The 461,373-nt window shown below is 40.9% G+C and carries 426 protein-coding genes, 3 tRNA genes and 1 riboswitch (2 of these 430 only partly in view); of the genes, 243 read left to right on the forward strand and 186 right to left on the reverse strand.

Features of this window, described 5'->3' with window-relative positions; genetic code table 11:
* Positions 1–452: the 5' portion of a 2,3-bisphosphoglycerate-independent phosphoglycerate mutase gene (gpmI, locus tag PDL71_RS04165; RefSeq protein ID WP_407525754.1), read on the reverse strand. The gene continues 1,063 nt to the left of window position 1, outside the view; 452 of the gene's 1,515 nt are visible here — the first part of the coding sequence; its start codon is at positions 450–452; its stop codon lies off the left edge, out of view.
* Between the two features lie 128 nt (positions 453–580).
* Between gpmI and PDL71_RS04170 the strand changes: the two genes are divergently transcribed.
* From PDL71_RS04170 to PDL71_RS04185, 4 genes are all read left to right on the forward strand, one after another.
* Positions 581–970, forward strand: coding sequence for a DUF4783 domain-containing protein (locus PDL71_RS04170; protein ID WP_407525757.1), 390 nt, complete (start codon positions 581–583; stop codon positions 968–970).
* 116 nt (positions 971–1,086) lie between these two features.
* Positions 1,087–1,944, forward strand: a complete 858-nt coding sequence (gene nadC, locus PDL71_RS04175; RefSeq protein ID WP_407525760.1) for a carboxylating nicotinate-nucleotide diphosphorylase — start codon at positions 1,087–1,089, stop codon at positions 1,942–1,944.
* 29 nt (positions 1,945–1,973) lie between these two features.
* The gene (locus PDL71_RS04180) at positions 1,974–2,315 is read left to right on the forward strand and encodes a translation initiation factor (protein WP_407525763.1); all 342 of its coding nucleotides are present in this window, start codon (positions 1,974–1,976) and stop codon (positions 2,313–2,315) included.
* Between the two features lie 42 nt (positions 2,316–2,357).
* Positions 2,358–2,606: a hypothetical protein gene (locus PDL71_RS04185; RefSeq protein WP_407525766.1), complete on the forward strand. Its 249-nt coding sequence runs from the start codon at positions 2,358–2,360 to the stop codon at positions 2,604–2,606.
* 2 nt (positions 2,607–2,608) lie between these two features.
* Here the strand turns inward: PDL71_RS04185 and PDL71_RS04190 are convergent, their stop codons facing one another.
* Positions 2,609–3,040: a (4Fe-4S)-binding protein gene (locus tag PDL71_RS04190; RefSeq protein WP_407525769.1), complete on the reverse strand. Its 432-nt coding sequence runs from the start codon at positions 3,038–3,040 to the stop codon at positions 2,609–2,611.
* Positions 3,041–3,109: 69 nt separating this feature from the next.
* Here PDL71_RS04190 and apaG point away from each other — a divergent pair, with 69 nt between their 5' ends.
* Positions 3,110–3,496, forward strand: coding sequence for a Co2+/Mg2+ efflux protein ApaG (gene apaG, locus PDL71_RS04195; protein WP_407525772.1), 387 nt, complete (start codon positions 3,110–3,112; stop codon positions 3,494–3,496).
* Between the two features lie 4 nt (positions 3,497–3,500).
* Here the strand turns inward: apaG and PDL71_RS04200 are convergent, their stop codons facing one another.
* The gene (locus tag PDL71_RS04200) at positions 3,501–4,544 is read right to left on the reverse strand and encodes a hypothetical protein (RefSeq protein ID WP_407525774.1); all 1,044 of its coding nucleotides are present in this window, start codon (positions 4,542–4,544) and stop codon (positions 3,501–3,503) included.
* A gap of 118 nt (positions 4,545–4,662) precedes the next feature.
* On the opposite strand from PDL71_RS04200, the gene PDL71_RS04205 reads away from it, so the two are divergent.
* The 3 genes from PDL71_RS04205 (at position 4,663) to PDL71_RS04215 (ending at position 8,522) form a co-directional block, all read left to right on the forward strand.
* A complete protein-coding gene (locus PDL71_RS04205) occupies positions 4,663–6,345 on the forward strand; it encodes an NAD+ synthase (protein ID WP_407525777.1) in 1,683 nt (560 codons plus the stop codon).
* Between the two features lie 97 nt (positions 6,346–6,442).
* Entirely contained in the window at positions 6,443–7,714 is a 1,272-nt protein-coding gene (serS, locus tag PDL71_RS04210; protein WP_407525779.1) for a serine--tRNA ligase, read from the forward strand.
* A 118-nt stretch (positions 7,715–7,832) separates the two neighbouring features.
* On the forward strand, positions 7,833–8,522 hold the full coding sequence (locus PDL71_RS04215; protein ID WP_407525782.1) for an outer membrane protein: 690 nt from the start codon (positions 7,833–7,835) through the stop codon (positions 8,520–8,522).
* A 60-nt stretch (positions 8,523–8,582) separates the two neighbouring features.
* Here PDL71_RS04215 and PDL71_RS04220 read toward each other — a convergent pair whose 3' ends face one another.
* Positions 8,583–9,572 (reverse strand): zinc metalloprotease, encoded by a 990-nt coding sequence (locus tag PDL71_RS04220; RefSeq protein WP_407525785.1) that lies wholly within the window; start codon positions 9,570–9,572, stop codon positions 8,583–8,585.
* Between the two features lie 111 nt (positions 9,573–9,683).
* On the reverse strand, positions 9,684–10,751 hold the full coding sequence (locus PDL71_RS04225) for an alkane 1-monooxygenase (protein ID WP_407525788.1): 1,068 nt from the start codon (positions 10,749–10,751) through the stop codon (positions 9,684–9,686).
* 128 nt (positions 10,752–10,879) lie between these two features.
* Here PDL71_RS04225 and PDL71_RS04230 point away from each other — a divergent pair, with 128 nt between their 5' ends.
* The 3 genes from PDL71_RS04230 (at position 10,880) to PDL71_RS04240 (ending at position 14,782) form a co-directional block, all read left to right on the forward strand.
* A complete protein-coding gene (locus PDL71_RS04230) occupies positions 10,880–12,328 on the forward strand; it encodes a DUF1800 family protein (protein WP_407525790.1) in 1,449 nt (482 codons plus the stop codon).
* A 73-nt stretch (positions 12,329–12,401) separates the two neighbouring features.
* Positions 12,402–13,601 (forward strand): DUF1501 domain-containing protein, encoded by a 1,200-nt coding sequence (locus tag PDL71_RS04235; protein WP_407525793.1) that lies wholly within the window; start codon positions 12,402–12,404, stop codon positions 13,599–13,601.
* A 131-nt stretch (positions 13,602–13,732) separates the two neighbouring features.
* A complete protein-coding gene (locus PDL71_RS04240) occupies positions 13,733–14,782 on the forward strand; it encodes a glycosyltransferase family 4 protein (protein WP_407525796.1) in 1,050 nt (349 codons plus the stop codon).
* A 105-nt stretch (positions 14,783–14,887) separates the two neighbouring features.
* Here PDL71_RS04240 and PDL71_RS04245 read toward each other — a convergent pair whose 3' ends face one another.
* Together PDL71_RS04245 and PDL71_RS04250 are read right to left on the reverse strand one after the other, a co-directional pair.
* Positions 14,888–16,942 (reverse strand): OPT family oligopeptide transporter, encoded by a 2,055-nt coding sequence (locus PDL71_RS04245; RefSeq protein WP_407525799.1) that lies wholly within the window; start codon positions 16,940–16,942, stop codon positions 14,888–14,890.
* Between the two features lie 53 nt (positions 16,943–16,995).
* Complete coding sequence (locus PDL71_RS04250; RefSeq protein ID WP_407525801.1) at positions 16,996–18,552, reverse strand: peptide MFS transporter; 1,557 nt, start codon at positions 18,550–18,552, stop codon at positions 16,996–16,998.
* Positions 18,553–18,720: 168 nt separating this feature from the next.
* On the opposite strand from PDL71_RS04250, the gene purD reads away from it, so the two are divergent.
* The 8 genes from purD (at position 18,721) to PDL71_RS04290 (ending at position 27,532) form a co-directional block, all read left to right on the forward strand.
* Positions 18,721–20,016 (forward strand): phosphoribosylamine--glycine ligase, encoded by a 1,296-nt coding sequence (gene purD / locus PDL71_RS04255; RefSeq protein ID WP_407525803.1) that lies wholly within the window; start codon positions 18,721–18,723, stop codon positions 20,014–20,016.
* A 259-nt stretch (positions 20,017–20,275) separates the two neighbouring features.
* A complete protein-coding gene (locus PDL71_RS04260; RefSeq protein WP_407525806.1) occupies positions 20,276–21,304 on the forward strand; it encodes a rod shape-determining protein in 1,029 nt (342 codons plus the stop codon).
* Between the two features lie 97 nt (positions 21,305–21,401).
* Positions 21,402–22,253: a rod shape-determining protein MreC gene (mreC, locus tag PDL71_RS04265; protein WP_407525809.1), complete on the forward strand. Its 852-nt coding sequence runs from the start codon at positions 21,402–21,404 to the stop codon at positions 22,251–22,253.
* Positions 22,250–22,780 (forward strand): rod shape-determining protein MreD, encoded by a 531-nt coding sequence (mreD, locus tag PDL71_RS04270; RefSeq protein WP_407525812.1) that lies wholly within the window; start codon positions 22,250–22,252, stop codon positions 22,778–22,780. The genes mreC and mreD overlap by 4 nt, the downstream gene beginning before the upstream one ends.
* 29 nt (positions 22,781–22,809) lie before the next feature.
* On the forward strand, positions 22,810–24,936 hold the full coding sequence (mrdA, locus tag PDL71_RS04275; RefSeq protein ID WP_407525815.1) for a penicillin-binding protein 2: 2,127 nt from the start codon (positions 22,810–22,812) through the stop codon (positions 24,934–24,936).
* Positions 24,933–26,276 (forward strand): rod shape-determining protein RodA, encoded by a 1,344-nt coding sequence (gene rodA / locus PDL71_RS04280; protein WP_407525818.1) that lies wholly within the window; start codon positions 24,933–24,935, stop codon positions 26,274–26,276. The genes mrdA and rodA overlap by 4 nt, the downstream gene beginning before the upstream one ends.
* Positions 26,277–26,374: 98 nt before the next feature.
* Positions 26,375–26,668 carry a hypothetical protein gene (locus tag PDL71_RS04285; RefSeq protein WP_407525821.1) on the forward strand — a complete coding sequence of 98 codons (294 nt, stop codon included), beginning with the start codon at positions 26,375–26,377 and terminating at the stop codon, positions 26,666–26,668.
* Between the two features lie 111 nt (positions 26,669–26,779).
* On the forward strand, positions 26,780–27,532 hold the full coding sequence (locus tag PDL71_RS04290; protein ID WP_407525823.1) for an MBL fold metallo-hydrolase: 753 nt from the start codon (positions 26,780–26,782) through the stop codon (positions 27,530–27,532).
* Here PDL71_RS04290 and rnc read toward each other — a convergent pair.
* The 3 genes from rnc to PDL71_RS04305 form a co-directional block, all read right to left on the reverse strand.
* Positions 27,529–28,242 carry a ribonuclease III gene (rnc, locus tag PDL71_RS04295; RefSeq protein ID WP_407525825.1) on the reverse strand — a complete coding sequence of 238 codons (714 nt, stop codon included), beginning with the start codon at positions 28,240–28,242 and terminating at the stop codon, positions 27,529–27,531. The genes PDL71_RS04290 and rnc overlap by 4 nt on opposite strands.
* A gap of 134 nt (positions 28,243–28,376) precedes the next feature.
* Positions 28,377–29,630, reverse strand: coding sequence for a beta-ketoacyl-ACP synthase II (gene fabF / locus PDL71_RS04300; protein ID WP_407525828.1), 1,254 nt, complete (start codon positions 29,628–29,630; stop codon positions 28,377–28,379).
* A 57-nt stretch (positions 29,631–29,687) separates the two neighbouring features.
* Positions 29,688–29,924: an acyl carrier protein gene (locus PDL71_RS04305; protein ID WP_407525831.1), complete on the reverse strand. Its 237-nt coding sequence runs from the start codon at positions 29,922–29,924 to the stop codon at positions 29,688–29,690.
* Between the two features lie 181 nt (positions 29,925–30,105).
* Between PDL71_RS04305 and PDL71_RS04310 the strand changes: the two genes are divergently transcribed.
* The 15 genes from PDL71_RS04310 (at position 30,106) to PDL71_RS04380 (ending at position 45,882) form a co-directional block, all read left to right on the forward strand.
* Positions 30,106–30,537, forward strand: coding sequence for a GNAT family N-acetyltransferase (locus PDL71_RS04310; RefSeq protein WP_407525833.1), 432 nt, complete (start codon positions 30,106–30,108; stop codon positions 30,535–30,537).
* Positions 30,538–30,927: 390 nt separating this feature from the next.
* A complete protein-coding gene (locus PDL71_RS04315; RefSeq protein WP_407525836.1) occupies positions 30,928–32,280 on the forward strand; it encodes an alkaline phosphatase D family protein in 1,353 nt (450 codons plus the stop codon).
* 2 nt (positions 32,281–32,282) lie between these two features.
* Entirely contained in the window at positions 32,283–32,693 is a 411-nt protein-coding gene (locus PDL71_RS04320) for a VOC family protein (protein WP_407525838.1), read from the forward strand.
* Between the two features lie 9 nt (positions 32,694–32,702).
* Positions 32,703–33,197 (forward strand): YcxB family protein, encoded by a 495-nt coding sequence (locus tag PDL71_RS04325; protein ID WP_407525841.1) that lies wholly within the window; start codon positions 32,703–32,705, stop codon positions 33,195–33,197.
* 112 nt (positions 33,198–33,309) lie between these two features.
* Positions 33,310–36,495, forward strand: a complete 3,186-nt coding sequence (locus PDL71_RS04330) for a T9SS type A sorting domain-containing protein (RefSeq protein WP_407525844.1) — start codon at positions 33,310–33,312, stop codon at positions 36,493–36,495.
* 345 nt (positions 36,496–36,840) lie between these two features.
* Complete coding sequence (locus PDL71_RS04335; RefSeq protein WP_407525847.1) at positions 36,841–38,244, forward strand: T9SS type A sorting domain-containing protein; 1,404 nt, start codon at positions 36,841–36,843, stop codon at positions 38,242–38,244.
* Between the two features lie 122 nt (positions 38,245–38,366).
* On the forward strand, positions 38,367–40,625 hold the full coding sequence (locus PDL71_RS04340; RefSeq protein ID WP_407525850.1) for a TonB-dependent receptor: 2,259 nt from the start codon (positions 38,367–38,369) through the stop codon (positions 40,623–40,625).
* 31 nt (positions 40,626–40,656) lie between these two features.
* Entirely contained in the window at positions 40,657–40,965 is a 309-nt protein-coding gene (locus PDL71_RS04345; protein ID WP_407525852.1) for a 2TM domain-containing protein, read from the forward strand.
* A gap of 28 nt (positions 40,966–40,993) precedes the next feature.
* Positions 40,994–41,638: a hypothetical protein gene (locus PDL71_RS04350; protein ID WP_407525855.1), complete on the forward strand. Its 645-nt coding sequence runs from the start codon at positions 40,994–40,996 to the stop codon at positions 41,636–41,638.
* A 62-nt stretch (positions 41,639–41,700) separates the two neighbouring features.
* Positions 41,701–42,288, forward strand: coding sequence for a hypothetical protein (locus tag PDL71_RS04355; RefSeq protein WP_407525858.1), 588 nt, complete (start codon positions 41,701–41,703; stop codon positions 42,286–42,288).
* Positions 42,289–42,290: 2 nt separating this feature from the next.
* The gene (locus tag PDL71_RS04360; protein WP_407525861.1) at positions 42,291–42,941 is read left to right on the forward strand and encodes a hypothetical protein; all 651 of its coding nucleotides are present in this window, start codon (positions 42,291–42,293) and stop codon (positions 42,939–42,941) included.
* Complete coding sequence (locus tag PDL71_RS04365; protein ID WP_407525863.1) at positions 42,934–43,218, forward strand: winged helix-turn-helix domain-containing protein; 285 nt, start codon at positions 42,934–42,936, stop codon at positions 43,216–43,218. Before PDL71_RS04360 ends, PDL71_RS04365 begins: the two co-directional genes overlap by 8 nt.
* Before the next feature lie 55 nt (positions 43,219–43,273).
* Positions 43,274–44,209, forward strand: a complete 936-nt coding sequence (locus PDL71_RS04370) for an ABC transporter ATP-binding protein (protein WP_407525866.1) — start codon at positions 43,274–43,276, stop codon at positions 44,207–44,209.
* A complete protein-coding gene (locus tag PDL71_RS04375) occupies positions 44,187–45,062 on the forward strand; it encodes an ABC transporter permease (RefSeq protein WP_407525869.1) in 876 nt (291 codons plus the stop codon). The genes PDL71_RS04370 and PDL71_RS04375 overlap by 23 nt, the downstream gene beginning before the upstream one ends.
* Positions 45,063–45,132: 70 nt before the next feature.
* The gene (locus tag PDL71_RS04380; protein WP_407525872.1) at positions 45,133–45,882 is read left to right on the forward strand and encodes a LolA family protein; all 750 of its coding nucleotides are present in this window, start codon (positions 45,133–45,135) and stop codon (positions 45,880–45,882) included.
* Positions 45,883–45,895: 13 nt separating this feature from the next.
* Here the strand turns inward: PDL71_RS04380 and PDL71_RS04385 are convergent, their stop codons facing one another.
* Positions 45,896–46,348: a hypothetical protein gene (locus PDL71_RS04385; protein ID WP_407525875.1), complete on the reverse strand. Its 453-nt coding sequence runs from the start codon at positions 46,346–46,348 to the stop codon at positions 45,896–45,898.
* Positions 46,349–46,425: 77 nt separating this feature from the next.
* The gene (gene pdxA / locus PDL71_RS04390; protein WP_407525878.1) at positions 46,426–47,514 is read right to left on the reverse strand and encodes a 4-hydroxythreonine-4-phosphate dehydrogenase PdxA; all 1,089 of its coding nucleotides are present in this window, start codon (positions 47,512–47,514) and stop codon (positions 46,426–46,428) included.
* Between the two features lie 289 nt (positions 47,515–47,803).
* Here pdxA and PDL71_RS04395 point away from each other — a divergent pair, with 289 nt between their 5' ends.
* The 5 genes from PDL71_RS04395 (at position 47,804) to PDL71_RS04415 (ending at position 52,468) form a co-directional block, all read left to right on the forward strand.
* Positions 47,804–48,196, forward strand: coding sequence for a hypothetical protein (locus PDL71_RS04395; protein WP_407525881.1), 393 nt, complete (start codon positions 47,804–47,806; stop codon positions 48,194–48,196).
* Positions 48,197–48,256: 60 nt separating this feature from the next.
* Positions 48,257–50,185 carry a T9SS type A sorting domain-containing protein gene (locus PDL71_RS04400; RefSeq protein ID WP_407525883.1) on the forward strand — a complete coding sequence of 643 codons (1,929 nt, stop codon included), beginning with the start codon at positions 48,257–48,259 and terminating at the stop codon, positions 50,183–50,185.
* A gap of 151 nt (positions 50,186–50,336) precedes the next feature.
* Entirely contained in the window at positions 50,337–50,732 is a 396-nt protein-coding gene (locus tag PDL71_RS04405) for a hypothetical protein (protein WP_407525885.1), read from the forward strand.
* 55 nt (positions 50,733–50,787) lie between these two features.
* Complete coding sequence (rsmA, locus tag PDL71_RS04410; protein WP_407525888.1) at positions 50,788–51,543, forward strand: 16S rRNA (adenine(1518)-N(6)/adenine(1519)-N(6))-dimethyltransferase RsmA; 756 nt, start codon at positions 50,788–50,790, stop codon at positions 51,541–51,543.
* 4 nt (positions 51,544–51,547) lie between these two features.
* Positions 51,548–52,468 carry an NAD(P)-dependent oxidoreductase gene (locus PDL71_RS04415; RefSeq protein ID WP_407525891.1) on the forward strand — a complete coding sequence of 307 codons (921 nt, stop codon included), beginning with the start codon at positions 51,548–51,550 and terminating at the stop codon, positions 52,466–52,468.
* Positions 52,469–52,705: 237 nt separating this feature from the next.
* On the opposite strand, the gene PDL71_RS04420 is transcribed toward PDL71_RS04415, so the two are convergent.
* Positions 52,706–53,242 (reverse strand): DUF2911 domain-containing protein, encoded by a 537-nt coding sequence (locus PDL71_RS04420; protein WP_407525894.1) that lies wholly within the window; start codon positions 53,240–53,242, stop codon positions 52,706–52,708.
* A 66-nt stretch (positions 53,243–53,308) separates the two neighbouring features.
* Here PDL71_RS04420 and PDL71_RS04425 point away from each other — a divergent pair, with 66 nt between their 5' ends.
* Positions 53,309–54,850 (forward strand): YifB family Mg chelatase-like AAA ATPase, encoded by a 1,542-nt coding sequence (locus PDL71_RS04425; protein WP_407525897.1) that lies wholly within the window; start codon positions 53,309–53,311, stop codon positions 54,848–54,850.
* A 5-nt stretch (positions 54,851–54,855) separates the two neighbouring features.
* Here the strand turns inward: PDL71_RS04425 and PDL71_RS04430 are convergent, their stop codons facing one another.
* Positions 54,856–55,614: a sugar transferase gene (locus PDL71_RS04430; protein ID WP_407525899.1), complete on the reverse strand. Its 759-nt coding sequence runs from the start codon at positions 55,612–55,614 to the stop codon at positions 54,856–54,858.
* A gap of 205 nt (positions 55,615–55,819) precedes the next feature.
* On the opposite strand from PDL71_RS04430, the gene PDL71_RS04435 reads away from it, so the two are divergent.
* The 12 genes from PDL71_RS04435 to PDL71_RS04490 all read left to right on the forward strand — a co-directional run bounded on the left by PDL71_RS04435 (position 55,820) and on the right by PDL71_RS04490 (position 68,828).
* Entirely contained in the window at positions 55,820–57,148 is a 1,329-nt protein-coding gene (locus PDL71_RS04435) for a hypothetical protein (RefSeq protein WP_407525902.1), read from the forward strand.
* 64 nt (positions 57,149–57,212) lie between these two features.
* Entirely contained in the window at positions 57,213–57,944 is a 732-nt protein-coding gene (locus tag PDL71_RS04440) for a class I SAM-dependent methyltransferase (RefSeq protein WP_407525904.1), read from the forward strand.
* Positions 57,941–59,104 carry a hypothetical protein gene (locus tag PDL71_RS04445; RefSeq protein WP_407525907.1) on the forward strand — a complete coding sequence of 388 codons (1,164 nt, stop codon included), beginning with the start codon at positions 57,941–57,943 and terminating at the stop codon, positions 59,102–59,104. Before PDL71_RS04440 ends, PDL71_RS04445 begins: the two co-directional genes overlap by 4 nt.
* A gap of 7 nt (positions 59,105–59,111) precedes the next feature.
* Positions 59,112–60,290 (forward strand): glycosyltransferase family 4 protein, encoded by a 1,179-nt coding sequence (locus PDL71_RS04450; RefSeq protein ID WP_407525910.1) that lies wholly within the window; start codon positions 59,112–59,114, stop codon positions 60,288–60,290.
* Positions 60,269–61,066, forward strand: a complete 798-nt coding sequence (locus tag PDL71_RS04455; RefSeq protein ID WP_407525913.1) for a WecB/TagA/CpsF family glycosyltransferase — start codon at positions 60,269–60,271, stop codon at positions 61,064–61,066. The genes PDL71_RS04450 and PDL71_RS04455 overlap by 22 nt, the downstream gene beginning before the upstream one ends.
* On the forward strand, positions 61,032–62,279 hold the full coding sequence (locus tag PDL71_RS04460; RefSeq protein ID WP_407525916.1) for an O-antigen ligase family protein: 1,248 nt from the start codon (positions 61,032–61,034) through the stop codon (positions 62,277–62,279). The genes PDL71_RS04455 and PDL71_RS04460 overlap by 35 nt, the downstream gene beginning before the upstream one ends.
* Before the next feature lie 4 nt (positions 62,280–62,283).
* On the forward strand, positions 62,284–63,165 hold the full coding sequence (locus PDL71_RS04465) for a hypothetical protein (RefSeq protein ID WP_407525918.1): 882 nt from the start codon (positions 62,284–62,286) through the stop codon (positions 63,163–63,165).
* 174 nt (positions 63,166–63,339) lie between these two features.
* Complete coding sequence (locus PDL71_RS04470) at positions 63,340–64,125, forward strand: glycosyltransferase family 25 protein (RefSeq protein WP_407525921.1); 786 nt, start codon at positions 63,340–63,342, stop codon at positions 64,123–64,125.
* 148 nt (positions 64,126–64,273) lie between these two features.
* Positions 64,274–66,103, forward strand: a complete 1,830-nt coding sequence (locus PDL71_RS04475; RefSeq protein ID WP_407525924.1) for an ABC transporter ATP-binding protein — start codon at positions 64,274–64,276, stop codon at positions 66,101–66,103.
* A gap of 70 nt (positions 66,104–66,173) precedes the next feature.
* Positions 66,174–66,602, forward strand: coding sequence for a DUF983 domain-containing protein (locus PDL71_RS04480; RefSeq protein WP_407525926.1), 429 nt, complete (start codon positions 66,174–66,176; stop codon positions 66,600–66,602).
* Between the two features lie 58 nt (positions 66,603–66,660).
* Positions 66,661–67,071, forward strand: a complete 411-nt coding sequence (locus PDL71_RS04485) for a hypothetical protein (protein ID WP_407525929.1) — start codon at positions 66,661–66,663, stop codon at positions 67,069–67,071.
* 5 nt (positions 67,072–67,076) lie between these two features.
* Positions 67,077–68,828, forward strand: coding sequence for an LIC_10190 family membrane protein (locus tag PDL71_RS04490; RefSeq protein WP_407525931.1), 1,752 nt, complete (start codon positions 67,077–67,079; stop codon positions 68,826–68,828).
* 6 nt (positions 68,829–68,834) lie between these two features.
* Here the strand turns inward: PDL71_RS04490 and PDL71_RS04495 are convergent, their stop codons facing one another.
* From PDL71_RS04495 to PDL71_RS04535, 9 genes are all read right to left on the reverse strand, one after another.
* A complete protein-coding gene (locus tag PDL71_RS04495) occupies positions 68,835–69,563 on the reverse strand; it encodes a class I SAM-dependent methyltransferase (protein WP_407525934.1) in 729 nt (242 codons plus the stop codon).
* A 2-nt stretch (positions 69,564–69,565) separates the two neighbouring features.
* On the reverse strand, positions 69,566–70,306 hold the full coding sequence (locus tag PDL71_RS04500; RefSeq protein ID WP_407525937.1) for a glycosyltransferase family 2 protein: 741 nt from the start codon (positions 70,304–70,306) through the stop codon (positions 69,566–69,568).
* 124 nt (positions 70,307–70,430) lie between these two features.
* Entirely contained in the window at positions 70,431–70,874 is a 444-nt protein-coding gene (locus tag PDL71_RS04505) for a DUF2721 domain-containing protein (RefSeq protein ID WP_407525940.1), read from the reverse strand.
* A gap of 82 nt (positions 70,875–70,956) precedes the next feature.
* Entirely contained in the window at positions 70,957–71,499 is a 543-nt protein-coding gene (locus tag PDL71_RS04510; protein ID WP_407525943.1) for a hypothetical protein, read from the reverse strand.
* Positions 71,500–71,517: 18 nt separating this feature from the next.
* Positions 71,518–73,869 carry a TonB-dependent receptor gene (locus tag PDL71_RS04515; protein ID WP_407525946.1) on the reverse strand — a complete coding sequence of 784 codons (2,352 nt, stop codon included), beginning with the start codon at positions 73,867–73,869 and terminating at the stop codon, positions 71,518–71,520.
* A gap of 67 nt (positions 73,870–73,936) precedes the next feature.
* Entirely contained in the window at positions 73,937–75,514 is a 1,578-nt protein-coding gene (locus tag PDL71_RS04520; protein WP_407525949.1) for a DUF1501 domain-containing protein, read from the reverse strand.
* 37 nt (positions 75,515–75,551) lie between these two features.
* Positions 75,552–77,228 (reverse strand): DUF1800 family protein, encoded by a 1,677-nt coding sequence (locus tag PDL71_RS04525; protein WP_407525952.1) that lies wholly within the window; start codon positions 77,226–77,228, stop codon positions 75,552–75,554.
* 150 nt (positions 77,229–77,378) lie between these two features.
* On the reverse strand, positions 77,379–78,557 hold the full coding sequence (locus PDL71_RS04530) for an acetyl-CoA C-acyltransferase (RefSeq protein ID WP_407525954.1): 1,179 nt from the start codon (positions 78,555–78,557) through the stop codon (positions 77,379–77,381).
* Between the two features lie 159 nt (positions 78,558–78,716).
* Entirely contained in the window at positions 78,717–78,839 is a 123-nt protein-coding gene (locus tag PDL71_RS04535; protein ID WP_407528451.1) for a hypothetical protein, read from the reverse strand.
* Here PDL71_RS04535 and PDL71_RS04540 point away from each other — a divergent pair.
* Complete coding sequence (locus tag PDL71_RS04540) at positions 78,798–79,823, forward strand: quinone-dependent dihydroorotate dehydrogenase (RefSeq protein WP_407528381.1); 1,026 nt, start codon at positions 78,798–78,800, stop codon at positions 79,821–79,823. The genes PDL71_RS04535 and PDL71_RS04540 overlap by 42 nt on opposite strands.
* Positions 79,824–79,962: 139 nt before the next feature.
* Positions 79,963–80,775 (forward strand): TerC family protein, encoded by an 813-nt coding sequence (locus tag PDL71_RS04545; protein ID WP_407525956.1) that lies wholly within the window; start codon positions 79,963–79,965, stop codon positions 80,773–80,775.
* Between the two features lie 7 nt (positions 80,776–80,782).
* On the opposite strand, the gene PDL71_RS04550 is transcribed toward PDL71_RS04545, so the two are convergent.
* Both PDL71_RS04550 and PDL71_RS04555 read right to left on the reverse strand, forming a co-directional pair.
* Positions 80,783–81,412, reverse strand: coding sequence for a response regulator (locus tag PDL71_RS04550; RefSeq protein ID WP_407525959.1), 630 nt, complete (start codon positions 81,410–81,412; stop codon positions 80,783–80,785).
* Positions 81,413–81,443: 31 nt separating this feature from the next.
* Positions 81,444–83,147 (reverse strand): histidine kinase, encoded by a 1,704-nt coding sequence (locus PDL71_RS04555; RefSeq protein WP_407525962.1) that lies wholly within the window; start codon positions 83,145–83,147, stop codon positions 81,444–81,446.
* A gap of 145 nt (positions 83,148–83,292) precedes the next feature.
* Here PDL71_RS04555 and PDL71_RS04560 point away from each other — a divergent pair, with 145 nt between their 5' ends.
* Together PDL71_RS04560 and PDL71_RS04565 are read left to right on the forward strand one after the other, a co-directional pair.
* Positions 83,293–85,887, forward strand: a complete 2,595-nt coding sequence (locus PDL71_RS04560; protein WP_407525965.1) for a beta strand repeat-containing protein — start codon at positions 83,293–83,295, stop codon at positions 85,885–85,887.
* Positions 85,888–85,922: 35 nt separating this feature from the next.
* Positions 85,923–87,437 carry a T9SS type A sorting domain-containing protein gene (locus PDL71_RS04565; RefSeq protein ID WP_407525967.1) on the forward strand — a complete coding sequence of 505 codons (1,515 nt, stop codon included), beginning with the start codon at positions 85,923–85,925 and terminating at the stop codon, positions 87,435–87,437.
* A 17-nt stretch (positions 87,438–87,454) separates the two neighbouring features.
* On the opposite strand, the gene ruvB is transcribed toward PDL71_RS04565, so the two are convergent.
* Positions 87,455–88,486, reverse strand: a complete 1,032-nt coding sequence (ruvB, locus tag PDL71_RS04570; RefSeq protein ID WP_407525970.1) for a Holliday junction branch migration DNA helicase RuvB — start codon at positions 88,484–88,486, stop codon at positions 87,455–87,457.
* Positions 88,487–88,609: 123 nt separating this feature from the next.
* On the opposite strand from ruvB, the gene PDL71_RS04575 reads away from it, so the two are divergent.
* The 3 genes from PDL71_RS04575 to PDL71_RS04585 are packed head-to-tail and all read left to right on the forward strand — an operon-like array spanning position 88,610 to position 90,673.
* Complete coding sequence (locus PDL71_RS04575; RefSeq protein ID WP_407525973.1) at positions 88,610–89,005, forward strand: MarR family winged helix-turn-helix transcriptional regulator; 396 nt, start codon at positions 88,610–88,612, stop codon at positions 89,003–89,005.
* 60 nt (positions 89,006–89,065) lie between these two features.
* The gene (locus PDL71_RS04580; protein WP_407525976.1) at positions 89,066–89,956 is read left to right on the forward strand and encodes an NAD(P)H-binding protein; all 891 of its coding nucleotides are present in this window, start codon (positions 89,066–89,068) and stop codon (positions 89,954–89,956) included.
* A 54-nt stretch (positions 89,957–90,010) separates the two neighbouring features.
* Positions 90,011–90,673 carry an NADPH-dependent F420 reductase gene (locus tag PDL71_RS04585; protein ID WP_407525979.1) on the forward strand — a complete coding sequence of 221 codons (663 nt, stop codon included), beginning with the start codon at positions 90,011–90,013 and terminating at the stop codon, positions 90,671–90,673.
* Between the two features lie 3 nt (positions 90,674–90,676).
* Here the strand turns inward: PDL71_RS04585 and PDL71_RS04590 are convergent, their stop codons facing one another.
* Together PDL71_RS04590 and PDL71_RS04595 are read right to left on the reverse strand one after the other, a co-directional pair.
* Entirely contained in the window at positions 90,677–91,408 is a 732-nt protein-coding gene (locus tag PDL71_RS04590; RefSeq protein ID WP_407525981.1) for a peptidoglycan DD-metalloendopeptidase family protein, read from the reverse strand.
* 11 nt (positions 91,409–91,419) lie between these two features.
* Positions 91,420–92,526 (reverse strand): YhcG family protein, encoded by a 1,107-nt coding sequence (locus tag PDL71_RS04595; protein ID WP_407525984.1) that lies wholly within the window; start codon positions 92,524–92,526, stop codon positions 91,420–91,422.
* A 200-nt stretch (positions 92,527–92,726) separates the two neighbouring features.
* Between PDL71_RS04595 and PDL71_RS04600 the strand changes: the two genes are divergently transcribed.
* From PDL71_RS04600 to PDL71_RS04620, 5 genes are all read left to right on the forward strand, one after another.
* The gene (locus tag PDL71_RS04600; protein ID WP_407525987.1) at positions 92,727–95,954 is read left to right on the forward strand and encodes a S41 family peptidase; all 3,228 of its coding nucleotides are present in this window, start codon (positions 92,727–92,729) and stop codon (positions 95,952–95,954) included.
* Between the two features lie 382 nt (positions 95,955–96,336).
* Positions 96,337–98,376, forward strand: a complete 2,040-nt coding sequence (locus PDL71_RS04605) for a ribonuclease H-like domain-containing protein (protein ID WP_407525990.1) — start codon at positions 96,337–96,339, stop codon at positions 98,374–98,376.
* A gap of 5 nt (positions 98,377–98,381) precedes the next feature.
* On the forward strand, positions 98,382–99,431 hold the full coding sequence (locus tag PDL71_RS04610) for an adenylosuccinate synthetase (protein WP_407525993.1): 1,050 nt from the start codon (positions 98,382–98,384) through the stop codon (positions 99,429–99,431).
* 5 nt (positions 99,432–99,436) lie between these two features.
* Entirely contained in the window at positions 99,437–100,345 is a 909-nt protein-coding gene (locus tag PDL71_RS04615) for a dCTP deaminase domain-containing protein (RefSeq protein ID WP_407525995.1), read from the forward strand.
* Positions 100,346–100,588: 243 nt separating this feature from the next.
* Entirely contained in the window at positions 100,589–101,182 is a 594-nt protein-coding gene (locus tag PDL71_RS04620) for a deoxynucleoside kinase (RefSeq protein WP_407525998.1), read from the forward strand.
* Between the two features lie 209 nt (positions 101,183–101,391).
* Here PDL71_RS04620 and PDL71_RS04625 read toward each other — a convergent pair whose 3' ends face one another.
* Positions 101,392–101,892: a DUF3859 domain-containing protein gene (locus PDL71_RS04625; RefSeq protein ID WP_407526001.1), complete on the reverse strand. Its 501-nt coding sequence runs from the start codon at positions 101,890–101,892 to the stop codon at positions 101,392–101,394.
* A gap of 664 nt (positions 101,893–102,556) precedes the next feature.
* Here PDL71_RS04625 and PDL71_RS04630 point away from each other — a divergent pair.
* Positions 102,557–103,657, forward strand: a complete 1,101-nt coding sequence (locus PDL71_RS04630) for a Gfo/Idh/MocA family protein (RefSeq protein WP_407526004.1) — start codon at positions 102,557–102,559, stop codon at positions 103,655–103,657.
* A 121-nt stretch (positions 103,658–103,778) separates the two neighbouring features.
* Here PDL71_RS04630 and PDL71_RS04635 read toward each other — a convergent pair whose 3' ends face one another.
* The 8 genes from PDL71_RS04635 to PDL71_RS04670 form a co-directional block, all read right to left on the reverse strand.
* Complete coding sequence (locus tag PDL71_RS04635; protein WP_407526007.1) at positions 103,779–104,093, reverse strand: hypothetical protein; 315 nt, start codon at positions 104,091–104,093, stop codon at positions 103,779–103,781.
* Positions 104,094–104,172: 79 nt separating this feature from the next.
* Positions 104,173–104,724 (reverse strand): hypothetical protein, encoded by a 552-nt coding sequence (locus PDL71_RS04640; RefSeq protein WP_407526009.1) that lies wholly within the window; start codon positions 104,722–104,724, stop codon positions 104,173–104,175.
* Positions 104,725–104,764: 40 nt separating this feature from the next.
* Positions 104,765–105,646, reverse strand: coding sequence for a hypothetical protein (locus tag PDL71_RS04645; RefSeq protein WP_407526011.1), 882 nt, complete (start codon positions 105,644–105,646; stop codon positions 104,765–104,767).
* A gap of 278 nt (positions 105,647–105,924) precedes the next feature.
* On the reverse strand, positions 105,925–106,593 hold the full coding sequence (locus PDL71_RS04650; RefSeq protein ID WP_407526014.1) for a response regulator: 669 nt from the start codon (positions 106,591–106,593) through the stop codon (positions 105,925–105,927).
* Entirely contained in the window at positions 106,586–107,401 is an 816-nt protein-coding gene (locus PDL71_RS04655) for a sensor histidine kinase (RefSeq protein WP_407526016.1), read from the reverse strand. Before PDL71_RS04655 ends, PDL71_RS04650 begins: the two co-directional genes overlap by 8 nt.
* Positions 107,402–107,435: 34 nt before the next feature.
* Positions 107,436–108,092, reverse strand: a complete 657-nt coding sequence (locus PDL71_RS04660) for a hypothetical protein (protein WP_407526018.1) — start codon at positions 108,090–108,092, stop codon at positions 107,436–107,438.
* Positions 108,093–108,131: 39 nt separating this feature from the next.
* Positions 108,132–108,500, reverse strand: coding sequence for a hypothetical protein (locus tag PDL71_RS04665; protein ID WP_407526021.1), 369 nt, complete (start codon positions 108,498–108,500; stop codon positions 108,132–108,134).
* Positions 108,501–108,711: 211 nt separating this feature from the next.
* Entirely contained in the window at positions 108,712–109,182 is a 471-nt protein-coding gene (locus PDL71_RS04670; RefSeq protein WP_407526023.1) for a hypothetical protein, read from the reverse strand.
* A 114-nt stretch (positions 109,183–109,296) separates the two neighbouring features.
* On the opposite strand from PDL71_RS04670, the gene PDL71_RS04675 reads away from it, so the two are divergent.
* Complete coding sequence (locus tag PDL71_RS04675; protein WP_407526026.1) at positions 109,297–110,817, forward strand: Kelch repeat-containing protein; 1,521 nt, start codon at positions 109,297–109,299, stop codon at positions 110,815–110,817.
* A gap of 105 nt (positions 110,818–110,922) precedes the next feature.
* On the opposite strand, the gene PDL71_RS04680 is transcribed toward PDL71_RS04675, so the two are convergent.
* Complete coding sequence (locus PDL71_RS04680) at positions 110,923–112,563, reverse strand: hypothetical protein (protein ID WP_407526029.1); 1,641 nt, start codon at positions 112,561–112,563, stop codon at positions 110,923–110,925.
* A 139-nt stretch (positions 112,564–112,702) separates the two neighbouring features.
* Here PDL71_RS04680 and PDL71_RS04685 point away from each other — a divergent pair, with 139 nt between their 5' ends.
* Positions 112,703–114,421: an amidohydrolase family protein gene (locus tag PDL71_RS04685; RefSeq protein ID WP_407526032.1), complete on the forward strand. Its 1,719-nt coding sequence runs from the start codon at positions 112,703–112,705 to the stop codon at positions 114,419–114,421.
* Positions 114,422–114,477: 56 nt separating this feature from the next.
* Here PDL71_RS04685 and PDL71_RS04690 read toward each other — a convergent pair whose 3' ends face one another.
* Positions 114,478–114,924 (reverse strand): cold shock domain-containing protein, encoded by a 447-nt coding sequence (locus tag PDL71_RS04690; protein WP_407526034.1) that lies wholly within the window; start codon positions 114,922–114,924, stop codon positions 114,478–114,480.
* A 330-nt stretch (positions 114,925–115,254) separates the two neighbouring features.
* Here PDL71_RS04690 and PDL71_RS04695 point away from each other — a divergent pair, with 330 nt between their 5' ends.
* Positions 115,255–116,499 carry a DEAD/DEAH box helicase gene (locus tag PDL71_RS04695; RefSeq protein ID WP_407526037.1) on the forward strand — a complete coding sequence of 415 codons (1,245 nt, stop codon included), beginning with the start codon at positions 115,255–115,257 and terminating at the stop codon, positions 116,497–116,499.
* On the opposite strand, the gene PDL71_RS04700 is transcribed toward PDL71_RS04695, so the two are convergent.
* The 4 genes from PDL71_RS04700 to PDL71_RS04715 all read right to left on the reverse strand — a co-directional run bounded on the left by PDL71_RS04700 (position 116,496) and on the right by PDL71_RS04715 (position 118,587).
* The gene (locus PDL71_RS04700; protein WP_407526039.1) at positions 116,496–117,569 is read right to left on the reverse strand and encodes a 3-oxoacyl-ACP synthase III family protein; all 1,074 of its coding nucleotides are present in this window, start codon (positions 117,567–117,569) and stop codon (positions 116,496–116,498) included. The two genes, PDL71_RS04695 and PDL71_RS04700, sit on opposite strands and share 4 nt — an antisense overlap.
* A 72-nt stretch (positions 117,570–117,641) precedes the next feature.
* Complete coding sequence (locus PDL71_RS04705; protein WP_407526042.1) at positions 117,642–118,016, reverse strand: hypothetical protein; 375 nt, start codon at positions 118,014–118,016, stop codon at positions 117,642–117,644.
* Between the two features lie 18 nt (positions 118,017–118,034).
* Positions 118,035–118,289: a short-chain dehydrogenase gene (locus tag PDL71_RS04710; protein ID WP_407526045.1), complete on the reverse strand. Its 255-nt coding sequence runs from the start codon at positions 118,287–118,289 to the stop codon at positions 118,035–118,037.
* 31 nt (positions 118,290–118,320) lie between these two features.
* Positions 118,321–118,587 carry an RNA recognition motif domain-containing protein gene (locus PDL71_RS04715; protein ID WP_407526048.1) on the reverse strand — a complete coding sequence of 89 codons (267 nt, stop codon included), beginning with the start codon at positions 118,585–118,587 and terminating at the stop codon, positions 118,321–118,323.
* A gap of 254 nt (positions 118,588–118,841) precedes the next feature.
* Between PDL71_RS04715 and PDL71_RS04720 the strand changes: the two genes are divergently transcribed.
* The 4 genes from PDL71_RS04720 (at position 118,842) to PDL71_RS04735 (ending at position 123,897) form a co-directional block, all read left to right on the forward strand.
* On the forward strand, positions 118,842–119,894 hold the full coding sequence (locus PDL71_RS04720; RefSeq protein WP_407526051.1) for an LLM class flavin-dependent oxidoreductase: 1,053 nt from the start codon (positions 118,842–118,844) through the stop codon (positions 119,892–119,894).
* Between the two features lie 104 nt (positions 119,895–119,998).
* A complete protein-coding gene (locus PDL71_RS04725) occupies positions 119,999–121,183 on the forward strand; it encodes an acyltransferase family protein (RefSeq protein ID WP_407526053.1) in 1,185 nt (394 codons plus the stop codon).
* Between the two features lie 244 nt (positions 121,184–121,427).
* Entirely contained in the window at positions 121,428–122,729 is a 1,302-nt protein-coding gene (locus tag PDL71_RS04730) for a hypothetical protein (protein ID WP_407526056.1), read from the forward strand.
* 145 nt (positions 122,730–122,874) lie between these two features.
* A complete protein-coding gene (locus PDL71_RS04735; RefSeq protein WP_407526059.1) occupies positions 122,875–123,897 on the forward strand; it encodes a PAS domain S-box protein in 1,023 nt (340 codons plus the stop codon).
* A 12-nt stretch (positions 123,898–123,909) separates the two neighbouring features.
* On the opposite strand, the gene PDL71_RS04740 is transcribed toward PDL71_RS04735, so the two are convergent.
* Positions 123,910–124,377, reverse strand: a complete 468-nt coding sequence (locus PDL71_RS04740) for a LuxR C-terminal-related transcriptional regulator (RefSeq protein ID WP_407526062.1) — start codon at positions 124,375–124,377, stop codon at positions 123,910–123,912.
* Between the two features lie 533 nt (positions 124,378–124,910).
* On the reverse strand, positions 124,911–125,390 hold the full coding sequence (locus tag PDL71_RS04745; RefSeq protein WP_407526064.1) for a hypothetical protein: 480 nt from the start codon (positions 125,388–125,390) through the stop codon (positions 124,911–124,913).
* 109 nt (positions 125,391–125,499) lie between these two features.
* Between PDL71_RS04745 and PDL71_RS04750 the strand changes: the two genes are divergently transcribed.
* Positions 125,500–126,573 (forward strand): hypothetical protein, encoded by a 1,074-nt coding sequence (locus PDL71_RS04750; RefSeq protein WP_407526066.1) that lies wholly within the window; start codon positions 125,500–125,502, stop codon positions 126,571–126,573.
* Positions 126,574–126,612: 39 nt separating this feature from the next.
* Here PDL71_RS04750 and PDL71_RS04755 read toward each other — a convergent pair whose 3' ends face one another.
* Together PDL71_RS04755 and leuS are read right to left on the reverse strand one after the other, a co-directional pair.
* Entirely contained in the window at positions 126,613–127,044 is a 432-nt protein-coding gene (locus tag PDL71_RS04755) for a hypothetical protein (RefSeq protein WP_407526069.1), read from the reverse strand.
* A gap of 84 nt (positions 127,045–127,128) precedes the next feature.
* On the reverse strand, positions 127,129–129,996 hold the full coding sequence (gene leuS / locus PDL71_RS04760; RefSeq protein ID WP_407526072.1) for a leucine--tRNA ligase: 2,868 nt from the start codon (positions 129,994–129,996) through the stop codon (positions 127,129–127,131).
* A 414-nt stretch (positions 129,997–130,410) separates the two neighbouring features.
* On the opposite strand from leuS, the gene PDL71_RS04765 reads away from it, so the two are divergent.
* From PDL71_RS04765 to PDL71_RS04785, 5 genes are all read left to right on the forward strand, one after another.
* On the forward strand, positions 130,411–131,289 hold the full coding sequence (locus PDL71_RS04765) for a cell division protein FtsX (protein ID WP_407526075.1): 879 nt from the start codon (positions 130,411–130,413) through the stop codon (positions 131,287–131,289).
* A 101-nt stretch (positions 131,290–131,390) separates the two neighbouring features.
* Positions 131,391–131,627, forward strand: coding sequence for a DUF3098 domain-containing protein (locus PDL71_RS04770; RefSeq protein ID WP_407526078.1), 237 nt, complete (start codon positions 131,391–131,393; stop codon positions 131,625–131,627).
* A 136-nt stretch (positions 131,628–131,763) separates the two neighbouring features.
* Positions 131,764–132,585: an undecaprenyl-diphosphate phosphatase gene (locus PDL71_RS04775; RefSeq protein WP_407526080.1), complete on the forward strand. Its 822-nt coding sequence runs from the start codon at positions 131,764–131,766 to the stop codon at positions 132,583–132,585.
* 106 nt (positions 132,586–132,691) lie between these two features.
* Entirely contained in the window at positions 132,692–133,990 is a 1,299-nt protein-coding gene (locus tag PDL71_RS04780) for an MFS transporter (protein ID WP_407526083.1), read from the forward strand.
* The gene (locus tag PDL71_RS04785) at positions 133,987–134,895 is read left to right on the forward strand and encodes an MBL fold metallo-hydrolase (protein ID WP_407526086.1); all 909 of its coding nucleotides are present in this window, start codon (positions 133,987–133,989) and stop codon (positions 134,893–134,895) included. Before PDL71_RS04780 ends, PDL71_RS04785 begins: the two co-directional genes overlap by 4 nt.
* A 1-nt stretch (position 134,896) precedes the next feature.
* On the opposite strand, the gene PDL71_RS04790 is transcribed toward PDL71_RS04785, so the two are convergent.
* A complete protein-coding gene (locus tag PDL71_RS04790; protein WP_407526089.1) occupies positions 134,897–135,697 on the reverse strand; it encodes a DUF3108 domain-containing protein in 801 nt (266 codons plus the stop codon).
* Positions 135,694–136,548, reverse strand: a complete 855-nt coding sequence (locus PDL71_RS04795) for a hypothetical protein (protein WP_407526092.1) — start codon at positions 136,546–136,548, stop codon at positions 135,694–135,696. The genes PDL71_RS04790 and PDL71_RS04795 overlap by 4 nt, the downstream gene beginning before the upstream one ends.
* A gap of 167 nt (positions 136,549–136,715) precedes the next feature.
* On the opposite strand from PDL71_RS04795, the gene ruvC reads away from it, so the two are divergent.
* A complete protein-coding gene (ruvC, locus tag PDL71_RS04800; RefSeq protein ID WP_407526095.1) occupies positions 136,716–137,282 on the forward strand; it encodes a crossover junction endodeoxyribonuclease RuvC in 567 nt (188 codons plus the stop codon).
* Between the two features lie 104 nt (positions 137,283–137,386).
* On the opposite strand, the gene PDL71_RS04805 is transcribed toward ruvC, so the two are convergent.
* The 7 genes from PDL71_RS04805 to PDL71_RS04835 form a co-directional block, all read right to left on the reverse strand.
* On the reverse strand, positions 137,387–137,764 hold the full coding sequence (locus PDL71_RS04805) for a hypothetical protein (protein WP_407526097.1): 378 nt from the start codon (positions 137,762–137,764) through the stop codon (positions 137,387–137,389).
* Entirely contained in the window at positions 137,764–138,138 is a 375-nt protein-coding gene (locus tag PDL71_RS04810; protein ID WP_407526100.1) for a hypothetical protein, read from the reverse strand. The genes PDL71_RS04805 and PDL71_RS04810 overlap by 1 nt, the downstream gene beginning before the upstream one ends.
* 5 nt (positions 138,139–138,143) lie before the next feature.
* A complete protein-coding gene (locus tag PDL71_RS04815) occupies positions 138,144–138,575 on the reverse strand; it encodes an HIT family protein (protein WP_407526103.1) in 432 nt (143 codons plus the stop codon).
* A gap of 112 nt (positions 138,576–138,687) precedes the next feature.
* Positions 138,688–139,158: a transcription elongation factor GreA gene (gene greA, locus PDL71_RS04820; RefSeq protein WP_407526106.1), complete on the reverse strand. Its 471-nt coding sequence runs from the start codon at positions 139,156–139,158 to the stop codon at positions 138,688–138,690.
* Between the two features lie 232 nt (positions 139,159–139,390).
* Entirely contained in the window at positions 139,391–139,948 is a 558-nt protein-coding gene (locus PDL71_RS04825; protein ID WP_407526109.1) for a hypothetical protein, read from the reverse strand.
* A gap of 85 nt (positions 139,949–140,033) precedes the next feature.
* Positions 140,034–141,347: a MutS-related protein gene (locus PDL71_RS04830; protein WP_407526111.1), complete on the reverse strand. Its 1,314-nt coding sequence runs from the start codon at positions 141,345–141,347 to the stop codon at positions 140,034–140,036.
* A 6-nt stretch (positions 141,348–141,353) separates the two neighbouring features.
* Positions 141,354–142,694 (reverse strand): dihydroorotase, encoded by a 1,341-nt coding sequence (locus tag PDL71_RS04835; protein ID WP_407526113.1) that lies wholly within the window; start codon positions 142,692–142,694, stop codon positions 141,354–141,356.
* Positions 142,695–142,723: 29 nt separating this feature from the next.
* On the opposite strand from PDL71_RS04835, the gene PDL71_RS04840 reads away from it, so the two are divergent.
* The gene (locus PDL71_RS04840) at positions 142,724–144,439 is read left to right on the forward strand and encodes a capsule assembly Wzi family protein (protein ID WP_407526116.1); all 1,716 of its coding nucleotides are present in this window, start codon (positions 142,724–142,726) and stop codon (positions 144,437–144,439) included.
* A gap of 5 nt (positions 144,440–144,444) precedes the next feature.
* Here PDL71_RS04840 and PDL71_RS04845 read toward each other — a convergent pair whose 3' ends face one another.
* Genes PDL71_RS04845 through ubiE form a run of 3 tightly spaced genes read right to left on the reverse strand, consistent with a single transcriptional unit; the run spans position 144,445 to position 146,350 of the window.
* Positions 144,445–144,909: a hypothetical protein gene (locus tag PDL71_RS04845; RefSeq protein WP_407526118.1), complete on the reverse strand. Its 465-nt coding sequence runs from the start codon at positions 144,907–144,909 to the stop codon at positions 144,445–144,447.
* A 5-nt stretch (positions 144,910–144,914) separates the two neighbouring features.
* Positions 144,915–145,634: an outer membrane beta-barrel protein gene (locus PDL71_RS04850; RefSeq protein ID WP_407526121.1), complete on the reverse strand. Its 720-nt coding sequence runs from the start codon at positions 145,632–145,634 to the stop codon at positions 144,915–144,917.
* Entirely contained in the window at positions 145,607–146,350 is a 744-nt protein-coding gene (gene ubiE, locus PDL71_RS04855; protein ID WP_407526123.1) for a bifunctional demethylmenaquinone methyltransferase/2-methoxy-6-polyprenyl-1,4-benzoquinol methylase UbiE, read from the reverse strand. Before ubiE ends, PDL71_RS04850 begins: the two co-directional genes overlap by 28 nt.
* 114 nt (positions 146,351–146,464) lie before the next feature.
* On the opposite strand from ubiE, the gene yihA reads away from it, so the two are divergent.
* Positions 146,465–147,100 carry a ribosome biogenesis GTP-binding protein YihA/YsxC gene (gene yihA / locus PDL71_RS04860; RefSeq protein ID WP_407526126.1) on the forward strand — a complete coding sequence of 212 codons (636 nt, stop codon included), beginning with the start codon at positions 146,465–146,467 and terminating at the stop codon, positions 147,098–147,100.
* Positions 147,101–147,156: 56 nt separating this feature from the next.
* Here the strand turns inward: yihA and PDL71_RS04865 are convergent, their stop codons facing one another.
* A complete protein-coding gene (locus PDL71_RS04865) occupies positions 147,157–147,858 on the reverse strand; it encodes a response regulator transcription factor (RefSeq protein ID WP_407526129.1) in 702 nt (233 codons plus the stop codon).
* Between the two features lie 237 nt (positions 147,859–148,095).
* Between PDL71_RS04865 and PDL71_RS04870 the strand changes: the two genes are divergently transcribed.
* Positions 148,096–148,467 (forward strand): co-chaperone GroES, encoded by a 372-nt coding sequence (locus tag PDL71_RS04870; protein ID WP_407526132.1) that lies wholly within the window; start codon positions 148,096–148,098, stop codon positions 148,465–148,467.
* 39 nt (positions 148,468–148,506) lie between these two features.
* Here PDL71_RS04870 and PDL71_RS04875 read toward each other — a convergent pair whose 3' ends face one another.
* Entirely contained in the window at positions 148,507–148,911 is a 405-nt protein-coding gene (locus PDL71_RS04875) for a hypothetical protein (RefSeq protein WP_407526135.1), read from the reverse strand.
* Positions 148,912–149,186: 275 nt separating this feature from the next.
* Between PDL71_RS04875 and PDL71_RS04880 the strand changes: the two genes are divergently transcribed.
* From PDL71_RS04880 to PDL71_RS04890, 3 genes are all read left to right on the forward strand, one after another.
* A complete protein-coding gene (locus tag PDL71_RS04880; RefSeq protein WP_407526137.1) occupies positions 149,187–150,770 on the forward strand; it encodes a helicase HerA-like domain-containing protein in 1,584 nt (527 codons plus the stop codon).
* Between the two features lie 229 nt (positions 150,771–150,999).
* Positions 151,000–153,993, forward strand: coding sequence for a SusC/RagA family TonB-linked outer membrane protein (locus PDL71_RS04885; RefSeq protein WP_407526140.1), 2,994 nt, complete (start codon positions 151,000–151,002; stop codon positions 153,991–153,993).
* A 19-nt stretch (positions 153,994–154,012) separates the two neighbouring features.
* The gene (locus PDL71_RS04890) at positions 154,013–155,389 is read left to right on the forward strand and encodes a RagB/SusD family nutrient uptake outer membrane protein (protein ID WP_407526143.1); all 1,377 of its coding nucleotides are present in this window, start codon (positions 154,013–154,015) and stop codon (positions 155,387–155,389) included.
* A gap of 49 nt (positions 155,390–155,438) precedes the next feature.
* Here PDL71_RS04890 and PDL71_RS04895 read toward each other — a convergent pair whose 3' ends face one another.
* Together PDL71_RS04895 and PDL71_RS04900 are read right to left on the reverse strand one after the other, a co-directional pair.
* Positions 155,439–157,343 (reverse strand): ATP-dependent DNA helicase RecQ, encoded by a 1,905-nt coding sequence (locus PDL71_RS04895; RefSeq protein WP_407526146.1) that lies wholly within the window; start codon positions 157,341–157,343, stop codon positions 155,439–155,441.
* A 14-nt stretch (positions 157,344–157,357) separates the two neighbouring features.
* On the reverse strand, positions 157,358–159,547 hold the full coding sequence (locus PDL71_RS04900; protein ID WP_407526149.1) for a heavy metal translocating P-type ATPase: 2,190 nt from the start codon (positions 159,545–159,547) through the stop codon (positions 157,358–157,360).
* A 66-nt stretch (positions 159,548–159,613) separates the two neighbouring features.
* On the opposite strand from PDL71_RS04900, the gene tsaE reads away from it, so the two are divergent.
* Positions 159,614–160,033 (forward strand): tRNA (adenosine(37)-N6)-threonylcarbamoyltransferase complex ATPase subunit type 1 TsaE, encoded by a 420-nt coding sequence (gene tsaE, locus PDL71_RS04905; protein WP_407526151.1) that lies wholly within the window; start codon positions 159,614–159,616, stop codon positions 160,031–160,033.
* Positions 160,034–160,081: 48 nt separating this feature from the next.
* Positions 160,082–161,299 carry an alanine dehydrogenase gene (locus tag PDL71_RS04910; RefSeq protein WP_407526154.1) on the forward strand — a complete coding sequence of 406 codons (1,218 nt, stop codon included), beginning with the start codon at positions 160,082–160,084 and terminating at the stop codon, positions 161,297–161,299.
* A 4-nt stretch (positions 161,300–161,303) separates the two neighbouring features.
* Here the strand turns inward: PDL71_RS04910 and PDL71_RS04915 are convergent, their stop codons facing one another.
* From PDL71_RS04915 to PDL71_RS04935, 5 genes are all read right to left on the reverse strand, one after another.
* Positions 161,304–161,915, reverse strand: coding sequence for an ATP-binding cassette domain-containing protein (locus PDL71_RS04915; RefSeq protein ID WP_407526157.1), 612 nt, complete (start codon positions 161,913–161,915; stop codon positions 161,304–161,306).
* Positions 161,896–162,702 carry an acyl-ACP--UDP-N-acetylglucosamine O-acyltransferase gene (lpxA, locus tag PDL71_RS04920; RefSeq protein WP_407526160.1) on the reverse strand — a complete coding sequence of 269 codons (807 nt, stop codon included), beginning with the start codon at positions 162,700–162,702 and terminating at the stop codon, positions 161,896–161,898. The genes PDL71_RS04915 and lpxA overlap by 20 nt, the downstream gene beginning before the upstream one ends.
* Entirely contained in the window at positions 162,699–164,117 is a 1,419-nt protein-coding gene (locus tag PDL71_RS04925; RefSeq protein WP_407526163.1) for a bifunctional UDP-3-O-[3-hydroxymyristoyl] N-acetylglucosamine deacetylase/3-hydroxyacyl-ACP dehydratase, read from the reverse strand. The genes lpxA and PDL71_RS04925 overlap by 4 nt, the downstream gene beginning before the upstream one ends.
* Positions 164,118–164,174: 57 nt before the next feature.
* Positions 164,175–165,227, reverse strand: a complete 1,053-nt coding sequence (gene lpxD / locus PDL71_RS04930; protein WP_407526166.1) for a UDP-3-O-(3-hydroxymyristoyl)glucosamine N-acyltransferase — start codon at positions 165,225–165,227, stop codon at positions 164,175–164,177.
* A 65-nt stretch (positions 165,228–165,292) separates the two neighbouring features.
* Entirely contained in the window at positions 165,293–166,522 is a 1,230-nt protein-coding gene (locus PDL71_RS04935) for an HD domain-containing protein (protein WP_407526169.1), read from the reverse strand.
* Positions 166,523–166,662: 140 nt separating this feature from the next.
* Here PDL71_RS04935 and PDL71_RS04940 point away from each other — a divergent pair, with 140 nt between their 5' ends.
* The 6 genes from PDL71_RS04940 (at position 166,663) to PDL71_RS04965 (ending at position 174,524) form a co-directional block, all read left to right on the forward strand.
* Entirely contained in the window at positions 166,663–168,219 is a 1,557-nt protein-coding gene (locus tag PDL71_RS04940; protein ID WP_407526172.1) for a response regulator, read from the forward strand.
* 122 nt (positions 168,220–168,341) lie between these two features.
* Complete coding sequence (locus PDL71_RS04945) at positions 168,342–168,623, forward strand: hypothetical protein (RefSeq protein WP_407526175.1); 282 nt, start codon at positions 168,342–168,344, stop codon at positions 168,621–168,623.
* An 81-nt stretch (positions 168,624–168,704) separates the two neighbouring features.
* A complete protein-coding gene (locus tag PDL71_RS04950) occupies positions 168,705–169,481 on the forward strand; it encodes an MBL fold metallo-hydrolase (protein ID WP_407526178.1) in 777 nt (258 codons plus the stop codon).
* 65 nt (positions 169,482–169,546) lie between these two features.
* Positions 169,547–170,539, forward strand: coding sequence for a ComEA family DNA-binding protein (locus tag PDL71_RS04955; RefSeq protein ID WP_407526180.1), 993 nt, complete (start codon positions 169,547–169,549; stop codon positions 170,537–170,539).
* 138 nt (positions 170,540–170,677) lie between these two features.
* On the forward strand, positions 170,678–171,817 hold the full coding sequence (locus tag PDL71_RS04960) for an acyl-CoA dehydrogenase family protein (protein WP_407526183.1): 1,140 nt from the start codon (positions 170,678–170,680) through the stop codon (positions 171,815–171,817).
* Positions 171,818–172,187: 370 nt separating this feature from the next.
* On the forward strand, positions 172,188–174,524 hold the full coding sequence (locus tag PDL71_RS04965; protein ID WP_407526186.1) for a hypothetical protein: 2,337 nt from the start codon (positions 172,188–172,190) through the stop codon (positions 174,522–174,524).
* 67 nt (positions 174,525–174,591) lie between these two features.
* Here PDL71_RS04965 and PDL71_RS04970 read toward each other — a convergent pair whose 3' ends face one another.
* The 8 genes from PDL71_RS04970 to PDL71_RS05005 form a co-directional block, all read right to left on the reverse strand.
* Positions 174,592–174,768 (reverse strand): hypothetical protein, encoded by a 177-nt coding sequence (locus PDL71_RS04970; protein ID WP_407526189.1) that lies wholly within the window; start codon positions 174,766–174,768, stop codon positions 174,592–174,594.
* A 9-nt stretch (positions 174,769–174,777) separates the two neighbouring features.
* Complete coding sequence (locus PDL71_RS04975) at positions 174,778–175,593, reverse strand: DUF695 domain-containing protein (protein ID WP_407526192.1); 816 nt, start codon at positions 175,591–175,593, stop codon at positions 174,778–174,780.
* Between the two features lie 113 nt (positions 175,594–175,706).
* Entirely contained in the window at positions 175,707–176,939 is a 1,233-nt protein-coding gene (gene clpX, locus PDL71_RS04980) for an ATP-dependent Clp protease ATP-binding subunit ClpX (RefSeq protein WP_407526195.1), read from the reverse strand.
* A gap of 129 nt (positions 176,940–177,068) precedes the next feature.
* Entirely contained in the window at positions 177,069–177,695 is a 627-nt protein-coding gene (locus PDL71_RS04985) for a ClpP family protease (RefSeq protein WP_407526197.1), read from the reverse strand.
* Between the two features lie 26 nt (positions 177,696–177,721).
* The gene (locus tag PDL71_RS04990) at positions 177,722–178,417 is read right to left on the reverse strand and encodes a ClpP family protease (RefSeq protein WP_407526200.1); all 696 of its coding nucleotides are present in this window, start codon (positions 178,415–178,417) and stop codon (positions 177,722–177,724) included.
* A 249-nt stretch (positions 178,418–178,666) separates the two neighbouring features.
* Entirely contained in the window at positions 178,667–180,043 is a 1,377-nt protein-coding gene (gene tig / locus PDL71_RS04995) for a trigger factor (protein ID WP_407526203.1), read from the reverse strand.
* A gap of 128 nt (positions 180,044–180,171) precedes the next feature.
* A tRNA-Leu gene (locus PDL71_RS05000) sits at positions 180,172–180,253 on the reverse strand.
* A 73-nt stretch (positions 180,254–180,326) separates the two neighbouring features.
* The gene (locus PDL71_RS05005) at positions 180,327–180,569 is read right to left on the reverse strand and encodes a helix-turn-helix domain-containing protein (protein WP_407526205.1); all 243 of its coding nucleotides are present in this window, start codon (positions 180,567–180,569) and stop codon (positions 180,327–180,329) included.
* 183 nt (positions 180,570–180,752) lie between these two features.
* Between PDL71_RS05005 and PDL71_RS05010 the strand changes: the two genes are divergently transcribed.
* The 8 genes from PDL71_RS05010 (at position 180,753) to PDL71_RS05045 (ending at position 190,589) form a co-directional block, all read left to right on the forward strand.
* Positions 180,753–181,055, forward strand: coding sequence for a hypothetical protein (locus PDL71_RS05010; RefSeq protein ID WP_407526208.1), 303 nt, complete (start codon positions 180,753–180,755; stop codon positions 181,053–181,055).
* Between the two features lie 77 nt (positions 181,056–181,132).
* Entirely contained in the window at positions 181,133–181,459 is a 327-nt protein-coding gene (locus PDL71_RS05015) for a hypothetical protein (protein WP_407526211.1), read from the forward strand.
* A 37-nt stretch (positions 181,460–181,496) separates the two neighbouring features.
* Entirely contained in the window at positions 181,497–182,267 is a 771-nt protein-coding gene (locus tag PDL71_RS05020) for a GLPGLI family protein (RefSeq protein ID WP_407526213.1), read from the forward strand.
* A gap of 44 nt (positions 182,268–182,311) precedes the next feature.
* Positions 182,312–184,996 carry a TonB-dependent receptor gene (locus tag PDL71_RS05025; protein WP_407526216.1) on the forward strand — a complete coding sequence of 895 codons (2,685 nt, stop codon included), beginning with the start codon at positions 182,312–182,314 and terminating at the stop codon, positions 184,994–184,996.
* Positions 184,997–185,128: 132 nt separating this feature from the next.
* Complete coding sequence (locus PDL71_RS05030; RefSeq protein WP_407526219.1) at positions 185,129–187,291, forward strand: RelA/SpoT family protein; 2,163 nt, start codon at positions 185,129–185,131, stop codon at positions 187,289–187,291.
* A 217-nt stretch (positions 187,292–187,508) separates the two neighbouring features.
* The gene (locus tag PDL71_RS05035) at positions 187,509–188,774 is read left to right on the forward strand and encodes an adenylosuccinate synthase (protein WP_407526222.1); all 1,266 of its coding nucleotides are present in this window, start codon (positions 187,509–187,511) and stop codon (positions 188,772–188,774) included.
* 85 nt (positions 188,775–188,859) lie between these two features.
* Positions 188,860–189,285: a hypothetical protein gene (locus tag PDL71_RS05040; protein ID WP_407526225.1), complete on the forward strand. Its 426-nt coding sequence runs from the start codon at positions 188,860–188,862 to the stop codon at positions 189,283–189,285.
* An 8-nt stretch (positions 189,286–189,293) separates the two neighbouring features.
* Entirely contained in the window at positions 189,294–190,589 is a 1,296-nt protein-coding gene (locus tag PDL71_RS05045) for an anthranilate synthase component I family protein (RefSeq protein WP_407526227.1), read from the forward strand.
* Between the two features lies 1 nt (position 190,590).
* On the opposite strand, the gene PDL71_RS05050 is transcribed toward PDL71_RS05045, so the two are convergent.
* The 8 genes from PDL71_RS05050 to PDL71_RS05085 form a co-directional block, all read right to left on the reverse strand.
* Positions 190,591–191,184, reverse strand: a complete 594-nt coding sequence (locus PDL71_RS05050) for a pyridoxamine 5'-phosphate oxidase family protein (RefSeq protein ID WP_407526229.1) — start codon at positions 191,182–191,184, stop codon at positions 190,591–190,593.
* The gene (locus PDL71_RS05055; RefSeq protein ID WP_407526232.1) at positions 191,184–192,251 is read right to left on the reverse strand and encodes a lytic transglycosylase domain-containing protein; all 1,068 of its coding nucleotides are present in this window, start codon (positions 192,249–192,251) and stop codon (positions 191,184–191,186) included. The genes PDL71_RS05050 and PDL71_RS05055 overlap by 1 nt, the downstream gene beginning before the upstream one ends.
* Before the next feature lie 6 nt (positions 192,252–192,257).
* Positions 192,258–193,700 carry an Asp-tRNA(Asn)/Glu-tRNA(Gln) amidotransferase subunit GatA gene (gene gatA, locus PDL71_RS05060; protein WP_407526235.1) on the reverse strand — a complete coding sequence of 481 codons (1,443 nt, stop codon included), beginning with the start codon at positions 193,698–193,700 and terminating at the stop codon, positions 192,258–192,260.
* A 42-nt stretch (positions 193,701–193,742) separates the two neighbouring features.
* Positions 193,743–193,958 carry a twin-arginine translocase TatA/TatE family subunit gene (locus PDL71_RS05065; RefSeq protein ID WP_407526238.1) on the reverse strand — a complete coding sequence of 72 codons (216 nt, stop codon included), beginning with the start codon at positions 193,956–193,958 and terminating at the stop codon, positions 193,743–193,745.
* 103 nt (positions 193,959–194,061) lie between these two features.
* The gene (locus PDL71_RS05070) at positions 194,062–194,187 is read right to left on the reverse strand and encodes a hypothetical protein (RefSeq protein ID WP_407526241.1); all 126 of its coding nucleotides are present in this window, start codon (positions 194,185–194,187) and stop codon (positions 194,062–194,064) included.
* A 167-nt stretch (positions 194,188–194,354) separates the two neighbouring features.
* Entirely contained in the window at positions 194,355–194,708 is a 354-nt protein-coding gene (rplS, locus tag PDL71_RS05075; RefSeq protein WP_407526244.1) for a 50S ribosomal protein L19, read from the reverse strand.
* A 69-nt stretch (positions 194,709–194,777) separates the two neighbouring features.
* Positions 194,778–196,343, reverse strand: coding sequence for a ribonuclease Y (rny, locus tag PDL71_RS05080; RefSeq protein ID WP_407526247.1), 1,566 nt, complete (start codon positions 196,341–196,343; stop codon positions 194,778–194,780).
* A 245-nt stretch (positions 196,344–196,588) separates the two neighbouring features.
* Positions 196,589–196,891, reverse strand: a complete 303-nt coding sequence (locus PDL71_RS05085) for a cell division protein ZapA (RefSeq protein ID WP_407526249.1) — start codon at positions 196,889–196,891, stop codon at positions 196,589–196,591.
* Between the two features lie 131 nt (positions 196,892–197,022).
* On the opposite strand from PDL71_RS05085, the gene PDL71_RS05090 reads away from it, so the two are divergent.
* Positions 197,023–197,274 (forward strand): hypothetical protein, encoded by a 252-nt coding sequence (locus tag PDL71_RS05090; RefSeq protein WP_407526251.1) that lies wholly within the window; start codon positions 197,023–197,025, stop codon positions 197,272–197,274.
* 2 nt (positions 197,275–197,276) lie between these two features.
* Here the strand turns inward: PDL71_RS05090 and PDL71_RS05095 are convergent, their stop codons facing one another.
* Together PDL71_RS05095 and pheT are read right to left on the reverse strand one after the other, a co-directional pair.
* A complete protein-coding gene (locus PDL71_RS05095; protein WP_407526254.1) occupies positions 197,277–197,639 on the reverse strand; it encodes a hypothetical protein in 363 nt (120 codons plus the stop codon).
* Between the two features lie 51 nt (positions 197,640–197,690).
* Positions 197,691–200,114: a phenylalanine--tRNA ligase subunit beta gene (gene pheT / locus PDL71_RS05100; RefSeq protein ID WP_407526256.1), complete on the reverse strand. Its 2,424-nt coding sequence runs from the start codon at positions 200,112–200,114 to the stop codon at positions 197,691–197,693.
* Positions 200,115–200,476: 362 nt separating this feature from the next.
* Here pheT and dnaB point away from each other — a divergent pair, with 362 nt between their 5' ends.
* Positions 200,477–202,057, forward strand: a complete 1,581-nt coding sequence (gene dnaB / locus PDL71_RS05105; RefSeq protein ID WP_407526259.1) for a replicative DNA helicase — start codon at positions 200,477–200,479, stop codon at positions 202,055–202,057.
* 151 nt (positions 202,058–202,208) lie between these two features.
* Here dnaB and PDL71_RS05110 read toward each other — a convergent pair whose 3' ends face one another.
* On the reverse strand, positions 202,209–203,075 hold the full coding sequence (locus PDL71_RS05110) for a hypothetical protein (RefSeq protein ID WP_407526262.1): 867 nt from the start codon (positions 203,073–203,075) through the stop codon (positions 202,209–202,211).
* 303 nt (positions 203,076–203,378) lie between these two features.
* On the opposite strand from PDL71_RS05110, the gene PDL71_RS05115 reads away from it, so the two are divergent.
* Together PDL71_RS05115 and PDL71_RS05120 are read left to right on the forward strand one after the other, a co-directional pair.
* Complete coding sequence (locus PDL71_RS05115) at positions 203,379–204,692, forward strand: alpha/beta fold hydrolase (protein ID WP_407526265.1); 1,314 nt, start codon at positions 203,379–203,381, stop codon at positions 204,690–204,692.
* 33 nt (positions 204,693–204,725) lie between these two features.
* The gene (locus tag PDL71_RS05120; protein ID WP_407526268.1) at positions 204,726–205,436 is read left to right on the forward strand and encodes a 16S rRNA (uracil(1498)-N(3))-methyltransferase; all 711 of its coding nucleotides are present in this window, start codon (positions 204,726–204,728) and stop codon (positions 205,434–205,436) included.
* 414 nt (positions 205,437–205,850) lie between these two features.
* Here the strand turns inward: PDL71_RS05120 and PDL71_RS05125 are convergent, their stop codons facing one another.
* The 13 genes from PDL71_RS05125 to PDL71_RS05185 form a co-directional block, all read right to left on the reverse strand.
* A complete protein-coding gene (locus tag PDL71_RS05125) occupies positions 205,851–206,324 on the reverse strand; it encodes a ribonuclease H-like YkuK family protein (RefSeq protein WP_407526270.1) in 474 nt (157 codons plus the stop codon).
* Between the two features lie 203 nt (positions 206,325–206,527).
* Positions 206,528–206,890 (reverse strand): CoA-binding protein, encoded by a 363-nt coding sequence (locus PDL71_RS05130; protein ID WP_407526272.1) that lies wholly within the window; start codon positions 206,888–206,890, stop codon positions 206,528–206,530.
* Positions 206,891–206,914: 24 nt separating this feature from the next.
* Positions 206,915–207,352 carry a hypothetical protein gene (locus PDL71_RS05135; protein ID WP_407526274.1) on the reverse strand — a complete coding sequence of 146 codons (438 nt, stop codon included), beginning with the start codon at positions 207,350–207,352 and terminating at the stop codon, positions 206,915–206,917.
* A 6-nt stretch (positions 207,353–207,358) separates the two neighbouring features.
* Entirely contained in the window at positions 207,359–207,709 is a 351-nt protein-coding gene (locus PDL71_RS05140) for a hypothetical protein (RefSeq protein WP_407526277.1), read from the reverse strand.
* Between the two features lie 92 nt (positions 207,710–207,801).
* Positions 207,802–208,308: a GbsR/MarR family transcriptional regulator gene (locus PDL71_RS05145; protein ID WP_407526280.1), complete on the reverse strand. Its 507-nt coding sequence runs from the start codon at positions 208,306–208,308 to the stop codon at positions 207,802–207,804.
* Positions 208,309–208,396: 88 nt separating this feature from the next.
* A complete protein-coding gene (locus tag PDL71_RS05150; protein WP_407526282.1) occupies positions 208,397–209,533 on the reverse strand; it encodes an NAD(P)/FAD-dependent oxidoreductase in 1,137 nt (378 codons plus the stop codon).
* Positions 209,523–210,236 (reverse strand): methyltransferase domain-containing protein, encoded by a 714-nt coding sequence (locus PDL71_RS05155; protein WP_407526285.1) that lies wholly within the window; start codon positions 210,234–210,236, stop codon positions 209,523–209,525. Before PDL71_RS05155 ends, PDL71_RS05150 begins: the two co-directional genes overlap by 11 nt.
* Positions 210,229–211,311 carry a type III polyketide synthase gene (locus PDL71_RS05160; RefSeq protein WP_407526287.1) on the reverse strand — a complete coding sequence of 361 codons (1,083 nt, stop codon included), beginning with the start codon at positions 211,309–211,311 and terminating at the stop codon, positions 210,229–210,231. The genes PDL71_RS05155 and PDL71_RS05160 overlap by 8 nt, the downstream gene beginning before the upstream one ends.
* Complete coding sequence (locus PDL71_RS05165; RefSeq protein WP_407526290.1) at positions 211,304–212,167, reverse strand: UbiA family prenyltransferase; 864 nt, start codon at positions 212,165–212,167, stop codon at positions 211,304–211,306. The genes PDL71_RS05160 and PDL71_RS05165 overlap by 8 nt, the downstream gene beginning before the upstream one ends.
* Before the next feature lie 634 nt (positions 212,168–212,801).
* Positions 212,802–213,320 carry a hypothetical protein gene (locus PDL71_RS05170; RefSeq protein WP_407526292.1) on the reverse strand — a complete coding sequence of 173 codons (519 nt, stop codon included), beginning with the start codon at positions 213,318–213,320 and terminating at the stop codon, positions 212,802–212,804.
* Positions 213,321–213,330: 10 nt separating this feature from the next.
* Positions 213,331–213,858 carry a hypothetical protein gene (locus PDL71_RS05175; RefSeq protein ID WP_407526295.1) on the reverse strand — a complete coding sequence of 176 codons (528 nt, stop codon included), beginning with the start codon at positions 213,856–213,858 and terminating at the stop codon, positions 213,331–213,333.
* A 112-nt stretch (positions 213,859–213,970) separates the two neighbouring features.
* Positions 213,971–215,617, reverse strand: a complete 1,647-nt coding sequence (locus PDL71_RS05180) for a 2-oxo acid dehydrogenase subunit E2 (RefSeq protein ID WP_407526296.1) — start codon at positions 215,615–215,617, stop codon at positions 213,971–213,973.
* A gap of 190 nt (positions 215,618–215,807) precedes the next feature.
* Entirely contained in the window at positions 215,808–217,604 is a 1,797-nt protein-coding gene (locus PDL71_RS05185; protein WP_407526297.1) for a DNA polymerase III subunit gamma/tau, read from the reverse strand.
* 242 nt (positions 217,605–217,846) lie between these two features.
* Here PDL71_RS05185 and PDL71_RS05190 point away from each other — a divergent pair, with 242 nt between their 5' ends.
* A complete protein-coding gene (locus PDL71_RS05190) occupies positions 217,847–218,659 on the forward strand; it encodes a hypothetical protein (RefSeq protein ID WP_407526299.1) in 813 nt (270 codons plus the stop codon).
* Here PDL71_RS05190 and PDL71_RS05195 read toward each other — a convergent pair.
* A complete protein-coding gene (locus PDL71_RS05195; protein ID WP_407526302.1) occupies positions 218,656–219,960 on the reverse strand; it encodes a hypothetical protein in 1,305 nt (434 codons plus the stop codon). The two genes, PDL71_RS05190 and PDL71_RS05195, sit on opposite strands and share 4 nt — an antisense overlap.
* 211 nt (positions 219,961–220,171) lie before the next feature.
* Between PDL71_RS05195 and PDL71_RS05200 the strand changes: the two genes are divergently transcribed.
* The 15 genes from PDL71_RS05200 (at position 220,172) to PDL71_RS05270 (ending at position 232,367) form a co-directional block, all read left to right on the forward strand.
* A complete protein-coding gene (locus PDL71_RS05200; protein ID WP_407526304.1) occupies positions 220,172–220,522 on the forward strand; it encodes an NADH-quinone oxidoreductase subunit A in 351 nt (116 codons plus the stop codon).
* A gap of 21 nt (positions 220,523–220,543) precedes the next feature.
* On the forward strand, positions 220,544–221,086 hold the full coding sequence (locus PDL71_RS05205) for an NADH-quinone oxidoreductase subunit B (protein ID WP_407526307.1): 543 nt from the start codon (positions 220,544–220,546) through the stop codon (positions 221,084–221,086).
* Positions 221,087–221,089: 3 nt separating this feature from the next.
* Entirely contained in the window at positions 221,090–221,539 is a 450-nt protein-coding gene (locus tag PDL71_RS05210; protein WP_407526310.1) for an NADH-quinone oxidoreductase subunit C, read from the forward strand.
* A 189-nt stretch (positions 221,540–221,728) separates the two neighbouring features.
* Positions 221,729–222,871: an NADH-quinone oxidoreductase subunit D gene (locus PDL71_RS05215; protein ID WP_407526312.1), complete on the forward strand. Its 1,143-nt coding sequence runs from the start codon at positions 221,729–221,731 to the stop codon at positions 222,869–222,871.
* 248 nt (positions 222,872–223,119) lie between these two features.
* Positions 223,120–224,196, forward strand: a complete 1,077-nt coding sequence (gene nuoH / locus PDL71_RS05220; protein ID WP_407526315.1) for an NADH-quinone oxidoreductase subunit NuoH — start codon at positions 223,120–223,122, stop codon at positions 224,194–224,196.
* Positions 224,197–224,198: 2 nt separating this feature from the next.
* Entirely contained in the window at positions 224,199–224,681 is a 483-nt protein-coding gene (locus PDL71_RS05225) for a 4Fe-4S binding protein (protein WP_407526318.1), read from the forward strand.
* A 76-nt stretch (positions 224,682–224,757) separates the two neighbouring features.
* Positions 224,758–225,273 (forward strand): NADH-quinone oxidoreductase subunit J, encoded by a 516-nt coding sequence (locus tag PDL71_RS05230; protein WP_407526320.1) that lies wholly within the window; start codon positions 224,758–224,760, stop codon positions 225,271–225,273.
* Complete coding sequence (gene nuoK, locus PDL71_RS05235; protein WP_407526323.1) at positions 225,270–225,584, forward strand: NADH-quinone oxidoreductase subunit NuoK; 315 nt, start codon at positions 225,270–225,272, stop codon at positions 225,582–225,584. The genes PDL71_RS05230 and nuoK overlap by 4 nt, the downstream gene beginning before the upstream one ends.
* A gap of 1 nt (position 225,585) precedes the next feature.
* On the forward strand, positions 225,586–227,541 hold the full coding sequence (nuoL, locus tag PDL71_RS05240; protein WP_407526326.1) for an NADH-quinone oxidoreductase subunit L: 1,956 nt from the start codon (positions 225,586–225,588) through the stop codon (positions 227,539–227,541).
* Between the two features lie 117 nt (positions 227,542–227,658).
* Entirely contained in the window at positions 227,659–228,129 is a 471-nt protein-coding gene (gene tnpA, locus PDL71_RS05245) for an IS200/IS605 family transposase (RefSeq protein WP_407526329.1), read from the forward strand.
* Between the two features lie 118 nt (positions 228,130–228,247).
* Positions 228,248–229,732 (forward strand): NuoM family protein, encoded by a 1,485-nt coding sequence (locus tag PDL71_RS05250; protein ID WP_407526332.1) that lies wholly within the window; start codon positions 228,248–228,250, stop codon positions 229,730–229,732.
* 30 nt (positions 229,733–229,762) lie between these two features.
* Entirely contained in the window at positions 229,763–231,151 is a 1,389-nt protein-coding gene (locus PDL71_RS05255; RefSeq protein WP_407526335.1) for an NADH-quinone oxidoreductase subunit N, read from the forward strand.
* A 12-nt stretch (positions 231,152–231,163) separates the two neighbouring features.
* A complete protein-coding gene (locus PDL71_RS05260) occupies positions 231,164–231,571 on the forward strand; it encodes a hypothetical protein (RefSeq protein ID WP_407526338.1) in 408 nt (135 codons plus the stop codon).
* The gene (locus PDL71_RS05265; RefSeq protein ID WP_407526341.1) at positions 231,562–232,014 is read left to right on the forward strand and encodes a DUF1569 domain-containing protein; all 453 of its coding nucleotides are present in this window, start codon (positions 231,562–231,564) and stop codon (positions 232,012–232,014) included. Before PDL71_RS05260 ends, PDL71_RS05265 begins: the two co-directional genes overlap by 10 nt.
* 110 nt (positions 232,015–232,124) lie before the next feature.
* Positions 232,125–232,367, forward strand: a complete 243-nt coding sequence (locus PDL71_RS05270; RefSeq protein WP_407526344.1) for a hypothetical protein — start codon at positions 232,125–232,127, stop codon at positions 232,365–232,367.
* Between the two features lie 22 nt (positions 232,368–232,389).
* On the opposite strand, the gene PDL71_RS05275 is transcribed toward PDL71_RS05270, so the two are convergent.
* A complete protein-coding gene (locus PDL71_RS05275; RefSeq protein WP_407526346.1) occupies positions 232,390–233,982 on the reverse strand; it encodes a murein L,D-transpeptidase in 1,593 nt (530 codons plus the stop codon).
* A 106-nt stretch (positions 233,983–234,088) separates the two neighbouring features.
* Complete coding sequence (gene nifJ / locus PDL71_RS05280; RefSeq protein WP_407526349.1) at positions 234,089–237,631, reverse strand: pyruvate:ferredoxin (flavodoxin) oxidoreductase; 3,543 nt, start codon at positions 237,629–237,631, stop codon at positions 234,089–234,091.
* A 664-nt stretch (positions 237,632–238,295) separates the two neighbouring features.
* Between nifJ and PDL71_RS05285 the strand changes: the two genes are divergently transcribed.
* Positions 238,296–238,922 carry a protein-tyrosine-phosphatase gene (locus tag PDL71_RS05285; protein ID WP_407526352.1) on the forward strand — a complete coding sequence of 209 codons (627 nt, stop codon included), beginning with the start codon at positions 238,296–238,298 and terminating at the stop codon, positions 238,920–238,922.
* On the opposite strand, the gene PDL71_RS05290 is transcribed toward PDL71_RS05285, so the two are convergent.
* The 6 genes from PDL71_RS05290 to glpK all read right to left on the reverse strand — a co-directional run bounded on the left by PDL71_RS05290 (position 238,906) and on the right by glpK (position 244,713).
* The gene (locus tag PDL71_RS05290; protein ID WP_407526355.1) at positions 238,906–240,048 is read right to left on the reverse strand and encodes a hypothetical protein; all 1,143 of its coding nucleotides are present in this window, start codon (positions 240,046–240,048) and stop codon (positions 238,906–238,908) included. The two genes, PDL71_RS05285 and PDL71_RS05290, sit on opposite strands and share 17 nt — an antisense overlap.
* 106 nt (positions 240,049–240,154) lie before the next feature.
* Complete coding sequence (locus PDL71_RS05295; RefSeq protein ID WP_407526358.1) at positions 240,155–240,862, reverse strand: MIP/aquaporin family protein; 708 nt, start codon at positions 240,860–240,862, stop codon at positions 240,155–240,157.
* A 19-nt stretch (positions 240,863–240,881) separates the two neighbouring features.
* A complete protein-coding gene (locus tag PDL71_RS05300) occupies positions 240,882–241,181 on the reverse strand; it encodes a type II toxin-antitoxin system RelE/ParE family toxin (RefSeq protein ID WP_407526360.1) in 300 nt (99 codons plus the stop codon).
* Entirely contained in the window at positions 241,178–241,423 is a 246-nt protein-coding gene (locus tag PDL71_RS05305; RefSeq protein ID WP_407526363.1) for a hypothetical protein, read from the reverse strand. Before PDL71_RS05305 ends, PDL71_RS05300 begins: the two co-directional genes overlap by 4 nt.
* 170 nt (positions 241,424–241,593) lie before the next feature.
* Positions 241,594–243,144, reverse strand: a complete 1,551-nt coding sequence (locus tag PDL71_RS05310; protein WP_407526365.1) for a glycerol-3-phosphate dehydrogenase/oxidase — start codon at positions 243,142–243,144, stop codon at positions 241,594–241,596.
* An 84-nt stretch (positions 243,145–243,228) separates the two neighbouring features.
* A complete protein-coding gene (glpK, locus tag PDL71_RS05315) occupies positions 243,229–244,713 on the reverse strand; it encodes a glycerol kinase GlpK (RefSeq protein WP_407526367.1) in 1,485 nt (494 codons plus the stop codon).
* A 78-nt stretch (positions 244,714–244,791) separates the two neighbouring features.
* Between glpK and PDL71_RS05320 the strand changes: the two genes are divergently transcribed.
* Positions 244,792–245,952: a hypothetical protein gene (locus PDL71_RS05320; protein WP_407526370.1), complete on the forward strand. Its 1,161-nt coding sequence runs from the start codon at positions 244,792–244,794 to the stop codon at positions 245,950–245,952.
* A 32-nt stretch (positions 245,953–245,984) separates the two neighbouring features.
* Here the strand turns inward: PDL71_RS05320 and PDL71_RS05325 are convergent, their stop codons facing one another.
* Positions 245,985–246,872, reverse strand: coding sequence for a thermonuclease family protein (locus PDL71_RS05325; RefSeq protein WP_407526372.1), 888 nt, complete (start codon positions 246,870–246,872; stop codon positions 245,985–245,987).
* A gap of 127 nt (positions 246,873–246,999) precedes the next feature.
* On the opposite strand from PDL71_RS05325, the gene PDL71_RS05330 reads away from it, so the two are divergent.
* The 4 genes from PDL71_RS05330 (at position 247,000) to atpC (ending at position 250,450) form a co-directional block, all read left to right on the forward strand.
* Complete coding sequence (locus PDL71_RS05330; RefSeq protein WP_407526375.1) at positions 247,000–247,383, forward strand: hypothetical protein; 384 nt, start codon at positions 247,000–247,002, stop codon at positions 247,381–247,383.
* A gap of 13 nt (positions 247,384–247,396) precedes the next feature.
* A complete protein-coding gene (locus tag PDL71_RS05335) occupies positions 247,397–248,491 on the forward strand; it encodes a VIT1/CCC1 transporter family protein (RefSeq protein ID WP_407526378.1) in 1,095 nt (364 codons plus the stop codon).
* Between the two features lie 123 nt (positions 248,492–248,614).
* Positions 248,615–250,114 carry a F0F1 ATP synthase subunit beta gene (atpD, locus tag PDL71_RS05340; protein WP_407526380.1) on the forward strand — a complete coding sequence of 500 codons (1,500 nt, stop codon included), beginning with the start codon at positions 248,615–248,617 and terminating at the stop codon, positions 250,112–250,114.
* Positions 250,115–250,195: 81 nt separating this feature from the next.
* A complete protein-coding gene (atpC, locus tag PDL71_RS05345; RefSeq protein WP_407526383.1) occupies positions 250,196–250,450 on the forward strand; it encodes an ATP synthase F1 subunit epsilon in 255 nt (84 codons plus the stop codon).
* A gap of 55 nt (positions 250,451–250,505) precedes the next feature.
* Here the strand turns inward: atpC and PDL71_RS05350 are convergent, their stop codons facing one another.
* Positions 250,506–251,057: a YqgE/AlgH family protein gene (locus PDL71_RS05350; RefSeq protein ID WP_407526386.1), complete on the reverse strand. Its 552-nt coding sequence runs from the start codon at positions 251,055–251,057 to the stop codon at positions 250,506–250,508.
* A 154-nt stretch (positions 251,058–251,211) separates the two neighbouring features.
* Between PDL71_RS05350 and PDL71_RS05355 the strand changes: the two genes are divergently transcribed.
* Positions 251,212–252,549: a sensor histidine kinase gene (locus PDL71_RS05355; protein ID WP_407526388.1), complete on the forward strand. Its 1,338-nt coding sequence runs from the start codon at positions 251,212–251,214 to the stop codon at positions 252,547–252,549.
* On the opposite strand, the gene PDL71_RS05360 is transcribed toward PDL71_RS05355, so the two are convergent.
* Complete coding sequence (locus PDL71_RS05360; protein WP_407526391.1) at positions 252,550–252,960, reverse strand: hypothetical protein; 411 nt, start codon at positions 252,958–252,960, stop codon at positions 252,550–252,552.
* 394 nt (positions 252,961–253,354) lie between these two features.
* On the opposite strand from PDL71_RS05360, the gene mraZ reads away from it, so the two are divergent.
* The 18 genes from mraZ to PDL71_RS05450 all read left to right on the forward strand — a co-directional run bounded on the left by mraZ (position 253,355) and on the right by PDL71_RS05450 (position 276,784).
* Positions 253,355–253,810, forward strand: coding sequence for a division/cell wall cluster transcriptional repressor MraZ (mraZ, locus tag PDL71_RS05365; RefSeq protein WP_407526394.1), 456 nt, complete (start codon positions 253,355–253,357; stop codon positions 253,808–253,810).
* A 2-nt stretch (positions 253,811–253,812) separates the two neighbouring features.
* Positions 253,813–254,775, forward strand: a complete 963-nt coding sequence (gene rsmH, locus PDL71_RS05370) for a 16S rRNA (cytosine(1402)-N(4))-methyltransferase RsmH (protein ID WP_407526397.1) — start codon at positions 253,813–253,815, stop codon at positions 254,773–254,775.
* Between the two features lie 173 nt (positions 254,776–254,948).
* Positions 254,949–255,275 carry an FtsL-like putative cell division protein gene (locus PDL71_RS05375; protein ID WP_407526400.1) on the forward strand — a complete coding sequence of 109 codons (327 nt, stop codon included), beginning with the start codon at positions 254,949–254,951 and terminating at the stop codon, positions 255,273–255,275.
* Positions 255,275–257,374 (forward strand): penicillin-binding protein, encoded by a 2,100-nt coding sequence (locus PDL71_RS05380; RefSeq protein ID WP_407526403.1) that lies wholly within the window; start codon positions 255,275–255,277, stop codon positions 257,372–257,374. Before PDL71_RS05375 ends, PDL71_RS05380 begins: the two co-directional genes overlap by 1 nt.
* Positions 257,374–258,840 carry a UDP-N-acetylmuramoyl-L-alanyl-D-glutamate--2,6-diaminopimelate ligase gene (locus tag PDL71_RS05385; RefSeq protein ID WP_407526406.1) on the forward strand — a complete coding sequence of 489 codons (1,467 nt, stop codon included), beginning with the start codon at positions 257,374–257,376 and terminating at the stop codon, positions 258,838–258,840. The genes PDL71_RS05380 and PDL71_RS05385 overlap by 1 nt, the downstream gene beginning before the upstream one ends.
* Positions 258,841–258,920: 80 nt before the next feature.
* A complete protein-coding gene (gene mraY, locus PDL71_RS05390) occupies positions 258,921–260,198 on the forward strand; it encodes a phospho-N-acetylmuramoyl-pentapeptide-transferase (protein WP_407526409.1) in 1,278 nt (425 codons plus the stop codon).
* 182 nt (positions 260,199–260,380) lie between these two features.
* Complete coding sequence (murD, locus tag PDL71_RS05395) at positions 260,381–261,721, forward strand: UDP-N-acetylmuramoyl-L-alanine--D-glutamate ligase (RefSeq protein WP_407526411.1); 1,341 nt, start codon at positions 260,381–260,383, stop codon at positions 261,719–261,721.
* A 155-nt stretch (positions 261,722–261,876) separates the two neighbouring features.
* Positions 261,877–263,118, forward strand: a complete 1,242-nt coding sequence (locus PDL71_RS05400; RefSeq protein WP_407526414.1) for an FtsW/RodA/SpoVE family cell cycle protein — start codon at positions 261,877–261,879, stop codon at positions 263,116–263,118.
* Between the two features lie 151 nt (positions 263,119–263,269).
* Positions 263,270–264,421 (forward strand): undecaprenyldiphospho-muramoylpentapeptide beta-N-acetylglucosaminyltransferase, encoded by a 1,152-nt coding sequence (gene murG, locus PDL71_RS05405; RefSeq protein ID WP_407526416.1) that lies wholly within the window; start codon positions 263,270–263,272, stop codon positions 264,419–264,421.
* A gap of 156 nt (positions 264,422–264,577) precedes the next feature.
* Positions 264,578–265,963: a UDP-N-acetylmuramate--L-alanine ligase gene (gene murC / locus PDL71_RS05410; protein ID WP_407526419.1), complete on the forward strand. Its 1,386-nt coding sequence runs from the start codon at positions 264,578–264,580 to the stop codon at positions 265,961–265,963.
* Positions 265,964–267,073, forward strand: coding sequence for a cell division protein FtsQ/DivIB (locus PDL71_RS05415; protein ID WP_407526421.1), 1,110 nt, complete (start codon positions 265,964–265,966; stop codon positions 267,071–267,073).
* 296 nt (positions 267,074–267,369) lie between these two features.
* A complete protein-coding gene (ftsA, locus tag PDL71_RS05420; protein WP_407526424.1) occupies positions 267,370–268,752 on the forward strand; it encodes a cell division protein FtsA in 1,383 nt (460 codons plus the stop codon).
* A gap of 120 nt (positions 268,753–268,872) precedes the next feature.
* A complete protein-coding gene (ftsZ, locus tag PDL71_RS05425) occupies positions 268,873–270,747 on the forward strand; it encodes a cell division protein FtsZ (RefSeq protein ID WP_407526426.1) in 1,875 nt (624 codons plus the stop codon).
* Between the two features lie 233 nt (positions 270,748–270,980).
* On the forward strand, positions 270,981–271,271 hold the full coding sequence (locus tag PDL71_RS05430) for a hypothetical protein (RefSeq protein ID WP_407526429.1): 291 nt from the start codon (positions 270,981–270,983) through the stop codon (positions 271,269–271,271).
* Positions 271,272–271,435: 164 nt separating this feature from the next.
* Positions 271,436–272,680, forward strand: a complete 1,245-nt coding sequence (locus PDL71_RS05435; protein ID WP_407526432.1) for an S-adenosylmethionine:tRNA ribosyltransferase-isomerase — start codon at positions 271,436–271,438, stop codon at positions 272,678–272,680.
* A 212-nt stretch (positions 272,681–272,892) separates the two neighbouring features.
* Positions 272,893–274,878, forward strand: coding sequence for a KUP/HAK/KT family potassium transporter (locus tag PDL71_RS05440; protein ID WP_407526434.1), 1,986 nt, complete (start codon positions 272,893–272,895; stop codon positions 274,876–274,878).
* A 293-nt stretch (positions 274,879–275,171) separates the two neighbouring features.
* Complete coding sequence (locus PDL71_RS05445; RefSeq protein ID WP_407526437.1) at positions 275,172–275,960, forward strand: alpha/beta hydrolase; 789 nt, start codon at positions 275,172–275,174, stop codon at positions 275,958–275,960.
* A complete protein-coding gene (locus PDL71_RS05450; protein WP_407526440.1) occupies positions 275,957–276,784 on the forward strand; it encodes an alpha/beta hydrolase in 828 nt (275 codons plus the stop codon). Before PDL71_RS05445 ends, PDL71_RS05450 begins: the two co-directional genes overlap by 4 nt.
* Here the strand turns inward: PDL71_RS05450 and PDL71_RS05455 are convergent.
* The 7 genes from PDL71_RS05455 to PDL71_RS05485 all read right to left on the reverse strand — a co-directional run bounded on the left by PDL71_RS05455 (position 276,781) and on the right by PDL71_RS05485 (position 282,279).
* Positions 276,781–277,377, reverse strand: coding sequence for a YceI family protein (locus PDL71_RS05455; RefSeq protein ID WP_407526443.1), 597 nt, complete (start codon positions 277,375–277,377; stop codon positions 276,781–276,783). The genes PDL71_RS05450 and PDL71_RS05455 overlap by 4 nt on opposite strands.
* A 75-nt stretch (positions 277,378–277,452) precedes the next feature.
* Positions 277,453–278,901, reverse strand: coding sequence for a hypothetical protein (locus tag PDL71_RS05460; RefSeq protein ID WP_407526445.1), 1,449 nt, complete (start codon positions 278,899–278,901; stop codon positions 277,453–277,455).
* 33 nt (positions 278,902–278,934) lie between these two features.
* Positions 278,935–279,519, reverse strand: a complete 585-nt coding sequence (locus PDL71_RS05465; protein WP_407526448.1) for a YceI family protein — start codon at positions 279,517–279,519, stop codon at positions 278,935–278,937.
* Between the two features lie 146 nt (positions 279,520–279,665).
* Entirely contained in the window at positions 279,666–280,574 is a 909-nt protein-coding gene (locus PDL71_RS05470) for an LD-carboxypeptidase (RefSeq protein ID WP_407526451.1), read from the reverse strand.
* Positions 280,574–281,020 carry a PIN domain-containing protein gene (locus PDL71_RS05475; protein WP_407526453.1) on the reverse strand — a complete coding sequence of 149 codons (447 nt, stop codon included), beginning with the start codon at positions 281,018–281,020 and terminating at the stop codon, positions 280,574–280,576. The genes PDL71_RS05470 and PDL71_RS05475 overlap by 1 nt, the downstream gene beginning before the upstream one ends.
* Positions 281,017–281,232: a hypothetical protein gene (locus PDL71_RS05480; RefSeq protein ID WP_407526455.1), complete on the reverse strand. Its 216-nt coding sequence runs from the start codon at positions 281,230–281,232 to the stop codon at positions 281,017–281,019. Before PDL71_RS05480 ends, PDL71_RS05475 begins: the two co-directional genes overlap by 4 nt.
* Positions 281,233–281,259: 27 nt before the next feature.
* A complete protein-coding gene (locus tag PDL71_RS05485; RefSeq protein ID WP_407526458.1) occupies positions 281,260–282,279 on the reverse strand; it encodes an LD-carboxypeptidase in 1,020 nt (339 codons plus the stop codon).
* Between the two features lie 90 nt (positions 282,280–282,369).
* On the opposite strand from PDL71_RS05485, the gene PDL71_RS05490 reads away from it, so the two are divergent.
* The 5 genes from PDL71_RS05490 (at position 282,370) to PDL71_RS05510 (ending at position 289,515) form a co-directional block, all read left to right on the forward strand.
* Complete coding sequence (locus tag PDL71_RS05490) at positions 282,370–282,939, forward strand: Crp/Fnr family transcriptional regulator (protein WP_407526461.1); 570 nt, start codon at positions 282,370–282,372, stop codon at positions 282,937–282,939.
* A 244-nt stretch (positions 282,940–283,183) separates the two neighbouring features.
* Entirely contained in the window at positions 283,184–283,804 is a 621-nt protein-coding gene (locus PDL71_RS05495) for a prolyl oligopeptidase family serine peptidase (protein ID WP_407526463.1), read from the forward strand.
* Between the two features lie 185 nt (positions 283,805–283,989).
* Positions 283,990–286,113, forward strand: coding sequence for a methionine--tRNA ligase (gene metG / locus PDL71_RS05500; protein WP_407526466.1), 2,124 nt, complete (start codon positions 283,990–283,992; stop codon positions 286,111–286,113).
* A gap of 343 nt (positions 286,114–286,456) precedes the next feature.
* Positions 286,457–288,838 carry a 3-hydroxyacyl-CoA dehydrogenase/enoyl-CoA hydratase family protein gene (locus PDL71_RS05505; protein ID WP_407526468.1) on the forward strand — a complete coding sequence of 794 codons (2,382 nt, stop codon included), beginning with the start codon at positions 286,457–286,459 and terminating at the stop codon, positions 288,836–288,838.
* A 65-nt stretch (positions 288,839–288,903) separates the two neighbouring features.
* On the forward strand, positions 288,904–289,515 hold the full coding sequence (locus tag PDL71_RS05510; protein WP_407526471.1) for a DJ-1/PfpI family protein: 612 nt from the start codon (positions 288,904–288,906) through the stop codon (positions 289,513–289,515).
* 1 nt (position 289,516) lies between these two features.
* Here the strand turns inward: PDL71_RS05510 and PDL71_RS05515 are convergent, their stop codons facing one another.
* Positions 289,517–290,029, reverse strand: a complete 513-nt coding sequence (locus tag PDL71_RS05515) for a hypothetical protein (RefSeq protein ID WP_407526474.1) — start codon at positions 290,027–290,029, stop codon at positions 289,517–289,519.
* Between the two features lie 60 nt (positions 290,030–290,089).
* Between PDL71_RS05515 and PDL71_RS05520 the strand changes: the two genes are divergently transcribed.
* The 4 genes from PDL71_RS05520 to PDL71_RS05535 all read left to right on the forward strand — a co-directional run bounded on the left by PDL71_RS05520 (position 290,090) and on the right by PDL71_RS05535 (position 293,144).
* Positions 290,090–290,752, forward strand: a complete 663-nt coding sequence (locus PDL71_RS05520; RefSeq protein ID WP_407526477.1) for a peptidase M10 — start codon at positions 290,090–290,092, stop codon at positions 290,750–290,752.
* A gap of 107 nt (positions 290,753–290,859) precedes the next feature.
* The gene (locus PDL71_RS05525) at positions 290,860–291,753 is read left to right on the forward strand and encodes an ABC transporter ATP-binding protein (RefSeq protein WP_407526480.1); all 894 of its coding nucleotides are present in this window, start codon (positions 290,860–290,862) and stop codon (positions 291,751–291,753) included.
* Positions 291,754–291,790: 37 nt separating this feature from the next.
* Positions 291,791–292,606, forward strand: coding sequence for an ABC transporter permease subunit (locus tag PDL71_RS05530; RefSeq protein WP_407526483.1), 816 nt, complete (start codon positions 291,791–291,793; stop codon positions 292,604–292,606).
* Between the two features lie 10 nt (positions 292,607–292,616).
* On the forward strand, positions 292,617–293,144 hold the full coding sequence (locus PDL71_RS05535) for a hypothetical protein (protein WP_407526485.1): 528 nt from the start codon (positions 292,617–292,619) through the stop codon (positions 293,142–293,144).
* Here the strand turns inward: PDL71_RS05535 and PDL71_RS05540 are convergent.
* The gene (locus tag PDL71_RS05540; protein ID WP_407526488.1) at positions 293,134–294,051 is read right to left on the reverse strand and encodes a TIGR01777 family oxidoreductase; all 918 of its coding nucleotides are present in this window, start codon (positions 294,049–294,051) and stop codon (positions 293,134–293,136) included. The genes PDL71_RS05535 and PDL71_RS05540 overlap by 11 nt on opposite strands.
* Before the next feature lie 96 nt (positions 294,052–294,147).
* Here PDL71_RS05540 and PDL71_RS05545 point away from each other — a divergent pair, with 96 nt between their 5' ends.
* The 5 genes from PDL71_RS05545 to PDL71_RS05565 all read left to right on the forward strand — a co-directional run bounded on the left by PDL71_RS05545 (position 294,148) and on the right by PDL71_RS05565 (position 300,063).
* Positions 294,148–295,701, forward strand: a complete 1,554-nt coding sequence (locus PDL71_RS05545; protein WP_407526491.1) for a hypothetical protein — start codon at positions 294,148–294,150, stop codon at positions 295,699–295,701.
* A gap of 63 nt (positions 295,702–295,764) precedes the next feature.
* Positions 295,765–296,745 carry a DUF6427 family protein gene (locus PDL71_RS05550; RefSeq protein ID WP_407526493.1) on the forward strand — a complete coding sequence of 327 codons (981 nt, stop codon included), beginning with the start codon at positions 295,765–295,767 and terminating at the stop codon, positions 296,743–296,745.
* Positions 296,746–296,840: 95 nt separating this feature from the next.
* Positions 296,841–297,515, forward strand: a complete 675-nt coding sequence (gene purQ / locus PDL71_RS05555; RefSeq protein ID WP_407526496.1) for a phosphoribosylformylglycinamidine synthase subunit PurQ — start codon at positions 296,841–296,843, stop codon at positions 297,513–297,515.
* Between the two features lie 110 nt (positions 297,516–297,625).
* A complete protein-coding gene (locus PDL71_RS05560; protein ID WP_407526498.1) occupies positions 297,626–298,078 on the forward strand; it encodes a hypothetical protein in 453 nt (150 codons plus the stop codon).
* Positions 298,079–298,128: 50 nt separating this feature from the next.
* Positions 298,129–300,063 carry a protein-disulfide reductase DsbD family protein gene (locus PDL71_RS05565; RefSeq protein WP_407526501.1) on the forward strand — a complete coding sequence of 645 codons (1,935 nt, stop codon included), beginning with the start codon at positions 298,129–298,131 and terminating at the stop codon, positions 300,061–300,063.
* A 158-nt stretch (positions 300,064–300,221) separates the two neighbouring features.
* On the opposite strand, the gene PDL71_RS05570 is transcribed toward PDL71_RS05565, so the two are convergent.
* Positions 300,222–300,803 (reverse strand): RNA polymerase sigma factor, encoded by a 582-nt coding sequence (locus tag PDL71_RS05570; protein ID WP_407526504.1) that lies wholly within the window; start codon positions 300,801–300,803, stop codon positions 300,222–300,224.
* 420 nt (positions 300,804–301,223) lie between these two features.
* On the opposite strand from PDL71_RS05570, the gene uvrA (PDL71_RS05575) reads away from it, so the two are divergent.
* Both uvrA (PDL71_RS05575) and PDL71_RS05580 read left to right on the forward strand, forming a co-directional pair.
* Positions 301,224–304,103, forward strand: coding sequence for an excinuclease ABC subunit UvrA (gene uvrA, locus PDL71_RS05575; protein ID WP_407526507.1), 2,880 nt, complete (start codon positions 301,224–301,226; stop codon positions 304,101–304,103).
* Positions 304,104–304,485: 382 nt separating this feature from the next.
* The gene (locus PDL71_RS05580; protein WP_407526510.1) at positions 304,486–307,002 is read left to right on the forward strand and encodes a T9SS type A sorting domain-containing protein; all 2,517 of its coding nucleotides are present in this window, start codon (positions 304,486–304,488) and stop codon (positions 307,000–307,002) included.
* Positions 307,003–307,038: 36 nt separating this feature from the next.
* Here the strand turns inward: PDL71_RS05580 and PDL71_RS05585 are convergent, their stop codons facing one another.
* Positions 307,039–307,446 (reverse strand): DUF4293 family protein, encoded by a 408-nt coding sequence (locus PDL71_RS05585; RefSeq protein WP_407526512.1) that lies wholly within the window; start codon positions 307,444–307,446, stop codon positions 307,039–307,041.
* 28 nt (positions 307,447–307,474) lie between these two features.
* Positions 307,475–308,752, reverse strand: a complete 1,278-nt coding sequence (glyA, locus tag PDL71_RS05590; protein WP_407526515.1) for a serine hydroxymethyltransferase — start codon at positions 308,750–308,752, stop codon at positions 307,475–307,477.
* A gap of 224 nt (positions 308,753–308,976) precedes the next feature.
* On the opposite strand from glyA, the gene PDL71_RS05595 reads away from it, so the two are divergent.
* Positions 308,977–309,969 carry a sugar phosphate nucleotidyltransferase gene (locus tag PDL71_RS05595; RefSeq protein ID WP_407526517.1) on the forward strand — a complete coding sequence of 331 codons (993 nt, stop codon included), beginning with the start codon at positions 308,977–308,979 and terminating at the stop codon, positions 309,967–309,969.
* 89 nt (positions 309,970–310,058) lie between these two features.
* Here PDL71_RS05595 and PDL71_RS05600 read toward each other — a convergent pair whose 3' ends face one another.
* Both PDL71_RS05600 and PDL71_RS05605 read right to left on the reverse strand, forming a co-directional pair.
* Complete coding sequence (locus PDL71_RS05600; protein WP_407526520.1) at positions 310,059–310,364, reverse strand: hypothetical protein; 306 nt, start codon at positions 310,362–310,364, stop codon at positions 310,059–310,061.
* 2 nt (positions 310,365–310,366) lie between these two features.
* Positions 310,367–310,594 (reverse strand): hypothetical protein, encoded by a 228-nt coding sequence (locus PDL71_RS05605; protein WP_407526523.1) that lies wholly within the window; start codon positions 310,592–310,594, stop codon positions 310,367–310,369.
* Between the two features lie 43 nt (positions 310,595–310,637).
* On the opposite strand from PDL71_RS05605, the gene PDL71_RS05610 reads away from it, so the two are divergent.
* Together PDL71_RS05610 and PDL71_RS05615 are read left to right on the forward strand one after the other, a co-directional pair.
* Positions 310,638–311,594 carry an NAD(P)H-dependent flavin oxidoreductase gene (locus PDL71_RS05610; RefSeq protein WP_407526526.1) on the forward strand — a complete coding sequence of 319 codons (957 nt, stop codon included), beginning with the start codon at positions 310,638–310,640 and terminating at the stop codon, positions 311,592–311,594.
* 199 nt (positions 311,595–311,793) lie between these two features.
* Positions 311,794–312,180 (forward strand): carboxypeptidase-like regulatory domain-containing protein, encoded by a 387-nt coding sequence (locus tag PDL71_RS05615; RefSeq protein ID WP_407526529.1) that lies wholly within the window; start codon positions 311,794–311,796, stop codon positions 312,178–312,180.
* Positions 312,181–312,249: 69 nt separating this feature from the next.
* Here PDL71_RS05615 and PDL71_RS05620 read toward each other — a convergent pair whose 3' ends face one another.
* The 4 genes from PDL71_RS05620 to PDL71_RS05635 all read right to left on the reverse strand — a co-directional run bounded on the left by PDL71_RS05620 (position 312,250) and on the right by PDL71_RS05635 (position 316,397).
* Positions 312,250–312,429: a hypothetical protein gene (locus PDL71_RS05620; protein WP_407526532.1), complete on the reverse strand. Its 180-nt coding sequence runs from the start codon at positions 312,427–312,429 to the stop codon at positions 312,250–312,252.
* A gap of 25 nt (positions 312,430–312,454) precedes the next feature.
* Complete coding sequence (locus tag PDL71_RS05625; RefSeq protein WP_407526534.1) at positions 312,455–313,789, reverse strand: ABC transporter permease; 1,335 nt, start codon at positions 313,787–313,789, stop codon at positions 312,455–312,457.
* A gap of 9 nt (positions 313,790–313,798) precedes the next feature.
* A complete protein-coding gene (locus PDL71_RS05630; RefSeq protein ID WP_407526537.1) occupies positions 313,799–314,734 on the reverse strand; it encodes an ABC transporter ATP-binding protein in 936 nt (311 codons plus the stop codon).
* 64 nt (positions 314,735–314,798) lie between these two features.
* The gene (locus PDL71_RS05635) at positions 314,799–316,397 is read right to left on the reverse strand and encodes an NAD(P)/FAD-dependent oxidoreductase (RefSeq protein ID WP_407526540.1); all 1,599 of its coding nucleotides are present in this window, start codon (positions 316,395–316,397) and stop codon (positions 314,799–314,801) included.
* 158 nt (positions 316,398–316,555) lie between these two features.
* On the opposite strand from PDL71_RS05635, the gene PDL71_RS05640 reads away from it, so the two are divergent.
* The 5 genes from PDL71_RS05640 (at position 316,556) to PDL71_RS05660 (ending at position 320,229) form a co-directional block, all read left to right on the forward strand.
* Complete coding sequence (locus PDL71_RS05640; RefSeq protein ID WP_407526542.1) at positions 316,556–317,290, forward strand: 5'-nucleotidase C-terminal domain-containing protein; 735 nt, start codon at positions 316,556–316,558, stop codon at positions 317,288–317,290.
* Entirely contained in the window at positions 317,280–318,215 is a 936-nt protein-coding gene (locus PDL71_RS05645) for a bifunctional metallophosphatase/5'-nucleotidase (protein WP_407526545.1), read from the forward strand. Before PDL71_RS05640 ends, PDL71_RS05645 begins: the two co-directional genes overlap by 11 nt.
* Before the next feature lie 135 nt (positions 318,216–318,350).
* Positions 318,351–319,784 (forward strand): chromosomal replication initiator protein DnaA, encoded by a 1,434-nt coding sequence (dnaA, locus tag PDL71_RS05650; protein ID WP_407526548.1) that lies wholly within the window; start codon positions 318,351–318,353, stop codon positions 319,782–319,784.
* 138 nt (positions 319,785–319,922) lie between these two features.
* Positions 319,923–320,011 (forward strand) — tRNA-Ser (locus PDL71_RS05655).
* Positions 320,012–320,155: 144 nt separating this feature from the next.
* Positions 320,156–320,229, forward strand: a tRNA-Pro gene (locus PDL71_RS05660).
* A gap of 36 nt (positions 320,230–320,265) precedes the next feature.
* On the opposite strand, the gene recN is transcribed toward PDL71_RS05660, so the two are convergent.
* The 3 genes from recN to PDL71_RS05675 form a co-directional block, all read right to left on the reverse strand.
* The gene (recN, locus tag PDL71_RS05665) at positions 320,266–321,915 is read right to left on the reverse strand and encodes a DNA repair protein RecN (protein ID WP_407526551.1); all 1,650 of its coding nucleotides are present in this window, start codon (positions 321,913–321,915) and stop codon (positions 320,266–320,268) included.
* Between the two features lie 130 nt (positions 321,916–322,045).
* Positions 322,046–322,798 carry a zinc ribbon domain-containing protein gene (locus tag PDL71_RS05670; protein ID WP_407526553.1) on the reverse strand — a complete coding sequence of 251 codons (753 nt, stop codon included), beginning with the start codon at positions 322,796–322,798 and terminating at the stop codon, positions 322,046–322,048.
* An 85-nt stretch (positions 322,799–322,883) separates the two neighbouring features.
* Positions 322,884–323,981 (reverse strand): Nif3-like dinuclear metal center hexameric protein, encoded by a 1,098-nt coding sequence (locus PDL71_RS05675; protein WP_407526556.1) that lies wholly within the window; start codon positions 323,979–323,981, stop codon positions 322,884–322,886.
* Positions 323,982–324,124: 143 nt separating this feature from the next.
* Here PDL71_RS05675 and PDL71_RS05680 point away from each other — a divergent pair, with 143 nt between their 5' ends.
* The 3 genes from PDL71_RS05680 to PDL71_RS05690 all read left to right on the forward strand — a co-directional run bounded on the left by PDL71_RS05680 (position 324,125) and on the right by PDL71_RS05690 (position 325,551).
* Complete coding sequence (locus PDL71_RS05680; RefSeq protein ID WP_407526558.1) at positions 324,125–324,547, forward strand: hypothetical protein; 423 nt, start codon at positions 324,125–324,127, stop codon at positions 324,545–324,547.
* Positions 324,548–324,626: 79 nt separating this feature from the next.
* Complete coding sequence (locus PDL71_RS05685) at positions 324,627–325,094, forward strand: redoxin domain-containing protein (protein WP_407526560.1); 468 nt, start codon at positions 324,627–324,629, stop codon at positions 325,092–325,094.
* Positions 325,095–325,215: 121 nt separating this feature from the next.
* The gene (locus tag PDL71_RS05690; protein ID WP_407526563.1) at positions 325,216–325,551 is read left to right on the forward strand and encodes a T9SS type A sorting domain-containing protein; all 336 of its coding nucleotides are present in this window, start codon (positions 325,216–325,218) and stop codon (positions 325,549–325,551) included.
* Between the two features lie 88 nt (positions 325,552–325,639).
* Here PDL71_RS05690 and PDL71_RS05695 read toward each other — a convergent pair whose 3' ends face one another.
* Complete coding sequence (locus PDL71_RS05695) at positions 325,640–326,812, reverse strand: class I SAM-dependent rRNA methyltransferase (protein WP_407526565.1); 1,173 nt, start codon at positions 326,810–326,812, stop codon at positions 325,640–325,642.
* Positions 326,813–326,892: 80 nt separating this feature from the next.
* Here PDL71_RS05695 and PDL71_RS05700 point away from each other — a divergent pair, with 80 nt between their 5' ends.
* Both PDL71_RS05700 and PDL71_RS05705 read left to right on the forward strand, forming a co-directional pair.
* A complete protein-coding gene (locus tag PDL71_RS05700; protein ID WP_407526568.1) occupies positions 326,893–327,258 on the forward strand; it encodes a hypothetical protein in 366 nt (121 codons plus the stop codon).
* A gap of 17 nt (positions 327,259–327,275) precedes the next feature.
* Positions 327,276–327,632, forward strand: coding sequence for a hypothetical protein (locus PDL71_RS05705; RefSeq protein WP_407526571.1), 357 nt, complete (start codon positions 327,276–327,278; stop codon positions 327,630–327,632).
* A 118-nt stretch (positions 327,633–327,750) separates the two neighbouring features.
* Here PDL71_RS05705 and PDL71_RS05710 read toward each other — a convergent pair whose 3' ends face one another.
* Positions 327,751–328,137: a hypothetical protein gene (locus PDL71_RS05710; protein ID WP_407526573.1), complete on the reverse strand. Its 387-nt coding sequence runs from the start codon at positions 328,135–328,137 to the stop codon at positions 327,751–327,753.
* Positions 328,138–328,149: 12 nt separating this feature from the next.
* Between PDL71_RS05710 and PDL71_RS05715 the strand changes: the two genes are divergently transcribed.
* From PDL71_RS05715 to PDL71_RS05750, 8 genes are all read left to right on the forward strand, one after another.
* Complete coding sequence (locus PDL71_RS05715; RefSeq protein WP_407526576.1) at positions 328,150–328,707, forward strand: nucleotide exchange factor GrpE; 558 nt, start codon at positions 328,150–328,152, stop codon at positions 328,705–328,707.
* A 77-nt stretch (positions 328,708–328,784) separates the two neighbouring features.
* Complete coding sequence (gene dnaJ, locus PDL71_RS05720) at positions 328,785–329,960, forward strand: molecular chaperone DnaJ (RefSeq protein ID WP_407528384.1); 1,176 nt, start codon at positions 328,785–328,787, stop codon at positions 329,958–329,960.
* 129 nt (positions 329,961–330,089) lie between these two features.
* Entirely contained in the window at positions 330,090–330,536 is a 447-nt protein-coding gene (locus tag PDL71_RS05725) for a hypothetical protein (protein WP_407526578.1), read from the forward strand.
* Positions 330,537–330,744: 208 nt separating this feature from the next.
* Positions 330,745–332,586, forward strand: a complete 1,842-nt coding sequence (aspS, locus tag PDL71_RS05730; protein ID WP_407526580.1) for an aspartate--tRNA ligase — start codon at positions 330,745–330,747, stop codon at positions 332,584–332,586.
* A gap of 625 nt (positions 332,587–333,211) precedes the next feature.
* Positions 333,212–333,712: a hypothetical protein gene (locus PDL71_RS05735; protein WP_407526583.1), complete on the forward strand. Its 501-nt coding sequence runs from the start codon at positions 333,212–333,214 to the stop codon at positions 333,710–333,712.
* 39 nt (positions 333,713–333,751) lie between these two features.
* The gene (locus PDL71_RS05740; RefSeq protein ID WP_407526585.1) at positions 333,752–335,011 is read left to right on the forward strand and encodes a replication-associated recombination protein A; all 1,260 of its coding nucleotides are present in this window, start codon (positions 333,752–333,754) and stop codon (positions 335,009–335,011) included.
* 1 nt (position 335,012) lies between these two features.
* A complete protein-coding gene (locus PDL71_RS05745; protein ID WP_407526588.1) occupies positions 335,013–335,468 on the forward strand; it encodes a GNAT family N-acetyltransferase in 456 nt (151 codons plus the stop codon).
* Positions 335,469–335,628: 160 nt separating this feature from the next.
* Positions 335,629–336,645, forward strand: coding sequence for a hypothetical protein (locus PDL71_RS05750; RefSeq protein ID WP_407526591.1), 1,017 nt, complete (start codon positions 335,629–335,631; stop codon positions 336,643–336,645).
* A gap of 355 nt (positions 336,646–337,000) precedes the next feature.
* Here PDL71_RS05750 and PDL71_RS05755 read toward each other — a convergent pair whose 3' ends face one another.
* Positions 337,001–337,513, reverse strand: a complete 513-nt coding sequence (locus PDL71_RS05755) for a hypothetical protein (RefSeq protein ID WP_407526594.1) — start codon at positions 337,511–337,513, stop codon at positions 337,001–337,003.
* Positions 337,510–340,437, reverse strand: a complete 2,928-nt coding sequence (gene uvrA, locus PDL71_RS05760) for an excinuclease ABC subunit UvrA (RefSeq protein WP_407528387.1) — start codon at positions 340,435–340,437, stop codon at positions 337,510–337,512. The genes PDL71_RS05755 and uvrA (PDL71_RS05760) overlap by 4 nt, the downstream gene beginning before the upstream one ends.
* 264 nt (positions 340,438–340,701) lie before the next feature.
* On the opposite strand from uvrA (PDL71_RS05760), the gene PDL71_RS05765 reads away from it, so the two are divergent.
* A complete protein-coding gene (locus PDL71_RS05765; RefSeq protein ID WP_407526596.1) occupies positions 340,702–341,160 on the forward strand; it encodes a hypothetical protein in 459 nt (152 codons plus the stop codon).
* A 69-nt stretch (positions 341,161–341,229) separates the two neighbouring features.
* Positions 341,230–341,335, forward strand: a riboswitch (SAM riboswitch).
* A gap of 292 nt (positions 341,336–341,627) precedes the next feature.
* Here PDL71_RS05765 and PDL71_RS05770 read toward each other — a convergent pair.
* Positions 341,628–341,753, reverse strand: coding sequence for a hypothetical protein (locus PDL71_RS05770; RefSeq protein ID WP_407526599.1), 126 nt, complete (start codon positions 341,751–341,753; stop codon positions 341,628–341,630).
* Between the two features lie 30 nt (positions 341,754–341,783).
* Here PDL71_RS05770 and PDL71_RS05775 point away from each other — a divergent pair, with 30 nt between their 5' ends.
* The 7 genes from PDL71_RS05775 (at position 341,784) to cobA (ending at position 350,066) form a co-directional block, all read left to right on the forward strand.
* Complete coding sequence (locus tag PDL71_RS05775; protein WP_407526602.1) at positions 341,784–343,109, forward strand: O-acetylhomoserine aminocarboxypropyltransferase/cysteine synthase family protein; 1,326 nt, start codon at positions 341,784–341,786, stop codon at positions 343,107–343,109.
* Between the two features lie 333 nt (positions 343,110–343,442).
* A complete protein-coding gene (gene metX / locus PDL71_RS05780) occupies positions 343,443–344,492 on the forward strand; it encodes a homoserine O-acetyltransferase (protein WP_407526605.1) in 1,050 nt (349 codons plus the stop codon).
* 91 nt (positions 344,493–344,583) lie between these two features.
* Positions 344,584–345,840, forward strand: a complete 1,257-nt coding sequence (locus tag PDL71_RS05785) for a homoserine dehydrogenase (protein ID WP_407526607.1) — start codon at positions 344,584–344,586, stop codon at positions 345,838–345,840.
* 88 nt (positions 345,841–345,928) lie between these two features.
* Positions 345,929–346,660, forward strand: a complete 732-nt coding sequence (locus PDL71_RS05790) for a phosphoadenylyl-sulfate reductase (RefSeq protein WP_407526610.1) — start codon at positions 345,929–345,931, stop codon at positions 346,658–346,660.
* Positions 346,661–346,828: 168 nt separating this feature from the next.
* Positions 346,829–347,737, forward strand: a complete 909-nt coding sequence (gene cysD / locus PDL71_RS05795; protein WP_407526613.1) for a sulfate adenylyltransferase subunit CysD — start codon at positions 346,829–346,831, stop codon at positions 347,735–347,737.
* A gap of 272 nt (positions 347,738–348,009) precedes the next feature.
* Positions 348,010–349,251: a sulfate adenylyltransferase subunit 1 gene (locus PDL71_RS05800; RefSeq protein ID WP_407526616.1), complete on the forward strand. Its 1,242-nt coding sequence runs from the start codon at positions 348,010–348,012 to the stop codon at positions 349,249–349,251.
* Positions 349,251–350,066, forward strand: a complete 816-nt coding sequence (gene cobA / locus PDL71_RS05805; protein WP_407526619.1) for a uroporphyrinogen-III C-methyltransferase — start codon at positions 349,251–349,253, stop codon at positions 350,064–350,066. The genes PDL71_RS05800 and cobA overlap by 1 nt, the downstream gene beginning before the upstream one ends.
* A gap of 20 nt (positions 350,067–350,086) precedes the next feature.
* On the opposite strand, the gene PDL71_RS05810 is transcribed toward cobA, so the two are convergent.
* Complete coding sequence (locus PDL71_RS05810) at positions 350,087–352,198, reverse strand: HEPN domain-containing protein (protein WP_407526622.1); 2,112 nt, start codon at positions 352,196–352,198, stop codon at positions 350,087–350,089.
* A gap of 178 nt (positions 352,199–352,376) precedes the next feature.
* Between PDL71_RS05810 and hemA the strand changes: the two genes are divergently transcribed.
* The 7 genes from hemA (at position 352,377) to PDL71_RS05845 (ending at position 361,867) form a co-directional block, all read left to right on the forward strand.
* Positions 352,377–353,627, forward strand: a complete 1,251-nt coding sequence (hemA, locus tag PDL71_RS05815) for a 5-aminolevulinate synthase (protein ID WP_407526625.1) — start codon at positions 352,377–352,379, stop codon at positions 353,625–353,627.
* On the forward strand, positions 353,587–355,137 hold the full coding sequence (locus tag PDL71_RS05820; RefSeq protein WP_407526628.1) for a hypothetical protein: 1,551 nt from the start codon (positions 353,587–353,589) through the stop codon (positions 355,135–355,137). The genes hemA and PDL71_RS05820 overlap by 41 nt, the downstream gene beginning before the upstream one ends.
* Complete coding sequence (gene hemB / locus PDL71_RS05825; RefSeq protein WP_407526631.1) at positions 355,098–356,093, forward strand: porphobilinogen synthase; 996 nt, start codon at positions 355,098–355,100, stop codon at positions 356,091–356,093. The genes PDL71_RS05820 and hemB overlap by 40 nt, the downstream gene beginning before the upstream one ends.
* Positions 356,094–356,095: 2 nt before the next feature.
* Positions 356,096–356,782, forward strand: coding sequence for a DUF2490 domain-containing protein (locus PDL71_RS05830; protein ID WP_407526634.1), 687 nt, complete (start codon positions 356,096–356,098; stop codon positions 356,780–356,782).
* Entirely contained in the window at positions 356,763–358,244 is a 1,482-nt protein-coding gene (locus PDL71_RS05835; RefSeq protein ID WP_407526637.1) for a TSUP family transporter, read from the forward strand. The genes PDL71_RS05830 and PDL71_RS05835 overlap by 20 nt, the downstream gene beginning before the upstream one ends.
* A 233-nt stretch (positions 358,245–358,477) precedes the next feature.
* Positions 358,478–361,060: a TonB-dependent receptor gene (locus tag PDL71_RS05840; protein ID WP_407526640.1), complete on the forward strand. Its 2,583-nt coding sequence runs from the start codon at positions 358,478–358,480 to the stop codon at positions 361,058–361,060.
* A gap of 57 nt (positions 361,061–361,117) precedes the next feature.
* A complete protein-coding gene (locus PDL71_RS05845; RefSeq protein WP_407526643.1) occupies positions 361,118–361,867 on the forward strand; it encodes a DUF2490 domain-containing protein in 750 nt (249 codons plus the stop codon).
* Positions 361,868–361,869: 2 nt separating this feature from the next.
* Here the strand turns inward: PDL71_RS05845 and PDL71_RS05850 are convergent, their stop codons facing one another.
* From PDL71_RS05850 to proB, 3 genes are all read right to left on the reverse strand, one after another.
* Positions 361,870–362,274 (reverse strand): DUF6326 family protein, encoded by a 405-nt coding sequence (locus PDL71_RS05850; RefSeq protein ID WP_407526646.1) that lies wholly within the window; start codon positions 362,272–362,274, stop codon positions 361,870–361,872.
* Between the two features lie 79 nt (positions 362,275–362,353).
* Positions 362,354–363,595, reverse strand: coding sequence for a glutamate-5-semialdehyde dehydrogenase (locus PDL71_RS05855; RefSeq protein ID WP_407526648.1), 1,242 nt, complete (start codon positions 363,593–363,595; stop codon positions 362,354–362,356).
* 9 nt (positions 363,596–363,604) lie between these two features.
* Positions 363,605–364,639: a glutamate 5-kinase gene (proB, locus tag PDL71_RS05860; RefSeq protein ID WP_407526650.1), complete on the reverse strand. Its 1,035-nt coding sequence runs from the start codon at positions 364,637–364,639 to the stop codon at positions 363,605–363,607.
* Between the two features lie 166 nt (positions 364,640–364,805).
* Between proB and PDL71_RS05865 the strand changes: the two genes are divergently transcribed.
* Positions 364,806–365,243, forward strand: coding sequence for an OsmC family protein (locus tag PDL71_RS05865; RefSeq protein WP_407526652.1), 438 nt, complete (start codon positions 364,806–364,808; stop codon positions 365,241–365,243).
* A gap of 6 nt (positions 365,244–365,249) precedes the next feature.
* A complete protein-coding gene (locus PDL71_RS05870) occupies positions 365,250–366,422 on the forward strand; it encodes an O-succinylhomoserine sulfhydrylase (protein WP_407526654.1) in 1,173 nt (390 codons plus the stop codon).
* 79 nt (positions 366,423–366,501) lie between these two features.
* Here the strand turns inward: PDL71_RS05870 and PDL71_RS05875 are convergent, their stop codons facing one another.
* Together PDL71_RS05875 and PDL71_RS05880 are read right to left on the reverse strand one after the other, a co-directional pair.
* Positions 366,502–366,987, reverse strand: a complete 486-nt coding sequence (locus PDL71_RS05875) for a hypothetical protein (RefSeq protein WP_407526657.1) — start codon at positions 366,985–366,987, stop codon at positions 366,502–366,504.
* Between the two features lie 228 nt (positions 366,988–367,215).
* Positions 367,216–367,977: an SDR family NAD(P)-dependent oxidoreductase gene (locus PDL71_RS05880; RefSeq protein ID WP_407526660.1), complete on the reverse strand. Its 762-nt coding sequence runs from the start codon at positions 367,975–367,977 to the stop codon at positions 367,216–367,218.
* 179 nt (positions 367,978–368,156) lie between these two features.
* Between PDL71_RS05880 and PDL71_RS05885 the strand changes: the two genes are divergently transcribed.
* Positions 368,157–369,356, forward strand: a complete 1,200-nt coding sequence (locus PDL71_RS05885) for an MFS transporter (protein ID WP_407526663.1) — start codon at positions 368,157–368,159, stop codon at positions 369,354–369,356.
* A gap of 127 nt (positions 369,357–369,483) precedes the next feature.
* On the opposite strand, the gene PDL71_RS05890 is transcribed toward PDL71_RS05885, so the two are convergent.
* Positions 369,484–369,957: a hypothetical protein gene (locus tag PDL71_RS05890; protein ID WP_407526665.1), complete on the reverse strand. Its 474-nt coding sequence runs from the start codon at positions 369,955–369,957 to the stop codon at positions 369,484–369,486.
* Between the two features lie 179 nt (positions 369,958–370,136).
* On the opposite strand from PDL71_RS05890, the gene PDL71_RS05895 reads away from it, so the two are divergent.
* Both PDL71_RS05895 and PDL71_RS05900 read left to right on the forward strand, forming a co-directional pair.
* Positions 370,137–373,292, forward strand: coding sequence for a WD40/YVTN/BNR-like repeat-containing protein (locus PDL71_RS05895; RefSeq protein ID WP_407526668.1), 3,156 nt, complete (start codon positions 370,137–370,139; stop codon positions 373,290–373,292).
* A gap of 302 nt (positions 373,293–373,594) precedes the next feature.
* Complete coding sequence (locus tag PDL71_RS05900) at positions 373,595–374,443, forward strand: diacylglycerol/lipid kinase family protein (protein ID WP_407526670.1); 849 nt, start codon at positions 373,595–373,597, stop codon at positions 374,441–374,443.
* Here PDL71_RS05900 and PDL71_RS05905 read toward each other — a convergent pair.
* Positions 374,438–375,154 (reverse strand): hypothetical protein, encoded by a 717-nt coding sequence (locus PDL71_RS05905; RefSeq protein WP_407526673.1) that lies wholly within the window; start codon positions 375,152–375,154, stop codon positions 374,438–374,440. The two genes, PDL71_RS05900 and PDL71_RS05905, sit on opposite strands and share 6 nt — an antisense overlap.
* A 139-nt stretch (positions 375,155–375,293) precedes the next feature.
* Positions 375,294–376,169, reverse strand: a complete 876-nt coding sequence (locus PDL71_RS05910; protein WP_407526675.1) for an aldo/keto reductase family oxidoreductase — start codon at positions 376,167–376,169, stop codon at positions 375,294–375,296.
* On the opposite strand from PDL71_RS05910, the gene PDL71_RS05915 reads away from it, so the two are divergent.
* Positions 376,168–376,371, forward strand: a complete 204-nt coding sequence (locus tag PDL71_RS05915) for a hypothetical protein (RefSeq protein ID WP_407526678.1) — start codon at positions 376,168–376,170, stop codon at positions 376,369–376,371. The genes PDL71_RS05910 and PDL71_RS05915 overlap by 2 nt on opposite strands.
* A 91-nt stretch (positions 376,372–376,462) precedes the next feature.
* On the opposite strand, the gene rplI is transcribed toward PDL71_RS05915, so the two are convergent.
* The 6 genes from rplI to PDL71_RS05945 form a co-directional block, all read right to left on the reverse strand.
* Positions 376,463–376,912, reverse strand: coding sequence for a 50S ribosomal protein L9 (gene rplI, locus PDL71_RS05920; protein WP_407526681.1), 450 nt, complete (start codon positions 376,910–376,912; stop codon positions 376,463–376,465).
* A gap of 95 nt (positions 376,913–377,007) precedes the next feature.
* On the reverse strand, positions 377,008–377,271 hold the full coding sequence (rpsR, locus tag PDL71_RS05925; protein ID WP_407526684.1) for a 30S ribosomal protein S18: 264 nt from the start codon (positions 377,269–377,271) through the stop codon (positions 377,008–377,010).
* A gap of 2 nt (positions 377,272–377,273) precedes the next feature.
* On the reverse strand, positions 377,274–377,627 hold the full coding sequence (rpsF, locus tag PDL71_RS05930; protein WP_407526686.1) for a 30S ribosomal protein S6: 354 nt from the start codon (positions 377,625–377,627) through the stop codon (positions 377,274–377,276).
* A gap of 372 nt (positions 377,628–377,999) precedes the next feature.
* Complete coding sequence (locus PDL71_RS05935; RefSeq protein ID WP_407526689.1) at positions 378,000–381,044, reverse strand: Ig-like domain-containing protein; 3,045 nt, start codon at positions 381,042–381,044, stop codon at positions 378,000–378,002.
* 83 nt (positions 381,045–381,127) lie between these two features.
* The gene (recJ, locus tag PDL71_RS05940; protein WP_407526690.1) at positions 381,128–382,828 is read right to left on the reverse strand and encodes a single-stranded-DNA-specific exonuclease RecJ; all 1,701 of its coding nucleotides are present in this window, start codon (positions 382,826–382,828) and stop codon (positions 381,128–381,130) included.
* 3 nt (positions 382,829–382,831) lie between these two features.
* The gene (locus tag PDL71_RS05945) at positions 382,832–383,803 is read right to left on the reverse strand and encodes a polyprenyl synthetase family protein (protein ID WP_407526693.1); all 972 of its coding nucleotides are present in this window, start codon (positions 383,801–383,803) and stop codon (positions 382,832–382,834) included.
* 179 nt (positions 383,804–383,982) lie between these two features.
* Between PDL71_RS05945 and PDL71_RS05950 the strand changes: the two genes are divergently transcribed.
* From PDL71_RS05950 to PDL71_RS05980, 7 genes are all read left to right on the forward strand, one after another.
* Positions 383,983–385,674, forward strand: a complete 1,692-nt coding sequence (locus PDL71_RS05950) for an OmpA family protein (RefSeq protein WP_407526695.1) — start codon at positions 383,983–383,985, stop codon at positions 385,672–385,674.
* 135 nt (positions 385,675–385,809) lie between these two features.
* Positions 385,810–386,640 carry an outer membrane protein assembly factor BamD gene (locus tag PDL71_RS05955; RefSeq protein ID WP_407526697.1) on the forward strand — a complete coding sequence of 277 codons (831 nt, stop codon included), beginning with the start codon at positions 385,810–385,812 and terminating at the stop codon, positions 386,638–386,640.
* Positions 386,615–386,956, forward strand: coding sequence for a DNA-directed RNA polymerase subunit omega (locus PDL71_RS05960; RefSeq protein ID WP_407526699.1), 342 nt, complete (start codon positions 386,615–386,617; stop codon positions 386,954–386,956). The genes PDL71_RS05955 and PDL71_RS05960 overlap by 26 nt, the downstream gene beginning before the upstream one ends.
* A gap of 110 nt (positions 386,957–387,066) precedes the next feature.
* The gene (gene coaBC / locus PDL71_RS05965; RefSeq protein ID WP_407526702.1) at positions 387,067–388,275 is read left to right on the forward strand and encodes a bifunctional phosphopantothenoylcysteine decarboxylase/phosphopantothenate--cysteine ligase CoaBC; all 1,209 of its coding nucleotides are present in this window, start codon (positions 387,067–387,069) and stop codon (positions 388,273–388,275) included.
* Positions 388,268–389,194 (forward strand): DUF4835 family protein, encoded by a 927-nt coding sequence (locus tag PDL71_RS05970; protein WP_407526705.1) that lies wholly within the window; start codon positions 388,268–388,270, stop codon positions 389,192–389,194. The genes coaBC and PDL71_RS05970 overlap by 8 nt, the downstream gene beginning before the upstream one ends.
* A complete protein-coding gene (locus tag PDL71_RS05975) occupies positions 389,191–389,601 on the forward strand; it encodes a DUF4296 domain-containing protein (RefSeq protein WP_407526708.1) in 411 nt (136 codons plus the stop codon). Before PDL71_RS05970 ends, PDL71_RS05975 begins: the two co-directional genes overlap by 4 nt.
* A complete protein-coding gene (locus PDL71_RS05980; protein WP_407526711.1) occupies positions 389,558–390,307 on the forward strand; it encodes a hypothetical protein in 750 nt (249 codons plus the stop codon). The genes PDL71_RS05975 and PDL71_RS05980 overlap by 44 nt, the downstream gene beginning before the upstream one ends.
* On the opposite strand, the gene PDL71_RS05985 is transcribed toward PDL71_RS05980, so the two are convergent.
* The 3 genes from PDL71_RS05985 to PDL71_RS05995 all read right to left on the reverse strand — a co-directional run bounded on the left by PDL71_RS05985 (position 390,297) and on the right by PDL71_RS05995 (position 392,910).
* Positions 390,297–390,947: a response regulator gene (locus PDL71_RS05985; protein WP_407526714.1), complete on the reverse strand. Its 651-nt coding sequence runs from the start codon at positions 390,945–390,947 to the stop codon at positions 390,297–390,299. The genes PDL71_RS05980 and PDL71_RS05985 overlap by 11 nt on opposite strands.
* Before the next feature lie 39 nt (positions 390,948–390,986).
* Entirely contained in the window at positions 390,987–391,814 is an 828-nt protein-coding gene (locus PDL71_RS05990) for a sensor histidine kinase (RefSeq protein WP_407526717.1), read from the reverse strand.
* A 733-nt stretch (positions 391,815–392,547) separates the two neighbouring features.
* Positions 392,548–392,910: a hypothetical protein gene (locus PDL71_RS05995; RefSeq protein ID WP_407526720.1), complete on the reverse strand. Its 363-nt coding sequence runs from the start codon at positions 392,908–392,910 to the stop codon at positions 392,548–392,550.
* A gap of 729 nt (positions 392,911–393,639) precedes the next feature.
* Between PDL71_RS05995 and PDL71_RS06000 the strand changes: the two genes are divergently transcribed.
* From PDL71_RS06000 to PDL71_RS06015, 4 genes are all read left to right on the forward strand, one after another.
* Positions 393,640–394,299 carry a response regulator gene (locus PDL71_RS06000; RefSeq protein ID WP_407526723.1) on the forward strand — a complete coding sequence of 220 codons (660 nt, stop codon included), beginning with the start codon at positions 393,640–393,642 and terminating at the stop codon, positions 394,297–394,299.
* A 110-nt stretch (positions 394,300–394,409) separates the two neighbouring features.
* Positions 394,410–395,102 carry a response regulator gene (locus PDL71_RS06005; RefSeq protein ID WP_407526726.1) on the forward strand — a complete coding sequence of 231 codons (693 nt, stop codon included), beginning with the start codon at positions 394,410–394,412 and terminating at the stop codon, positions 395,100–395,102.
* 71 nt (positions 395,103–395,173) lie between these two features.
* On the forward strand, positions 395,174–396,022 hold the full coding sequence (locus PDL71_RS06010; RefSeq protein WP_407526729.1) for an aminotransferase class IV: 849 nt from the start codon (positions 395,174–395,176) through the stop codon (positions 396,020–396,022).
* A 30-nt stretch (positions 396,023–396,052) separates the two neighbouring features.
* The gene (locus tag PDL71_RS06015) at positions 396,053–397,396 is read left to right on the forward strand and encodes a cryptochrome/photolyase family protein (protein WP_407526732.1); all 1,344 of its coding nucleotides are present in this window, start codon (positions 396,053–396,055) and stop codon (positions 397,394–397,396) included.
* Here PDL71_RS06015 and PDL71_RS06020 read toward each other — a convergent pair.
* Genes PDL71_RS06020 through mqnB form a run of 3 tightly spaced genes read right to left on the reverse strand, consistent with a single transcriptional unit; the run spans position 397,364 to position 400,194 of the window.
* A complete protein-coding gene (locus PDL71_RS06020) occupies positions 397,364–398,647 on the reverse strand; it encodes a hypothetical protein (protein ID WP_407526735.1) in 1,284 nt (427 codons plus the stop codon). The genes PDL71_RS06015 and PDL71_RS06020 overlap by 33 nt on opposite strands.
* A 56-nt stretch (positions 398,648–398,703) precedes the next feature.
* Positions 398,704–399,516, reverse strand: coding sequence for a 1,4-dihydroxy-6-naphthoate synthase (locus tag PDL71_RS06025; RefSeq protein WP_407526738.1), 813 nt, complete (start codon positions 399,514–399,516; stop codon positions 398,704–398,706).
* A 21-nt stretch (positions 399,517–399,537) separates the two neighbouring features.
* On the reverse strand, positions 399,538–400,194 hold the full coding sequence (gene mqnB, locus PDL71_RS06030; RefSeq protein ID WP_407526741.1) for a futalosine hydrolase: 657 nt from the start codon (positions 400,192–400,194) through the stop codon (positions 399,538–399,540).
* Positions 400,195–400,335: 141 nt separating this feature from the next.
* Between mqnB and PDL71_RS06035 the strand changes: the two genes are divergently transcribed.
* The 5 genes from PDL71_RS06035 to fabD all read left to right on the forward strand — a co-directional run bounded on the left by PDL71_RS06035 (position 400,336) and on the right by fabD (position 403,446).
* Positions 400,336–400,746 (forward strand): 6-pyruvoyl trahydropterin synthase family protein, encoded by a 411-nt coding sequence (locus PDL71_RS06035; RefSeq protein ID WP_407526744.1) that lies wholly within the window; start codon positions 400,336–400,338, stop codon positions 400,744–400,746.
* Between the two features lie 229 nt (positions 400,747–400,975).
* Positions 400,976–401,389: a 6-pyruvoyl trahydropterin synthase family protein gene (locus PDL71_RS06040; RefSeq protein ID WP_407526747.1), complete on the forward strand. Its 414-nt coding sequence runs from the start codon at positions 400,976–400,978 to the stop codon at positions 401,387–401,389.
* Positions 401,390–401,473: 84 nt separating this feature from the next.
* Positions 401,474–402,070 (forward strand): GTP cyclohydrolase I FolE, encoded by a 597-nt coding sequence (gene folE / locus PDL71_RS06045; RefSeq protein ID WP_407526750.1) that lies wholly within the window; start codon positions 401,474–401,476, stop codon positions 402,068–402,070.
* 73 nt (positions 402,071–402,143) lie between these two features.
* On the forward strand, positions 402,144–402,539 hold the full coding sequence (locus PDL71_RS06050; RefSeq protein WP_407526753.1) for a four helix bundle protein: 396 nt from the start codon (positions 402,144–402,146) through the stop codon (positions 402,537–402,539).
* Between the two features lie 16 nt (positions 402,540–402,555).
* Complete coding sequence (gene fabD, locus PDL71_RS06055; protein WP_407526756.1) at positions 402,556–403,446, forward strand: ACP S-malonyltransferase; 891 nt, start codon at positions 402,556–402,558, stop codon at positions 403,444–403,446.
* Positions 403,447–403,525: 79 nt separating this feature from the next.
* On the opposite strand, the gene PDL71_RS06060 is transcribed toward fabD, so the two are convergent.
* The 3 genes from PDL71_RS06060 to PDL71_RS06070 all read right to left on the reverse strand — a co-directional run bounded on the left by PDL71_RS06060 (position 403,526) and on the right by PDL71_RS06070 (position 407,080).
* Positions 403,526–403,975, reverse strand: coding sequence for a GNAT family N-acetyltransferase (locus tag PDL71_RS06060; RefSeq protein WP_407526759.1), 450 nt, complete (start codon positions 403,973–403,975; stop codon positions 403,526–403,528).
* Positions 403,976–404,073: 98 nt separating this feature from the next.
* Positions 404,074–405,870, reverse strand: a complete 1,797-nt coding sequence (locus tag PDL71_RS06065) for a serine hydrolase (RefSeq protein ID WP_407526762.1) — start codon at positions 405,868–405,870, stop codon at positions 404,074–404,076.
* A gap of 82 nt (positions 405,871–405,952) precedes the next feature.
* Entirely contained in the window at positions 405,953–407,080 is a 1,128-nt protein-coding gene (locus PDL71_RS06070) for a trans-sulfuration enzyme family protein (protein ID WP_407526764.1), read from the reverse strand.
* A 108-nt stretch (positions 407,081–407,188) separates the two neighbouring features.
* Between PDL71_RS06070 and PDL71_RS06075 the strand changes: the two genes are divergently transcribed.
* Positions 407,189–407,683 carry a DinB family protein gene (locus PDL71_RS06075; RefSeq protein WP_407526767.1) on the forward strand — a complete coding sequence of 165 codons (495 nt, stop codon included), beginning with the start codon at positions 407,189–407,191 and terminating at the stop codon, positions 407,681–407,683.
* 98 nt (positions 407,684–407,781) lie between these two features.
* Entirely contained in the window at positions 407,782–409,464 is a 1,683-nt protein-coding gene (locus PDL71_RS06080) for a formate--tetrahydrofolate ligase (protein ID WP_407526770.1), read from the forward strand.
* On the opposite strand, the gene PDL71_RS06085 is transcribed toward PDL71_RS06080, so the two are convergent.
* Both PDL71_RS06085 and PDL71_RS06090 read right to left on the reverse strand, forming a co-directional pair.
* Positions 409,465–410,457, reverse strand: a complete 993-nt coding sequence (locus PDL71_RS06085) for a M28 family metallopeptidase (protein ID WP_407526772.1) — start codon at positions 410,455–410,457, stop codon at positions 409,465–409,467.
* A gap of 80 nt (positions 410,458–410,537) precedes the next feature.
* Positions 410,538–411,539, reverse strand: a complete 1,002-nt coding sequence (locus tag PDL71_RS06090; RefSeq protein WP_407526775.1) for a beta-ketoacyl-ACP synthase III — start codon at positions 411,537–411,539, stop codon at positions 410,538–410,540.
* 121 nt (positions 411,540–411,660) lie between these two features.
* On the opposite strand from PDL71_RS06090, the gene ruvA reads away from it, so the two are divergent.
* Positions 411,661–412,245: a Holliday junction branch migration protein RuvA gene (gene ruvA, locus PDL71_RS06095; RefSeq protein WP_407526778.1), complete on the forward strand. Its 585-nt coding sequence runs from the start codon at positions 411,661–411,663 to the stop codon at positions 412,243–412,245.
* A gap of 25 nt (positions 412,246–412,270) precedes the next feature.
* Positions 412,271–419,545, forward strand: a complete 7,275-nt coding sequence (gene sprA, locus PDL71_RS06100) for a cell surface protein SprA (protein ID WP_407526781.1) — start codon at positions 412,271–412,273, stop codon at positions 419,543–419,545.
* A 6-nt stretch (positions 419,546–419,551) separates the two neighbouring features.
* On the opposite strand, the gene PDL71_RS06105 is transcribed toward sprA, so the two are convergent.
* Positions 419,552–420,457: a LysR family transcriptional regulator gene (locus PDL71_RS06105; RefSeq protein WP_407526784.1), complete on the reverse strand. Its 906-nt coding sequence runs from the start codon at positions 420,455–420,457 to the stop codon at positions 419,552–419,554.
* 90 nt (positions 420,458–420,547) lie between these two features.
* On the opposite strand from PDL71_RS06105, the gene PDL71_RS06110 reads away from it, so the two are divergent.
* Entirely contained in the window at positions 420,548–421,987 is a 1,440-nt protein-coding gene (locus PDL71_RS06110; protein ID WP_407526787.1) for an NADP-dependent isocitrate dehydrogenase, read from the forward strand.
* An 11-nt stretch (positions 421,988–421,998) separates the two neighbouring features.
* Entirely contained in the window at positions 421,999–422,241 is a 243-nt protein-coding gene (locus PDL71_RS06115; RefSeq protein WP_407526790.1) for a hypothetical protein, read from the forward strand.
* A 107-nt stretch (positions 422,242–422,348) separates the two neighbouring features.
* On the opposite strand, the gene PDL71_RS06120 is transcribed toward PDL71_RS06115, so the two are convergent.
* Genes PDL71_RS06120 through PDL71_RS06140 form a run of 5 tightly spaced genes read right to left on the reverse strand, consistent with a single transcriptional unit; the run spans position 422,349 to position 427,365 of the window.
* Positions 422,349–423,773 (reverse strand): HAD-IB family phosphatase, encoded by a 1,425-nt coding sequence (locus tag PDL71_RS06120; protein ID WP_407526793.1) that lies wholly within the window; start codon positions 423,771–423,773, stop codon positions 422,349–422,351.
* Positions 423,774–423,777: 4 nt separating this feature from the next.
* Positions 423,778–424,014: a hypothetical protein gene (locus PDL71_RS06125; protein ID WP_407526796.1), complete on the reverse strand. Its 237-nt coding sequence runs from the start codon at positions 424,012–424,014 to the stop codon at positions 423,778–423,780.
* Between the two features lie 48 nt (positions 424,015–424,062).
* Entirely contained in the window at positions 424,063–425,451 is a 1,389-nt protein-coding gene (locus tag PDL71_RS06130) for an ATP-binding protein (RefSeq protein ID WP_407526798.1), read from the reverse strand.
* The gene (locus PDL71_RS06135) at positions 425,448–426,140 is read right to left on the reverse strand and encodes a response regulator transcription factor (protein WP_407526801.1); all 693 of its coding nucleotides are present in this window, start codon (positions 426,138–426,140) and stop codon (positions 425,448–425,450) included. Before PDL71_RS06135 ends, PDL71_RS06130 begins: the two co-directional genes overlap by 4 nt.
* Before the next feature lie 7 nt (positions 426,141–426,147).
* Complete coding sequence (locus tag PDL71_RS06140; RefSeq protein ID WP_407526804.1) at positions 426,148–427,365, reverse strand: cation:proton antiporter; 1,218 nt, start codon at positions 427,363–427,365, stop codon at positions 426,148–426,150.
* 508 nt (positions 427,366–427,873) lie between these two features.
* Here PDL71_RS06140 and PDL71_RS06145 point away from each other — a divergent pair.
* The 3 genes from PDL71_RS06145 to PDL71_RS06155 all read left to right on the forward strand — a co-directional run bounded on the left by PDL71_RS06145 (position 427,874) and on the right by PDL71_RS06155 (position 430,720).
* Positions 427,874–428,689 carry an enoyl-ACP reductase gene (locus tag PDL71_RS06145; RefSeq protein ID WP_407526807.1) on the forward strand — a complete coding sequence of 272 codons (816 nt, stop codon included), beginning with the start codon at positions 427,874–427,876 and terminating at the stop codon, positions 428,687–428,689.
* Between the two features lie 124 nt (positions 428,690–428,813).
* Positions 428,814–429,071, forward strand: a complete 258-nt coding sequence (locus PDL71_RS06150; protein WP_407526810.1) for a SemiSWEET family sugar transporter — start codon at positions 428,814–428,816, stop codon at positions 429,069–429,071.
* A 17-nt stretch (positions 429,072–429,088) separates the two neighbouring features.
* Complete coding sequence (locus tag PDL71_RS06155) at positions 429,089–430,720, forward strand: beta-N-acetylhexosaminidase (protein ID WP_407526813.1); 1,632 nt, start codon at positions 429,089–429,091, stop codon at positions 430,718–430,720.
* A 171-nt stretch (positions 430,721–430,891) separates the two neighbouring features.
* Here the strand turns inward: PDL71_RS06155 and PDL71_RS06160 are convergent, their stop codons facing one another.
* Complete coding sequence (locus PDL71_RS06160) at positions 430,892–431,113, reverse strand: DUF2795 domain-containing protein (protein WP_407526816.1); 222 nt, start codon at positions 431,111–431,113, stop codon at positions 430,892–430,894.
* Between the two features lie 161 nt (positions 431,114–431,274).
* Between PDL71_RS06160 and PDL71_RS06165 the strand changes: the two genes are divergently transcribed.
* Positions 431,275–431,925, forward strand: coding sequence for an ABC transporter ATP-binding protein (locus tag PDL71_RS06165; RefSeq protein ID WP_407526819.1), 651 nt, complete (start codon positions 431,275–431,277; stop codon positions 431,923–431,925).
* Between the two features lie 60 nt (positions 431,926–431,985).
* Here PDL71_RS06165 and PDL71_RS06170 read toward each other — a convergent pair whose 3' ends face one another.
* The 3 genes from PDL71_RS06170 to gatC form a co-directional block, all read right to left on the reverse strand.
* Positions 431,986–432,543, reverse strand: a complete 558-nt coding sequence (locus tag PDL71_RS06170; RefSeq protein WP_407526822.1) for a cob(I)yrinic acid a,c-diamide adenosyltransferase — start codon at positions 432,541–432,543, stop codon at positions 431,986–431,988.
* A gap of 121 nt (positions 432,544–432,664) precedes the next feature.
* Positions 432,665–433,363, reverse strand: coding sequence for an ABC transporter ATP-binding protein (locus PDL71_RS06175; protein ID WP_407526825.1), 699 nt, complete (start codon positions 433,361–433,363; stop codon positions 432,665–432,667).
* Positions 433,364–433,371: 8 nt separating this feature from the next.
* Complete coding sequence (gatC, locus tag PDL71_RS06180; protein ID WP_407526828.1) at positions 433,372–433,749, reverse strand: Asp-tRNA(Asn)/Glu-tRNA(Gln) amidotransferase subunit GatC; 378 nt, start codon at positions 433,747–433,749, stop codon at positions 433,372–433,374.
* Between the two features lie 38 nt (positions 433,750–433,787).
* On the opposite strand from gatC, the gene trpS reads away from it, so the two are divergent.
* From trpS to PDL71_RS06215, 7 genes are all read left to right on the forward strand, one after another.
* A complete protein-coding gene (trpS, locus tag PDL71_RS06185; protein ID WP_407526831.1) occupies positions 433,788–434,792 on the forward strand; it encodes a tryptophan--tRNA ligase in 1,005 nt (334 codons plus the stop codon).
* 101 nt (positions 434,793–434,893) lie between these two features.
* Positions 434,894–435,529: a deoxynucleoside kinase gene (locus PDL71_RS06190; RefSeq protein WP_407526835.1), complete on the forward strand. Its 636-nt coding sequence runs from the start codon at positions 434,894–434,896 to the stop codon at positions 435,527–435,529.
* Between the two features lie 468 nt (positions 435,530–435,997).
* Positions 435,998–437,287, forward strand: a complete 1,290-nt coding sequence (locus PDL71_RS06195) for an aminopeptidase P family protein (protein ID WP_407526839.1) — start codon at positions 435,998–436,000, stop codon at positions 437,285–437,287.
* Between the two features lie 31 nt (positions 437,288–437,318).
* Positions 437,319–438,077 (forward strand): CDP-diacylglycerol--serine O-phosphatidyltransferase, encoded by a 759-nt coding sequence (gene pssA, locus PDL71_RS06200; RefSeq protein ID WP_407526841.1) that lies wholly within the window; start codon positions 437,319–437,321, stop codon positions 438,075–438,077.
* Positions 438,078–438,087: 10 nt separating this feature from the next.
* Positions 438,088–438,333, forward strand: a complete 246-nt coding sequence (gene purS / locus PDL71_RS06205; protein ID WP_407526844.1) for a phosphoribosylformylglycinamidine synthase subunit PurS — start codon at positions 438,088–438,090, stop codon at positions 438,331–438,333.
* A 79-nt stretch (positions 438,334–438,412) separates the two neighbouring features.
* Positions 438,413–439,081 (forward strand): 16S rRNA (cytidine(1402)-2'-O)-methyltransferase, encoded by a 669-nt coding sequence (rsmI, locus tag PDL71_RS06210; RefSeq protein ID WP_407526847.1) that lies wholly within the window; start codon positions 438,413–438,415, stop codon positions 439,079–439,081.
* Between the two features lie 22 nt (positions 439,082–439,103).
* A complete protein-coding gene (locus tag PDL71_RS06215; RefSeq protein ID WP_407526849.1) occupies positions 439,104–439,544 on the forward strand; it encodes a PepSY-like domain-containing protein in 441 nt (146 codons plus the stop codon).
* A 1-nt stretch (position 439,545) separates the two neighbouring features.
* Here PDL71_RS06215 and PDL71_RS06220 read toward each other — a convergent pair whose 3' ends face one another.
* The gene (locus PDL71_RS06220) at positions 439,546–440,229 is read right to left on the reverse strand and encodes a nitroreductase family protein (RefSeq protein WP_407526851.1); all 684 of its coding nucleotides are present in this window, start codon (positions 440,227–440,229) and stop codon (positions 439,546–439,548) included.
* Positions 440,230–440,275: 46 nt separating this feature from the next.
* On the opposite strand from PDL71_RS06220, the gene PDL71_RS06225 reads away from it, so the two are divergent.
* The gene (locus PDL71_RS06225) at positions 440,276–442,165 is read left to right on the forward strand and encodes a M1 family metallopeptidase (RefSeq protein WP_407526854.1); all 1,890 of its coding nucleotides are present in this window, start codon (positions 440,276–440,278) and stop codon (positions 442,163–442,165) included.
* Between the two features lie 473 nt (positions 442,166–442,638).
* Here PDL71_RS06225 and PDL71_RS06230 read toward each other — a convergent pair whose 3' ends face one another.
* The 6 genes from PDL71_RS06230 to PDL71_RS06255 form a co-directional block, all read right to left on the reverse strand.
* Entirely contained in the window at positions 442,639–443,475 is an 837-nt protein-coding gene (locus PDL71_RS06230) for a hypothetical protein (RefSeq protein WP_407526856.1), read from the reverse strand.
* A 136-nt stretch (positions 443,476–443,611) separates the two neighbouring features.
* Positions 443,612–444,418: a hypothetical protein gene (locus PDL71_RS06235; protein WP_407526859.1), complete on the reverse strand. Its 807-nt coding sequence runs from the start codon at positions 444,416–444,418 to the stop codon at positions 443,612–443,614.
* Entirely contained in the window at positions 444,399–444,869 is a 471-nt protein-coding gene (locus tag PDL71_RS06240; protein WP_407526861.1) for a hypothetical protein, read from the reverse strand. Before PDL71_RS06240 ends, PDL71_RS06235 begins: the two co-directional genes overlap by 20 nt.
* Before the next feature lie 226 nt (positions 444,870–445,095).
* Entirely contained in the window at positions 445,096–445,749 is a 654-nt protein-coding gene (locus PDL71_RS06245) for a response regulator (RefSeq protein WP_407526864.1), read from the reverse strand.
* A gap of 370 nt (positions 445,750–446,119) precedes the next feature.
* Positions 446,120–446,770 carry a 16S rRNA (guanine(527)-N(7))-methyltransferase RsmG gene (rsmG, locus tag PDL71_RS06250; protein ID WP_407526867.1) on the reverse strand — a complete coding sequence of 217 codons (651 nt, stop codon included), beginning with the start codon at positions 446,768–446,770 and terminating at the stop codon, positions 446,120–446,122.
* Positions 446,767–447,885 carry a glycosyltransferase gene (locus PDL71_RS06255; protein ID WP_407526870.1) on the reverse strand — a complete coding sequence of 373 codons (1,119 nt, stop codon included), beginning with the start codon at positions 447,883–447,885 and terminating at the stop codon, positions 446,767–446,769. The genes rsmG and PDL71_RS06255 overlap by 4 nt, the downstream gene beginning before the upstream one ends.
* 190 nt (positions 447,886–448,075) lie before the next feature.
* Between PDL71_RS06255 and tgt the strand changes: the two genes are divergently transcribed.
* The 3 genes from tgt (at position 448,076) to PDL71_RS06270 (ending at position 452,345) form a co-directional block, all read left to right on the forward strand.
* Entirely contained in the window at positions 448,076–449,215 is a 1,140-nt protein-coding gene (gene tgt, locus PDL71_RS06260; RefSeq protein ID WP_407526873.1) for a tRNA guanosine(34) transglycosylase Tgt, read from the forward strand.
* 209 nt (positions 449,216–449,424) lie between these two features.
* A complete protein-coding gene (locus tag PDL71_RS06265; protein ID WP_407526876.1) occupies positions 449,425–450,558 on the forward strand; it encodes an LptF/LptG family permease in 1,134 nt (377 codons plus the stop codon).
* A gap of 461 nt (positions 450,559–451,019) precedes the next feature.
* Positions 451,020–452,345 (forward strand): citrate (Si)-synthase, eukaryotic, encoded by a 1,326-nt coding sequence (locus tag PDL71_RS06270; protein ID WP_407526879.1) that lies wholly within the window; start codon positions 451,020–451,022, stop codon positions 452,343–452,345.
* 41 nt (positions 452,346–452,386) lie between these two features.
* Here the strand turns inward: PDL71_RS06270 and PDL71_RS06275 are convergent, their stop codons facing one another.
* The 4 genes from PDL71_RS06275 to mgtE form a co-directional block, all read right to left on the reverse strand.
* Complete coding sequence (locus tag PDL71_RS06275) at positions 452,387–452,803, reverse strand: DUF1801 domain-containing protein (protein ID WP_407526881.1); 417 nt, start codon at positions 452,801–452,803, stop codon at positions 452,387–452,389.
* A gap of 75 nt (positions 452,804–452,878) precedes the next feature.
* On the reverse strand, positions 452,879–455,077 hold the full coding sequence (locus PDL71_RS06280) for a DUF4954 family protein (protein ID WP_407526883.1): 2,199 nt from the start codon (positions 455,075–455,077) through the stop codon (positions 452,879–452,881).
* Between the two features lie 90 nt (positions 455,078–455,167).
* Entirely contained in the window at positions 455,168–457,003 is a 1,836-nt protein-coding gene (gene glmS, locus PDL71_RS06285; RefSeq protein ID WP_407526886.1) for a glutamine--fructose-6-phosphate transaminase (isomerizing), read from the reverse strand.
* 270 nt (positions 457,004–457,273) lie between these two features.
* Positions 457,274–458,665, reverse strand: a complete 1,392-nt coding sequence (gene mgtE / locus PDL71_RS06290) for a magnesium transporter (protein WP_407526889.1) — start codon at positions 458,663–458,665, stop codon at positions 457,274–457,276.
* A gap of 99 nt (positions 458,666–458,764) precedes the next feature.
* Between mgtE and PDL71_RS06295 the strand changes: the two genes are divergently transcribed.
* Together PDL71_RS06295 and PDL71_RS06300 are read left to right on the forward strand one after the other, a co-directional pair.
* Positions 458,765–459,208, forward strand: coding sequence for an SET domain-containing protein (locus PDL71_RS06295; protein ID WP_407526891.1), 444 nt, complete (start codon positions 458,765–458,767; stop codon positions 459,206–459,208).
* 253 nt (positions 459,209–459,461) lie between these two features.
* Complete coding sequence (locus PDL71_RS06300) at positions 459,462–460,766, forward strand: T9SS type A sorting domain-containing protein (protein ID WP_407526894.1); 1,305 nt, start codon at positions 459,462–459,464, stop codon at positions 460,764–460,766.
* A gap of 81 nt (positions 460,767–460,847) precedes the next feature.
* On the opposite strand, the gene PDL71_RS06305 is transcribed toward PDL71_RS06300, so the two are convergent.
* Positions 460,848–461,373 carry the 3' end of a gamma-glutamyltransferase family protein gene (locus PDL71_RS06305; RefSeq protein ID WP_407526897.1) on the reverse strand. The gene runs 1,373 nt beyond the window's last position, so the window shows 526 of its 1,899 coding nt (coding positions 1,374–1,899); its start codon lies off the right edge, out of view — the gene reads right to left on this strand; it ends in the stop codon at positions 460,848–460,850.

The following is a 461,373-nucleotide window of genomic DNA, read 5'->3' on the forward strand; positions in this document are numbered from 1 at the left end:
CCGTCAGTAAACGCATGCACATACACATTGGTGAAACCTTTTTCCTTACACAAAGAAGCAATTGCCTTTAAATGATTGGTATGGGAGTGTACACCACCATCACTCACCAAACCGATGAGGTGTAATTTTTTATTATTGCGGATGGCATAGTCAATACTTTGATTGAGCACCGGGTTTTTAGCAAAACTGCCGTCACGAACGGCTACATGAATACGTTGTAATTCCTGGTACACAATTCTACCGGCACCTAAGTTTAAATGACCTACTTCACTGTTGCCCATCTGTCCATCAGGCAAGCCTACCGCTTCGCCACAGGTAGTAAGTGTGGTATTGGGATAGGCTGCATACAAGCTGCTTACAAAGGGAACATGGGCATTTTGAATGGCATCGGCGCTTTTAACAGGGCCTAATCCCCAGCCATCCATGATGATTAACATTGCTTTCTTACTCATATGGTCAAAAATAAATCAATTGGGCCGAATAAGTGTTTGCCCGCATAAAAGCAGCCTTTCTGTTGCAGGGGCCGTCTGTGATTTGTATGTTTGGCATGTTTTTAGCCCAATCAATCAAAAAGATAGCCATGAAGACCCGGCTTTTTTTACATACCGCTGTATTACTCCTGTTAAGTGTATTCATCGTTTCTTTTGATCAGAAAGATGAGATTGTAGCCGCATTAAAAACAGGGAGTGTTGATAAGATGAGTCCTTATTTTGACCAGATGGTGGATGTGTCTATTCCCGGTAAAAGTAATTCTTACAGTAAAGGCCAGGCTGAACTGGTGTTGAAAGACTTTTTTAATATGAACCGTGTAAAGAACTTCGAATTACAACATAGCGGCAGCAATCCATCCAGCAATTTTATTATCGGGAAACTTGTAACTGCCAATGGCGAATTCAGAACCACAGTTTATATGCGACTCCGTGGCGATAAACAAATGATCCAGGGAATTGAATTTGAACCCAAACGCTGATGCATTCTTCATTAATTTCTCACACTAGTTTTTAATCCGTTTTATCCGGAGGTTTACAGACTCTTTCTATACGTTCCTCAACCATCCTTCTCACTACAAACCATTAGTTTTGCAGCATGACGCCCCTTTACCATGAGTTGCTTGATCATTTGATAAACGAAGCGCTGCAAGAAGATATTGGTGACGGTGATCATTCCACGCTCAGTTGTATTGATCGTAATGCCAGAGGCAAAGCGGTTTTAAAAATCAAAGAAGCCGGTGTGCTGGCGGGAATGACTGTTGCCCGAACAATTTTCAGCAAAAGAGAACCTAACTGTGTATTTACTCCGTATAAGAAAGACGGGGAGTCTATGAAACCCGGCGAAACAGCTTTTGAAGTAGAAGCCGGCGTTCATACGATTCTTCAATGTGAGCGGTTGGTATTGAACTGTATGCAACGCATGAGCGGTATTGCGACCCTCACCCAAACTTATGTGCAAAAACTGGATGGATTTAAAACCCGGTTGCTTGATACAAGAAAGACAACTCCTAATTTCCGGTTGCTGGAAAAAGAAGCAGTTCGTATAGGAGGTGGCATCAATCACCGTTTTGCTTTGTATGATATGATTATGCTTAAGGACAATCATATTGATTACTGCGGCGGTATTGAACAGGCAATTGATAAAGCATGGAATTATGTGCAAACGGTGAAGCCCGGTCTCAAAATAGAAGTGGAAACACGCACACTGGCAGATGTTGAAAAGGTACTTGCAACAGGAAAGGTTAACCGCATTATGCTTGATAACTTTACTCCTTCCCAACTGGCAGATGCAGTAGTACTGATTAACGGGCGTGCAGAAACAGAAGCAAGCGGCGGTATGAATCTTGAAAATATCAGGGACTATGCTGCAACTGGTGTTGATTATATTAGTGTGGGGGCACTCATTCACCAGGCACGCAGCCTTGATTTAAGTTTAAAAGCCAAATTGAGCTGATATACTACGATTGATAAAACTCCGTTTACATGAGTAAAAAAAATAAAGCTGACAGCAGGGGATTTGTGTATAGTACCGATCCATCCTTTAAATTTGAAGAGGAGGAGCAGCCGGTTGTTACCCTTGCCCCGGCGGATCAGAAATTGCTGGTACGGCTTGAAACCAAGCATAGGGCAGGTAAAGCAGTAACATTAGTAGATGGTTTTACGGGTACAGAAGCCGACGCAGAACAACTTTGCAAACAGCTTAAAAATTTTTGCGGTACCGGTGGTTCTTATAAAGATGGTGAATTGATTATACAGGGTGATCAACGTGAAAAAGTACTACAGTTCTTGTTAAAGCAGGGCTATAGCAAAACAAAAAAACGCTGAGGAATCAGGGATACATCAACCAAACAATCATTTCTTTCTGCTATGGATAACATATACTTTTTAGGATTGTACACAGCCCGGCTGGAATTATTCCGCTTGTTTTTCTTTATGTCGTTCGGAGCTTTCTTGTGGAGCTGTTACCTGTATTATGATGCTTCAGGCTCCAGCACCCGCAAAAAGAAAAAACGACGGGCGCTGATTCTGATGATCGTTACCGGCATCATCATGCTGGGGATGAGTATCACCTGGTTGCTCAGCAAAACCAATATCGGTTGGTGGTTTGAAGAATAGATTTATCCTGCAAATCCTGCTTTTCTGTGAGTACCATCGCAATAAGGTTTATTGGATGATTGACCGCAGCGGCATAAAGCTGTAGTTCCTTTTTTAGTTTCTGTTGTACCGTTGCTGTGTTGTATAACACATTCTGTTTTGATGAGAATCGGTCCATTGGCAGCAATCTCAATATTCAGGAGTTCTGCTTTTTCGGCAATTATATCTTTTCCTTCTTCATTGTTCATAAAATAACTCAAAGCACCGCTGGGACATTTACGTACCTGTTCAATTATTTGTTGCGTGGCGGCTCCATCGGGTTTAATCCAGGGCCGTTCAGCCGGGTTAAACACTTCCTTCAGTCCCTTCCAGCAAAGCGTGGAGTGAATGCAGCTATCCGGTTTCCAGACTATGGTAACTTCCCCGTTCGTGTATTTATGTGTTGTTTTTGGCATAAAATGCAGTTTAACAGTTAACAATAAAACTCTCCGGAAAGAATTTTGTTTACTTTAGTAGCACAATCTATGATTTCTGAAATATCACAGGGAGTTAAAATTACGGTAGAAACATTTTACCAGCCTGATTACAGCAATCCGCTTACAGGTGAATATATGTTTGCGTACCGCATCACCGTTGAAAACAACAACACTTATCCGGTAAAACTGCTGCGCCGTCACTGGCATATTTTTGACAGCAATGGTTCATACAAAGAAGTGGATGGTGAAGGTGTAGTAGGAGTGATGCCGGTAATTCAACCCGGCGATCAATACCAGTATGTGAGCGGTTGTAATTTAAAAACCGAAATGGGTAAGATGCTGGGGCACTACACCATGGAAAATCTCAACAACCATCAGCAGTTTAAAGCCTTCATCCCCGAGTTTGAAATGATTGCTCCGTTCAAAAACAATTAATGTTTTATTTCGGCCGGTAACCCGCTGCATCAAAAATCTGTTTGGCTGATGTTTTCATCAACGCATCGGGAGTAACATTCTCTTTCTTTTTTATATACGATTTTACTATCTGCCATCCCACAAAAGCGCCAATATTACCAGGACTTTGCTCCGGCATGCCTTGTGTAAACGGCCCTTCGCTGGTATAAGGTTGGGTAAGAGCGGGGTCACGTTCGTATAAAAGATTTTGTTGGGTGAAGAAGTTGAAAATGCTGCGTTCATTTTCATGGCACCATTCCAGTTGATCATTTGTATAACCGGTGAGAATGGTATCATGTTTTTCCGGTAAAAAAGATTGTAACAAATGAAGACGTTTTCCTTTTTCAATGAAACGTTCAATCAAAGGCAAACGGTTGCTGCTGTCAGGATATAAATCATCAATCACCAGCGTCATCAGATCAGTACTCATATATTCTTTGCTGAAACGTTTGCTCCGGTACTGTGGGGCCACACTTGATACATAACCCGGGTCATTATAAATACTGTAATCTTTCCCGAGGTAGAACTGAAGACTAAGAGCAATAAATCCTTCGCCCATATAATTGGGGGTAAGTATCTGATTGCTCATAGGGGCCAACGCATCCATTGGGCCGATGGTAGCGATGAGTTGCGGAATTTTATAGCCAGGATAATAAAATTTTACATAACGAAACGCATCCTCCATTTCATTTTTAAAACTGTTGAGGTTGCGGTGAACGATAAGGGAAGTATCGTATACCGGTTTATTCAGCTTCAAAAATTGTTTAGTTCCTATATAGGCGAGTTGATTGGTATCGTTCAACGGTCCGAGGCCCAGTACATTGCTGATAAATAAGGGCAAGAACTGCGGAAATTCATTTTGAAGCTTCACCAGGCTTTGCTGCAGATTATTGGTGTCCAGTTTAAAAAAAGCCTCATCAAAACGCTTCAGCTCCAGGTTTACTTTAATAGCAGATAAATCCGGTCTCGAAGTGTTATTGTTACAGGCGAACAATAAAATAATTGCAGAAAAAACAAGTATTTTTTTCATGATGATGAAACGGGTGGCTTTCTGTTTTGTTGTTGCCGGCTTCAAAATTAGTTGGCATTAAATCATTCCAAAGTTGCAGCTTAATTGTTTGCAAGCAAAAATCCATGAAATTTGCTTTATGAAGATTTTCTTAGCGCAGCAAAATTATCATATCGGCAATTTTGAAAGCAATACAGCTAAAATTATTTCAGCTATTGAAGAAGCAAAGTCAAAAGGTGGCGATCTGATCCTGTTCAGCGAATTGAGCGTATGCGGTTATGCTCCCAGGGATTTCCTGGAGTTCAATGATTTTATTGAGAAATGTTATGCGGCCATTGATGTAATTAAACAACATGCGGATGGTATTGCGGTGATTGTGGGTGCCCCTGACCGTAACAAACGAAAGGAAGGGAAAGACCTGCACAACGCTGCTTTCTTTTTATGCGATAAAGAAATCAAAGCAGTAATTCATAAAACCTGTTTGCCCAATTATGATGTGTTTGATGAATACCGCTACTTTGAACCGGCTTACGATTGGAATATTGTTGAGTACAAAGGCAAGCGATTGGCCATAACAGTATGTGAAGATATCTGGAACCTGGGAGATAACCCGTTGTACAGGATTTGTCCGATGGATGAGTTGATGAAATTCAGGCCGGATGTAATGCTCAATATTTCAGCATCGCCGTTTGATTACACGCATGTGGAAGACCGGAAGGCTATTGTAAAACTCAATGTAATCAAGTACCAACTGCCGATGCTTTACTGCAACAGTGTGGGCAGCCAAACAGAAATTGTATTTGACGGCGGATCATTGGTGTTTGATAAAAATGCCAACATGATTGCGCATTTGCCATTGCTGGAAGAAGCATTGATAGGTGTTGATTTAAAAGACGATGGTACGTTTGAACAACCCATTCAGCAAAAGGCAGTTGATGTGCCCGATGAAGAACTCAATCCTTTGCACCTGGATGAAACACTCAGCACCAAAGAAATTTATGATGCCATTGTGCTGGGCATCAGGGATTATTTTTCAAAGATGGGTTTTACCAAAGCGATTCTTGGCAGCAGTGGCGGTATTGACAGTGCTGTTACGCTGGCACTGGCATGTACTGCATTGGGCAAAGAAAATGTAAGAGCCATATTAATGCCTTCACATTATTCTACTGAACATAGTGTGAGTGATGCAGAACAGTTAAGTAAGAATCTTGGTAATCCTTATGACATCGTTCCTATCAAAAATGTGTACGATAGTTTCTTGACAGAACTCAGGCCCATCTTTCAGGACTTACCATTTTCATTGGCGGAAGAAAATATTCAAAGCCGCACTAGAGGTAATTTATTGATGGCGATTGCCAACAAGTTTGGATATATTTTACTCAACACCTCCAACAAAAGTGAACTCGCAACGGGCTATGGTACGCTTTACGGAGATATGGCAGGCGGGTTAGGTGTATTGGGCGATTGTTACAAACTGCAGGTGTATGAACTGGCGAAGTACATTAACCGCAACGGAGAAATCATTCCCGACAATATCATCACCAAGGCACCTAGTGCTGAATTAAGACCCAATCAAAAGGATTCGGATTCATTGCCTGATTATTCCATTCTGGATAAAGTGTTGTATCAATACATTGAACGACGTCAGGGTCCCAAAGAAATTAAGACGATGGGTTATGATGCAGCGTTAGTAGACCGTGTGCTCAAAATGGTAAATGTAAATGAATACAAACGCAACCAGTTTTGCCCCATTATCCGTGTAAGTCCCAAAGCATTTGGAGTGGGAAGAAGGGTGCCTATAGTAGGAAAATATTTGAGCTGAACGATAATTTAACCGCCGTCAGGGCTTTTAGCCACTAACGGGGTTGTTTGACTCCAATCAGAGCCTGTTTCATTTATCTTTGCCGCAAATTTGAAACATGCTGCAGGTAGCTTATTTAAGACAGAATACCGAACTGGTAAAAGAGCGGTTAAGCGTTAAACATTTTGCTGAATTAAGTTTAGTAGATGAGGTAATTGCCCTGGACGACCAGCGCAAACAACTCACTTTTCAATATGATGAAACACAATCATTAGTAAATAAAGCATCCAAGGAGATTGGTATGCTGATGGGTAAAGGGGAAAAAGACGCTGCGGAGGCAAAGAAAACAGAAGTAGCCGAACTCAAAAGCAAACTTCAGCCCATCAATGAGCAATTGGTAATAGTTGAAAAACAATTGCATGATACGTTGATCAAACTGCCGAATCTTCCTGCTGCATTGGTACCTGCAGGTAAAACACCGGAAGACAATCTCAACGTAAAAGAAAGTGGTGAGGAGCCCAACCTCCCTGCGAATGCACAACCGCATTGGGAGCTCATCAAAAAATACGATATCATCAATTTTGAATTGGGTGTGAAATTAACCGGCAGCGGTTTTCCGGTGTACAAGGGAAAAGGAGCAAGACTGCAGCGTGCACTCATTCAATATTTTTTGGATTACAATACAGCAGCAGGTTATACTGAGTTTATTCCTCCTTATATGGTGAATGAAGCAACAGCGTATGGTACCGGTCAGTTGCCTGATAAAGAGGGACAGATGTACTATATGCCGGCTGATAATTTTTATATGATTCCCACCGCAGAAGTACCTGTAACCAATATTTACCGTGATGAAATATTAAAGGAAACTGATCTCCCGATAAAGATGACGGCTTATACACCTTGTTTCAGACGAGAAGCAGGAAGTTTTGGTGCTGATGTGCGTGGCCTCAACCGTGTACACCAGTTTGATAAAATTGAAATTGTGCAACTCGTACATCCTGATAAAAGTTATGAAGTGCTGGATGAAATGGTGGCTCATGTAGAAAAACTGGTGCAATCATTGGGATTGAAGTATCGTATTCTTCGCCTGTGCGGTGGCGATATGAGTTTTGCCAGTGCCCTCACTTATGATTTTGAAGTGTGGAGTGCTGCACAAAAGAAATGGCTGGAGTGCAGCAGTGTGAGCAACTTTGAAAACTTCCAGACCAATCGTATGAAGATTCGTTTCAAAGATGATAAAGGCAAACCACAGTTGATTCATTCATTGAACGGAAGTTCATTGGCCTTGCCAAGAATTCTTGCTGCTATTCTTGAAAACTATCAAACGGAAAACGGCATTGTGATTCCGGAAGTATTAAGACCTTATACAGGTTTTGATCTGTTGAACTGATGCTGCATCACGTTTTAAATTTTCTAATCACTTAACATAAACATTTGTGAAAGGATAAAGGTGAAAAGCTTTTATCCTTTTTCTGTTTTATGTTGCGGCTTCATCAAAACTATCAACAATGAAAAAAACACTTCTTACAGCCACCTTGCTGCTGCCTGCTTTCTTTGGTTTTGCACAATTTCAAAAAGGAAATAAAGTGTTGGGTTTCGGTTTGGGGTTCTCAACCTATAAAGGGGAAAATCAAAATAATAATACCAGTCCCGTCAACAAAAACCAATCTTTCAATTTTTCTACAGAGCTCGGCTTTGCAACAAAAGAGAATGCACTTCATGGTTTTTTTGCAGGTGCAGGATATGGCGAGAACAAATCAGAATCAAATCAACCAATATATAATTTGTCAAAAAACCAGAATCAATCTTTAAATGTTGGCTACTTTACAAGGCGGTATAAATCTTTGGGTAAAGGCTTCTATGTGTTTGGCGATTTACGTGGCGGTTACAATTATTCAGAAAACAAAAACGTGAATGTTAATTCGACAATCAGACTGGAAAATACTCAGAAAACACATACTGTAAACATCAGCGCTTTTCCAGGTATTGCTTATAAGTGGAGCAATCGTTTTTTACTGGAAGTAAGAACGGGTGATTTAATTTCTTTGGGATATAACCGTTCAATCAATACAAACAGCAGCAACAATGAAAAATTTGTAGGCAATAATTTTTCATTCAACTCAAGCCTTGGTCTTGGATTTCTTCAAAATATAGGCATAGGTGCCCGATGGATTATCGGACAGAATAAAAAGTCTTAAATGAAAATCCCGCCTTTTGGCGGGATTTTCGTTTTCTCATGTTGATTGTCAAAAATGCAATTATCTCAAACTGGCTCTTGGTCCGCCCACGGCCCAGGTTGCGTTCATACGGTCTACCTGACCAAGGCTGAACATATACATACAGGCATCATCAGTATAATCCATATAATTCATCGTCATCATTACAGGTCTTCCGCTGCAGGAACTTCTTGTGCCGGCAGCAGGACAGCCATAATTAGCACCGGTATGAGCAGGAGTATCACCCACACCATCATTGCCGCATCTTCTGTCGCCCCAAATGTGACGCAGGTTGAAATAATGACCTACTTCATGCGTAGCCGTTCTTCCTTTGTTAAAGGGTGCAGATGCAGTACCGGTTGTACCAAAAGCATTATCATCACAAACCACGCCATCTGTTTCGGCAGCTCCGCCCGGGAATTGGGCATAGCCTAAAATTCCGCCGCTAAGATTACATACCCACATATTTAAAGTTGTTGTAGGAGATGTGGGATCAATACCTCCGGATGAAGAACGCTTCATCGCATCATTAGTGCCCCATGAAGTATTGGTAGTGGATTTGCGGTTAATTGCAGAAAGCACAAACCTGATTTTAGGTTTGGTGCTGGCGCTTGTAAATTTTACAGTGTTGTAAGTAGATGTAAGATTCAGATCGGAATTGGTTCCGCCAAAATCAGCATTCAATACAGCAATCTGCGATTGAATTTGCGCATCAGATACATTCTGCGCTGCTGTATTGTACAAAACATTCACAACTACGGGCACTTCTAAATTGCCATCAGCTAATACACGAAATGCAGCCGGGTTAGCAGCGTAGCGGGCTGTAAAGGCTTCAATTTCATCCATCCGTTGTTGTAAGGAAGGGTCTTTTCTCAATTGTTCTTCTAACACATCATAAGCAGCACAGGCACGGGCTGCAACCGTATTCACCTGTTCTTTTTCAGGTACGATTTCCTGCTCGCCGGTTTTGTTTTTATTACAAGCTGCAAATAAAACAATACCACAGGCGGCAATGAGCGAAAGTTTTCTCATGTTTAAAAAATTGGTTTAGGTTTGAAAATATGACTGGTGAATTTAAAGGATAAACGGCAACAAGTGTTAGTCTGCCTGATTTAAATTTTTGTAACGCCGCTGCAAAATTTATTATGCAGGAATGGTTGCTGAAGCATTTTTTTCATTTTGAATGCTTCGCATATTCCGGTGCATTACCCAAAACCAAAGTGGAGGAATATGTGCCAGTAGCATCATGCCGGGATAACCCGTGGGCATTTGTGGAGAATCATCATGATGCCGCAGTACCTGGTATTTACGGCTGGCCATATAATGATGATCGCTGTGGCGGCTCAGTTCAAATAACATCAGCCTGCCAATAACATGATTACTGTTCCAGCTATGATGGGGCATGGCTCTTTCGTACAAACCTTGTTCTTTTTTTTGCCGGCTCAGCCCGTAATGTTCAATATAGTTTACACATTCCAGCAGCAGAATTCCCATGAGCGCTGCGGCCATGTAATACAATAATATCTTCCATCCAAACACATAGTAAATGGCTGCTATAAAGATGAGTTGCAACACCTGCGCCTGCAGCATTTCATTTTGCCACCAGGATTTGTTTTTCTTTTTCACTTCATCATTAGCAATTTTCCAGGCGCTGATGTAACTGAAAAAAATGGTACGGGGGTAAAATGCAAAAACACTTTCATGCAGCCGGGCACTGCTGGGGTCTTCATGTGTTGCCACGTTTTTGTGATGCCCCTTGTTGTGCTCAATATAAAAATGAATGTATTGCGATGTAAGTAATAAAGCTTTGGCCATCCATTGTTCAACTTTGTTCACCCGGTGGCCCAACTCATGTGCTACATTAATACCAAATACACCGCAGAGCAGGCCCATTGATAAAATGCGTCCGGTAATATCAACTGCAGTCAGATCCGCTTGCTGAAAGGAAAACAAAAATTGAATGAGTAAAACGTATTGCAAGGGTACAATGGCATAAAGAATGTAATCATAGGTTTTATCTGCCTTCGCTATTTCTTCTTCGGCGGCTGAAAGGTTGGAGGTTTCAGGTTTTAAAAATAATTCCAGCAGGGGAATGAATACAAATGCATAGAGCACCGGGATGTAGGTAACAATACCCCTGTTCGCAAACGCAAAAGCTGCAGCTAATAAAACGATAAAAGGGCTGAGGTATTTATATGGCTTAATTCCCATGCTTTAAAGTTAGAGTGGTCTCAGTAATTTGTAAAATAAATGTATGTGTAAACGAATTTTCACATTTCTTTCGTTTACTGTTAAACCTTGTTCCTCGTCATAAGTCTGAACTCCTGAAATCAATGAATATGCCGGCATCCCTTCAACTTAAAAACCAGCATCTGCTCTGGCGGGCAGGCTTTGGTCCTGCTGTGGAGCAGTGGAATGATCTTTCAAAAACTACCCCTCAAAAGTTATATGACGCTCTGGAAAAAGCCAGTCGTAAGGAACCCATGCCCTTAAAAGTGGCAAATAATTTTGTGGAGGGCTTAATGAATGGTATTGATGGCATCCGCCGAACAGAACTTACCAAAGAACAGCGGCAACAATTGCAAAAGAAATCAAGAGAGGAAATACGCAATCTTAATCTCGAATGGCTGGATGAAATAGTGAACAGTGAACAGCAGTTGCGTGAAAAAATGGCTTTCTTCTGGCATGGACATTTTGCCTGCCGTAATCTCAATGCTTTCTATCAACAGGATCTTATCAACATTATCCGCCGCAATGCATTGGGAAATTTTGGCGCGATGTTAAAAGAAGTAAGTCGCAGTGCAGCTATGCTTGCTTTTCTCAACAATCAGCAAAACCGCAAACAAAAGCCCAACGAAAATTTTGCCCGTGAGGTGATGGAACTCTTTACAATGGGCCGTGACAACTATACCGAGAAAGATATTAAAGAAGCAGCCCGTGCTTTTACCGGATGGCAGTTTCAATTGAACGGTGATTTTGTGTTCCGTCCGCAATTACATGATGATGGAGTAAAAACCGTATTAGGTCAATCAGGAAATTTTGATGGTGATGATGTGCTGGATATTTTGTTACAGCAAAAACAAACAGCACTTTATCTTACCCGGAAGCTGTATGTGTTTTTTGTAAATGAACAGGTTGATGAAGAACGGGTGAAGCAATTGGCGGATGGTTTTTACAAGAGTAATTACGACATCAGCAAATTGATGAAAAGCATTTTTACGGCTGATTGGTTTTATGATGAACGAAATATCGGAATCCGTATTAAATCGCCCATTGAATTAATGGCAGGCATCCGCCGCAGTTTGCCTATGGAACTGGCGCAACCTGAAACACAATTGTACCTGCAGAAAGTGTTGGGACAAATTTTATTCTACCCACCAAATGTTGCCGGATGGCCCGGTGGTAAAAACTGGATTGACAGCTCCTCACTCATGTTCCGTATGCGTTTACCACAGATTGTTGCCATGAAAGAAAGCTTCAGTATCAAAGCAAAAAGTGATGATGACCAGGAAATGGGACGAATGGAAGAACGGATGCAGCAGCAGAATAAACGTATTGCCGGAAGAATGGTAGAAACTACTATCAACTGGAAATTGCCTTATGATCAATTACAAAAAACAAAAAGGGAACAGTTGCTGGTGCAGATGGCTTCACTGCTCTGGCAAACAGACAGTACAAAGTTGAACAGGGCATTGGTGGAAAAACATATGGATGTTTCTGCAAGGGAACGATACATACAAACAGGCATCATTCATTTAATGAGTACACCGGAATACCAATTGTGCTGATTGTAAATTAAGATTGCAGATTTTAGATTGAATGCAATCTGCTATCGTCATTCTCAAATCTAAAATTCTTGATATGTTGATTAAACGCAAAAGCTTCATCCAAATAGGTTCACTGGCTACAGCCTCTGTATTTGTGCCCAAGTTTTTAAAGGCATTTGAAACACCTGCTGCCGTACCACAAGGAAATAAAGTAGTAGTGATCATTCAGCTTAGTGGTGGTAATGATGGGTTGAATACGGTGATTCCTTTCCGTAATGATCTGTATTATAAAAACCGTCCTAAGCTGGGTATTCAAAAAAATGAAGCGTTGATGCTTACAGATGAAGCAGGTTTGCATCCATCACTCACTGCGTTTAAAGAATTGTATGATGATGGCAGTTTAGGTATTTTCAACAGTGTAGGGTATCCCAATCCTGATAAAAGTCATTTCCGCAGTATGGATATCTGGCATACGGCCAGCAAAAGCACGGACTATTGGAACACGGGTTGGATAGGCCGTTATTTAGATGCACAATGTGCCGGCTGTGATAAACCCACACAGGCATTGGAAATTGATGATGTACTAAGCCTTGCGTTGAAAGGTGAACACATCAAGGGCCTGGCATTGGAAGATCCAAAACGTTTGTATAATACCAGTCAGGAAAAATATTTTAAAGAAATCCTGGCTAATCATAAAGCGGATGCACACGAGCAACCGGTAGAGTATTTGTACAAAACCATGGCTGAAACAATTTCCAGCGCTGATTATATTTTTAAGCAAAGCAAACAACGGCCCTCTGCCGAAACCTATCCGGATACAGAATTGGGTAAAGGTTTAAAAACCATCGCTTCGCTCATCTTCAGCGATATCAATACCAAAGTGTATTACATTTCTCTTGGAAGTTTTGATACGCATATCAACCAGGAGTTTCAGCAGAAACGTTTGTTTAATGAGTTGAACGGTGCTGTAAAGGCTTTTGTAAAAGACCTGAAAGCGAATAACAGGTTTGATGATGTGTTATTGTTTTCATTTTCGGAGTTCGGAAGAAGGGTTGCTCAAAACGCAAGTGGTGGTACGGATCATGGCAAAGCAAACAATATGTTTTTTGTGAGTGGTGCTTTGAAGCAGAAAGGTATTTACAATGCACTGCCGGATTTAAATAAACTGGATGATGGTGATCTGCAGTTTCAAATGGATTTCAGAGAAGTATATGCAACTGTATTGGAGAAATGGTTGGGCACTGATGCCGAACCCATCTTAAAACAAAAGATGCAACCATTGAATTTTATTTAAACTGATGACGGCTTTGTTTTCCGTAAAATTACCATCAATGCAAATAAGTGGAAACCCTTGTTGTTTAATCCAATTCTTTTTTTACTTTTGAGTTATCCAATTATCAACGAAAAACTAAAGTCCAATCAACTATGGAAGTAGCATACTTCTTCCGCAAAGCACGGGCCCATGCTTTCAGTATCGAATCACTCTTCGATAATATTCAGCAACAGGTAAAGATTGAAAATCAGTTTAAGCCACAGAAAGTGGAAGTTCCTTCTATCAGGAATTTTGCAGCAAACATCGTTACTGCCGGTCAAAAGCAGTCACGCATCAATCATATTACAGGGGATATTCACTATGTATCGCTTGGTATGAAAAAGTCTAATACGGTTTTAACCATTCACGACTGTGTGTTTCTTACCCGTTACAGCAAATGGAATTTTAAATACTGGCTCTTTAAGTTTTTCTGGTACCAGTTGCCCATGATGCGGGCGAATACGATTACGGTGATCAGCGAAAAAACAAAACGGGAGTTGATACAACTTACCGGTGTGCGTGCTGATAAAATTAAAGTGGTGCCTAACTTTTTTGATCCACGTCTTCAGTTCAGTCCTAAAGTATTTAATTCAGCAAAGCCACGCATTCTCCAGATTGGTACTAAAGAAAATAAAAACCTGCACAACCTGGCAGAAGCATTAAAAGGCATTCGTTGTGAACTGCATATTGTAGGCCAACTGGATGCTGCCGCAAAAGAAATTCTGGAAGAAAATAAAATTGATTACAGGAATTACTCGAACCTGAGTTTTGAGCAGTTGAAAGAGCAATACCTGCAGAGTGATATGGTAACTTTTGTTTCAACCTATGAAGGTTTTGGTTTGCCCATCCTGGAAGCCTGTGCAGTAGGTCGTCCGTTGATAACAAGCCGTATTTCTCCAATGAATGAAATAGCTGATGATGCAGCCTGTAAAGTAAATCCTTACAACGTACTTGATATACGCCGTGGCATCTTAAAAGTAATTGAAGATGCTGATTACCGTGATCAACTTATAAATAATGGCTGGAAAATGCGTTACCGCTACAGCATTGAAAATGTAACCAACCAATATGCTGAAATTTACCAGCAGATTGCTACAGCTCCTGAAACCTTTTCGTTATTACGTCCGGCAAAAGCTGCTGCTTCTTTCTTTGGTTTGGTATAATTCATCCGTTCATTTCTTACTAACCCGTTCTGCATAGTTGTTTAAAAATAGAAAGTCCCGCTTTGCAGCGGGACTTTCTTATTTGCAATAAGAGCAGTGCTGCACTTAATCTTTTAATGTATCTGTTTTCTTAATACCGATGCGGTAAAGCACAAAGCCCATGAGGATGAAGAAAAGCGTACCGATGAGGAAATAGCCATTGGTACCAAGCATTTCTGTAAGTCCATGTTCTGCATTGATTTTTCCAAGAGCAGCTGTAACCGATTCATTCACGGAAAGGATGGCAACCAATACACCGGCCAATGCACCACCTGCCACCAATCCTGTTGCAAATAGATTGCCTTTACCTAAATCTTCTTCCTCAGCAGAGATCTCTTCACCACTTTTCTTTTTCTTCATATCCACCAAACCACGAATAGCACCACCTGCAAAAATGGGAAGCGTAGTTGATAACGGCAGGTACAAACCAACGGCAAAGCTCAACGATTTGATACCGCATAATTCCATCGTAATGGCAATGAACACACCCACCAATACAAACTGCCAATCAAGATTGAACGAAAGAATTCCCTTAATCAGCGTTGCCATCAATGTTCCTTGCGGAGCCGGGTATTTATCAGTGCCAATGGCATGCGTAATTCCCTGGCTTACCATTTCAGCTGTGGGTGTATCCAGGATTTTAATAGTAGCACCAATTGCAATGGAGGATACAACTGCACCAACAAACAAAGCAATCTGCTGATATTTGGGGGTAGCCCCAACAATGTAACCGGTTTTCAAATCCTGCGAAGTAGCACCGGCGTTAGCTGCAGCGATACAGATCATACCACCAACAACCAGCGCCATTGGTTCAAATACTTTACCCGTCCAGCCCACCGCAATAAAGATCAAACAGGTGCCCATGAGTGTGGCAATCGTCATACCGCTGATGGGATTGTTAGAAGAACCAATCAAACCAACAATACGGGATGATACAGTTACAAAGAAAGCACCAAAGATTACAACAAGTAATCCCAACAATAATTTACTTCCAATGCTGTCGCCGGGTACTTGAGGTAACACAGCCATCAACACAATTAAAGCCAGACTTCCAAAGCCTACAATTTTTATACTTAAATCACGCTCTGTTCTTCTCACACTTGCTTCACCTCCTTCCTGTGCTTTCAATGATTGAATACTTCCTTTAAACGAAGAGATGATAGTAGGAATAGTTTTGATGAGTGTAATGAAACCACCTGCAGCAACAGCGCCCGCACCAATCTGGCGGATGTAAGCACGATAAATAGCAGTTGAATAATCAGCAAATGTGTGTGCCACAGGATCCCATCCACCGGGGCCGCCTGCTTTATCCAGTCCGCCGAGATAACCCAGCTTCACCAGTTGTGCTGCAATTACATCCGGCGGAACCAATGAAGCCATTAATGGAGTGAACGCAAACCAGGCAATCACACCACCCGCCACCAGCACACCACTGATCTTGGGACCAATGATATAACCAACACCCATATACTCCGGTGTAATCTCTCCGCTCACTTTGGCAGAAGGGAAGAATTTATTCGCCTGCTTCGTCATCCAGAAAGGCGTTTCAGCAATCACGTGTACAATCTTTTGCAGAATGGCATAGGCAAATGCAAAGCCCAGACCCATAAAGGCTGTTTTGGCAAAATCACCGCCACGTTCACCTGCTTTCAATACACTGGCGCAGGCTGTTCCTTCCGGATAAGGAAGAGTGCCGTGTTCTTTCACAATAAGGGAACGGCGCAGCGGAATCATCATCAGTGTTCCGAGGATACCACCGAAGATGGCAAGCGTAAGAATGGTGAAGTAATTAAAAAATTCAGCACTGTTCTTTTCACTCAAAAACAAGAAGCCGGGTAAGGTAAATACCACACCGGCTGCTATACTTTCACCGGCGCTTCCGGTGGTTTGAATGATATTGTTTTCAAGAATGGTGGTTTTCAAAAATCTCCTTCCGAGTGTAATAGCTAATACGGCAATGGGAATAGATGCACTCACCGTTAAACCGGCTTTCAAAGCTAAGTACACAGTAGCGGCACCGAAGATGATACCAAAAGCCGCACCTACCAGTACACTTTTAATAGTGAACTCCGGCATCTTGCTTTCATCGGGCACAAAGGGTTGAAATTTTTGTTGAGACATATGGCAGTTGAATTTAGATTAAGAAAGATAATGAAACTTTAATCGTTGATTAATCAGGTAATACCATGCATCATCTTTTGCAGTTTTTTAGACAGCAGCAGTAAGATAACTCCCGCTGCTCCTCCCATAAATACAAACAGCATAAAGAAGTCATAGAGATTGTTCATTTGATAACCCAGAAAGGAAGTAGTAGCTCCGTCTTTTGGATATAACGCTCCCAAAACACCTACTAACTTATTACCTCCTGCATTGCCTAAAAACCAAACAGCCATTAAGAGGGATGCAAATTTTAACGGCGAAAGTTTATTGAAAAGCGAAAGACCGATGGGTGAAAGACATAACTCCCCCCAGGTATGTAATAGATACAAGCCAGTAAGCCAGATCATACTAACAGTTTTTGTTTCTCCTGATTTTGCTCCAATAGCAATCCATAGAAAGCCCAAAGCCAATAATATTAAACCAATACCCATTTTGGTAGGAGTGGCGGGTTGACTTTTCCCCATCTTTAACCATAACCACGCAAAGGCAGGAGCAAAAATGATGATGAAAGCAGCATTAAAGGATTGAAAAAAACTTGCAGGCATTTCCCAACCGAAAATGTTACGATCTGTTTGGTCTCTGGCAAATAAAGCAAGTGTTGAGCCGGTTTGTTCATACGCACCCCAAAAGAAAATTACAAAGAAGGCGATGATAACCATCACCCATACTCTTTGTCTTTCTTCCTTGTTCAGACTTTTATCAGATTGAATAAGGTAAACGATAAATACAAAGCTTGCAATCAACAGGTAAAACAGGTAATTAATTCTTGTATCCAGATAAATAACTCCAATCATAAGAGCTGAAAAAGCTAACAGCCCAATAATAATGAATACAGGGTTTGACCAGATTTTTGAAGGAGCTTTTACAAATGAAGAAGCCGGAATTAAAGGATCATTTGATGGGGTATCAGTACCGGGGGTTAAGCCTAAAATTTTTCCTTCAGGTGTGCGTACATATTTATCATGATACAATTTTTGTATCAATACACTTAACAACATTCCAATACCTGCTACAAGAAAAGCCCATTTAAAATCTGACGGGTCACCTGTGTCACCAAAATATCCGCAAACAATAGGACCAAGTGTAGCGCCAACATTAATTCCCATGTAAAAAATAGTATAAGCAGGATCAACACGCAGGTCTCCTTTCGGATAAAGCTGTCCGACTAAAGAAGATATATTGGCTTTAAAAAAACCATTACCTGCGATCATAAATCCCAGACCTGAGAAAAATAGAATGTTTGCAATCTCTCGGGATGAATCATAAACAGAAGCGCAAACAAATAGAATTAACTCCCCCAAAGCCATTACCAAGCCGCCCACAAGAATGGATCTTTTGTTTCCCCAGTATCTATCGGCAATATATCCGCCAACAAGCGGAGTTAGATATAATAGGCTGATGTAACTGCCATATAAGCCATTTGAAAATTCGGTTTTAAACAATAATGCCTGGGTCATAAAATACGTTAGGATGGCCCGCATACCATAGTAGTTAAAGCGTTCCCACATTTCTGTGGCAAATAATACCCACAGACCTTTAGGGTGTCCCTTTTGGGGAAAGGATTGACTCATACAATTGATTTAGGTTTGTTGTAAGTGAACGTCCGAAAGTAAGGATTAATTCCAAACAGTTGTTATCAGTAAACTGTATTCGATTACAGGATATAACAGATTGTTTATAAATGGTAATTGATTTTGAAACTCCTTCCTGTAATTTGCGGCACGCAACACTCACATCTCATGAATATTTTGCTCCTCGGATCCGGCGGTAGAGAACATGCTTTGGCCTGGAAGATTTCACAAAGTCCTCTTTGTACACAGTTATACATTGCGCCCGGTAATCCCGGTACTGCACAATGTGGTACCAATATTGACCTGCCTATTGCCGGCAATTTTACAGAAATGGAAACCTTTTGCCGCTCTCATCAGATTCACTTGATTGTAGTAGGGCCGGAGGAGCCATTGGTAAAAGGGGTGTACGATTATTTTAAAGCAGCCCATATTGCCAATTCATTTGGTGAGGAATGGTTGGGAGTGATTGGTCCCAGTGCCTATGCTGCTCAGTTAGAAGGAAGTAAAGCCTTTGCCAAAGAGTTTATGCTGCGGCATGGCATACCTACTGCTTCTTATAAAGAGTTTACCGTTGAAACCTTTGAGGAAGGAAAACATTATGTGCTCAACCATGCGTTACCGATTGTGCTCAAAGCCGATGGTTTGGCAGCCGGTAAAGGAGTCATCATTTGTCACAATCATATTGAAGCCATTACAGAATACGAAATGATGCTGCAGCATTCCAAGTTTGGAGAGGCAGGCAAGAAAGTAGTAGTGGAAGAATTTTTAACCGGTATTGAGCTGAGCGTTTTTGCTGTAACAGATGGTAAGGATTTTGTGCTGCTGCCGGAAGCGAAGGATTATAAACGTATTGGTGAAGGAGATACCGGGTTAAATACAGGTGGAATGGGGGCTGTAAGTCCGGTTCCTTTTGCAGATGCAGCCTTTATGAATAAGGTGCTGGAAAAAGTAATCAAACCAACAATTGAAGGACTGGAAAAAGAACGGATTGAATACAAAGGCTTCGTGTTTTTTGGGTTGATTAAAGTGGGTGATGAGCCTTTTGTAATTGAATATAACTGCCGTATGGGCGACCCTGAAACAGAAGTAGTGATGCCTCGCCTCCGTTCTGACCTCGTAGCTCTATTGGCAGCCGCTGCAAAAGGAGAACTGCAACAGGTACAAACGGAGCAGGATGCCCGTTTTGCCGTAACCGTGGTAGCGGTAAGCGGTGGTTATCCGGGTAACTATGCTAAAGGTTATCCTATTGAAGGGTTGGATCAATCCACCGGCAACACAATGGTGTTTCATGCCGGTACTGCAATTGAAAACAACTCGGTTGTAACCAATGGTGGTCGGGTACTCGCCGTTACTTCCTTTGGAAAAACCGTAAGCGAAGCGGCTGATTACTCCCGTCATACGCTGGAAGGCATCCGTTTTACAAAAATGTATTTCAGAAAAGATATTGGTTACGAGTTTGAATAAAGAAACAGATGATTTTAAGATTGTGGTTCGTTTTAAACGAACCATTTTTTTATCAGGTTGCATGTATGCGTAAGTAGTTTCTTTAATTGATAACGGCGTTTGTGTTTATTTTTCATTGAGCAATGAAGACTGCTTTGTTTTCCTTCAACTAAAAAAAATCCCCAAAATCTTTTACTGGCAGGGTTTTCGCTTTGTTATTTCAAATTATTTCACCCACATTTGCAATAACAAATCCTAACTTAATTTTCCTCTATACAAAATGGGACTTTTTAACTTCTTTACTCAGGACATTGCCATTGATCTTGGCACTGCCAACACCCTCATCATACACAATGATGAAATAGTGGTGAACGAACCCTCCATCGTAGCGCTTGACCGTAACAATCCCAAGAACGTATTGGCGGTTGGTAAAAAAGCGTTGATGATGCACGAAAAAACACACGAGAGCATCCGTACGGTTCGCCCGTTGAAAGATGGTGTAATTGCCGATTTCAATGCTGCCGAGCTGATGATCCGTGAACTCATCAAACTGGTGTATACCAAAAAACCTTTGTTTGCTCCCAAATGGCGGATGATGATTTGTATCCCCAGCAGCATTACCGAGGTGGAAAAACGTGCCGTACGTGACAGTGCCGAACAGGCAGGCGCACAGGAAGTATATCTTATTCATGAACCCATGGCTGCTGCCTTGGGTATTGGTATTGATGTGGAAGAGCCGGTGGGCAACATGATTGTAGATATCGGCGGTGGTACCACCGGTATCACTGTGATTGCGTTGGCAGGTATTGTGTGTGATCAATCCATTCGCATTGCAGGTGATGAGTTTACTGCTGATATTATGGAAGCGCTTCGCCGTTATCACAGTTTGCTCATTGGTGAGCGTACTGCCGAGCAAATCAAAATCCAGATCGGAAGTGCCATGAAAGACCTGGATAATCCCCCGGATGATATTCCTGTAAATGGCCGTGATCTTGTAACCGGTATTCCCAAGCAAATCATGGTGAGCTACCAGGAAATTGCCGAAGCATTGGATAAAAGTATTTTCATAATAGAAGAAGCTATTTTAAAAGCACTGGAAATGACGCCGCCTGAACTGGCAGCAGATATCTATCGCCGTGGTATCTACATCACCGGCGGCGGTGCGTTGCTCCGTGGTTTGGATAAGCGTTTAACTCAAAAAATTAAACTGCCTGTACATATTGCAGATGATCCGTTAAAGAGTGTGGTGCGTGGTACAGGTATTGCTTTGAAAAACTACAACCGCTATCCGTTTGTAATGCGTAACTGATAATGAACTGGTTTAATGGTTTAAAGGTTTCATAGTTTTATTCAGCTATCAGCAACCTTTAAACCATTGAACTTTTAAACCTTTTCAACCATTTTTTGTGCGAAATCTTTTCGCTTTCATCCGCAGGTATTCTGTTTTACTCTTCTTCCTCGTGCTGGAAGTGGTTTGCATCAGTCTTCTGGTGAGTTACAACAGGTTTCATCAGTCGAAGTACATGGATGCTGCAGGCGAAATCACAGGAAGCATCCAGGCACAATACGCAGGCATCGAACATTATTTCTACCTCAAAAAAGAAAATGCAGATCTCCGGCGAAAGCTCAATGAACTGCAAAACCGTTTGCCTGAAAATTTCCAGGGGGCAGATACTGCACAAAAGATAGTTACTGATTCCATTCCTTTTGATTCCACGGGTGAACGCAGACGTTATCTGTACATGGATGCAGAAGTAGTGAACAACAGTATTTCACTGCCTAACAATTATATTACGATTCATCGTGGCAGTAAACAGGGCGTGGCTCCTTCCATGGTGGTAGTGGGTCCCAATGGGGTAGTAGGTGTGGTGCTGGATGTAACGGATAATTTTTCAACGGTCATGAGTATGCTGCATAAACAGAGCCGCATCAGTGCCCGCTTGAAAAAAACAGGGGAGAGCGGCCGTGTTGAATGGGATGGCGCAACTCCTAATCTTGTTCAGTTGAGAGATATACCCAAGAGTGTAAAGCTGAATAAAGGTGATACGGTTTTAACCAGCCAGTATTCTGATTTTCCACCCGGTATTATGATTGGTGTGGTAGAGAAAGTGGTACCGGAGCAAAGCAGTAATAATTATCTGATCCAGGTAAAAACGGCCACTGATTTCAGTCGTTTGCAAAATGTTTTCGTTGTAAAAAACCTGCAACGGAATGAGCAAAAAGAACTGGAACAACGTTTACAACAGAAAAAGAAATGAGCAACCTGCTTCGTTATATCATCCGCTTAGCTGTATTCATCCTGGTGCAGGTGTTTGTGCTGTACCAGATACCGCCGTTGCATGAGTACATTACGCCTATATTGTACTTTGTTTTTATTTTGTGGTTGCCCTTTAATATTGGAAGGAGCCAGTTGCTTATCGTTTCTTTTCTCACCGGACTTTCACTTGATTTCTTTACTAAAACCCCGGGTATGCATGCGGCTGCCTGTGTGTTCATCGGTTATATCCGTCCGTTTATTATCAATATCATTGTGCCGCAGCAGGGAGCTGAGTTTAATTACCGGGAGCCAAGTGCCACCAGTTTGGGCAATATACAGTATGCCATTTATGTAGCGGTGTTAACGGTATTACATCATGCTGTGCTGTTTACCATCCAGGCATTTCAATTTGGGAATATTTTATATCTCCTTTTTAAAACTGCCGGTGCCAGTATCATCAGTTTTCTTTTAATTTTAGTTGTTGAAATTATTTTTGTACGGAAACAGAAATTCATCACCAATACCTGAAGCAGCGGTTCTGAAAAACCAATAAGGCTATGGCCGTTTTCAATCAATCAAGACAGGTTACGATACAGTTGATTTTTGCTGTGGTGTTTGGCATTATGCTCATACGCCTGGCATCACTACAACTTTTTTCCAGTAAGTATGATAAGCTGGCTACAGACCAGGCTATTTTACGTAAAGTGGTTTATCCCAGCCGTGGTATCATCTTCGACCGTAAAGGCAAAGCCATTCTTGATAACCGTACCATGTATGATCTCATGGTAACACCTTCCCAGTTACGTTCTTCAAATATTGATACCGTATCACTCTGCCGCATCCTCGGTATTGATACTGCTGAATTCAATAAACGGATTGTTACCGCCATCATAAAAAATACAAGGAACAGACCTTCAGCATTTGAATCACTCCTCAGCCCTGATAAATATGCCCGTATCAATGAAAACCTATTTCGGTTTCAGCCGGCTTTCTTTTTACAGGAACGTCCCATCCGTGGTTATCCTTTCAATGCGGCTGCTCACATACTGGGTTATGTAGGCGAAGTAGACAGTGGTATGCTCAAGCGCTCAAACTTCTTTTATCAAATGGGCGATTATGCCGGGCGGAGTGGTCTTGAAAATTTTTACGAAAAAGTGCTGATGGGGCAGCGGGGTATTCAATACATTCTGCGGGATAATTTTAACCGACCCATAGGTCCCTATGAAAACGGACAGTTTGATACAGCTTCTGTAGCAGGCCGTCATCTCAATACATACATTGATATTGAAGTGCAACAACTCGCAGAGAAATTATTAAACAACAAAGTAGGTAGTGTTGTAGCAATAGAACCCAAAACAGGCGGCATCATTGCCATGGCCAGTGGTCCAAGTTTTGATCCCAATGAACTAACGGGCCCCAATGCGAGAAAAAATTTCGGTAATCTTTTTGTTGATCCCGCTTCTCCATTATTAAATCGTGGTATGCAGGGAGTGTATCCTCCGGGTTCAACCTTTAAACCATTGGGCGGCCTGGTGGCATTAGATGAAGGATTGATTACTCCTTCTTTTGGTTATGCGTGTTTTGGTAATTATGGTCCTTGCGGCCGACCTAAGTGTACGCATGCAGGTGGCGGACATGCGGCTAATTTAAAACTCGCCATTGCCAACTCCTGTAACTCTTATTTTGCAGATGTATTCCGTAAAGCCATTGATAACCCTCAATACAGAAGCGTTGAAAAGGGAATTGTAAAATGGAAAGAGTATATGAGCGGGTTTGGACTGGGGCATCGTCTTGGAGTTGATTTGCCCGGTGAATACAGTGGCTTTATTCCTGATACAACACGTTATAACAATCCAAAGATATTCGGTAAAAACAGGTGGAACTCCTGTACCATTGCATCACTCGGTATTGGCCAGGGTGAAATACAGGCCACGCCTTTGCAAATGGCCAATGCTATTTGTTTAATTGCCAATAAAGGTTGGTATTATCCGCCGCACTTTGTAAAATCTATTGATGGCGAAACCGCAGAAGATACCATCCTTAACAAATACCGTCAGAAAATTTCACCGCTTCATATTCCAGACAGTGCCTACCAGGCAGTGATTGATGGAATGGAAATGGTGGTAACCAACGGTACCGCACGCAATGCAAAAATTGATGGCTTTAATGTTTGTGCTAAAACAGGTACCGTTGAAAACTACTTCCGCAAAGTGAAGCAGAAAGATCATTCTTTCTTTGTTGCATTCGCACCTAAAGAAGATCCTAAGATTGCTGTATGTGTAGTGGTGGAGAACGGAGGATTTGGTGCCACATGGGCTGCACCCATTGCATCGCTCATCATGGAAAAATATTTAAGAGATTCTATTGCAGGGGATAAACGTAAGTCGGAAGTAGATCGTATTGCCAATGCATCTATCATTCCTGCCCGTATTAAGTACGAACGTTTCAAACGTGATTCTATAAAGCAGGTGAAAGATTCCTTACTACGAATCAAACTGGAGCGGGAACAGCAGGCACGTATTGACAGCACCAATACAGCTTTTTATGAACCGCAGGAAGAAGGAATGCATTTGCCCGTGCGGGTACCTGAAAAAAAACGTACCAACACTAACTGGTCTTTTGCATGGATTCCGGATGAACGAAGATTATTTAAAACAGCTCAATTAAAAGCCAACCGTGCATGACAAGAGAAGATAAGATAACAGGCGGAATTGATGGGCGTACGGTGCTGCTGTATTATGTACTGGTGCTTATCGGTTTTATTGCCATCTTTTCAGTAGAGTACAGAAGTGGCGAATCTTTTCTGCAATCATTAATGGAGCTGAAAAAAAGTTATACCAAGCAGGTACTGTTTATCGGCATCAGTTCTGTTGTTGCTTTATTTATCCTGTTAATTGACAGTAAGTTTTTTACCACAGTTGCCAATCTCTTATACCTGTTCGGCATTTTGTTAATGCTGCTCACTTTTATAATTGGTAAAGATATTTCCGGTTCCAAATCATGGATTGCATTAGGTGGTGGTTTTAACCTGCAGCCGGCTGAGTTATGTAAAGTGTTTACCGCTTTGGCACTGGCCAAATATTTAAGCCGGCAGGACACAGAGTTTACAACTTTTCGTTCTCATCTGATAGCCATTGCCATTACATTGATTCCTGCATTGCTTTCTATTGCACAGAAAGAAACAGGATTAGCGCTGGTTTATTTCTGCTTTTTCCTGGTAATGTACCGGGAAGGTTTGCCTGCCATTTACCTGATTCTTGGTTTTTCAGTGATTGCATTATTTGTAACTGCTATTGTACTGGATATGGTGCCTTACGCCATTATGATTGGTGTACTTGTTTTGATAGCTGTTTACCTCTTGTGGCGACCCATCAAGCGGAATTTTATTTTATTCATTTTTATCGCATTGACGGCAGGAGGTACCTTAGGCTTTAAATACTTTGTGGACAATATTGTATTTGATAAAATTATGAAGCCTTACCAGGCTGAACGTGTGCTGAATCTCTTTGGTAAAAGTTATGAGCCTAAAAGCCCTGAACGTATTGCACAATTTGAAAGTGATAAAGCAAAGGGTAAGAAAAAAGATTATACCTACAATGTTAAGCAATCCAAGATTGCCATTGGTTCCGGCGGCTTGCTGGGCAAAGGATTTTTGAAAGGCGTAACCACGCAAGGCGATTTTGTGCCCGAGCAAAACACTGATTTTATTTTCACAGCCATTGGTGAAAGTTTTGGTTTCTGGGGCAGTGCCCTGCTGCTGCTTATTTATTTTCTGCTGCTCATGCGCATCATTACCATTGCGGAGCGGCAGCGAAGTACCTTTAGCCGGGTTTATGCTTACAGTGTGGCCAGCATCCTGTTTTTTCATGTGTTCATCAATATTTGTATGACCATCGGGTTAATGCCGGTTATTGGTATCACCCTTCCATTGTTGAGCTATGGAGGTTCCTCCATTGTAACCTTTACCATCCTCATTTTTATACTGTTACGTTTTGATGGCAACCGCCAGATGGTGTTGCGGTAGGTTGTTTTTTATTATGAATCTGGTTAATCCGAACCGCTGTCTTCTGCAGCCCGAACCTTTTTTGTTTCTGCCTGTTATTATCAGGTAAACCCTTTCACATGAAAAAGTTTCTCTGCACTTTTACACTTCCTCTTTTGCTGGAAGAAAGTTTCTGGGAGCAAATTCCCAGCCACCGCAAGTTCATCAACTCACAAATGGAAGCAGAGAAAATTGTTACTTACTCCGTTAACCATAACAGAAGCAAAGGATGGGTAGTGATCAACGCTGTTTCAGAAGCTGAAGCCAGGAAGGTGGTGGATCGTTTTCCCATACGCAGGTTCATTCATTTTGAACTGGAAGAACTGTTCATTTTTGATTCCATGCTTGGCGCTCCCAGGTTGGTGCTGAATTAATCTCAACAAATCAACAGGTTTATCCACTCCCCGGAGGGGCGTTCTTAACTCAGCCAATCAGAGTGAATAAATGGGGTGGGTTTATAGTCTCTTCTTACGGATATTTGCAGCATGAAAATTATACCCCTTTCGGAAGGAAGTTTTACCGTTGACGGCACTAAAAAATTTGTTCCATTTGATAACCGTACTGATGATTTAAAAAGCCGCCCTCCCGGCAGCCTGCTCGTAGAAGTACAACCCTTTGTGCTTACTACTTCAAAAGATATACTGGTGCTGGATACGGGTCTTGGTTTTACCAATCCTGATGGCACATTGCAAATACATCAAAACTTAATTGATAACGGCATCAACCCGCTGGATGTAACGAAAGTTCTCATGACACATCTTCATAAAGACCATGCAGGTGGTGTTAGTAAAGAAGATGGCATTTTACAAAAACGTTTTTTAAGTTTTCCCAATGCCACGTATGTAGTGAACAAACAGGAGCTGGAAATCGCTTTGAGCAAACTTTCCAAATCTTATGTAATGGAAGATGTAACGGCCTTAACTGAAACAGATAAACTGTTACTGGTAGAAAGTACCGGGGTGATTGATGATTACATTTACTATGAGTGGACGGGTGCTCACAGCCCCTGGCACCAGGCTTTCTGGATCAAAGAAAATAATGAAACCGTTTTCTTTGGAGGCGATGTGGCACCACAACTCATGCAAATGAAAACCAAGTATGTAACCAAGTATGATTTTGATGGAAAGCTGGCAGCAGATTTAAGAATGAAATGGTGGCAACGTGGTCATGAAGAAGGCTGGACCTTTTTGTTTTATCATGATATAAAAACGCCGGTGTATAAAGCCATCAGCAACTAAGCGCCGATTCCCAGCTTTTCTACGGCGGCCTGTGCAGCAATCTGGCTCGCATCTTTTTTATTAAAGGCTTTTCCCTGTGCAATGGTTTCACCATCAACTACTGCAGCAATGGTAAAGAGACGGCGTCCGTTTTCAATACGCTCATCAAGGGTTTCAAACTCCAGTACTTTGCCATTTTTATTAGCCCATCCGTAGAGTTTATTTTTATGGTTGATTTCCAGCAGCTCCAAATCATCCATGTACAGGTGGGGGATGATGATGTTCTTGTTGATCCAGCGTTTGGTTTTATTGTAGCCAAGATCCAGGTAGATAGCACCGAGTAAAGCTTCCAGCGTATTGCCGAAAATCTGTGAAATTTTGAGAGAGTTATCGCCTTTGTTATAAAGAGTGATCTTTTTCAAACCCATCTTTAAAGCAATATCATTCAAAGTGGCACGGTTTACCATTTTGCTCCGCATCTCAGTTAAAAAACCTTCGCCTTTGTAGGGATATTTTTTAAAAAGATAATCAGCCACTACGGAGCTCAGCACGGCATCGCCCAAAAATTCCAGCCGTTCATTATTCTGATCGCTTCCTTCTTTTACGGAACGATGGCTCAGTGCTGTTTTGTATAATTGAATATCACCCGGACTGTAGCCCAGTACATTACGGAGATTACTTTCAAACTTGTTGCTTGCTGGTAATATTTGTCGGATGAGGTTCCGCATCATTCAGTCAACTAACGCCGGCGATTTTTTTGTTGTTACAATTCAAATCTAAATGAATTTATGCATACACAAAGGCATCCACGGCTCAACTTTTCAACTTAATGTTGAAACTAAAGTAATTCCGGAAAGAGGAAGGATCAGGCTTTGAATTTTTTTACAATCACAGAAGCATTATGTCCGCCAAAACCGAATGTGTTACTCAATGCAGCTCTTACTTCTCTTTTCTGTGCTGTATTGAATGTGAAATTAAGGCGAGGGTCTAACTCCGGATCATCTGTAAAATGGTTGATGGTAGGAGGTACCTCATCGTTTACAACGGCCATAATACTGGCAATTGCTTCCAAAGCACCGGCAGCACCTAAGCAATGCCCGGTCATGGATTTAGTAGAAGAAATGTTGAGATTATAAGCGTGCTCCCCAAATACATTGAGGATGGCCTTGGTTTCAGCAATATCACCGAGTGGTGTGGATGTGCCGTGTACATTGATGTAGTCAATATCACCGGGCTGCATACCTGCATCAGCTAAGGCGGTACGCATTACATTAGTAGCACCTAAGCCTTCAGGATGCGGAGCAGTGATATGGTGGGCATCAGCAGTAGCGCCACCACCGGCAATTTCACAATAAATTTTAGCACCACGGGCTAAAGCATGTTCTAATGATTCCAGTACCAGCATACCGGCACCTTCACCCATCACAAAACCATCCCTTTCTTTATCAAATGGGCGGCTGGCTGTTTTAGGATCATCATTGCGTTCGCTCAATGCTTTCATCGCATTAAAACCACCTACACCGGCTGCACTTATAACGGCTTCGCTGCCACCTGTTAAAATTAGATCTGCTTTACCGAGGCGGATGTTATCAAACGCATCAATAATAGCATTGGTGGAGGAAGCACAGGCACTTACAACTGCATAGTTGGGGCCACGCAACCCATGACGCATGGAAATTTGCCCTGCGGCAATATCCAGGATCATCTTGGGGATAAAGAAAGGATTGAAACGGGGAGTACCATCACCCTGCGCAAAACCGATGACCTCTTCCTGGAAAGTGATTAACCCGCCGATACCACTGGCGAAAATTACGCCGGCACGATCAGGGTTAAAGTTTTCAGGAGTAAGGCCTGCGTCTTTAACAGCCTGGTCGCTCACAATGAGTGCGAACTGGGTAAAGCGGTCAATTTTACGGGCTTCTTTTTTGTCGAGGTACTGCGTGGGTTCAAAGTCTTTTACCTCGCAGGCAAAGCGGGTTTTAAATTTCGAAGTATCAAACTGCTTGATGAAATCAGCGCCCGAAACACCATTAACCAGTCCCTCCCAATATTCATCAGGAGTTTTGCCTAATGGTGTTATGGCACCGATTCCGGTAACTACTACACGTTTTAATTGCATAAGTTGTTGCCTGGAGTAAAGAAGGTTACATCCGGCCCTTGAGGGGGCAGATGGTGATTACTTTGCGTGTTCTTCCAGATAAGTGATTGCCTGGCCAACGGTTGTGATGGTTTCAGCCTGCTCATCGGGGATAGAGATGTTGAACTCTTTTTCAAATTCCATGATGAGTTCAACTGTGTCTAATGAATCAGCGCCCAGATCGTTGGTAAAAGAAGCTTCGGGGTTTACTTCTGATTCTTCAACACCCAATTTGTCAACGATGATCTTTTTAACTCTTGATGCGATGTCTGACATTGTCGTAATAATTTGGTTACAGGCTGCAAAAATAGAGGTTTTATCCAATTAGCAAGGGATTAGGCAAAATTGTAGAATTCTGCTCCCGCAGAACCCCGTTCCGGAATACAACCCCTGTGATAACGGTTGTTCGTAGTTCATCAAAAAAATGTATCTTGTTTGCCCAGCAGAACCACATATTATGGCATTGAAACAGTTAGTTCACGGCTCCCCGGATTACCACCAAATGATACAACTCCGGTATGAAATATTGCGGAAGCCGCTTGGTTTGGAATTTTCAGATGCAGATCTGGAAAAAGAAAAAAACGACATTCTGATTGGTGTGTTTGATGAGGATGAAATGCAGGCCTGTTGTGTACTCACCCGTGTGGATGATAAAACAGTTCGGCTACGTCAAATGGCAGTACACAAAAAACTGCAGGGTAAGGGCATTGGTGCCACCCTCATGAATTTTGCAGAGAACCTGGCAAGAGATCATGGGTTTAAAAAACTCATCATGCATGCCCGCAAAGTAGCGGTCGGCTTTTATGAAAAGCAGGGCTATAAAATTACAGGTGATGAATTTACAGAAGTAACGATTCCGCATTTTGTGATGGAAAAGAAGCTGGTATAAGTGCTTTCATCAGCCGTGATTGCTGAAGCAGCTCAGTATAAATTCCGGATTCTTATGGTTTTCACTTAGGCATGGGTTTGCATTGGTATCATTATTGAACTATACTTGTGCAACAGAAAATTATCAAACCCAATCCTTATGAAACTGAACGTACGGTTTTTCTTACTTATTTGTATTATTGGCCTTATCAGCTCCTGCACCCGTTCCGTTACTCCCTATGAGGCGGCCAACGGAAAAAGGCATAACGGAAAATGTTTACGCATCAGATAATTGATCAGCTCTCCTCAACGGAGGGCTTTTTTTGTGCTCTTTGATGGAAACATCTTTTTGACAGTAACCGGCTTAAAGTTTACCTAACTTGCACGCCATTGAATCATTACTGCAAAAATTATGAATCGTTATTGTCTTATTCTTTGCTTTCTGTTTTTATCATTTTCAACATTTGCACAATTAGTAAGCGGACCCATGCTGGGGCCGGTGGAATTAAGAACCGCTAAGGTTTGGGTAGAAGTAAAACCGGGTTCTAATGTATTACTGCAATACTGGAAAAAAGGAAGTGCGCCACAATCTTATCAAATCATTGAAAAGAAAACAAGTAAAGAAGATTGGTTCAGTCCTGTTGTGTTTGATATAGTAGGATTGGAGATGAACACTACGTATGAGTACAGGGTAGTGGTAAATCAAAAACAGGTTACACCACCACAAAAAGCAGACGGCAGCTTTACCACCAAAGACCTCTGGCAATGGCGCAAACCGGCCCCTGATTTTTCTTTTCTCACCGGCTCCTGTGCTTATTTTAATGAGCCCGTATTTGACCGCCCCGGTAAACCCTATGGCGGCGACTCTTCCATATTTGAAACCATGGCCAAAGAAAAAACCGCATTCATGCTGTGGCTGGGCGATAACTGGTACACCCGTGAAGTTGATTACGGTGATAAATGGGGTTTATGGTACAGGGCGAGTCACGACAGATCCAGTCCTGTGTTGCAATCCTTCTTAAAATCCACTTCACATATTGGTATGTGGGATGATCATGATTACGGTCCTAATGATATTGGCAGCAGCTATATTCTGAAAGATGAATCAAGAAAAGTGTTCATGAATTATTTTCCCAACACTTCTTTTGGAATGAATGGCCAGGGCATTTATTCCATGTACAGTTATGGAGATGTAGATGTGTTTATGCTGGACGACCGCTGGTGGCGCAGCACTGATGCTTTCAAAGACTCAGTGAATGGCGCTCCTAATTCGGAGAAAACCATGCTGGGCAAAGAACAATTACATTGGCTGAAAAATGCATTACTGCACAGCCGTGCTACGTTTAAGTTTATTGCTAACGGCAGCCAGGTGCTCAATCCTGTATCGCCTTATGATAAATTACTCAGTTGCCCGGCAGAGTACAATGAGCTGATGGATTTTTTGAAAGAATATAAAATCAACGGGGTTGTATTTTTAAGCGGCGACAGGCATCACACCGAAATCATCAAAGTAAACCGGGATGGAACTTATCCTTTGTATGATATCACTTCATCACCACTTACCAGCGGTACACATAAGTTCAGCGGACCAGAAGCCAATAATCCTTACCGTATTCTGGGAATTGATGAAAAGCAGAATTACACAAGATTCAGTTTTAGCGGTGAGCGGAATAAACGGAAAATGCTGGTTGAGTTTTTTGGCATAAAAGGAGAAAAACTTGGTGAATGGACAGTTACTGAAAACGAATTAAAATCGCCCCGATAAATATGACACTGGAACATGTAGCCTTATGGACCAATAACCTGGAGCAGCTCAAGGAATTTTATGTAAAATACTTTGGTGCCGTGCCCAATCAGAAATATTACAACCCTGCAAAAGAATTTGAAAGTTATTTTCTTTCATTTAAAAGCGGGGCAAGATTGGAGATAATGAAGATGAAGAACATTCCTGAAAACAGGAACGATACGATTCATGAGCAGCACCAGGGATTAATTCATCTTGCATTTGGAGTTGAAACCATGGAAGAAGTTGATGCTAAAGCAAAAGAGCTGGCTGCAGCAGGATTGAGCATTTTAAGTGGCCCACGAAAAACCGGTGATGGTTATTATGAATTTGAAACCCTGGATCCGGATAATAACCGTATAGAAGTAACGGCTTTATTTTCAGAGAAAAATTAACAGTATTAAATGAGTACGCATCCCACTATATCGTTTACCTATAACCGCAAGCAGGTGATCCAGGCATTGCGTTATCATTTTATTTCAAAAAAAGAAATCAGGTTGTTGATTATCCTTGTAAACGTGTTTGCTCTTTTTGCAGCAGTAATGTATGGGTTTCATTTTATTAAACCGCTTGCTTTGCTGCTCAGTTCTTTTTTGTGGTTTACGCTCATGCTTTCTTTCTGGTTTGTATTACCGATAACTGTGTACAAACGTGCAAAAACGTTTCAGGATTCCTTTGTGCTTACGTTTATGGAAGTGTACATGCATATTGAAAACCCCAAGGGCAGTAAAGATTGGAATTACCAGGCTTTCAAATATTTCCTGGAAACGCCTAATTTTTTTCATTTATACATTGATGACCGTTCCTTCTTTCTTGTTCCGAAAGATGCTTTTGAAAATTCAGATGACACACATACTGTGAGGTTGTTGTTGCGTGAAAAAATCGGGAATAAGCGGTAAATAACATTCCGAAAACGATTGCAGAAACTATTTCCCGAAAATTGTTTACATGGCGGAAACTTAGTTACAGAATATAAGTTAGTTTTGCTACCTACCTGATTAAACTAATTACATGAACCCAATATCCATGCTGAAAACAAATGTTTTCAGAATAACGGTTATCGTTGCCTTTCTTTTTTTTCATTCCAACTTAGTTGCACAAATTGTTCCCGGTTTTATTAACCGGCAGGCTACTTCTGCTGCCGGGCGTCTGGTTCTTGATCCTAACAGTGATGGTTATAGTTCCGCAACCACTTCAGGTTTTGGAGCGCCCAGTGATGTGGCTACTTCTGAAATCGGTTATAAGATTGTAGAATCTTATTCAAGTGAACCTTTTGCCGATTTAAGAAGAGGACCTAATCACAGTTATTCAGATTTTGTACCGGATGCTGCAAGGGATGGTTTCTATACTTATTTTACAGGAACAAATTTTCTGTTCCGTTTTCGCCTGGGTTCTATTATGTCAGGCTCAAAAGGGTACAGTGTTTTGTTAGATACAGATGGAAAGTTTGGAGCTACCGGTACCAATGCTGATCCTAACTATCAACCAGCAACAACGGGTACTAATGGCAACCCCGGTTTTGAAATTGAAATTGTTCTGGAAACCAATTTCAGAATTGCCATCTACAATGTTGATGGAACCAGCTCACCTGTTTTAGTAACCTCTTATACAAACTGGCAGGAGATGAGCCAGGTTTCAATTGCTGCAACTAATGGAAATGGTGATCCTGATTTCTTCATGGACTTTTATGTTCCCTTTTCAGCTTTGAGTGCAGCACCTTTTAATCTTACCACATCAACACCATTGCGACTTGTACCAACTACGGTTATGAGTCCGCAAGCAGCCATTGGCGGTCCCAAATCAGATATTTATGGTTTGAGTGATAATAATTATACAAATACCAATCAGCAATACGAAACCTTCATCAACTCACAACCTCCTGTTACGCTTATCAACCTTGTAGGAGGTGGTGGTGGTTTTGGCGGTATGTGTACAGCTCCGCCGGTTGTGAATGCGCCTATTGGAACCGGCACTGTTACTATTGGCGGCACATGGACTGCTTCCAATTTATCAGGTGCTGTAACAATCGCAAATATCACCGTTTATAGAAATGGTGTTTTTGTCGGCACAGTTTCCAATGTAAGCAGTGGCAGTACATGGTCACTTGCTGCTGTGAGTTCTGCAAATGGCGATGTTTTTACAGCACAGGCACAAGCTGCAGGAGAAAGTATGTGTTTGGTAAGTAATAGTGTTACAGCATTAGGATGTAATACATCAAATATTCCTTCTGCTGCGGGCCTAACTATTTCCTGTCTTTCAAACCGTGGACTGGAAGGAGCTTTTACAGGTACTAATACAGTAAAACTCTATTTTATCAGCAGTACACTGGTAACGTCTACTCTTGCAGGTCCCGCTGCTAACTCGCCTACATTTGGTTATAACCTGAACAATTGGTTTTATAATGGAGTGAACTTTAATGGCAGCCAGATTCCCTCTGCCTGTTCCGGCGGTTCTCCTGATATGACTAACGGAACTTATTATGTTACTACCATTGCCTCCGGTTCTTCCTGTGAGTCAGCTCCTGTTTTTGCGTGTCTTGGTTTAACACAAACAACAACACCCACCATTACCCAAACTGAATTGTACACATCTAATACAACAGTTTCAGGAACTGCTACTGCCGGTGCTACCGTTTATTTATGGATTAACGGGCAGCAACGTGCTACCACTACTGCAACAGGCGGCGCTTATTCATTTACAGGGTTGGTTTTAAGTTTGAATGATGTTGCAGAAGTTCGTGCTATCATTTCCGGGTCCTGTATGAGTAATGCAGTAAGCAGAACGGTGAATTGTTTTACCAATCCTCCTTTAATAAATGCAGATAAAAACAACCAGGTTACTGCAGGTCAACCTATAACAGGAACTTCATCAGAACCGGTTGGTACTACTATCCGTGTTTTCAATGCCGCCGGCCCTGTTTTAGTAGCTACAACTACTGTACAATCAGGTGGTACATGGTCAACAGCTTCCGTTCCGTTTAATTCCGTAGCAGGAGTAACGTATTATGCAACAGCTCAGAACGGTTCATGTACCGTTAGTGCTAACTCAGCTAATGTTACTGCAGCCAATAATACATCATCTGCACGTTGCGGAACTATTAACAGCCCGGTAAGTGCCGGTGCTACTTCTGTTTCCGGTACATTATCATCTGCAGTAGCAGGTACTACTGTTAATCTTTACCTGGATGGTGAATTAATAGGTACAACCACAACAGGTACTACATCATGGACTGTTTCCTCTATTCCTGCTACTACCATTTACTCCAATGGAACTTTAACGATCGGCGTTCGTGAATCAGGAGCCAAAGAATTTATTTGTGCTGCAAGTATAATCGTGGAATGTGCGTCATCGCCCACATCACCTGTATTTACACCAACTAATACAAGTATCACGGCCAATCAGTCAGTAACCTATACAATTACAAATGCTGTAACTGGTAGTTTCTATGCCATCTCCAATTCATCAACCGGGCAATCATTAGGTACCGGCAAATGGGCTGCCTCTAATGGTAACTTAACACTTACAACTGATCCTATTCCATCTGTCGGCACTTACAACATTGTTATAAAAGCTACCAATCTCAGCGGTGTTACTGTATGTACTTCTCTGCCATCAGCTGCTACCATTGTAGTAAACGGAACATTACCACTCAACCTGCTTTCTTTTAATGGCGCCTGGGTAAATGAACAGGTGGTTCTTAGCTGGGAAACAGAAGAGGAACGTAATACAGAATCATTTGTAGTAGAAAAGAGTTTAGATGGAAATCAGTTCCAAACACTTGGTAAAAAGGATGCTGCCGGTAACAGTGATCATCGTATTGCCTATTCATTTACAGATATTACGGCACCGGTTCATCTTGCTTATTATCGTTTAAAAATGCTGGACAGAGATGGTAAATTCAGTTACAGCAGGATTGTTGTGATGCGCAGGGCAGAACGTAGTGAAGTAAAATTATGGCCCAATCCATTTAGATCTGCTATAAACATTTCTTACAAAAGTGAAACGGCCACAGTTATAGAAATGCGTATTACAGATGTTAGCGGCAAGCTACTTATTGCACAAAGGTTTAATGTAAACAAAGGGAATAACCAGTTGCAATCAGCTCAACTGCATCAACTCAGCAGCGGAACCTATTTTGTAACAATTACAGATACATTCAACAAAGCCATCTTCCATTCAAAACTTACAAAGCAATAAGCATTACTCTATTGATAATATAAAAGCCGCATCGTTTTTTGATGCGGCTTTTTTCATAAACCGAAATTATACTAAGTAAAATTTCTATAAACCTGTGCTTTTCTTTTGGTGATATTACGTGTTATATAAATTAAAGTATTTACTAAAAATAAATTTTTGAAAATACTTGCAACCGTAATTTCCACATGTTACATTTGCTGTCGAATAAGAAGTTACCCTTAGAGAACGACAGTATTTACAGCAGATTTAGATAGGACAATCCTATCATTATTCATCATGTCTGCTTTGCTTCTTTTAGTGTTGCTTCAAGTTCATTTTTATTTACCTGTACCTAAAGAGAACTTTATGAGAAGACTTTTACTTACTATTATTTTAGTAGCCTTACACGCAATTGGATTTTCGCAGGGCGGTTCTGAACTTATTTTTATGAACCCTGTATTAGAAAGTGGTATTAACAATAAGCAGGGAGCCGTTTACAGGTTTGCCAATGTTAAAACAGGCGTTGATGCTACCATCCGTTTAAAACGGTTTTCCAGAAGTGATATTCATATGGCCACCATTGACAATGCAGTGTTTGGCTGGCCCAAAGCTTTTCAACCTGAGTTTGGTCTTGCAGGTAATGTACCCCCCAATCAAAACTGGTATATTGATTTTGAAGTAACATTCTATGTTGCCGGAACCAATACACGGGTTAAATTGGATACTATCGATTTTACCGCACTTGATGTAGATGGTGATAATGTTACTCTTAGTGAATACGTAGTATATGACAGGCCCAATTCCATTGTACTGGCAACCACCACCGCTTTAACCACCAGCCCGGAAGGATTGCTGGGTTCTGTTGCTACCTGTGCTGATGATAATATTGCAAGTACGATTATTACATGTACCTATTGTTCAGGTTCAGGAGTGTTAAACGACCTGGAAGATACTCATTGTGATGGTATGGGTAAGGTGCACTCACAATGTCTGCATCCTTACCTCGGTGGTACCGGTACCGGTATGTACGGTCCTGTTATGAACTTTACCAATATTGATACATCTGCTTCTATGGTTATGTCCATTTACCGTTATCTCAACCGGGATCGCATCAATTTCAGATATGGTGCAAAAACAGGAGTTCTTACTACCAATGCAGGTATTCGATTAAACTCTATGTGGTTCCGCAGGTTCAGGATTGACCAGATGTATATACTGAAATCGAAAGTGAGCAATTTTACAGCTAATAAATCAAATAATTATGTTGATTTAAGATGGACTATTCCGGCTGAAGAGGGCATTAAAAATTATGTGGTTGAAAAAAGTTCAGACGGAAAATCATATAAAGAATGTACAGTTGTGACTGCTTTAAATCAGGGTTCCAATAATTACCAGGTTACAGATTATTTAACCGGCAATGAAAAGGGCTTACTCTTTTACCGCATCCGTAACACAGAATTCAGCGGCGATATTTCTTATTCAGAAACAAGAGTAATCCGTATGCATTCATCTGGCACTGATGGGGTGAAAGTAAATACCTATCCTAATCCCGTTACATCCGACCTGCGGATTTCAATTCCGGATAGCTGGCAAAAACAACGGGTGGTTTATCAAATTATGACTACTACGGGCAATAAACTCTATCAAAAAGAAGTGGCTGCAGCCAATCAAACCGAGCAGATAAGTCTTGCCAATCTTGCTCCGGGAGTCTATACCCTGCAGGTGAATTGTAATGGTACCCATATTACCAGCCGCTTTGTAAAACATTAAAAGGTTTCTTCTGATTTTAAAAACAGTGTCAATCCGCCCTCCTTTGTGGGGGTGGAATTTTTTTATAGAAAATATTTGGTTTATAAAATAAACCAGTTTATGTTTGTGATAAATTTACAAGGATGAACCACCTTATCAATGTTATAATTCTCTTGCTGGTGTCTTTGGGGCTGAAGGCTCAAACCATGATCAGCGGTACTGTTACAGATGCCAAAAAACAACCGGTGGCCGGCGCTTCACTGGCGATTAAAGGTTCCTATGATGGGGCGACAGCCGACTCTGCCGGCCGGTTCCGTTTTAAAACTTTTGAGAAAGGAACGCAGGTTCTTATCATCAGCTCTATCGGTTATAAGACTGTTGAAATGAACATAAACATCACCGCTGCTGAGATGACCATTCCTGTGCTTATGAAACAGGAGGTTACAGAAATAAGTGCGGTGGTGATTACTGCCGGCTCTTTTGAAGCCAGCGACCGTAAACGTACGGCAGCAGTATTAACACCCATTGATATTGTTACCACCGCCAGTGCCAATGCAGATGTAACCGGTGCATTGAAAACACTGCCCGGCGCCCAGCAGGTAGGAGAGAGTGAAGGCTTGTTTGTTCGTGGAGGAACTGCTGCTGAAACAAAAACCTTTATTGATGGTACCTTGGTCAACAATTTCTTTTTTACAGGTGCACCTAATATTGCAGCCCGTGGCCGTTTTTCACCTTTCATTTTTAAAGGAACGGTTTTCAGTACGGGTGGTTACAGTGCGTTGTACGGACAGGCTTTATCATCAGCACTTATACTGGAGAGTATAGATTTGCCCGATCAATCTTCTGCTAACCTTAGTGTTACGGTATTGAGCTTAGGTGGCGGTTTTCAAAAACTCAATAAAAGGAAAACAGCGAGTTGGGGTATCAACTATGGTTACTCCAATCTTGATCTTGCTTTTTCACTCATTAAACAACAACAGGATTATTCTAAAACACCGGGTGGTCATACAGCCGATGCCAACTTCCGTATTAAAACATCTAAGAACGGCATGCTCAAGTATTATGGTTATTATACATACAATTCACTGGCCTTTACGGTACCCAGTCTGGATTCATTGGGCTATTTAGATCGTTTCAGTTTAAAAAACGGAAACATGTATCATAATCTTTCCTGGAAAGAGCAGTTTAAAAACAAATGGCGTTTGAGTGCCGGTGTTTCTTACTCCAACAACAGGGATGATTTACGTTTCGGCATGACGGATGCATCTAAAAATGATGTGGTGCTGGGCAATCTTGGTTTTGCTAAGAATTTTGATCTTGAAAATCGTGGTGATTATTTCAACACCAAGTTAGTAATTGAAAAAAAGTTTAAAGGATTATCTGCTTTTCGTTTTGGAACAGAATACAACCACAGCAAAGACCGCATCAACTTTATTGCAGTAAACGGGCAACGCTTTCCTTCCACCATCAAAGAAAATATATTCTCTTTGTTTGCAGAGCAGGATGTATATATCACTAACAACCTTGCAGGTAAATTTGGGGTACGTGCTGAGCGTAGTGAATTGCTGAATCAAAACAATATTGCACCCCGCATCTCTCTGGCTTATAAAGTGGGTAAAAACGCACAGGCCTCATTAGCATACGGACAATTTTTTCAGAATCCTGAGTTAAGAAACCTGCCTGCAGTAAATCCGCTCAACTTTCAAAAAGCAACACATTATATTGCCCAGTATCAAAAAACAACCAATCTCACCACCTTTCGTGTAGAAGCTTTTTACAAAGAATATGATGACCTGGTAAAAACCGGCCTTGTGAACAATCAACCAAGAGCTGTGAGCAATGCAGGCTTTGGTGATGCCAAAGGATTTGAATTATTCTGGAGAGATAAAAAGACCATCAAGAATTTAGACTACTGGATTTCTTATTCTTTCCTTGATACCAAACGTGACTTTGCCAATTTCCCTTTTGCCATTACACCCAACTTTGCTGCAAAGCATACAGCATCTGTGGTAATGAAGAAATTTGTAACGAAGTGGAAAACAAATGTGAACCTTTCTTACAATTTTGCCAGCAGTCGTCCATTCTATAACATTCAGCCCGAAGCAGGTAACACCGGCAAGTTTGTATTTGCAGACAGGGGCATGATTGATCCTTATCACAACGTAAGTTTTGCCCTCAACTATCTGCCCAAGATCGGTAAGAAAGATGCCAAATCATTTGTAGTATATGTGCTGAGTGTAAGCAATGTTTTAAACTTTAAACAGCAGTTTGGTTATAACTATTCTTTCAATGGTCAACGCCGGCAGGAGATTGTACCGCCTTCCCGCCAGTTTATTTTCATTGGTGCCTTCTTCAGCTTTGGAGTGGACAGAAGTGAAGACGCCATCAACATCAACTTATAACAACCATCTATCAACTTAAATAAAATTTATCATGAGCAACTTTCAACGCATCCCGGATGCCAACGAACAAAAAGACAAACAACTTTGGGAAGTAGCACAAAAACGTGCAAGTTTTAAAAGTCATCTCATCACGTATGTTTTGGTGAATACTTTCTTATGGATTTTATGGGCCATCAATGGAGCCAAACATTATGGCGGTGGTTTGCCCTGGCCGGTATGGCCCACACTGGGTTGGGGTATTGGTATCGTATCGCATTACCTCGGTGCTTATGTGTATCCTAAATCAAACAGTGTAGAACGGGAATATGAAAAATTAAAAAGGGAACAGGATTCAAAATAATTATCAATCATCTTTAAACGATTAAACAATGAAACAACTCATCATCACCTTATGTATGTTTATGGCCGTTGCTGCTTCTGCACAAAATGAAAAATTCATAGGTGCCATGCAATCCAGGATGGAAGCATATAAAACCGCCAAAACACCCCAGGATTTTTTAGACATCAGTAACTCTTTTGAACGGATAGCTGAAACAGAAAAAAATCAATGGCTGGCGTTTTACTATGCTGCCCATGCACAGGTACTTCAAGGTTATATGCTGGCACAAACAAATCCGGCTGGTCTTGATCCCATTGCTGATAAAGCTGAACAACTCATTAATAAAGCAGATGCGCTGGAACCAAACAATTCTGAAATCACCTGTGTAAAAAGTATGATTGCACAGTTACGTATGATGGTAAACCCGATGCAGCGGTTTATGCAGTATGGAGCACTTGCAACAGAGCTTTTAGAAAAAGCCAAGCAGCAGGATCCTGCTAATCCACGCCCTTATGCACTTCAGTCACAAAGTTTGTTTTACACACCTGCACAACTTGGCGGTGGTTGTGCTGCAGCAAAACCAATTGCAGAGCAGGGGATGAAACTGGAGGAAGCATTCAAGCCTAAAACTGAATTGCATCCTAAATGGGGAAAGCAGCAATTTGAAATGGTGCTGAACGGATGTAAACAATAATGTGTAAAAGTGCCGGCAGCAATTGCCGGTACTCTCTTATTTTTGAACATAAACCATCAGCCATGCAAGAGCAGGAATTTTCTCCGCAGCAAAGTTTAAATCTTATTGAAAGCATGATTAACAAAGCCCGTAACCGTTTTAGTGAAAACGGGCATTTGTATTTGTTGTGGGGCTGGGTGATTTTAGTTTGCAGTATTGCTAATTTTATTTCAGCCTACTTTTTCAACAGCTTAGAAACACTTAAATATGTTTGGATGCTTACTGTGCCCACCGTGATATACCAAATGATTTACCTGGCACGAAAAGAGAAAAATGAAAAACTAAAAACCTATGCTGATGATATATACAATTATGTGTGGGTAGTGTTTGTAATTATGGGTTTTGTTTCAGGAATTATATTGGGAAAATCTGGTAACACTTCTCTTTTTAATCCTGTAATTCTTTCGTTGTATGGTATGCCTACATTTCTTTCAGGTGTCATTCTTCGGTTTACACCTTTAAAAATAGGGGCTTTTTGTTGTTGGGTATTAGCATTAGTATCAATGTTTATTCCGATGGTATTTTCATTTCTTTTACTGGCAATAGCTGTTATTCTTGCATGGATAGTACCCGGTTATCTTTTACGTTCACGCTTTAAAAATCAAAACTGATTATGGCAGAGAAACCATTAACAGAACAGGAGAGTTTGCTCATTATTCAGCAAATGATTAACCGTGCCAAGAACAATTTTGTGGATTCGGGTATCGGTCCCATGTTATGGGGTTCTGTCATTACCATTTGCAGTGCGGTGCAGGCGGCTAAAATTTATTTTGATTTTGAAATGCGTTTTGATATCTGGTGGCTGGCTTTGTTTGCATTGGTGCCGCAGGTTTTTATTTCCATCAAAGAAAGAAACGAACGCAAAGCCAAAGGATGGGATGATGATATTATGAGTTATGTGTGGACCTGTTTTGGTATCGGTGTATTTGTAGTGAATTTTATTAATAACAGGTTGAGTGCAGAAATGGCGCCTGCTTTAGAAGCTTACCGTGCTGCCGGTAATGCTGTTCAGAGTTCCTGGAGTTTTGCGGGTTGTTATTTGTTACTGGTGTTTGGTTTCCCCACCATCATTACCGGCGCTGCCCGTAAGCAACGATGGATGCTGGCCGGTGGTATTTTTTGCTGGGTGAGCGCTATTGTTGCTGCCTTTACACCTACCTATGTTGATTTTGTGCTTATGGCCTTTGCTGCAGCACTTTCCTGGCTTATACCCGGCATCATGATTCGAAAAAAATATGTAGCACAGAAAGGAGCCCATGTTTAAAGATCTGGATCCCATATTACATTCACAGTTGCGCCTCGCCGTCATGAGTTTACTCATTGGCGTAAAGGAAGCAGAGTTTACGTTTATCAAAGAAAAAACGGGCTCTACCGCAGGCAATCTCTCCGTGCAGATCACCAAGCTCAAGGAAGCTGGCTATGTAGAAGTGATTAAGCAGTTTAAAGACAATTATCCGCAAACCATCTGTAAAATAACGCCGCAGGGAATTGAAGCGTTTGAAACGTATGTGAAAGCATTGCAAACTTATCTGCCTAAATAATTACGGGCCTTGTTCAAACCTTATCTTTACAAATCTGTTGTTCTTGCAGAATTGTATGAATCCCATAATTAAAGTAACCCGTCTCTCCAAACAGTTTAAGGAATTGAAAGCCGTTGATGAACTTTCATTTACCGTACAGGAAGGGGATGTGTATGGTTTTTTAGGTCAGAATGGTGCCGGCAAATCCACTACCATCCGGATGTTATTGACACTCATTACACCTACTTCCGGCACTATTGAGCTGTTTGGATATAATCTCACAACACACCGCAAAGAAATACTGCAACAGGTAGGAGCTGTTATTGAACGGCCTGATCTGTACAAGTATCTCACTGCTTTCGAATGTCTTTCCATCTTTGCTACCATGAGCGGATTGAAATTTTCCAAAGCTCAACTGATGGAACAACTGGAACTGGTAGGTCTTGCACAAAGGGCCCATAGTAAAGTACGTACTTACTCACAGGGTATGAAACAAAGGCTGGGCTTGGCTGTAGCATTAGTGCATAACCCGCAATTGATAGTTCTGGATGAACCAACCAATGGATTAGATCCGCAGGGTATTGCAGATATGCGGAACCTGATTTTGATGCTGAGTCGTGAACGGAAAAAAACAATCCTTGTTTCATCACACCTGCTTAGTGAAGTGGAGCAGATAGCCAACCGGATGCTGATTATTGATAAAGGTAAAAAGCTGGTGGAAGGCTCAGTAAATGAACTCTTTCATCCGGATGATACAATTGTGCTGTTGGAAACAGGCAATAAAGCACTTGCAGAAAGTATCATTCAGCAATCGGAGTATGCCGGTGCACTCATAAATGTGGATGCCAGCGGCATTGAATTAAAAATGAGCAGGGATGCAGTGCCTGCCTTTAACCGTTTTTTAGTAGCACAGCAAGTGGAAGTAAAAGGTATTACTGCCCGGCACACGCTGGAAGATTATTTCTTAAAAATTACATCGGCTAATCAACATGTGGAAGCTTATAAAAATTGAAGTATTTAAAATCTTTAAAAAGCCACGTACCTATATTGCTTTCATCGCCGTATGGGCCATTGTATCATTAATACAGGTTGCTATTTATGCCGATGGGCAGAAGTACATGGATTTTGTGCTGAAAGATGTGAAAGATAATTTCCTGGTGATTGGTAATCCGCTCAATGGCTATTTTGTTTGTTTTGTGATTTTGCAAACCCTACTCATTCATGTGCCGTTACTGGTGGCACTCATCAGTGCCGATATGATTGCAGGCGAGGCCAACATGGGTACGCTGCGTTTGATTGTAACCAAGCCGCAAAGCAGAACCCAACTGCTGCTGAGTAAATTCATTGCCTCTTCTGTATATGTGCTGGCCTTGTTGGTTTGGATTGCATTGATCGGTTTGTTTTTATCAATGGGTATTTTTGGAACAGATGGATTAATCAATGCCAAGAGTTCTGAAATCATTCTTATTAATGCCAATGATATTTTCTGGCGTTACCTGCTGGCTTTTGCCTTTGCGGCACTGGCGCTCATCACGGTAGCATCACTTGGCTTTTTCTTTTCCATTTTTGCAGAAAACTCGATTGGCCCCATTGTAGCTACCATGAGTGTGATTATTGTATTCACCATTCTTTCAACATTGGAAATTCCGTTGTTTGAAAAAGTAAAGCAGTTCTTTTTTACCACGCACATGATTGCCTGGAAAGGATTTTTTGAAATGAAGGAAAATGTGGATGGCGAATCCATTCCCGGTACTATCCGTAACCTGCCTGCCGTGTTAAGAAGTGCCGGAGTGCTGGTGGCACATATTGTGTTCTTTGTAGGAGCATCTATTGTTATATTCAAAAGAAAAGATGTGTTGAGTTAGTGATGTTTAAAGGTTTAAGAAGTTTAATGGTTTAAAAGTTATTTCATGCTGTTATAGTAAAGTAATTATTATGAAACATCAATTATACAAAATGAAAAGTGGGAAGTCGGGTACTTCGTATTCCGCACCTCGTACTTTTCTCTTTTTACTTCTTATTTTTTACTTCTTACTTCCTACCTCATCATTCGCTCAGCTTCCCGCTCTCGACTTAGTAAAAAAAGTAAAAGCCAAGCTGGATAAAGTGAATGATTATACTGCTACCGGTAAAATGAAAACCGATGTCGTGTTTATTAAGGCGCCCATCAGCAATATCAAAGCGTATTATAAAAAGCCCAATAAATTTCAGGTAAAGCGTGATGGCGGTATTTCATTGCTTCCCAAAGGTGGCGTAAGTATTAATATCAGCTCTTTACTGTTAACAGAAGATTATACAGCCATTGATGCAGGTAACGGTACTATTGATAACACACCTGTAAGAATCATTAAACTATTGCCGCTCAATGAGAACAGTGATGTGGTATTAACAACGATGTATATTGATGAAAAAGCACTGCTCATCCGCAAAGCCAGTACCACTACTAAAGACAATGGCACCTATGATATGCAGATGAATTTTGGCAAGTACGCTGATTGGGGTCTTCCTGATAAAGTAATTTTTTCTTTCAATACCAAAGATTACAAACTGCCTAAAGGTGTAACCCTCGAATACGATGATGGCAGTAAAAAACAGGAACTGCCCAAAAACAAAAAAGGAAGGGTGGAAATCACATACAGTAGTTATGTGATTAATAAGGGTGTGAGTGAGGATATGTTGAAGTGAAGAACCACAATTTTTACCAGTTGTTTTTTAACCTGTAAGCTTTAGCAGCTTCTTCCAACTCTTCTTCAATATTAGTGTCGTATGTAAAGTTCTGTATCTGCCATTTATTATTTGGGCGATAAAGTAAAAAAGTAAATCTTATTGGCTGCCTCTCATACTTTACTAAATAGCTTTTAAGCACATAACTATCTCCTGCACTTTTTTCTGTGATTAATTCATAGCCATAATACTCGCCAAGTCCGGATAGGAAATCATTCATTTTTATTTTAATTGTTTCTATGTCACTTTTTTTATCCTTCATCCATTTGTTATCAGCAAATAGATCAGTATATGCTTTGGAGGGATTTTGTTTGTAGGTCTTAAAAAATATATCCGTAATTTTTTCGTCTGATTCAATTTGCCCAAATACTGGTAACGCAGCATAAAAAATACAAATGAATAATAATCCTTTGTGTTTTGATAACATAAGTAAGTGTTTAAAATTTTTTAGAATATTTGAATGATCTATAGAACATAGAATTCATTACATAGTCGTATAGTGATTTATTCCTCCTGTAATTTCTCATCCACCGCTCTTGCCAGCAAGGCTGCACTTCTGCGTTTCATCGGGTTGCTTCTTGCCTCTGCATAACCATTTCTTGTTCTGAAAATATCAATGGCAGCAAAAATGGAAGCACGAAGTGATGTTTCGTCTGCTTTTCCTTTCCCGGCAATATCAAAGGCCGTTCCATGATCCGGACTGGTGCGGATAACAGGAAGCCCGGCAGTATAATTTACTTCATCACCTATTGCTAATGATTTAAAAGGAATCAAACCCTGGTCGTGGTACATAGCCAGCACGGCATCAAATTTTTCGTATTGACCACGTGCAAAAAAGGCATCGCTGCTGTAAGGGCCAAAGCAGAACACATCGTGTTGCTGTTTGGCTTCTTTAATAGCCGGTTTAATGATTTCTTCTTCTTCTTTTCCAATCAGTCCTTCATCGCCTGCATGCGGGTTTAAGCCCAGTACGGCAATCTTTGGTTTATCAATTCCAAAATCCTGTTTCAGACTTTGATTCACAATCTTCAGTTTTGAAATAATGGCTTCACGGGTAATGTGTTTGGCTACTTCGCCTACGGGTACATGTTCGGTTAAGAGGGCCACTTTTAAATTATCGGCCGTCATCAGCATCGCAACATCCGGCACGTTAAAAAATGCCTTTAAAAATGGGGTGTGACCGGTGTAAGGGAAGGCATCACTGTACACATTCTTTTTATGAATCGGTGCTGTTACCAGTGCATCAATCTGTTTATTTTTTAAAGCTTCTGTAGCAGCCAGCAATGATTTAATTGCATATTGGCCACCGGTTTCATTCAATTGCCCGGGCGTAATAGCTACTTCTTCTTCCCAGCAACTGAAGATGGTAACCTGCTTTGGGCTGAGACGATCTAACTCACGGGTAGCCTGGTAGCTGAAATTTACATCCGGTATACTCTTTTTATAAAAATTAATCACTTTGTTGGAAGCAAATACAACAGGCGTGCACAGTTCGTGCAAACGGGTATCACTTAATGCTTTTACTATGATTTCAATGCCAATTCCATTGATATCGCCACAGGAAAATCCGATTACAGGTTTTGTTACATTCATAATGGATAAAGATAGTGGTTTTAGTGAGTTTGGAGATGGCGGTTTCTGAATCATTTAACTGCATTCATCTTAGTATATGGGTTCCCGCCAACGAAGATTTATAAGGTTTATTACCTGAATAAATTGATTCAATTCTTTTTGCTGTAACTGCCGGATATAAAAACTTGTTGATTATCAACAGAAGAGGAATATGTTAAGGGTTTTTCTTTATCAATTATACAGGATAAAAGTCGGCTAAAGCATATGCAGGCAAATAAGACTTAACTACCTTGCACTAAATCTTAATCCCATGAAATCTGTTTTACTCTTTGCAGGAATACTCTTTGCTTCAGGTAGCTTTGCTTCCTCACATCCTTCAGTTACTCCGGTTGTTTCAGCTAAAGCTGCTGCCACGCCGCAACAGTTTGGTTATTTCAGAGCACACCGTATGGCGAATGATGCAATGCTTACATGGTCAGTAAGTAATCCCATGGAAGCACAAAGCTTTACCATTTTCTTTTCTTACGACGGTCAATATTTTTACGAGTTAGAAACCATTGCTGCTACCGGTAGCCCTACCTATCGTTACCGTGATGTAACCGCATTACCCGGTGTTACTTATTATAAGATTGTAGCACAACAAAAAGATATGAGTACAACTGAATCTCCTATGGAATCAGTTCGTATCGTAAAACGTGGTTGATAGCATTCAGCTACCGGCCCCGCTGTATCAGTATCCGTCACGACCTCTTAACCGTATCTTATGAAACTTCAAATTTTAATAGCCACAGTTGCACTTGCTTGGTGCACTACAACCGGTGCACAGGTTACCGGCCCGGTTATTAAAGCCAATTTTGGAGTGGAAGCAGATTTGAGAGCTAACTTTTTTAATGGTTTCAGTTCTGCAGGTAATGACGATTGGTTCAGAGGTGCGAGTGCCGGCCCCGGAGTTGGTGTTATTGATACAACCGGTGCTGCCTTTATTGTAAACCGTTATACAACTACTCCTTCTACCCGTATGCAGCCTTTTTTCAGGGGCATGCGTTATCCGCAGTTTTCCATTGTAAATAACCGGATGTTGATTGATGCGATATTTATCAGGGATCACCATGGCGATGACTCCACGGTTTTTGCAAGCGGCAGTAATAAAAACGGGATGAGCCCGCAAAGCTGGTCTACACCTCTTTCGCAGGGCATACCGGATAAGAATGATATTCTTGACATGTACATGCATGTGCGGAGAGACGGACCAAACTCCAATGACTCTCTGTGGATGTTTGGCGGTGTATCCTTAGATAATACAACGGGTAATCGCTACTTTGATTTTGAAATGTATCAAACCGATATTACCTACAATCGGCCTACCCTTTCTTTTACAGGTTATGGTCCGGATGCAGGGCATACATCGTGGCTGTTTGATGCGGGAGGAAATATTCTTAAAGCCGGTGATGTGATTTTTACAGCTGAATACGGTAGCTCTTCACTATCATATATTGAAGCCAGAATATGGGTGCACCAAAGCGCTCTTTCAATTACTCCTGCTGCATTTAACTGGGGCGGAAGTTTTGATGGGGGTTCGCCGGGTGCTACCTATGGCTATGCCAGTATTGTACCTAAAACGGCGGGTACTTTTTATACCGGTCTTCAATCAGCCAATAATACCTGGGCCGGTCCTTTTCAATTAGTACTGCAAAACAATACAGTTGTAGCTAACTATACAGCAAGACAGTTTATGGAGTTTTCTGTAAACCTAAGTAAGCTGGGTTTGGATCCGTTAGTTACTTCAAATGATCCATGTGCCATGCCTTTCAGAAGAGTATTGGTAAAGTCGAGAGCTTCTACTTCCTTCACGGCGGAGTTAAAAGACTTTGTGGGTCCTTTCAGCTTTTTCCGTGCTCCTGCTGCTGAACTGGCTACTGATTTTCCTACGCTTTGTTTGCCGGGCATTGCAACCATTTGGGTGAGTAATCCATTGGTTACTTCTATTTATACCTGGCGTGCATTATCTGGAAATATTGTGAGTGATACGGTGGGTGCTTCCATTCAGGTAGATCAGCCGGGTTTGTATGTAGTAAGCCAGGAGTTGATGGATAGTTGCGGATCTGTATATGTAAGAGATACCATGCTAATCCAACTTGGTTCCGGTTGTACCATATTGCCCTCACAGATCAACAGGTTTGATGTAAAACAACTACAGGCTTACAATCATATCAGTTGGGGTACGGATGTATCGGCGACAGGTGAAATATTCTATGTGGAACGCAGTGAAGATGGAATACGGTTTGAACGGATTGCAGGATTCCCGTCCAATGCAAGCGGCGATTATTCCTATACTGATCCTCACAAACCCAATGGACCGCCTTTATTATTCTACCGCATCAAACAGGTGTCTGCTAACGGAAGAGTTACATACAGCCGTATCATACGTGTGGCTGATGCATCCAATACTGAAATCATCATCGGACCCAACCCCGTTTCCAGGTATCTGAATATTGTATTACCTCATAATCATCTCCCAGCGGAAATAACCGTTCTTAATATAAATGGGGTGATGGTAAAGCAGCAGGTAGTGCAACCGCAACAAAAGGTTGTACAGTTTGATGTATTGCCGCAATGGGCTGCCGGTACTTACTTCGTCATTGTAAAACAAGGCTTGAAAACAGACCGGAAGAAAATTATTATCCATCATTAATCAGTATTCAACTGCTGCAAGCGTTTCTGTTTTCTTTTTCAAACTGCTTCGATGCTTTACGTAGTGTTTTTTCAATTACAATGCGTATAAAATCAAATTGTTTCGGATAAATGAGGCATTGATTTTGATTCAATAGATAAAAATCAATTCCATGAAAACAAGAATCATTACCCTGGCCGTATTGCTTTCCTTGCAACTCCTGTATTGTAAAGCCGGCTCATCCGTTTCCAACCCACAACATATTACTGTACATCACCCGCAACAGGATTATCCTTTTTTTAATGCATATCGTATGGGTCGTGATGTTTCAGTAAACTGGATGTTTAATAATCCCATCCTTGTTGTGTTCTTTCATGTAGAGCGTTCTACAGATGGAGTAAACTTTACGCCCATTGTTGAAATCACTCCCACGAGCAATTTCTTTTTCCGCTACCGTGATAAAACAGTAACACAGGGAACGTTTTATTATCGTATTGTAGCGTATCAGCATGATGGAGCGGTTCTTTATTCCCGCACGGATGTTATTCATATAGGCAGACGTTGTTAAAGAGCATACAGATAATTATCAGGTACTGCACAGCCGAAAGATTTATTTTTGCGCTGTGCAGTACACTTTAAAAAAATCGCTGGGTCAGCATTTCCTGAAAGATGAAGGCATTTGCCGCAATATTGTAAAGGCTGTAGAAGAAATGCAGCCTCAACAACTTCTGGAAGTAGGGCCGGGCGGTGGTGCCATCACTAAATATTTATTACAGCTTGAAGGTGTTTCCTTTAAAGCAGTAGAAGTAGATACTGAAAAGGTAGAGTGGTTGCTTCATACCTATCCGCAACTGAAAGATAAAATCATTCATCAGAGTTTTTTAGACGCTGCTCCTCCTTTTGAGGGTGCCTTTCATATTGTAGGCAACTTTCCTTACAACATTTCTTCACAAATTCTGTTTCATATACTGGAGTGGAAAGAACAGGTGCCGGTAGTAACCGGAATGTTTCAGAAAGAAGTGGCACAGCGTATTGCTGCAAAGGAAGGAAGTAGGGTGTACGGCATCCTGAGTGTATTGGTGCAGGCTTTTTATAAAGTGGAGTATCTGTTTGATGTACATGAGAATTGTTTTAATCCGCCTCCCAAGGTTAAAAGCGGTGTGATACGGTTAACAAAATCAATTGACATTCCGGCCATGAGATCAGAAGCAGATTTTTTCAAACTGGTGAAGACTGCTTTTAATCAACGGCGGAAAATGTTACGTAACGGAGTAAGAGCCTTATTTGATGAATCAACTTTAACGGATGAGCTGTTTACCAAACGTGCAGAACAGTTAACTGTTGAGCAGTTTGCAGCACTCACCTTTCAAATGAAGTAAGAACGTGAAAGCAATTATAACAACACCCTGTCATGAATACCTGCGGCAGAAATTAGCAGCTGCCGGTTACACCGTGGTATATGAACCGGCCATTACAACAGAAGCCTTGCAAAGAGAAGTGGTTGATGCAAAGGGCCTGGTTGTTTCAACCCGTATCCCCATTAATCAATCTTTGTTAGAGGCAGCCGCACAATTACAGTGGGTTGGCAGGCTGGGCAGTGGTTTGGAGTTGATTGATGTAACCTATGCACAAAGCCGTGGTATTAAAGTGTACAGCAGCCCGGAAGGCAACCGGGATGCAGTGGGCGAACATGCGCTGGGCATGCTGCTCAATCTCATGAACAAAATCAGCAGCAGTGCCCTTGAAGTAAAAAACGGGTTGTGGCGTCGTGATGAAAACCGTGGTACAGAACTTGGTGGTAAAACAGTAGGTATTATCGGTTTCGGAAATACGGGGCAGGCTTTTGCAAAAAAATTACAGGGCTTTGATGTAACGATACTGGCGCATGATAAGTATGCATTTGGTTTTGGTGGTGAACGCATCAGGGAAGCTTCATTGGAACAGGTGCTCCGTTACAGCGATGTTATCAGTCTGCATCTGCCGCTTACAAATGAAACATTACATTATGCCGGCACTTCGTTTTTTGAAGCCATGGAACAAAAGCCATATTTCATCAATGCATCAAGAGGAAAAGTACATGATACAGATGCGGTGATACAGGCTTTGCAAAAAGGCCTCATAAGTGGTGCTGCTTTAGATGTATTGGAAAACGAAAAATTAAGTTCTTATTCTTCTGAAGAAAACGAAAAACTTCATTGGCTTTTACAACAGCCCAATGTTCTTATAACGCCGCATATTGCCGGTTACAGCCATGAGTCTTTTTATAAAATGAGTAAGATTATTGCAGATAAACTGGGGTTATAAAAATGAATATTTCAAAAGTTCAAGATTGGTTTTGTTCTTTTTTATACTCTTTAATTTGAAATATAAATGATACTGTAATAAGAAAAGTTATTATAACTCTCATGAATAATCTGAACAGGTCATTCGATTCCATCAGCCTCCGCCAGTCATATATTGTTAAAAAGATAACAGCTAAAATCAAAGTCCCCATGATCCAAAGCCATATATACCGGAGCTTCTTTTTCTGCATAGTTGTTGTTATTTAATATGTATTGGTATTTCTATTTTCACTTTCTCCCATCCAATTACCAGTTTATTCTCAACAATGGAATAATATAATCGTTCAGTCACAACATCATTTGTAATGGGTTTTACCGCTAAGCGTAAAATATCTTCTTCCTGTTTATAGTCATCAGCCAAATGTTGTTCGTAATTTTTATTCAATATAAAGATCCATTCATCTTTACCGGGAATGGTAAAGATGGCATATTTGCCCGCCTTTACTTTTACATCGCCAATACTAAATGGTTTTGAGATGCTGATGTTGGTAGCACTATGGGCACCGGTAACCCATACTTCGCCATAGGGAACCAGTCCTCCCCAAATGGTTCTGTTTTTAACTGCCGGTGAATAATAGTTGATTTCAATTTCAGCGCCATTGATCGTTGCTTTTGTAATACATGGAATACTTTTCTTAAAAGTATCTACAATGGCATTTGGATTGGTAAAACGTTCTTGTGAGTAAGCAATGCTTAAAAGCAGTGTAGCAGCGGTAAAAAACAATACTTTCTTCATGGGATAAAGATAAGTAGTACGAATTTTACCATTTACATTATCTTGTCTTCAGAAAAAGAACACCACATGCTGGTAAAAACATTTGGAAGCGCTGTGTACGGGGTAAATGCCATCACCATTACAGTGGAAGTAAATGTAAGCAGCGGCCAGAAATTTTTTATGGTGGGTTTGCCGGATAGTGCGGTAAAAGAAAGTGAGCAGCGAATAGAAAGTGCATTAAAAACTTCCGGATACTTTTTTCCCCGTACCAAAGTTATTGTAAACCTGGCCCCGGCGGATATCCGTAAAACAGGAACGGCATTTGATTTACCCATCGCCATCGGCATTTTAGGCGCTACAGAACAAATCAAGAATCCCGAGCGGTTAGGTGATTATGTAATCATGGGAGAGTTGAGCCTGGATGGAAGTATTCTTCCAATCAAAGGAGCCTTACCCATTGCCATACAGGCACGTAAGGAAAATTTTAAAGGATTGATTGTGCCGAGGCAAAATGCAAGAGAAGCCGGTATGGTGAATCAACTCAATGTATATGGCGTGGAGCATATACGGGAGTTGATTGAGTTCTTGAATGATGAAACTGCTCTCAAGCCAACAGAAGTAAATACAAGAGAAGAATTTTATAATGCTCAATATAATTTTGAATTTGATTTTAGTGATGTAAAAGGTCAATCCAATATTAAACGGGCTTTGGAAATTGCTGCTGCCGGCAGTCATAATGCAATTCTTATTGGTCCGCCCGGTGCCGGTAAAACGATGCTGGCAAAAAGGTTGCCCACCATTCTTCCTCCATTAAGCTTACAGGAAGCATTGGAAACAACAAAGATTCACAGTGTAGCCGGTAAGTTGCCTGAAAATGCAACACTCATATCAAAACGTCCGTTCCGCTCACCACATCATACCATCAGTGATGTGGCTTTGGTAGGTGGCGGCACTAACCCGCAGCCCGGTGAAATTTCATTGGCACATAACGGCGTTTTATTCCTGGATGAATTACCGGAGTTTAAACGTACTGTATTGGAAGTAATGCGCCAACCAATGGAGGAACGAAGGGTAACTATTTCAAGGGCAAAGATTGCTATTGATTTTCCTGCCAGCTTTATGCTCATTGCTTCTATGAATCCCTGCCCCTGCGGTTTTTATAATCACCCGGAAAAAGAATGTACCTGTCCGCCCGGTGCTGTTCAGAAGTATCTTAATAAAATTTCAGGTCCCTTGCTGGATCGGATTGATCTGCATGTGGAGGTAACACCGGTGCCCTTCAGCGAACTTTCAAAAAACGAAACGGGTGAACATTCTGAAAACATCCGGGAGCGTGTGATTAAAGCAAGAGAACGGCAGGCGCTTCGGTATCAAGGTGTGGAAGGTGTGTATGCCAATGCACAAATGAGCAGTAAGCAACTCAAGGAAATCTGTGTGATATCTCAGGCTGGTCAAACATTGCTTAAGGCTGCTATGGATAAACTTAATTTAAGTGCCCGTGCTTATGACCGCATATTAAAAGTGAGCAGAACCATTGCAGACCTGGCAGATAGTGATGACATCAAAGTGGAACACCTGGCGGAAGCAATTCAATACCGAAGCCTGGATCGGGAAGGATGGGCCGGTTAAGAAAATCAGGCAGCAATTTGCTTTTTGCCTTCAAATTCAACATTACGGGCTGCCCTGCTTCTTTTACTGAATAATGCAACGATATTGCTGATGAAATGAGCCCCGGCCTGGTAAACAGTTACGGCTAATATAGAAAGGTCAAATGCCATGGAGCTATGGCGTATGTAAAACAGGTCCCAGCGAAAACGATGGATGATACTTAAGTCATCAGTTGTGGGTCCACGAAATCCTTTGATTTGTGCCAGCCCGGTAATTCCCGGTTTTACAAAGGAACGGAGCTTATAATTTTTTACAACTTCATTAAAATCTTTGCAATCCTTAAGCATATGAGGGCGGGGGCCAATAATGCTCATGTCGCCGATCAATACATTGAATAATTGAGGCAACTCATCGATATTAGTCTTCCGTAAAAAATGACCCAAACGGGTAATGCGTGGGTCATCATCACTGGCCTGCTTAAAATCTGCCTCAATGTTGTTGTACATGGTGCGGAACTTCAGGCAATAAAAGGTTTTTCCAAACCGACCTACACGGCGTTGTCTGAAGAAAACGGGGCTTCGGCTGTCAATCAAAATCAAAATGGAGACGATGGGAACCAGCCAGGATAAAACTGTTACAATTAAAAAAGAGGCAACAACTACATCAAAAAATCGTTTCATCATCGTCCTTAAAGTCCGGCTGCGTAACTGTTTTGCAAAAGCAGAAGAGGCTGAAAAGCTTTCTTCTCTTTTTTGCCCGGAAAAAGTATGATGAACAGGGGTCATATACGGTTGAGTGCGTGTTTTTCTAAGGTATGCTTTCTTTTAACACGTCTGACAAATGTAGGTGATTTTGTCAGAAACATATACAAGATTTAATATGGAAACGATTCCCTTTTTGTGTAGTTCTTTTTTAAGGGATTATCCTGATTTCAGCGCTTATTTCCGTAATTAAACCAGATATTTATAGCGATCAAACTAAGTGCCAATTATGCTGAAAAAACTGGCTTTTATCGGAGTCGTTACGGGTATCGGTCAGCTCTTTTCCGTATTTGTGCTTAAATACCTGTTAAGTAGTAATAATCCGCACCTGGTGGCACAGTTGGGTCAGGCAGATGCGTTAAGCCAGTTCTTGATCAACCTGTTTGCATTTGGTTTACAGGCAGCGGCCATGCGCAACATTGCGTTACAAAAAGAGTGGAAAAATGAATTTAGTCAAACGCAAAAAGCCCGGCTTACGCTCAGTTGCCTGTTACTGCTTTTTTCAGGTTTTGCTTTTTACGAACCCGTATTTCTCGTTTTTATACTCGTTCCTTTATTTGCATTGAATGGTGATTATGCCCTGTATGCAACCGGGCATCCGTTAACGGGAGCATTGGTAGCATTAGTAAGAGTCATTCTTCCTTTTGGTGCCGTTGCTGCAGCTGCTTATTTCGGTAAAGAAAATCTGTTGACCATATTTGTAATAGTAATGCTGTTAAGCTACCTGCTTACCAACAGCTTTATTACTTATTATCTCAACGTACCGCTGCTGGTAAAACCTGTGCTGCATTCCCTCAAGCTGTATTATCAGCATTTCCAACTTGGGCTGGTATCAATTGCCTTGTATTTCCTGGGCTACGGGCTTGTATTAATAGCGCCCTATCTTTTTCCGGAAACAGAGCAGGTGGCTGTATTGGTAGCAGCTTTAAAGTTTTATATGTTGTACAAAGGAGTGCTTCGCATTATACACCAGGCATACCTGCGTAATATGCTTGATGAGGAAATACAATTGGTTGTTGATAAAACCGGTCTTATTGCCGGAACAGCATTCCTGGCTTTCTTTTGTATGTACCCGCAAACCATGATCCGCATTTTTGTGGGTGATAGCTATGTTGATTATACAATGCTCTTTATAGTTCTTGCTGTTGCAGCATGGGTTTATGCACTCTTTTCAAGCGTAACTACAATTGCCTTGCTCCGAAAAACAGATAAAGATTATTCTTTCATAAGTACAATAGCTGCCCTGCTTACAATTTTACTATTTACAGCATCAGCCCTTATTACAAAAAACCCATCTTTTTCAATATTTGCGCTGCTGGCCGGCGAAATTGTATTTGCTGTATGGATGATCCGCAGGTTACAGCTGTCAGGTAAACTACGGCCACGTCTGGTTTTTGCGTTTCAACTGTTGATCTACGCTGTGCTCTCTTGTTCAGTTGGATTTATGTTAGGTGATTCGTTTACAGCATTCATGGCATCTGTATTGCTGTACGGTATTGTCATGTTTTTCTCACAGCAGCAACTTATCAAACAAATGATGAAAGAACCCGGCAGCTGATATTAAGAAGCAGAGAAGTTCACCCCTTTCCTTAGATTTGCGTGCAGCCGAATTTAACAGCTTAATGAAGTCACTAAAAGATATACTGAGGCAACAAAGTTTTCAACCGGGTATTGCCGCTGTTTTTTTTAATCCTTTTTTTTTGATACGCTACCCGTTGTATCAATCCATTAGACAAATGGCTCCTGAATTAAAAGGAAAGTTGATGGATTTTGGCTGCGGCAGTAAGCCCTATGAAAATCTTTTTACGGTTGACTCTTATACAGGTGTTGATGTAGAACAATCCGGCCATAATCACCGTTACTCCAAAATTGATGTTTTTTACAACGGTACCAGTTTGCCGTTTGAAAGCGAAACTTTTGATAGTGTTTTCAGCAGCGAAGTACTGGAGCATCTTTTTCAACCGGATATAATGTTGAATGAAATCAACCGTGTTTTAAAACCCGGCGGCAAACTGCTGCTCACAGCTCCGTTTGGCTGGAATGAACATGAAATGCCTTTTGATTATGCCCGTTATACTTCTGAAGGCATTTGTTCTCTGCTCCGCCAAAACGGGTTTGAAATAATCCGGTTTCAGAAAACAGGAAATTTTGTTCGGGGTTTATTTCAATTATGGATCCTGTATTTATATGAAATAAGCCGCAAAGGAGGTAAAGTTGCTCTTTATGCAGCTATGCTTTTAATTGTGCCGTTAAATTTACTGGCAGTATTAATCGCTCCGTTGTTTCCGGTGAACCGTTCTTTATATTTCAATAACGTGGTATTGGCACAAAAGAAATCAACCACTGCGGCATGATTAAAAAGCAGGCCATAGCAAATCTTTTTTTTCTCATAGCGCTCTGCTATATTATATCTCCATGGTTTTTTGAGAAGCAACTTTATTTTAATGAAGCACTTTCATTTATAGGTTTGGGAATGCTGGCCTATCATCGTTTTAAAATTGAACGGAGTGAACTGGTAGTTTGCATTTTTTTATTATTGTCGTTAGGAGTTGTTCATTTACTTACTTCTTTATGGCGCATGGACGGTTTGTATTTTTACCTGCGTAACAGTGTGATTGTTTATTCCATATTTGCTTTTTTCATCGGTTATTTCCTGTATAAGTACCTGCCTGTTTTTATAAATAAAATACGGAATGTATTATCGCTTTACATCGGTTTCTTTCTTGTAGTGCCATTGTCCAGGTTTTTATTTGAAAGGTTTGGGATGTCAGTACTTTTTCCTGCTGTTATTCATAACCGCAGTTTAAGGTATGGTTTGTTGTTTCTGATGTTCCTCTGCCTTATTTATGCTTTTGTGTACAGCTCGGCTACTATCATGATCCTCTTTCTCTTTTACAGTACTTTATTGTTTATTCCCGGCTATAAAGCAGCCAGGCAACTGGGGCTGCTGGTTTTAATTTCTTTTATACTGTTTTTTATAACTGTACAGGAGAATCTTTCCATAATGGATACTTTTTATTCCATTTATAACAGTGATGGCATTGATGCTGTTATGCAGTCCAATTTTTTCCTTGGTATTGATCCCAGTACTACCTGGCGATTAATTTTCTGGAAGCAGGCGATAGTTGATCAGTTTCCGTTAAACATAATTGGATTGGGCTTTGGTACACCTTTATTTCGTTTTTACCCGGTTTATGAAATTGAAAAGCTATCCACATTACCTTATGTAATGGGAGCTCATAATTCTTTTGTTTACCTGTTTGCACGTATGGGCATTGTATATGCTCTTATTGCATTTGCCATGTACCGTGTTATTTTCAAAGAATATTTTTATCATAAATCATTTTATTACAGGAACCGGAGTGTTCTTTTTTTCTGGAGTTTTTTTGCTATTACCATCATCGCTTTCTTTAACCCGGTGTTAGAGTCGCCCATTTACGCTTCTGCTTACTGGTTGTTGCTTGGTTTCCTGGCTAAGGCTATTGCAGTAAGAAAGCTTCATCAATCAGTATAACCCAGCCGTGCGCATACTTTTTATACATACACAATATTTACAAAAGGGAGGAGAAGACCGGGCCGTTGAAAACGAAATCGAATTACTTCGATCAAGGGGGCATGAAGTAGAGATACTTTTATTTTCAAACGAAGCAGGCTATGGTTTTTTTCAACAACTCCGAAGCGGGTTGCAGGCTGTTTACAACAGGCATTCTTATAAAATGACCTATGAAAAAGTGCAGGCGTTTCAGCCTGACGTAGTGCATGTGCACAATCTTTTCTTCAAGGCTTCTCCCTCCATACTTTATGCATTGCATAAACTGGAGATTCCGGTTGTTGCCACCCTGCATAATTACCGGCTTCTATGTTCCAATGCTTTGTTGCTTCGGTCCGGTAAACCCTGTGAACTTTGTGCAAACAAAGTTTTCCCTCTTCAAGGAGTTATTCATCGTTGTTACAAATCATCGGCAGCAGCATCATTAGCTGCTACTTCGTTCTCATCTGTTCATAAACTATTGCATACATGGCAGCAAAAGGTAGATCAGTTTATCGTGCTTACTGATTTTGCAAAACAAATCATCGCTTCCTCTTCATTAAAACTTCCCGAAAATAAACTCGTTGTAAAACCCAATTTCACACCGGACATTTTTAATTCTGATGTAAAGCGGGAACCTTTCTTTTTATTTGCCGGCCGCCTGAGTGAAGAAAAAGGAGTTCAGTCATTAGTGCAGGCATTTCAGCAGATGCCGGATGTGCAGTTGGTAATTGCAGGACAGGGGCCATTACAAAATGAAATAATAGATCGTTGTGCTGCTAACTCTAATATTAGATTCGCAGGGAACCTTGCACAACCTGAACTTATCAACTATCTTCAGAAAGCACAGGCATTAGTTTTTCCATCGCTGTGGTATGAAGGATTGCCTTTTACGATGATTGAATCATTTGCTGCAGGAACGCCTGTACTGGCATCAAAACTTGGAGCTATGAGTAGTTTGGTACAGGAGGGCAGTAATGGATTACTTTTCAAGCCCGGCAGTGCTATATCTATTGTTGAATGTGTGCGTGCATTTCAGCAAACAGCTTCTGTTAAACAATACAATGAAAAGGCCAGACAATCCTATCTTGAAAAATTTACACCGGCAGCGGGGTATGAACAATTACTAACAATCTACAAAACTGCAATATGGCAAAAGAAGAAACCATAAAGGTCATCAGCCTTTATCCGCATGCCATGCGGTTTGCGGAGGCTATGCAATGGGTAGTAAATGCCGGCATAAATAAAAAGCAGGGTTTTGTATGTTTTGCAAACGTGCATATGACCATTGAAGCCTATAAGGATCCTTCTTTTGCACAACAACTGCGTACTGCTTCCCTTGTTTTGGCAGATGGACAACCCATTGCAAAAGCTATGCGTTGGTTTTCAGGAAAACCACAGGAACGGATTGCAGGTATGGATTTTCTTCCTTCATTTTTACACTATGTAAATGAGCGTAAAACAGCGTTACGCATTTTTTTGCTGGGAGGCGAGCAAGCAATTCTCTCTGCTATGCAAGAGCGCATCCGTAACGAATTTCCTTTTGTACAACTTGCCGGTACCTATGCACCTCCGTTTGGTAATTGGAGTGAGGAAGAAAATAATTCCATTATCCGTCGCATTCATGATGCAGAGGCGCAGGTTGTATTTGTTGCCTTTGGTTGCCCCCGCCAGGAAAAATGGATGGCTGTTAATACAGGTGCTATCAATGCTGTACTGTTGGGTGTGGGCGGAGCTTTTTCTGTTTTCAGCGGTAAACAATCAAGAGCGCCGGTGTGGATGCAACGTTCAGGACTGGAGTGGCTGTACAGGTTGCAGCAGGAGCCCGGCCGTTTAATAAAACGTTATGTTACCACCAATTCACTTTTTATCTTGCTTCTTTTAAAACAGTTGATTCAATCTATAGCAGGGTTTGATAAACAGCAATATCATAAAGACACAAAATAATACTGTTACTGACCTGGTAACCTGGTTGTTGGCGGCAGGCATTGCTGTTACAATGGTGTGGTTTCCTTTTTTGAACGGAGCTTTATGTGTATTGTTTTTTTTAATGCGGGTGTATCAAACAAAGTTCCGTTTCCGTATCAATCAACCTTTTCTTTTTTTTATTCTTACCGGCGCTTTTGTGGTTAGCGCCATCAGTTTTTTTTATAGTGCCAATGTAAAAGAAGCACTTAACACACTGCAGCTAAAACTGCCTTTATTAGTTTTTCCACTGGCCTTTGCAGATGGTTCTTACGGAACAGCTCAAAAAAAGAACCAATTGTTGTATTTGTTTTCCGGTTCCGTATTGTTGTACTGCCTGGTTCTTATTGGTAAAGCCATTTTGTTTTATTGGAAGTCGGGCAATGTAAATGATTTGTTTGGTTATCATATTTTGCCGTTGCAATATGTGTACCCATCTGTTGCTGCTTTATTCTGTGTTTTTGGTGTGGCAATCCATATGCATTTGATTAACGGGAAAAAGAATTTGCTTTGCCATCTCATTGCTGTCCTTGTTTTTTTAATCACATTGTTTCTCCTTTCTAACCGGCTGGGTCTTATCTCAGGCATACTGCTTATTGTGTATTTTGTAATCCGCATGTTTCCCGGGTTGAAGTTGCAAATTCTTACAGGCAGTATTCTTTTAGTTTTGATAACAGGATTTATTCTTATTAACCAACCGCTACGTAACAGGTTTCAAACCTTATTTCAATTTAATAAAGCATTAATGGTTCCTCTTGATGAAGATGCAAGCTTGGGTAAATCCTGGGATGGTTTGTATTTAAGAATTGCTATCTGGAATTGTGCTGCAGATGTTATTAAAAGCAACCCCGTTACGGGAGTAGGCGTTGGTGATGTGCAGGATGAGTTGCAAAAAAGTTATGAAAACAGGAAGTTTTATTTTGCTTCCAGGTATAACCGGTACAATGCCCACAATCAGTTTATTGAACAATGGTTGATGACGGGGCTCATCGGGCTGCTGTTTCTGATGCTTGCAATGGCAGTGCCTTTCTATTACAGTATCAGGAAAGGGGATGTACTTTATAGCCTTTTTCTCCTTGTTTTTATACTGTTCTGTTGTACAGAATCCATGCTGGAAATAAGTAAAGGAGTAGTGTGGTATTCGTTTTTTAATTCGATATTTGCTTTTAATCAACATAAACCGATCAATCCATAACTGTATGGAAGAAACAAATAAGAACCGGGCAGAAGAAATAGATCTCTTTACTTTTTTAAAACCACTATGGGATGTAATCGTTCGTTTGTTCAGGGCTCTTGGTTCATTTATTGCACTCATCCGTGCTAATATCGTTTATGTGTTACTTATAACAGTAGCTGCGGGTGTTATAGGATTTTCGCTTCGGTTTATTTTGCCCAAAGCTTACCGTTCTGAAGCTGTGATTGTAACACATGAACTCCCCGCCAAGTTATGTGTGATTTTGCTTGATAACCTGGAAGAACTGGTAAAGAATAAGAAAAACAAATCTGTTTTAGCTAAGCAACTGGATATTACAGAGGAACAGGCTGCATCCGTTGTTGCTATCCGTTCTCAACTTACCAAGGATTCTTTTTTTGTGAACGACCGGGATACCATACGTAACTTTTTTACCATCACAGCCGTGTATGCTGATTCCGGTATCACTGCTGCTCTTCAAAAAGGAATAGTAGATTATCTTGAAAATAACAATTACGCCTTAAAACGACGTGAAGCGAAACGTAAGAGTCTTTTGTCGCTCAAGGCAAACCTTGATGTTAAGCTGAAAAGTCTTGATAGCTTGAAAATGATTGTAAACAACAGCATCATCCCGAGAAGCCAGGGGCAGGGAATTATACTTGGTGAGCCGGTGGATCCTGTAAAGGTGTATGAAGCAGAGATCAATTATTTTAAGGAGCAGCTCTACCTGGATGAAAGTCTTGCAACACTGGATAATGTGGAAGTAATACAGCCTTTTATCACTACTTCTAAACCTAACCATCCCAGGTTCAATGATATTCTGATGTACTTCCTGGGCGGCGGGTTTCTTATTTCCTTAGTTGGTATGTACTTCAGAAAAAGGGCATAGAAGATGTGTCTTTTGCCATGATGTTTCAAAGCTTTTCGGACATGCAACGTTTTATGGATGGGTTAAGTCAGTTTCTATGATTTATTTTTTTTGGTTACAAATTTGCTGATCTTAAGCTCATTCAATCAGCTTTTTCAGCATCTTTGTTTTATCCGGCTTAACAGTCTTTTGTTCATGCAAAATCTTTTTGAGTATATCAATTCATATTTTGATAAAATTTTTATCATCACCCTTACCCGTGCCTCAGAACGTCATCAAAAAATCAAAGAGGATCTGCAGGGATTAGATTTTGAGTTTTTATTTGGGGTGGATGGCAAAGAACTCAACCAGGAACAATTAATTGCCGATGGTATTTACAGCCGTAAGCTGGCGCAGCAACACCATCTCTGGAACCAGCCCATGATTAACGGTCAGATTGCCTGCTCCTGGAGTCATAAAAAAGTATATGAACTGCAGGTAAAGGAAGGGTATAAACGTGTGTTGGTGTTAGAAGATGATGTGGTGGTGAATAAATCCGGTCTTGATCTTTTTTCTCAAATGGTAGAGGAACTTCCTTCCAACTGGGAACTTTTATACCTTGATTATCACAAACGAACTGATAACAACCTTTTAAGCCGGTATCGGAAAGCTGTATACATGATTCAGCATCTTACCGGCCGCAATAACTGGACACCTTCCATGATCCGTAATTTATATGCCATCCCGTTTTCCACTCATCTTAAAAAGGCCGGTTATCATGAGTACACCAGTGCTTATGCCCTTACTTTAAGCGCTGCTCAAAAACTTCAACGCTTGCAAACACCTATTTCTTTTATAGCCGATAACCTGCTGGGGTATGCCGTTACTAATAGGATGGTAGATGCTTATTTGTGTGTTCCGAAGCTGTTTGAACAGGAGTCGCAACAACTGGGCGGCAATAATTACTCTTACGTTACTGATTCTTACGATAACGGGTTGTAACCAACAACTGCTACATTTGCTGTTTGAAAAACTGAATGGTTCGGTTGGGGGGAGCATTTTGTAACTGCTGCGGGCAGCAAAATCCTGTTCCTGTTTTTATCTGTCAACTTTCTTTTAAACACTATCGAACGCAAGCAAATAATTATACATGAAAATTTTATTTAAATATCTCGCTCCATACAAATGGCTGGTTGGTTTAACCATATTGCTGGCATCTATTAACATGGGATTTTCGTTAATTGATCCTATACTCTTTGGTAAACTCGTAAACCTGGCTAACGAGTTTCAACAGAGTAAGGGCGGCGAAACACCGATGACTCAAAATACTTTTTTCTGGATTTATGAAACAGTAGAACGTAATGGTAAGCCTTACCTGCAGATAGGTGTATGGTGGATTATCATTTTTTCAATTACCGTAGCTATGATCAGCCGCATTGCAAAAAACTTCCAGGATTATTTTCTGAATGTGGTGATCCAGAAATTTGGCGCTAAAGTTTTTACAGATGGTTTGCAGCATGCCATGAAACTTCCTTACCAGGAGTTTGAAGATCAACGAAGCGGTGAAACGCTCAGCATTCTTACCAAAGTGCGTACCGATGTAGAGAAGTTTATGAACTACTGCATCAATGTATTATTTGGAATCCTTATCGGTATCAGTTTTGTTTTTGTATATGCTGCTTTAAAAATCAGTTGGTATGTTCCCATTGCTTACCTGGTAGGCATCGCCCTGCTCACAGTAATGACCAATCTGCTCAGTAAAAAAATCAAACAGATTCAGAAAACAATTGTAGGGCAAACAACTGCTTTAGCCGGTTCAACCACAGAATCACTCCGCAATATTGAACTGGTTAAAAGTCTTGGATTAACAGAGCAGGAAGTAAGCCGTCTTAATAAGAATACCTACAAAATTCTCGGACTGGAACTTACAAAAGTAAAACGCATCCGCAGTATCAGTTTTCTGCAGGGTACATTGGTAAACACACTCAGACAGGTGATTCTGTTTATATTGATGTGGCTCATTTTTAAAGACCGGATGGATGCAGGGCAACTGGTAACCATGCAGATCTTTTCCTTTTTTGTATTTGGCCCTTTGCAGGAAATCGGCAATATTCTTCTTTCTTACCGTGAAGCAGAAGCATCGCTCAACAATTTTAATAGCCTCATGATGAAGCAGCCGGAGCCAACACCTGCACAACCCAAACACCTTGGCGAAATTGACAGGCTCGAATTTAAACAGGTAACATTCAAACATCAAACAGCAGGGCAAAACGCTATTACAGAAATCAGTTTTGCTGTGCAGCAAGGTGAAACAGTAGCCTTTGTGGGTCCATCCGGCAGCGGCAAAACAACTTTAATGAAATTGCTGGTTGGTTTATACCGTCCGCAACAAGGCACTATACTTTACAACAGCATTGATGAAAATTCTATTGATTTTGAAGACCTGCGTAACCAGATTGGTTTTGTAACACAGGATACACAACTCTTTAGCGGCACCATTAAAGAGAACCTCACTTTTGTAAACCCTGCTGCTACAGATGATGATTTAAGAGATGTGCTGGATAAAGCAAGTTGTCAAAGGTTATTAGCCAGGGCGGAAAAAGGGCTGGATACGATGATTGGTGAAGGTGGTTTAAAGTTAAGTGGCGGTGAAAAACAACGTCTTTCCATTGCTCGGGCTTTGTTACGCAAGCCAAGACTTTTAATTTTTGATGAAGCAACTTCTGCACTCGATTCTATCACGGAAGAAGAAATTACTTCTACCATCCGTGAAATATCATCGGCTAAAACACAGATTACCATCCTTATTGCACACCGTCTCAGTACCATTATGCATGCTGACAGGATTTATGTGCTGGAAGGTGGCGAAGTAGTAGAAACTGGAACGCATCAACAGTTGCTGGATGAAAAAGGTTTGTACTATGCTATGTGGCGCCAGCAAATTGGTGAACGCCGGAAGATGATTTCTGCAGTTAGTTAATGACATGTTAAGTAACTCAAATCACTGTTTACGATTAAATCTGCATTTACTTTTGCAAAAAATTTGAACGATGGGAGGAACGAAGTCAAAGCCTAATTATTTCTGGAGTGTTTTCAGTATGCATTGTCCCCGTTGCAGAAGAGGCAAATTGTTTAAAGATTACAGTGCCTATAATTTCAAACATACGTTTGATATGCATGAATCCTGCAGCGTATGTCATCAGAAGTTTGATATGGAGCCCGGTTTCTGGTATGGCACCGGGTACGTAAGCTATGCATTGGCGATTGCTTTTTCAGTAGCTACATTTATTGCATGGTGGGTATTGATTGGTATCTCCATTGATGATAACCGTGTTTTCTGGTGGCTGGGTATAAACGCCTTGCTGCTGCTGGTATTGCAACCATGGCTTATGCGGTTGAGCCGTACCATTTACCTCTATTTTTTTGTGCGGTATGATGAGGGATATGAATCCAATAAGCCGCAGCATTTTGATTATTAACCAATGTCGGGCCTGATGTATTCAGCTTTCAGTTACTTTTGCGGTAACTGATACTGATATGAAGAAAGAAACACGCTTACTGCTTTTTACCATCATTATTGCAATTGTTTCAATTGCAGCAATTATTTTCCGTTACGAAAAACTGCTTCGCTCTAAAACTGAAACGCTTTCGCTTACGCCGGTTAAAGGCGGGGTGCCTGTTAAGGAATATACAGCTGATGAAATTGTACAATTGATCAAATCTTCCAAAGAGTATTTGGGTGATTCCATTACTATCTATGAAAACGGTAAGATTCAGAGCTCTAACGAAAAATTCTTTGGTACCATCAATGCCGTATTGGAATCAGAAGCTAATATGGCGCTGGTAAAAAGTAATTGTAATGCTAACAACCTGCCGCTGCAATACAATATTTATGTTTTAGCCGCTACGTTCTACAGGCAACAGTACCCGGAAGAATTTAAAAAATAACTTCTTTGATACCTGTACTGCTATCATGGATTTTTATTGCCTTTGTATCTTTTCATACAGGGGTAATTTTTCATTGTTTGTTGAATTATAAAGATGGATTTGAAAGGCCTTTCATGGCTCACTTCTCAGTTATAACAATCAGCGGATTACTTGTTACGGGTTTTATTAGTAATGTTTTATGTCTTTTTATTCCATTAGGATTGTTTTCTCAGTTGCTTTTACTTGTAGTAGCAGTAGCAGGCATGATTGCTTTTAAAAATCAAACGCTGTTTGTTGTAAAGTACAATGTCGAACTGCTGAAACAAACACCATTTCTGATCCTGCTTTTAAGTACAACCTATCTTTTTATTCTTGCTTATTTATCTTCATTACCTTCTTCGCATGTAGATGATGGATTGTATTATTCCACTTCCATAAAATGGCTGCAGGAGTATGGAACGGTAAAAGGGCTGGCTAATATCAATCCCCGAATTGCCTTTAATAGTTCATGGCTGGTGTTGCAGGCGCATCATAGTTTTTCTTTTTTAAAGATTGGATTGTTTAATGACCTGAATGGCCTTTTGTTTTTTCTCATCTTTATTTATACGCTTGGCGGTATTTTAAAATTATTGCGTGGAGATTATTCTTTTCAAACGCTTCTTCGGGCGCTTATTTTACTCCCTGCACTTTGTTTTCATCATAGCGCCGAATCGGATTTTATGTTGTTCAACATAAATTTTCTGAGTTCTCCTTCTGCAGATATCCCGGCTGCCGTACTCACCTGGTTTATATTTCTTTTACTCATTGAAAATGCAAAAGTGCTCCAACAAACAAAAGGGCAACAGGAGTTGCAAGGTATTTTTTTGTTGTACTGTGTAATGCTTGTAACCATTAAACTAACTACAGCTCCGGTTCTGCTGCTGCCTTTATTTTTATGGATCAATAACTGGCGCATGCGCCATTTCAAAGCTGTTGTTTTAATGGGGTTGCTTTCAGTAATACTTCTTTTGCCATGGCTTATCCGTAATGTTCTCTTAAGTGGGTACCTGGTGTTTCCTTTTTCTGCTATAGATATATTTAATGTTGACTGGAAACTGCCTCTTGAAAATGTTTACTGGTTTGAATCTGCAGTGAAAGCTTTTGCAATATCAGGCCAGCCTGAAACAAGTGATGCAGCAAACATAGCAGCCTGGTTTCCCGCATGGTTTGAAAAGTTGAATTTTGTAAACTCTGTTTTATTGATAATGGTACTATTATGTACCGTTTCTTATTTGCTGATTGCTGCAGTACAATTTTTAAAGAAAGGTCTTTCTTTTTTTAGTGCTTATGCTGCTGTTGTTTTAACACTTGTTATTGCTGCTTCGGGTATTTTACTCTGGTTTTTAAAAGGACCGGATTTCAGATTCGGGTATGGGTTTATCATTCTTTATTGCAGTTTTGGAGTTGTATGGATGACCAGGTTTTTTCTGGAGGATTTATCAAAGTACACAAGCTGGTTTGCATTAACTGTAATTGTTGTTGCAATTGTGTTTGTACACAGCAGCGATCTCTTTAATAGCTTTATTTATTTTTCTGCAAAGCCTTTAACCCCACGAATGCCGGATCAGTTGAAAACAGGTTCATTTACCGGCGGTGAAAAGATTTACATCGTACCGGGCGGAGGCATCTGGAATGCCCCGTTGCCTGCTACAACAGAGGAAGAATATATCTACATAAAACCGGAGATGCGTGGTAAATCAATAAAAGATGGTTTTTATGCAGTGAATAAACAACACTGATGGATTTTAATTTTGTTTTTGTACTACTGCAACTACACTCAACCCCGCAAATCCTGATGTGATTTTATCCAGAACTTTTGCAATTGGTACCAGTTTGTTAAAGAGCTTCATATTGCCGGATGGTATCAATTTCTTTTTCAAAACACTTCCCGCAACAAACCAACCTGCTATGCCCAGGCTATTGAAGTAAAATGATTTTTTCAGGGTGATGTTACTGTTTTTTAATAGCAGATTGTTTAATGATTTCCTGGTATAGCGCCGGTAGTGCATTAACTCACGGTCAAAATTATTGAACAACAGTTGAAAGGCAGGCACAAGAATAATAAGCTCACCTCCGGGTTTTAAAAGCGAAAGCATATTCTTAACCGCCAGTTGATCATTTTGGATATGCTCCACTACATTTAATGCAAAAACTGTATCCAGGCTGCCATGAAGATCTGATGTTAACTGCTTAAATTCATCAGCTACTATATCGATATTCCGTATACTGATTCCTCTTTCTTTATAACGGCTGTTTAAAAATGTCCTGTATTGATCTCTTATGTCCGATAAAATAATATCAGAACCATCAGCTATGAAGAAATCAGAAATATTACCGATGCCGCTTCCTATTTCAAGAATCCTTCCTTTGCAATAAGGTTTAATTGATTCATACATCCATTGATTGAATGCATGTGCTTCCGCAATTGTTTTTAATGTTTCTTCACCTTCAAAATCAAATTCCTTAAAATCCATTTTTATCTGAATAAGTTGTATTTAAGTACGCAGTAAATAGCCCGGAAACCGTCTTTCCATCCGATTTTCTTGCCTTCATCAAATGTTCTTCCATAGTAGCTGATGCCTACTTCGTAGATGCGGATGTTTTTTTGCTTTGCAATTTTAGCGGTTACTTCCGGCTCAAATCCGAATCTTTTTTCTTCTAGTTTTATTTTTTTGAGTACATCGGCTCTGAACATTTTATAACAGGTTTCCATGTCAGTTAAGTTCAGGTTTGTGAGCATATTACTCAGGAAAGTAAGGAACTTGTTTCCTATAGAGTGCCAGAAAAATAAAATGCGATGAGCTTTATCACCGGCAAACCTGGTACCATACACAACATCAGCAAATCCATCATTGATCGGCTTCAGCAGCAGATCATACTCTTGCGGGTCGTATTCCAGATCGGCATCCTGAATAACGATGGCATCACCGTTTGCATTGGCAATTCCTGTATGAATGGCCGAACCTTTTCCTGAATTTTTTTCATGCCTTATGACCACTAAAGGAGTTTCAATGCCTGCTTCTTGCTTAAAATCAAGTAGCCGGTTGTAAGTTTCATCAGTAGAGCAGTCATCTACAACAATGATTTCTTTTTGAATGGCATTATGTAGTTGAACTTTAATAATCTTTTGAAGCAAGACTTTAATAGTACTGGCTTCGTTATACACAGGTATGATTATGGAAAGTTTTTTAATAGAATTTTCGTTCAATGTCTGCATAGCACCTGGTTCGGGGTTGTAAAAGGTACGAATATAGGATATGGATGTACAATGTTTGAAACTTTGTTCCCGGGTTTTATATCAGTCCATCGCCTGTTTCTGCCGTGGCTTTCGCAGAGGCTTACTAAGCCTCTTCATCATCAACATCGAGGATGCGTTTTAAGATGCTTCGTTCTTTCAGTTCCATATCGCTCAGCTCAAGGTCAATGGCTTTAGTACTGCGGAAAATTTCGATGAGAGAAAAAATAAGTGACAGTAATAAGCTCAATAAGCTGCCTGCAAAAATGAGCTGGGCTGCCGCCTGGTGGTTTTCAAAAATCAGGTAAATACAAACTATACAAAGTAAAAAGCTCAACACACCCGCCGCCTGCATGTTTCTTATAAGACTGATACGGCCACGCAGATTTTTGATTTGCCTGCGGAGTAACTTATCTTCTTCCTTGGTGTATTCATCATGCAGCTTACGTACCAGTGCCGCAATAGCTAAAAAGCGATTAGTATAGGCCAGCATTAACAGCGTAATGGCCGGAAATAAAAGTGCAGGCGTATTAATGGAGAGTTCGTTCATTAACTAAAAATAAGCGAAGCGTTTGTAAATAAAAAAACCACTCCTTTTCAGAAGTGGTTCATACAGGTGTGTTTATAATTATTTATTGTATTCTGGTGGGGAATGTTACTTCTACATCTGTTTCACCTTTTGATACTGCGTCACCGGCTGCTTTTTGACCGGGCTTATGTTTAAGCGTAATTTTTAAGGTACCATTACTTACTGCACCGGCTGTCCAAACAGAGCTGGTGCCCAGTGGCAAACCCGCTCCATCATTGTTTAAACCTGAAACTGTAACCAAAACAGTTGCAGGTTCATAATAAATCTGATGGTCGTTTGCTTCTGCAACTATTTCCGTTGTAATATTTTCAGCGGGATTTTTACTTTCATCTAAAAATTGCAACGTGCAATTGTATGCGGTTGATGGAGCTAAGGTAATTTGATCGATTGTTGGTGCATTACCCCCCGCACCATCTACATCCTTCCAGGTATAAGTAGTGGCTGCACCACCTGATATTGGTGAAAGTGTTACTTTCACGGTTGTGATTAATTCTTCTTCATTTTCTTCTTCATCTTCTTTCTTTTTACATCCGGCAATCACTAACCCGGCAAGCATTACAACTGCATACAATTTGATGTGTTTCATCTTCATAACATTTGATTTTTAATTGTGTTGATGTTTAATATTAAATGGAATTTTTATGCGTAAAGAAATATTGCGTCCCATTTCATCACTGAAATAGCGGAATGCATTCATATAATCCCTGTAAGCAAGATTGCCGAGATTGGTAACACTCAGAATCACACTCCAGTTATCATGTTTCATTTTTACCTGTGTGCCTGCTTCCAGCGAAAGCAGAAAATAAGCAGGAGGCGGTGCCAGGTAATCACTTTGTTTTATAGTAGAACCCGGCACTTCAATATTACCGGTGGCAGGCACTCTTTTTTGACGCAGTACGTAGGTGCTGCTGAAGCTGATATATGTTTCGTTGATTTTTTTTGCATTGCCAAACCGGTAGCTCAATTCAGTTTCATACCTGTCTGCAGGCATTTGAATCAACCAATCTTTTGTTTTTTTATTCCAGGCTCTTAACAACGAGGCTTTTCCAATGGCCAGCCAATGTGCATCAAAACGATATTGTACTGTTGCATCCAGTCCGTGCAGCCTTGCATTGGTTTGCGTATAACGGAAAGCAGGAAAGGCACCACGTATGGTTAGCTCCGGCGGAAAAGTAGGCTCCAGGTAAATAAACCCATTAATCTGTTTCAGGTAAACTCCGGCATCAATATCCCATCTGTCAGTATTCAGCAACAGAGAAGCAGAAAGATTATTGCTGCGTTCCGGTGTAAGTGCTGTATTTCCTTTTTCAATACGTGCTGCACCATGATGCAGCCCGTTTGCATAAAGTTCATTTGGTTGAGGCGCTCTCCAGGCAGTTGAAAAATTAGCCAGCAACCTGATATTCTTCCCGGCTTTATACACAAAACCTGAATTGGCAGATAGATTATTAAAGAGCAAATCAGTATAAGCCTGTGTATTACCGTTATCAGAAATATTGAAAAACGATTTTCGGTCAAAGCGGATGCCGGCTTCCCATTCTGTTTTGTTGAGCACCAGTTTTTCAATTACAAAAAAGCCATAGTTGATGGATTGATAATTGGGAATAAACAAACGCCTTGTGTAGCTGTTTTCCTGGAACAGAAACGAACCTCCAACTGTGCCTTTGAACTTACCGGTATTGTAATGATCCCATACTAATTCCGCAATGGCGGTACCAATGGATAAACTCAGTTGGGGTGCATTGCTGCTGCTGGCAAAACGTTTTTGATCATACTCGTCCCTGTTATTGTACTGCCCTGAAATAGTAAGGTTAAGCCGACCGATGTTGCCGGTATTGGTCCATGCTTTCGCTTTCAACAGTTGGTGTTGTACCTGCTGGTATGGACGTTCAATGGCATAACTGAAACCAACATTCTTAATATAGTCTGGTGGTTCTTTGCTCTGAATAGCATTCCATAAATCTGTTACATTACCAATATGCGAACCGGCAAAAATTCCGAGCCGGGTGTTGAATTGTGAATAAAACAACTCTATTCCCTTTGTTTGCGTTTTAAGTGCCGTTGTAACTGAAAAATTCAATTCTTCGTTGGCTGAATTGGCTAACCAATAATTAGGTGTTCTGGCATTACCACCTCTTTTATAGGTACCCTGTAAGCGCCAGCTCCAACTCTTCCATTTTTCACTCTTTCCTTCCAGCATAGCTGATGCCACACCCATTCGGTTATTACTGAAGAAGGAGGTGTTGAATTCTCCTCCAATGCCGGGGTCGTTTCTTAAGAACTTTGGTTCAACCAGTACCACTCCGCCAATGGCATCACCTCCGTAACGTAGAGCGGAAGCTCCTTTTATTACAGAAATACGGTTGGCAATGAAAGGATCAATTTCCGGCGCATGTTCGCTTCCCCATTGCTGACCTTCCTGCCGAACGCCATTATTTAAAATCAAAACCCGGTTGCTATGTAAACCATGTATAACAGGTTTGTAAATATTAGTTCCTGTTTGCAGTACACTTACACCGCTGATGCGTTTGATGCTTTCTGCCAGGCTAAGTCCTCTTGATGCTTCTAATGCTTTTCCTTTCAGTTCTGAAGCGGGCGAGGACCTAGATGTATTTCCGGTAACTACCACTTCACCCAACTGTGCAGCCACATGGTTTAATTCAAAATCTTTTTCAAGATCATTTTTAAGGTGAAAATGAAACTCAACAGACTGGCAGGAAGCGTGACTTACTTTTACCGTGTATAAACCCGGACAAAGACCTTTAAAAACAAAACTTCCATCAGATCGGGCTGTTTGAGAAAGATTGAGTTCAACAATGGTGATGACTGCATTTTCCAGATGCTCCTTTGTTTCTGCGTCATTGATATGACCTGAAAAACTGAGCGTACATTGAGCCCATGATGCAGATAACCCGATGCTGCACATACCCATCAAAAGAATCAAAAACCGCAACATTGCTGCAAAGTAATTAAATGCAACAAAGTTTCAAAAAATATTTGCTTCTTTCTTTAGAGTTGTTGATTTACCGCACTTTCAACATAGGTTTCACCTGCTGGGTTACGCCATTCTGAAAGCGTACATAGTAAACGCCGGGCGGCAAACCATAAGAATCAAAGCTGATTTGATAAGTGCCTGATTGATAATCCCTGTCAACCGGCGTACGCAGCACACGACCAAGTGAATCCATCACCTGTATTAGTGTATGCCCGCCCTTTGTGGTAAAGCTGATGTTAGTTGTTTCAGTAAACGGGTTCGGATAATTGGAGACTAAGGAAACTCCGGTTTCTCTTGTACTTACAGATGTGGTGCCGGTACAGGTAGCAGGAGCCATTACCGGTAACTTCTGAAAGTTCTGGAGCATGATGGTTTGTAATGTTGTATTGTCCACACAAAACCAATCCTGCAGAATAGATGCGTACACACTTCTGAAGTCATACTGCATCGGTATATTATCGTTCACATTGGCTACAGCAGGAATAGTAGGATTCACACCTGTGATACCGGGATTTACTTTTTTGCCAAATAAAAACAGCGGAGCTGCAGCACCATGATCTGTACCCACACTGGCATTGGATTTAATACGACGTCCAAACTCAGAAAAGGTCATACCCAGTACATGGTCCTCGACACCTAAACCCACGAGGTCATTCTGAAAAGCGGTAACAGCATCACTCAGCCGCTGCATCAATGTAGCATGTGCGCCGGTGGTAGTATCAGTATTGGTTTGAACAGAGTGGGTATCAAAACCACCCAAACTCACCATATACACTCTTGTTTTTAAGCCGCCCTTAATGAGTCGGGCCACAATTTTCAATTGATCGGCCAAAGAGTTATTGGTGGGATATGTTCCCTGTGTAGGTACATTATTAGCAGCACCTACAATACGGGCACTGTATTGATTACTTTGCTGTGCCACCAATCTCACATACTTTAATGCATCACCGGCAGGAGTAGGCGGAGCGGGATCCTGGATTCCATTGATGAGATTATAAAAATTGGTAGCGCTGGTAATACTGATGCCTGTATTTACACTCGGTCCCTGGAAGGTGAGTGAAGTGGAGGAGCCGATTTGTATGCCCAGCGGATCGGGCATTTGTGTGTTAGGATAACCTACAGGATAGTTCGGATACTGATCGTTCAGGTACCTGCCTGCCCAGCCGCTTGATAATTCCACATTACTGTCAGAAGCACTCATCCAGATATCAGTAGCACGGAAATGTGAAAAGTTGGGATTGGGATAACCTACGGCCTGCACCAGGCGAAGTTTTCCGTTGTTGTAAAGTGATTGCAAACCCGTCATAGCCGGATGAAGCCCGGTGGTATTGGTACCGGTTAAACTCAGTACACGGTTTTGCGGAATCGCAATATTGGAACGTGCATTGAAATAATTGGAATACTGATCCAGCGGAATCACCATGTTCAACCCGTCATTACCTCCGTTGAGTTGAATAATCACCAGCACACGGTCTGTTTCCACATAAGCATTCAGCATGGCGGCCATGAGCGGATTATCGCCCAGAACTTTAAATGACATGCCATCAATCAAAGCAGGAAGGATGGCTGCGGGGATTGTATTTTGAAGAAATTTTCTGCGTTTCATTTGTACTCGGTTTGATTGAGCAATGGATGATCGGATATCAGGCCAGTTGATACTCAGCCAGGTTCATAAAATATTTATACAATCCTCTCAGTCTTGGATTGATAATATTGAAATTAGCTGTTGTTGGATTGAACAGGTATGCATTCCATGCATTGGTCCAGTAGTAATCCTGGTCTTGTCCGCTCAGTAAAAAATCTTTCTTTAACTGATCTCTTGATGCCTGTGTTAAATCAATCTGGAAAATAATGGCAAGCACATCGTTAATTAATTGATTAGGATCAGAAGGGTTAGGCAATGTTTTAGTAAACTCTACCGCATCAATCCATATTTTTTTACCGTTACGGGTATAACCATTACCAATCATGATATCAGTAAACTGATTTCTTTTAGGAAGTGTATCGGTATTCACCCATAATTCATAATACTGCGGTGTTTGATAATAAGCAGGCCAGCCGGCTACGTTGGGAGGATCACCCAGGTTTTGGCCTGCATTGGCAGCAGCAGCTAAAATATAATTCCACATACCATACGCATCAGCATATTCTGTAATGCTGTTAGGAAATACAATATTCCACTCTCTGCATACGGCTATAATATGATCCAGCGGTGATTTAATTTGTGCTCCTTGGTTTAATACATCATAGAAGTGTTCACTCTTGAGTAAACGTTCCAAGGCAATTTTAATATCCCAGTTGTTGAGACGAAGTTCCAGCGCCAATGGCTCGATCACATTGGTTTCTGTAGTGGCATCAATTTCTGAATACACAAAAAAGCGGTAAAGTTTTTTGGCAATAAAACGGGATACTTCCACTTGCTTATTGAAGATCATGTTAAGCAGATCATCCAGTTCCTCTGTACCGGCAGTAGCACTGTTGCGACCGGTAATAATGGTGTTATTGAAGAAAGATGAAAACTGCTTATTATTTTTATCATGACGTGATAATGTAAAATAAGAAGGGAAAGGTGCCGTATTAAAATTTACCTGCCAGCCCGTAAGCACTCTTGCCGCTGCTTTTACATCTGCCTCTGTGTAGTTGGGATTATTTTCTTTACCCAGCGTAAATAATTCCTGCAGCTCACGTGCATAGTTTTCATCAGGAGCAGTTAATGTGTTAAACCGACCATTCAGGTAAATAAGCATGGCCGCATCCAGTGTAACACTTCGTACCAATTGCTTAAAATTTCCAAGACAGTTTGTGCGTAACAGGTTTACATGATTATAAATCATATTAGCACTGCTGATGTCCACTGTTTCTGTTGCAAAATGATTATGCCAGAACAGGGTCATCTTTTCACGGATGCTTCTGTCCTGGTTGAGCTGGCAACCTATCCACCATTTTTTCAATGAAGCTCTTCTGCGTGCCTGAATAGTGCCGTCAGTACTAACACTGTTAATCCATGTGGCACCGGCAGCTACATCATTATCAGGTGTGGTAGCGCCCGTTACACCATCGTATTCTTTTACCGGAGGGTTGGGTAAGGGAGCTGTTGGATTCAGCAGTTCATCAACTGTTTCAATCATGGTTTTACCCATGAAGTAATTCACATCAGCCGGCTTAGCCCCAAACATGGTGCGTTTGAGCAAATGCACAATCTCATTCCCGGTCCACGGACCTGTATAGAGTTGCAAACCGGTATTGGTTCGGGCAGATGGAGCAGCAGCTTTTTTTTCTGTTGCTTTTTTACGGGCAGTTAAAAATTCCCTACGGTCCATAGAGCAGTTATTTGAATGTTAAACACTGGTAAATCTACAAAATACAATTGGTGATAGCGAGTCAATTGCAGCAAAAATGCCGCCACAAAAGGCATTTGGTACAAAAAAAGGGCCGCATTGCGGCCCTGTATAAAACAAAACACTTAGTTCTTAAGCAATATTCTCAATAATCCCCGCAATTCCCTGCCCGCCACCTACACAAGCTGTAACAATACCGTACTTCTTGTTCAATCGTTTCATATCATGCGTAATCTGAATCGTAAGTTTTGCACCGGTACATCCCAGCGGATGGCCCAATGCAATAGCACCGCCGTTGATGTTAACGATATCAGGGTTAAGATTAAGTTCACGCATTACTGCTAATCCCTGTGATGCAAATGCTTCATTTAATTCCACCAAATCAATATCATTCAAACTCATACCGCTTTGCTTCAACACTTTTGGAACTGCTTCCACCGGACCAATTCCCATAATACGTGGGTTTACACCCGCCACCGCACAGTTTACCAAACGGGCAATGGGTTTTAAGTTGAGTTCTTTTACCATCCTCTCACTCATTACAATTACAAAGGCAGCACCATCACTTGTTTGGGAAGAGTTTCCTGCTGTTACAGTACCCGTTGCAGAAAAGGCTGGTTTCAGTTTGGCTAATGCATCTGTATTTGTATCAGCCCGAACCCCTTCATCTGTATCTACTACAAAATTTCTTTTTGCTTTTTTGCCTTTGGCATCCAGATAAACTTCCTCAACTGTTATGGGAAGGATACCACTTTTGAAATGACCATTTTCAATAGCTGCTTTTGCTTTCATATGTGAGTTGTAAGCAAACAAATCCTGGTCTTCTCTGCTCACCTTAAAATCTTTTGCAACTGCTTCGGCAGTTAATCCCATGCTCAAATAATAATCAGGTGCTTCAGTTGCAATGGAATAAGCAGGCACAGTTTTCCAGCCTGCAGTGGGTACCATGCTCATACTTTCCACACCACCGGCAATGATGCATTCGGCCAATCCTGTTCTGATTTTGGCGGTTGCAATAGCGATTGTTTCCAAACCACTGGCACAATAACGGTTCACCGTCATGCCGGGCGCATGTTCACCCAGGGCACGTGCAGCTATAATTCGGCCCACCTGCAAACCCTGTTCAGCTTCAGGCACAGCATTACCAACAATCACATCATCCACCTGCTTTGCATCAAGCTGCGGCACAGAGGCCATCAATCCTTTAATTACGTCTATGGCTAAGTCATCAGGTCTTGTAAAACGAAAACCTCCACGTTTTGATTTGGCAACGGCGGTGCGGTAACCGGCTACGATGTATGCTTCCTGCATTTTTGAAAAATTAAGGTTGATGGTTCATAGTTCATAGTTACCGGCAAGTTGAATTCGCAATGAACTATGAACCATTTGCCAATAACCCGAATAGTTGTTTATGCAACTTTCTTGATTCAAAGTTAAGGAAGCGGCAGATTAGAAACCAAATTGCAGGCGTTAAAAAATTGCAGCGTTATCTTCGCAGCCGTTATGTACCAACTCATCCGTTCTGTTTTCTTTTTGTTTGATGCTGAAAAAGTGCACTACTTCGCTATGAATTTGCTGCAGTTGTTGTGTCATGTGGGATTTTTGAGAAGAATGATAGCAGCATCATTCAGGCCGAAAGAGAATGCTCAATGCTCAATGTTCAATTTGCAATTTTCAAATCCCGTGGGACTTGCTGCCGGCTTTGATAAAAATGCAAAGTATTTACGAGAACTGGAAGCGCTCGGTTTTGGTTTTGTTGAAATAGGAACAGTAACGCCGAAGCCACAAGATGGAAATGACAAGCCACGATTGTTTCGGTTACCAAAAGATAAAGCCATCATCAACCGCATGGGTTTTAATAATGATGGAGTGAAGGTGGTGGCGGAACGATTGAAAGAATGGCAAAGGAAGTACGAAGTACGAAGTAAGAAGTACGATAACTCGCCACTCACACCTCACCATTCACGGCTCATCATCGGCGGTAACATCGGCAAAAACAAAGTCACAACCAATGAAGAAGCCTGGAAAGACTATGAAATCTGTTTCAATGAACTGTATGAATATGTAGATTATTTTGTGGTAAATGTGAGCAGTCCCAACACCCCCGGCTTGCGGGAGTTGCAGGAAAAAGAAAGTCTGCGAAAAATATTAACGCATCTGCAAACATTGCGTTCGCAAAAAACAAATTACAAACCTGTTCTTTTAAAAATTGCACCGGATCTTACCAATGAGCAATTGGATGATGTGATTGATTTATCATCTGAAATTAAATTGGACGGATTGGTAGCAACAAACACGACCATTTCACGTGAAGGACTCACGACTGACGCTGCACAACTTTCAGCAATTGGTGCAGGTGGCCTTAGCGGTTTGCCGGTGAAACAAAGAAGTACTGAAGTAGTGCATTACATTCATCAAAAAACGAATGGAGGTATTCCCATCATTGCCAGTGGGGGCATCTTTACGGCAGCTGATGTAAAGGAAAAGTTGAAGGCAGGTGCTTCCTTAGTACAGGTGTGGACAGGTTTTATTTATGAAGGCCCGGCTATAGCAAAGAAGATTACGAAAGGGTTTTAAACAACCCACCCCATTTAAATAGAATTATAGTTTAAGACTCAACCGCCCCTCCCGCGAGGGGATAGAAAGGTCGATTATTAAAGAACATTAACATCATAAGCAATCCTTTACTTTTGCATCTTTAATTTTAAACAACAGCATGGAACATTTATTTACCAGTGAAAGTATCATCAGCTTTTTAGTACTGGTGGTTTTGGAAATTGTTTTAGGTATTGATAACGTCATCTTTGTTTCACTTACCCTCAATCGTCTCAAAGAGGAGAAAGACAGAAACAAAGCACGTAAGTACTGGATGGTGCTGGGTATTTTGATGCGCAGCTTGTTGTTGTTTGGTTTAAGCTGGTTGCTGGCACAAAAAGGCAAAAATTTATTTTCTATTGGTGACAGAGGTTTTGACCTGGCAAGTTTGGTGATGCTGGCGGGTGGTCTGTTCCTCATCTATAAATCAGTAAAGGAAATACACAATAAACTGGAAGGTGAAGACCCCAATGAAACCATTAAAGGACAGAAAGGAATTTCATTTGGTGCTGCTGTTGGTCAGATCATGTTAATTGATGCTGTGTTTTCATTTGACAGTATCATCACCGCCGGTGGTACAGCCAAACATGTAGAAATTATGATTGCAGCAGTAGTGATTGCCATGATTGTGATGTTCCTCTTCAGTCCGGCCATTTCATCGTTTGTACATAAACATCCCACTATTAAAATGCTGGCTTTATCTTTTTTGGTGATGATTGGTTTGAGCCTTGTAATTGAAGGCTGGGACAGTGAAGCGGCGCATCAACTGCATTTGAAAAATTATATTTACTTCGGTATGGCCTTCTCCTTTGGAGTGGAAATGCTCAACATGACCATGCGCAGCCGGGAAAAGAAACGCAGATCAAAAGTAGTAGAACTGAATGAACCGGTGCTGGAAGAAAAAGAAGAAGGGTATAATGATATGGCGAGATAAATTGTATTTATACCAGCCTGTTTTTAAGTGCCATCGCTACTGCTTCGCCAAGTGAATGCACATGCAACTTTTCATAAATCTTTTTTACATGGGCATTTACTGTAAAATAGCTGATACCCAGTTTATCTGCGACCATCTTATAGCTCAGGCCGTCTGAAAGAAGTTTGAGTACTTCTTTTTCTTTGGAGGTAAGATTATACGATTCGTTTTGTTGTTGGTGGTGATTGAAATGTTTCATTACTCTCAGCGCTACGGAAGGTGTCATATAAGCTCCACCCATATATACCTCTTCTATGCTTTGGGTTATTTTTTCCGCAGAAGCTTTTTTCAGAATATAACCTTCGGCACCTGCCTGCAGAGATGCAAATATTTTTTCATCATCATCAAATACAGTTTGCATTACAATCTTGATTTCAGGAAATTGTTTTTTAATAAGTGCAACTCCATTGATGCCGTTTACATGCGGCATCTCAATATCCATTAACACAACATTGGGTTGCATTGTTTGCATATCATCCAGTACACGACTGCAATCATGAAAAACACCAACACATTCAAAGCCCTCTGTAAGTGCCAGCAAAGCCTGCAAGCTTTCGCAACGCTGTAAATTATCATCATATATTGCAACCCGTATCATACTATCGAATGTAGAATAAGTTTGAAATGTTTTAATGACTAATATTAGCGAGGGGAATTTTACAGGTTATATGTGTGCCTTTTTCAAGTGAGCTTTCAATCAGCAATTCTGCTTTTAATAGTTCAGACCGCTTTTTCATATTGCTGATTCCGTTTCCGTTTCGGGCAGTACTAGGATTCATACCTTTTCCATTGTCACTAATTTCTAATACAAAATATCCTACCTCATTCTGAGCACGTATGGTTACTTCAGTTGCTCCACTGTGTTTAGCAGCATTGTTCATGGCTTCTTTTGCTATCAGCAGAATGTTGCGCCTGGCTTCAACATTTACTAATTGCCGTTCTGCTTCTTCATTAATATCGTACGTACAATTGATATTTCTCGCTGTTAAAATTTCAAAGCCATAATTTTTAAGCTTATCGGTCAAAGTAGTTTCATCGGTTGTAAAGGTTTTGATGGCCCACACTATATCACTCATATTGTCCATAGCTTGTGCAGTGTTGTCTTCAATTTTTTGAATCGCTTCTTTTGCTATTTCAGGTTGTTGCTGCATGGATTTCTCTGCTACCGCTGCATATACCTGTATGCTGCTTAGGATAGCGCCTACTTCATCATGCAGGTCACGTGAAATTTTATTGCGCATCTCATTTACTTTTTCCAGTTGATGCCGTTTGCGGATGTTAAAGAATGCAAGTAAAGACACAGGAATAAATGAGGCGATAAATACTGCAAGAATGATAATCCATATTTTTCTGCCTGAAGCCACTTTTCTGCTCAATTCATTTTCTTTTTGAAGTGATGTTAAGGCTGCTTGTTTTTTTTCTGTTTCATATTTAGCCAGTATTTCAGTAATGTTGTTTTTGTTAGAAAGCTGTTCAATACTATCTCTTATGTTTTTGTACTGTGTAAAAGCGTTGGTTGCTTTTTCTTGCATTCCCAGTTTTATATAACTGTCAACAAGATAGGAGGCTGCATTTAAATGGTCGGCAGGTTCCGGGGCGTTCATTAGAAGTGCATCTTCAAAACACCGGATGGCTTTTTCATAATTTCGTGAATAAAAATAACCGTATCCCAAAAAAACAAGGGATGATTTTATAAAGTGCGGTTTCTTATAAATTTTTGACAGTTCAAATGCTTCATTCCCTGTGTTAATAGAGGCTGCCCAGTTTCCTGTACCCTGCTCATCCATTAACCGGCTGTAGAGCATTACCATCTGCATATTGGTGTCTTTTCCATTTTTATTGAGTTCAAACCCACGTTGTAAATGATAAGTCCGTAATTGTTTCAGCTGCTGCTTTTTATAAATTTTCGAAAGCACAAAATGGCAATTCACAGCCATGATGTTTTCCTGTGTACGTTCATAGTAAGCTGCTGCTTTTTTCAGAAATTCAATAGCTGCAGGAATGTTTTGGTTAGAATTTAGTCCTTCATCAATAATTCTGAAATTGCAATAATACAGATAGAAGGTATCTGTGGTTTTTTCAAAATATTTCAATGCCTCTGTTGCATATATCAACATGGAATCTTTTTTCTTTAACAGGTAATAGTAATCACATATTAGTTTATTGAAACGTGCCTTAGTTAGCACATCAATATTTTTTTCCTGTTTTAGTTTTTGTATATAAACAGCCGCTTTTTCTTTATTCGTCATACTCATATCTATTCCCTGTTTGTTTTGGGAATAGGTTGAAAAGCATTGCAACAGCCACAAGAAGATGAAAGCAGTAACACGCATAATTGTTAACCTGAAAGTTATATCTAAATTTTAAAGCTCAAAATAGCACGACTATTTTTATTAATGCATAGCCTTCACTCACTAGATTTAGTGAGCCTCCCGGCACCGGTGCTTTTATACCTTTCGGGATTAAAATTTCTTACTGATGAACCTGAAATTTTTAAGAATGAAGGAATCCGTTCTTTCTGCCTGTTTTTTGGCCGGCGCTGCAATGCTTTTTTCAGGAATTTGTTCGGCACAAAATAATACCTACTACCGTGTGAACACAGGCGGTGCCGGTAACCTTAGTATTGGATTCGGAATCGGTTCTCTTAACAGTAACACAGGTGTACGCAACTCCGCACTGGGTTACAACTCTTTGTTCAGTAATCTGGGTGGAGATAACAATACAGCTATCGGTTATCAATCCATGTACAGTAACACTACAGGCAACAATAATACAGCTACAGGTTATCATTCTCTTTATTACAATATAAACGGCATAAATAATTCTTCATTTGGTTTTCAGTCACTGCTTAACAACACCAGTGGAAGCAGCAATTCCTCTTTTGGAGCGAATGCATTGTTAAGTAATACAACCGGTGCACAAAATGTTTCAATCGGGCATAATTCACTTTATAACAATCTTACCGGCAATACCAATTCAGCATTTGGTTTTGGAGCAATGTTTAATAATGAATACGGGTTTAGTAATGTGGCGATTGGCGTTCGTTCTTTATATAATATTAATTCCGGAAGTAATAATATTGCTATCGGGGATTCGGCAATGTATTGGGGAAATGGGAGTGATGCAGTTGCAATAGGTTCTAAGGCTCTTTATAATTATCCGGGGTTTGGAAACACTGTGGTTGGGTTTGAGTCGATGTACAATAACTCAAGTGGTAACTATAATTCTGCTTTTGGATGGGGTACACTTTTTTCAAATCAGTCAGGCAGTTTTAATAATGCATTTGGATTAAGGGCTCTTTATTATAACACTTCAGGTGAAAGCAATAATGCGTTTGGCTATTATGCTTTGGAAAGCAATACCTCAGGTGATTTAAATACGGGATTCGGTAATTATTCTTTAACTAATAATACAACCGGGAGTTTTAATACTGCAGCAGGAGCTCAATCATTGTATAGTAATGCAACCGGACGTTCAAATGTCGGCATCGGATATGCTGCAATGCGACAAAATACAATCGGGTCAAACAATGTTGCTGTTGGTGATTCGGCTCTGTATTTCAATAATGTTAGCGGCAATGTTGCGGTTGGTAGTAAGGCAATGTATAGAAACAGTACGGGTCAATATAATACTTCACTGGGGGTTCAGTCTTTATATAATAACTTAACGGGTAGTGAGAATATTTCGATAGGTTACCAAAGTATGTTTACCAACTCCGGCGGAAGCCAAAACCTGGCAATAGGCAGATATACCTTATACAATAATACCACCGGAGCATCTAATATTGCCCTGGGCATAAGAAGTTTATACACCAATACAACCGGTAACTATAATGTCGGTATCGGAAGCCTTGCTTTAGAAAGTAATACTACAGGGATTTATAACATAGGTTTAGGCAATAATGCTTTGCAAAACAATAATGATGGGTTTTATAATATTGGTATTGGTGCCTTTTCACTTTTTTATAATGAAAGCGGGAGAAATAATATTTCAATCGGATACGTCTCGGGATATTTTGGAACAACCGGGTATAGTAATATATCAATTGGTGTAAGGGCATTAAACGATAATCAAACCGGTAGCAACAATGTTGCCGTTGGCGATTCTTCTTTACTCAACTCAACTACAAGTAACATGGTGGCTGTAGGCAGTAAAGCACTCTACTTAAACACCACGGGAACATTTAATACAGCAACTGGTAACCGTTCGTTATATTCTAACACAACTGGCAGTTCCAACAGTGCCTTCGGGTATTTCTCAATGTACAACAACAGTACAGGTATCAACAATGCTGCTTTTGGAGCGCTCTCTATGAACAACAGCAATGGTTCTTATAACAGCGCATTTGGTTATGGTGCACTTAATAATAATACAACGGGCAATAGTAATGCTGCAATGGGTAATACCTCTCTCAGCAGTAATACAACAGGTACAGCTAACAGTGCATTGGGTTCGCAAAGTCTTCAATCAAATACTACCGGCTTTGCCAATACAGCTATTGGTTTTGCAGCCTTGTACTCCAACACAACCGGTAACAGAAATACCGCTCTCGGCGACTCAGCAGGTTATCAAAACAACGGCAGCGGCAATGTATTCCTCGGTAAACGAGCCGGTTATAATGAAACTACGGCCAATAACAAACTCTATATTTCCAACAACACCACTGCTACGCTTCTTTATGGCGATTTCAGCACAGGACAGTTACTCATCGGAAATAATAATCCAACCGGTTACACGTTCATCGGCAATCGTAAACTTAATGTAGTGGGTGGTACGATTACTGACAGCATCCGTGTGGCTTTGGTTACTGATTGGTCTGATTTTGTTTTCAATGAAACTTATCAGCTCCCTCATCTTTCTGAAGTGGAACAATTTATTAAACGCAACAAACACCTACCGGGTATTCCTTCTGAAACATCCGTCAAACAAAACGGAATAAATGTAGCTGAAATGGATGCAAAACTTTTGCAAAAGATTGAGGAACTCACACTCTACATCATTCAGCAGCAAAAAATGATTGATGCACAACAGCAGCAAATCAATCAACTACTCAAAGCATTTAAGAAGGAATGATGTGCGGAAGAACATATCAAGCACAGTTGATTTTTTTGTTACTGATATTTCAAAGCCTTGTATCAGCAGCACAGGATTTATTTTTTGTTCAAAACAATGCACGTGCAGTGGTGCAGTCAAATGCACAGGCAACCGTTCATGGTGGTGTACAATTGTTCAACGGAAGTTTACTTACAAACAATGGAACAATTACAGTGAAACAAGTAGGTGCATCCGGCGCTTCTAACTGGACAGATGCTACTGTTACACCTTATTTTCATGGAAGCGGTACAGTCATCTTCAATGGTACGGGTGGTCATACGGCAACATCGCCCAACCGTTTCGGTCGCATCAACATCAATGCAAGCGGTCATGTTACACTTAGTTCTAACATCAACACAGATAATTTATATCTCACCAATGGTAGGGTAAATACAACCGCTGCTTACCGAATGGTTGTGCTCACAACACCCGAGCTTGCAGTACAGGCCGATGTATCCAATACCAACTTTGCAAACAGTTGGGTAAATGGCACTTTGCGAAGAAATGTAAATACATCTGCAGTAAACAATTATTGGTTCCCGGTGGGTGATGCGGTAAAGTGCAACCGTGCATTGTTGACTGATCTTACTGCAAATCCTTTGAACAATCTTACCTATATCAATGCAAGCTTTGGTCCTAAACCCGGAACAGATGTAAACCTGAGTGTGGCAGATTTTACTCAATATGCAGTTACAGTAAGTAATGGTGGTGTATGGTATTTGGATGCGGATGTACAACCTACCGCAGGAAATTTTGATTTGTTGCTTTACTTTAATGGATTTACAGATCTTTCAAATAACCGGTTTTCAATTATACGTCGGCCACTTGCATCTGCGGATGCAGTACAATGGCAGGTGCCTCCGGGTTCAAGTATTGATGCCAATAATACACCAGGCAGAACTGTAGCATCCGGCTTTGCAAGAAGATATAATATTTCAACACTTGGGCAATTTGGATTGGGGTTGTACTCTTATCCATTAGCTGAAGAAGAATTGCTTTTAGCTGCAAACCGTAAAAATGAAATGGAAGTTGCCTTGCAATGGCAGTCAAATCTTGATCTTACTGTTGCAGCTTATGAATTGGAACGGAAAGTAGATGGAGAAATTTCGTTTAAAAAGATTTATGCCATTAATTCAAAACAGGTTACAGGCATTGCTACTTATGATTTTACAGACTTCAATAACTTCCCGCAGAGAAGTTGGTACCGTATCAAAGCTGTCAATGCCAACGGTAGTATACAATTTTCCCCGATACGGTTTGTTGATGGCAGCCGATCTGTGTATCATAATATAAAATTGTATCCAAATCCTGCCAGTAAGTTTTTTACAATTCAAACTGCTGAAGTATTACTAAATAATGAAGCGCTTCTTTTTGATGCAGCAGGAAAATTGATGAAACGTTTCAGGCTGACAGATGTAACTACAGTTTGCAGTGTTGATGATTTGTCTTCGGGTGTTTATACATTAGTAATTCCCTTTACAAATGAACGGAATCAGAATTTCATTCAGAAAGTGATTATACATCATTAACACGGTGGTACTTTTAATTAACTGAATAAAGTCGGGCTGTTTCCTCCATGCGGCGTTTTTCCCAAATGCTCATAGGCTTTACCCGTTACTTCTCTGCCTCTTGGTGTGCGTTGTAAAAACCCTTCCTGTATTAAAAAAGGTTCATACACTTCTTCCAGCGTGCCGGCTTCTTCTCCCACTGCAGTAGCGATGGTGGTAATGCCAACGGGTCCGCCTTTGAATTTATCAATGATGGTACTCAGGATTTTATTATCCATTTCATCCAATCCATGCTCATCTACATTCAAAGCTTTTAGTGCATGTTGTGTTATGCCGATATCAATTGTTCCCTCGTTCAGCACTTGTGCAAAATCACGAACCCTTCTGAGCAAACCATTGGCAATACGTGGTGTGGCTCGGCTGCGACCTGCAATTTCTTTGGCCGCATCAGCCGAAATTTTTACATCCAGAATTTTAGAAGCACGTAATACAATCTTTTGCAAAGTCTCCGCATTGTAATATTCCAATCTTGATTTAATAGCGAAACGTGAAAGCAATGGAGCAGTTAACAAACCACTTCGGGTTGTAGCGCCAATCAATGTAAACGGATTGAGATTGATTTGAATGCTTCTTGCATTGGGGCCGCTGTCAATCATGATATCAATGCGGTAATCTTCCATCGCCGCATATAAGTATTCTTCTACTACTGTACTTAAGCGATGGATTTCATCAATAAACAAAACGTCATTGGCTTCTAAACTCGTGAGCAATCCGGCAAGGTCGCCGGGCTTTTCAATCACAGGTCCGCTGGTTTCTTTAATATTCACACCCAGTTCATTGGCCACAATTCTGCTCAGTGTTGTTTTTCCTAAACCGGGCGGGCCATGAAACAATACATGGTCCAATGCTTCGCCACGCATCTTGGCAGCCTGTATAAAAATCTTAAGGTTGTCAATGATTTGCTGCTGACCGCTGAAGTCTTCAATACTCGCCGGACGGATATTGTTTTCAAATTCTTTATCAGCAGCGCTCAGTGATTCTTTGTTGCTATTGAGATTGGGATTGGCCATATGTTTCTACCGGCAAGGTAAGAAGCTAAAAAAGAAAAAAAAAGTTGATTTAATTTGTATATACAAATAAAACTCCTTTACCTTTGTTTTGTGAAAGCAGCAAGCAGCCGATATTGTAAATGCATGTACTTTTCTTCCCAGGCCATGGCCCGCAAAGTAGAAAAGCTGGCCCAGCAATCCTGGAAGAAAGTGGATTTATCGCCCAGTCATGCTTATTTGCTCATGATGGTTTTGGAGGAACCGGGTATTCAACCCAGTGCACTGGTAGAAGAGTTGTTGCTCACGCCCAGTACAATTACAAGGTTGATTGAAAAGCTGGAAGAAAAAAAATTAGTGGTGCGTACTGCCGAAGGAAAAATTACTAATGTATATCCCACACCTAAAGCCAAAGATTTGTTGCCCAAGCTCAATCAGTGCCTTGAAGAATTTTATCAAACCTATTCATCCATTCTAGGTAAAGAGGAGAGTATGCAAATGGTTCAGCGGATGAATAAGTTAACCGACAAACTGGACGTATAATTTTTTTGCTATCAAATTTGTATATACAAATATTTATTAATCACATCAAACGTTCAACACATGAAGTATGTAGTAACCGGTGGTGCCGGTCATATCACCAAACCACTTGCTGAAAAACTCCTCGCAGCAGGTCATGAAGTAACAGTAATAGGACGTGATGCAGCCAAGCTGCAATCACTTGTAGAAAAAGGAGCAAAAGCGGCTGTGGGTTCTGTAGAAGATCCTTCCTTTCTTACCACAGCCTTTGCAGGTGCTGATGCAGTGTACCTGATGATTCCGCCCAACTTTGGCGTTACTGATTGGCTGGGATATCAAAAGAAAGTGGCTGATTATTTTGTGCAGGCTGTTAAACCCAATCAAATTAAAAAAGTAGTGGTGCTCAGCAGTGTGGGTGCACATATGCGCAAAGGCGCTGGACCTGTGGATGGCCTTGCTTACCTGGAGCAGCAATTGGAAAACGCAGGAACGGATAACAAATTCTTACGTCCTTCTTATTTCTATTACAATCTCTTTGGACAAATTCCTTTGATCAAAGGAATGGGTATTATGGGCGCCAATATGGGAAGTCCTGATACCAAATTAGTATTAACACACACGAGCGAAATAGCAGATGCAGCAGCAGAAGAATTGTTAAGTTTATCATTCACCGGCAGCAGTGTTCGTTATATTGCCAGTGACGAACGCAGTACTATTGAGATTGCAAATGTATTGGGCAATGCTATTGGTAAAGAAAGCCTCCAATGGATTCCTTTCAGTGACGAGCAAATGAAAGGAGGTTTATTACAGGCAGGCCTGGCCGAAGTATTTGCACAAGGATATACGGAGATGGGCATTGCTTTACGCAGTGGTGAAATGGAAGCTGATTACTGGAACAACCGTCCTGCAAAGCTTGGGAACATCAAGCTGGAAGATTTTGCAAAAGAATTTGCAGCAGTGTTTAACGCATCTTAATTTTAAAGAACGGCAGGTATCACCTGCCGTTCTTTCACTCTAAAAATAAACAACATGAATATCGCAATCCTCGGCACGGGTATGGTCGGACAAACAATCGGCGCCGCACTCATCAAGAAAGGTCACAACGTTATGCTGGGCAGTCGTACAGCTACCAATGAAAAAGCGATCGCCTGGAAAAATGAAAATGGTACTAATGCAGCCAATGGCACATTTGCTGATGCAGCAGCTTTTGGTGAATTGATTTTCATTTGTTTAAATGGAAACGGTACTGTAGAAGCCCTGCAAAGTGCAAACCCGGCCAACTTTGAAAACAAAGTAGTAATCGACTTAACCAATCCGCTTGATTTTTCAAATGGAATGCCACCTTCTTTATTACCGCAATATTGCAACACGTGGAGCATGGGTGAAGAAGTACAAAAGCAACTGCCAAACGCACTTGTAGTAAAAGCATTGAATACCGTTACTGCTAATTTAATGGTGGATGCTCACCGGGTAAACAACGGCAATCACAATTTATTCATCTGCGGTAACAATACAGATGCAAAAAATGCAGTGAAAGAATTTTTGTCAGCAAATTTTAACTGGAAACCTGAATTGATTCTGGACTTAGGCGATATCAAGTATGCACGCATGACGGAAGCGATTGTTCCTTTCTGGGTAGCCGTAATGCAGGCAGAAAAAACACCGATGTTTAATTATATGATTGTAACCTAAGCATCATACATATTGATTCATCCGTAATATTAAATCCGGATCAGGGCAATTGTTCAGATAATAATCTTTATCACTCATCCTGCATACACCGGGATAATCACCTTCTTTCAACTCCAGGTCAATAATGATCTGAAAATGCAGGTGCGGTGGCCAATGCCCGTTTTCTTTTTCATGGCCGAAGTGTGCAATCACTTCGCCACGGTTTACATACTTACCGCTTTCCAGTTTATGAATATCTTTTAAGCTGATGTGACCGTACAAAGTATAAAACGAGTGTGTATCTAACTGGTGACTCAGAATCATCGTTGCACCATAATCACCAAAGTTGTTATTAAACGCCACACTGTGCACCATGCCACCCATGAATGCATACACGGGCGTGCCTGCAGGTCCCCAGATGTCAACGCCCAAATGCAAACGCCTTGGTTCCATGGCGCTGCTCACTCCTTCACCAAACGATGCAGACACTGTATCGCCAAACAACGCACTGCGGCTGTACACCGTTCTGTTCTCAGCATAGCCACCAATACCATACCTGGCACCGGCTTCTTTGAGTAAACCATTTACATAGGTGGTAAACTTGCGGGTATCATCAATGATTTCTGTGGTAAGAAGTTCATTGGCTGCTGTAAAATCCATGGCCAGCAACTTATCTTTTGCAGGATCAAAATCTACAACGGGATGAAAGTCGTGTGCATAACGGTTGAGTACAGAAACGATTGTTTGGTGCTGCATTTTGAATCTTGTTATTGGTTTTCAATAATGGATTTTATTTTTCGTTGCAATTGTTTTTTATCGGGCAGGTAAAGCTGGTACTTGGAAACAAAAATCTTGTTAGTAATACCCCGGATAGCATATTCTACAGTAATATCATTTTTATGGCGTGAGAGTATAATACCTATGGGTTGATTATCATCTGCTGTATTTTGCTCTGTTTCAAAATAGTTGAGATACATGTTCATCTGCCCGATATCATTATGTTCTACTGATTTTATTTTTAAATCAATCAATACAAAACATTTTAAAATACGGTGATAGAATACAAGGTCAACCCGGTAATGTTTGTTGTTCAGCGTTATCCTGAATTGTCTTGCTACAAACGTAAAACCCTTACCCAGCTCAAGAATAAATTTCTGTAAGTTGTCAATAATTTTTTGTTCTAATTGTTTTTCTGAATAGCTGTAATGTTCCGGGATATTTAAAAATTCAAGTATATACGGGTCACGGATTAAATCCGTTTCTTTTTTGATCACATTACCTTTCAACGCAAGTTGCATTACGCTCTTCGGTTTTTTACTGAGTGCAATCCGTTCAAACAAAGCAGAATTGATTTGCCTTTGCAGTTCTCTCACTGACCAATTTTCCAGAATAGCTTGTTGTTGATAAAAACTTCTTTCAAGCGAATCAGAAATTTTTAAAAGCTCATTATAATGTGACCAGCTTAGCTCTGTGAAAATGGTTTGAAGTTTTTGGTCAGACACTGTCTGACCGGTTTTTTGCTTTCTGTTTTTTTGGTCAGACGCTGTCTGGCCAGTCATTGGCTGTACATGTCCAGACGCTGTCTGGACAAACTTATAATTTAAGTAAAACAGCCGCATGTAAACAAGATTGCTTCTCGAAAATCCTCTGCCTATTTCTCTTGTAAGTTCTTTTGAGAGAATAATCATCATTTCCCTTGTGGATTGTTCATTGTTCTCATCTTTTATCTCCTGTTGTACAAGTAACCTGCCTACATGCCAATAAGTAAACAGCAATTCTGTATTAATATGCCGTACTACATTGTTTCGACCTTGCTGAACCAATGCCCCGATTTCACGTAAAAGATTTTTGTATTTAGCACTTGAGATTTTCACTGCTTACAAATATAATTAAACAGTCGGAGGCGAATGGCGCCATTACGATCTATCTGTTCCTGTTCCCAACGGTAGCATTTTCATATAGTCGGTTATCATTCATACAGCTTCCTCCTTAACTTAGTCAGCCGTTAATGCACTTGATCAAAGCATATAACGGCCAACCATTCAACTTTCTTTAAACCAAATAACGTAAAAAAATGAAAAAGGTTTCTTTACTTTTTTTCGTACTGCTTGCAACAGCAACTGTATTTGCCCAAAACGCTCCGCTGTGGATGCGTTATCCATCCATTTCACCTGATGGTAAAACCATCGTGTTTTCGTACAAAGGTGATCTGTACAAAGTGAGTACCGATGGTGGTACGGCTTTACCGCTCACCATGCATGAAGCACACGACTATCAACCCGTGTGGAGCCATGATGGAAAGAGCATCGCATTTGCCAGCGACCGCTACGGCAACTTTGATGTATTTGTGATGCCGGCAGAAGGTGGCACTCCTGTTCGTCTTACTACCAACTCAGCCAATGATTATCCGTTTGATTTTTCGCCTGATGATCAAAGCATCATCTTCGGCACGGCACGTCATAGTGTAAACACCAATGTGCGTTTCCCCAACCGTAATTTGTTTTTGCATCTGTATACAGTTCCGGTAAAAGGCGGCCGAAGTGTGCTACTCTCTGCTACCGGTATGGAACATGCACAATACAACAGTGATGGAAGCATGCTCGTTTATCAAGACAGGAAAGGAACGGAAGATCCCTGGCGCAAACATCACACTTCTTCTGTAACTCGTGATGTATGGTTGTATGATACCAAAGCAAAAACCTATTCCCAGTTCAGCAAGTATGAAGGCGAAGACCGTGAGCCCGTGTTCAGCAGTGATGATCAGTATGTGTACTATCTCTCTGAAAAAAACGGTGCACAGAATATTTACAAAGCGCCCATCCGTTTGAAAATTGCAGAACGTCAATTAACCAATTTCAAAAATCATCCCGTGCGTCATCTCACCCGTGCTAATGACAATACACTTTGCTTTACATGGAACGGTGAAATCTATACCATCAAAAACGATGGCGAACCCAAAAGAGTAAACATCAGCATTGTGGCGGATGCCAAGGCCAATGAAGAACGTATTGTACCGGTGATGGCCACCGGTGGTGAAATTGCTGTTTCTCCCAATGGAAAAGAAGTAGCGATTGTATTCCGTGGTGAAGTATTTGTAACCAGTGTGGAAGGCGGTATTACCAAACGCATCACCAACACACCGCAACAGGAACGTATGGTGGAGTTTGGTGCTGATGGTAAAACATTGTACTATTCAACAGAACGCAACGGCAGCTGGGATATTTACAAAACCAGCATTGTACGCAAAGAAGAACCTTATTTCTATGCTTCTACTTTGTTGAAAGAAGAACCGGTGCTGGCTTCAGATAAAGAAGAGTTCCAGCCGGATGTGTCGCCCGATGGTAAAGAGATTGCTTACCTCGAAGAACGCAACATTTTAAAAGTGTACAATCTTGCTACCAAGCAAAGCCGCACCATCATTCCTGCAGGTATCAACTTTTCCTATCGTGATGGCGACCAGAGTTTTGAATGGAGCCCCGACAGTAAATGGCTGGCCGTACGCAGTAACAAAGGCGCTTACAACCGTAGCGAAGTGATGTTGTACAAAGCCGATGGTTCTGACAAAAACGGAACCGATCTCACTCAAAGCGGTTTTAATGATGGCGGGCAAAGTTTTGCACTCGAAGGCAAAGCCCTCATCTGGGCCAGCGATAAATTCGGTAAAAAACCATTGGCCTTCCAGGGCGCCCGTGAAGCGGATCTGTTCATTATGTTCTTTGAACAGGAAGCCTACGACCGTTTCCGTTTGAGCAAAGAAGATTTTGCCCTGCTCAAAGAACGGGAAGACAAAGTGAAAAAAGACTCTGCCCAAAAAGCCAAAGATTCCATTGCCAAAAAGAACTGGCAGCCGAATCTTACAAACATTGATGAACGCAAGCTGCGCCTCACCGTTACCTCCGGCAACATCGGTAGTTATGCCCTTTCCCTCAATGGAGAAAAACTCTGGTACAGCGCTACCAACGAACGCAACACAGAGTTGTGGGAGCTCAACACCCGCACCCGTGAAAGCCGTGTGCTCACCCGCCTCGGCAATGGGGCCAACTTCGTAATGACGCCTGATGGCAAAGCTCTCTTTGTGATCAGCGATCAGGGTATTTTAAAAATTGAAACCGAAACCGCCAGAACAACACCCGTTTCCATCCGCAGCGAAATGGTGCTCAACACCGCCGGTGAGCGTGCTTATATTTTTGAACATGCATGGCGCCAGGTGAAAAAGAAATTTTATGATCCCAAACTGCATGGGCTGGATTGGGAAATGTACCGTGATAACTATGCACGCTTCCTGCCGCATATCAACAACAATTATGATTTCCAGGAACTGCTGAGTGAAATCCTTGGTGAACTCAACGCTTCACACACAGGCGGACGTTACTCACCGCAAAACCCCAATGGTGATCAAACAGCCTCCCTCGGTTTGTTCTATGATGAGTTTGCAGGTGGTGATGGATTGAAAGTAACAGAAGTCATTACCGGCGGTCCGCTGGATGTAGCCACCAGCAAAGTAAAACCCGGAGTGGTGATTGAAAAAATAGATGGAGAAGCCATTACTAACGGTGCCGACTGGGCTACACTGCTCAACCGCAAAGCCGGTAAGAATGTATTACTCTCCGTATTTGATCCTGCCAGGAACGAACGCTTTGAAGAAACGGTAAAACCTATTGCTGGTCAGCAGGAGCAGGGTTTGCTCTACAACCGCTGGGTAACCATGATGCGTAAGATGGTAGACAAGCTCAGCAACGGCCGTGTAGGTTATGTACATGTACAGGGCATGAACGATGGCAGCTACCGTACCGTGTATGAAGAGGTGCTTGGTAAGAATGCTGATAAAGAAGCCCTCATTGTAGATACACGTTTTAATGGCGGTGGCTGGCTGCATGATGACCTTGTTACCTTCCTCGGCGGTAAACAGTATTTAACCTTTGCGCCTTATGGTTTCAGCAGTAAAGGACAGGAGCCGCTCAACAAATGGGTGCGCCCCAGTTGCGTAGTGATGAGTGAGAGCAATTACAGCGATGCCTTTATTTTCCCTTATGCGTATAAAAATCTCGGCATTGGTCCGCTCATTGGCAAGCCCGTGCCCGGTACCGGTACAGCCGTGTGGTGGGAAACACAGATTGATCCCACACTGGTATTTGGTATTCCCATGATTGCCACCATTGGCAAAGAAGGCCGCCCCACAGAAAACCTGCAGATCAATGCAGATTTTGATGTGGCCCTGCCTTATGATGCGTTCATTAATGGTAAGGATACACAAATAGAAAAAGCGGTGGAAGAGATGTTGAAAGCGATCGGGAAGAAGTAATGAAGTAACACGCCCCGTCCGACGCCCTCGTCTGACGGGATTTCATAAAGGAAGCGATACTTTACAACGAGTATCGCTTTTTTGTTGGGCTTCGCCCGCCGTAATGCAATGGAGGCGGGGGCTGTGGGCTGATGTGCTTGTGGCAGCGGTTATCCGGCTTTTCGTTTCAAGCTACGTTGCACTTCGCTTTTCACTTCAATCCGGTCTAAGATCCCGCAGCAGGCGGGGCAGCCCTTTGGCAGAAGTGATGATGCCTTGGTTCGTGTCTTCACAAACCAAAAGTTTTTATTCCTATTCGTGGAGACACGAACCGGGGCGGTAGTAATTTTTTTTAAAAAGAGTCTACTTTGTATCTTCATTAACTATAGTAAGGCAACACCAAATGTTAAAAAATACATTTCAACATATTGAAGGTTTTGGTTCTCTAAAAGAGGTTAGTTTGTGGCAATCAGGGGTATTTACGTGGGACGATTATATAAATAAACATTCTTTTAAAAATACTTTGTTCCCTGATGAACCATTTGTTTCAATATTAGATACTTCTATTATAGCATTAAATAATAAGGATGCTAACTTTTTTGCTAAATCATTAAATTCACAAGAATATTACAGGATTGCACTTACTTTTCCTGAAGATGTAATGTTTTTGGATATTGAAACAACCGGGCTAAGCAAGTATTATGACCATATTACTCAAATCGGTTGGTCATTCCAAAATCAATTTAATGTTTATTATAAGGGATTGTCTAAAAATGAATTTATAAGAGCAATCAAAAGGGCTAAATGTATTGTAACTTATAATGGGTCGATTTTTGATATTCCATTTATTAAGAATGAGTTCCCTGAAATTGAATTTCCTCTTTGTCAAATAGATTTAAGGTTCTTTAGTAAGCGTTTTGGTTATACAGGTGGTTTAAAAAAAATAGAATCAGAAATTGGATATACAAGAGATTTAGAAGATAATGAAATTTCAGGAGAAATAGCTCCTGTTTTATGGCATAAGTATAAAGAAGGAAATACTAAAGCACTAAAGCAACTCATTAAATACAACAAAGAGGATGTCGAAAGTATGAAATTACTTTTCGATATATGTATAGAAAATGCTTTGAAAAATGTACCTATAATTGGCAACAAGATAACTCCTTATAAATTCTCTGGTACTAAATCTAAAATTCAATTTACTACTAAGGAAAATCAAAAAAACAAAATTTATATAAAAGAGTATAAAGGAAAGGTTGGAACTGCGGTTAAAATAAATGATTTACCACAGCACAAAGATTTAAGTATAGTAGGAATTGACTTGACGGGTTCAGAAATAAAACCTTCTGGTTGGTGTCATTTATTATATAATCAGGCAGTTACAAAACAATTATTGTCTGATGATGAATTAGTAGCTGCAACTATAAATACCAACCCACATATAATTTCTATTGATTCGCCATTATCATTGCCCAAAGGGAGAACCTCCGTATTTGATGATGATCCCAAAAGAGATGAATTTGGTATAATGCGTATTTGTGAAAGAATTTTAAAGCGTAGGGGGGTAAGCGTATATCCAGCTTTAATTCCAAGCATGCAAAAACTTACTTTAAGAGGTATTAATTTAGCAGATAGGTTCAGAAGATTAGGTTATACAGTTATTGAAAGTTACCCTGGTGCGGCACAGGATATTTTGGGTATTCCTCGTAAGAGAGCAAGCTTAGAGTATTTAATTAAAGGCTTAAGCTCTTTTGGCATTCATGGTGATTATGAAACTACTGAAGTAAGCCACGACGAGCTAGACGCAATTACGTCATCAATGTTGGGCTATTTTTTTTGGTGTGGAATGTTTGAAGCCTTAGGAACTGATGATGAAAATTATCTTATAATACCTCAAATAGATGAAAAATTTAAAGAATGGGATGATAAATTAGTAATAGGCTTAAGTGGAGGTCTTTCTTCAGGTAAAACTACAGCAGGTGAGTATATAAAGGCAAAGGGTTTTGAATATTGCCGATTTAGCATGGTAATTTCAAAATTGGTAACGGATAAAGGTGAAGAACCAAACAGAAAAAACCTACAAGAAATGGGGGAATATGTGAATAAAGAGAAAGGACAAAGATGGCTTTGTAATACATTATTGAATGAGTTTTTAATAAATTCCAGCAGAATCGTTATAGATGGTCTACGGTTTCCTGAGGATCATTCGTTTATGAAAGAAAAGTTTGGCCCGAACTTTATCCACATTCATTTGGCCTGTCCAGATGAAATTCGTGCAAAAAGGTATAAAAAAGAAAAACGTAATGATATTACCTTTGAAGAAGCAATTACTCATCCAGTAGAAAGGGATGTAAATAAGTTGGCCGACCTTGCTGATTTTATTATTGTGAATGATAAAGATTTCAATAACTTATATACAGAGTTAAACAAACATTTAAAATAAAGTATATGCCGGTATCAGTAATTTTTGGAGGCCAGTTTGGCTCAGAAGGAAAAGGAAAAGTTGCGCACTATTTTGCGAAAGAATTAAAAGCAAAAGCTGTCATTCGTGTTGGTGGCCCTAATTCTGGTCATACTGTTATAAAACCTAATGGCGAAGCTTTAGTTTTAAAACAGCTTCCCACGGCCTCTATCCTAGATAATGTTTACTGCATTATCTCTTCAGGAAGTTATATAAATGTTGATATACTTTTAAAAGAAGTGCTTCAAACGGGAATTAAAGACGAGTTTTTGTATATTGACCCTTTTGCCGTGATAATTACTGAGGAAGATATTTTAAATGAAAGTAAAAACGGCCTTAAAGAAAGTATTGGCTCTACAGGAAGTGGCATTGGATCTGCTTTATCAAATAGAGTTAATAGAATGTCAAGCTTAAGGTTTGCAAAAGATGTAGAAGCGCTTTCAAAATACATCTGTAATACAAAATCCATGGTTAGGCATTTTCTTTTAGATAATGAAAGAATTATTATTGAAGGGACTCAAGGTTTTGGATTGTCATTATTGCACTCTGATTTATATCCTTACACTACTAGCAGAGATACTTCTGCGGCTGCTTTTGTTTCTGAAGCAGGTATCAGTCCGTTAGACGTAGATGATGTTATTATGGTAATTAGAACATATCCTATAAGAGTTGGAGGTAATTCAGGCCCTTTGCCGAAAGAAATTAATTGGGAGAAAGTAACCAATGATTCAAAAAGTAAATTCCCTTTAATTGAATTTACTTCCGTAACAAATAAAGTGAGAAGAGTTGCTGAATTTGATGCAGAAGTAGTAAAGCGTGCTATAGAAGTTAATAACCCCACAAAAATTGTATTAAACCATTGCGATTATTTTGATCTCTCAGGTAATGAATTATTAAAGTCTCAATTAATAATTTCAAAGGTAAAGGAAATTGAAAATTTAATTAATTCAAGAATAGGATACCTTGGATTAGATAGAGATTCAATTGTAGAAAGAAATTTATATGCGAATAATACAATTGCAAAAGTTTTAAAATAAAATAAATGGCAGAGCAAAGTAAGATAAATTCAAAATTAGGGGAGGCATTAAAGCAATATCAAAAATATAGAAACGAAGATCCATACCCAACAATTCAAAGTGCTTTATTAAATTGTGACGACATTATAAAGTACATTGAGAAAGTAAAAATGGTGTTTCCTTTTACTCCTGATAGTACGAATATGAAACCTGCTTCAATAGCATTAAATGTAAAAGGTGCTATTATTTATTTTGACGAAAATGGTAAAAAAAAAGAAATTAATTTAGCAGGTCCAGAAGATACTTTTGAATTAAAGCGAAACACTATTGCATTCGTTTCACTTTCATCTTCCATTAATTTGCCTCATTACATTGCAGCAAGGTTTAATCTACAAATAGAGTATGTTCATAGAGGTATAATTCTTGGAACTGGACCATTGGTTGACCCAGGATTTAATGGAGAATTATTAATTCCATTACATAATCTCACTAATAATGATTATATAATTAAATTTAATGAGCCTATCATTTGGATGGAATTTACAAAACTTAGCATGTCAAGTGATTTTGCAAGTAAAATGGGGGATGATCATTCTGGTAATTTTTTTCCATTTAAGAAAGCAAGCTCAAACTTAACACCTTCTCAATATTTAGCAAAAGCTGCAAAAAATACTCCAATTGTTAGTTCTGTTTCCAAATTAGTGATAGAAGCTGAATATTTGCAAAAAAAATCTGAAGCTACTATTGACCGCTTCAACTGGTTGGGTATATTAAGTCTTGCAACACTTTTAATAGGCTTAGGAACATTTCTTTACAATACTACCATAATGAATAATGAAAATGTAAAGGATTTTCAAAAAATGGAAATTCAGATTGATTCTATAAATAAAAAACTTGATACAGTGATGTCCAAAATTTCAAAAAATAAAAAATAAATATGTGTAGTCGGCTGAGTTTATTTTTTAAAAACTTATCACGAAATATTGTTTCATATATTTCTCATTTTTCTTTTACAATTGTTAAGTTCATAATTATATTCTTAATACTATTAGTTTGCATAGCTATCGCCTGGAACTATTTTGAACGGCGGTCAACAATTGCTAGATTTGATAAAAAGTATAAAGTTTCAGTAGTAAAGTTAAATTCAATAATAGACTTATTAAATAAAAAGTAATTATATGCGTATAGAAATTTGTGGTGCTATTGGTTCTGGAAAATCATCGCTCGCAAAACTTCTATTAGAGCACGGCTATGAGGTGGTTTTTGAGGAATTTAAACTTAACCCATTTTGGAAAGCCTTTTATTCTAATCCAGATAAATACAATTTCGAAACCGAAGTCACTTTTATTCTTCAGCATTACCATGATTTAAAAAGGAAGCTCGAAGAATCTAATAGCGCAGTTTGTGACTTTTCTTTTACTCAAGATTTAGGCTATGCTGTGATGGGACTAAAACGAAAACCTTTAAAAATATTCAAATCAATTTATGATTATATTATAGAGGAATTAGGAGAGCCTAGTTTAATAATCTCTATGAAATGTTCTGCCGAAGAATTATTACGAAGGATAAAGCTACGAGGTAGGGAGGAGGAAATTTTAATTAATTCCAATTTTTTGCTAAACCTTTCTTCATTTGTTAATGCTGAAGTTGAAAAAAAACGAAAGCTTAATAAGTATATACAGTTTCTTGAAATTGATACCGAAAAGCTAAATATTATAACAAATTCTAAAGATCAGAATTTCATTCTTAAAAAAATCGAAAAACTGATTTAGATATAATTATTCTCCAATTGGTTCAAGTACGTAAGCTGCAGGCGCAAGAATGAGGCTTAAACAAAGAGCTTTGGTTTCTTGTGCTAATGTAGCAGTAGCAACATAGCTTGTAGCCTAACTTTAATTCATTCTCTCCTTTCTTTCACAGCAACGTCTCCTGTAAGGGACGTTGCGTACTACGAAGCAATATTGTTATTCATAAATACCTCTCAATACAAATGAAAAACCTTGCTGCATACAAGCGCTGTTCCTATGTAAATATTAACCTGCCAGTCACCTTTTACCATTTCATAAGGTTCGTCTAAACTGTAAGAGGAAGCAGAGGGGATATTGGTAGGCCGCTTCGTATTGTATTTAACAGTTTTGAATGTTTCTCCTTTTTCATTTTTTATTTCTTTGGGATAGATCCACTCAATGGTAACATTGATGTTAAAGGTATCCTTTGTCTCCATTACATAAACAACTCCAAAGTTAGCTTTTGGTACTGCCTGTATGGAATCAGTAGTTCTTACAATCTCAAAATCATCTAACCAACCATGTGTGCCGGTAGGAGAATTGCTTAGTTGTTCCGTGGTACCTGCTTTCACCCTGGCAGGTCCGTAGTCCAGTACTTTAAACACCAATGTGTCACCGGAGCCATTGACGAGTGTTTTCTGTGCATAAGAAAGCTGGGCAAATGATACAAGGATTAGAAAAAAGGCAAATTTCATATATGTTTATTTAAAGTTGATTTGTATAGCAATACTTATACAAGTACATCTGCAAAGACGTACATCGTAATAGCAATGCTTATGTGTTCTGGCTACAGTTGTTCAGGAGTTGGCATTTTCACAATTAGTCTTTGGTGTCCTGGCCGTGGTGGCATTGACTGCAGTTGTTTAAAAGTAATACTCAGGGTTTATATTTTCAAAAAAAATTACCCTTCTATCCTACGCCGTTGTTGGTCGCCTGACCAATCAACAAGTACACGAAAATTGATTTCCCGGCGGTTCCCTCCTAACGCCGGGATGACAGCCCCCTCTTTCCCAACCACCTTCTTCTTTTATGTTGATACATCAGGATACTGTAATTTCAGCTCCTCTTTTACATTGAATCATGAAATATTTTTTGCTGCTCCTTCTTCTTCTTAGTACTTGGGCCGGCCTTGTTGCACAGGACAAATCTCCCTTACGAATTGCTGTGATCGGGTTAACCCATACACATGTACACTACGCCGTTGTTGGTCGCCTGACCAATCAACAAGTACACGAAAATTGATTTCCCGGCGGTTCCCTCCTAACGCCGGGATGACAGCCCCCTCTTTCCCAACCACCTTCTTCTTTTATGTTGATACAGTAGGATGCTGTAATTTCAGTTTCTCTTTTATACTTCATCATGAAACATTTTTTGCTGCTCTTCCTTCTTCTTGGCACAGGGTCCGGCCTTGTTGCACAGGACAAATCTCCCTTACGTATTGCTGTGATCGGGTTAACCCATACACATGTACACTGGATCTTTAACAGTGAACAGCGGGGGGATATCACCATTGTGGGGATCGTTGAAACCAATACGGAACTGGCAAAGCGCTATGCAGATCAATACCGGTTTCCTATGCAAAAAGTTTATAGCAGTATCAATGCACTGCTGAAGGAACAACAACCGGAAGCGGCTGCTGCTTTTGGTACCATTGCCGAACATCTGAACGTGGTGAAAGCATTTGCACCATTGGGCATTCATGTGATGGTGGAAAAACCTTTGTCCATTTCCCTGAAAGAAGCAACCGAAATGCAGCAACTGGCAACAAAGCACAAGATTCATTTGCTGGTGAATTATGAAACCACCTGGTATCCCACGGTTCATAAAGCAAACGAATGGCTGCAAAGCGACAGCATCGGCAGGTTTGTACAGTTGGTGGTGAGAGATGGTCACCGTGGTCCACAAGAAATTGGCATCAATCAAGAATTTCTCAACTGGCTTACCGATCCTGTACAGAATGGCGGCGGTGCTATTACCGACTTTGGTTGTTATGGCGCCAATATTGCCACCTGGTTATTAAAAGGAAAACGTCCGCTCAGGGTGACCGCTGTTACACAGCAATTGCAACCGCACAACAATCCGTTGGTAGATGATGAAGCCACCATCCTGCTTACTTATGATAGTGGCAAAGTAACCATTCAGCCATCCTGGAACTGGCCCATCGGTCGAAAAGATATGGAGTTGTACGGACGAAGAGGAGTGATCTATGCCGATAACCGAAATGATTTGCGCCTGCGTATGGCAAAAGGATATGATGGTTTTACCGAAACGGTGTTAACATTGCCGGAGCAGGCATCGCCTTATGATGATCCGTTCAGTTATTTCAAAGCCGTGATCAGAAAAGAGATCACCATGCAGCCCTATGATCTTTCTTCTTTTGAAAATAACCTGATTGTGATGGAAATCCTCGATGCCGCCAGACGATCAGCAAAAACAGGAACAACCATTCGTCTAAAATAAAAAGAATTTTGATTCCTGTTGGTGGAGACGGGAACCGGGGCGATGGATCGGTTTGAGGTTTATTGTAAAAGCAAGTCTCCTGTAAGAAGACCTGCTTTTTTGAAGGTGCTTTTTGCAGAAATTAACTGAACAAATTATTGGCATCGGTTAAAGACAATCCAAATATCAGGCAGTGATTAGGGTTGCCTGGTACAGGAGCTTTCATTACTCTCCCTCCCTTTTGTATTATTTTTTCAACTTTTGCAGTTCTTATTCCAAATGCATGAAGCCCGGGTTGCATACCTGCCATAATTTGATTGACGTCATCCACACCTTCTATACAATTTACACTGGCATCTGTAAGACGCCCATGCTGGTCAACTTCTTCACTGCTAAATGGTTTTAAGTTTGCATTTTTTAAGCCACGAACAACAGTCCCTTTTTTGATATCAGGCATAACATTAATTTTTTGATGTGTATTATTTAGAATCAAAATACCATGAAGTTCAATAATGCTTTTTACAAACAGGATTTACTTACACAGGTGTAGTAATAAAATAATCTTCAGAAACCGGTGGTGTAAACGTTCCAAAAATTTGGGTTAACTGGTTTAGTTGTGTTGCATCTGCAAAGGATAAGCTTGAAGTGGATGTGCTTACACTTACAGACGGAAGCCCATGAAACGTAGGAGTGATAGAAATATTCGAGAATACCATTTGTAAAACATTTCCGGGCATTTCTGTAACACTGAAACAAATTAACTGAGATAAATTTCCCTGCAGTTTCGCCAGGGCACTTGCAACAGCATCTGTAAGTTTGGATTGCTGCGGCATGCATAACCCTGCAATTTCAGCAGGTGTAATGCCTGTGTTGAGCGTTTTGTTTGTGCTTTTTTGAGCAGTGGTAATCTGAAAGGGAATCTGACTTATTACAGTAGCCCATTCATCACCGTCCATTAACTTGCTTGTATTCTGTAAAATCTGTTTACAAACTGCTGCGCAAATACATTCTGCCAACGAGGGGTTGTTTGCTGAACCGGAACCGGTTGCTGCAAATAACCCTGTTTGTATAAAAGTAAAAGGATTCATTTTGTTGACTCTATTTTGTTTAATTGTATGTATTAGCTGCTTAGCTTGCCGGAGTTAACTGGCTCTGCGGTGTAGCTGATGCATTGAAAAAGTTTGAGGCCGCTTTAAACTGGTTTGTTGAGTTTGTATTAATTAGACTTTGGAAATTTTCATAGTCAGGCCCGTCTTTACGAATATTTGCTGTTTGTACAACGTTCACTATTTCTGTATAGGTCATATTAATATCAATTGACTCAACTGAGCCGCAAATGCTTTTATACTGCTGAAAGTTCTCGTTGAAGGTAATTTGCCTTAAAACGATTGCTCCATAATCAAAATATCCTCCTGCACCATTTGATACGAGATAATTCATGTATGTGCAGGTAAGTGCTTTATAACTTTCTGATTTAACATCTTTGCCGAAAATTACACCACCTATTGAGTTGAGGTAAGAAGAAAAATCAGCTAATAAAGAAGCGCCGTCTGTAATAATGGCTTTTGCAATTAGACTGAGAAATTCTCCTGAAAGCTTTACCCCCAATACGCTGTTGTTATAGGATTTGTTTACAGCAGAACCTATAGAAAGACAGGGAAGATTTGAGATTACATTACTCCATGTATTAATATCAAGTTTTTGGGAGTTTACGGTAGGATAAGTACGATGCATATAGTCATACACCAACCCACCCATGTTAAGTAAATTATTTGCATTTTGGTTCATAATATCACTGTATTTGGGATCAGTAGGTTGCATGCCAATCAGTTGAAATTGAACTGTTCCTTCGTTGCTTGTATCTGCACTGGGATCCGGGGGTGCAGCATCAGCAGCTAAAAAAGCCAATGGAGTGGAACGAAAAAAATCATGCGCTCTTTGAAATGAGTTTTTACTGTCTGCAGCTGAAATCCTTTGTGCAGCCTGTAAAGGTGAAGTTGTTGTTGCCATTGTGAAATGTTTTAAAATTTGTGAAAGAAATTTAAAGCTGTCAATTAATTGAACTCAGTAAATGTAGATTGACCCAATATGTATTTAGCAGGCAAAAAAACCTGAATCTAAAATCAGGTAGAAACACCTGTTTTGAAGAAGTGAAAAATGTTGTTGCCTTGGCTGATGTCGTAGTGGGAAAGCAGAAATGATTAAAGTGCCTGTAGTTTTAATTTCTGATATTCAATTAAACCTTGAGATACAAAAGTACAAAGAGATAAATAAAGTATTGCAGTTAGTTAAATGGTCACCTCATAAATTCCAAACCTCACTGCAAAGATTACTAATCCGGCGGTGTTCTTACAGCCTGTTTTTTGTAAAAGATTATTTCTGTGACCATCTACCGTTCTAAGGCTTACATACAGTTCTTTTGCTATCTCAGCATTTGTATATTCACGGCAAATGAGCTTGAGTATTTCTTCTTCTCTTTTTGTTAATTCAACAGGAATATTATTAACGTTATGTATCGGCTGGTTTTTAAATTTCGCAGCATTTCGCATGGCCTGCATTGTATGCATGTTAAAATAAAATCCACTCCTGTGTACAGTGAAAATGGCTGTTAATAGCTCCTCTTTGTTGCAATTTTTTGCTAGGTAACCCGAGGCGCCGGCTTCAATCATCCGGTATACAAGACGTTCCTGGTCATACATTGAGAGTACAAGCACTTTAATGGAAGGATATTCTTTTTGTATTGTTTTATTCAAATCATTTCCGTTCATGTCGGGCAGTTTCATGTCCAGTAACAGGATGTCGGGCAACTGTGTATTTTGCTTTAAGTATGTAAGTAACTGGCTGGCTGTTTCTGCTTCATACAGCAGTTCCAGGTCGTTCGTGTCGGCAATTAATGAGGCAAGGCCCTGGCGGAATAATTGCTGGTCATCAATAAGTGCTAGTTTAATTTTATTCATTTCCGGTATTTTTTAAATGAATAGGTGGCAGGGGAATGTTAAAAACAAAGGTTGTTCCATTGCCCGGAACGGATGTTACTTCATAACTGCCGCCTGTTAAAGAAATTCTGCTGTCAATATTATGTAAGCCTATTCCGTGTTTGTGATTACTGAGATCATATCCTTTTCCATTGTCGTTATAGCTGATGCAAACTGTGTTGTTAATGAATGCAAATTCTATCCTGATTTCTGTAGCATCGGCATGCTTTAACGTATTGCTTAAAAGTTCTTCAAACACACGGTAGAGGTGAAGTGATGTGATGTAAGGTAATGCTTCTAAAACCTTGCGCTCCGGATTGCTGAATTTAAAGTTGATGCCTGATGCAGTATGTGTAACAAAAAAGAGTTCTTCCAGTGCATCAATAAAACCAAAATATTCAAGGGTGGAGGGCGAAAGCCGGTGAGAAATATTTCGAACCTGATCAATTGCCTGGTCAATAAAAGAAAGGATTCTGATTTCCCCGTCACTGGTTTTTTCCGATGCTGCTCCTCTCTTGTGGTAAAAGGCATTCCTGAGATTGAGAAGTATATTACCAACATCATCATGTAGATCTTTTCCTATACGCATTCGCTCAGTTTCCTGTGATTGCACAGCCGCTTCCAGAAGCTCTTTCTGATGCTTGAGTTCTGCAGCCATAATTTTTTGTTGCTGTACCGCAAGGCGTTTTTGATAGCGTATGTAGAAACGAATAATCGTTCCTCCCATAAAAAGGAAGATAAGCATGCCGGAAACAATGAGAATATAAATATTCATGAGTTCGCTTTCCATAACAAATACTTAAAAGGATGCCTTGGTGTTGAAGTTAACCGGTTGAATGAATAGCGGCAGTTTTTTTGTAAAACAGAAATCCTGCTGCAAACAAGAGATACATAACAATCACAAGGATGGCATGAATAACCCATGCGATTTTATAAAATAGAAATTCTTTGTATAGAAACTCGGAGAAATAAAACAAAATAAACGAACCTGAAAAATAGAGTAAGATCCCCGAATTGATCCAGGTAATTCCATTGTGTCTAAACCGTAAAACATCTTCACTCCCAAGTAACCTGTAAAAAAGCTGTAGCGAAAACACCATAACAATAATCGCTTCAAGCGTTCTTGAATAGCTGTTGTATGTAAATAGATCTTGAAGAAAAAGAATATTAAAAATAGTTAACAGAAAAAAAAGCAGGCTTATAACCGTAAATATTCTATTTGAAACTCCAGTCATACCTGTAAGCCTGAAAAATAAAAGAATCAATACCAGCTCTGCTACAGTGTATATGTGAAATACCAGCATGTTGTTTATGCCATTAATTGACAGCATAATTGAAAGAATACTTGTCAGGCCACTTAAAAGCAAATACAAAGCAATTATTTTCATGGCTGCATCAAGATGGCTATATTTTCTAAATGCTATGAAAAGAGGCAGGCAAACAGAACACGGTGCCACAAAGCCAATTATAAATTTTACCATAAAATAAAAACATAGCAGAATCGACTAACCGGCTTTATTTTAATAGAGGGGACTGTCCGGATCGCAAAAATGGGGGCATGGTTTCGTCAAATCATAAATCGTACTGATTTCTTCTTCTGATGCCCCATTTTTTTCTGAGAGAATATCTTTGTTGTTCTCGTCAACAGGCACTACAATAAAACTGATGGATGAAAAATCGTTTTTGTCTGTTAAACAGATATAGCCACGCATACCACTTGCCTGATGCATATTGGCAATTGCTGTTAGATCCTCAATAGGTATAAAAAAACCCCGGATTACTTTGTCGCCCATAACAGGTTTTAGAATGCTGCGCCAATTTTCTGTTTCCTGTATGGCAGTGTCTTTTGGAACTCTCTTCGGTTCTTTTTTTTGAAGTTGATTGTCCATGATAGTAAAATTAATTTTTTAGTAGTGAGAGCAGTGTTGAAATGAAAGTACCAAAAATAATTGAACATAAAAAAATCGTTTCGGAGTTATAGTTTTCAGCTGCCCCGGTTTTAACGATAAATTTGCTGCGCCGAACAAGGAGTACGCAATGATTGCCTTATGTTAATGGAGTTTTGAACGTTATAGTTGTGGAAACAGAAGCCAGGCCCTTTTATAGCTCATTACCGTTCACCAGATCCTTCATCCAATCCTTGAGCACCTTATTTTTTTGCAGTAAAAAGTGATAAGCCTCTTCACTTCCGCTGGCTTTCAGCAAAAATAATTTTTTCAGTTCTTGTTTCAGTTTTCCATTTTTCTTTAATACCGCTTCATGCTGCAGGAGCAGCAATGACCAGTTTTGAACTGTAAAGTACAGCATGGAGTCTGTATGCGTATTTAATTTCAGGATACCAGCAAGTTGTTGTGTTTTTCCTTGTTCAAATTTATTTCTGCTGTTCTTGTAGTGCTGTTTAAGCAGGGCCGCATAAGCAAGGCTCAGATCGTTGGCATCAAAACGAACCGGTTTATTTTGCAGCAGCAATTCCATTTTTGTTTTAGCTAACTGCTTTAATACTGCTGCCGGGCTTCGATAGCCTTTGATGGTTTTTATTTTTACGCCGTTGTTGGTCGCCTGACCAATCAACAAGTACAGGTTTTATCACCAATCAACAAACCGGTTCATGCCTTTTTCATTACCCCTTTGTGTAATTGACAGGCCGGGATAATTCACCGATTTTTAAGTTCTTAATTCTTGGCTATGAAAAAAGTATCTGTCTCCATTGCCGTTGCATTTATTACGGTTGTTTCGTTTGCACAAAATGTGGGGATCGGCACCACCAGTCCGCAACAAAAACTGCATGTGGCCGGTAACATAAGAATTGATGCATTATCCGGCACTAACGGTATTTTAAAATACAACAGCAATGGTGATCTTGTTCCGCTGGCATACAGTGGCAATACAACGGATGCTTTATTGGGCAATGGTACATGGGGTAATATTAACGGCACCATTCCTGCAGGAGCCATTGTAGCAACAGAAAATTACAATGATGCATTATTGATCAGCAAAGGTTTTGCATTGCTGGGCAGCATTCCCGGTTTTTACAAATACATCAATTCATCCTACACCGCTGCTGCTAACTCATGGGCTGTTACGTACTACAAAGGAAATATTTCAAAATACACACCGCCTCCTTTTGATCCCAATAACCTCATTGCATGGGCTGATACCGAGGCTTATGTATTTTCAGGAAATGTGTTCTATGCTTACAATCCTGTAACAGATATATGGCGTCTGGTAACAACCAACCCGACTGCTTATACCGCATCACCAAATTCTAAAATGGTGTGGACGGGTACAGAGCTTGTGGTATGGGGTGGTTATCATACCAATGCTACTAACAACGGGTTTCGTTATAATCCTGCCACCAATTCCTGGACCGGTATTCCCACCACCAATCAGCCTGCTGCAAGAACCGAATTTACCATGCATTATATCAATGGAAGAATTGTGGTTTGGGGTGGTCGGGATAATTTTTCAGCCACTACTTTTAATAACGGGGCTATGCTGGATATTGCCGGTAATAATTGGATCGCATTGAGTAATGTGAATGCTCCCTCTGCACGTTATAGTGCGGCTTCTGTACAAACTGCTTCTAACACGATGATCGTTTGGGGAGGAAGCGGTCCCGGTTTAGGTGTTTTTGGTGATGGTGCCATTTTTAATCCTGCTACCAATACATGGTCTGTCATAACCAATACCAATGCGCCTTCAGCAAGACGTGATCATACAGGTGTATGGAGCGGTACAGAAATGATTGTATATGGCGGAACCGATTTAAACGGCACTGTTTTTTATAATAACGGCGGAAGATATAATCCAACCACCAATACCTGGACAACCATAGCCACTGCTCCTGTTGGGAGGTTTGTTCATAGTGCAGTTTGGACAGGATCAAGGATGTTGATTTCAGGTGGCTTAAGCGGCTCAATCACTACCAATCCTTCTTCAAATGAATCTTATTTATACAATCCTGCTTCTAACTCCTGGTCAACCGGTGGTATAACAGGGGTTCGGTTATATAATCATAAAAGTATGCTGGCAGGAAACATTGTGTTATTGCTGGGAGGCTACCCGTCTGTATTCAATCCCTTAACAGGTGATTACACTGAAACTATTACCTGGACACAGGGCTCTCGTTTTTTCATAACAAGTACAGCCACTAGCCGTACACAAATACAGGCTGTACAGGATTTATATTTATACATCAAGCAGTAATGAAAACAGGTTCACATGAAAATGGTTTCGTAGTGCATGCACCGGTAAATGTTTTGAGTAGTAAAAAAATTTGCTCTTTCTCTTAGATTATAAAAGATTCAAAAATTAATCAACCCCTTTCACTAATTCCTCCAGCCATCCTCTCAGTACCTGATTCTTTTGCAACAAAAAATGATAAGCTGTTTCATTACCCTTTGCTTTGAGCAGGAACAATTCTTTTAATGATTTTTTAAGCGCCTGGTTTTGTTGCAGTTCTTTTTTGTGCCCCATCAACAGCAGTGCCCAGTTCTGTACCGTAAACTCCAGCATCGGGACATCAGCAATCGTTAATTTCAAGATAGATGCCAGTTGTTTCGCTATGTCTTTTTCAAATTTGATCCTGTTGTTTTTGAACTGCTTTTGAAGTATAGCAGCATATGCTAAACTCAGATCATTGGCATCAAACTGCACACTCTTTTTTTGCTGCAGCAATTCCATTTTGGTTTTGGCTAATTGCTTTAATACCGCTGCAGGGCTTCGATACCCTTTGATGGTTTTTATTTTTTCTGCTTCGCTGTTTGCTAATTGCAATTGTTCTTGTTCCATCGGGCGAAAACCGGCATGATAATACACCCAGAACGCACCTGAGTTGATACCATCACTGTTCTTACCACCAATCTGGTAAGGATCTACTGTAAATCGTTTCAGTTTGTACACCTGTGCATGTACCTCCAGTATCTGCTGAAAAATGTATTGTGATTCACCGCCACGGTAAGCAGGAAAAATATTGAGACCAATCCTTCCGCTGTCAAACAACAACCAGGAACCGGCATAAGCTACAGGCAAGCCATTCTTAAAAACGGTATAACCCATATAGCTGTCTATAGGATGACGACGCTCCGGAATCATTTCCATCAATGCAATACTCAATCCTCTTGGTAATTGATAATAAGAAACAAATCTTGCATCTGTAAAACTGATGGGGTCTATCTCCCGCAGGTGCCGTACTAAAATCATGCGACTGCAATCAAGAACAGCGGCAGCTTCAGCATCATTCAGTTTTACTTTTATGGCTTTGGTAGGAGGTAAAAGTTTTGTTGGCTTGCGCAACAACTCTTTATGAAAATAAGGTTGTATCAACGATGCAGGTAAACCGATAGGTGTGGTGATTTGAATTTCAGTATTCACACCCAAGGCCGTCCAGAGTTCATCTTTCACTTCAGGTCTGGTGTTGTTGTTATCAAACACAGAAAGTAATCCATCCAGAATAGTTTCGCCGGGTGCCAAACTCCGTTCCATCCATTCCTGCCACGTAAAATAAGAGTCCTGTAAAATTTCTGATTCCAGTTTGGTCATCATAGCACAAACAATGGATTGCAGTTGTGCTTCGGGTGCTTCAAAGGAATCAATACGGATGTTTGTGGGGTATCGCTTTCGCAGCCATTTGGTGATTTCAAAACCAAAAGCCGCACAGAGCTTTGTACCGGTGATGCCGGTATTGTACAAACGGTATTGGATAGTTTCGTTTGATTGAATGTATAGTTGCAGTTCCTCCAGTTTTTGTTGCGCCAGTTTGTACACCTGTTTATTATCAGCATAGGCTATAAGAAACAGCAACGTATCATGGTATAATTGAAGAACCGTTTTGTTTTTGAGGTTCTGTACATCAACAGCATTAAGCAATTTAAGTTTCCCGGCAGTCTCCACTTGGCTAAAGGAACGACGTAAGGAAAAAAGTTGTTGTACTGATGTTGCAGATTGATTCATGTGCCGGGCAATTGCTTCACGAGTAAGTTAGTTTATTTTTTTACCGATACTGCAAGGGTGGTGAAAATGTTTTTTGCTGTAAGGCCCGGTTACAGAAATTCATTCTTTCTGCTTATCTTTCTTTAATAACTCTTACAACATGCGATCATCTGCTTTCACCTGCCTGTTGCTGCTGCTGGCAGGCGCTGCGTTTTCACAGCAAACTACCTGGATCAATAATGTAGCCATCGTTAATACCAAAGATGGTAAACTGCAGCCTGCTCAAACGGTTGTGGTACAGGGCGAAAAAATTATTCAGGTAACAAAGTACAATGCAAAAACTAAATTGCCGGATAGTGTAAAAGTGGTGGATGGTACCGGTAAGTTCATCATGCCCGGTATGGTGGATGGGCATATTCATTTTTTCCAGAGCGGTGGTTTGTACACAAGGCCTGATGGATTGAATCTTGGTAAAGTATATCCCTATGAAAACGATCAGCAGTGGATCAGGGAAAATCACAATGATCTCATGCGCCGCTACCTCGCCTGTGGTATCACCACTGTAGCAGATGTTGGCGGACCTATGAGTAATTATGACGTTCGAAAAAAGAATAGTGAGAACAGTAATAGTCCCGGTGCATGGGTAACCGGTCCGTTGATTTCAACGTATCAGCCACCCAATCTTGATAAAAAGGATCCGCCTATTATTAAAGTGAACAATGAAGAAGAGGCAAGAGAGCTGGTACGCAAACAAATACCCTTCAAACCTGACTTTATCAAAATCTGGTACATCGTCAATCCCGGTCAAAAAGCTGCTGCTACTTTACCCATTGTAAAAGCTGCCATTGATGAGACCCATAAAAACGGACTGAAAGTTTGTGTGCATGCTACTGAATATGAAACTGCAAAGCTGGCGGTGGAAGCCGGTGCTGATATTTTAGTACACAGTGTAGATGACCAATTACTGGATGATGCGTTTTTAAAGCAGATGAAGGAGAAAAACGTTACCTATATACCGACAGCCATTGTAGCTAAAAAATACCGTGAAGTATTTACACAGCAAAATGATATTACCACGCATGATTTGACCTATGCCCATCCTTTTATCGTGAATCAGCTATTTGACCTGAAACACTTAAAGGCAAAAGAGATTGGGTTTGATTATAAAGGTTATGCAAAAGCAGTAAAGCTGCATGATAAAACGGATACTGTCATTTGGCAAAACATCAAGCGGGTGACGGATGCAGGTATCAACATTGTTGCGGGTACTGATGCGGGTAATATCGGCACCATGCATGCCTCCGGTTTGTACACAGAGTTAATGGTGATGCGAAAAAGCGGCATGAGCAATGCACAGGTGTTGCGCTCCTGTACGTATAATGCAGCAATGGGTTTTGGTAAAGAAGCTGAAACAGGAAGTATAGCACCCAACAAACTGGCGAATTTTTTATTGCTGAATAAAAATCCGTTTGACAGCCTGGCCTATGTAAATGATTTTGATTTTGTGATGAACCGGGGCAAGTGGATTAAAAAAGATACACTGCTGCCGGTTACACCTCAGTTGCTGGTAGATCAGCAACTGGCGGCCTATAATGCAAGAAATATTGATGCGTTCTTAATTCCTTACAGTGATAGTGTGGAGCTGTATGAATATCCCGGCAAGCTGATGGGCAAAGGAAAAGAAGAAATGCGGAAGATGTACACCGGCATGTTTCAGCAGGTAACACAATTGCATTGTGAACTGGTTAACCGTATTATCCAGGGGAATGTGATCATTGACCATGAAAGTGTGAGCGGCTTTGGAAACAAACCGGTAAGGGCTATTGCCATCTATACCATTTCCAAAGGAAAAATTCAGAAAGTGGAGTTTATACAGTAGAAGCAGGAACGCATCATTACATTCATGGAGTACTTGCTCTTTAAAGATGAAGCAGGCTACACAGTGGCCTTCTTCACCCGTACTGCACTGGCGCCTTTAGGGCCCATCTCCACTTCAAACTGTACTTTATCTTTTTCGCCTACGGCTTCCAGTAAGTTATTGAGGTGTACAAAAATACTTTCCTGTGTTTTAAGGTCCTTGATAAAACCGTATCCTTTGGAATCATTAAAAAAAGTAACGGTACCGGTTCGTATCAGGTCAGCCGGATCGATATCTGCTGCTTTGGGTACACCAATCTCAATATCTTCCAGTTTGAATTTCTTTGCTTTTTTGGGATCGGGTGGGGTGGCGGAAAGATTACCGTTCTCATCCAGGTAGGCCATCATATCATCAATGCCTTTCCCTTTTGCATCTTCTTTGCGTTGTGCTTTTTTTTCAGCTTTTTCTTTTTTCTGCTGTTGCTTTTTTTTCTCTCTTTCTTTTTTATTCCAGGTTTCTGCCATATGAACTGTAAGGATTGATTTAAGGATGAATAAAGATTGTGCTTACAACCTATCTGGAGAAAAAATGATGAGTGATTTCGGCAGATGCCCTAAAGGTAACTGAATTAAGCTTAGTAATAAATCTATCCTTTGAACGTTTATTATGTAGTCAATGACGGTTTTAAAATAAAAACGGGCTTCTGCCGATAAAACCGTAGCTTTGCTGCTCTTACCGTTAGTACTCCCTCTGTTTGTGATCCCTCTCAAATATTGTGATGCATAACCTAAGGCGGATAATGTATCAGCACCTGCTGATAGCCTTATCACAATTTTTAATATAAAATAAGAATCGTGACTTTTAAAGAATTACAGCTGATTGAGCCTGTATTACAGGCCCTCAGCAAAGAAGGGTACACTACACCCACACCTGTACAGGCACAATCCATACCTGCAATTTTAGAACGCAGGGATTTATTAGGATGTGCACAAACCGGCACCGGAAAAACAGCCGCTTTTACATTGCCGCTGTTGCAGTTAATGTTTGAAGAAAAACAACAAACAAGACCGGCGCATCCGCAATTACATACACTTATCCTTACGCCCACCCGTGAACTGGCCATACAGATTGGTGAAAGCATTGCTGCTTATGGCCGTTACCTTCCGTTAAAACATCATGTTGTATTTGGAGGTGTACCACAACAGGCACAGGTGAATGCTATTAAAAAAGGTCTGGATATCATCGTTGCCACACCCGGCCGTTTGCTGGATTTAATGCAGCAAGGTGTAGTGTCGCTCAGCAGTATAAAATACTTTGTATTGGATGAAGCAGACCGTATGCTGGACATGGGTTTTGTGCAGGATGTAAAACGCATTATTGCACACCTGCCGCATCAGAAACAAACCTTGTTCTTTTCTGCTACCATGCCCACAGAAATCAAACATCTTGCTTCCATTCTTTTACGTAACCCCGTAAAGGTGGAAGTAACACCGGTTTCCTCCACAGCAGAAATGATTCAGCAATCCGTGTATTATGTAGAGAAACACCACAAGCAATCTCTTTTGCTGGAACTGCTGAAAGATGGAAGTATTGAAACCTTGCTCGTGTTTACCCAAATGAAACATGCGGCTGATAAATTGTGCAAGCAATTGCAAAAGGCCGGCATCAATGCAGAAGCCATTCATGGTAATAAATCACAAAATGCAAGACAGGCAGCTTTAAAAAATTTCAAGAACCGTAAAACACGTGTACTTGTGGCTACAGATATCGCTGCCCGTGGAATTGATATTGATGAGCTTACACATGTACTCAATTATGAGTTGCCTAATGTACCTGAAACCTATGTGCACCGCATTGGCCGTACCGGAAGAGCGGGAGCAGATGGCACGGCTTTTTCTTTTTGCGACTGGAGTGAAAAAACTTTTTTAACGGATATTCAGAAACTCATTAATAAGCAGATTCCGGTTGTAAAGGGCCATGAATTTGATGTGCCGTCTATGCATGCTGTAACAACACCTGCAGCATCCGGTTCATCAACTTTCCGCAATTTCAGTTCACAAATGCGAAGACCCAGAGGCAGAACGTTTACCCAGCGTTAATAGCGGTAACATACGGCATTGATATTCATGCCGGCGCCAACGGATGCAAATAAAATTACATCGCCCGGCTCCAGTTGATGGGGCGGGGCTTCTCCTTTTTGAACTAGATCGTACAAGGTAGGAACCGTGGCTACAGAACTGTTGCCGAGCCAATGAATACTCATGGGCATAATATTTTCCGGTACTTCGTTGATGCCGTAGAGATGGTATAAACGTTTGATGATGCCATCATCCATTTTTTCATTGGCCTGGTGAATGAATACTTTTTTCAATTCATGAATGGAAATACCGCTTTCATCGAGGCAGGCTTTCATGGCAGCAGGCACATGCGTCATTGCATATTCATACACTTTGCGGCCTTTCATTTTAATATAACGAACCCGCTCATCACTGCCGGGTTTATAGGAGCAACCCATGTTAATGTAGTTCACTTCATCAACGGCATGTGTTTGTGCACAGCAGCCGAGGATTCCCTGGTGAGAAGTTCCTGTATCAAGATACTCCAATACAGTTGCACCGGCACCATCGCTGAAAATCATACTGTCACGGTCGTGTACGTCAATCACTCTTGATAAAGTTTCTGTACCTATAATCAATGCTTTTTTTGCCATGCCCGCATTAAAATAAGCATGGGCAATAATAACTCCCTGCAACCAACCGGGGCAACCAAACAAAACATCATAAGCCACGCAGTTGGGATTTTTTATCTGCAGTTGATGTTTGATCAGGCTGGCCAGTGAAGGCACTGCATCAGTTTGTATGGTGTGTTTGTACACATTGCCAAAATTGTGAGCGGCAATAAGCAGATCAATTTCTTCAGCATCAATACCACTGTTGGCAATGGCTTCTTTTGCAGCGAGGGCACCTAAATCAGAAGCATTGAGTTGATCATCAGCATACCTTCTTTCTTCAATGCCGGTAATCTGTTTGAATTTCTGCACCACATCTTCTGGCGGTGTATCCAGCAGTTTGCCTGTTTCGCTGTAAAAAGCTGAGGCTGCAAAATCAGCATTGGTTTTAATGGTGGCAGGAATATAGGATCCGCTGCCGGTTATAATCGTTTGTTTCATTGCCTTGAACAAAAAATCTGCTCTTGCAAATAATGCAGGAAGCAGATAGGTTTAAAATGGGCTCTAATATAATTAATCGTTTGCTTCTGAATCAACTGTTTCTTCAAGATTACCTGTTTCAACTGCTAAAGGTGTTTCATCCGTAATGGAGAGTTCACTGTTGCCATTAAAGCTAAAACTTACATTACGGGTACGCAGCAATTTGCTTGTTACGGGATCATCTAACAGTACATCTGCCAGTTCTTTAGCCAGTGCTGTATTCTTGAGCAGGTTGTTCATGCGCCCTTTGTTGATTTCCATTCTTGAAAAACTCAGCTTGAGTTTGCGGCCGCCAAGCGCTCTTTCAAAATCAGTCTGGTTGAGTTGAATGGTCTGCGGACCGTTTGCTGATTTCTTTAAGAACAAAGTGAGCAAAGGCAAATACTTCTTCCAGGTTTGTGAAAACATAGTAATTGTTTTGATGGTTTATTCGGCTTCCGAAAGTCTTGTAAATTCAGCGCCATTAAATATACGGGCCAGGTTGGCATCGCCTGTCCGTTTCCATTCCTCATTATTGCTTTCAGTAACAATGCGCCAGAAGTTTTTTGATTTCAGTTCTTCGTAATCGGCTGTTTGCAGAAACACACCTTTTACGGTAGATCTTTGCTTGAAGTGAATATTTACACGGGCATGTTTCTTCACTTTTTTCTCAATGAATTTTTCAATGATATCGTTGGTCATGTAAAGTTGTTTTAAGGGTTGAAGAGTGTGATTACCATTTATTGCGGGGTCTATCCTCACGGGGGCGTGCTTCGGTTATTTTGATGGAACGGCCATCGGCCATGGTGCCATTGAGTTCGTTCATTGCCTTAGCGGCTGCTGCATCATCCGGCATTTCTACAAAACCAAAGCCACGGCTTTTATTCATGACCCGGTCCATAATTACCTTGGCAGAAGAAACAGAGCCATAAGGCAGAAAGAGATTCTTCAATTCTTCATCCCCGGTATTGAATCCGAGGTTTGATACGTACAAGTTCATACAACAACATTTAAGTTTTAAAAAATTGAGATGCTACTGGTGTAAAGGAAGAATATAAAAAACCGGTAGAACGATTATTCGATTACAGAAGATGAAACTCAAGTGAACTTAATAAAGGTAGCGTTTTTGCTGCGAAAAACTGTATTTAGTTTTTGATAGAGCAGCAAATACCGGGAGGTTAGATAAAGAAAACAACAATAAGCTTCATCATCCGATTATGTGTATGAACCTAACTTTGCAGTAAAAATTATTTTATGGAACTGGGTGTAGGCATGTTTGGTGATAATCATTACGACAGTAATGGAAAGCCGCTATCAACAGGTGAGCGCTTACAAGAACTCATAGAAGAAATTAAACTGATGGATGAAGTGGGGCTTGATTTTTTTGGTATTGGCGAGCATCACCGTCCTGATTATGCTGTATCCTCACCGGAAATTGTATTAGCGGCTGCAGCAACTGTAACCAAACAAATAAAACTAGGCAGCGCTGTTTCTGTACTCAGTTCCTCTGATCCTGTAAAGCTTTACCAGAATTTTGCCACCATTGATTTACTCAGTAACGGCCGGGCAGAGTTAATGGCCGGCAGAGGCAGTTTTATTGAATCCTATCCTTTGTTTGGTTATAAGCTGGAAGATTATGATGAGCTGTTTGAAGAAAAGCTGGACCTGCTTACCAAAATCAATCATAATAATCCTGTTACCTGGAAAGGAAAGTTCCGTGCAGCGCTTAATAATCAGCAGGTGCTTCCCCGTGCTGTAAATGATCATCTCAACATGTGGATTGCTGTGGGTGGCACACCGGAAAGTGTGGTGCGTGCTGCAAAGTATCGCTTGCCTGTTATGTTTGCCATCATCGGGGGAAGTCCTGTACAATTCAAACCCTTATTTGAGTATTATAAAAAAGCATGGCAGCATTTTGGAAATGAAAAAGATGCTTTACAGGTGGGAGTTCATATTCATGCTTTTTTTGGTGAAAACAACAGAGCGATTGCTGATGCATATTATCCTGTTTATGCAGCACAGATGAACCGTGTGGGAAGCACCAGGGGCTGGCCTCCTTATGAACGTTCTGTATATGATGCAGGCAGGCAACGCAATGGTCACCTGATTATAGGCGATGCTGCTGAAGCGATTGATAAAATTTTATACCTGCATGAGTTGTTCGGCCTCACCCGTTTTTCTGCACATATGGATGTGGGTGGCCCTTCTCATAAAGAACTCATGAAGTCGATTGAAATATATGGAAGCAAGATTGCTCCAAAAGTGCGGGAGGCATTGAAAACACGGGTTTCAGCCACTACTTTATAAAATCTATAATGCAGTATAATGTGCCAGGTTAAGTGGGCAGAGTAATTTGTAACTTCTGTTCTGTTCATCCGTATCACAGAAGTTCCACTTTTAAATCAACCACTATGCAACAGGCTGTTCAACGCAGGTATTATATTGACTGGATACGGGTACTTGCTTTTTTTCTGCTCATCTTTTTTCATTGCGCCATGCCCTTTGTGATCTTTGGCTGGGAAGTAAAAAATGAAGATACTTCCATGGGGCTGAGCCGTCTTATCTGGTGGATGCATCAATGGCGTATTCCGCTTTTGTTTTTTATCTCAGGCGTTGGCATTCACTATTCATTGCAAAAACGTTCTGTAATCAAATTTGCCGGCGAACGTATGGTGCGTTTGTTTATTCCGCTTTTGTTTGCCATGTTTTTTACCATTCCGCTGCAGGTGTATTTTGAAAAATTACAGCGTGGCAAGATCAGTGGTTCTTATGCTGATTTCTATCCAACAGTTTGGGAAATGGTTCCATATCCTGATGGTAGTTTAACATGGAGCCATATGTGGTTTGTAGTTTATCTTTTTGTGTTTTGTTTATTGCTGCTGCCGGTATTTGCTTTGTTCAAGATCAAATGGCTGGCAATGATGAAGCAAAAAGCAGCAGCATGGCTTTCCAATCCTTTTCTTTTGTTAGTGATCGTACTTCCTTTTACTTATTATTACTTCACGTTGTATTTATCTTATCCTGAACAACAAAGTTTGCTGGATGATTGGTTCCTGTTTGTATATTCTCTTACATTATTGTTCTATGGATATGTTCTTGGCGGAAAGGAACAATTCTGGGCGAGCTGTGAACGGCATCGTTATCTGTTTCTGATTATTGCAATCGCCTGTGGTGCTTATTTAATGGTGAATCACTGGTGGCTAATGGATTTGCCCAAACAGCAGGGGCCCAGGCTTTCTGTTTATGGTATAGCGAACTCTCTTCACATTTGGTGTATGATTCTTACAATAGCAGGCTTTGCAAAGAAATATCTCAACTTCAGTAATCGCTTTTTACAATACGCTAATGAAGCAGTATATCCATTTTATATTTTGCATCAAACATTAATCGTTGCATTCGGGTATTACCTGGTACAATGGTCATTGCCGATTGCAGTTAAGCTGCCGATCTTGATCATACTTTGTTTTGTCAGCCTTTACCTGTTGTATAACGGAATTATTAAAAGATTCATCATTACCCGGATTTTATATGGGCTTAAATGGACCGGAAGTGGGTCTGAAAATAGCAGCGGTAAGGCAGGGATTAATAGTTTATAAAACGGTTCCGGCTACTGCTGTTTTTAGTAGAATATTCTTTATTTAAGAACCTGGATGCGGATGTGGGTTTTCATAAAGCATTCATCATATCTCATTGACACAGATGCAAGTAAAAAACACGTTCAAACTATATGACGTGTTGAGTTAAAAACTCCTTTTACTGATCTTACTCAAACAACTGTAAAACGGGCGTCATATAAACAGCTATTGGCAGCGAAGTACCTTTCTCTTTCAATAAAATAAAATGAGAACATTTTCTTCTGTTTGGCGGGTCATTATACTGGTGGGTATTATTGCACTTTTTACATCTGCCGATGGGTGCAATGGCAATGAAATGAATGTGGGCTATTATTACATCGAAGTTCCCGGTTATGAAAACGGCGACTACTATAAGATGTTGCAAAGCTCTAACCGGGAAGAGCAATATAATGCGTTAGCCTGTTTATCCTTTGAGTACAGGGATCAGAAAGTTTTGAAATACGACTCCTTAAAAGGTACGGGTCCTTATGATACGGCTTTACTTATTTACAGGAAGGCGATGGAGTTAACCAAAAGTGCTGACAGTTGGGTAAGCAGTGCCGCCTTTCGTTTATTGGGCTCCATGGAGTTAGATGATAAAGATTCAGGTTACTATCAATGCCTGCTCAGCAACAGAAATCCATCTCTCAACGTACAATTAGAGCAGTTTGTACAAATCGTTAATAACAGTGAGTGGGAGTGGAATCCGTTGCAGCTTCATGCAAAAATGGATTTTTACCGGAACCATCCTTCCTGGTTACTTCAAAAAGCAGCACGACAACTGCTCATAACAGGCGATAGTGCTACGATGCAGAATGTGATGAATGAATACCGTACTGCAAAGGATGAAATTGATAAACGTCTTCTTTTGCAGGCTTTACTGCTGCATAAGAATACAACAGTTTTTGATTTTTTAGCAAATGAATGGCAAACCACAAAAGATGAACGTATTAAAGCAATGATTCAGCAAAGTTTGCCAACGGCATCCAATCAGCAACAGGTTATCAACTGGTATGCACAACACACACAGGAGTTATTTAAGCAGCTGCCGTCATTTATTACCGATGGATTTGCAGGATCAGCCGATTCTCCGGTTTTCAGTAAGCTGATTGTACTGGCTCTTGAAAAGGGATGGAAACCTTCTTCACTTCTTGTGAAAAGTGATGAACCACGTTTTAACGGAACACCTAAGCTGTACTATTATCTACTGGAGTCGAAGTACAACCGCAATATTCATCCGGATAGTATAGCGGAACAACAACCGGCTAACAGTAAAAGAGTTGAACAGGCTTTGCTAAAGAACGATAACTGGAATCAGGAATGGCAGATTTTTGAACAACAGCATAAAACACATTTGTTGCCGGCTGCATTAATAACAGCCCACCGGCAGTTAACAGATCAGTATATCCAACAAACAAGAATACTGATGCGGCAATATGGTATTGATTCTGTTTATTACAAAGAGTTGATCCGTTCTGTTTCAGATCAATCAAAATGGATGTATAAAGAGCCGGTGAGAGATCATTAAACCGATTGTTTAAAAAAATCTTTCTTTTTTTCATTTGATAATCAATTACATTCTGTCATTACAAGAACAGGTAGTAAATATTCTACAACTTTAATAGAGTTCCTGTTATATATTAGCGGCTGCCCTAACTATCAATTGTTTTAGGATGTTAAATGAATCCACATTAGAGTTGCTGCCATTTTTTGAAATGACGCCTGATCTTGTTTGTATAGCCGACAAAGAAGGTTATTTCAAGAAAATAAACAAGGCTACCATCGAAAAATTAGGCTATACAGAAGAAGAGTTGCTTGCCACTCCTGTCTTCTCCTTCATGCATCCCGATGACCGGGAGCGTACCGGTGCCCAACGCCAGTTATTGCTGAACGGATCTCCCATGATTAATTTTCAAAACCGGTATATCAAGAAATCGGGTGAAATTATCTGGCTGGATTGGACAGCTGTTTATTTTCCAGATAAAGAATTGGTTTTTGCAATTGCTAAAGATGTTACAGATCGGCGCCGTATGGAACAGCAGCTGCAGGCCAAGTATGAGCAGTACCGTTCTCTGGCTTCGCATTTTAAAACCAGCCTGGAGAAGGATATGAAAAATCTATCTGTGGAGTTGCAGGAAGACCTGGCGCAACTGGCAGCGGTTATAAAAATTGATCTGCAATGGGTACTCCGGTGGGAATCAGATTTGCCATCCTCTGTGGTTGAACAATTAACGCACGCCGCACAGGCCTTGGATAAAATGATGGTCACTATCCGGCGCATGTCTTTTTCACTCAGCCCTTCCATGATTCATGATATCGGGTTTTATGAAACACTGCAGTGGTATTGCAGTGAGTTCAGCGTACTCAATAATATCCCTTGTAAATTAACCGGCAATACAGCTGGAAAAACATTATCAAAAGAAATCAAACTGGATCTGTTCAGAGTAGTACAGGATGCACTGAATAATATTGCCCAGCATTCCGGGGCTACATCGGCGATTGTTGAATTAAACGAAGAAGAAAATCAATTTGTTTTACATATACGAGATGATGGCAAAGGTTTTATGATTGATGCTGTGCCTGATGAAGCAGGGATTAAGAATATGAAGGAACGTGTTATTTCCTTTGGGGGTTCTTTTTATATCACCAGTGGTAATGGCTATGGAACAACAATCCGTGTAATGATTCCAAAATAGATTCGTTATGTATTACATGGATTGATAAACACGGTTGAGCTCAAAAAGTTGAGCCAGGTTTTCAATTCCTAATTTATCAAACAATCTTGCTTTGTGTGTACCTACGGTGGAAACGCTGAGGTGAAGCTGTTCGCCGATTTCACTTACTGACTTACCATTGATTAAGAGATTGGCAATTTCCATTTCTCTTGCAGTAAGCCTTTCAAAAGGATTGCCCATGCGGTCATTGTTTGATTCTGTTGCCAACAGCTCTGCAAGTGTATCACTGATGTAACGCCTGTTGTTCAACGCCAGGTCAATTCCTTTTTTTAATTCTTCTAACCCGGATTTTTTTGAAACAAAACCCATGGCGCCGGCTTTGAGAAAGCGTTTGGCATAAATGTTTTCAGCGCCCATTGAAAAAATCAACACCTTCGCTTCGGGTTGGTTGATGCGTATAAATTCAACAAGATTTAACGGATTTGTATCGGGCAACTGCACATCCAGCAGAACGAGTTGGAAATTGTGTTCCTTGAGCTCTTGTAATGCGCTCTCCTCATTAAACGCTTCCTAGATAGTACAGGGAAAATACAGTTCTGATAAAATTTGTTTAACCCCTTTTCTTACGATCTCGTGATCATCAACAATTAAAAATTTCTTCATTTGCAGTTTTACTTTTTGTGGATGCGCATTTCCGGATTCTTGCTTTACAATACCTCTTCAGGAAATATTGCTAAGCGGATAAAACTGAACTTCACATGTAAAACAACAACGGATGTTAACAAGCTGCGGAATTTTACCCGTGGATTTTACGCAAAGAAAACAAAGAATTACGAATAGAAATTTATGTGAACCTTATTTAGCACATTCTTACAGGTTTTCACTTATTCCATTTTTGATAGGATAATTTGTTAGAAGCTGAAAAACAATCAACTATAAAAAAACCACTTTCAGTATAGAAAGTGGTTGATGTACTTCATAGATATTTCAAATAAAACCCCGGCACGAACACCGGGGTTGTGCTGATATAAAGACTAACTAACTGCTACTGTTTCAGATGGTGTTAAAAGTTCCATCATGTTAATTTCAACTGAATCGACCAGTTGTTCCTCAAGTAAAGTTGCATACGTTTCAAAATATATAATCACATCTTCTCTCACATTCCGTTGCAACCAACGGAAACCACCGGGCAAGCGTTCTAAAACTTTTTTATCTTCTAAATACTCAAGGTTATGAATATCACTGGGTGTTAAACCAACCTGTTGCAGTTTGGTAATGAGCAAGCCTGCCGGTGCATCGGTAACACCGCAATAGTCTTCTGCGAGCTCCGTCCACTCACCAATGCCGGTATGCGCATACTGCAGAATTTCTTCTTTACTAAGTTTGGTAACTACCTGTGTGAGATTGCCGCAATTACAGGATCCATGATTACCCCATGCATAATGGGCGCCGTTGCGTAAACGCTGAGCTGTTTCCCGCAGGGCATTGATTAATGTAAGATTTGCTGCTGCCATATTTTAAAGTTCAGGAGAAATACTAACCTGTTTTTGTTTTGTTGAAAGTTTAACATTACTGCAAAATAAAACCTGTAAACACTCCGTTTTAACCACATACCAACCTTGCATGAAGACAATTTTTATTTCCCTCTGTTTATTGATGTGTAATATTGCCATGCAGGCGCAAATGATTACCGGTGTGTGGAAAGGAAAGATCGGTACAGGGTTGCGTTCACAAAAAATGGAAGTGAAATTGGTGCAGAAGGGCGATAGCATTGCGGGCACCTCTTACTATTATGAAAACAGTAATCATTACAGGCGTTATAGTGTAAAAGGATACTTTAATCAGCAAACCAATGAAGTGGTATGGTGGGATGATGTATTGCTGGAACAGGTAATCCCCGGTTTCAGAGTGTTGAGCCCGAATGAAACACCGTTGCTGATGGAAGCAGATTTTAATTGCCCGGGTGGCGGTATTATGAAATTAGATGGCAAGGCAGTTCATAAAGCTAATACTAAAAGCAAAGGTGAACTACATCTCGATAAAGTGGAACAAACGCAGTTTGATGATGAGTGGAACTGGGTGATTGAAAATTATACTGTTGGGGCAAACAATCCGGAGATCATTGACAGTATTGCACAATTGCATCAACCTGTAAAGGAACCCGTTGTTACCGCAGCACCTGTACCAATACCTCGGCAACAAGAACCGAAACCTGTAACAGAACCGGCAGTTACCCAACAACGACCCTCACAATCCATTCAAAAAGCGGATACACCTGTTACAGCACCTCCGCAAAACAAACCAACAGTGGCGGTTTCAAAACCACCGGCCATTGAAGAAAAATTTGTGCAGCGTAAAAAAGTATTAACTACCGAATTGCCATTGGAAGGCGATACCATTGAAATTCACTTTTACGACAATGCAGAAATTGACGGCGACAGTATTTCCCTCTTCATGAACAACAAACTGGTATTTGAGCATGTAAAGCTGAGTGATAAGCCTTATGTTGTAAAATTTGCAGTGAATGAATTAACTGAAAACAATGAACTGGTGATGGTAGCCGAGAACTTAGGGGCTATTCCGCCTAATACTTCCTACATGATTGCTTACATCAACAAACAACGCTACACAGCCAACTTAGAAAGTACAGAAGGCAGCAGTGCTATGATACGATTTGTAAGAAGAAGTGAAAAGTAGAAAATCGAAAATGAAAAATCATTTTCGATTTTACATTTTTTATTTTTTAGTTTCCTCCACCTGGTATTCTTTCAAATGACGGTACATAAGGTTGCCGTTTTCAACAGCAATCATGCGGAGTTCCATGAATGTACTGTCAGCATCATAAAAACCAACAATGCAACTCATGGGATTGGGTCCTTTCTTTAAACCGGGTTTGGGCATAAAGCCGAGGTTGGGGTACGAAAAAATCTTTTCACCGTTGGTGCCGTTGTACGAAAACTTTACTTCATACTTGAGTGATTCTTTTTGCTCAAATAACTCCACTTTAAGTGTATTGGTTGAATCATCGTTGCTTGTTGACTCAGTATACGTTATTACCGGTCCTGATTTTACAGTTGCACGTTCTTTGGTGTAAGGTTCTGTTTTCGCAGTTTCATTATTACAGGCAATGAAGCTGAGCAGGATAATCGAAAAAAGTAATTGTTTCATGTTGTTTGGTTTTTTACCACAGAGGAAAACAGGAGTAAGGGAGCGCCACAGAGTTTCCTCACTTCCTCTGTGGTACTCTGTGATCTATATTACCACGTTAATCATCTTATTCTTAACGTAAATAATTTTCTTGGGTTGTTTTCCTTCCAGCCATTTTTGCACCACTTCATCTTTCAGCACAATGGCTTCTACTTCCTGTTGTGAAATATCCAGTGCCAGGGTGAGTTCTGTTCTTGTTTTACCATTAATGGCAACAGGATAAGCTTTGGATGATTCTTTGATATACTTCTCTTCAAATCTGGGGAAGTTGGCATCAAGAACAGAGCCGCTGTTGCCCAATGCACTCCATAACTCTTCGCTGATATGCGGTGCATAAGGCGTTAAGAGAATAAGCAACTGCTCCAGTATTTCTTTTTTATGACATTTGAGATCGCTGAGTTCATTCACACAGATCATGAACGTACTCACACCGGTGTTGAAACTGAAGCGCTCGGTATCTTCTTCAATTTTTTTGATGGTCTTGTGCAACACTTTCAATTCAGCATCGGTGGCTTTGTCATTTGTCCAAATTGCTTTTCCATCATCACCTGCCTTCGCTGAAGCTTCGGCAGGCAAGTAAAACAAACGCCAGAGTTTTTTAAGGAAGCGATGAACACCTTCAATGCCTTTTGTATCCCATGGCTTGCTGATCTCCACCGGGCCGAGGAACATTTCATACATGCGGAAGGTATCGGCGCCGTATTTATCAACGATCATATCAGGGTTCACCGTATTGAATTTGCTCTTGCTCATTTTTTCAACTTCGGAACCGCAGATGTATTTGCCATTTTCTAAACTGAATTCAGCATTTGCGTATTCACCATTACGCCATTTTTTAAACTCCTCTATATTTAATTCATATCCATCTACAAAATTTACATCTACATGTAATTTGTCAAGTTTCTTTCCTTCATAATCTTCTTCAGTCGTCAGTAATCCTTTTGATATAAATGTATTGGTGCCATTGACACGATACACAAACCTGCTACTTCCCTGTATCATCCCCTGGTTCACCAATTTCTTATACGGTTCATCATGACCGATATATCCAAGATCATACAAAGCTTTCGTCCACATGCGGCTGTAGAGTAAATGCCCTACTGCATGTTCTGTTCCTCCAATGTAGAGATCCACCTGCCCCCAGTAGTCAGAAACTTTCCGGTCACAAAATGCTTTGTCATTGTGCGGATCCATATAACGTAAGAAGTACCATGAAGAACCAGCATAACCGGGCATGGTATTCGTCTCCAAGGCGCCCCCATCCCCTAAAGGGGTGTTGGTAGCAGCGTAACTGTTTACCCAATCACTGATGTTTGCAAGTGGGCCTTCACCTTCGGGACCGGGACTATAATTTTTTACTTCGGGTAATGTTAATGGTAATTGGTCTTCTGATAATGGGTATGCAACACCATCTTTCCAAACAATCGGAAACGGTTCACCCCAATAACGCTGGCGACTGAAAGCTGCATCACGCATTTTGTAATTCACTTTACGGATGCCGATGCCTTGTTCTTCCAGTTTATTGATGACGATTTCAATAGCATCACGCATTGGCACACCGTTTAAGAAACCACTGTTTTCCAGTACGGCATCTTTGGTGGCATTGGCTTCTTCACCATTGTAATGTTTGCCGATGATATTGGTAATGGGTATATTGAAATGTTTCGCAAACTTATGATCACGTTCATCACCGCAGGGTACCGCCATAATCGCTCCTGTGCCATAACCGGCCAATACATATTCACTGATCCAGATGGGAATTTCTCTTCCGTTAAACGGATTAATAGCATAAGCACCTGTGAACACACCGCTGATCTTTTTTTCGGCCATGCGCTCCCGTTCGCTTCTGCTTTTTACATAAGCAAGATATTCGTCAACGGCAGCTGACTGCTCGGCTGATTTAATTGCATCTACCAATTCGAGTTCTGGTGCAATCACCATAAAGTCAACTCCGAAGATGGTATCAGGACGAGTGGTATAAACAACAAGCCTTGAGCTATTAGCTGTGAGCTGTGAGCTATTCCCGCTGCTCGAAGCTTTTATCTCGAAGCTGATTTCTGCTCCGCTGCTTTTACCGATCCAGTTGGTTTGCATTTCCTTCATAGCATCACTAAACTCAATGCGGTCTAAACCTTCCAATAAACGATCGGCATATTCTGTAATGCGTAAATACCATTGACGTAATTTCTTTTTCACCACAGGATGTCCGCCACGTTCACTTACACCATTCACCACTTCATCATTGGCCAACACCGTTCCCAATGCTTCACACCAGTTTACTTCGCCATAACCGCAATAGGCGAGACGGTAATCCATGAGAATGCTTTGCTTTGTTGCTTCATCAAAGTTTTTCCATTCGTCTGCTGTGAATCGGTCAACAGTCGACGGACGACGGTCCACAGCAAGAGAACCTTCTGTTTCGAATAACGAAATCAAATTGGCAATCGGTTCTGCTTTGTTGGTTCTTCTGTTGTAAAAGGAATTGAAGAGTTGAAGAAAAATCCATTGTGTCCATTTGTAATACTTAGGGTCACAGGTGCGTACTTCACGCTCCCAATCATAACAAAAACCAATATTGTCTAACTGCTTGCGGAAATTCTGAATATTGTTTTCAGTAGATACAGCAGGATGAATACCATGTTCAATGGCATATTGCTCAGCAGGCAAACCAAATGCATCATAACCCATCGGGTGTAATACATTATAACCTTTCAGTCTTTTGAATCTGCTGTAAATATCACTGGCGATATAACCCAACGGATGACCCACATGCAAACCGGCACCGCTGGGGTAGGGAAACATATCCAGCACATAAAACTTGGGTTTGGTGCTTTCGTTGCTCACTTTGTACGCATTGGTTTCTTTCCAATGCTGCTGCCATTTCTTTTCAATATCTCTGAACTTGTATTCCATAATCTGTTTGAATCTTTTTTGAACCACGAAGACGCAAAGGCACGAAGAAGAAGAATCTCAGTGCATACTATCTTACTGGTTTTTTTTGTTCCTGTTTGCACATGCTATGATGTGTGCGACGCAAGGAACGATGCCATAAGCACATTAGCCCGTAACATAAAAATTATCAAAAGAACTTTTAATTCAACATGCCCGCTATCAATGAATCACTTCAACAAGCGTGGGCTGTGCTATGTTTCCCCTTTGGGGATTGAGGGGCTATGTGAAAGAAACCTTAAGAATCCTGTTTCTTCACGCTTTATGCACCTTCAATAAAATAATGGCTTGCAGCAATCGTTAAGAGCGAACAAAATTAAGGATTGCAGGGTGAAATCGTCTATTTTTGCCCGTAGCAAAACTTACAAATCTTACTGCATGACGCAAGTACAAAGCAAAGCAAGCATGAAACGCTCCAAGCCCTCGTATGTGCTTTCCATCATCGGGGTGGCGCTGGTCTTAATCATTCTCGGAATCCTTGGTTGGAACTTTTTAAACGTACGGAAAGTAAGTAAAGTGCTGCGGGAAAACATCCAGATTCATGCCTGGCTCACTACCGGCAATCAAAAAGCGGTGGATAGTGTACAGAACTACATCAAAGCACAGCCTTATGTGAAGAGCTGGGAGTATGTAACCAAGGAAAAAGCAAAAGCTATTTATAATAAAGACGGAAACGAAAGCTGGGATAAAATTCTCAATGAAAATCCCCTGCCCGAAAGCATCGATTTTTTTGCCAACAGTGAGTATGTGCAAAAAGACAGTCTGCTGAAAATTGCCGCCGATCTGCAGGCAAAATTCCCGGGTGTGATCAGCGAAGTGCAATACCCGGCAGAGCTGGTGGTGACGATTACTGACCGCAGCCGCAAGTTTGGAATCGCTTTTCTGATCCTGGCCCTGATGCTGAGTATTGTGGTGATTGTGCTGATTGATAATACCATTCGCCTGGCTATGTTCAGCAACCGTTTTTTGATCAAAACAATGCAGATGGTGGGCGCCACCCGTGGTTTTATTGCCAAGCCCATGAACATACGTGCTGTTATTAACGGACTCATCAGCTCTGTGATTGCCATCGGCGCTATCTGGGCAATGATTTTATGGATTGAAAGTTATGTGCCTGATATGAAGGCCCTTCGTGACCCGATGAACTATGTGATTTTATTTGGCGGTATTGTGTTGATAGGCGTGGGCATTTCCCTGTACAGTACACACCGGAGTGTGATGAAATATCTGAAGATGAAGCTGGATGAGCTCTATTAAAAGTTGACAGCTGAAGGATGACGGTTCACAGGCATTTCTGCCAGCTATCAACTGTCCTCTGTCAACTGTTTTTCCCTATCTTCGCCCCTCAACAAACGATTATGAAAGAGAAAAAAATCATAAGCATTTTTGATAAACAGAATTACCTGTGGATGGTGATTGGTGCTGTTACGATTATTCTTGGTTTTTTGCTGATGATTGGCGGTAAAAGTGCCGACCCGAATGTGTTTAATAAAGAGGAGGTGTACAGTTTCCGCCGTATTACATTAGCACCCATCTTGATTGTGGCAGGTTTGATTATTGAGATCTATGCCATCATGAAAAAGCCGAAGGACTAAGAAAAAAAATATTTGAAGATTAACCGATTTGAAGATTTGAAAATTTGTAGTTCAAACTCTCAAATCGGTTTTTTAATTTTCAAATTCATTCATTTTCAAACCCGCCTGCCGTCGGGCAGGTTTTCAAATTGTCTCCGTGAGCACACTTGAATCCATCATCATTGCCATTGTAGAAGGAATAACAGAATACCTGCCCATCAGCAGTACCGGTCATATGATCATTGCAGAAAGGTTGCTGGGCGTGGAGAGTGATAATTTTACCAAGCTGTTCACCATTGCTATTCAGTTGGGTGCTATTTTAAGTGTGGTGGTGTTGTATTGGAAGAAGTTTATTCAATTCAAGAACTGGAAGTTTTATGCAAAACTTGTTGTAGCGGTGATTCCTGCACTGGTGCTGGGGAAGTTGTTCAGCGACCAGATTGATGCATTACTGGAAAGTCCGCTTACGGTTGCCATTACATTACTGCTTGGTGGTTTTGTGTTGCTGGTAATTGATAAAGTATTTAAAGAACATCCCGTGCAGAAAGAAGAAGATATTTCATTTGGCAAAGCCATCATGATCGGTTTGTGGCAATGTGTAGCCATGATACCCGGTGTGAGCCGAAGTGCTGCCAGTATTATTGGTGGTATGCAGCAAAAACTCACACGCTCTTTAGCAGCTGAGTTTTCCTTTTTCCTGGCCGTGCCTACCATGGCAGCTGCTACCGGTTATTCTTTATTTCTGAAAGACTGGACTGAAAACGGGGTGGAGCAAAAAGGATATGAACTGATTATAAATGACCATGCCAATCTGCATGCTTTTCTTATCGGCAATGTGGTTGCCTTTATTGTAGCCATGCTGGCTATTAAATTTTTTATCGGCTATTTACAAAAGCACGGGTTTCGTTTGTTTGGCTGGTACCGGATTATTGTAGGTATTCTGTTGTTGATTTTATTGTGGACAGGATATTTGAAATGAGTTCAACAGTTTTTCTTTGCGCCTTTGTATCTTTTGTGCCTTTGCGTGAAATAAAAGTTTGAAAATTTCTTCCTACTTTCCTGTTTCAAATCAACCAACCCTCCACATGCAGACCGCTCCCAAAAAAGTTGTGAACGCCTGGGCCATGTACGACTGGGTCAACAGTGTTTACAATTTAGTGATTACTTCAACCATGTTCCCCGCCTATTTTGAAGAAGTTACCAAAGGCAATAATGGAAATGTGCGCTTTTTAGGCCGGGAGTTTGTCAATACATCGCTCTATAATTATGCACTGGCCTTTGCTTTTTTGATGGTGGCTTTTATGTCGCCTATTCTTTCTTCCATTGCTGATTATAAAGGCAACAAGAAAAACTTCATGCGCTTTTTTGCAACGCTGGGCAGTGGATCCTGTTCCCTGCTTTTTTTATTTAAGGGAGATAACTTACTGCTGGGGATTGTGTGCGTGGTGTTAGCCTGTATCGGTTTTTGGGCAAGCCTGGTGTTTTACAATTCTTATTTACCGGAGATAGCTGCAGAAGAAGACCGTGACCGTATCAGCGCCAAGGGATTTACCATGGGTTATTTAGGCAGTGTGCTGTTGCAGGTGGTTTGTTTTGCCTTATTCTTTTTCCCCACCAGTTTTGGTTTAAAAGATGGCACACAGGCTTTACAGGTTTCGTTTTTAATGGTGGGTATCTGGTGGTTCGGCTTTGCACAAATACCATTGTCTGTTCTTCCCATTTCTTCAAAGTCCGAACGGAAAAGTAAACATCATGTTTTAGCCAATGGCTTTATTGAGCTGAAAAAAGTATGGCTGCAATTAATCCATATGCCGGTGCTTAAGCGCTTCCTGTTTTCTTTTTTCTTTTATAATATGGGCGTACAAACAGTAATGCTGGCGGCAACACTTTATGGAAAAAGTGAACTGGCAATTCCTACCACCAATTTGATTATTGCTATTCTGCTCATTCAATTAGTGGCCATTCCCGGTGCCATTTTGATTTCTAAACTCAGTGGAAAAATCGGCAACATCAAAGCATTGATGATTTGTGTAGCTATCTGGATTGTTCTATGTTACGCCGGTTACCTCATTCCCAAAGGTGGCATTATGGAGTTTTATGTACTGGCGGCCTGTGTAGGCTTTGTGATGGGTGGCATTCAAAGTTTAAGCCGCTCTACTTATGCCAAGCTCATGCCCGAAACAAAAGATACTACTTCGTTCTTCAGCTTTTATGATGTAACGGAAAAGATTGCCATCGTTATCGGTATGTTCAGCTTTGGATATATTACAGAGCTGTTCAATGGATCGCAACGCAATTCTGTACTGGCGTTGATGAGCTTCTTTGTCATCGGTCTCATCTTATTATTCTTTACTTTGCAGGCACAGCAAAAAGCAAAGTCATGAACCTTTATACTATTAACACCGGTTATTTTAAACTTGACGGTGGTGCTATGTTTGGCGTAGTTCCCAAAAGCATCTGGAACAAACTCAACCCGGCTGATGAAAACAATATGTGCAACTGGGCTTTGCGTTGTTTGTTGATTGAAGACGGCAACCGTTTGATTTTGATTGACACCGGCAATGGTACCAAGCAGGATGAAAAATTCTGGAGCCATTATTATTTACATGGTGATGATACCTTGCATTCATCCTTAGCCCAACATGGATTTAAAGCCGATGATATTACCGACGTTATTCTCACGCATCTGCATTTTGATCATTGTGGCGGTGCAGTGGATTTAGTGGATGGTAAATTGGTAACCGCTTTTAAAAATGCCACTTACTGGAGCAATGAGGCGCATTGGGATTGGGCCGTACATCCCAATGCCCGGGAGAAGGCTTCCTTCTTAAAAGAAAATATTTTGCCGATACAGGAGAGCGGACAGTTGAAGTTTATGAAGCATGATGGTCAATATCTCCTGCCAGACAGAAATAATAAAGGATGGTCAGCTTATCCACCAGAATCTTCTATTAATTACAGGGTAAAGTTTACTGAAAATATCAGCATCCGTTTTGCTGATGGTCACACATCAGCAATGATGTTACCTCAAATAGAGTATAAAGGCAGGACCATTGTTTATATGGCCGATTTGCTTCCCTCAGCTGCTCATATTCCCTTACCGTATGTAATGGGGTATGATATGAATCCATTAAGAACATTACAGGAAAAAGAAGCTTTTTTAAAAGAAGCTGTAGCCGGAGATTTTATTCTTTTCTTTGAGCACGACCCCAAAATTGAATGCTGTACACTGCAACAAACTGAAAAAGGTGTGCGGATGAAAGAAGCCTTTCCGCTTACTGCAATCTGATTTATCGCCTGATTAAAGATGTAAGTGGGTAACGGATATTTTTATAATCCATCATATCCACTTTTACACTACCTACAGAAATGGGGCTTTCAATACGTAAAGGCATTTTATTGGCATCATCACTCACCCAAACCGTCATCTTTTCACCACCGGTAAAAATGGTTCCTTCAATAAGTAACGGTTTAAACTTAATGGCATTAAAGCGGCCATACTTTGTTTTAATTTTTTCTTTGCCCAGGTAGCGTACATAGAGACTATAATATTTGTCGTCAATAAACATCGTAAAAGGAATCTGTGCCCCCGGTTTGTATTTATTAAAATCAATATTTCTGCAGTAATAAATGGCGCTTAACACATCATGCACACAATTAGGCACTTTGAATGTTCCGTTGGTAGATGTTGCGGTATTGGCTTCATGATTAAAGGTTACGGTTTCAAATTTTTTATAGTCACCTTCCTGTACATTGCGAATGAATTTATAGGGTTGTAAGGAACCGGTATCAACATAAGTTTCATAACGGTCACGTACTTTAAACAGGCCATCAAAAAAGGAATTGGTTTTTCCTTCGCCCACAATATGATAAACCGGTTTTCCATTGAGGCGGTCATTCTTTATACTGAAAGTAGCATCTCCGCCATACACATAAATACCTGCAAGCGTATAGTACACATGATAGTTTATGCTTTCGCCGGCCAGCCAGGCATAGTTACGCAAACCACAGAACTCCGTTTCTGAACCCTGGTTTTGCGGAACAGCAGCAGTAAGACTTACCAGCATCAATACAACAGCCAATCGAATCATCGTTCTTTAAATATTTTAATCGTTAGCAAAAATAAACTGCCCACCAACGCCGGCAATGCAAGATTCAGCAACCACATCGTTACTGTTCCGGCCAGTACTGCCAGTGCATTGGTTGTAAATAAACCTGCAATAGCTAATGCCACTTTTCCACGGATGCCGATTTCTGCAATGGCAAAACCAGGTACAATAGCCATTATCAAAAATACGAGAGAGATGCACCAAAACGCCTGCCATCCGTCCATTTCTGTTTGTAAAGCCTTCCACATGAGTACATATTGCATTGCAAATACTATAAAACGCAACAGGGAGTAAAATAATATTTTTCCATTGGTAACGGCTGTTAAATGTTCAAGCACAAAGGCAAATGAAAACTTTTCTTTCACTTTCGGAAAACGTTGCATGAGTGATACCAGCCAGGACATTCTGAAATAAAACAAACAGGTGATGACGGCAGCCAGCAGCACACCGTAAGTAAAAAGCCGGAAAACAAGTGTAGAAAAACCGGTGCCGGCAAAATGTGCCTGTTGTAATGGTTGTTTCAGAACTAATAAACTGATGCAGCCGAAAATAAGCGTTATAAGCAATTGCGAAACACTGCAAAAAACCGTTAAAGCAATACCACGTAAACGGAAAGCTGGTTGCAGGTATAAAATCCTGCCGCCATACTCGCCAATGCGGTTAGGCGTATTCATAGCAAAGGATAAACCGCTCAGTACGGATTCAAAACTCTTTGCAAAGCTGATGGGTTGAAATTTATTCACCAATACATACCATTTATACGTTTCAAGCGCCCAGTTTACCGGCATTAGTGCAACGGCCAGCCATAACTGCCAGGCATGTTTGCCTGTCATACTTTCTTTCAGGTGCTGCCAGGCAAGGGGTAAGTCGGGCTGCTGCCGTATTTGGTTGTATAAGGAAATACTAATCCACAGAAACAGTACGGGTCCCAGGAAGTAATTGATAAAGATTTTGTAGTTCTTTTTCAGTTTCGGTTATTTGTTCAAAATTAAACGGCTCCTTGCAAACTTTTTCTAAAATCATTTTGGGGATTGATCCGGGTACAGTGGTTATGGGTTACGGGCTGGTAGGCGTTACCGGCTCACAACTGCAGTTAATTGAAATGGATGTACTCAAGCTGGGCAGCATAAAAGATATTTATGAGCGCCTGCAGCGGATTCATGAAAAAGTGAATGAAGTAGTTGCCACTCATCATCCCACTGATTTTGCCATTGAAGCCCCGTTTTTCGGAAAAAATGTGCAGAGTATGCTCAAACTGGGCCGTGCACAGGGAGTAGCCATTGCTACGGCAATGAGTAATGGTTTAACGGTTACTGAATATTCACCTAAAAAAGTAAAACAGGCTGTAACAGGTAATGGCAATGCAGATAAAGAACAGGTTTGGAAAATGCTGCAACATTACCTGCACTTTAAAGCAAAGCCAAAGTATTATGATGCTACAGATGCCCTGGCAGTAGCTTTATGTCATCATTTTCAAACACACAAAGCCATTCATACGGGCAGCAGTAAGGTAAAAGGATGGGAAGATTTTATCCGTAAAAATCCTGCACGTTTGAAAAAGGGTTAAAGTTTAGTGCGGTATAACTTCTGGTGATCTGTTCTGTTGAAATAGTTTTTAATGATGCTGTATGAAAAAGGACGCTCAGGGTCAGTTCGCATCAATACCATATTCTATAATGGTTTGGAAAGATAAAACTGCTCATTGACTGTTTTCCAACGATAACGTTTCACCATCTTCGCATCGCTGATGATTTTTTGAAAACAATGTTCACAGGCGCCATCGCCGGTTTCTTTATAACAGCGGTTGTTACGTTTAAAGAAATAACTGAAGCCGGCCGTATGTTTTCCTGATGTATCTGTTACAATTAATGTAATACTTGAATCAGTTTCAGAAAAACGATAAGGCACCTGCTGTTTGCTGTAAAAACGGATGAGTTGCTTTTTAACATTGCTCCGCTTCATGGAAAGAAAACCCTGTGCCGATGCTGAGTAATACATCAAAAGAAAACCAACTATGCAGTTTACTGAAAAAGCGATCCTGCTTTTCATTAATCAGTTGTTTTCATTTTCTTCAACAGCAAGAGGAAGAAGGCAGCAGGAATAAGTGCCAGCAAAAACCAGGGATTAAACTGTTTCCATAAAGCATCCACGCCCAGTTTCAAAAGCACAACAATTGCAAATGAAATGGGTCCCCATTTTTCCATGCTCCAGATACCGCTGATGGCCACAAAACTGAAAACAATCATGAGTGCATTTGCAGCGGGGTATAAAGTGCCGAAGTCTTTATAAATACCGATATACGATGAAATAATATCCCAGAACCCATAAGCAACCAATGCCAGGCAAAGGAATGTAACCATGGGTGGACGCTTGGTTTTTTTCTTAACACGTTTTTTGTAGCCGTATTCGTTTTTTACATACATAGGTATCAGTTTAAACGGGAAAGTATTTTTTGCTGGGCAGCTTTCATCTGCTCCTCTGTTAATTTCAATTTAGGTCTCGTAAAATTCAAATCATCTGCGTTGTTAATGGGTACGAGGTGCAGGTGGGCATGCGGTACTTCCAATCCAACAACAGAAAGACCCACACGGTTGCAGGGGAAAGCTGCTTCCATAGCTTTGGCAATGGGTTTGGCAAATACAAGCAACTCACTCAGGTATTCATCAGGCACATCAAAGAATTTATCAATTTCCTGTTTGGGTACAATGAGTGTATGGCCTTCAGCTAACGGAAAAATATCCAGGAACGCATAAAACTTATCGTTTTCTGCAATCCTGTAAGACGGAATTTCTCCTGCAATAATTTTTGAAAAAATACTCATGCCACCAAACAATTTTGATTTGAGTGTAAGCAGCAACATGTATAAACGTTTTCTGCTCATCCACAAATCTACAATAGTCAATGCAAACAAAAGCAACGGAATTAAAAAGCCCCGTTTTTAAACGAGGCTTTTTTGTATCAACCGAAACTTTTTAAATACTGATTTCATTGATCTCAAACTTAATCATACCGGCAGGTACCTGCACCTCTGCCACATCGCCCACTGTTTTTCCCAGCAAACCTTTGCCGATAGGGGAGCTTACAGAAATTTTTCCTGCTTTCAGATCGGCTTCTTTTTCACTCACAATCTGATACGTAACCTGTTTTTTAGTAGCCAGGTTGGTCACCGTTACTTTGGTAAGGATGGCTACCTTGCTGGTATCAATCGTACTTTCATCTACAATGCGGGCTGTAGCAATCATTCCTTCCAGCTGCTTGATTTTTGCTTCCAGGATGCCCTGTGCTTCTTTGGCCGCATCGTATTCCGCATTTTCTTTTAAGTCGCCTTTTTCACGTGCTTCTGCTATGGCACGTGCAGCCGCCGGTCGCAACACGCCCTTCATGTGCTGCAGTTCGGCCTGCATTTTTTCAAACGTTTCTTTCGTTACATACTGTGTACTCATAGTTCCTCCTTTCGTTTAAACAGAAAAAAATAACAACGCCTCAGGTATGAGCTGAAGCGTTGCTATTCGTGTATTGCAAATATAGGGAAATTGTTTTGGCAAAAACAAGAGGGGAATTACGATGGAATGTTAAAGAAATCAAGGTGTGTTACCGGCCAGGGTGCCTGCGAGAGGTCGTATTTGCGTCGCACCGGTTGAGGTTCCGTTTCCATAGCAGCAATGGTCTGTGGGTTTAACTCCTTGCTCTCACCAAAAGCCTACTTTTTCGTAAGATGTAAATGAGAAATATTGCTGTTAAAAAACTTGCTATTGGAGCAAATGGCTGCCAAAAATTATAATAAACACCCCATGAAGATGGCAAATAATCTCGGTAAATGGAAGTTATAAAGATTACCAATCGCTCCATCCATAAACCTGTATTTGAAAAAAAGAAAACTGCAAAAGCAAACCATGGATTCAATCTCCATCTTTTAAAATAAAGAAGAATCAACAGTACAATACTTATCACAAACATCAGCATGTAAGACCATGAATAAGGTCCTGAAATCCTGTACTGAAATGTTGTGAATTCTCGATTGTTTTTTGATTGAAAATAAAGGTATGCCAGTTGCACAATTAGTATTGCAAAAGAAAGAGCAATTAAAAACAGCTTAAGATAGTTGTAACTAACAAGCAACTCGGCAACAATTGCAATTCTTCTTTTGAAAACTAAAAACATAATCAATAAAACAGGAGTAACAAAAAATTCACCTTCGTATAATGTATTTGATATTTTGTATAGTAGCTCCAAAGTAAAGCTTGAAATTAATTAGAAATTACAAATAAGCATGGGCTGTGCTTCAGCAGTTCCCCCTTTGGGGGCGGAGGGGGCTGTGCTATAGTTTCTCCAGCATTTCCACCACTTTCTCCCGTTTTAAAATCAAATATCCAAACCGATCATTGCTGATGCCTTCTTTTAATTGATAGCTGAATTGCAACTGTTCTTCCGTAGCTGTTGTTTCAAAATACCGGAAGGAAATGTTGGGATACACTTTTAATTCATCTCCAATCTCATACAGATGCGTGGAAAGAATGAACAATGAGTTTTTGATTTTCAATAAACCTTTAATAACTGCAGTGCTGCAATGCATGGCGTCCTGTATGTTGGTGCCTTTAAACAGTTCATCAATCAACACCAGCCATTTGCGGCCATCTGTAATTTTCAGCACTGTGTTTTTAATACGCTGTACTTCATTAAAGAAATAACTTTCTCCTTTTACAATATTGTCTTGCACCTGGATATTGCTCAGCAATCCATCAAATAAACTCAGCTCCATACTTTGTGCCGGTACACCCATGCCCACATGTGCTAAATACACAGCACATCCCACAGCTTTAATGAACGTGCTTTTGCCTGCCATGTTTGCACCTGTTAAAAAAATAAAATTGGTTTGCGGGTTGAGTGTTACATCATATGCCACCGGTGTTTGCAGTAACAAATGATATAATCCATGTGCCTGTATCAAAGGCTCTTCCTGTTCTTTAACAGTTGGAAAATGCAGGTTAAACTGTTGAACCGCCATCGCCATACTGTAATACGCATCCAGCCGGTGGTACAAATGCATCAGCTTTTCTGCTTCCTGTTTAAACTCATAACGCAGGTAATGACCATACCTCAGCATTTTGGCCGGTGTCATCTTTTTACTTTTCTCTGCTACGAGGTGTTGAATAACGGAAGGCTTCATCAGCTTCTCTGCTTCTGTTACAATATTTTGAAGCAATAAAGAATGATGCTCCTGTTTAAGTAGTTGCAACAACCGGTACATTCCTTTTAAAAAATCCATAAAATGCCCCACAGTATAACGCACCAAACCATAATCCGGTGTATCAAATACCATGTACAAATAAGCAGGAACAGGGGAGTGACTGTTGGGTATTTTATCAAAAGGGTAACCGTAAAATTTTTCAAGCACCAGCAAGGTTCCGTTGGTGATTTCTGCAGGCCATTGCTGTAACAGGCCCTCCAGTTGACGGATAGCTTCCTGTGTTTGACTGATCTCCTTTTCACTACGCAGCGGATGCGTTAATAAATATTGTAAACGCTCTGCACCACCCACTGTTTTACAAAAGTTGATGCGGTGCAGCAGCGAATACTCTTCTTCATTGTTGAAGATGGAGAGATCGTAGTATGTGACTTTGTCTATTTCCAAAATGTATCAGCGTTCAAACGCCAGTCTTGATCCTTTTTGAGATTCATCAAACACACCGTTTTCATAAACGGCATGACCATTTACAAATGTATGGGTAATGGTAGCAGGAAATCTAAAACCTTCCAACGGACTCCATCCGCATTTGTACAAAAGATTTTCTTTGGTTACTGTGTGTTCTTTGTTCAGGTCAACCAGCACCAGGTCAGCAAAATAACCTTCCCGTATATAACCACGTTCTTTGATCTGGAAACAATCAGCCACGGCATGACTCATTTTTTCAGCAACTCTTTCCAGCGGAATGCGTCCTTCTTTTGCATAATGAAGCATGAGCAGCAGCGGATGTTGCACCAATGGTAAACCCGCATGCGCATTTTCATAGCTGCCATTCTTTTCATCCCATGTATGCGGTGCATGATCGGTGGCAATTACATCAATGCGGTTATCCAGCAAGGCTTTCCACAACGCTTCTCTATTTTCTTTGGCCTTGATGGCAGGGTTGCATTTGATCTGGTAGCCCAGTCGTGCATAATCATCTGCTGTAAAATGTAAATGATGTACACATACTTCGCTGGTGATGCGCTTTTCTTTTAACGGCATCATATTTCCAAACAGATCCAGCTCTTTGGCAGTCGTAAGATGTAAAATATGCAGACGGGTGTTATACTGTCTTGCAATTTGTATAGCCATGAGCGATGATTCATAGCAGGCATCTACATCACGTATCAAAGGATGATCAGCCGGTGAAAATTCTCCTTTGGCTGCTTTCAACCGCTCATAATTATTTTTTATAATGCTTTCGCTTTCACAATGCGTGGCAATCAGCACTTCACTTTCTCGAAACACTTTATCCAGTGTATTGTAATTATCTACCAGCATATTGCCGGTACTGGCGCCCATAAAAATTTTGATGCCGCATATTTTGTCCTTGTGTTTATTAGCCTGCAAAGTATCATCGGCACTGGTATTGCTGGTGCCCATATAAAAAGAAAAGTTGGCCAGCGAAGTGTTGGCTGCAATAGTATATTTCTGTTCCAGCAACTCAAGATTAAGTGCATTGGGGATGGTGTTGGGCATTTCCATATAAGTGGTAACACCACCGGCCACTCCTGCTCTTGCTTCGGTATAAATATTGCCTTTATGGGTGAGACCGGGCTCCCTGAAATGAACCTGGTCATCAATCACACCGGGAAATAAATGCTTTCCTTCTGCGTTTATTTCTGTAACGGCTTCTTTTGTTTCAATGTTTGAACCGATTTTTTCAATACGTCCGTTCTTAATCCATACATCTGCAGGCTGTATGGAGCCTTCGTTTACAAGTGAACAATTTTTAATTAAATAATTCGCCATAGCTTATTTTTACTTTTAAATACAACCGCATGCAATTTACCAAAAGCTGTTTGTGCATCCTCTTTTCAACTGCTTCAATTTTTGCAAAAGCCCAGAGTACTTATTTTCAGCAGCAATCCAAACATATTCATTTTATTGACCGGATGGAAATTAAAACCGGTCATGTTTCTGATCTTAATTTCACTTCCGGCAAACCTTATGACCGCCGTTATGCGGTTGAGTTTTTAGGCAGTAAGGTAGATTCATTACTTTCCCTCAAACCTTTATTCTACAGTACAGACACGGCATTAACGCTCAGTAAAACGGATCGCTATAACCTGCACAGTTTGTACCTCAATAACCAGGAGTGGGTAAAAGGCGACCCTGCTGTTTTTAACAGTAAGAAAAAGCTGTTTAATAAGTTGTATCCCACCCCGGCCGGTATGATTGAAAAATATGGCGATGATTTTTTTGTGGTCGTAAACCCCATGGTCAGCTACCGGCAAATGGTGGAACTGAATAATACCAATCAGAATCTTTTTATCAATCAACGTGGTTTGAATGTTCGTGGCGGCATCGGTAACAAAGTAGGTTTTGCAGCCAGTGTAATGGATGTGCAGGAGCGGGGCCCGTTATTTTTTCAAAACTGGGTAAGTCGTTATAATGCGGTACCCGGTGGTAATTTTTACAAACGCTTTAAAAATACCGGTGTTGATTATATTGATGCCAGAGGTTATTTCACCTTCCGTGCGGCCAAGTATATTAATTTCCAGGCTGGCTATGACCGCAACTTCATCGGCAATGGTTACCGCAGTTTACTGCTGAGTGATTTTGCAGGCAATAACCTCTTTGTAAAAATCAATACACGTATCTGGAAGTTTAATTACCAGAACCTGTTTATGGAGTTACACAAAGGAGCGAATAACAACAGCACCAGCAACCTCGTTCCCAAGAAATACGCCACCATGCATCACCTGAGTATGAATGTATTGCCCTGGTTGAATGTAGGTGTGTTTGAAAGCGTGGTGTTTGGCCGTACCAACAGGTTTGAGTTTGGATATATGAACCCCATCATTTTCTTCAGGAGTATTGAAGGAAACCTGGGCAGTGCAGATAATGCATTGGTAGGTGCTGATTTTAAAGCCAATCTCTTAAAGAAAGTACAGGTGTATGGCCAGTTAATGGTGGATGAATTCAATTTAGGAAAACTGCGGGGCGATTCCAGCGGATGGTGGGGTAATAAAACAGGATTACAATTAGGCTTTAAATACATTGATGTAGCCGATATTCAGAACCTGGATTTGCAGGTAGAGATGAACCGTGTTCGTCCGTTTACGTATTCGCATTTTGATTCTGTAAGTAACTATACACATTACAATCAGCCATTGGCACATCCATTAGGTGCTAATTTTAATGAAGTTATTGCGATTGTTCGTTATCAACCTACGGGCAAACTCAATCTTATGGCACGGTTGATTTACTGGAAACAGGGGCTTGACAGTGCCAACGGAAGAAACTTCGGTAGTGATATCTTTCGTTTGAATGGCGACCGGCGCAGGGGCGATTTTGGTTACACCCTTGGTGCCGGTGTAAAAACCACGGGGCTGAATGCTTCCTTTATCGCAAGCTATGAACTGCGTGAAAATATTTTTATTGATGCGAATGTATTAGTGCGTCAATTTAAAACCGGAACTACCACACAAAACACCACTTTATTCGGATTAGGTGTAAGAATGAATTTATGGACGAGGGAGTATGATTATTGATGAACCTAAAAGAACAAAGTGTTTCTAAAGCCAATACATGGTATTTGATTTTTTACAAGAAAATTTTGTACTTCATTTACATTTTGTACATCATATTCAACGACCCTGATTTTCTTTTTATTATTTAAGTTTAAGATTAATCCATCATATGCACCCATTCTCATTTCCAACTTTGTTTTATGAAAATTTCCAATATCCTCAATTAAAATTGTCTTGTATCTGAACCAATAAAGTAACTTGATTTTATTTTCTTCAGGATATAGTATTACTGCAATAGGATTTCTTAATGAGTAAAATAAATAAATAGGGAAAAGAGAATATACAACAACAAGCAATAGGAATCCAGGAGTCGTTGTATCATAATCGTCTGTTATGAATTTTTTATAAGGCCATCTGTACATATATAAAAACAACAGAAGTAGGCCTGCTCTAAGAGCTACTGTAAGATAATTGGGTTTAATAATTTTCATTTCTCTTACCCTTCCAGGTGAATACTAAACACAATCATCCGTGCCTGCATACGGTCAATTACATTACTGTAGATTAAGTTGGCATCACGGCTGTGCACATTACGGAATGTATTGCTGAGTTTTATTTCAGGACTCAAAATAAAACTGGGGAAATAAAAATGAAAGCCCATGCCGGCTTCGTAGCCAAAACCACCTTTGGTAAGTTTTACCAGATCTTCTGCACGGCGTGCCTGGCTGTTACTGGCAAGATCAAATTCAAATTTGGCGCCTGCAAGAATGTACACACGGAAATTATTGATGCGGTCACTGCTGAATTTCAACTGCACGGGAAAACTGGTATAAATACTCTCAATCGTTTTTTGCTGCCAGGAACTGTCGCCTGTTTGCGGATAGGCGAGGTAATAGTTAATACCACGGCTGGCAAAAATGAGATGCGGATTAAAACGTGCTTCCAGATGATTGGCCAAACGTAAAGTGCCGAGCAAACCCAAACCAAAGCCGGGTTTACTTGCTGCTTCAATATAAGTTACACTATCACTGGTTAAGAATTTGGGATGATGTTCAATTTGAAAACGGGAGCTGTTGGTGCTGAGGGTAATACCAAAATAGTATTTCTTTTCCTCGTGCTGCGGCAGGTTAATTTCACGCTGGGCAAAAGAGGCGGTACAGAAAAGAACGAACAGGGTAAGGGTTAAAATTATTTGTCGCCCGTATAAATGCTGCATATTCCGAATGTAAGTGGTTTGCATTGCGTTTGTTTAAAGCCGGTTTTTGTGAGCACCGCTGTAAATGCTTTTCCTTCCGGGAAAGCCTGAATGCTGCTGTTAAGATATTGGTAAGCCTGTTTATTGCTCACGGTGCCTGCAATTGCCGGCGACAGTTTGCCAATGTACCATTTGCACAGAGCGCTGAACCCGGGCAGCCATGGTTTGGAAAATTCCAGCACCACCAATCGGCCTCCCGGTTTAAGTACACGGTTGATTTCGGATAACCCCTTTTCAAGGTTTTCAAAATTGCGTACTCCAAAGGCAACTGTTACTGCATCAAACGTGTTATCAGGAAAGTTTATTGTTTCGCTATCACCGCTTTGGAGCTCTATCACGGTGCTTAATCCTTTATTTTCAATCTTTTTTCTACCGCCTTCCAGCATTTTTTCGCTGATGTCTATCCCAATGATACGTTTGGGTTGCAGGCGATGAGCCGCCATAATAGCCACATCGGCAGTACCGGTAGCCACATCCAGCATTAATTGTGGTTGTAATGCTTTTAACTGGTTTAATGCCTTGCGGCGCCATCCCTTATCAATACCCAGAGAAAGAAAGCGGTTCAGCAAATCATAACGGGGCGCAATAGTGTCAAACATTTCCGCTACCTGTTCTTTCTTGCTTTTTTCAGAGTCGGCACGGGGTACCACTTTATCATGTAAATAGTTATTGCTCATGCGGGGGCAAAGATAGTCTTTAGCCGATAGTTGTTAGTGGTCATAATCCGCTTATAAGTTGGGTACTAACTACAGCCGCCCTCCGGCTATTGGCTAAAAACTTATCTTGCAAGGGTGAACATCAAATCTGCAACATACTTAATCAGCAGTCCTTCGGTGGACAAATGCCCGAAAGCAGACCGTCCGGAATATGCTTTTATCGGGCGCAGTAATGTGGGCAAATCATCGCTCATTAATATGCTCTGCAATAATCAGAAGCTGGCTAAAACAAGTGCCAGTCCCGGTAAAACACAAATGATCAATCATTTTACCGTGGAGAGCGTTCATGAAAAAAGCGGAAAAACCAATGAATGGTACCTGGTGGATTTGCCGGGCTATGGTTATGCAAAAGTGGCGCAGGGGCAACGGAAGCAATGGATTAAGATGATTGAGAACTACATCCGTAAACGGGAGAATCTTGTGAATCTTTTTGTGTTGATTGACAGCAGGCACAAGCCACAGGCTATTGACCTGGAGTTTATCAATCAATTGGGAGAATGGAATATTCCTTTTGCCATCGTATTTACTAAGGCAGATAAAAGCACACAGAAAGAAGTAGCTGCAGTAGTAAAATCTTTTTTAAATGCACTGGCTCAAACCTGGCAGTTCCTGCCGCAGAGCTTTGTAAGCTCGGCAGTAAAACACAGGGGAAGAAAAGAAATTCTTGCGTTCATTGATGAGTGCAATCAAAAAATAAAAGAAAACAGTTAATAACAAAGAGGGCGTTTCATTTGAAACGCCCTCTTTTATTTTTTAAGTAGAAGTTTTTAACCTTCGTTCACCACTAAACGGAAACCGTTGCCGTGGATGTTTACAATTTCAACTTTTGCATCTTCTTTCAGGTATTTACGCAGCTTGGCAATGTACACATCCATACTGCGTCCGTTGAAATAAGTATCGCTGCCCCAGATGCGTTTCAGTGCAATTTCTCTCGGCAACAAATCATTCTTGTACTCACAAAGCATCCGCAGCAATTCACTTTCTTTGGGTGAAAGCGTACTGGTTTTGCCGTTCACTATTAACTCTCTCAGTTTGGGATTGAAATGGTAAATACCCAGATCGAATTCTTTATTTTCTGTTTCGTGTTTGGTTTCCTCGTTACGTTTGAGAATAGCTTTTATTTTATGCAGCAGCACTTCACTGTCAAACGGCTTGGTGATATAATCATCCGCTCCCAGTTTGTAACCGGTAATAATATCATCCTTCATGGTTTTGGCACTCAGGAAAAACAGGGGCACATCCGGATCAATATCCCTTATTTCTTCAGCTAATGTAAAGCCGTCTACATGCGGCATCATTACATCCAGCAAACAGATATCAAATTTGTTGCGCTGAAAAGCAGCTAACCCCAGGCGGCCATCACGTTCCAGCGTTACATCAAAATCGTTCAGCTCCAGGTAATTTTTCAACACACTTCCAAAACTGCTGTCGTCTTCTACCAGTAAAATTTTTGATTTGGTTTCTTCCATCGTTTAAAATTTATTGTCAAATAAAGTTAAAGCTTTTGGGAGTTGTGCAGGCAGCCCCTCAATATTTTGTTAAAGAAGCCGGGGGCTGTAAGCAGTTGTACAAATTTCATCTGTTACCCACGCCCGCCTGCAATGCTCCGCCCGCAAAATCAGGGCGGGCATTTACGTCTAAGCGTGGCAGCCCTTGAGCTGTTATAATTCTTATCATCACTACTTTTGCCATTTAAATGAATGGCCATGCGTATTACATCTGACAATCGCTTTAAAAAACTCATTGTAATCGGAGATCGTTTATTAATCAAACCCAGCCGCCCTGATGAACGAACTGCCAGCGGTTTGTACCTGCCACCCGGTGTACAGGAAAAAGAAAAAGTACAACAGGGTTTTGTTATTAAAACGGGTCCCGGTTATGTCATCCCCATGCCCGTAGAGGAGGAATCCTGGAAAGGAGAAGAAGAGCAGGTAAAGTATGTGCCCCTGCAGGCTAAGGAAAGAGACCTGGCCATCTTTCTGCTGAGCGGAGCTACGGAAGTAATTTACGAAGGAGAAAAATATTTTATCGTTCCGCAAAGCGCCATCCTCATGCTGGAGCGGGAAGAAGAATTATAGAAGGCGCTTCAAGTGAAGCGCCTTTTCTGCAAAAGCATTTTACTTTTTATTCATAAACCAACGTCCGCCATTGGTAGTGTTGGTGCCTGAACCATAAGTACCTTCAAGAAATGTAAATTTAGAGTCTACAGTGGCACTGATGGAGTATTGAATACTTGGTGAATAATTGTAAGTAGCGGTTACGGTGTTGCCACTTACGTTGTAAGTGCCTTCTGCTTTACCCGCCGTGGCAGTATCTGTACCGTCATAAATCCGGACTGTTCCGTTTGAACGGAATAAAGCTGCATACCCACTAGTTGGATAAACAGTAGAGCCTCCATATTTCCCTTGCCAAAAACCTACCATTGAAGGAGCGTCAGGTACAGGGCATTCTTTTTCTTTTTTGCAGGAAATAAAGCAGCAGGTAATCAAAAGGCACGCAAAGCCTGTAAATAAGTGTTTCATTTTTTTGTTGTTTAGGTTATAAAAAATAATTGCTATTTGAGATAAAGCTGCCCCTGGTATTGTATTTTTCATGGGTCAACAACATGGAAAAAACCCGTCGGATAATTTAGTGCGGGGCAGCTTTTTACTTGGTGGTTCGTAGCAGAAACAAAAGTAGCATCATGGAGAGGCCAAGTCAATACTACAATCAGGTAGCTACCGTAAAGTAGTACCTGTTTCAATTCGCCTGTTTTCACTTCCTGTATTTTATTACCTTTCCAACCTAAATCAATTCTATGGCGGACACATCTGCTTTTCTGCAGCAAATAAAAGACGGTTATACATTTAAAGGAGCTTCATTTCAATTAGGCATAGGTATGCTGGATAAAACAGCAGTGCCTGATGCTAATGTGTTACTTCCTTTAAAAACAATGAACCGTCACGGTCTTATTGCAGGTGCCACCGGTACGGGTAAAACAAAAACATTGCAGGTGCTGGCCGAAGGTTTGAGTGATGCAAGCATCCCTGTGGTGCTGATGGATATCAAAGGTGATTTGAGCGGTATCGCTGCTGCGGGAAGTACAAATCCCAAGATTGAAGAGCGCATGCAGCTCATGAATCTTACTTACAAACCCGCTGCTTTTCCAGTAGAATTGATGACGCTGAGCGAAAATAAAAAAGGAGTTCGCCTGCGTGCTACCGTAAGTGAGTTTGGCCCCATACTGCTTTCCAAAATTTTAGGTTTGAATGATACGCAGCAGGGGATTGTGGCCATGATCTTTAAGTTTTGTGATGATAATAAAATGCCGTTACTGGATCTCAAAGATTTTATCAAGGTAATTCAGTACATCAGCGATGAGGGAAAGAAAGAGCTTGAAAAAGATTACGGAAAGATATCTACTTCTTCAACGGGTACTATCTTAAGAAAAGTAATTGAATTGCAGCAGCAGGGGGCAGATGCTTTTTTTGGAGAGCCCAGTTTTGAGGTAGATGATTTAATGCGCATCAGTGATGATGGACGTGGTATGATCAGCATCATCCGTGTGATGGAGTTGCAGGACAGGCCCAAGCTGTTTTCAACCTTTATGCTGAGTTTGCTTGCAGAGTTGTATGCTACCTTGCCCGAAGAAGGCGATATGGATCAGCCCAAGTTGTGTTTGTTTATTGATGAGGCGCACCTCGTGTTCCAGGAAGCAAATGAAGCCTTACTGCAGCAGATTGAAACAGTGATCAAACTCATCCGCTCCAAGGGTGTTGGTATTTTCTTTTGCACACAAAACCCGCAGGATGTACCGGCCAGTGTATTGGCGCAATTGGGTTTGAAGGTGCAGCATGCATTGAGGGCTTTTACGGCAGCCGACAGAAAAGTGATTAAACAGGCGGCAGAAAATTATCCTGAAACAGGTTTTTATGCAGTAGATGAACTGCTCACACAGTTAGGTATAGGCGAAGCTTTTATTTCACTGCTCAATGAAAAAGGAATTCCCACACCTTTAGTACACACTTTGCTCGTACCACCACGCAGCCGTATGGATATTTTAAATGATACTGAAGTAGATGAACTGGTGAATAAAAGTAAGCTGGTAAAAAAATATGCTGAAACAGTAGATAAAGAAAGTGCCCTTGAAATCATTACAGAAAAACTGAATGAAGCAGAGGAGCGCACCAAAGCAGCAGAAGAGGCGGAAGTCAAAGCAGAAGAAGCAGCTAAGCAGGAGAAGGAAGAAAAGAAGACAGCCAAGAAGGAAGAAAGTTTCCTGGACAACCCGATGGTAAAGCAGGTAGGACGTACAGCCGCCAATGTCATTACCCGTTCTTTATTAGGCGCCTTAGGTTTGGGTGGCAGAACAACAAGAAGAAAAAAGAGTGGATGGTTTTAAGGAACTTATTTGCGGTATGTTGTAAGCACGATGTTATTGATGAAGCTGCATGGCACATGCAGCTTTTTTTGCTTTTACGGCAAACGCTGCTTGGCTGAAAACTTTTTTTATTAGCAGATGTTGTTTAATTTACGAGCTACATGGACAGTTATTTGTCTGCACATAGGATTGCTTGCGTCTATTTACAAGACAGAACTGTCTACCTATTCATTAACTAAAACTTACCGGCATGAGAAAATCATTGCAACGAACAGGACTGTTCCTAACATTCCTGTTTCTCTCCATGGCAGGGTTCAGTCAGTACACTGTAAAGGGAACAGTTACTGATGCCGCCAAAAACGAACCGCTACCAAACGTATCAGTACAAATTAAGGGAACCAGAACCGGAACAGTTACCGGTGTTGATGGAGGTTTTTCCATTAATATACCTGATAACAAAGGGGTTACCTTGGTTATTTCTTTAGTTGGGTATGCTTCCCAATCTGTGAATGTGAACTCATCCAGCACAAACGTATCCGTCTCTTTACAAACAGATGAGCGGAATCTGGAAGAAGTAGTTGTAACCGGCCTGGCTTCTTCTATTAAGCGGAAGAACCTTGCTAATGCAGTAACTTCTATCAATTCAAAAGAGTTAACGGGAACCACACAAATTCAAACCACAGATGGCGCATTATATAGTAAAGTGCCTGGAGCTAATATCAGAATGAATGGAGGCGCTCCTGGCGGTGGTATGTCTGTGCAGTTGCGTGGTGTTTCATCATTGGTAGGTGCCTCACAGCCATTGATAATTCTGGATGGAGTTTATATTAATAACTCCTTTCAACGAACAGGTCGTGCTACTATAACAGGTGCGGCTGCAGGTGCAGGCGCTCCTGCACAGGATGATGGCTCTAACCGATTGGCTGATATTAATCCGGCTGACATTCAAACCATTGAAGTTTTAAAAGGACCTTCTGCTGCGGCTATTTACGGAACAAGGGCCAATGCCGGGGTAATCATTATCACTACAAAAAAAGGTTCAAGCGGAAAAACGGCTATAAGCTTTGGACAGGATATTGGTTTCGGGCGTCCGTTACGTTTAGTAGGTACCGATAACTGGAGTGTTGAAAAAATCAATTTCTTTTTTACTAATCCAACCAAACGAGCCACAGAACTCGCACGTTTTCAGCAAGCACAAAGCACAGGTCAGTTTTTTGATTTTGAGGACATGTTTTACGGTAATACAGCAACTTTATCTAACACTCGTTTAAGTATGTCGGGTGGTAATGATAAAACTAAATTTTTTGTAGGTGGTGTAATTACAAGTGAAGATGGTATTGTAAGAAGAACCGGTTTTGAACGTTATTCGATACGAGCGAATATTGATCATAAGATCAGTAAGAATCTTAATTTCAGCGTTAATACAAACTATATCCGTTCAATAACAGATCGTGGGTTTACCGGTAACCAAAACAATACAGGTGCATCCATCGGTTACAACATTGCCTATATTCCAAATTATTTTGATTTGCGTCCCAATGCAGCAGGTGTATATCCTGATGTTGATTATGGCGGACCTCGTGAAAATCCATTGGCTGTTACAGATAAGGCAATCAACAATTCTGTGGTTAACCGTTTTATTCAATCCGGTACACTTAATTGGCAAATTTTCAATAAAACAAATTCAGACTTAAAGCTTCAGGTAACCGGCGGTATTGACTATGTACAAAATACAACACTAATTTATTTACCTGAGGATTTGCAGTTTCAGCGTGCTCAGGCAAATCCCGGTGATGTTTTGCATGGACGCCAGGAAAGTTTCAATAAAAACCTACAGGCAGCTTTGGTTCACAACTACAACGTTAACAAATTTAATTTTACAACTCAGGCCGGTATAGTACGCTTGGAATTTGAAAACAGCGCCATCTTTATGCGAGGCAGAGGGTTAGCTCCTAAGCAAATAAATGTACAGCAGGCTACAATTCAGCAGATTGATCAACAGTTTAACAGTGTGGTACAGGAAGCCGGTTTATTTGCACAGGAAGAAGTAAACTGGGATGACAAAATCATTGGTACACTTGGTGTTCGTTTTGATAAGTCAACACTTAATGGCGATAAGGATAAGTTTTATGCTTTCCCCAAAGCATCATTAGCTGTTAATCTTACCAACTTTGATTTCTGGAAAGTTGATTTTATTAATCAGTTAAAGCCACGTATTGCATATGGCGAAACAGCCGGCCCGGTAGGTTTTGGTTCAACATTTACTCCTCTTAACGGAACCAATATCGGCGGTTTATTAGGCTCTGTTGTTTCTACACAAATCGGAAATACACTCATACGTCCTGAAACTGCACGTGAAATTGAGTTTGGTATTGATGCGGGCTTTCTTAATAACCGCATTTCATTAGAAGCTACCTATTACATTAAAACCACTGACAATAATATCCAGAATCTGAATCTGTCTCCTACTGTTGGTGTAAATACTACACCCAGTAACGAAGCACAATTAGAGAATAAAGGTATTGAGTTGGCATTGTCTGGAACCATTTTTCAAACCAAAAAGGTTCGTTGGTTCTCAAGAGCTATGTGGTGGAAGAATGATGTAATCGTTAAAAAATTAGGAATTCCTTCTTATCTCACCGGTGCATTCGGTACAGGCTTGGGGACATTCCTGATTAAAGAAGGTGTTAGTCCTTTAACAATAGTAGGTACACCGGCTATTACTCCCGGAGTATTTACAGTTTGGGGCGAAAATCAGCCCGACTTTACAATGTCATGGTTTAATACAGTAAGCTTCCTCAAAAACTTTGAGTTCAGTATGATGTGGGAATGGCGTAAAGGAGGAGATAACATCAATCTTACATCCTTTTTAACGGACGGTGGTGGCACCACTAAAGGATGGTTTGAAGATGATAATAAAGACGGTACACCCAATGGACGTCAAAGGCCTCCTGCTCCTTATAACAATGCAGGAAGATGGGTACAGGATGCCAGTTTCTTTAAAATGCGTGAAATCGGCTTGTATTATACAGTGCCCCAGGCCAAAGTGAATAGCTGGTTTAATGGATTTGTAAATCGTATTCGTGTAGGCGCATCAGGAAATAACGTGTTTCTGATTACTAAATACGAAGGATATGATCCCGAAACATCAACCTTTGGTGCACAATCTATTGCCGGTAATGTGGATGTAGCTCCTTACCCTTCAACAAGGCGTATCTTCTTCCATATCAATATTGATTTTTAAATCTATAAATTCATTTCAAATGAAATCTAATTTATTTAAATCAGTCTGGGTTACCCTTACAGTACTCACTGTGTGGGGGTGTAATCCTTTAAAACTGAAAGATATTACCGATCCTAATAACCCCTCTGTGGCCAGTGTATCCAGTAATGCTTCCAGGGCACAGATCCAATTTTTAATTACTGGTCTGGAATCACGTCACCGTGACTATCTCTTTACCGTTACGGCTGCTTTTGGAACCTTTGGCAGGGAAATCTGGTATTTCAACGCTTCTGATCCACGTTTCCAAACAGACTGGTTAGGCCAGAGCGGAAGAAGACCTGATGCAGCCTATTTTGGTTTTGGTGCAACAGGAGGTGCCGCCTATGCTTCTCCTTACCAAACTATCCGCCAGGCAATTGTTTTACGTAATGCAGCTTTAAACACAAATGTTTTAAGTGAGCAGGAAAAGAAAGCAGTAACTGGTTTTGCAAAAACTATTATGGGTTACCAGTTTATGATTCCTGCAAATTTCCTGTATGAAAATGGAATTCGTGTTGATGTGGAAGATCCTTTAAAGCCCGGGCCTTTTGTAACCTATCAGGAGGGGCTTACTTATATCAAAGGAGTATTAGATCAGGGTTTTGCAGATTTGAATGCAGCAGGTACAACGTTTCCCTTTATATTAACTTCCGGATGGGCCGGGTTTAATAGCATTGATGGCTTAAAACGTGTAAACCGTGCCATTGCTGCAAGATTGGCTATTTACCGCAGAGATTGGCAGGGTGCATTGGATGCACTCAATGCTTCCTTTATGAATGTTACAGGTAATTTAAGTGCCGGTCCTGCCCACGTATATGGAGCAGCTCCTGATATTTTCAATCCCCTGTTTTATGTATTGAACGCTAATATCAGTACCATCATAATTGTACATCCTTCTATGTTAAGTGATGCTACTCCTAATGACGCCCGTGTAGCAGCTAAGTTCTTCCAGCGTACAACTCCTGCCAGTGTTTCCACAGATGCCGGTACATTGTTTGGTACACACCAGGACAGAAGATGGGCTACCAATACCACTTCTATACCCTTCATAAAAAATGAAGAGTTGATATTGATTAAAGCAGAGGCACATGCACAACTCAACCAGTTTACTGAAGCAGTAGATGCTATTAATGTGATTCGTACTGCAGCTAATATTGGGAACTACAGCGGGGCTCAAACACAAGCCGCATTGATTACAGAAATTTTATATCAACGTCGGTATTCATTATGGGCTGAGCCATGGGGACATCGCTGGATTGATACCCGTCGTTATGATCGTATGAATGAAATTCCTGTAAATCTTGACCAGGGAGCGGTATTCCGTCAATTCCCGAAACCACAGGCAGATCTTAACTGGGATTTGTATGTTGGAGGTTAATCAAAAAGTTTTTATTGCAAAGAGCCATGCTATGCATGGCTCTTTTTTATTAATAAAGCTGAAGCCTTCCATCTGCGTCCATGATTGCTTTTTCTTCAGCAATCAACCGGTTAATAACTTCCTGAATACGTACCCGCTCTTTACTGCCGCTTTGCAGTAATAATTTTTTAGTGTCAATTTTTTTATTGGTTGACCGGCTGATTAAAGACTCATGAATGCGATTGTATTCTTCCTGCGAAAGCTCATTTCCTTTTTTCCATAAGCACACATCGCAAATACCACATTCATCACTATCTGCGTCTCCAAAATAAGTGCCGATAATTTTGCTGCGGCAATGGTTCTGTTCATTTGCATAAGCAATCATCGTCTGTATACGTTTTTCGAATTCAGCTTTTCTGTTGAGCCTGTTTTGCGGATGGATGAATAAATTTTCTACCGACGGGCGGCCTTGTGTAAACTGAAGCTGCGGTTTATCTTTTTGCGGCGAGTAGTTGACAATGCCCAACTGGTGCAGTTGAACTAATTGCTGTTTTACCTCTTCTAAACTTTGCTGTGTAAACTTCACCAGCTGTTTTTCTGAAATGATGCTTTCCATATCAAAAATGCCGCCATAGTTCCGTAACAGTGCTTTAAGAATGGGCTCTAAGTCAGGTCGCTTTTTTTCAAATTCAAATAAGGATTCTTTATCGGCAGTAAACACCAGCCGGGAAGGAATAAAAATCTGCTCTGCATAACTCAGCCATCCTTCCTGTTCCAGCGTTTTTAAACTGTACATAGCAGTATGTACGTTTAGCTGAAATTTTTTGATAAAGTCTGTTATATCAAACTCCATCCATTCCATTTCACCGCTGCCTTCAGGTACCTGTAAATAGTTTACCAGGCATTGATAAACCTGTCTAACTTCTTCAATTGCAGGAAAGCGAATGGCAGGCAGTCCTTCTAATTCTTTCAAATCTTTTTCTTCATACAGTAAAACAGCATAGGCTTTCATTCCGTCACGGCCCGCACGACCGGCCTCCTGGTAATAATTCTCCAGGCAATCAGGAATATCATGATGAATTACAACCCGCACATCGGGCTTATCAATACCCATTCCAAACGCATTGGTGCATACAATGACTCTTGTTTGATTTTGCAGCCAGGCTTCCTGTTTAGCACTTCGTTCATCATTGCTCAAACCTGCATGGTAAAAATCTGCACGGATATTTTGCAGTTGCAGCAACTGTGCTACTTCCTGTGTCATACGCCGGCTTTTGCAATACACAATGGCAGTGCCCTGCACGTTGTTCAGCACCTGTAAAATTTTATTAATACGGCTTTCTACTTTAAAAACACTGAATGAAAGGTTGGGTCGCAGAAAACTTCCTTTGTAAATATGATGATGGGTGAACTGAAGTTTATTACAAATGTCATCCTGTACTTTTGGTGTGGCTGATGCTGTAACGGCTAATACCGGAACATCAGGGAGTTCGTTCCGCAGCGCTGCAATTTTTAAATACGAAGGCCGGAAATCATAGCCCCATTGACTGATGCAATGTGCTTCGTCAACTGCTATCAGTTGTACATTCATACCGGGCAGGTATTCCAGGAACAAGTTGGTTGTTAAGCGTTCCGGTGATACATACAGGAATTTGAGTTTTTCATTTACTGCTAACTGCAGAATTTCTTTTACCTGTGGAAAGGGCATTCCAGTATAAATTGCTGCAGCTTCAATCTTCTTTTGATGAAGGGCCTGCACCTGGTCTTTCATTAAGGCAATAAGCGGACTTACTACAATACACATTCCATCTCTTGCTAGTGCAGGCACCTGGTAGCAAATGCTTTTACCACCACCGGTAGGCAATAAAGCCAGCGTATCTTTTCCGGACAAAACGGATTCAATAATTTCCTTTTGTAAGGGACGGAAAGAAGAATAGTTCCAATAGTGTTGTAATATGGAATGAATATGCTGCATCTGTTCGTTCGAATTTACACTACTTTCTTAACGAACAGACGAACAGAGTTAATAGCCAGCACTACATCACTCAACCCCATAACCAATGCACCAAAGGTGGGGGTTAATAATCCAAATGCAGCTACAGGAATAGCAATGATGTTATAAAAGAATGCCCAGAATAAATTTTGTTTGATGGTTAAAAAAGTGTGCCTTCCTAATCCTAAGCTCAAGGGTAAATTCTTTAAGCCGTGATTCATCAATACAACATCCGCTGTTTGCATGGCCACCTGCGATGCATCGCTCAGCGATATGCCGATAGTAGCTTTTGCAAGTGCCGGTGCATCATTAATACCATCGCCCACCATTGCCGTAGGTGCTTTTGCCGTTAATGCAGCAATGGTTTCCAGTTTTTGTTCAGGCGTTTGTTCTGCTATTACTTCGTCAATACCCAGTTCTTTTGCAATCAATTCCGTTTTGTGTTTACGATCGCCACTCAGCAGAATTGTTTTTATGTTTTTACTGTGCAGGTAAGTAAGAATTGGTTTTGCTTCTGCCCTTAACTCATCTTTTACATCAATCCACCCGAGCAGCTCATCATTCTTCAACACATAAACATTGTGTGTTTCATCATTTGTAAAATGCTCCGCTGCTTTATAGGAGCCGGCAATATATACATCACCTTCTTTGCTCACAGCTTTCATACCCAATCCTTTGATCTCTTCAATACTTGCCCAACGGATATCATCCTTCACCTTCCATGCTTCGCTAATACATCTGGCAATTGGGTGATTGGAATACTTCTCGAGGGAATAGGCAATACGCTTAAAAGAGTCAATAGTCAATGGTGAATGGTGAATACTTGCGGCATCATTCACTATTGCCTTTTCACTATTCACAAATTTGAAATCTGAAATCTGAAATTGACCGGTAGTTAATGTACCTGTTTTATCAAACACTACCTGTGTAATATTTTTAAACAGCTCAAGACTTTTTGCATTACGGAACAGTACGCCATTCTTTGCTGCTCTTCCCAGGCCTACTGCAATCGCTGCAGGAGTAGCCAAACCCATTGCACAAGGGCATGCAATTACTAATACTGCAATACTCCTCATGAGAGCCGGTGTAAACTCTTTTAATATAATCCAGTTGGCAGCAAATGTTACGCCTGCAATAATCAGTACCAACGGAATAAACACTGCACTGATCTTATCTGCCATTTGCTGCATGGGCGGTTTTTCCCCCTGCGCCTGTTTTACAAGATTTACAATATTGGCTAATACAGAATCTTTGGCGGCTGCAGTTACCTGTGCTTTAACGGTGCCATCCACAAGAAGGCTTCCCCCGATTAGTGCATCTTTTTGTTTTTTTGTGATGGGCAAACTCTCGCCTGTAATAATGGCTTCATTTACTGTAGCCTCACCCCATAAGATTTTGCTATCTGCCGGAATCTGCTCGCCACTTTTAATAAGAATCAGATCACCGGTACGAAGTACATTGTTCTCCACCTGGAAAATCTGTTCATGATGATGTTCATCAAAGGCAATCATGTTTGCCATAACCTTTTGGCTTTTGGCCAAACTGTTTAAAGCTCTTTGTGTTTGCATTACAGAAGCATCTTCCAGGTAATTGCCAAGAAATACAAGCGTAATGATGGTAGCTGCTGTTTCGTAAAACATGTATTGTTCCGCCTGCCCGGTGAGTGTACCGTACAAACTGTACACAAAGGCAGCAGTAGCACCTACAGCAACTAATACATTCATGTTCGGCATGCCGTTACGAATGCTCTTAACCGCACTTTTACCGAAATAACTCATGCCGATTATATAAACCGGGAGACACAAACCTAACTGCACCCATGGGTTCATGAGCCAATGAATATGAATAACGGATTCCAGCATGTGCAGCATCAGTACCAGCGTAAACGGAGCGCAAATGAGCACATAACGCAGGTAGCGGTTCATTGGTTCTTTGGTTTCTTTTCGAGTACTGATTCCGTTTTTTTCTGCTACATGATATCCCAGCGATTCAATTCCCTTTTCAATTTTTTCAAAACCATTTCCGGCCACCACGTCAAAAATTACTTCGCCACTTACAGGGTTGGCTTTTACATTTTTCAATCCTTCTTTTTCAAGGTATTTAGAGATGGTTAAAGCACAGTTAGCACAGGTCATCCCTTCTACTTTCCAGTTAATCGTTGCTGTTTGTTCTGAGCTCTTGTTCATATTGCAAAGTTACAACAGGGCTGCAAGCTGCTCAATCAATATCTTTGCAACCATTATTCAAAATCATTGCAAACAGAAGTAACCATACAAAATATACAGGCTGTAGCTAAGGAAATATGGTCTCAATACCACCACTACAAAGTATGGGCTTTTCATGCGGCCATGGGCAGCGGCAAAACCACTTTTATTCATGCTTTGTGTGATGTGCTGGGTGTAACAGATGCTGTAGGCAGCCCCACTTTTTCCATCATCAATCAATACCGGATGGCAGACGGACAAACTTTATATCACCTGGATCTATACCGCATTAATGATGATGAAGAAGCCGTGCAGGCGGGTGTGGAAGAGGTGTTGTACAGCGGCGACTATTGTATGGTAGAATGGCCGGATAAAATTCCGGGTTTATTGCCTGATGATGCGTTGCAGTTGCAGATAGAACCATTAAATGATTCTACACGCAGAATAACCATCACAATTCCCGAATAGTTTTTGTAACTTAACCGTTCAATATTCAATTATTTACAGACCAACCGTATGGCTCTTTCCAAACCGATTGTAAGTGCTTCTTTCAGCTACGAAACTTTAGAGGAAAAATTAGATATTAAGGCAAAAGGTGCCCAGCTTTTTATTGGCATTCCTAAAGAACAAATGTTCCAGGAAAACAGGGTGGCGTTAACACCGGAAGCAGTAAGTGTACTGGTTAATAACGGTCATCGTGTACTCATTGAATATCTTGCCGGGGAAGGCGCTCATTTTTCTGATAAGGATTACAGTGATGCCGGTGCTAAAATAGCTTACGACCGTAAAGAAGTGTACCAGTGTGATATGCTCATTAAATCAGCGCCGGTAACAGAGCAGGAACTGGAGCTGTTAAAGCCGGGACAAACCATCATTTCGCCTTTGCATGTAGCCGTTATGAAATCCGGAATCCTGGAAGGCATGATGGAGAAACGTATTACTGCACTATCTTTTGAAAATCTTAAGGATGATTCCGGAAATAACCCCATCGTTCGCAGCATGAGTGAAATTGCCGGTAGTGCCGTAATGCTGATTGCGGGGCAGTACCTCAGCAATTTCAATAATGGCAAAGGGGTGTTACTCGGCGGCATAAGTGGAATTCCCCCAACCAAAGTCATCATCATCGGCGCCGGTATTGTGGGTGAATATGCAGCCCGTACAGCGTTGGCAATGGGCGGCAGTGTAAAAGTATTTGACAATAATATTTACAAGCTCAAACGCATGCAAACGGCTATCGGCCACCGTATGTGGACGAGTGTGATAGAACCCAAAATCCTGGCCAAGCAGTTAAAGACCTGTGATGTGGCGGTAGGTGCATTGTCTTCCATGGGCGGAGCCCGCAGCCCGATTGTTGTAACAGATGAGATGGTAAGTATGATGCGGCCCGGCAGTGTAGTAGTGGATGTGAGTATTGACCGTGGCGGTTGTTTTGAAACCAGTGAAGTAACCAGTCATGAAAGTCCCATTTTTATCAAACATGGTGTTATTCATTATTGTGTGCCCAATATACCCAGTGGGTTTGCCCGCACTGCTTCACAGGCCATCAGTAATGTATTAATGCCGCTGTTAATTGAAATAGCCGATGAAGGTGGTTTGGAAAAACTGCTGTGGCATAAGCTGAATATCCGCAATGGCATTTACATGTTTAAAGGAGCCCTCACCAATTTCCACCTGAGCCAACGCTTTGATTTAAAGTTTACCGATCTTAATTTGCTGATTGCAAGCAGGGGGTAGAATTTTATTTATACCTGCTAACCGGGAATATAGAATTGCAAAACTTATACTCCTGTTCATCATTGCTGCTCACAATTACCAGTTTCTCCGTGGCATATTGTTGAATGAGATGATGGTACAATGCAATGCCATCTGTATCTAAATTGGTAGTAGGTTCATCCAGGAGTAATACCGGCACATCGCTGAAAATGGCTGTTGCCAGTTTCACCCGTTGTTTCATACCGCTGCTGTAGTAACGGATTTGTTTTTGCGCTGCATGTTTTAATCCGAGTGTTTGAATGATTGCAGCTATATCAGTACGAAAAGGTTTGAAAGAATTATGAAACGCCAGTACTTCTGTAAGCGTCATTTCTTCAGGCAGCTCTAAATAAGGAGCGGCAATGGAGAGGTATTGATGATGCTGTTCCGGTTCAATTGCCCGATCATTGAACTTAAATTCAATCTCGCCTTCGTTGTGCTGTACGGCACCGGCTATTACCTGTAAAAGAGTTGATTTTCCGCTGCCATTGTTTCCTGTAATAGCATAAGCGTTACCTGTATTGAATTCGTAAGTGAGGTGACGAAAAATCCATTCCCTGTTGTATCGCTTACCGGCATCAGAAAGCAATATCTTCATCACCATTGTTTTGAGAATGACGTTTGATAATTCCGATTTCGCTTTTGCGGATAAAGCCAAGAATTTCTTCCCTCGTATCTGTTTCAGGAAGCATCTGCTCAATCAACTGAACAGCTTTGGAAACAATGTGCTTCTCTACAAAAAGAATATGATAGATCTTAAAGATTTCTTCAATCTTTTCCTTGCTGTAACCACGACGGCTTAAACCGACGTTGTTAATACCCACATAACTTAATGGTTCACGTGCTGCTTTTACAAAAGGAGGTACGTCCTTGCGGATAGCACTCATACCCGCTATGTACGTATGGGCACCTATATGTGTAAACTGATGCGCTGCACTCAATCCGCCAATGATGGCAAAATCATCAACCGTTACGTGCCCGGCCAATTGCACAGAGTTAGCAAGTATTACATTATTGCCCACCATACAATCATGGGCCACATGGGCATAAGCCATAATAAGACAGTTGCTACCCACCCTGGTGGTGTTCTTATCAGTAGTACCACGATGGATGGTTACACATTCACGGATGGTGGTGTTGTCGCCAATTTCAGCAAGTGTGTATTCATTACGGTATTTCAGATCCTGCGGTACGGCACCAATTACAGCGCCGGGAAATATTCTGCAGTTTTTGCCAATACGGGAACAGGGGAACACGGTTACATTGCTCATGATATGTGTACCATCACCTATTACCACATCATCATGAATCATTACAAAAGGATCAATAGTAACGTTGTTGCCTATTTGTGCATTGGGATGTATATGTGCCAGCGGACTGATCATTGGTTGGTTCTTTTTACAATTTGAGCAGTAAGGTCGGCTTCACACACAACTTTGCTGCCCACAAAAATGGTTCCTCTCATTTCGCAAATGCCACGGCGGATGGGGTTTTTCAACTCCATCTTTAAAAGTAAGGTATCGCCGGGAACTACTTTTTGTTTGAATTTACAATTATCCACTTTCAAAAAGTAAGTATCGTATTTATCAGTAGTGTTTTTTGGAATGGCCAGTAAGCCGCCACATTGCGCCAATGCTTCTACCTGCAACACACCGGGCATAACATAGTTGCCGGGAAAATGTCCCTGGAAGAAGGGCTCATTATAGGTTACATTTTTTACACCCACAATATGTGTATCGCTGAATTCAATGATTTTATCAACTAGTAAAAAAGGAAAACGATGGGGCAGAATTTTTTCAATCTCTACTACATCATGAATCGGTGGCTTTTCCGGGAAATAAGCCGGAACATTCGCCTTAAACTTGTTTTTCCGGATGTGCTCCTTTATCTTTTTTGCAAAGGCTACATTGCTGGCATGTCCGGGCCTGTTAGCAATAATATGTGCTTTAAACGGCATGCCCACCAGCGCCAGGTCGCCCACAAGGTCCAGCAGTTTATGACGGGCCGGTTCGTTAGGGAAACGAAGTTTGAGATTGTTCAGATATCCCTCGCTGGTAACAGCAAATTTCTCCTTTCCAAAAGCTTTGGAAAGTGTTTCCAGTTGCTCATCGGTTACCTCTTTATCAACCACCACAATAGCGTTGTTCAAATCACCGCCTTTAATGAGATTGTTTTTTAAGAGGAACTCCAGTTCGTGAAAAAATGAAAAAGTACGGCAGGTGGCTATTTCTTCATTAAACTCTGCCATGTTTTTGATCTGGGCATGCTGGGTGCCTAATACCGGAGAGTTGAAATCAATTAAGGTATTGATGCGGTATTCATTGGCCGGCATGGCTACCATTTCCACCTTCTTATCATCATCAGTAAAGTAGATATTATGATCGATGGTGTACCAGGTTTTAATTGCGTCCTGTTTTTTGCGGCCGGCTTTGAGTAAAGCCTGTACAAAAGGGCCTGAACTGCCATCTAAAATGGGAATTTCAGGACCATTGATTTTTACCAGTACATTATCTATTTCACAACCTGCTAATGCAGCCAGCAGGTGTTCAATGGTACTTACTGAGGCTCCGTTATGAGAAAGCGTAGTGCTGCGGTTGGTTTCTGTTACAAAATCAACATCAGCTTTTACTGTGGGCTGTTCTTCAAGATCAACCCGCTGAAACACAATACCAGTGTTGGGTTCGGCGGGTTCAAGCGTCATTGTTACCGAATGACCGGTATGAATTCCTACACCGTCAATAGAAATTGCTTCTGCCAACGTATGTTGGTTACTGCAGCCGTTTCCGTTTCCGTTTTCCATGGCTGCGAAAGTAGTAAAAAAGGGGTAAATGGGGTGGAACAGCAGTTAGTCTCCGGTTCAGATACTCTCTTTTTCTGCCATCAGTTGTTTAATGAGTTGTTCCAGTTCGGCAATGCGCTTTTCCATTTCAGGAAGGGTGCGGAATACCGCCTGGCTGCGGAGCATGCTGGTATAGTCATAAGCAGGGCTGCCTGTAACGACACTGTTTGATTGTTTCAGCGATTTACTCACGCCGCTTTGTGCGTTAATTCGGCTGCCATCGGCAATGGTAATATGACCCACAATGCCTACCTGGCCGCCAATCATTACTTTATTGCCGATTTTGGTACTGCCGCTTACACCGGTTTGAGCCGCTATAACGGTGTGGTAGCCCACTTCCACATTATGTGCTATCTGGATAAGGTTGTCCAGTTTGGCGCCGGCATGTATGATGGTGCTGCCCATGGTGGCCCGGTCAATAGAACAATTACTGCCTATTTCAACATCATCTTCAATTAATACGTTTCCTATCTGGGGTACTTTTTTATAAGTACCATCGTTTTGCGGTGCAAATCCAAAACCATCACCCCCGATCACTGTTCCCGCATGAATGGTAATGCGGTTGCCCAGCGAGCAATCGTGATAAATTTTCACACCCGGGTGTAACACACAATTATCACCAATCACCACATTATTACCGATAAATGAATGCGGATAGATTTTTACGTTATTTCCCACCTTTACATTTTCACCTATGTACGAAAATGCGCCAACAAATACATGCTCACCCAGCCGGGCAGATTTACAGATATAAGATGGTTCCTGAATGCCTGTAAGCTGACCGGCACTCAGTTTTTCGTAAGTCTGTAAAAGTGTGGCAAAGGCAGAATAAGCATCGGGCACACGTATTAACGTAGCGGAAATAGTTTCTTTTAACTCCTGGTTTTCATTAATAATAATGATGGATGCCCGGGTGGTATATAAAAACTCTTCGTATTTGGGGTTGGCTAAAAAGGCGAGCTGACCGCTGGTGGCTTCTTCAATTTTACCAAAGGAACGCACTGAGGCTGAAGGGTTTCCTTCAATTTTACCATTTATGATTGCAGCAATTTGTTGCGCAGTAAACTCCATGTATCCTTGGTGTATTAGTTAAAGATAATTCCTAAAACGCTGCTGAGCAAGATTTATGATGCTGTTCAGGCCTTTTTCAGGATTTGCCCCGGCGCACAAAGGTAGAACTTTTGAGCCGGGCTGCTGCCGGTTAAATGAATCAATCCATACTCAACTTCCGAAATATCTTTCACTTCACCGTTTTTAAACAGGATATTGATCCGTTCATTCTTTGTGTTGTACATCTTATTCTCTGCTATGCCATCAAATACAAGATATGCTGCATCTTGGACAGTAATCTGCATCCATTCCGCTGCTTTGTGCAGCAGCTTTTCTTTTTCTAAGGGATCAATGGGCGTCATTTGCAATTTTGTTTTGAGCATGTTACGGTTGATGAGCATGGTACTGAGGGTGCTCAGAATTTTATCAGGATGATGCGACCATTGTTTGATGGAACTCAATACATCATAATCATCTACCGAGCAGAATTTGTCCAGGTTTTCACGGATGAAAGCGGCTGAATTGGTGGTTCTCAAAATTTCATCCAGCACCGGGTTTACTGAAAATGTACCGGTTGAATCCTGCGCCAGTAACCTTGCCCGTTCAAGAATTTTCACCAGCATATTCTCTGCACTCAAAACCGTTTTATGCAAATAAGCCTGCCAATACATAAGGCGGCGTGCCACTAAAAATTTTTCTATGGAATACACTCCTTTTTCTTCAATCACAATTTCGTTGTTATGTACCGTCATCATTTTGATAATGCGGTCGTAACCGATGACACCTTCATTCACACCGCTGTAAAAACTATCACGGGTGAGATAGTCCATACGGTCTACATCTAACTGACTGCTGATGAGCTGGTGCAGAAATTTTTTGGGATGCGTACCTTTAAAAATGCTCAGGGCCGTTTGCAGTGCGCCATTCAGTTCCCTGTTGAGTTGCTCAAAAATGAGTACGGATATTTCTTCGTGATGTACTTCTTCAATCAGTACATGCTCCAGTGCATGGCTGAAGGGGCCATGACCTATATCGTGCAGCAGAATGGCAATTTTTGCACCCTGTTCTTCATCTGCAGAAATTTCTACTCCCTTACTTTTTAATTCGCTCAAAGCCTGGCACATGAGGTGATAGGCGCCCATGCTGTGGTGCAAACGTGTGTGCACGGCACCCGGATACACAAGGTGCGCCATTGCCATCTGGTGAATACGCCGCAGACGCTGATACCATGGATGGGAGAGCACTTTGAAGATAAGTTCATCATCAAAGGTGATAAAACCATATACAGGGTCATTTACTATTTTACGAAACTTCATGCTTTTACAAACTGTTAAAATAAAGGCAGTAAAAAATCAAAGGTAACAGAAGGGAAGGAATTCAATACATTTACAAACTCTGTATGAATGGAGGGTATTGAATTAAATCCGGAATTTAAAATCTTGAATCGTTATCAACAATGGCCTTAGCGAAAATACTTTGGGTGGATGATGAGATTGAAAGCCTGCAATCTCAAAAATTATTCCTTGAAAATAAAGGCTACGAAGTGCAAACACTAACCAACGGGTTTGATGCCATTGACTATGTAAAAGAGAATCCGGTAGATGTGGTGCTGATGGATGAAACGATGCCGGGCATCACAGGGTTGGAAACATTGGCCAAAATCAAAGAAGTAAATCAATCCATACCCGTTGTGCTCATTACTAAAAATGAAACAGAGAACCTGATGGATGATGCCATCGGTTCTCAGATCAGTGATTATCTTATCAAACCCGTAAATCCTAACCAGGTATTGCTGAGCTTAAAAAAGATCATTGATAATAAACGGTTAGTGAGCGAAAAAACAACCAGTGCTTACCAGCAGCAGTTCCGCAATTTATTTATGGCACTCAACAGTAATCCCAATTACAATGAGTGGATGGATATCTATAAAAAACTCGTGTACTGGGAACTTGAAATGAGTAAGGCTGATAGTCCTGAAATGAGTGAAGTGCTGCAAGCGCAGAAGGATGAAGCAAATAATGAATTCTTCAAATATATCTCCAGGAACTATACACAATGGCTCCATCCAAAAGCAACAGAGGCGCCGGTAATGAGTCATAGTTTGTTTAAGTATAAAGTGCTTCCGCATGCAGAAAAAGGAACTCCTTTGTTTTTTATATTGATTGATAACCTGCGTTTTGATCAATGGAAAACCATCCAGCCCATTTTTGCTGAAAGTTTCCGTATAACAGAGGAAGAAACCTTTTATGCCATTTTACCTACGGCTACACAATATGCCCGCAATGCTATCTTCAGCGGTATGCTTCCCATTGATATAGAAAAGAAATTTCCGCAGCAATGGAAAAACGATTACGAAGAAGGCGGAAAAAATCTGCATGAGGAAGAGTTTTTCAGGGCACAGATGAAACAATTAAACAAAGGCGATTTAAAAGTATCGTTTACAAAAGTGCTCAATCACCAGGCAGGACAGGATTTGATGAATAATATGCACAACCTGCTCAATAACGATATTAATGTGATTGTGTACAATTTTGTTGACATGCTCAGTCATGCCCGCACAGAAATGGAAGTGCTTAAAGAACTGGCCAACGATGAAAAGAGTTACCGCAGCATTACTGCCAGTTGGTTTGAGCATTCGCCGCTGCACCAGGCTTTGAAAAAAATTGCTGACAAAAAAATCAATATTGTATTGGCAACAGATCACGGCAGCATAAGGGTACAAAAACCGGCGAAAGTGGTGGGGGATAAAGAAACTACCACCAACATACGCTACAAACACGGCCGTAACCTGAACTATGAAGCCAAAGATGTACTGGCTTTTCGTGATCCTAAAGAAGCCGGGTTGCCCGTGCCCAATGTAAATTCATCTTTCATCTTTGCAAGAGAAGATGTATATCTCTGCTATCCCAATAACTACAATTATTATGTGAATTACTACCGCAACACCTTTCAACACGGCGGTGTGAGCCTGGAAGAAATGATTGTGCCGGTGGTAAGAATGACGAGTAAATAGTAAGTACGAAGTAAGAGGTACGAAGTACGAACTGTGGAAAAATCATTAAGCTATTATTCATTTTTCAACGCAGGTACTGATACATTTGCGGCATACTAAATTCCCCTTTAGGGGTTAGGGGCATGAAACTCAATCAAACAACATTAGATAAGCTGGAAGCAATATTAGAAGAGAGCGGATACATCGTTCGCTATGAGCGGGGCACTTTTCAAAGTGGCTATTGTATCCTGGAGCAGAAAAAAGTAGTAGTGCTCAATAAATTTCTGCAACTGGAAGGCCGCATTAATACCATGCTGGATCTCATTCCGCAACTGAAAGTAGAGTTTGATGCCCTCACTGCCGATTCTCAGAAACTGTATGAAGAAGTGCTTGCCATGGCAGCTTTAAAGCAAGCGGAGGAATAAGAAATGAAGAATGATCAATGAGAAGGTGTTACCAATGATTTTTAATTTTTCATTTCTTATTTTACACTTTTAATTTTACCCGTGTCTTATCCTTCCATCAAAATAACATTTCTTGGTACAGGTACCAGCAGCGGTGTTCCTATGATTGGCTGCGATTGTGCAGTTTGCACTTCTTCCAACCCAAAAGACAAGCGGCTCCGCAGCAGTATTATGGTGCAAACAAAAAACACCACTGTTGTTGTAGATACGACACCCGACTTCCGGTTCCAGATGCTGCGACTGGGCGTAAAAAAAGTTGATGCTATTATTTTCACACATCCTCATAAAGATCATATAGCCGGGCTGGATGATGTAAGGGCCTTCAATTTTCACACCCGCAAACCTATGGATGTATATGCAAACTATTTAACAGAGGAAGCCTTGCGGCGTGATTTCTATTATGCTTTTTCTGATACCAAATACCCGGGCGTTCCTGAAATCAATTTAAATACCATTACTACGGAACCTTTTACGGTGAACGATCTTAACATACAGCCCATACTGGTGTGGCACTTAAAAATGCCGGTGCTTGGTTTTCGTTTCGGACCTTTTACCTATATCACTGATGCCAATCGTATTGATGAAAAAGAGAAAGATAAGATCAGGGGCAGCAAGGCGATGGTTGTGAATGCACTCCGAAAAGAACCACATATCTCTCATTATACGCTGGATGAAGCTGTGGCATTAGTACATGAGCTGCAAGTACCTGAAGGATATTTCACACATATCAGTCACCAGTTAGGGTTACATGCGGAAATTGAAAAAGAATTACCTACCGGTATTCATTTAGGTTATGACGGATTGGTGCTTGAGTTTTGAACTGTTCCATTCGCTTCTACCCGCTTTGTAGTATTGCATTTGCTTTTGGCTTTGGCTAATTTTAAATGATGCCCGCCATACGTAACACCTGGATAAAAGATTATTTCACCTTCACAAAGAAAGAACGAAGAGCAGTGATCCTGCTGGCGCTTTTTGCCTTGTTCTTTTCCTTGCTTCCTGCCTTGTTTCCATTCCTCGTAAAACATGAAACTGATATTGTTATTGATGAAGAAAAGGAGCAACTGCTGGCATCCATGCGTACCGGTGAAAAAAAGCCTGTTACTTCAAATGAGGAGGCAGGCAATGCAGATTGGTATGAACCAAAACGGTCCGCCATGCCGCAGGCTAAATCAATGGAATCCAAAGGAGAGCTTTTTTACTTTAACCCCAACACAGCAACGGCTGAGGAATTAAGTCGCCTCGGTATCCGTGAAAAAACGGTTCAAACCATTTTAAAATACCGGAGTAAAGGCGGGCAGTTCAAAAAGCCGGAAGACATCAGCCGCATCTACGGTCTTTCTGCCAAGGAGGTGGAGCGACTAATGCCCTATGTAAAAATTGAAAACACCTTACCTGTTGCATCCACCACTTCGAATACAACTTCAGTATCCACACAACCACAAGCAACCAGAAACACCGTTTTTTCTGAAAAGAAGTCAAAACCCATTGATATTAACAAGGCTGATACCTCTGAATGGAAAAGTCTCAAAGGCATCGGTTCTTATTATGCAAAGAAGATTGTGGGCTTTCGTGAAAAACTGGGCGGCTTCTATAAGGTTGAACAAGTAGCAGAAACCTATGGGCTGCCTGATTCTACCTTTCAGAGCATCCGTTCTTTTCTGCTTATCAGTACAGATCTTATTAAACAGATCAACCTGAATACAGCAACTGTTGAAGAGCTCAAAGCTCACCCATACATTAAGGCCAATATTGCGACTGCTATCGTCAACTACAGAGCCAATCATGGCGCATTTAAATCCGTAGAACAATTATTGAATATCGGGGCCATAGATAATGAGTTGTACCGGAAAATAGCGCCTTATCTATCCGTAGAGTAAAGGAAATATTTTTTTGAAGAATCGCTAACATTTGTTAGCAAGCCCTTATCTTTGTGCCGCCGTTACGATTGATTGCTAAAAACAGAATGAGTCATGCTCTGCTTGCAGTACATGACTCATTTATTTAAAAGAAGAATGATGAACTTTCAAACCAACGAATTAACACAACAGGTAGCCCAGGTAGCCAGGGATTTTGCAGTAAAACATATACGTCCGCATGTAATGGAGTGGGATGAAACCCAGCATTTCCCCATTGAAACCATGAAGGCTATGGGTGAATTGGGACTGATGGGCATTTTTGTACCGGAACAATATGGCGGCAGCGGCTTTGGGTATCATGAATACGCTACAGCCATAGTAGAGATAGCAAAAGTTTGTGGCTCAGTGGGCTTGAGTTTGGCTGCACATAATTCTTTGTGCACCGGTCATATTTTATACTGTGGAAGCGAAGCACAAAAGCAAAAGTATTTGCCCAAACTGGCAAGTGGTGAATGGATTGGTGCTTGGGGTTTAACAGAACCCAATACGGGAAGCGATGCCGGCAATATGAAAACAACAGCTGTAAAGGATGGGGATGACTGGATTTTGAACGGAACCAAATGTTGGATCACACACGGTATTAGTGGAGATGTGGCAGTAGTGATTGCCCGTACCGGGGAACCAAGAACAAGCGGTAATGCAACCGCCTTTATTGTGGAACGGGAAACACCTGGTTTTAAAGCCGGCAAGAAAGAAAATAAGTTAGGGATGCGTGCCAGCGAAACAGCGGAAATGATTTTTGATAATTGCCGCATCAGTGATGCACAACGCATCGGCGAAGTGGGAGATGGCTTCCGGCAGGCATTGAAAGTATTGGATGGCGGACGGATTTCCATTGCGGCTCTATCACTCGGTATCGCCAAAGGTGCGTATGAAGCAGCATTGAACTATTCAAAAGAAAGACAACAATTTGATCAACCTATTTCCAATTTCCAGGGTATTTCGTTTAAACTGGCTGATATGGCAACAGAAATTGCCGCAGCAGAGTTGCTCATAGCCAAAGCTGCTGATTTAAAAAACCGTGGTGAGAAAGTAACTGAGGCCGGTGCCATGGCTAAATATTATGCCAGCGAAATTGCAGTGAAGATCAGCAATGATGCCGTGCAGATTTTTGGGGGCTACGGCTACACCAAAGATTTTCCCGTTGAAAAATTTTACCGTGATTCCAAGTTGTGTACGATAGGTGAGGGTACCAGTGAAATTCAAAAGATTGTGATAGCGAGGGAAGTGTTGAAATAGGATAGATTGTTAGATCTAAATTCTCTTTGTTTCTATTCGCTTATTCTATACCACTATTGCACTACGAAATTCTATTGAATTTTTAGTTTAACTTTCATTTGTGTAAAGGGGGCTTAACTTTCCTTTATTTTTAATTGTAATAACGCTAACTTGTTATTTCCTGTTTTGTTTTGTCAGGCAAAGTTTAATTAAGTGCTTACGCAATTATTTAACAGGAGATGATTTTGCGAACTTAAGAAAGTTTAATACTTGTTGAATGAGGTTCCTGCTTCTAACTACGTTGTTGCTATGTTTTAAAACATCTCAATGTCAGTTTCTCAAACCAGAGATAAAGGCTATTTTTGACAACCCTGTCTGCGAAAGTATTTATTTGCATTTTGACCGTCCTGTGTATGCGCCGGGTGATACAGTATGGTTTAAGGCTTATATTTTAGCTGGTCGCAACCTTTCATATTCCAGTACGAATTTCTTTATTGAGTTTTTTAATGCAACTGGTGCGCCGGTAAAGCAATTAGTTTACCCGATAATTTCAGGATCTGCTGCAGGATTTATCAAGATAGATCAAAGTTTAAAATCGGAGTTTCTTTTTTATAAAGCATATACAAGACAAATCCTTGATTTAAACAGAGAGTTTACAACAAGGGGAATGCTGCAGGTTATTCAACCGGAATCAGCCAACTCAATCAGTAAGGTCTACATCAATAAACAACATCAACTTTCTTTTTTTCCGGAAGGGGGGAATATGATAAAAAATGTAGATAGTTATATTGCCTTTAAAGCAGCAGGCAATAATGGAGTCCCATTGAAAACTCAAGGTGTTATTATTAATAATTTTAATGAAACACTTGCGAAATTTAGTGATACGCATAATGGAATGGGGAAATTTGTATTAACTCCGCAAGGGGATTCTATTTGGGCTGTATATCAAATAGAAGGTACTCCCGGTTATAATAAACTACTACTGCCACAGCCGCAGGAGCAGGGTGTAGTTTTTAATATCATTAAGCAAACAGACACCGGTTTTGTTTTCCGGGTGAAGAGGGGGAATGTACTCAATCCCAACTCAAAAAGGTTCTTCTTATTAGTGCATTCCGCAAACAATGTATTTTATGAAATGCCGATTGACTTAAGTAATAGTTATGAGTTTTTTGGATCAGTAAAAACAACAAAGAGTGAATCCGGAGTATTGAAGTTTACCTTGTTTTCTGAAGAAAAGTTGCCGGTAGCCGAAAGAATTGTGTTTATTAATGCAAAAAGCCATTTGCAATCACTTAATGTGTCTAATACAAAGATCGGGTTAGGCAAAAGGACTTTAAATGAAATTGAAGTGGGCATATCAGATACTGTTCTCACCAATATGTCAGTTGCTGTTGTGGATGATGATCTTCTTTTAAGTAATGAACTGCAGTCTGACATCATAACAAGTACCTTATTGGAAAATGAACTTAAAGGCTACATTTACCAGGCATCTTACTATTTATCTGATACTGTAAAAGCTGAGTATCTTGATTTGCTGATGCTTACACATGGCTGGCGCCGGTATTCTTTTGAAAATGAAAAGGATACCTATGTTCCATTCACTTATCAAACAAATGAAAACTACATAACACTGGAAGGTAGTGTAAAAGGATTAACTAAAGATGATTTAGCAAAAGCCGGTGAGCTGAATTTGGCTTATAATGCTTCGGATACTTCCTTCAATATTATTCCTGTTGCTCTTGATAATAACTGTAATTTTCAAATGAATCAACTGTTGTTTACCGATAGTTTGCAGGTGTCTTTTGCTTTTGCGAAACCTCCCGGTAAAAATTATCAAATCGAAATTAATTCCGGATTCAGCTTTGATAATACTCCTGAAAACATAACAACAGCTACCGGCAAGTATCCAGTAAGGCAAAATACTGTACTCGGCTTTAAACGTTATATCAGCGCTGACAGTATCAGGAATAACGAAATCAAGTCGCTCAAGGAAATTATCGTTAAGGGAAAACAAAAGAGTCAATTGGATATTATGGATGAAACCTATACCACAGGGTTTTTTCGTACTGATAGGGCAGTTAGAATAGATGTTATCAATGATCCGTATTTGCTTACGTACACAGATGTGATCTCTTATCTAAGATCAAAGTTACCTCCCGGTATACAAGTTTCATCTACCGGCGGATCAAACCTGTATTTTGTATGGCGCAACTCACTAACACATATTTACCTGAATGAGCAAACGGTAGATGCTGCCACCATTGCTGATTTGTCAATAAATCAGATTGCATACATCAAAGTCTTACGCCCGATTTTTTTAGGGTTGCCTACAAACCCTAACCCAACGGATATTAATATCCCCGGCGGGATAATCGGTATACGACAAATTTTTGGCACAGGCGGAGCTATATGTGTTTATACCAAGCGTGGGAATGACCCTATGATTAAGAAAGAGGCAAATCCGTCAAGAAAAAACATTTTTACTATATCGGGATATTCTGTTTCAAAAGAGTTTTATTCGCCTGACTACTCATTGGCAACACAAAATGACGAGACAATCGACACAAGAAAAACTCTATACTGGAATCAGGCACTTATCCTGGATAGTAAAAAACGAAAAGAAATACTTAAATTTTACAATAATGATTTTGCCAGGTCAATTAGAATAATAATCCAGGGAATTGACGCAAAGGGTAGGTTCGTGTACTATAATCAGCTGCTTAAGTAAAGAACCTGAATCCAGTAAAATTAAATTGTGGTTTTCAGTAAGATTGGTAATAGTTGGCAAATTGCTTTTACTCCAGAAAATCTTCTTCTTCATTCTTTGGGCTGTATTTATCAAACAACTTATCAATAGCTCCACCGAAGATGGGGAACTTTTCTTTGGCAAAATTTTTAATCACATCAATAGCAGCATAAGCCTGCTGTTCAGTAAGTCCTTTTGCCATTAAACGGTTGATGAGTTCCTGCATGTGGTTGTTTTAATCTTTTACTACAAATGTTTCCCAGCCATCATAAACGCCATTATGTTTGCCCGCTTCTTTACCCAGGTAAAGCGTCAACCGGGTGATGATAGCTGGCTCCGGTTTATCTGTCCGGTACATTTGTAAACTGTAAGGATGGGTGCGGCCATCTTTCATAAAGTCCAATTTTTCAACCAGGAATTTCTGGTCGGCCACTTTTAAGAAAAAACTTCTACGGTCTTCTTCTGTTTTAAAATACAGCCAATGATCAATACGACGTTCTTTGGTGAGTTTATCCCCTGCTTTGGTTAATTGCAGAATCACTTTTTGATTGGCCATGGATTCTTTGGTTTCATCATTGGGATATAAAAACTGCAGGTAGCGGCTCCAGTTTCTGTCTTCCTGTATTTCAATGATGAATGGGTATTGCGGAAAATAAGTTTTATAATAATCCGCCAGGTATTTCCGCAGCAGCAGTGTATCGTTTACGTAATAATAGTCAGTTCTTTCACACTGGTAGGTAAATGTTCCGGCCAGGATGCGTCGTTTCTTTTTATCAATTAAATCATTAATCCCGTCTGATATTTTGTAAAGTGTTTGAAATTCCTGCGGAGTAGGAAATCCATCCGGCGAACAATCTTTTATTTTTACTCCTGTAATAACAAGGTAGTGAAAGGTTTGAACAGGTGCCTTTTCTTTTAAGGACATATTGAGCAGTACTGATCCTGCACCTCTTTGATAAGAAGCCATATAGGTATCCCATTCTTCTTTCAACTCCTGAGCAGAACTGTTCAGGTACATAAGAAATAAAACAGCAGACAACAATAATTTCATACTGTGAAAGTAATTTGAATTTTTACAAGGACAGAAAGCTTTCTCTTAAATCTTCAATAAAAAACCCGGAACCAGCCGGTTCCGGGTTTGAGTTATATTTTCAAGTGATGTTTTTATGCTACTTTAAGCATACTCAGCTTGCTCTTATCAAACTTGTGCACTGCATAGTCCAGCGTTAAATGAAACTTCTTTTCATCGCTGCCGGGCATTTCAAACATGGCATCGGTTAAAATGCTTTCGCAAATGCTGCGCAAACCACGGGCGCCCAGTTTGTATTCCATAGCTTTTGATACCATAAAGTCATACACTTCCTCATCAATGGTAAGCTCAATTCCTTCCAGGTCAAATAATTTATGGTATTGCTTGATGAGTGCATTTTTGGGTGTTACCAGTATTTCACGGAGTGTTTCAGCATCCAGCGGGTTGAGATAAGTAACTACCGGCAAACGTCCCAGTAATTCAGGAATTAAACCAAAGCTTTTTAAATCCTGTGCATTTACATATTGCAACAGGTTTTTCTTCATGTGCTCCTGTTCTTCCTTATTTACATTAAAACCGATAGCGTTTGTGTTTACACGACGGGCAATTACTTTATCGATGCCATCAAAAGCACCGCCGCAGATGAAGAGAATATTGGAAGTGTTGATCTTGATTAATTTTTGCTCCGGATGTTTGCGTCCGCCCTGTGGTGGCACTAAAACTTCTGTTCCTTCCAGCAGTTTCAGCATACCCTGTTGTACACCTTCACCACTTACATCACGTGTTATTGAAGGATTATCACCTTTGCGTGCAATCTTATCAATTTCATCAATATAAACGATTCCTTTTTCAGCAGCAGCCACATCGTAATTGCACACCTGGAGTAAACGGGTTAAGATGCTTTCCACATCTTCGCCCACATAACCTGCTTCAGTAAACACAGTGGCATCAACAATTGCAAAAGGAACATTCAACAGTTTGGCGATTGTTTTGGCCAGTAAGGTTTTACCGGTTCCTGTTTCGCCTACCATTACAATATTGCTCTTTTCAATTTCTATTTCACTTTCTGTTTTTTGCTTTAAGCGTTTATAGTGATTGTAAACGGCAACAGCCAATACTTTTTTAGCATCATCCTGGCCAATGATGTATTCATCCAGAAACCGTTTGATTTCAATTGGTTTCTTAACTGTTAACTTAAAATTGGAAACGGAAGCATCGCTTTTGATCTGAAGCTCCTGTTGTATAATTTCCTGCGCATGCTCCACACAGTTTTCGCAAATATGTCCTTCCTGGCCGGCAATGAGGATCTTCACCTCATCCCTGTTTCGACCACAAAAAGAGCAATGCAGCATGTTATTCTTTGCCATTATGTTGGATTTTAAGCAGTTTTTTTATCTGGCAAACCGCCTTCAAAGATAGGAAAGGGTTTTTAAAGCACATAGTTTTATAAAAAAGGAGAAGCACGGGCTTCTCCTGTACAAACAGTTGTTACAGCTTTATAATTTATCCAGTATGCCATCTACAATGCCGTAGGCTACTGCTTCCTGTGCATTCATCCAGTAATCACGGTCAAAATCTTTCATTACCTGGTCCAGTGTTTTGCCGCAATTATCTGCTAAGATTTGTGCACCCAATTCTTTTGTTTTGGCAATCTGATTGGCTAATATTTCCAGATCGGCACTGGTACCTTGTGCACCACCAATGCTGGGCTGATGGATCATGACTTCGCCATGCGGAAAAATAAATCGCTTGCCTTTGGTGCCGCCGCTCAGCAAAATGGAACCCATGCTGGCCGCCATACCCATACAAACAGTGCTCACAGGCGAACTGATCATTTGCATGGTATCATACACCACCATACCGCTGGTAACCACACCACCCGGACTGTTGATGTATAATTTTATTTCTTTACCGGGATCAACAGCATCTAAATACAAAAGTTTATTTACGATTTCTTTTGCGGAGTTGTCATGCACCACGCCCCAGAAAAAAATTTTACGTTGCTCTAAAAACTTTTTATTGTAAGGCCCAAATGCTGCTGCTGAAAATTGTTCCAGGGGATTATCTTTCGGCTCATCATCTTCTTCCATCCGAACGGGATATTTCAAATATTGTTTGTTCATTGTTTCAACGATTTTGTGTTGTTCAATTATTGATCTTTTGCTTTGCGGGGATTCATCACCAGCACTTCATCTACCAGGCCATATTCTTTGGCTTCAGCAGCGGTCATCCAGAAATCACGGTCGCTGTCTTCTTTCACTTTATCAAAAGTCTGGCCGCTGTGGAAGGCAATGATTTCATATAATTCACTCTTCAGCTTCTTTACTTCATTTACCATGATCTGTATGTCAGTGGCCTGTCCGCCTGCACCACCGTACGGTTGATGCAGCATAATCCGTGAATGCTTTAATGCGGTGCGTTTTCCTTTGGCTCCTGCACACATCAAAACAGCACCCATACTGGCAGCAATACCAATGGTAATGGTGCTTACATCAGGTGTGATGTATTGCATGGTATCATAAATACCCAAACCTGCATAGATACTGCCGCCCGGACTGTTAATGTACATCTGTATATCACGTGTACGGTCGGTACTTTCTAAAAACAGTAATTGAGCCGTAACAATATTGGCTACATAATCATTGATGGGTTCTCCCATGAAGATGATGCGGTCCATCATCAGCCTGGAGAATACATCCATGCTGGCTACATTGAGCGGACGTTCTTCAATGATATACGGAGTAAGATTGCTCGGGTTGAAATGTGTTTGATAATTGTGCAGGGTGGCGCCGGAAATACCACGGTGTTTCACAGCGTATTTTTCAAATTCTTTATTTAAATCCATAGTTCAAATTTTCGGTTACAAGTTAAGGGAAACGTTTGGAATCGGAATGTTTTCAAATATCATGCAGGGAAAATTTACAGGACAGAAAGGCAGATGAACATTTTAGAATGCAGATTTCAGCTTGCAGATTGCTGGAAATTTATAGAGACTAACAAAATTTGGCAGATTTAGTTTAAAAAATCAAAAGCCCGCTGAATGCTTTCAGCGGGCTTTCTAAATTCGTATTTATCAGCTTGTACTCCGGATTTATTAATGATGATGGTGCTGGTGCTCTTCGTTCATCTTAATGAACTCTTCAGCGCTTACTTCTTTTTCTTCTTTCTGCACCTGTGCTTCAGCCCAGTTAAACACTTTTTCTGTAATGATACGGCGGTAAGTTCCATCTACCTGCTGTTCATCTTTCATCAGGCTTTCTACGTACTGATCCAGCCATTCCAGGTTATCGCCACCCAAACTCATACCACCGAAATAACCCATTACCTGTTGTTTGAAACTTGCTTTCAATTCTTCAGCCGTTACATCCAGGTTGTTTTCAGTTATGATTTTATCGCTGATGAGGGTCCATTTTAACTGGTTTACAAACGTAGGAAACTCAGCCTCTACCTGCTCTGCAGTTTTGGGTTGCTTGTTGCTGTCAGTTTGTGTGCTCAGCCATTTTTTCAAAAAGCTTTGTGGCAATTCCATCTTGGTATCATCCAGCAGCACATGGTATAAATGATGCTGCAACTGGTTGCTGCTCTGTTTATCCCAATACGCCTGAATGTCTGCTTCAATCGCCGCACGGAATTGTTCTTCTGTTGTAATGTCTTTGCCGGGCAGGGCTTCTTTGAAAAACTCTTCGTTCAAGTCACGCTTTTCAATCAAGCCTACTTTGGTGATGGTGAGTTTGAAATGCTGATCAGCATCTTCAGTATTCAATCCCAAATCATTCAATACCCAGTTGCGCTCTTTTTCTTCAAAAGCCTCCTGTAGGTTGATAACGAGGGTGTCGTCTTTTTTCAATCCCTGCAGTTTGGGACGCACCGCTTCAGAAAAATATTTAACGAGGAGTGAATTATCTTTCTTTAAAGCGCCTTCAGCTACATTGCCATTGGCATCACTGGCTTCAAAAGTTAAGTTGAGCACATGCTCGTCGCTGGTAACTGTTTCAGGCTCGGTCATTTTGCCGAAACGGTTGCGCAGGCGCTCCACTTCATCATTGATCATTTCTGCAGTGGCCTTTACTTTGTAGAAGGCAGCTTTTGTTTTGTTGAGATTAAGTTCAAAAGCGGGTTTAAGACCGATTTCAAATTCAAAGCTGTAATCAGCCGGAGTTTCCATAGCCGGACGAAAGTCAGCGTTCGGCAATGGTAAAGGCTGTGCAAATATTTCCAGCTTTTCATTCACGAGGTAATCATTCAATCCCTTTTCAATATTGCGGAGCACTTCTTCTGTAAAAATGCCGGGGCCATACATTTTCTTTACCATACCCGTAGGCACCATGCCTTTACGAAAGCCTGGGATGTTGGCATTCTTGCTGTAGTTTTTTAATGTTTTTTCAAACGAAGGAAAGTATTCGTCTTTTGTAATTGTAACAGTGAGTTTGTCATTCAGCAAACCAATGTTTTCTCTTGTAACTGTTGCCATAGTAACGTTGAAAGGTTTTTAAGTTGAATGGTTTAATGGTGGGCCAAAATGAATTCGTAACACCGGGATTTTTTTGAAGCTGTAAAACACAACTTTTAAACCCTTAAACCATAAAACCTGTAAAAAAGTCCGGATGGAGGGACTCGAACCCCCACACCTTGCGGCATCAGATCCTAAGTCTGACGTGTCTACCAATTTCACCACATCCGGAAGAACTTTGTTTAAAAACGGGCTGCAAAGGTAGGGGGAAAAGGGTAAAAGGGGCTAACTGCAGAAGGAAAAATCAATCAATCCTTTGAAGCCAGCGCTCAAACGCCTGTTTCATTTCTTTGTTGGAATCATAGAAAAACTCAAACACTTCTACTTCAAGAGTTTTTGCCAACTTCTTTAACATTTCAGCATCAGGCACCGTTTCTCCGCTTTCATATTTACTCATTTGACTTTGGCTGATGCCCGCTTCAAAGGCAAGATGTTCCTGTGTGTAATCTTTGAGCAAACGCAATTGTTTAATTTTTTTACCTGGCATAAGTTGGGGTGTTGGGGTGTTGGGGTGTTGGGGTGTTTTATATCATTGTTTGTACTAATCTAATAAAAATGAATTAAACGAATAAAATATTTTTTTAGCTCATATAAAACAACTGAAATGAATAGGAGAACATAATTCTCAAATGGAATTTTACGGTATTATTTTAAACAAAATTATACGGTCATGAAATGCTTAACATTTATACTAGTAATGCTCTTTGCTGTAATAACAGTAAGTGCGAAGGAGACAAAGAAGATTTCAACAAATGCTTTTTTAAAAACTCAAAAGAAGATTCAGGAAGAAAAAATTAACAAAGACAGATTAGTCCTCTTTGAAAGTGATGTTTGCTATGTAGATGCAGTATTCACTCAAACTTGTCCTGATGGTAGGGAAATTGTAACTGGAGCCGCTGCATTTTGGTTCGATTGTGAAACACTTGAATTATTCTATTATTCTTATATCGAAACGGGCTTGAATTGTAATTGATTCATCCTGCAAGAGCTTATTTAACTTGTTAAATTGCCATTTAGCATATATTATTTTGAACCTAAAAATTTTAAAGTATGAAAAAATTAATTTTGTTCCTTTTATTACTTGCTCCGTTTTCTCTTTTTGCAAAGGATTATTCTAAGACATCAGTTTTAAAAACTGATAAAATAATCGTAAGCTTAACTGAAGCTAAACAAAATCTTAAAACAAATGTTGTTAATTTAACAAACACATTGTCAGCTAAAGAGCAACTTATTGAAACTTGTTCAAGCGCCTGGGTTAGCTGGGGTCAATGTCCGGATGGACGAGAATATGTTTCTGGGGTTTTATGGGTAGAATATGATTGTGAAACCAATGAATTATTAAATTGGGGTTTTGAGGAATTTGGTAATCCATGTTAATAGCAAAATGTTAAATGGCAATTTAAAATTATTAGCTATGAAAAGAAATCTTTTTATTGTTCTACTAAGTATAATGACCTTTAATCAAGGGTATTCTCAAACCGATTCTGTTATCGGCTATATCGAATACATTTATAAAGTAGATACTGATACCTCCAGTACTGGTGAAAATCTACAATACACAAAATTCAAATTGTGGTTTGGAAAGGTTTCTGCATTTTCAGGCTCAGAATCTTTGTCAAGCCCGGCTCAAATGTTTTCCGGGAAAAAGACTAAAAGCGTTGAAGATTCACTGAGGCAAATTAAAATGATGGAGAGTGTTGCTGCTGCTATGAAAGAGTCGGCTAAACGTAAAAGGTACCGTCATGCCTCTAATAATGTTTTTGTTAGTACAGAGCAAACCATTGCTCAAAACAGTTACTGCATCTATGATACCATTCCCCGAATTTCATGGAAATTAAAGGAAGACACAATGACCATTTTAGGAATTAAATGCCAGATGGCCGAAGGCTACTTTTTGGGTCGAAAGTATAATGTTTGGTACACACCGGAAATACCATTGCCGTTTGGCCCCGGAAATTTGGGAAACCTTCCCGGTTTAATTATAGAAGCTTATGATGAAAGGAAAGAGAGGATTTATTCAATAGCAAAATTGGAAATCCCTGCAAAAAAAGAAAACATAATGATTATAGAGCCATCCTGTTCGGGAACTAAGGCAATTGGGCGTAATGAATTCAACAAAATTAACAATGAAGAACGTATTGAGATGATGCGACGAAGCAAAGCTGCTTCCAATAATCCAAACTAATGAAGGTGTTTCGTAAATACATTTTCACCATCCTAATTTACTTTTTGAGCCTGTTTGTTATACAGGCTCAAACTGTTTCTACTATTCATGGGGTTGTTTTGGATTCTACCGGAGCCCCTGTAAAATTTGCGACAGTAAAAATCTCTGAAAAGCCGGACGGAATTATAAAAGCTTTTGCAATAGCAGATAGTGCCGGGGTTTTTACTATTGAGTTTGAACCTTTTTCTTCTCAGTTTTTTATTACAGTTTCGGCAGTTGGGTTTAGGAATAAAGTTTTTTCATTGTCAATAGAAAGGATCAAAAACTTTGCTCCCAATAACAGGATTTTTCTTGAATCCTCGGGCAAAGCCCTGCAGGAAATTATCATTAAGGCCGATCCAAAAATCAAGCAAAATGGAGATACGATTTCATTTAAAACGGAAGCCTTTAAACAGGGTAACGAATCCAACTTAAAAGACTTGTTTGAAAAACTGCCAGGATTTAAAGTGTCTGATAATGGGCAATTATCTTTTAACGGTAAACCAATAAGTAAAATATTAATTGAGGGAGATGATTTATTTGGCTCAGGTTACAACAGCTTGATGGAAAACTTATCCGTTGGTGGAATTGAAAAGGTTGATGTTATTAACAATTTTACCGACCAAACTGATATTGTAAATAAAATTACAGGCGGCAAAGAACAGGTTGTAAATCTAAAATTTAAGAGGGCGAAATACTTTAAATCTTACGGTACACTTTCAGGAGCGGGTGGCATACCTTATGATCGCTATGAATTGAAGTTTGACATGGTTGCTTTGGTTCCAAAATCAAAGTGGGTTTTGTTGGGTAACTCAAACTCTATAGGTCGTATTAGCTCTGAGCTTTTACAAAAAGATAGGATTTTACAAATTCAAACGCAGGATAAATTTCAGGGGTTTAAGCCGCCAGCTATTCAATATATTTCTCAAATCAATGAAATTATAAGCGGCTCCATTCCCTCAAGAAGAACAAATTTTAATAACACTCATTTTGCAAGCATTAACTGGCAGGCAAGGCCATCAAATAAATTCTTAGTAACTGGATCGGTTACTGGTAGTAAAGATTTTTACAAGCAAATGCTTTCCAGGAATCAAAGGCAGTTTGCACCAAATGGCATTGTTCAAATTGAAGAAATGTCAGAAATAGCAAGAAATATCAATGTGCTCGCATCTGAAGTTCAATTAAATTATACCATTACCCCGAAGCTGCAATTTATTTCAGAGTCTTCAATCGTTATTAACCCGGGAAATGATCGAACAACAGGAAGTTTTCAACAACAGTCTCTTAGTCAAAGGTTGTCATCTGATAAATTTTTGTTTCAACAGCAGTTAATCATCAACAAATTAATTGATTCTGTTTCAGGAATTAAGGTTCGGTTATATGGCTCAAGAAATACAATAGATCAGCATCATTCAGTTATGCCCCCTCTTTACAGTGGTCTTATAAGCAACCCGGATCTTTATTCTTCATTTTTTCAGAATGCAGGTTTTTTAGCCCAAAATGCAGGGGCGGCTATAAAATATTTCAGAAAGTTTAAACGGGGTGTTGTAAATAATGAGTTGATTTTTTTTTCAGGAATGGAAAGGATGATGTCTGATGTTCTCTTGCAAATTAAAAACAGTTCTCAAACAGACAAACAGAACAATTTTGAGAATCAGCTTACTTTTTCAAGGTTTACTGCAACGAACAGAACAACTGTTTCATACAGCTTTAATCAAAAACTTTCACTTTCAGCCGGAGTATCTTTAATGAAATTAAATTTAAGATTGCGTTATCCTTCATTAAATAGAACGTCAAATTTAAATCAATGGCTCTTATTGCCTTCTGCAAGTTTGTCACAACAATTAAAGAATAATGGACAGTTTTCATTTACATATTCGGCAGGCAATCAATTACCCTTAATTAACCAAATCTATCAGCAAAATGTTTTAAACACAAACCGTGATTTTATAAGGGGAAACTCGGAATTAAATTCAGTTGTAAATCATTCTGCTGTCATTTCTTTCACAAAGAGTAATTTGATTAAAAGTAAATTCCTTTTCTTTTCATCTGCGAATTATTCATCCAGAGGCATCACCTATTTATCAAACAGCATTATCACTTCTTTCTACACAATCAGAGAAAATATTATCACCGACAAACGAAGCAGCGATCTTCTTTTCATATCACGAATTGAGAAGTATTGGAAGCCTCTTCGGTCTAATTTTACTTTTGATGTAACAGCAGGTAGGCAGTATAATTTTAATTTAATTGATGCTGTTTTGTTTGCAAGCAGGAGTACAGCATATAGCTTGTCTTTTCAAATGAAATCGGGATTTGATAAGTTTTTTAATTTTCAAGCAAGGGTAAGATTTTCTGAAACTATTGGACGAAATAAGTCTGAGCAGGCAACTGGAGCCAAGTTTGCTAATCAGCAAGTGAACCCTTCAGCCACACTTGTATTTAGACCCGGCAATAAGACAATTTTTGATTATTCTATTGAAGCTTTAGTTATAAGAGACGCAGTAGGGAATACATCATCTGTTATATTCCATGATTTTAATTTGAAGTATTTGATTAAAAAAGATAAAATTGATATTGCTTTAATTGGGCGTAATTTGTCAAATCAACAGAATTTTATTTTTAGTACAGTAAACCCCTTGTCCGAAACTTCCTCTTTAAACAGACTGTTGCCCAGATTTGTACTACTGCAACTGAATTACAGATTTTAATTATGTTCCTTCCCTTTCCTTTCTCTTGCTTTTCGTAAATTCGTCCTTCTGGACACGATTACAACCATACAGACCTATACGCTTACTCCTGAACAGGAAAAAAAAGAAATCCTGCGGCATTACCGTTCGCTGTTGCGTTCGTTAAAAACCAAACTTAAAAAGGGCGACAAGGAATTGGTGCGTACCGCTTTTGAAATGGCGGCGGAGGCACACAAAACCATGCGCAGGAAAAGCGGGGAGCCCTACATTCTGCATCCGTTAGCTGTAGCGCAAATATGTGTGGAGGAAATAGGTCTGGGCGTTAGTTCCACCATCTGTGCTTTGTTGCATGACACTGTAGAAGACACGGATATAACACTGGAAGATGTGGCCCGTGAGTTTGGAAATGAAATTGCCCGCATCATTGATGGTCTTACCAAGATTGCAACGGTAGTAGATGCCAACAGCAGTCAGCAGGCTGAGAATTTCAAAAAGATTTTATTAACGCTTACCGATGATCCCCGTGTGATATTGATTAAACTGGCCGACCGCCTGCATAACATGCGTACGCTGGACAGTATGAAGCGGGAAAAGCAACTCAAGATTTCCAGTGAAACAGTGTATGTATATGCACCGCTGGCACACCGCCTCGGTTTGTACAATATTAAAACGGAGATGGAAGACCTCTCCATGAAATACCTGGAGCCGGATACGTATAAAGAAATTGCCCGCAAGCTGTCTGAAACGAAGAGAGAGCGGACCCGTTACATCAATGAGTTCATACGTCCGATAAAGGAGAAAATGGAGAAAGCGGGTTTTACCAGTTTTGAAATTTACGGAAGACCCAAGAGCATTCACTCCATCAGCAATAAAATCAAAAAGAAAAGTGTGAGTTTTGAAGAAGTGTATGATTTGTTTGCCATCCGTATTATTATTGATGCGCCGCACGAACGGGAGAAAGAAGATTGCTGGAAAGCGTATTCCATTATTACCGATATGTACACGCCTTCGCCTGAGCGTTTGCGTGACTGGCTGAGTAACCCCAAGAGCAATGGTTATGAAGCCTTGCACACCACCGTGATGGGTCCGCAGGGTAAATGGGTGGAAGTACAGATACGCACCAAGCGGATGAATGAAATTGCAGAGAAAGGTTTGGCAGCACACTGGAAGTACAAAGAAGGGAGCGGTACGGATGAAGATCGATTTGATAAATGGTTTCATAACATCCGTGAAGCGCTCAATAACCAGGAAAGCAGCTCCCTTGATTTTTTACAGGATTTCAAAAGTTCATTTCTTGCCGAAGAAATTTATGTGTACACACCCAAGGGTGATGTAAAAATGCTGCCATTAGGTGCAACAGCCCTTGATTTTGCATTCAGCGTGCATAGTGATGTGGGCAGCCGTTGTATTGGCGCCAAAGTGAATCATAAACTGGTGCCCATTGCACATAAGCTGCGCAGTGGCGACCAGATTGAAATCATTACCAGCAGCAAACAAAAACCAAGCGAAGACTGGCTCAACTTTGTAGTAACAGCCAAAGCCCGTACTAAAATCAAAGATTCGCTCAAAGAAGAGAAACGGAAAGTTGCCGATGAGGGTAAGTATGTGCTGCAACGCAAACTGGAGCAGATGGGCGCTTCTTTTGATATTCACAATGTAGAAACGCTTACGCTTTATTATAAACTTCCTTCGCAGCTGGATCTTTTTTACAGAATAGCCACCAAGGCTATTGATCTGAAAGATTTGAAGGAATTAACGCTCCATGGTGATAAACTCGAACTGCCCAAACCGGCCAAGCCTGTTTTAGAACCCAAACCTGAGTTTGATCCCAATAAACCCATTGCCGCTCCCAAAGATTCTGAGTTAATCATTTTTGGCGAAAGCAGTGATAAGATTGTATACACATTGGCCAATTGCTGCAAACCCATCCCGGGTGATGATGTGTTTGGTTTTGTGAGTACGGGTAAGGGATTGATCATTCACCGCACCAGTTGTCCCAACGCTTCCCGGCTCTTAGCCAACTTTGGTCACCGGGTGGTAAAAACCAAATGGGCCAAGAACAAAGAAATTTCTTTCCTTACCGGTATTAAGATCATTGGTGTGGATGATGTGGGCGTTGTAAGCAAGATCACCAACCTCATCAGCGGTGAATTGCGTTTAAACATCAGTGCCATTACCATTGAAGCCAAAGAAGGACTCTTTGAAGGCAATATTAAAATCTTTGTACACGATAAAGATGAACTGGATGAACTGGTAAACCGCTTACTCAAACTGCCCGGTATTGAAACAGTAGAGCGGTATGATACTGAGCAATAAAATTACTTTTCCACCCTTTTGATATTTCATTTTGCTGCCATTGTGTTTCGCTTAATTTTGCGGCTTCTGTAACAATTAAGTTGATGGGTTTATTAGTTGATTGGTTTTGTACAATGCCCGGCAAGAGATGCCATGAAAACGGAACCATGAAGTGTGCGACGCAAAAACGCCGCCATGAAATACAAAAGACGGTATCAACACAAAATAAAATTCATTTATGGTTGATGTAATTCTCGGGCTCCAGTGGGGCGATGAAGGAAAAGGTAAGATTGTTGATTTTTTTGCACCTGCTTATGATGTAATTGCCCGTTTCCAGGGCGGCCCTAACGCCGGGCATACGCTGTATGTGAAAGGTGAAAAAGTAGTATTGCACCAGATACCCAGCGGTATTTTTCATGAAGGTATTGTAAACCTGATTGGTAACGGTGTAGTACTTGATCCGGTTACATTGAAAAAGGAGTGTGATAAGGTAGCGGCTTTTGGTGTGGACGTTCGTAAGAACCTTTTTATTGCAGAACGTACGAATATCATTGTTCCTACGCATCGTGCTTTAGATAAAGCGGCTGAGCTGGCGAAGGGCGATGAAAAAATCGGCTCCACGTTAAAAGGAATTGGTCCGGCTTATATGGATAAAACCGGCCGTAATGCTTTGCGTGTAGGAGATTTGCTTCGTGCTGATTTCCAGGAGATGTATCAAAAGCTGAAAGACAAACATCAGCAGTTGTTAAATAACTACGGTTTTACAGAAGACATCAGTGAGTGGGAAAAAGAATTTTTTGAAGCAGTGGAATTTGTAAAATCGCTCAATATTGTAAACGGCGAATATTTCATCAATAAGAAATTAGCAGAAGGAAAGAAAATTTTGGCTGAAGGTGCACAGGGCAGCATGCTGGATGTGGATTTCGGCACCTTTCCGTTTGTTACTTCTTCCAATACGATTTCTGCCGGTGTGAGCACAGGGCTGGGAGTAGCGCCTAATAAAATCGGTGAGGTAATCGGTATTACCAAGGCTTACTGCACAAGAGTGGGCAGCGGTCCTTTCCCTACCGAATTGTTTGATGCAACCGGAGAAGAGTTGCGTAAAATCGGTAATGAGTTTGGCGCTACTACGGGTCGTCCCCGTCGCTGCGGCTGGATTGACCTGGTGGCCCTCAAGTTTGCCTGTATGGTAAACGGTATTACACAGATTGTAATGACCAAGGCTGATGTGCTGGATAGTTTTAAGGAGCTGCAGGTATGTACTGCTTATGAAATTAACGGCAAGCAAACGGATGAAGTGCCCTATCAAATGAACAAATTGCCGCTGCAACCCGTTTATAAACAATTTGCGGGATGGAGTAAGCCTGTTTCGGCCTGCAACAACTGGAATGAACTGCCTGCAGAAATGAATGCTTACCTGGATTTTATTAATACCTACCTGGGTGTAAAAGTGACTTATGTAAGTAATGGACCGGGCAGGGATCAAATCATCAGTTCCCGTTAACTTTGAGGTAAAGAAAATTTACCCGAATTTTTTTGGCTATTTAAAAATCTCGTAGAAATTTTACAGTATAACCAAGTGTAACGCTATGGCAAAGTCAATCAAAAAAGCAAGTGAAAAAACGTCTCCTGATGAAGAGACTAAAAAACCTGTATCCAAATCCAAGAAGCAGGAAGAAGATGATGAAGAGGATGATGATTTTGATATGGATGATGAGCCTGTTGTAAAAAAAGGCGCTAAGGCAAGTGCATCTAAATCCAAATCAAAAGACGATGATGAGGATGATGAGGATGCAGATGAAGAAGATGATGACTGGAACAAGGCTGATGAGGAGGACGATTATGATCCTGACTTTGATGAATTTGATATTCCCAAATCAAAGGGCAAGAGTGTTGGTGGAAAAAAGAAAGGTGGTGATGATGACGATGATTTTAAAGTGGATGAAGACTTTAAAGAGTTTGATTCTTTTGGTGGCGGTGGTGATGATTTTGATGATGAGGATGATGATTTTTAATACAACACGTGAAGCGAACATTCCAAAGTTTTTTAGTTACTGATTTTAATACAATCAAACAGCAAATGTTGAGCCTGGGTAACCGGTTCAACATTTGTGCTTTTCTGGACAATCATCAATACCAATTGCCGGGTCATGAGCAGGAATGCCTGGCCGGTTTTGGTGCTGTAAAGGAACTGCACTGCAGTGCAACAGAGCCTCATCCCTTATCTTCCTTGCAACGATTACAGCAGTTCCTGGATGAAACGGACGACTGGCGCTTTGGTCATCTGGGTTATGATCTCAAGAATGAGATTGAGCAACTGCATTCAAGATATACGGATGCAACCGGTTTCCCGTTAGTTTATTTTTTTGTGCCGCAGTATGTATTGCAGTTGAATGAACGGGAGTTGAAAATCGGTTCGTTTGAAAATGATCATGAATTACTGTTCAGGGAAATACTTGCTTTTGCAAAAGAAGATGAAGCACTCCCAAAAGTGGAAGTAAAAGAACGGATGAGCCGTGAGGACTATATCAGTACCATTCACAAGATTCAGCAGCATATTTTAAGAGGGGATTGTTATGAATTGAATTACTGCATGGAGTTTTATGCAGAAGAAGCTGTTATCAACCCGGTTCAGGTGTATCAATCTTTAACGGCTGTTTCACCAAATCCTTTCTCAGCTTTTTACAAAATCAACAGCAGTTATTTGCTTTGTGCAAGTCCGGAGCGTTTCTTAAGAAAAAAGGGAATGCAGTTATTATCGCAGCCGATTAAAGGAACATTGAAGCGGAATAAAACAAATACGGCAGTTGATGAGCAACTCAAACAAGAACTCTACACCAGTGCTAAAGACCGCAGTGAAAATGTAATGGTGGTGGATCTGGTTCGTAATGATCTGAGCCGTGTTTGCAAAGAAGGAACGGTGCAGGTGGATGAATTGTTTGGCATCTATTCTTTTCCGCAAGTGCATCAAATGATTTCAACAGTAAGCGGCGAGGTAAAAGAAGATGTTTCTTTCGCAGAAATTCTTCATTCCACATTTCCCATGGGTAGTATGACGGGGGCTCCTAAAAGAAAAGTGATGGAGCTGATAGATTTGTATGAACGAAATGCCCGTGGTTTATTTTCCGGTGCTGTAGGCTACATATCACCGCAAGGTGATTTTGATTTTAATGTGGTGATACGCAGCATACTCTACAATGCAACTGCACACTATTTATCTTACTCCGTTGGCAGTGGCATTACCTGGTACAGCGTGGCTGAAAATGAATATGATGAATGTTTACTGAAAGCAGCAGCCATCAGAAAAGTGTTGCAGTAATTTACACCTGTACCCAGGTTTTGAAACCGTTTTCATAATCAAAGATGGCTCTTCTGTTGCCACTGAGGTGCAGGAACATCCAGTCCATTTTGTTTACAATCGTTTCCACTACACAAAAATGATTTCTTGCTTTTTCTAAAAGCGCTTCATCTGCTTCTTTAATATTCAGGTTGATCAATTCGGGAGCATCCAGCTCAGTACCGGATGGGGAAGATGTAGTGTATGTAAGCTTGCCGGCCAACCGGGAATGTTCCCAACCATAATCAGCTACAGTATCTTTTGTATGGATCACGGCCCTTGCATAGAGCCGCAATTGAATCTTACTTTTTTCATCATAAAAAAGCCAGCTCACCAAAGGATTTTCTTTGATCTGTTTTAGTTTTTGAGAGCGGATATCTGTGTGAAAAAAAAGCTGATGTGTAGCCGGTATCACTCTTCTCAAAATAACAGTACGTAATTCCGGAATTTGTTGATGGATGGTGGCAATGGTTCCGTAATGGAAAGGAGCCCGATGACTTTTGGTTGCTTGCTCCAGCATGTTCCAGATAGCTTCGTTGATTTCAGATAGATTTTGCGATAAAAAAATGTCTTCCATTAACTTTTTTTCTTCACCTGTTTTTTCTTCAGCTCCGGCAGTTCACTTACTTTGGGGTAAATATCTTTCAAACCTTCTTCGCCGTAAAAGCGCATCAGCAGTTGTACACTTTCACTAAGAATATTATAGCGGTTAGCGTTAAATACAATCATTTTATCTTTCGGTAAACGCAACTTAAACGTATTGTTTCCTGACAGTACTTCATCAAACTTTGGATTAAGGGTGTTGAAGTAATACAGGTCCATCACTAAGTTTTTAGCCATCACCACAGAACTGAACTTGCCTGCAATTTCCTGTACGGCAATATTAGAATCCAGTTTCTCCGGTGCAAACTCATTTACTTTCGGCTGCTTACCATCATTCACCATAGTGGTAACACCACCTTTACCTTCCATGATATAATGCGTGGCAATAAATTTCTTTACATGATTACGGCTTTCTTCCGGCAGATAGTATTGCAGCTTCCAGAAATCACGGCTGCCGCTTTTTTTAATGGCGCTGTACACTCTTCCCGGTCCGCCATTGTAGGCAGCAATCACCAGCAACCAATCGTTTAAATCGTTGTAAAGAGAAGTAAGATACTTTGCCGCTGCATGTGTACTCCGGAAATAATCCGTACGTTCATCCATCCAGTTACTTACCATCAAACCATAATCTCTTGCTGTACCGGGCATAAACTGCCAGGGACCACGTGCACCTACCCAACTGGTGGCATTAGTATTGAGACCGCTTTCAATAACTGCCAGGTATTTTAATTCATGCGGCAGGTTGTATTGCATCAACACATTTTCAATAAGGGTGAAATAAGGCAAGCCCCAGCTTTTCATCTTGCTGAGATTTTTTTGATGCCGCTCCAGGTAATCTTGTATAAAACCCCATGCCTGCGGATGAATTTGCCCGTCGTAAGGAAGTGCTGTGTTGAAGTCTTTGTTTACAAACAGGTTTTGAAACCCGTATTTCTCAGCACCGCTTTGCTCCTTGCTGGTATCAGCAGTTGCCGTTCCTTTTTGAGCGAAAGAAGAAAAGGAAAGAACAATCAGCAATATGGTTGAAACGAGATATTTCATGATCAATCAGGCCTTGTATTGTTTCATCCATGTATCAGCAAGGCGCAGCAAAGATACCTCATCAAAATGCTTGCCCATCATTTGCAAGCCAAAGGGTAAACCATTGCTGTGCTGAAATAAAGGAATAGACAGGGCAGGAATACCCACCAGGTTAGCAAAAACGGTGTAAATATCCGCCAGGTACATAGCCAGTGGATCGTTACTCTTTTCGCCAATTTCAAAAGCAGTAGAAGGTGAAACGGGCATGAGAAGTACATCTACTTCGCTGAAAACCAGTTGGCATTGCTCATATAATTTTCTGCGAACCTGTTGCGCTTTGGTATAGTAGGCATCATAATAACCGGCACTCAAAACAAATGTGCCCAGCATGATGCGGCGTTGTACTTCTTTGCCAAACCCCTCTGATCGGTTGGCCGAATAAAATTCCGTTAAATCACTTTTTAGTGGTGTTGATTGATGACCAAACCGAACACCATCATAACGAGAGAGATTACTGCTTGCCTCAGCAGTAGTGAGAATATAGTAAGTGGGAACGATGTAATCCAGCAAATCAAAGCTCAGTTCTTTTACTTCATAACCATCTGCCTTCAATTGGGCTAAAAAGCCGAGATGCTTTTGTTTGATTTCTTCGTCCAGCCCTGTATGCAACAATGTTTCTTTGAAATACCCTGCGACAGGTTTTTTTGAAGAGGACTGCTTGATTGCTTCAGAATAATCAGGAACAGGAGTTGAAGAAACAGTACTGTCAAAATCATCAGCCCCTGCAATAACTTTCAACACGAGTGCCACATCTTCAACAGTTTGAGCTAATATACCCACCTGGTCAAAACTGCTGCCATATGCAATTAAACCATGACGGCTGATTCTTCCATAAGTCGGTTTCATACCCACCACACCACAAAAATCAGCCGGCTGGCGAACGGAGCCTCCTGTATCACTGCCTAAACTGATCATGCAAAGATTAGCCTGCACCGCCACCGCAGAACCTCCGCTGGATCCTCCCGGTACACGTTTTTCATCAATAAAGTTTTTAACGGGACCGTAAGCAGAATTTTCATTGCTGCTGCCCATGGCAAACTCATCACAGTTATTAGTACCGATGATGATGGCGCCTGCATTCAAAAGCTTTTCAACAGCAGTTGCATTAAACAGACTCTTAAAATCTTTCAGCATGCCGGAGGCAGCACTAACCGGGTGAGCTTTCCACGCCAGCACATCTTTAATGGTCACCACAACTCCATGTAAAGGTGCTAATGTATTGCCTGCTTTTTGATGTGCATCCAGTTCACGGGCACGTTCCAGTGCTTCTTCCGCAAACACATGCACTAAAGCATTTAAATGACCGTATGTTTTAATGCGGTTGAGATAAAAGGTTACTGCAGCTTCGCAAGAGGTTATGCCTTGGCGCAGTTGTTCATGGTAAGATGCTATGGTGCTTATCGGAAACAATACTTGCTCCGTTCAGATTTGAAAAGAAACTTGTGAAAAATATTATTGCTTGGCAGAAGAATTGTCGCTGTTGTTGGGAGCTTCCTCAATTTCCTTGCGAACGGTATTCTTAGCATCATTGAATTCACGGATGCCCTTGCCCAAACCACGCATCAGTTCAGGAATCTTACGGCCACCGAATAAAAGAAGTATGATAATGGCAATAATGATAATTTCCTGTGTGCCGAGTACGCCGAGAAGTATGGGTTGAAAATTCATATTCATTCTTTTAACTGAAAAACAAAGGTACAGGTAAAATACCGTAGCTGCATAAAAAAAACCACCTTACGGGTGGTTTTCAGCGGGTTAAAATCCGGATGGATTAACGGATATAATTTTTGCCGCATTTACCTGCTTTACCGTTTGCTGCCTGGTAGGGCGAAATACCACGGTTACAGGAAGTGGCAATAAAACCTAAAATAACAAGGGCGACCAATACTTTTTTCATGATTTCGAAACTTTGAGTTTTAAAAATGAGTACGTGGAATTAAAAGGATCTGGACTCGTAGTTTCGATAGGAGGGATTCTGTAGATCGGGCTACTAATATAAACACAAAATTTGTGCCCCAAAAGAAAAGGCGGTAAATTTTTACCGCCTTTTCTTTTATATGCTTATTATTTCATGCGCTTTTCTTTGATACGTGCGCTCTTACCGCTTCTTTCACGCAGGTAGAACAATTTAGCACGGCTCACTTTACCCACTTTGTTCAACTCAACAGAGTCAATATTGGGTGAGTTTACAGGGAAGGTACGTTCAACGCCCACACCGTCAGAAATCTTACGAACTGTGAATGAAGCAGTTGCACCGGTGCCCTGACGCTTTACCACATCGCCACGGAAGCTCTGGATACGCTCTTTACCACCTTCAATAATTTTATAGTTAACAGAAACGTTGTCACCTGCTTTAAAAGCGGGGTGCTGTTTATTTACTGTGAGTTGCTCGTGTACAAATGCTACTGCGGCGTTCATGACTTTCAATTTTTTGGACGGCAAAGGTAGGGGAAAACTTCAGATTATTACCTCTTGAATTTAGATTTTTTATCTGGCTACGTTTACAGCCCGTTTTTCCCTGATGACGGTTACTTTAATCTGGCCCGGATACACCATTTCGGTTTGAATCTTTTGTGCCATTTCAAAGCTCAGCTTGTCGCTTTCACTGTCTGTTACTTTTTCAGCTTCTACTATAACACGTAATTCACGGCCTGCCTGGATAGCGTATGCCTTTTCTACACCGGGATAGCCCATGGCCAGATTTTCCAGGTCTTTAATACGCTGGAGGTATTGCTGCATGATCTCTCTGCGGGCACCGGGGCGTGCACCACTGATGGCATCACAGGCCTGAACAATGGGAGAGATTACATACTGCATCTCCATCTCATCATGGTGGGCACCGATGGCATTTACCACCGCAGGATTTTCACCGTATTTCTCAGCAAGTTTGGCACCCAATAAGGCATGGCTCAGTTCTGTTTCTTCATCAGGTACTTTACCAATATCATGTAACAAACCGGCACGTTTGGCCAGCTTGGGGTTTAATCCAAGTTCTGAAGCCATGATGGCACAGAGATTAGCCGTTTCTCGGCTGTGCATCAACAGGTTTTGACCATAAGATGAACGGAAACGCATACGGCCCACCATTCTGATCAATTCTTTATGCATACCATGAATACCCAGTTCAATCACCGTACGTTCCCCGATTTCCATTACCTGCTCTTCCAATTGCTTACGGGTTTTCTCTACCACTTCTTCAATACGGGCGGGGTGAATACGGCCATCAGTAACCAGGCGTTGTAAGCTCAAACGGGCTACTTCACGACGAAGGGGATCAAAGGAAGAAAGAAGAATGGCTTCCGGCGTATCATCCACAATCAAATCCACACCGGTAGCGGCTTCAATGGCACGGATGTTACGGCCTTCACGACCGATAATCTGCCCTTTGATTTCATCGCTTTCCAGGTTGAAAACAGTAACTGTGTTTTCAATAGTCTGTTCAGCAGCAGTACGCTGTATGGTTTGAATAACAATTTTACGGGCTTCTTTACCGGCTTTTTGCTTGGCCTCTTCAATGATTTCCTGTTGCAATGACAGTGCCTGTGTTTGCGCTTCCTGTTTAAGGCTCTCTACCAGTTGCGACTTTGCTTCTTCTGCGGAAAGACCGGCAATTTTTTCCAGACGGCGAATATGTTCTTCCTGGTGTTTCTCCAGTTCCGTACGCTTTTGGTTCACCACTTCAATCTGGCGGTTGAGGTTTTCTTTGATGGCCTCATTTTCCTTGATCTGCTTATCCAGGTTGCTTTCTTTCTGATTGATGGATTGTTCTTTCTGACGGATGCGGTTTTCGCTTTCACTCAGCTTTTTATTACGCTCCAGCACATCACGGTCGTGCTCCGCTTTCATCTGCACAAACTTTTCCTTGGCCTCCAGCGCCTTTTCCTTTTTGAGGGTTTCGGCTCTTAATTCTGCTTCTTTGAGAATGGTTTGTGCCTGTTGTTCGGCTTCCTGAATTTGTTTTTGTGTGTTTTTGGCGAAGATGAATTTACCCGCCACGATGCCCAGAATGAGTGCGGCAACGCCTATAATGATGTATAGAATAGTAGGTTCCATTTTGATTCAAATAGTTTGATGTTTGTTTGAGCAACAATTCCTTACGTATGGCAGCAAATGCGTTCATAATGGAAATGCAGTGGGCGAAAATACGAAAATATAAGCAGTAAATAACCTGTCTTGTACTTTAAAATGGAGTATTCAAAGATGCTTTAATGCTCATTAATTACAGGTTTTGGTTATACTAAGGAATGGAAGAACAGAACATATTTTTATGGCTATAAAGGGTTGCTCTCAGGCAACAGTTATTCTGTTTTTTCCTGCGGCAGCAGTTCGTTTACCTGCTCATCCAGTTTTTGGAGTGCCTGCAGTAAAGCTTCATTGTTATTGCCATCAATGGTACCTGCAGTAATTTGAGTAGCGTACCAGATCAGTACCATAGCAATATAATCCTGCATATCCTTGCCTGCAAAGTTGGTCTTGAATTCAATGATCTTTTCATTGATGGTTTTAACGGTCCTGCGTACATGTTCTTCATCCTCCGGCGCTACTTTGATGCGGTAATTACGGTCGCCTATTAAAATATTTACAGGAATTAATGTTTCCATAATGCGAATTACGAAAAATTGTTGTTAAGTTAGTGCCCCCATTAAATAACTGCTTACCGGGATCAACACTTTTGATCCTGATGAAATTTCACCCAAGGTACTACCATTCTGTAATTAAACAGTTTGATTTTATGCTTGCGAAAGTAAAACCACAGGTATTCCTGGACACCTTAAAGATAGAAGTGTTACAGGAAACCAACCAACTGCTTACCGCTGTACTGCGGGATGATAAGGGCTGCATTTGCCGCTCCGCAGATTATACATCTGCCCACACAAAAGATTTTACCCTGAACGGTTTGAATGATCTGCCGTATGGGGTGTATTCTCTGGAACTCTCTCATGGGGAGGAGGAAATGCAGGTACGACTGGTAAAGCGTGTATAAGCCTAACGGCTGAGCATGGAAATGCAGCGGTCAATTTCACCAATAAAATGCTGCAGCTTCTTTTCCATTTCCTTTTTTTCTTTGTCTGTAAGATGTTGCTGTGATGCTTTAAGCATGGCATTCTGCATTTCAAGAATGCTCATTTCCTGCTTAATGGCATTGGTTTGTTCCTTAAATACTTCCACATCCTCTTTGAGCTGCTGGTTTTCTTTTTGCAGCTGGCGTTGATGCCGGGCCAGGAGTTGAATTTTTTCCCGCAGATTTTTAATGTATTGCTCAGCAGTATCCATGCAGGTGCTAAAATAAGCTATGAAACTGAGATTGAGAAAGGGTGGATTGAACCCACCCCTAAGAATCCTATTCATTTTCGGAGACTCTGATTCCCCTCCGAGGAGGGGATGGGCACTCCGATGTTTTTACTTTCTGATCTCCGCACTCAACTCTTTTTCCAGTTGCGTCATAATCTGGCTCATCATTTTATCGGTTTCCGTATCAGTGAGTGTTTTTTCTGCATCCTGGAACACAAAATTCAATGCAATGGATTTTTTATCTGTTCCCAGCTTTTCACTTTCAAACACATCAAACAGGGCAATGTTTTTTAAACGTTTTACTTTGGCTTGTAACACTGTTTGCTCCACTTGTTCGTAGGTGATGTTTTTCGCAAGTACCATCGCCAGGTCACGTTCTACTGCAGGGAATTTTGGAATTTCGATGAAATCAATTTTTGCTTTGGAAGCAATCTTCAGTAACGCATCCCAATTGATATCAGCAATAAACACCGGTTGTTTTATGTCAAACGTTTTGAGCTTTTTTGTTTGTACAGCACCTACTGTTGCAATAGGTTTTTTGTTGATGCTGTAAACAACGCCGTATTGAAAATCATCAGTTGCTTCCATGGTAGCTACAGTTGCTGTTACTCCCATCTGCTGAAACAATGCTTCTGTATAAGCTTTTAACTGAAACAGGTTGCTGGCTTCAGCTTTGTGCTTCCAGGAAGCCGTGCTGTTGCCGGTGATATAAAAAGTAAGGTGTGCTGTTTCCTGATATTCGCCAACAGCTGATGTACTGTACGTTTTTCCAAATTCAAACAAACGCAGATTCAGATTACGACGGTTGATGTTGAAGCCGATGCTTTGCAAACCGGTTTCAATCATAGAAGGACGCATTACATTTAACTCAGCGCTGAGATTATTGAGCATCTTCACTGTTGTGTTCAACGTTTCTTCACTGTACCAGGCACTGTTGGCAATAGAATTGGTAAAGATTTCATTAAACCCGAGACCGATTAAATAGTTGGCAGCTTTCTCCCGCAGGATTTCTGTTTTATAGTTGGTTTCTACTGCCGGAGAAATGGTAATGCTGGTTGGGATGGCAACATTATCCAGCCCATCGATCCGCATAATTTCTTCTACAATATCAGCCGCATGTTCCATATCAGGTTTGCTGAAGGGAGCAGCTACCCTGAATTCATCAATACCTTCTTTTACAATTTCAAACCCAAGAGCAGAGAGAATTTTCTTTACGTTATCCGGATGATAATTTTTACCGCTGAGCTTTTTGAGATAGTGCCATTTAACAGCTACTTCCACTTTTTCTTTAGGTGAAGGATAAACATCCACTACATCACTGGCTATTTCACCACCGGCCAATTCTTTTATCATCAATGCAGCACGCTTCAATACATTTACAGCATTGCTGATGTCCACGCCTTTTTCAAATCGTGTAGCAGCATCAGTACGCAGGTTATGACGAAACGATGTTTTACGGATGCTGATGGGATTGAACCATGCACTTTCCAGGAAAATATTTATTGTAGCATCCGTTACACCACTTTTCAATCCGCCAAACACACCACCAATACACATAGGTTCTTTGGCATTGCAAATCATCAGGTCTTCTGCACTCAGCTTGCGTTCTTTTTCATCAAGGGTTACAAAAGCAGTTCCTTCAGCACAATTTTTTATAATCACTTCTCCACCTGTTACCTGGTCGGCATCAAACGCATGCAGCGGTTGTCCTGTTTCATGCAAAATGAAATTGGTGATATCAACAATGTTATTGATAGGACGAAGACCAATGCTTTTAATCCGTTTCTTAAGCCACTCAGGACTTTCTTTTACAGTCACCCCTTTAATACTCACACCGGCATAACGCTGGCAGGCTTCTTTATTCTCAATGGTTACTTTAATAGGAAGCGAATTATTATCCGCTTTAAATCCATTGGTAAAAGGTGATTTTACAAGGTATTGTTTCTTTTCATGAAAGTTGAGCCAGGCAATTACATCACGGGCTACACCTAAGTGACTCATTGCATCCATACGATTGGGTGTTAAACCAATTTCATAAATCGTATCCGTACTTAATTGAAAATAGTCAGCAGCAGGAGTACCTACGCTGGCATCTTCTTTTAAAATCATAATACCTGCATGACTGTTGCCTAATCCCAATTCATCTTCGGCACAAATCATTCCATGACTTTCTGCACCACGGATCTTTGCTTTTTTCATGGTGAGCGGTTCGCCATTGGTGGGGTAAATGGTAGTACCGATTGTGGCTACCGCTACTTTTTGGCCAGCCGCTACATTGGGAGCACCACATACAATCTGTAAAGGTTCGCCGCTGCCGATATTCACAGTGGTCAATGAGAGTTTATCTGCATCCGGATGCTTTTCGCAGGTGAGTACCTGGCCAATAACAACGCCTTTCAATCCGCCTTTCACTTCTTCAAAAACTTCCATGCTTTCTACTTCCAGCCCGATGGATGTAAGGATGCGGCTGAGTTTTTCAGGTTCTATTGTAACGGGTAAATATTCGTGCAGCCAGTTATAACTGATGGTCATAGTTCGATTTGCTTCTTTTTTTGAGGCAGCAAAGATAACTTATTGCGGGCAAGCATGGCTATTTGCATTGTCAGCAGATACGAATATTCATATCAATCTGCTCCAAAACGCATAAAAATGTTTTGGCACACCGCTGTGTGTAAATCTTTGCTTCAACAGCGAAAAAATAGTTTAAATTGAGGATAAACCGTTTATTGATGTGGATATGCAGGGGAATAGAAGTGGAAAACCGATGAGTTGCTGTGAACTGCAGGCGATAAAAAATTTAATACAAGATGAAGTAATTGTTAACTGTTTCCGAATTACATTCGCTCCCCCACGAAAGTTTTACCCAAAATCTAACTGTTGAGAGGATTCAAAATATGGACATTACGAACTTAAATAAAGACAGAAAGGCAAGACGCAAACCCGGCGTTGATTTAACCACCATGGTATATGGCAAAGTACCCCCACAGGCTAAAGAACTGGAAGAAGCTGTACTTGGTGCTATTATGCTGGAGAAAAGTGCTTTTGATACAGTGAGTGAAATCCTGCGTCCGGAATGTTTTTATGTAGATGCCCATCAGCGCATTTTCCGTGCCATGCAGAGTTTAACCGGCAAGAGTTCACCCATTGATCTGTTAACGGTAGTGGAAGAATTGAAACTCCGTGAAGAACTGGAAATGGTAGGAGGTGCGTACTATGTAACACGCTTAACCAATGCTGTTGTATCTACCGCCAATATTGAAGCGCATGCACGTATTGTGTTGCAGAAATTTTTACAGCGAGAACTCATCCGCATCAATGGTGAAACCATCAGCGATGCATATGAAGACAGTACGGATATTTTTGATTTGCTGGATGAAGCAGAAACCAAACTGTTTGAAATTACCAATAACTACCTCCGTAAAAATTTTGATTCGTTTGATAATGTGTTGATCAAAACCATTCAGCGTATTGAAGACCTGCGTAACAAAGATGAAGATGTTACAGGTGTGCCCAGCGGCTTTGCAGGACTGGACCGTGTTACGTATGGTTGGCAGCAAACAGATTTGATTATCCTCGCTGCACGTCCTGCAGTAGGTAAAACGGCCTTTGCCTTAAACCTGGTACGTAATGCAGCATTGCATGCTTCCAAGCCAACGCCTGTTGCGTTCTTCAGCCTTGAGATGAGTGCGGCTCAGTTGGTGCAACGTATTTTGAGTGCCGAAAGTGAAATTATGCTGGAGAAAATATCCCGTGGAAAGCTGGAAGATCATGAAGTGCAGCAATTGTATAAAAAAGGAATTGAACGTTTAAGCAAAGCACCCATTTTTATAGATGATAGTGCCGCATTGAATATTTTTGAATTGCGTGCTAAAGCAAGAAGACTGGTAAATAAGCACAATGTTGGTTTAATTATCATCGACTATTTGCAGTTGATGAGCGGTACAGGTGGCAACAAGAGTACCAACCGTGAACAGGAGATCAGTACCATTTCCAGAAACCTGAAAGGTCTTGCCAAGGAATTAGGTATTCCCATCATTGCACTCTCACAGTTGAGTCGTGAAGTAGAGAAACGTAAAGAAGGAAACAAGATGCCGCAGTTGAGTGACCTTCGTGAATCGGGTGCTATTGAGCAGGATGCCGATATGGTGATGTTCCTTTATCGTCCTGAGTACTACGATATCACCAGCAATGAGTTTGGTGAAAGCAACCGTGGCGAAACACATGTGCGTATAGCCAAGCACCGTAACGGTAGCCTTGAAACAATTAAGCTGCGGGCCTTACTGCATATTCAAAAGTTTGTGGAAGATGACTTTAATGATTTTGGCGGTGGTGGTGGATTCCCCGGTGGTAATCCGTTGCCTGGCGGTGGTGGCGGTAACTGGAAGCCGGTACCTACTGATGATGGCCCGAAAGTATTTGTACAGAAAGGCAGTAAGATGAATGATATGAATTTTGATGAGGAAACGCCGTTTTAAATACGAAGTGAGAAATACAAAGCAGCAATCGTCACTAAAAAATATTTTATAATAAAAGTGTAGAGCAAGTAACGTAAATGCAAAGGTCAGAGACCTGCGCAAGAAAAATCCCGCCGGTTTGTTTGGCGGGATTTTTTATACAAGGAAGTTTTTACTTTTTTGTATTAGTTGCATCAACATAAATGCCCAGCTTCCATAACTCTGTACGGATCATTTTTCGTAAACCCGCCATATTATTCCAAACATCATTCATGTTTTTGTCAGGAAATACTTTCTTAAAGGCTTCTGCATAGTTGCCTGAGCTCATTTGAGTCGTGCTGGAGAAAAAATTAGCAGTGATAAAATCATATCCTACAGTTTCTGAGTAAGGCATCTCCATGCTGTACAAACCCCAGTCAATTTTATTTCCTGATTTTACAAATTCGGCATGTACCGGTTTGTACCAATCTATCTCTGCTTTTACATATTCTGAAGCTTTGCCGGAGGTGGTACGCATAAAATCAACCTGCACGTATTTGGCAGGATTGGAGTTGATGTTCACCCCATCTATGTAACTGAATATTTCACGCTTTACAATAGTGCGTGCTGCAGTAAATGAATTTAAAATACCATCCAGCGTTTGATCACTAGGATTATTGAGCGACTGTTTTAACCAATTGCGGTAGCCCACACTATCGTCAATTAATAATCCAAGATTGGTTGATACGGTAATTATAACCATATCATAGGCAGCCGAGCTACCGTTGGGGAATAATACATCGTTTACATACCAGCCCATAATCCTTCCGGCCTTAAGATGCTGTTCATTTACTTTTTTAGTGTAATTGTTGAGCAACTCCTGGTATTTTGAATACATACCCTGGTTTACTTTGACATACAAGCCAGAAACATAAACCTTTTGAGAAGTTTGCTGAGCAGCAAGTTTATTGCTGTAACTGAGAAGCATCACGGAAATGAAAAAAGTGGTTACAATAACAAATGCGGAAGCACGCAATGCTGTGCCATGTTTGGGTTGCATAACTAAATTTTTAAGAGTTAAAAAAATAAGGTGTACTCAATGGCAGGTCGCCACAGGGAAGGGAAATGTGTAAGATGTTGTTAAGGAAACGTAGAGTAAGGTATAGGTAAGATTTATGAATTCAAAGCAAATGGGGAATATATTTTCAAATAGTTTTAAAAAGAGTGGAAGCAGGCGATCGCATCTGGTGCAAATCTCCGGACCTGTGCATGAGTGATGCTTACAGTGTCAGGAAGTCGAAGACGTCAGACACCGTAAAGCACAGCAACGTTATCAACCACAAGTTTTCTTTAATTTCACCTCATGCGAATCCTCGTTCTCTTTTTTTCAGTTTTAGTTTCAAGCACTTCAATTGCACAGGCAAACTACTACGATGATGGCTGTGATACTTCCAAACGCCCCATTGTTTTTGTACATGGCTTTCTTGGCAGCGGTGATAACTGGGCTTTGCAACTGCAACGGTTCAGCAGCAATGGCTATTGCCATCAACGGATGTTTGTGTTTGACTGGAACACTATCAACAGAAGCAAGGCAACGGACTCATTGCTTAACCTGTTTATTGATGCTGTGCTACAGCAAACAAAAGCTGCTCAGGTTGATTTAATTGCCCACAGCGCCGGTGGTGGTTTGTGTTACAATTATCTTAATGATTCCTTACATGCGTTAAAAGTGGCGCATTACATACATATCGGCAGCGGCAAAATGAAGGCTGCTGCAGGAAAGAATGCCGATGTGAGAACCATGAATATTTACAGCAAGGCGGATATGGTAGTGAAAACAGGCGGTGATATTCCCGGAGCCGTGAATATAGTTTTGCAAAATGCAGATCATATGCAGGTGGCAACCGGCGAAGAAACATTTGTTCACCTATATAAGTTTTTAAATGGCAATCAAAGTCCGAAAACAACGAAAGTTATTTCACCCGACAATCTTTCCCGCTCAGTAGGGCTAAGTGGAAAAGGTGTAACCCTTGGAGAAAATAATCCTTTAAGTCTGGATAGTTTTAACGTGTACATTTTTGATCCTGCCACAGGAAAAAGAAAGCTGATTGAAAAAAATAAAACCACCAACGGAGCTTATACCGGCTGGACTCGTTTTGCCAAAGATGGAAGTTTTGGTTTTAATATGACTGCAAACAATTATTTTGAATTTGAAGTAAGACCCGTAAACGGAAGAACCATTCATTACTTTTTTGAACCCTTGCAACGAGCTGATAAGGCTGTGTACCTCCGGGCTTTTCCATCAACCGGTATGATTGCAGGAGTGCTGAGCCAGGTTCCTAAAGATGAAAAGCAAACAGTGCTGGTAATTTTCAGCAGCAACAATGCTATCATTGCAGGACGGGATTCACTGGCGATTGATTCCATACCGCTTTCCACTCCGCAATTAGCACCGGCTTCCAAAACAATGATTGCCACTTTTGTTTTTGATGACGGAGACGGCGTTTCATCAAAACAAACATTGAAGACTTTTGGCGGATTTCCTTTTTTAGGCAGTGCAGATCTTTTTATTCCGGCAGATAAAAACGGAACACTGCGTATTTATTATAACGGCAGAACAATGGTCTTACCCAGGAAACCATCCGTTGAAGGAGTAATGATTGCTGTGTTTCAATAAGTATAGCCGCAAACAAATAATTTTGTAATTCACATGGCACTTCCGATTTTTTTTATTGATGCATTTGATACGGGTACTTCATTGATTACGCTCAATGAAGAAACAAGTAAGCATGTGGTGCAGGTGTTGCGTATGCAGGCAGGTGAGCAATTGAATCTTACTGATGGTAAAGGTTACTTGATAACTGCCGAAATTACTGAAGCGCATAAAAAACAGTGTGCCGTCAAGATACAGAGCACAATTTTTAAGGCACAAGGCTCAAGTAAAACAACGATAGCCATTTCGTTGATTAAGAATGCCAGCCGGTTTGAATGGTTTTTAGAAAAAGCAACTGAGATTGGTGTGAACGAAATCGTTCCGTTGATTTGTGAACGTACCGAGCGTCAGCATTTTCGATATGAGCGCATGAAAGGAATTTTAGTGAGTGCCATGCTGCAGAGTCAGCAGGTGTGGTTGCCGGTGTTGCGTGAACCTGTACGATATGAAGATGTAATGAATTTGAAATCGGAAGATTCATTAAAGCTGATCGCTCATTGCGAAGAAACAGAGAAGCAACAATTATCAAATGTTCAAATAAAGCAATCTTCAAATTCCATCATTCTCATTGGACCCGAAGGTGATTTTTCACCCGGTGAAATTGAGTTGGCTTTGAACAATAACTTTCAGCCTGTTGCTTTAGGCGAAACAAGATTAAGAACAGAAACAGCGGGAATGGTGGCGGCGGTGATGATGTGTATTAGATGATTTTGTCTGGCCATTCTAAATGGCCAGCCACTTGTGGAGTAATTTCTTTACTCTTTATCAGCGATACTATTTCTTTTTGTCACTTTTTTGTTTGCCCAAAAAAGTAACCAAAAAAGGGCCCCGATTTCGAAGGACAGCCCGAAATCGGATGATACCCTGATGAAGCTATGTACTACTATGATGAATTACAAATGAATGCTACTCATCATCCTATGTGATGCAGTTTGATTAATAAATAACTTGTAATACTAATGGGTTTGATGCCATGAAAAACTGAGCGCCGAAACGAGCGTGGCAAGGGACGATGCCGGATGTACCATCGCCGGTAACCAAAAAATAAAATTCAGAAATTATAGAGAGACGAAGTTTGGAACCGTGGTTCGCACGGTTGAAAACACCTGCGAACATCAGCAGTTAGTTCACAATCTTGTTGGCGCAACTGCTGCTGGCAAAGGCTTCAGGCTTGGCCTTGAAAGCAAAGCCCATACCGAGGATGTAACCCATAGCTTCACGCAGGGCTTCATTGCTTTTGAAATGCGGATTGGTGTTGATGTCGGCATGCACTTCCATGTCTACATCATACTCCGTAAAGAGATCGCAGAGCTCGTAAGCAATTTCAATACTCTTGGCCACTTCCACCAGCATTCGTTCCTTAATGGAATAAGCCTGGCGTGTTTTTTCATTGTGGATGAACATGAATCCGCCATGACCTTCACGTAAAAAAACAATGACGGTGGCAAATTCCGTTTCATGACCTTTTACCTGGCTATCGGTACCGATACATACTTTGAGGCGGTAGCCTTTTTCCGTTTCACGGATAATGGCCTGTTTTACTTCTTCTTTAATGGGCAGGTGAATGTGCTCACCATTGAATCGTCTCCAGCGCATAGAAAATGGGTTTTCTAAATTTACGGAAATATTTTCCGGCGGTGGAATACTGTGGACGCAACTGTTTATTAACAGGTGGGGATAAGCATTAATAATGGATAATTGATTAATGAAAAATTAATAATCAATAGTACGTTGACAAGTATTATACTTTTTGCTGTTAGGCCGGGGCTGTATCAATGCAGTTTCTGCTTCAGGGTGGTTTAATATTGACCTGTACTCAACATAACCAATGTACATGCTTCAACGGGTTCAATATTGTTTTGCTTTGCCAGTTGATACAACTCCTCATTCTCTGCACCGGGGTTAAAAATAATACGTTGCGGTTTTAATGAAAGAATGTAGTTGTAGTATTGTTGCTGATGTTTGGGGTTTAGATACAGCGTAACCGTATGAATATTTTGCAGAGGCATTTGCTCTGTTAAAATTTCTTCACCGGCTACTACCGATTTGTGTTTGCCGATACCCACTACTTCATGCCCATGTGCTTTCAAACGGTTCATAGCTAAATAACTGTACCGTTCCGGATGATCTGATGCACCAAGCACAAGGGTTTTTTTGTTCATGGAGTGAAGTTACGTTGAAGTTCGTTACTTCAACGTCTGATTGATATTTACAACAAACATCCACACGAACACCAATGCAAATGTTACAAACAATGTATTCATTCCCACTTCACCAATTTTGAAAATCGGTTTCTTCGGAATGTTATACATAGGATAGTAAGCAAATTGTGTAATGAGTTTGCCCGTCCAGTAAGCAGCAATTAAACCGGTGAGTGCTGTAGCCAAGCCGGTGCCGTTCTGTAAATCCTTCACCAGCAGAATGGAAATCAATCCGAAGGAGAAGTTGAGTCCCTGGATATAATGCCCGTAGGTTTTAGCAATTTCCCGGTTGAGTGGTTTGAGTTGTTTAATGTCGTTATACCAGTCAAATACACGGTGACGGATATAAGGATAAATCAATGCAGTAAAGATTTGACCGATGCCGCCGATTATAATGAGCCAGTAGGGAACTTGATATTTCATAACATTTTATTTAAGGTGAACGAGTTCTCTCAGTTGTAAAATCTTCAACTCTCTGTAGCAAATGAATACATAGAAGGATGCCATTAGTGGAGCTGTGTATAGCAAAATGAAAAAGCCAATACCGCCAAAGCAAAGTGCACCTATAAACAGCACGAAGAAATAATACACAAAACGGATATTGTGATTGCTGAACCAGCCTTTAAACACATGAAAAAACATACTCAGCAACTGAACCCCTCCCACAATGAAGTAACTCAGGAATAAAAGTTCAAGGCTTTGTGTTACAGCAAAAACACAAACAAACGAAACTATAAGTGCTGCGTTCAGTACAATTTCAACGAGTTTAAATGTTTTCATATATTAAGTATTTTAAATTTTCAGAAAATAATGAAAATATCATGCTTTAAAAAAGCCGAATTGGTTTCGGCTTGAAAAATTTCATTGTTCAATTATTTAAAGAGCTTCAACGCTGTACTTAAAAACCAATTCTCATCACTCTTCACCAGAACGTCCAGCATATCATTGGCATGGGCGCCAAACTTTTTAATACCGCTTACTGTTTCCAGGAACACTTTTACTTCTTTATCCCGTTTATCACCTTCCACTTTACTCAACTGGTCCATCAGTTTCATCATGGGGTCCAGCTCCCGTTTCTTACGCTCCTTGATGATTTGTGTTGCTACTTTATAAATATCCTTTTCGGCTGTAAAATATTCTTTGCGTTCGCCGGGTATGAGTACACGGTCTACCAGGCCCCAATCAATCAGGTCACGGATGTTCATGTTTACATTACCCCGACTGATATTCAGTTGCTGCATAATATCATCCTGTGTTAACGGATCGGGTGCAATCATGAGCAATGCATGCACCTGTGCCATGGTACGGTTAATGCCCCAATGGGTGCCCATAGCGCCCCAGGTGCTGATGAATTGTTGTTTGGCTTCTGATAACTTCACGAACGTAGTTTGATTTTAACGAGCCTAAATTAGTGCATGTTTCCGAATTTTCAAAATTTTTTGAAAATAAATTTAAGCGGGGTCAAATTTAAAATGGCTTTCCGTGTGTTTGTTTAATCAGGGGTGCTGCCAGGAATGGAAAGGATTGAAAGGATTGTACAAAGAGATTCGTTACCCATGATTTTCCAAAGAAGCCCTGGATCAGTCTGCCGGTGCGCAGCCGATGGGCAAACTGCTTTTGCCATGCTTTTTGATAACGCTGCTCCATTTCAGCTCTTGAAATTTTGTTTTGCAAAAAAGCGTGGATCTGTTCAAATGCCATTTTACTTCCATGCAAAGCCATGCTCATACCGTTGCCGCAAAGCGGAGTTATCATCCCGGCTGCATCGCCCAGCATCAATACATGATTTTGCACCTGTGACTTTTTATCAAAACTGATTTGCGAAATGGTAACCGGTGCCTCATACAAAAAATCAGCGTGGGTAAATAGTTGTTTCAGATGGGGATTTTTAAACAGCACTTCACGCTCCATCTGCTCAATACTGTTGCCATGTTGTTTTAAATTTTCAGCAGTGGTTAAATAACAGAGACAAAATTTTCCATCTTCAATTTTTGAAATACCGCAATAGCCATGTTCAAAATTGTGCAATGCAATGACATCAGCCGGGTGCTGAGTTTTGATATGATACTTTACACCAATGTAGTTATTGAGCTTATTGGGTTTTTGCTGTACAAAGTTTCTGTTCCATTTTACATCGAGATTGCTGCGTTTGCCAAATGAACACGCTACGATTTCAGATGATAGATTTTCGATTGCAGATTGAATGGTAAAGTCTTTGTCATTGTAATGCACATCATTCACTTTTGTATTTTCCAGAACAGTTACACCTGCTGCTTTTGCAAGCTTTGCTAATTCGTGATCCAGCGAATAGCGACTGATGCCAAATCCGCCCAATGGTAATTTAGTTTCAAATAACTTTCCGTTGGGCGCTGTTACCTGTAAGGTTTTAATGATAGGTAACTTCATTTGCGAAAGCGGCAACCCAAGGCGTTCTAAAAAATCCCAACTTTCCAAACTGATATACTCACCACAAACCCTGTGAAGCGGATATTGTTCTTTTTCAAACAACACTGTTTTATAACCTGCTTTCGACGCCTGAATGGATAAAGCAAGACCGGCAAGTCCGCCGCCGATGATAGCTATATGGTAGGACTCATTGCTCATGTTTATAAGTTAACAACCAGCGGAATGCCCACTTCCATTTTAATTGATAATTGATAATGGATGATTGGCTGAGTAATTGAGATAATTCATTTTTATGAAAACCTCTTAATACACTCAGCGGCGCATCATTTTTTACCAAATATGATTTTGAAAATAATTTTGTAAGCCATTTGATAGAGTAATAAGCCAATGGATGCCGCTGCAGGTCATTTACAAAAAAACCAAGCTTTGTGTTTTGTTTCATCCATGCAAATTGCTGCTGCAATTCTTCATTGGTAAAATGATGGCAGAAGAGCGATGAAAAGATGACATCCGGTTTTGTTTCAAAATGTACATTCCGGTAATCATCTGAAATAAAATCAATGTCAAAATTATCTGTCCGTGAACGTGCATACGCAATACAGTTCGGATTCATATCAATGCCGATGAGTATGACAGAAATATCTCTTTCCTTACACCATTTTCCGATCGCACGCAGGTTATCACCGCCGCCACAGCCCATTTCGCAAATGGTTAACTTATCAGAAAGCTGAAAGGCAGAGAGCTTGACCAATGATTCAATGCCATTGATGGTGATGGCATGCCCGCCTAGCCAGGTATTAATGAAGTCCAGCTCTTTCATATTCTGTTTGATGTCTTCAAACGGAATATCATCTCTGTCTAAGAGTTCCTTTTTATTAGAGCGATGCGAAAACTTACTCATAGGTTGCCGTAAAAGTTTCCATGGTTAAACCGGGACCAAATGCGGCGCCAAAAACAGCACCCTCATTTTTATCCTTCATTAATTGCTGCAATACAAATAAAATAGTGGGTGATGACATATTGCCGAATTGTTGTAACACATCATAACTTTTCTGCAGGGAGCCGGCAGGTAATGCCAGGCTTTTTTGAATGGCATCAACAATGCGCTTGCCACCGGGGTGAATACACCATTGCGTAATTTGTTCTTTATCCGTGTTGCTATGTTGTAATGCCCGCTGCACCAATGTCTCAAAATCTTCTTCAATCAGATCAGGAATATAACCGCTGAGTGTCATCAAAAAACCGGTTGATGAAAGTTCCCATGCCATATCCCGTTTGCCTTTGGCAACCACTTCACTGTAAAAACTTTTTAAGTGCAATCCTTTTTGTGCAAAGGAATCATGCGTAACCAATACCGCAGCACTTCCATCAGCAAACAATAATGTGGAAGCAATATTATCCTGCGTGGCTTCTTTTTGAAAATGCAGGGTGCAGAGTTCGGTACAAACAATCATCACTTTCGCCTTTTCATCAGTTTTACAAATTGCATCGGCCATTTTTAAACCATGAATGGCTGCATAACAACCCATAAAGTTGATGGATGTTCTGTACACTTGCTTTGGTAAATCTAATAGCTCCATCACCTGCAGATCCAAACCCGGTGCACTCATGCCTGTACAGCTTACTGTTATGAGATGCGTGATTTCATTGGTGTGAATTTTATCTTCCGCACAATTTCGAATAGCATCAACAGATAGCGGAGCTGCAAACTTATTGTACCACTGCATCCGATGCTCTAATGATGGAAAAGGTTCGAGGTTTTCACTGTGCGGATAAAATTTCCATTCGCTTATGTTATGACTATAATCCGGCACTGCTGAATAGCGTGTATCAATACCGCTGAGGTTGTATAAAAATTTCAGCTTGCGGTTTTCTGTAGCATCCAATGCATACACCTGCTGCATAAACTGCAGAATATCTTTCTGGTTATGTTTATGTGCAGGAACTGCGGTGCCGATGGAAATAATTTTACTCAAGATGATTCATGATTAAAGCGATGATGAAACCAAGATTGGTACAGGTGCTGGCTAATATGTTCATACGCATGGTATGTTTAAAATCAGCCGCACTGTTATCCTTCCACACTTTTACAGCCCACCACAAAAAATATACGAGAATCGGTGTGAAAAAGATGAGTACCATAAAAAATTGTACAAATAAAAGCGAGGCTAAAAACGTATAACCTAAAAAGGCCATAGCTACAGAATAGACAGAAGCACAAAAAATGAAGGTACCCCTGTAACCCAATTTATAACTGATGGTTTCTACACCATCAGCTGCATCTGCTTTGTGCTGGTAGATTTGTGTGAGCGGATAAAACCCGCCAATCAATAAGCTGGCAGCCATCATGCCACTGAACGAAGCATTGGTGTACAAAGCTTCACTGCAACCATGATACACTAACCAATACGTAACGGCTCCCTGGAAAAGAATGACGGTGAGATAACCGGTGAACGGATATTGCTTTAAACGGATACCACGATAACTGTATGCTCTTGATGCCATGATGTATAAAAAAATACCCAATGCAAAATACCAACTGATGAAGAGGGAGGCTGTCACCGCTGCGACATCCATAACCACTGTGGTATAAAATAATTGCTTGGTCGGCTGCAAAGGATTTTTTAAGCCGCCGATGGGCGTTTCATCCCGGTCCATATAACTGTTGTATCCGTTGCTGGCAGGATAAACCAGCAAATGCAGTATGATGAATACAACGGCTGCTCTGCCCCAATGAATATGTACCAGTTGCGTTAATGCCAGCCAGTAAACCGGCATCAGGAAGAAGGAGAAATGAAAACGTAAAAGTTGGATTGTGCTTTTTTGAAGCATTGATTATGATTAATAGTTCAAGTTCGGCTATTTATTTTGAATGAAGCGATGTTGTTGAAGTGTTTTGATATTTTGAGTGGTAAAGAAAATAACACGCCGTGGTTGTGTCTCCCGACCAGCCACATGAATATCTGAACTTTATAGATTCTGATGTTTCTTTATTTTCTTTTTGCTTCTCTGCTCCTTCGGCTTCGCTCAGGAGAAACAAAAAGGAGCCCGAAAACCAATATACTGCCTGGTTTTCGGATTGCGCCCTGATGAAGCATTGTACTACTGTGGTGAATTACAATTGAATTTTATTGTACATCCTATGTGTAGCAGAAAGATGAGCATTGCTGTCATCCCGACGTTAGGAGGGAACTGCCGGGATTCTGTACAGATATGTACAAATTCCTGATAAAACGTACACTGCCCTTATTGTGTGTACTGAGCGAAGTCGAACGTATCACCAACAAGGGATTTTTGTATATGGATGATTTATTAATTTGACAAAGTGTCAGCAATTGTGCTTTTGTCGTTGGTCAAAAGACGCAACGACGGCAGCTATATGCTGTTACTAACTGTAGTGCAAGAATGGGCTAAATACCAATAAAGGCAAAAAGAGGGAAGCGGAAAATTTATGATGAAAGTGAGGTCAAAGATTTAGTAGATAGATTCGTTCAAACATTGCGTCAATTTTACTTAACAAATCCTTTTCTTGATTATCTCTATTAATAAGAAGGTATGCGCTATGCTTAAGTGAGATATGATGTTCAAATGCGACAGGGGATATCAATTCACTTACTACTCTTGAATAAAGCCTAAATCTTTTTGTGTTTTCTTTATCCTCAGATGGAAGATTTGTTCCAATAAATCCGAAAGATGCAAATGGATTCTGCTTATATATTTCTTTCATTATCAAACCAATAGTTGTTAAAACTCGACTGCACTCATTCAAGTTGGTCAGCTTATTGAATCTGTCGTTATGATATTTTCTTTCTTGAAGACAAAACTTTACTATGAAAACAAAAAAAGGGTATTCTTCGATAATTACAACATACCTTTTATTTGTTTTGCCACGAAAAGAATAAACATGCTCGATTAGCTTGTCTTCGCCAATAAATTTCGGTGTGCTGTGATTTATTTTCGAGTAAGGGAAGGATGATAGAAACATCTATAAAAAGTTACATCCAATATTTATATGCCTTATTTCTTTTTTTCCATAAATATTCTTCAGGAACGTATTTGAAAAACTTAGACTTTCCCTGTAACTGTGATTCATTTAATGGTTCTAATCTAGAACTAAGCCAATTTTGAAAAGTTATTAAAGTAGATGTCATACTTTGCATTTGTCTCAATGTGTATCGTAGTGGCCAAGGAACTTTCGAAAGTTTATATGTACTTACCTTTTCTAATGAGGGCATAAGATTGTTTAGCTTGTCGGAATTTTCCTTGTATTGAAGATACTCTTTGTTGTCTTTTAATAATAAAGGCTTGTTCTTCTTCATAAGCTTTTGGAATTTCTTTCTTTTTAATTGAAGCCAGAATCCAAAGAATAATACTAATGGTAATGCTATTAAAAGGACTAATAAAAAAACAAATATTTTACTCAAGTTAGTCCTTAAACTTTCATATAACCAATTAAGGCCAACGACAACTTTTGCGTTTGTTAGGCTAGACTCAAAAGGACTATTTGGTTCAACAGCAAACATGGTAGGATGATTTCCTTTCTAAACGTAAATATAGCATAGAAGTTATATTGGCCCCTAAAAACTTTTATAAAAGGCGCAAATAGCATAAATGATTGACAATCAATCAGTATTTTCACACCAACATCGTCACAGGATTCTCAATAAACTTCTTCAAAGTTTGTAAGAAGCTGGCACCAATAGCACCATCCACAGAACGGTGATCACAACTCAGGGTTACTTTCATCACGTTCGTTGTTCCGAAACTTCCATCCGCTTTTTTAATTACTATTTCTTTAATACGGCCTACTGCTAAAATGCAACTATCCGGCGGATTGATGATGGCAGTAAATTCTTCAATCTCCATCATACCGAGATTAGAAATGGTAAACGTATTTCCACTGAATTCCTGCGGTTGCAATTTACCTGTGCGTGCTTTATCATACAACACATTGGCTTCGCTGGCAATCTGGCTCAAACTTTTCTGATCAGCAAACTTGAACACAGGAACAATCAGTCCCTGGTCAACTGCTACGGCACTGCCGATATGAATATGATTGTAGGTGCGGATAAAATCACCCATCCATGAAGAGTTCACAGCAGGATGTTTACGCAACGCCATCGCACATGCTTTGATCATCATATCCTGGAAGGAAATTTTTACAGGGCTCACAGTATTCATCTGTGCACGGGCAGCCATGGCATTATCCATGTTCAGCTCCATAGTGAGATAAAAATGCGGAGCGGTAAACATACTTTCGCCGAGGCGGCGGGCAATGGTCTTACGCATGCTGCTGTTTGGCGTGTCAACAAATCCTTCACCTGCGCCGGGTGTAAATGTAATTACAGGAGCCGCAGGTGCAGCAGCTTTTGCAGCAGGTGCACTTGCAGCGGCTGCAGGTTTAAAGTTGTCAACATCTGCTTTTATAATTCTGCCACCATCACCACTTCCCTGCACTGCATGAAGATCAATTCCTTTTTCAGCAGCTATTTTCTTTGCTAATGGTGAAGCCTTTATTCTTCCGTTTTCAGAAGATGTTGTTGTAACAGTTGGTGCAGCGGATGCAGCAGTGGATGTAGGTGCAGCATTTGCACCACTTGCAGCTTGCGGCGTAGAACTTGCAGCAGGATTTTTCAACGCAATCAACAATCCGCTCACATCGGTTCCGGCTTTACCAATAATGGCAATCACTTCATTTACTTTGGCAGCATTGCCTGCTTCAATACCGGTGTATAATAAAGTGCCATCCACATAAGGCACTACTTCCATCGTTGCTTTATCAGTTTCTACATCAGCCAGACTTTCATCTGCCTTTACAGTATCACCTGTTTTTTTATTCCATGCCACAATTTTTCCTTCTGTCATGGTATCGCTTAACAAAGGCATGCGGATGACAGTAACGCCTAATTGAGAGGCTAAGGCATCGGCATCAACGCCACCACCAGTTTGTTGTTCAGTATTTGTTGTTGGGGCTGTTGCAGCTTGTGGGGCAGGAGCCTGGCTAGCGGCAGGGGCACCATCCAATAAACTTTTATAATCTTCCCCTTCTTTACCTACAATGGCGATGATTTCATTGATTTGTGCGGCCTTACCTTCTGGCACACCAATATATAATAAGGTACCATCCGCATAACCCACCACTTCCATGGTAGCTTTATCGGTTTCCACATCCGCCAGCACATCATCGCTTTTTACTTTATCGCCCACCTGCTTGTTCCACTTCACAATCTTTCCTTCGGTCATCGTATCGCTCAGCAGCGGCATTCTGATTACTTCAGCCATATAAGTTGAGTTTTTTTCGTCGTAATTGAGGGCGTGAAATTAAGGCAAATTGGGGAAATGCAAGCGGATAGCCGTTAGTCGCTGGCCGATAGTTTCTATTTCGGTCTTTACAACAAGATTTTACTAGAAAAGAAATCAAACGAGAACTCCAAATATATTGGCCAACGGCCATCGAATAACGGCCAACAATTCAATAATCCAGCTCCATCCCTAACCGGTCCTTCAGCTCCTTTACAAGTGGGTATTTTTCCACCATTTTCACAAACTGTTCCTTGGTGGAGAGAGGGCGGTCGGCCGGGTTTTCTTCTTCCTGTGTTTCCACCAGTTCTACATGTATATTAATGGCAGGATTGTGGAAGAAATGCTGCACATGCTCCAGCAGCGAGGTTTTTTCCTGCTTTAGAAAACCCAGCTGCACATTGCCGAAACAGGTGATTTCAAACAGCTCCGGGGTCCGCATTTTGCATTCCATCATTTCAAGGGTAGAAACCACGGAATGTTTGTTGGCAGTTTTGAGTTTGAGAATGAATTCTTTCCAGGCTACCTGCAATTCCTCTTCAGTTAACGGCCGGGCTTTGTGGGCATTGGCATTGTTTTGCTCCGCCACCTGCTGTCGGATTTTGGCCAGCGATGCAATTTTGGGCGATGTGGTTACTGTACCCGAAGTTGTAGTTGTTGCTGTTGCCGGTTTGGTGCCGGGCTGGTAAACAGGCTTCGGCTCCTCAATTATCAGTTTAGCTGACGATGTATTTACTACAGTCTTTGGGCTATCGGCTGCCGGCTTCTTTCCGTCGTCCGTGGACTGTAGACTGTGGACCGCAATAGGCTTTATCGCCCGGAACTGAACTGCTTTCTCAGCTACTTTTTTTTTATCAGGTGCAGCAATATCAAGGGCCTGCTGCAGGTAGGTTAATTTGATCAAGGCTAATTCAACATGCAGGCGTTTATTACGGGCCTGTTTGTAATTGATCTCCGCCTCGTTCAGCACATTTAATGCAGAAATGATCCATGAAGCAGAAGTGGCTTTGGCCGTGGCAATGTATTTGTCTTTAAAACTTTCAACTACTTCTAAGAGGTTGGCTACTTTTTCATCTTTACAAACGAGCAGGTTTCTTAAGAATTCAGAAAAAGCATTCAGCACCATATCCCCTTCAAAACCTTTGCGGTTGATGTCATCATACAACAACATAGCGTCCGAAAGCTTTTGCTGTTGCATCGCTTCCAGGAACCGGAAGAAATAATCCGCATCTAATATGTTGAGGTGCTCCAGTGTATTTTGATAAGTCAGTTCTCCATTGGTAAAACTTACAATCTTATCAAGAATGCTTAATGCATCACGCATGCAACCTTCACTTTTCTGTGCAATCACATGCAGGGCTGGACCTTCGGCTTTAATTTCTTCTTTGGTGGCAATTTCCTGTAAATGTTCAACCGTATCATTAATGGTAATCCGTTTAAAGTCGAAGATCTGGCAGCGACTTAAGATGGTTGGAAGAATTTTATGTTTCTCCGTAGTAGCCAAAATAAAAATGGCATAGGAGGGCGGTTCTTCCAGTGTTTTCAAAAAGGCGTTGAAGGCACTGGAGCTGAGCATGTGTACCTCGTCAATGATATACACTTTGTATTTGCCCATTTGCGGTGCAAAGCGTACCTGCTCAATCAACGTGCGGATGTCTTCTACCGAGTTATTGCTGGCCGCATCCAGTTCATGAATGTTGAGACTGGTTCCTTCATTAAATGTTTTACAGCTCACACAGTTATCACATGCTTCACCGTTTGGTTGAAGATTTTCACAGTTAATGGTTTTGGCCAGGATACGGGCACAGGTTGTTTTACCCACGCCACGTGGACCGCAAAACAAAAACGCATGCGCCAACTGGTTATGGCTGATGGCGTTCTTTAAAGTAGTGGTAATATGACTTTGCCCCACCACTGTATCAAAAGTCTGGGGTCTGTACTTCCGTGCGCTAACTATGAATTTATCCATGGTGCAGGGGTGCAATTTATAGAAAAAGAAATGAGTAAAGTCGGGGGCTGTTACCTGTTGTGCATAAATCATCCGTTGCCGGGCTTTCCGCTGTACCTCCGTTTCACCACCTTAGCTTTCAGCGTCGGTGGGTTCACTCCGGTGCCGCTTCACTCCTGTTGAAAATCCCGCAAGGCGGGGCAGCCCTTCATCCTGCTTGCAAAGCCGGGATATTAGTATTAGCTTTCTGCAAACAACAGTTTATGAAAAAGATCGGGGTATTTACTTTTCTTGTTTTGATGATTGCCTGTAATAATGCGAGTGAAATAAGTACAGTTGATCCTACGGACACCACCGCAGCAGCAGCCGATACCACCGCTCCAGCAGCGGTAGATACAGCCACCTTTATTCCTGTTGATACAGCTACTTCCCCACATCCGGTTAATAGACCGCCAAGCACAATTGTACCAATTCACAATGTTACACCCAGCGCCAGGAAATCAGCCAATATTGCTTATTCCTATTTCAACACTATTAAGCGGAATGAAGTAAAACACATCATGGCCTTTCTCTCTATCAATAAACCCGAGGCAAGAGTGAGAGATACGCTCCGCCAGATTGAACGTAGGGAAACTGTAAATAGTACGGACGATGACAGCAGTATTATCAATTCACTTCACATACCACTGGTTTATGAGCATGTTGAAATATCATTGGAAGATCCGGCCGGTGATTATGATATCAAACCGGTGGGACATGCCTCCAATAAACAACGTATTGATACCATACGGGGTAATAAATGGGATTGGAGCATTCTTACAAAAACAGATAAACCTTCTACCACATTAATTTTAAAAATTACTGCTTACTTACCCGATTCAAGTGAAGAACTGGAAAACAGAAAAATTCCTATTCGTATAAAGCTGGAGCAAAATATGATACGCAAATTATGGGCAGCCTTACTGGACGATCCGAAATATTTCCTTACAGTTATACTCGTGCCTGTGATTGGGTACCTCGGAAAAAAATATTTTGATAAAAAGAAGGCTGCCAAACAGGAGAATACACCTGTTTAATTCTGTTTCTTTGAAAACCGGATCATATACTCGCTCACATAAAAACTGGTATCTGTATTCATGGCTTTATAAAATAAACGTGCTGTCTGTCCTAATCGCAAACAGGTGTATTTATTCTTAATGTCGTCTTCTGATTGGGTGGGCTGCAGCGATGGATACCAAACTGTGTATCCTTTTTTATCCAGCAATAGTTGCGGTTTGGTCCATTGCTGAGAATTGTCACCTGCTCCTAAATCTTTATTAGGGTTGAAGGATATAAAAATTCTGCTTCCTTTCCATGATTGTCCGGTTACTTCTCCCATGAGCATTACCCATTGATTGAGATACGTATTCCAGCTTACGGATGGACCCCAGTGAAAACCACCTTCCGGCGAAGAAGCAGGCCCGCCTCCTTGTTCCATCGGAATCTGAAGCGATGCTACCGGTTTGCCGATACTATTATAGGGAGCATTAAAAGCGGTTCCATCCCAGCGTTTTACTTTGCCCGATGGATTGTCAAGATCTTTCAACGCAATACGTGCAATGCTGATGCACTGTCCGCTCCATTCTGTTTTACGATCGTATTTGGTAGAATCATACACGCCGGGATATCCGTATTCACCATAGAATATGTATAGGTAGTCGCCACTTGCAATGGCAGAAGGATCGCCAACGCCGCCGGCAAAAGTATTGGAAGTGTTAAATGGTTTCAGGATCATTCTTGGTTGCAGATCTTCCAGCACGATGCCTTTGTTTTGCCAGCTATGGCCGCCATCGGTTGATTTCATAATGCCGATACGGCAAACGGCTGCCGGTGATTGCGGACCGGTTAAACCTTGTGGCCAGCGGTAATCAATATATCCTTCACCGGTCGCTTTATCATAAGGCAGGGTATTCGGATAGTTTTCATTATGATATAATGCATAAAGTGTTTTGCCGCTTTTATCCTCCGATGACTGATACACTGTTTCAAACCAAACAGCTCCATGCAACCCCGGTTGACCGATGGGGGCATTGGGCGGCATTTGCGGTTCTGTAAATTCTTCGTAACGGCGTTGAAATACTTCATCTGCATGTTTACCATCAGCATATTTTAATTCATGTGCTTCGCCCCACACAGGATCTTCACCATATTTACCGGGAAAGATGCGCAGTGTATCACCAATCCATGCTTCCGCCATATTGCAATCCACAAAGGATTTAAAATAAAAGGTATCTGAAGGAATCAATTCAAAACCTGCAACAGTCGGTTGTTTTGTTGTTTCGCTGCAGGAGAATAATAAGAACAAAAGCGGAATCCTGAATGGCTTAAGAATACGCATAAGCAATGTTTGAATGTTTAATGTACAAAAGTTTTTGATTGCAGTTAGTTCCTGTTGAATTCTTCACCTGTTACCTGTACGTTAACAGGAACGATGATGATGTGTATTTAAAAAGATGTTGAAAAAATCCTAACCATCATCATCTTGTTTTGTTTTTTCTATCATCTTTCGTTGTATATTAGGCCAATACATTTGACCTAAATTTTTTTTCATGGGTGCAGGTTCTATTATTGCTTTAGCCATTGCAGCCGTTGCTTTTTCGGGAATTGCCATACTTCTTTCCAAGGTAGTATTAAAGGCAACGACGAATAAACAAAAGGGAGAAGCTTACGAATGCGGTGTTCCTACCAAAGGCCCCAGCTGGATTCAGTTTAACACCGGTTATTATTTGTTTGCACTCATCTTTTTAATTTTTGATGTAGAGCTGATTTTTTTGTTTCCATGGGCTGTTGTGGTAAAAAAGGCCGGCATGTTTGCCCTTGTGCAGGCAATTATATTTTTATTCATCTTATTTCTTGGTTTTTTATATGCTCATAAAAAAGGAGCATTAAAATGGCAGTAAACATTGTAGTAGCAGTTGAATATGACAGAACTGAAAAACATACAGGCATCATTTCCGGGACAGGTGATAGAATCCCCTACAGGCGGTGTTGCTACAGGCGTGCTGGATGATGTGATCAATTGGGCACGCAGCAACTCCTTATGGCCATTAGTATTTGGTACGAGTTGCTGTGCCATTGAAATGATGAGCACCGCTTCTGCCAAATATGACTGGAGCCGTTTTGGTTTTGAAGTGGCACGTGCCACACCACGCCAGAGTGATGTAATCATTATCGCCGGAACTATTGTCAATAAAATGGCGCCGGTGCTCAAACGATTGTACGACCAAATGGCTGATCCCAAATATGTAATTGCTATGGGCGCCTGTGCCACAAGCGGCGGCCCGTTCTTTTATAATACATACTCCGTAGTAAAAGGTGCCGATCATGTGATACCGGTGGATGTGTATGTAGCCGGTTGTCCGCCACGGCCGGAGGCATTGCTGCATGCCATGATCACCTTGCAGCAAAAAATTAAAAGTGGCATGACCAGGGAACAGATAAGGAATGAAATGAAAGTAGCGTAAACAATGACGAAGGAAGAACAAAAACTAAAACTGCAGGAACAATTCTCAGCCGCAACTTTTGATGAAACGGGCCAATGGCTCACCATGAATATTGCCGTTGCAGATTGGTTGAGTACTGCACAGTCATTACGTGCTGCAGGTTTCGATTATCTGTTTTGTCTTACCTGTGTTGATTTCAAAACACATCTCACTATGGTGTATCATATGGAGTCAACCATTGAAAGAACTCCATTGGTAGTGAAAGTGCAATTAGACAGAAGCAAACCCGAAATAGAAACAGTATCTCACATCTGGCGCACTGCTGAGTTTCATGAGCGTGAAGTGTATGAATTATTTGGTGTGAATTTCCTGAATCATCCTGATCTGCGGTTATTGATTTTGCCTGATGGATGGGAAGGAAAGAATCCGCTGCGGAAAGATTTTGAAGATGCGGTGAATATGATAAAGTTGTAAAGCCCCTCCGCCCCCCAAGGGGGAACTGCATGGCACAGCCCACGCTTTACGGAGAGTAAGATAAAATAAAGAGTAGTTGATATTTGATAATAAGAACAACAAATGCTGAAATGCCAAATTACAAAAGCAAAATAAAATAAATGTAGCTCGGCCTCCTTCTCCTTGGGAGAAGGAACGAGGATGAGGTTTATGTATCACCAAGTTGAAATAGTAAAAGAGTCTGTACAAACAGAGCCCAATGTGTTTGATGACATGGTCATCAATGTAGGGCCGCAGCATCCTGCTACACATGGGGTATTGCATTTGGTGATCACGCTCAATGGTGAGACCATAAAAAAAGTGGAGCCGCATTTGGGTTATATCCATCGTTCTATTGAAAAGATGTGTGAGAGTTTGAGCTACCGGCAATTTATTTATTCCACCAGCCGCATGGATTATCTTTCTTCCCACATCAATAATCATGGCTGTTGTTTGTGTGTGGAGCAGGGATTACAAATTGAAGTGCCCCCGAGAGCACAGGTGATCCGTGTACTGATGGATGAACTCACACGCATTGCCAGTCATGTGTTGTGGTGGGGTGCTATGGCAATGGATGTGGGCGCATTAACTCCTTTCTTTCTTTCATTTCGTGAACGTGAAATGATTAATGATATCATGGAAGAAACCTGCGGTACCCGTTTAACTATGAATTATATGGTGCCCGGTGGTGTGATGACGGATCTGCATCCCAATTTTCAACGGAGCGTAAATGAATTCATCCGTCATTTCAAATCAAAGATTGATGAATATGATGAACTGGTAACAGGAAATATCATCTTTCAGAACAGGACGAAAGGTGTAGGTGTGCTTTCAAAAGAAGATGCCATTTCTTTTGGTGTTACCGGCCCGGCGGCAAGGGGGAGTGGTGTAAGTTGTGACATCCGGAAAATCTATCCCTATGAAATTTACCAGCAACTCCAATTTGAAGAAATCATTGAAACGGCCGGTGATTCATTTGCCCGGTATGTGGTGCGGTTGAAAGAGTTGCGTCAAAGCATGCATATCATTGAACAGTTAATTGATAATATTCCGGAAGGAGATTTCCAGGCAAAAACAAAAGCAGTATTGAAATTACCAAAGGGAGAATTTTATTCAAGAGTGGAAACAGCACGTGGGGAGTTGGGGGTTTATATTGTGAGTGAAGGCGGAACAACTCCGTATCGCATTAAATTCCGTTCACCTGGTTTCAGTAATCTGAGCGCATTAGATCATATGGCACGTGGTGGAAAGATTGGTGATTTGGTAGCGATGATGGGTACGTTGGATTTAGTGATACCGGATATTGATAGATGAGTGGCCCCCTCCGCCCCCTGAAGGGGGAACTGCATGGCGCAGGCCAGCTTTTTGGAGGTACTTATTAAATGAGAGTGAGTGATATTTAAAAAAGTTGTTTATCCCCTCCCGGGAGGGGTGGCGGAGACTTTGAATGTGAAGATGATTGCAAGGGGTGGGTTGAGGAATAGACTTAAAAGCGCACAAGAGTGCGACGCAACAAAAGATAAATCGTAGTACAAAGGCCGGTAACATAAAAAAATAAAAAATTGTTTTCATTAGAATCCATAGCAAACTCAATTCACGAATGGCTCTACAGTACATTCAATGCAACGATAGCGATGCTGCTGGAGTTTACAATTGTGGGTGTGTGCATTATTGGTTTGTTTGCATTACTGGGCCTGGTGTTGATCATGATGGAACGAAAAGTAAGCAGCTGGATGCAGTTGCGTTTAGGTCCTAACCGTGTTGGGCCATGGGGAATGTTTCAAACAGTAGCAGATACATTGAAGCTGATCGTAAAAGAAGGGATGACACCGTTGGGGGTTGATAAACTGATGTTCAACCTGGCGCCATTTATTGTGATGATCATTGCAATGGTAGTGATGGCTCCGCTCATGTTTGCTAAAGGCTTACAGATTTGGGATGTAAATATTGGTGTACTGTTCATTACAGCTGTTTCATCAGTATCTGTGATTGGTATTTTAATGGCAGGTTGGGCCAGCAATAACAAATACTCTTTGCTGGGAGCCATGCGCAGCGGTGCACAGATTGTAAGCTATGAGTTAAGTGCAGGCTTTGCCATTTTGGTAATTGTGATCTTAACAGGAAGTTTGAAAGTGAGTGACATTGTCATGTCGCAGGAAAACGGATGGTGGTTGTTTAAAGGTCATATTCCCGCCATCATTGCATTTGTAATCTTTATGATTGCCGTAACGGCTGAAACCAACCGTGCTCCGTTTGACCTGGCTGAAGCAGAAAGTGAATTAACTGCAGGTTTTCATACAGAGTACAGCGGAATGAAATTCGCATTGTTCTTCCTGGCAGAGTATGTAAACATATTTGTGGTATGTGCATTGGGTGCTACTTTGTTCCTGGGCGGATGGATGCCGTTACATTTTGGAACGGATACAGAGTTTAACCGCATCATGGATATTATTCCGTCAAGTGTATGGTTCATGGGTAAGACGTTTTTTTTAATTTTTGTGATTATGTGGTTCCGTTGGACCTTCCCAAGATTACGTATTGATCAGCTGTTGAATTTAGAATGGAAATATTTATTACCGATCGGAATGTTTAACCTGTTGCTTGCAACATTAATCGCCATCCTTGGTTGGCATTTATAAACATGTTCTTGAAAGATTACATATCAGATGTTGTTGGTGGCGTAAAGTCACTCCTGACGGGGATGAAGATAACCGGCCGTTATGCATTGCATCATGGCAAAGAAAAAATCACACAGCAATATCCCGATAACAAGGATACGCTGGTGTTGCCGGAACGTTTCCGTGGCGAAGTGATCATGCTGCATGATGAAAACAATGAACATGCCTGCACCGGTTGTACGGCCTGCGAACTGGCTTGTCCTAACGGAACGATTAAGATCATCACCAAGTTTGATGTGGATGAAGCGACCGGCAAAAAGAAAAAAGCACTGGATACATTTATCTATCACCTGGAACTGTGTACGCTTTGTAACCTGTGTATTGAAGCTTGTCCCACCAGTGCGATAAAAATGGGGCAGGGTTTTGAACATAGTGTTTTTGACCGGAGTAAGTTGATCAAAACATTGAACGAACCGGGATCGAAGATCAGGGAGGGCGTGGAATAGTTGACAGGTAACTGTGAATAGTGAATCGGGTGTTTGATTGTTTGGAATTTGGTTTTTGTTATTTAGAAATTTTTGAATGACTGCTTATCAAATCATATTTTACATTTTAGCGGCGTTTATTTTAACAACTGCTCTGCTCGCTGTTACCAGCCGGAAAATTTTCCGTTCTGCTATCTGGCTCTTATTCTCCCTCATTGGTGTAGCCGGTTTGTATTTCTGGATGGAAGTAGAATTCATAGCTGCCGTACAAATTGTAGTGTATGTTGGCGGTATTGTGGTGCTCATCATCTTCTCCATTTTCTTAACACAGCAATCAGGTAAAGAAATGGCAAAACCACCATTGCTGCGGGTGATCGCTTCTGCACTGGCTGTATTATTTGGTTTTGCATTCACAGCGTTACTGATTTATCAAAACGGGTTTATACCTGTCTCAAATGGATTTTCAACAGAAGTGAGCAGGATAGGTGAAGCATTGATCAGCACAGAAGAAAATGGATTTGCATTGCCATTTGAAGTAGTAAGTATTTTATTGCTGGCAGCGATGGTAGGCTGTATTGTTATTGCCCTTAAAACAAAACCAAAAGAACAATGATGGCGATACCTGCAGAACAAATATTATTTCTGAGTACAGCCCTTTTCTTTATAGGCATGTACGGACTGTTTACGAGAAGAAATCTCATCAGCATGCTGATGAGTGTAGAACTGATCCTGAATAGTGTGAACATCAATTTTGTGGTGTTCAATAAATACTTTTTCCCGGGTAAAGTAGATGGTTTGTTCTTCACCATATTCATCATCACCATTGCTGCTGCTGAAGCTGCCGTGGCACTGGCTATCATTATTAATCTGTACAGAAGTCATCAGTCCATTGATGTGGAAGATGCAACTGAATTGAAATATTAATATGAACTATTCATCTTACATATTACTCATTCCTATGTTACCGCTGCTGGCGTTTGTGGTATTGGGTTTGTTTGGTAAAAAGTATTTCAATACATCTGCAGGAGTTATTGCAACAGGATTGTTGTTGATCTCAACAGTATTATCTGTATATACGGCGTGGCATTATTTTCTCGTTGATGGCAAAGTGAATGATGCGTATCAACCCATCAAGGCATTTCAATATACATGGCTGGTGTTCAATGATCATTTGCAGATTGACATGGGTGTATTGCTGGATCCTATTTCAGTGATGATGCTGGTGGTCATCAGTTTTGTATCATTGATGGTGCATATTTTCAGTCTCTGGTATATGAAAGGGGAGGAGCGGTTTGCTACCTATTATGCATTCCTTGGTTTGTTCACCTTCTCCATGCTGGGACTGGTTATCAGTACCAATATTTTCCAGATGTATATGTTCTGGGAGTTGGTAGGTGTTTCCTCATTCTTACTCATCGGATATTATTTTCAAAAACCATCCGCTGTTGCAGCCAGTAAAAAAGCATTTATCGTTACACGTTTCGCTGATTTGTTCTTCCTTATCGGTATTTTGATCGTTGGCGTACAAAGCAACAGTTTTGATTTTGGTACGATTATTCAAACATTAACCAATACACAATCACCTGAATTTTTATCAGCAACATCTACTTCATTTATTGGGGCATCGTTGCTCACTTGGGCGTTAGCACTCATCTTTATCGGCGGTGCCGGTAAGAGTGCCATGTTTCCGTTACACATCTGGTTGCCCGATGCTATGGAAGGTCCAACACCTGTTTCTGCGTTGATCCATGCTGCCACGATGGTCGTAGCCGGTGTTTACCTGGTGGCGAGAATGTTTCCTGTATTTGCAGTCAATGAAGTATCACTGCAACTGGTAACATGGGTTGGGTTGACTTCTGCTTTATTTGCCGCTATCATTGCCTGTACACAAACGGATATTAAACGAGTGCTGGCTTATTCCACTATGAGCCAGATCGGTTACATGATGTTTGCCCTTGGTGTGAGTGGTTATGGTGGTGAACAAGGTCTTGGTTTTACCGGCTCTCTATTTCATTTGTTCACACATGCTTTTTTTAAATCATTGTTATTCCTGGCAGCAGGTGCTGTGATTCATTTTATACATAGTAATGAAATGACTGATATGGGTGGTTTGCGCAAACACATGCCACTTACGAATATTGTTTTCCTGGTTGCCTGTTTGGCTATTGCAGGTGTGCCACCTCTATCTGGTTTCTTCAGTAAAGAAGAGATCTTATTAGCATCTTTCAATGCAGATAAAATAGTGTATGGCATTGCATTACTTACTTCCGGCCTCACCGCTTTTTATATGTTCCGTTTGTATTTCTCCATCTTCTGGAATAAAACTTCCTCTCCTTTGGAGAGGACGGGAGGAGAGGTTCACGGTGAACATCACAGTGAAGGAGCACTGGCCATGAAACTCCCTTTGATTTTATTGGCAGTATTAACAATTGCTGCAGGAATGGTTCCCTTTGGTGAATATGTAAGCAGTGACGGAAAGCCGCTGGAAACAGATTTGCATTTGCTTTTTTCCATTGCACCTGTTGTCGTGGCCGCATTAGGTATTGGTTTGGCAACCTATGTCTACAAAAAGAAAAGTGACAGACCGGCTGCTATTGCCCATACAATGGGAGCGGTTTATAAAACGGCATACAGGAAATTTTATATTGATGAATTGTATTTGTTCATCACAAAAAAAATCATTTTCAATTTCATAGCACGTCCTGCGGCGTGGATTGACAAGCATATAGTTGATGGCACTATGAACGGACTGGCATCTGTAACCGGCAGTTTCTCTGCGCTCATCAAAGGATGGCAAAGCGGAAAGGTACAGCATTATGTGTTGTATTTCTTTGGCGGTATTGCAGTACTGGCAGTATTATTTATCTATTTATGGAAATAGTTACAGAAGGAAAAGCCCTGTAAGGGCGATATGTTAGTAGAAAACAAACAACAATAAGGAGTGAACGAGCCCCGTAGGGGCGACATGTGATTGACAGGTGATTTTAAAATAATAAATATGGCAAATACATATTCACAGATTTACATACAGATTGTATTTGCTGTAATGGGTCGGCAACATTTTATAAAAGAATCATTCAGAGAAGAATTGCATAAGTATATGACAGGCATTATTATAAATAAGAAACAAAAATTGTATGCCATTTATTGCATGCCTGACCATGCTCATCTCTTTGTAAGTATGAAACCAGACATATCTATAGCCGAGCTTACCAGAGATGTTAAATCAAATTCTTCTTCCTTTTTAAAGGAACGGAAGTTAGTGCCTGAAACTTTTTCATGGCAATCAGGTTATGGAGCTTTCAGTTATTCAAAGTCTCAGGCGCCAGATGTAGTGAATTATATTTTAAATCAGCCACAACATCATCAAAAGAAAACATTCAGAGAGGAGTATCTTGAATTTCTCGAAAAATTCGGAATTGATTATGACCCAAAATATCTTTTTGAATTTTATGATTCAGAATTGTAAAACATATCACCCCCTACGGGGCTCAGTTAACTGTGTGCATGTACGGGCTGCTACTAACATCCCGTGCCGATGGCACTCAATTCCGCATAAATTTGGACATCGTTAAATTAATGCTGCAATGAATTTGTTAATCATTGTCATATTACCCATTCTTTCAGCACTGGCGGTATTGCCTTTTAAGCAACGCCAGCAGGTAAGATTCATAGCGCTTGCCGGCTCCTTGCTGCAATGGCTGGCAGCATTAGCCTTGTTCTATTTCTATTCAACAGGTGAGAACAAGGATGCGGTCATGTTCTTTGAACAGAATTATCAGTGGTACCAGCCGTTAAACATCAACTTTCATATGGGTGTGGATGGCATTTCCATTGCCATGATCCTGCTGACTGCTACTGTTGTGCTTGCCGGTATTCTCGTTTCATGGAAAGAAGAACGCATGAGCAAAGAGTTCTTCTTTTTACTGTTGTTATTAAGCGCAGGTGCTTATGGCTTCTTTGTGTCACTCGATCTGTTTACCATGTTCTTCTTCCTGGAACTCGCTGTTATACCAAAGTTTTTGCTCATTGGTATTTGGGGAAGCGGTAAAAAAGAATACAGCGCTATGAAATTGGCTTTGATGCTGATGGCCGGCTCAGCATTAGTGTTTGTTGGATTAGCAGGATTGTATTTCAACACCTCCACTGATGGTAATTACACATTTGATATTTTACAAATAGCATCACTTACTATTTCTCCGGCGGTTCAAAACTTATTCTTCCCATTTGTATTTATTGGCTTTGGCATTTTTACGGCTTTGTTTCCGTTTCATACATGGGTGCCCGATGGTCACTCCAGTGCACCAACGGCAGCTTCTATGTTTTTAGCCGGTATTAGTATGAAGTTGGGTGGTTATGGTTGTTTGCGTGCTGCCACCTGGTTAATGCCTGATGCTGCACAACATTATTCAACTATCATTATCATTCTGGCATGTATTGCAATTTTATATGGAGCATTCGCCACCATGATGCAGACGGATTTGAAATACATCAATGCTTATTCTTCCGTTAGCCATTGTGGATTTGTATTGCTGGGAATTGGTATGTTAACGAAAACAGCGATCAATGGTGCTGTGTTGCAAATGGTGAGCCATGGATTAATGACGGCGCTCTTCTTTGCTGCCATAGGCATGTTGTATGAACGTACACATACACGTAAAGTGGCTGAACTGGGAGGTTTATTGAAGGTGATGCCGTTTATATCATCCGTGTTTGTAATAGCCGGTTTGTGTTCATTGGGTTTGCCGGGCTTTAGTGGTTTTGTTGCCGAGATGACGGTGTTCATGGGCGGTTGGGAAAAAGCAGAAAGTTTTTATCGCATTGCAACAATTGTTGCCTGTGCTTCCATTGTAGTTACGGCCGTTTATATTTTGCGTGCCACAGGAAGTTCGATTATGGGTGCAGTGAAAAATGAAAGTTATTTAGCATTACATGATGCGAAGTGGTATGAAAAATCAGCAGCGGTCTTGTTGCTGGCAGGAATCATTGCCATGGGGATTGCACCTTATTGGCTCACAGACCTGATCAATCCCGGAACAGATATCATTATTCAAAAATTAGCTGGAAAATAAAGAATGGATTTTTTACAAACGATACAATTCATGAAGCAGGAAATGATGGTGGTGCTCATCATCTTCATCCTGCTGTTTATGAAACTTGCCAATAAAGAATGGAAGAAAGAAACAGTACTGCATACAGTGAATGTGTTGCTGTTCATCAATCTGATTGCCGGTTTCTTTTTCAACGTGGAAGGAAGGGCATTTGGCAGCATGTATATTACCAACGAGTTATTTGTTTTTGAAAAGAACATGCTCAATCTTGCGATGCTCCTGATCTCTTTCCAGGCGTTTGATTGGTTAAAGAACCACGAGCATACCATTGAATGTTATTTACTGCTCCTGAGTTCTTTACTCGGTATGCAATTCCTCATCAGCAGCGGTCATTTGTTGATGTTTTACCTGAGCATGGAACTCTCAACCATTCCGCTGGCGGCATTGGCCAACTTTGATCTTGGAAAACGCCGTTCCTCAGAAGCTGCTATGAAAATGATCTTCTCTTCGGCTTTTGCCTCAGGGTTGATGTTGTTTGGTATTTCATTGTTGTATGGTACTACCGGTGCGCTCGGTTTCAGGGAAATGACACAGGGATTGTACAGCAGCAACCTGCAAATATTTGCATTGATATTGATCCTGGCAGGCATCGGGTTTAAAATTTCTGCGGTGCCCTTTCATTTATGGACGGCTGATGTGTATGAAGGTGCTCCCATTGCAGTTACATCCTTTCTTTCTGTTTTATCAAAAGGAACATTCCTGATGGTAATGGTGCAACTGCTGGCCTATACATTCGGGCCACTGATTGCTGTATTCAGCAATATGCTGATGCTACTGGCTGCTGCTACAATGATCATCGGTAATTTGTTTGCCATCCGGCAACAAAACTTAAAACGATTCCTTGCTTTTTCTTCCGTGGCACAGGTTGGTTTTACTTTACTGGCGCTGATGGTACAAACAGGAGAAGGCAATACAGCTGTTGTTTATTTTGTATTGATCTATATCTTTTCCAACCTGGCAGCATTTGGAGTGGTTACGATCATCAGCAATGCATCAGGGAAAGAAGCCATCGATGATCTCAAAGGTTTTTATAAAACCAACCCGTTGCTGAGTTGGGTACTGGCGATTGCTTTGTTTTCACTCGCAGGCATTCCGCCCACAGCAGGATTTTTTGGAAAATTCTTTTTGATTTTGGCCGGTGCAGCAAAGGGGAATTATATCATCATCACAATCGCCGCATTGAATATGGTACTGTCATTGTACTATTACCTGCGAATTGTGAAAGCGATGTTCATGGATGCCAATGAACAACCGATCGAAAAAATTCAATCAGGCAACTATGCAAAACTGGCGGCTGTTATATGTGTGGCAGGTATTTTAATTACCGGTTTGGCAAGCGGTGCTTATCATTATGTTTACCGTATTGTTATTATGAATTGATAAAAGAAAGCAATGGCGATCAATAAAAATCATGAGTTTGAAGATCTGAATGGTATTAAGTGTGCAGTGGTGGAAAAGAATGCCACACAGGAGCGTATTGATTTCTTACAACCATTATTAGAGTGGAATGGATATACAGTTGTTGTAGTTCCATCACCACCACCCAAAGCAGCTCCGGCACCTAAACCAGCAGAAGGAGAAGCCACCGTTGAGACTTCTGCCCTAAACCCTTCACCTCCCACCTTCACCATCGGTGTTACAGATGTTCGGTTTAATGTAACCAATGCATTGATGGGTCGCATGCTCAAAACAAAAGAAGGTAAAATTGTTACAGTTGATTTCTGGCAACAAAAAGAAACAGTGAGTCAGGATCAGATTCCTTATTTTTCAAAAGACGAATACGTTCACTCATGGAAGTAAAATCTTTGTTTGATAAAGCGGCGTATGATGAAATAATGCAGCGCCTAAGCAATTTAAAGGTTGATAGTCCACGTCAGTGGGGTAAGATGACAGCTGCACAAATGCTCACGCATTGCAAAGAAGCCTACAAAGTACCGTTAACCAGCAAACCGCTGAAACGTCATCCGCTCTCCATCATCGGGTGGATGTTCCGTAGCCAGTTATACAATAGCAAACCTTACCGACAGAATCTTCCTACTGCTCCCAACTTTATCGTAAAAGAGGAGCGTGATTTTGATAAAGAAAAAGCTGAAATGCTTTCCATTGTAAAAGCCTTTCATGAACGTGGTGCTGCAGGCATTGGTGATAAAGTGCATCCCATGTTTGGAAAAATGACGGCTGATCAATGGGGCAGAAGCATGTGGAAACATTTAGATCATCATTTACGACAGTTTGGACAATGAAACCCCCAGCCCCCTAAATCCCCCGAAGGGGGACTTACCACGCACAGCCCTCACTTATTCAACCTTTACTATTTTATTTTGTTAGTAATTATCGATAATTAAAAAAAATTATGAAACCAAAACCACTTTCTGAATTTACAACGGAGGAATTGAAGAAAAATGAAAAGGGAATGAAGATTGCCGTTTATGTGCTGGGTATTTGTGTCGGATTGATGTTTTTGAGCGGTGGTTACTTATATACTCAGAAAGGTTTTACGGCTTCTACTGCATTACCGCTTTGTTTTTTGCCTTTGTGGATTCTTAATTACAGGAACTGGAAAAAGTTGAAAGAGGAACTTGCTAAAAGAGGATGATATATAAACGGTCTTACAAGTATTACTTTCTGAACAACGCCTCAGCCATTTTCTGATCATGCCCATACACATCGTTCCTGAAATTCAATTGTCCGTTGGCATCAACAAAAGCGGTGAGATAAACAATATACACCGGAATGGGTTCTTTAATGTTCAGGTATTTTTCTTTGCCGGCATTCATAGCCTCTTCAATTTTTGCAGAAGTCCATTCTTCTTCATGTCTTAATAAAAATTCAGCCAAACGTTTGGGTTGCGATAAACGGATACAGCCATGACTGAACGCACGCCTGCTTTCTTCAAACTTGGATTTAGTGGGCGTATCATGCAGGTAAATACTATAGCTGTTGGGGAACAAAAATTTCACAAGACCCAATGCATTCCACGGTCCCGGTTTTTGACGCACACTGTTGCCATTCCATTCCATATGGTTGCGTTCCAGGTAGTTTTTATTACGTCGAACTGCCGGTAATATTTCTTTCTGTAAAATACTGTTAGGCACATTCCAATACGGACTGAATACAATATGTTTCAAGGTTCCCTGGAAAATAACCGTGTTATTGGCTGCTGTGCCCACCACCACATCCATACTGAAAATGTAAGCGCCTTTTTCAAATACATGCAAACGGTACTCCGGAATATTCACCAGCAAAAAATCAGAAGTAGGCTGGGCAGGAAGCCAACGTAGTCGCTCCATGTTGATCAAAATCTGTGTTAATCGCTCCTGTACCGGGCGGTTCATTTCAGCTATTACTGCAGTATTGATAATGCCATCTTCTTTTAATCCATAGCGGTGCTGAAATTGTTTAACGGCTGCTAAAGTAGTTTCATTAAACAGATGTGATGTGTCATCTGTCTTGAGATCGCCGGAAAGAAAGAGCCTGTGTTTGATGCGACTGATAACCGGTGATTCATCATGAAGCTGATATTTCTTTTTATCGGCTTTGATTGTTTGCCAGCCTCCCTGTTTTTCGATCTCATAGTATTTGACTAAGTAATCTTTCAGCAATTTGTATTGCTGGTGTACGGGTTCCAGCTCAGATACATTTTCATTCTTATGCGCCAGCATGGAATCCAGTACCGCTACGGAATTAATCCGTTTACGGGGAATATACCATTCCAGTTGCCGGGTGTTAACAGTATTGCTGCCCTGGTACTTGCGGTACGCATATCGAAAGAATTGTGCTGTCAGTAACAACTCCGTTTGAAATACAATGGAATCCTGCATGCGGAACTGGTAGTAACCTCCTGTAATGGAATCATATAAATGTGTAAATAAAGAATTGTGCAAACTGCTGTCTCTACTGTAAGAAATATAATCATTAAAGAGATCAATAAACGTTCCGGCATTGGTACTCACGCCTTGTGAATTGAACCATGCATACTGGTAATTACGTCCGTTATAAAAACTCCTGATTCGTTTTGATAAAGAGTCATGAAACTGTTGTTTACTGATGAATTGCTCCATCGCTGTACTATCCAGGTACATATCAGTAACCGCAATAGCAGTGTCAATCGTATAGTCTCTTGGTACTACTTCACCATTGGCCTGTTTGATCGCATTTTTGCAACTGGTAAAAAGGAGTACAATACAACTGATATAGAAAAGATGTTTCATGCTATTTAAATTGATGTCAGCGTATAACAAATTAAAGAAAGATCGTTGTTATAAAAAATAAAAAAGGGAACTGCAACTGCAGTTCCCTTGTGATCATCGGTAAAGGTTACAGGCCCTTCAATGTTACCAGCCGATCCCATTTATTATTCCTGGCATGTTCAGCAGCTTCTAAAAACTGCTCTGCCAGTTCAGGATCCTTGGCTTTGATCACATTGAAACGATTTTCATGATACATAAATTCACTCAACGGTAAGGATGGCTCTTTACTGTCAATCACAAAGCGTTCACCTTTTGGTTTGAGCGGATTGTAATGGAACAAAGGCCAGTAACCGCTCTTCACTGCAAAGTCCTGCTCTTCGGCGCCATGTGCCATATCAATACCATGTGCAATGCAATGACTGTATGCAATAATGAGCGAAGGGCCTGGATATGCTTCTGCTTCTAAAATCGTACGCAGCGTATGCATATCATTTCCGCCCAATGCAATCTGTGCTACATACGCTGTGCCGTGTGCAATGGCTTGCATGGCTAAATCTTTTTTACCCGATGTTTTTCCATTCACACTGAACTTGGCACTGGCACCCAGTGGAGTCGATTTTGATTTTTGTCCGCCTGTATTGCTGTACACTTCTGTATCAAGTACCAATATGTTTACATTTTCACCGGTGGAAAGCACATGATCCAATCCGCCGTAACCAATATCATAAGCCCAACCATCACCACCAATAATCCAGACAGATTTTTGTTCTAAAAAATCAGCAAGATGAAATAAGTTTAAAGCAGCCATTGATTTCATACCACTCAATCGCTTCTTTAATTCCAGCACCAACTCATGTTTTGTTTGAATCTCGGCTTCTGTTCCTTCTTTTGAATTTACCAATGCATCTACCAGGTCTTCGCCTATCTGCGGCCGTAATTCATCCAGCAACTGGTAGGCCATTTCTTTTTTCTTTTCGCCTGCCAGTCGTAAACCCAATCCAAACTCCGCATTATCTTCAAATAAACTGTTGGCCCATGCCGGCCCGGTTCCTTCTTTATTAGTGCTCCATGGTGTTGAAGGAAGATTGCCGCCAAAAATGGAAGAACATCCGGTGGCATTGGCAACGATCATCCGCTCACCAAAGAGTTGTGTAATCAATTTTAAATAGGGTGTTTCACCACAACCGGCGCATGCACCGCTGAACTCAAACAACGGTTGAAAGAATTGAGAACCTTTCACCGTATTCTTATTCACTCTGGCACGGTCCACTTCCGGTAATGAAAGAAAGTAATCCCAGTTTTCTATTTCTGCCTGCTGAATATCTTTCTTATCCATCATGTTGATGGCCTTATGCCCGGCATCTGTTTTAGAAGTTATAGGGCAATACTCCACGCATAAGGTACAACCGGTACAATCTTCTGTTGAAACCTGTAATGAATAAGCTTCTGTTTCCTTGTTCCATTCCTTACCAATAGGGTCGACATGTTTGAAGGTGGAAGGCGCTTCGTTCAATAAAATTTTATCATACACTTTCGCACGAATAGCTGCATGCGGACAAATAATCACACACTTGTTGCATTGTGTACACAAGCTTGTATCCCATACAGGTACTGCATCTGCAATATTTCGTTTTTCCCATTTGGTAGTGCCGCTGGGGTAGGTACCATCAACAGGAAAGGCGCTCACGGGTAATTCATCACCTTCACCCGCCATAATTTTACTCAATACATCTTTTACAAAATCGGGTGCATCATCAGCTACAATATTGCTCAACTCTACAGTTCCAACTTTGTAAGTACTGTAATCCACTTCATACAAATTGGCAAGCGTAGCATCCACCGCATCATAGTTTTTCTGAACTACAGCTTCGCCTTTTTTCCAATAGGTTTCATAAATCGCTTCTTTAATTTTAGCAATGGCTTCTTCTCTTGGCAATACATTGCTGATGGCGAAGAAACAGGTTTGCAAAATGGTGTTGATGCGGGTACCCATACCTGCATCCTTTGCTACAGTGTAAGCATTGATGGCATAAAACTTCAACTGCTTATGAATAATCTCTTCCTGGATTTTTTTGGGCAGCTTACTCCACAGTTCTTCTTTTTCATACGGTGCGTTTAATAAAAAGGTAGCACCCTGTTCTGCATCTTTTAAAATATCATACTTGGTTAAATAGTTGAAATGATGACAGGCCACAAAGTTGGCTGATTGAATTAAGTAGGTTGATTCTATCGGCTTTTCACCAAAACGCAAATGTGAAACAGTCAATGAACCTGATTTCTTACTGTCATACACAAAATATCCCTGCACATGATCATTGGTTTTATCTCCAATGATCTTGATGGAATTCTTATTGGCACTTACCGTACCATCAGCACCCAAACCAAAAAACAAACCACGGAACAAATGTTGTGCTTCCAGGTTGAAAGATTTGTCATATTCCAAACTGCTGTGACTGATGTCATCTTCAATACCAACGGTAAAATGATTCTTTGGTTTTTCTTTTTTCATTTCACGGAACACAGCTTTTACCATGGCAGGCGTAAATTCTTTACTGCTCAATCCATAACGGCCACCAATTACATGTGCATGATGATTTTCCTGTGCTTCATTCAACGCATTCACAATATTCATGTACAAAGGCTCACCAATTCCTGTAGGTTCTTTGCAACGGTCCAGCACGGCAATGCTTACTACTGATTTAGGAAGTGCTTTCGTAAAAGCTTCTACATCCAGCGGACGGAACAAACGCACATTGATCATGCCAACATGACTGCCATGTGCATTTAAATAATCCACTGTTTCTTTCACGGCACCGGCACCACTGCCCATAATTACAATCACTCTATCAGGATGTTCGTGTCCGTAATATTCAAACAGATTGTATCTTCTTCCGGTGAGTTTGTAAAAAATATCCATCTGTTCCTGTACAATAGAGGGAACTTTTTCATAGTAAGGCGTAGCAGCTTCTCTGTTTTGAAAGTATACATCCGGATTTTGTGCCGTACCACGAATCACGGGTTTGTGCGGGTTCAATGCACGGTCACGGTGTGCATGAATGGCCTCAATACTTATCATTTGCTCAATCACATCATCAGGAATTATTTCTACTTCATTGAGCTCATGCGAAGTACGGAAGCCATCAAAAATATTTAAGAAAGGAACTCTTGCTTTTAAGGTAGCGCTGTGTGCAATCAAGGCCATGTCCATTACTTCCTGCGGATTGTTGCCAAACAACATGGCAAAACCGGTGGAGCGAACGGCCATCACATCACTGTGATCTCCAAAAATAGAAAGTGCATGTGTGGCCAAACTACGTGCCGCAATATGAAATACAGCAGGCGTTAACTCACCTGCAATTTTGTACATGTTGGGGATCATCAGCAGCAATCCCTGCGATGCAGTAAAGGTGGATGCCAATGCACCGCCCTGCAAGGCACCATGTATAGCACCGGCAGCTCCCGCTTCACTTTGCATTTCGATTACTTTGGGCGTGGTGCCGAAAATATTTTTCATGCCTTTGGCACTCCATTCATCGGCCCACTCGCCCATGGCGCTCGATGGTGTGATGGGGTAGATGGCACAGACTTCGCTGCACTTGTACGCAATGTACGCCGCCGCTTCATTGCCATCCATTACTTCTGCTTTTGATTTGACTTGATTGGTAGACATAACGAACCTGTTTGGTTGAAGTACGAAAGTACCTGAGCGTGAAAGGTTGGTGAATGACGGAAGTCAGCAAATAACCTAATTGCCGTGTGGGAGGGGAGTGAGGATGGTTGTGTTACGGGCGGTGGTGCAAACGAGGGGTCGTATTTGTTGAACGAAGTGAAATCCCGCCTTAAGCGGGACGTCGCACACTTCAGGGTTTGGTTTTTCATAGCGGCAGAAACCTCATCCTCCATCTCCTTCTCCAAAGGAGAAGGAGCGGTGCTGCATCTTTTGAATAGGCTATTTGTTCTGCCACATCAACTATCAATAAACATCAACACATCGTTAAGTCACTAATTAATTACAATCTTAAAAATAGTTTCAACAAGTATAAGTTAAATCAACCTGTATCACATAGGATGTTCAGTAGAATTAAAATGTAATTAATCACAGTAGAACACAGCTTAATCAGGGAGCCCTCCGATCCTGCCTACCGTCAGGCAGGTTCGGGCCGTCATTCGAAATCGGGCTCCTTTTTGTTTCTTTTTGGAGAAGCAAAAAGAAAAGAAGAATCAGGAGCTTCTCACCCATATAATCAGTAACTACAAATCAAGCTGTATTAAATTTTCTAAAACGAATAAAACATCTTTTCACACTCAATATCTTTATCGTTCAATAAAAGCTCATGTTTTCCATCCTCCATCAACGCTGTAACCAACTGGTAAAGAATTTTTCAGAAATACCGGCAGAGCGAAAAACAGTGCTTGAAAAAATTGCCGATTACATCAGTGCCAAAAAAGCAAACAACCAAACCGTGCAGTTGGAATTTGTGTGTACCCACAATTCCCGGCGCAGTCACCTGGGACAGATATGGGCCGCCACAGCAGCCGATTATTTTAACATCCATGGCGTGAAAACATTTTCAGGAGGTACGGAGGCCACAGCGTTTAACGCCAATGCCATTCATGCCATTTCCTCCGCCGGTTTTGAAGTACGGAAAACAACCGAAGGAAACAATCCTGTATATCATGTCTATTTTGATGATGACAAGTACGTAACCTGCTTTTCCAAAGTGTACAATCATGAACACAATCCTTCCTCCGGCTTTGCTGTGATCATGACCTGTTCGGATGCAGAAGAAAATTGTCCCTTCATCCCCGATTGTGAATTACGCATTGCTACTACTTACAACGATCCCAAAGCTTATGATGGATCGGTGTTGCAGGATGAAAAATATACAGAGCGGAGTAACCAGATAGGGATGGAGTGTTTGTATGTGTTTTCGAAAGTGAAAATTAATTTGCCTTCTTAAAATATATGTCACCTCTTCTAATTCTAGACTCAATCCCGTAATAGGATACTATGTTTGTGCTTAAACCATAAAATAAATAGGTGTTATTTGATTTTAAAAACTCAAAATCGTGTCTGTATTTAACAGTATTGTTTTCGATATCTGCAATTGTTCTAAAGCTTACTTTATATATTATCGCCTGATCTGATTTCTTATCTTGATTCAATGAGGTGTCTCTCTTTTCAGCAGAGATTTTATAGTTTTTGTTTTCTATTTCCTGTTCGAGCTGCGAATAATGAAGATACCTGAAGGCAGAAATAATAAAACTGTCAATCGTTTCGAAATTATTCTCATAGTCAAAGCGTGGGGGTTCTTCACAAACAGAACAAATTACATTAGGCATAGACATTTTCCTAATTCGTTCTGCATCAACTCTTTTAAATGCTTCAAAAAAATTATAAAATGTAGTTTTTAGCTCATTCTCATTATATTTAATTATTTCAGGCTGTTTCCACTCATCTAAAATGACATCCTGAACTTTTAATTTTGCAGCTGCTGTATCTCTAATCCCATAATACCCCCAGCGTTTTAGTAATCCTTCTTTTTTCATTTGAACTAATTCATGAACAGTATTTCCGTAGTGAGCGGTAGCGACTTTATTGTTAATCGTAAAATATGGAAAGGGAAAGTGGCGATTTAAGCTTTGTCTTGATAAGCCTTTTACTTTATATGTAACATCTTCCGCATACTCAATTTTATGGGGTTTTATTCCTCCTTTAGTCGAATCATAATCCATATAATTCATCGCAGAAAAAGGACTGGCCCATTCGCCACTTTTTGTTTTGTACACTTCATCATATTGCCAGGTTAATTGGGTAAAAGTATCTTTTGAATTTCTCTTGCGTGAAAGATAAAATAAACAATTTTTGTAATCTGCAAAATCAGGCATCTCATAATATCCGTCAACAAGAAATGTGATTTCATTTTTTCTATAGTTTCCGCAAATCTTTTCAATCACTTTATAATGTGCTAAAAACTTATCATAGCAGTGGGTTGAAGTACATGGTTCAGCACTCTCAGGGAGTTTTTTAATTTCAATTTTCTCTCCAATAAATATTAAAAGCTCATCTTCTTCTAAATTCTCCATGCAACTACCTTTCGAATTTTGTTTATTGCATGACAATAAAAACAAAAAGATTACAAGGTTTATCAGATTTGGTATTTTCATATTTGGTGTATGTAAATCATAAAACTTACTGCATCATCTTCCAAACCATCGCCGCAATCACTCCACCCAGTACAGGCCCCACCACAGGAATCCAGCTATATCCCCAACCACTATCTCTCTTCACGCCAATCGGCAATAAAAAATGCATGATACGTGGACCGAGGTCACGTGCTGGATTAATAGCATAACCGGTTGGTCCGCCCAAACACAAACCAATACCCAGCACCAGTAACGCAACTGGTAATGCATCCAGTGCACCCAAGGAACTTTGCGGAGCTGCAATAAACAATACGCCTAAAACAAAAACAGCAGTAATGATCGTTTCAGTTAACAGATTAAAAAATACATTCGGTATGGCAGGCATGTTGCAGAAAACACCCAGCTTGGCATCTGTATCTGTTGTTGCATCAAAATGTTGTTTGTAAGCCAGCCACATCAAGAAACTTCCGGTCATGGCGCCTGCAAATTGTGCAAGGATGTACATGGGCACATCAGCCCAATCAAATTTTTCCAATACAGCCAATGCAATCGTAACAGCCGGATTCAAATGTGCACCGCTCACAGAGGCACTGCTGTACACACCCACAAACACAGCAATAGCCCATCCAAACGTAATCACAATCCATCCGCCATTCTGACCTTTGGATTTATTCAGCAATACATTGGCAACAACACCATTACCCAACACAATGATGAACATGGTTCCGATAAATTCTGCAAGAAAGATTGACATAACGATGGATTAAGGATGATTAAGAATTGTATTTCTTTTTTGGATTTCTCCTGTGATGATAAATGGATGAAATCACAACAAGATTCTTTTCTTCATCAATAAAATAGATAATGAAAAAAGGAAATCGTTTTGTGGAAGTCTCTCTGAATTTCTTATAGGTGTTTCTATAACGATACGGGTCTTTGCAAATCATATCGATTTTTGAAAAAATTGCTGCGGCAAAATTTTCCGCCGTTCTTGTACTTTTTGATTTATACCAGTAAACAGCGTCTTCAAATTCCTGAAATGCTGACGGTGCAAATATGTGCTGAAAGCTCATTTGCGTTTGGTAGTTTGCAATGCTTTTTTGATTTTCTTTTCAGCTTCAGATGCACTTATCATTTTTCCTCCTTTTTCATAGTAGGCGTAGGTGTCATCTAATTTTTTCTTTAATTCAGGTGTGTAATCAAGTTCTTCCTGTTCTATGTCATCTTCCAATAAAGCATATACGGCTTTAACTTTTTTATCATCTGCCACTAACATGTAATCAGCCAGTTTTTTACGAAGTGATGAAGTAGCCATAGAAAATGGTTTTGTTACTCAAATTTAATTTTATAAACGCAATTTTTAAATTATATCTTTTTCTTTTGAGCTAAAAAAGCCAAACTGATATTGACAGTGTAAATTTCGTCCGCCACTTTAAATTTCAATCTCTTCTTACTTCGTACCTCGTACTTCCTGCTTCCCACTTCTTACTTGAGTACATATCCTTCGGCCACTTTATAAAAATCCTTTAACTGCTGTTCTTTCCATGCTTCATCTTTGTTCATTTCTTTCATCATGATATCAGCTACCAGCGGTGCGGCTTCAATAGCTGCTTTAGCATCTAATATCAAAGCCCTTGTACGGCGACTCAATACATCTTCCACCGTAATGGCCATTTCATTACCAACAGCCCACATCACTTCAGCAATGGTATAATGCAAGTTGGGATGAATCGTTTGCGAATAGCCTTGATGTTGTAAATATCGGATGGCTGCTGCATCACTTCCATAATAATGAAGCGGATCATCATAATCCGGTTTTTTGATCCAGCCATGCAGCTTCATTGTTTCTGTCTGGCAACGGGTATACGCAAGTCCGCCTGCATAGTGTGATTTTAAAATTACTTCCTGCGCCATCTTTCTGTACGTTGTCCATTTACCACCGCTGATGTTAATCATACCGCCTTTGCTTTCCCAAATAGTATGATCACGGGGAAGCACGGCTGTTTTCTTTTGTCCCGGAATTTTTATTAAGGGACGCAGACCTGCGAATACACTTTTCACATCGCTGCGTTGTAAACCTGTATGTACATAGCGGTTGAAGTGATTGATCACAAACTCCACTTCTTCTTCCTGCGGTACAGGTTCAATGGTAGGATGGTCTATGCTGGTATCAGTAGTGCCGATGATTACTTTGTCATGAAACGGAACGGCAAACAGCACCCGCCCATCATCCGTACGTGGAATGAACAAAGCCTGTTCGCCCGGGAAGAATTTTTTATCTACTACAATATGGATTCCCTGCGATGGACTTACTGCTTTTTCCAGTCCATCATCATCCATCTTCAACACATCATCTACAAACACACCCGTTGCATTCACAACAATGGTTCCTCTTGCTTCATAGGTTTCATTGTTGATGGTATCATGAATGACTACCCCTTTTACTTTTTCATTTTCACGAATAAGTCCGGTGACTTTTGCATAGTTTAAAACAGTAGCGCTTACATCTGCTGCTGTTAATGCAAGTGTAATGCAGAGGCGTGCATCATCAAATTGACCGTCGTAATAAGCCACGCCACCGCTCAAACGTTTCCCATCTAATCCTTTGATATAATTCTGTGTACGTTTGATAGAAAGCATTTCACTCTTTCCTAAACTCAGTTTGCCCGATAAGAAATTATAAATTTTCAAACCCAATCCGTAGTACAGGGTTTCATACCATCGGTAGGAGGGCATCACCAATTTCAACGGATGAGCCAGGTGCGGTGCGTTCTTCAACAACAATCCTCTTTCCTTCAATGCATCACGCACCAATCGAATGTTTCCCTGCTGTAAATAACGCACACCACCATGTATCAATTTAGTTGAACGACTGGAAGTGCCTTTGCCAAAATCATATTGCTCGACTAATAATGTTTTATAACCCCGTGCTGCTGCATCCACAGCCGCACCCAAACCGGTAGCGCCGCCACCAATGATGATAATATCCCAGTGATGGGTGGATTTGAGCTGTTGTATTTGTTGAGAGCGATTCAAATTCTGTTTCTGATTGAAAATTCAAAAGCTGCAAATTAAATGAAACATGTTGAAGTTGAAGAACAATAAACTATAAACCAAAAACTAGAAACTCATTGCCGCCTTCACCGCCTTCAGCCACCCGTTATACAATGCTGTTCTTGTTTCTTCATCCATACTGTTTTCAAACTTCCGGTCAATCTGCCATTGCTGTTGCAATTCATCAATACTGTTCCAGTAACCGGTGGCTAATCCAGCTAAATATGCGGCACCGAGTGCAGTTGTTTCGGTAATCTTCGGCCGTACAACCGCTGTGTTTAATACATCACTTTGAAATTGCATGAGTGTATTGTTCACGGTAGCACCACCATCCACTCTTAATTCTTTGATTTCAATACCTGCATCTGCTTCCATGGCTTTTAATACATCGGTGGTTTGGTAAGCAATGCTGTCTAAACTTGCTTTGGCAATATGCGCCGCAGTGGTGCCACGTGTTAAACCAACCATCGTACCACGTGTATGTTGATTCCAGTAAGGCGCACCCAAGCCTGCAAAGGCAGGAACCACATACACACCTTCTGTATCTTTTACTTTGGCCGCCAGTTCTTCCACTTCAGATGAAGAACGGATGATGCCTAAACCATCACGCAGCCATTGCACCACCGCACCGGCAATAAACACACTTCCTTCCAGTGCATATTCTGTTTTGCCATTGAGCTTCCACGCAACAGTGGTTAATAAATTGTTGTGTGAGTGAATGAGTTTTTCTCCCGTATTCATCAACATAAAACAACCGGTGCCGTATGTGTTCTTCACCATGCCGGGCTGTGTACAAAGCTGTCCAAATAAGGCACTTTGCTGATCGCCTGCAATACCTGCAATAGGAATATTCTTAGCCGTTAGTATATTTTGTGTAGTGCCATACACTTCACTGCTGCTGCGTATTTGTGGCAGCAAATTGCCGGGGATATTAAAAACCTTTTCCAGTTCACCATCCCATTGCAATGTTTCTAAATTCATCAGCATGGTACGGCTGGCATTGCTCACATCTGTTGCATGCACCTGGCCTTTGGTAAGATTCCAGAGCAGCCATGTATCCACGGTACCAAAACATAATTCACCTTTTTCTGCTTTGGCTCTTGCACCTTCTACATTATCCAGAATCCATTTGATTTTTGTTGCACTGAAATAAGCATCCACCACCAGTCCGGTTCTTTTTTGAATGAGAATGTGCAGGTGTTTGCGTTTGAGCTCATCGCAAAAATCAGCCGTGCGGCGGTCCTGCCATACAATGGCATTGTAAATGGGTTTGCCTGTACTTCGTTCCCACACCACCGTTGTTTCCCGTTGGTTGGTGATACCGATGGCATGAATATTTTCGGCAGATAGTCCGGCCTTGCTTACAGCTTCTGCTGCAACGCCCAGTTGTGTACTCCAGATTTCTTCAGGGTCATGTTCTACCCAGCCCGGCTGCGGAAAAATCTGCCGGAACTCTTTCTGTGCAACAGCAATAATGTTTCCGTTTTTATCAAACACAATGGCACGGCTGCTGGTAGTGCCCTGGTCGAGGGCGAGGATGTAACTGCTCATGCTGACAAGTTAGTAAAAATAGTGGTTGGCCTGACAAACGGCATATCGGTTTAAACCCTGAACGATTACATTTGCAGTATGCAGTTAATCGAAGTAACCACAGCTCAGCACGAAAAAGAATTTCTGAAAGTAAATGTGTTAATGAACCAGGGCGATCCCAATTACATTCAGCCCCTGGATAAAGATGTGCTGCAGGTGTTTGATAAAGAAAAAAATAAAGCCTATCGTTTTGGCGAAACCATCCGCTGGATTTTAAAAGATGACCAGGGAAAACTGATTGGCCGTATTGCAGCATTTGTCAACAAAAAATACAAGACCAAGGGTGATGAAGGTCCTGTAGGTGGCTTTGGTTTTTTTGAATGTATTGATGACCAGCCTACAGCCAACTTCCTGTTTGATACGGCCCGTAAATGGCTGGAGGCAAAAGGCATGTATGCCATGGATGGCCCTATCAATTTTGGCGAACGGGATCGTTGGTGGGGTGTACAGGTAGGCGGCTTCCAGGAGCCGTTGTATTGTATGAACTATAACCCGAAGTATTATCAGAAACTGTTTGAGGGTTATGGGTTCAAAGTATTCTTTAACCAGTATTGTTATGCCTTAAAAGTGAAAGATAAACTGCAAACAAAATTTTATACAAGACATGATGAGGTAGCAAAGAATCCGGATATCAAAGCAGTTCATATCCGCAAAGATCAACTGGAAAAATTTGCACACGATTTTGTTGCGGTGTATAATAAAGCATGGGCAGGTCATGGCGGTTTAAAAACTATGGACTTCCGTTTGGTGATAGGGATGTTTAATGCTATGAAACCGGTAATGGATGAACGTATCAGTTGGTTCACCTATTATAAAGATGAACCCATTGCTGTATGGCTCAATATTGTGGATCTGAATCAATGGTTTAAACATCTGCATGGAAGATTTGACTGGTGGGGTAAATTAAAATTTGCATGGATAAAGAAAACAATGAAGAACAAAAAGTTTAATGGAATCATTTTTGGGGTAGTGCCTGAGTGGCAGGGAAAGGGAATTGACAGTTATATGATTATGGAAGCTGCTAAAATCATCCAGGATCAGCATTTGTATGAAGATTATGAACTGCAATGGATTGGTGATTTTAATCCTAAAATGATGAATGTGGCCAGCAGCCTTGGTACAGATATAACCAGGCACCTGATTACTTACCGTATGATCTTTGATCCCGCTAAAGAATTTAAAAGACATCCTTTAGTGTAATAAAAAAAAGCCCCGCAATGCGGGGCTTTTTTTTATTCTTTCACATTTAATAAATTTTTTATCTGCTGTTTGTTTTTCTTCCAATCATCTTCCCATATCCACAGACGGTCACCCGGCGGTACTTTGTAAAAATCAAATTTCCCAACCATTTTCATAGTTCTCAGATCCACACATAGCCGTTGAAAAGCAGTACTGATGATTTGCTTAGCTGTTTTGTTTTCTGACATTTTCAGCAGCATCCTGTATTCATAAGGCAAGAGTAAATTACTTCCAAACTGTTTCCACATTCCTTTTTTAGAAGTCCATGCTTTTCTTGCTGCCTTGTGTATTACATCAAAATCTGCCGGGTCTTTTGGCAGTGAAGGCCAAACCGGGAAAAAAGCTGCCCATCCTTCTGCCACCATTACCAGGTTGTAGGTGTCACGCTGCGGATCACCCTTGGGTGGTAAATCTTTTTTCTCAAAATAAGTAGTGATGTAAGCCAGCATTCTTCCCCTGCTGTCAATCACTTCACCGCTGGGTAATACGCCCACCTTTCTTCTTTTGCCATTGGGTAAATTGAGGCGCTGGTTTTTTATTTTTTCAAATTGATCACTTGCTTTTTTGCCGGCTTCAATATGTTTCTTTGCTGCACCTGTAACGATTTTCTTTTTCAGGTAATTCCTCAGACCGGCAGGTAATTCAGCAAAGAATCCATCATCCAGTCTTTTTTTTACTTTTTCCAGTTTGGGTTGGGTGATAGCAGCACCGCCAAAAGGCTTTTCTTTTTCCGGTGTATCGCAGGAAACCATGCGGATGGGTTGCTCAATTTTAATGGTATCACCATCCGGAGCACCAATATCTTTTTTCGGACTTACTGCAAAAGAAGGAGGGGGGAGTTTGTAAATGATGGCCATGATTTTTTCTGTTAAGGTGGTCATTATTTGATGAAAATGCAATACCACGAAACGGTGCCCCTTCTTCCTGCGTTTTTTTGATAGTAATCATTGCTTCTTTTGATTCTACTCATTGCCGGAGACGTTGTTTTGTACTTGCTTTGAAGAAGGTATGAAACTTGCTTTATTGATATTGCTTGCGTTTACAGGTGTTACCTCCGTTTCCTGTGGTGCTATGATGGCACTGGAACCAACGGGGAGTTTGTTATTGCTGGATTTGCACTGGCTGCAGCATACATCTTTTGAAAACTTCTCCCTGCCGGGTTTGATTTTAATAGCTGTTGGAGCTGTTCATCTGTTTGCCTGGTATGGAGTAAGAACCAATCGTAAAAACGGGTTGTGGTGGGCGGTAGCGGCCGGTATGCTGATCATCGGTTACGAAGCTGTACAGATGTTATTGTTACAAATGACTTACTGGTTGCAGTACAGTTATATGGCCGTTGGATTATTTATCATTCTCATGGCGTTGCAGTTGAAACATAAAGAATTGATCTGATTAAAACCATTGTATGAAGCTTTCTAAAAAAAGTGCTGTACAAACAGAAGTAGATGCTGCTTATCTATACGAGCAACTGGCCTTATCAGAAACTGAAAATTCGATTGCCGAAATTTACCGGCAAATGGCTGCTATTGAAAACACTCATGCAAAAGGTATGCTGGGCAGTAATGTTCTGCCGGCTCCTTCATGGCGTGCTAAACTGCTCAATAAAATCGGGAAGATTTGGGGCTATGAATATGTGCTGGATTCACTCATGCAAACAGAAAAAGCATTGGCTTACCGGGATCGTAAGCAGAAAGAACAGCAATCTGTTCCGCTTTCCGGTGCTGAAAATAATCACATCCGCATTTTGCAAAACCTCATTCAATCAAAAACAAAAATCGACAGTGAAAAATTAACCAGCCTTGAAGGAAGACGACATAAATCAGTTGGCGGCAATGCATTAAGGGCTGCTGTACTGGGTGCTAATGACGGGCTTGTTTCCAATGTTAGTCTGGTCATGGGAGTAGCCGGTGCTACCAATGGCGAAACCGGTGTGCTGCTGGCGGGTTTAGCCGGTTTGCTGGCGGGTGCTTTGTCAATGGCGTTGGGGGAATGGATTTCTGTAAAAAGTTCGCAGGAGCTGTATGAGCGACAGATGGCATTGGAAATGGAAGAAATCAAACATGATCCCGAAACCGAAGCCCGTGAACTGCAACTGATATACATGGCCAAGGGTATTGAACAGAAGCAGGCGGGGGAAATGGCTCATGCCATTTTGAAAAATCCCGAACATGCGCATGAAGTATTGGTAAAAGAAGAACTGGGCATCAATGCTGAAGAATTGAAAGGTTCTGCATGGACGGCAGCTATTACCTCCTTTGTGCTGTTTGCAATCGGAGCCATTATTCCTGTTGCACCCTTTATGATTACTTCAGGTATGCCGGCGATTATCTGGAGCATTTCTTTAAGCGCTCTTGGGTTGTTTGTAATCGGTTCTGCTATCACTTTATTTACAGGTCGGAGTATATGGTTTTCAGGGTTCAGACAGGTGTTGTTTGGATTAGCTGCTGCAACTGTAACCTTTGGCATTGGTAAGCTGGTAGGCGTATCAATTGGAGGCTAAACGCACCCTCGCTTAACAATTTTTCCTCATTTCTAAATTATCCCATTTTCCATTTTTCAGTTTACCCCTGCCCCCTTACCTTTGCGGCCTGAATAATAACCCCTCTTTTTAAATACATTAAATATGGCCAATACTGGTAAGGTTAAACAGGTTATCGGCGCCGTGGTAGACGTTCAGTTCGACGGCAAACTCCCCGAAATTTACAGTGCTCTTGAGTTGAAACGTCCCAATGGTGATGTACTCGTAATGGAAGTACAGCAACACCTGGGTGAAGACAGCGTACGTACCATTGCGATGGACGGTACGGAAGGTCTGGTGCGTGGTATGGAAGTGGTAGATACGGGTAAAAACATTGTAATGCCTACCGGTGAGTTGATCAACGGCCGCTTATTTAATGTAACAGGTGATGCTATTGACGGTTTGCCACAGGTAAGCAAGGAAAACGGTCGTGCTATCCACGCACAACCACCTGCATTTGAAAACCTTTCAACTGCCAGTGAAGTATTATTCACCGGTATAAAGGTAATTGACCTGATTGAGCCTTATGCAAAAGGTGGTAAAATCGGATTATTTGGTGGTGCGGGTGTAGGTAAAACCGTATTGATCCAGGAGTTGATCAACAACATCGCCAAAGGTTATGGTGGTTTGTCAGTATTTGCCGGTGTAGGTGAGCGTACACGTGAAGGAAATGACCTGTTGCGTGAAATGATTGAAGCCGGCATTATGAAATATGGCGACAACTTCAAACACAGCATGGAAGAAGGTGGCTGGGATCTGAGCAAAGTGGATATGGAAGGCTTGAAGGAGTCAAAAGCAACTTTCGTATTCGGTCAGATGAACGAGCCTCCGGGAGCACGTGCACGTGTGGCACTTTCCGGTCTTACCATCGCTGAATACTTCCGTGATGGTGATGGTACAGGTAAAGGAAAAGACATTCTGTTCTTCGTAGATAATATCTTCCGTTTCACACAGGCAGGTTCTGAGGTATCAGCATTGTTAGGCCGTATGCCTTCAGCAGTAGGTTACCAGCCAACATTGGCTACTGAAATGGGATTGATGCAGGAGCGAATCACTTCTACCCGTAACGGTTCTATTACCTCTGTACAGGCGGTATATGTACCTGCGGATGACTTGACCGATCCGGCACCTGCTACAACATTTGCCCACCTGGATGCTACCACGGTATTGGATCGTAAGATTGCTGACTTGGGTATCTATCCTGCGGTAAACCCATTGGAATCTACTTCACGCATCCTCACTCCTGCTATTGTGGGTGATGCACATTACAACTGTGCCAACAGGGTGAAAGGTATCTTACAACGCTATAAAGAATTACAGGATATCATCGCCATCCTTGGTATGGATGAATTGAGTGAAGAAGATAAGCAAACGGTATTCCGTGCACGTAAAGTACAACGTTTCTTATCTCAACCATTCCACGTGGCTGAAGCCTTTACCGGTCTGAAAGGTGTGTTTGTAAGCATTGAAGATACCATCCGTGGTTTCAATATGATCATGGACGGCGAAGTGGATGAGTATCCTGAAGCAGCCTTCAACCTGGTAGGTACCATTGAAGATGCGATTGAAAAAGGTAAGAAGCTGATGGCAGCTGCGAAAGGATAATTAGCTGATTAGCTAATATGCTGATTTGCTGACGTATTCAATTAGCACATCAGCACATTATCAAGTTATCACATTGTTTTTATGAATTTAGAAATATTAACTCCATCAGGTAAAACATACAGCGGCGAAGTAATGGGCGTACAACTGCCCGGCATTACCGGTAGTTTTGAAGTGCTGGATAACCATGCACCTTTGGTGAGTGGTTTGAAAGCCGGCCAATTGAAAATATTTGTGGAAAAAAACCGCAATGAACTCTACCAGATCCAGGGTGGTTTTGTTGAAGTGCTCAATAACAAAGTAACTGTTCTCGTAGAAGGCAGTAAGCCCGTTGAATAAGATACAAACTACTTGCTTAAGTAATCCCGTTCTGTAAAGAGCGGGATTCTTTTATTTAATTCAATTGCGGGTCAATGGGATAATTGACTAACTGTTCATACTGTCCACCCATTTGCTGTAATGATTTTTTCCAGATGCTTTGTTCATCTTTTTCAAACACAAGATGTTTGTTGGCCTGCACAGTGAGCCAGCTTTTTTCTTTCAGCTCATCATCCAATTGTCCGCTGCCCCAGCCACTGTAGCCGAGATAAAAACGGATTTTAGCAGTATCCAGTTCGCCTTTGAGCAAAAGGGCAATCACCGTTTCAAAATCACCACCCCAGTACACGCCCCGGGTAATCAGCTGACTATTGGGAATAAGATCAGGCACCTGGTGCAGAAAATGAAGGGTGTCCTGCTGTACCGGTCCGCCATAATAAACGTTCAGATCAATACCGGTTAAAGCATCAATCAATTCACCCAGCTTGGGTTGCACTTTACGGTTGAGCACCAGGCCAAAACTTCCTTCTTCTGCATGCTCACACAAAAGCACTACTGTACGCATAAAGTTGGGATCTTTTAAAAACGGATCTGAAATCAGTAATATGCCGCTGCCGGGTTCAATCATAGCCTTAAATTACGGTTCCTTTTTGAAACAGAAATGATTTGTTCAAACGTAAAGCAACGTTAAAAAACCGGGTATTGATTCCATTTCGGCCGATTTTGATGGCAGAAAGGTATTTTTGCCGGAACCAAACCGCTGCTTTGCATCCATCAAACGCATGAAGAATAAGAAAATTTTTCCGGCCATTATTGCCCTCATTTCATTGTCCTTACTGGGGATCATTTTTGTACAGGTGAACTGGATTAAAACCCAGGCAGAGCTGAAAGAAGATCAACTGGTGATGAAACTTTTTGACGTAACGCAGGAAGTGGGTGAAGAACTGGTGATGCAGACCGGCAGCAAGTTCAACAGTGTGGTTCCTTTGCCGGGCATGAAATTTCCGGGTGATGCGTATGATATTTACCGGCAATATTCTGTAGCCAACCGGTTTACCTTGTTTGAAGTAAGAGAAAAAATTAATAAATCCCTGCTGCGTCATGGATTAAAAGACACGAAGTTTGAGTTTGCAATCGCAAGTGATAATATTTACGGTCATTATCCCATGAAGACCACCCGTTTCATGGAAATGGCGCTGGACTCTGTGCATAATAAAAAAAGTTTTTATCCGCTTACACCGGTTGGTGGCAGTTTGCTTGAAAGCCTGGCACCGGAAGAAATTCTCATCATAGTTGTACCGGAGTTCAAGTCCTATATCTTTCAATCACTGGGTTGGTTGATTGCCGGTTCCATTCTTTTCACCATCATTATTGTTACAGCTTTCTTTTTAACTTTTGGCACTTTGATCAGGCAAAAGAAGTTGAGTGAAATGAAAAGTGATTTCATCAATAACATGACGCATGAACTCAAGACGCCTTTAGCTACTATTTCATTAGCCGTAGATGCATTGAAGAATGAAAAGGTGTTGAGTAACGATGAGAAACGCTTATACTTCACACAAATGATCCGTGATGAAAACAAACGGATGAACAAACATGTGGAAACTATTTTACAGGCGGCTCAAATGGATCGCAATGAAATACAGCTCAACAAAAAAGATATTCATGTACATGAAGTAATTCAAAAAGTATTGGAGAATCTTCAATTGCAGATTCAGGATAAAAACGGTAAAGTGGAGTTACAGTTAAATGCTTCGAATGATTTGATGGAAGCAGACGAAGTGCATTTTACCAATCTCATCAATAACCTCATGGATAATGCGGTGAAGTATTCCAAAGAAGATGAGCCGCTGCTATTAAAAGTCTCCACCAAAAATACAGGAAAGTTTATCAGGGTTATAGTAGAGGATAATGGCATTGGTATGAGTAAAGAAACCGTTAACCGTGTGTTTGAAAAATTCTACCGGGCTCATACAGGAAATGTGCACAATGTAAAAGGTTTTGGTTTAGGCCTGAGCTATGTAAAAACGATGACGGAAGCACATGATGGAAAAATAAAAGTAGAAAGTGTGCTGGGGAAGGGCAGTGTGTTTATTGCTGAGTTTCCGTTGAAGAAATAATTATCTTTTTGCAACAGGGATTACTAATTTCAATCCGCTCCATTTATCTGTAACAGCACAAACTTTTACATCCACCAAATTATTTTGCAACGCAAAGTTGCGGATGAAATCTTCATTCATATCAGTAGCTATACCGCTTGATTTTTTATACCAGCTCACCCAAATAATCACATCCTCTTTCAATCGCTTTTCAATTTTGGAAAAGAGTTGATAAAATTCTTTTTGTGATGCGGCAAATAGGTGAATGAAGCTGGGTGTTTCTTTTGTTGAGCAAATTTGGGCGGAACAATCTTTTTCAATAAGCTTCCAATAAGCATCAATGCCATTGGGAGAATTCAAAATGAGAAGCTTTGCATTTTCTTTAATGCCGAGTTTTTTTATGAGTGGTGTGCCTGAGTAGCCAACGTTCATATCATTTTTTTTAACCACGAAGACTCAAAGTGGCGAAGGTATCTTTTTCGTGTCTTTGCGTCTTTGTAGTTTTTTCATTGCCGCCATGAAAAAAACGAACGTATAAGAGTCCCGCTAACGACGGGATTTGCAATGCGACGCAAAACCGCTGCCATGAAATACCCCAGCCTATCCAAACAGACTCCAAATTCACATCGTTTTCGCACTTATCCACAGTTAAATCACAGCTATCCACAGGTGGTTCCTCAAAAACAGTCGTTATTTCTTTTCAAACGCAATACGGTTAAGGGTTTCCGCTTTGTGGAAAAAAGAAAACATGCCCAATTTGTTTGAAAAGTGGGAAAATATGTTATTTTGTGTGAAATAATGGGAAGTTTATCCCGTTTCAATACAAATGATTGGTTTTCTTGGAGAATATGAGGTTACACTGGACGCTAAGGGTCGCTTTCTGCTCCCGGCCGCTTTTAAAAAGCAGGTGCCGGAAGAGTGGGGCAACCAGTACGTCATCAGTCGGGGCATTGAACAATGCCTCACCTTATATCCTATGAAAAATTGGGAACCCATCATGGCTGAGATTGCTCAGTTAAACGATTTCGACCCTAAAGTAAGACAATTTCAACGCTATTTTTTAAACGGGGCAACCAATGTGGAGCCGGACAGTGCAGGCCGATTGCTCATTCCGCAAACATTAAAAACGTATGCAGGATTAGAAAAAGATGCAGTGATGGTGGCCCGTGTGAACAAAATAGAAATATGGGATAAGGTTAAGTACCAGCAGTTCTTTGAAAACTTTTCACCCGACACTTTCAGCAGCCTTGCCGGTGAAGTGATGGTTAAAAAGGAGCAGTAAGGATGGAGCCGAAAAAGCAAATATCCAAAGCCGCATCAACTAACGATGAAGGGCAGGCGCAGCAATATGACTACCATATTCCTGTAATGCTCCTGGAAACAGTAGATGGTTTGAATGTGCAGCCTAACGGAGTTTATGTTGATTGCACATTTGGCGGTGGTGGCCACAGCCGGGAAATTTTAAAACGTCTTGGCCCCAATGGAAAATTATTTGCTTTTGACCAGGACCCCGATGCCAAACGAAACTTGCCAAATGATGAACGCATTGTTTTTGTGCCGCACAACTTCCGTTACATCAGCCGCTTTTTGAAATTGCATAAAGTGGATACTGTAGATGGAGTAATGGCAGACCTGGGCGTAAGCAGTCACCAGTTTGATGAACCTGAGCGTGGTTTTTCAACAAGGTTTGATGGTCCGCTGGATATGCGGATGGATCCTTCCTCCGCAAAAACAGCAGCATCGGTGCTTCAAACATTCAGTGAGCAGCAGCTGCACAAATTGTTTGAGCAGTATGGCGAAGTAACCAACTCCAGAACATTGGCTGCTACCATTGCAGCACAACGCAAAACCAATCCGCTGCAAACCATTGCTCAACTCAAGCAGGCGATACAGGCTGTAGTGAAGGGAAATCCCAATAAATACTTTGCCCAGGTATTCCAGGCGCTTCGCATAGAAGTAAATGACGAATTGCTGGTATTAAAAGAACTGCTGGAACAATTACCTGAAGTACTCAAGCCGGGCGGCAGGGCAAGTATCATTTCGTTTCATTCGCTGGAAGACCGTTTGGTTAAAAATTTTTTCAAACAGGGAAGTTTGGAAGAGGAAGCGTACAACCCTTTTTCAACAGGCGAACGGACGAAAGTTTTTAAACTGATTACTAAGAAACCAATAGAGCCAAGTCCTGAAGAACAAAAACAAAATCCGAGAAGCAGAAGTGCAAGATTAAGAGTGGCTGAAAAACTGTAGATGAAATCCAATATGTGTTGTTGGTGATGTGTTTTTGACGAATAGCAGCACACTAACAACGGCAAACCAAAATCATACCCACTGAATTCCATCTCTGAAACCACAATTTTTAAAATCCAATCCATTTGAAGCCGTAAACAAACTAAAACAAACCCAGAACAAGAACCCAACCGATGGCAGCTAAAGAACCGAAGTTTGAATTGAAGAAATGGTTCAACTATCAATGGATCGTACGCAACGTTCCTTTCTTTCTTTTTCTCTCCCTGCTGGCCATCCTCTACATCGCCAACGGCCACTATGCCGATAATACCATCCGTGACATTAATAAAACCACCCGGCTTTTAAAAGAGCAGGAGTATGAGTATAAATCACTCAACGGTAAACTCATGTTTCAAAACCGGTTGAGTGAAGTAGCTAAAGTGGTGGACACCATCGGCTTAAAAGAAAACATACAACAACCCATCAAATTAACTGACAGTACTGAACAGGCGAAGCAATAATGGAAGTAAAAAAAGACATATTGTGGCGTGTGTATCTCGGATTTCTGGGATTGACTTTGTTTGGCATACTCATTTTGGGTAAAGCTTTTTATACGCAAAGTTTTGAAGGAAGTTATTGGAGAAGCATGGGCGATAGTATGCACACAAAAATCATTGACCTGGCTGCGGAGCGGGGAACTATCTACAGTGAAGATGGCAGCATGCTCAGCACCTCTTTACCGCAGTTTGATATGTATGTTGATTTTGGTGCTGATGGTTTACGGGCCAAGGATGGTAAAAACTTTTTCAGCAATGTTGACTCACTCAGTATTTGTTTGTCAAGATTATTCAAAGACAAATCGGCTGATACCTATAAAAAGGAGTTGAAACTGGCGTATAAAAACAAAGAGCGTTATTATCCGCTGCGTAAAAAAGTTTCGTTTGAAGAATACAAAGAGTTGCGTGAGTTTCCACTGGTGCGTTTGGGTAAAAACAAAAGTGGTTTTATTGCTGAAGTAAAAACAAAACGTTTGAATCCTTTTGGTGAGTTGGGTTTCCGTACGATTGGTTTATACAGGGAGAATGCAAAGCTGGTGGGTCTTGAACGTTCCTTTGATACAGTGTTAAGAGGCACCAGCGGTAAACGCCTGGTACGTTTTGTAGCAGGTGGCGTGATGATGCCGGTGGAAGGTTATGAAGTAGAACCTGAAAATGGAAACGATGTTTATACCACGCTGGATGTAAACATTCAGGATATTACTGAGCGTGCTTTAATGCGTACCATGACGACTAATGAAGCACTGGAAGGCACTTGTATTGTAATGGAAGTAGCAACAGGAAAAATCAAAGCCATTGCCAACCTCAGCAGAACAGAAGAAGGAACTTATTTTGAAAAAGACAATTTTGCACTCCGCACATCAGAGCCCGGTTCTACCATTAAGCTTGTTACATTATTTGCAGCGTTGGAAGATAAACATGTAACCATCAATGATAATATCACCATTCATGGGGGCAGATGGAATTTGAACGGAAGAACGATTGTGGATGATCATCACGGTCCTGAAGTAATCAGCATTAAAAACTCTTTTGCACAAAGCTCCAATGTGGCCATGAGTAAATTGGCTTATCAGTTTTACACCAATGACCCCAAAAAATATTATAAGCATTTAAAGAACCTGCATCTCACTTCCAAAACAGGAATTGAGCTAAATGAAGAATTTAAACCATTGGTAAAAAATCCCAATACAGCTAAGTACTGGCATCCGCAAACACTGGCATCATGGGGCTTTGGTTATGAAATCATGTTATCACCTCTGCAATTGCTGATGGTGTATAACGCTGTGGCAAATAATGGTAAGATGATGAAACCTTACCTTCTCAATGAAGTACGCAGCTATGGAACAGTGATTCAAAAGGTGGAACCTGAAGTATTGAATGAACAAATCGGCCGTCCTGAAACCATTCAGCAACTGCAGGAATGTTTGAAGGAAGTATGCATCACAGGTACCGGTAAAAATGTATTTGCGAATTCTCCTTATAAAGTAGCAGGTAAAACAGGAACCGCTAAAGTCAATGATGGAAAGTTCAAGTATAGTGATGGCGTGTATCAAAGTGCATTTGCCGGCTATTTTCCAGTTGATGCACCTAAGTACTCCATCATTGTGGTGGTAAAAAATAAACCGCATGCTGCTAATTATTATGGAGGAACCGTAGCTGCTCCTGTGTTTCGTGAAATAGCCGACCATCTGTACAAGTACACCATGAATCAACCACAGCCTTTACAATTACCGGCAGTTGATTCTATGCTCTACACTTTCGGTGGTATGAAAAAAGAAATTCAATCGATTGGCAACACCTTTCAGTTTGGATACAATGATGCAATGAGTGGCAACTGGCGCACAGTAGCTGTAAAAAATAAAATCCTGCAGCCGCAGGTACTTAACCTAGCTGCATCAACCATTCCTGATGTACGTGGGTTGGGTTTGAAAGATGCATTGTACGTTTTGGAAAATAACGGATTAACTGTTCAGGTAAACGGAAAAGGAAAAGTAGTTGGTCAATCCATCAACGCAGGTACGCCTGTGAGTAAAGGACAATCAATCGTTTTGTATTTGAATTAATGGCATTGTTAAAAGACATATTATACAAAGTGCATATCCGCAGCGTTCACGGTACAACGAATGTTGAAGTGAATGATGTGCAGATTGATTCACGTCTTGTAACCAAAGGCTGTTGCTTTATTGCCATCAAAGGAACAGCAACTGACGGGCATGCATTCGTTGATAAAGCCATTGAGCTGGGAGCAACAGTAATTGTATGTGAGCATTTACCAACTACCATCAGCGATGCAGCTACTTATGTAGAAGTGAGTAACAGTGCCGAGGCAGCAGGTTATATCGCCAATCAATTCTTTGGTAATGTAACAGACAAAATGAAAGTAGTAGGTGTAACAGGAACGAATGGTAAAACAACCATTGCCACATTGTTATACAAACTCTTCAGCGGATTGGGATATAAGTGCGGTTTGATTTCAACAGTAGAATATTATGTAGGCGCTGAAGTATTTCCATCAACACATACAACACCTGATGTGATTTCATTGAATCGTCTGTTGAAAAAAATGTATGATGCTCAGTGTACTCATGTGTTTATGGAAAGCAGCAGTCATGCCATTCATCAGCACCGCATTACAGGAATTCATTTTGCAGGGGCTTTGTTCAGTAATATCACACATGACCACCTGGATTATCATAAAACATTTGATGAATATATCCGTGTAAAGAAAGCATTCTTTGACGGGCTTACCTCTGAAGCTTTCGCCATCAGTAATCATGATGATAAGCGTGGCGAAGTGATGCTGCAGAATACAAAAGCTAAAAAGCATTACTACAGCTTAAAAAATGTTTCTGATTTCAAAGGAAAGATTTTAGAAAACGGTCTCACAGGTTTGCACATGCTGGTGAATAATGAAGAAGTGCATTTCCGTTTGATTGGCGAATTCAATGCATACAATTTGTTAGCTGTGTATGGCGCTGCTGTTTGCTTGGGCGAAGACAAAACAAAAGTGTTGCAGATATTAAGCAGTGTTACAGGCGCAGAAGGAAGGTTTGATTATATCATTTCTGCCAAAGATTTAATTCTCGGTATTGTAGATTATGCACATACGCCGGATGCTCTGCAAAATGTGTTGAGCACAATTAAGAAATTAAGAAGAGGTCACGAGCAAATCATAACCGTAGTGGGTTGTGGGGGCGACAGAGATAAAACCAAGCGACCTGTGATGGGAGCTGTGGCTTGCGAGTTGAGTGATAAAGTGATTTTCACCAGTGATAATCCACGTACAGAAGACCCGTTGGAAATATTGGCTGATATGGAAGAAGGATTGAACAGTGCTGCACGCAGAAAATATATTTCAATAGCTGACAGAAAAGAAGCGATTAAAACCGCTGTGAGCCTGGCGCATCATGAAGATATCATTCTCATTGCGGGTAAAGGACATGAAAAGTACCAGGACATTAAAGGAGTGAAACATGATTTTGATGATAAAAAGGTATTGAAAGAAATGTTTGAATTGTTGGAGAGGTGAAAGTTGCAAGTTGGAAACTACAGGCTTCAAGTGTATACAATTAACCAAAACAAAAAACAAGAAACAATAAACCAGGAACCATGTTAAAGAACTTATTCGATTGGCTCAATAGTATCGGGATAGATTTTCCGGGCGACAATCTGTTTCAGTTCATCACCAGCCGTGTGATGCTGGCGTTAGTTCTTTCATTGGTGATTTCAACAGTTTTTGGCAAGCGTCTTATTAATTATCTCCGTAAGAAGCAGGTAGGTGAAACAGTTCGTGATTTAGGGTTGGCAGGAGAACAACAGAAAAAAGGAACACCTACCATGGGTGGCATCATCATCATAGTAAGCATCATCGTTCCTACGTTGCTGCTGGCTGATGTGAGCAAAGTATACATACTGCTCATGTTGTTTGCTACTGTATGGATGGGTTTGATTGGTTTTATTGATGATTATTTAAAAATAAGAGCCAAACGTATTGCACAGGAAAAGGGTATTGCTTATAAAAAAGGAGATAGTGATGGACTCGCAGGTTGGTTTAAAATTTTAGGACAGGTAGTGTTAGGCGTAGCAGTAGCAACAACGCTTATGTTCAATGGTTCTGTGAAAGCTTTCAGAGAATTTACAGGTACACAAATACCTGCAGGTGCTAATACAAAAATTGTAAAGATTGATGGTAAAGAAAAAATCATGATTGAAGCAGATGGTCCGATTACAACTATTCCGTTTGTAAAAAGTCACGAGTTTAATTATTCAAAACTCTTGCCTGCTGCTATACGTGGTATTACCTGGTTACTTTATGTGTTGATTGTGATTTTCATTGTTACAGCAGTGAGCAATGCATCCAACTTAACAGATGGTATTGATGGATTGGCAACAGGTGTATCGGCCATCATCGGTATTGGTTTGGCTGTGTTTGCCTATGCAAGCGGTAATATTCGATTGGCAGATTATCTGAATGTTCTCTACATACCGGGCATTGGTGAGTTGTCCATTTTCATTGCAGCGATGATTGGTGCCTGTATCGGTTTTCTTTGGTACAACTCATATCCTGCACAGGTATTTATGGGTGATACAGGAAGTTTGATGCTAGGTGGTGTGATTGCTTCATTAGCATTTTTGGTAAGAAAGGAATTGTTGATTCCTATTTTATGTGCGGTGTTTTTTGTAGAAGCATTGAGTGTAACCATGCAGGTGGCTTATTTCAAATACACCAAGCGGAAGTATGGTGAAGGACGACGGATTTTTTTGATGAGCCCTTTGCATCATCATTATCAAAAACAGGGATTTCATGAGAGTAAGATCGTAACACGTTTCTGGATTGTAACCATCCTATGCGTGGCATTTGCGATTGTAACACTCAAGATCCGTTAAGATACGATTGAAAAACCATCCGGTTTGGAGATGTGAATCCATCCTGTGAAAGCCATGACAAAACCAACTGTGAAACACACGTACTAACCCATACCAATGAAGAGCCTTTTTTATTCTGGTGAAGTGTAAAAGAGGTTAAAAAACCAAAACAACAAGAGATAAGAAAAAAAGAACAAAAGCGAATGAAACACAAGTGCATCATACTCGGCGGCGGCGAAAGCGGAACAGGCGCTGCAATTCTTGCTAAGAAGCAGGGGTATGAAGTATTTGTGAGCGATGGTGCGCCTATTAAAGAGGTGTACAAAGAAGAGCTCAAAGAACATGGAATTGAGTTTGAAGAGAGCGGTCACACCATGGAAACAATTCTTGCAGCGGATGAAATCATGAAGAGCCCCGGTATTCCTGAAAAAAGTGAAGTAATGAAAGCCATCCGCAAAAAAGGAATTCCTGTCATCAGTGAAATTGAACTGGCATGGCGCTACAAGGGCAACAGTAAGATTGTTGGTATCACCGGAAGTAATGGCAAAACAACGGTTACATCACTTACCTATCATATCTGCAAACATGCCGGTTTGGATTGTGCATTGGTAGGAAATATCGGCATTAGTATTGCCAAGCAGGTGGCACTTGACCCTAAGGAGGTATATGTAGCAGAGATCAGCAGTTTTCAATTGGATGATATCAAAAACTTTCGTGCAGAAGTTGCTGTGCTCACCAATATTACGGAAGACCATCTCGATCGCTATGAGTACAAGTTTGAAAATTATATCAAAGCAAAATTCAAGATTACAGCTAATCAGGCTGCAGACGATGTTTTCATCTATTGTGCTGATGACCCTATAACAATGAAATATCTGAAAAATCAAAACATTAAATCTAACCCACTCCCCTTTACCATGAACCACGAACAACAAAAAGGAGCCTTTATTAAGGACGGCACAATGACGATTGCAGTAAACGACGACAAGTTAACGATGAGCGTAGATGATTTTAAAATCAAAGGCAAACACAACCAGTACAACACTATGGCAGCAGGTATTGCAGCGGCTACACTCGGTATCCGCAAAGAAAAGATTCGTGAGGCTGTTACCACATTTGAAAGTCTTGAACACCGTATGGAGTATGTAGCTACTGTAAAAGGCGTGGAATACATCAATGACAGTAAAGCTACCAATATCAACTCTACATGGTTTGCATTGGAGAGTATGGAAAAACCAACCATTCTCATCCTGGGTGGTGTAGATAAAGGAAATGATTATGAAGTGTTGAAAGATTTGGTGAAGGAAAAAGTAAAAGCGATTGTGTGCCTGGGTCTGGACAACAGAAAAATTCATGAAGCATTTGGTGATACCGTAGCACTTATGGTAAATACTACCAATGCAGAGGATGCTGTAAAAGCTGCCTATCATTTTGCAGAGAAAGGTGATGTGGTTTTGTTGAGTCCTGCCTGCGCCAGTTTTGATTTGTTCAAAAACTATGAAGACAGAGGGGATCAGTTTAAGAAAGCAGTGAGAGAATTATAACTCCGTCTGCACGGCCCTTTGGCCGTCTGACGGGAGTAAGAAAGAAAAAAGAAAAGTTTAAGTATAAAACTACTGTTGAGCATAAATAAATAGCTGAAAAAATGCACAACAGCAGTTTCCCTCTCCTTGGGAGAGGGATAAAAGGGTGAGGTAATATGAATCAATTCGCATCCATAACATCTCAATTGTCTCCATCAGGGTTAAAAGATAAAACCCGTGGTGACAAAGTTATATGGGCATTGGTGATTGTATTGTCATTAATCAGCTTGTTGGTGGTGTATAGTGCTACTAATTCGCTGGCTTATAAAATGTACAAAGGCAACAATGCTGTGTATCTGTTTAAGCAGATTGTATTCATCACCATCGGAATTGCGGTGGTTTATTTTGCACACAGGGTGAATTATACCATTTACTCCAAAGTGGCCAAAGTACTATTCTTCATCTCCATTGCATTGTTGATTTATACGTTATTGTTTGGTGTACGCCTAAATGAAGGAAGCCGTTGGATTAAATTGCCCATCATCAATCTCACCATTCAAACATCAGATATTGCCAAGTTGGCTCTTTTCATGTATCTCTCACGGTTGCTGAGCAAGAAACAGGAAGTGATTAAAGATTTCAAAAAGGGATTTATTCCGCTCATGATTCCCATCGTTATCATTTGCGGACTCATTGCACCAGCGAATCTTTCAACGGCTTTACTCACAGGTGCAACCAGCATGTTGCTGTTATTCATTGGTCGTGTAAGTTTCAAGCACATAGCACTGGTGGCCGCAGCAGTGATTGTTCCTGTTATCATTTTAATCAGTATTGCATCTGCTTACTACGATAAGCAGGAAGGCAAAATGAAAGAGCTGCCTGCAATGCTCGCCGGCGGACGTGTACCTACATGGATAAAACGTGTTCAGGATTTTATGTATGCCAAAGCAGATGATGCGCCTTACCAGGTACAACAGGCAAAGATTGCTGTTGCAAAGGGAGGTTGGTTAGGTCTTGGTCCGGGTAACAGTGAACAACGGAATTTTTTACCACATCCTTATTCTGATTATATCTATTCCATCATCATTGAAGAGTATGGATTGTTAGGGGGTGCGTTCATCATCTTTATATACATGGTGTTTTTGTTTCGAAGCATTGTCATTTTCAGAAGATGTCCGTTTGCCTTCGGCGCCTTCCTGGCATTGGCGTTGAGCTTTACATTGGTAATACAGGCCATGACGAATATGGCAGTGAATGTGGGATTGTTTCCGGTTACGGGTGTAACACTTCCCCTCGTGAGTATGGGCGGCAGTAGTTTTCTGTTTACCTGTTTGGCAATCGGAATCATATTGAGTGTAGCAAGAAACGTAGAAGATGCAGAAGGGAATTCCAAACAAGTGAGTGAAGCTGCAGCTTGATGAAATGAAACATTTTGTTTTTGATAGTTCTTTTTAATAATGGTGTTACGAGCTGAAGTATTACTATGTTTCTTCTGTTGCGTCGCACTCTTGTACGTTCTTAACATTATTGAACATACAAGCAAGTAAAAAAAGTTGAGCATTAAAATAAATGAGCAATAGTGCATTTGAAAATAATGAAGCTGTTACAGAGCCCCCCTTTAGGGGATGGGGGCGTCAGCGTTTTCTTTTAGCAGGAGGCGGTACCGGCGGTCATATTTTTCCCGCCATCGCTATTGCCAATGCCATCAAAAACTTACAACCCGAAGCACAGATATTGTTTGTTGGTGCCAAGGGAAAAATGGAAATGGAAAAAGTGCCGCAGGCCGGTTATGAAATAAAAGGGTTAGATATCGCAGGTTTTAACAGAAGTTCTTTGATAAAAAATATCGGTTTGCCGTTAAAGCTGGTAAAGAGCTTTTTGCAGGTGAGAAGAATCATCAACGAATTCAAACCAGATGCAGTGATTGGGGTAGGTGGTTATTCCAGCTTTCCGGTGTTGCGGTTGGCGCAAAGCAAGGGCATTGCCACATTTATACATGAAAGCAATTCGTTTGCCGGTAAGTCAAACATTTTGCTGGGAAAGAAAGCAACAAAAATATTTGTAGCCAGTGACGGGATGGAAAAGTTTTTTCCTAAAGAGAAGTTGATGATTACCGGTAACCCGGTTCGTTCTGCAATTGCACAGTCAACAGTTACAAAAGAAGAAGCACTCAAGTTCTTTGGATTGCGTACAGATAAAAAAACGGTGCTGGTAGTTGGCGGAAGTCTGGGTGCAAAAAGCTTCAACGAAGCGATTGATGCGGGGATTGATGCCTTTGCACAAAATAATCTGCAACTCATCTGGCAAACAGGTAAACCTTATGCAGCGAAGGGCAAAGCAAGAAGTGAAGGCAGAAGCAACGTGTGGGTGAATGATTTCATTACGCAAATGGAAAATGCGTATGCAGCAGCAGATGTGGTGATTTCAAGAGCAGGTGCAATGGCTATTGCTGAAATCTGTCTGGTAGCAAAGCCTGCTGTATTTGTTCCTTATCCGCATGCAGCAGAAGACCATCAAACGGTGAATGCGATGCACCTGGTCAATAAGAAAGCAGCATTGATGGTAAAGGATAGTGAAGCAAAAGAAAAATTAGTAAGCACCATCATAGAATTGGCTAATGATGATGTAAGACAAAAAGAGTTGAAAGAAAATAGTTCAAAGTTGGGCGTTGCAGATGCTGACAGAATTATTGCAGAAGAAGTTTTGAAAATTATTGAATAACGTACAGCAGCAGTTTCCCTCTCCTTGGGAGAGGGACGGAAGGGTGAGGTAGAAAGAAGCACGCCCCGTCTGACGCCCTCGTCTGACGGGACGAAAAAAGGAATAAAAAAGAAAGAATTAAATCGGTCAGACGAGGGCGTCAGACCTGGTGAACAAATGATTGAGTTGAAGGATATAAAGCAAGTGTATTTCATTGGAATAGGCGGAATAGGTATGAGCGCCATCGCCAGGTTCTTCAATGAAAAAGGAGTGAAGGTGAGTGGTTATGATAAAACAGTAACCCCGCTCACATCACAGTTGGAAGCAGAAGGAATTGAAGTTCATTATAAAGAGGATGTTGATAGTATTCCCAAAGATGTGCAGTTGGTAGTCTACACACCTGCTATTCCAAAGGAGCACAAAGAGTATCAGTTCTATTTGCAAAACAGATACAACGTTGTAAAACGAAGTGATGTATTGCAGATTATAACGCAAAGTTCTTTGAATATATGTGTGGCAGGTACACATGGTAAAACAACCATCAGCACCATCACAGGTCATTTGCTGCGGCACAGCGGTTACGGATGCAATGCTTTTCTCGGAGGTATTGCAGTGAATTATAACAGCAACTTTTGGGCAAGTGATAACAATATATGTGTAGTGGAAGCAGATGAGTACGACCGCTCTTTTCACAAGTTGAGTCCTGATATTGCGGTGATTACTGCAATGGATGCAGACCATCTGGATATTTACGGTACTGCTGAAGCCATGGAAGATGCATTCATTGAGTTCACCGCAAATATCAAAGCAGGTGGTTGGCTCATCAGCAAGTATGGATTGAAGCGTGCAAGGGATTTAAAGGCAACACATCACATTACTTATCATTTGAATAATGATGCTGCTGATGTATATGCAAAAAATCTCAAAGTGGAAAATGGAACTTATTTGTTTGATGTGGTGGTAAAAGATTGGTTGCTCAAAGATGTGCGATTGAACATTGGCGGACTGCACAATATTGAAAATGCATTGGCTGCAATAGCAGTGGCACACCTATTAAAAATTGATGATGTAAAAATCAGAGAGGCGGTAGCTGCATTTAAAGGAGTGAAAAGAAGATTTGAATATGTAATAGCTCCCGGTGAAGCTGATGTAGTGATGATTGATGATTATGCACATCATCCGGAAGAGTTAAGGGCTTTGATAACAGGTGCAAGAAGTTTGTTTGACAACAGGAAAATGGTTTTGGTTTTTCAGCCGCACCTGTTCACACGCACAAGAGATTTAGCGGATGGGTTTGCAGAAGTGCTGGATACGGCTGATGAAGTAATTCTTTTGCCCATCTATCCAGCAAGAGAATTACAAATTGAAGGAGTAAGCAGTGAAATGATTTTGAACAGAATGAAGTTGAAAGATAAGCAGGTGATGAGTAAGGAGCAATTAAAAAGTAGCCTGCAGAAATTTGTTGGTGATAGCACCTACAAGGGCGGCGTGGTCTTCATTACCGCAGGTGCAGGTGATATTGATGCAATGTTGAATGAATTAAAAGAATTGATTTTAAAATAAGTGGCAATCAATAAGAAAATAGTAAAACGGATTATTGCAACGGTTATCTGGTCGCTGGTGGCGAGTGGTGCTGTAGTGTTGCTCATTGCAGCAACCCGTCAGCAGGCAGAAAAAGTGTGCACTGATGTAGTAGTGAATGTAAAGAGTGTGGTTGGTGTGCAATACATCAGCGAAAAAAATATTCTCAACACTATTTCAGGTGGTGCGCCTGAACAGTTGAAAGGTCAACTGCTGAAAACTTTTGACCTGCAGCAACTGGAATCCATTCTTGAAAAGAATTTATGGATTCGTAATGCAGAATTGTTCTTTGATAATAATGATGTGCTGCATGTAGATGTTACAGAGCGTAAACCTGTGGCCCGTGTGTTTGCTGTGAGCGGTGAAACATTTTATGTAGATGATTTAGGTGAGCAATTACCCACAACCAATGACCAGGTGGCACGTGTGCCGGTGTTTACTTCTTTTCCGCAGATTACAAAACCACTCATTGGTAAAGACAGTGTGTTGTTACAGCAAATAAAAGAAGTGGGTTTGTATTTATTGAATCATGATTTCTGGATGGCGCAGGTGGAGCAGGTAAACATCAATAATTATGAAATGGAAATGATTCCCAAACTGGGACAACATACCATTCAGTTTGGAGATGGTACCAATGTGGAAGCAAAGTTTAACCGCCTGTTATTGTTCTATAAGCAAATCATGAATAAAACAGGTTGGAATTACTACAGTAACCTGGATGTGCGTTATGATAAGCAGCTTGTAGCTGTGAGAAGAGATAGTGCCAGTTTGTTCAAAAGTTTTGCGCTTGCTACAAAGGACAGCATCCGCATCAGCAATGTGATTGATAGTTTGCAGAGCGCAAAAGACACATCGCTTGCTATCATTAAAAAAGATTCAATAGTTGGGCTTACCTCTAAAACCAAGACCCAAAACCCAGCATCTGTTCCTGTGAAAACCCAATCCAATCCTTCAACAATGCCGGTGAAGAACCAGAATCCAACCCCTGTAAAAGCAAAACCAAAAACTGAGGAAGAAAATGTATTGAATGAAGTAAAGAAACAGAATGCTCCCAAACCCAAAGCGGTGATGGAGAAGAAAAACCAACAGTGACCATAAGAGAACCAACCCCTATGAAAGGAAAAGAACCAAGAACCAAATGGCAAGAAACAAGGAAGAAGTTAAAAGTAAAAAAATGAAGAGTAAGCTGTTTATCCCCTCCAGGGAGGGGCAGCAGAGACTCAAACAATGAAGATGATGAGCTGGGGTGGGTTGTTGAATAGAATTACTGAACGATGAAGTGAGTGACACAACACAAGCCTGATAGCAGCAACAACGATGACAACAAAAAAATAAACAACAACAATAAACAAATATTTTTCAACACACAACTAAAACTCAATACAACTATGACAACGGAAATGCCAAACGGAACCACTACCGTAAACAACAATCCCATCATTGTGGGTTTGGACATTGGTACTACCAAAATTGCAGCCATTGCAGGCCGTAAAAATGAATTCGGCAAATTGGAAATTCTTGGCTTTGGTCGGGCGAATTCCAACGGTGTACAACATGGTATGGTGCTCAACATTGACCAAACCATTAAAGCCATTGAACAGGCGTTACAAAACTGTTATGCCAGCAATCCCAATTTAGAAATTAATGAAGTGTATGTGGGCATTGCAGGTCATCACATCAAATCACTGCAAACACGTGGTGATATTGTGCGTCAATTAACGGACGAAGAAATTTCTCAAAAAGAAATTGACCAGCTCATCAGCGACCAGTACAAAACCTACATTCCTGCGGGCGACCAGATTATTGATGTAATTCCGCAGGAATTCACCGTTGATAATTTTCAAAACATTCCCAATCCCATTGGTTACAGTGGTGTAAAAGTGGGAGCGAATTTTCACATCATCACAGGTGATAAAAATGCCATTCGCAATATCAACCGCAGTGTAGAAAAAAGTAATTTAAAAACAAAAGACCTCGTGTTGCAGCCGCTTGCATCTGCTGCTGCTGTAATGTGTGAGCATGATTTGGAAGCAGGTGTTGCCATTGTAGATATTGGTGGTGGTACTACTGATCTTGCTGTGTTTTATGAAGGTATTTTAAAACACACAGCTGTGATTCCTTTTGGTGGTGAAAACATTACCAATGATATTAAGATGGGTTTGGGTGTGTTGCGCACACAGGCAGAGCAAATGAAAGTGCAGTTTGGAAGTGCATTGGCTGATGAAGCAAAAACAAATGCGTTCATCACCATTCCCGGTATCCGTGGTATGCAGCCAAAAGAAATTAGTGTAAAGAATCTCGCTAACATCATCCAGGCACGCATGAGTGAGATTATGGATTTTGTAGCCTATCATTTAAAGCAAGTGGGTTTGGATAATCGCTTGTTGAATGGTGGTATTGTATTAACAGGTGGCGGTTCGCAATTGAAACACCTCATTCAGTTAACAGAATATGTTACAGGTTTGAATGCCCGCATCGGTTATCCTAATGAGCATTTAGCTGCAGGTCATATTGATGAACTGGCGAAGCCGATGTACTCTACTTGTATCGGTCTTATCTTAAAAGGTTACAACGTATTTGAAAATACACAGAACAAATTAAAAGGTGTAGTAGTGGAAGAGCCTGTTGCTGAAGTGGTAACTACTTATGATGAACCGACGGATACCCATCAGATACAAATCAAAAAGCGCAAAAGTCTCAAAGGATTTATGGACAGCATTAAAGACGGATTGATTGATTTGTTTCATGAAGAGGAGGATAAAAAGTTCTAAGAATCAAAATTCAAAATACAAATTCCAATAAGCTCTTTTAAAACTTACAACCCGATTAAATAATAGGTCACCAGTCTTCCCCCTTGGGGGAATTAAAGGGGGCTGCTTTAAACGAACATTATGATACATTTTGATTTGCCAAAGGAAAAATCATCCATCATCAAAGTAATTGGTGTGGGTGGTGGTGGAAGTAATGCAGTAAATCACATGCATTCGCAAATAAAAGATGGTGTAAACTTTATCATTTGCAATACAGATGCACAGGCCATTGCACTGAGTGCTGTGCCCAACAAAGTACAGTTAGGTCCGCACTTAACACAAGGGCTTGGTGCAGGTGCTAATCCTGAAATCGGCAGACAGGCAACAGAAGAAAGTTTGGAAGAAATCAAACGCATATTGGAAGTTAATACGAAGATGGCGTTTATCACTGCAGGTATGGGCGGTGGAACAGGTACAGGTGGGGCACCCATCATTGCAAAAATTTGTAAGGACCTGGGCATACTCACTGTTGGAATTGTTACCACGCCGTTTGGTTATGAAGGAAAGAAGCGGATTGCACAGGCGGAGGATGGTATCAATCGTCTGAAAGAATATGTAGACACACTGCTTGTTATCAGCAATGATAAACTGCGTCACCAGTTTGGTAATTTGAAAATGAAAGAAGCATTTTCAAAAGCGGATAATGTACTCGCCACTGCTGCAAAATGTATTACGGATGTAATTAACAGTACAGGGCAAATCAATGTGGACTTTGCTGATGTGTGTACCGTGATGAAGAATGGCGGTGTTGCTATTTTGGGTAATGCAAGTGCAGGTGGTGAAAACCGTGCACAGCTGGCCATTGAGCAGGCATTGAATTCACCATTATTAAATGATAATGATATACGTGGTGCCAAGTGGATTTTAATTAATATCAACAGTGCAGAAGGTGAACATGAGTTTACAATGGATGAAGTAGAAATCATTCAAAATCATTTGCTGAGCCAGGCAGGAGAAGATACGGATGTGATTCTTGGTTTGGGTTATGACCCTGCATTGGGAAATGAAATTGGTATTACGCTTATCGCAACCGGCTTTGAACAAAAAAATCCGTTTGATAAAAAACCGGTGGTAAAAGAAGAAGCAAAACCGAAGGATGAAAAGATTGTGATGGTTTTAGGTGAGCCGGAGCCAAAGAAAGAGATGGTGCAACCAGTTTTGTTCAAGGAAGAAGTAAAAGACCCCATTGCTCCTGTAATTGCAGAAGAAGTAAAAGTGCAGGAAGAAATAAAACCACAACCTGTTGTAGAAACCGCTCGTATTGAGTTTGTACTGGAGCCGGTTGTTAAACCTGTTCAACAACCTGTTGCTGAAACAAAACCGGTTGAAGTTGTTGCGCCGAAAACGGAGGAAAAGAAAGAAGAAATCATTATGCGTGAAGCAACTCCGATGGGCGTTCCTGTAATGAAACAAACGGAAGTAGCTGCAACAAATCAAAAACCATCAACAGGATTTTTACAGAAGCCCTCTATGATTTATGCTGAACCACAGCAGGACCATGCAGCAGAGCAAAAACCGGTTCAGCAGGAATTGCCGAATGTTGAAGAAAAGAAAGAAAAGCATGTCCCCATTCAGTTTGTAAACGATGATGAGGAAAGTTTTGACATGCAACTGGTGGAGAAAAATGCTTCTCAGGTGGAAGAGACAACCAAACAAAAGTTCCAACTGCCGGTAAACGAAGAGCCTCCTGTATATGATGAAGCCCAGGAGCAACGCAAAAAAGCTGCCGAACGTTTACAGAAGTTGCGCAATCTTTCTTTTAACATCAACAATCCTGCAGATCCTAACAGTGAGTTTGAAAATGTGCCTGCTTACCTGCGCAGGAACCTGGAATTGTACAATACCATTTCACCTGCCGAGAACTTTTACAGCAATTATACTGTACAGGCAGATGATAATAATAAAGCCGAGATCAATACCATTAATACTTTCTTAGATGGTAAGAAACCGGATTAAAAAATGTAACCGATGAAAATGCCTTTGTTTTTTATTTCTGAGTAGTTGAGTTTATTAGTTGTGTTACCCCTCTGATTTTTCAGAGGGGTTTTTTACACAGGGCAACGAAGACTAAAACTGTGAATTTGTCTTTCCGGTACCCTTCGTGGTTTTATAGGTAAACACTAACAATTCCCTAACAAACCTCAGGTAAGAATAAGCATCTCTCATATATAAATACAACGCAAACAGCCATGAAATCCTTACTTACCATCATCACTCAACTTCACCAACCCGAATTCATCTGTAACCTGGCCGAACGACTGGCCTGTACCCATGCTGATATGGGTTATGGCACCGTTAAACCTGCCGGCATCTGGCAACCTGTTGAAACTTCTACCAATGATATTTATGCAGGCGGTACTGTAGAAATGTTGATGACGGATGAGCAGTTGAACCTGCCTTTTATCACCAGTTTTTTATTTACCTGTGTAAAAGGCAAAGACGGTATTTATAAATTGGAGTGGGGTTGTTCGTTGAGTTAGTTGGTGCCCACATGTATCATTGGAAAAAGGAACGATGAAGTGAGTGACACAATACCGCTCCCTCGATGGTACATTTGCCGGTTCCATAAATTCCTTCCTCAACTCCTTCTCTTTTTCACACAACCTTTACAGCTTCTTTGTTGTAATACTGCAAATTGAATGTAATGAACGAAATTCGCAGCATGCAGCATCCATCAGCAATTGAAATAAAAGATTATACGTACAACCTGCCTGACGAACGCATTGCCAGGTACCCATTGGAAGAAAGGGATTTGAGCAAGCTGCTTATTTATAAAAACGGGAACATCAGCGAAACAACTTACAGGAATATAGCAGAACAATTTTCCCGTAAAACATTATTACTCTTTAACAATACAAAAGTTATTGAAGCCCGCATCTTTTTTCAAAAACCCACCGGTGGCGTAATTGAAATCTTTTGCCTGGAGCCGGCCTACAATACAGAACTAACACAGGCGATGATAAGTAAAGGCAAAGTGCAATGGAACTGTATGATTGGTGGCGCCAGTAAATGGAAAGAACAGGTGCTGGAAAAAAAGATTGAAGCGGAAGGGAATACCATTCATCTTTTTGCACAAATCAAAGAACGCTTGCCTGATTGTTTTGTAATTGAGTTTAGCTGGCATGATGATTTTGCTTTTGGTGAGCTCTTGCATTATGCCGGTGTTATTCCACTGCCGCCTTATCTGCATCGCAATGCAGAGAAAGCAGATTATGAGCGCTACCAAACAGTGTATGCTAAAACAGAAGGAAGCGTGGCAGCGCCAACAGCCGGACTGCATTTTACACCACAATTATTAAATGAACTTTCGGAACAGGGTGTTTTAATGGAGCAGGTAACCCTGCATGTGGGCGCCGGTACTTTTAAACCGGTGAAGAGTGAAACGATGAAAGATCATGAAATGCATAAAGAATGGATACAGGTAAATAAATCCTCTATTGAAAATATTCTCAATTATCATCCGGAAGATGTAATTCCTGTTGGTACCACTTCACTGCGTACCTTGGAAACACTGTACTGGATGGGTGTAAAAGCATTGATGAATCCGGATGCAGGTATTGAAGAACTGGAAGTAAAACAATGGGATGCGTATGAACTACCTGCCAAAAATATTTCAACTGAACAATCCCTCCAGGCCCTCATCGGATGGATGAACGACCGCCAGCTGGAGCAACTGGTTTGCCATACGCAGCTTCTGGTAGCACCCGGGTACAAACTCCGTATTGCTGATGCTTTGATTACTAATTTTCATCAACCGAACTCTACGTTGCTTTTACTGGTAGCTGCATTTATTGGTGATAGCTGGCGTAAAGTGTACGATTATGCATTGGCTCATGAGTTCAGGTTTCTGAGTTATGGTGATGGTAGTTTGTTGTGGTGTGAGAAGTAAGTGGATTGTTGCAGCCGATAGTTGACAGTTTTTAATGCGAAAAACTGTTTGACTTTAAAAGCAGGTGAATGCGATAAACAGGTGTAAGCTGGTTTACGACTAACAACTACTTGCTAAAGACTTTTTTTCCATTTCACTCCAACCCCTACCTTTACAGGGTAATTAGCAACCAATTTAAAATTTGGTTCGTATCCATCAATAATTCTCTATTTGTGGGAAAGTACACAGAAAAAGTAACAGGTGCGGGGTTATTAATAGCACTTGGAATCATTTATGGTGATATCGGTACGTCACCGCTCTACGTTTTTAATGCAATTATTAATGGCAGAGAAGTGTCAGAATTGCTTATCATCGGATCGCTTTCCTGTATTATCTGGACACTCACTCTTCAAACCACATTAAAGTATGTATGGCTTGTTTTAAAAGCCGATAACAGGGGGGAAGGTGGTACATTTTCTTTATATGCATTAGTACGTCGCCGGCGAAAATGGTTGGTAATTCCTGCTATGATTGGTGGAGCATCCCTGCTGGCTGATGGTATTATCACCCCGCCTATTTCTATTACATCAGCTATTGAAGGGTTGAAAGTTTTACCTCAGTTCAGGGAGATGCACGTGGATACTATAGTTATTATAGTTTTAAGCATTCTTACTGTTTTTTTCTTTCTGCAGCAATTTGGTACCGGTTCCATCGGCAGGTTCTTCGGACCTGTAATGTTAGTTTGGTTTACCATGCTGGCAGTTTTGGGTTTATTTCACGTTACAGATGACCTGTCTATTTTTAAAGCGCTGAGTCCTCATTACGCAGTTGAATTTTTAGCTACTTATCCGCAAGGGTTCTGGTTGTTGGGTGCTGTATTTCTATGTACTACGGGTGCCGAAGCGTTGTATAGTGATCTGGGTCATTGCGGACGTGGAAATATCCGTTTTTCCTGGATCTATGTAAAAGCATGTTTGCTTATTAATTATTTTGGGCAGGGCGCATCACTATTATCTCATTATAAAGGAAAAACAATCGATGCTGCTTTTAAAGCTGAAACAGGAATTCATGCATTTTATGATTTAATGCCGCATTGGTTTGTTATAGCCGGTGTGATCATTGCTACCAGTGCCACAATTATTGCCAGCCAGGCTATGATTGCAGGGGCATTTACTTTAATAAGTGAAGCGATGCGTCTCAACCTATGGCCCCGGTTAAAAATCAATTATCCCAGTGAAGAGCGTGGTCAGTTGTTCATACCCTTTATGAACCTTTTTATGTTTATGGGCTGCATTTTTGTAGTTCTTTATTTTAAAGAATCATCCCGCATGGAGGCAGCTTATGGACTGGCCATTATTGTAACCATGCTCATGACAACGGTACTGTTTGCCAATTACCTTGTATTGCACAGGGTAAATTCTGTTATTATATGGCTGTTCCTCATTGTTTATTTTGTAATTGAAAGCGGTTACATGATAGCCCTGCTTGATAAGTTTTTACACGGTGGATACATTACACTTATCATTGGCTTCCTTATGTTTCTTGTTATGTACATCTGGTACCGCAGCCGTAAAATCAAAAACCGTTACGTGGAGTTTGTACGGCTGGATCATTACCTGCCGCTCCTGCAGGAATTAAGTAATGATATGACGGTAACCAAACATGCCACCCATCTTGTGTACCTCACCAGCGCTAATAATCCAAGGGAGATTGAGCATAAAATTATTTACTCTATTTTAAACCGTAAACCCAAGCGGGCTGATATTTACTGGTTTGTGCATGTGGATACACTGGATGATCCCTATACCTGCGAATATGAAGTAGATACAATTATTCCTAATGAAGTGATACGGGTGGAATTCCGTTTAGGTTTCCGTATGCAGCCCCGTATCAACCTCATGTTCCGCAAAGTAGTGGAAGATATGGTGGCGAATAAAGAAGTGAATATCACCAGCCGTTATGAAAGTTTACAACGCAATAATGTTGTGGGCGATTTTCAGTTTGTGGTGATGGAAAAATTCCTGAGCCAGGATAATGAATTGCCGTTCCTGGAAAGAGTGGTGATGCGTATTTATTTTGCCATCAAGAAAATAGCGTTGAGCGAAGAAAAAGGTTTTGGACTGGATATGAGCAATGTGTCAGTGGAGAAATTCCCGTTAATTGTAGCCCCAATCAGCTCCCTCAAGTTAAAACGTATTTACCCTCCGGATGAGGAATGAGAAAATTTGAAGATTTGAATATCAGAAAATTTGAAAATTCCCGCCTGATGGCTTCATCTGACGGGATTTTTTGTTTACAAGCTAATCTGCAAAAAACATCGTCCCTTGCGTCGCACACTTGAAGGCTTTGTTTTTCAATAAAGCAACTAAATGGTAAATCTAAAATAAGAACTTGTGTAAAGGCATCTTAGAATTAGTATACCTCTTCATTACAATTTTTCTCTTACATTTAATCATTCTCCCGTCCATAATCAACCAAAAACAACAAATCAAAACCTGCAAACGGCATTCTATTGTCTCCCACGCTCATCTATATCATCCTCGCTTACCTGCTGGTAATGTTGATAGCTTACCTGGTGCAGGAGCGGTTTATATTCAAACCTGAAAAACTCAAACAGGATTTTGAATTTAAATATGATGCGCCGTTTAAGGAAGTGAGTTTTGAGCCAGAGCAGGGCGTAAAAATCAGCGGTATTCATTTTTATGTAAAGAAACCTCATGGGTTGATTATTTATTTTCATGGCAATACCCGGAGTATTAAAGGTTGGGGTAAATATGCCAAAGATTTTTACCGGTTTGGTTATGATGTGCTGTTGGTTGATTATCGTGGCTTTGGTAAAAGCATCGGTAAACGTAGTGAAAAAGCCATGCTCAATGATATGCAGTTTGTATACGATGAAATGCTGGTAAAGTTCCCCGAAGATCACATCATTGTTTATGGAAGAAGCATGGGCAGTGGTTTCGCTACCAAGCTGGCGAGTGATAATCATCCACGCTATTTAATTTTGGATGCACCTTATTTCAGTTTTAAAAAAGCAGCCGAACGCTTCCTTCCTTTTCTGCCTATGAAGTGGGTGCTGCGTTACCAGTTAAGAACGGATCGCTGGATTGAAAATGTGAAATGTCATACCTACATCATACATGGTACAAAAGATTGGTTAATTCCGCTCCGGCAAAGTGAGCGGTTGCAGCAGATTAATCCACGACGCATAACTTTGATACGGATTGCAGGAGGCGGGCATAACAATCTGCCTTCGTTTCCTGAATACCACAACTTTATCCGAGATATTTTAAAAATATGAGCCGCCGCAAACCTGTGACCAAAGCAATCTGGAATGCCGCCAAGGTGATGCTTTTTTTATATGCGCTCATCGGAATTTTGCTCTGGACTTTCCAGGATAAACTCCTGTTTCAATCCAAACAGCTTCCCCCGGATTACAGGTTTGATTTTAAACAACCGCACCGGGATCTTTTAATACGATTGAACGAAGAGGAGCAATTGAGCATTGTGGAATTTTACCCGGAAGACACACTGCACAGCCGTGGTGTGGTACTTTATTTTCATGGCAACAGGGAAAATATCAATCACTATGCAAAGTTTGTTCCCGCCTTTACCCGGCATGGGTATGAAGTGTGGATGATGGATTACCCCGGGTACGGAAAATCAACCGGCGACCCTACAGAGCAGCGGTTTTACAGCGATGCTCTGTTGTTATATAAAATGGCGGAGAAGCAATTCAGCAGTGATAGTATTATTTTTTACGGCAAATCATTAGGCACCGGTGTGGCAACAGAACTCGCCAGTCATGCAGGTGGCAAACGGTTGATCCTGGAAACACCTTATTACAGTTTGCCTTCATTGGCTTCTGCTTTTTTGCCGGTATATCCCACAGCTTCCATGCTGCAGTATAAATTTTCAGTACATGAATATCTGCCGTTTGTGAAGATACCTGTTACCATCTTTCATGGTACGGAAGACGGCGTTATACCTTACAGTAATGCGGAGCAATTGAGACCTTTGTTAAAAACCGGGGATGAATTTATTACAATTGAAAAGGGGAGCCATAATGATTTAAGTACGTTTGAGTTGTATCAGCAAAAACTGGATAGTTTGCTCAATCATTAATTCGCTTCATTCACCACAATCGTCATATCAAAATTAATGGTGACTTTATCTTCAATCTTAATCATATTAAATGGAGTACGGGGTTTTACATGAAAGTCGCTCATGAGTAAATCTTTACTGGCCTTGAGTTGAAAGAGATGGTTGCTTAGCTTGTTTACCTGTACCTGTAATTGATTTTTTTTGCTCACACCGGCAATACTTAGTGTAACATTAGCAGTAAAAGAGTACCAGGTATTATATTGAAGAGAGGAACTGGTGTTAAGAAGTGTGGCATCGTGCAGTTGAATAATGATGTAAGGGTGCTCCTCTGCTTTGAGTGCTTTATGCATATCCCTGTTCATAAGTTTGTTTTTGCAACTGAGTAAGGATGTTTTTACCTGCAGTACCGCATTGGAAAAATCAATACGTCCGTTTTGCTGTTGTGTACCACTGATGATTGCTACCGGAAAATCATCTTTACAGTAACATTCATAATTATTGATGTTTGTTTTACCGTTCAGGTACAAACGGCTTTTTGCATCAATCTTGTACGCTACTTTAAAAGCAGTGTCACCGCTTGCAAAAAATATCAATATGATGCAGATCCATTTCATGTAAAAAGATTTCTGTTAAAACAAAGCCCTGTGCAAAGGATGACAGGGCTTTGTATAGTAAACAGGTATATGAAATCAGAAACCAATTACTGCTTCAACCATAAATCCATTGAACTTGGCATTGTAGCGGTAGTCAGCCCATGGAAAATCATTATACTTTTGATTCACCATTTCTACTTTCAGCAACATGTTGCGTGTGGGGAAATAACCGGCAGCAAAGGCAAAGCGGTTTACATTTACTTTGGCTTGTTGTCCGTTCAGGCTTCCGTCATTAGTACCATATCTTAAACCACTGGGTTCACCGGTTGCAGTTACATAACGTGCACCAATGTACAGTTGTTCATTTTTAAGGAAACGATACACCAGTTCACCATAGGCCTGGTTCCAGTCACGCTTATTCCATTTTCCATTGGCTACATCAGCAAATACTGAACCTTTAATCATATCATAGCCACCCTGGAGTTCCAGTCCTTTGTATTTAAGGAATGGACTAACGTTGATAGCGGTAACCCTGTTGGCAACACCTGGGTCTAAACGGCCTGAAGTAAAGTTGGCAGTGATAGAAGTTGCTGTGCCGTTAATTTGTGCAGGGTCCATTACTGCAAAGTAGTGTGAACCTGTACGGTCGCCGGCAAACAAGGTGTTGCGTACAATGTTAGAGTTGTTGTAAACAGATGCAGATAAACGGAAACGAAGATCAGTTTGAATTTGCTTGTCATAAGCCACTTTACCAAAAATAGATGGAGAACGTTTGGTTCTTACCACGCCGTTAGAATTTATTGATTCTGCTGTGGGTTGAATATTTCCGTTAATAAATCCGGAAGTCATACCGGCCATCAACATAACATCAGCTGTTGGGAATACATACACTTCACCACCAATTTCAGTTGTAAAGGCATCCAGTAACAGGTTTTCAGCAAATGGGTTGAAGATGGTATTACCACCATCACTGCGGCGGAATTGGAAATCACCATAGTTTGGTTGGAAGTGACCGATTTTTACACGCAGGTACTTAGTAAACCATTCAGGGTTGCCGAACATAGGCAGTTTATCTATCTGAATGTAACCACCCTTTACCCAGAACTCATTGTGGTGACGGGCACTCATGTAGTTTTCAAGAAATACACGAATACCATCATCAATCTGAATATCAAAGTTCAGGTTGGCCATGGCCAGGTTAAAACCATTCATGCGGGATGTAACACTGTCATTGTTTTGATAGCTGCCGTTTGCATTCTTAACCAAGCCCACTAAAAGGTTTCTGTTTGTAGCATTGGTAGGACTGGTAACTACATAGTTGGCTTTGTTGGTACTTTTAATGGATTGATAATCTTGTGTAAAAGAACCACCGATTCTTATTTTAAATCCTTCGTAAGCTACGGTGTCTTTTTTGGAAGGTTCAAATACATTGATACCTCTTTTATCATAATAACGGGAGTATTGAATCTTCTGTGCGGAAACAGTTGCTGCCATTGCAGTTAGAATAAAGACGGCAAGTACTGTTTTAAATGATGGACGTTTCATATACGTTTGTTTTAATTTTTAAATAGTTTGGTTTTATTTTTTGTGAAGAACTACATAAATGTCAAGGGTAACTTCATCGCCTACCTTTAATGCACCCAGCATAAAAGATGGAGGTTTAATACCATGGTTACTCATGAGGATTTTTTTAGTGCCTTTAATTTCAATATCACCGTTGGGTAATACTTTCATTTTTAAAGTGAGATCTGTAGGTTTTGAAGTGCCGCCGATGTTTAGATTACCACTTACTGTTACACTGGCTTCTCCACCACTGGCAGGTACACCGGTAACTTTGGTTACGGCGTAAGTGATGTTAGGATTTTTATCAGCCTTTAATGTTTCATGTGTGCGGCTGTCCATTAAACCTGAGTTTTTATCGCTTTTAATGGATTTGGTTACCACATTTACATTACCTCCGGTAACTTTTTCTATGATGCCGTTATTAATTACAAAATCTCCCTGTACTGTAACATTGGTTGCTGCAGAACTCCAATCATGCATGGTGGAAGTTCCTTTTATGGAAAGCTTGTAAGTTGTAGCTGAATAGGTTTGCGCCTGGAGGTATTGAAAAGTGAAAATCAGGATTACCAGAAGCGGACGGATGATGAATTTGATGCTCATAAACTTTTATTTAAGCTGTGAAAAATGACTTCACAAAAGTTGTTCAGCATCAACTGGCAGGAAATGACTCAACTACAGAAACGGTGTGATTATTGTCACACTATGCATTGACTGGCGTCACAAATCAATAAAATTCAGTGCTAATATCAGGGTTCGTATAGCTGTACGTTGTGAGCGTTTATGTTAAGTGAATAAACGCCTCCACATTTTAAAGCGAGGTTTTCCTTATCATGACTTACCGGAAAACCAAAGCAAACAGGGTATTTATATTCAGCAATATGTTCATGAATAATCTGGTATACTTTTTTGCCAAAAGGTCGTTGTGTATCCTGCATATCTGTAAAACCACCAATGATGAGCCCGGCAAGCTGTTCAAATTTGCCGCTGCGTTTTAACTGTATCATCATACGGTCTACATTATAATGCTGTTCTCCTACATCTTCTAAAAAGAGAATTTTATTTTTGGTCTGAATGTCGGAGGTAGTGCCTGTGAGATGTGCCAGCAACGCAAGATTGCCGCCAATTAATTCCCCCGTTGCAATACCGTTTCTGTTGAGTGTATTTGTTTTGCATTGGTACTTAGCCGGTGTTCCTTCCAGCGCCTGTTTGAGGGATTTTACATATTTGTTTTTGTAACCACCATCATTAAAAGCGGCGGCCATCGGCGCATGCAGTGTTGCTATTTTGTAATTACGGTTGATATGTGCATGTAATACTGTAATATCACTAAAGCCAATGATCCATTTCGGATTTTTCCTGAATTGCGTAAAATCTAATTGTTCAATAATGCGGCCAACACCATAACCGCCACGTCCGCAGAGGATGGCTTTTACTTCCGGTGCATCCAGCATGGCCTGAAATTCATTCAACCGTTCCTCATCTGTTCCGCTGAAATAATTGTTGGATTTGCTGCCGAGTGTTTTGCCCGCCAACACTTCATAACCCCATTGCTGTAATGTGTGAATACAGGTTTCTGCCTTTTCCAAAGGCATATAACCTGCCGGACAGGTGATGGAAATCGTATCGCCGGCTTGCAGGTAGGGAGGAATCTTCATTAATAAAATCCTTTTAAGATGTGTTTTATTTCCTGGGTTGAAATTACAGAAGCAAACCTCTTTTTTCTAAGTCCATTGTAAAGTTTTTTATCACCCGTCCATAATAAAGCTCCCAATTCTATACTTAGTGCAACATAAAGAATGTCTTTTGAGTCAATGTCATTTGTAAGCAGTGCTGCAGTTTTAATTGTTTTGGAGCTTATTTCATCTGAGGAAAGAGTAATCAAATGAGCTGAAATGCTTGATAAGAGCATATCAAAATCAGTTGAGCTGATACCGCTGTATTTGCAGATTTTTTTCTTATGCAAATTGACTTCTTTTAATGCAAAGTCAGGTATAACAAATTCTGTTTTTGGGGTACCTACAATAATAATTTTTGGAATAGCGCCAAAAGGATTTAGAATGGCTGATATGATAATATTGGCATCAATTACAATAGTGGTCATAAACCACGCTGCTTTTTAAATTTATTCCAAGCAGCTTCGGAAATTTCATCTGCCAATTTGTTGATAGCTGATTGGGGTACTTTCTTCAATTTGACCGTACTGGCTCTTTCAAGAAATTCAATGTATTCTTTAACCCGCTTGATTCCTGTACTTCCAATCTTTCTTGAAAAAGAAATCGTTACTTTATCTTTATCTAACTTCTCAACGATCATAAACTTGCGTTTCTCAAATTTACAAAATTATAATTCAGTAAGTAATGTTTTTTCATTACTAATCTGCAATTTATGTTTCACCCCACACTTCAACGCATAATTATTTTTCTGGTGCCCCACCGGAAAATCAAAACACACGGGATATTTAAACTCTTTTACTTTCTCCAATACAATTTCTTCAATGGTTTTACCAAAGACTGTATCATTCTCGCCCTCATCTTTTTTTAGTTTAAATCCGCCCACAATCAATCCTGCCAGGTGATCCAGTTTGCCGCTGCGTTTTAAATTCCAGAACATACGATCAATGCTGTACAGGTATTCGCCGGTATCTTCCACAAATAAAATTTTTCCGGTAGTACGAAGATCGCTTTTGCTTCCGGCCAATGATTCGATCGTTTTTAAATTACCTCCTGCCAATATTCCTTCAGCAGTTCCGTTATGGTTGGATGTATTGAATGGTGCAGTGTACTTCATTTTTACACCTTGTAACGCATCACGGATGGAGAGAATGGTTTCAACCTGTATGGGTTCGGCTTTGCTCCAGTCTTCAGGGAAACTATTGCACATTTTGGAATGAATGGATGCAATGCCTAAGTTTCGGTTGAGGTGTGAATGGAGTACAGTGATATCACTAAAACCGATTAGCCATTTAGGATGCAGTTTGAATCTGGTAAAATTGAGTTGATCAATAATCCGTACAAAACCATAACCGCCCCTTGCACAAAGAATCGCTTTTACGGATCTGTCGTCCAGCAGCTGTTGAAAATCATTCAGCCGTTCTTCATCTGTGCCGCCAAATGTAAAGTGGCGTTTGCCGATGGTTGCACCAATTTTTACATCAAACCCCCAGCTTTTGATTTGTTGAACGGACGGCTCAATTTCTTTGAAACTGGAATAACCTGCCGGTGAAGTAATGGCAATGGTGTCGCCGGGTTTTAAATAGGGTGGAAGCATGGGTGCTGTTTCCGGTTCTTCCATACCGGGATGACCCAGTGGAAGTGCCAGGCCGGCCATGCTTACAGATGATAAAAAATCTTTACGGTTCATAGTACGCTGTTCAGTGACGATGATTTGGCAGAAAAATTACGAAAGGTTCTGCTGCCAATGTTCTGCGGTGTAAATTACAGTTTATTAGCTATGAATCATTCTTCACTTGTAAATGCAATCCGGCAAATGGCCACCATTTCACCGCAAAGTGAAGCCGTATTTCTTACGGCATGGAAAGAGTGGGAACTGCCCAAAGATTTTTTACTGTTGCGTGAAAAAGAAGTGAGCGATTATCTTTATTTTGTTGAAAAAGGAATTGCACGCATTTATTATTACAAAAACGGTAAGGAAATCACTGAATGGATTGCGCTGGATGAACAGTTTTTCTTTTCCATCACCAGTTTTTTTCAACGTACGCCCAGCCATCTCATCATTCACACATTGGAGCCTTCGCTTGTTTATGGTATTCACCATAATGATTTAATGCAACTGGCTGCACAGCATCATGACATTGAAACCTTATTCCGGAAAATGCTCACCCGCTCATTGATTCTTTCTCAGAAACGTATGGATGCCATTCAGTTTGAAACAGCACAGCAGCGGTATGAAAAATTATTACAGCAAAATCCCGATATCATCAAACGGGTGCCGCTTTCTTATATCGCTTCGTTTTTGGGCGTTACATTGGAAACACTGAGCCGCATCCGTTCTGCACTTTGATAGTGGTGATGAGTTTTAAAAAAGTTTTTAATTGCAGATTCTGATAAATGCCTGAAAAAATTAAATTTGAAAAAACAAGAACCATGCGTTACTATTTACTTTTTTTATGGGTATTCATTCCGGGTTTCATTCTTGCACAGGATTTATCACTGTATAGAAAAAAGAATTTGCTTACGGCAGTTCTGTACTTCGTTATCGGGTTCTCTACCCTGAAAATTATAACCCTGCTCAAAAATATCCCTGCGTGTTGTTTTTACATGGTGCAGGGGAAAGAGGCAGTGATAATGAAAAGCAGTTAACACATGGGGCCAAACTTTTTCTTGATGCTGCCAACCGGAAAAATTTTCCTGCTATTGTACTTTTTCCTCAATGTCCGGAGAATGAGTTTTGGGCGGCTGTTAAAATGGATCGTTCCAAACAACCCTATCAATTTGAATTTGATTATGCAGCACCTGCAAACTGGCCACTGGCTGCTGCTAATGCACTGGTGCAGCAAATGATTAGTGATGGTGTTGTTGATGCGAAGCGTGTTTATATAACCGGTTTATCAATGGGTGGTATGGGTACATTTGAATCAGTGTACCGTTTTCCTAAACTCTATGCTGCAGCAATGCCTATATGCGGAGGCGGCAATACAAACCTCTACGATGCACGGGTTAAAAAAGTGCCATTTTGGGTATTTCATGGCGCAGCCGATGCTGTGGTGGATGTAAAGCGTTCGCAACAAATGGTGCAACGGCTGCAACAACTTAAAATGCGTGTAAAATATTCTGAATACCCGGGTGTGAATCATAACAGCTGGGATAATGCATTTGCTGAACCTGATTATCTGAAGTGGATGTTTCAACAAAAGAAAAAGAAATAAAAGCTATGTTACTTCTAAACCCTCCGGCAGGAGGGTTTTTTATTGGGTTTGGGCGATGGGTCCGTTTCGGTTAATTTTGCGGATTCTTTTGTGAACGCATTTGCTCCATAGAATTACCTGAAGATGCAGTGTGCGACGCAACTGAAGTTTCATAGTAGATCAAAAGCCCGTTACACAACAATACAATGACTCAACCGAAACGATATTTAATTACAAGTGCATTGCCTTATGCCAATGGTTTAAAACATGTGGGGCATCTGGCAGGTGCCTATATTCCAGCAGATATTTATACACGTTACCTGCGTGCACAAAAACGTGATGTAGTGTTTGTGTGTGGCAGTGATGAACATGGCACCGCTATTCCTATACAGGCAGCAAAAGAAGGCACCACACCTCGTGCCATTATTGATAAGTATCATGAAGCAATGAAACAGGATTTTGAAGACCTGGGTATGAGCTTTGATATTTACCACCGCACAAGTGAACCCATTCATCATGAAACGGCGCAGGAGTTTTTTACCTACTTAAATGACCGTGGTGAACTGGAAGTGAAAGAAACGGAACAGTATTATGACGAAGAGGCAAAATCGTTTCTGGCTGATCGTTATATAAAAGGTACCTGTCCCAATTGCGGCAGCGACCGTGCTTTTGGTGACCAATGTGAAAATTGCGGAAGGACTTTAAGCCCTGACGAATTGATTAATCCGGTGAGTACGTTAAGCGGCAGTGCGCCTGTTAAGAAAAAAACGTCGCATTGGTATTTACCATTGGGCAAACATGAAGCGTTTTTGCGGGAGTGGATTTTGAAAGAGCATAAAGATGACTGGCGTGCCAACGTGGTGGGCCAATGTAAGAGCTGGATTGAAGGAGGTTTGCAATCACGTGCTGTTACAAGAGATCTGGATTGGGGTATTAAAGTGCCTGTAGCAGGTGCTGATGGGAAAATGCTGTATGTGTGGTTTGATGCGCCTATCGGTTACATCAGCGCTACCAAACAATGGGCTATTGATAATGATAAAGACTGGAAACCTTATTGGTATGATGCTGATACCAAGCTGGTGCATTTTATTGGCAAGGATAATATCGTTTTTCATGCCATCATCTTTCCCATCATGTTGAAATTGCATGGTAATATTTTGCCAAGCAACGTTCCTTCTAATGAATTTTTGAACCTGGAAGGTGATAAAATGAGTACGAGCCGTAACTGGAAGCTGGACATGCGTGATTATATAAATGATTTTGTGAAGAAAGAAAACGGGGGCGAACAGTGTGTGGATATGCTTCGCTATTATCTCACACAAATTGCACCTGAAACAAAAGACAGTGAATTCATGTGGAAGGGTTTCCAGGATGCAGTGAACAGTGAACTGGTGAGCATCTTTGGAAACTTCATTAATCGTACATGGGTGCTCATGCATAAGCTCTGCGGCGGTAAAGTGCCGAAGCTGCATGAAGAGCTGCTGGATGATACGGATAAAGAGTTGATGAAAGAAATCGGAAATGCAAAATCGAAAATTGAAAATCTTTTAGAGGATTTTAAATTTCGTGAAGCATTGTTTGAGGTGATTGATCTGAGCCGAAAGGGAAATCAATACATGCAGAAAAAGGAGCCGTGGATAAAAGCGAAGAAGACCACAGACGACGGACCACAGTCCACCGAAGCTCAAAAGGAAATTGATAATTGTTTACATCTTTGTTTGCAATTGAGTGCCAATCTTGCCATCCTCATCAACCCATTCCTTCCATTTACAGCGAAGAAGATGCTGCACATGATGAAAGTGGTGGAGAAGATGCTGGATTGGGAAAATGCAGGCAAATTAAAATTGCTGAGTGTGGGTTATGCCTTACGTGCACCTGAATTGCTCTTCAGAAAAATTGAAGATGATGAAATTAAATTCCAGGTTGAGAAATTAAAAGCAGGGCTTGTAAAAAAGGAGGAACAAAAAGTGGAAGCACCAAAATCTGAAACCGCTGCTCTGAAATCTGAAATTGTATTTGATGATTTTGCAAAGATTGATTTGCGTGTTGGTACTATAGTTACTGCGGAGAAAGTTGAGAAAGCAGATAAGCTGTTGAAACTATCTGTTGACCTTGGTTTTGAAACCAGAACTATTGTAAGCGGCATAGCACTTCATTTCAAACCTGAAGATATCATTGGAAAACAGGTGGTAGTAGTTGCCAATCTGGCGCCACGTAAAATGCGTGGTATTGAAAGCAACGGTATGATTTTAATGGCCGAAAACAAAGATGGCAAGTTGCATTTTGTAAATCCTGACAGCATTATTAATCCCGGGGCCCCGGTGAATTAATCTGCTTTTAATTTTCATAACTCAGGAGTTGTAAACGATGATATTAATTACCCATACGATTGCGTGAAAGGCAAGTGCAACTCCGATAGAAAATAGCATTTGTGCTGTTTTGTTGAAAGTAATTGTTTTCATAACTGTAATTTTTAAGGTTAAGGATTATATACTTCATAGACCCCGGCATTGCCCCGGGGTTTAATTGTATCATGGCCTTAAGTTTTTCTTAACAAGAAGGTTTTTCTGTTGGAGGTGTTTCAAAAATCAATTTTATCCTATCTTCGATTTAAAATAGTTGCATAACTAACTAATTTTCCTCCATCCCCAAAGGGGTATAAATACAAGCTATATGAAAAGAGTAATTAAAAAAGTTGCTGTCCTTGGTAGTGGTGTTATGGGTTCCAGAATTGCCTGTCATTTTGCAGGTGTGGGTGTTCAAACCATTTTGATGGATATGGTTCCGAAAGGAATGGAAGAAAGCATCAAACCTGCGGAGCGGAATAAACTGGTGAATGATGCGTTGGCTGCAGCCATCAAAAGCAATCCATCACCTGTGTACACTAAAGATGTGACGAAGAAAATCACAACAGGCAATTTCACTGATAATATGAAAGACATTGCCAACTGTGATTGGGTGATTGAAGTAGTTGTAGAACGCCTGGATATCAAACAACAGATTTTTGAACAGGTTGAAAAATATAGAAAGCCCGGCACACTCATCACTTCTAATACTTCAGGCATTCCCATTAATATGATGGCAGAAGGCAGAAGTGATGATTTTAAAAAACATTTCTGCGGTACACACTTTTTTAATCCGCCACGGTACTTGCGTTTGCTGGAAATTATTCCCACAAAATATACGGATCCTGCAATCGTTGATTTCCTGATGAACTATGGTGATTTGATTTTGGGCAAGACCACGGTGTTGTGTAAAGACACACCTGCATTCATTGCCAATCGTATCGGTGTATTTGGTATGATGGCTATTATGAACACCATGGAGAAAATGAAGTTGACCGTGGATGAAGTAGATGCATTAACAGGTCCCATCATCGGTCGTCCAAAATCTGCAACATTCCGTACAGGTGATGTTGTTGGTTTAGATACATTGGTGAAAGTAGCAAAAGGTGTGGCAGATAATTGTCCCGATGATGAAGCTAAACATCTCTTCACCATTCCCGCCTGGTTGCAAAAGATGATTGATAACAACTGGCTGGGCGATAAAACAGGACAGGGATTCTTTAAGAAGACAAAAGGTGCAGGTGGAGAAAAGGAAATTCTAACCTTGAACCTGCAAACAATGGAGTATGGCGCTCGTGTAAAACCAAAGTTTGCAAGTGTAGATGCAGCCAAGCCCATTGATGATTTAAAAACACGCATCAAAATGCTTTGCGGCGGCAGTGATAAAGCGGCAGAGTTTTACAAAACATTTCATTATGCATTGTTCTCTTACATCTCTCACCGCATTCCTGAAATCAGTGATGAGTTGTACCGTGTAGATGATGCAATGATGGCAGGCTTCGGCTGGGAAATCGGTGCATTTGAAACATGGGATGTGCTGGGTGTGGCCAAACAAACCGAAGCATTAAAGGCTGCAGGTTATACGGTTGCTCCATGGATTGATGAAATGCTCGCCAAAGGCAATACCTCTTTTTACAAAGTGGAAAATGGCAAGCGGTTGTGCTACTCACCTGCAACGGGAACTTATGTTTCAACAGTGGGTGATGAAAGCGCTTTCATTGTGATGAAGAACTTTGAAAACCAAACCATCTGGAAGAATGCTGTCTGCAGAACCTATCATCTGGGTGATGATGTAATTGGTTTGGAATGGTACACCAAGATGAACAGCATTGGCGCAGAAGTACTGGAAGGATTAAATAAATCTGTTGCTTTGGCTGAAGAAAAGTATAAAGGTCTTGTCGTAGCTAATGATGGGGCACAGTTCAGCGCAGGTGCAAATGTGGGCATGATTTTCATGTTCGCTATTGAGCAGGAGTATGATGAACTGGATATGGCTATTCGTATGTTCCAGAATTCAACGATGCGTTTGCGGTATTCATCAGTTCCTGTAGTTGTTGCCCCGCATGGTTTAACGTTGGGCGGTGGTTGTGAAATCAACTTGCATGCTGATAAATGTATGCCTGCTGCTGAAACCTATATCGGCTTGGTGGAACTGGGTGTTGGTTTAATTCCGGGTGGTGGTGGTACCAAAGAATTTGTATTGCGTGCTGCAGATGAAATGCATGAAGATGAGCCCGAAACCATTACACTAAAAAATCGTTTTTTAAATATTGCAACGGCGAAAGTAGCTACATCAGCACAGGAAGGTTTTCAGATTGGTGTGTTCCGTAAAGGGTTGGATGAAGTGGTGATGAATCAAAGCCGCCGCATTTCCGAAGCAAAACGAAGTGTGATTGAATTGTTTGACAGCGGTTATGTAACACCTGTGCAACGTACAGATATTAAAGTGCTGGGTCGTTCTGCACTCGGTGCACTGCTCGCCGGTATCAACGGTATGCAAACAGCAGGTTATGCAACTCCACATGACGCAACGGTTGCTAAAAAACTGGCGTATGTGATGTGCGGTGGTGATTTGAGTGAGCCTACTTTGGTTTCAGAGCAATACTTATTAGATCTGGAGCGTGAAGCATTCCTGAGTTTGTGTGGTGAAAAGAAAACATTGGAGCGGATACAGAGTTTGTTGAAGGGTGGTAAGCCTGTTAGAAATTAATCATAACAATTGATTTTATTTGCAATCAAAAGTGTTGGTTAACTTAGCCAACACTTTTTTTAATTATGACTTACCGTGTCGCCATTTTTATTTTCAACGAAGTAGAAGTATTAGACTTTGCCGGGCCGTTTGAAGTGTTTTCTGTTGCAGGATTGCGAACGATGAATGTTCCGCCTTTTGAGGTGTTTACAGTCGCACAGTTTGATACCATCAATGCAAGGAATCATCTCACCATTAAACCTACCTATACATTAGAGAAAGCGCCTAAAGCTGAGATCATTGTTATTCCAGGCGGTGGAGGTTTTCATGCAGATGGAACACCGTTCGGCAGCCGGAGAGAAATGAACAATCCCATCGTGCTGAAATGGATTCAGGAACAAAGTGCGCAGGCTAAACTTACTTTAAGTGTTTGTACAGGCTCGCTCATCTTAGCCAAAGCAGGGTTGCTGGAAGGAAAAGAAGCTACTACCCATTTTCTGGCTATTGATGCACTCAAAAAGATTTCTGAAACAATTTCAGTAAAAGAAAAAACCCGTTTAGTTGATAATGGAAACATTATGACTTCAGAAGGTGTTTCAGCAGGCATTGATATGAGTCTGTATGTGGTGAGTAAACTGCTGGGCAAAGAAACGGCAGATGAAACAGCACGATACATGCAATATGATTATTGGAAGTAACTTATTTAAAGCCTGTTGTAATTACAACTAATGAAGTCTTGAAATAAAAGTTTGTAGTGGCTCTGGTTTCTGTATAGTTCATATAGTTTTCAGGAAGTCCGGTAAATTCTCCCGTTTCGTATGCTATCAGTTCTAAAATTTTATTTTCCTTAATCAGTGAATTTTTTTCTTCGTCACTTTTATTATGAGTAAAGTCTTCAGTTAAATGAGTAAAATTCAAAATGATATTATCATCTGCCTTTGCGCCATCTATTTCCAGAATTTTCATCAGCCATAAACCCATGTTTTGCTTAATTTCAGTTTTATCGCCATCAATAATCTCGCATTTTAGTTTTACTATTGTACCAAGCGGAACATGCAGCGCTCCTGTTAATTTTGTAGTTGTATTCAAATCAATATAACTTACTGTCTTTAATATGCTGTCTTTCTTTACAATTTCAGGCGATTTTGGACTTGACTTGCACGCAGACAGGAACGCAATAAATAGGAGTAAGAAAAAAATAAAACTCTTCATAAGTTTGTTTTTCTAAATATAAACAAATCTTCAGTTTTTCTTTGAGGATATAATAAAACTATGGGCACCGTTCAACTTCTTCATCAACAGCAAATCCTTCTCATCCGTTCTGTATTTTTCTTTTACGGCAATGAAGCAACAAATGCATTGGCACAGCAAATTGCATTTGATATTCAACAGCATTGGAATGAGCCCAATGCAATCCTTCATCTCCAAAACAAAAAATGGGATATTCAATTTCAAATAGAAGGTTATTGCAATCAGAATATAGACCCGGAAGAAGTGTGGTACAATACCAATCCAGAAAACAATTACTTCCGCATTGAAGCCACATCACCCACACATATTTCTTTTGTTGATGGTGTGGGAAGTAACACAGGTTATTTTAAGTTGGATAACCTGCTGCAAACTTCTACCACTGCTGCACACGAGTATGGTCATACACTCGGACTGGAGCATCCGGAAGAACAGGATATTCGTGGGGTGGATATGCCAGGTATTATGTATCCCAGGGGCACTATTTGCGACCCGCATTTTCAATATGATGCATCAAAAGCTCCGGGAGAAACAGGAGGTACACTTAATCCGCATCACCGCAAAGTATTGGCAAGTGATATTGCAGATTTAAGATTGCACAAGTTGCAGTTTGATAAAACTGGCTTTGCCGTTCTTGGAGATTTTACAAGTATTTATCATCCTTTCTATACCATTAATGAAGATTAGTGCGTTTATCGGCAATTATTAATATCTTCATTTTGAAAATGTCTATCAACCTCACAGAGTTTATCAGTACTTGCTGAAAAGTCTGTGAGGTTTTTTAAACCAGTTATATGAGCATCTTAACCATATCAGATTTAAAAAAATCCTACGGACGTATCCAGGCATTGAAAGGCGTTTCCTTTGAAGTGCCGGAAGGAGCTGTATTCGGTATCCTTGGTCCCAACGGTAGCGGCAAAACAACCTTGCTGAGTATTATCCTTGATGTATTGAATGCAGACAGTGGTACTTATTCCTGGTTTGGCAAACCGGCCTCACCGGACTTAAGGAAGCATATCGGCTCCCTGCTGGAAACGCCTAATTTCTATCACTATCTGTCTGCAGTTAATAATTTAAAAATCACCAACAGTATCAGCAGTCGTGGTGATGCAGCGGGTATTGATGCTGTTTTGCAGAAAGTGAAATTGTATGAACGTCGTAACAGCCGTTTCAGTACTTATAGTTTAGGTATGAAACAACGCCTGGCAATTGCTGCAGCATTACTGGGCGATCCGAAAATCCTGGTGCTGGATGAACCAACAAACGGACTGGATCCTGTTGGTATCATGGAGATAAGAGAGTTGATCATTGAACTCAGTAAGAAAGGACATACGATTATCATGGCCAGCCACCTGCTGGATGAAGTGGAGAAAGTATGTACGCATGTAGCCATTCTTAAAACTGGAACCTTGATTACTTCCGGCAGTGTACATGATGTTTTGGTGGATGAAGATGTGGTGGAATTGAGTGCTGCCGATATTCAACAGTTGAAAGAGGCTGTTAAAGATTATAATGGAGTGCATACGGTTACTTCATCAGAACAGTTTGTGCAGCTCTATTTACCAAAAGGAACAGCAAAACCTGATGAAATCAATAGTTATTGTTTCGGGAAAGGAATTACACTCAGTCATTTGATGATCAAACGCAAACGGCTGGAAGAAAAATTCTTTGAGCTTACTAATAACTGATTTAATCCTTCAATCAATCATTCTTCATTTTTATCATATGCTCAACTTATTACGTACGGAATGGCTTAAAATAAAAAACTATCCCGGTTTCTGGTGGATCATGGGGGTTACATTGCTTTCTTATCCCGGTATCAATGGCTTGTTTTATTTTATTTACAGGGATCAGACGCAGAATGCAAAGCGTGCAGCTCAAATGCTCAAGATGCTCATCGGTAATCCTTTTGAGCTTCCTGAAGTATTTCGTACAGTAGCCTTCACTTCTTCGCTTTTTGTTTTTATTCCTGCCATATTGGTGATTATGCTTATTACTAATGAGTACACCTACAAAACCAACCGGCAAAATGTAATTGACGGATGGAGCCGGAATGAATTTTTAATTGCTAAATTTTTTAATGTAGTTATTATTACGGCCCTGGTTGTGGGCTTATATCTTGCCGTAACAATCACCATTGGTCTTATTACCACTCCTGAAACCAATGCTGAAAGCTGGAAGATGATGAATTACGCAGCCTTGTTTGCCTTGCAGGTATTTACACAGTTGTCTTTTGCTTTTTTATTAGGATTGATCATCAGGCGTGCCTTTATAGCTTTGGGCGTTTTTGTTTTTTATAAAATTGTGCTTGAAAATATTGTAAGCGGTCTTATGATTAAATATGCAAAAGATGCAGGCCGCTTTTTGCCCACCGAATCATCAGACCGTTTAACACCCATTCCTGCTTTTCTTGGAAAACTTGACCCTGATGAATATGCTAAGACCCTTGGTCTTTTAAATCAGCAGGCGCTCATTACTTTCGTATACCTGCTTCTCTTCTGGGGCTTGGCTTTCTGGGTGTACAAAAAACGTGACTTATAATTTTTCAAGTATGAAATATTTTCTTCTCATTTTATCATGGATTGTTGCGGGAACTGCAACTGCTCAAAATCAACAAACCGTTATTAAAACAGAGGCGTTGAAAATGGCCAAAGCATTAGCTGCTATGGACCTGGAAACCTATGCATCTTTCAGTTGGCCGGAACTGGTGAGTGATCCGCAAAACAAACAACGTATAAAAGCAGCAGCCGACAGTGCAGATAAATACCGGAAGCAATTCAACATCAAAGTAAAATCCATCGTTATTGGGAATCCATCAGCCGTAGTAACTTATAAAGGCGTAATGCAATGTACCATTCCGCAAACATTGGCTGTAGAAGCCATGATGGGAAGCATTGAAACTGAAAGCACACTCATCGGTCTTTCCCGAGATGGGAAGAAATGGTATTTTGTAAGTTCTAATTTCTTTGATAATAAAGAAACAAAAGAGAAATTGCCGGAGCTGAGTCCGCAGCTCATCATTCCCAAACAAAAAAAGCCGGTGATGAAAGATGCTGATGGTAAAGAAATCAAGATGTAATTAATTCATTGAGTGCTGCATCAATCGAAGGATACAAAAACTGAAATCCCGATTGCTGTATCTTTTCAGCACTTACCGTAGTGCTTTTTAAAACTTCAATACTCATTTCGCCCAGTATCAACTTCAACACAAACGAAGGAACCGGTGCTGTAATAAACGCATTGCCCCGCATTTTTTTGGCCAGTTTCAACGTGAGCTCTTTGTTGCTTACCGGTTTGGGTGCAGCAGCGTTATAACTGCCATGCAATTTTTCATTCTGCAGCGCATGCAGAAACATACGGCACAGATCATCGATGTGAATCCAGCTGATGATTTGTTTACCACTGCCCAGTACACTTGCCAGGCCAAACTGTAAGGGCTTTTTAAACTCTTTTAAAGCACCACCTTCATTGCTTAAAACAATACCTGTCCGCAGTTTTACCAAACGGATACCCGATTGTTCAACAGGCTCAATACTTTGCTCCCATTGCAAACAGGTTTGTCCTAAAAAATCACTATGGGGCGGATCGGTTTCTGTAAAAGGTGTTCCGCTTTCCCGGTCAGCTCCATACCAACCAATAGCCGAAGAACTGATCACCGCTTTTACATTTCCTTTATCTTCTTTCAGCGCCTGCACCAATAAAGCGCTGCTGTGTGTTCTGCTGTTCAGAATTTCAGCTTTGCGTTTTTTTGTCCAGCGTTTTTCAGCCACACCGGCACCTGCAAGGTGAATGATGGCATCACAATCCCTCACTGCTGCTCCATCAATAGTGCCCCGCTCCGGATTCCATGTTGCATAGGAAATGCCAGCTGCTCCGGCTTTGGCACTGCGGCTTAAAATAAGTACTTCATGACCCTGTGCTGACAATAAACTTGTTAATCTCCTTCCGATCAATCCTGTGCCACCCGTAATACAGATTTTTGACATGATTCTTGCTATTGTGTATGTAAATTAAATTTTAACCGCATCTTTCAAACATATTTCTTGCTTCCTCGTTAACTTTAAACAGAATAATTACAGATTATGAAAGCGAAAGGTTTATTCCTGTTGTTTATTTTATGTACACTTGGGTTGGACATAACAGCACAACGCATCTTTTATTCAGAGCCGGATCGTGATGATATGCGCCAGATGAAGTTTGAAATCCTGGGGAAATACAACAATCAATATCTCATCTACAAAAATATCCGCACCCGTCACTATATCTGTGTGTATGATGCGGAGATGAAGATGAAAGATAAAATTGATCTTGATTTTATTCCGGACCGTGTTATCAGTGTTGATCTTTTCAGCAATCCTGAAAACACACTTCTGTTTTACCAGTACGAAAAACGAAATGTGGTTTACCTGATGGGTGTGCGTATTGATGGTGCCGGCAAAAAAATAGGAGAGCCGCTGGAACTGGATACCACCCGTATCGGAAGCTTCAGCGATAATAAAGTGTATTCCATCATCAGCAGCGATGATAAAAAGAAGCTGATGGCCTTTAAAATGAAAATAAAAGTGCGGGATGATTTCCAGGTGCAGACCTTATTGCTGAGCAACACCTTAATTCCCATCCGCCGTACTTCCTTTACGTATAGCCTCGAGAACAATAAAGAATCCATTGCTGATTTTTACCTGGATAATGAAGGCAATTTTCTCTTCAGCCATGTAACAAGACCGGGCCAGCGGGAATACATCAGCCAGGCAAAACTGGCCGTACTTCAAGCGTATGCTGATACGGTGAAAGTGTTTCCGCTTACACTGAAAGATGTGTTTCTTGATGAGCTCCGGATAAAAGTAGATAACAGTAATGGTCGTTATATTCTTTCATCGCTTAGCTCTAAATCTAAAAGAGGAAATATTGAAGGACTGTTTGTGTCCATCATCAACAAAAACCTCGAAGGGCCCGATATTGAACGAATTATTGAATTCAGCGATGATTTCCGTTCCATGGCTAAAGGTGATGCTTCCTTAAAGCTTGCGTTTAATGATTATTATCTCAAACATTTTATTGTAAAGAAAGATGGCGGTATTTTAATTACAGGTGAAAGTTCTTACACCAATAACCGCAATAATAATTTAAACCGCTGGGATAATCCATGGATGTGGAGCAATCCCTGGAATAACTATTGGGGCTGGAATCCCTGGAACAACTGGGGTTGGGGAGGCGGATGGAATACATGGGGCTGGGGCAGACCATGGGGTATGAACTCATGGGGACCCAACCAGCAGATCCGCTACTTTGCTGAAAATGTTATTGTGCTGTCGCTGGATAAAGAAGCTAATGTTCAATGGAGCAATGTTATTACCAAATCACAGTATGATGATAATACGGATAACATGCTTTCTTACCAGATCATGAACTCCGGTGCCGAACTTCTGTTCCTGTACAATGAATGGAGCCGGCGTCAACCCATGCTCAATGCACAATCACTTTCACCTGATGGTAAAGTGAACAAAGAGCCGCCGCTTAAAAGTCTTGATAAAGGTTATGAATTCATGATCCGTTTGGGTAAACAGGTAGGCGCAAGGGAAATGCTGGCACCGGCTGTGTACCGCAATTCCTTCAGTTTTGCACGCATTGATTTCTGATGCAGGAATTATTTTTGGAGAATTGATTTTCTTTAGCAAGGTTTGCGTTTAACAACCAATGCTGTGATCCGATTTTTTTCCGGTAACAATCCGCTCAATCTTTTTGTACTGTTATTCCTGGGCATCCTGCTCAAAATGCCTTTTTTTATGGAGCCTGTCACTCCGGTGGCACAGGTTTCAGATGGATTTTTATACCGGCAGATACTAAGTTGGCTGCAACAGCCCGGGTCTTATTTCCCTGTATTGTATCCTATCATCGCTTACCTGCTTCTGTTTATCCAGGCAGTAACGCTCAACGGATTTGTAAATGATCAGAAGCTCTTTCCCACGGGTAACTTCTTAATTGCATTGGCTTACCTGCTGCTCAGCAGCCTGGTACCGGAGTGGAACACCCTTTCGCCGGGTATTATCATCAACACCATCATGGTGGCTGTGTTGCCCTCTATGATCAGTTTGTATCATAGCCGTAACGTAAAAGGATTGTTGTTTAATATCGGTTTTGGTTTTGGGATTGCTTCTTTTATTTATTTCCCTTCCATCTATTTCATCTTCCTGCTCATTGTAGCGCTGGCCCTTTTCAGACCTGTGCAGTTAACAGAATGGCTGGTTACAATCATTGGTGTGCTTACACCGTTTTACTTTTTATTCGTGTATTTTTTTGTGTGGGATCAGTGGCAGCGGGTGTATGAAATCATCCCGGTTCATCAATTGTCTTTGCCGGCAGGTTATGGTCATTGGTCTTTTTGGGTGATGCTGGGTTTATTGCTCCTGCCAGCATTGATTGGTTTTTTTATGAGCAATCGTTACAGTTTGCGCCTGGTAGTACAGGGCCGAAAAAGCTGGGGTTTATTGCTGTATTATCTCTTACTGGCATTATTTATTCCGTTTATCAATCATCATGGAAACATGGGGTATTTTATACTGGCGGCCGTACCAATTAGTATTTATGCCGCTGCCTTTTATGCCTTTCCTTCCCGAAAAACTATTCCGGAACTCAGCATCTGGCTATCTATCGGTTGGATCATCTGGAGTTATCTTAACTGACCTTATTTTATTTATCACAAACAATCAACAGGCAAGTCTCTTTTCGGCCCCTTTACGTTACCTTTGCCCCTTCTTATCAACCTCAATAGTAATACATGAAATTTGGTGTTGTAGTTTTCCCCGGCAGTAATTGCGACCGTGATATGCAGGATGCCCTGCAGAATGACTTAAACCAGGAAGTTATCATGCTCTGGCACAAGGATAAAGATCTGAGCATGTTTACCACTGAAGATTGTATTGTACTGCCCGGCGGTTTTTCTTATGGTGATTATCTGCGTTGCGGTGCCATTGCCCGTTTCAGTCCCATGATGGAAAGTGTAATCGCTTTTGCTAACCGTGGCGGCAAAGTGCTGGGTGTGTGCAATGGTTTCCAGATTTTGTGCGAAAGTCACCTGCTGCCCGGAGCACTGCTTCGTAATGCCAATCAAAAATTCATTTGTAAAAATATCTATCTCAACGGCGTGGGCGGTACAGCCTTAAAAATTCCCATTGCGCATGGTGAAGGAAGATATTTTGCTGAAGAAAAAACGTTGGATGCATTAGAGGCAAACGGGCAAATAATTTATCGTTATTGCGATGAGCAGGGAAATGAAACAGCAGCCGCTAATCCTAACGGTGCTATCCGCAATATAGCAGGCATCAGTAACAAGGAAGGTAATGTGTTTGGTATGATGCCCCACCCGGAACGTGCCACTTCTGAGCTGTTGGGTAATACCGATGGCCGTAAAATTCTGAATGCTTTGTTAATCAATGCGGCGGTTGCTGTTTAAGTCAGCTGTACGTCCATAACAAAAAGCAGTTCATCCTATCTTTGTAATCCCGATTACAAATGGAATGCAACTTTGGTTTCAATTTTGTCTTCCTGATAAAAAAAGTACACATGAAGCGAATTATAGTATTGTTGCTGGTAAACTTTATGGCTGCTGCTGTTTTTGCACAAAGTGGCAGCAAAGTAAAATGGGAGTACAGCGCTAAAAAAGTTGCTGATAAAAAATATGAAATACGGATGGTGGCTACCGTGCAGACTCCCTGGCATATTTACAGCCAGAAACAGAGCGAAGATGCCATTGTGCTCCCTACAACTATTAAGTTTAATAATAATCCCTTGGTGGTTTTAAATGGTAAACCCAAAGAAGTGGGCAAACTCATTGACCAGTTTGAGAAAGCGGTCAATGCACGCTCCCGTTATTATGCTAACAAAGTGGAATTTGTACAAACCATTACACTTAAGAGTAATGTAAAAACAGCGGTAACGGGTGAAATTGAATTTATGGTGTGTGATGACAAACAATGCTTACCACCTGATGTAGCCAAGTTCTCCATTAAATTATAACTTTTTAAATCCCGTTACTCAAAACGGGATTTTTTGATAATCGATTCAGCATGAAACAACAACTACTGCTTCTCGGTTTTTTATTTTCTTCTTTGCTGGTAGTGGCACAGGATTCTGCAATGGTGCAATGGAAACTGAGCAGTAAACGCATCAGCGCTAATACCTATGAACTTACGGCAGAAGCAACGGTTGCCAAAGACAAATATTTATACCTCTACAGTAAAGAAGCAGGTTTGATGGATTCTGTAAAGTTTGTATTTACAGATAGTGCTGTGCTCACAAATACAGCATTGAAGTTTGCAGGCAATGTACAAACCATCAATGATGCTTTGTTTGAAGGAAAAGAAATGGCGGTAGCTGCAGGAACCATCAGCATTTCTCAAACATTTTTGTTTACAGGTGTGGTGCCGGAGAGTCTGAAAGGTAAACTGGTATTTACCACCGGCGCTAAAGATGAATTCCTGCCCGGTGAATTTTTATTTGATGTGCTCCTGGAAGGAGGCGTATCACAAAAAGCACGTATTAAAATTGAAAGTATTGATATTAACAATCCCCAGGTGAATTGCGGTGATGAGGGCACGGAAGGAAAAAGTTTATGGGGCATATTCTTATTAGGATTAGTGGGTGGTTTTATCGCTTTGCTCACTCCCTGTGTGTTTCCCTTGATACCTCTTACGGTTTCTTTTTTTACCAAACGCAGTGGCAGCAAGGGTAAAGGCATCCGTAATGCCGTGTTGTATGGCTTCTTTATTTTTTTAATTTATGTATTGCTGAGTTTGCCGTTTCATTTGCTGGATCAAACGGATCCGGAAATCCTCAATAACATTTCCACCAATGTATGGCTCAATATTATCTTCTTTATCATATTTGTTGTTTTTGCTATTTCTTTCTTTGGCTATTTTGAAATTACACTGCCCGGCAGTTTAGCCAGTGGTGCAGATTCCAAAGCAAGTGTGGGCAGTTTTGCAGGTATCTTCTTTATGGCATTAACACTGGCCATTGTTTCGTTTTCATGTACCGGTCCTATTCTCGGTTCTTTGCTGGCAGGTGCTTTAACTAAAGATGGAGGAGCTATGCAATTGAGTTTTGGTATGGGCGGTTTTGGATTGGGATTGGCCTTGCCCTTTGCATTATTTGCTATGTTCCCTAACTGGTTGCAATCCTTGCCCAGGAGCGGTGGTTGGTTAAACACAGTAAAAGTTGTTTTAGGATTTTTAGAACTGGCCATGGCGGTAAAGTTCCTGAGCAATGCAGACCTGGTAATGCAATGGAAGTTATTACCAAGAGAAGTGTTTATGGGTATCTGGCTGCTGATTGGTATTTTGATTGTGTTGTACTTACTGGGATTGATAAAGTTTCCGCATGATGATAAAAAGGTGAAGATTGGCGGAATACGCTGGACTTTCATTGTATTATTTGCAGCCTTCACCATTTATATTGCTCCCGGTGTTACCAATACAAAATGGGCACAGTTGCCATTGATCAGTGGTTTTCCTCCACCGCTTTGTTATAGTGCGTACAGCCACCCGGTAAATTGTGAAAAATCATTGGAACCATTACGGGATTATAATGAGGCATTGGCGCTTGCAAAAAAGCTGAATAAACCTTTGTTGATTGATTTTACCGGCTGGGCCTGTGTCAACTGCCGTCGTATGGAAGAAAATGTGTGGACAGACCCAACTGTACTTGCCATGATGAAGAATGATTTTGTAGTGGTGAGTTTATATGTAGACGAACGTAAAGTATTGCCGGCCGCACAGCAGCAAACCTTCACCACCAAAACAGGCGGTAAAAAACAAATCATCACAGTAGGTGATCTATGGGCTACATTCCAAAGCGAAAACTTTAATGCGGTGGCACAGCCTCAATATGCCATCATCAGTTTAGATGAAAAGGCACTCACAAAAACAAAAGCATACACACCCGATCCAAGAGAGTTTCAAAAATGGCTGGAATGCGGATTGAAGGCGTTTGGAGAAAAGTAAACTTTGTTGTTTGCTGCTATGCAATACTCAACGTACAAGAGTCCCGCTAAAGACGGGATAAATGCGACGCAACAAAAGATGCCAGTAGTACTAAAGATTGTAACTAAAATAAAAAATCCCGCCAAACAGCGGGATTCGTTTTTACAGTGTAGTTTCTTTTACAGTGAAATCTGTTTTTCCATCATCATCTTACGCATATTAATGAGCCCGTAGCGCATGCGGCCCAGTGCAGTGTTGATGCTGCAATTGGTGAGGCTGGCAATTTCTTTAAAGCTCAGATCAGCATAATGACGGAGTACAATCACTTCTCTTTGTTCCTCGGGTAACAAATCCAGCATACGACGGATACGGTCGTAGCTCTGGTTTTTCATCATCTTTTGTTCAGCATTGTCTTCGCTGAAATTCAATACTTCAAAAATATCGTGGTTGTCACTGGTTTTAATGGTGGGGGTGCGTTTTACCCGGCGAAAATGATCCACACAAAGATTATGGGCAATACGCATGGCCCAGGGTAAAAACTTTCCTTCTTCCGTATAACGGTTACCACGGATGGTATCAATTACACGGATGAACACTTCCTGGAACAGATCTTCCGCCAGGTACTTATCTTTTACCAGCAGAAAGATAGAGGTGTAGAGCTTGTCTTTATGACGAAGCACCAGGGTTTCAAGGGCAGTGGCATCACCATCTTTAAACTGGTGTACCAATTGCTGGTCAGTAAATTGTTCGTTTGTACGCATACAATTCTACGGTTGATGGTTTTCAAATAATAAGTACGACAGTAATGTGTTACAGAAACTGTTGTTGAGTAGAATTTGTAGCTATAGGCAGATATGCGATTTAGATCAGTTTAGGAATATTGAATTTCTGAAATAAAAGTAGAGGAAAAAAATGAATCAGCAAACATTCAGAAGAATTTAACGTACACTCACGCAGCAGCAAGCAGCGTAAATTCCGATGCAGGCATAGGGGTTTTACCTTAACACTGATTTTTTTGAACCTGCTTTCAGGGTAAAGCAGGCAATAAGAGAAAAATGCGATTGTACTGTTGAAACGCTTAAAGTGAAATGCATATTGTTTTTTGAACAGATCAAATTCTGTGAGCGGTAAACTATTTCTCTTTCAATGGGAGTCGGGTGTTTTCTGTTACTTTGTACACTATGGGTAAAGGGGTTTCCGGTAAGGCAGCGGCAACAGCCGCAGCGCCTGTTTCCAAAGACGCAATTTTTATTAAAGGGGCAAGGGTTCATAACCTTAAAAATATTTCTGTTTCCATTCCACGTAATAAACTGGTAGTGGTTACCGGTGTAAGCGGTAGCGGCAAGTCTTCACTAACTATTGATACCTTGTATGCAGAGGGGCAACGTCGTTATGCGGAAAGTTTAAGTGCCTATGCCCGTCAGTTTCTCAACCGTATGAACAAGCCTGATGTGGATTACATCAAAGGCCTGTGCCCTGCTATTGCTATTGAACAGAAAGTAATTACCCGTACGCCCCGCTCCACCGTTGGCAGCATGACAGAGATTTATGATTACCTGCGTTTGCTTTTTGCAAGAGTGGGCCGCACTATTTCCCCTGTAAGCGGAAGAGAAGTAAAAAAGGATGATGTAACAGATGTGGTAAAAACTATTCAGGGATTTGGGGAAGGAACAAAAATACTGGTACTCTCCACTTTTCCCATACATGCCAAACGCAGCATTAAAGAAGAATTCAATATCCTCTTACAAAAAGGGTTTACAAGAATTTATAAAAGGGCAGAAACCAAAAAATCGAAAGCTAAAGGAGCCGTTGAAAGTGAAATTCTGCATATTGAAGACCTGCTGGAGTTAAGTGATAAAGAATTGAAACAACAATTCACTATTGATCATTCACCATTCACCATCTTTGTTTTAATCGACCGTTTGATTGCCAAAGATTTTGATGAAGATGATCTGCACCGCATTGCTGATAGTGCCGGTACTGCTTTTTATGAAGGTGAAGGTGAGTTGTATCTTGAAAAGGATGGAACTGAATTATTGCATTTCTCCAATAAGTTTGAACTGGATGATATCAAGTTTGAAGAACCTGTACCCAATTTATTTTCTTTCAACAATCCTTATGGTGCCTGCCCTGTGTGTGAAGGTTTCAGCCAGGTATTGGGTATAGATGAAGACCTTGTAATACCTGACAGAAGTTTAAGTGTGTATGATGGTGCCGTTGCTCCCTGGAAAGGAGAGAAGCTGGGCTGGTGGCGGGAGCAGTTTGTGAAGAACGCTTCTAAAAGCGGCTTTCCGGTACATAAAGCTATCGCTGATCTCAGCAGTCAGCAATACCGTCAGCTTTGGGAAGGTATTGGAGTTGCCTATGGCATTGATGATTTTTTTAAAGAGGTTGAGAGCAATTTATACAAAGTGCAGTACCGTGTATTGTTGAGCCGCTATCGTGGCCGCACAACCTGTACAGAATGTAAAGGATATCGTTTGCGTAAAGAAGCTTTGTATGTAAAAATCGGCGGCATGCACATTGGTGAGCTTTGTGAAATGCCGGTGAAGGAGTTAAAAGTTTGGTTTGATGCGTTACAGCTCAGCAAATACGAACAGGAGGTGGGCAAACGTATTTTAATTGAAATTCATAACCGGCTTCAAACCTTGCTGCATGTTGGATTGGGTTATTTAACGCTCAATCGTTTGGCCAATACTTTGAGTGGTGGTGAAAGTCAACGGATACAGCTAACACGTTCGCTGGGCAGTAACTTAACTGATTCCTTATACATACTGGATGAACCGAGTATTGGTTTACATCCAAGAGATACGGCTAACCTCATCCAGGTGCTGAAAGAATTACGAAACCTTGGAAATACAGTAGTAGTGGTGGAGCATGATGAAATGATGATGCGGGAAGCCGATCATATTATTGATATGGGGCCATTGGCCAGTCACCTGGGCGGTGAAGTAATTGCAGAAGGTGATTATGACAGCATCATCAGCAATCCTAAAAGTTTAACGGGTAAATATTTAAGCGGCAGTAAAACGATTGATGATTTTGGAAAACCCCGCAAATGGAACCGCAGTATTAAAGTGGAAGGAGCAAGACAACACAATCTCAAAAATATTACTGTTGAATTTCCATTAAATGTGTTGTGTGTGGTAAGTGGTGTGAGCGGCAGCGGTAAAACAACATTGGTCAAAAATATTTTATACCCTGCACTCCGTAAGCTGAAAGGTGAGTTTGGCGACCGTGCCGGTATGCATAAACAACTTACAGGAGATATTGATTCCATTGCTGAAATAGAAATGGTAGATCAGAATCCTATTGGTAAAAGCAGCCGAAGCAACCCTGTAACTTATATCAAAGCGTATGATGAAATAAGGGAATTATATGCCGGCCAGCCATTGAGTAAGATCCGTGGTTTTCAACCCAAACATTTTTCCTTTAATGTGGATGGTGGAAGATGCGATGCATGTAAAGGTGAAGGAGAGCAGATTGTGGAAATGCAGTTCCTTGCCGATGTGCATCTCACCTGCGAAGTTTGCGGTGGTAAGCGTTTTAAAGAGGAAGTGCTGGAAGTAAAATACAATGACAAAAGCATTCATGATGTATTGGAGATGAGTGTAGATGAAGCGTTGGAGTTTTTCAGAAATGAAAAAGACCTCGTCAAGAAGTTATCTCCTTTGGCTGATGTAGGTTTAGGTTACATTAAACTCGGGCAAAGCAGTGATACATTGAGTGGCGGTGAAGCACAACGTGTAAAGCTGGCCTCCTTTTTAGGAAGAGGTAACGGTGCCGGTAGTATTCTTTTCATTTTTGATGAGCCTACAACAGGGTTGCATTTTCATGATATCAATAAACTCCTGAAAAGTTTTCATGCCTTAATTGAAAAAGGGCATTCCGTAATTGTAATTGAACATAACACGGATGTAATTGAACGGGCCGATTGGTTGATTGACCTTGGTCCGGAAGCCGGTGACGGCGGTGGAGAACTCGTATTTGCCGGTATTCCAACTGCTATCAAGCAAGCTAAAAAAAGTAACACGGCTGCTTATCTTAACCTGCATCGTTGAATTTGGTAGAACCAGCAGGAAGTAAAAATTAAATGTAAACACTTACAACATTAAGAGTTTTTACTTATTTTTACGTCCTCTGAATCCATCAAAAAACCAAATTCAATATTTATGAGAGCTCAAATCCAGTGTAACTACTGCTTGCAGTCCCACAATTGTATTTCTTCTCTCCAGACTGAAGTGCTTTTCTTCAGACAGGAAATTCCACCAGGGCCGGAATTAATTCAAACAAGTTTTTAATCAACTCATAAGATTTGCCGATAGGGAGCAGATAATCGTATCTGTACCTTTTGCAAACCAACCTGCGCCTGATCAATACCCACCTTCAATCATCATTTACCTCTAATTAACCGGCATTTTTTCTAACTCATTTTATTGGTTTATGAAATGTTTCTTCTTTTTTATTGGGTGTTTTTTTCTAGTAGTAACAGTTGATGCACAAAAAACCTGGGATGGTGGTGCAGGCACCAGTAACTGGTCCGACGGCAATAACTGGAACCCTAACGGAGTTCCTGATGCAACGGACGCTGTTACTATCGGAAACGGGTTTAATGTAGTGCTCAATACAAATGCGGGTATTGCTGCTCTTACAATTGGTGGCGGTGCTTCAGGTTCATTAACCTTAGGAAATAATAATACCAATCGTACATTAACAGTATCCGGTTCTGTTACAGTTTTAAACGGGGCAACACTGCAAACTGCAGGCAATGGCGGTAATGTGTTGAATATTGGCGGCAACCTGCAAAACAACGGTGTGTTTGATATGCGAATTGGCGGGGCTACTGCTGATGTTGTTTTTAACGGAGCAGCTAATCAAACTGTTAATGGTACGGGCGGCACAACTGATTTTAATACAATCAATGTAAACAATACAAATGCTGCCAGCATTATTGATATTGCTTCTTCCAACTTTTCAGCAGCAACCGGTTTTCTTACATTAACAAGAGGTATTATCAGAATGTCGGGTATCTATACCTTCAGCAATACATTTTTTAGTACCGTTAGTCCTGTGATCAATAGTGATGAAGGTATCTGGTTAAATAATCCAAACGTTACTGTAACTGGGCAGAACGGAGATACACAGTTAGCCGGTTTAATCAGAATTACCAATGGTACTTATAACGTTGGTATTGCAGCTGATTGGTGGCTTACCTATAATACTGGTGCTTCTCTAATCATTGAAGGCGGGGCCATGAACATAAGTGGAGCTTTGATACCAAGTGCTACAGGTCAAACTATCAGCTATAACCAATCAGGGGGTACTCTAACAGTTTGTACAGCCGGTAATAATTTTTCAGTTGGTTCCTTTGAGCTTTCAGCAACTGGATCTTCTTTTACAATGAGTGGCGGAACGATTGTTTTTCAAAGACCTTCTGCAGCAGTTTCTGACTGGATCAACAATACAGCTACCTATACGGTCACCGGCGGAACGATACAGTTTGGAAATGCATCCACACCGGCGGCTCCGATATTTCAATTAACAGGAACCACACCAATTCATGACTTAGAAATTAACGCTACCAACTCACCAACATTTCGTTTTACAACTACTTTAAATATTGTAAGAGATGTAATTATTAATGGTGTGCTGGATGCTGACGCATTTGATCAAACAATAAATGTAACCCGCAACTGGATTAATAATGGTTCTTTTACAGCCGGTACAGGAACTGTTGTTTTCAACGGTAGCGATGCTCAATCTGTAGAAGGGAGTGCAGCTACTATGTTTAATAATCTTACCATTAATAAATCTGCAGGTGGCGTTACTCTCAATCAACCTGTATTTGTAAACGGAACTGCCACATTTACAAGCGGCATCATAACATCAACTAACACCAATCTTATTACATTCAATACCGGCGCTGCTGCAGTAAACGCTTCTGCAAATGCACATGTAAACGGGCCGGTTGCCAAAACAGGTGCTACTGCCTTTACATTTCCCGTGGGTAACGGAACCATTTACCGGCCCATTGCCATTGGAGCACCAAGCGCCGCATCAACATTCAGGGCAAGCTTTGTAAGAACGAATCCGGTAATTGCTGTGCCTCCTTATTCACTCGGAACCGGTTTAACAAGAGTGAGTTCCTGCGAATACTGGTTGCTGGATCGTACGGCAGGAAGCGGTAATACAACGGTTACACTTTCATGGGGTGATAATAGCCCCTGCAACACGGCGGACTATGTAACGAATATTGCTGATTTGCGGGTGGCAAAACATAGCGGTGGTGTATGGACGAATGAAGGACAGACGGCATCATCCGGCACTGCCACAGCGGGAACAATTACATCAGGAACTATCAGTTCCTTCAGTCCCTTTGCGTTGGGAACCACCGGTACATTAAATCCATTGCCCGCTGAGTTAAGTACTTTGAGCGCTGTTAAAAACGGTGGTCTTATCGCTCTGCAGTTCCGCAATTATGCTGAAAGAGATGTGTTACGTTATGAATGGATGCGTTCTTCTAATAGTCGTGATTTCAATTCTTTTCAAACAGTGCAACCAAATCTGAACAATGGTGCGGAGGCAACTTACAATACAAATGATGCTGCCGGGGTGGATGCAACTGTGTTTTACCGGGTGAAAATTGTTTTAACAGATGGACAGCAGTTATACAGTTCTATTGTAAAAGTTACAGGCAGTAAACAAAAAAGCTGGAATATTTTACCCAACCCTGTAACACAGTCGCAACTGATGATACAATTCAATCAGTTTGAAAGTGGAACCTATGATCTGTCGCTTATGAACAGCAATGGTCAAAAAGTATTGCAAAGCCAATTGGTGGTACAAGGTAATTTCATGACTTCTCTTACCAGGTTACCACAAAATCTTTTACCTGGTACTTATTATTTGGTAATAACAGGAAAACAGGAGCGGCTTACAAAAACCATTCTTATACAGTAACAAAAAAGCGGATCAAACGATCCGCTTTTTTATGCATCAGCGTAACCGATCCATACTCTTAATGAGTTTCTCATCTTTTCGTATTCCCAGCCATGCCAATAAAAAGAAAACCGGTATCGCAAAGCTGAGCAGGGAGGTAAGGGCAAAATTTCCGTTTGTAAAATCGCTGATCCTCGAAAAATAAAAAGCAAGAATACCCACCTGCAGCAACAAACCTAATAGCGAAAGCTGCATTTGCAATTTCCTGTTTTTAAAAAGGAACAACGCAAACAATGCAGTAAGCGCTGTAGCAACTCCAAGAATCAATAGTAAGAAATGGGATTGTCCGTTTAATTCAGCAAATGTATTATCAGCTTTTGTGCCGCTGTAAAAAGAAAATTTTATAGCCGCAAAAGAGGCGGCTGCTGCAAATGCCAGCCATACAGATTGAATACGTTGAATCATAAAACTAAATTGAGAATAAAACAATCTTTTAACCCAGTTCAGGATAAAGCGGAAACTGCTGCATAAAGTTTTTTACATCTGTTTTTACTGCCGCAATCACAGCCTCATCATCTGCATGCATCAGCACTTTATCAATCATATCCACCACAGTGCTCATGTGCGCTTCTTTCAAACCTCTTGTAGTAATGGCAGGAACACCCACTCGTATACCACTGGTTACAAACGGCGACTTGTCATCATTTGGCACTGAGTTTTTATTGAGTGTAATATGAGCTTTGTCCAATGTTTCCTGTGCTTTTTTGCCGGTAATATTTTTGTTGCGCAGGTCAATCAGCATCAGGTGATTGTCAGTTCCCTTGCTGATGAGGTGGTAATCTTTCTCTACAAATGCCTTAGCCATCGCCTGGGCATTGGCAATTACCTGCTGGCCGTATGCTTTAAAATCATCGCTTAATATTTCAGCAAAGGCAACTGCTTTCGCCGCAATCACATGTTCTAACGGACCGCCCTGCATACCGGGGAAAACGGCCAGGTCCAGCAGCGAACTCATCATTCTTAAATTACCCTTGGGGTCTTTTACACCAAATGGATTTTCAAAATCATGACGCAGCATAATGATACCGCCACGTGGGCCACGCAATGTTTTATGTGTGGTGGAAGTAACAATATGGCAATGATCAAACGGATCGTTTAATAAGCCGGTGGCAATTAAGCCGGCGGGGTGTGCAATATCAGCCAATACCAAAGCGCCAATTTCATCGGCTACAGCACGGATACGTTGGTAATCCCAATCACGGCTGTAAGCGCTGGCACCGCAAATAATCATCTTTGGTTTTTCTGCACGGGCTTTGGCTTCCAGTTGTTCATAATCAACCAATCCTTCAGCCGTAACACCGTAATGAACTGCCCGGTAATTTTTTCCGCTGAAGTTGGCGGGACTGCCATGGGTTAAATGTCCGCCCATGCTCAAGTCAAGTCCCAGGATGGTATCACCGGGTTTTAAACAAGCCATAAACACGGCCGTATTCGCCTGTGCACCGCTATGAGGCTGCACATTGGCCCAACTGGCCTTGAATACCTGCTTCAACCGTTCAATAGCAATCGTTTCAATTTCATCCACTACTTCGCAACCGCCATAGTAACGTTTGCCAGGATAGCCTTCAGCATATTTGTTGGTAGCTACCGTTCCCATAGCCTGCATTACCTGCAGCGAAGTAAAGTTTTCAGAAGCAATCAGCTCAATACCGTTCCGCTGACGTTCGAGTTCTTTGTTAATGAGGTCGAAAATGATTGTGTCTTTTTGCATGTGTGATCGTTTCTTGTTTTGGCTGGTTCAGAAAATTGTTATCTTGAGATGGCAGCAGCAAAACAACAATGAAGCTGTTTCAGGCCGCAAAAATAAGCCCTGCAATGCAGCCCCGGGGCTTTTGTTTATATTTCTTTATAAACAGGTTCTGTACAAACAATACATAGCTCTTGTTTATTCAAAAAGTGGTACTTTAGCCGCCCCTGATTGACCAAATTTTTTGAATGAAGGCAATTATTCCTGTGGCCGGAGCCGGTACTAAACTGCGGCCGCATACATATACGCAACCCAAGGCATTAATTCCCATCGCCGGTAAAACGGTACTCAGCATTATTGTAGATCAGTTACGTAGTGCCGGTATTAATGATTTTGTTTTTGTAGTTGGCTACCTGGGCGATAAAATCCAGGACTATGTAAAAGAAACCTTTGAAGGCATTAACGCCAGCTTTGTTTTACAGGGCGAACGGGAAGGTTTAGGCCATGCTGTGATGCTCACTAAAGAAATAGTGGGTGATGATGAAGTGATGATTGTTTTGGGTGATACCATTTGTGAGTATGATGTAAAGGAGTTACTGCAATCTTCTGCTTCTTTATTGGGAATTAAAAAAGTAGATGACCCACGCAGTTTTGGTGTGGCAGAAGTTGATGAAGAAGGGATTATTACCAAAGTAGTGGAAAAGCCACAGATTCCTAAAAGCAATATGGCATTGGTAGGTATTTACAAAATCAAAGAGTCTAAAATGCTTTTTGAATGCCTGGAAGCTAATTACAGGGAGGGTGTAAAGAACCGTGATGAATACAGTTTAACAGATGCACTGGAGTGTATGATTACGAAGGGAACCCGCTTTCAGAGTTTTAAAGTGCTTAATTGGTTTGACTGCGGTAATAAAGAATCTTTGCTGGAAAGCAATTCCACCCTGTTAAAAAAATTCGGCACCTCCATTTCGCCCGATCACCGTTTTGAAAATGTAATTGTGGTGGAGCCGGTGAGTATTGGTAAAAACTGCGAAATCAAAAACTCCATCATTGGCCCTAATGTAGCCGTAGGTGATAATACCACCATCAATTACTCCATCATCAAAGAAAGTATCATTGGCAGCTATGCTGACCTGTTTGATATCGTGCTGGAAGAAAGTTTGATTGGCAGTGATACTGAAGTAAAAGGCGAAACCCGCAGTTTAAATATTGGCGATAATACAGAGATTGATTTGGGGTGATGTTTAATTCCTGAGCAAAGTCGAAGGGTTGATTGCAGAATGTTGTGTTGCTATTGAGCTTTTCCTATTTGCACTATAGCTTGTTTTAATTAAACATACCGGGTCATTGATTTTCTGTTATAAACAATTGCAATTACTATTTTCTTTCCATTTTCTTTTTGGAAAATTACAACATAAGGGAAATTTCGAACAGGCTCCACATTAAACCTTATGGCTTTGATGGTGATATTGTTATAACTCCAGATTTGATGTTGCCCGTGCTCATCTGCATAAATTCTCTGGTACGTATCAATTAAAGCAGTTTTAAATTCAGTCACACTTTCGCTGCTTCTTTTGTTCAATTCAGTAATAATTGAAACAAAATCGCCTGTGCATCTTTCATGAAAGTAAAGCATAACTAAAGTAAGATTGACAGGTGATCATCAAATTCAATCAGGCATGGCTTTTCGTTCTCAATGTCTTCTGTCCGTTGCCGTATGATTGCAATAGTTTCTTCAGGAAAGTCTTGTTCAAAGAAAGCATGCCCTTCCTCAAGTGGTTCAAAGCTTGCGTTAATGATTTGCACCAGTTTGCGTCGTTCCTGTTCATTTAACAGCAGTATCTGCCTGATCAGTTCATCCATCATGTTTAAAAATTTGATCTATCTTGCTTTGTCGAAAATAGAAAATATGTCTTCAACTTTCTCTAACCGCATCACTCAACTTTTTCAGATTGAAAAACCCATTATCCAGGCCGGAATGATCTGGGCCAGTGGCTGGCGTTTGGCAAGTGCTGTAAGCAATGCAGGTGGTTTGGGCATCATCGGCAGCGGCAGTATGTATCCTGAAGTATTGAAAGAACATATTCAAAAATGCAAGGCTGCTACACAAAAACCATTTGCAGTAAACGTGCCCATGCTGTATCCCGATATTGATAAACATATTCAAATTATTATTGAGGAAGGCGTGAAAGTTGTTTTTACCAGTGCCGGTAACCCCAAACTTTTAACCCCTGTTTTAAAACAACATGGAATAACTGTTGTACATGTGGTGAGCAGCAGCAGGTTTGCTCAAAAAGCTGAAGAAGCCAGCTGTGATGCAGTAGTGGCGGAAGGTTTTGAAGCCGGAGGTCATAACGGTAGAGAAGAAACTACCACCATGGTGCTCATTCCTGCTGTTAAAAAAGCAGTTACTGTTCCGGTGATTGCTGCCGGTGGTATTGCAACAGGCAGACAGATGCTGGCGGCCATGGTGCTGGGTGCAGAAGGTGTGCAGATCGGCAGCCGTTATGTTGCCAGTGAGGAAGCTTCTTCGCACATCAACTTTAAAAACATGGTGATTAACAGCACAGAAGGTGATACTAAATTAATGTTGAAACAACTGGCACCGGTTCGGTTACTCAAAAACAGGTTTTTTGAAGAGGTACAGGCTGCAGAAGACCGGGGTGCTGCCAAAGAAGAACTGATTCAACTGCTGGGCCGTGCCCGTGCTAAAAAGGGAATGTTTGAAGGGAACCTGGACGAAGGTGAATTGGAGATCGGCCAGGTAAGCAGCTTGCTGGATGCAATTGAACCCGCTGCAACCATTACACAAAACATTTGGAATGAATTTCTTGAAGCGCTGCAGCAACCTTTAGAAGCCCGGTAAAAGGAGGCTCCCCGATAGATGCAGTTATATAGTTAACAAAAAAATTCAATCATTTTGTGCAACATTTTATTTATTAGAACTACTTTCATAGGCACAAATCTTTGTTTGTACTGAACCATTCATCCATTTGTATGTTGGTGGAAGGGTCAGATCGCAAAAAAGATTCTAATTTTAAACCGATCATCTCAAAACTATCATTATGAAGAAGATAATTCTGCTGGCTGTTTTCGTTACAGGGTTTTCTTTTTTCTCACAGGCGGGTAATGGTGTGGAAACCGGCACCGTGCAGGGCACCATCATTGATGCCGAAACCAAAAAACCTATATCGAATACAACGTTTCACGCTGCAATTTTTAAGGCCTCTTTTGTAAAAGAATTTCAAACAGATGCCAATGGTAATTTTAAAATTACTGTTCCTGCAGGGGAGCATACACTCATTGTAGATAAAATGGGTTACAAGGCCGTTAAGAAAGAAAACGTGGTGGTGAAAGACGGAGCCATTATCAAACTAAACTACGAGTTAATTGAAGCCGAGGAAGAATTACATCATCCTTTTATGACGCCGATTACGCTACATTCTTTTTAATTATTCGAATTAATGCAGATATAAAAAGTCCCTTGGTTTTAAATCAAGGGACTTTTTTATTTTAGGCATTTAGTTCCGTTGTGTTAACCAGATCATCAACATACTTACTACACTGATGATTCCTAAAAAAAGCCATTCTGCTTTCAGCTTTGAATAATCACGGGCTATCCAGGCTTTTCTTATCAGCCATATTCTTCTTGTTACTGCAAACAGAATGATTGCAAACAATAAGATATTTTGTAATTGCATGAAATCTTGTTTGCTGTTTTATGTATTATCCTTTTTTGAATGCCCATTTGAGCATCTCTTTCCAGCTAGCTTTTTTACCGTACATTAAAATACCGGTGCGGTAAATTTTGGCACTAAGCCAGGTAGTGAACAAAAATCCACCGATTAATAAGAACATGGAAAGGAACAACTGCCAGTAGGGTACACTTTCCGGTACACCACCCGCTACTCTTGCCATCATTACAATGGGCGATGTAAAAGGAATAATGCTTCCCCAGAATGCCAATGGCCCTGATGGGTTTTCAATAGTTGATGTGAGCATGATAAAACCAAAGATGATGGGCATGGTAATGGGCAACATCAAACTCTGTGCTTCCTGCGGGTCTTCATTAATTACACTTCCTACGGCAGCAAATAACGCAGCATAAAACAAATAGCCGCCTAAGAAGTAAAATAAAAACATTCCAATAGTAAGAAACCAGTTAACCGAGCTGATGTCAACACCCGTACTGCTCATAATGGTTCTGGAAACGGTATCATTGGGGCCCATGGCACCGGGCATAGTTTGATTGGTTTGCTGTACATTTTGCAACATGTCTGCCGGTAAAATAAGGGGCAGCAGATTTACAAGGATCATAATGAGTATGATCCAGAGCATCAGTTGTGTTAATCCTACAGCAGCAATACCAACGATTTTGCCCAGCATTAGCTGAAAAGGTTTTACACTGCTCACCATTACTTCTGCAATCCGGTTCATTTTTTCTTCCATCACACCCCTCATTACCGAAGCGCCGTAAATAAAGAGTGTGATATAAATGATGATGCCGCTTATAAAACCAATGATTGAAGCCAGTTTTTTATTTCCTTCCTTCAGCTCTGTGCCTTTTACTTTATAGGATCTAAAATTGAGCAGCGCCTCATCTTCACTTTCTGAGCGGATGGAATCAATGATGGCTCGGCTTACACCTTTTTCAAGTAAGAGCTTTTCTTCATTTACTTTTTGCAATTGTTTTTTTACAGCACCGTCAGATGCAAGTCCCAGGTCTTTTTCTGAATACAATCTTGCAGAATCAGGGGTGGACTGATTTGCAGAATAAATGATGAGCAACCCATCATAGCCTTCTGCTTTATAATTTTTCATGCTTATGTTTTCAGGAAATGAAAACGCAGCGGCATTACTGCTGTCCATTTTGTTTTTGTACAGGTTGGATTCGTCTTTTACAGCAATGCGGTATTGTTTGATGGATTTGGCACCGAGGTATGCAGAGCCGAAAATAAAAAGCAACATTACCAGTGGCAGTAAAAAGGTAGAAAGCAGAAAGGTTTTGTTTCTTACACGTGTGAGATATTCCCTTTGTATAATGATGAAGATCTTGTTCATAATAGTAGTTTAAGCAGTGTAATTTTCAAATTGGCGGGCAGTAGGTGTTCCTTCTACCAGGTGAATAAAAATATCATTGAGTGAAGGAAGTATTTCATGAAATGCCATGATCTGTTTGTCCTGGCTCATAAAGTGCTGCAGCACATCGTTGCCGGTATAACCTTCATGTATTTTTACAACCAGTTCCTGTTTATCCCTGTTTACAATTTCAAAGGAAGGGTGTACATATTGAGCTCCGTCTTCATTGAGCTCCAGTTTAAAAATGTTTTCTTTGAACTGCTGTTTAACTTCTTTTACACCTCCATCCAGGATTTTCTGTCCTTTATTTACAAGAATAATATGATCGCAGATTTCTTCTACCTGCTCCATCCGGTGTGTACTGAAGATGATGGAAGTGCCTTTTTGGGCCAGAGCATAAATTTCATCTTTGATCAGGTTGCTGTTCACAGGGTCCAGTCCGCTGAAGGGTTCATCCAGTATCACCAATCTCGGTTCATGTAAAACGGTGGTTACAAACTGGAGTTTTTGTCCCATTCCCTTAGAAAGGTCTTCCACTTTTTTATTCCACCAGCTTTCCATTTCAAACTTTTCAAACCAGTGTTTCACTTTCGTAAAGGCATCCTGTTTGCTCAGGCCTTTCAGTTGCGCCAGGTACATAGCCTGTTCGCCCACTTTCATTTTTTTGTACAGTCCTCTCTCTTCGGGCATGTAACCGATGTTAATCACATCATTTACGGGGTCAAATTTTTTACCGTTGAGTTGAATGTTGCCCGCATCAGGATAAAAAATTCCCGTAATCATACGGATGAGGGTGGTTTTACCGGCTCCGTTGGGGCCCAGCAATCCAAATATGGAACCCTTTGTTAAGGTGAAACTGATATCGTCCACAGCTTTCTGCGACGCAAAATATTTCTTCAGGTTTTGAACTTCTAAAATGGTACTCATAATTGGTATGGGTGTGATGAATATGAAAATTGTTACAGGAATGACTGTTTTCTATCAAAAAATATCATGCTTTAAGTACTGCGGCAATCTTGTCGGCAATTTTTTCTCCATCCATAGCCGCACTCACAATGCCACCTGCATAACCCGCACCTTCTGCACAAGGGTATAATTTTTTCACCTGCACATGCTCCAGTGTATCCGGGTTTCTCGGAATTCTTACCGGTGATGATGTGCGTGACTCCGTAGCTACCGCCACAGCTTCATTCGTAAAATACCCTCTCATCTTCTTTCCGAATGTTTGAAAGCCCAGTCGCAGACTGTCAAATATAAAGGAAGGCAGAACCTGATCAAGATTTACCGCATTTAAGCCCGGTACATAGGAACAATCAGGAAGGGTGGAAGAGGTTTTTCGCTCAAACAAATCAACCATCCGTTGGGCGGGTGCTGCAAATTTTCCGCCTCCGGCTGCAAATGCTTTTTGCTCCACTGCCTGCTGAAAATACATCATGAGCAAGGGATGTGTTTCAAGCGATTGAATATCGCTTTTTAGTTTTTTCGATTTTAAATACTGCAATGCATCTTTTTCTTGCACACTTACTACCATGCCGCTGTTAGCAAACGGATTGTTCCGTTTAGAAGGGCTCCATCCGTTTACAACCAATTCCTGCGGGGCGGTTGATGCAGGAGCAATTATACCACCTGGACACATGCAGAAACTAAATACTCCTTTACCATTTACCTGTTCTACTAAACTATACGAAGCAGGTGGCAAAAATTCATTTCGTACGCTGCAGTGATATTGAATGGAGTCAATAATCTGTTGCGGATGCTCAATCCTTACTCCCAGCGCAAATGGTTTTGCTTCTATGAGTATTCCATTGTTATGCAGTAACTCAAATACATCCCTCGCACTATGGCCTGTTGCTAATATCAAGGCATCAGCTTTCAGTATTGTTGATCCGTTTACTTCAATACCTGTTAGTTCATTCCTGTCAACAAGAATATTGGTGAGTTTGGTATTAAAATGGACTTCGCCGCCGCATTGCAATATCTGTTCCCGCATGGCAGTAATAATATGTGGCAGTTTATTGGTGCCGATATGAGGGTGTGATTGATAAAGAACTTTTTCTTCTGCACCAAATTGATGAAACAGTTCAAGGATGCGTTGAATATTTCCTCTTTTGTTACTGCGGGTGTATAACTTGCCATCACTGTAAGTACCTGCACCACCTTCGCCAAAACAGTAATTACTTTCAGGGTTAAGAACTCCTTCTTTATTGAGTAATGCAAGATCCCGTCTCCGGCTCCGCACATCCTTACCCCGTTCAATAATTATCGGTTTGATGCCAAGTTCTATCAATCGGAGTGCAGCAAATAAACCTGCAGGTCCTGCACCGGCTATCAGTACAGATTTGGAAGCGGTACTTATATTGTTCCAAAAAAAAGGCTGGTTTGTTCTTGGCTGGAACGGTTCTTGAATATAAACTTCAACGGTTAAGTTGATCCATGCCTGTTTGCTCCTTGCATCTACTGACTGTTTTAATAAATGGTACCCGTTGATGGCTGACGCTGATACACCTGCAAGAGAGGCGATTTGTCTTTTTACAGCATCTCCGGAGGCAGCCTGCTCTGGTGTTAACTTAAATTGTAAAGTTGTAGGCATGTGTCAAGTATTGAACCTGAAAACAGATAGCGGCGAAGATACCGTTTCCTTTCAACCAAAGCGACGAACGGAACAAATACATGATAATAAAAAAAATATCATCCGCTCATTTTGTAGTGAATTGAAAAATCCTAACTTACCATTTCCCGAAAACTATCATGCTTAGAGTAAAAACCATTTTTGCACTTTGTGCAGCTGTATTTATTTTCTCAAACTGTAATCCCGTTTACAGGGCTTCTTCCTTACAATATAAAGAGTATCGTGTCATGAATCTTCGTACAGATTCATCACTTCAATCTTTTTTGCAACCCTACCGTGATAGTATGAGCAGTAATATGAATGTTATGATTGCTGCACTTGAAACTGATCTTGAAAAAGGTCAGCCTGAATGTACACTCGGAAATTTTATGGCCGATGCCATGATGGTGATGGCTGAAAAGAAAATAGGAGTGAAGCCGGATATTTCTTTTGTTAATTACGGCGGTATCCGTTTGCCTTCTGTTAAAGCTGGCGTAGTTACAAGAGGAAAATTTTATGAGCTTTTTCCTTTTGATAACCTGCTGGTAATTGTAACCATTAAAGGAGATGTATTGCAGCAGTTCCTGGATCACATAAGTGCAAGAGGTGGATGGCCGGTTGCAGGTATGCGTATGCAGATACAGAATAAAAAAGCCGTGAACATCAGTATTAATGGTGCGCCGTTGGATCCTTCAAAAGAATATAAAATTGCTTTGGGTGATTATACAGCTAATGGCGGGGATGATGCAGCGATGCTCAAAGGACTACCACAACTTAATAAAGGGTATTTAATGCGTGATGCGTTTATTGATTATGCGGCTGCGTTGCAAACAATAAAAGGCGCATTACAAAAAAGGGTGAGTTATGTTGAATAGAAAAGAGTTTATAAAACAATCTGCTTTTACAGCAGGTGCACTTGCTTTTTCATCTTTTGGTTTGGCAGGGGAAGTGGCTGCTGCACAGCGATTGGTTATACTTCATACCAATGATGTGCACAGTCGCCTGGAGCCTTTTCCTATGGACGGAAGCCGAAATCAAGGGTTAGGTGGAGTGGCTGCCCGTATGCAGTTGATCAATGATATCCGTAAAAAAGAAGAACAGGTTTTATTACTGGATGCAGGTGATCTTTTCCAGGGCACTCCTTATTTCAATCTTTACAAAGGTGAGCCTGAAATAAAGGCTATGACCAAAATGGGATATGATGCCTGTACCATGGGGAATCATGATTTTGATGCAGGGCTTGAAAATTTTGCAACACAACTCAATCATGCATCTTTCCCGGTTTTATTATGTAATTATGATTTTACCGGCACTGCTATGGAAGGCAAAACCCTGCCTTATAAAGTTTATAATAAAGGAAGATTGAAAATAGGCGTTACCGGTGTTGGTATTGAGTTGAACGGTCTTGTGCCGGATAACCTGTTTGGAAGAACCCAATACCTCGATCCCGTTTCTAACCTGAACGCTACGGCTGATTATCTGAAAACAAAAAAAGATTGTGATATGGTCATTTGTCTTTCGCACCTTGGTTACCAGTACAGGGAAAATCCGAATCATATCTGTGATGTAATACTGGCAAAGGAAAGTATGCATGTAGACCTGATTATAGGTGGACATACCCATACTTTTTTGAACGAACCAATGGTAGTAAAAAATAAAACAGGAAGTGATGTAGTGATTAACCAGGTGGGTTGGGCAGGCATTCAGTTGGGGTATCTGGCCTATGAATTTTTGCCCGGAAAAAAGAAAAATTTGGCAAAAGCAAACACTGTTGTTATTGGGAAAAAATCAAGTGAATAAAAAATTTTTTTTTCCACGAAAAGTGTTGATATTCGCCGTCCCCCCTAATTTTTTATAATCCTTTCAGATTATAAAAACATAGAGAATCAAACAGACAGAAACTAATTAACTCAACCATAAATTGCTATAGGAAAAATGACGAAGTCGGCTGATCAAGTTTGGAAAAATTGTTTGGCTATTATCAAGGATATTGTAGAGTGGCAGCATTTTAAAACATGGTTTGAACCCATTCAACCTGTTGAACTGAAAGGAAAGATCCTTACCATACAAGTACCAAGTCAATTCTTTTTTGAGTATCTTGAAGAGCATTATGTTACCCTGCTTGCCAAAACTTTAAAAAGAGAGTTAGGCAAAGAAGCAAACCTGGAGTACAGGATTATGATGGACAGCGGTAACAAAAACAATCAGCCCATCACAATGGATGTGCCGGGTCATGGTTATAAAACTTATACAAATAACGAAATGGACTTTCCGCTCGTCATAAATAACCCTGTTAAAAATCCATTTGTGATTCCGGGTTTAAAGAAAGTTCAGATTGATCCGCAATTAAATCCTAATTACACATTTGATAGTTTTGTTGAAGGCGATTGCAACCGTGTAGCAAGACGTGCCGGTAAAACAGTGGCAGATAAGCCCGGTGCTACTTCTTTCAATCCTTTGGTTATTTATGGTGGTGTTGGTTTAGGTAAAACACACCTGGCACAGGCGGTGGGTAATGAAGTAAAGCGTCAGCACCCGCATAAAGTAGTGCTGTATGTAAGCAGTGAAAAGTTTATTAACCAGTTTGTAGATCACAGCCGCAACAATGCCATTAACGATTTTATTCATTTTTACCAGTTAATAGATGTATTGATTATTGATGATGTGCAGTTCTTTAACCGGGCTGAAAAAAGCCAGGATGCATTCTTTGCCATCTTCAACCATCTGCATCAAAGCGGCAAACAGTTAATTCTTACATCTGACAAGCCGCCGAAAGACCTGGAAGGTGTACAGGAGCGTTTACTCAGCCGTTTCCGTTGGGGATTGAGTGCCGATTTACAGGTGCCGGATTATGATACCCGTATTGAAATCCTGGAAAAGAAAATGAAGAATGACGGGTTGGATATGCACAAAGATGTAGTGAAGTATATTGCTTATAACATCAGCACCAATGTGCGGGAGTTAGAAGGAGCGCTTATTTCATTACTGGCACAATCTTCGCTTAACAAAAAGGAAATTGACCTTGATTTAGCAAAGAAAGTGTTGAAGAATTTCGTTAAAACCTCCTCTAAAGAAATTACAATTGATGCCATTCAGAAAATGGTATGTGAATACTTTGATGTAAGCTATGATAAGCTGCTTCAAAAAACCCGCAAGCGTGAAATTGTACAGGCACGACAGATTACTATGTACCTGGCCAAGACCTTTACGAAGAATTCACTCAAAACAATCGGTGAGCATTTTGGCGGACGTGATCATACAACCGTTATTCACTCCTGTCAAACTGTAAAAGACCTGATGGATACAGATAGTCTCTTCAAAGAAAGTGTGATGGAGTTGCAGCAAAAAGTGCAATTAGCAGCGATGTAAACTGCAGCTTTGCATAGACTGCATAAAAAAATAAAATGAGTCCCGGATTATTTAAAAAGTCCGGGATTTTTGTTTTGGCACTTTAACTACAGGTAGCTATTTTTGCAGCCCTCTATTAGAGGAATTCAGTCAAAGTAAGGTGAGGTGGATGAGTGGCTGAAATCAGTAGTTTGCTAAACTGCCGTACGGGTAACTCTGTACCGAGGGTTCGAATCCCTCCCTCACCGCACTATTTTCTAAAAGAAAATCTGAATCGTATCTGGGTTAGCAACAGATACATCGGGAGGTAGTTCAGCCCGGTAGAATATCCCGCTTGAGAGCGGGAGGGTCGCAGGAATTTTTTTCTTCGACAACTCTGCAAAAGAAACTTTCGGGAGGTAGTTCAGCCCGGTAGAATACCTGGTTTGGGACCAGGGGGTCGCAGGTTCGAATCCTGTCCTCCCGACAAAAGGTTATCAGTTTTACTGGTAACCTTTTTCTTTTATCCTGTAACCAACTCTTTTGCTGTTTTTAATGATGATGGTGTGAGTTGTTCGCCACTAAGCATACGTGCAATGGTTTCAATCTGCTCTTCTTTCTTAAGCAATCGAATACGTGTAGCGATCGTTGTATTTTCTTCCTGCTTGTAAACATGATAATGGGCGGTTGCTTTGGCTGCTATTTGCGGAAGATGAGTAATGGTAATCACCTGGTGCTTTGTGGATAGTTCTTTTAAAAGCAAGCCCACTTGCCTGGCTGCTTCGCCACTGATGCCGGTATCAATTTCATCAAATAACATTGTAGGTAAGGCCATTTTTTGTGCTACCAGCGATTTAATGCAAAGCATCAACCTGCTTAGTTCACCACCACTCGCTACTTTATTGATAGGTTCAAAACGGTTGCTTTTATTGGCATCAAATAAGAACAGAATTTCATCTGTTCCAAATGCATTTAATGCTGCTGCTTTCACTTCTGCTTTTAAACGGGCATTCGGCATACCCACCTTTGCAAGCAGGCTATTTACTTTTTCAGCAAAGGGTGCTGCCTCTTTGGTTCGTTGTGCAGAGAGATGCGCAGCTTCTTTTTGCAGTTGATTTTTATAGGCCGTAACGGTTTGTTGTTTGGCAGCAATGGATTCTTCAAGATTCATTAAATCCTGTAACTTATTCTGAAGTTGTTCCTGAAGCTCCAATAATTCAGCGGTGGTGTGAACACCATGTTTTTTTTGCAGTTTATAACCCAGTTCAATCCGTTCGTTTAACTGCTGCATCCTTTCTTCATCAATGGTTACACTGTTTTGAAGATGATCCAATTCATTGGCAATATCTCCCAGTTCAATATGTACTGTGTGTAAACGCTCCATTGTTTCCTCTAACTGTTTATTCAGTTGCCGGTAGGGTTGAAGCCGTTGCAGTAATAATTTGATCTGTTGCACAACCGGTGTTTCATTTTCATTTAACACCGCTACGGCCTCCTGCAAAACAGAAGAAATTGCGCCGGCATTATTCAGTAACTTCAACTCCTGGTCTGCTTCTTCCAGTTCGTTTTCCCTGAACGATGCTTGTTCCAGCTCATCCAGTAAAAAACGGTGATAGTCTTTTTCTTTTTGAGCATTTACTTGTTCCTGTACCAGTAACTGCAATTCACGTTTCTCCTTCAGGTACTTTGTATAAAGTTCATTATATGCAAGCGCCTCTTTACTGCAGCCCGCCATTGCATCCAGTATTTCCCGTTGGAAGTAAGCCTCACCTAATTCTAAAGTATCAAATTGCTGATGCAGATCAACCAGTAAAGCGGCCAGTTGTTTTAAATGCTGTAATGTGGCCGGGGTATCATTGATAAAAGCTCTGGATTTTCCATTGCTGTTAATTTCTCTCCGCAAAGTAATTTCAGGACCCTGATCAATATCTTGTGCTTCCAGCCATTTCTGTGTTTCAGCAGATGTATCAAACAATACTTCTACCACGCATTTCTTTTCTTTATTCCTCAACACGTTGGTATCAGCCCGTTCACCCAGTACCAAACCCAGAGCGCCAAGCAAGATTGATTTACCTGCACCTGTTTCACCGGTAATGATATTAAGACCGGGTTGAAACAAAACTTCCAATTCATCAATAATGGCAAAATTCTGTATGGAGACTTCTTTTAACATGCGCTTTCAAAACTAAGACAAATGAGCACAGTATGATACTGAAACAGTATTGAAAAAATATTGTTGCATGGTACAGGGCACAAAAAAAGCGTTTCAAGTGAAACGCTTTGGTATATATAGAATCTTGAGTTTAGATTTCTACAGAATCATTAAGATCCGTATCAACGAGAATGCGACCGCAGTTTTCACAAACAATGATTTTTTTGTGCTGGCGGATTTCGCTCTGGCGTTGAGGAGGGATGGTGTTGAAGCAACCACCGCAGCTATCCCTGTTAATGGGAACTACAGCCAGACCGTTACGGTAACTTTTGCGGATGCGTTCAAAGCTGCTGAGCAAACGATCTTCTACTGATTCTCTTGCCTTATCTACTTCTTTACGGAAATGGGTTTCTTCTTTCTCCGTTTCAGCAATAATCTTATCTAATTCACCTTTTTTGTGTTCGAGGTTTTTTTCTTTTGTGCCGATTGCCTTTTTAGCTTTCTCCAGCAATTCACTTTTTTCAGCATGCTCTTCAGTAGCATCTTTTATATGCTTTTCGGCCAGTTTAATTTCCAGCCCCTGCATTTCAATTTCTTTATTGATGGCTTCGAACTCACGGTTGTTCTTTACATTCTCACTCTGCTTCTCGTATTTCTTCAACAGGGCCTGTGCTTCTTTGATCGCTTCTTTACGACCCTCAATAAACTCCTGAATACCGTTGATCTCTTCTTCAATACGGTGCTTGCGGGCTTTTAATCCTTCAATTTCATCTTCCAGGTCTTTCACCTCCATCGGCAATTCACCTTTTAAGATCTGGATTTCATCCAGTTTGCTTTCAATTTTCTGAAGCTGGATGAGGCCTTTTAATTTTTCTTCAACTGAGTATTCTTTTGTTGCAGCCATATCTGAGTTGTTGTTTTATGTGCTTTATTGTGTTTCAGTTTCCGGGTTGACCTTCGCTCATTATGTGTTTCCGGCCGGTTCCTTTTTAACTGAAATACTCTACAGGGTTGGTTTTTACCCCTGTTTTGAGGACGGCAAAGGTAGGGAATTTATCCTTCAGGTAATCATGAATCAGGTCAATTGTAAATTGCTCGCTTTCCCAGTGGCCGATATCTGCAAGCAGTAAGTGCCCATCGGCATCAAAAAACTCATGGTACTTAATATCAGCAGTCACATAAGCATCGGCACTACCTGCAATAGCGGCCTGCGTTAAAAAACTTCCTGCTCCACCGCAGAGCGCTACTTTTTCTATCATCTTTCCTCTTAAAACAGTATGCCTGATCACTGATAAACCGAATGCTTTTTTGAGCAATTGTAAAAATCGATCCTCTGAAATGGGTTCTGGTAAATTACCCAGTAGCCCGCTTCCAACCTGCTGTAAATCATTATCCAGCGAAACAATGTCATAGGCTACTTCTTCATAAGGATGCGCTTCTTTCATGGCTCTGATGATGCTGTTTTGCAGCCATGCCGGAAAAATGACTTCAATTTTCATCTCCGCCACTTCCTCCCTGTTTCCAATGGAACCAATGGTTGGATTAGCCCCTTCACCGGGCTTAAAAGTGCCTGTTCCCGTGGTATTAAAACTCGTTTCACTGTAATTACCGATATGGCCTGCCCCGGCTTTAAAAATAGCATCCCGAACCTGCTCTGCATCAGCCTGCGGCACAAAAGTGAATAGCTTTTTAAGTTGATTCTTTTTTGGATGGAGTATCAGCTGTTGTACTAACCCCAGTTTATTGGCGATGGCGCTGTTTACGCCGTTCAGAACATTATCCAGGTTGGTGTGCACGGCATAAATGGCAATGTCTTTTTTTATGGCTTCAATAATGGTCCGCTCTACATAATTGCGGCCGGTAATTCGTTTCAATCCTTTGAAAACAATGGGGTGATGGGCAATAACGAGGTTGCAACCACGGCTATAGGCTTCGGCCAGCACCGCTTCTGTAGCATCCAGGCAAACCAGGATGCCTTTGCAATTCCACTGTGGGTTGCCTGTAATAAGACCGCTGTTATCATAATCTTCCTGCAGGGAAGGGGGCGCCCATTGCTCCAGCGCCGCTATAAAATTGGCAATTTGCATGCAATAAAAATAAGATAATTCACAGCGGAACGTTATTTGAAGGTAGAAAACTCATATAAAACCACTTAAAATGTGTAAAGAAACCTGTAAGGGCTTAGCGGGCACACTAAAACGCATTATCTTTAAAAATCAACACTGATTCTATGAAAAAAGCGGTTTATACTTTAATGCTCTTATTGCTGCTTACTGGCTGTAAGAAATTAATACAGCAAACACAGGAGCAAATAGCAGAAGATATGATTGTGAATGCCATGACGGATGGTCAATGGGTAGTAACTGTATATGATGACGGAACTGATTACCTCACTGAATTTACTGGCTACCGCTTTCAGTTTAAAAGCAACCGTACGGTAGATGCTATTAAAAACGGAACCACTGAGTCAACCGGTTCCTGGCAGGGGGATGGTTACAAACGGGAAATTTCAGCCGACTATCCTGCTTCTGCTACCTCTACCTTACAGCGATTGGATGGTTTATGGAAAATTGTGAACAATAACTGGACCTGGGTAAAAGCCACGCAAACTATAAACGGAAAACTTACTACTCTGGAATTACGCAAGCAATAGTAACCACTTGGTTTTACTTCTTCAGCTTTGAACATTTTTACTGAATAGATGTTATCCTGCTTCAAAAAATATATTAATTATGAGTATTCAGGCAGGACAAAAAGCTCCCGACTTTTCCTTGTACAGCAGCGATCGTACTAAAGTTTCTCTTTCTGATTACAAAGGAAAAAATGTACTAATCCTTTTCTTTCCATTGGCCTTTACCAGTGTTTGCACTGCAGAATTATGTGCTGTCAGAGATGATATCGGCCGTTATAAAAATGCTGATGCTGAAGTATTAGCTATTTCAGTAGATTCTTCTGCAACGTTGAATAAATTCAAGGAACTGGAAGGTTATAATTTTACATTGCTCAGCGATTTTAATAAAGAAGTATCCCGTGCCTACGGATCCATTTATGAAACATGGTTTTCTGAAATGAAAGGCGTTTCCAAGCGTAGCGCTTTTGTAATTGATAAAGAAGGGATCGTACGTTATGCAGAGGTTCTGGAAGATGCCGGCCAGGTGCCCGATTTTGAGGCAATAAACCGCAGTTTGGCATCACTTTAAACAAAAATGTTAAGGTTTTACCCCTAAAAAGGCAGGATTCCTATGTGGCCTGCCTTTTGTTTTTAAGAATTTGTGAGGAAAAAGCTTGTATATTGCACGTAATAAAATTAGATTTACGTCGTTGAAACGCACTTTTACCATATTATCCATTATCCTCATTTCGGCTGTTGCGGCTTCGGCCCAGACCCGTACACCGGGCAGCCAGGTGAAGGCGGTGCGTTTTTTCCCCAACCCTGCTATCAGTTACATCAATTTTGAGTTTGAGACTCCTTTGGCTCTTTCAAACTACAGCCTCAAGGTTTATAATTTTATCGGAAAGAAAATGGTGGAGGTAAACAGCCTTACACCCCGTACTGTTATCAACCTGAATGATTTTTTCAGAGGTGTTTACATCTTCCAATTAACTGACCGTAACGGACAGATTATTGAAAGCGGTAAATTCCAGGTGGTAAAGTAATGTTTCGTGGTTTCATGGTTTAAAAGTTGAAGAGGTTAAAGACCTCTATTTTTTTGCACTGCCACTAACCTTTTGAACCATTCAACTTTTACAGCACCTGCACAATCAAAAATTTTAAATAGTGTGTATTCTCCCAGCCCCAAACAATCGGGTGGTCAGCGCTTTGCGTTTGAAACGTAACCTGTCTTATTTGCCGGCGGGCATCCTTGGCCGCCATTTGAATGATTTCCAGGAACAAATCCGGTTGCACGAGGTTGGTACAGGAGGAGGTAACCAGGAATCCGCCGGGCTTTACCAGCTTCATCCCCCGCAGATTGATTTCTTTATAACCGGTAATGGCTTTTTGAATGGTAGCCCTGGATTTGGTAAAGGAGGGCGGATCCAGCATCACCACATCATATTGACGACCTTCCTTTACCCATGTTTTTAAAACATCAAACGCATTCACACACTCAAATTGGCATTTATCTGCAACGCCGTTTAATGCTGCATTTTTGTTGCACATATCAATAGCCCCTTGCGAAATATCCAAACCAAGTACTGATTTGGCACCATAGTGAGCTGCATGAATTTCAAACGTACCTGTGTAGGTAAAGGCGCCCAGCACTTCTGCGTCTTTTACAATGTGTTGAATAGCCCGGCGGTTATCCTGCTGGTCAAGAAAGTAACCGGTTTTTTGCCCATTTGCAATATCTACATGAAACTGTAATCCATTTTCTTTTATGATGATATTGGTATCAAACGGTTCACTTAAAAATCCTTTTTGCTGCTGCATGCCCTCCAGTTCACGAACGGGTACATCGTTGCGTTCATAAATGCCTTTGGGTTGAAAGATCTGGTTGATGGCTTTTACAATAGCGGGTTTCCATACATCGATGCCAAAGGCCAGTGTTTGAATCACAAAGTAATCGTTGAATTTATCAATGATCAGTTGGGGCAATCCATCAGCCTCACCAAAAATGAGGCGGCAGTTTTCTTTATATCCGAGCTGCTGACGGTGCTTCCATGCTTCACTCAGCTTGTTCAAGAAAAACTGTTCATTGATTTCTTCATTCTTGTTTCTTGTGAGAATACGAACCTGTATTTGTGATTGCGGATTAAAATAACCTCTGCCCAAAAATTTGTTATCATGTGTGTGCACATCCACAATGGCTCCTGCCGCTGCATCACCTTCCACACGGTTTACTTCATTGCCAAATACCCACGGATGACCGTTTAATACACGATGCCCGATTTTTTTATTGAGGATTACTTTTGTCATAGCGGGCAAAGGTATTGTAAAAATGGTGTGCAGGTGCAACGAAAACAAATGGAAGAAGGTCAATTACTAAAATGAAACAAATGAAAACAATCTTATTGTCACTGGGTTGCTTATTTGCTTTGAGTTTTTCCTCCTGCAGCAAAGAAGAAAAAGCCGAAGGTGTGTTTAAAGCCAAACTGATAGCATCCTTTTGTGCCTATAACATTGTAGAAATTCAGGATAAAAATTATTTTAATCTTGGTATGACATGGACTTCACCCAGTGGTACTGTTTATAACAATGTATTTACTGTAAGCAATTATTGTGATTTCAATGCAAAGGGTATAAAGGTGAACGAGCTGTTTGATTGCCGGATTCTTGAAAAAGAAACTCAAGACGGCTGTGGTATATGCTATGGTTACATGGAAACTCCGCCGCTAAATCGTAATATTGAAGTGGTGAAATAAACCCCATAGCTTTTGTTATGAAACAACTATTACAAGGACTCCTGACTTTGACTTTACTCTGCGTTTTGTTTTGGCATTGCAATTCCCCCAAAAAGCTTTCCGGTCCGTTTAAGGCAAAACTGGTGGCTACACTTTGCGGGCAGCATATTGTGCAAATTGAAGATCCTAAGTTTTATAAGTTGGGGATCAACTGGAAAGAGTACCAACATGTTTTTGCCGTAGCCAATCATTGTGATTTTGTAAAAGCCGGATTGAAAGCCGGTGATACATTCACCTGCACTATTGTAGAAAAAGCGGAAGAAGAAAACTGCATCATGTGTGAAGCGTTTATGGAAACACCGGAGATGAAGCGGTATGTAAAGGTGGTAAAATAATTCTGCAATGTTCAACCCCGTTCGGGGTTGTGAACTCTTTTGATGAATAGCCCCCGATTTGCAAATCGGGGGCTATTCATATTCAACTGCTTCGCAGTTGGGAGGAAGATTTAAGCATTTAAAAAACAAGATAAAGATGATAGCTTAACCCCGCAGGGGTTGAACTTGAATGGCCGCCGACAAAATCGGTGGTTATTGGTTTTAAGGTTTTAACAACCCCACAGGGGTTGAATAATGGTTGAATATGATTGATTGTTGAAGGGCTGCGGGATGGAAGTGAAAATGAGGAAACCCCGTCAGCGGTTGAAAACCCTGACGGCGGTTGACGAATTGTAACGTACAGCCCGAACAAAAGCTGATGAATGCCTGATAGCTGAAAGCCCCCAATGTTTTTCATCCCTTTTTCTTTCACGGTCGGCCCACTGCAAGCGGTCTGACCGTGAAAGACAATTTGTCCCTTTTTCCCCCTTGGCAACATTCTTGACCACCTTACCTTTGCCGACAATTTTACAAGTTTATGGAACAGAAAGCGACAGAAATGACAGAGCAACAAACGGAAACTAATGAACTGGGACTGAACTCCGATGAAAATCTTGCAGGAACCACACACCTCAATGAACAGGTGGAAACGGAAACCCAACTGGAGCAACTGAAAGCCCAATTGGAAGATGAAAAAAACAAATACCTCTACCTTGTGGCCGAGTTTGATAATTTTCGCCGCCGTACTTCCAAAGAGCGATTGGAACTGATGCAAACAGCGGGTAAAGAAGTGATTGTTTCTTTGCTCGAAGTGTTAGATGATGCGGATCGTGCAGAAGCCGAACTGGCCAAAAACGGAAAAGAAGATGAAGGTGTGAAACTGGTATTTCATAAACTCAGGTCTCTGTTACAGGGCCGTGGCTTGAAAGTGATGGAAACAAAAGGAACTGATTTTGATGCAGACAAACACGAAGCCATCACGGAGATTCCCGCACCTACGGATGAACTGAAAGGCAAAGTGGTGGATGAAATTCAAAAAGGTTATTTACTCAACGATAAGATTATTCGTTTTGCAAAAGTGGTGGTGGGGAAATAATGAGCTGATTTGCTGATGTGATAATGTGCTAATGAAGCACGCCTCATCAGCTAATCAGCACATTAGCATATTAGCACATTATGAAGAGAGATTTCTACGAAATACTGGGTGTAAGCAAAGGCGCTTCTGCGGATGAAATTAAAAAAGCATACCGCAAAGTAGCCATGCAATTCCATCCCGACCGTAACCCCGGTAACAAAGAAGCCGAAGAAAAATTTAAAGAAGCAGCCGAAGCATACGAAGTGCTGAGCGATGCTGATAAACGTTCACAATACGACCGCTATGGTCATGCAGGTGTGAGCGGCAATGGCCGTGGTGGTTTTGGCGGCGGCGGTGCACATGGCATGAACATGGAAGATATCTTCAGCCAGTTTGGAGATATTTTTGGCGACGATGTGTTTGGAAGTTTCTTTGGCGGCGGTGGTCAACGCAGAGGTAGTGGCGGCGGAAGAGCAAGAGGCGTAAGAGGAAGCAACCTGCGTGTACGCATCAAACTCAACTTTGAAGAAATTGCTAAAGGTGCCAGCAAAACCATCAAGGTTAAAAAATATGTGGGCTGTACCACCTGCGGCAGCAGCGGTGCAAAAGATAAAAACAGCGTACAAACCTGTGGTACCTGTGGCGGCAGCGGACAAGTTCGTCGTGTTCAAAATACTTTTCTGGGCCAGATGCAAACCGTAACCACATGTCCGGCATGTGGCGGCGAAGGCACAACGATTGCTAACAAATGTACCAACTGTAAAGGCGAAGGCAGGGTGTATGGCGAAGAGAACATCACCATTGATATTCCCGCAGGCGTACAGGAAGGCATGCAATTGAATGTAAGCGGTCGTGGTAATATGGGTGAACGTGGCGGGCCTGCCGGTGATTTGATTGTGGTGATTGAAGAAGAAGCACATCAGCAATTGCACAGGGATGGTTTGAATGTGGCATTTGATTTACACATATCTTTTCCTGATGCGGTGTTTGGCACCCAGGTAGAAGTGCCTACGATTGATGGCCGGGCAAAAATTAAAATTCCTGCCGGCACACAAAGCGGAAAAATATTCCGCCTCAAAGGCAAAGGTTTCCCTGCCGTACAGAGCTATGAAAAAGGTGATCAGCTCATTTATGTAAATGTTTGGACGCCGCAGCACATCAGCAGTGAAGAAAAAGCCATGCTGGAAAAAATGCAGCACAGCCAGAACTTTCAACCCAAGCCCGACAAAAGTGAAAAAGGATTTTTTGAACGGGTGAAGGAAATGTTCAGCTAAGAAAATACTTGAAAACAGAAAATGGTGAATGGTTACAGAATCATTCGCCATTTTTTATGGCTGTTATCTTTTTATTACTATTTTTAATTTTTACAACCACAACATTTACTACCAACCGGTCCACTGATAATGAGCGATAAACTGATCTACTCCATCCCGGCACGTTTCCGTCGTATCGAGAATATGCACATCCTTTTCTGGTTAATTAAAGATGCCTGCTGGGCACTCAATCTCCACTGGCCGGCCATCATTATGATTATACCCACCATGGGCGCTGCATTAATCATTACCTGGCAAACAAGAAAAATCTTTTCAGAACTCATGCACAACCTGGCCATCCTGTTCTGGATTACCGCTAACTGTACCTGGATGATTGGTGAGTTTTATGGTTGGGATGAAGGTACTTTCGGTTTGCGTCGCATGGCCTTGATTCCTTTCAGTATCGGACTTGCCATACTCGCTGTTTACTATATTCTCTATTTCACACAAAAACGTTTTCGTGATAAAGTGGTGCAGCAAACAGAGCAGGTGCTGGAAGAAGAAACTCATCTGCAGGAAAACAAGAAAACAGCCTGAACTCACAAAAGGCCTTTCCCTCTCAAATAGTATATTTGCCACCTGTTGAAGCAGAGATAAATTCAGGATGTTACCGGCATTTATGCAAATGGCATCGTCCCTTGCGTCGCACACTTCAACGCTTAGTAATTCTATTCATCAATTCAAACAGCCTGCTATTTATCAGCAGGCATACAAAACTCCCCTTTAGGGGATGGGGGCATCAACTATGTATCGTTCTCATACTTGTGGCGAATTAAGAATTTCTCATATCGGCAACACCGTTACACTGGCGGGTTGGGTACAAACCGTTCGCAAATTCGGAAGCATCACCTTTGTGGATTTGCGTGACCGTTACGGTATCACTCAATTGTTATTTGGTGAAGAACTCAATAAACAACTCGATGAAAATCCGCTGGGCCGTGAGTTTGTAGTACAGGCAACAGGCAAAGTAAACGAACGCAGCAGCAAGAATGCTAACATACCAACCGGTGATATTGAATTGCTGGTGGAATCATTTTCTATTCTCAACAAATCAGCAGTACCGCCTTTCACCATTCAGGATGATACAGATGGTGGCGATGATCTGCGTATGAAATACCGTTTCCTGGATTTAAGAAGAAATGCAGTTAAGAAAAACCTGGAGCTACGTTATGCCGTTAACCGTTCTGCAAGAAACTACCTGCATGAAAATAACTTCATGGATATTGAAACACCTTTCCTCATCAAATCAACACCGGAAGGTGCGAGGGATTTTGTGGTGCCTTCACGCATGAACCCCGGACAGTTTTATGCATTGCCACAATCGCCTCAAACATTCAAGCAATTACTGATGGTTAGTGGGTATGATCGTTACTACCAGATTGTAAAGTGTTTCAGAGATGAAGATTTGCGTGCTGATCGTCAACCGGAGTTTACACAGATTGATTGTGAAATGTGTTTTGTGGAGCAGGAAGATATTCTCAACATGTTTGAAGGATTGATCAAACGCATTTTCAAAGATGTGAAAGGCATTGATTATACAGAAGCGGTTGAACGTATGACCTGGGAAGAAGCCATGTGGCAATACGGAAACGACAAACCGGATATCCGTTTTGGTATGAAGTTGTGCAACTTAAAATTTCCTGCACACACATTTCCAGCCAAAGAAAGTTTATCATCACTCATTGCGGGCGACTTTGCTGTGTTCAATGATGCGGAAACAGTAATCGCTATTGCTGTGCCCGGCTGTGCGGAATACACAAGAAAACAAACCGATGAATTAACAGAGTGGGTAAAACGTCCACAGATAGGCATGAAAGGGCTGGTGTTTATTAAGTGCAATGCAGACGGCACTTATAAAAGCAGCGTTGATAAATTTTACAGTGAAGAAAAACTCAAAGCTATTGCTGATGCTGCAGGTGCCAAAGCCGGTGATTTGGTATTGATATTGGCCGGTACCGAAGAACGTACCCGTAAAGCCACCAGTGAATTGCGTTTGGAAATGGGTAAACGTTTAGGGTTGCGTAAAGCAGATGAGTTTAAATTATTATGGGTGCTTGATTTTCCCTTGTTTGAATTTGCACTGGAAGACCAGGATGGCGGTGGTGCCGGAAGATGGGTGGCACGTCATCATCCGTTTACAAGTCCCAAGCCGGCACATATTGAAACGATGATTAACAATAGTCCCAAGGTGGCGGACTTAGATAAATACTTAGAACATCCTTATGCGGGCATCAAAGCTAATGCATATGACATGGTGCTCAATGGTAATGAAATTGGCGGCGGTTCTATACGTATTTTCCAGCGTGAGTTGCAGGAAAAAATGTTTGCAGCGCTTGGCATGGATGCAGAAGAACAGCAGCACAAGTTTGGTTTCCTGTTAGGTGCGTTTGAATATGGTGCACCACCACATGGCGGTATTGCCTTTGGCTTTGATCGTTTATGTTCCATCCTTGGCGGCAGTGAAAGCATCCGTGATTTTATTGCATTTCCTAAAAACAACAGTGGAAGGGATGTAATGCTGGATGCCCCTTCAGAAATTGCAGAGAAGCAGTTTGATGAATTATCAATTAAGTTGAATTTGAAGTAAGAGTAAGGATATGTTGAGAAAATTTTCTGTTTCAATAAAAGGGTAAGAATACTATGAAAAGAAATTTTTTCTATGTATTTACAATTTCCATTTGCTCTGCTTTACTGCTTACATCGCTATCAACCTTTGTGTTTTTCATAAAAAGAAATCAAAATCAGGAATCAGTAATATTATCAATCATAGTATTCAGCTCGATTTTATTTTGTTCGATTTCACATATACAGTCAATCAACTATAGTTTTTTACTAAAGCAAGAAAAAGAGATATATACTTCTCGTTATCGTTTTTTTCTACTGAACTGTTGTTGTAATTTTATAGTATCCTTTATGTTTCTGTTTGGCTTCATCGAAAATATTACAAATTACTTTGAGCTGGAATTATTAAAAAGTTATTTTTCAATTTTATCTCTCAGTAGTATTTTTCATTTTAATGTAATAGTTTTTGGAATATTAGGAATGCCTTCTTTTTTCCTTCAATTAGAACTTAGAAACCGACTTCTCAAGATATCTTCTAAACAAGAAAGGGATATTATTGATTCATTTAACAGAAAAAAAATAAATTGATAATTAAATTTTGTAAACTCAAATACTCATAATAAAATAATTTAAGTTTCAATAGCAAATATATGATGACTCTTTACCGCATCTTCTCTTATTTTCTGCTCATCATTGCTGCTTTCCTCGGCATTGGTTTAGTAGCTGTATTATTTATCGCTTTAGCTAATCCTTCAATGCTGCTGAATGTGTTTGTGGGTGCTGCTGTAGTGCTGTACAGCATCAGCAGTTTTCTGTTTTTAATTAATGGTATTGACGGTAAGAAACAATTAAAACCGGGGTTAAAAGATTTTATCAGGGTAAATGCGTTTGTAGCGCTGTTCTTTTGCGTAATGAACATCTTTCAATCTGTAACAGTCATCATGAATCCATCCGTGCTGGGAGAAGCTATTAACCAGTTGCCGCAGTTAACAACCGGTCAGCAATTGCCCAAAGAAACCATTCTGAAAGTCTTAAAAGCCACCATGTGGTTCTTATTGATTTATTCCATCATTCTCTTTGCACATATTCAAATCAGTTTTGGTTTGCTCAAGCAAAATGCACATTTGTTTGGCAATAATTCGAAGTCCTGAAATACACTGCAATGCCTCTACATTTTGTAACTTGCTGCCATGCAGGCTCCCTTGGCAGAACGTCTTCGTCCTTCAACACTACATCAACTTGTAGGTCAGCAGCACCTTACCGGTGAGGGTAGTATTCTGCAACGTGCCATTGCAAATAATACGATTCCCAGTATGATTTTGTGGGGACCTCCCGGGGTAGGTAAAACAACCATTGCTAACATTATTGCTCATAGTGTGAATGCAAGTTATTTTCAACTCAGTGCCATCAGCAGCGGTGTAAAAGAAGTGAGGGAAGTAATTGATAAAGCAAAGAGCACCAGCAAAGCCATTTTGTTTATTGATGAAATTCATCGGTTCAATAAAGGTCAGCAGGATGCCTTGCTGGGTGCGGTAGAAAAAGGAATCATCACTTTAATTGGTGCCACCACTGAAAATCCTTCCTTTGAGGTAAACAGCGCCTTACTCAGCCGCTGCCAGGTTTTTGTACTGAAAGCTTTAGACAAAGAAGATTTATTGCAATTGCTGCATACAGCCATTACAGAAGATGAACAGTTAAAGCAAAAGCAAATTGAGTTGAAAGAAACCGAAGCCATCTTACGCTTAAGCGGCGGTGATGCAAGAAAATTGCTGAACGTATTAGAAATCGTTACAGATGCTTTTAATAGTGTTCCTGTTATCATCACCGATGAAATTGTACTTAACACCATTCAGCAGAAAATGGCTTTGTATGATAAAAGCGGGGAACAGCATTATGATATCATTTCTGCATTCATCAAATCCATTCGTGGCAGCGATCCCAATGCCGCTGTTTATTGGTTAGCAAGAATGATTGAAGGTGGAGAAGATGTAAAATTTATTGCACGCAGATTATTGATATTGGCCAGTGAAGATATCGGTAATGCAAATCCTAATGCTTTGTTATTAGCCAATGCCACTTTTGAAGCTGTGAATAAAATCGGTTATCCTGAAAGCCAACTCATCTTATCACAATGTGCTATTTATCTCGCTTCTTCACCTAAGAGTAATTCGGCAACGGTTGCTATTGGTGAAGCAATGGCTACAGTAAAACAATATGGCGATTTGCCGGTGCCCTTACACATCCGTAATGCGCCCACCAAACTCATGAAAGACTTAGGGTATAAGAAAGGATACGAATACAGTCACGACTATGAAAACAATTTTTCATCGCAGGAATATTTACCGGATGCTCTTAAAGGAAAGCAACTGTATGAGCCGGGCAGGAATGCACGTGAAGAAGAAATGCGAAAATTTTTAAAACATCTCTGGAAAGAAAAATATAACTATTAGTATGGCACAATTACACTGGGTTTTAAAACCTTTCAACGAACTTACTCCTCATGAACTTTATTTTATTATGCAATTGCGTAGTGAAGTATTTGTAGTAGAACAAAACTGTATTTACCAGGATGCAGATAATAAAGATCTGAAAGCATATCACCTGATGGGTTTTAATAATGAAGGTCAGCTTATGGCTTATACACGGTTACTTCCTGCCGGTATATCTTACAAAGAACCATCCATCGGCCGTGTGGTTACGCATGCTGATGTACGGAGAACCGGTGCCGGCAAAGAACTCATGCAGCAATCCATTCAAACCTGTTATACTTTATTTGGCAAGCAGGATATTCGGATCGGTGCACAGTTATATCTTTTAAAATTTTACAGCGGGCTGGGTTTTCAACAAAGGGGCGATGTGTACCTCGAAGATGGTATTGAACATATTGAGATGGTGTTGTCTGTTTAGAAAGTAATTTTACGATCCTGATTCGTAAATCCGCTTTGGTTTTTGCCTGTTGCTAAGGATTACCCTTATAATGTCTGAAAATATTTTGATGTTCAGGATATCTTTTCTAATATTGTTTTCTAATATCCTTATATACTTGAAAAACCAAAGCTCCAAGTCCATGAAGAAGCGTGTATTCTATACTGCACTTTACACATTCTCATTATTATTTATTGGAAGTAATGCCTTGCAGGCGCAAGTGGGTCTTTCCTCTTCAGATTCCCGTTGGGAAATAGGATTGAATATTGGTCCTATGAACTTTCTTGGAGATCTGGGTGGTAATAAAGGAAAAGGAACCATTGGCCCAAAGGATAACAACATTCCTGTTACCAATTTTATAGGTGGTATTTCTGCTTCTTATTATCCTGCCGAGTGGATCGGGTTCAGAGCCGCCGTTAACCTTGGACAAATGGAAGGTGATGATCGCCTGGTAAAACAAAAAACACCTGCTGATACATGGGAAGGATCCCGTAAGTACCGTGATCTTAACTTCCGCTCTCCGCTCCGTGAAGCATATATTGGTATTGAACTTTATCCTACTGCTTTTATCAGTTTAAAAAATAATTGGGGATTACCCCGTTTCCGTCCTTACCTTATTGGTGGTATCGGCTTTTTCTCTTTTAATCCGCAGGGATTGTACAGAGGTCCCAACGGTACTAATACATGGGTTGATTTAAAGCCGTTGCGTACAGAAGGACAAGGCATGCCTGAAACCGGCAATCCAGAATACAATCTTTCTTCTTATTGCATACCAATGGGTATTGGTATTAAATATGATATCACTGAACGTTTAACTTTTGGTATTGAACTCATTCACCGCATGACGGGAACTGACTATGTAGATGATGTGAGCAAGTGGTATATTAACCCGGCTTTGTTTGACAGATATCTTACGCCTTCACAGGCAACAATTGCCAAGCAAATGAACAATCCCAGTGTATTCTACCCATCCAGTATACCCGGTTATTCTCCTTATGGTTTAAGAAGTCCTAATGAGTTTGTAGGAAAGAAAAGAGGAAACCCGGATATGAATGATTCCTATTTCTCCAGCACATTCCGTTTAACCTGGAAGATAGGAGATGTATATGCTGATTGGTTTAAAAACAAAAAATCAATGCGTTGTCCGCAGTACTTCTGATGAACAGAATCAGAACAAACTGCCCGTAACATAACCCAAATCCGTCTTTATGAAAATCGAAATGCAAAAACCCGGCCCTACGGCCATTACATGGCTATGGCGTATCACGCTCGTGGTACTTTATGTTGTCTTTTTTGTTTTCAAGAAAAAACTTTATTTATAAAAAAAAAATTCAAAGTGTAATATCGCTTTAATGTTAATCCGTACCCTAATTCTCTGTTCACTTGGTGAACATTCCATAATCCTTTGAAAAGCGGAAGAGAACCAGCGATTGATATTTCTTTGTATGTTATACTTTGTTTTCTTGGTCCGTACACTATAAAATAACCCCTGCGTTTGCAGGGGTATTTTTATTTTAAATGAACAATCCCCATTCATCTTCAAACTCATCTTTTTGAAAAGTAGCTACCCATGCTTTAAACAGTTCCCGGAACTTGTCAATTTCTGAACGTATTAAACGGCCATGCTCTTCTGCAATTACTCCTTCTGCAATCATGGTAAGTATATTAGACTTGATAAACTGTGCATTCTTACGGATGATGCTGGCATTTTCCATACGTATGATGTACATGCCCACTTCTGAGCTTTTGATTTTTACAGCCACCTGGTAAGCATCGCCGATAATCATTCCTTTAGAATGGGCAATGAAACTTTTCTCAGGATTTTCATCCTCTTCTTCAGGTTCATCAGGACGATGGTCTGTATCAAAAGCGGCATTGAGCAAGGTCATCACTTCCTTCCATTGCTCATACATGGCTTTACAGGCATCTCTTGTGGGGTTGGGTTTCCACGCTTCACCTTCTTCATCTTCATCATCAAACTCATCATCCTCCCATTCAGGAAGACCACTTAAGTTGTCTAAACTCATACTAATTCAGGTTTTAAATAGTGAGCAGTATAACTGGTTGTATGATGCAGCATTTCTTCCGGTGTTCCTTCAAACAAAATTTCACCACCACCATCACCACCTTCAGGCCCCAGGTCAATAATATGATCTGCTACTTTTATTACATCCATATTATGTTCAATCACTAAAACAGAATTGCCACGGTCTACGAGTTTATTGATCACATCCAATAAATGTTGAATGTCCTGGAAATGCAAACCGGTTGTGGGTTCATCTAAGATATAAAATGTTTTGCCGGTATCTTTTTTTGCGAGCTCCGTTGAAAGTTTTACCCGTTGCGCTTCACCACCGCTGAGGGTAACGGCACTCTGACCAAGTGTGATGTAACCTAAACCCACATCTTCCAGCACTTTAATTTTTCGATAGATATAAGGAACCGGTTGAAAAAATTCACAGGCTTCTTCCACCGTCATGTCCAATACATCACTGATGGATTTTCCTTTATAACGGATTTCCAATGTTTCCCGGTTGTAACGACGGCCATTGCATTTTTCACAATGCACATACACATCAGGTAAAAAATTCATTTCAATCACACGCATACCACCACCTTCACACACATCACATCTTCCTGTTTTTACGTTGAAGGAAAAACGCCCGGCATTATAACCACGGATTTTTGCTTCGGGTACGGAAGCAAACAACGTTCTTATTTCAGTGAAGAAGCCACAGTATGTTGCAGGATTGCTTCTGGGTGTTCGGCCGATTGGGCTTTGATCAATTTCAATCACCTTATCAATGTGCTCCAAACCCTTAATGCTTTTGTAAGGCATGGGATTGGCTTTTGAATCATAACAAAACTTGCTCAGGATAGGATAGAGCGTTTCATTAATCAAGGTGCTCTTGCCGCTGCCGCTTACACCGGTAACAACAATCAATTTGCCCAGCGGAAGTTTAACGGATACATTTTTCAAGTTGTTACCATTAGCACCTTTGAGTTCAATCACCTTGCCGTTTCCTTTTCTTCTTTCAGCAGGTACGGCAATTGTTTTTTCACCATTGAGGTATTGTGCTGTATCGCTGTGGCTTTTTAAAACATGCTGCGGTGTGCCTGCTGATACAATCGTACCACCATGTTTACCGGCTTGCGGACCCACATCAATCAAATGATCAGCAGCCAGCATAATATCTTTATCATGTTCTACCACCAACACACTGTTGCCCACATCTCTTAAATTTTTCAATGCATCAATCAAACGATGATTATCCCGTTGATGCAAACCGATACTCGGTTCATCTAAAATATAGGTGATGCCCTGCAGTTGTGAACCGATCTGTGTAGCCAATCGTATACGCTGACTTTCGCCACCACTTAATGTTCTGGAGGAGCGGTTTAATGTGAGATAGGTGAGACCAACGTTTAATAAAAACTGTAATCGTTCTCTGATTTCTTTCAATACATCTTTCGCAATGGTGGCCTGTTTGTTGCTGATGCGAAGTTCCAAACCATCAAACCATGCAGCCAGGTTGTCAAGGTTCATTTCACTCAGCTCGGCAATATTCCGGTCTTCAATCTTAAACCACAGACTTTCTTTTTTCAAACGGGCTCCGTTACAGGTGCCGCAGGTTTTTAAGGTCATGAACTGCTGTACCCATTCTCTCAGGTTCTCTGTACTATGGCTGGAGCTGAACCATCTTTTCAACATCGGAATAATTCCTTCATAACTTCCGGTGTAAGCATCCGGTACCGTGTCATCATCAGCATCTACTTCCAGTGATGGGTTGATGTTCTTATCTCCAAACAGCAATAAGTCTAACTGCTCTTTTGGTAATTTATTTACCGGAACATCCAGTTTGATTTTATTTTTTTTTGCAAATGCTTTTACCTGGTTAAAAACACTTGCTTCCCGTTCTTCACCCAAGGGTTTGATGCCGCCTTCTTTTACACTCAAACTTGTATCGGGCAATACTTCATCCATATCAATAGTAAATACATTCCCTAAACCTTTACAGGTAGGGCATGCACCGTATGGAGAGTTAAAGGAGAACGCATTGGGAGATGGTTCTTCATAGCTGAGGCCGGTGTCTTCGCACATGAGTTGTTTGGAATACAGAGCCACGTCGCCCCCATCCCCTGAAGGGGAGTAAGCAGCACTCTCCGATTTATCAAAGAGTGTTTTATTTTTTGGATTTTGTTTTTTGTTTTTTGGTTCTTCTTTTTCAACTAATACCATCATCAACTCTTTCCCCATTTTCAATGTTTGATGCACACTCTGGCTGATGCGTACTCGGAAATCATCACTCACTTTTAACCGGTCTACCACTACTTCAATATCATGAATCTTGTAACGGTCTACCTGCATTTTGGGAACTAAATCTTTGATTTCACCATCCACCCGCACTTTTACAAATCCTTTTTTCCTGATTTCTTCAAACAGCTCCCGGTAATGACCTTTACGACCACGAACGAGTGGCGCCAACAATGAAATCTTTTGTCCGTCAAATCGTTTAAAAATATTTTCTACAATTTCTTCCTCACTCCACTTCACCATTTTCTTTCCCGTGTTATAAGAGTAAGCTTCACCAATGCGTGCATAGAGTAAACGCAGGAAGTCATATACTTCTGTAATAGTGCCAACCGTTGAACGTGGATTTTTATTCGTTGTTTTTTGCTCAATGGAAATAACAGGGGAGAGGCCCGTGATCTTGTCCACATCAGGCCGCTCCATATCGCCCACAAACTGGCGGGCATAAGCACCGAAGGTTTCCATATAACGTCGCTGCCCTTCTGCATAAATCGTATCAAACGCCAGGGAGGATTTGCCACTGCCGCTGATGCCGGTAATCACCACCAATTGATTTTTGGGGATGGATACATCGATATTTTTAAGGTTATGCACCCTGGCTCCTTCCACTGTAATCTGCCCGTTTGATGACTCACTCATTGCTGTTTCTTTTGAAGCGTTTGATTCGTTTGCGAATTTACAGGAAAGCAAAACGATATACGGAGCTGAGTTCTTTACTTTGGTTTTCAAATATTTGTGTTGCAGTTCCGGTATGGAAGTTGAACAAGATCGTTCAACGGTTTTTCGCCCTTGCAATGTTAAGTTTTCATTATGTGGAAAATTTAGCGGCATTAAACATTGGTGTTTTGCGGGTTCCCTCTAACTTAATGCTGTCTATTTTGACGGCCTCAAAAACTTACACTTATGGGTTTGGCAGTTTACAACGCTGTTCCGCTTATTTTAAATGATGGCGAAACAGAGCATCGGTTTACGCTTAAATTAAATCCTTCTACTGACAGTTTCCGATTGGAAAATAATGTCTTCAGGCGCAGCGTATTTATCGGAAGACGTATGTTTAACAAGTTGTTTCAGTTAATACGGAATGAATACGGTACTACATTAGGACGCATTCAGTACAGCGGCAATGATATGCGCCGTGGTTCTGCTTCCACCGCTGAACATGAAGAGTTTCAGTTTGAAATTTTTGAAGGCAGTGATGTGGAAATTATTCTCAGAAAAGATGATAACCCTACCAGGAGGTTACGCATCACGGTTCCCAATGTGGCTGCTAATATCAGGGAAAAAGAAGTACGTGCCGGTGCATTAATTCCATCTGTATTAGCAGCACTTATCTTTTCAAAAGAAGCAAAATTGATTGCCTGATTTTTAGCGAGTAAAAAAAATTTGGAGAAGCCGGTTTTTTGAACCTACATTTGCATCAGTTCTTTACAACGCTTATCAAGAAAGGCTGAGGGATATGGCCCGATGAAGCCTTGACAACCTGCTCACTGTAGCAAGGTGCCAATTCCATTTCGGAGAAATCCGAAGCAGATAAGTCAGATCTCAGCTTTAAAACTTACATACTATATAGTAAAAAGCTCATCTGATTCTGTCGGATGAGCTTTTTTATTTTCCGGTCAAACGACCGACCATTGGGAAAACTCGTTCGAAAACGAAATTGATAAGTGTTTGATTTTAGTAACAATGCACAATGCAGTTTTAAAACAAACACTCGTTATGACACGCAGTAACAAAACTTTTGGAAATTTTATTTGGCAAAGCCAAAAAAACCCTATTACATTTGTAGAGTATTCAATTCGTCGCATGAATCTGAAAATGCAAATCATAGTTCAAACCCCTGCATGCCATCCTGCATGTTGTTGTATGATTTGCTGTATGCCGTAAGGCATAACTACTCCCCCTGCCTGTGTGTAAAGGGATTTTACAGCAGGCGCCACGCAACTTCCTTTCTTCATTCTTATTTAAAATTTTAAAATAATCTCGTTATGAGCAATCAACTCCGTTTTGAAACATTGCAGTTACATGCTGGTCAGCAAATTGACCCCACTACTAATTCACGTGCTGTTCCTATTTATCAAACCACTTCGTATGGTTTTAAAAACAGTGAACATGCAGCCAATCTGTTCGGCTTAAAAGAGTTCGGCAATATCTACACCCGTATCATGAATCCTACAACAGATGTGTTTGAACAACGTATTGCAGCGCTTGAAGGTGGTGTAGCGGCTCTTGCTACAGGTAGCGGGCAGGCTGCACAATTCCTGGCACTTAACAATATTCTGCAGGCAGGGGATAATTTCATCACTACAACTTATTTGTACGGTGGTACTCACAACCAGTTTAAAGTTGCGTTCAAGCGCTTGGGTATTGAAGCCCGTTTTGCCGATGGTGATAATGTAGAAAGCTTTGTTCCCCTTATTGATAAAAATACCAAAGCTATTTACCTGGAAACAATCGGCAACCCACGTCTCAACATTCCTGATTTTGAAAAATTTGCAGCACTGGCAAAAGAATATGATTTGCCGTTAATAGTAGATAACACATTTGGTGCAGGTGGTTATCTGTTTCAGCCATTGAAGCATGGGGCTAATGTGGTTGTGGAAAGTGCAACCAAGTGGATTGGCGGTCATGGTACAACTATCGGCGGTGTAATTGTTGATGGTGGTAATTATAACTGGGGCAATGGAAAGTTTCCGCAGTTTACGGAACCGAGTGAAGGGTATCATGGTTTGAAATTCTGGGACATTTTTGGTGAAGGAAACCCATTAGGCTTACCCAATATTGCGTTCATCATCCGTGCACGTGTGGAAGGCCTGCGTGATTACGGCGCTGCACAAAGTCCGTTTAACTCGTTTTTACTTCTGCAGGGTTTGGAAACTTTATCCTTGCGTGTTGAACGTCATGTAGAAAATGCATTGAAACTGGCACAGTGGTTAGAGCAGCATCCTGCTGTAGAGTTTGTGTGGTATCCGGGTTTAAAGAGCAGCCCTTATCATGAACTGGCGAAGAAATATTTAACCAACGGCGCCGGTGGTGTACTGCAGTTTGGAATTAAAGGTGGTATTGAAAACGGTCGCAAGTTTATTGATTCGCTTAAACTGGTTTCGCACCTGGCGAATGTAGGTGATGCAAAAACTTTAGCCATCCATCCGGCATCAACAACGCATGAGCAGTTAAGTGCAGATGAACGTAAAGCGGCCGGTGTATTGGATAATCTCATCCGCATCAGCGTGGGTATTGAGCATATTGAAGATATCAAAGCTGATTTTGAGCAGGCGTTTGAAACAGTTTTTGCGAAGGAATTGGTAGGATAAGTTTTGGTAACAAGCTGCGGTACAAGTGGCATCGTCCCTTGCGTCGCACTCTTGTACGTTCAGTTCTTTTATCAGTAACCCACCCTGCCTTTGCCGGCAGGCAGGCCCCAACCCCTCCCAAGAGGGGATGCCCTGCAAAGCCCTAACTTTTCAAAGTGCGTTATTAAATGGATGCTCTTTGAAATGTTACGATGGTTTATCCCCTCCCTGGAGGGGTGGCGGAGACTACAACTTTCAAGATGATTGAAAGGGGTGGGTTGCTCAATAGGATTCAAAACGATGAAGAGTGCGACGCAACAGCAGCTTAATAGTAATTTAAAAGATGACAACATCATGTCTTTAGAAATTTTTAAATACGAAAAACCATTCCGTCTTGAAAGCGGTGCCTTGCTCAATGAATATCATTTAGCATATACCACTTTGGGGGAGTTGAATGAAACCAAAGACAATGTGGTTTGGATTTTTCATGCGCTTACTGCCAATAGTAATGCTGCAGAGTGGTGGCCCGGTTTGGTAGGTGAAGGAAAATTGTTTGACCCGGCAAAGTATTTCATTGTTTGTGTAAACATGCCCGGCAGTGCGTATGGAAGTATTTCACCATTGGATAAAAATCCATTGACCGGTGAAAGTTATTATCATGCGTTTCCATGGTTTACCACAAGAGATATGATTCGTGCGTATCAACCTTTGCGGGAAGCATTGGGTATACGAAAGATTCATGTAGGTATTGGTGGCAGCATGGGCGGACAACAATTGTTGGAATGGGCCATTGAAGAGCCGTATTTGTTTGAACATATCATTCCCATTGCTACCAACGCTTATCATAGTGCATGGGGTGTTGCATTCAATGCATCACAACGCATGGCAATAGAAGCAGATGTTACATGGAAAGAACAAAAAGATGATGCAGGCATTGAAGGCTTGAAAGTAGCAAGAAGTATAGCGTTATTATCTTATCGTCATTATGAAGTATACGGCATCAGCCAGATAGAAGATAGTAATGAAGTAACGGATGATTTTAAAAGCGAAAGCTATCAACGTTACCAGGGACAGAAACTGGCCAATCGTTTCAACGCCTTCAGCTATTATTTCTTAAGTAAGGCGATGGATGCACATAATATCGGCAGGCATCGGCAGTCAATCGAACTATCGCTCAAAGAAATCAAAGCAAGAACATTGGTCATAGGCATCAGCAATGATATTTTGTTTCCCTTGGAAGAGCAGCGGTTTTTAGCAAGCACTATTAATGGCGCTGCCTTTAAAGCAATTGATTCTTTTTACGGACATGATGGATTTTTACTGGAATATGAAATCATTACAAAATCCATCAGTTCCTTTTTAAAACAACATTCAAAAGAAGATTCAGAAAAACAATTAGCATAATGAAAGTTGTGGTTCGTGAAGACACGAACCACGGCAGCACGCTTCGGTCGGTGTCTCCACCGACCGAAACAAAAATGAAAAAATTAAAATCATGTCAGCACATAAACAGTTAACCATAGGATTGTTTGGATTTGGTGTAGTGGGAGAAGGGCTTTACAAAGTATTGCAGCAAACACCTTCCCTCAAGGCAAGCATTAAAAAAGTTTGTATCAAGAATCCCAATAAAAAAAGAGAAGCGCCTGATTCACTTTTTACTACGGACAGGTATGAAATTCTTAATGACCCTGAAATTAACCTGGTTGTAGAAGTAATTAATGAAAGTACACCTGCATTTGAAATTGTTTCAACAGCATTAAAAAATGGGAAAGATGCCGTAAGTGCCAGTAAGAAAATGCTGGCTGAACATTTGCCCCAACTTCTGGAACTGCAAAAGCAAACAGGAAAAAGTTTGTTATATGAAGCATCTGCCTGTGCTTCTATTCCTGTTATCCGCAACCTGGAAGAATATTATGATAATGATTTGCTCCACTCTGTAAAAGGAATTGTAAATGGCAGCACCAATTATATTCTCACCAAAATGTTTGAAGAGAAATTGGATTTTAAACAGGCGTTGTTACAGGCACAGCAACTCGGTTTTGCTGAAGCAGATCCTACTTTAGATGTGGACGGATGGGATGCCGTAAACAAATGGGTGATATTGTTATTGCATGCGTATGGTATTGTAGCAAGTGTGGATGAAGTATTGTTCAACGGCATTCAAAACATACAGGGCGGCGATGCTGCAGTAGGAAGAGAAAAGAATTTAGAAATACGTTTGGTTGGTCAAGCAAAGAAATTGCAAAACGGAAAAGTAGCTACATTTGTATTACCGCAGTTTGTAAAAAAAGACGACCACCTGAGTTTTGTGAAAAATGAATACAATGGTTTTGTGGTAGAAAGTTCCTTTGCTGATAAGCAATTTTTTTACGGTAAAGGCGCCGGCTCTTTTCCAACCGCATCGGCTGTGTTGAGTGATATCTCTGCATTGCGTTATCACTACCAGTACGAGTATAAAAAACTATACCATCACCAGCCGGCGCAACTCACCAACGATTTTTATTTGAAAGTATATGTGAGCTTTGACGACTGGAAATACATACCCCGTGAGAAATTTGAATGGATTGAAGAATGGCACGCAGAAGATGACCGGAAATATCTTGTAGGTGTACTTCATGCCAAAGAGTTGATTGAAAACAATTGGTGGAAACAACATAACCTATCTTTGATTCTGAAACCCGATGCCATTATTGAAGATATTGAAATCAGAAATTTAAAGAAGAAGAGTCTGGAGCTGGCGGGGATAGCGTAACGTTTAATAGTTTAATGGTTTGAAAGGTTGAAGGTTTGTTTAAATTTGAAGAACCTTTAAACTCTTAAACCCTTTTAACCAGGAATTTATGAACAATCAACAATACAACGAATTACAGCAGCAATTAGGTAAGGGTGCCGTATCTGATTTGCAAACCATCAGCGATTTGTTTGGTGGGGTTTCTGTGTTCAGCACCAGTTTCAGTGAGGAAGACCAAGTGATTGCCCATTTGATTTTTAGCGGTAATCTCAATATCAAAGTGTTTACGCTGGATACAGGTCGTTTGTTTCCGGAAACCTATTCTGTGTGGAGCCGCACCCTGGAGCAATACCAAAAGTCCATTCACACGTTTTATCCGGATGCTGTGGCGTTACAGCAATTCATCACAGATAAAGGACCCAATAGTTTTTATGAATCCGTAGAAAACAGAAAAAGCTGTTGTCATATCCGGAAAGTGGAACCTCTGCAACGTGCATTGCTGGGGAATAAAATCTGGATTACCGGTATTCGTGCCGAGCATTCATCGAACAGGCATGATATGCCACAGTTAGAATGGGATGATTCAAATCATATTTTCAAATTCCATCCCTTATTACATTGGACCACGGAAGAAGTAAAGCAGTTCATCCGCACACATCAGATTCCTTATAACGCCCTGCATGATAAAGGCTTTGTAAGTATCGGCTGTGCGCCTTGCACCCGTGCCATCAAACCCGGCGAGGACTTCCGTGCCGGACGCTGGTGGTGGGAAGACAGCAGTAAAAAAGAGTGCGGATTACATGTGCATGCTGAAACCCCGTCAGCCGTTATTCCGCAATAAAGCGGAACTGCCGGCGGTTGAGGATAATTTAATTTCTTATTCGTTTGCAACAAACCGCTGACGGGGATGAAAGCCGCCGTCAGGGTTCGGAAACTTTAAAACAGATGTTAGGCTTTTTTGCCCTTTCTTTGCAGGAGTATAAAGTCTATCAGATAAGTAGGATATAATATGAGTAACTATCGTTTAAATTACCTGGAGCAATTAGAGGCAGAGAGTATTTACATTTTTCGTGAAGTGGCTGCCCAGTTTGAGCGCCCGGCTTTATTGTTCAGCGGTGGAAAAGATTCCATCACCTTGGTGCAACTGGCGAAGAAAGCATTTGCACCTGGTAAGTTTCCGTTTCCATTAGTGCATATAGATACAGGGCATAATTTTCCTGAGGCATTGGAATACCGTGACTGGCTGGCCAAAGAAGTAGGGGCTGAGTTGATCGTTCGTAAAGTGGAAGATACCATCAAAGCAAAAAACTTAACCGAGCCTAAAGGAAAATTTGCAAGCCGTAACTGGTTACAGACGTATACCTTACTGGATACGATTGAAGAATTCAAGTTTGATGCCTGCATTGGTGGGGCCAGAAGAGATGAAGAAAAAGCAAGGGCCAAGGAACGAATCTTTTCTGTAAGGAATGATTTTGGTGAATGGGAACCGAAACTGCAACGTCCTGAACTATGGAATATTTACAATGGAAAAATTCACAAAGGAGAAAATGTTCGTGTATTCCCCATTAGCAACTGGACGGAGCTGGATGTATGGAATTATATCAAATCAGAAAACATTCCATTGCCGTCTATTTATTTTTCTCATGAGCGTGAAGTGTTGATACATGATGGTCAACTGATTGCTGTATCACCTTTTATTACCATTGAAGAAACGGATGTAATTGTAAAAAAGAAAGTGCGTTACCGTACGGTTGGTGATATGACCTGTACTGCAGCAGTAGAGAGTGAAGCAAACACATTGGATGAGGTAGTGAATGAAATCAAAGCCACACGTATCAGTGAACGTGGTGAAACAAGAATAGATGATAAAGTAACGGAAGCGGCGATGGAAGACAGGAAGAAGGGTGGATATTTTTAGCCCCCTTCGCCCCCTGAAGGGGGAACTGCTGCTGCACAGCCCACACTTTTCATAGTGTATAAGTTATAGCAGCATGTTTAAAATTTAAACAGCGGGATGTTTATCCCCTCCATGGAGGGGTGGCAGGGTGTAAAGCATGAGTGAAGATTGAAAGGGGTGGGTGGTGAATAGAATTAAAAACGTACAAGAGTGCGACGCAACAACAGCTTAATAGAATTTCAAAAGCTGGTTATAAACTAACTCAATAACAAATTAACTAAGTAACTGATACAATGGATTTACTACGATTTATAACAGCAGGAAGTGTAGATGATGGCAAAAGCACATTAATCGGTCGTTTACTGTACGACAGCAAAAGTATTTTGGCCGACCAATTGGAAGCCATTGAACGCAGTACCAAGAACAAAGCTAATGGTGAAATTGATTTGGCATTACTCACCGATGGCTTGCGTGCAGAGCGTGAACAGGGAATTACAATTGATGTGGCGTACAGGTATTTTTCTACCAATAAACGCAAGTTTATTATTGCGGATGCACCCGGTCATGTGCAATACACACGCAACATGATTACAGGTGCCAGCAATGCAAGTTTGATTATTATTTTGATTGATGCTCGTCAGGGAGTAGTGGAACAAACGAGAAGACATTCTATCATTGCTTCACTGTTGAAAATTAAACATGTAGTTGTCGCTATCAACAAAATGGATTTGGTTGATTTCTCCCAGGATGTTTACAATAATATTGTTATTGATTATTCGGCCGTTGCTGCCAGTTTAGGTTTGAAAGATGTAACCTATATTCCTATGAGTGCATTGCAGGGAGATAATATTGTAGATGCTTCCGCAAAAACACCGTGGTACGAAGGGAAACCATTGCTGCAGTTTCTTGAAGAAATTGAACTGGACAATGATGTGAACCTGGCTGATGCAAGATTCCAGGTGCAATATGTAATTCGTCCGCAAACAGAAGAATTGCATGATTATCGTGGTTATGCCGGGCAAATCTCCAGCGGAATTTATAAAAAGGGAGATACCGTTACAGTACTTCCACAGCAAATTCAAACGACTATTTCCAAAATTGAAATTGCCGGTAAGGAAGTGGAAGAAGCTTTTGCACCGCAAGGTGTTGTATTGCATCTGAGTGATGATATTGACATCAGTCGTGGCGACAGTATTGTGAAATCCGATTCAATTCCTCAACTAAGCAATGAGCTTGAAGTATTGTTGTGCTGGCTGGATGAAAAACCGTTGCAGGCCGGGAACAAGTATTTTTTACAGCATAACAGCAGACTGGTGCGTGCAGTAGTTCGGAATATTGACTATAAGCTGGATGTAAATACACTTCAGCAGCAATCGGTAGAAGGCGGTGTAAAACTGAACGAAGTAGTGAAAGCTACTATAAAAACAGCAGCACCTTTAGCCTTTGATTCTTATGAAAGACTCTCAACCAATGGAAGCGCCATTTTGGTAGATGAAACCGGCAACTCAACGGTAGCAGCTGTATTATTAAAATGATGAGTGTACAAGCATCATACGGAAAAGTAACGCTTGCAGGCGCAGGCCCCGGTGATGCAGAATTGATTACTGTAAAACTGCAACAACGTTTAGCAACTGCTGATGTTATTATTACAGACCGGTTAGTCAATCCTGAAATTATTGCCAACTACGCCAAGAAAAATGTTGAAATAATTACGGCCGGTAAACAAGGATTTAACGATGCATCTTATACACAGGACGAAGTAACTGAATTTATTATTGAGCAGGCTAAACTGGGTAAGCAGGTGCTTCGATTAAAAGGTGGTGATATTGCTTTCTTCAGCAATGTATTGCATGAACTGGAAGCATTACAAAAGCATCAAATTCCTTATGAAATCATTCCGGGTATTTCTGCTGCGTCCGGTGTTTCGGCTTATGCAGGTATGCCCTTAACTGCAAGAGGATACGCACAAGGGGTGCATTTCATCACTTTCAATCCTAACTCTTCTTATACAGAACAGGAGTGGCGTGAACTTGCTGCAACAAGTGATACATTGGTTTGCTATATGGCATCAACAAATCTGGATATTTTGGTAAAACGATTGATGGACTATGGTTCTTCTCCGCAAAAACCATTAGCGGTTATTGAACAGGGTACAACGGTTTATCAGCAAGTGCATACTACAACACTTGAAAATTTTGAAAAGGATTTTGCCGGCAAGACTTTCAGTTCACCTTCTTTAATCATAATTGGTGAAGTGGTAAAACTGCATGAGCAGTTTCAATGGTTTACTTCACAGGCGGTTGGCTCTGTTTTTAATGAGCTCAGCAATAAAAAAAACCTTACAGTGTAAGTGTAAGGTTTTGAATTTTATCAGGCAGTTATTTCTTCTGCTATTAATTTTTCTCTCAATTGTTTGGCGTATGCTGTAAAATCAATTGCCTGTTGCAGATATTCTTTTGCAAATGCTTCAGATGGTGGTATGTCATTCATACGCATTACTGCTGCTTTAAAACTTTCTGCTTCCGTAAATAAGCCGTTTGCAGTAAAATGTTTATCAAAATCATTCAGGATGCCATGCTGTGTATTGCATTGCACATTCTTTTGGAGTAATAAAGCTTTCGCACTGTGTACCTGTGCAGAATAAGCATGATAAATTCCATCCGCCCAGGAACCTTTTTGAATACATGCTTCTGCGGCAGCCAGTTTCTCTTCTGCTTCGAGTATTAATGTTGCTACGAGGTCAATCATTACACCGGCACATTCACCTACACCGATAGCTGTTGAGAATTTGATTTCCTGTCCCCAGTCAATAAACTCATCATCGAGTATGTGTTCAATATCTGCTAAGGGTTTCAACAGTTCATAGTAGTAACGGTCGCCTTTGCGTTCACTGTAATTTAAAAAGCTTTCACCCTTTGAATGTTGCTTATAGTCATTCAATACATAACGGAGTACTTCAGGTGCACGTTTGCTGGGCACTTTGATTACTTTGTCTGCAATACGGCCGTTGCCGCTGCCCAAAACACCTCCGCCAATCAGCACCTGTACAGCCGGTACTACTTGTCCCTTTGCTTTTAATGAGCTTCCGTGAAACCCAATGGAAGCCATGCCATGTTGTCCGCAACTGTTCATACACCCGCTGATGCGTACAGCCAATTCTTTATTCTGTAAAAATTCAGGATACTCTTCTTCTATTACTTCGCTCAAGGCAAGTGCTGTTCCTGTACTATTGCTGATTCCGAGGTTACAGGTATCGGTACCCGGGCAGGAGGTAATATCTGCCACACTTCCAAAACCTGCTGCGGCAAGACCTTCTTCTTCCAGCACAGCGTATATATATTCCAGATGTTCAGGCTTAACAAAACGAAATTGTAAACCTTGATTGATGGTAACACGAACATCATCAGCAATGACATCTTTCAATTTTTCAATCAACCTTCGGCTGGTGTGTGAACTGATGTTTCCATTCGCCACACGAACATATACCGCTAAAAAACCTTCCTGCTTTTGTTCTATTACATTGGTTGATTTCCATAATTCATATTTGAAAGGATTATGGGCAGGCGATGTATACGTTAACTGATAGTTAGGTAACGAAGGTGATGTATGCAATTCCCTGTTGATTGGATAGCGTTGATGCGTGAGAGCCTTTTGCTCCTGTACTACCAATTCGTTAAAAGCATCAATTCCAATCTTCTGAATCAGGAATTTAATACGTGCCTTATGCCTGCTGTTACGTTCGCCATGCCTGTCAAACACCCGCAGCACTGCTTCGAGGTATGGAATTAATAAATCCTCTTCCAGAAATTCATGGGTTGTTATTGCAAGATGCGGTTGTGCACCGAGGCCACCGCCAATCAAAACTTTAAAACCTCGTACTTCTTTACCGTCAATTATTTTTATTCTTGGAATTGCTCCAAGGTCGTGCATAAAAGTGAGCGCTGTGTCTTTTTCAGTATTGCTGAAGGCGATTTTAAATTTTCGTCCCATCTCCTGGCACACAGGTTTGCGCAGGAAGTATTCAAACATGGCATGTGCATAGGGTGTTACATCAAATGGTTCTTCTTTATCAATACCTGCCGTATCTGATGCAGTGATGTTTCGAACAGTATTGCCGCAAGCTTCTCTCAATGTTACATTGTCTTGTTCCAGTTCAGCCCAGAGTTGCGGCGTGCGGTCGAGGCTTACAAAGTGAATTTGTATATCCTGTCTTGTAGTGAGATGCAGGTTTCCTGTTGAATATTCATCACTCACATCCGCAATTCGTTTCCATTGAGCCAAAGTCATTTTACCATAAGGTAGTTTGATACGAACCATCTGTACGCCCTGCTGCCGCTGTCCGTAAACGCCACGGGCCAAACGCAGGCTCCGGAATTTTTCTTCCGCAATGGTTCCTTCCCGGAAGGCCCTTATTTTTTGTTCCAGTTCAATAATGTCTTTTTGTACTAAAGGATTTTCCAATTCAGTTCTAAAGCTTTGCATGCATGAAAGTTAAAGGGTGAAATCTTAAAGCCTACTTATTGTGTAGACTATGCAAATGTAGGTGCTGTGGCTGTTATAATTGTAAAATTCGTGCTATAAATTATTTAACAAGTGTTTGTTTAAGTGAAAGAAAGAAAACGTCTTAAAAGTCTATCAAATCAGTAGGAAATATGTATGTTTGCCATTCTTTAACCGCATTCATTTGTTTCATTACGAGTCATACCTGCAGCAGCAATTACACCAGTTAAAAGAAAATGGCAACTATCGTTATTTTCTGGATGTGAATAAAAGCGCCCGTCATTTTCCTGTTTTTTATTATGAATCGGGAGGAATAACAAAACGTGCCATAAATTTTTGCAGTAATGATTACCTGGGTATGAGTGTGGAAGAAGATGTAATAGCTAAACTTAGTTTCACCGCTCATCAAAGCGGCACGGGCAGCGGGGGTACAAGAAATATATCCGGTACAACAAAACAACATGTTTCCTTAGAGCAAACTATTGCTGCATGGCATCAAAAAGAAGCGGCTCTTTTATTTGGTGGTGCTTACCTGGCAAATTTCACGGCACTTCAAACGTTGGGTCGTTCCATTAAAGACCTGATTTTTATTTCTGATGAACGGAATCATGCTTCCATGATTGAAGGAATGCGTAGCGCCGGTAATCAAAAAATGATTTTCGGGCATAATGATGCAGGGCATCTTGAAGAAATTCTCTCATCGCTGCCTTTGCATCAACCCAAATTAATTGTGTTTGAATCGGTGTATAGTATGAATGGAAGTATTGCTCCTGTTCGTGACATCATCACACTTGCAAAAAAATACAATGCACTTACCTACATTGATGAAGTACATGCCGTGGGTTTATACGGAGCTTCAGGTGCCGGTATTTGTGAGCAGGAAGATTTATTACAACAGGTTGATATCATTAACGGTACCTTGGCAAAAGCGGTGGGAGTAATAGGAGGTTACATTACAGCATCGCAAACTATCATTGACTTCATTCGAAGTTTCGGGAGTGGTTTTATTTTCACTACGTCATTGCCGCCTGCTGTTTGTGCAGCGGCTGAAAAAAGCATAACTCTTATCCAACAGCAATCGTCACAGCGAACGAAACTATTTCATCTTGTTGAATACCTGCGTAGGTTGTTGGGTGATGCTGATATAACTTTCACTGAAAATAGCTCTCATATTACACCTGTGCGAATCAAAAATGCTGTAGAATGTAAGAACGTTGCCGATAAATTGCTGACGCAGCATGGAGTGTATGTACAGCCTGTAAATCATCCTACCGTTCCAAAAGGTGAAGAATGTTTACGGTTGATTGTAACCGCCAAACACACAAGGGAGCAAGCAGCGCATTTAGTAACAAGTTTAAAGCAAGTATTGATTGAAGAAGATACGTATCATATGCAGGAGCAGCAGGCTTAGTTTATTGCAGGCACAGTTGGTGCAGCAAAAAATTATGCAGGCAGAACCCGAAGCTGTTGTTGAAATTATTGGTCGCAGCAGTCGTGGTGACAGGGAGCAGCATGTCTCACTTTCTGCATTAGACGGGACTGATTTTTTTACCGAAGATATTTTTAAAGCATTGGCTAATGATGAAGCGGATATTGCCGTGCATTCATTAAAAGATATGAGTGCGCCGCATTTTTTCAGTCACAATGCATTTGCTGTTGTTGACAGAGATGATGTGCGGGATGTGGCAATCTTTAATCCTGGTGTGATTGAAAAAATAAAAAACGGACAAACGATTTTTGTGGGTACCTGCTCTCCACGAAGAGAGGAAATGGCGGCACACTTTTTAAAGAAAGCCTTACCACAACTGGGAACTATCAATATTGAAACAAAGCCGATTCGTGGTAATGTAGAGGGAAGATTGAAACAGCTGGATGATGGAATGTACGATGCTACGATTCTTGCAACAGCAGGGTTGAATCGTTTATTGAAAGGTTATACAGCCTCGACGGCGGTTGCGAACCCCGGCGGCGGTTTAACTATCAGCGATTTACTAAAACATAAATTGCTGATATTGTTACCATTGTTTGAATGCGTTCCTGCCCCATGCCAGGGAGCAATTGTAGCAGAAGCTCATCCGCAAAATAAATATGCAGTTGAGTTATTGCAAAAAATCAATAATACAGAATTGTTTGCTGAAGCATCTGCCGAAAAGCAAAAAGCATTTGAATACGGCACCGGCTGTTTGCAAAAATTCGGCGTCACAACCATACGTACAAAATCATCAACTCACCTTTATGCCGCCGGTGAAGATGCCAACGGAAAATCATTTCAGCACTGGACAAATCTGCCGCAACTGCAATACAATGAAGAGGAATTGTTTTCTTCAACAGATTGCATGAGAGATTTCTTTGAGTACGAATGGAAACAGAATGTGTTCGACATCAAGCAGCCTATTGTATTTGTAGCTAATTACAAATCTGTTAAAGATGCAGCTGCAACTGCAGCATTGCAAAACAAAAGGATATGGGCTGCAGGTACAAAGACCTGGCTGGAACTTGCCAAACTTGGTTATTGGGTAGAGGGAAGCGCAGATGCCTTGGGTTTTGAAAGTTTGGAGGATGTTTGGCAGATGCCCTTATTGCAGATTGATGCAAGTGAAGTGTGCATCCTCACACATGAACATGCAGCAGAAAGATGGCGGGCCAAGGGATTGAATGCCATATCTAATTATACGCTCGAACCAACAAATGATTCTTCACTGATTAAACGTATTCACGAAGCAAAGGTTTTATTCTGGAGCAGCTTTTCACAGTATGAATATTATGGAATGCATGCAGGTTATGATGCAACGCATATTTGTGCAGGTGGTGAAACAGCAATTTTGCTGCAGCAGGCAGGTGTTAGCCCGATTGTATTTCCAACTATTAAAGCATTTGAACAATGGAGAAAATCTTCTATACGCTCACACAGCGTCGCCTGAGAACGGATGCACATATACGGGAGCTTACTGCATCAGTAAAACTTTCACACAAAAGTTTTATTCAGCCTTTGTTTGTTGATGAAGCATTGATAACTCCAAGAGCCATTGATGGTTTATCCAATGTGCAGGTTGATACAGTATCATCTATTCTGCATACTATTGAGCAGGATTTGCAAAACGGCATCAAAAAGTTTTTACTCTTTCCTGTGCCAGCACAAAAACAGGAACATTCGTTTGATTTTACGTTTGCAGTGTCGGTTATCAAACATATCAAGCAGCAATTTGGCGAAACTGTTTGGCTGGCAGCAGACCTTTGCCTGTGCAGTTATACCACACATGGCCATTGCGGAATATTAAATGAGTCGCACACAAAACTCATCAATCATAAAACAGTAGACGTACTTACAAGGTATGCCACGCAACTGGCTGCTGCAGGAGCGGATTGTATTGCACCGAGTGATATGATGGACGGACGCATTGCTGCCATCCGTACACAGCTGGATGTATTGGGTTTTGATGATGTGAGCATCATGAGCTATGCTGCTAAATTTTCGTCACAGTTTTACGGACCATTCAGGGATGCCTGTCATTCAGCGCCCAATACCAGCGGGTTGAAAAGCAGAAAGAGTTATCAGATTTCTCCATTCAACAGCAATGATGCTATCGCAAGTGCTCTGCGTGATGAAAAAGAGGGAGCAGATATGCTGATGGTGAAACCTGCTGCTTTGTATACGGATGTGATTGCCAACTTGAAACAACAAACGCTCAAACCCATTGCTGCGTATCATGTAAGCGGGGAATATGCAGCCATTGAAAGTTTGGTTGAAAAAGGATTGGCCAACAGGGAGGCTGTACACACAGAAGTGTGGGCGGCCTTACAACGGGCAGGTGCCGATATTATCATCAGCTATGCTGCACGAAACGCCAAAGCATGGATTGAGCAAATCGAATATTAAGAATGCGATATATAACTGTCATATTGTTTGTGATAATAAAATTTACGGCTTATACACAACGGCCAACCACCGGTGTATGGTTCACTTTGAATATGCCGGTGAAGCTAACTGAGAAATGGCAAATACATAACGATGGGAGTTATCGTACATTAGGAAACCGTATTTCCGCTTCACAATATTTATATCGTACAGGTATTCGTTATCAAATCAATCCTTCACTTTCTGTGGCAACGGGTGTGGCTTTTTTCTTTACACGAACATCGTTTGATAAAGAAAACCATGAGTTTGGCAGGGAGTTCAGAACATGGCAGGAATTACTTTATCAAAAACAAATAGGCGCCAAGCTGCAATGGGTTAACCGCTTCAGAAGTGAACAACGTTTTTTTGAAGCTACAAAACGAAAAGAAGCATTTACGGGTCATCGTTTTCGTTTGCGTTCTGCATTGGTAATTCAAATATCAAAAAGCTGGAGTTTCAATGTTTCTGAAGAATATTTCAGGCAGGCAGCACATCATGATTTTTCGTTTGACCAGAACAGGGTGATTACAACAGCTATTTATCAAATCAATCATTCTGCTCAATTACAGGCAGGATACATGTGGCTGCTTTGGCCTCATTCATCTTCTCAACATTTAGCAACATTCACTTTACAAAAAACAATTTCCTTGCATGGAGCAGATAAAAGATAAAAATCAACTATATCCTGTTTTCTTAAAACTGGAGCAACTCCAGGTATTATTAGTTGGCGCAGGTAATGTTGGGTTGGAAAAGTTGCAATCGCTTCTTGTGAATTCACCTGATGCATATATTACCATTGTAGCTCCTTTTGTAAAAGAAGAACTAAGAACATTTATTAGCAGCTATCAAAATTGCAAATTAGTTGAGCGGAGTTTTGAAGAAGATGATTTGAATGGTAAAGAATTGATTGTACTGGCTACCGATGATCAGGAATTGCACAGATATATTTATTCTGTAGCAAAGGAGCGTAAAATTTTAATCAATGTGGCTGATACGCCTGAACTCTGTGATTTTTATTTAGGCAGTATTGTTCAAAAAGGTAATTTGAAAATTGCGATTTCTACCAATGGGAAATCACCAACAGTTGCAAAGCGGTTAAAAGAAGTATTGAATGATGCCATGCCTGCTGAACTGGATGATGTTTTGGAAAACATGAATAAGGTACGCAGTAAGCTGAATGGCAATTTTGAATATAAGGTAAAGAAGCTGAATGCACTTACTAAAGTCCTTGTTGCAGATGAAACTGCTGAAAGTACAGAAAGAAAATGGAAGAAAATAGCTACCTATTCTTTGCTGGCATTTGCATTGATGCTCATCGGACATTTTATTTTTTCATATATACCTTTCAGGCAAATGGCGGATGACACCGTAGCATGGTACAAAACACTTGATAAAAATATTCATTGGATGGTGCTGGCAGGTTTCCTGGCACAGATGGTAGATGGTGCCTTGGGTATGGGGTATGGAGTAACGAGTGCTTCTGTTTTAATGACAACAGGCATCAGTCCGGCTGCAATCAGCGGCGCCATACATACTTCAGAAATTTTTGCAAGCGCTTCCAGCGGCTACAGTCATTATCGGTTTGGAAATGTAAATAAGAAGTTATTCAAAGCGCTAGTCATTCCCGGTGTAATAGGTGCAGCAGTAGGGGCTGTTTTTTTAGTTACGATTGGTGAAGAATACGGAAGTTGGATGCGTCCTGCTATTGCAGTTTATACCTTGTTGCTGGGTATTAAATTTATTATCAATGCTTTTCGGGAAATGAAACCTCAGAAGAAGTTTAAGCGTTACCGCTTGCTTGCTGCTTTTGGCGGTTTCTTTGATTCATTTGGCGGAGGCGGCTGGGGGCCAATTGTAACTTCAACATTGATCAATAACGGTCGCAGTCATAAATATGTAATCGGTTCAGTAAGTTTAACGGAGTTCTTTATTACACTTACCAGTGCCTTTACTTTTTTTACCTTGATTGGTGTTAGTCATTGGCAGGTGATTGTTGCATTGATGCTGGGTAGTTTTATTGCTGCACCTTTAGCTGCAAGGCTAGCGGGTAAGTTACCAAAGAAAACATCCTACTTATTACTGGGCATACTGGTGATTATCTGGAGCGGTAAAATATTGGTGAAGATTCTGTAACTTTTTTTAAATTAATAGTCTACTAATTTGGTAGAATAATAATTGCATCTTATGTTTGTGACGGATATGAAAATCATTATTCTGTTTATGAACCATCACTTAGTGGTGCCAGATCCCACATCCTTTCGATGTTGATGGTGTTGAGTGTTAATTATTGCTTCCGGTGAATCTGTGAAGGCGCTGTTATGCTGCCTTCTCTTGCTATTTATTTGCTACTAATCAATGAATGAAGTATGAAACATAAATTGTTTTTATTTGTATTTTATTTTTTTGCAGGCCAGGTGTTACTGGCTCAACCTGTGCTCACAGGCTTTATAAGAGATGGTAAAGGAGCGCCTATAGACGGGGCTACTGTAAGAGTCAAATCTGTAAAGGGGTTTGCAATAGCAGATGGTAAAGGTAAATTTGTAATTCAGATTCCTGAAACACTCCCGTTTACGTTGCTTATTTCATCAGTTGGTTATCTGCCTGTTGAAACAGAGCTTCGTGAATTAAAGGATTCTGTATTGAATATTCTGTTAGTTGATAACAGCCAGTTGTCTGAAGTTGTTATTACATCAAGACGAAGAATTGAATCGGCGCAGAATGTGCCCATACCAATTACAGTTGTTTCAGGTGCACAGGTAGAAAATTCAGGTGCATTTAATGTAAACAGGCTAAAAGAATTGGTGCCAAGTTTGCAGCTCTATACATCTAATCCGAGAAATACTGGTATTAACATTCGTGGTTTGGGTTCACCGTTCGGACTCACCAATGATGGATTGGATCCCGGTGTAGGATTTTATGTTGATGGTGTTTATTTTGCCCGTCCTGCTGCAGCTACATTTGATTTTATTGATATTGACCAGGTGGAAGTGTTGCGTGGGCCACAGGGAACATTGTTTGGCAAGAATACAACTTCCGGAGCATTTAATATTACTACAAGGCGGCCGACGTTTAAGCCAGGTGTGAACTTTGAAGTAAGCTATGGCAACTTTGCATTTGTACAGGCAAAAGCATCGCTCACAGGTGCGTTAACAAAAAAGATAGCGGGCCGTATTTCATTTTCAGGAACCAATCGTAATGGTCTTATTGAAAATATACGTACCGGTAAATCCACCAATTCATTAAATAATATTGGTGTACGTGGACAGTTGTTATTTAAACCATTTCAAAATACTTCTGTAACACTGGCAGGTGATTTCTCTGCTCAAAATCCTGATGGTTATGCACAGGTTGTTGCAGGTGTAGTTCAAACAAAACGCCCTGCGTTTCGTCAGTTTAATGCCATCATTTCCGATTTAAGCTATAAACTTCCAAGTAATAATGCCTTTGACCGTTTGATTGACCATGATGTTCCCTGGAACTCGGGTAACGACTTTGGCGGTGTATCTTTAAACATTGACCAAAAAATCGGCCCCGGTAAACTTACTTCCACTACTGCATGGCGTTATTGGGACTGGCGTCCATCCAATGACAGAGACTTTACCGGTCTCGAAGCATTGGCTAAATCACAAAACCCATCCAAACATACCAATTGGTCGCAGGAAATAAGATATGCAGGTGAGTTTTCATCTAAGTTGAGTGGTGTTATTGGCCTTTTCTATATTGACCAGGAAATTAAAACGAATGGTTTAGAAGAGTCGGGTCGTCATCAATGGCGTTTTTCACAAACAAGTACCAGCAGCCTGTGGCAAACACCGGGTTTGTTTGAAGGTTTTGGTATCAGAACACAATCTTCCATTAAATCACAAAGTGCTGCCGTATTTGCTAATGTGGATTGGGAAGTTGCAAAAGGATTTCATGTACTACCCGGCTTGCGATTCAATTATGATAATAAAGATGTAGTATATAATCGGGTGGCCTCAGGGGGACTTGATACAGCAACCTTTAATGGCACTGCTGCGCAGAAAGCAACTTTACAAGGGTTTAAAAATGGAGTTTACACAAGTCAGAGTTATGTTGCAGGTGCTGATGAAAACAATCTTACTTATCAGCTTACACTTGCTTACAGACCCAATAAATACATCAACGCATTTGCAACATACTCCACAAGTTTTAAACCGGTAGGTGTAAATGTGGCGGGACTTCCAACTGTAAACGGACAGGCTGCAACAGATCTTGCAGTAATAAAGCCTGAAGATGTGAAACATTATGAGATAGGCATTAAGTCCAACCCGGCTGATAACTTTATTTTAAATTTTGTATATCACAATACTGATATTAAAAATTACCAGGCGAATGTACAGTCGCCGGAGTTGGGTGTTAACCGTGGTTATATTGCTAATGCTGAAGCTGTGAACGTGAAGGGTTTTGAGGTAGATGCCAACTACCGAGTGAATCATAGTTTTTCAATCTTTGGAGCTTTGGCCTATACCGATGCTAAGTATGTAAAGTTCACGAATGCACCGCTTCCTCTTGAGGAAACAGGATTAACTGAAAACGGTGTACAAAAAGCATTTAAAGATATTTCAGGAGGCCGTCTTCCTGGCATTTCAAAATGGTCAGGTTCCGTAGGTGGAGAGTACACAGTACCTGCTGAGTTTTTTGCTAAAGAAGGAAAGTTCTTTATTGCTTCAGATGCATTTTACCGCTCAGAGTTTTCATCCAGCCCGTCACCATCGGCTTTTTTAAATATTCCCGCCTATACTTTGGTGAATGCAAGATTCGGATTTCGTGTAACCGGTACCGGACTTTCAGCATTTGTGTGGGGTAGAAATATTTTCAATAAAAACTATTACGAGCAATTGCTTCCTGCCGGTGGTAATGCAGGGCATTACGGTGCTGTGCTGGGCGACCAGAGAACGTTTGGTGTAACCTTCCGTTATTCACTTTAGCAACTATCGGATAATTTCTTATAATTGTAAGAATCTATTCTTAAACAATAACTGATTATGCAGAAGGTTTTGATCTTGCTTATAACTTTCTTTTTTAGTTTTACTTATAGCTTTGCACAGGTTAAGCAAACTGATAACGAAGAACAGATTTGGCTGGGTTATTTTAATCAAACACGTTTTTCCAAACGATGGGGTATGTGGACGGATGTGGCTTTACGTACAAAGGAAAATTTTGTTGACCAATATTCACAGGCTTTTATACGTCCGGGTTTAACCTATTATTTAACGGATGATGTAAAGCTGACGTTAGGGTATACATATGCCTGGCATTTCCCCGCTGATAATCATAAGAATGTTACCATGCCGGAGCACCGGCCCTGGCAGCAAATACAATGGCATACAAAATATCCTAAAGTAAAGTTGATGCAGTGGTTCCGTTTGGAAGAACGGTTCAGAAGAAAAATAAAGAATGATGATGAACTGGCTGATGGGTATAATTTCAACTGGAGAATGCGTTATAATATTCTTGCACAGTTTCCATTAAGTAAAAACCGATTTGCACCTAAAACATTTTCATTAGTTACAGCTAATGAAGTGTTTGTAAACTTCGGTAAAAAAATTGTTTACAATTATTTTGATCAGAACCGTTTGTTCGCCGGATTTCATTATCATGTAAACAAACATGATAATTTACAGTTTGGCTATATGAATGTATTTCAGCAACAGGCAGCGGGGAACAAATACAGGAACATTCACACGGTTCGTTTATTTTATTTTCATAACCTGGATTTAAGTAAAAAGAACTAAGATTATTCCTTTGGCCATTTTACTGCATGCCAAACTATCAATATTGTAAGTGCACTTTCAACGAGTGCCAGGTATACATAAAACTCCCGCCAGGGCACAAGTGAGGTAACAGCAATCAGCAGCATAACAAGCGTAAAAAAACTTCCGAAAATGATGTTCAGCCATTTGTTTATGCCAGGCTTAAGCAACAAAGAGGCACATACCATAACTGCGGGAATACTGAGTGCAAATGCAGCAAGGAACAAATTGAAAGGACTGTTTAATAAATTATCACCTGTTACAAGCCCTTCTGTTTTTTGGGGTACATATAATTCAAAATAGTCGCCATATAAATAACATAATGTTACCGATGTCCAGAGAGCAGCAAGTTTGAGTTTGATGTTAATGTTGAAATCTTGTAATGCCATAGCCAGAAGTATTGATTAATGAGTAATACCATACTACGTATCACTATTTATAAATGTTACAATTTGCAGCAAACATTACTCAACGTATCTGCCCGCTTCCCCGCAACATCCATTTTTCCGTCACCAATTTCTCCAACGCAAACGGTCCACGGGCATGGAGCTTTTGTGTAGAAATTCCTACTTCTGCACCCAGGCCAAATTCTTCACCATCTGTAAATCGTGTGCTGGCGTTGTGATAAACAGAAGCAGCATCCACCAATTGCAAAAACTGTTCAGCTGTTTTATTATTGTTGGTCACAATCGCTTCACTGTGCTTGGTACCATGTTCGGCAATGTGTACTAATGCTTCCCTTTCATTCTTTACAATCTTCACTGCACAGGTGAGTGAAAGAAACTCCCTGTAAAAATCTTCTTTGGCGGCTTTGTACAAATATGGATAACCTTTTAAAAATTTGTATGCTTTGGCATCAGCATAGATGATGACTTTCTTTTGCTCAAACGAAGCAGAAACTTGTTTTAAAAATGCAGCAGCAATTTTTTCGTCTGCAATTATTGTGTCCATGGCATTACAAACAGAAGGCCGGCTTGTTTTTGCATTCACCACAATATCAATTGCCATTTGCAAATCTGCATTCTTGTGCACATACACATGACAAACGCCGGCGCCTGTTTCAATCACGGGTACCAAACTGTTCTTTCGTACAAACTGAATTAAACTGTTACTGCCACGTGGAATGATCACATCAATGTATTTGATGGCAGTGAATAATTCATTTACTATTTCCCGCTGCGGCGGCAATAACAGGACTAATTGTTTCGGCAGTTTGAATTGCTGCAAGACTTTGTGAATGACACCTACAATGGCTTTGTTCGTATTGTCTGCATCACGACTGCCTTTGAGCACACAGGCATTCCTGCTTTTTAAACAAAGCGCTGCAATATCGGCCACTACATTGGGGCGTGATTCAAAGATGGCGGCTACCACACCCAGCGGTACGGTTATTTTTTTCAGGTGAATGCCATTCGGCAATTTCTTTTCTTCTAAAATTTTCCCTGAGGGGTCGCTTAGCTTCGTAACTTTTTTTAAACTGTTGCTGATGGATTGTAAACGCTCCGATGTTAAAAGCAAGCGGTCGTACAAAGGATTGGTTTGCTCCATCTTCGCCAGGTCTTTTTCATTGGCTCTGATAATGGTAGCAGCATTGTTCATTAACTCATCAGCAAAGGATTTGATGATGCGGTTGATCTTTGCAGACTTCGTCTGCTGCAGTTGAATGGCTGCTGTATGCGTTTGAATAATCTGTTTTTGAATTTTGTTCATTTTACTATCTTAAAACAACACAATATCATCCGCATGTGCTGCCATGATGTTTTTTGTTTTGCGGTGGCGATTGATTTCTGTATTGCTCAGTTTTGATTTGGCTACTCCTATAATCTCACTCGCTTCATTCATGAGTTGCACCACCTGTCCTTCTGCAAATTGCCCCACTGCTTTGCTGATGCCGATCGTAAGCAAACTCTTTCTGCTCAGCAATGCTTTTTCAGCACCTGCATCTACATGAATTTGCCCAACCGTTACCGAACCACTCATCAACCATTTCTGACGTTCTTTCAACGTAGATTTCTTTGCTTTGAAATAAGAGCCTTTTGCAAAAGCAAGTGTTTTCTGTAAGGGTTGTGGTCCTTTCAACCCGGTAATAAACACTTCAATGCCTAATGAGGTAGCTAATTGAGTGAAGGTGATTTTTGATAGCATTCCTCCCAGGCCTACTGCTGATTTTTCTGTACTGATAAAGGAAAGAATGGAATCGTCAATATTGTTCACAACCGGAATGATATTTTTAGCTGCATCTAAAAAGCCATTGCTGCTGGTACAGATCATCAGCTTTTCTGCATTAAAGCCAATGGCCAGCAAGGTGGCCAGTTCGTCGTTATCAGAAAACTTCAATTCATGGTTACTGATGAGGTCGTTTTCATTCACCACCGGAATAATATTGTTCTTCCAGAATTCTTCAAAGGTGGTTTTGAGTTGTACAAACTGGTGACGGTTGCTGAAATGATGTCGTTCACACAATGCCTGTGCAACAGTAATACCATGCTTCGAAAAATACTTTTGATACAGGTGAATGAGAATGGGATTGCCAATGGCGGCTGCAGCTTTCTTTTCAGCCAATGTTCCTTTGTATTGCTGCAGAAAATGTTTACCGCTGCTTACGGCACCGCTGCTCACCACAATAATGGTGTATCGCTTATGCAACGCTGCTGCTTCTTCAGCAATTTTTCGAATAGCAGCAGCACTTGTTTTTCCATCAGCACCTGCCAGCACTGCTGAGCCAAACTTGAGGACAAGTATCGGTTTGTTCATGCCATACAAATGTAAGACCTGCAAGGCTTGCACGCCTGCTGTCTTTTACGAAATGTACCTGTGCAGGAATGGTTTATTGTTAAACTTGTCCAATACAAATGGCCGTTTGTTTAGTAATTGAACAATACTCGTTAACTCAACTTATCTTTACCAACAATTTTTTTCTATGGCACTCATTACAGCAACTACCACACATGGTGATTATGGTTTAACGCTTACCGATGCTACCGGTAATACCATGCTTATCGATATCCCTGCGGACCAGGGCGGGACCGGAAAGGGGATGCGGCCCATGCAAACAGTTTTGGCAGCACTCATCGGTTGCAGCAGTGTAGATGTGGTAAGTATTTTAAAAAAGCAACGCCAGGATTATACGTCCTTTAAAATTGAAGTGGATGGCAACCGTGAAGCCGGTAAAGAACCATCACTTTGGGAAAACGTTGAGCTTACGTTTTTATTTGAAGGAACAGTAGATGCCGGTAAGGCTTACCGAGCAGCTGAATTATCTATTGAGAAATATTGCTCAGTAGCCGCTACTTTGCGAAAAGCAGGTGCTGATATCCGCTTTAAAGTAATTGTGAACAATCAAGAATACAAACCATAATTGACGATGGGCAAACATCCCCAAACCAAGGCTATCCGTAACCAAACCAAACGTACGGAACAGAAAGAGCACAGCACACCTTTGTTTCTTACCAGCAGTTTTGTGTACAACAGTGCAGAAGATATGGCAGCAGCTTTTGCTGATGATTCGCTGAATGTAAATATTTACAGCCGGTTTAAAAATCCAACTGTTGATGAATTTGTGAACAAGATTGCAGATCTCGAAGGTGCTGAAGCAGGCATCGCCACCGGCACCGGTATGGCGGCTGTATTTGCAACGTTCATGACCTTCTTGTCAAAGGGTGATCATATTATCTCCGCATCGGCTGTGTTTGGAAGTACGCATACCATTCTTACTAAGTACTTACCCAAGTGGGGATTTGAAAGTTCTTATTTTGATATGAATGCTCCTGAAACTATTGAGGCGCTCATTCGTCCCAATACAAAGCTGCTCTATGTAGAAACGCCTTCTAATCCCGGACTTGATATTATCGATCTGGAATATGTAAGTGCTATTTGCAAAAAGCATAATATTCTTTTTGTAGTTGATAATTGTTTTGCAACTCCTGCTGTTCAGCAGCCTATAAAGTTTGGAGCTGATTTAGTGTTGCATAGTGCTACCAAGTTTATTGACGGGCAGGGAAGAGTGCTGGGTGGAGTAGTGGTAGGCAAAAAAGAATTGATTTATGATCTGTACTTGTTTGTACGGAATACAGGTCCGTCATTAAGTCCGTTTAATGCATGGGTGCTGAGCAAGAGTTTGGAGACTTTGTTTTTGCGGATGGACAAACATGCAGAGAATGCATTGAAACTGGCACAGCATTTTCAAAATCATCCTAAACTCAATTGGGTAAAGTATCCATTCTTAGAATCACATCCGCAATATGCTATTGCTAAAAAGCAAATGAGTAATGGTGGCGGTATTGTTACGTTTGAACTCAAAGGTGGTATTGAAGCCGGAAGAACATTTCTCAACTCATTACAAATGCTGAGCATGACTAATAACCTGGGCGACAGCAGAACCATCGCTTCACATCCGGCATCTACAACTCATTCTAAATTATCTGCTGATGAAAAGAAAGCAGTTAGTATTACGGATGGTTTGGTAAGGATATCTGTTGGGTTGGAACATGTAGATGATATTATTGCAGATATTGAACAGGCGTTGAGCAACATCTGACTTTCTTCTTTACGGTCAATAAAAAGCCCCGGCTACCAACCGGGGCTGAGATATAACCTGATAAAACCAAAACTAAACTTTAACGGGTGGGAACTGCATCATTGTTACCCCTTACCTTTTTGAGTAACATAATGTACCCGCAACAATCTTTTTTGCTTTTGTTCACCTGCACCGGTTTTATCATGTGCCATTCGGAAATCCTGGGCTGATATCCATAACTGATGATATTACCCTGGGAATAACCGTATAGTTTTTTGTAATACACTTGTTTTTCGTCGTAATCGTACATGCGTACTTCGTGGAGCTTGCTGCCGGGATCACCAATGAATACAATATGATACCAGGCGCCCTGCGTCATAGGAACCAGAACGGGCATTTCGTATTCGCTTTCCATGGTCATGCTGGCTTCTTTCAAAACCATAAAACCATTTTTTTCAAACTCTTTCTTCAAACTGTCAACCTGTACACTAATGGAGGGATTGGCGCAACTCTTCTGGCGAATCACATCCTGGGCGGATGCGGTAAATGAAAACAATATAGTTGCCAATGCAATCAGGTTCTTCATTGCGGTACGGATTATAAAGGGTGGTAGTGTTACTGATTTACTACCTGGGTACGATTTCAGCACTAAAATACTGAACCTGCCGTGGTATTGAAGTTTTTGTAACACTATCTTCTCAATTTAAGTAAGAACCCTTAATCAAACGGAATTGATGCAGGCTTTATTATTAGTAACCGAAAGAAGCTTTTTCAAACCTTTTTCTATCTAAAATAATGCCTGATTTGTTGATTTTCAGGATTCACGGTAGGTATAAAAAGAATTGGCCTGTGCGGTACAGGTGAGCACTAAATCGTTAATACAAACATGGGCAGGCAGGGTAGTAGTATAATAAACCACTTCGGCCACATCTTCTGCATATAATGGTGTGTAACCTGCATATACAGCATCTGCCTTGCTTTTATCGCCTTTAAAGCGAACCATGGAAAACTCAGTTTCCGCAGCACCGGGATGTATAGCCGTTACTTTTATTTTATGTTGCAGCAGATCCATACGCATGGCTTTACTGATGCTGTCAACCGCCGCCTTGCTGGCACAATACACATTGCCCCGCTCATATACTTCTTTTGCGGCTGTAGATCCAATGTTGATGATATGGCCACTCTTGCGTTGCGTCATAAACGGCAACACCGCACGGCTCACATACAAAAGTCCTTTTACATTGGTATCAATCATCGTTTCCCAATCATCCATGCCGGCTTCATCAAACAGATCACGACCGGCAGCAAGACCGGCATTGTTAATCAACACATCTACCTGCTGCCACTCCTGCGGTAAAGTTTGAATGCTGTTATACACTTCTTCTTTCTCACGCACATCAAACACCAGCACATGTACCTGTGCCTTGTATTGTGATTGCAGTTCCTCTTTCAATTCCGTCAATCGTTCTGCACGGCGTCCGTTAATAATTACACGATAACCTTCTTTTGCAAACCGGTGGGCACAGGCTTTACCAAAACCACTGGTGGCGCCGGTAATAAATACTGTTTTGTTCATGGGCTGAAAGTTAGGGAGAAACTTTATTGGAAATACAAAGATTTGGTAGCCATCGCCGGTGCATACGAGGGAGCAATGTTGCGTCGCACACTTCATCGTTCTTTTTCCAATCATCTTTTTTCAGCTAACTTTCCGTTTTAAACAGGCTGTTAGTACGCCTGCTCAACCCGGCCAACCAAATGAACAAAAACGAACGACTCATCATCTTTTTATTAGCCTCCCTCAACTTCACTCATATTCTCGACTTTATGATCATGATGCCATTGGGTAATTACCTGATGCCGTTTTTTAATATCACACCCAAGCAGTTTAGTTTATTGGTAGGTTCTTACACCCTTACAGCGGCTGTGAGTGGTTTTGCCGCTGCCTTTTTTGTGAATCAATACGATCGTAAAAAAGTATTGGTAATTGCTTATATCGGTTTTTTAATCGGCACCTTTGCCTGTGGTCTTGCACCTTCCTATGGTTTATTGCTGGCAGCAAGAGTATTGGCCGGATTGTTTGGTGGTTTAATAGGTGCCCAGGTATTATCCATTGTAGCCGATTTGATTCCTTATGAACGCCGAGGTGCAGCCATGGGTTCCATCATGAGTGCCTTTGCCGTTTCATCCACATTAGGTGTTCCGTTTTCATTATATCTTTCTAATCTTTTCAGTTGGCATGCTCCGTTTATATTGGTTGGTGCAGTGGGAACTGTGGTGCTGTTTTTCATCATTCGGTTTATACCTTCCATGACGGCTCATATACAACAAAAAGAAGAAAGCAAAAGGGAAGTGCTTTTTTCTGTTGTTAAAAGTCCGCAACAGCGGTTGGCCTTGTTGTTTTCTGCACTCATGATGATGGGGCATTTTATGATCATTCCGTTTATCAATCCGTACATGGAGTTTAATAACGGTTACAGTAAAGTGCAAACGCCCATGATTTATCTTGTAGGCGGTATCGCTTCTTTCTTTGCCGCTCATATTTTAGGAAAGCTGAGCGACCGTTACGGCAAACTCATTGTATTCTCTGCCAGTTTACTTGCTTCGTTTATGTTCATCTGGTTAATCACCAATTTGCCGCCCATTGCATTTGTTTGGGTGCTGGTGATTTTTGGAGTGTGGTTTGTGCTGGCCACCGGCCGTGCTGTTGCTGCCCAGGCCATGGTGAGTAATGTAGTTCCTCCGGCACAGCGGGGCAGTTTTATGAGTTTTAACAGCAGTATGCAGCAGTTGGGTACAGCCACTGCATCCTTTATATCAGGTATGGTGGTGATCAACGGAACCGATGGTAAACTCATGCACTACAACTGGCTGGGTTATATCAGCATTTTTATTCTGCTCTGTTGTTTTTTGCTGGGGCAGTATTTGTTTGGTAAGAATAGCAGTGTGAAGGCATAAGATTGCTTTCTTGCTTTTCCAAAATTAGATTCTCAAGTTTATAGTCAAGCCATGCAGTAGTACTCTAAAAATGATTTACGGATAAGTTTATTTACTTTAATCGTAAGAATAAATATGGTAGCAGTCTTCAATTTGTATTGTTTACTTTCTTAATAACTTTAAATAACATAATCGAATTAATAATAGCAATTAAAGTAATAGTCGTTCTGCGGTAAATAAAATCTGTTTTTATCAATTCATCTATCAACTCCTTTGAGAACCCTTCATTCAATTTATTCTGAATGGGAATTTGAATGGCAATAGTTGAAATAAAGTTTATAAGGTATAAGGCTAGTACTGTAACTACCATCCAGGTTGGTATTAAACCAGGTCGGTACTTTAGTATCAGCAGATGCAGCAGGAGGTTAAAGAAAAAGAATATTACAAATACCCGTATGATAAGGGCGGCATCCACTTTATGAAAAGCTCCAAATTCCTCCGCACCTACGTAATACCATGTATTATATCCTACCAGGGCGTTCACCATACTGCCTCCAAATACATAAAACGAGCAGATGAGATAAATGGTAAAAATGAGGGTTGATAAGTTATTGTTTTTCATGCTTGAGAGCCTTTTAAGTGTAAAAGATAGTTTATTCATTTATTAGAAGCAATAAAAAGGGTTCTATTTTCACAGGATTTACTAAGGAACCTGAATGAATTGATTGTGTGAATTAGAAAATGGCTCGACTTTTTTTTAATCCGATTCCTTCTTACATTCATCGTCCAAAACCAACTTATATGTTACGATTGATCTGCCTGTGTATGGCTTTCTCTTTATGCCTGCACACATCTGCCCAAAAACAAAAGTCAACAACCGTTATTACTCCATCAACAAATTATGATGAAGTATTCAAAAGCCTCAAGTGGCGCAACATTGGTCCCTTCCGTGGCGGCAGGGCTAATGCCATCAGCGGTGTTAAAAACAACGACAAACTTTATTATGTAGGTTATACCGGCGGTGGTGTATGGAAAACAGAAGACGGTGGTATGCAGTGGACCAACATCAGCGATGGTTTTTTTAAAGTAGGTTCCATTGGTGATATTGCGGTGAGTGAAAGTGATCCCAATGTGATCTATGTGGGTACCGGTGAACATGCCGTTCGTGGTGTGATGACGAGTTATGGTGATGGTGTATATAAATCGGTAGATGCAGGTAAAACATGGAAGAACATCGGTCTCACCAATACAAGACATATCAGTGATATGATCATTCATCCATCCAATCCTGATGTGGTATATGTAGCTGCACAGGGAACGGTGCATGGTCCCAATGCAGACCGTGGTGTTTATAAATCAACAGATGGTGGTGCTACCTGGCGCAAAGTATTATTTGTAAACGATAGTACAGGTGCCAGCAGTTTGAGTATGGACATGAACAATCCACGCATTTTGTACGCTGGTACCTGGCAGCATCAACGCTTGCCCTGGAAAGTGGTGAGCGGTGGTAAAGGAAGTGCAGTGTATAAATCAACTGATGGTGGTGAAACATGGAACAAGATCATGGATGGATTGCCAACAGAAATGGGAAAGATCGGCATCAGTGTTTCAAGAGCCAACAGCAACAGGGTATATGCCATTGTAGAAGCAGAGAAATCAAAAGCAGGTTTGTACCGCAGTGATGATGGCGGTAAGAAATGGAGTTTGTTCAGCAACAACCAGGATATTACCAGCCGCAGTTGGTATTATATGGAAGTGTTTGCTGATCCAAAGAATGAAAACATCGTGTATGTGCTCAATGCACCTATGATGAAATCCATTGATGGTGGCAGAACATTCAGCAATGTAAGAGTAGGTCATGGTGATACACATGATCTGTATATCAATCCCAACAACAGTGAGAATGTAGCACTGGCAGATGATGGTGGTGGTGAAATTTCTTTCAACAACTGCAGAAGCTGGAGCACACTCAACAATCAACCAACTGCACAATTTTACCGTGTAAATGTTGACAATCGTTTTCCCTATTGGGTATATGGCGGTCAGCAGGATAATACCAGTGTGATGACGATGAGCAGAACAAATGGCTTTGGTATTACAGATAAAGACTGGACTGCAGGTCCCGGTTGTGAAAGCGCATGGATCGCTTTTGATCCCAATGATCCCCAACAATTTTATGGTGGTTGTTACCAGGGTTATATTGAAGTGCTGGACGCAACTACCAATGAAGCAAAAGACATACAGGCGTACCCCAGTTTGAATTTGGCGGTAGAACCGAAAAACATGAAGTATCGCTTTAACTGGAATGCACCCATCGTTGCGTCACCACATGATGCCAAAACCATTTATCATGCAGGCAATGTATTATTAAAAACTACCAATGGTGGTTTGAAATGGGAAGAGATCAGTCCCGATCTCACACGGAATGATAAAAGCAAACAGGGAGAAGGTGGTGGTCCGCTCACCAATGAAGGTGCAGGTGGTGAAAACTACAATACCATTTACTATGTGATTGAATCTTCATTGGAGAAAGGTGTTATCTGGACGGGCAGTGATTGCGGTCTCGTACATGTAACTATGAATGGTGGCGGCAATTGGAATAATGTAACTCCGGCAGGTTTGCCTGAAAGTAATATTCATTCGATTGAAGTATCTCCGCATGATAAAGCAACAGCCTACATCAGCGCTACCCGTTATAAGTTGAATGATTATGCATCTTATACTTACAAAACAACGGACTATGGTAAAACATGGACACGCATCAGCACCGGAGTGGATGCAGATGATTTCATCAAAGTAATCCGTGAAGACAGAAAAGTAAAAGGCCTGTTGTATGCAGGAAGTGAAAGAGGTTTCTATGTTTCGTACAACGGTGGTGATCAATGGCAGAAACTGCAATTGAATTTGCCGGTAGTACCTGTAACTGATATTGCTATCAAGGATAATGATTTGGTGGCAGCAACTGCCGGTCGTGCTTTTTGGATATTGGATGATATCAGTCCTTTGCAAAATGCAGCAACATTACTTGCAGAAAAAAAATTAAAAATTGTGGCACCTAAGGCAACTGTGCGTTACAGTGGTGCAGCGAGTATTCCGGGTTTAGATCCCGGCAATGCATTTGGAAGAAACCCCGTGGAAGGTGTAATGTTTGATTATTTCATTCCGTCCAAACCTGATACCAACCTGGTGAAGCTGGAAATAAAAGATGCCAATGGAACTGCTGTACGTACGTACACCAACAAAAAGAATGAAACGTATAAACCTTATCCCGGCGGTCCGCCGCCACCAACCGTTTTAACAGCAGGAGAAGGCATGAATCGTTTTGCATGGGATTTCAGAGGTGAGCAGATTTCACCCGATGTAACAGGTGCTTATACCATGGGTGATTTTCGTGGACATCGTTTGGCGCCGGGTACTTACAAAGCAGTATTATGTTATAAAAATGAAATAAGTGAAACCTCTTTTACTGTTGTGCCCGATCCGAATTTAAAAGTAACGGCTGTTGATTGGAGTGAACAGCAAAGCTTTTTAAAACGCATTGGAGAAGGTATCAGCGCTATTCATAAAGCCATCTTGCAGATGCGTAAGGTAAAGAAACAGGTAGAACATTACAATGAACTGCTTAAAGATAAAAATGAAAATAAAGAGCTGGTAGATGCCGGCAAAGCATTGATTAAAAAGATCGATGAATGGGAAGCGAATCTGATCGAGACACGTCAGCGTAATTTCCAGGATGTGATTAACTGGCCCAGTAAACTGAATGCTGAGTTTTTTAATTTGAAAGGCCTGGCTGATGTACATGATCCCCGCATCACCAATGGATTAAAAGTGCGTTTGGCTGATCTGGAAGCAGAGTGGAACAAATACAAAGCACAGATGGAAGGTGATTTGAAAAAAGCAGTGGATGAGTACAATCAAAAGTTTAAAGGAGCCAACTTCCCTGCTGTAATACAATAATGAACACGGAGAAGGCGAGTAAAGGAGTAACACGGAGAAAAATAGTTCTGTGTTACTCTTTTTCTGTTTTGTCTTATTAACTCTGCGTAAAGAGTTGTAATTTTAGGATAACGCAGTATAAATGTCAGATTTAAAACGATATAACAGTTTTCAGCAATTGAAGCGTTCTGCTGTTCCAAACAAATTAAATGTTGAGCAATCAAAAAAAGCACATGATACTTTTGCTCAATTCTTTTATGGTTTAAGTAAGTTGAAAAAGAAAAAGATCTCTTGAAATCACCCCGAAGTCTAAGAATACTTGCATGCACATAGCCATCCTCGTAAATCCCAAAGCCGGCAAGGGAAAATCATTGCGTATCATGGAGCAGTTACAACAGTGGCTGCAGATTCGAAATATCAACTATCAATCTTTTACAGATCAGTGGCCGGGTTCTTTTGAAGGGTTTTCTGATGTTTGGATTGTTGGTGGTGATGGCACTTTGAATTACTTCATCAACCATTATCCGCAAATCAAATTGCCTTTAGCTATTTTCAAAGGAGGTACCGGAAATGATTTTGCATGGAAATTGTACGGTGATGCTGATGTGCAACAGCAACTGGAAATTGTTTTATCAGCTGCACCGCAGCCGGTTGATGCAGCTCAATGCAATGAATACTTATTTTTAAACGGAGTAGGGATCGGGTTTGATGGCGAAGTATTGAAACAAATGAAAGCCATCCGTCTTATCGGTGGTCATTTAGGTTATTACCTCGTGGTATTGAAAACGATTCTCAGCTTCAAAGAATCTTCATTTGAGATAACAGGAAATGGTTTTGCCAAAAAAGGAAAACTGTTGCTGGCAATGGTGAATAATTCATCACGTACCGGTGGTGGTTTTCATGTATCACCCAAAGCATCAGTGCGTGATGGTTTCATTGATTTGATTACTTCCGAACCCTTGAGCATTTTGCAACGGTTCTTTTATCTTCCTAAAATTGAAAAAGGCAATCATTTGGAATTGCCTTTTATACAACACCGTACCGGTGAATCTTTTTTGATTGAATGTGATAAGGAACTGCCTGCTCAGTTAGATGGAGAATTGATCTGCTCTCAGCGTTTTGAATTCAATATCCTCAAACAACAGTTCTTATTCCGCTATCAACCTTTATAAACATCCGTAGCTTGTCTGCAATTGAATGGAAGCAGGTGCAGCACCACCTTTACAGGCATTTACCTCTGCTTTGTTTTTAGCCATTACTTTTGAAATCCTGCTGGTAAACATAGAACTGGTTTGCCCGGCTTTCACGTTCATGGTAGCAGTTTCGCCGTTTTGATAATAAATTGTAAGTTCTATATCAAATGCATTGATGTTTTTGATTTGTTTCAGTGCGATGAGTTCAGAGAGTTTTTGATCTTTAAAATCAACCTTCATCTCTTTCCATGCAGGCATATCACCTTCGCAGGCGCCTTCACACACAGCATCAAAACTTAAAAGCTCGCCGGGAGAAAGCACATTGATTTTTATGGTACCGGTACCAAGGTCCTGGTCTTTATCAGAAGCGTGGAGTGTAATGGTAACATCTTCTGTACCGGTAACTACTCCGTTATACTCGCCCTGGTATTCTGCCGGGGATTGTTTAAAACTCATACCGCCTGTTGCAGATACTTCCACTAATAAAGGGTCTCTTTTACAGGCAGCCTGGTTGCCGGCGCATTTTTCATTGAGCTGTAACACATCCCAGGAGATTTTGATGTTTTGCCCGGCGCAAGCAACAGATTGCGATACCGTGCCCGGGAATTCGCCTTTCAAGGAAGGGCGCTTGAGGTTACAGGAGATTGTTGTTGTTGCAATAAGGATGAAAGCGTAAAATTTGAAACTCATAAGCCTGTATTTTCAGGTAAAATAAGCCACTTCTTATTTTTCTGCAAGTGTTCACCTTGAAATTTAAGTCCTACGTATTCCTACGTTGCTTTTTGGTGATGGAATCCTTTCTGCCAACCATCAGATTTTCAATAACTTTTTACGCTACTTCTTTACCGGTACTGGCCCGCCACAGCATATACCACTCTTCCCGTTCCATTTTGAGTTCTGTGGCATCGAGGGCAGCTTTAATACGTGCAGGTTTGGAAGTACCCAGTACCGGAATGATTTTAGAAGGATGTTGGAGTAGCCAACTCAATAAAACTACATCAGCCGATGTTTGATATTTGGCTGCCAGTATTTCGGCTACGGCAGTAATACGCAGGATACGTTCATCATCTGTGGCCGCAAAAATATTACCACCTCCAAGCGGGCTCCATGCCATGGGTATGACGCCCAACTCCTGGCATTGATCAAGAGTGCCATCCGTGAATGGCTGTAAATAGGTTACAGATGCCTGTATTTGATTGATCTCAACTTTAAAACGGCTGTTAAGCAAAGCCACTTGCGACGGGGTGAAATTGGAAACACCAAAATGCAGCACTTTACCCTGTTGTTTCAGTTGGGCAAAGGCTTCAGCTATTTCATCGGCATTCATGATGAAGTCGGGGCGATGAATGAGCAAGGCATCAATATAATCAGTGCTCAGGTTTTCAAGCGATGTTTCTACGCTTTCAATAATATGTTTGAAGGAGGTATCGTACGATTTGATTTTAAATTGCGGACGATTGACACAGGGCCTCCTGATGCCACACTTGGTAATGAGTTGCATTTGCTGGCGAAGCGATGGCTCTTTACGCAGCACATGGCCAAATTCTTCTTCCGTTGTATAATCGCCATATATATCAGCATGGTCAAAAGTAGTAACGCCCATGTGGATGCTTTCTTTAATGATCTGTTCATAGGAAGCTGTGTCAAACTTAGAGCCCCATAAGCCCCATTTCATTACACCGGCAATAACTTTTGATGTGTTCATGATGGATTGTGTTTTGTGCAATGAAAATACAGTAAAATCATTTGCCACGGATGGCACGGAGGGCACGGAAAGAAAAGATGATGAACACAGGATGCTGCCATGGAAAACAGAAAGCACTAGCGAGCCTGCCTTTGCCGTCAGGCAGGCGTGGCAAGGGACGATGCCATTTGCACAATTGCTTGTATCAAAAGAATGTATTTAATCCGTGTGTACCCGTGCCATCCGTGGCAAGTAAATCCAAGGCAAAAAAAATCCCCCGCAACTTGCGGGGGATTCCAATTTCAATTTTGTTCTTACGCTTCTGCCACTACTTCAATTTCAAACTCAGCTTCGTTGCCGTTACCAAAGTCAACTTTCACTTTGTGTGTACCGATTTCTTTCATGTCTTCAGGCAGGTGGATTTTGCGGCGGTCAATCTGATAACCTTTTTGTTCGTTGATTGCACGTGATACCATTACAGTAGTTATGCTTCCGAAAATTTTTCCGCTTGTACCGGTCTTGGCAGTCATCTTTACAGGAGCTTCAGTAAGTTTTGCAATTACTGATTTAATTTCAGCCATCATTGCATCTTCTTTCTTCTTCTGTACTTTCAAGCGCTCGTTGAGTTGCTTTAAGTTAGAAGGAGAAGCTTCTACTGCAAATTTTTGAGGAATCAGAAAGTTACGGGCATAACCGTTCTTAACTTTTACTACCTCGTTTTTACCGCCAAGTGTATTTACATCCTGGATTAAGATTACTTCCATTGTGTTTGTTTTAGTTTCCGTAACCCAGTCCGGCTTTTGGCGGACTGTCTTCTCCTTAATAACAGAGAGTTAGGGAAAGGTTTACTAAATAGTTTTTACTTCAATAAGTCTGTTACGTAAGGTAACAACGCCATCTGGCGTGCTTTCTTAACTGCATCAGATACTTTACGCTGGTATTTGAGTGAGTTACCGCTTAAACGACGGGGTAATAATTTACCTTGCTCGTTTACAAATTTTTTGAGGAACTCTACGTCTTTATAATCAACGTATTTAATGCCGTAACGCTTAAAACGGCAATACTTCTTCTTGGGCTTATCGGTCTTAATGGCCGTTAAGTATTTGATTTCGTTCTTTGCCATAATTAAGCCTCCGCTTTTTCAGTGTTAGAAAATGCGCCGTTTCTTTTCTTTTCGTTGTACTCAACAGCAAACTTATCCAGTGCAGTGTACATGTGACGGAGCACCTGCTCATCACGGTGTAACTGTACATTCAATTTTGCGTTGAAATCAGTAGCGGCTTTGTACTCAACTACCCAGTAAATACCGGTAGTTTTTTTCTGAATGGGGTAGGCGAGTGACTTCAAACCCCAGGGGTTGCTGTGAACAATTTCACCACCATTGCTTGTTACCAGGTCGGTATAGCGTTTTTGTGCTGCTTTGAACTCATCATCGCTGAGCACCGGGGTGAAAATCACCATCATTTCGTAATTCTGCATTACTGTGTGATTTTTAAATTAATAATTGGGTTTCTCCCACTGGATTCCTTCCTTGCGGAGGGAAAATCTGCCAATACAGATTTGGGGCGGCAAAGATAGGGGTGAATGCCAAGCCGGCCAAAGGTTTGAGAAAGTATTTTTGGCTCCCACAGATTTCACGGAACTGCACAGATGAATGCCATGAATGGCATTGAAAAGCAGGGGTTTGTGTTACCTGCTATGGTGCAGGCGAGGGGGCGTTTTTGCCACGCTCGTTTCATCGTTCCGTTTCCATAGCATCAAAAAAACAACCTGCCTGATCTTGTCAGGCAGGTTGAGTTAGTTGGGGCTGTGGGCGGAGTTCTCCCCCTTGGGGGGAGTTAGAGGGGGCCTCTACCTTAACACCTTTTCACTATAAATTCCCTCCCTGCTGGTGATTACCAGTGTGTACACTCCTTTTGGTAGCAACTGCAGCTGCAACGGCTGTATCTGACCTGCCAGCACGTTGCTCATACGTTTTTCCCAAACCACCTGCCCGTTACTGCTCATTACACGTAACTGCACATCGCCGGCTATGTTTTTTCCAAACTGTACTACAGGTTGAGCTGATGGGTTACCCAAAAGTTTAATATAGTTGCCATCCCGAATAATATTTCTTACGGAAGTAGTAATTAAGTTGGTATTGCTCTGCCGCAGGTTAAAACGGGTAAGCAGTGGAATATGATCAGTTAAACTGTCTCTGTAAGCATTTACCCAATTCACAGCTTCTGTTACCAGCATGGAAGAAAAAGCATGATAATCCTGGTTCATATCATTACTGGTAACACAGTGGTCAATCACATCACTCTGACCGATATAAGAGTTATCACCCCGCAGTGAAGCCCATAAAGAATTCAATGAATAAGAAGCGCCATTGTTTGTAAATGCTGTGTAAGGAGTTGCCGAAGTTCCCGCAACTGTTGAAATAGTAAAATCCAGGTCATCATTATAATCACCGGCAATTAAAAAGTGCTGGGTTGGGTAAAAGGCATTCAGCGAATCGGCCATCAAATCGGCACCGGCTTTCCGGCGTTGATAATCTGTTGCCACACCTAAATCAGCTTTTGCATGAATGTTGAAGAAAGCAATTCGTTTGCTCACACCATCTACGGTAACATCTGCTTCCATTAAAAAAGGAAAACGTCCGCTGCTCCAGTTGAAATTGTTATTGGGGTTCGTACTTGTAGAAGTGTAAGCACGTGATCTGATGTTGCTGAACATATTGCTCCGGTAGATATAAGCCAGCTTTTGTGTAGTAGGCCAGTTGCCGCTTGTATTATCAGGTGCACCGCTGCCAAACAAAGAAACGATATAGCTGTAAGGCCCGTTTTTCAAAGCTCTTGTTACAGTACCAAGACGTGCTGTATCCACAATTTCCTGTAGTAAATAGATATCTGCATCCAGACTATCCATCACCTTAATTGCATTCAGCATTTGTTGTTGTTCATTTGTAGGTGGGTTACTGGTGCCGCCAAACCACGTGAGGTTCCAGTTAACCACATCCAGTGATTTGGATTTGTCGAGTGATGAACCATTCATATCCACTCTTGCTCTGTTTAAGTTAGAAGCAGCAAACGAAAGCGTACCTCCAAAACCTGCATCGGCTGCAGTAGGTTTAAAACGTACAAAAGGAGATTGCTGGCTGTTTAACTCAGTATTGGTATAAGTTACAGATGCGTTATAGCTGGTGTTGTCTTTTGAAATTTCAAAACCGGCAGGTACTGTTACGGTTAAGTTGCCGCTCACTTCATTGGCCCAGAATGAGAATTGTTTAGGTGCAGATGTGTTGCCATTTGTAACGATTCCAAAATTGATAAGTTTTGGTAGCCCATTGCTGATGGTAAGTGTTGCTTGGGGCGCCACACTGTTGGTATAAATTTCTACATTATCCAATGTCCATCTGGCAGCACCGGCACTTGGATTGGAATAATACACCCATGCTAAATAAGTAGCTGCTGATTTAAAGTTATTGAGATTGATGCTGTCACTCAGGGTCCAAACATCCGAGTTGAGTTCAGGAAAACGTCCGTTGATTTCGGTCCAGGTGGCCGTGTTTGGATTGCCGCTGCCGCTATAGTTGGTGGATACAAAAAGTTTCAATGATAAACCCGCAAACCTGGTTCGGCTTCTGAATTGTAAGAGTGGTACATCAAAACCTGTTAAGTTCAATGCAGGACTGATCAACCAATCTTCATTGAGCAGGGCTCCTTGTGCTACTGAGAAGCCAGTGATTTGTGTACCGTTGGTTCCGCCAAAACCAAAGGAAGTACATTTCCAAACAGAATCGCCTGTTACGCTGAATTGTGAAAAGTTGTTACCGGGTGCTCCACCGATGGTGCAACTGTTGAAATCAAATTTGTAATTAGTAATAGCACCGGTGCCGGTACTGAAACTCCAGGTACTGTTACCTGTAATACCTGCAAAATTGTTATTGGCTAAATCTTTGAAAGCACCTGCATCCATTTCAACATAGTATTGCGTGGATGCAATTAACGAAGCGGTAAAGCTTACAGCACTTCCTGAAACAGATACAGCAGCTGAAGTAACATCAAAGGTTTGAACAGTGGTATTATCACTAAAACGTTTAATTAGAATATTGCCGGTTCCTTTTTGCACCGCTTCAGAAAAGGTGATGGTGCAAAGCGGGCTCAATAAAAGATTGGTTGCACCATTTGCAGGATTTAAAGTAGATATTACCGGTGGAGTTACATCACTGTCAGAACTTCTGATATCAATATCATCAATACCAATCCATTCATCAGAGCCTGTTGCATTACCGGTGATGATTCGTAGTTGTAACTCTGCCTGGTTGTTACAGGCTGCCGGCAATACAATGTTTACCTGTGTTTCAAGTGTGGCCAAACTGGGTCCACCTGATGCATCTGCTACAAATGCAGCGGGGATATTGGTAAAATCACCTGTGTTGCCGATTCGGTATTGTAAAGCTATGGGCTGGGTGGAATTATCAGCAGACGCATCCAGATCACGAAGTAAATATTTTACACGTACACCCGTAATGCCGGTTGTATTGATGAACATTAAAAGAAATGGAGCATCCGCTGTTCCTGACCCTTGAATAGCGATTGTGGGGTTAGCAATTGACTGGTCAATTTCAAGAAGACCACCATTAGTGGCGGTAACACCTTGATTGGCTAAAACGTTTACAGGTGTTGTGGTGCCAGCTGCTAAAATAGTTTGCGGATCTACTCCTGTTAAAGTTACAAGGTCATCACCTCTATAACCAATCATACTTGGAACATTGGACCAGTTATCATTTACAGTTATTAACGAAGTGTTAGTCCAGTTTTGTGAAAACGTACCTCCGGAGAGTAAGTGATATGTTTGTGCCTTACTGCCAAGGGCAATAATCGTAAAAATTAAAGTGTAAATTTTTCTCATGTATTTAAGTTTTGTACCTGCAATTTAAATCATCCCGAACCTGAATCGAAATCAAGGCTGTGATTTTTTTATGAACATTCCAATCAGGCGGAGGGTCGTATATCCAGCACTTTCAACTGTAATGAAACAGAGCCATTCCATTCGTTTTCATCAATGGTATAGACAATGTCAAAAGTTCCTTGTTGTACAATAGGCAGGTAATGGGCCGCCCTGAAGAAAATGCCGGTAAGCACCGTGTTGTTTTCTTTTGCCACCAACCTCAGGTGTTGTTCTTTCACCAGTTTGCTGTACCCTGCATCCATTACATTTCTGGTAATAAAAACCGGCCGCATATTCTCAGGACCAAATGGCTCCATTTGCTGAATGATGTTGAAGAAGTTTGGTTTAATATCAGCAAAAGAAATTTCTGCATCAATTTTTATTTCGGGGATTAACAGTTCATCAGGAATCTGTGCGGCCACTACCGTTTCGAAAGCCTGCGCAAAAGCCTCAATTTTATTCGTTTCCAGTGTTAAACCTGCTGCAGCAAAATGCCCTCCATAACCCAGCAAATGTTCCCGGCAGGCATGAATGGCTTCATACAAATTAAAACCGGCCACACTTCTGGCACTGCCGGCAGCATAATCACCACTTTGGGTAAGTACAATAGTGGGTCGGTAATAATGTTCTGTTAATCGGGAGGCTACGATGCCTACCACGCCTTTATGCCAGTGCGGTTGATAAACCACGGTTGTTTTTCTTTTTTGCAGTTCCGGATTTTGTTGAATGATGTGAAGTGCCTCTTCAGTTATACTTGCATCCGCTTCTTTGCGCTCATCATTATCACTGTGCAGCATTTCGGCAAAGCTTAATGCGTCCTCATAACTTTTAGCAATGAACATCTGCACGGCTTTACGGGCATCATCCATACGTCCTGCTGCATTTACCCTGGGAGCTATTAAAAAAACAAGATTGGTGATGTGCAATGCTTTGGTATGACCACTTAAAAACTGTAATGCTTTGATACCGTTGCAGGGATTTTCATTGGCTTTTTTCAAACCATAAAAAGCCAATATCCTGTTTTCGCCGGTAATAGGAACAATATCTGCTGCAATAGCTGTGGCAACAAGGTCAAGGTAAGCATAGGCTTCCTCCAATGGCCTGTTTAATTGTTGCACTAATGCCGTAATGAGTTTAAAACCCACACCACAGCCGCATAATTCTTTGTAGGGGTAACTGCAGTCGGTTTGTTTGGGATTGAGGATAGCAACAGCAGGTGGCAATTGTTCATCCGGCAGGTGATGGTCGCACACAATGAAATCTATTCCTCCTTCTTTTGCATACTGAATAAGTTCAACTGACTTGATACCGCAGTCCAGTGAAATTATGAGTGTAAATCCATGTTCTTTTGCAAAATCAATTCCCTGTTTGGAAATGCCATAGCCTTCCCGGTAGCGATGCGGAATATAGAAATCTACCAACTCCGGCGCTGTGATGGTTTGTATAAACTGAAACATACAGGCTACACTGGTGGTGCCATCTACATCGTAATCGCCAAATACAAGAATTATTTCTTTTTGCTCAATTGCTTTAAGAATACGGTTAACAGCAAGGTCCATATCCTTCATCAGCCAGGGATCATGCAATGCATCTAAGCCGGGGCGAAAGAAATCTTTTGCTTTTTCATAGTCGTCCAGTCCTCTCTGTACAAGAATTTTGCAAAGTGCAGGATGAATTTTCAACTGCTGCTGTAATTGCTGTATGCGTTGCGCATCTGCCTGTTCTATGGTCCAGCGTTTCTGCAAGTTTTAATATTTCCGGTCAGTAGTAAAACGTACCAGTGTTTCAAGTCCGTTGCGGACTTCACCTTCTGGGAATTCATGTAAAATTTCTAAAGCCTCGTTACGCAGCGACAGCATTTTTTGGGTTGCATAATCAATGCCACCTGCTGCAACTACTTCGTCAATGATCTGCTGTACGTATTTGCGCTCTTTGTTTTTGTTTTTAATGATGTAAATCATTTCATTTTTACGGGCAGCAGAAGTATTGTTGAGTGTGAAAATAAGTGGAAGGGTAAGTTTTTTTTCCTTGATGTCATTACCGGTAGGTTTGCCGATGGCATCAGAGCCGTAATCAAACAAATCATCTTTAATCTGAAATGCAAGACCGGCTTTTTCGCCAAAGAGCCTCATTTTTTCAGTGATTTCTTTGTCCCTGCTGGTGGTCCAGGCGCCGGCACTGCAGGCAGAAGCAAGGAGAGAAGCGGTTTTATTTCTGATGATTTCGAAATACACTTCTTCGCTCAGGTTGAGACTTCTTGATTTTTCTATTTGAAGTAATTCGCCTTCGCTCATCTTTTCAACCGCTGTGGAGAGAAGTTCCAGCACTTCAAAATCATGATTGCGCAGTGAAAGGAGCAACCCTTTTGATAACAGGTAATCACCTACGAGCACGGCTACTTTGTTTTTCCAGAGTGCGTTGATGGAGAAAAAGTTTCTCCGTTCATAAGCTTCATCCACCACATCGTCATGTACCAGTGTGGCTGTGTGCAGCACTTCAACCAGTGCGGCTGCCCGGTAGGAACTTTCATTAACGGAGCCAAATAGCCGTGCACTCAAAAAAACAAACATGGGCCGGATTTGCTTGCCTTTCCGTTTGATGATGTAATGCATAATCCTGTCAAGCAGCGAAACACGGCTTTTTACGGCGTCTTTGAACTTTTCCTCAAAGACCGTGAGCTCGTTTTTTATGATGGCCTGTACTGTTTCGATGGAATGCATGGAGCGGCAATTTACGATACGGTTTGAATTGCGATGGATTTTTTGTTTGACTCTTGAATCTGAGCCAGATACCGCTGTTTTTATTTGTTGTGTTAGTAATATAAAAAATTTGCATTTTAAGCTGTGATACATATTTTTGCAATAATCATCAGGATTATTCGAAACTTAATACAACAACTATGGCAAGCAAAAAGTACGCTCTCTTACTGGGAGCCCTATGTTTTTTAATCACCAACCTCTCTGCTCAGAGTTATGACTGGAAGGATTCTTCCCTTGTTCCCAAGAAAGGCCAGTCTCAACACAGCGAATTTTTACAGAACCAATACCCCTTTCCTGCAAAACCACGCAACCAGTGGGAAATCGGACTTAGTGTAGGTAACGTAGCAATCAGCGGCGATGTTAAAAACCGTTTTCCAAACATCGGCTGGGGTGCTCATGTACGTAAGGCGATGGGTTATGTATTTTCTGCCCGTTTGGCTTATTCCGGTGGTATTACAAGAGGTATGAACTGGCTGCCTTCTTATAACTATGGCAGAAACCCTGTATGGGCTAAAAACTATATTGCTCCTGTAAATACACAATGGCAGGCTGCTCCCACTCCCGGTGGCGCAGGTTCTATTCCCGGTCAATTGTACCAGTTACAAAGCACTAACCTTTTTGCAGCTTATCCGCAAAGCCCTAGAACCGGAGACCCTGTGTTCTACAATTATAAAACAACCATTCACCAGTTAGCTTTACAGGGTATTGTAACATTAAACAATGTTCGTTTCCATAAAGCAAAAACCGGTTTTGTTCTTTATGCACTCGGTGGTATTGGTGGTATGGTGTATGACACTAAGGTGGATGCCTTTGATGGCAGCGGATTACCTTATGTTACGCATTTCCGTAATGTAGCTACCAGTTATGCTAATAATGAATATAAAAACCGTAATAAAGTACTCAGAGATCTGAAAGCCGGTATGGATGGTGTATATGAAAGTGATGCTGAAGGTCATGGTTTGCGTCGTCCTAAGTTGTTTGATATGACCTTCAAACCTACCGTTCAAACCGGTTTCGGTATTGCGTTTAAATTAAACAAGCGTTGGAGCTTAGGTCTTGAAGAAGTGTTAACATGGACCAATGATGATTTATTAGATGGGCAGCGTTGGCAGGAAACTCCGTTTGGAGATGCTGCTATGACCCGTGATTTCGATTCATGGCACTATACAAATGTAAATATCAACTACAGTCTCGGTGCAAAATCTGTTGAGCCTCTCTGGTGGTTAAATCCCCTGGATTATGCTTACAACGAGTTAAATGCTCCCCGCCACATGAAAATGCCAAAACCTGTTTTGGATGATGCTGATGGCGATGGTGTAACTGACCAGTTTGATAATGAACCCAACACACCTGCAGGTTGCCCTGTAGATACACATGGTGTAAGCCGTGATACAGATGGTGATGGTGTTCCAGATTGCAAGGATAAGGAATTGATTACTCCTACTCAATGCCAGCCTGTAGATGCTGATGGTGTGGGTAAATGTCCTGAGCCTGAGTGCTGCAAAACTCCTCGTTACGAGCCACCAAAATGTAACCTGGTAGATTTACCAAGCATTAACTTTAAAGGCGGAAGCGCTACTTTATCTCCTGAAGCGAAAGCCTTATTGGGAAGTGTAGCTACTAACCTCCGTGGTGCTCCTGAGTGTAAGCTGGTTGTTTGCGGCAGTGCTGCCAAGAGCAAATCCGGACAAGCTGCTGGTCAAAAGCGTGTTGATGCAATTGTGAAGTACCTCGTTGAGTCACAAGGCATTAGCCCCGACCGCATCATTGCTCAATACGATTGCAGCGAAGGTGATCCTTCAGTAGTTGAGCTCCGTGCAGAGCAGAAATAAGAATAACCCTGATAATAGAAAAGGCCCCCCGCATTTGCAGGGGGCTTTTTATTAGGAAAAGATTAACCGGCTTCGGGATTCTTTTTGAAAAGGAACGGGTTATTTTGCCGCAAACTCTTAACTTTGCCCGCATTTATGAATACAGGAATCCGGATTTTTGTTGTTTTATCATTGTTTTTTATACTGCCTGCCTGTAGTAAAAAGAGTCTTACCAAAGTTCTTAAAAGCAACGATATTGAATACAAACTGCGGATGGCTGAAAAGTATTATGCAGATAAGAAATACAGCAGGGCTCAGCAGATTTACGAGGATTTGTTTCCCGTATTGCGTAATGATCCCCGCTTTGAAGATCTTTATTATAAGTACGCTTATTGTGCCTACTACCAGAAGGATTATATGAATGCTGAAAACCTGTTCAAAGGTTTCCTGGATGCATTTTCAAAAAGCCAACGGGCAGCTGAGGCAGATTACATGCATGCGTATTGTTTTTTCAAACAGTCCCCCAAGGTGGAACTGGATCAAACCAATACGGAAAAGACAATCGGGTTTATGCAGGCGCATATCAATAATTACCCTGAGTCAACAAAGGCGGAGGAAGCCAGGAAAATTATTGGTGAATGTTACGAGAAGTTAGAGGTAAAAGAATTCAAAGGCGCTGAGTTATATTACAACATTGGCGCTTACAGGGCAGCAGCTATTTCTTTTACGAACCTGCTGAACCATTATCCTGATTCAAAACGTACTGATGAATATAAACTCATGATCATACGGTCCTATTACCAGTATGCAAATATGAGTGTGGAAACAAAACAAAAAGAACGTTTTGAAAAAGTGGTGGAAGAGTATTACGACTTTGTAGATCGCTTTCCGGAAAGTAAATTACTCAAGGACGCAGAAAAATATTTTAATCTTTCAAAAAACAGTTTAAAAGTCATCAACAATGAGCAGACTGATAAGAAAAGTTAGTGCCAATACCAGCAATGTGGTGGAAACAAAAAACCTGGCTGACATTAAAAGTAAGACGGGTAATTTGTATGAATCCATAGCAATTGTTGCCAAAAGAGCCAACCAAATCAATATTTCTCTTAAAGAGGAATTGCATAATAAACTGGACGAATTTGCAAGTCATACAGACAGTCTTGAAGAAATTCATGAAAACAAAGAGCAGATTGAAATTTCAAAGGCTTATGAGCGTATGCCCAACCCGGCCATATTAGCTACCCAGGAATTCCTGGAAGATAAAATCTACCACAGAAAGGCAGATAACGATCTGTTCTCTTAAGAACAGCCGAAATAATGTTAATGGCGACCGAATTCGGTCGCCATTGTTTTTTGTTGCTATGATTTTTGCTACTTTACAAGCTCTATTCTGAACAAGTTAAGTTGTCTATAATGTCACTTCAAGGAAAAAAAATTCTGATTGGTATTTCCGGTAGTATTGCTGCCTATAAAATTATCTACCTGGTTCGTTTACTGGTAAAGCAGGAGGCAGAAGTAAAAGTGGTAATGACACCTGCGGCTGCTTCATTTGTATCGCCGCTGGTTTTATCTACGCTTTCAAAGAATCCTGTACTGGTAGATTTGTCCAATGATCATAGCTGGGCCAATCATGTTGCGTTAGGCCGCTGGGCTGATGTAATGCTTATAGCACCGCTCAGCTGCAACACACTTTCCAAAATGGCACATGGTGCTTGTGATAACCTTTTGCTTGCGGTTTATCTTTCGGCTACATGCCCTGTAATGGTAGCGCCTGCTATGGATGAGGATATGTGGAAACATCCGGCAACACAACAAAACCTTTCACAATTGAAATCCTTTGGTCATCATATAATTTCTGTTGAAAAAGGCGAATTGGCCAGTGGATTGTTTGGCGAGGGTAGAATGGCTGAGCCGGAAACCATCGCAGAAGAGTTACGTATTTTTTTAAACAAAAGCGGTAAGGAAAAAGATTTTTCTGGTCAGAAAGTTTTGATAACAGCAGGTCCTACATATGAAAAAATGGACCCGGTTCGTTTTATCGGAAATTTCTCAAGCGGCAAGATGGGGATTGCAATTGCAGAAGAATTTGCACAACGTGGTGCGGATGTAGTTTTGGTGCTTGGTCCAACAAGCCTGAAACCTGGAGGAGTTGTTGGTAAAACCATCTCCGTACAATCTGCTGAAGAGATGTATAAAGCATGTATTCAGGAATTTCAGGATTGTGATATTGCTGTTATGGCTGCTGCCGTTGCTGATTATACTCCTGCTGTAAAAGAAAATGAAAAAATCAAAAAGCAGGGTGAGGGTATGATCCTGGAACTGACAAAAACAAAAGATATACTCGCAAGTTTAGGAGCAGTTAAAAATAAAAAGCAGATTCTGGTAGGCTTTGCATTAGAAACAAACAAGGAGCGTGAGTATGCACTTCAAAAACTCAATTCAAAAAACGCTGATATGATTGTTATGAATTCTCTGCAAACAACAGGAGCAGGGTTTGGAACAGACACGAATGAGGTAACTTTGTTTTTTAAAAATGGTGCAGAGCAGAAAGGTTCTTTAAAGTCAAAAACAGCAGTAGCGGCAGATATTGTAAATGCCGTTAAAACATTACAGCATGATTAAAAAGATAATTGTTGGTTTTATACTTATACTGGCAGCAACTGCCGGTGCATATGCACAGGAATTCAATTGCCGGGTAAAGGTGCAGGATAACCAGTTACCCAGCACGGTTGACCGGAAAATTTTCCGAACACTTGAAACAGCACTCACTAATTTTATTAATAAACGCAAGTGGAGTAATGATGCTTTTAAAACCAACGAACGCATCAATTGCCAATTCCTGATTAATATTACTGAAACACCGGAGCAGAATGTGTACACCAGTTCACTCATTGTACAGGTGGCGAGACCGGTGTATCAAGCTTCTTATGTATCGCCTATCATTAACTTTCAGGATCAGTTTCTTGATTTCAGGTATGTAGAATCACAACCACTGGAGTTTAATGAAAACCGTGTTTCGGGCTCAGATCCTTTGGTGTCTAATTTAACCGCAGTTATTGCCTATTATGTTTACCTGATATTAGGGTATGACTATAACTCTTTTGGTCAGCGTGGCGGTGATATCTATTTTCAGAAGGCGTACAATATTGTCAATAATTCGCCGGAGTCCAGTCGTATATCCGGATGGAGGCAGGGTGATAACGGAAATTTTAACCGTTATGTACTGGCTGATCAACTTATTAATAACCGCTATGCGTTAATACATGATGTTTATTACACCTATTACAGGAAAGGTATTGATAAAATGTATGAAGATGAAAATGCGGCAAGAGCAGAAGTGTTAAATGCATTAATTTACCTGGATAACCTTAACAGGGAAACGCCTAACTTAATGATCATTCAGTTTTTTATGCTGGGTAAAACGGATGAGCTGATTGGTATTTTTAAGAAAGCTTCTCTCCAGGATAAAACCAAAGCTGCAGAAATTTTAAGCAGGCTGGACATTCGTAATGCGGCAAAATTTAAACAGGAATTGAGATGAAATTAAAATTAATACTTGCTGCATTATTGCTGTTCTTATTTTCCTGTTCCGGTAAAAATAAAGTACCGTCTCAATTGATACAGCCCCGCCAGATGCAGCAGATGATGATGGACTTATTGATTGTTGATGCAGTAAATACACAACGGAGTATTACAGATACAACCATAAAGCTTAAAGAGTATAATGTAGCTTCTTTAAAAAGGGTTCTTCAGAATTATAAAGTATCCCCGGAACTGTTTTATAAAAGTTATGATTTCTATCTCAATAATCCTTCCATACTTAAACCAATTGCGGATTCCCTTGTAGCTGAAGCTAACCGTCGTTCCACACAAGCTTACGCAGATACAACCAAAAATAATTTTCATGGTAATAACATCCAAAATCCTAAACAGAGACCTGGGTATTGATGAAGAGATAGCTGACTTCTTTGCTAATAAAAGAGCAGTACCTGCCAATAACCGGTTTTGGAAAAATAAGCGTATTTATCTGTCAGCAGGTTTTGGTTTTTTAACCATACCTATTGCATTTGATCTGTTTTTCAGAAAAGGTATCGCAAAAGATGTACTGTTAGGTGATGAGCATGTTACTTTAATGGAAGATGGTTTTGACCGGTTAAAGCGGTTTGAAATACTTGAAATTTCAGGTGATGAATTAATTGAAGAGTGTAAGAAAATATTAAGTGGTAAAGTAAGACAACAGCACCTGGCTGCTGATATCTTTCATTTGCTTTCCGGTAAAACGCCGGAACATTTTCAGTTTGAAACAAAATACAAAGCGCTGCTGAGAAGTGATATTTTTCTGCTCACACTAGTAGACCTGGATATTACTGATGAGTGGATTAATGATTTTCTTCCATATTGGTATGCGGCTGCCCGGCCTATTCTTCTCCTGGATGATTTTAAAGATCTTGAAGAAGACCGGCGCTTAAATGATGAAAATACGATCATTGAAATGGGAAATGATAAACAGGCGATCCTCAGTGCCTATCAATTGGGGATAGATGATCTGAATTTGCTTGCTGAAGTAAACCCGAAACTTTCAGCATTTATAAAAAAATTTCTGGAAGATGCATTAAACACTCAATACATTCGTGAACAGCTCACTAATCAATAAGTGAATTTTTCATCGCAAAGAAAACAAGCCCTACAGAATTTTTTACACCAAACCGCTCCATTAAACGATCCTTAATGGCTTCTACCGTACGTGGACTGATTTCCATTTCTTTGGCTATTTCCTGGGCTGTATATTCCATACAAAGCAGGCGGATAACCTGTTTTTCTTTTTCGTTGATCTGAATTTCGCTGTTAAGTGAGGGAATAGCTTTTAGCTTGGTATGAGATTTTTTAAGCAGAATACGGTTTACAAAATTGTTCAGGTAATAACCCTTAGTATACACTTCAAGTATGGCTTTTTTGATTTCTGCAGGATCAGAGCTTTTTAAAAGATAACCATTTGCTCCGTTTTCCATGAGGTGTGTAACAAAGCGCTCATCTTCATACATCGTTAACACCAGTACATGGATATTAGGGTATTGCTTGCTGATGATTTTAGTAGTTTCAATTCCATCCTTGCCGGGCATGCGTAAATCCATCAGAATAACATCAGGCTGAGATTCAGGTAATCCTGCCAGTAATTCATCACCATTTTCTGCTTCCTGAACAAATTTGAGATTGGGGTAGCTTCTCAAAGAAAGGATTACTCCTTTTCTGAAGATCTGGTGGTCGTCTGCTATGGCTACTTTTATTTGCGACATAGAGGTAAATACTTTGTAAAGTTAGATGAAATTACACATTTATTGTACAGCGTCAATCGGCAACTCCAGCGTTACTTTATAGTAAGTATTTGTAGAATCTTTTTCATAAAAGATTTTACCGTTCAATATCTTCATCCGGCTGTGAATATTTTTTAAACCCAGACCGGTAGGTGTGTCTCTCATCTTTTCATACTCGGTTTGCGTTAACCCGTTCCCGTCATGATGAATACGCAGGTAAAAATATTCATCTGTTTTATTCTGGGTGATGTGCAGAAAGCTGGAGTTACTGTGCTTGAGAATATTGTTTACAATCTCCTGCATAATGCGGAATACAGAAAGTTCCTGCTCCAGTTTTAATCTTCTTTTATAGTCATGAAACCGGCAACTGCCGTTGATGCTGCCGGTACCATTGATCTTCTGTATCAGGTCAGTCATAGCACTTTCCAAACCAAAGTTTTTGAGCGTGGGTGGTATAAGACTGTGTGAGATATTCCTGATGAGTTGAATGGTATCGTCTACAATTTGCTTGGCATTGTAAATGGATTGCAGTTGTGTTGCCTGGTCCTGGTGAATCAGGTTTTCATTTAAATAAAGCCTGACTGTTGCCAGCAAAGGCCCGGCATCATCATGAAGGTCTGCAGCAATACGCTGACGTTCTTCTTCCTGGCTGTTAAGAGTGGCTTGCAACATCAAACGCTGGTGTTCTGCCTGCATATTACGCATACGCAGCTGGTAGTAAATAACCTTGCGCTGGTGAAACACAATAAAAACAATCAGGCCCACAGCTAACAACAACATACCAAACATACCGAAGTAAACGACGTACGTTGTATTATTTTGGAAACTTTGGGTTTGTAGGAAAAACATGGGGTTGATGGATTGGGTAAGTTTTTTTAGGTGAATGATGAGCTTTCATTGGGAATATTTACTTTCTCTGGCTTGATAAACAAAGCAATCAAAAATAAAAGGTTTCTAAGAATAAAAAAGCTTGAATGTATGTAAATATATTGTTCTAGAAATTGTTCTTCTTGCCTGTGGGTTTGTTTATAGAGAAAGACAAAAAAAGAGCCAGCAAAGAAGAGGAAGAATCCAATAACCCCCCAAAACTGAGGTTGAGAATATATGAAAAGCGATTTTGGTGTTTTGATTTCCTCGTAAAAATAAATGAAAGTAAGAATTATGATCAATAGAGATTCAAGTCCATTAAGAATTGAATTAAATGTACTTACTGAAATAAAGTAGGATGAAACAGCCCATAATAAAGTAAAGCTGAGTAGAGAATAGTTAATGAATTTTAGTGAGCTTTTTGATTTGAATAAGTTCCGAAAGAAAAGGTAAATGAACAGGTATTCCAAAGGAACGTAAAATAGGTTGAAATAATTTCCTAACTCCTTGTTGTAGTGGCGTATCAAGTAGTATAAGAAATCATAGACAATATAAAAAGTGTTGAATAAAACAATTGCCTGTAAAAATTTACTATCCCTTTTTCGGAAAAAATAAATTATTACAGGCAATAATGTTGTAAGCCTTGATATATCTTCAATGTGCACTTCGTTAGTTTCGTCAAATATAACAAGAAGAAACTAATTGAAGTAGTGCATTAGATAGATTCTTCTTTACCGCCCCATCCAGTTTCCATTCTGTCGGCAACAATACCTTCTTCACTAACGATCTGCCCGGAAGCATTCACTACGTTGAAGTTTAAGATTGGCTGACCTTGATTGTCAATTCCAACCAGAACTGATTGACGTAATCCCAGGTCGTTGTAAGCGGGTAAAATAGTAACTCCGGCACAGTTAGGTTGCGCTAAAATCTTTTCAATAATTTCTCTGCCAACTATGTTGCCATATTGTTGTTCAGGATGCTTATCGTAAAAACGCTTTACCATTTCTTCACCGGCTTCGTAACCGATGTGTTGACCGATGGCTTCAACCTGTTGTTTGAGTACTGATTCTTTCTGCATAGTTGTAGGTTTTAGAAGTTTATTTGATGAGCTAATATTCACCAAACTTGAAGCGTACGCAAGGGATTGGTTAGATAATAGAAATGTTGATAACTGCCCAACTAATTGAAAATAAACTAAATAGATTTAAAAATGGGAATAGCTATTGGCAAATGTACGAGAAAAAATACGCAGTATAATGCGTAAATTTACCAGATATAAATTGGTAGATTAACGTGACGCAGGACTGAAAAAATGCTTGGGGAAGGTACTTTGTGAATAAACTGTTGATAAGTGAAAACACTTATCTGGGGTTTTGGATTTTAAAGACGGGGCGCACCGGCATGACATTGATCAGCAACTTTGGGTTCTCGGTTTATAGGATTAATCCAAGCTGGAAGTTTTTCATCAGGATATTGATCTGACCAATGTCAATGAACGGTACAAGGCAAAAATAGTTGCCTCATTTTCATTATACAATCGCAATTGTGACCAATTTTTCAAATCGGAATTTACCTGGAACAAGGTACTAAACTTCGTAGAAGTACGAGCTTAAGAACATAAATGGCATTTTACACCATCAGTAAGGACTATAATTCTGACAGGCAATGCGTAAACTTTTACTTTATTATTCACAAATTGAGTACTTGTACTTTTTATTTAGTAATATTACGAAGTGATTTTCTGATTCCTTATTGTTTATAGGAATTGCTTAATTATCTTGCACTAACCCAACTAAATTAGCTGCCAATGTCAACTGAAATGCAAATCAAGTTTGCGATTGCCGATGACCATAAAATTTTCCGTGACGGAATTAAAATGGCGCTTGGCGGAAAACCTCATTTAAAACTTGCCTGGGAAGCTGCCGATGGCAAAGAAATGATGCATAAGCTTGAAATTAAACGCCCGGACCTGTTATTATTAGACATCAGGATGCCGGAATTGGATGGCATTAATGCCCTTCAGTTGATACGTAAGGAATACGAAGACCTGAAAATTGTGGTACTGAGTATGTATGACGATCAGCAAATGGTGAGTAAAATGATGGAAATGGGTGCTAATGCCTATCTCACCAAAACAACTGATCCCAACGAAATCTACGAAGCCATTCTCACCTGCATGAACGAGGATTTTTATTTTAATGACCTCGTAAACCAGGCGGTATTACTCAAACTCAACCACAAAAAAACGGTTCGGCAGTTTTATCCCAATCCCGTAAAATTCAATGAAAAAGAACTCCAGATTTTGAAATACCTGGCTGAAGACAAAACCACTGAAGAAATTTCAAAACTCGTGTTTTTGAGCCCCAGAACCATTGAAACCATCCGGCAGAACATGAAAAATAAGGTAGGCGCCAAGACCATCGCCGGTTTGATAGTTTATGGCATGCGCAACAAATTGCTGGAGTAACCGTAAAAACCACAAGTTTAAAGTTTGGTAGTTGTACCTAAAAAAAAAACGAAATAATTAGCAACTTGCATTCGAAATAATCCTCTATCCTCTGAAAAAAAAGATATTTTATGTATCAAATGGAAACCGCAAAACCCAATACTACTTTGACCGATACCATCAACGTCGCCATTACTGACGATCACGTGCTTTACAGAGCCGGCGTTAAAACAGCTTTAGGGATGAAAAAGGATATCAAAATCCTCTTTGAAGCTGATAACGGTATGCACTTGCTCAATATGCTTAAAAGCATTCAGCCTGATGTAATTCTGCTCGATGTTCAAATGCCCATCATGGATGGGATTGCTACTTTGCCCGAGGTCAAAAAGTTATACCCCAACATTAAAATCATTATGCTTACCATGCATGATGAGCCCACAATGATTACCCGTTTAATGGAGTTGGGTGCTAACTCTTACCTAACCAAGAATTCTGATAGCGAATTGATTTATGAAGCCATTAAAACCTGTCATGAACAGGAGTACTTCTTTAATGCGCTTACGAATAAAGCACTTATTGACGGGCTGCGTACCAAGCGCCAGGGCGAAGGAAATTATAATCACGAAGTAAAACTGAGTGATAAAGAAATTACCGTTCTGAAACTCATGTGCGAAGAAAAAAGTACCAAAGAAATTGCTGATATTGTTGATCTTAGCCCCCGTACGGTAGAAGCTATCAGGGACAAACTCAAATCAAAAATCGGCGCCCGTTCTACTGCCGGTTTAATTCTGTATGCAGTAAAAAATAATATTATCGAAGGATAACATTCATCCAAAACCAACTGATAACAGCAGGGCGATACATTTGTGTCGCCTTTTCTTTTTACTTTGCTCTAATGCTTCTAATAAATCTGAACGGTAAACTTCTTGCAGCTGATGCGCCGGTTATTCCGGCAGATAACAGATCGTTCCGTTATGGAGAAGGGTTGTTTGAAACCATGCGTTTGCACCGGGGTAAAATTCCACTATGGGAAAAGCATTGGCACCGTTTGTCTACATCACTTCCTTCGTTATACTTTGAATTGCCGAAACATTTTACCTCAAAAAAACTATTGGAAGAAGTGTTGCATCTTGCAGCCAGGAATAATGGAATGCATGCTTCCCGAATACGTATCACTGTATTTAAAGGAGAAGGCGGTTTGTGGGAAACACCCTCATCCTCATTTAATTATTTAATCCAATGTTGGCCATTAGAGCACGGGGATTTTTATATGAATGAAAACGGCCTGGATACAGGGGTGTTTGAAGATGGCAGAAAAACCTGTGATGCATTCTCCCATCTCAAAAGCAATAATTATTTGCTGTATGCTGTGGCTGCACAATATGCCAAACAACAAAAATGGAATGAAGCTCTTGTGTTTAATCAACACGGACGAATCTGTGATACCACCATTGCTAATCTTTTCTTTGTTTCCGGTTCTCAAATTCATACGCCTTCTTTATCTGAAGGGGCAGTGGCAGGTGTTATGCGTGGTTACCTGCTGGAGCAAATGCAACAGACGGGTATATCTGTACAAGAGGGAGCTTATACGGTTCAGGATCTTCAACAGGCAGATGAAATTTTTCTCACCAATGCTTTTTATGGTATCCGCTGGGTAAAGCGTTTGGGCGAGCAAAAATACAAATTCCAAAAATCAGCTCAATTTTTTCAAGAATTTGTCAAACCCTTGTTTGAATCATCCTGAACTTTTTTTTCACTGTTTCGTTAATAGTGCATGCCCAAACAATCAATCTCTATCTGCTGGTTTCGACGTGATTTGCGATTACATGATAACGCAGCTCTGTATCATGCATTGAAAGGGGAGCATCCCGTTTTGCCGCTGTTTATATTTGACCGTTCTATTCTTGATTTGCTGGAAGATAAAGCAGACAAAAGGGTTGAATTTATTCATCATGCCATTACAACTATGCAGCAGCAGTTGCAGCAAACCGGCAGCAGTATGGATGTGCATTACGGTTTCCCTGCTGAAGTATTTCAACAATTGCTGCAGCAATATGATGTGAAACAGGTATTTACTAACCAGGATTATGAACCTTATGCGCAACAAAGAGATGAAGCCATTCGTCAACTGTTGAACAATGCCGGTGCTGCGTTTCATACGTATAAAGACCAGGTGATTTTTGAAAAAGACGAAGTGGTAAAAGATGATGGTAAACCCTACACCGTATTTACTCCTTATAGCAAAAGATGGAAAGCCAAACTCAATGATTTTTATTTAAAGAGTTATCCAACTGAACACTACTTTTCCAATTTTTTCAAACAATCTTCTACACCAGTTCCGTCATTGGAGCAGATGGGTTTTAAAGCAACAGGTACTGCTTTTCCTTCAACAGAAGTAAAAGATGAATTAATTAAGAAGTATAAAGAACAAAGAGATATACCATCTATTAAAGGTACCAGCAGATTGAGTGTGCATTTGCGTTTTGGTACCATCAGCATTCGGGAACTGGCACGTCATACCAAAGATTTAAATGAAAGTTTTTTAAATGAACTCATCTGGAGAGATTTTTATCACATGATCCTCTGGAACTTTCCGCAGGTGGGACAAGGCAAAGCATTTAAAAAAGAATATGACTTTATTGAATGGCGGCACAATGAAAAAGATTTTGAAGCCTGGTGTAAAGGGCAAACCGGTTACCCCATTGTTGACGCCGGCATGCGGGAATTAAATGCAACAGGATTCATGCACAACCGTGTACGTATGATTGTTGCTTCCTTTCTTTGTAAGCATTTACTGATTGACTGGCGCTGGGGTGAAGCGTACTTTGCAAAAAAATTACTTGATTTTGATCTGGCTGCTAATAACGGTGGTTGGCAATGGGCAGCAGGCAGTGGTTGTGATGCAGCGCCTTATTTCCGCATTTTTAATCCTTATTTACAAACACAAAAGTTTGATCCGCAGTTGAAATACATCCGTCAGTGGGTGCCAGAGTTTGAAGGATTCAACTATGTAAAACCAATTGTGGAGCATGAGTATGCACGCAAGCGCTGTTTGGAAGTATATAGTAAGGCTTTGAAAAAGAACTTAGTTGAAAATAAAAAAGTTTCCTCCCCCTGAATTAAATCTCGGGTTTACAAAGTTATTGAGGATACTTCCAAAGCGATAAGTAATACCAAATCCCATAAAGAAATTATAGTTTGTTTGCAACTGCCTTCTTCTTGATAAAATATCATCTGCAGTTGCGTTGCCCTTAGGCAGGAATACCTGGTCTCTTACTATGGAAGGGAAGGCATATACATTAAAGGAAAGATTACCGGTGAGCCGTACATCCATGAATGTATTGAATGAAATGTTATAAAACTTCCAGTCATTAAAGAAGTTGCGGTAAGTAATGCCTGCTGAAATTGTACCCCATTTTTGGTTAAGCGATAAGTTGGCAGAAATATTCTGACCGGGCAGCCATTCTGCTTTTTTATTATAGATCGTTGTATCGTAATAACTATTCCTTCTTATATCAACTCCGTAACGGATAGTTAATAGCTTAGTGTTTACACTTTTGTAAGGAAAAATGTTGTACTCAATACCGGGGCTGATGTAAAATTGTGATTTAATATTCGAGAATGTACTTTGAAATGCTGAAAGATCATAGCCTGCTGTCCAGTGTTCATTGATGCTTTTAGCGTACGTATGCGAAAAGTTGATGTTATGATTTTTTACTTTCAATTTATCAGTACCTATCGTAAAAACATTCTGATTCTCTCCGCCATTAACACTGAACAAGAGTTTTGATTTATCTGTAACTCTGCTGGCAGAAAACCGACCATTAAGATTTTGCGATTTATAATTCTGATCAGAGCTGAAATTACCATCGGTTCCTGCACGAAAAACCCAGTAATTCCATTTGTCTTTTGTAGTTTGATTACTCTGTTGATTTTTTCCGGTTGAATCTGTCTTTGCTTTAGAGTTAATTGTTAGTTCGTTCAGAAATCCGCTTTTGGCAATAAAGGGTGCTAAACCGGCCTGCAGATATTTTACAACCAGCTCTCTTTCTTCTGCATCGGTGGTTAATGGCAGTGTTTCAAACCGAAGCGTATCTTTTGTTCCGGCAAAGCGGTTAAGCCCATAAAAAATCAGTTGAAACTGTTCGCCGCCACTGCCAATATCCTGTGCCGTGAGCAGTACATGTACATCGGCTGCAATCCGGTCAATTACAAAATCCACAACGGTGATTTCTGTTCGTATATAAGTAAGATCGCACCACATATTGCTGCAGTCAACAAAAACGCTCAATCTTTTTTTAGGGTTGATTTGTGTAAATGCTGTAACGGAGATAATCATAAACGAAAACAGCAGTAGTATTTTTCTCATGCGTTTGGTTTAACGGTCAGCTAAGCTATTAATCTTTTAAAAACCGGTTAAGTTGTTTAATGATTTTGAGATATGTTTAACAGCTTGTTGACGGCCTGCATTCCATCTGTTCCCAAATCAAGACTGTAATTATTCACATATAAATCAATATGCATCCGCATTACTTCTTCACTCATTTCCTGCGAGTGTTGTTTTACATATTCTGTTACCAGTGGATAGTTAGCAAATGCAAATTCCAAACTTTTACGAATCAGCCTGTCAACTTTTGTACAAATATCAGCATCAATTCTTTTATGTGCTACAATTCCACCCAGCGGTATGGGATAACCTGTACTTTGTTCCCAATACGCACCAAGATCAATTAATTTGTACAATCCTTTTTGTTGATACGTAAACCTGTTTTCATGAATAATAACGCCGCAGTCCACTTTGCCGTTTATAACCGCATCTTCAATTTCATGAAACACCATATATTTTTTTTTCTTCGCAGCAGGGAATGCCTGTGAGAATAGAAAATGTGCTGTTGTATTTACACCCGGTATGGCAATGCTTGAATTATTTACAAACTGCTGAAGTTCTTCAACATTTGTACTTGGTACTTCGTGCTTCGTAATTAATAATGGCCCTACACCTTTACCCAGCGCTCCGCCACTTTTCAATAACGAATGTTGATCCATTACCAACGGATAAACCCCATAGCTGATTTTAGAAATATCCAGCTTGCCTTTCAATGCCCATTCATTGAGGGTTTGCACATCTTCCAGTACCACATCAAACTCCAATCCTTCCGTATCTATCTTCTGATTCACTAATGCATCAAAGATGAATGTATCGTTGGGACAAGGAGAAAAACCTAAACTAAGTTTCATAAATCGTTATTACGTATGTAACTACAAACTTTCAACCAGCCGTATCAATTCTGTATTTAAATTCTTTACAGCATCGTTAATTTTCCAGTTCTTTTTATTTCTGTCGCCCACATAGTTGGAAATACTTCTGATCTGTACAAACGGAATATTTTCCCGCAGGCAGGTATAATGAACAGCAGCTCCTTCCATATTTTCAATGGCAGCCTTGTATTTATCACTATATAATGTTGCTGTTTTTTTTGAAGTCGTAATCTGGTTCACAGAAACACTGGTAACCACTGGCAGTTTTGTACGTTGCAAAAGTACTTTGTGCGGATTGCTGAGTTTCTTTTTCGTGAACGGGAATTGTGAAGCAGGTTGCAGTTTTAAATCAAATACATCTTTATATCCGTCTTTTTCGGTAACACCCAGATCGGCTATCAGTTCATCTTTCACAACCACAACAGAACCCGGGGGATATTTTTCAGAAAAACTACCGGCAATACCGGCATTTACCACAATATGCGGTTGTTTTACCTGCAAATGTTTCAAGAGCGCATAGGTAGTATGAACCATACCCACACCGGTAATCAGGAAATCGAGTTGTAAATCTATATGATTTAGTTTGTCCGTAGTTCGGCAATGGGCGATAAACGATTTTATTTCCAGTGATGTGGCAGCTACTATCAGGCAATTCATCCTTGCAAAGTTTATGCAAGATTAAAGCAAAATCAGATGCTGTTCAAATGGCGGGAATTGCCTACATTTGCGCCCTGCTTAATCTCAGGCAGGTTCATTTGCCTTCCGCCCAACTGCTGTGAAGGTGCAAAAAAGTAAAGCATGGTTTACTTAACAAGACTGGAACATTTTAACGCAGCCCATAAGCTTTTTAATCCCAATTGGAGCAAAGAAAAGAATGAAGAGGTGTTTGGTATTTGTGCCAACGAAAACTGGCATGGCCACAACTTTGAATTATTTGTTACCATAAAAGGCGAGGTAAATCCGGATACAGGTTTTCTGTTTGATGTGAAAAAGCTCAGCAAGCTCATGAAAGAGCATGCGGTGGACAAACTCGATCACAAGAATCTGAACATGGATGTAGATTTTATGCGTGGTAAAATGTGCAGTACCGAGAACCTGGCAGTTGAAATCTGGAAACAACTGGAACCCCATTTGCCGCAAGGTGTTTTTCTGCACTGCGTAAAGTTGTATGAAACGCCACGTATTTATGTAGAATATTTTGGCGGGTAAACTTTTTTAATTCGTTGGTGTTATACCATCTGTAATTTCCTGCATCAATGTTTTAGCTTACCCTGAAATGAAAATACTTCGGGGTTGCATATTTGTACATCCGGTTCCTATGGCAACGGAAAATGTGCGTTCAAACCTTGATCAGGCAATACTTCGCAACTTTCTTTTTCAATTGTAATACCCCTTACAGTTCCTAACTTTAAGAATCAGTTTATTTGTTATAGCAACTATGAGCCAAAAAGTAGCCGTTTACCGTCATGAGCATTTTAATGCTGCTCACCGCCTATACAATCCTGCGTGGAGTATGGAGCAGAATGATGCAGTGTTTGGTAAATGCAATAACCCATCTTTTCACGGTCACAATTACGAACTGGTAGTAAAAGTGATAGGCGTACCGGATCCGGAAACGGGGTATGTACTGGATTTAAAATGGCTGAGTGATTTGATTAAACGGGAAGTGCATACACGTTTTGATCATAAAAATCTCAACCTGGATACATCAGAGTTTCAACAATTGAACCCTACAGCGGAGAATATTGCGATTGTTATTTACAATCTTCTGCGTCCGCATATTGATGCTGATAAGGACTTGCAGGTTCGCTTGTATGAAACACCGAGGAATTTTGTGGAATACCCTGTGTAACGGATCATTTAATAATTGATAAATGAAAGCTTAAGGCTTTTTTAGTTTTCAAATTTTCTAATCAGCAAATTTTCAAATTTAATCATGGCTTATAAAAAAACAGAACAGTACGACGAACAATCAACCACCGGTTTGATAAAAAATTACCGGGAAGCATTGAGTTATTTAGGTGAAGATCCGGAGCGTGAAGGATTGCTTAAAACTCCTGAACGTGTGGCAAAGGCTATGCAGTATTTAACAATGGGCTATCAAATGGATGCAAAAGCCATTATTGAAAGTGCGAAGTTTCATGAAGAAGTAAGTGAAATGATTGTTGTAAAAGATATTGAGCTTTACAGTATGTGTGAGCATCACATGTTACCTTTTTTTGGTAAAGCACATATAGCCTATATACCTAACGGATGGATTACCGGTTTAAGTAAAGTTGCAAGGGTAGTGGATGTGTATGCAAGAAGATTACAGGTGCAGGAACGTTTAACTACACAAATTCTGGAAGCAATGAAGGAATCTCTCAATCCTGTTGGTGTTGCAGTAGTTATTGAAGCACAGCATTTATGTATGATGATGCGTGGTGTGCAAAAGCAAAACAGTGTAACAACAACCTCAGCATTTTATGGCGAATTTCAAAAGCAGGCCACACGGAGTGAGTTTTTAAAACTGATTGGTTCCAGGTTGAGTTGAGAATTGGTTTCTTTGTTTATTGGTTTCGGAATGTTTATTATTTTAGAACATCCTTCCAATCAAAGCCATACTTATGTACAACCTTGACGACTTAGAAGTATACAATCTTTCTCAAACTTATAGTGATAAAATCTGGTTTATTGTTGAGAAATGGGATCCGTTTCCGAAAAATGGTTTAGGAAGACAGTGGACAGATGCTGCTGATTCAATATCGTCAAATATTTCTGAAGGCTATGGTCGTTTTTTTATTAAAGAAAACATCAAATTCTGCTTTTATAGCCGTGGCTCCATTCTGGAAAATAAAAACTGGTTGCGCAAAGCAAAAAACAGAAATTTAATTTCATCTTCGCAACACGATGAGTTGATTGAGGACTTGCAGGTGATTCACAAAAAACTAAATGGTTATTTAAAAGTTCTCCGAACGAATCTCAGAAACACAGAAATTAACAGGAAATCAAAAAACCAGTAAACTAATAAACAATTTCATGAAACACGCATTTGTATTTCCAGGCCAGGGTTCTCAGTTTAAGGGAATGGGTAAGGAGTTGTATGAAAACAATGCCAGCGCCAAACGTTTGTTTGAACAGGCGAATGAAATTCTTGGCTTTCGTATTTCAGATATTATGTTTGAAGGCAGTGATGAGGATTTACGGCAAACCAATGTTACGCAGCCTGCTGTTTTCCTGCACTCAGTAATAGCGTATAAAAGTATTGAGAATGCAAAACCTGATATGGTGGCCGGACATTCATTAGGCGAGTTCAGTGCCCTGGTGGCCAATGGCGTTTTGAGTTTTGAAGATGCATTGCAACTGGTGAGTGTACGTGCACAGGCTATGCAGAAAGCCTGTGAAATTCAACCTTCAACCATGGCTGCTGTACTTGCTTTGGCTGATGATAAGGTGGAAGAAATCTGCAAACAGGTGAGTGATGAAACTGGTGAAGTGGTGGTACCTGCCAATTATAATTGTCCCGGCCAGTTGGTGATCAGCGGTTCTTTAAAAGGAATTGATATTGCCTGTGAACGTATGAAAGCAGCAGGAGCCAAGCGTGCCTTGGTGTTACCGGTGGGAGGTGCATTTCACAGTCCATTGATGCAGCCTGCCCGTGAAGAACTGAAAGCAAAAATTGAAGCAACGAATTTTTATGACCCGCAATGTTATATCTATCAGAATGTAGCAGCTAAAGCGGTGTTTAATAAAGATGATATCAAACAAAACTTAATTGACCAACTTACAGGTGCTGTGCGGTGGACACAAAGTGTACAGGCTATGATTGCTGATGGTGCAGTGAAGTTTACAGAAGTTGGCCCCGGAAAAGTGTTGCAGGGTTTGGTACAGAAAATTAATAAAGAGATGATGGTGGATGGAGTGAGTTGAAATATATAAGATACAAGAATAAAGAAACAAGGCACAAGTTTAGATCTTGTGCCTTGTTTCTTTCTGTATTTCTTGTGCCTTAAACAGCGATACTGCAATTCACCCATTCAGGATCAAAGCTGGCATTGTATTTTTTGTAGAAGTTAATAGCAGGTTCATTCCACTCCAATACCTGCCACACAATACCATTTAGCTTTCGTTCTTTCGCTTCTACAATCAATTGATCCATCAATAATTTGCCAATGCCTTTGCCTCTTGCACTTTCAGTAACAAGTATATCTTCAAGATACATTCGCTGTCCTTTCCATGTAGAATAGCGGATGTAATACAATGCAAAGCCAAGAATCAATCCATCTTCTTCTGCAACAAATGCCCACCAAACAGGATTTTTTCCAAAGCCGCTTTCTTCAAAATGTTCTATTGTAACTGTTACTTCCTGTGGTGCTTTTTCGTACAGCGCCAGTTCTTTTACTAATTCTAATAACCGGGCACAATCTTCTTTTACGGCTCTTCTGATTTGAATGCTCATAGTGGAGTAGTACGCTCCGTCAGACGCCCTCGTCGGACGGGTTTAATTTTAATTTATACGTTTTACTTTTATTCGTCAGACGAGGGCGTCTGACATTGTTATTTCTTTCTTGTTGCTTTAAACGTTCCATTCGGTTGTATAAAACTCATCGAGGTTACATTTCCTTTTTCATCTTTTTCAAACTGCACACTGTAACCGCTCAATGCTTTAAAGTTGAAAATGTTTTCTTTTACCGGCACCATTTCATAATCCGGCTGACCGGGCACTAATACCATCAACGTCTTTTCGCCCCGCAGATACACTTTTACAATTGCACCGCTTAGTTCATACTCGCCCACCAGTTTTTCCAGATCTTCTTTCTTCACATCAATGGCAATCACTTCTTTTTTAAACTCGATTGGTTCTACTGCACCTTCCAATGGAAGTTTCAGGGATTCAATTTCACCTTTTACATTAATGGTAAACAAACCTTTCATGGCGTTTTCTTCATCAATATCTGCTTCGTCGGCTGCAAACGCAAAATTGAAATAATCAAAATGATAGTGATTGAGTTTAAATTTTAAACCGTTATAATTTCCTTTCAGTGAATCTTTATCCTGGAAAATCGTTATAGCACCGTAACCATCATTCTTGTACACACCTGTATAATCAACTATGGAATGCGAAGGCCGGGTTCCTTTTTTTTGCTGGGCGCTGTCTTTCTTTACTAGATCTTTAGCAGCAGCTTTTTGTTTTTCAACATCCGTTTTACGCAGCTGATGCCAGTCACGGAATTTTAAACCTAGCATCCGGTCAACAATGGTATTGCGTATAATGGCAGGAAGAGGAGAGCCATTTTGATTAACAGAAATAAAAACACCAATACTATCCGTAGGGAAAAAAGAGGTGCTCGTGCTGAAACCATCAATATTACCACCGTGTTCTACCCGGTAATGTCCACGATAATTGGCCAGGAACCATCCAAGACCATAATTACTGAAAAATACATCAGGTTGTTCTTTGGTAGGCAGCCCGCTGCTGATGATCATTTGTGAACTGACAGCCTGGTTGTAGTACATGGCAGGAACGATTTCTTTGCCATTGAATTTGCCACCGTTAATCCACATCATCACCCAGTTAGCCATGTCTTTTGCATTGGAGTTGATAGAGCCTGCAGGACCCATCGCATCAATATTCATAAACTTCATCTTCAGAATCTTTCCTTCTTCTTCACGATAGCCTAAAGAAAAATCAGGAGCTTTTTGATGATCGTTCATGCTGGTATTACTGGCGTTCATACCCAGCGGTGAAAAGAATTTTTCTCTGATAAGTTCTTCCCAGGTTTTATTGCTTAGTTTTTCAGCAAGTACACCTTGTGCTAAGAACATGAAATTATTATACTGCCATAATTGACGAAGCGGAGCACTTGGTTCAAAATAACGAATGGCATAAAGTAAACTGTCTCTCCTCGTTTTTGCACTGTACCACGCAAGGTCATGACGGGGTAAGCCGGTACGGTGGCACATCATATCACGTGCAGTAATGGAGTTCGTCATTTCATCTTTTATGAAACGCAATTCAGGTAAATAAGAATGAACAGGTTTATCCAGGTCCAATTTGCCATCTTTCATAGGAAAAGAAAGTAAGGCCGATGTAAATGCTTTGGTACAACTGCCAATGGCAAACAAAGTGTTCTCCGTAACAGGTATTTTGTTTTCATAATCTTTATAACCATAACCTTTTGCCAGCAATACTTTATTTTTTTCAACCACGGCAACAGTTACACCGGCAACATGCCATTCTTTGAGCATTCGATTAATGAAGGTGTCGAGCCCGGCCAGGCGCTTGTCAGTTGTTTGAGCTGTTGCTGTTTGCACTAATGTGATGGCAAACAGGAAGAAGAAAAATTTTCTCATTGCTTTCGGTTTTATCATCTGACGCCCTCGTCGGATGACTTATATGTAATAATTGAAAAAACGAATCTGTATGACGAGGGCGTCAAACCGATTGTAACGCCTGTTCAAAATCAGCAACCAGGTCGTTAATATGTTCTAATCCTACTGATACTCTTAATAAATTATCAGGTGTTGGTGAAGCATCGCCTTCCACTGATTTTCGATGTTCTACCAAACTTTCCACACCGCCTAAACTGGTGGCATGTGCAAACAATTGTAACTGACCTGCCAGTTTCAACACATCCGCTCTGTTTCCTTTCACCAGTATCGAAAGCATACCGCTGTAGCCATTCTTCATTTGTTTTTTTGCTACTGTATGTTGCGGGTGTGAAGCAAGACCCGGGTATAACACCTTTTCAATCTTAGGATGTTGTTCTAAGTATTGAGCTAACTGCAGAGCATTGTTTGAATGTACTGTCATGCGTGCAGTAAAGGTTGTAAGACTGCGGCACAACAACCAGCAGTCATAAGGTGATGGTACAGCACCTCCGTATTTCTGAACATTTTTTATGAACTCGTAGCGTTCATTGGTTTCCCTGAACATAAGGGCACCGCCAAGTATATCACTATGACCACCGAGGTATTTGGTAGTAGAATGCAGTACAATATCCACACCCATTTCCAAAGGTTGTGTGTAATAGGGAGTGGCCCATGTATTATCCACCAGTGTAAAACAGTTGTGTTGTTTTGCAATGGCAACAACTGCTTCAATATCGGTTACTTTCAATAACGGATTGGAAGGTGTTTCCATCCAGATCAATTTTGTAGCTGGTTGAATAGAAGCCTGCAGTTGCTCCAGGTTCGTCAAATCCACTCTTGAATACGTAAGACCGAAGTTGACAAACAGATGATCCAATATCGAATACATGGAGAAATACGCATCATCCGGTAACACAATATGATCACCTGATTTCAAACTTTGAAAAACAGCAGTGGCCGCCGCCAGTCCTGATGAAAAGCTGATGCAGGCAGCGCTGTTTTCCATCAAAGCCAGCTTTTGTTCCAGTGAATGACGGTTAGGATTATCATAGCGTGAATAAATATATCCCTCAGGAAACGAGAGCCCATCTTCGCCCCGTTCAAATGTGGTAGAAAGTACAATCGGTGGAGTTACCGCCCCGCTTTCGTGTTTCACATTACTTGTATGTATGAGTTGAGTAGAAAGTTCCATCTTACCTTATTGAGGAATAAATGTAAGCAAACTTGTATGTTTAAATGCTGCAGAAAGAAGTATTTGTATAAATGGTGAATTTCTTAATTTCATTGTTAAACAGAATTTATGCTACAGCTTTTGCAGAATTATGCGGCCTTTAATGTATGGGCCAATCAAACCATAACCGATGCCATTCTTGAAATGGAGGAACACACGCATCAGCAGATTGTAAAAAGCAGTTTTCCTAATTTATATGCTACGGTGCTGCACATGTGGGATGCAGAAAGCATCTGGTGGCAGCGTATGGAAGGTCATGCACAACTGCTGATCCCCGGTAAAGAGTTTAATCCGACTATGAAAGAAGCAGTGAACGGCTTATTGAACCAAAGCCGGGAATGGAGTAGTTGGATGAACCGTGTCACGGAAGAACAGCTGCAAAATGAATTTCATTATAAAAATCTAAAAGGAGAAGCCTTTACATCAGGTGTATGGCAGGTAGTGCATCATTTGTTCAATCATGGCACCTATCATCGTGGCCAACTGGTAACCATGATGCGGGAACTGGGCTCCACTGAAATTCCTTCAACCGATTTTATTCATTGGTACAGGAAGATCAGGTAAGTGCCGCCGTTGAAGTTTTGTAATCAATTGCGGTGCTGATTCCCGTCATTCCCCTTACAGCATCTTCGTTTTAAGTTGCAGGGTTCTAATTCAACGCCATGCAACAACAACTCATGAGTGATATTGAAATCGCTCAATCATCACCCATCCGTCATATCAAAAAAATTGCAGCTTCTTTGGGTGTAAAAGAAGAAGACCTGGAGTATTACGGAAAGCATAAAGCCAAACTTCCACTGCATTTAATTAATGAAGAAACCATCCAACAACATCATCTGATTCTTGTTACCGCCATCACACCAACACCCTTAGGCGAAGGAAAAACAACCATCTCTATCGGATTGACGGATGGGTTGAATCATATCGGTAAAAAAGCGATTGCTGTTTTACGAGAGCCATCACTCGGTCCTGTGTTTGGAGTAAAAGGTGGTGCGGCAGGTGGTGGTTATAGCCAGGTGATTCCCATGGAAGATATCAACTTGCATTTCACGGGTGATTTTTCTGCTATTGAAAAAGCTAATAATTTATTGGCAGCTTTGATTGATAATAACCTGCAAAGCAAAACACGTTCACTCAACCTTGATCCACGCACTATTGTGTGGAAACGTGTGATTGATATGAATGACCGTGCACTCCGCAACATCATTATTGGTTTAGGTGGCACCGGTGATGGAATGCCAAGGCAGGATGGGTTTAATATCACACCCGCCTCAGAAATCATGGCCATACTGTGCATGAGTAAAGACATGAATGATTTAAAACAACGGCTCGGTAATATTTTCATTGGCTTTACTTATGACAATCAACCTGTATTTGCAAGAGACTTACATGCAGTAGGAGCGATGGCGGTATTGCTCAAAGATGCCATCAAGCCTAACCTGGTGCAAACACTGGAAGGCAATGCAGCCATCCTGCATGGTGGTCCGTTTGCAAGTATTGCTCAGGGTACCAATACCATCCTTGCAACAAAGATGGGTTTGAGTTTGGGCGACTATGTAGTTACTGAAGCAGGCTTTGGTGCCGATCTTGGTGCCGAAAAATTCTTTGATATCAAATGTGCTTCATCAGGTTTACAACCGGAAGCGGTGGTGTTAGTTGTTACGGTAAAAGCATTGCGTTATCATGGAGGTGCTTTGAAAGAAGAATGGAATACACCATCCGTTGAAAGGGTAGAAAAAGGATTGCCCAACTTACGCAAACATATTGAAAATCTGCAATTGTTTGGAATGCGTCCTGTGGTTGCTATCAATCATTTTGTGCACGACAGCGATGCAGAAATACAACTCATACAAAACGAGTGCAGAAGCATGGGTATTGAAGCAATAGTGGCTGATGCGTGGGCAGATGGTGGTAAAGGTTGTGCCGCATTAGCAGGAGCAGTGGCTACATCCATCAACAAAAAGGAAAGTCATTTTCATCCATTGTATAAATGGGATACAAGTATTGAAGAAAAAATTCAAAACATCGCATCAAAAATTTATGGGGCTAATGCGGTTGAGTACACACCCAAAGCCAAAACACAGTTGAAGAAAATCAAAGCACTTGGTTTTGATCATATGCCTGTTTGTATTGCTAAAACACCACGGAGTTTCAGTGATGATGAAAGCAAACGTGGAAGACCGGAGAACTTCATTGTTACTGTTCGTGAATTTGAATTTGCAGCCGGTGCCGGTTTTGTCATTCCTTTGCTGGGTGATGTGATGCGGATGCCCGGCTTGCCTGCAGAACCAAGCGCTGAAAAGATTGATATTGATGAAACGGGTAGAGTGACAGGTTTGTTTTAGTTAATCCACTCTTATTCTTCGCAGCTTTACTGTACCGTTTACAATGGGCTGTGTGGCAATGAAGATTGTTTTTGCCAATTCGATCATCAACTCAAAATCAAGTGTTGCAGTTTCATCACTCAGTTGATGGTAGTGTCTGTCATTATCAGGTGTTGCTGAAATAGTGTGTGCGGGAATCCCTTTTAATGCGAAAGGGTAGTTATCACTTCTTGAAAAAAACTGTACAACCGGTGCATTCCCTTTCAAATAATTTTTACCGAATTTTTCTTTGTTTACAGTAAAGAGCTCTTTGTTCATTACACTTTGCACATCACCATATTCTGTACCTGACATATAAATAATTTTTTTGGGCGAACGACCCACCATATCAAAATTAATCACTGCACGTACTTTGTCTTCATCAATGGAGGCTGCAAACTCTTCTGATCCTTTCAAGCCTAATTCTTCACCGCTGAAAGCAATAAATAAAATCGTTCGTTCCGGTTTTGTTTGCACAAAGTAGGAGGCGAGCTGAAGGAGCAGTGCTGTACCGCTGGCATTGTCATTTGCACCATTAAATACTGAATCTTTCTTGCTTTTAATTTTTCCGATATGATCATAGTGGGCAGAAAATATAACAAGTTCATCCGGTTTGCTGCTGCCGGGGATGGCACCAATTACATTGATTGCTTCATGTTTGTCCCAATAACTGAGTTTTCCATAGTTGTGAAAATATCCATCGTTGGTTTTTACAGGTTGTAAGCCGATGGCTTTCATCTGCTGCGCAATAAAATGGGCCGCTTTCATCATACCGTCTGTTCCTGTAGCACGGCCTTGCATGGAATCATGTGCGAGGGCTGAAACGTAATAGTTGATTTGTGATGGAGTAAGAAAGATGCTGTCGAATAAATGGGGCTGAGCTCTGGAGCCCGTAAAAAACACTTGCAAAAGCATCAATAGTTTTAATGCTTTTAAAAAACTAAACGCAGAACTATAGTTTGTTTTTTTAATCATTTAAGTTTTAACGCTGCTGTTCAAAAAAAAGCGATTGCTTTCACAACCGCTTCAACTTCGTATTTCGTTATTGGTACTTACTACTTGCCATCATAGGCCCACTTTATCCATGTGGCGCCCCAAGTAAAACCACCACCAAAAGCAGCCAGCACAACATTATCTCCCTTCTTCAACTGGTTTTCCCATTCCCACAAACAAAGTGGAATAGTAGCTGCCGTAGTGTTACCGTATTTGGAAATATTGATCATTACTTTTTCTTTGGGCAATCCCATACGGTTGGCTGTAGCATCAATAATACGCAGGTTTGCCTGGTGCGGAACCAGCCATGCTACATCTTCTGCTTTCAGGTTGTTGCGTTCCATCAACTCTGCACTTACATCTGCCATACCTTTCACTGCAAACTTGAAAACACTTTGTCCTTCCTGGTAAGCAAAATGCTCCCGGTTGGCTACCGTTTCCATACTGGCCGGCTTCCAGCTTCCGCCTGCTTTCATGTGCAGGAATGGGCGGCCGCTTCCATCAGTTCTTAAAATACTGTCTTTAACACCGTATCCTTCATTGTTGGGTTCCAGTAATACACAGGCAGCACCATCGCCAAACAATATACAGGTGTTACGATCGGTATAATCAATGATAGCACTCATTTTATCAGCGCCTACCACTACCACTTTTTTATAACGTCCGCTTTCAATATAGGTAGCACCGGTAGTAAGTGCAAACAAAAAACCGCTGCAGGCTGCCGCCAGGTCAAAGCCCCAGGCATTAGTAGCACCTATTTTATCACACACAATATTGGCTGTGGAAGGAAACACCATATCCGGTGTAACGGTAGCTACAATTAAACAGTCGATATCCAGTGGAGTAATTCCTCTTTTTTTACATAATTCCAAAACGGCAGGCGCTACCATATCAGAAGTGGCCAGGCCTTCGCCCTTTAAAATTCTACGTTCCTCAATTCCGGTACGGGTGCGGATCCATTCGTCATTAGTATCCACCATTTTCTCAAGATCAAAATTGGTAAGCCTGTCTTCGGGAACCCATCCTGCAACAGCAGTAATGGCGGCAGTAGTAGGAGTATTCATGAATGCTGATTGGTTTGAAGGGTGCAAAAATACAGGATTTGCTCCTATGAGCTGATGATACGGTGGTAGCGGCTTCACATTGCTAATAGGTGTCTATTTCTTTTTCTGTTATTTTCGCTCTATGCTCGCATACCTTAAAGGAAATTTTACGCTTAAAACGCCAACAGTTGTTTATGTTGAATGCCAGGGAGTTGGCTATGAAGTACAGGTGAGTTTAAATACTTACTCCAAAATTCAAAACCTTACGGAAGGGATGCTCCATACCCACCTCATTATCCGTGAAGATGCACATGTGCTGTATGGTTTTTTTGAGCGTTCAGAAAAAGACGTATTTCAACAGTTGATCAGTGTTTCCGGAGTAGGGGCAGCGACAGCCAGGGTGATGTTATCTTCACTTCAACCGGGAGAAGTAATTAATGCTGTTCTTTCAGGCAATGAAACCCTGCTGGAAAGCGTTAAAGGCATAGGAAAAAAAACCGCCCAGCGTATTGTGCTGGAACTCAAAGATAAAATTTCGAAAACCTCCGCCGATGGGAATATTTCTACACTGAATCACAATACTTTAGAGCAGGAAGCGTTAACTGCATTAACCGCTTTAGGTATTGCCAGGAATGCGGCCGAATCAGCGATCAAAAAAGCAAGGCAATCAGGCACTAATCTGACCCAGCTGGAAGAACTGATAAAAGCAGCATTGAAATGTTTGTAAAACCAAAACCTGATTGGCTGAGACTTTGACCCCGTTGCATTACACCATATTTGCTAAAAAAGCCATGGCGTCTTTGTTGCTGTTATGTGCAGCACAAATCGGCTTTGCAACCCCTTCGCCGGTTAAAGATTCCATTCCTTCCGGTGTTCCATTAAAATATCCATTGCAGGACAGAAGAGGCGATGCCTTCAACTATCCTAAAGCAAATAATCCTTTTGATCTCAATAAGCCGGGCAACATCAGCGACTCCATAGTGTATGATCCCGCAACCAAACGTTATTACATCTACGAAAAAATCGGTCGCAGTTGGTACCGCAAACCCACCTATCTCACTTTTGATGAAATGGTGGCGTATAAAACACGTCAGCAGGAGCAGGAGTATTTTCAACGCAGGCTTAATACCACATTAAACCTGAACCGACGCATCCAGGATCCCAAACTCAACATCCGTGAAAGTTATTTTAACCGCTTGTTCAGTAATACCGGTGTGCCGAAAGTTGAAATAAGACCCCAGGGTAATGTAACGCTCACAGCAGGATATATTGGTCAGAATATTAAAAACCCCACTCTTCCGGAGCGTGCCCGCCGTAATGGTGGTTTTGATTTTGATATGCAGGCCAATTTTGGGTTAAATGCCAAGATTGGCGATAAATTAAATTTCCCTGTTACTTACAATACATTAGCCAACTTTCAATTTGAAAACCAGTTAAAACTGGATTACACCGGCAGCAGTGATCAGATCATTAAACGTATTGAAGCGGGGAACGTTTCTTTTCCTGCAAGGGGTACCTTAATGCCCGGCGCTTCTACCTTGTTTGGTATTAAAACAGAACTGCAGTTTGGAAAATTATTTGTGACCACGGTACTGGCGAATCAAAACTCCAGCCGCCAGCAAACACAGGCACAGGGAGGAACCGGTTTGCAGCAGTTCCAGATAAAAGCAGATGAGTATGAAGAAAACCGTCACTTCCTCATTGCACAGTACTTCCGTAAGAATTATAATAAAAATATGAAGAACCTGCCGGCCGTAACATCGCCGGTGCAGATTTTGAGAATGGAAGTTTGGGTTACCAATCGTACCGGCTCTACCACTGAAAACAGAAATGTGGTAGCCTTGATGGACCTGGGTGAAAATCAACCTTATAATTCAAACGTAATTTCTTTAACCGGCACTGATTTTCCGCAGAACAATGCCAATGATCTGTACAGTCGTATTCAAAACGATCCGCAGGCGAGAGATGGTTCATTAGTAACAAACCGCTTAACCACATTCGGTTTACAACCTGTGCAGGATTTTGAACGCACGTTTGCCCGTAAGCTTCGTCCTGAAGAATATTATTTCAATTCACAGATCGGTTTTCTTTCACTCAATACAACACTGCAGCCGGATGAAGTGCTGGGTGTAGCCTTTCAATACACCGTTAATGGAAGAGTTTACCAGGTGGGTGAATTTTCTAACGATGTAACACCGGATACTACCGCCAATAATTCAGGCACACAAAAAGTACTGTTCCTGAAAATGCTGAAAGCAACATCGCAACGTCCTGTATTGCCCATTTGGGATTTGATGATGAAGAACGTGTATTCTGTTGGCTACGGACAACTGGAGCGGAAAGATTTTAAACTCAATATTCTTTACCAGGAACCGGGCGGTGGTGAAAAAAGATATATTCCTGAAGGTGAAGAAAAAGGCAGACCCATTCTTGAACTGGTGAATCTTGACCGGCTCAATAATCAAAACGATCCGCAGCAGGATGGCGTGTTTGATTATGTGGAAGGCTTTACCGTTATATCCTCTCAAAGCCGGATCGTGTTTCCCTTGCTGGAACCTTTTGGCGCTGATCTCAATTATATTTTCCGTGGTCCTGATTCCACACAACTGCGGCAGAAGTATTTATTCTATCCCTTGTATGATTCCATCCGCTGGGTAGCACAGCAATCGCCACAGCTCAATCGTTTTGTAATGCGTGGTGCTTCAAGAAGTGCCGGTGCCAGCAATGAAATTTCTTTAGGTGCATTCAATGTAACTCCCGGCAGTGTTTCAGTAACGGCTGGTGGTAACCGCTTACAGGAGAACGTAGATTATGTGGTGGATTATAATCTCGGCACCGTTAAAATCATTAACCAGGCAATCATTAACGCAGGTATTCCTGTAAGTGTAGGTTTTGAAAATAACGCAACGTTTGGTAATCAAAACAGAAACTTCATGGCCCTGCGCCTGGATTACCGTTTAATTGAACGCCAGACGAAACAACTTACCATTGGTGCTGCCGTGATGCGTTTGGGTGAACGCCCCTTCTTTACCAAAATGAATTACGGCGATGATCCCATCCGCAATACTATGATTGGTGGTGATATTAATTTCCGGAGTGACTGGCGCCGCTTAACCAGGTGGCTGGATGCACTTCCGTTTTATTCTACCAAACAGGTTTCAACAATCAATTTGTACGGCGAGGGTGCCCGTATATTTCCAAGTACAGCACGGCAGATTCGCCCGGAAAAAGGCGGCGGTGGTTTGGTGTACCTTGATGATTTTGAAGGTACCCGTAATGGTATTGATCTTCGTTTTCCGTTTATTGCCTGGACGCTTGCATCTACACCTTATCAATCAAGAGATCGTTTTGGTACGGAGTTGTTTCCGGAAGCAGGTTTGATAAACCAACTGGATTATGGTTATAACCGTGCTAAACTAGCCTGGTATAATATTGAACCTGTATTGCAGGAGCGCCGCAGTCCTAATAATCCGTACAGTAATAATCTGAACGAGTTAAGTGATCCACGTGTTCGTTTTGTAAACAGGGTTGAAGTGTTTCCGCAGGCCACACCTGATTTAGGGCAGAATCAACTCATCACTTTTGATCTTGCGTTTTATCCAACAGATCGTGGTCCTTATAACTATGATGCAAGACCGGGCAGTATTAATGGTACTAATGGCAAACTGCTGAACCCCAGAAGAAGATGGGGCGGTATTATGCGTGCCATTGACCAGATTGATTTTGAAACCAACAATATTGAGTTTATTGAAATGTGGATACAGGATCCGTTTATTCTGAATCCAACCAGTACCGGCGGACAGATGTATTTTAACCTTGGTAACATTTCAGAAGATATTTTAAAAGACGGAAGACGTTTTTATGAAAACGGATTGAGTACATCACAAACACCTGCGAGGGAAGATACCAGTACCTGGAGCCGTGTGCCACGCAACCCCATCCAGATTGCACAGGCCTTCAGTAATATTCCTGAAGAACGTCCGCAGCAGGATGTGGGCTTTGATGGTTTTACGGATGATGATGAACGGAGTTTTCGGAATAATTTCATTAATCTCTACCGCACCAACTATGGCACAGGTGCAGCATTTCAACGGCTCAATGCTGATCCCAGCAGTGATAATTACATTCATTTTCGTGATGAACAATATGATGCCCCTACTATTTCTATATTGAACCGATATAAAGAGTTTAATAATCCGCAGGGTAACAGCCCGGTTTCAACCAATAACCAATCGTTTACTTCGGCCTCTTCACTTTATCCGGATAATGAAGATCTCAACCGTGATAACACATTAAATGAAGTGGAAGAATATTTTCAATACGTAATGGAACTGCGTCCTAAAAATGATGCCGTGATGCAGGTGGGACAAAACTATATTGCCGACAGAAGAGATGTAACGGTGAATCTTGCTAATGGTAACACACGTGTAGAAACATGGTATCTCTTCCGCATTCCGATCCGTCAGTACCAGTTGAAAGTGGGTAATATTCCCGACTTCAAGAGTATTCGTTTTATGCGGATGTTTATGACCGGGTTTGAGGATTCGCTTGTAGTGCGTTTCGGAAAACTGGAACTGGTGCGTAACATGTGGCGTACGTTTACATATGGTTTGGATTCTACAGGACAATACACACAGGTACAAAATCAGAACCTTACATCCTTTAATGTAACTGCTGTAAATGTAGAAGAAAATGACCGCCGTGTTCCCGTTAACTATGTAATTCCTCCCGGTATTGAAAGGGTACAACAGTTAAGTAATAATGGTGTTAACCTTTTACAGAATGAACAATCACTCAGCATGCAGGTATGTAACCTGCAGGATGGTGACAGCCGTGCTGTATTTAAAACACTCAACCACGATCTGCGTCAGTACAAGCGTGTACGTATGTTTATGCATGCAGAAAGTGCCGGCAGAGCAGATCAGTTACAGGATGGAAATGTGATTGCTGTTATTCGTTTTGGTACTGACTTTATTAATAACTTTTATGAAGTGCGGATGCCGTTAAAAGTAACCCGTTGGGGAAGTCTTTTAAAAGATACGATTGTATGGCCTGCACAAAATGAATTTGATCTGAACCTGGAAGAGCTCATCCGTTTTAAATTGAGAAGATCAGGAAGCGTAAATACATTGTACACTGAAAACCGTGGTAACGGTATCCGCTGGGCAGTGATGGGTAATCCTAACCTGGGTGAAGTAAAAGGTTTCTTAGTAGGTGTTGAAAATAATAAAGGTGATGGTAACTCCAATGTTTGTGCAGAAGTGTGGGTTAATGAATTGCGTTTAAGCGGCCTGGATGAAAAAGGTGGCTGGGCCGGTGTGGGCAGAATGGATATTCAACTGGCTGATTTAGGAACCATCAGTGTATCCGGTGCGGTACGTACACAAGGATTTGGTACTATTGAACAAAGAGTAAATGAACGCAGCCGGGAAGATTTTTCACAGTTTGATATTGCCACCAATCTGCAGTTAGGAAAGCTGTTGCCTAAGAAAGCAGCCATTGATATACCTTTTTATGCCAGCTATTCACAAACAGTGATGAATCCTGAGTACGATCCGTATGACCAGGATGTGAAGTTCAAAGACAAACTCAATAATTCTAATAATAAAGATTCACTCAAACAACTGGCGCAGGATTTTGTAGGTATCACAACGGTGAACATCACCAACATGCGCAAGAACAGAACCAGTACTAAAACACCTAAAGTGTATGATATCAGCAACTTTGATGTGAGTGGTTCTTATACCAAAACAGAACGCCGTAATCCGCTCATTGAAAGTGATGTGGTTGAAAAATATTATGCAGGTCTTGGGTACAATTATGCACCACAGCCAAAATATATTGAGCCCTTTAAAAAGCTGATTAAGTACAGAAGCCCCTGGTGGAATATTCTTAAAGACTTTAATATTAACTATCGTCCAAGTCTTTTGAGTTTCCGTGCTGATATCAACCGTCAGTTTGGTGCTGCACGTGCAAGAGAAGTACAGATTCCGGGTGTGCCGCCCAGTCCGTTTAAAATACCTGAAACCTACGACAAGTATTATGTGTTTGATCGTGTTTACAACATGCGTTGGGATTTAACACGTTCACTCAACGTCGATTTCTCTGCAACTAATAATGCCCGTATTGATGAACCTTTTGGTCGTATTGATGATGCAGCCAAAAAAGATTCAGTAAGAAAAAACCTGTTGCGTGGTGGCCGTAATGTTATTTACAAACAAACAGCCAATGCATCTTATAATTTTCCGTTGGCAAAAATTCCGGCGCTTGACTGGACTACTGCACGTTTCAACTATGCAACCACTTATAACTGGATAGGAGCGTCGAGGTTAGCTATTAACTTAGGTAATACGGTTGAAAATTCGCAGCAACGCATCTTTACAGGTCAATTGGATTTTATGCGTTTGTATGCAAAATCTAAATTCCTCCGTTCACTGGATGTACAAACAGATAAAAACCAGGCGCCGCAGTTAGCATCACCTAATATTCAATTCAATCCAAAAGATACAGTTGGTAAGAGTAAGAAATTTGTTGCCCGTTTATTCAGAAGATTAAATCGTTTGGAAGCTAAGAAAGATCAGGGCATACAGGTAGAGCCGGCACCCGCTTTAAAGTTTGCAGGTAAGCTGCTTACAGCTATCAAAACTGTAAACATCAATTACACACAATCCTTCAATTCCCGTTTGCCGGGTTATACTGACAGTACACAGTACATTGGTCAAAACTGGAGATCAAGAGCGCCGGGATTGGATTTTGTTTTTGGACGACAGCCTGATGTTGAATGGCTGAACCGTGCAGCGAATAAAGGTTGGATGACGAGGGATACAAATTTTAATTTCCTCTTTACACAGAGTTACCGTGAAGAGTTAAAACTGGAAGCAACCGTAGAACCCTTCCGTGATTTTACAGTTGATTTGAATCTCAGCCGTTCGTTCAGCAAAAACTCATCAAGCTTATTTAAAGACACAACGGGTTCCGGCAAGTTTGCAAATCTGAATCCTTATGCAGGTGGCGGATTTGAAATTACGTTTATCTCGTACCAAACCATGTTCCGAAAGTTTTCGGCTACCACACCGGGTGAAACATTTTTACAGTTTGAACAGTACCGCCAGATTTTATCCCGTCGTTTAGGCACTGTCAATCCATATACGGGCGGACAGGTGAACACTGATAACTTTTACAAAGGATATGGACGTTATGCACAGGATGTATTAATACCTGCATTCATTGCTGCTTATACCAACCAGGATCCGGAGAAAGTGGCATTAGTAGGACAGGACAATAAACGTATCAACGATAATCCGTTCCGCCGTTATATTCCAAAGCCTAACTGGCGTTTAACGTATAATGGGTTATCAAGACTGCCGGGGCTTGAAAATATCTTTACGAATTTTTCAATCACCCATAGTTATAACAGTAATCTCAGCATGAATAATTTTACATCTGCTTTGTTGTATGCAGATCAGCTGGGGTTAGGATTCCCATCGTTCCAGGATACGATTTCTAAAAACTTTGTGCCTTATTTCATTGTACCGAACGTGACCATCAGTGAGCGTTTTCAACCATTGATTGGTATTGATGTGCAAATGACTAATCAACTCAACTTTAAACTCGATTACGGACGCAGCCGTACTATCAGTTTAAGTTTGGTGGATTTCCAGGTGAGCGAAGTACGTAGTGTGGATATTACTTTCGGAATGGGCTGGCGCAAACGTGGATTAAAGCTGCCGTTTAAAGTGCCATTCACAAAAAAGGATTCCAAAACACTGGAGAATGATATCAGTTTCCGTTTTGATCTTACCTACAGGGATAATGCCATTGCCAATAATATTCTTGATCAGCGGAATACCATCCCCACCGGCGGGCAAAAAATATTAAACATCAATCCCTCCATTGACTATGTGTTGAACAACCGCATCCGTATGCGTTTGTTTATGGAGCAGAGCCGTGTGATCGGTTATATTGCAACACCACCACCGGTAGTAAATACAAGAGCAGGTTTACAGATCAACATCAGTTTACAGTAAGCTGTTTCAAAAGAGTTCCCTTGTAATATTTTGTTTTTCTTTTTTCAGGAACTGCAAATAAGCTTCTGCTGCCGGGGAGAATTTTTTATTCCGCAGCCAGATTAATTGCCATTTACTTTCAATAGGGAAACCCTGTACCGGAATAATCTGCAGCTCACCATTCTTTAATTCATTGCGGATGCCTATAACAGGCATAATTGAATAGCCAAGACCAGCAATCACCGCCTGCTTCACTGCTTCGTTACTGGTAAGTTCCATTTTTTTCTGAACAGGCAGTTTGTTTTTCTGAATATAGCGTTCCATTACAAGCCGGGTGCCGCTTCCGTTTTCCCTGTAAATAAGCGGCAATTGCTGGAAGATTGATTTGGTGTAAGGTTTTTTCTGAAATTTCTCTTTGCTGTTTCCAATCAGGTAAAGTTTGTTTTCTGCCAGTTCTATCGCCTGTACCTTTGGTTGGTCCGGCAATACACTTACTAAAGCAAAATCAACTTCATTCTGCTCCAGGCTTTGCATTACTTTGCTTTTGTTGGTTACATCCATTTTGAGTTCAATGCCTTCATGTTGTTTCAGGAAATTGCTGAGGAAGAAGGGCATAATATATTGCCCGGTGGATACCACGCTTATTTTCAGTTTGCCGGTTAATGCCCCTTTATACGCCATGGTTTTGTAATTGATGGCATAAACCTGTTCCAGTATTTTTTCTGCAGCCGCAGCAATTTCAAAGCCAAAATCAGTAATGTATAACTGCCGTCCTGTTACTTCAGTAAGCGGTATTTCAAATTGCGATTGAAAATTTTTAAGCTGAATGGACAGGGCCGGCTGTGTTAAGTGCAGTTCTTCCGCAGCACGTGTTATGCTTTTGGTTTGTACAATCTTTTGGAAGATCTGTAGTTGATGCAATGTAAAATTCATAAAAAATATTTATGGGATCTATTATAAAGTTAAATGAAATTTAATGAAACGGGACTTCTACTTTTGGCCTGCAAAAAAAATAACTGATCAATGAAGCAAAGAATTACTGTAGCAAAAGGTGATGGCATCGGTCCTGAAATTATGGACGCCACACTTAAAATCATTCTGGCTGCCGGTGCTCAGATTGAGGTAGATGAAATTGAAGTGGGCGAAAAAGTATACCTGGCCGGTAACACTGCCGGTATTGCCAAGGAATCATGGGATGTGATTCGCCGCAACAAAGTGTTTTTAAAAGCTCCTATTACCACACCGCAGGGCGGAGGTTACAAAAGTCTGAATGTAACAACCAGGAAGTTTTTGGGTTTGTACAGTAATGTGCGTCCTTGTATGAGTCTGCATCCTTTTGTACGCACCAAGCATCCACAGATGGATGTGGTAATTGTAAGAGAGAACGAAGAAGATCTTTATGCCGGTATTGAACATCAGCAAACGGATGAAGTGGTGCAGTGTTTAAAACTCATCAGCAGACCCGGTTGTGAAAAGATTGTTCGTTATGCTTTTGAATATGCTAAAGTTTATGGCCGCAAAAAAGTAACCTGTTTTACAAAAGATAATATCATGAAGCAAACAGATGGTTTGTTTCATAAAGTGTTTGATGAAATTGGGGTAGAGTATCCGGAAATTGAAAAAGAACATTGGATCATTGATATCGGTGCAGCTAAAATGGCAGATACACCGGAAGCCTTTGATGTAATTGTGATGCCTAATTTATATGGTGATGTGTTGAGTGATGTGGCTGCACAGATAGCAGGATCAGTTGGTTTGGCAGGTAGTGCTAATATTGGTGAAACCTGCGCCATGTTTGAAGCGATCCATGGTAGTGCACCCCGCAGGGCCGGACAAAACATGGCCAATCCCAGTGGTTTATTGCAAGGTGCTATCATGATGTTGAATCATATTGGCCAGACAGAAGTAGCTGAAAAAGTACAGAATGCATGGCTCAAAACCATTGAAGAAGGTATTCATACCTATGATATTTTTAAAGAAGGTGTGAGTACGCAGAAAGCAGGAACAAGTGAGTTTGCAGATGCAGTAATTGCCAACCTTGGTAAAAAGCCAACTACATTAAAAGAAGTGAGCTATGCAAAAGGTCAAACACTTAACCTTCCGAAAGTAGGACGCAAAGCTCCTGCAAAAAAGGAATTGGTTGGTGTGGATGTGTTTGTACACTGGGCCGGTACCAATCCTGATGAACTGGCAGTAAAAATGCAGAAGATCAACTTTGGAGATGTGCAACTGAGTATGATTACCAACCGTGGTATTAAAGTATGGCCCGATGGTTTTGAAGAAACATTTTGTACGGACCACTGGCGTTGCCGTTTTAAAAATAAGAACGGTGATCTGTTACGTAAAGATGATATTATTCAATTACTGCAATCATCATTGAACGAAGGAATTGATGCCATAAAAACAGAAAACCTTTACAACTTTGATGGTGTGGCAGGTTATTCATTAGGCCAGGGACAATAAAATCAACAACTATGCAAATCAAAATACTGGAAGGAAGTTTTTCAGCAAAAGAAGCGCTGGACATCTTAACACAGCTGGTGCATGTAAAAATCCGCTACCATGAAACTAAAATTCAGCACCTGGATAGCGAAGAGGATATTAAAATGCGGGAGAAACGGATACAGCAATTACAGAAAGATTTGTATGAGCTGCGAACGTATCTGGAAAGCGGGAAAAAGAAAGTGAATCTTTTAGGCTCGATCGAAATCCGATGATTATACCGGGGCACTCTGCAAAGAGTGCTTCTTTTTTTAGGGATGGGTATAAAAAAAACTGCAGGCACAGACGTGCCCGCATTGCTTAACACTCTATTAACCGAAAACTACTGCTGAAAGTGAAACTGTTGAACAGTTCCTTTACTATATTTTTTTTCTTCCAGTAATAACAAACTGCTGAAAGATGGTTTGTTTATTATTATATCTGCTTCTTGCTCCAGTAAATGATTGTCAGTACAGAAAGCCACTCCCACGCCCGCCTTTTGAATCATGCACAGATCATTTTCGCTATCTCCAATACAAATGCAGTTTTCTATAGCGATGTTATACCGCTTTGAAATATGCATTAATGCATTGGTTTTACACACTTCATGGTGGCATTTACTTTCCAGGTTATTATAAAACCAGGATGGAATAATGACTTCTCCTGTTGCCTTTCCTTCAAAAAACTCCAAACGGTTTCCAATGGCGAAGTCAGCACCGATTTTTGATTTCACATAGTCAACCACCAGTTGATAACTGTCGCTGATAATACCGATAACATAACCATTTGATCGTAAAACATTCACTACATCCTCTGCATCATGCACAATGGGGATGGTAGCTGCTGTTTGCAGCAGCTCTCCCATTGATAGGCCCTTGATCAGGTTTGCGATTCGTTTGGTTAGTACGGCCGGGTGTTTTTCGGTAAGCCGTAACCTGTTGAGTTCTTCCTCAAACAGATATTTTTCCGCAAGTGTATCAATAAATCGTCCCCGCAGCAGGGTATTGTCCATATCAAATACCACCATCTTACGCAACACCTGCATTTCGTCTTTTACAGTTGTTCCCAATTCTTCTGTAATCACATGCATAAGACCGAGTTCATTTAAGTTTACAGGATCTTTTTGCCGGAGTGTTGCTTTTTGGATGATTGCTTTAGAAACTTCGCTGCTCATCTTACCTAACTGCTGCCAGGGTTTACTTTTATTTTCAATATACCCGATGTTGATTTCTTTTACTCTTGCCTGCATCAGGAACATATCAATGAGTATTCCTACATCAACACCATAGTCAGTAAAAAAATCAATTTTGCTGAAGAAAGATTTTTTCCCTGCTATCATTCCGCTGAGCGGCTGCTGAAACGCAGAAAGTTCCGGAAAGAAAATCTTCAGCAAAGGTTTTGCTACCAATTCTGTTACTCTTCCTGCATTTCTGGCAAAAGCACCTTTTACAAAATCACATTCATTCTCAATCAGCGGTTGTACCAGTCTTGAAACAGTCTTTTCAGGGTACGGATGAATATCTGCATCCAAAAACACCAATAGCTGATTGGAAGCAGTGCGGATGCCATCTCTCATGGAAAGACCTTTGCCCCGCACATCACTGATGATTACTTTGGCACCGGCGCTTTGTGCATTCTTTACCGTGTCGTCTTCACTTTTATCATCCACCACAATTACTTCTGAAACCAAAGGCTCCTGCAAACTGAAGCGAACAACTTCAGCAATGGTATCCTGCTCATTTAATGCCGGAATGATAACGCTTACCATTTTGTTAGCTTTTAGTTTTTTTAATGTGGTTTCTGTTAGAAGTGAGACTGTCAATCTTTTTTGAAAGCACAGCCAGTTTTTGTTTCGCTTCTAACTGTTTGATATGAAGGGAATCGTTTTTAAGAATCAATTGCTGTCTTTCCCGGATTAATTGCCTGTTATTCTGAACAGCATGTACCAGTAATACCGTGAGAAAAATTAAACCAAGCAGCAATATGATTCCATAAATCTTGGGCTTCATAGCTCTGGCAATATGCGTTACTGTTATTAAAACAGCATTAAAACAGCATTAAATCTTTTTAAGTAGTGTAGCTGCAGGTAATTGCACTTTGAAAATGGTGCCTGTTTCTTTTGTGCTGGATACTTCAATAGTGGCTTTATGTAAAGAGAGGATTCGTTTTACCAGTGTTAAACCTAAACCAAAGCCTTCTTTATGTTGTACTTTTTCTGCCCGGTAAAAGGGTTGAAAAATATATGGTTGTTCTTCTTTCTCTATTAATTCACCATTACTCTGAAAATCAACTGCAATAACAGATTTACTGAAAGAGGTTGTTACAATTGTATGTTGATCATGAGAGTATTTGCAACCGTTTTCCATCAGGTTTTTAAATGAAATATACAGTAAGTTACTGTTGCCGAAAACGGTTAATGCTTCTTCATCATCAGGAATCGTTTCAAAGTTGATGGAAACCCGGCAGGAGGAGTTGGATTTCTGAATATCCGATGCAGCCTTCAGCAATACTTCATCAATGCGTACGGGGCTTAGCTCAATGCTTCCTTCTGTACCTGTTTTGGCAATGTCCAGCAAACTTCTGGTGAGTAAATGAAGATCTTTTACATCTTCATGAATACTTTTCAATACCTCCCTGTATTCTTCGACGGTGCGTTCTTTCTGCAATGCTACTTCTAACTGGCTTGATACAGAGGTAAGCGGTGTGGAAAGTTCATGTGATGCATTGGAGATAAAACGACGTTGTATGATAAAGGACTCCTGCAGCCTGTCAAGAAGTTCGTTAAATGTTTGGCTCAGTTGGTATAATTCATCCTTTGTTGTTCTTTCAGGAATCCTGCGGGAAAGATTATTAGAGCTGATTAATCTTACTTCATGAATGATACGGCCAATAGGGTTGACCAGTGTGTTCGCAAAAAACAAGCCTGTAATAAATGAAACAATGACGCTCAGCATTACTGCAAGCAGTAAAAGATTTTTAAGATCGTTTAAATAGGTTTCTCCATCCAGGTCATAAGCCGCCATAAGTGCTATAAGATTAGCATCTTCATTAAGATAGTGAACAGCTACTGCTGTTCTCTTATCACTTGCAAAGAAATAAGTAGTGTTGATTTTTGCTGCTTCAATCTGATCCGCACTGAGTATAATGTTATGACCAGAGATATCAGAATGCTTGTAAAGGATATTATTACGGTAATCAATTACAGTTACACTTTTGTCAGCAAACGTGGTAAGAGAGGTTGCGTCCAGTTTTTTGATAATGGTGTAATTGCTATCTGATACTGATGCGGCAATCTGTGCAATACTGATTGCCCTGTTTTTTAAGCGGAGCCGGAAAAAATCAACACGTTCTTTTACGCTGAACCAATAAACAGCTAATGCAACAGCGGTTAAAATAAAACTCGCCAGTACAGCAAAGAGGATGGCAATTTTATAGCGGATGCTCATGCTTCTTCTTTCATTACATAGCCCATGCCTACATGTGTATGTATGAGCTTTTGTTCAAAATCACGGTCAATTTTTTTTCGTAAAAAGTTTACATATACATCTATCACATTGGTTTTGGTATCAAAATCCAGGTCCCATACTTTTTCTGCAATATCGCCTCTTGAAAGCACCCTGTTGCGGTTACGCATAAAATACTCCAGCAGTTGAAATTCTTTGGCAGTAAGTTGTATCGGTTTATCATCACGGGTTACTTTTTTGCTATCTACATTTAATTCAAGATCGGCTACTCTTAAAATATTTCCTGTGGGCATCTGCTGGTTTACAGATCGTTTGAGCAGGACCCGCATACGTGCCAGTAACTCACGAAACTCAAATGGTTTTACTACATAATCATCTGCCCCTGCATCAAAGCCTTCAATTTTATCATCGGTAGCACTGAGCGCCGTGAGCATCATAATAGGAACCTGTTTATTGCGGTTGCGGATGCGTTTACACAACTCATACCCGTTAACACCCGGCAAATTAATATCAGTAATTACGAGGTGAAAATTTTCTGATTCAAACATCCGCAGCCCGATAGTACCATCATAAGCAATGGCAACATAGTACTGCAGTTCCTGCAAACCCCTTGCAATACTGTTCGCTATTTTTTTTTCATCTTCAATGAGTAAAACTTTCAGTTCTTCCATACATCGTTTAATTCTGTTCTGTTACCGGAATTTCGTCGTTAATATTTTCAAACTCTTCATTTCTGTAAAAAAGCGAACCGGCTGTCATAATGAAACCGGTTACTAAAATTACAAATAAGAGAATTCCTTCGTTAAATTGTTGTAAACGAAAAGATACCGGTATGCTGTAAAATAATAAAATTGTAATTAACCCCCTTGGCATAAAAAACAGTTCGGGGAAAATATGCGCCTTCAAAAAAAAGCGGAGATAAATGAAGCGGATTACAAACAGCAACACCACAATACAGCTCCCGGCTGTAATTACCTGTAGATCGCCCAGGAGACGTACATCAATACTTAATCCAAATATAAAAAAGAAGAAAGTCCGCACCAGGAAACTTGTTTCGGCAGTGATATTGTGCAGCAGTTCATGAACCTCTTGTGTTTTTTCAGGATTGATCCATTTTTTAAAGCGGTCAAAAAGGTTGTGCCTGAAATTGCTCACCGTGAGCCCGAATAACAATATCACCAGTAATGACGGAAGATGCAGCAGTTTACCCCCTGCGTATAAAAAGATAAGCACAGCAAACACGAGAAAAAAGCGAACTCTTGTGCCGATACGTGTGAGTAAAAAAAGTAAAGCCAGCGAAACAATCACACTCGCCAGGATGCCGATGAGAATATTGCCGAAAAACATTCCGATGTTTCCGGCTTCCAGTATGCGGCCGGCAATGATGTAGTTAAATACAAGAATTCCAAGAATATCTGAAAACGATGTTTCATAAACAAGAAATTCTTTTTTCCAATCGCTTAAGTGCGAAACACTGGGTATAACAATGGCGCTGCTCACAATGGAAAAGGGTATAGAATACACCACACAATTGATGAAGGGTTCTTTCAGGAAATAATATAAAAAAGTAGAACAAACAATGGCAGAAAGTATAAATATGATTAAGGCCGATAGAAAGGCGTGCCTTATGATTTTTAACTGGTATTTGCCGGTAATAGTAATATCAAGCCCTGCTTCCAGCACAATCATGATTAAACCAATGATGCCTAACAGCTCAACAAGCTGCATGGGTGTGGAAAACGGAATCTGCAGTTGCACCAGCACTTCCCTGGCACCTAATCCTAAAAGCAGCAACAGTAAAACAGATGGTATTCCCTTTTTACGGGTAAACAGGTTGATGAGATACGAAATGATGATGAGGAAACAGGCAGCCAGAATGAAATAATAGGTATTCATTCCTGCGAAAATGCATTCCGGCTATTGAAGCAGTATTAAGAACAGATTAAAAAAGGATTAAAAGAGCATCGTTCTAAAATCAAAAACCCGGTTAACTTAACCGGGCATTGAAGGCTCCATAATTTTTTTTGTGGTTTTACAGGATATGGAGCTTGGTTTTTCAGGATTCGGATGGGTTTTTACATTGTACGGATTTGTATGGTTTTCTTACGGGTATTGGTTTTAATCAGGAGTACAAACATAAACAGGGTTGATAGGTTTTTTGATGTTTTGGCTGATTGCTTTTTGAAATTACAGATACTGTTTACCGGCCACTGCGTGGATTTTTGCCGGCTGTAGAATAAATTCTAATAACAAGTAAAGATGCTCTAAGAATTCCCGGTTTTTTGTATGGGAATGACACCCCTTTTGCCGCCGGGTTTTAAGCAAAAAAGGTTCTGCGTAAGCCCGGAATTGCCGCTTTCAGCCATTTGTTACATCTTCCTTACTTTTGGCAAAATCAACGTTTATGAGTCATCAACTTTTGAAAGGAAAGAAAGGAATCATCTTTGGTGCGCTGGATGAAAAATCAATTGCCTGGAAAACAGCTTTGAAGTGTTATGAAGAAGGCGCACAAATTGTATTGACCAATGCACCGGTAGCCCTGCGTATGGGCGAAATCAATAAACTGAGTGAGCAATGCGGCAATGCCCCTGTAATTGGTGCAGATGTAACCAATATGGATGATCTGAAAAATCTTTTTGAAAAAAGTATGGAGCATTTTGGCGGCAAGGTTGACTTTGTGCTCCACAGTATCGGTATGAGCCTGAATGTACGCAAGGGCAAGCATTACACAGAAATGAATTATGAATGGAATGCCAAGACTTTGGATATTTCTGCCATGAGTTTGCATCGTGTATTGCGTTCAGCCTGGGATATGAATGCTATTAATGATTGGGGTAGTGTAGTGGCGCTTACTTATATTGCTGCGCAGCGTGTGTTTCCTGATTATAATGAAATGGCAGATGCCAAAGCCTTGCTGGAAAGTGTAACACGCAGCTTTGGTTATCATTATGGTGTGCGGAATAAAGTTCGTATCAACAGTATTTCACAATCGCCTACACGTACCACAGCGGGAAGCGGTGTAAAAGGCTTTGATGGATTTATTAATTATGCTGAAAAAATGAGCCCGTTAGGTAATGCCAGTGGAGAAGATTGTGCCAACTATATTACGCTCATGTTCAGCGATCTTACCAGGATGGTTACGATGCAGAATTTATTCCATGATGGTGGTTTCAGCTTTACCGGTGTAACGGCGGATGTGATTGAGCAGATGGAAAAATAGAATTCGTTTGTAGTTTGTGGTTTATTGTCGCCTGTTATACATAAACTCAAGCTATTGCTTATTCACTTTAAAACTGAGGGGCCTCTAACTATAAACTACAAACCATAAACTATAAACTTATATTATGACCTTGATTGATATAGTAGGCCACTTTGGTTCATTTTTAAGCAGCATTACTTTTATGCCGCAGGTGTACAAAGCCTGGCAAAGCAAGAGTGTAGGCGATTTGAGCATTTATACCATACTGATTGTGACCTTCAGTACAGTTGTTTGGCTGGTGTACGGATTTGGATATATGCTGTGGCCGGTGATTATCTGCAACTCCATTATCTGTTTTTTGAGCCTGGTACTTTTATATTTTAAGTTGACGTTTAAAAAATAATCAGCAGTTTTGCTGGTATGATTCAAAAGATAATTATCAGCATATGCTTTATGGGATGGTTGATTGTTGCCAATGCACAATCAAACATTTCTGTTATACCGAAGCCGGTAGAATTAAAAGTGTTAAAGACTGTTGGTACAACTCTCAGCAGCCAATCAAAAATTTATTATCAGCAGGAATTTGAAGCGCAGGCAATTTATTTAAAAGAAGAGTTGAGGAAGCAAGCAGGAATCAATCTCTCATTGGTTAAGTATGAAGGTTATAAAAAGATTCCTCAAAACGCAATTGTGCTTGAAAAGTTTTTTACAGCTCAAAAGCAAAAGGAAATCTATGCAATAAAGACACAAGCAAACACTATACATATTGTTGCAGAAGATGTTCGTGGCTTCATTAACGCTTTCCAAACGCTACTTCAACTCATTCCCATCAAACAACAAACATCCATCAGCATTCCTGCTGTTTCAATTACTGATTATCCCCAGTTCCGTTATCGTGGAATGCACCTGGATGTAGTACGTCATATCTTCCCGGTGGAGTATATCAAGAAGTACATTGATTATCTCACTTTTCATAAGTTCAATACCTTTCACTGGCATTTAACGGATGATCAGGGCTGGCGATTTGAAACTACATCTTATCCAAAACTCAATTCCATTGGAAGCTGGAGAGATTCAACACTCATCGGTCATTTTAAAACTACGCCGGCCCGTTATGACGGCAAACGTTATGGTGGTTATTATACCAAAGCCGAGATCAGAGAAATTTTAGAGTATGCTAAAGTGCGTGGCATTACGGTGATTCCCGAGTTGGATATTCCCGGTCATAGTCGGGCGGCTATTGCTGCTTATCCGCAACTGAGTACAAAACCTGATACCACCTGGAATGTAGCCACTACGTGGGGTATGTACAACCGTCAAAACAATGTGCTGGCGCCAAACGATTTTACCTTTCAGTTTCTGAAAGATATTTTTAAAGAGCTCACTGATTTATTTCCATCTGCCTACATCCATATCGGTGGTGATGAATGCAGCAAGCTGTGGTGGAAGCAGGATGCAAAAACACAACAGTTCATCAAACAAAAGAATTTGAAAGATGAAGTGGCGCTGCAAACATATTTTATTGAGTATGTAGCAAAGCAACTCAAACAGATGAACCGTACAACCGTAGGCTGGCATGAAATAACAGAAGGCGATGTGGATACATCCGCTTTAATCATGAACTGGGCGGATGATGCCAAAGCATTAAGCGCTGCAAAAAAAGGATTCTCCATCATTATGACGCCGGGCAAACCCTTTTATTTTGATCATTATCAAAGCAAAGACCCGAATGATAGCCTGGCGATTCATGGTTACAATTCAACGGAAGCGGTGTACAATTATCAAATCATTCCCGAAGCATTGAAGAAAGCCGGGCTGGCACATAAAATCATCGGCGGACAGGGAAATGTTTGGACCGAATATATGGAGTGGAGCACCAAAGTGGATTATATGATCTTTCCACGCATGACCGCTTTGAGCGAAAACCTTTGGAGCAAAAACAAAAACTACAGTGATTTTTTAAAGCGATTGGATTCGGTGATGATTACCCGTTATCAATTCTGGAACAGTTCTTATTTCAAAGAGTACAAAGTTTGGGGGAAGGAGAAGTGAAAAGTGAATAAGCAATTTTTAAACAATTATTGTTTTTATTCTCAAATAACTTTCATTTTTGGTCTGACGGCCTTGGGGCCGTACCGACCAAAAGAAAACCGTTCCTTTTCAGAAACGGTTTAGCTATTTTGAGTTCGCTGTCAACTATTAACTAACAGCTATCAACTTGTTTTAATACTCATCTTCATTAAAAAAGAAATCTTCCTGGCTGGGATAATCAGGCCAGATGTCATCAATGCTTTCATAAATTTCACCTTCGTCGTCCAGTTCCTGCAGGTTTTCAACCACTTCAATGGGAGCACCGCTGCGGATGGCATAATCAATCAGCTCATCTTTGGTAGCAGGCCAGGGAGCATCTTCAAGGTACGAGGCTAATTCAAGTGTCCAGAACATAGTATTATACCCTTTTAAATTTCCGCAAAAGTAACTTTCCTGTTGAAATAACCAAATTCGGTTTTCAGGCTGTGGAAAACCCCTTTAGTTGCTGTAAAAGCTAATGGTGTTTGAGCTGTATTCTCATCAATTATGCTAAAGTTACCTTAGGTTTGTATTCTATGCTGCGATGCACAAATATTACCAAACGATACGGACAATTGCAGGTGTTAAAAGGTGTGGATCTTGAAATTGCCAAGGGTGAAATTGTAAGCCTGGTAGGCAGTAGTGGCGCCGGTAAAAGTACATTGCTGCATATTTTAGGCACATTGGATGAGGCAGATGGCGGCGAGGTTTGGCTGAACGATACTTCTTTGCACACCCTACGGGGCAATGCGCTGGCTGCGTTCAGAAACAATCACATCGGTTTTGTATTTCAGTTTCATCATCTATTGCCCGAATTTACTGCGCTGGAAAATGTTTGTATTCCGGGATGGCTGGGCAACCGCAACAAAAAGCAGGTAGAAGACCGGGCCAAAGAATTATTAAAAATGCTGGGACTGGAAAACAGAATTGATAATAAACCCAATGCTCTTTCAGGCGGGGAACAGCAACGGGTAGCTGTAGCAAGAGCACTCATCAACAACCCCGATATCATCCTGGCAGATGAACCCACCGGCAACTTAGACAGTGCCAATGCCAAAGAATTGCATCAGTTGTTTTTTGATTTGCGCAAACAATTCAATCAAACATTTTTAATTGTTACGCATAATGAAGAACTGGCTGCTCAATGCGACAGGATTGTGCATATGAAAGACGGAAAGATTATATAGCATTTTAATTTGGAATTTGGAAATTTCAGTTTTCAAATCTCTAATACCCAATCTTCAAATCTATACCCTCGGCTTCCAGGGAATTTCTTCAATACCTAAGTTATAGCCGGTATAACGGGCCAGTACAAATAAATAATCACTCAACCGGTTGATGTATTTAATTACAAGAGGTTCTACAAACATTTCTTCCTGTTGCATATGTACACACAGGCGCTCACATCTTCTGCATACACAACGGGCCACATGAATGGTGCTCACACTTACATGACCGCCGGGTAAAATGAATGATTTCATGGCAGGAACAATTTCATTCATCTTATCCATTTCTTTTTCCAGCAGGGTAACATCCTTTTCCTTTAAATCAGGAATTTTCATCCTTGGTTCTTTCTCCGGATCACAGGCCAGTGAGGAACCAATAGTAAACAAACGGTCCTGAATTTCTTTCAGCACGGCTTTGGTATGTACATCTGCCACATGATCAGTAACAAGACCAATATAGGAATTGAGTTCATCCACCGTACCGTAGGTTTCAATACGGATATGACTCTTGGGTACCTTGGTGCCGCCAATTAAACTTGTTTTACCCAGATCGCCTGTTTTTGTATAAATCTTAGCCATAACTATGTACAAATTTCTGAATGCAGATGTATAATACAGATTGCACTCTTAAATGTTCAGTAGTTTTTTTAATTAAAGAAAATTCTTCTGTTTTGTTGAACGCAGGTAAACTTATACTTGCTTAAGCCATCATTTTTTCTTTGATGCGGTCGCTTTCAATCAAGCCATCACGCAAACGAACAACACGTTGTGCATAGCCCGCTATATCTTCTTCATGCGTTACAAGCACTACGGTGTTTCCCTGTGTATGAATTTCAGAGATGAGTTTCATAATTTCTTCTGAAGTCTTTGTATCCAGGTTGCCGGTTGGTTCATCGGCCAATATGATAGAAGGATTGTTCACCAGCGCACGTGCAATGGCCACACGTTGAATTTGTCCGCCGCTCAGTTCATTGGATTTATGATGATAACGATCGGCCAGGTTTACTTTGCTCAGCATTTCCATAGCCCGTTCATTGCGTTCTTTTTTAGGCACACCTGCATAAATCAGCGGCAGTGCCACGTTTTCCAGGGCACTTAAACGTGGTAAAAGATTGAACTGTTGAAACACAAAACCTATTTCCTGGTTACGTATTTCGGCTAAGTCGTTATCGGGTAATTTACTTACGTCTTTGCTGTTCAGAATATATTGACCGCTGGTAAGTGTATCCAGGCAACCTAATATATTCATGAGTGTACTCTTACCGCTACCGGAAGGCCCCATCAGCGCCACAAACTCACTGCGGTTAATGGTAAGATCAATTCCTTTTAAAACAGGCAGTTCCTGTTTGCCCAGGTAATAACTTTTACGTAGTTGTTTTAATTCAATAACAGCACTCATGGGTTTGCTTATTTTTTTATCACTTTCGGTACCAGGAAAAACTGTTCATCATGCAGGGCTGCATTCTGCAAAGCTTCCTCTCTTGTAATGGAGTGAATGATTTCGTCTTTACGCAACCGGTTAATTTCATGCGTCAGATGCATGAGCGGTTCGGTGCCGGTAGTATCTAATTCCTGCAGTTTTTCAATAAATCCTATCAGTTGCTGCATATCACTCCGCAAACTTTCTTTTTGCTCGGGTGCAATGTGCAGGCGGGCCAGTTTACTGAGTTTATTGATCAACTCATTACTCACTTCCATAAAACAAATATAGTTGTTTCGGCGGTTGGCTTCCGCCTTTCTTGTAAAGGGTAAATTCAAAGGAAAAACGGCAGCAGTATGCAGCAAACTGTTATCTTCGCTCCCCTTCTAATTTTGATGGAATTATGAGTACGAACCGGGAAATTGTAATGAGCGGCATCCGCCCCACAGGGTACCTGCACCTGGGTAATTATTTTGGTGCCATGCGCAACTATGTAAAAATGCAGGATGAGTATGATTGCTACTTCATGGTGGCTGATCTGCACAGCCTCACCACCCATCCTGATACCAAAGAACTCCGTGAAAATGTAAAGCGGGTATTTGCAGAGAATATTGCCTGCGGGTTAGATCCTGAAAAAGTGGCGTTTTACTGCCAGAGCCATGTGCATGAAACGAGTGAACTGTATTTGTATCTGAATATGATGGCTTATAAGGGTGAACTGGAGAAAACAACCACCTTTAAAGATAAAGTGCGGCAGCAACCGGATAATGTGAATGCAGGATTACTCACTTATCCCGTTTTGCAAACGGCTGATATTATTCTGCACCGTGCTAAATATGTGCCGGTGGGTAAAGACCAGGAACAACACCTGGAAATGGCCCGCAACTTTGTGAACCGTTTTAACCATCGTTATGGTGAAGTGTTCCCGGAACCCTTTGCTTTTAATTTTGGCGGCGAATTAGTGAAAGTTCCTTCGCTGGATGGTACCGGCAAAATGAGTAAGAGTGAAAACCAGAATGCCACCATTTACCTGGCGGATGATGATGAGGTAATCCGTAAGAAAATTATGAAAGCCAAAACGGATCAGGGTCCTGCTGAGCCCAACACACCCAAGCCTGATTATATAGAAAACATATTTCAGCTGATGCGTTTGGTGAGTGATGCATCCACCATTGAAAAGTTTGAGGCGGATTATAATAATTGTGTGATTCGTTACGGTGATATGAAAAAACAGTTGGGCGAAGACATGGCGAAGTTTATAGCACCCATAAGTGAAAAGGCAGCATTCATTCAAAATGATGAGGTATACCTGAGAAAAGTTATGGAGCAGGGGGCTGAAAAAGCCCGTGCAAGTGCTGCTAAAACCATGGAACTGGTGAGAGCAGCGATGGGGCTGAATTATTTCTAAAAAAATCAAATTACAAAACACAAAATCCAAAAAGAATATTTACATTGAACGTTCTGGACCGTTGGTTCTTGTAATTTGAATTTTGGAACTTTTAAAGAGTTATGGCAAAGAATAAAAAACCAAAACATGTGGCTATCGCCGGTAATATAGGTGCCGGTAAAACAACCCTTACTGAAATGCTGGCCAAGCATTATAAATGGATTCCGCAGTTTGAAGATGTGGATCATAATCCTTACCTCAATGATTTTTATGAGGATATGCCCCGCTGGAGTTTTAACCTGCAGATTTACTTTTTGAATAACCGTTTGAACCAGGTGCTGGAAATTCAACGTGGTACTGAAACGGTAATACAGGACAGGACCATTTTTGAAGATGCACACATTTTTGCTCCCAATCTCCACGATATGGGATTGATGAGCAAAAGAGATTTTGATAATTATTTCTCCTTTTTTGCCACATTGAAAACAATGGTGAGTCCGCCGGATCTGTTGATTTATTTAAAGGCTTCTGTACCTACACTGGTGGCACAGATTCAAAAGCGGGGAAGAGATTATGAAGAGAATATCCGCCTGGATTATCTCAAAAAGCTCAATGAATATTATAACAAGTGGATTGAAAATTATAAGGAAGGAAGTCTGCTGGTAATTGATGTTGACGCTAATAAGTTTGCTGAAAATGACGAACATTTTGGTGAAATCATCCAGAAGATCGATTCACAGTTGTATGGATTGTTTTGATTGAACGCATTTGTATAAAAACAGAAAACCCTGCCAGGAATAGCAGGGTTTTTTCTTGTTCTTAGCAAACAATCGATTACGACCACTTACACTTACGTGTAGCTTTTTCAGGAGGTGCCCTTGTAATATGTTCATCCGTTTTTCAAGCCTGCCTTGAGCATGGCGGAAAAAACGTTTTTCTGTTGTTTAAGAATTGACAGCCGTCCAAAAATAAAGGTTGAACAAGGATTGGCAAAAAAGCTGCGGCTGTGCTGGTATTGATTTCATTTGGCATTTTTTCTTTTTTATTAAACAAAGATTATCGAAACTGATCGATTCATAGATATTATTAAATGATTCAATCCAGGAAGTAGTTGAATTTAAAATTTTAAATGAACGGATGTTAGTTTTCCACGTGCCTGCACAAATTGAAAACTAAATTGGGTGGGCCGTATGGTTCATGTTATTTTGCGGCATAAAGACGATTGTATGAAATATCATCCCTTAAATCCTCAGATTTTCGTTCAAAACCGGCAGCGTTTTACCAAAGCCATGTTGCCTAATTCCATTGCCATTTTTGTAAGTAATGACGAGTGGCCCATGAATGGTGATGCAATTCATGCGTTTAAACAAAACAGTGATCTGTTCTGGCTCAGCGGTATTACACAGGAAGACAGTATGGTGATTTTATTTCCTGATAATCCGGATCCTAAATACCGGGAAGTTTTGGTGTTGGTTCGTCCGAACGAACTCAAAGAAAAATGGGATGGTAAACGTTTGCGTGCCAATGAAGCCAAACAAATGAGTGGTATGCCCACAGTAGTATGGCTGGATAGTATTGATGCGTTACTGCAAACATGGATTCATTTAGCTGATCATATCTATCTGGATAGTAATGAAAACGACCGCAAAGCCAATCTCATCCGTTCAAGAGAGTATCGTTTTATTGATGAAATGCAGAGCCGTTATCCATTGCACAGTTACCAGCGTGCTGCCAAAATCATGAAAGAACTTCGTGGTATTAAAACGGCCGAAGAAATTGAAGTGGTACAGCAGGCGATTGATATTACAGAAACTACCTTCCGCCGTTTGCTGCAATTCATCAAACCAGGCGTAATGGAGTATGAGATAGAAGCAGAAATTTATCACTCCTTTCTTTCACAGCGTGCCACGGGTCCGGCTTACGGAAGCATTATCGCCAGTGGCGACAGGGCAAGAACGTTACATTATGTGACCAATAACCAGGAGTGTAAAGATGGTGAGTTGATCCTGATGGATTTTGGAGCTGAGTACGGCGGCTATTGTGCTGATCTTACGAGAACCATTCCTGTAAATGGAAAATTTACACGCCGTCAAAAAACAGTTTATAATGCATGTCTTCATTTGCATGATTATGCCAAGAGTTTATTAAAACCGGGTATTACCATTGTTGATTATACCGATAAAGTAGGAGAGGAAGCCACGCAGCAATTCCTCAAAATAGGATTGCTTAAAAAGAGCGATGTAAAAAATGAAGACCCTGAGAACAGAGCCTATCGTAAATATTTATACCACGGTATTTCGCATCACCTCGGTGTTGATGTACATGACCTGGGAACAAGAACTGCTCCCATTAAACCGGGAATGCTGTTTACCGTAGAGCCGGGTATTTATATTGAAGAAGAACAAATGGGCGTACGTATTGAAAATAATATCTGGATCACCAGGAACGGCCATAAAGATTTAATGAAAAATATTCCGATAACGGTGGAGGAGATTGAAGCGTTGATGAAGAAGTAATTTGAAAATTTGATGATTTGAAAATTTGAAAATGAAACAAGTACCTAATTTATTTACACTACTTAATCTTGTATTTGGCTGTATTGCCATCATACTCATTTTACAACCCGGAGAAAATATTGCTTCGGTACAGGAAGGAACCCTGCTGTTAACACTGCCTGAAAAAATAACCTATGCTTCCTTTTTCATTTTTGCAGCCGGTATCGTTGATTTTCTGGATGGGTTTGTGGCAAGATTGATGAAAGCGTCTTCGGAAATGGGGAAACAACTGGATTCGTTGAGTGATGTAGTAACTTTTGGTGTAGCACCTGCAATGATCATGTATCAATTGCTGCGTATGAGCTATCTCAAAGAAGTATCTGCTTTTGATACATCTGTTCTGTTTTTATTACCTGCACTGCTCATTGCCTGTTGCGCAGCATGGCGCCTGGCGAAATTCAATATTGACGCCCGCCAAAGCACTACGTTCTTTGGAGTGCCTACGCCTATTACGGCAATGGTGGTAGCGTCACTTCCTTTAATCATCTGGTTTAATCAATGGGGACTGGCTGAATTGCTGGTAAACAAATGGGTATTGTACCTGCTTACGCTTGTTTTAAGTGTAATGATGGTGGTGGATGTGCCGATTATGAGTTTAAAGTTTAAAGATTATTCCTTCAAAAACAATCAACCCAAGTTTATACTGGTAGTGGCGGCTGTAGTACTGGCAATAATTTTTCAATGGGCTGCCATTCCCATGATTTACTTGCTCTATGTTGTTTTATCTTTGCTGCTTCGTTCCAAAATCTAATTTCAATTTTATGACATATACAGTTCAGGTGAAAGTAATGCCGCTCAAAGATCTTCTCGATCCACAAGGTAAAGCTGTGATGGGTGGTTTAAGTAATCTTGGTTTAAACGGTGTTAGCGATGTACGCATCGGTAAAAATATTACCATGCAGATTGAAGCAGCCTCAGGTGATGCTGCTAAAGCCATTGCAGAAGAAGCCGCTAAAAAATTACTGGCCAATCCTGTAATGGAGCAGTTTGAAATCAGCGTGAATTAAATACGGATGTAAGAGGTAAGAAGCAGGAGCTAAGACTTGGCCATACTTCATACCTCGTACTTCATACTTCCTTCTTGTCATGCTCTACATCATTCCCACTCCCATTGGCAATTTAAAGGACATCACACTTCGTGCTCTTGAAGTGCTGAAAGAAGTGGATTTGATTTTAGCAGAAGATACCCGCACCACTTCTGTACTGCTGAATCATTACCAGGTAGAGAAACCTATCACCCCAAATCATCAGCACAACGAACATAAAATTCTCCAGCACCTTGTCGATCAGCTGAAAGCAGGTAAGAAAATGGCCCTTCTAACAGATGCAGGTACACCCGGCATCAGCGATCCCGGTTTTTTGCTCATCAGGGAGTGTATTAAAAATGATATTACCGTAGAAACTTTGCCCGGCGCCACCGCTTTTGTTCCGGCATTGGTAAACAGCGGATTGCCCAGCAACCGATTTTGTTTTGAGGGGTTTCTGCCACTCAAAAAAGGAAGACAAACGTTACTCAAGCAACTTGCTGAAGAAGAACGTACCATGATCTTTTACGAATCACCCTTTCGGCTGGTAAAAACATTGCAGGAGTTTATCCAGTATTTTGGCGAAGAACGCTTGTGTTCTGTTGCCCGGGAGCTCACAAAAAAGTTTGAAGAAAATAAACGGGGAACTTTGAAAGAAGTGCATGATTATTTTCTGCAAAAAGCTGTTAAAGGTGAAATTGTGATTGTGGTAGATGGCAAAGCTTCCTGACCTTTACTGTAAATCTACTTAGGTGAAATATATCTTAGTCCTTCTCTTTTCAGCCATTGTGTTTTCAACCCATGCGCAACTCATAAAAGTGCCTGATCTTGTAAAGCAGTCGTTCGACAAACAATATCCTGATGCAAAAGAAGTAGATTGGAAAGGCGGACTGGATTATCACACGGTTTCGTTTAAACTGGCTGATAAAAAATACAAAGCCACTTATACAAAAGATGGCAACTGGAATGCTACAGAAACGGCTGTTGCATTTGATGCATTACCCAAATCAGTTCAGTTGAGCTTTGGCGCTTCTAATTACAAAACATGGACGGTGAAGGATTGTGTTGAAATCAGCAAGCCCAGGGCCGAAGCCAATGAATACAAAATCATCGTTCAGAAATCGGCGATCAATAAAAAAATACTCCTGTTTGATGCCAAAGGAAGATTGTATGAAGAGTTGCGGAGTTTATAACTTAAAACCATACTGAAATTTCTTCCAGTGATTTTCTTTTTAGATCCGGCACCCAGCATTCATCAGCAGCATAGCCTACCGGAATCAGCAGAAATGGTTTTTCGTTTGCCGGACGGTTTAAAATTGTACTTAAAAAATTCATAGGTGAAGGTGTGTGCGTAAGCGCTATCAATCCTGCATTATGAATGGCTGCCAGTAAAAATCCACAGGCAATGCCTACGCTTTCTTTCACATAGTAGTTCTGATGTTTGTGTCCGTTTGCTTCTGTTTCATAACTACGGCTGAACACGATAATTAAATAAGGAGCTGTTTCTAAAAATGGTTTTTGCCAATCAGTACCAATCGGCGCAAGATCTTTCAGCCATTCTTCACTCATCCTGTTATCATAACTTTCTTTTTCTTCTGCTTCTGCTGCTGTTCTTATTTGTTGTTTCAGTGCGGCATCATGCACCACACAAAAAGTCCATGGTTGTTTATGAGCACCGCTGGGAGCAGTGGATGCAGTAAGTAAAATATTATCAATCACTTCACGGGGTACCGGTTTATCTGAAAAATCACGGCAGGTGCGGCGTTTATCCATATTTTCATAAAACACTTTGCTACGTTGTAATAGCTCATCCGTACTGTAACTTTCCTTTGAGTAATGAATAAACGGGTATCCGTTCAGCATTTTCACTTTTTGCATAACGCTGTTTTCCCGAAATTTACCGAATTAAACTATCCACTGTACAATGAAAGTTTTTATTACCGCCTTCTTATTTGTTTCTTCAGCTCTTACTGCCATTGCCCAGCCCAGCCGCTGGCAGCAGCGCATCAAATACACCATGGATGTAAACATGGATGTAATGAGTAACCGCCTCAACGGAACACAAAAAATTGAATACACGAATAATTCGCCGGATACACTGCACCGTATGTTTGTGCATTTGTACTGGAATGCTTTTCAGCCCAACAGTATGATGGATGTACGCAGCCGGGAGCTGGGTAAAAAAATCATCGGCAATAACCGCCAGGATTGGGATGGCCGTGTGCGTGACCGTATCTCCAAACTCAATGATGCAGAAATCGGTTACCAGCGGGTAAAAACATTCAAGGTAAACGGTGTGCTGCAAACAACGGTGGAACATGAAACCATACTGGAAGTAAAACTGTCCAAACCCATTCTGCCCAAACAGAAAGTAATGATTGAAACTGATTTTGAAGCACAGGTACCGGTACAGATCAGGCGAAGCGGAAGAGATGCCGCCAATGGTGTGAAGTTTTCCATGGCGCAGTGGTATCCTAAAGTGTGTGAATATGATTATGAAGGATGGCATCCCACACCGTATGTAGCAAGAGAGTTTTATGGTGTGTGGGGCGATTTTGATGTAAACATTACCATTGATAAAAACTATATCATCGGCGGTACGGGTTATTTAACCAATGCACAGCAGATCGGTTATGGTTATGAAGCGCCGGGCACCAAGGTGGTGCGCCCTGCAGGTGAAAAACTTACCTGGAAGTTTACCGCACCCAATGTGCATGATTTTGTGTGGGCGGCTGATGCGGAGTTCAAACATATTGTAAAGCAGGTAAAGAACGGTCCCACCATTCATGTGCTGTACAATTACAAACCCAATGATGCCAAGAACGATGCCGCCTGGCAAAACGTAGCCGATGCTGCAGAAATCGTTTATCCTTTTATTAAAGAAAACTTTGGTGAGTATCCTTACAAACAATATTCCTTTATACAGGGCGGCGATGGCGGTATGGAATATCCTATGGCTACCTTGCTCAATGGCCCGGGCTTGGGAACAGTGATTCATGAGTGGATGCACACCTGGTACCAGATGCTCATGGGTACCAATGAAAGTTTGTATGCGTGGATGGATGAAGGTTTTACCGAGTTTGCTACAGACAGGGTGGAAGCTTTTTATGCAGAAACGATGGCTAAGAAGAACGGAACCGTGTATAAAGATGAAAACCTTCCTAAGTATCACAGCGGTAACTACGGCGGTTATTTTAGCCTTGTAAAAAGCAGGTTGGAAGAACCGATGACCACGCATGCTGATCAGTTTAATACCAATTATGCTTATTCGGTGGCTTCTTATTCCAAAGGTTGTGTGTTCTTATCACAACTGGGTTATGTGGTGGGTGAGCACACACGCAATAAAATTTTACTGGAGTATTACAAACAATGGCGTTTTAAACATCCCAACGTCAATGATTTTGTGCGGGTGGCAGAAACGGTAAGCGGCATGCAGCTGGACTGGTACCGTGGCTTTTTTGTAAACACCACCAAAACCATTGATTATGCGATTGATAGTTTGTGGGAAGAAGGTGGTAAATCAAAAATCAGTATCAAACGTGTGGGTGAAATGCCCATGCCCATTGACCTGGTGATTACGTTTAAAGACGGCACACAGCAACTGCATTACGTACCCATGTATTTAATGTTTGGCAGCAAAGCTGCTGAGGACAGTATGCAGCGTAAAATATATGCACCGTGGAAATGGACGCATCCCACCTATGTGATTGAGTTTGACAAACGCTTATCTGAGTTAAGTGCTGTTGAAATTGATCCTACACAACGCATGGCCGATGTGGACCGCAGAAATAATAAACTGGAGTTGAAGTGGTAACACCACCCCGGTCTCACCGCAGGTCGGCCCGGGGATTTAAAAATAAAAAACCCGTTTGCAGGTGCAAACGGGTTTTTTATTGGCCGGCATGAGTTGCCAAACAATAAGAGCTATGCATGCAGCATTTTTACAAAAAACTGATTCTTAGCAACGTCTCCCAATAGATTTTGTTGAGAAAATGAACAGAGCTTGATGGGGACGTTGCGTGAAAGTCGTGGATGGATGTTTTAACAGGCAACATGATAAAAGTATATCTATTCTCTTTTGTACGCAACGTCCCCATAAGCTATTTACTAATCTTCAACTTTGAATATTGGGAGACGTTGCTGCGAACGAATTGTATCAGCTTTTGTGCTTGTTTCATCTTGTCTGTAGTTGCAAACTACAGACAGCATTCGGCTATTATTCTTTACTCATCGTTTACTACTGCCAGCCTTAGTTGGTTTGAATGCTACTGATAGCTGGGGCTATACTTAAAAATATAAATATTCTCGTTCAATTATTTCAAAAATATGCTCTTTGCCATAAATCCTTCGTATAGTTTTTACGGTCCAGTTATTTTTTTTGTCGAAGTTTAGATATTCATATTTTGATGAAGAAGATTCTGGCGAATATAATGTTGGAAGAGATACTTCCTCTACTAATTTGTCATTGTTGTATTTATATGTGGTTTTGCTAATTAAATTATTGTACATTTCTATTTCACGCTCAATTAAGTTGTTTTTCGAATCGTACTTTTGTTTGTGTGTTTCAAATACTGCATCGTATTCATAAAATTTCCTTTCTATACAGTTGCCATTGAAATCGTTTGTTAATTTGCTTTTAGAAGAAATACTGCCATCTTTTTTGTATGAAGTCGATTCAATTAAAAACCCTTTTTCATCATATGAATATGTCTCATACTGTAATATTTCATTATCCGATAAAATGTTACGCCATTTTATAAGTCTACCGTTTTCATTATAATCATAAATGTAAGTCTGCTTAGTTTTCTTATTTTGGTCTAATACATTTATTTTCAAAAGTTTATTATTTTTATATTCATAAATTCTTGTTTCATCATCAAACCCGTTAAAGCCCTTTTCAAATTTTTCTATTATATAGCCTTTGGTGTTATATGTTGAAATAGTTAACGACTCCTGTTTCTCTTTTTTTAATTCTCCAAACTTTTCAGTTGCGGAATAGCGTGACTCGGTAATTTTATTTACTTTCCCTTTAATTTTATTTTTGATTAAATCGTTAGAGGACTCTGAGCAGCCGCTAATAATAAACATAAAGACTAAGTAATTGTAGAAAAAAACGTTTTTCATTTGAAAAGTATTTTTTATTATGTTATGTATGCTAATTGATTTCTTTAAAATATTCGTCAAGCTCCGAACTATAGTACAGCAGAATTACCGCAGTTGATTAATCCAATGTTAAGCTCAATAATTAGACATTCTAATGTTAGAGGATAGGCTTTCCTCCATTTAAATTTGGTAAAATGTTTTTCTCCACTTCGAAAATTCCGGTTGGGGAGATATGGACAATGTCCGTCTCTTTATCATACTCAATAATTTTTTTGTCATGCAAGGGTTTTAATATTGCTCTTTTATACATTGAGTAGTCAGAATATTCGACCCATTTATATAAATCTTCTGCAAATTCAAAGTTTTCTGAACTTTGGTATAACAACAAAAGTGTCTTTTGCTTAAAATCTAGTCCCGTTGATAATATTCTTTTCTTTCCAGCAATTTCCCAAATCTCGGGCAATTGTTTGGATGAAAGACTATCTACAATAGCTTGTGCTTCTTCTAATGATAAGCTATGAAAAATTCTTATAATCTCGCAAACTACCCAGTCAGAAATCCGAACTATTGTTTCAATGTCAATTTTGTTTGCTTCAACATCTCCGCCAACATGTCCTATGCCTCTTTTTCCTCTCAATGTGTACAGGAATAAAATCGAACGGGGAATAATTATTCGCAAACTTTCATTTCCAGCAGTTTTGGGAAGATTAATTAGCTTTTGACACTCGTCATTGAAATTTGAGATGTGTGTGCCAAAGGGTATGTGGGTTGAAGTCAACTCGTTCTGGAGAAACCTTAAAATAGTTTCACAAAATTTTCCCGAGCTAAGTCCCGCTGCGTCAAATTCTGAGTTGTAAAGCGCCTTAGAATATCTGGATTTAATTTCCTGATATGTAGAAACTATTTTATCACGAAATTTTTTGTCAACACTTTGAAGAGCTTGGTTAAGCGTTAATATACTCATATTGGTTACTAGTTTCGTTTTTCTCTCTTTTTAACTTTTGGTCACGAACTAATTTCATAAGAATGCCAGATAAATCTGATGCCTTGTAAGTTAGGGCTAAACTAGTATTGCAATGCTTCACAATGTCACCTATTGTTTTCTTTGTTTTGAAATAACCTTCGCTGACCAATTTATCCAGCGTTTGAGATGGGCCTGGCCTTCCCTTTGAAGTACGTGGCTTTTTTTCTCCATTTTCAGCCACTTTCTTTTTCCTTCGCTGTTTCCGTTTTTGGAGAGTATTTTCACTTAACCCTTCATCTTTTTCTTCATTATCTAATGCTTCGTCGGAAATCTTTACACCTTTAAAAAGAAGATCAATGATTTTTAATTGAACATTTTCCGACTTGAATGAGTTGATTACAGTTGACAACTCTTCAAGTTGCTTTCTGACTGTTTCAAAATTTTTTATCATCTGTTTGAATTTAATATTGATGTAGTTTTTACTTTACTTCTAACACGGATTTATATATGTTATTGTACGAAATACTAATTTAAAAAACGTTTTGTAAACTACTAAATCTACATTCAACATTTTGTATTGTTATTACTATAATCCATTTTTCAAAAAATCATTCTTTATCTTTTCTCTCAACAAAAAAAGGCGCTCTTTCAAGCGCCTTGTAATTTGTGTTTAATAGTTAACGGCCAAAGAATTTGTTTACCGCTTCTACACGGTTGTTTACATGCAGCTTCTCGTAAATATGGTACACATGTTTGCGTACGGTTTCGGCACTGATGTTGAGCTCACGGCCAATTTCTTTATAAATTTTTCCTTGTGCCAGCCATTCCAGTATTTCTTTTTCACGGCGGCTCAGTACGGCTACATCATCCGCCTGCTGGCTGGGGGGCAAGGTTTCCTGCACGGGCAAATGTTTAAAGGCATTCACCACTTTCATAGCAATCTGGCTGCTCATGGGAGCGCCGCCTTCTACCAGTTCCTGGATGGCTTCCGTTAATTTGGCGGGAGATGATTTCTTTAAAATATATCCACTGGCACCGGCACGCAGGGCTTCAAAAATCTTTTCCTCTTCTTCATACACAGTACACATGAGGTATAAAATTTCCGGGTGCAGGGGTTTGAGTTCTCTTACAATATCAATACCGCTGGTACTGCCCAGCCCGATATCCATGAGCACCACCTGTGGTTTTACCAATGGAATCTTCAAGAGGGCTTCTTCACCGGTGGCAAAAGAGGCAGTGAGCATGCAATCATCACTCAGTTCAATGATCTGCTCCAGCGCCTGCCGTATGTCTGTTACATCTTCTACAATACAAACCGCAATCTTACTCATAGTACAAATGTGAGAACTTTCAGCACAACCACCAATACCACGAAGCGGGGGGAGGTGGGAAAGTGGAAAATAGAAAGTGGAAAATAGAAGGTGGAAAATGGGAAATGAAAAGAAGTAGGAAGGAAGTAGGAGGTAGGAGGTAGGAGGTAGGAGGTAGGAGGTAGGAGGTAAGAGGTAGGAAGGAGGAAGGAGGAAGGAAGTAGGAAGTAGGAAGTAGGAGGTAAGAAGAGGAAGTACGGAACTGCTATTAACTATGAACCATAGGTCATGAACCATGAATCATCAATGCGCCTGAACATAAAGATTAATTGATATCTCAGAAAGGATAGGTCTGTGATCGGTAGTTCCCCCTTCGGGGGCGGAGGGGGCTTTACTTCCTCACCATCAGCACATATTTCTCTTTAAAAAACTCCTCTTCAAACAGTTGCTCTATTTCCCAAACCAGGGGATGGAGTCCGCTCTGCTGAATTTCTTCGGCAAGATCACCGCCTTTTAAACAGATGAGTCCGCCGTAAAAAGTTTCCTCACCGCAGGTAACGCTTTGTCCCTGTCCTTTGGCTTTAAGAATGGGTTGACTCCACATCCATAAGTCCCGAAGAGGCGCTACGGCACGGCTCACCACATAATCAAACTTGCGGTTTTTAATGTCTTCCGTACGGGTATGCTGGGTGGTAACATTGGTAAGACCGATATGCTGTGCCACGGCTTCCACCACTTTGAGTTTTTTGCCGATACTGTCTGTTAAATGAAACTGTACCTCCGGAAAAAAAATGGCCAGCGGTATGCCGGGGAAACCGCCACCGGTGCCCAGGTCCACAATCTGTGTGCCCGGTTTAAACTGAAATAAAGCGGCAATGGAGAGGGAATGCAGTACGTGTTTTTCATACAGGCTGTCAATATCCTTGCGGGATACAACATTGATTTTCTGATTCCATTCTTCATACACACTGTACAAAGCACTCAACTGTTCTGTTTGCTTTGGTGTAAAATCAGAAAAATAGTTGGTGATTACTTCTATCATTTCCAGTTTGGTTGCGGACGTTTGAATAAAGCAGGTGCAAATAACAGGTAATACAGCCATTGCCAGAGATCCAGCAGCGGGTACATCCAGAACAGATCTCCTTCTCCTAATTTACGCATGGTGCTGAAATAAATAATGCCCTGCAGTAAAAAACGGAAACCAAATACCGCCAGCGCCAGCCACCAGCAATAAAAAATAATACTGGCTATCAACAAGGGATACAGTAAAAAATGACTGAAAGAAAAAAGACCCAGCAAAAATTTATGTTGCCCTTTGTAATACTTGCCCGTAGTGTAATGTCTTGCCTTTTGACTGCGCCAGGTACTCCATTGTGTTTTGGCTTTGCTACAGGTGAAGGCTTCTTTATCAATTACAATAGCAGTGTTGTGTTTGGTAGCTACACGGTTGATGAACAAATCATCATCGCCGCCGGGTAACTGGTTGTGCATGCTGAACCCTTTGTTACGCAGGAAGAGTTCTTTTTTATAAGCCAGGTTGCGGCCCACACCCATGTACGGTATGCCGGCCAGTGCATAAGAAAAATATTGAAGGGCGGTGAAGAAGGTTTCAAAGCGGATGAGTTTGTTAAGCAGTCCCGGTGTTTTTTCATAAGCACCGTAGCCTAACACAATTTCTTTTCCGTTGGCGAAAGCGTCCTGCATATGACGGATCCAGTCAGGAGAATAGGGTTTGCAATCAGCATCCGTTAAAAGCAGCAGTTCATGTTTCGCTTCTTTAATACCGATTGACAAGGGGAATTTTTTTCCTTGTATCAAACGGGCTTCCTGTTTCAGTTCAATGGGTCGTAAATTTTTGAAGGGCCGCTGCAGGTATTCCAGTACATACTTACTGTCGTCGTAAGAATTATCATTCACGGCCACCACTTCAAAAGTGGAACTGTATTGCTGCTGTAATACTTCGGGTAAGTTATCAGCCAGGTTCTGTGCTTCATCACGGGCACAGATGATAACAGATACAGGGTGTTGCTGCAGGGTGTTGTGTGTTGGCTTTTTATACAGGGCCAGCCGCACAAAAAACCACAGGTAGTAAACGGTCTGTACCAGTATCATCAAACAAAAAGCGGCAAAAAGGATTTCGGGCCAGTCAATTCTCATAACAGGCTGCGAAAATATTGTTTTGAAAGGAAACGAACCTTTTATTCATGCTGAAGTTGCCCACGTTCTAAGTAAAAGTGTGGATAGTTTTCAAGAGAGTTGCTTATGATGATTAGCTTCAAAAAGAGTGGGCTGTGGGTTGAAAGTCCCCCTTCAGGGGCGGAGGGGTTTTGTTATCTTTGCCGCCTTTATGCCAGCATTATCTTTTCAATTACATACTACAGATACGCACACCAAAGCAAGAGCAGGAACAGTAACCACAGATCATGGTGTGATTGAAACGCCCATCTTTATGCCGGTGGGTACAGTGGGCAGTGTAAAAGCATTAACAGTACAGCAATTAGAACAGGAGGTAAAAGCACAAATCATCCTTGGCAATACCTATCACCTGTACCTGCGCCCGGGCACCCAAGTGCTGGAGCAGGCAGGCGGCCTGCACCGTTTTAACGGATGGCAGCATCCCATCTTAACGGATAGCGGCGGCTACCAGGTTTTTTCACTGGCAGGCAACCGCAAGATCAAAGAAGAAGGGGTGGTATTTCAAAGTCATATTGACGGCAGCAAGCATTTGTTTACCCCGGAAAATGTGATGGATATTCAAAGAAGTATTGGCGCTGATATTGTAATGGCCTTTGATGAATGTCCGCCTTATCCCAGTGATTATAAATATGCGCACAAGAGTATGGAGTTAACACATCGCTGGCTGGACCGATGCATTCATCATTTTGAGAACATGCCGGACAAATATGGTTATACGCAAAACCTGTTTCCCATTGTACAGGGAGGAACGTATAAAGATTTAAGAACCGCTTCTTCTCAATTCATTGCTTCTAAAAATCTCACCGGTTGTGCTATTGGTGGTTTGAGTGTGGGCGAACCGGAGGAAATGATGTATGAGTTTACGGAATTGTGTTGTGATGAATTGCCCGTACAAAAACCCCGTTACCTCATGGGCGTGGGTACACCCTGGAACCTGCTTGAATGCATTGCCCTGGGTGTAGATATGTTTGATTGTGTAATGCCCACCCGTAACGGTCGGAACGCCATGCTTTTTACCAGCAAGGGCGTGATTAATATTGACAATAAGAAATGGGAAAAAGATTTTTCGCCTATTGATGACGGTATTGATTGCCCGCTCAGTAATTATTACAGCAAGGCCTACCTGCGCCACCTCATAAAAGCCAAAGAAATTACCGGTCTTACGATTGCCAGCACGCATAATCTTGCTTTTTATTTGTGGCTGGTAAAAGAAGCCCGGAAGCGGATTCTTGACGGAAGCTTTGCCGGCTGGAAGAACGAAATGGTGGAGGTGTTGAAGACGAGGTTGTGATTTTGGTCCATGGCCCACAGACGACGGTCCACGGAAGAAAGTCCAGAGAAAATAGTCCACGGTCGACGGTCGACTGACCACGGAAGAGTTTGATTTTTTAAGCGTAAAATTTTTATCAGGCATTATTAATTATTGAAAACGTCTATGGACTGCGATCTGTTATCCTTGGGCCATTATTAACTCCAAATTATAGTAAACGGCTGTGGACTATGGTCCGTCGTCTGTGGACTATTTCCTTACTTTGCACCTTCATGAAAAAACTGGATGCGTACATATTGAAGTTCTTTATGAAGACCTTCTTCTTTTCCCTCTTCCTCTTTGCAGTGATCACCATTGCAGTGGATGCCAGTGAAAAGGCAGAAGATTTTATACGCAGCGGTTTAGGCATCAGTGATATTGCCGGTAAATATTATCTCGGCTTTCTGCCGCACATGATCAGCCTGCTGTTCCCGGTGTTTGTGTTGATTGCGGTTGTGTTTTTTACCTCCCGCCTGGCTGCCCGCAGTGAGGTGGTGGCCATCCTCAGCACAGGTGTGAGCTTGAGAAGATTCCTGTTTCCTTACTGGGTAGGCGGTATTTTCCTGGCATTACTGCTGGGCGTATCCAATCATTTCCTGGTGCCCGTAGCTAATAAAATCCGCACTGATTTTGAAGAGCGCTACATTGATATGGGCGCCATCAACAATCCATCTGCCCAATACATTAACAACCTGCACCTGCGGGTTGATACGTTTACCTATGCCGGTTTCCGCTCTTTTGATACTTCCAGCAAAGTAGGCCAGGGCTTTTTCCTTGAAAAGATCAGGGATAATAAAGTGTACTACAACCTGCGCAGCGAAATGATTACCTGGGATACCGCCAAAAAACAGTGGCGGCTGGAGAATGGTATTGAACGCACCATCAACGGCATGAATGAAACGGTAAAGAAAGTAGATACTACCTATCTCAACATCGGGTACAAACCCATTGATCTTGCCTATGATGATCACCTGAAAGACAAATTACGTACACCCCGCCTGGCCCGTTTTATCAAGCAGGAAGAAATGCGTGGCTCAGAAACAGTGAATGAACTCAAATTTGAACGTTACCGCCGGGATGCCTATGCTATTTCTGTAATTGTAATGACGATGATTGCCGCCATTCTTGCCTCCCGTAAAGTGCGTGGCGGCAGCGGTTTGCACCTGGCGCTGGCTTTTATCATCGGCGTTACGTTTATCGTGTTTGATAAGTTCTCGATGGTATTTTCAACCAAGGGTAATTTTCCCCCGGTGATTGCGGCATGGTTGCCCTGTGTACTGTTTGCCGGGCTGGCTTTTTGGTTGTACAAACGGGCGCCGAAGTAAAGCTCCACCAAACCTCCCCCAAAGGAAGGCTATCCAAACACAGCCCACACTTTTCAAAAAGAATTCAAAATATCTTAATCGTTGATATGAGATGATGAACGATTTAAAAACTGTTTATGGTGTCAGGACGTCGCAGACGTCAGACACCTGCGAGGGGTTCTTAAAGATTGCCTGTTGATGAAAGAATATAGTTGAGGTAAAACATCCCTTGCTGCATTTTGTACGAACCGCCGGGTTAAGCCTCATTGAAAAACCGAACGTACAAGAGTGCGACGCAAAAACGCTCCCTCGCAAGCACCTATGCCGGTAACATCATCCTTATTCTTATAAAAATGTGAAAGCGAAGCTCATTGCAAAAACTATTCAACTTTTCCGCTCCACTCTTGTTACTGCTACAGTTGATTGTTTTACCTTTGACACTAACGAATTGCAAACCATTTATACATTTCTAATTATCAATTATGGGCATTATTAAAGACCGGTTTAAGGCGAAAGCAGATGCGGCTAACGCAGAAATCAAGCAGATTATAAAAGAGCATGGTAACAAAGTAATAGGTGAAGTAACACTTTCCCAGATTTACCAGGGTATGCGTGGTATGACGGGTTTGGTAACTGAAACCAGTTTGCTGGATGCACAGGAAGGAATCCGTTTCCGTGGCTATTCCATTCCGGAATTGCAGCAGCAACTTCCTAAAGCACCGAAGGGTGAACAACCTTTACCTGAAGGTTTGTTTTACCTGATGTTGATTGGTGAACTGCCAGACGCCGAAATGAGCAACCGTGTTACTGATATCTGGCAACGCCGCAGTCATGTGCCCAATCATGTGTTTGCTGCTATTGATGCATTGCCCATCAATACACATCCGATGACCATGTTTGTAGTGGGTGTGATGGCCCTGCAAACAGAAAGTTATTTTGCCAAAGCGTATGGAGAAGGGATCAATAAAAAAGATTACTGGGAGCCCATCTTTGATGATGCCATGATCCTGATTGCCCGTTTGCCACGTATTGCTGCATATATCTACCGCAGAAAGTATAAGAATAACGAACACATTCATCCCAATGGTTTATTAGACTGGGCCGGTAACCTGGCACATATGCTGGGTTATGATGATCATGGTTTTATGGAATTGATGCGTTTGTACATGACTATTCATGCCGATCATGAAGGTGGTAATGTGAGCGCTCATACTACACACTTAGTAGGCAGTGCCTTGAGTGATCCTTATTTAGCTTATGCTGCGGGTATGAATGGTTTGGCCGGTCCTTTACATGGTTTGGCGAACCAGGAAGTGATCAAGTGGATTTTTGAAATGCAGGAAGAGTTGAATACCGATGCGCCTACTAAAGAGCAGATTGCAGAGTATGTAAAGAAAACGTTGAGTGAAGGAAAGGTGGTGCCGGGTTATGGTCATGCCGTATTACGCAAAACAGATCCACGTTTTACCGCACAGATGGAGTTTGGTAAACTGCACATGCCTGAAGATAAACTGGTGAATACGGTTTGGAATATTTATGAAGTAGTGCCGCCTATTCTGCAAAGTCTTGGTAAAATCAAAAACCCATGGCCGAATGTAGATGCACACAGCGGCGCTTTACTGGTTCATTACGGATTGAAAGAGTATGAATATTACACTGTGTTGTTTGCCGTGAGCCGTGCACTGGGTGTAATGGCGAGTTTGATTTGGGACAGAGCATTGGGTCTGCCTTTGGAACGTCCGAAATCCGTGACAACAGAACTGGTGAAATTGTGGATTGAAGGAAAAGATAATATCTGGGGCGAATAAAGAGACAACACCTTTTCAAAAGGTGTCGCCTCTTTATTCAATCAAAGCCGTTTCTTTTTGGAAGCGGCTTTTTTATTTTTGGTCTTTACCATGGGCAGCTTCATTTGTTTTGCTTCTACTTGCCAATGGGATGCAGCCAGCAACAGTTGCTCCAGTTGAAAAGTTTGTATTTCTTTTTTGGAAGTGATGATGATGGAAGCCACCATCACCCGGTCTCTCAAATCCAGTTGCGGCCATGCAAACACGAGGTCCTTTCCCCTGCAGAATCCTACATCAATGCCTTCTTCCACTTCATTGAGATAGCAGAACATACCGAAGTAATGATAAAACGGAATTTTGAAACTGAGTTTTTCTTCCACATCCGGAACGGTGGTGAGAATTAATTCACGGATGGCTTCTGCAATTTCCCGTTTGGTTTCGGGCAGGGATTCTATATAGGCATCTACAAGGCGGTTCATAATCAACACTGAGTTAATGAGGTGCAGAGGTGCACAGAGTTTCTCAATGTACTCCGTTTCTCTTTTCCTCCGTGTTTAAGAGTTTTTCAAAAGCCTGGTTATAAATTTCTTTGTTTCTTTCAACTCCTGCTGTTGTTGTAAGATAAAACTGTTTTCGGCTAAAGATCCTGTTACTTCTTCCTGCTCCTCCGGGTTTTCATACACCATGCTGCGGAAGGGATTGCTGTAATCCTTTGCCCTGCTGTTGTAAATACCTTTCACCATCCATTCTTTGGTGTGCAAGTATTGCGTAAGAAGCGTCGTAATCGTTTCTTTTGAAAGTTGTTTGATGTTTAGCAGTTCACCATAAGCAGCCAGTGCATGTTGCAGTTTTTGCGAAGGATACAATGCTGATTGCTGTTCATAAAATGCATGTACTGCATCCCAGCCTTTTATTTTTCCTGCTACAATTTTTTGTTGTAACAAAGTAAATGCAGCAGCTTCCATCAACTGTCCGCCCACATTGGTCCATGCTTTACGTTTGCCGGGTTTGGGTAGTTGTTTGATGCATGTTGCAAGTGATAAGTTATTGGCTTTGATGAAGTGCATCAACTCTTCTGCTGCATAATAACCAATCAGCTCAAGGAACACACCGTAGCTTTGTCTTACTTTCAGTAAAACGGTTTTGCGTTTGGTATTTTCAAAACCATCCGCAATAATTTCTAATGCATCAATGTTTTTGTCATCAGCAGTTAATAATGCTTTTCCTTTTTTGATGTATTGTGCATCAGAATAATCTTTCGCCGGTTGCTCTTTTTGCAAGGCAGCTTTACCAGTGTACAATTCCAATAGACGAAGTGATTCAAAAATTTCATTCACCGTATCCGGTGCCAAATAGCTGTATTCTAAATGCTGGGTTTTGTCTGTTCTTTTATCCCTGTCCACATATTTCCAGGCGTTGCGTGCCAGTGCGTACATATTGTACAAAAACCAATAGGCCGGCATCACCTGTAATTGATTTTTCGTTTCGTCATTACTTACAAGTGCAAACGGAATAGGAATGTTCAGTTCAGCCGGGTAATCGCCCTTGGCTAATAACGTGTAAGAAGCAAACTTACTGTTGTGTTTGATGCTTACGCAGAGTGCGGGCCAGAAACCTCTGCCTGCAATCAACTCGCCATCTGCGCTGCGGCTGTTATGATTGCTGCCGAGTGTAGCGCCTGCTGCAATATTACTCTGCCCCATCACAGTTGCAGCACATAAGAATGAGTTGTTGTGATGTTGTTCATGTGCAGGAAAGATGAGTGAGTTCAATACTTCGCAACAGGAGATGGTAGCGTTGTTGCCAAGGTAAGAGTTGATGAGCCTTGCACCATACTTCAACTGTGAGTGAGAAGACAGGTAAAAACGAACTGCTTTTACACCGTAGAAAACACGACAACCTTCTCCAATGATTCCATTCACCAACTCACATCCTTCGCCCACCTGTGAACTTGATTTTTCACTGGAGTTGATGGTAACATTTTTGATTTTATTGGCACCTTTAATGTAAGCATGCGGACCAATCCACACATCTTTTATGATGCGGCAACTTTTGATCACGGTACGGTCGCCCACTTTTCCATAATAGCCACGCAGTTTATCAAACTTCTGCTCGGTGAATTCTAAAAATTTTTGTTGCAGTGCTTTGTTGTCACGGTTGCGGCTCCACATCCATGCATCACCCGGCAGCATTCCGTTGAACGGAACAATTTTTCTGCCGGCATTTTCATTGCATACTTCCAGCCAGATGCGGATTTTTTCTTCCTCGCCCTGTTTCAATACACCGTTACCAAACTTGGCATAGTTGGTGGTAGCCATTTCATGCACATTGGTGATGATGCATTCATTGCCGATGATATAATGGCTGAGGTAATGCACACTGTCAATAGAAACATTGTCGCCGAAATCACAGCTGATAATGGTGCTGTTGTACAAACCTACCCGCAGCTTCACCGCATGAAATTCCAGGAAATAAGGTTCCAGTTTGCCGATGCGAACCCAGCCATAGAATTTACAGTTCTGAATTAAATCGGCATTGAACACATCCGTTACTTCAATCATTTCCCAGTTGTCACTTGTATTATTGTTACGGATAAGTGCGTCTATTTCATGATGGGTGAGTTTGCGGTACGTAATGCCGTTGCGGTTTTGTTTACGGCGCAGGTAATACTCATCTTCACCCGCAGGGATGTATTGCTCCGGAAAAAACTTATAGCCGATTTCACTCAGCGGCTTTTTTATAATTGGGTTCATGAAGAATTATTTGTTGTTTTTTGTTTGTTGTTTGACAATTTTAAAACAGCTCGCACTGGTAAATCACAAATCACAAACAACAAACAATATCTATTCCACCGTTACACTCTTGGCTAAATTTCTCGGTTTATCCACATCGTAGCCTTTTGCTATACCTACATAGTAAGATAGTAATTGTAATGGAATCACGCTCAGCATGGGCGCTACAATTTCATCAGCAGGCGGCACAGCAAATACATCATTGCTCAGGCTTGTGCTTAATTCATCGCCTTCGGTAATAATGGAAATCACTCTTCCTTTCCTTGCTTTTATCTCCTGCATATTGCTCACCACTTTTTCATGATAAGAATCTTTAGTAGCAACAAAGATCACCGGTAATGTTTCGGTTACCAATGCAATGGGCCCGTGCTTCATTTCTGCGGCGGGGTAACCTTCTGCATGGATGTAAGAAATTTCTTTCAGCTTCAACGCACCTTCCAGTGCCACCGGAAAATTATAGCCTCGGCCCAAAAACAGTGCATCCGTTGAATCTTTATATTTGTCAGCAATTGCTTTTACTTCTTCAGCATTTTTTAAAATAGCATCTACTTTCTCCGGTACATCATGTAAGTCCTGCAATAATTGCAGGTAGCGTTCTTCACTGATGGTTCCTTTGTTGTGAGCAATCTTTAATGCAATCATAGTGAGCACTGCCAGCTGACCTGTAAAGGCTTTGGTACTGGCTACACCAATCTCAGGTCCGGAGTGTGTGTAAGCGCCGGTGTGGCTTGCACGTGCAATAGAAGAACCAACTGCATTCACTACACCGAAAATGATAGCACCCTGTTCTTTTGCTTTTTCAATGGCGACCAATGTATCAGCCGTTTCACCACTTTGCGAAATGGCAATGATGACATCCCCTTTATTCACTACAGGATTTCTGTAACGGAATTCAGAAGCATATTCTACTTCCACCGGTATTCGACACAATTCTTCAATGATGTATTCCGCTACTAAACCGGCATGCCAGCTGGTACCGCAGGCGATGATGATGATGCGGTGAGCATTTTTCAACTGCTCCATATAATTTTCAACACCTGCCATGGTAATCGTTCCCTTTGCTACATCCAGTCTTCCACGCAAACAATCATAGATGGTTTTAGGCTGTTCAAAAATTTCTTTGATCATGAAATGGTCGTAGCCGCCCTTTTCAATAGCTGCCAGTTCCATATCCAGCTTGGTAACGTAAGGAGTAATTTTTTCGTTGCCCAGGTTTTTTAAAATCAATTCATCCGGACGAACAATGGCAAGCTCATAGTCATTTACATACACCACTTCTTTTGTGTATTCAATGATGGGGCTTGCATCGCTGGCGAGGAAATGTTCACCTTTGCCAATACCAATTACCAACGGACTTCCTTTGCGTGCTGCAATAATGGTGTGAGGGTCTTCTTTATCAATCAACAAAATGCAATACGCACCTACTACACGTTTCAATGCTACACGTACTGCTTCTTCCAGACTGCAATCATTGTGTTGCTGAATATCATCAATAAAGTTCAACAGCACTTCTGTATCCGTATCACTCTTAAAACTATAACCTTTATTCTCCAGTTCTTTTTTAATGAGTGCGTAGTTTTCAATAATACCGTTGTGGATCATCGCTAATCTGCCGCTGGCACTTTCATGCGGGTGGGCGTTACGGTCGCTGGGTTCTCCGTGTGTTGCCCAGCGTGTATGCCCGATGCCGATATTTGCTTTTACATCAGCGCCAATCAGGCTTTCTTCCAACTCCGCCACCTTGCCTTTCTTTTTATAAACTTTGAGACCATGATTGAGCAGGGCTACACCGCTGCTGTCATAACCACGGTATTCCAGGCGTTTTAAACCTTTTAAAACAATCGGGTAAGCTTCTCTTGGACCGGTATAACCAACAATTCCGCACATAGTTGTTCTGTAGTTTTAAGACCGACAAAAATAAGTGGATGATGAATAGAGGAGAAAAGCAATTTTTTTAAAAAGTCTTGTCTGGCAAATGATGAGTTTTTGGAGCTTTCTTTAATTGTACAAGGGGCAGCTATTATCGGACTTTTCATTACAATACCGCCAAATTGTAAGTCGGTATTTTTATTTCAATCCCACAGCCTTTCAGCCATACTACTTTTTTCATCATGTTAAAGACAACACCTTTTGAGAAAGGTGTCGCCTTTCAGTCATTTACAACAACACTCCCTTTAAAAATAAATAGGCCATTGAAAAATAAATCATGATTCCTGTTACATCCACCAGTGTAGCTACAAAGGGAGTAGAAGAAGCAGCAGGATCAGCTCCCATTCTTTTAAGGAATAAAGGAAGCATGGAGCCCATTAAAGTGCCCCACATAACAATACCAACCAATGAGCAGCCTACCGTTAAACCAATCAATGCTGCATGATCACCAAACGTATTTGTAAATGATTGCCAGATGAAAATAACAGAAAACGCAATGATGCATAATGAAAAGCCAAGCAACAACCCGGATATGATCTCCCTGCGCATGATACGCCACCAATCAGCAACAGTAATTTCGCCCAGCGCCATTGCCTGTATAATCAAGGTAGCAGCCTGTGAACCGCTGTTGCCACCACTTGAAATAATCAAAGGAATAAAAGTGGCCAGTATCACCACTTTAGCAATCTCATCTTCATAGCTCTGCATGGCAGTGATGGTAATAAGCTCGCCAAAAAATAATATGATCAGCCATACTACTCTTTTCTTGAAGAGTTTAAAAATCGGTGTTTCAATATAAGGTTCGTCCAATGCTTCCGTACCACCCATCTTCTGCATGTCTTCACTAAACTCTTCATTGGCCACCCACAATACGTCATCAATGGTTACAATGCCCAGCAGTTTATTACTCTTGCTCACCACGGGCAATGCTACTCGGTTATTCATTTTAAATGCTTCGTTGGCTGTTTCCTGGTCATCATCCACATTCAAAGCAATTACACGGCCATCCATCAGTTCTTCTACCGTTTTTTCAGGTGAAGCAAGAATGATATCACGGATGCGGAGATCATCCAGCAAATTTCCTTTCTTATCAATTACATAAATCACATTAATGGTTTCACTGTCTTTGCCATATTTACGGATAGTGTCAAATACTTCAGTAATCGTATCGGTAGCATATACATATACATAATCGGGCGTCATCAAACGACCGATACTGTCTTCAGGATAACCCAGCAGTGATAAAGTGATTTTTCGCTCATCAGGATTCAAGAGCTTAATGAGTTCACGTACCACGTTGCTGGGCAATTCTTCTAAAAATGAAGTGCGGTCATCTGCCGGGAGTTCATTCAGCAGTTCCGCTGTTTTAAAGGGCGGCAGTTCTTTAATGATCTGTTTTTGCGTGGGCAGGTCCAGGATTTTAAATACGCTGGCAGCACGGTGTACACTCATATTGGCCAGGATCTGGCTTTCATAGTCCGGAAATTCATACACCAGTTCCGCCACATCGCTGATGTTCTGGTTGTTCAGGAATTCCTGGATTTCCAGTTTATCCTCACGGCTCATGAGTTCTTCAAACTGTTCTTTGAGCGGTATTTCTTTTTCCAAATCCAGTTCCATGAATCGATGTTTGTGTTAAACCGAAATGTGATTTTATGTCCCGAAATTACAGAGGTCGGGATGAAAAATGATATTAAAGATTCCTTTCAACAAATATTAGTGGATCAAGAAACGGGGAAAGTTAGTTTCTTTGGCTCCAGGCTGAATGATAAGCTTATGATGCGTTTACAAAGTTTATATATCGATAACAGTGAAGGAAAGGGAAGAGGGGTGTTTACCCATGAAGCCATTGATGCAGGAGATGTGATTGAAATTGCACCAGTGATTGTAATGAGTGCACAGGACCGTACGCATCTGGATGCTACGCTTTTACATGATTATATTTTTGAATGGGGCGAAGACCGCAGCCAATGTGCCATGGCGCTGGGCTGGATTCCTATTTACAATCATTCCTCAGATGCCAATTGTGATTATTTCATGGATTTTGAAGAAAGTGCCATGTTTTTAAAAGCAGTTCGTGCTATTGCACCCGGCGAAGAACTTTCCATCAACTATAATGGTGAGGTAAACGACACAAAACCAGTATGGTTTGAGTTAAAATGACGGTCCTGATTGATGAATTTTAAAGGGTACTAAATCAGGTAAAAAATAAAAACCGGCTTAAGGGCTTGCATTTTGGGGCTTAATCGTATTATCTTTATACTACCTATCCCCTGAAAGCTAACCGGATCCTTTCTCCAAGAGAATTATTACCACTTCAGAGAACTTACAGTCAGCAATCTGCACATCCTTGTGTAAACCGTTACATTTCATGTCCTTAATGAAAGCCGCTTAAGAGATTTTAAATGTATCACCTATGATCAAAAGTCTACTCTTAGTGCCGGTTTTATTGGTATGTTTTCTTACGGTAAAAGCCCAGCAGGCAGAAATACTGGGGAATTGTTTTTATGATAACACTACCAATCGTATTACCATCCGCATCGGTATCCGTAACAATACAAATTCTAATGTAAACCTCGAATACATCGGGCAGCGGTTTGGATTTCAATATAACAGCAGCGTTGTAACATATAGCGGCTACCGGAGTTTTATGTACAAGTTCACTGATCAGAACTCCGGAATTAATGCACCAGAGTACATCAATTTTGTAGGCGTTGATACAGGCCCCAGTCCTGCAGTAGGAACAGAATCGCCTTCTTCCAGAGTTGCAACAATTGCAAATAGTGCTTTAACAAAGACCATGCAACGCCGTTATATTAACCGCTCTACCGGCTGGTGTTTTAACATCATGAATGTTCCGCCTAATGAAATGCGGTTATTGCTTGATATCTTTTTTACGCTTAATGATCCTACACAGGCAGCTTATTATAATCTCAATCAGCCGGGTTACGGGTTTAATACACCTGATTTTATTGCCCAGTTTTTTACAAAAGATAACGGGGGCCATGATGCCGAACTGGCTTCTTCAAAAATTGAAATTGGTTTGGTTATTATTCGCCAGGGTAACACATCCAATCCTTATCAACCCTTTGATATGAGTGCCTGTAATGAAGGAAGTGTTAATCCCATCAGTGTAAGTGGTGATAATATCTATTTCATCGGCCCTGTGCAAGGTGTGTTGGCAGGTAATAGTTATCATCTTGCCCTTACTGATAAAAGTGGTTTTGCTCAACTGGAATGGGAAGCCCCAGCAGATGAATTGATTGATCATTTTGTAATTGAGCGAAGAGAGGAGGGGAGCAATTTTGAGATGATTGCTACCATGCCGGCTACGAATCAAACAGAAGCGATTACTTATACCCACAAAGATTTGAGCGGGGTAACTGATACAAAAAGAGAATACCGGGTACTTGCAAAATATGTAAACGGTTTAACCGCTTACAGTAACACCGTTACATGGTCTTCAATTGTAAAAAAAGGCAACAGCTTACAAATATGGCCGAACCCTGCCCGGAACCAGGTAAGGCTGCAGGGTCATTTTATGAAAGGAACGTACCAGGTAAGAATGTATTCATTAACAGGTGTGCTTGTGTTTTCTTCCAATCGTAATGCAAATGATTTAAGTTTTGATGTTTCCGCTTTTTCCAAGGGACAGTATTTAACGGAATTAATTCATTTGCATACAGGCGAACGATTAACCGGAACATTTATCAAACAATGATTATTTCAACCTGAACTACAATTTTCGGAATGCTGATGATGAAAAAAAATCCCCGTTGTAATGACGGGGATTTAATTTTTTTTACCAGCTGATGCCGTAATCATCACCATGATTACTGCTGCCACCCCAGAAGCTGCCGTGCTTCCAGTCAAACCAAATAGCATTGATGGGTCCGCTGGTACGATCATCAAATGAAAGTTGATAACCCATTTGTCTTAATTCTTTTCGCACCCATTCAGGTGTTGCATCATGTAATAATAAATTGCCGGGTCTTGGCCTGCGGTCTGCTACTTTCTCTCCACCTAATGAAAGCCATAATTGATTGGTATTTATATTTGGTGCTTCTGTTGCTTCCTGCACATTCATACCAAACTCTACTACATTCAAAAAGAATTGTAATAAGTTCTGATCCTGCGTATCTCCTCCTTGTACTGCAAATGATAAAAACGGTTTGCCGTCTTTTAATGCCATCGTTGGAGTGAGTGTTACCCGTGGACGTTTACCGGGTTCAATTACATTGAAAGGATTGAGTGTGGGATCCAATACAAAACTTTGTCCACGCTGACTCATTCCGATGCCGGTATTACCTGCAATACAGGCAGGAATC

This window comes from Lacibacter sp. MH-610 (assembly GCF_045780045.1).
Classification (GTDB): Bacteria; Bacteroidota; Bacteroidia; order Chitinophagales; family Chitinophagaceae; genus Lacibacter.

Excerpts from the sequence above, each read along its gene's own strand:
- PDL71_RS04170 (WP_407525757.1), top strand. The coding sequence starts at position 581 with ATGAAGACCCGGCTTTTTTTACATACCGCTGTATTACTCCTGTTAAGT.
- nadC (WP_407525760.1), top strand. The coding sequence starts at position 1,087 with ATGACGCCCCTTTACCATGAGTTGCTTGATCATTTGATAAACGAAGCG.
- PDL71_RS04180 (WP_407525763.1), top strand. The coding sequence starts at position 1,974 with ATGAGTAAAAAAAATAAAGCTGACAGCAGGGGATTTGTGTATAGTACC.
- PDL71_RS04185 (WP_407525766.1), top strand. The coding sequence starts at position 2,358 with ATGGATAACATATACTTTTTAGGATTGTACACAGCCCGGCTGGAATTA.
- PDL71_RS04190 (WP_407525769.1), bottom strand. The coding sequence starts at position 3,040 with ATGCCAAAAACAACACATAAATACACGAACGGGGAAGTTACCATAGTC.
- apaG (WP_407525772.1), top strand. The coding sequence starts at position 3,110 with ATGATTTCTGAAATATCACAGGGAGTTAAAATTACGGTAGAAACATTT.
- PDL71_RS04200 (WP_407525774.1), bottom strand. The coding sequence starts at position 4,544 with ATGAAAAAAATACTTGTTTTTTCTGCAATTATTTTATTGTTCGCCTGT.
- PDL71_RS04205 (WP_407525777.1), top strand. The coding sequence starts at position 4,663 with ATGAAGATTTTCTTAGCGCAGCAAAATTATCATATCGGCAATTTTGAA.
- serS (WP_407525779.1), top strand. The coding sequence starts at position 6,443 with ATGCTGCAGGTAGCTTATTTAAGACAGAATACCGAACTGGTAAAAGAG.
- PDL71_RS04215 (WP_407525782.1), top strand. The coding sequence starts at position 7,833 with ATGAAAAAAACACTTCTTACAGCCACCTTGCTGCTGCCTGCTTTCTTT.
- PDL71_RS04220 (WP_407525785.1), bottom strand. The coding sequence starts at position 9,572 with ATGAGAAAACTTTCGCTCATTGCCGCCTGTGGTATTGTTTTATTTGCA.
- PDL71_RS04225 (WP_407525788.1), bottom strand. The coding sequence starts at position 10,751 with ATGGGAATTAAGCCATATAAATACCTCAGCCCTTTTATCGTTTTATTA.
- PDL71_RS04230 (WP_407525790.1), top strand. The coding sequence starts at position 10,880 with ATGCCGGCATCCCTTCAACTTAAAAACCAGCATCTGCTCTGGCGGGCA.
- PDL71_RS04235 (WP_407525793.1), top strand. The coding sequence starts at position 12,402 with ATGTTGATTAAACGCAAAAGCTTCATCCAAATAGGTTCACTGGCTACA.
- PDL71_RS04240 (WP_407525796.1), top strand. The coding sequence starts at position 13,733 with ATGGAAGTAGCATACTTCTTCCGCAAAGCACGGGCCCATGCTTTCAGT.
- PDL71_RS04245 (WP_407525799.1), bottom strand. The coding sequence starts at position 16,942 with ATGTCTCAACAAAAATTTCAACCCTTTGTGCCCGATGAAAGCAAGATG.
- PDL71_RS04250 (WP_407525801.1), bottom strand. The coding sequence starts at position 18,552 with ATGAGTCAATCCTTTCCCCAAAAGGGACACCCTAAAGGTCTGTGGGTA.
- purD (WP_407525803.1), top strand. The coding sequence starts at position 18,721 with ATGAATATTTTGCTCCTCGGATCCGGCGGTAGAGAACATGCTTTGGCC.
- PDL71_RS04260 (WP_407525806.1), top strand. The coding sequence starts at position 20,276 with ATGGGACTTTTTAACTTCTTTACTCAGGACATTGCCATTGATCTTGGC.
- mreD (WP_407525812.1), top strand. The coding sequence starts at position 22,250 with ATGAGCAACCTGCTTCGTTATATCATCCGCTTAGCTGTATTCATCCTG.
- mrdA (WP_407525815.1), top strand. The coding sequence starts at position 22,810 with ATGGCCGTTTTCAATCAATCAAGACAGGTTACGATACAGTTGATTTTT.
- rodA (WP_407525818.1), top strand. The coding sequence starts at position 24,933 with ATGACAAGAGAAGATAAGATAACAGGCGGAATTGATGGGCGTACGGTG.
- PDL71_RS04285 (WP_407525821.1), top strand. The coding sequence starts at position 26,375 with ATGAAAAAGTTTCTCTGCACTTTTACACTTCCTCTTTTGCTGGAAGAA.
- PDL71_RS04290 (WP_407525823.1), top strand. The coding sequence starts at position 26,780 with ATGAAAATTATACCCCTTTCGGAAGGAAGTTTTACCGTTGACGGCACT.
- rnc (WP_407525825.1), bottom strand. The coding sequence starts at position 28,242 with ATGATGCGGAACCTCATCCGACAAATATTACCAGCAAGCAACAAGTTT.
- fabF (WP_407525828.1), bottom strand. The coding sequence starts at position 29,630 with ATGCAATTAAAACGTGTAGTAGTTACCGGAATCGGTGCCATAACACCA.
- PDL71_RS04305 (WP_407525831.1), bottom strand. The coding sequence starts at position 29,924 with ATGTCAGACATCGCATCAAGAGTTAAAAAGATCATCGTTGACAAATTG.
- PDL71_RS04310 (WP_407525833.1), top strand. The coding sequence starts at position 30,106 with ATGGCATTGAAACAGTTAGTTCACGGCTCCCCGGATTACCACCAAATG.
- PDL71_RS04315 (WP_407525836.1), top strand. The coding sequence starts at position 30,928 with ATGAATCGTTATTGTCTTATTCTTTGCTTTCTGTTTTTATCATTTTCA.
- PDL71_RS04320 (WP_407525838.1), top strand. The coding sequence starts at position 32,283 with ATGACACTGGAACATGTAGCCTTATGGACCAATAACCTGGAGCAGCTC.
- PDL71_RS04325 (WP_407525841.1), top strand. The coding sequence starts at position 32,703 with ATGAGTACGCATCCCACTATATCGTTTACCTATAACCGCAAGCAGGTG.
- PDL71_RS04330 (WP_407525844.1), top strand. The coding sequence starts at position 33,310 with ATGAACCCAATATCCATGCTGAAAACAAATGTTTTCAGAATAACGGTT.
- PDL71_RS04335 (WP_407525847.1), top strand. The coding sequence starts at position 36,841 with ATGAGAAGACTTTTACTTACTATTATTTTAGTAGCCTTACACGCAATT.
- PDL71_RS04340 (WP_407525850.1), top strand. The coding sequence starts at position 38,367 with ATGAACCACCTTATCAATGTTATAATTCTCTTGCTGGTGTCTTTGGGG.
- PDL71_RS04345 (WP_407525852.1), top strand. The coding sequence starts at position 40,657 with ATGAGCAACTTTCAACGCATCCCGGATGCCAACGAACAAAAAGACAAA.
- PDL71_RS04350 (WP_407525855.1), top strand. The coding sequence starts at position 40,994 with ATGAAACAACTCATCATCACCTTATGTATGTTTATGGCCGTTGCTGCT.
- PDL71_RS04355 (WP_407525858.1), top strand. The coding sequence starts at position 41,701 with ATGCAAGAGCAGGAATTTTCTCCGCAGCAAAGTTTAAATCTTATTGAA.
- PDL71_RS04360 (WP_407525861.1), top strand. The coding sequence starts at position 42,291 with ATGGCAGAGAAACCATTAACAGAACAGGAGAGTTTGCTCATTATTCAG.
- PDL71_RS04365 (WP_407525863.1), top strand. The coding sequence starts at position 42,934 with ATGTTTAAAGATCTGGATCCCATATTACATTCACAGTTGCGCCTCGCC.
- PDL71_RS04370 (WP_407525866.1), top strand. The coding sequence starts at position 43,274 with ATGAATCCCATAATTAAAGTAACCCGTCTCTCCAAACAGTTTAAGGAA.
- PDL71_RS04375 (WP_407525869.1), top strand. The coding sequence starts at position 44,187 with ATGTGGAAGCTTATAAAAATTGAAGTATTTAAAATCTTTAAAAAGCCA.
- PDL71_RS04380 (WP_407525872.1), top strand. The coding sequence starts at position 45,133 with ATGAAACATCAATTATACAAAATGAAAAGTGGGAAGTCGGGTACTTCG.
- PDL71_RS04385 (WP_407525875.1), bottom strand. The coding sequence starts at position 46,348 with ATGTTATCAAAACACAAAGGATTATTATTCATTTGTATTTTTTATGCT.
- pdxA (WP_407525878.1), bottom strand. The coding sequence starts at position 47,514 with ATGAATGTAACAAAACCTGTAATCGGATTTTCCTGTGGCGATATCAAT.
- PDL71_RS04395 (WP_407525881.1), top strand. The coding sequence starts at position 47,804 with ATGAAATCTGTTTTACTCTTTGCAGGAATACTCTTTGCTTCAGGTAGC.
- PDL71_RS04400 (WP_407525883.1), top strand. The coding sequence starts at position 48,257 with ATGAAACTTCAAATTTTAATAGCCACAGTTGCACTTGCTTGGTGCACT.
- PDL71_RS04405 (WP_407525885.1), top strand. The coding sequence starts at position 50,337 with ATGAAAACAAGAATCATTACCCTGGCCGTATTGCTTTCCTTGCAACTC.
- PDL71_RS04420 (WP_407525894.1), bottom strand. The coding sequence starts at position 53,242 with ATGAAGAAAGTATTGTTTTTTACCGCTGCTACACTGCTTTTAAGCATT.
- PDL71_RS04425 (WP_407525897.1), top strand. The coding sequence starts at position 53,309 with ATGCTGGTAAAAACATTTGGAAGCGCTGTGTACGGGGTAAATGCCATC.
- PDL71_RS04430 (WP_407525899.1), bottom strand. The coding sequence starts at position 55,614 with ATGACCCCTGTTCATCATACTTTTTCCGGGCAAAAAAGAGAAGAAAGC.
- PDL71_RS04435 (WP_407525902.1), top strand. The coding sequence starts at position 55,820 with ATGCTGAAAAAACTGGCTTTTATCGGAGTCGTTACGGGTATCGGTCAG.
- PDL71_RS04440 (WP_407525904.1), top strand. The coding sequence starts at position 57,213 with ATGAAGTCACTAAAAGATATACTGAGGCAACAAAGTTTTCAACCGGGT.
- PDL71_RS04445 (WP_407525907.1), top strand. The coding sequence starts at position 57,941 with ATGATTAAAAAGCAGGCCATAGCAAATCTTTTTTTTCTCATAGCGCTC.
- PDL71_RS04455 (WP_407525913.1), top strand. The coding sequence starts at position 60,269 with ATGGCAAAAGAAGAAACCATAAAGGTCATCAGCCTTTATCCGCATGCC.
- PDL71_RS04465 (WP_407525918.1), top strand. The coding sequence starts at position 62,284 with ATGGAAGAAACAAATAAGAACCGGGCAGAAGAAATAGATCTCTTTACT.
- PDL71_RS04470 (WP_407525921.1), top strand. The coding sequence starts at position 63,340 with ATGCAAAATCTTTTTGAGTATATCAATTCATATTTTGATAAAATTTTT.
- PDL71_RS04475 (WP_407525924.1), top strand. The coding sequence starts at position 64,274 with ATGAAAATTTTATTTAAATATCTCGCTCCATACAAATGGCTGGTTGGT.
- PDL71_RS04480 (WP_407525926.1), top strand. The coding sequence starts at position 66,174 with ATGGGAGGAACGAAGTCAAAGCCTAATTATTTCTGGAGTGTTTTCAGT.
- PDL71_RS04485 (WP_407525929.1), top strand. The coding sequence starts at position 66,661 with ATGAAGAAAGAAACACGCTTACTGCTTTTTACCATCATTATTGCAATT.
- PDL71_RS04495 (WP_407525934.1), bottom strand. The coding sequence starts at position 69,563 with ATGGATTTTAAGGAATTTGATTTTGAAGGTGAAGAAACATTAAAAACA.
- PDL71_RS04500 (WP_407525937.1), bottom strand. The coding sequence starts at position 70,306 with ATGCAGACATTGAACGAAAATTCTATTAAAAAACTTTCCATAATCATA.
- PDL71_RS04505 (WP_407525940.1), bottom strand. The coding sequence starts at position 70,874 with ATGAACGAACTCTCCATTAATACGCCTGCACTTTTATTTCCGGCCATT.
- PDL71_RS04510 (WP_407525943.1), bottom strand. The coding sequence starts at position 71,499 with ATGAAACACATCAAATTGTATGCAGTTGTAATGCTTGCCGGGTTAGTG.
- PDL71_RS04515 (WP_407525946.1), bottom strand. The coding sequence starts at position 73,869 with ATGTTGCGGTTTTTGATTCTTTTGATGGGTATGTGCAGCATCGGGTTA.
- PDL71_RS04520 (WP_407525949.1), bottom strand. The coding sequence starts at position 75,514 with ATGAAACGCAGAAAATTTCTTCAAAATACAATCCCCGCAGCCATCCTT.
- PDL71_RS04525 (WP_407525952.1), bottom strand. The coding sequence starts at position 77,228 with ATGGACCGTAGGGAATTTTTAACTGCCCGTAAAAAAGCAACAGAAAAA.
- PDL71_RS04530 (WP_407525954.1), bottom strand. The coding sequence starts at position 78,557 with ATGCAGGAAGCATACATCGTAGCCGGTTACCGCACCGCCGTTGCCAAA.
- PDL71_RS04535 (WP_407528451.1), bottom strand. The coding sequence starts at position 78,839 with ATGACACAACAACTGCAGCAAATTCATAGCGAAGTAGTGCACTTTTTC.
- PDL71_RS04545 (WP_407525956.1), top strand. The coding sequence starts at position 79,963 with ATGGAACATTTATTTACCAGTGAAAGTATCATCAGCTTTTTAGTACTG.
- PDL71_RS04550 (WP_407525959.1), bottom strand. The coding sequence starts at position 81,412 with ATGATACGGGTTGCAATATATGATGATAATTTACAGCGTTGCGAAAGC.
- PDL71_RS04555 (WP_407525962.1), bottom strand. The coding sequence starts at position 83,147 with ATGCGTGTTACTGCTTTCATCTTCTTGTGGCTGTTGCAATGCTTTTCA.
- PDL71_RS04560 (WP_407525965.1), top strand. The coding sequence starts at position 83,293 with ATGAACCTGAAATTTTTAAGAATGAAGGAATCCGTTCTTTCTGCCTGT.
- ruvB (WP_407525970.1), bottom strand. The coding sequence starts at position 88,486 with ATGGCCAATCCCAATCTCAATAGCAACAAAGAATCACTGAGCGCTGCT.
- PDL71_RS04575 (WP_407525973.1), top strand. The coding sequence starts at position 88,610 with ATGTACTTTTCTTCCCAGGCCATGGCCCGCAAAGTAGAAAAGCTGGCC.
- PDL71_RS04580 (WP_407525976.1), top strand. The coding sequence starts at position 89,066 with ATGAAGTATGTAGTAACCGGTGGTGCCGGTCATATCACCAAACCACTT.
- PDL71_RS04585 (WP_407525979.1), top strand. The coding sequence starts at position 90,011 with ATGAATATCGCAATCCTCGGCACGGGTATGGTCGGACAAACAATCGGC.
- PDL71_RS04590 (WP_407525981.1), bottom strand. The coding sequence starts at position 91,408 with ATGCAGCACCAAACAATCGTTTCTGTACTCAACCGTTATGCACACGAC.
- PDL71_RS04600 (WP_407525987.1), top strand. The coding sequence starts at position 92,727 with ATGAAAAAGGTTTCTTTACTTTTTTTCGTACTGCTTGCAACAGCAACT.
- PDL71_RS04605 (WP_407525990.1), top strand. The coding sequence starts at position 96,337 with ATGTTAAAAAATACATTTCAACATATTGAAGGTTTTGGTTCTCTAAAA.
- PDL71_RS04610 (WP_407525993.1), top strand. The coding sequence starts at position 98,382 with ATGCCGGTATCAGTAATTTTTGGAGGCCAGTTTGGCTCAGAAGGAAAA.
- PDL71_RS04615 (WP_407525995.1), top strand. The coding sequence starts at position 99,437 with ATGGCAGAGCAAAGTAAGATAAATTCAAAATTAGGGGAGGCATTAAAG.
- PDL71_RS04620 (WP_407525998.1), top strand. The coding sequence starts at position 100,589 with ATGCGTATAGAAATTTGTGGTGCTATTGGTTCTGGAAAATCATCGCTC.
- PDL71_RS04625 (WP_407526001.1), bottom strand. The coding sequence starts at position 101,892 with ATGAAATTTGCCTTTTTTCTAATCCTTGTATCATTTGCCCAGCTTTCT.
- PDL71_RS04630 (WP_407526004.1), top strand. The coding sequence starts at position 102,557 with ATGAAACATTTTTTGCTGCTCTTCCTTCTTCTTGGCACAGGGTCCGGC.
- PDL71_RS04635 (WP_407526007.1), bottom strand. The coding sequence starts at position 104,093 with ATGCCTGATATCAAAAAAGGGACTGTTGTTCGTGGCTTAAAAAATGCA.
- PDL71_RS04640 (WP_407526009.1), bottom strand. The coding sequence starts at position 104,724 with ATGAATCCTTTTACTTTTATACAAACAGGGTTATTTGCAGCAACCGGT.
- PDL71_RS04645 (WP_407526011.1), bottom strand. The coding sequence starts at position 105,646 with ATGGCAACAACAACTTCACCTTTACAGGCTGCACAAAGGATTTCAGCT.
- PDL71_RS04650 (WP_407526014.1), bottom strand. The coding sequence starts at position 106,593 with ATGAATAAAATTAAACTAGCACTTATTGATGACCAGCAATTATTCCGC.
- PDL71_RS04655 (WP_407526016.1), bottom strand. The coding sequence starts at position 107,401 with ATGGAAAGCGAACTCATGAATATTTATATTCTCATTGTTTCCGGCATG.
- PDL71_RS04660 (WP_407526018.1), bottom strand. The coding sequence starts at position 108,092 with ATGGTAAAATTTATAATTGGCTTTGTGGCACCGTGTTCTGTTTGCCTG.
- PDL71_RS04665 (WP_407526021.1), bottom strand. The coding sequence starts at position 108,500 with ATGGACAATCAACTTCAAAAAAAAGAACCGAAGAGAGTTCCAAAAGAC.
- PDL71_RS04675 (WP_407526026.1), top strand. The coding sequence starts at position 109,297 with ATGAAAAAAGTATCTGTCTCCATTGCCGTTGCATTTATTACGGTTGTT.
- PDL71_RS04680 (WP_407526029.1), bottom strand. The coding sequence starts at position 112,563 with ATGAATCAATCTGCAACATCAGTACAACAACTTTTTTCCTTACGTCGT.
- PDL71_RS04685 (WP_407526032.1), top strand. The coding sequence starts at position 112,703 with ATGCGATCATCTGCTTTCACCTGCCTGTTGCTGCTGCTGGCAGGCGCT.
- PDL71_RS04690 (WP_407526034.1), bottom strand. The coding sequence starts at position 114,924 with ATGGCAGAAACCTGGAATAAAAAAGAAAGAGAGAAAAAAAAGCAACAG.
- PDL71_RS04700 (WP_407526039.1), bottom strand. The coding sequence starts at position 117,569 with ATGAAACAAACGATTATAACCGGCAGCGGATCCTATATTCCTGCCACC.
- PDL71_RS04705 (WP_407526042.1), bottom strand. The coding sequence starts at position 118,016 with ATGTTTTCACAAACCTGGAAGAAGTATTTGCCTTTGCTCACTTTGTTC.
- PDL71_RS04710 (WP_407526045.1), bottom strand. The coding sequence starts at position 118,289 with ATGACCAACGATATCATTGAAAAATTCATTGAGAAAAAAGTGAAGAAA.
- PDL71_RS04715 (WP_407526048.1), bottom strand. The coding sequence starts at position 118,587 with ATGAACTTGTACGTATCAAACCTCGGATTCAATACCGGGGATGAAGAA.
- PDL71_RS04720 (WP_407526051.1), top strand. The coding sequence starts at position 118,842 with ATGGAACTGGGTGTAGGCATGTTTGGTGATAATCATTACGACAGTAAT.
- PDL71_RS04725 (WP_407526053.1), top strand. The coding sequence starts at position 119,999 with ATGCAACAGGCTGTTCAACGCAGGTATTATATTGACTGGATACGGGTA.
- PDL71_RS04730 (WP_407526056.1), top strand. The coding sequence starts at position 121,428 with ATGAGAACATTTTCTTCTGTTTGGCGGGTCATTATACTGGTGGGTATT.
- PDL71_RS04735 (WP_407526059.1), top strand. The coding sequence starts at position 122,875 with ATGTTAAATGAATCCACATTAGAGTTGCTGCCATTTTTTGAAATGACG.
- PDL71_RS04745 (WP_407526064.1), bottom strand. The coding sequence starts at position 125,390 with ATGGCAGCAGCAAATCTTACATTAATCAATGCCCTGCGGGAAACAGCT.
- PDL71_RS04750 (WP_407526066.1), top strand. The coding sequence starts at position 125,500 with ATGAAGACAATTTTTATTTCCCTCTGTTTATTGATGTGTAATATTGCC.
- PDL71_RS04755 (WP_407526069.1), bottom strand. The coding sequence starts at position 127,044 with ATGAAACAATTACTTTTTTCGATTATCCTGCTCAGCTTCATTGCCTGT.
- leuS (WP_407526072.1), bottom strand. The coding sequence starts at position 129,996 with ATGGAATACAAGTTCAGAGATATTGAAAAGAAATGGCAGCAGCATTGG.
- PDL71_RS04765 (WP_407526075.1), top strand. The coding sequence starts at position 130,411 with ATGACGCAAGTACAAAGCAAAGCAAGCATGAAACGCTCCAAGCCCTCG.
- PDL71_RS04770 (WP_407526078.1), top strand. The coding sequence starts at position 131,391 with ATGAAAGAGAAAAAAATCATAAGCATTTTTGATAAACAGAATTACCTG.
- PDL71_RS04780 (WP_407526083.1), top strand. The coding sequence starts at position 132,692 with ATGCAGACCGCTCCCAAAAAAGTTGTGAACGCCTGGGCCATGTACGAC.
- PDL71_RS04785 (WP_407526086.1), top strand. The coding sequence starts at position 133,987 with ATGAACCTTTATACTATTAACACCGGTTATTTTAAACTTGACGGTGGT.
- PDL71_RS04790 (WP_407526089.1), bottom strand. The coding sequence starts at position 135,697 with ATGATTCGATTGGCTGTTGTATTGATGCTGGTAAGTCTTACTGCTGCT.
- PDL71_RS04795 (WP_407526092.1), bottom strand. The coding sequence starts at position 136,548 with ATGACAGGCAAACATGCCTGGCAGTTATGGCTGGCCGTTGCACTAATG.
- PDL71_RS04805 (WP_407526097.1), bottom strand. The coding sequence starts at position 137,764 with ATGAAAAGCAGGATCGCTTTTTCAGTAAACTGCATAGTTGGTTTTCTT.
- PDL71_RS04810 (WP_407526100.1), bottom strand. The coding sequence starts at position 138,138 with ATGTATGTAAAAAACGAATACGGCTACAAAAAACGTGTTAAGAAAAAA.
- PDL71_RS04815 (WP_407526103.1), bottom strand. The coding sequence starts at position 138,575 with ATGTTGCTGCTTACACTCAAATCAAAATTGTTTGGTGGCATGAGTATT.
- greA (WP_407526106.1), bottom strand. The coding sequence starts at position 139,158 with ATGAGTACACAGTATGTAACGAAAGAAACGTTTGAAAAAATGCAGGCC.
- PDL71_RS04835 (WP_407526113.1), bottom strand. The coding sequence starts at position 142,694 with ATGGCGAATTATTTAATTAAAAATTGTTCACTTGTAAACGAAGGCTCC.
- PDL71_RS04840 (WP_407526116.1), top strand. The coding sequence starts at position 142,724 with ATGCAATTTACCAAAAGCTGTTTGTGCATCCTCTTTTCAACTGCTTCA.
- PDL71_RS04845 (WP_407526118.1), bottom strand. The coding sequence starts at position 144,909 with ATGAAAATTATTAAACCCAATTATCTTACAGTAGCTCTTAGAGCAGGC.
- PDL71_RS04850 (WP_407526121.1), bottom strand. The coding sequence starts at position 145,634 with ATGCAGCATTTATACGGGCGACAAATAATTTTAACCCTTACCCTGTTC.
- ubiE (WP_407526123.1), bottom strand. The coding sequence starts at position 146,350 with ATGAGCAATAACTATTTACATGATAAAGTGGTACCCCGTGCCGACTCT.
- PDL71_RS04865 (WP_407526129.1), bottom strand. The coding sequence starts at position 147,858 with ATGGAAGAAACCAAATCAAAAATTTTACTGGTAGAAGACGACAGCAGT.
- PDL71_RS04870 (WP_407526132.1), top strand. The coding sequence starts at position 148,096 with ATGCGTATTACATCTGACAATCGCTTTAAAAAACTCATTGTAATCGGA.
- PDL71_RS04875 (WP_407526135.1), bottom strand. The coding sequence starts at position 148,911 with ATGAAACACTTATTTACAGGCTTTGCGTGCCTTTTGATTACCTGCTGC.
- PDL71_RS04880 (WP_407526137.1), top strand. The coding sequence starts at position 149,187 with ATGGCGGACACATCTGCTTTTCTGCAGCAAATAAAAGACGGTTATACA.
- PDL71_RS04885 (WP_407526140.1), top strand. The coding sequence starts at position 151,000 with ATGAGAAAATCATTGCAACGAACAGGACTGTTCCTAACATTCCTGTTT.
- PDL71_RS04890 (WP_407526143.1), top strand. The coding sequence starts at position 154,013 with ATGAAATCTAATTTATTTAAATCAGTCTGGGTTACCCTTACAGTACTC.
- PDL71_RS04895 (WP_407526146.1), bottom strand. The coding sequence starts at position 157,343 with ATGCAGCATATTCATTCCATATTACAACACTATTGGAACTATTCTTCT.
- PDL71_RS04900 (WP_407526149.1), bottom strand. The coding sequence starts at position 159,547 with ATGAACAAGAGCTCAGAACAAACAGCAACGATTAACTGGAAAGTAGAA.
- PDL71_RS04910 (WP_407526154.1), top strand. The coding sequence starts at position 160,082 with ATGGCTCTTTCCAAACCGATTGTAAGTGCTTCTTTCAGCTACGAAACT.
- PDL71_RS04915 (WP_407526157.1), bottom strand. The coding sequence starts at position 161,915 with ATGAAGATATTGCTTTCTGATGCCGGTAAGCGATACAACAGGGAATGG.
- lpxA (WP_407526160.1), bottom strand. The coding sequence starts at position 162,702 with ATGATCAGTCCGCTGGCACATATACATCCCAATGCACAAATAGGCAAC.
- PDL71_RS04925 (WP_407526163.1), bottom strand. The coding sequence starts at position 164,117 with ATGGAAAACGGAAACGGAAACGGCTGCAGTAACCAACATACGTTGGCA.
- lpxD (WP_407526166.1), bottom strand. The coding sequence starts at position 165,227 with ATGGAGTTTACTGCGCAACAAATTGCTGCAATCATAAATGGTAAAATT.
- PDL71_RS04935 (WP_407526169.1), bottom strand. The coding sequence starts at position 166,522 with ATGAAGTTTCGTAAAATAGTAAATGACCCTGTATATGGTTTTATCACC.
- PDL71_RS04940 (WP_407526172.1), top strand. The coding sequence starts at position 166,663 with ATGGCCTTAGCGAAAATACTTTGGGTGGATGATGAGATTGAAAGCCTG.
- PDL71_RS04945 (WP_407526175.1), top strand. The coding sequence starts at position 168,342 with ATGAAACTCAATCAAACAACATTAGATAAGCTGGAAGCAATATTAGAA.
- PDL71_RS04955 (WP_407526180.1), top strand. The coding sequence starts at position 169,547 with ATGATGCCCGCCATACGTAACACCTGGATAAAAGATTATTTCACCTTC.
- PDL71_RS04960 (WP_407526183.1), top strand. The coding sequence starts at position 170,678 with ATGAACTTTCAAACCAACGAATTAACACAACAGGTAGCCCAGGTAGCC.
- PDL71_RS04970 (WP_407526189.1), bottom strand. The coding sequence starts at position 174,768 with ATGCAGGAACTCATCAACCGTTTAATGGCAAAAGGACTTACTGAACAG.
- PDL71_RS04975 (WP_407526192.1), bottom strand. The coding sequence starts at position 175,593 with ATGAAATTATTGTTGTCTGCTGTTTTATTTCTTATGTACCTGAACAGT.
- clpX (WP_407526195.1), bottom strand. The coding sequence starts at position 176,939 with ATGGCAAAGAATAACATGCTGCATTGCTCTTTTTGTGGTCGAAACAGG.
- PDL71_RS04985 (WP_407526197.1), bottom strand. The coding sequence starts at position 177,695 with ATGAACAAACAATATTTGAAATATCCCGTTCGGATGGAAGAAGATGAT.
- PDL71_RS04990 (WP_407526200.1), bottom strand. The coding sequence starts at position 178,417 with ATGGATTTAAATAAAGAATTTGAAAAATACGCTGTGAAACACCGTGGT.
- tig (WP_407526203.1), bottom strand. The coding sequence starts at position 180,043 with ATGGCAACAGTTACAAGAGAAAACATTGGTTTGCTGAATGACAAACTC.
- PDL71_RS05005 (WP_407526205.1), bottom strand. The coding sequence starts at position 180,569 with ATGCCAGGTAAAAAAATTAAACAATTGCGTTTGCTCAAAGATTACACA.
- PDL71_RS05010 (WP_407526208.1), top strand. The coding sequence starts at position 180,753 with ATGAAATGCTTAACATTTATACTAGTAATGCTCTTTGCTGTAATAACA.
- PDL71_RS05015 (WP_407526211.1), top strand. The coding sequence starts at position 181,133 with ATGAAAAAATTAATTTTGTTCCTTTTATTACTTGCTCCGTTTTCTCTT.
- PDL71_RS05020 (WP_407526213.1), top strand. The coding sequence starts at position 181,497 with ATGAAAAGAAATCTTTTTATTGTTCTACTAAGTATAATGACCTTTAAT.
- PDL71_RS05035 (WP_407526222.1), top strand. The coding sequence starts at position 187,509 with ATGGTTGATGTAATTCTCGGGCTCCAGTGGGGCGATGAAGGAAAAGGT.
- PDL71_RS05040 (WP_407526225.1), top strand. The coding sequence starts at position 188,860 with ATGGCAAAGTCAATCAAAAAAGCAAGTGAAAAAACGTCTCCTGATGAA.
- PDL71_RS05050 (WP_407526229.1), bottom strand. The coding sequence starts at position 191,184 with ATGGAAGACATTTTTTTATCGCAAAATCTATCTGAAATCAACGAAGCT.
- PDL71_RS05055 (WP_407526232.1), bottom strand. The coding sequence starts at position 192,251 with ATGAAATATCTCGTTTCAACCATATTGCTGATTGTTCTTTCCTTTTCT.
- PDL71_RS05065 (WP_407526238.1), bottom strand. The coding sequence starts at position 193,958 with ATGAATTTTCAACCCATACTTCTCGGCGTACTCGGCACACAGGAAATT.
- PDL71_RS05070 (WP_407526241.1), bottom strand. The coding sequence starts at position 194,187 with ATGAAAAAAGTATTGGTCGCCCTTGTTATTTTAGGTTTTATTGCCACT.
- rplS (WP_407526244.1), bottom strand. The coding sequence starts at position 194,708 with ATGAACGCCGCAGTAGCATTTGTACACGAGCAACTCACAGTAAATAAA.
- rny (WP_407526247.1), bottom strand. The coding sequence starts at position 196,343 with ATGGAACCTACTATTCTATACATCATTATAGGCGTTGCCGCACTCATT.
- PDL71_RS05085 (WP_407526249.1), bottom strand. The coding sequence starts at position 196,891 with ATGGAAACATTAATTCCTGTAAATATTTTAATAGGCGACCGTAATTAC.
- PDL71_RS05090 (WP_407526251.1), top strand. The coding sequence starts at position 197,023 with ATGCTTGCGAAAGTAAAACCACAGGTATTCCTGGACACCTTAAAGATA.
- PDL71_RS05095 (WP_407526254.1), bottom strand. The coding sequence starts at position 197,639 with ATGAATAGGATTCTTAGGGGTGGGTTCAATCCACCCTTTCTCAATCTC.
- pheT (WP_407526256.1), bottom strand. The coding sequence starts at position 200,114 with ATGACCATCAGTTATAACTGGCTGCACGAATATTTACCCGTTACAATA.
- dnaB (WP_407526259.1), top strand. The coding sequence starts at position 200,477 with ATGGACATTACGAACTTAAATAAAGACAGAAAGGCAAGACGCAAACCC.
- PDL71_RS05110 (WP_407526262.1), bottom strand. The coding sequence starts at position 203,075 with ATGCAACCCAAACATGGCACAGCATTGCGTGCTTCCGCATTTGTTATT.
- PDL71_RS05115 (WP_407526265.1), top strand. The coding sequence starts at position 203,379 with ATGCGAATCCTCGTTCTCTTTTTTTCAGTTTTAGTTTCAAGCACTTCA.
- PDL71_RS05120 (WP_407526268.1), top strand. The coding sequence starts at position 204,726 with ATGGCACTTCCGATTTTTTTTATTGATGCATTTGATACGGGTACTTCA.
- PDL71_RS05125 (WP_407526270.1), bottom strand. The coding sequence starts at position 206,324 with ATGCGCTGGAGACGATTCAATGGTGAGCACATTCACCTGCCCATTAAA.
- PDL71_RS05130 (WP_407526272.1), bottom strand. The coding sequence starts at position 206,890 with ATGAACAAAAAAACCCTTGTGCTTGGTGCATCAGATCATCCGGAACGG.
- PDL71_RS05135 (WP_407526274.1), bottom strand. The coding sequence starts at position 207,352 with ATGAAATATCAAGTTCCCTACTGGCTCATTATAATCGGCGGCATCGGT.
- PDL71_RS05140 (WP_407526277.1), bottom strand. The coding sequence starts at position 207,709 with ATGAAAACATTTAAACTCGTTGAAATTGTACTGAACGCAGCACTTATA.
- PDL71_RS05150 (WP_407526282.1), bottom strand. The coding sequence starts at position 209,533 with ATGAGCAATGAGTCCTACCATATAGCTATCATCGGCGGCGGACTTGCC.
- PDL71_RS05155 (WP_407526285.1), bottom strand. The coding sequence starts at position 210,236 with ATGAGTAAGTTTTCGCATCGCTCTAATAAAAAGGAACTCTTAGACAGA.
- PDL71_RS05165 (WP_407526290.1), bottom strand. The coding sequence starts at position 212,167 with ATGCTTCAAAAAAGCACAATCCAACTTTTACGTTTTCATTTCTCCTTC.
- PDL71_RS05170 (WP_407526292.1), bottom strand. The coding sequence starts at position 213,320 with ATGTTTCTATCATCCTTCCCTTACTCGAAAATAAATCACAGCACACCG.
- PDL71_RS05175 (WP_407526295.1), bottom strand. The coding sequence starts at position 213,858 with ATGTTTGCTGTTGAACCAAATAGTCCTTTTGAGTCTAGCCTAACAAAC.
- PDL71_RS05180 (WP_407526296.1), bottom strand. The coding sequence starts at position 215,617 with ATGGCTGAAGTAATCAGAATGCCGCTGCTGAGCGATACGATGACCGAA.
- PDL71_RS05185 (WP_407526297.1), bottom strand. The coding sequence starts at position 217,604 with ATGGATAAATTCATAGTTAGCGCACGGAAGTACAGACCCCAGACTTTT.
- PDL71_RS05190 (WP_407526299.1), top strand. The coding sequence starts at position 217,847 with ATGAAAAAGATCGGGGTATTTACTTTTCTTGTTTTGATGATTGCCTGT.
- PDL71_RS05195 (WP_407526302.1), bottom strand. The coding sequence starts at position 219,960 with ATGCGTATTCTTAAGCCATTCAGGATTCCGCTTTTGTTCTTATTATTC.
- PDL71_RS05200 (WP_407526304.1), top strand. The coding sequence starts at position 220,172 with ATGGGTGCAGGTTCTATTATTGCTTTAGCCATTGCAGCCGTTGCTTTT.
- PDL71_RS05205 (WP_407526307.1), top strand. The coding sequence starts at position 220,544 with ATGACAGAACTGAAAAACATACAGGCATCATTTCCGGGACAGGTGATA.
- PDL71_RS05210 (WP_407526310.1), top strand. The coding sequence starts at position 221,090 with ATGACGAAGGAAGAACAAAAACTAAAACTGCAGGAACAATTCTCAGCC.
- PDL71_RS05215 (WP_407526312.1), top strand. The coding sequence starts at position 221,729 with ATGTATCACCAAGTTGAAATAGTAAAAGAGTCTGTACAAACAGAGCCC.
- PDL71_RS05225 (WP_407526318.1), top strand. The coding sequence starts at position 224,199 with ATGTTCTTGAAAGATTACATATCAGATGTTGTTGGTGGCGTAAAGTCA.
- PDL71_RS05230 (WP_407526320.1), top strand. The coding sequence starts at position 224,758 with ATGACTGCTTATCAAATCATATTTTACATTTTAGCGGCGTTTATTTTA.
- nuoK (WP_407526323.1), top strand. The coding sequence starts at position 225,270 with ATGATGGCGATACCTGCAGAACAAATATTATTTCTGAGTACAGCCCTT.
- nuoL (WP_407526326.1), top strand. The coding sequence starts at position 225,586 with ATGAACTATTCATCTTACATATTACTCATTCCTATGTTACCGCTGCTG.
- tnpA (WP_407526329.1), top strand. The coding sequence starts at position 227,659 with ATGGCAAATACATATTCACAGATTTACATACAGATTGTATTTGCTGTA.
- PDL71_RS05250 (WP_407526332.1), top strand. The coding sequence starts at position 228,248 with ATGAATTTGTTAATCATTGTCATATTACCCATTCTTTCAGCACTGGCG.
- PDL71_RS05255 (WP_407526335.1), top strand. The coding sequence starts at position 229,763 with ATGAAGCAGGAAATGATGGTGGTGCTCATCATCTTCATCCTGCTGTTT.
- PDL71_RS05260 (WP_407526338.1), top strand. The coding sequence starts at position 231,164 with ATGGCGATCAATAAAAATCATGAGTTTGAAGATCTGAATGGTATTAAG.
- PDL71_RS05265 (WP_407526341.1), top strand. The coding sequence starts at position 231,562 with ATGGAAGTAAAATCTTTGTTTGATAAAGCGGCGTATGATGAAATAATG.
- PDL71_RS05270 (WP_407526344.1), top strand. The coding sequence starts at position 232,125 with ATGAAACCAAAACCACTTTCTGAATTTACAACGGAGGAATTGAAGAAA.
- PDL71_RS05275 (WP_407526346.1), bottom strand. The coding sequence starts at position 233,982 with ATGAAACATCTTTTCTATATCAGTTGTATTGTACTCCTTTTTACCAGT.
- nifJ (WP_407526349.1), bottom strand. The coding sequence starts at position 237,631 with ATGTCTACCAATCAAGTCAAATCAAAAGCAGAAGTAATGGATGGCAAT.
- PDL71_RS05285 (WP_407526352.1), top strand. The coding sequence starts at position 238,296 with ATGTTTTCCATCCTCCATCAACGCTGTAACCAACTGGTAAAGAATTTT.
- PDL71_RS05290 (WP_407526355.1), bottom strand. The coding sequence starts at position 240,048 with ATGGAGAATTTAGAAGAAGATGAGCTTTTAATATTTATTGGAGAGAAA.
- PDL71_RS05295 (WP_407526358.1), bottom strand. The coding sequence starts at position 240,862 with ATGTCAATCTTTCTTGCAGAATTTATCGGAACCATGTTCATCATTGTG.
- PDL71_RS05300 (WP_407526360.1), bottom strand. The coding sequence starts at position 241,181 with ATGAGCTTTCAGCACATATTTGCACCGTCAGCATTTCAGGAATTTGAA.
- PDL71_RS05305 (WP_407526363.1), bottom strand. The coding sequence starts at position 241,423 with ATGGCTACTTCATCACTTCGTAAAAAACTGGCTGATTACATGTTAGTG.
- glpK (WP_407526367.1), bottom strand. The coding sequence starts at position 244,713 with ATGAGCAGTTACATCCTCGCCCTCGACCAGGGCACTACCAGCAGCCGT.
- PDL71_RS05320 (WP_407526370.1), top strand. The coding sequence starts at position 244,792 with ATGCAGTTAATCGAAGTAACCACAGCTCAGCACGAAAAAGAATTTCTG.
- PDL71_RS05325 (WP_407526372.1), bottom strand. The coding sequence starts at position 246,872 with ATGACCACCTTAACAGAAAAAATCATGGCCATCATTTACAAACTCCCC.
- PDL71_RS05330 (WP_407526375.1), top strand. The coding sequence starts at position 247,000 with ATGAAACTTGCTTTATTGATATTGCTTGCGTTTACAGGTGTTACCTCC.
- PDL71_RS05335 (WP_407526378.1), top strand. The coding sequence starts at position 247,397 with ATGAAGCTTTCTAAAAAAAGTGCTGTACAAACAGAAGTAGATGCTGCT.
- atpD (WP_407526380.1), top strand. The coding sequence starts at position 248,615 with ATGGCCAATACTGGTAAGGTTAAACAGGTTATCGGCGCCGTGGTAGAC.
- atpC (WP_407526383.1), top strand. The coding sequence starts at position 250,196 with ATGAATTTAGAAATATTAACTCCATCAGGTAAAACATACAGCGGCGAA.
- PDL71_RS05350 (WP_407526386.1), bottom strand. The coding sequence starts at position 251,057 with ATGATTGAACCCGGCAGCGGCATATTACTGATTTCAGATCCGTTTTTA.
- PDL71_RS05355 (WP_407526388.1), top strand. The coding sequence starts at position 251,212 with ATGAAGAATAAGAAAATTTTTCCGGCCATTATTGCCCTCATTTCATTG.
- PDL71_RS05360 (WP_407526391.1), bottom strand. The coding sequence starts at position 252,960 with ATGAACGTTGGCTACTCAGGCACACCACTCATAAAAAAACTCGGCATT.
- mraZ (WP_407526394.1), top strand. The coding sequence starts at position 253,355 with ATGATTGGTTTTCTTGGAGAATATGAGGTTACACTGGACGCTAAGGGT.
- rsmH (WP_407526397.1), top strand. The coding sequence starts at position 253,813 with ATGGAGCCGAAAAAGCAAATATCCAAAGCCGCATCAACTAACGATGAA.
- PDL71_RS05375 (WP_407526400.1), top strand. The coding sequence starts at position 254,949 with ATGGCAGCTAAAGAACCGAAGTTTGAATTGAAGAAATGGTTCAACTAT.
- PDL71_RS05380 (WP_407526403.1), top strand. The coding sequence starts at position 255,275 with ATGGAAGTAAAAAAAGACATATTGTGGCGTGTGTATCTCGGATTTCTG.
- PDL71_RS05385 (WP_407526406.1), top strand. The coding sequence starts at position 257,374 with ATGGCATTGTTAAAAGACATATTATACAAAGTGCATATCCGCAGCGTT.
- mraY (WP_407526409.1), top strand. The coding sequence starts at position 258,921 with ATGTTAAAGAACTTATTCGATTGGCTCAATAGTATCGGGATAGATTTT.
- murD (WP_407526411.1), top strand. The coding sequence starts at position 260,381 with ATGAAACACAAGTGCATCATACTCGGCGGCGGCGAAAGCGGAACAGGC.
- PDL71_RS05400 (WP_407526414.1), top strand. The coding sequence starts at position 261,877 with ATGAATCAATTCGCATCCATAACATCTCAATTGTCTCCATCAGGGTTA.
- murG (WP_407526416.1), top strand. The coding sequence starts at position 263,270 with ATGAGCAATAGTGCATTTGAAAATAATGAAGCTGTTACAGAGCCCCCC.
- murC (WP_407526419.1), top strand. The coding sequence starts at position 264,578 with ATGATTGAGTTGAAGGATATAAAGCAAGTGTATTTCATTGGAATAGGC.
- ftsA (WP_407526424.1), top strand. The coding sequence starts at position 267,370 with ATGACAACGGAAATGCCAAACGGAACCACTACCGTAAACAACAATCCC.
- ftsZ (WP_407526426.1), top strand. The coding sequence starts at position 268,873 with ATGATACATTTTGATTTGCCAAAGGAAAAATCATCCATCATCAAAGTA.
- PDL71_RS05430 (WP_407526429.1), top strand. The coding sequence starts at position 270,981 with ATGAAATCCTTACTTACCATCATCACTCAACTTCACCAACCCGAATTC.
- PDL71_RS05435 (WP_407526432.1), top strand. The coding sequence starts at position 271,436 with ATGAACGAAATTCGCAGCATGCAGCATCCATCAGCAATTGAAATAAAA.
- PDL71_RS05450 (WP_407526440.1), top strand. The coding sequence starts at position 275,957 with ATGAGCCGCCGCAAACCTGTGACCAAAGCAATCTGGAATGCCGCCAAG.
- PDL71_RS05455 (WP_407526443.1), bottom strand. The coding sequence starts at position 277,377 with ATGAAATGGATCTGCATCATATTGATATTTTTTGCAAGCGGTGACACT.
- PDL71_RS05460 (WP_407526445.1), bottom strand. The coding sequence starts at position 278,901 with ATGAAACGTCCATCATTTAAAACAGTACTTGCCGTCTTTATTCTAACT.
- PDL71_RS05465 (WP_407526448.1), bottom strand. The coding sequence starts at position 279,519 with ATGAGCATCAAATTCATCATCCGTCCGCTTCTGGTAATCCTGATTTTC.
- PDL71_RS05470 (WP_407526451.1), bottom strand. The coding sequence starts at position 280,574 with ATGAAGATTCCTCCCTACCTGCAAGCCGGCGATACGATTTCCATCACC.
- PDL71_RS05475 (WP_407526453.1), bottom strand. The coding sequence starts at position 281,020 with ATGACCACTATTGTAATTGATGCCAATATTATCATATCAGCCATTCTA.
- PDL71_RS05480 (WP_407526455.1), bottom strand. The coding sequence starts at position 281,232 with ATGATCGTTGAGAAGTTAGATAAAGATAAAGTAACGATTTCTTTTTCA.
- PDL71_RS05485 (WP_407526458.1), bottom strand. The coding sequence starts at position 282,279 with ATGAACCGTAAAGATTTTTTATCATCTGTAAGCATGGCCGGCCTGGCA.
- PDL71_RS05490 (WP_407526461.1), top strand. The coding sequence starts at position 282,370 with ATGAATCATTCTTCACTTGTAAATGCAATCCGGCAAATGGCCACCATT.
- metG (WP_407526466.1), top strand. The coding sequence starts at position 283,990 with ATGACTCAACCGAAACGATATTTAATTACAAGTGCATTGCCTTATGCC.
- PDL71_RS05505 (WP_407526468.1), top strand. The coding sequence starts at position 286,457 with ATGAAAAGAGTAATTAAAAAAGTTGCTGTCCTTGGTAGTGGTGTTATG.
- PDL71_RS05510 (WP_407526471.1), top strand. The coding sequence starts at position 288,904 with ATGACTTACCGTGTCGCCATTTTTATTTTCAACGAAGTAGAAGTATTA.
- PDL71_RS05515 (WP_407526474.1), bottom strand. The coding sequence starts at position 290,029 with ATGAAGAGTTTTATTTTTTTCTTACTCCTATTTATTGCGTTCCTGTCT.
- PDL71_RS05520 (WP_407526477.1), top strand. The coding sequence starts at position 290,090 with ATGGGCACCGTTCAACTTCTTCATCAACAGCAAATCCTTCTCATCCGT.
- PDL71_RS05525 (WP_407526480.1), top strand. The coding sequence starts at position 290,860 with ATGAGCATCTTAACCATATCAGATTTAAAAAAATCCTACGGACGTATC.
- PDL71_RS05530 (WP_407526483.1), top strand. The coding sequence starts at position 291,791 with ATGCTCAACTTATTACGTACGGAATGGCTTAAAATAAAAAACTATCCC.
- PDL71_RS05535 (WP_407526485.1), top strand. The coding sequence starts at position 292,617 with ATGAAATATTTTCTTCTCATTTTATCATGGATTGTTGCGGGAACTGCA.
- PDL71_RS05540 (WP_407526488.1), bottom strand. The coding sequence starts at position 294,051 with ATGTCAAAAATCTGTATTACGGGTGGCACAGGATTGATCGGAAGGAGA.
- PDL71_RS05545 (WP_407526491.1), top strand. The coding sequence starts at position 294,148 with ATGAAAGCGAAAGGTTTATTCCTGTTGTTTATTTTATGTACACTTGGG.
- purQ (WP_407526496.1), top strand. The coding sequence starts at position 296,841 with ATGAAATTTGGTGTTGTAGTTTTCCCCGGCAGTAATTGCGACCGTGAT.
- PDL71_RS05560 (WP_407526498.1), top strand. The coding sequence starts at position 297,626 with ATGAAGCGAATTATAGTATTGTTGCTGGTAAACTTTATGGCTGCTGCT.
- PDL71_RS05565 (WP_407526501.1), top strand. The coding sequence starts at position 298,129 with ATGAAACAACAACTACTGCTTCTCGGTTTTTTATTTTCTTCTTTGCTG.
- PDL71_RS05570 (WP_407526504.1), bottom strand. The coding sequence starts at position 300,803 with ATGCGTACAAACGAACAATTTACTGACCAGCAATTGGTACACCAGTTT.
- uvrA (WP_407526507.1), top strand. The coding sequence starts at position 301,224 with ATGGGTAAAGGGGTTTCCGGTAAGGCAGCGGCAACAGCCGCAGCGCCT.
- PDL71_RS05580 (WP_407526510.1), top strand. The coding sequence starts at position 304,486 with ATGAAATGTTTCTTCTTTTTTATTGGGTGTTTTTTTCTAGTAGTAACA.
- PDL71_RS05585 (WP_407526512.1), bottom strand. The coding sequence starts at position 307,446 with ATGATTCAACGTATTCAATCTGTATGGCTGGCATTTGCAGCAGCCGCC.
- glyA (WP_407526515.1), bottom strand. The coding sequence starts at position 308,752 with ATGCAAAAAGACACAATCATTTTCGACCTCATTAACAAAGAACTCGAA.
- PDL71_RS05595 (WP_407526517.1), top strand. The coding sequence starts at position 308,977 with ATGAAGGCAATTATTCCTGTGGCCGGAGCCGGTACTAAACTGCGGCCG.
- PDL71_RS05600 (WP_407526520.1), bottom strand. The coding sequence starts at position 310,364 with ATGCTTTACTTTCATGAAAGATGCACAGGCGATTTTGTTTCAATTATT.
- PDL71_RS05605 (WP_407526523.1), bottom strand. The coding sequence starts at position 310,594 with ATGATGGATGAACTGATCAGGCAGATACTGCTGTTAAATGAACAGGAA.
- PDL71_RS05610 (WP_407526526.1), top strand. The coding sequence starts at position 310,638 with ATGTCTTCAACTTTCTCTAACCGCATCACTCAACTTTTTCAGATTGAA.
- PDL71_RS05615 (WP_407526529.1), top strand. The coding sequence starts at position 311,794 with ATGAAGAAGATAATTCTGCTGGCTGTTTTCGTTACAGGGTTTTCTTTT.
- PDL71_RS05620 (WP_407526532.1), bottom strand. The coding sequence starts at position 312,429 with ATGCAATTACAAAATATCTTATTGTTTGCAATCATTCTGTTTGCAGTA.
- PDL71_RS05625 (WP_407526534.1), bottom strand. The coding sequence starts at position 313,789 with ATGAACAAGATCTTCATCATTATACAAAGGGAATATCTCACACGTGTA.
- PDL71_RS05630 (WP_407526537.1), bottom strand. The coding sequence starts at position 314,734 with ATGAGTACCATTTTAGAAGTTCAAAACCTGAAGAAATATTTTGCGTCG.
- PDL71_RS05635 (WP_407526540.1), bottom strand. The coding sequence starts at position 316,397 with ATGCCTACAACTTTACAATTTAAGTTAACACCAGAGCAGGCTGCCTCC.
- PDL71_RS05640 (WP_407526542.1), top strand. The coding sequence starts at position 316,556 with ATGCTTAGAGTAAAAACCATTTTTGCACTTTGTGCAGCTGTATTTATT.
- PDL71_RS05645 (WP_407526545.1), top strand. The coding sequence starts at position 317,280 with ATGTTGAATAGAAAAGAGTTTATAAAACAATCTGCTTTTACAGCAGGT.
- dnaA (WP_407526548.1), top strand. The coding sequence starts at position 318,351 with ATGACGAAGTCGGCTGATCAAGTTTGGAAAAATTGTTTGGCTATTATC.
- recN (WP_407526551.1), bottom strand. The coding sequence starts at position 321,915 with ATGTTAAAAGAAGTCTCCATACAGAATTTTGCCATTATTGATGAATTG.
- PDL71_RS05670 (WP_407526553.1), bottom strand. The coding sequence starts at position 322,798 with ATGGCTGCAACAAAAGAATACTCAGTTGAAGAAAAATTAAAAGGCCTC.
- PDL71_RS05675 (WP_407526556.1), bottom strand. The coding sequence starts at position 323,981 with ATGCAAATTGCCAATTTTATAGCGGCGCTGGAGCAATGGGCGCCCCCT.
- PDL71_RS05680 (WP_407526558.1), top strand. The coding sequence starts at position 324,125 with ATGAAAAAAGCGGTTTATACTTTAATGCTCTTATTGCTGCTTACTGGC.
- PDL71_RS05685 (WP_407526560.1), top strand. The coding sequence starts at position 324,627 with ATGAGTATTCAGGCAGGACAAAAAGCTCCCGACTTTTCCTTGTACAGC.
- PDL71_RS05695 (WP_407526565.1), bottom strand. The coding sequence starts at position 326,812 with ATGACAAAAGTAATCCTCAATAAAAAAATCGGGCATCGTGTATTAAAC.
- PDL71_RS05700 (WP_407526568.1), top strand. The coding sequence starts at position 326,893 with ATGAAAACAATCTTATTGTCACTGGGTTGCTTATTTGCTTTGAGTTTT.
- PDL71_RS05705 (WP_407526571.1), top strand. The coding sequence starts at position 327,276 with ATGAAACAACTATTACAAGGACTCCTGACTTTGACTTTACTCTGCGTT.
- PDL71_RS05715 (WP_407526576.1), top strand. The coding sequence starts at position 328,150 with ATGGAACAGAAAGCGACAGAAATGACAGAGCAACAAACGGAAACTAAT.
- PDL71_RS05725 (WP_407526578.1), top strand. The coding sequence starts at position 330,090 with ATGAGCGATAAACTGATCTACTCCATCCCGGCACGTTTCCGTCGTATC.
- aspS (WP_407526580.1), top strand. The coding sequence starts at position 330,745 with ATGTATCGTTCTCATACTTGTGGCGAATTAAGAATTTCTCATATCGGC.
- PDL71_RS05735 (WP_407526583.1), top strand. The coding sequence starts at position 333,212 with ATGATGACTCTTTACCGCATCTTCTCTTATTTTCTGCTCATCATTGCT.
- PDL71_RS05740 (WP_407526585.1), top strand. The coding sequence starts at position 333,752 with ATGCAGGCTCCCTTGGCAGAACGTCTTCGTCCTTCAACACTACATCAA.
- PDL71_RS05745 (WP_407526588.1), top strand. The coding sequence starts at position 335,013 with ATGGCACAATTACACTGGGTTTTAAAACCTTTCAACGAACTTACTCCT.
- PDL71_RS05750 (WP_407526591.1), top strand. The coding sequence starts at position 335,629 with ATGAAGAAGCGTGTATTCTATACTGCACTTTACACATTCTCATTATTA.
- PDL71_RS05755 (WP_407526594.1), bottom strand. The coding sequence starts at position 337,513 with ATGAGTTTAGACAACTTAAGTGGTCTTCCTGAATGGGAGGATGATGAG.
- uvrA (WP_407528387.1), bottom strand. The coding sequence starts at position 340,437 with ATGAGTGAGTCATCAAACGGGCAGATTACAGTGGAAGGAGCCAGGGTG.
- PDL71_RS05765 (WP_407526596.1), top strand. The coding sequence starts at position 340,702 with ATGGGTTTGGCAGTTTACAACGCTGTTCCGCTTATTTTAAATGATGGC.
- PDL71_RS05770 (WP_407526599.1), bottom strand. The coding sequence starts at position 341,753 with ATGAAGAAAGGAAGTTGCGTGGCGCCTGCTGTAAAATCCCTTTACACA.
- PDL71_RS05775 (WP_407526602.1), top strand. The coding sequence starts at position 341,784 with ATGAGCAATCAACTCCGTTTTGAAACATTGCAGTTACATGCTGGTCAG.
- metX (WP_407526605.1), top strand. The coding sequence starts at position 343,443 with ATGTCTTTAGAAATTTTTAAATACGAAAAACCATTCCGTCTTGAAAGC.
- PDL71_RS05785 (WP_407526607.1), top strand. The coding sequence starts at position 344,584 with ATGTCAGCACATAAACAGTTAACCATAGGATTGTTTGGATTTGGTGTA.
- PDL71_RS05790 (WP_407526610.1), top strand. The coding sequence starts at position 345,929 with ATGAACAATCAACAATACAACGAATTACAGCAGCAATTAGGTAAGGGT.
- cysD (WP_407526613.1), top strand. The coding sequence starts at position 346,829 with ATGAGTAACTATCGTTTAAATTACCTGGAGCAATTAGAGGCAGAGAGT.
- PDL71_RS05800 (WP_407526616.1), top strand. The coding sequence starts at position 348,010 with ATGGATTTACTACGATTTATAACAGCAGGAAGTGTAGATGATGGCAAA.
- cobA (WP_407526619.1), top strand. The coding sequence starts at position 349,251 with ATGAGTGTACAAGCATCATACGGAAAAGTAACGCTTGCAGGCGCAGGC.
- PDL71_RS05810 (WP_407526622.1), bottom strand. The coding sequence starts at position 352,198 with ATGCAAAGCTTTAGAACTGAATTGGAAAATCCTTTAGTACAAAAAGAC.
- hemB (WP_407526631.1), top strand. The coding sequence starts at position 355,098 with ATGGAGAAAATCTTCTATACGCTCACACAGCGTCGCCTGAGAACGGAT.
- PDL71_RS05830 (WP_407526634.1), top strand. The coding sequence starts at position 356,096 with ATGCGATATATAACTGTCATATTGTTTGTGATAATAAAATTTACGGCT.
- PDL71_RS05835 (WP_407526637.1), top strand. The coding sequence starts at position 356,763 with ATGGAGCAGATAAAAGATAAAAATCAACTATATCCTGTTTTCTTAAAA.
- PDL71_RS05840 (WP_407526640.1), top strand. The coding sequence starts at position 358,478 with ATGAAACATAAATTGTTTTTATTTGTATTTTATTTTTTTGCAGGCCAG.
- PDL71_RS05845 (WP_407526643.1), top strand. The coding sequence starts at position 361,118 with ATGCAGAAGGTTTTGATCTTGCTTATAACTTTCTTTTTTAGTTTTACT.
- PDL71_RS05850 (WP_407526646.1), bottom strand. The coding sequence starts at position 362,274 with ATGGCATTACAAGATTTCAACATTAACATCAAACTCAAACTTGCTGCT.
- PDL71_RS05855 (WP_407526648.1), bottom strand. The coding sequence starts at position 363,595 with ATGAACAAAATTCAAAAACAGATTATTCAAACGCATACAGCAGCCATT.
- proB (WP_407526650.1), bottom strand. The coding sequence starts at position 364,639 with ATGAACAAACCGATACTTGTCCTCAAGTTTGGCTCAGCAGTGCTGGCA.
- PDL71_RS05865 (WP_407526652.1), top strand. The coding sequence starts at position 364,806 with ATGGCACTCATTACAGCAACTACCACACATGGTGATTATGGTTTAACG.
- PDL71_RS05870 (WP_407526654.1), top strand. The coding sequence starts at position 365,250 with ATGGGCAAACATCCCCAAACCAAGGCTATCCGTAACCAAACCAAACGT.
- PDL71_RS05875 (WP_407526657.1), bottom strand. The coding sequence starts at position 366,987 with ATGAAGAACCTGATTGCATTGGCAACTATATTGTTTTCATTTACCGCA.
- PDL71_RS05880 (WP_407526660.1), bottom strand. The coding sequence starts at position 367,977 with ATGAACAAAACAGTATTTATTACCGGCGCCACCAGTGGTTTTGGTAAA.
- PDL71_RS05885 (WP_407526663.1), top strand. The coding sequence starts at position 368,157 with ATGAACAAAAACGAACGACTCATCATCTTTTTATTAGCCTCCCTCAAC.
- PDL71_RS05890 (WP_407526665.1), bottom strand. The coding sequence starts at position 369,957 with ATGAAAAACAATAACTTATCAACCCTCATTTTTACCATTTATCTCATC.
- PDL71_RS05895 (WP_407526668.1), top strand. The coding sequence starts at position 370,137 with ATGTTACGATTGATCTGCCTGTGTATGGCTTTCTCTTTATGCCTGCAC.
- PDL71_RS05900 (WP_407526670.1), top strand. The coding sequence starts at position 373,595 with ATGCACATAGCCATCCTCGTAAATCCCAAAGCCGGCAAGGGAAAATCA.
- PDL71_RS05905 (WP_407526673.1), bottom strand. The coding sequence starts at position 375,154 with ATGAGTTTCAAATTTTACGCTTTCATCCTTATTGCAACAACAACAATC.
- PDL71_RS05915 (WP_407526678.1), top strand. The coding sequence starts at position 376,168 with ATGATGGATTGTGTTTTGTGCAATGAAAATACAGTAAAATCATTTGCC.
- PDL71_RS05910 (WP_407526675.1), bottom strand. The coding sequence starts at position 376,169 with ATGAACACATCAAAAGTTATTGCCGGTGTAATGAAATGGGGCTTATGG.
- rplI (WP_407526681.1), bottom strand. The coding sequence starts at position 376,912 with ATGGAAGTAATCTTAATCCAGGATGTAAATACACTTGGCGGTAAAAAC.
- rpsR (WP_407526684.1), bottom strand. The coding sequence starts at position 377,271 with ATGGCAAAGAACGAAATCAAATACTTAACGGCCATTAAGACCGATAAG.
- rpsF (WP_407526686.1), bottom strand. The coding sequence starts at position 377,627 with ATGCAGAATTACGAAATGATGGTGATTTTCACCCCGGTGCTCAGCGAT.
- PDL71_RS05935 (WP_407526689.1), bottom strand. The coding sequence starts at position 381,044 with ATGAGAAAAATTTACACTTTAATTTTTACGATTATTGCCCTTGGCAGT.
- PDL71_RS05945 (WP_407526693.1), bottom strand. The coding sequence starts at position 383,803 with ATGCATTCCATCGAAACAGTACAGGCCATCATAAAAAACGAGCTCACG.
- PDL71_RS05950 (WP_407526695.1), top strand. The coding sequence starts at position 383,983 with ATGGCAAGCAAAAAGTACGCTCTCTTACTGGGAGCCCTATGTTTTTTA.
- PDL71_RS05955 (WP_407526697.1), top strand. The coding sequence starts at position 385,810 with ATGAATACAGGAATCCGGATTTTTGTTGTTTTATCATTGTTTTTTATA.
- PDL71_RS05960 (WP_407526699.1), top strand. The coding sequence starts at position 386,615 with ATGAGCAGACTGATAAGAAAAGTTAGTGCCAATACCAGCAATGTGGTG.
- coaBC (WP_407526702.1), top strand. The coding sequence starts at position 387,067 with ATGTCACTTCAAGGAAAAAAAATTCTGATTGGTATTTCCGGTAGTATT.
- PDL71_RS05970 (WP_407526705.1), top strand. The coding sequence starts at position 388,268 with ATGATTAAAAAGATAATTGTTGGTTTTATACTTATACTGGCAGCAACT.
- PDL71_RS05975 (WP_407526708.1), top strand. The coding sequence starts at position 389,191 with ATGAAATTAAAATTAATACTTGCTGCATTATTGCTGTTCTTATTTTCC.
- PDL71_RS05980 (WP_407526711.1), top strand. The coding sequence starts at position 389,558 with ATGGTAATAACATCCAAAATCCTAAACAGAGACCTGGGTATTGATGAA.
- PDL71_RS05985 (WP_407526714.1), bottom strand. The coding sequence starts at position 390,947 with ATGTCGCAAATAAAAGTAGCCATAGCAGACGACCACCAGATCTTCAGA.
- PDL71_RS05990 (WP_407526717.1), bottom strand. The coding sequence starts at position 391,814 with ATGTTTTTCCTACAAACCCAAAGTTTCCAAAATAATACAACGTACGTC.
- PDL71_RS05995 (WP_407526720.1), bottom strand. The coding sequence starts at position 392,910 with ATGCAGAAAGAATCAGTACTCAAACAACAGGTTGAAGCCATCGGTCAA.
- PDL71_RS06000 (WP_407526723.1), top strand. The coding sequence starts at position 393,640 with ATGTCAACTGAAATGCAAATCAAGTTTGCGATTGCCGATGACCATAAA.
- PDL71_RS06005 (WP_407526726.1), top strand. The coding sequence starts at position 394,410 with ATGTATCAAATGGAAACCGCAAAACCCAATACTACTTTGACCGATACC.
- PDL71_RS06010 (WP_407526729.1), top strand. The coding sequence starts at position 395,174 with ATGCTTCTAATAAATCTGAACGGTAAACTTCTTGCAGCTGATGCGCCG.
- PDL71_RS06015 (WP_407526732.1), top strand. The coding sequence starts at position 396,053 with ATGCCCAAACAATCAATCTCTATCTGCTGGTTTCGACGTGATTTGCGA.
- PDL71_RS06020 (WP_407526735.1), bottom strand. The coding sequence starts at position 398,647 with ATGAGAAAAATACTACTGCTGTTTTCGTTTATGATTATCTCCGTTACA.
- PDL71_RS06025 (WP_407526738.1), bottom strand. The coding sequence starts at position 399,516 with ATGAAACTTAGTTTAGGTTTTTCTCCTTGTCCCAACGATACATTCATC.
- mqnB (WP_407526741.1), bottom strand. The coding sequence starts at position 400,194 with ATGAATTGCCTGATAGTAGCTGCCACATCACTGGAAATAAAATCGTTT.
- PDL71_RS06035 (WP_407526744.1), top strand. The coding sequence starts at position 400,336 with ATGGTTTACTTAACAAGACTGGAACATTTTAACGCAGCCCATAAGCTT.
- PDL71_RS06040 (WP_407526747.1), top strand. The coding sequence starts at position 400,976 with ATGAGCCAAAAAGTAGCCGTTTACCGTCATGAGCATTTTAATGCTGCT.
- folE (WP_407526750.1), top strand. The coding sequence starts at position 401,474 with ATGGCTTATAAAAAAACAGAACAGTACGACGAACAATCAACCACCGGT.
- PDL71_RS06050 (WP_407526753.1), top strand. The coding sequence starts at position 402,144 with ATGTACAACCTTGACGACTTAGAAGTATACAATCTTTCTCAAACTTAT.
- fabD (WP_407526756.1), top strand. The coding sequence starts at position 402,556 with ATGAAACACGCATTTGTATTTCCAGGCCAGGGTTCTCAGTTTAAGGGA.
- PDL71_RS06060 (WP_407526759.1), bottom strand. The coding sequence starts at position 403,975 with ATGAGCATTCAAATCAGAAGAGCCGTAAAAGAAGATTGTGCCCGGTTA.
- PDL71_RS06065 (WP_407526762.1), bottom strand. The coding sequence starts at position 405,870 with ATGAGAAAATTTTTCTTCTTCCTGTTTGCCATCACATTAGTGCAAACA.
- PDL71_RS06070 (WP_407526764.1), bottom strand. The coding sequence starts at position 407,080 with ATGGAACTTTCTACTCAACTCATACATACAAGTAATGTGAAACACGAA.
- PDL71_RS06075 (WP_407526767.1), top strand. The coding sequence starts at position 407,189 with ATGCTACAGCTTTTGCAGAATTATGCGGCCTTTAATGTATGGGCCAAT.
- PDL71_RS06080 (WP_407526770.1), top strand. The coding sequence starts at position 407,782 with ATGCAACAACAACTCATGAGTGATATTGAAATCGCTCAATCATCACCC.
- PDL71_RS06085 (WP_407526772.1), bottom strand. The coding sequence starts at position 410,457 with ATGATTAAAAAAACAAACTATAGTTCTGCGTTTAGTTTTTTAAAAGCA.
- PDL71_RS06090 (WP_407526775.1), bottom strand. The coding sequence starts at position 411,539 with ATGAATACTCCTACTACTGCCGCCATTACTGCTGTTGCAGGATGGGTT.
- ruvA (WP_407526778.1), top strand. The coding sequence starts at position 411,661 with ATGCTCGCATACCTTAAAGGAAATTTTACGCTTAAAACGCCAACAGTT.
- PDL71_RS06105 (WP_407526784.1), bottom strand. The coding sequence starts at position 420,457 with ATGAATTTTACATTGCATCAACTACAGATCTTCCAAAAGATTGTACAA.
- PDL71_RS06110 (WP_407526787.1), top strand. The coding sequence starts at position 420,548 with ATGAAGCAAAGAATTACTGTAGCAAAAGGTGATGGCATCGGTCCTGAA.
- PDL71_RS06115 (WP_407526790.1), top strand. The coding sequence starts at position 421,999 with ATGCAAATCAAAATACTGGAAGGAAGTTTTTCAGCAAAAGAAGCGCTG.
- PDL71_RS06120 (WP_407526793.1), bottom strand. The coding sequence starts at position 423,773 with ATGGTAAGCGTTATCATTCCGGCATTAAATGAGCAGGATACCATTGCT.
- PDL71_RS06125 (WP_407526796.1), bottom strand. The coding sequence starts at position 424,014 with ATGAAGCCCAAGATTTATGGAATCATATTGCTGCTTGGTTTAATTTTT.
- PDL71_RS06130 (WP_407526798.1), bottom strand. The coding sequence starts at position 425,451 with ATGAGCATCCGCTATAAAATTGCCATCCTCTTTGCTGTACTGGCGAGT.
- PDL71_RS06135 (WP_407526801.1), bottom strand. The coding sequence starts at position 426,140 with ATGGAAGAACTGAAAGTTTTACTCATTGAAGATGAAAAAAAAATAGCG.
- PDL71_RS06140 (WP_407526804.1), bottom strand. The coding sequence starts at position 427,365 with ATGAATACCTATTATTTCATTCTGGCTGCCTGTTTCCTCATCATCATT.
- PDL71_RS06145 (WP_407526807.1), top strand. The coding sequence starts at position 427,874 with ATGAGTCATCAACTTTTGAAAGGAAAGAAAGGAATCATCTTTGGTGCG.
- PDL71_RS06150 (WP_407526810.1), top strand. The coding sequence starts at position 428,814 with ATGACCTTGATTGATATAGTAGGCCACTTTGGTTCATTTTTAAGCAGC.
- PDL71_RS06155 (WP_407526813.1), top strand. The coding sequence starts at position 429,089 with ATGATTCAAAAGATAATTATCAGCATATGCTTTATGGGATGGTTGATT.
- PDL71_RS06160 (WP_407526816.1), bottom strand. The coding sequence starts at position 431,113 with ATGTTCTGGACACTTGAATTAGCCTCGTACCTTGAAGATGCTCCCTGG.
- PDL71_RS06165 (WP_407526819.1), top strand. The coding sequence starts at position 431,275 with ATGCTGCGATGCACAAATATTACCAAACGATACGGACAATTGCAGGTG.
- PDL71_RS06170 (WP_407526822.1), bottom strand. The coding sequence starts at position 432,543 with ATGGCTAAGATTTATACAAAAACAGGCGATCTGGGTAAAACAAGTTTA.
- PDL71_RS06175 (WP_407526825.1), bottom strand. The coding sequence starts at position 433,363 with ATGAGTGCTGTTATTGAATTAAAACAACTACGTAAAAGTTATTACCTG.
- trpS (WP_407526831.1), top strand. The coding sequence starts at position 433,788 with ATGAGTACGAACCGGGAAATTGTAATGAGCGGCATCCGCCCCACAGGG.
- PDL71_RS06190 (WP_407526835.1), top strand. The coding sequence starts at position 434,894 with ATGGCAAAGAATAAAAAACCAAAACATGTGGCTATCGCCGGTAATATA.
- PDL71_RS06195 (WP_407526839.1), top strand. The coding sequence starts at position 435,998 with ATGAAATATCATCCCTTAAATCCTCAGATTTTCGTTCAAAACCGGCAG.
- pssA (WP_407526841.1), top strand. The coding sequence starts at position 437,319 with ATGAAACAAGTACCTAATTTATTTACACTACTTAATCTTGTATTTGGC.
- purS (WP_407526844.1), top strand. The coding sequence starts at position 438,088 with ATGACATATACAGTTCAGGTGAAAGTAATGCCGCTCAAAGATCTTCTC.
- rsmI (WP_407526847.1), top strand. The coding sequence starts at position 438,413 with ATGCTCTACATCATTCCCACTCCCATTGGCAATTTAAAGGACATCACA.
- PDL71_RS06220 (WP_407526851.1), bottom strand. The coding sequence starts at position 440,229 with ATGCAAAAAGTGAAAATGCTGAACGGATACCCGTTTATTCATTACTCA.
- PDL71_RS06225 (WP_407526854.1), top strand. The coding sequence starts at position 440,276 with ATGAAAGTTTTTATTACCGCCTTCTTATTTGTTTCTTCAGCTCTTACT.
- PDL71_RS06230 (WP_407526856.1), bottom strand. The coding sequence starts at position 443,475 with ATGAAAAACGTTTTTTTCTACAATTACTTAGTCTTTATGTTTATTATT.
- PDL71_RS06235 (WP_407526859.1), bottom strand. The coding sequence starts at position 444,418 with ATGAGTATATTAACGCTTAACCAAGCTCTTCAAAGTGTTGACAAAAAA.
- PDL71_RS06240 (WP_407526861.1), bottom strand. The coding sequence starts at position 444,869 with ATGATAAAAAATTTTGAAACAGTCAGAAAGCAACTTGAAGAGTTGTCA.
- PDL71_RS06245 (WP_407526864.1), bottom strand. The coding sequence starts at position 445,749 with ATGAGTAAGATTGCGGTTTGTATTGTAGAAGATGTAACAGACATACGG.
- rsmG (WP_407526867.1), bottom strand. The coding sequence starts at position 446,770 with ATGATAGAAGTAATCACCAACTATTTTTCTGATTTTACACCAAAGCAA.
- PDL71_RS06255 (WP_407526870.1), bottom strand. The coding sequence starts at position 447,885 with ATGAGAATTGACTGGCCCGAAATCCTTTTTGCCGCTTTTTGTTTGATG.
- tgt (WP_407526873.1), top strand. The coding sequence starts at position 448,076 with ATGCCAGCATTATCTTTTCAATTACATACTACAGATACGCACACCAAA.
- PDL71_RS06265 (WP_407526876.1), top strand. The coding sequence starts at position 449,425 with ATGGTCCGTCGTCTGTGGACTATTTCCTTACTTTGCACCTTCATGAAA.
- PDL71_RS06270 (WP_407526879.1), top strand. The coding sequence starts at position 451,020 with ATGGGCATTATTAAAGACCGGTTTAAGGCGAAAGCAGATGCGGCTAAC.
- PDL71_RS06275 (WP_407526881.1), bottom strand. The coding sequence starts at position 452,803 with ATGAACCGCCTTGTAGATGCCTATATAGAATCCCTGCCCGAAACCAAA.
- PDL71_RS06280 (WP_407526883.1), bottom strand. The coding sequence starts at position 455,077 with ATGAACCCAATTATAAAAAAGCCGCTGAGTGAAATCGGCTATAAGTTT.
- glmS (WP_407526886.1), bottom strand. The coding sequence starts at position 457,003 with ATGTGCGGAATTGTTGGTTATACCGGTCCAAGAGAAGCTTACCCGATT.
- mgtE (WP_407526889.1), bottom strand. The coding sequence starts at position 458,665 with ATGGAACTGGATTTGGAAAAAGAAATACCGCTCAAAGAACAGTTTGAA.
- PDL71_RS06300 (WP_407526894.1), top strand. The coding sequence starts at position 459,462 with ATGATCAAAAGTCTACTCTTAGTGCCGGTTTTATTGGTATGTTTTCTT.